Origin of the sequence: Planococcus ruber (genome assembly GCF_022819085.1) — a bacterium.
Lineage (GTDB): Bacteria > Bacillota > Bacilli > Bacillales_A > Planococcaceae > Planococcus > Planococcus ruber.
This window is the reverse complement of sequence record NZ_JALHAG010000001.1, coordinates 772,391-1,231,705: the sequence shown is the minus strand read 5'-3', so window position 1 is coordinate 1,231,705 and position 459,315 is coordinate 772,391. Positions and strand designations below refer to the sequence as shown.

Below are 459,315 nucleotides of genomic sequence, written 5' to 3'. Positions count from 1 at the left end.
TATCCACCATTAAATACGCGCCAACTTCATCCGCGATTTCACGGAATTTAGCAAAGTCCAGTTGGCGTGAATAAGCACTTGTTCCAGCAACAATCATTTTCGGTTTGTGCTCAAGAGCGGCCTGTCGAACCGTTTCATAATCGATCAGTTGATTGTCTTCTGTTACCCCGTACTCGACGAAATTGTACTGCATTCCACTGAAATTCACTTTACTGCCATGCGTTAAATGTCCGCCATGGTTCAAGTTCATCCCTAAAATCGTGTCGCCTTTTTCTAGAACCGCGGTATAAACGGCCATATTGGCTTGTGATCCGGAATGCGGCTGTACGTTGGCATGGTCCGCGCCGAAGATTTCTTTCAGGCGATCACGAGCAATGTTTTCTACGATATCCACATATTCGCAGCCGCCGTAATAGCGTTTGTTTGGATAACCTTCAGCATACTTATTCGTAAGTACTGAGCCTTGGGCGTCCATCACTGCTTGTGATACAAAGTTTTCAGATGCGATAAGTTCGATGTTCGATTCCTGACGTTCTTTTTCCGCTTGCATTGCTTCATAAACTGCCTGGTCCTGCGTCTTAATCAATTCCATCTGTTATTCCCTCCTGTAGTTGAACAAGCTCACGATCGTACCTAGCGCGTTCCCCGCCAATCAATTTCGGCCGAGTGGTTGCAGCTGAGACAATCGCTTCTCCTACTAGTTTAACAGAAGTTCGCACAGGAACGGCTACTCTTTTTAAATGCATGCCAATCATTGTCTGTCCGATGTCGATTCCGGCATGCGCCTGCACTTCTTCCACAACAACCGGATCTTTTAAATTTGAATAAGCGAATGCGCTCATCGAACCCCCCGCTTTTGGCACCGGCACGACTGACACAGGCTCCCAGCCGTATTTTTCAGCTGCTTCCCGCTCGAGTGTCAACGCCCGATTGATATGCTCGCATCCTTGGAAAGCCAAAAAGATCCGGTGGCGGTCTGCAAAATTCTGCAAGGGTTCAAACAAACTTTCGGCTATATCCAGGCCGCCAGCTGTCCCGATCCGTTTGCCTACAACTTCTGAAGTTGAGCAGCCGACGACAAATACTTGGCCATTTTTAAATTGAATTTCCTGCTCCAATTCACTTAAAGCTTCTTCAAGCTGTAATTGCCATAAGGGTTGCATGCCAGCCACTCCTTCAGTTTTTTATTTTTCCAAATCCGAGATTTTTTGAACGCGTTTTTGGTGGCGTCCGCCTTCGAATTCTTCAGTCAGCCACGTCTCTGCAATTTCACGCGCGAGTCCGGGGCCGATAACGCGTTCGCCCATTGCCAGAACGTTTGAATCATTATGCCCTCTTGTCGCTTTTGCACTGAATACATCATGCACAAGCGCGCAACGGATGCCTTTTACTTTGTTAGCGGCAATGGACATGCCAATTCCTGTCCCGCAAATAAGGATGCCGCGGTCAAATTCTCCGCTGGCGACTCTTTCCGCAACCGGTGTTGCATAATCCGGATAGTCGACCGAGTCATCTGTATGCGGCCCAAAATCTTGATATTCCATGCCAAGTTCGTTTAATAAGTTGACGATTTCTTTACGAAGATTATTTCCGCCGTGATCTGATGAGATTGCAATTTTCATTAAAAACCCTCTTTTCTTTTCGGATAAAGCGAAACGCCAAACTGCATTCCACTTACTTTTGCTTCGCTGGGAGATTTTCGTTCACACGAGTTCCCTCAACGATGGTTCACTTTATTTTAACATCATTATATGAAAAAACATACAAACCCGCATAGGCTTGTATGTTATCGCTCCATTTCTCTATTCAATTTCCCAGCCACTTGGTTGATCAGGCCGTGCAGTTCATTGAACGTAGACTGATAAGTGGATAAAGAGCCGCCGTACGGATCGCTGACGTCTGCTGCAGAACCGTTTGCAAATTCTTTTAATGTGTAGATTTTTGTCGCGTATTCAGGAAAATTCTGCAGCAGGAATGTCCGATGCGATTCGGTCATCGTCAAGATCAATGTTGCCCATTCCATATCTTCAGGCATCAGCTGTTTAGAGGTGTGGGCAAAGTCGATTCCTTGATCGCCTAAAACCGTTTGGGCATGGGACGACATCGGCGATTCTCCAGCAAAGATGCCGGCGGAACGAACTTCCACACCCGGCAGTTGCTTCGCTGTTAAAATGGCTTCCGCCATCGGGCTTCTGCATGTATTCCCGGTACAAACAAAGAAAATATTCATGTTATTTCCCCTCTTTTCGCATCATTAACTGAACCATTTATGGTCAGCTGCTTTTTCTAACCGATTCATCATCGCTTCACTTCGATTGGCATCTGCAGAAATTGCCGCCAAAATTAAATCCGCATCCGTTTGATCGCATTTGCGCAAGCTAGCATAAAGCGTTTCCTCTGAAAGCGGGAAACAATAATCCGCACTCGGGTGTTTCTCCGAACTTAGAATGGCCACTTTTTTGCCGTCATTTTGCACATGCGCTATCGCCTTCTCTATTAGCCCGTCTGTCTTTTCAATCAAATAGACCGGTGCTTCAGGCGCATAATGGATATATTTCATTCCCGGTGATTTGGGGATATTCCCTTGAATTTCTGAAGACAGCCGGACGGTGCCGATCACCGCTTCTAAATCTTTTTTTGTGATCTTGCCGGGACGAAGGATCACCGGCGGTTCACTGGTCATATCCAATACGGTCGATTCAATCCCTATCATCGTCGCACCGCCATCCAAAATCAATGGAATAGTCCCTTCCATATCGTGATAGACATGCTCCGCTAACGTCGGGCTCGGCTTGCCGCTTGTATTGGCACTTGGTGCCGCAATCGGCAATTTCACACGCTTCAGCAAATTCAAGGCTACCGGGTGGTTCGGCACTCGAATTCCAACTGTGGATAGGCTGGCTGTGACGTTTTCAGCAAAAACGCCTGGTTTCGTTTGCAGAATCAACGTCAGTGCTCCAGGCCAGAAGGTTTCCATGCATTGAATCGCTTTCGGGCCAACATTTTGCACGTAATTCAACGCACTTTCTTTTGAATCCACATGAACGATTAATGGATTGTCTGCCGGGCGCCCTTTCGCAGCAAAGATTTTTGCCACTGCCTCTGCATTTGTAGCATCCGCTCCAAGCCCATAAACAGTTTCCGTCGGAAAAGCAACAACTTCACCAGTTTGCAGCATTTCCACAGCCTGTGAATAAGTTTCTTCTTTATTCACATTCCTATCCACAAGTATGGTTTCCGTTTCCATATAAACATCTCCTATTATCACTAGTTTTTGATGAAGTTATGCACAATTCGTGGATAACTTCATCTATTCTGTTTAAAATATGTTGGCAACTTATTCGTTTATGCAAAAAACCATCCGGTCCTTTTTGTTGATATCTTTTTTTACATATACATTCGCTTCCGGAAAAGCAGCTTTTAGGAAGGCTCTCACGGCTTCTCCCTGTGCATAACCGATTTCAAAGCCGATAATGCTGGGTTTATCCACAATTTCCGGAAGTCCTGCAGCCATTTTTTCATACAATGCCAAGCCTTCATTTTCTGCAAATAAAGCAGTATGAGGTTCGAAATCACGTACACTGTCCGATAAATCAGGGGCTTCTTCGTAGCCGATATACGGAGGATTGGATAATACAATATCCCATTTCCGCTCTTTGACCGGTTCCAGCAAATCTCCTGATTCAAACGCGACATCTGCATTCAAACGCTTGGCATTGTCTTTCGCAACCGCTAAAGCTTCTTCTGAAATATCCGTTGCTGTCACTTTCGCAGCCGGCAACTCGCATTTCATGGTGATCGCAATCACACCGCTACCTGTGCCTATATCCGCGATTGAAGGATTGCCTTCCGGGAAATAGCGAGCGGCTATTTTTAAAGTTTCTTCAATCAGCTCTTCTGTTTCCGGCCTCGGAATTAGCACTTGCGCATTGACTCGGAAAGAGCGTCCATAAAACTCTTCGGTGCCCGTTATATGCTGAACCGGCGTACCGGATGCATGCAATTCAATTTTATCCCAAAACTCGCGGAATTTCTCTTCTTCCAACTCTTCGCGCATTGAAGCAAGCAGCCCTGCATGGGAGAGTCCCAGCTCATGCTGGAGGATAATCCGCGCAGCCGCTTCTTCACGGCCATTGCTCTTTAAAAAAGAAGAAGCCCCTTGGAGGGCCTCGAAAATGTATTTTCTATTAGTCATTGTTTAAGCTTTCCATTCTGGCTGATTGCTCTTCAATGATCAAAGCATCAATGACTTCATCCATCTTGCCTTGAAGAATCTGATCCAGTTTTTGGATCGTCAAGCCGATCCGGTGATCTGTAACGCGGTTTTGCGGGAAGTTATACGTACGGATCCGCTCAGAACGATCGCCTGTTCCGACTGCTGATTTCCGGACCGCATCATATTCCGCTTGCGCTTCTTGTTGGAATTTATCGTATACACGGGCACGAAGCACTTTCATCGCACTCGCTTTGTTCTTGATCTGGGATTTTTCATCCTGGCACGTTACCACTGTATTGGTCGGAATATGGGTCAAACGGACAGCCGACATTGTCGTGTTGACCGACTGGCCCCCTGCACCAGATGATGCATATGTGTCGACACGGATGTCGTTGTCATGGATTTCAACTTCCACTTCTTCCACTTCCGGCAGGCAAGCGACTGTTGCTGTCGAAGTATGGATCCGGCCGCCTGATTCCGTTTCCGGAACCCGCTGCACCCGGTGGGCACCATTTTCATATTTCAATTTTGAATAAGCGCCTTTTCCGGTAACCATGAAGACCAATTCCTTGAATCCGCCGAGCCCTGTCGGATTGGAATCCATGATGCTCACTTTCCAGCCATTTGATTCAGCAAATCGGCTGTACATGCGGTAAAGGTCCCCCGCAAACAGCGCCGCTTCGTCTCCGCCGGCAGCTCCCCGGATTTCCATGATCACGTTTTTGTCGTCATTCGGGTCTTTCGGAATCAATAATACATGTAAACGGTCTTCAATCGCTTTCGCTTGCGCTTCCAATTCGTTCACTTCTTCTTTGACCATTTCACGCATCTCGGCATCAAGCTTCTCATCGAACATCGCTTTTGCATCATTCAACTGGGAAGTGATTTCTTTGTATTCGCGGTATGCTTCCACTGTTTCCTGCAAATCCGACTGCTCTTTTGAGTAATCGCGCAATTTGTTTGTATCGCTGACAATCGCCGGGTCGCTTAATAACTCATTTAAGCGGTCGTACCTGTCTTCTACTGCTTGTAATCTATCGAACATTGCTGCTTCACCTCTAATTCACATATTTATACTTAAACTATATAAGTTGGATGAAAGAAGTAGCATTAATACACCGCTTCGGCGCTATGGACACGGCTTAGCGCATGTCCCCGGCAAGCGCAGCTGTTTTGCGGAATATCGGTTTGTACAAATCATTAGTTCAACTTATATAACGATTTAATTAATATAACGGGCAAAAAAATAGTTTCACCTTGTTTAGGAAGCTTCCAACATAAGCTATTTCGCCACTGTCACGCCAGCAGGCACTTCATGGTGATGGCGGCAGCGGGGCTCATAGGCTTCTGAAGCGCCGACTAATATGGTCGGGTCGTCAGAACCAGCGGGCTTGCCGTCAATCAGGCGCTGCGTCCGGCTTGCTGGAGATCCGCAAACGGTGCAAACGGCTTGAAGTTTTGTCACTTGTTCGGCGATCGACAATAGAATCGGCATCGGCCCGAATGGACGTCCTCTGAAATCCTGGTCTAAACCGGCAACAATTACACGAAATCCGTGGTCTGCTAATTTCTGGACATTCTCAATGATCTGTTCATCGAAGAATTGAGCTTCATCAATAGCGATTACGTCGAAATCATCGGAGATATAGTCCCAGATTTCCTTTGAATGCTGAATCGGCAAGGCAATCACTGTTGCGCCATTATGGGAAACAACCGCTTCTTTGCTGTAGCGGTCATCGATTTTCGGTTTAAAAACTGCAATCTTTTGTTTGGCAAATTGTGCGCGGCGCACACGGCGGATCAACTCTTCTGATTTCCCCGAAAACATGCTTCCGCAAATCAGTTCAACCCAACCGGATTGTTTCATAACGTACATAAATAAGCCCCTTTCAAACAACTTTATCATTATTCATCATACCCAAAATCGGGCTGAATTACTGCTTTTTTCTCGATTATGTAAAAGATTTAACGCTCAAAATGTGTCTTTAAACGAAAAAATACCTGCTTCGCGTTTTCGCGCAAAGCAGGTATATTCTTTACTATTACTGGTTGATTTCTTCTTTGATGCCGTATTTTTTGTTGAAACGGTCTACGCGGCCATCTGCTGCTGCGAATTTCTGACGTCCAGTGTAGAATGGATGACATTCAGAGCAAAGCTCGACGTTGATGTTTTCTTTTACAGAACCTGTTGTGAAAGAGTTCCCGCAAGAGCAAGTTACTGTAGCTTGTTTGTAGTCTGGATGAATACCTGTTTTCATTATTGTTTCTCCTCCCGCCCTGAACCATCTGGAACAGAGTTTAATAATCTATTTTGACTATTGCCTTACATGGCTCTTTAGGCCATATATGCAATAGCACTGTTTTAATTCACTCTCATAATCATAACAAATCTTTCGCTCATTTGCAACTAATTAGATCATCTTTTTAGTGCTTCGATGAGCTTTCAATTCGCTGTTAAGCTGTTCAAAAAATTCTTCATTGGATTTTGTTTGGCCGAGCTTTTTCAAGAAACGCTCCCCGAAATCCGGTGAATCCGAGAAAGTTTTGCGGATCGTCCAAAGCTTATCGAGCTGATCGGCTCCGATGAGCAATTCTTCTTTCCGCGTTCCTGAACGGCGGATATCGAGCGCCGGGAAAATGCGGCGTTCCGCTAAACTGCGGTCCAAATGCAATTCCATGTTGCCCGTTCCTTTAAATTCTTCGTAGATGACTTCATCCATCCGTGAACCGGTATCGACTAATGCTGTCGCAAGAATGGTCAAACTGCCGCCTTCTTCAATATTGCGCGCGGCTCCGAAGAATCGTTTCGGCCGGTGGAAAGCGGCTGGATCAATCCCTCCTGATAGTGTACGCCCACTTGGAGGAATGACCAAATTATATGCTCGCGCAAGGCGTGTGATGGAATCCATTAATATGATAACATCCCGCTTGTGTTCGACCAAGCGCATTGCTCGCTCTAATACAAGCTCAGCCACTTTCACATGATTTTCCGGAACTTCATCGAATGTGGAAGAAACCACGTCGGCATTGACGGACCGTTCAATATCGGTCACTTCTTCCGGACGCTCATCAATCAACAGCACAATCAATTCCGCTTCCGGATGGTTGGTCGTAATGGAATTAGCGATTTCTTTCAATAGCATCGTTTTGCCGGCTTTCGGCGGAGCGACAATCAATCCGCGCTGCCCAAATCCGACTGGGGCAACCAAATCCATGATCCGTGTTGATAAATGTTTTGGCGACGTTTCCAGACGGATATGGCGGTCCGGGTAAAGCGGCGTCAATCCCGGGAAATGGACACGTTCTTTTGCCACTTCCGGATCTTCGCCGTTCACGGCTTCGACTTGCAGCAATCCGAAATAGCGTTCATTTTCTTTTGGCGGACGGACTTTCCCCGAAACTTTATCGCCATTTCTCAAATCGAAGCGGCGGATTTGCGACGCGGAAATATAGATGTCCTGAGAACTTGGCGAGTAATTGATCGGGCGCAAGAAACCAAAGCCTTCGGACTGGATGATTTCTAGCACGCCTTCCATGAAGAAAAATCCTTCTTGTTCCGCACGGGTTTTCAAGATAGCAAAAATCAATTCTTTTTTCGTCAATTTGCTGTAATTCGTCAATTTATATTCTTTTGCTAAATTATAAAGTTCTTTTAGCGTCATATTTTCCAATGCGGAAATTGTTATCGTTGTCATGTGTCAGACACCACTCTTAGTCATTTTTTAGGGTTAATTTGTTGAGGATCAGTCGTTGCAATGATTGGAAGATCTTTAAAGAAGGAGTCCGGCATAGAGCCGGACCCATTGAGAAGCAGGATCATTAATCGTGCATGACAAGATTCGGTTTTTTCTTCAAGCTGTGACGGCCTTCGATAAAGCGGACAGTTCCTGATTTCGCACGCATAACTAAAGTGTGGCTTTCTGCAAAACCGCCTTTTAGTTGAACGCCGCGAAGCAACTCGCCGTCCGTTACACCTGTTGCCGCAAATATCGCATCGTCGCCTTTTACTAAGTCGTCCATTTTCAGGACTTTCGTAACGTCGATTCCCATATCGATGCAGCGCTGTGCTTCTTCTTCGTTTTGCGGCAATAGTTTGCCCTGCAATTCGCCGCCGAGGCATTTCAAGCCGACTGCAGCGATCACGCCTTCCGGTGCGCCGCCAATTCCAAACAGAATATCGACGCCTGTCTGGTCAAAAGCCGTATTGATGGCACCAGCCACGTCGCCGTCGTCGATCAGTTTGATCCGGGCTCCGGCTTCGCGGATTTCATGAATGATTTGATCATGCCGCGGACGGTTCATCACAGTCGCCACCAAGTCTTCTATGTCTTTGTTTTTCGCTTTTGCCACTGCCCGGAGATTCTCGATGACGGGTGCGTTAATATCAATTTTGCCAACCGATTCAGGGCCCACTGCAATTTTTTCCATGTACATATCCGGTGCATTCAATAAATTTCCGCGGTCGGCAATCGCCAATACTGCAAGAGCGTTCCAGCCCCCGGCTGCGACAATATTCGTTCCTTCCAAAGGATCGACTGCCACGTCCACTTCCGGACCTTGCCCCGTTCCGAGTTCTTCACCGATATAAAGCATCGGAGCTTCATCCATTTCGCCTTCGCCAATGACGACGACTCCGCGCATCGGAATCGTATCAAATACATTTCTCATTGCAGTAGTCGCTGCATCGTCAGCTTCGTTTTTCAGTCCACGGCCCATCCACTTTGAGGATGCAATAGCTGCCGCTTCTGTAATGCGCACCAATTCCATCGATAAACTTCGTTCCATCATTCATTTCCTCCAGTTCAGCTATTTGTTCATTTTTTGCAGCCTGTTTACATCAGCCAAAAAGAAGTCAATTCGCGCTGCGTCCGAAATCAGATTTTGCGCTGCTGACCGGATCGATCGTTTCTCGGCGGATATCAGCACCCAGCCCCTGCAATTTTTGGACAATCGCAGAATAGCCGCGTTCGATATGGTAAATTTCACGGATTTCAGTTTCACCGTCAGCCAGCAAACCCGCGATGATCAATGCCGCACCGGCACGCAAATCAGATGCTACAACAGTAGCGGAAGTCAATGGCGTCGGCCCGGTAATAATTGCAGCCCGGCCTTCCACACGACCACTTGCATTCATGCGGCGAAGTTCATCGATATGTTTGAAACGAGCCGAATAAATTGTATCGGTAATCATCGAAGAGCCGGTTGCCTGCGTCATCAATACAGAGAACGGCTGCTGCAGATCGGTTGCGAATCCAGGGTACACAAGCGTTTTCACATCAATCGCCTGCAATTTTTCAGCTTTTGGAATGTAAATGGATTCTTCGCCTTCTTGCACGTCCACGCCCATTTCACGCAGTTTCGCGGTTAAAGCTTCCATATGGAAGGGAATGACGTTATCGATCGTGATGCCATCTCCAACTGCCGCCGCCATGATCATGAATGTACCGGCTTCAATACGGTCTGGAATGATCGTATGGTTCGTGCCATGCAATTCTTCAACGCCGTCAATCCGGATTACATTGGTCCCTGCCCCTTTGATTTTCGCTCCCATATTCGTCAGTAAAGTAGCAACATCAATGATTTCGGGTTCTTTAGCCGCATTTTCAATAACGGTCTGCCCTTTTGCAAGCACTGCCGCCAGCATGATATTGATCGTCGCGCCAACACTCACGACATCCAGATAGATTTTCGCTCCGCGAAGCTCATCTGCACGCAAATAAATCGCACCGTGTTCGTTTGTAACTTTCGCTCCAAGCGCTTCAAATCCTTTGATGTGCTGATCGATTGGACGAGGCCCTAAAAAGCAGCCGCCCGGCAAACCGATGGCTGCGTGCTTAAATCGTCCAAGCATAGCGCCCATCATATAATAGGAAGCACGGAGTTTTTTAACGTTTCCATTTGGCAGAGGGATATCAACCATATTGGTCGGATCGATGTTCATGGTTCCGTCTTCGAAAGAAACTTCTCCACCGATCTCTTCAAGAATATTTTTCAGTGTCCAGACGTCAGAAATTTCCGGTAAACCTTCGATTTGCACAGGTGAATTCGCTAAAATTGATGCAGGAATCAAAGCCACTGCACTGTTTTTTGCGCCATTCACTTTAATCGTGCCCGACAAGCGTTTACCGCCTTTTACTTTATATACATCCATCAGATCTAATTTCTCCTTTGCCTTACTTCGAGAATCAGCAGATTTAAACAATTGGCCTGCTGATTCTTGAAATTTGATTGCCGTGCCGTTTTACTTTGCCTCTTCTTCAACTGAGCGTTTTTCCCAATCTGCCAAGAATGCTTCGATGCCTTTGTCAGTCAATGGGTGCTTGAACATTTGCTGCATGACTTTGATCGGCATCGTTCCGATATGGGCACCGTTTAGAGCTGCGTCCGTTACGTGCTGCGGATGGCGGATTGAAGCGGCAATGATTTCGGCTTTGATGTCATGGATAGCAAAAATATCTGCAATTGTCGCAATCAAATCCATGCCGTTATGTCCGATATCATCTAAGCGCCCAAGGAAAGGAGAAACATATGAAGCACCGGCACGAGCTGCAAGAAGAGCTTGGTTCGCACTGAAAATCAACGTAACGTTTACTTTAATGCCTTCTGCTGCAAGTGTTGAACATGCTTTCAAACCATCTGGAGTCATTGGCAATTTCACCGTGATGTTTGGCGCAAGTGCAGCCAGTTCACGGCCTTCTTTGATCATGCCCTCTGCATCAAGTGCGATAACTTCGCCGCTGATTGAACCGTCGACCAAAGCTGCAATTTCTTTTAAGCGGTCATGGAAAGAAACGTTTTTCTCTTTCGCCACTAGGGACGGGTTTGTCGTTACGCCTGAAAGGATGCCCCATGAATGCGCTTCTTTGATTTCTTCGAAGTTTGCTGTATCAATAAAAAATTTCATTGTTGTTTTCCTCCTGTAATTTGGAAAAAGGAAGAAGAGACCACTCGGACGCTTCTCCCTTTCCCAGTTTTAGTTTATGGTTTTGCCGGTCAATCGATTACGCTTTGTTCGAACTTCCGAATTCACGCATTTTGCCGATGACTGTCGCTTTGATTGCATCGCGTGCCGGCGTCAAGTATTTGCGCGGATCATACATTTCCGCGTCTTTAGCCAATGCTTCGCGGACCGCTTTCGCAGACGCAATCTGGTTTTCTGTATTGACGTTGATTTTCGCTGTTCCAAGTGATACAGAACGTTGAATGTCTTTTGTCGGAATGCCTGTGCCGCCGTGCAAGACAAGCGGAACATCACATAGTTGAGAGATTTCTTCCATTTCTTTAAAACCTAAATTCGGTTCGCCTTTATAAGGTCCGTGGACAGATCCTAGAGCTGGCGCTAAACAATCGATGCCTGTCTGGTCAACGAGCTGCTTGCATTCCTGCGGATCTGCGTAGATCACGCCGTCAGCGATGACATCGTCTTCCTGGCCGCCTACAGTTCCAAGCTCCGCTTCAACAGAAACGTTGTGCTGATGCGCGTACTCTACCACTTGTTTTGTGATTTCGACGTTTTCTTCGAATGGGTGATGCGAAGCATCAATCATGACAGATGTAAATCCAGCATCAATCGCTTCTTTGCATTTTTCAAAGCTAGAACCGTGATCTAGGTGAATCGCCACTGGCACTGTAATTTTGTAATCATGCATTAAGCCTTTCACCATATGTACTACAGTGGTGAAACCGCCCATATAACGCGCTGCCCCTTCAGATACGCCTAAAATTACCGGCGAGTTTTCTTCTTGTGCAGCTTGTAAAATTGCTTGGGTAAACTCGAGGTTATTCAAATTGAATTGACCGATTGCATAACCTTCCTGTTTCCCTTTGATCATCATATCTTTCATTGAAACTAATGCCATTCACAATTCCTCCTAAGCTCTACTCTTATCCAAATATCCTTTATACTATACCAAAAACGCTGTGCTTTCGCCACTTCTGCGTGTATCAGTCTGCCAACAATTGCTTTACAGCTTCGCGTATCTCGAATACATCGAACGGTTTTGTAAAATAACAGGATGCTCCGTTGGTGATTGATTCTTCGATCAGGTCCAGTTCGCCGTAAGCGGTCATCATGATGACTTGGACGTCCGGCTGGATCTGCTTTAAATTCTTTAAGATTTCAATGCCGTCCATTCCTGGAATTTTCATATCGAGCAAGACGATATCCAATTGCTTTTCGCCTGCCGTTTGAAGGGCTTGGTTGCCATTTGCAGCCGTCAAGGTATCGTACCCCTCTTTTTTAAATACTTCATTCAATAAAAGACGGATTCCCATCTGGTCATCTACAATCAATATCGTTTTCAACCGTATTGCTCCCTTCTCTTCCAGCTTTCTCCACTCTAATTTCATTCTACTGAATCGCCGCTTTTATTTCCACCAATACTTTCCAGTTCTTTTTTAGCCATTTTGGATTTGGACAGCCGGAAAGCTTAATCTTTTCTTTTGTTTGGCTATAATGAAAAGAGAGGTGAAGGAAATGAAAATGTTGGCTACTCAAACCGCCGGGCTGCTTCAGCGCCTGGCAAAGCAGGAAGAAGCTGTTGAAGACACGGCAAGAGTGTTGGCGCAAGCTGCAGTCGGCGAAGGGAACATCTTTCTCGCAGCTTTCGGTGAAATGAAAGCCGTTGTCGAGACGGCGCTAAACGGCGTTGAACCGCTTGCAAGCGCCGTCGATTGGAAGCCTGACAGCATTCTGACGAGCGCAGACCGTGTATGGATTCTGGCCCCGAATGATGAAGGCGATGAACTGGCTGGACGCTTGAACGATGCAGGTATTCCGTTTGCCATGGTGACGGGCGTTGCAAGAGAGCTAGAAGCCGATGCGTTCATTTCACTCGGCATTTCCAAGGGCCTTATTCCTACAGACGACGGCGGGCGCACGTTGGTTCCTTATGCAATGGGTGCCTTGTTTATTTACCACGCTGTCAAACTGATCATCGACGAAATGCTCGCCGAATAAAAAATCCTCCCCGGGAAATTTCCCGGGGAGGATTTTTTGGTTTAGTTATTTAAAGAAGCTCTAACAAACTCTCTGAAGAGCGGCTGCGGACGGTTCGGACGCGAGATGAACTCCGGATGGAATTGGCAAGCGACAAACCAAGGATGGTCTGCAACTTCAATAATTTCCACGAGGCGGCCATCCGGGCTCGTGCCGGAGAATTTAAAGCCGGCTGCTTCGAATTGCTCACGGTATTCGTTATTGAATTCGTAGCGGTGGCGATGGCGTTCGTAAACAATTTCTTCGCCGTATGCTTCATGCGCTTTTGAACCCACTTCCAATTTCGCCGGGTACAGGCCAAGGCGAAGCGTTCCGCCTAAATCTTCAATGTCTTTTTGTTCCGGAAGAAGATCGATGACCGGATATGAAGTTTTCGGATCCAGCTCAGATGAATGGGCATCGTCAAAGTTCATGATGCTGCGTGCAAATTCGACTGAAGCCAATTGCATGCCAAGGCAGATTCCGAAGAACGGCACATTGTTTTCGCGTGCGTATTTGGTCGCAACGATTTTCCCTTCGACTCCGCGGTCTCCAAATCCGCCCGGAACCAGGATGCCGTCGCAGTTTCCGAGTTTCTCTTCTACGTTTTCAGCGTTGATGTGCTCTGCATTGATCCAATCCACTTCGATATCTGCATCAAATGCAAAGCCGGCGTGTTTCAACGCTTCCACTACGGAAATGTAGGCATCTTGAAGTTCCACGTATTTCCCGACAAGGCCGATGCGCACTTTCTTCGATAAGGATTTCACTTTTTCGACCAGTTCAATCCATTCGCCCATATCCGCTTCCGGCGCTTCGATGCCGAAATGGTCCAGGACGATCTGGTCCATGTTTTGTTCTTTCAAGCGAAGCGGCATTTCGTAGATCACGTCAACGTCGCGGGATTCGATCACTTCTTCCGCTTTAATGTCGCAGAACAAAGCGATTTTGTCTTTCATGTCCTGAGGCACTTCATGTTCGGTGCGGACCACGATCAAGTTTGGCTGAATCCCTAAGCTGCGCAATTCTTTTACGCTGTGCTGCGTCGGCTTCGTTTTCATTTCCTTTGCAGCGCCCAGGTACGGGATCAACGTACAATGGATGTACATGACTTCTTCGCGGCCAAGGTCTGAACGCATTTGGCGAATGGCTTCAAGGAACGGAAGCGATTCGATATCCCCGACAGTTCCACCGATTTCAGTGATGACCACATCCGCTTTCGCTGTTTTCGCAGCGCGCAGCAAGCGATCTTTGATTTCGTTTGTGATATGCGGAATCACTTGAACGGTTCCGCCCAAGTAATCGCCGCGGCGTTCTTTTTGGATAACAGTTGAGTATACTTTCCCTGTCGTTACGTTAGAGTATTTATTTAAATTGATGTCGATGAAACGCTCGTAATGCCCCAAATCCAAATCCGTTTCCGCGCCGTCGTCTGTTACGAACACTTCCCCGTGCTGGTACGGGCTCATCGTCCCGGGATCAATGTTGATGTATGGATCAAATTTTTGGATCGTGACGTTCAACCCTCTATTTTTCAATAAACGCCCAAGCGACGCGGCTGTAATCCCTTTTCCCAATGACGATACAACGCCGCCAGTCACAAATATATACTTTGTCATGCCTGCTTCCTCCTCTAATTTTTAAAAAATAAAAAGCGCCCCGCCTGCAAGTGCAGAGGGAGCGCGTAAACTGTATAAATCATGTCTCCTATTTTAAGGAGCCCAGTAAAATCTTATCCAGTCTCACCGCATAAGTCAAGGTAAAAAAATGTTCTGATTACTTCAGATCATCTTCCTCATCTTCATCTTCTTCATCAATGATGTTGCCGTCCAAATCTTCTACAAGGACGCCGTCATTGTCATCGTCTTCATCTTCCACGTCGAAATCAAGGACTTCCACTTCCGGAACTTTCAATAGTTCATCCGCGTCATCGTCGTCTTCCTCGTCATCGTCGTCATCGCTTTCATCGAAGTCGTCGAATTCCAATTCATCTTCAAGCTCCAGATCCAAATCATCAAAGCCGTCGTCGTCTGCGACTTTCGCTTTTTTCTTGCGTGCCTTAACTGTCGGCGCCGACTCTTCTTCGATCTGCTCAACCGGGTACCACTCGCGAAGGCCCCAACGGTTTTCGCCCAAGATCAGGAAGCGGCCGTCAATATTCATGTCTGTGTAGAACTGAGCCAGACGTTTTTTCATATCCTCTTTAGATAAACCGAGCAATTGTTCAATTTCTGCAACAATCTCCGGATAAGTTTTTGTTTCGTGTGTTTCTTCTAAAAGTGCATAGGCTAAGTCGACAAACGACTCTTCCACTAATTCTTCTTTTGATAATTCACGGATTTTCAATCTGTGCACGTCCCTTCTTCTATCTTAACTTAATTCATTATATACAAAGTAGTTGCGCTCCGCTACCGTGTTTTCTTTTTTCTGCTACCCAGCTGCCTCCAGCCGAAATAAAACAAGTATAACGACAAGATCAAAAATGGAATGGATCCGAGCGCCTTGTTGTAGAGAAAGAAGGTAAGGACGAGGCAGAGGAGGATGATGAGATAATGCGCATATTTCGACATGGATGATCATCCTTTTTGTTTTCTACGGTGAACTTTCTTCTATTATACAGAAAATTGCTATCCTTATCGACTCACAGTCCTTCCGGGCAGTGAATAAATTCGCTTGCTTCCGGCTGGAAAACCGCAAAATTCGGCTGAACGCGCGCAAATCCTTTTGAGCGCGCGCATTTTTCATTGAACGATCGCAAATCCGTTTGAACGCGCGCATTTTCTTTTGAACGCGCGCAACTTTATTTAATCGCCCGTAACCTATCTATTTTCAATAAAAAAGAAGAAAAAGTGGTTCGCGGAGCATCCGCGAACCACTTTCATCCTTATTCAAACCGTCTTATGCCTTTCGGAGCTGAACGGCCGATCCCGCTTTTCTTTGTCCAGCTTCATCAGCCAACTCCTCGGGTCATAAGCCAGCCCACTGCGGCGGCAACAGCCTCCTCGCGGTCCGTCTTATGTCTTTCAGAGCTGAACAGGCACTTTCACTTTTCCTATCACATATTCCGTCTATACTGTCCGCCGACTTCGTATAGCGCTGTCGTGATTTGGCCAAGGCTTGCGACTTTTACGGTTTCCATCAATTCTTCGAAGATGTTGCCTCCGGATTTCGCTACGTGCTTCAAGCGATTCAGCGCTTCTTCGGAAGCATTGCGTTCCTGGAAAGCGCGCAAGTTGGCAATTTGTGTTTCTTTTTCTTCGGTCGTCGCCCGGGCAATTTCCATCGCATTGATATCGTCATCGCTTTGCGGATTCGGATTCAAGTAGGTGTTGACACCGATGATCGGCAACTCGCCTGTATGTTTCTTCATTTCGTAATGCATGGATTCTTCCTGGATCTTGCCGCGCTGGTATTGCGTTTCCATTGCGCCAAGAACGCCGCCGCGGTCGTTGATGCGGTCGAATTCCTGCAATACCGCTTCTTCAACCAGCTGCGTCATTTCTTCGATGATGAACGCACCTTGCAGCGGATTTTCATTTTTCGACAAGCCATGTTCTTTTGTGATGATCATTTGGATTGCCATGGCGCGGCGCACCGATTCTTCTGTCGGTGTCGTAATCGCTTCATCGTAAGCATTGGTATGCAGTGAGTTGCAGTTATCCTGCAGCGCCATCAATGCCTGCAGCGTCGTGCGGATATCGTTGAAGTCGATTTCCTGCGCGTGAAGGCTGCGTCCTGAAGTCTGCACATGGTATTTCAGCTTTTGGCTGCGTTCGTTTGCGCCGTATTTGTCGCGCATCACGACTGCCCAAATGCGGCGTGCGACGCGTCCGATCACTGTATATTCCGGGTCCAGCCCGTTCGAGAAGAAGAACGACAAGTTCGGAGCAAAATCATCGATGTTCATGCCGCGGCTCAAGTAATATTCCACGTACGTGAAGCCGTTTGACAACGTGAACGCCAGCTGTGAAATCGGGTTCGCTCCCGCTTCCGCAATGTGGTAGCCGGAAATCGATACCGAATAGTAGTTGCGCACTTTATGGTCGATGAAATACTGCTGGATGTCGCCCATCATGCGAAGCGCGAATTCCGTCGAGAAGATGCACGTATTCTGGCCTTGGTCTTCTTTTAGGATATCCGCTTGAACCGTTCCGCGGACCACTTGAAGCGTCGATTCACGGACTTCCGTGAACTCTTCCAGCGTCAATGGACGGCCGAATTTCTCTTCGTTTATTTTCACTTGCTGATCAATTGCCGTGTTCATGAACATTGCCAAAATGATCGGCGCCGGCCCGTTGATCGTCATCGAGACCGAAGTGGACGGTGCACACAAATCAAAGCCTGCATATAATTTCTTCATGTCATCCAATGTACAGATCGACACGCCCGACTCGCCGACTTTTCCGTAGATGTCCGGACGGTGGTCTGGATCTTCGCCGTAAAGCGTTACGGAATCAAAAGCCGTCGATAAGCGTTTCGCATCATCGTCTTTCGACAAATAGTGGAAGCGTTTATTTGTCCGTTCAGGCGTTCCTTCACCCGCAAACTGGCGTTTCGGATCTTCGCCTTCCCGTTTGAACGGGAATACTCCAGCTGTGTAAGGGAATGAACCTGGAACATTTTCCAAATAAACCCATTTTAAAATCTCGCCGTAGTCTTCGAATTTCGGCAAGACGACTTTCGGGATCTTCAATCCGGATAAGCTCTCCGTACGCAAAATCGTGCGGATTTCCTTGTCGCGGACTGTAGTGACGAACTCGTCGCCGGCATATGCTTCTTTCAGCTGTTTCCAGTTTTCCAGAATGCGCTTGGATTCCGCCGTCAACTCATCGCGTACGCCGTATGCGAGTGATTGAAGCGATTCGACCAGTGCATCATCCGGCGCTTTTTCTTTGACCGCTTCGATGGCGCCTTCCAATTGGAACAAACGGCGGGCAAATGCTGCCTGTGCCTGCGTTTTCGCATGGTAGTTGCGGACCGTATCCGTAATTTCGCGCAAATAATAGCGGCGGTCATTCGGAATGATCAAGTTCTCTTTTTGCGTTTTGACGAATTGGTCGTAATCCGTTGTCCAATCTGTGCCGCATTTTTCGTTGACAGTGTGCACGAGCGCCGCAAAAAGCGAGTTTGTGCCTTTGTCGTTGAACTGGCTTGCGATCGTGCCGAATACCGGCATTTCGTCCAATTCCTTATCCCACAACAGATGGCTGCGCTGGAACTGCTTTTGCACTTGGCGAAGCGCATCTTCTGAACCTTTGCGCTCGAATTTATTGATGACAATCAAATCTGCGTAATCGATCATATCGATTTTCTCAAGCTGCGTCGGCGCCCCGAATTCGCTTGTCATGACGTACATAGAAACATCGGAGAAATTAGCGATTTCCGCATCCCCTTGGCCGATTCCGCTTGTTTCCACCACGATCAAATCGAAATCTGCCGCTTTGACGACATCGAGGACATCGCCTAATGCGCTGGAGATTTCAGTTCTTGAACCGCGGGTCGCCAAACTTCTCATGAAGACGCGTTTATTGAAGATCGCATTCATGCGAATCCGGTCGCCAAGCAAAGCACCGCCCGTTTTTTGTTTCGTCGGATCGATTGAGAGAATCGCGATTTTCTTATCCGGAAGTTCAGACAGGAAACGGCGGATCAGTTCATCCGTTAAAGAAGATTTTCCGGCGCCGCCTGTTCCGGTGATGCCGAGGACTGGCGTATTCTTCGTTTGAGCACGTACTGCCTGAAGCAATTTATCGGTATCCAGCTCACGTGTGTGTGCTTCTTCGGCTGCCGTGATCAAGTTCGCCAAAGCGACGGGTTCGTCAGCTGAAATCACATCAAAAGCAGGCGTCTCTTTAATCGTCGAGAAATCGCATTCTTTGACGATTTCCAGAATCATGCCTTCAAGGCCCAATTTGCGGCCGTCTTCAGGCGAGAAGATGCCGGCAATGCCGTACTCTTCCAATTCTTTGATTTCGCGCGGAAGGATAACGCCGCCTCCACCACCGTAAATGCGGATGTGGCCAGCGCCTTTTTCCTGCAGCAAATCGTACATGTATTTAAAGTATTCCATATGGCCGCCCTGATAAGAGGAAATGCAGATTCCTTGAACGTCTTCCTGGATGGCTGCATTGACCACTTCTTCGACCGAACGGTTATGGCCTAAGTGGATCACTTCAGCCCCACTTGCCTGCAAAATGCGGCGCATGATGTTGATCGATGCGTCGTGTCCGTCAAAAAGGCTGGATGCCGTGACGAAGCGAACATGATTTTGCGGCTTGTATTTCGTTTCTTCTTGAATTGTCGCCATAATCTATTAAACCCCCCGTAGCGTAGTTTTTTCCCCTGCCATCCCTTGCAGCAGAAATTTCGTTTGAAGCTCGATGAATTCCTGAATCGTATAATCCCTAAGTGCCCAGCGGCGGAATGCCCACATCTGGCCCTGGACGAATAAATGATTGGCCGCCAGTTTAATTTCTTTCGGCGCCATGGCGATTTCTCCGCTGTCCGCACACTCTGTAAGCAGCCGTTCAAATAGAGACACCATTTCCATTTCTTTATCCAGCACGTAGCGAAGCGCATCTTTTGGCAGCGATTTCGATTCCTGGTACATGACCACGTATTCGTCCTGCATATCATCGATTAAGCTGTAATAATGTTCGATTGCCGTAATCAGTACATCCAGCGAACCTTTATCAACGTCGAGCGCATCGAGCCGTGCATGCACTTCGTCGTAGATCGAGTCGCACACCAGATACAGGACATCTTCTTTCGTGCGGATGTATTCATAGAGTGTGCCGATGCTGAAACCTGATGCTTTGGCAATTTCTCTCGTCGTCGTCCGGTGAAAGCCTTTTTCTTTAAAAAGCGTGACAGCGCCGCGGATCATCTGTGCACGGCGCTTTTCAATCAGGCTTTCGTCTTTTACGGAGGACTGAATTTCACGCTTTTTGTTCATAGAGCAGCCCTCCGGTTATTTAGTGACCATACGGGAAATGACCAAACGCTGGATTTCCTGTGTGCCTTCGTAGATTTGAGTGATTTTCGCATCACGCATAAAACGTTCTACCGGATAGTCTTTTGTATAGCCGTAGCCGCCAAATACTTGAACCGCTTCTACCGTTACTTTCATCGCTGTGTCTCCAGCCATCAATTTCGCCATTGCCGATTCTTTGCTGTATGAAAGTTTGTTCGACTCAAGCCACGCTGCTTGGTACGTCAACAAACGTGAAGCTTCGATTGACGTCGCCATATCCGCTAATTTAAATGATACGCCTTGGTTCGCAGCAATCGGTTTGCCGAATTGCTCGCGCTCTTTCGCGTAGTCGATAGCAGCGTCCATTGCACCTTGTGCGATTCCTACTGCTTGGGCAGCAATGCCGTTGCGTCCGCCGTCAAGCGTCTGCATCGCAATTTTAAAGCCTTGGCCGAGTTCACCCAGCACGTTTTCTTTCGGTACGCGGCAGTTGTCAAAAATGATTTCCGTTGTCGGGCTTGAACGGATCCCGAGTTTCTTCTCTTTTTTGCCGACTGAGAATCCTTCAAAGTCTTTTTCGACGATGAACGCTGTCGTGCCTTTATGCTTCGATTCTGGGTCTGTCACTGCGAAAACGATGTAGATGTCCGCAATGCCGCCGTTTGTAATGAAGATTTTTGAACCGTTCAAGATGTAATGGTCGCCGTCTTCTTTCGCGGAAGTTTTCATGCCGCCTGCATCCGATCCTGAAGCTGGCTCCGTCAAACCGTAGGCACCGATTTTCGTACCTTCTGCCATCGGGCGAAGGTATTTCTGCTTCTGTTCTTCTGTTCCGAATGTGTATACCGGCCAGCCGGCAAGCGACGTATGCGCTGATAGCGTTACGCCAGTTGAAGCGCAGACGCGGGACAATTCTTCCACCGCGATGCAGTAAGCCAAATAATCCGATCCGATTCCGCCATACTCTTCCGGCCACGGAATCCCCGTCAATCCAAGCTCTGCCATTTTGTCAAAAATTTCGCGGTCAAAACGCTCTTCTTCGTCGCGTTCTTCAGCTGTCGGCGCCACTTCGTTGTTTGCGAAATCGCGTACCATTTTGCGGATCATTTCATGTTCTTCGCTCAATTGAAAATTCATTTTCATTTCCCCCAATTATTTTAATAGTTGCTTGCTGATGACAATGCGTTGAATTTCACTCGTGCCTTCATAGATTTCCGTTACTTTCGCGTCGCGGAATAAGCGCTCGACCGGATAATCTTCCGTATAGCCATAGCCGCCAAAAACTTGGATGGCTTCGATGGAAACGTCCATTGCTGCTTTTGATGCGAATAATTTCGCCATTGAAGCTTGCTTATTGCAGTCTTTGCCTTGTGCATAAAGATCAGCCGCCTGGTAGACCAGCAATTTTGCCGCTTCCACTTGTGTTGCCATATCCGCTAATTTAAAGCCGACGCCTTGCTGCTGTGAAATCGGTTTGCCAAACTGCACGCGCTCTTTCGCATAAGCTACTGCATGTTCATAAGCCGCTTCTGCGATGCCGAGTGCCTGTGCCGCAATCCCGATGCGTCCGACGTTCAAATTCGCCATGGCGATGCTAAAGCCTTTATTCTCTGTGCCCAGTAGATTTTCAATCGGCACTTTCATATTATCGAATGTCAGCTGCACTGTCCGTGAACCGTGAAGCCCCATTTTCTTCTCATCTTTGCCGATTACCAAGCCCGGAAAATCCTTTTCCACAATAAATGCAGAAATTCCACGCGATCCTGCTTCCGGTTTTGTCGACGCGAAAACGATGTATGTATCCGCTTCTCCGCCGTTTGTGATAAATACTTTTGAGCCGTTTAAGACGTAATGATCGCCGTTCAACACTGCTTTTGTCTTTAAGCTGCCTGCATCAGAGCCGGCAGCCGGTTCTGTTAGGCAAAATGCCCCCAAATATTCGCCTGAAGCCAATTTCGGAACATAGCGCTGGATCTGCTCTTCTGTACCGAAGTTCAAAATCGGATTCGTGCCGACTGACGTATGAACGGACAAAATTACACCGACAACTGCACTGACTTTTGACAATTCATGAATGGCGCTGATATAAGAAGTGAAGTCCATATCGGAACCGCCGTATTTCTCAGGTGCGGTGATGCCCATCAAGCCAAGTCCGCCCATTTTCTTGATGATTTCGCGGGGAAATTCCCCTTCTTCCATCCGGTCGATAAATGGTGCTATTTCTTCTTTTGCAAAATCACGCACCATATTGCGCATCATCAATTGTTCTTCTGTAAATCGCAAATCCATTGCTATTCCCCCTAAATTAGCTGTATTCATAAAATCCGCGGCCCGTTTTCTTGCCTAACCAGCCGGCTTTCACGTACTGGCGAAGCAATGGGCTCGGACGGTATTTGCTGTCGCCGAATCCGTCATGCAGCACTTCCATGATGTAAAGGCAAGTATCGAGGCCAATAAAATCAGCAAGCTGCAGCGGCCCCATCGGGTGATTCATGCCAAGTTTCATGATGTCGTCGATCGCTTCTTTTGTCGCTACGCCTTCCTGCAGCGTGAAAATCGCTTCGTTGATCATCGGCATCAAAATGCGGTTGGCGACGAATCCTGGAAAGTCGTTGCATTCAACCGGTGTCTTGGAAAGTTTGAGCGTCATTTCTTCCACTGCCTGATACACTTCATCCGAAGTCGCAAGTCCGCGAATGATTTCGACCAATTTCATGACCGGTACCGGATTCATGAAATGCATGCCGATCACTTGCTCCGGACGGTTTGTAACCGCCGCAATTTCTGTGATTGGAAGCGATGATGTGTTTGATGCCAAAATCGCATGCTTTGGCGCCACTTCATCCAGCGTTTTGAAAATGCTGTGTTTGATTTCCATATTTTCTACCGCAGCTTCGATGACGATATCTGCATCATGTGCATCTTTCAAATCAAGAGAAGCGGTAATGCGGCCAAGGACCGCTGTTTTCTCGTCTTCTGTCATGCGTCCTTTTTCGACGTTGCGGGATAAGTTTTTTGTAATCGTCCCGATTCCGCGGTCATAGGCTTCTTGTTTCATGTCATTCAATTTCACGTTGAATCCTGCTTGTGCGCAAACTTGCGCGATGCCTGAACCCATTTGGCCGGCACCAATTACCATTACGTTTTGAATCGCCATTGTCAGTTTGCCTCCTGTTTCGGTACTTCGATCATGATTGCATCGCCTTGGCCGCCGCCGGAACAAATGGCTGCAATGCCAATTCCGCCGCCGCGGCGCTTCAATTCATAGGCAAGCGTTAAGATGATGCGTGATCCGCTTGCTCCGATTGGATGCCCAAGCGCAACCGACCCGCCGTTTACATTCACTTTTTCAGCGTCCAGCCCAGCAATTTTCGAACTTGCCAAAGCGACGGCTGCAAATGCTTCATTGATTTCGAATAAATCGATGTCGTCCAGGGATTTCCCGGTTTTCTTCAGTAATTCATTGATGACAATTCCCGGTGTTTCGGGGAAACGGTGCGGCTCAATCGCCACTTCCGTATGCGCCAAAATATGCGCTAGCGGATTCTTGCCTTCTTTCTGTGCGCATTCTTCGCTCATTAAGACGAATGCCGCTGCCCCATCATTGATCCCTGGTGCATTCCCAGCCGTAATTGTGCCGTCTTTTCCAAATGCCGGCTTCAATTTCGCAAGTGCTTCGATTGTTGAGTTCGCACGCGGCGCTTCATCTACATCAACTGTGATTGGATCCCCTTTGCGCTGTGGAATTTCAATCGGTACGATTTCTTCAGCAAAAAGGTCTTTCGCTTTGATCGCTCGTTCATGCGAACGCACGGACCATTCGTCTTGCGCTTCACGCGTCAAGCCGAACTCTTCTGCTGTAGAGTTGCCGTATGTTCCCATGTGCACGCGATCCGGATGGAAAGAGCAAGACAATCCGTCGTGAACCATCCCGTCAATCACTTGAGCATCGCCCATGCGAAGCCCCCATCGGCCTTTCGGCAAGTAATACGGCGCATTGGACATTGATTCCATGCCGCCCGCAACAATCACTTCTTCGTCGCCCAAACGGATGATTTGATCTGCAAGCGTCACACTGCGCATGCCCGATGCACAGACTTTGTTGATTGTTTCCGATTTAACGCTGTACGGAATACCTGCTTTTTTCGCTGCCTGGCGAGAAGGAATCTGCCCCTGCCCTGCTTGGAGCACGTTGCCCATGATGACTTCCTGCACTTGCTCCGGTTCAATGCCTGCGCGCTTCATCGCTTCTTTGATCGCCGCTGCCCCAAGCTCGCTTGCTGTCAGCGTACTCAAATTTCCGCCGAATTTCCCGAATGCTGTCCGTGCCCCTTCGATAATCACTGTTTTTGCCATTTTCTTTTTCCTCCCCTTTGTGTAGGTGTAAACGGTTTCATAGCGGCCTAAAAAAATTCTTGATGTGAATAAAATCAAGTTGTATATGGAGTGATTGTGGTTCTACATGATGTTTATGGATCTTTGCATGAATTTCTGCTTCGGCGCAAATTTTATACTTAGCATCGCTTCATACTATTGCCTCTGTTTCTGCATCGCTTCGCTGCTTCGAAACATGGAAGTGCGTTGCACCGCTGCGCTAGCTTCGACAAACCATTTGCTCCTGCATCGCTTCGCTGCTTCGTCGCAAATTCATACTTGGTGTCGCTTAATACTATTGCGCCTGTATCGCTGCGCTAGCTTCGAGGCAAACATCTGATGCCGCGTTCCCTGCGGCATCAGATGTTGACTGAACGCTCGCTCGGATTTTGGTTCAAAAGAAAAGGGAGTGGTTAGACTCCCTTTCTTTTCTGTTGCTTATGGTTCTATCTTATAGAGTTTTTGTTGTTTTGGCAATAATTATTGAACGATTGCCGGTTCTAATTCCGGTGTCTGGCTGCCGATGACTGCCATTTCCAGAAGTTCTGCTACGTCGTAAGTGCTGACAGTTTCTTCTACTTCTTTTGCTTTCGTTCCATCCGACAACATCGTTAAGCAGTACGGGCATCCAGATGAGATGACGGTTGGGTTTACTTCCAACGCTTGTTCCGTACGCGCTACGTTGACGCGGTGTCCCGCGTCTTCTTCCATCCACATCAATCCGCCGCCGGCTCCACAGCACATGCCGTCCTGGCGGTTCCGGACCATTTCGACCAATTCGACGCCTTCGATTGATTTCAAGATCTCGCGCGGTGCGTCGTAAACGTCGTTGTATCGACCGAGGTAGCAGGAATCATGGAAGGTAATTTTTTCATTTACCGGGAATTGCGGTTTCAGTCGGCCTTCTTGCACGAGCTCAAACAGCATTTCCGTGTGGTGGTAAACTTCCGCTTTAAAGCCGAAATCCGGGTATTCGTTTTTGAAGATATTGTATGCGTGCGGATCGATCGTCACGATTTTCTTGATCTCCGCTTTTTCGAATTCTTTGATGTTCGCTGTTGCAAGTTCCTGGAATAGGAATTCATTTCCTAAGCGTCTTGGCGTATCGCCGGAGTTCTTTTCTTTATTGCCAAGAATCGCGAATTTCACGCCGGCTTCGTTCATCAAACGCGCAAACGATAATGCGATTTTCTGAGAGCGGCTGTCGAATGATCCCATGGAACCTACCCAGAATAGGAATTCGAATTCTTCGCCTGCTTTGTTCATTTCTTTTACAGTCGGGATTGAGATATCTGGACGTGCATCTCTCCAGTTTTCTTTTTCTTTGCGGTTAAGGCCCCAAGGATTCCCTTGCTTCTCGATATTTGTCATCGCGCGCTGAGCGTCCTTGTCCATCTTCCCTTCCGTCATTACAAGGTAACGGCGAAGGTCGATAATTTTATCCACGTGCTCGTTCATAACCGGACATTGGTCTTCACAGTTGCGGCAAGTCGTACATGCCCAGATTTCTTCTTCTGTGATGACATCTCCGATCAAGCTCGGGCTGTAAAGTTCGTCGATAGAGACCCCTTCAGCACCTGCAGCCATTGCCAGCTGGTTCCCTTTTGTGCCGTTGAACGCCATTGCCGGCACCCACGGTTTTTGGCGCGTCATAACTGCACCTGTATTCGTCAAATTGTCGCGAAGTTTTGTAATCAGGTCCATCGGAGACAGCATTTTCCCTGTTCCGGTTGCCGGACACATATTCGTGCAGCGCCCGCATTCAACGCAAGCGTAGAAGTCGATCATTTGCGACTGGCTGAAGTCGGTGATTTTGCCGACGCCGAATGAAGGCATCGCTTCTTCATCTTCTTCATCTTCCATCTCTTCAAAATTGATTGGCTTCAAACGGCCGACATGGTCCACACGGTGGAACCAAGTATTGACTGGTCCAAAGATTAAATGCGCGTGCTTCGATTGCGGCACGTAAACCAGGAATGTTAATAGGAACAAGAGATGCGCCCACCACATTACGTAGAAAATTGCTGCTGCCGCTGTTTCAGGAAGTCCTGAGAAGAGCGTTGCGAAGACAGATGCCACAGGCTCTGTCCAAGCTGTTTCGTGTCCGAGCCAAATCATGCTTGCGCCGTTTCCGACAAGGACAGATACCATCAATCCGCCGATGAAAATCAGCACCAAGCCGGATTTCCAGCCGCGCTTCAAGCGCACCAACTTTTCGATGTATCTTCTATAGAACGCCCAAACAACCGCAACCAGAATCGTCAATGTGACGATTTCCTGGAAGAACGTGAACGCCGGATAAAGCGGCCCTAATGGCAAATGCGCTCCAGGCACTAACCCTTTGATAATAAAATCGATGGCGCTTGCCTGCACCAATAAGAAACCGTAGAAGAACATAACGTGAATCGTTCCGCTCTTCTTATCTTTCATCAATTTCTTTTGGCCAAAAACGTTGACCATGACTTTGCGGAAACGTTCTTTAAAGTTTTCTTCAAATTCGACTTTCTTGCCGAGTTTGATGAAATCGTAGCGCGTTTTCAGCAAATAAATAAATAGATAAACTGCATACCCCAAGATGGCTATGAAGAAGACCCAGTTTGCAATGAGCAATGGCTCCATGATGTTATCCCCCTTTTTTATGTGTAAATTCCAAAAATTCCTTACGCGAAGTGTACTTGAACCCTTTTTAAATGTCGATGCTAATTTCTAGTTTAGAATATGAATGAGCATTCAGTCAACTGTTATTTGAAAGGGGTTTCATCTTTTTATTATACACAGGCTCCAGTTGAATAAAAGCTTTTTCTGGAATCGCTCTCATCGGCTTGATATCAAGGGATCCAGGATTGTGTCAGATATTTAAATTTCGAAATTGCTGCACGTGAACCTTGGGGCCGAATTATTGCCCATAGAAAAAAGGCAGCGTCTTAAACGCTCCCTTTTTCCCGTTCTACAATCAATGGTTCAAAAAATTTACCGAAAAACAGAGCGGTTTCCTTTGTCCGCTCTGTTTCTACACCGAGCAGTACGCAGCAGGCCGGACCAGCGGATACATCCAATTGAACATCTGCAAAAACGGCTGCAGTTGCACCGAATAACTGCCGGGCTTCTGCTTCAATGCCTTTAGAGCCAATTGGCCAAATCCTTTTGACGAGTCCGCTTTGGATGGCTGCGCGGATTTTCTTCAAATCCGCAACCGCTTCTTTTTGTGCAAGTACAGCTTCACCGACGAGCGGCTTCCCGTAGACATACCATTGCAGTCCTTCCGAAACGAAGTGACGCTGCTGTCGGCCAAGCATCGTCACCGCAATGCCGGATTGCAGCGTCGCCATATTCGTCTCGGAACTTCCACCGATTTGCGGCACGTCCATATCTGCTTCTCGGAAAATTTCTTCGATGCCAGCCTTATAGGAAGCCCATTGCGCATCCCCGCTGAAATTGTGGACGAGTACAGCTTCCGGTTCACTTCCGGCCGCCCATTGTTCAAGCAAGGCAACACGGGCTGCAAATTTTGCAGTTAGCTGGTCCGGTGCATTGACTTCATCCAACTCCTTGCCGCCGATTCCCGCTGAGTTATCAGATGTAATCACCCAGCCATCCAGTTCGATCCCGTTTCGCATCAGCTCACCTTCTCGCCAACTCGGAACATGAAGGGCATAACGACTGCGGCAACGCCGGCGTTAATCGCTGCCGCAAGCAAGAGCCCTGGAACAGAAGCATAGAAAAATGCGGGAGACAATAAAAAATAGAACGGGATGGTGGCAATGATTCCATTCCCTATAACAAACGCCGGCCATCTCAATTTATTCCACCCATGTTCACTCATCTTCGCAAACAGCCAAACAACCGCAAACATTTCAAACGTGATCAGAAAATGAAATGGACCGAGCGGAAAACCGCCGAGCATCGCAGATAGTAAATGGCCGGCCGCAGCCACTGTCCCAGCAAGCGGGGCTGACAAAAATAAGGCGGCAATTAACGCCGGCATGGAATCGAATGCGATCGAAGCGATGCCGACTGGAATTTTCAATAAGCCGCCGATTGCAGCTAAACTGATAAATAGAGCAGTGAGGGCAAGCGTCTTTGTCTTCATATTAATCCCGCTTTTTCGCACGGCCGCCGTTTTTGAAGACTTTCGCACTTCTGACGTATTCGTTATCCGGCACTCCTGCACGCGAATTCACCACACGGGCTGCTGCAAACAAGTAATCGGACAAGCGGTTCAAATAGCGCTGCACGACCGATGGAAATTCTTCCCCTGATTTCATCAAAGTCACTGTTTGCCGTTCTGCCCGGCGTGTGATTGTCCGTGCGATATGCAAAGTGGCTGCAGCTGGCGATCCGCCCGGCAAGATGAAACGCTCGAGAAGCGGCGGCTCTTCCATCAAGTCATCAATGCGCGATTCCAGCACTTCCACCGGCTGTTCGGTCATTTTGTAATTCGGCTCTTTCCGGACATCTGCAAGATCCCCGCCGCAATCAAACAATTCGTTTTGGATGGCTTCCAGATCCGCCAACAAATCGGCGTACTTTTCTGCATCCAACTCTGTCATCGCTTTGCCGATAAACGAATTGACTTCATCAATCGTTCCGTAAGCTTCAACGCGCGGTGCATCTTTATCCGCCCGCGCCCCGATTAAACCCGTCTGCCCTTTGTCGCCTGTTTTTGTGTAGATTTTCATCTTCCATCCCCGCCTTTTAAGTTTTGTGGTATGCCGTACCAAATCCGTGTAATTTCAGTCGCTTCGGAGAATAAAAATTGATAGATCCTGCCGAGCACATCGCGCAGTTCGCGTTCGAGCGGATCGATCGGTACGATTCCCCGGTTCATGTCGGTTAATACCCAAATCAACTTATTATCTTTGTACTTAGCCAGCATCTCTTGGAGCTCTTCACGAATGTGAAATTCGGAGATCCCACTGGCCAATTGGGATTTGATGCGGTGTTCGATTCCAGCGACTACTATTGCCGCGGAAACCGCCGGACTTTTTGGAAGTTTACTCTCAAACCAATCCACTTCCTGGCCCGCTAACCGTTTTTTTACGTATTCACGTTTGCCATTAAAGGCACCGCCGAAAACGATATGCATAAATCTCCCTCCTCCACGGCTTTCCGGGTTTTCCAAACCAATGTAATTCGATGCCCGTGCGATGCGGTTTGCTGCTGAATTGATTCGCCAGTCGCTCTGGCCAATAAATACCGGATTGGACCACCGTGAGTCAAAATGGTAAATTCATCTCCATCCGGCAATGCTTTTACAGCCCTTTCAATACGCGTCGCCAGCTGATGAAGGCTTTCTCCATTCGGCGGCGCGAAATGGAACGGATCATCAACCCAGTTTCGGTACAAACCGTTGCTCTCGAGTTCTGCATACGTTTTCTGCTCCCACTCCCCGAAATGACATTCGCGCCAATCTGGTGACGCATGATAAACCGCATTGGGAAAAAGACAGGCTGCCGTTTGCCGGCATCTTTTCAGATCACTTCCCCAAACGGCTATCTGCGACGCATCCGGTTCTGCCTTAAACGGCAGCACCGCTTCATCCGTCCAGCCGATATATTGTTTCGCCTGGTTCCCGGCAGTCGGTGCGTGGCGGATCAAATGAAGAATAAAAGAATTGCCCATAATAGCCATTCCACCCCTTCCAAATATGCACCAAACAAATCTCCAGTCACGCCTTCGAAATGGCGCTTGCACCAATTCCGGTAAAGCCCTATTGAAACAGCAAAGGCGATGAATTGCGCAAAAGCCAGCTGCCAGCCGCACACGATAACCAGCACGACTAGTACAATTGCTATATAAATGAAGGAAACGGCGATCAAACTTTTTTTATTCGCTTTATTCTGAAAAAAGAAGGCGAGCCCATCCTTTTTGGCACTTCCAAGCGTACTGAATAGCAGCAAGAGGCCCGTTCGCGACAAAAAGGGAATGAATAAAACTGCTGTTAGCGAAACGTGATAAATAACTTCTGAAATAATAAGGATTTTTCCGATTACCGCAAATAGCAGCACCATCGTTCCGAAGGCACCGATTCGGGGATCGGCCATAATTTCAAGCCGTTTTTCCCGATGCTGATAAGAGAAATAGGCATCTCCTGCATCCGCCAGCCCGTCCAGATGCAAACCGCCTGTTAAAGCAGCAAAAAGAACCGTGATGAAGAATGCGGCAATTAATGAGCTGAGTTCTGTGAAATCCCTGAATACAAGCGCCATAACTGCCGCTGCACCGCCAAAGAACAGCCCGAGAAGGGGCAAAGCCATATACATTGCGGTGATGTCTTTTTTCTCCATCGGCAATTCCTTTTTCACTGGAATGGCTGAGAAAAATTGAAATGCTAATGCGATTCCATTCGCTAAATGCCGCATCCTGCCGTCACTTCCTTTTCTGGGCCATGCCGTTTTCCATTTCATACGCTTCGCCTGCCTGTGAAGCGATCCAGCAATGGATGCGCCCAAGCCAACGCTGATACATTTCATCCCGGATGAAATCATCCAGCACTTCATTCGACACGATGACCAGCAGTTTTGTCCGGCTCTGCAGATTTTGGATCGTGTTCTGCAAAGCTGCCCATTTCGTTTCCATGCACCCCGGCTGGTCCGCACACGGAGCCCCCTTTTCCCAACCTTCATATAATTCATTGGCGAGCCAAGTCGTTGCACAGTCCCATAAGACCGCGTCGCCTCTCTCTATATACGGAAGCGCTTTTTCCAAGTGCAGCGGCTGTTCGATGGTGACCCAGCCCTGGCCGTCCCTGTCCTCCTGATGGCGGTTGATGCGCTTCACCATTTCGGTGTCATGGGCTTGCCCGCTCGCTAAATAAACTTTTCGACTTCCAGCCGATTCTCGAATTCTCCGTTCAGCCCACGCACTTTTCCCGCTGCGGACACCTCCGCTCACAAAGATCAATTGTCCATTAGCCATCTGCCGATCGCCTCCTGCAATTGATCCATTTGCGCAGGTGTCTTCATGCCGATGCGAAACCATTCGCCATCCATTCCCCGGAACGATTTGGTATGCCGAAGAACAAAGCCTTGCTCAAGAAAATCGATGAAAAACCGGCAGGAATCTTTTTCTTCCGGCAGTTTGAAAGATAAGAAATTTACTGCGGATGCACTCACCTTGCATTGAACGCCTTTTAAAAAGGCTGCCATGCGCTCCCGTTCTTCATTCGCCGAAGCAATTACTCGCTCCCTGTAAATCTGTTCTTTAAAACATTCGGCTCCGATTTGAGCGGAAATGGCGTTGACATTCCAATGTGCCGCTCCTTGTTTTAGCGCCTGCATGATTTCCAGGGTGCCAATTGCATAACCGAGCCGGAGTCCGGCAATCGCGTACATTTTTGTCATCGATCGGACGATTATGGTTTGAGGGTAAGACGATTGGCGCGGAATAAATGAAAAAGCCTCCCCCGCAAAATCGATGAAGGCTTCATCAATCACCAATTCACAGCCTTCCTTTTTGCACGCCTCCGCAATAAACTCCATCTGCGGCTGTTCGATCAGCAGGCCGGTCGGATTATGCGGATTGCAAATATAAACAGCGGCACAGCCTTTTAAGGAAGATGACAATAATTCACTATCAAGCTGCCAGCCGTTTTTCTCCGTCAATTGGACGGTTACGATTTGGGCTTCTTCCGCTTCCAGGGTTTTGCGGTATTCGGAAAAAGCCGGTTCAATGAGCACCACTTTCTTTTTTTGATACCGGCGGGCAAGCCATGTAAAAATTTCAGCTGCCCCATTCGCTGTCACTACTCGCTCCATTGGAACATCGTGGAAACGGGCAGCGGCACTCCGAAAAGGCTCCCCTTCCGGATCCGGATAGCGTTCGATCAATTCCAACAGCGAATGCCACGAATTCCGGATGAATTCCGGCGGTCCAAACGGATGGACATTTTCACTGAAATCCAAAATCCGTTCCGGATAGTCGATATTCAATTGCTGATAAAGCAGGTGCGGATTCGCTCCATGGTCAGGCAATTTCAAAAATCATCGCTCCTCCTGCAAATAAAATATAAAACCAAAAGACGGCTAGATGCATATGCGCTATGGTTTCTTGAATGTGATGGGCTTCCAATTTAAAAATTGGCGTCCCCATTCGCGCACGGACGGATTGAACCCCTTTGTAAGTATTGACGCCGCCTAGTTCAATGCCAAGCTGGATGGCAGTCGCAGCTTCCAGCCAGCCACTATTCGGACTTGGATGTTTCGGAGCATCGCGCAGCCATTCAGCAAAACGCTGACGTAAGGTAAGCCCTCTTTTATTTCGTGTAGACAGAAGAATAATCGCTCCCGTAATCCGGCTCGGGATAAAATTCAGCACATCGTCCAATTTGGCAGAAGCATAGCCGAATCGGCTAAACTGCTCGTTTTGATAACCGACCATCGAGTCGCACGTATTGACCGCTTTATACATCCACAGCCCGGGTGCACCCAGCAAGAACGTCCAAAACAAAGGAGCCGTGACGCCATCGCTTGTATTTTCGGAAACGGTTTCGACTACGCCTCTTGTGATTTCGCTTTCGTTCAAGTGCTCGGTATCCCGACCGACAATCCAGGATAGCTTTTCGCGTGCTTTTGAAAAGTCCTTCCGCAAAAGCGGCTGATGCACTTCTTCTGCTGCGTCCTTCAAGCTTTTTTGTGCGAGTCCTACCGCGATCAATACAGCTTCAACAAAGAAGCCCACTATTCCGTGCACTTCATAAGCTAAGCTGACGATCAGATAAGCAATCGCAAAAGCACCGCCAGCCATTAAAGCGACTAGCAAGAAACCATTGCGAAACGCATGTGGCGCACGGTTCAACTTTCGAGTCAGCTTCATAATGAGCGATCCGATCCAGCGAACCGGATGCGGCCAATTCGGCGGATCGCCGATGGTCCGGTCGATTATGAGGCCAACCGCAATCGCCGCGATATGCGCCATCATTGCGCTTTCGCCTGCCGATAGGATTCAAGTGCTTCTACAGTGCATTCAAAAACACCCGTACCAATCAATTTGCCCAGTTCTGTAATGGGTCCGGCATACGGCAAATATCCGCCTTGCTGCGTAGCGGATACGAGGCAGCTGTCTGTCGAAGTTCCAGTAGCAATCGTGCCTGTCAACGGATCTTTTACTCCTTCTTGATGAAGCGCTTTTGTTTTGGCTTCCGTCGCCGTAATCATCGCTTGGATAAACGCCTCGTCCGACAAATGGCCATTGACCATGATCCATGTATTGATCGTACCGACGCCAACTTCCCGTTCAACCGCTTTTGAGACATCGACGGCATTTCCTACCCCTGCGGTCACGGCAATGACGACGGACCCGAAATCTCCTTCATACTCTTTTACCACCGCATGTTCGGTTCGCACAGCCGTCATCATGCCGACGGTTTCTGTCGGCTTGAAGCCTTTATTTTCAATAAACCCGGTCATTTCCTGAACGCTGTCGTCGATATTGTAATTCATGTCCACATGGCGGTTGATAAAAGTACGGAACCAGCCTGAACCCGCATTGATGACCGCGGAAGAAACAGTTTTCAAAGGCATTTCACTTTGGTAGAGGACCATTTCAGGCGAAACCAGAAAATCCTCGGCTGCTATTTTCGCAGCGGCAGCTTTCCGCTCCACTCCGGGCAGCAAGGTAATCTGCGGTTTTGGGAGCTCGGGATGGGGATGGTTGCTGACGCGTGTATGGTAAACCGTTTCGATATCCTGCGCTCTTACAACTTCGTGCGGCTCGCCCATGCGGACAATCTGCCCTTGATCCAATAGCAAGAGCTGGTCGCAATACATGGAGGCGATATTGATGTCATGGAAAATCGAAACGACCGTCAGATTTTTTTCGATTGCCTGTTTTTTAATCGTGTCTAATAATTCCTTTTGGTGGTTGATATCCAAATGATTGGTTGGTTCGTCTAATAATAGAACGCGGGCGTTTTGGGCTAAAGCTTGCGCCACGAAAACCCGCTGCTGTTCTCCGCCTGACAGCTGATCAATTTGTGTCTTTTCATATTGGCTGATGTTCATCAAACGCATCGCTTCCTGCACTTCACTTTCATCTTCCTTTGACCAGGAAGAAAACCAGCCGCTTTGATGCGGGTAGCGGCCAAGCTCAATCGTTTCGCGGACCGTATGGGCAAACGCATGGGCGTGAAGCTGCGGCAGCACTGCCATTTCTCTCGCCAGTTCTTTCGCTTGAAATGCCCCTATTTCTTTGCCACCGATTTCGACCGTGCCGGAAGATGCCGGCAATACGCCGCTGATCAATTTCATCAAGGTCGATTTGCCGCTGCCGTTCGGACCTAAAATGCCGAGCATGGTTCCTTTCGCTACGGCAAAAGAAACGTTCTGGACAATATTCCGGTCCCCATACCCGCCGCTTAAGCCTCCTATTTTCAACATATTAAGCCACTCCTTTGCGTTGGCGGAAAAAGATAAAAGCAAAAACGGGCGCGCCGATAAAGGCGGTGATCACGCCAATCGGAAGTTCCGTCGGCGAAATGATCGTACGTGAAACTAAGTCACAGACGATCAGCAATGCGGCTCCGTTGATAAAGGATAGCGGCAGCACATGCCGATGGTCCGATCCCCACAGCAAGCGAACCATATGCGGAACCACGAGCCCGACAAATCCAATCGTTCCGGAAACGGCAACGGCTGCACCAGTCAGAACCGAACCGCTGACCAAAATCATCATTTTGCTCCTTTTGATATTGACGCCAAGATGCTGTGCCCGTTCTTCACCAAAAAGCATGGCGTTCAACTCTCTGCGGTTCAGCCACAATAGAAACGAGCCGATGAGGAGGAATGGCAACGCCATTTGCACGTAAGGCCAGCCGCGCATGGAAACGGAACCAAGAAGCCAACCGATAATCTGGCGCAGCTCTTCCCCTGTCAAAGCAATCATCAGAGAAATGACCGAGCCGAGAAAAGAGCTGAAAATGATTCCAGTCAAAATCACCGTTTCCATCTTCATCGACCGGTCCACTAATTTGGCAAATGCCATGACAGCCAACATCGTGGCCAGCGCGCCCGCCATACTGATGACCGGTAAGGTGAAAATTCCTAAAAAAGGGATGGTAATGCCGAAAAAGAGCGTCGTCACGGCACCTACTGAGGCACCGGAAGACACTCCTAACGTGTAAGGATCGGCCAATGGATTTTTCAGCAGCCCTTGAAAAGCTGCCCCGGCAATAGCAAGCGCCGCTCCGACAAGGCCTGCCAAAACCACACGCGGCATCCGAATATTCCAAAGGATATTAGCTGCTGTTTCATCCGAAGATGGATTCCATAGCACCCGCGGCGAAATCGTTACCGTGCCGACCGTTACACCCAACACTACAGCTCCCGCCAATAAAATGAGGGATATCGTGTAGGCGATCAGGTTTTTATTCACCGTAGACCTCTGGATATACTGCTCGTGCAAGCTCCAGCAATCCTTCTGTCACTCGTGGGCCTTGGCGTGTCAATTTGTCCGAGTCGAGGTTATAAACCGCTTCGTCTTGTACTGCTGTGATTTCAGCAAAACCATTGCGTCCCATGATGAGCTCGACCGCATTTGGTACGTATGCGCCTTCAGTAGTAACAATTACGTCCGGATTGCTGCTGACGATCGCTTCCGGATCCATGCTGACCCATCCTTCCTGATCGCCGGCGATGTTTTCAGCATTAATCGTTGACAGCATTTCGTCTATGAACGTGCCCGTTCCGGTCGTATAGATTTCCGGCGTACTTCCCACTTCGACAAATACTTTTTTCGGTTCTTTTACTTCTGCAGACATTTCTTCGATTTCGTCCAATTGCGCTTCCATCTCTGAAATTTGCGCATCCGCTTCTTCCATGGTGCCTGTCGCTTGCCCGATGATGGTCATCGTTTCAAAAACTTCATCAAAAGTGGTAGCTTCTTCAACTACAAATACATCTAGGCCAGCATCTCGAAGCTGCTGCAATCCAGCGTCTCCGATTCCTAAATTCGATTCATGCGCTAATACGATATCGGGCTGCAGGCTAATGATTTTTTCCACATTGAATTCCTGTCCGCCAATTTTCTCAACGCTTGCTGCTTCTTCCGGATAATTATCAAAATCGGAAACCCCGACCATCTTTTCACTCAATCCCAGTTCATAAGCGATTTCCGTATTAGAAGGCACCATCGAGACAATCGCATCCGGCTCTTCTTCAATCACCACTTCTTCGCCGACAGCATCCGTTAAAGTTACCGGGAATTCGACTTCCGCCACCTCTTTTGGCGGTTCTGCCGGTGTTTCTACGTCCTGTTCTTCTACCGGTGCTGCCTCTTCACCACAGCCTGCCAGCAGCAAAGCCGCCATACCCGCACTCATTCCAAACTTCCAAACTTTTTTCATTGCTGTATCCCCTTTTCTCTTGATGTTCTGTTTTAATGCATTAAAAATAAAAAAATCCTTCCGCATAGATAGGACTGCGGAAGGACGAAAGGACGGCATAAAGAAAACTATGCATCCAGCCGGTCCTCGCAGGCTAATGGGGCGTTTCATAAAGGCAGGTCTCCTGGCTCGTGCTCAACGCTTTCTGCGCCTTCCCGGAGTCTTGCTCCAGTGGCTTCAACAGATTGCTCACACTTACAGTGGCGGGACCGCGCCGGATTCGAACCGGCTTCCCTTTTAACTTATGCGGTTACACATAAGCACCTTTATGATTTCAACTATTCAATTGATTCATTTTCATTATACACATTCATTTGAAAAACAGAAAGTTTACATTTTATCCGGTGCTGAAACGCCGATTACTTTCAATGCATTCGCAATCGTCGTCCGAACCGCTGTAATCAAAGCCAGACGGGCACGCGTCAAATCTTCATTTGTCGCATCCAATACTTTATTGGCATTGTAGAAGCTATGGAAGTTCGAAGCAAGTTCTTGGATGTACGTCGTAATGCGGTGCGGTGCACGCAGCTTCGCAGCATCGGCAACCACTTTCGGGAAATCACCGATTTTCTTCAAGACATCCACTTCTTTTTCTGAAGATAATAAGTCCAAATGGTCCGTTGAGGCAGTAAAGCCTTGCTCTTCTGCCTGGCGCACAATCGAACAGATGCGGGCATGCGCATACTGCGAGTAGTAAACCGGATTTTCATTGGACTGGGAAACGGCCAAGTCCAAATCGAAGTCCATATGCGAATCGCCTGAGCGCATCGCGAAGAAATAGCGGACTGCGTCTAAGCCGACAAGCTCGACCAATTCACGCATCGTCACAGCTTTGCCGGTACGCTTGCTCATTTTCATCTTCTCGCCGTCTTTGTATAGCTGCACCATTTGTACGATGTTCACTTCCAACGTGTCGCGGTCGTAGCCAAGCGCCTCGATTGCCGCTTTCATACGCGGAATGTAGCCATGGTGGTCAGCTCCCCAAATATTGATCAATTTATCAAACCCGCGCTGCAATTTATCTTCGTGGTAAGCGATATCCGGCGTCAAGTACGTATAAGATCCGTCGTTCTTGATCAATACGCGGTCTTTGTCGTCGCCGAATGCTGTGGAGCGGAACCATGTAGCGCCGTCTTCTTCATAGACATGCCCATTTTCACGGAGTTTTGCCAACGCCTTATCGATTTTTCCGTTTTCATATAGAGAAGACTCAGGATACCAGACATCAAATTCCACGCGGAAATCCGCAAGGTCCTGCTGAAGCTTCGCCAGCTCCACTTTCAAACCGTGTTTGCGGAATGCTTCAAAACGTTCTTCGTGCGTCATCGCAACAAATTTATCGCCGTGTTCTTTTACCAGGTCTTCTGCGATATCTTTAATGTCTTGGCCGCGGTAGCCGTCTTCCGGCATGCTGTCGCCTTGGCCAAGCGCTTCAAAATAACGGGCTTCGATCGAAAGCGCCAAATTGTTGATCTGGTTTCCGGCATCGTTGATGTAGTATTCGCGTGAAACGTCATAGCCTGCAAGGTCAAGCACATTGCAAAGCGAGTCGCCGACAGAGGATCCGCGGGCATGTCCTAGGTGCAAGTCGCCGGTTGGATTCGCTGAAACGAACTCGACCTGGATGCGTTCGCCTGCGCCTGAATTGGTGCGGCCGTACTCTTCCTTCTGCTCCAATACGGTTTTGACGACATCCAGCAAATAATCTTTTTTGATGGTGATATTGATAAAGCCCGGGCCTGCAATTTCCACTTTTTCAATATTCGCCGATTCTTTATCCATGTTTTCCACAATCGCTTCCGCAATCGCACGCGGCGCTTTTTTCGCGATGCGTGTCAATTGCATCGCAACATTCGTGGCATAATCGCCATTCGCTTTGTCTTTTGGCGACTCCAAATGGATATCCATTGGTTCGGTTGTTAACTCGGCTTTTTGGACCGCTTCGCTAATAGCCGTTTTGATGGCTTGTTGCACTTTTTCTACTGCATTCATGATTTACCCTCCATAAATTGTATTTCCATTTCGTATTCCCCGACATGGGACGAGCCCATCGCCAGATCGTATCGAACTTTGAAACGCGTATCGGTTGCCGACAATTCGTGCGCTTTGGTCGTCAGCATGAAAGACCCCTGTTCATTCGTTAAATTTCCCGTTTGCTCTTTATGTAATAAAAACGGCAGCCGCATCTGCAAGCCTCCGCTTCTCATAATTACTGCTTCATCTTCGCTGATCTTCACGGTCGTCCGGATGCTGAGCTCTTCAAGCTGCTCCTCATACTGCAAATAAAGCCGGTTGTTTTTAACCGTCTTTGTGCCTTCCGACCACATTTCCAACACTTGCTCTTCAACATCCGGTTGGCGGATTTTCGTTGTCAGTTTGATTTGTACGGATTTTTTCAAAACGCTTCCGCCTTCCTGTCGATTGATAACCTTTATATTATAGCCTGTATTGCACCCGTTTTTCAATTAAGTTTGGGAGAGTCGCCGCCTCTGCAATAAAAAAAGCGCACAGCCAGGCTGTGCGCCACTCGAATCCACTTTACCGCGTATACGTTTTGACGAAAGAAGGCCGCGGAAAAATATTCGGACGTTTGTCGATGCCATCTGACGTGCCGCGTTTCGCATGCGCGTGGCTATATGCCTGCGACTGCTGCCAGTTTGTAAACGATTCTTCGTCTTTCCATAACGTCAAAATGATGTATGTGTCGGAGTTTAATGGGCGCAGCACCCGGATCGCCGCGAAGCCCGGCTCTTCTTCCACTTTGCCGGCACGGTTTTGAAAACGTTCTTCAAACAATTCGCGCCCTTCTTCAGATACCGGGATGTTGTTGAAGACTGCATAAAATCCGTCATTGATATCGCCGACTGCGTTCAAGATCTGAAATGCTTCAAATCCTTGCGGCGCTGTGCCCGCCTCTGCTTCAAACAACACCGTCGACTCTTCGCCGTCCACCAAATAAATCAGCCGGGAATTCGGCGAGGATGCAAGGATCGATATTCCCTGATCGCGCGGTCCGGTCCATTTGTATAATTCCATCGTCAGCACCTCTTTCACTATTTTCTCTTTCATCTTACCGTTTCTTTTTGAAAGATTCTATTTTGATGGTCTTATAAGCGGGTTCGAGCGTTCTATAATCACTTTTCTGGATTCTATGATCATTTAGCCCAAGTCTGCGTTCCACCGCTCCAAAATTTGCCGAAATAAAAACGGCCTGGAAATTTCCAGGCCGTTTCCGCTTTTCTTATTGTCCAGCTGCAAGAGCCAGCTTCTCGGCCATAAGCTGGCCCACTGCGGCGACAACAGCCTCCTCTTGGTCCATCTTATGACTGCCGAAGCTAACCGGCTCTTTCCGCTTTTCTTATTGTCCAGACTCCGGCAGCTAGCCGCTCGAGGTCGCTTCAGCCTTATCCGCAATGGCAAAAACCGCCATTACTGCTAAGGCTTCCAGCGCTTGTCGCGGCTGACGAGCTGCCTACGCTTTTCTTATTGTCCAGCTCCAACGGCCAGCCGCTCGAGGTCTTAAGTCGTCTCGCCTGTGCGGCAAAAAGCGCCGCTTCGGCAATCCGCCTTAAGCTTTTCGCGGCTACACGGCCGTTTCCGCTTTTCGTTATTTCACCCAACCCAAAATCATTTCGCGCAGCAGTTTGCTCGCGGTGTTGGCTGTCTGGTCGGAGTGGTCGTAAACCGGAGACACTTCCACCAAATCGAAGCCGACGACATTGACGCCGGAAGCGGCGATGGCGTGGATCGATGCGAGCAGTTCGCGGGAAGTGATGCCGCCTGCATCAACGGTTCCGGTTCCCGGTGCATGCGCCGGATCCAGGACGTCGATATCAATCGTTACATAAACTGGACGGCCAGAAAGTGTCGGCAAGACTTCTTTCAATGGTTCCAACACTTCGAACATGGAAATGTGCATGCCGTTTTCTTTTGCCCAAACGAATTCTTCTTTCATTCCTGAACGGATGCCGAACGAATACACGTTTTTCGGTCCGATATGATCTGCGATTTTGCGGATCGGCGTCGAATGCGAGTATTCTTCGCCTTCATAGTTTTCACGGAGGTCGGTGTGCGCATCAAAATGAATAATCGCTAAATCATCGTATTTGCTCGCCACTGCCTTCATCACCGGAAGCGATACTAGATGTTCGCCGCCCATGCCGATTGGGATTTTATTGTCAGCCAAAAGCGTATGGATATACGTTTCGATTTCAAGCAGCGATTTTTCCGGGTTGCCGAATGGCAATGGGATATCGCCGGCATCGAAAAATTTCACGTCATCCAGTTCACGGTCCAGGTAAGGGCTATACTCTTCCAGGCCGATCGACACTTCACGGATTTTGTTCGGGCCAAACCGGGAACCGGGACGGTAGCTGACGGTCCAGTCCATCGGCATTCCGTAAAGGACCGCTTTCGATTCTTCATAATTCGGATGGCTTTTGATAAATACTTTTCCAGAATACGTCTCGTCGAAGCGCATCTTATTCGCCTGCCATATCTTTCACGAATTTCGGCAAGACGAATGCCGCGTTATGCAATTCTTTCGTGTAATACTTAGTTTCGATGTCATGGAAGCGTTCAGCTGGAACAGCTGTCGGATCGTATTTCTTCGAACCGATTGTAAACGCCCAAAGGCCTGATGGGTACGTCGGGATGTTCGCCAAGTACAATTTCGTGATCGGGAAGATTTCCTTCACGTCTTTTTGGACTTGTGTGATCAACTCCGCTTTGAACCATGGGTTGTCCGATTGCGCAACGAAAATGCCGTCCTCTTTCAAAGCGCGCGAGATGCCCGCGTAAAAGCCTTTCGTGAATAAATTCACAGCTGGGCCAACCGGTTCTGTCGAATCGACCATGATCACGTCGTATTTATTTTCAGATTCCGCAATGTGCATGAAGCCGTCGCCGACGATTACGTCCACGCGTGAATCCTCAAGGCCTGACGCAATCGATGGCAGGAATTTCTTCGAGTACTCGATCACTTTGCCGTCGATATCGACAAGCGTCGCTTTTTTCACTGAAGGGTGTTTCAGCACTTCACGGATCACGCCGCCGTCTCCGCCGCCTACAACCAACACATTTTCAGGATTTGGATGCGTGAACAACGGAACGTGCGCCACCATTTCATGGTAGACGAATTCGTCTTTTTCAGATGTCATGACCATGCCGTCAAGAAAAAGCATGTTGCCCCATTCTGCTGTCTCAGCCATCTCCAAATATTGAAAATCCGTTTGCTCCGTGTGAAGCGTTTTATTGATTTTCATTGTAATCCCGAAATTCTCGGTCTGTTTTTCTGTATACCAGAATCCTGCCATTTATAATCAAACTCCTTTAACTTTCAGATTAAAATCTACTTAAAAAAGTATAAATCTTTTCAACGAAAGTGCAATCATTATTTGCACACTCTTCTTTACCCGTAATCCATCCAATTATTCCCAAAATAAAAAGGTTTTCTGCGCAGGAAACCTTTCCCTGTACAGAAAACCTTTTTATGCCTGACAGCGCGAAGAAAGAGACATGAGGCATTGGGCTTGGGTTTTCTCGCAATGGCTCACGTCACTTGTCCGCGATCAGGTGTCCTAGCTTTCTATTTAAAAGCTGTAGTTATAGTGTACTGCCTTTTTTAAACAACTTCAACTGCCTGTTGGAAGCAATTGCAAATGTCACAAATCGTACAAATTTTTTTGCCTTTTATGCGTTTAAATCTTGTTTCAGCTGATCAACGCTGCGGTCCCACATTTCAGGATTGTGGTTTCTTAAATACTCAGCCAGCACTTTTTTCGAACTGTCGTCCATCTGGTCGACAATAATTTTCCGCTTCATGGACTTGTCCATCAAGTTTACGTGGTCTGCGAGAATTTTATAGCCGCGCCGCTTTTCCCGGTTCACAACCATTTCGCAAGCCGTCACACCTGCGTAATACGGCCCTTCCGGATTAAAGTCAATCGTGATCCACACAAGCCAGTACGGTTTTCCGCCTTCCGAATCCTCCCGGTTGACTGTAAATTTGATCCCCCGTTCGACTTGGCTGCGGGCGTGCATGGCGCCGATGTCGATAAATGCCTCCTGCTCTTCGATGTCGATAAACAGCGGCGAGACGTTTTCGAGCGACAATGAACCGATGCCATAGCCTTTATGGCCATCCGTCGGGTCGTTCTTTATGATGGTGAAGCCTACTTTTTGTTTTGGTTTTTCTTCGTTTGCCATGTGTACATTCCCTCCGTTCTGATATGATAAGAATATCCCTAAAAAAGGAGCTGTGTCCATTATGCCATACGTAACTGTGAAAATGCTCGAAGGCCGCACGGAAGACCAAAAGCGTGCCCTTGTCGAAAAAGTGACCGAAGCCGTCTCTGAAACAACTGGCGCTCCTGTCGAAAACGTCGTCGTCTTCATCGAAGATATGAAGAAAACTGACTACGGCGTCAAAGGAAAACTGTTTTCGGATATCTAATTCCAATTTTCTAAAGAAAAAACTCCCTCAAGGGAGTTTTTTTAATGCACTCAATTCTTCAATAAAGGCAAATGCCTCTTCAATCTCTTCCTCTGTAAAGTTCAGCTTCCCTTTGACGACGTGAAGCTTCTCGATTTGTTCGCTGCGTTCCAGCTGGTCAAAATACAGAAGCGTGGCGGTCAATTCCAAAAAGCGCGCGCTTTTTTCATTGAGCTTCTCGGCATAAGCGGGGTCTTCCAGCACCGATTCTTTCAAAGTGCTCCGGAAATCGCCGCCTTCCTTTGTCACGCTGTATTTATATTGGACATAAGATCCTTTGTCTTCCATTTCCTCCGACAAAAATCCCATATCGCAAAGTTCTTCGACCCGGGCCGTCAGCTCTTCCGAATACGGTCCATAAATGTGGAATTCATATTTTTCCTGAAAAGGAACCCCCATTTTCTTTAAGATGTAGATCATCTTCTGCATCTTCTTGCGTCCGGTAATTCCTTCTGCTGCGGCAATAAAATCCACAATTTTTGCATGTTCCTGGAGCAACTAAATTCCCCCTTCTCTTAACATTTCCAGTATTTGCTGTTTGACAGCTTTTTTCTTGCCATCGATCAATAATTCAGCTGGAAAATACAATTTATAGTCTGTGCGCCGCTTCCCGGAGATCGCATCGACAATCTGGGACAAGCGGGACAGTTCTTTAATTTCACCGGAGGGCATCAACAATTGAATCGGAAGGCGTTCTTCCTCTTCTCCCGGACGGTAAAAGTCATATGGCAAATCGGACGTAGAGTCATCAATCAAATAATAATCCGGGTCGATTCCGGCTTTTCGGAACAGCTGCGCGAGTTCCCCGAGCTTCCGGTAGTCTTTGCCGGGATCAAAGTCGATGTATTGGAACAGGCGCCGATTCACAAAACGGTCGCTCAAATCCGCCAAAATCGGATCGCGTTCCGTCATCCACAATTGGAAGTACGTCATCAAGACGCCTTCATCCAGCGCCAAATAATCCTTCAGCGTAAACGTGCGGTCGAAAAATGAAAGGAAATGCGTGGGTGGCTGAGCAAATTTATAGCCGCCCTCGCTCAATTCTTTCGCCCGCTGGAGGATTTTCCGCAAAATGACTTCAGCGCTGCGGGCAACCGGATGGAAATACACTTGCCAGTACATCTGGTAGCGGCTCATGATGTAATCTTCGATGGCATGCATGCCGCTTGACTTGATCACCACTTGGTCATCTACCGGACGCATGACGCGGAGAATCCTTTCCATATCAAAATGGCCGTAGGAAACTCCCGTGTAATACGCATCCCGCTGCAAGTAATCCATGCGATCCGCATCGATCTGGCTCGAAATCAGCGAGACGACTTGTTTATTGCCGTAGGTTTTGGCAATGACTTCCGCAACTTTCGCAGGAAAATCCGCTCCCACTTTTGTCAGGACACGGTTGACTTCGGTATCGCCAAGCAAAATTTCGCGGGTGAATTCTTCGTGGTCGACTTGAAATACTTTTTCAAATGAATGCGAGAATGGCCCGTGCCCAAGATCATGAAGAAGCGCAGCACATAAAACGACAAGCCGTTCATTTTCATCCCATTCCGGGCGGCCATGGAAAATGTCGTCGGAAATCCTCCGGACGATTTCGTAGACGCCGAGGGAATGGCTGAAGCGGCTATGTTCTGCGCCGTGGAAGACTAAATATGAGGTGCCGAGCTGCTTGATGCGCCGCAGACGCTGGAATTCGCGTGTGCTCACTAAGTCCCAAATCACTTGGTCCCGCACGTGTATGTATCGGTGAACCGGATCTTTAAACACTTTTTCTTCAGCTAATTTTTGCGATGCGTAATCCACAAGCCCACCTCCAAATTTTCCTGCGTAACAGGTATTCTACACCAGCAAAAGGACCTCATTCAAGAGGCCCCGGAAGCATTTTCGCGTTGCGTTCAACGACGCGATTCAAATAAAATCCGTAAAGTTCAGTCTCATCAGGCATTAGCGGACGCGGCGCCGGCGAACCCAGCAATTCATATAAATTTATGACAACTTCCTGAACGGTTATTTCCTTATTCAACAATTCGCTCAGCGAAGCCATCACTTCCGGTTTGATTGCCGGGTAATCGAATTTGGTGTCTTCGCCTTGCAGCCCTTTTTCATAAAAGCCGCGAATCAGTTCCGCGCGTGCTGCACCAGAACCTTCCACGCAAAGATAGACTTGAACAGCGATCCCTTTGCGTATGCGGCGCTGGGAAATGCCCGCGAACTTTTTGCCGCCGATGCTGAGGTCGTAGGAACCTGGACAATACGAACCGACAATCTCGTAAGCTTCAATTGGCGCTTCCGGAAACAGTGCCTGCACCAGTTCGAGCATCATATCATAGCCCGCCGATATATCGATGGCGTGCTCTTTCTCCGAAACGACCAGTGAAATATTCAAAACGCCGGCATCAAGAACCACGGCCAATCCGCCGGAATTCCGTACAATCGGGTGGTAGCCGTTTGCTTCCAAGTATTCCATACCCGCTCCGACATGCGGCAAACGGTGATCTTGGATGCCGAGCACGACCGTATCGTCATGGACCCACGTCCGGACGGTCGGCTCGCTTCTGCCGCTGCCGACCAGTTCGCACAATGTATCATCCGCCGCAAATGATTCCAGCGCCGAACGTTTTTTGGCGCTCAAGGATTGGTCCCAGAAACGCCAATTGGTTTGCTGTGAAAATAAGCTCATATTCATTCTCCTCAAAAGCATTTTGCTTAACTCTAGTCTACCCGACTCTTCGCCCGCTGAAAAGCTGCGGCAGCAATGACGAATTGGTGACAGCCTCCTGTTTTGGAGGAACTTAAATGGCTGTTGTGATAAACTGGATGGGAGAGATTCAGATCAAAGGAGTGTTTAGAGAATGAATGAAGCTGCAATTACATTAGACGGCTGGTACGTCCTCCACGATTTCCGTTCGATGGACTGGGTGTCCTGGAAAATGCTGACGGACGAAGAGCGCCAATTCGCGATCGACGAGTTCCAGGCATTTATGGACAAAATCAACCAAGCCGATGAAAATAAAACAGGTGCCCACGCTTTGTATTCAATCGTTGGCCAAAAAGCGGACTTGATGCTGATGCTGCTTCGCGAAACGATGGACGAGCTGCGCGAGCTTGAGACCGAATACAATAAGCTGACATTGATCGCTTATACTGTCCCTACTTATTCGTATGTATCGGTTGTTGAACTTTCCAACTACCTGGCTGGAAAATCAGACGAAGATCCATACCAAAACCCTCACGTGCGTGCGCGCTTGTATCCTGAACTTCAACGTTCACAGTACATCTGCTTCTATCCGATGGATAAACGCCGCGAAGGCGACGACAACTGGTACATGCTGCCAATGGACACGCGCAAAGAATTGATGCTGTCCCACGGCAAAATCGGCCGCAGCTATGCCGGCAAAGTCAAACAGATCATTTCCGGATCAGTCGGCTTTGACGATTACGAATGGGGCGTTACGCTGTTTGCGGACGACGTTCTCCAGTTCAAGAAATTGATCTACGAAATGCGCTTTGATGAAGTGAGTGCACGATATGCAGAATTCGGTTCTTTCTATGTGGGAACGCGTTTAGATGCAGAGCGCACAGCTAAATTTTTGGAAGTGTAAAATGAAAAACCGCCCTCGGGCGGTTTTTTTTATTGTTTGAGCTGCGAACGCACCTCGAAACCATATTTTCGCACCCCAATGCTGCATTTCCGCACCTCAAATCGATATTTTCGCACCTCAGAACGATTTTTCCGCACCTTATGGACCAATTCCTTTCCTTCATCCTCAAAATGCATGCGACAAGATCAACGCATCTCGATTTTTCAGAATTCCGACACAGCTCTACTCTCCCAGCTCGCCAACACTGCGCTATACTAAAAGAAAAATGGGGTGTTCAGATGTTCGCCATGCGTCGAACCCAGTTTGCAAAATGGGCTTTACTTTTGCTTGCACTCGTCCTCACCAGCAATTTTCTGCTCTACCATTCTTCTTTCTCCAGCATCATCATTCCGGAAGAAAGCGTGTGGGTCGTCAGCGGCTCGCTGCTTGATTTAGCTCTGGTTGCGCCGCTCCTGTTGCTTGCTGCTTTCCGGTTGACCGCCAAACAGTTCATCGGACTGATTGCTTCGGGCATCATACTGGCCCGCTTGCTCATTCCTTCTTCTTATATTGAACCATTCTCCGGACTGGTCTACGCAGCGATCGGACTGGAAGTCCTGGTCATAGCGGCAGAGGCTGCGCTGATTTTCTTTTTATGCTATCATTTCCCCAAAATCTTGCGGTCCATTAAAAATCAAGAAGAGAGTCCGCTTTTCACTCTTTTTCCAGCGACATTCGCTGTCGTGAAACCCAATCCGCTTGTTTCCGTTGTTCTCTCGGAAGCGTTAGTGGTGTACTATGCCTTCTTCTCCTGGAAGAAACGGGCACCTGACACGCCTTATACCGTTTCACTTCACAAAAACACGAGCGCCATCGCCTTTTACATCATGCTGATTCACGCAATCATAATTGAAACGATTGGCCTCCACTGGTTCCTGCACGAAAAATCGCTGATGCTCTCAATGATTCTGCTCATCCTAAACATCTATTCCGTGCTTTATTTTCTGGCTGAAATTCAGGTCATCCGCTTAAATCCGTTGACGGTCAAAGACGGTTCTGTCCAATTGTCCCTCGGGTTGAGCAAACGGATGACGTTCCACTTAGATTCCATCGAGTCCATCCGGTGGGGCGAACCTGCTAAAAAAGACGCCTTGGAATTTATCGCTAACGACATCGAAACCGGCGAACCTCAACTCGTCATCAACTTCAAGGCGCCTCAAAAAGCGACACTATTCTATGGCCGTACGAAAGAGGTTTCGCAAATCGCCTTGAAAGTGGATAACCCGGAAAAATTGAAAAACTTACTGGAACAATAAAGGAGTTGTCCCCAAAAAAATTGGGACAACTCCTTTTTCACACAATTTATAATGCTTTTGCAGCTGCCACAACCACTAGGATCCACGCAGCAATAAAAGCTACTCCGCCAATTGGCGTGATGGCGCCCAGCACGCTGATGCCAGTCAAGCTCAAGACATATAGGCTGCCAGAGAAAATGATGATGCCTGCCAGCATCAAATAGCCTGCCCAGCTTAATGAACCCAAGTTGCCGATCAGCGACGAACTCATTAAGATGGCAATGGCTATTAAGCCAATGGAATGAAACATTTGATATTGGACGGCAGTTTGCCATGTGTCCAAGTATTTATCCGCAATGCGCCCTTCCAGCAAATGGGCTCCAAATGCCCCGAAAGCAACAGACAGCATGGCATTGACTGCTCCTGCAATTAAGAAAAACTTCATGTTGGGTCCTCTACTTTCTAGTTAAAATTCAAACAATGAATCGCCGTTTGCATCTTCTTCTTTGAGTTTATTGACCGACGAGACGGTTTGCACTTGCGGAGACGCGAGCGGCATCGCTTTCGGCCTGCTGGATTCAGCCAGCGGTTCATCGTTCAGCAGCAGGTCGCATAAAGCCCGAATGGCCGCAACCGATTCACGGACTTTTGCCGGCTCCGCATTTTTCGCCTGTGCAGCATGCTTTTCGATCTCCGTTACGATCCGGACAGCTTCAATCGCCATTTGAACTCCCCCTCTCCACTTCTAATCATCCTATTTTATCACGCGCGGAGAGAAGCCGTCAGGCCAAACAGAAATCTATCGGCTTTTCTCCGCGTGCCTGTAACAGTTCGTTCACTTTTGAATACGGTTTGCTGCCGAAGAATCCACGGCTCGCACTTAATGGACTCGGATGCACCGATTCAATCACGTCATGCCGCTCCAAATCAATCAGCTGTTTTTTCTTTTGGGCCGGCTTTCCCCACAGCACAAAAATAACAGGCTCTTCGCGTGCTGTTAATTTACGGATGACTTCGTCGGTGAAAATTTCCCAGCCACGATTGCGGTGCGAATTGGCTTCGCCTCCCCGGACCGTAAGCACTGTGTTCAGCATCATCACCCCTTGGTCCGCCCATTTTGTCAGCGTTCCATCTTTCGGCTTGTCGCAGCCGATGTCCTCTTTCAGTTCCTTGAACATATTGCGCAGGCTCGGCGGATGAGGGACGCCTGGCTGAACGGAAAAGCTGAGGCCATGCGCCTGGTTGGGCCCGTGATAAGGGTCCTGGCCCAAAATCACGACTTTTACATCCCGATACGCAGTATGCTCAAACGCATTCCAAATGTCTTCTTTCGGCGGATATACCGTTTCGTTTTCATATTCTCTTTTCAGGAATTCCCGCAATTCCAGGTAATAAGGCTTGTCAAATTCCGCACCTACAATTTCTTGCCAGTCGTTTTGAAAAATTTTCTTTGGCATACCAGCCACTCCTTATTCTTCAAATTCTACCGTAACGTCATAGTCCACTAAATTAAACATGCTGCGGACCGATTGGGCAGCATTTTCTTCTGCCAGCTCCAATACGCCTTGCCCTTTCGTTTCTTCCAGAATCAATTGCTTCGCTTCATCGGCTAATTCAAAAGCTTCGGAAATATCAGAGCCGCCGCTGAACAAACCCTCGTAAGTGTAGATTTCCGCCTGGTCCATAAACAATTCCGGACCTCCAAGAAAATCGGCTTTCGGCAAAGTCAATGTCGCCGTTTTCGCATCTTCATCGAGTTCGATGTCATTTTCCGTTAGTTCGGAGAAATCCACTCCTGCACGGACCGATCCTGGAATCACAACTAAAATCTGGCGTTTGGTCCCCGGCAGATCAAGCCCGATATCTTGGCCAAATACTTTATTGTCTTCCCGCTCGATAATCACTTTCGAAAAAGCTTCGGCAGTTGCTAACTCATTGAGATCCTGGATCTGCTCCAAAAATGCCCCTTTGCTTTCCGTAGCCGTGCTGCCTTGGATCATCCACCAAGTGCCAAGCGGCAACGCAATCAATAATAGCAGGAGGATAGCGGTCAGCACCAAAAACGAATTGCGCCAAACACCCATCATCACTCGGATGCTTTTCCAGAATCCGGATTCTTTTGTATCTTCTTTCCCTTTTACTTCTTTTAATAAGCGTTCAATTTCCGTCAGTTTCGGATCTTTTGCCAAGTGCTCTCCCTCTTTCTTTTTATTCATTTCGTCTCCGCTCCATGATAGGATTAAAGAAAGGAGCGATGAGTATGGCGGACTTGCGTGAAAAAATAAAAACAATCTCCTCCACTAAAGGAGACCATGCCCCGGAAAGCGCCAAGCGCATCGGGTTATGGGTCATCGCCGCAATGGCGGCAGCTGTTTCCATTCTAACATTTATCATAGCAATTGGTCTTTTCAGAAACGGCAACTGGATCTTAGCTGCCATCGCCAGCCTATTTTTTCTATTATCAGCTGCGACCGCGTATGTACTGGCGTTTCCCCATAAGCTGAATACTATGTAAATGTTTCGCCATTTGTTAAAATAAAGTGATAAACGAATCCATTTAAAAGGAGTTTTGATGATGTCATTGAAAAAGACTTTAACGATCGCTGGATCGGATACTTCCGGTGGAGCCGGCATACAAGCAGACTTGAAAACTTTCCAGGAACATGGCACATACGGTATGAACGCGTTGACCGTCATTGTCACAATGGACCCAAATAATGGCTGGAGCCACGGCATCCATCCGATTCCGGTTGAAACGCTGCATGCTCAATTGCAGACCGCTTTTTCTACAGGGGTGGATGCATTGAAAACCGGCATGCTGCCGACAGTCGACATTATCGAAATGGCCGGCAAAGCCATTAAAGACTCTGGCTTGAAAGACGTTGTCATCGATCCGGTCATGGCATGCAAAGGCGAAGACGAAGTGCTCTTCCCTGAAAATGTCGATGCCATGATCCAGCATTTGCTTCCGAATGCGAAAGTGGTGACGCCAAACTTGGTTGAAGCTGGCCAATTGTCCGGTATGGGCACGCTTCGCACAGTCGAAGACCTTCAAGCAGCAGCTGAAAAAATTCATGCACATGGTGCACAGTTCGTCGTCATCAAAGGCGGCAAGCAACTGCAGCATGAAAAAGCGGCCGATCTTCTATACGATGGCAAAAAGCATTATTTGCTGACAGCCGAAAAAACTGAGACGACTTACAACCACGGTGCGGGCTGTACATTCGCCGCTTCGATTACTGCTAATTTGGCGAATGGGCAATCGGTGAAAGATGCCGTATTAAATGCGAAGATCTTCGTTTCTTCAGCCATTGAGCATGGCTGGAAACTGAATGAATATGTGGGGCCGGTTATGCACGGCGCTGCCAACAAATTCCCGAAACCTGAAGTTGTCGTGACTGAACTTTAATCATAAATGAAGCCGAAAGAGGAGAGCACCGCTTTTCTCTTTCGGCTTTTATTTTTTTCTGCACTTTATAATTCTTTTGCCATCATCACTTGCTTCGTCGTCACTTGAAAGCCTGTTTCTGACAAAACTTGATGGGTGAATTTGTTCATTTCCACCGGAATATTCACTGCTACGCGATTGATTTCTCCGGAGAAGTTTTCAAAAACTTCGGAGATCAAACGGGCAGTCACGGACTTTGGATCTGCAGCCGACGGATCCGCTGCACATTGATAAAGCGTTGTCGCGATATGCTGGCCATTATCATCCTTAGCTTTCCGGAAATAGGCATAGCCCACCGCTTTGCCATCCACATCATAAGCAATCAGCGCCTCTCCGTCTTTGACGCTTTGCCATTGCGTTTGCCACGTAAAATCATGGCGATAGAAATCCAGGCTACCGGCATTTTCCGGACGGGCCGGTTTAATGATGATTGCTTGTGCGGATTCTCGTTCTTGCGGGTGCTTTGCCACTTTCCCTTTCAGTTGCATAAAGTCCACTTCATCCACTACTTCATATCCCATCTTCCGGTAAAGTTCGATTGCCGCTTTATTTTCATTGACAGCTTCAAGCGTCGCTAACTCAACTCCTGCACCCTTCAGCTGCTCAATCGTCTTTTCCATCATGCGTTTTCCAACGCCTTGCCCGCGAACGGATTTTGCCACACCTGTACCGCCGTTCCATGATACTTTTCTTCCGGCATTTTCGCGAAGCCCGTTTCGGACGATGCCTACCGGCTTGCCGCCATCAAATGCGGCGATGGACAATTCTTCATCCAAGTCTTCCATTGCCCCTCTTTTTTCAAATGCTTCTGCCGTTGTATCCATATTAAAGTAATAGCCTTCAAATCCCTTATTCCAGGCTTCGACTTTTTCATCCATTGAACACTCAGACATCTTCTTCATTTCGAGCATTTGCTGTCCCTCCTCATTTGGTGAGCTTTCCCCCGTTAATTTTTTCGACAGACCCAGTTAAATTTCCTTTTTTCAACACGGCATGCTATCTTGCATAACAAACTAGTTGACGACTCCTCTTTTAAATGCTATCTTGTATTACAAAGTAGCACCTCCGCAATCCACTATCTTGCTTTGCGAGCTACCAGAGAGGAGCACGTATATGTCATCCAGCCAGATGCTAAAAGGAATACTTGACGGGTGTCTGCTCGGCATTATCCATAAAGGCGAAACTTACGGATATGAAATGATCGAAAAATTGGAGATCTACGGTTTTCGGATGGTCAGCGAAGGCAGTATTTATCCGGTGCTGATGCGCCTGCAAAAAGATGGGTTTGTCCGGTCGGTCATGAAAGAATCGCCGAGCGGCCCGAAAAGGAAATACTACACCCTCACCCCGTTAGGCGAAGAAGAATATGAACAGTTCAAAGAACGTTGGGAAAGCTTATCCCATTCTGTCAACCGACTTGTAAAGGAGGAAAACTAATGGCGTTATCAAGGGAAAGCGAAGAGTTCATTGCGAATTTGCGGATGTATTTGATGACTTCCGGAAAGAACGACCACGAAATCAATGAGATTGCGGAAGAATTGCGGGGCCATTTGGAAGATGCCGAAAGCCGTGGAAAAACAGTAGACAGCGTCACTGGCGGATCTCCCAAAACTTACTTGGAGACCATCCGCAACGAAATGAAAACCGATTATTTCGGTTTAACGAGATTGGCCCCTATGTTCATACTGCTGCTTATCGCTTATTTCATCACCGGTTCAGCTATTCGCGGCGATTTAAGTTTTTCCTTGCTGAAGCTCGTTGCTTACCCGGCTATTGCGCTTTTGAGCATCGGTGCTTATATTTATTACTTCCGGAAAATGAGTGCGGCTAACTATTCGACGAAAAAAGAGCTATCGATTTTTATCGCTATTCAAATCATCACCACCCTTTCATTAGCGGCGGTTCTTTTCATAGACATCTTTTTCTTTGAGCCTTTCTATATACCTTCTCGCGAAACGATGTGGGTCATTGCAGCGCTTGGAGCTCTAGTTTTCATCGCAGGTGCCATCTGGACAAAAACGTGGATTACTATTATCCTTCCGCTGTTTCTATTCGGTCCGGATTTCATTCTGCAGTTCTTTCAATACAATGAAACGACAGAGCTGATCATTAGCGCAAGCGGCCTCTACCTTGGCATGGCCGTTGTAGTCCTTATTCTTTATTGGCAGAATAAAAAACAAAACCCTCACAAATCGTGAGGGTTTTTTAAACGGATCATTTTCTCCCGCAATTGTTCTTTATTCCATTCCACGATGTTTTCTGATGGCGAAGCGATACCTTTGCGCTTTTTCACCTGAGGGTTTTTCGAACGCAAATATCCTTCCATCATGAAAGAGACGGACAATATTGCCAGGGCAATAAAAAAGACCGGATATAAAGGCAGCCACGGCGCCCCTTGGAGATAACGGAAAGTTGAACCGAACAGTCCTGCCCATTCATATGAAATGGACATGGGCGGATCGCCGAACAACGGATCGTAGCTGACTTTTGTCCCGCCGAGGAATAAATTCAGCAAACTGAGGTGAGCCATCACGATAAAAGTCTCCATCACCTGTTGGCCGTACAGAACCGCCAGTTTTTCACGCATTTGCGGATACAGGTGCTTTCGGATAATCCGGAAACGCCCTGCTCCCAATACACGGGAAGCGAGAACGTATTCTTTGCGGTATAGAAGCGCCGCTTCGTTCCCTACTAATACAGCCACGACCGGCATCGTCAATAATGACATTAAGACAACTTGGATCGCGATGCGCTCCCACACTCCATTTGCAAATCCTTCCGGCGGCATCCAAAGAACGGGATACAGTACATAAGCCGCAAATAAAGTCAAAGGGATGTAGTGAAGCGAATCGGCAAGTCCGCCAATCCATGCACGATGCTTTTGCAGGTAAGTCCCAAGCAAATAGCCGAACGGCACGGCAATTAGCATTCGAATTGCAGCGACTGCGAGTGCAGCGATAATGGTGTATTTTCCGCCAAGCATGATTTTGCCAAAGAGGTCATAGCCATACTGGTCGGTTCCAAGCGGAAATTCCCATTTCGGCGAAATCGGCGGCCCTTCCACGGCCCGTCCATTTTCTTCGATAAAAAAGATTTGCTTTGGCACATTGCCAAAAATCCATTCAAAGGCAAAGCTTCCGAAAAGGAGCAAAGCCATTAGGCTGAAGCCAATGGCAAAATAAGGCTGCTTCCACATTTACGCCACTTCCTTTCCACGGAAATGGCGGAGGAAAAACCACTCGCCTACGCTGTAGAGAAGAAACATCGGCAAGAAAAAGCTGAAAATCGCCACGAGGAACACTTCAGGCGACATATTGTCGCGCATGAACAGCATAATACCCGGCATATTGAACATCAATTCTAAGACAAACAGATTCGACAACATAAACCAAATCGTTTTCTTGGATTGGAAAAATACCGAAATGATCGCATTCCGGAACATATGGATCCATACGATGAAAACTTTCGAAAAACCGAGCGACCGTGCAAGTTCAACATACATTTGCCGTTCTTCTTCCTGGAAAGTCAGCATGCACAGCCGGTAAAGCTGGATCATCGGCAATATCGCCAAACAGAGAACCGGAAGCCAATAGATCCGGTCGCCGCCTACTACCGCAATCTTAGAGATTAAGACATCCGTTTTTAAATAGATGAAAATGATGCCGAGCTGAGCTGCCATGATGATGAGCAGATCCGGAAGCGACTCCAGAAAGTACAAAAAGAGCTTTACCCGCTCTCGGGCCTTTTCCGATAACAGCATTGTCAACACAGTAAATGCGAGAGCAAAAGCTGCCGCTGCCGCAAATGCTAAAAACAAAATTTGCAAAGAATAAAGTATGTATTCGGCAATCGTTGGAAATAAGAACATTTCCCGTCCCGTCCGCAGATTCATCACAGAAAACTCCTGCAGCGGCCAAATTTCTTTCAGTACGCCTTGAAGCGACGAAAGATACTCGCTCAATCTCAGTTCGCCTTCCATCAATCCCCCGATAAGTACGGGGAAACCGCTGATTAAAACGATCCCAAGCAGCGAAAACACAAATCTCCATATAATTCCCAATTTAGCCATCCCTTTTGTTCGAAAATTCTTTCATTCATTATGATAGCATTATTTCGGTTTCCGTAAAGCATCCTAATCGCATTCTTGCCCCTAATTCCCTATACTAAAAGAATACGGAATGTCTGAGGAGTGAAAGAAATGGAATTAGTTGAAGTAAAAAAATTGCAAGTCCACTTGGATGCCTTCGCTAATAGAGATGTCTATTTGCATCTGGAAACGACGAATGGCTCTTATGCGACTCATTTTAATGAAGGGTTTTTCAATGCCGGAGCTTTTATCCGCAATGTCGTCATTAACTACGAACTTGGCAAAGTGGTCGGCGACAGCCCGCACCGAGTCGGATTGAAGCTGCCGCATGGCTGGGTTTACGCCCAAGGCATTACGCACTATGAATTAGACGAGCACGGCCGATTATTGCTGGCTGGCCACGACGGATCAGGAAAATTGGCGGTAGCGCTTGAAATCAGCGAAACACCGTTCAGCTATTAAGGAGGCAGACGAAATGACAATTCCACAAGAACGCCACGTATTGGTGGTTTTCCCTCACCCGGATGATGAAGCCTTCGGCGTTTCCGGGACCATCTCGACCCATATTAAACGCGGCACCCCGGTTACTTATGCTTGCCTGACGCTTGGCGAAATGGGCCGCAATTTAGGCAATCCGCCTTTCGCTACCCGCGAATCGCTGCCGGAAATCCGCAAAAAAGAACTGCAGGCTTCGGCTGACGCGATGGGGTTGACCGATTTACGGATGATGGGGCTTCGGGACAAGACCGTTGAATTTGAAGACGACGAAAAAATGGTCGGCATGATGACCGACTTGATCAACGAACTGAATCCTTCATTGATCATCACGTTCTATCCGAACCTTTCTGTGCATCCGGACCATGAAGCGACGGCACGTGCGGTTGTGCGTGCCGTACGGCGGATGGAAGACCGTCCGAAACTCCATTGTGTCGCTTTTGCCAATAACACATTGGAAGTTCTCGGCGCTCCGGACGTCCTGCATGATGTATCAGCTGTCCGCGACCAAAAGATGGGCGCGATGAAAGCCCATATTTCGCAGACGGTATGGATGCTTGAAGAAATGGAAAACAAATTGGCGCAAGGCGATCAGGAAACTGAAAACTGGCTCACGAAAGAACGTTTCTATAATTACCGCTGGGACCAGGATTTCGAAGAAACGTTTTAACAAAAATACCCTTATTTTCTTTTTGAAAATAAGGGTATTTTTCTGTGCTGTTTTCAGATAATATAAACATTGATTATACAGCGGTTTCATTGGGGATATTGTTGTATAATTAGTATTAATGTTGTGTTTTCATGCACAGAGAAAAGGGGATTTATTTGTGAAAAAGTTTTCGGCTTCAACTTGGATTTTGTTCCTGCTTCCTTCCTTGTTGGGAATTTTGCTCTTCTTAGTGCCAATTCCAACAAAAGATGGAGACGAAACGGTCTGGATGGTCACCATTGCCGTGTTGGCAAACCTGATGGCTGGTGCCATTGAATCCGTTGTCCCTTGGATTATGATGGGGATTTTGATCATTGCAGCTGTTGGTTCAATAACAGCGATTGCAAAAAAAGTGAATGAGCATCACTCGGTATCATTTTTCGAAAAATTATTCAATGTAAATTTATTTTGGACAATTGTCCGCATTCTTGGTGCAGTTTTTGCTGTCATGGTCTTGTTCCAAATCGGACCTGAAGCTGTCTGGAGTGAAAATACCGGCGGAATGCTCTTATCCGGTGACGGACTTCTGTCTTTCTTATTTACGATTTTCCTCTTTGCCGGTTTGTTCTTGCCGCTCCTGATGAATTTTGGCCTTCTGGAATTCTTTGGAACCATGATGGTGAAAATTATGCGGCCTCTTTTCCGCCTTCCTGGCCGCTCTTCTATTGATGCATTGGCATCTTGGGTTGGAGATGGAACGATCGGGGTCTTACTGACAAATAATCAGTATATCCAAAACAAATATACGCAGCGTGAAGCAGCAATTATCGGAACGACTTTTTCCGTTGTTTCCATCACGTTCGCTATCGTTGTCATCCAGCAGGTCGGATTAGGCCAATATTTCTTGCCATATTACGGTACAGTTATTTTGGCAGGCATTGTTCTTGCGCTCATCATGCCGCGCATCTATCCGCTTGCCCAAAAGTCGACCAATTTCATGAATGGCGATCCGCAGGAATCTCAATCAGAAGAAGTTCCTGAAGGATACAGCGTTGCTTCTCACGGCGTTGAAAATGCCTTAACGAAAGCATCTGAAAACAAATCCATCAAAGAATTTTTCAAAGATGGGTTTAAAAACGTCTTGGATATGTGGATTGGCGTAGCACCGGTCGTTATGGCATTCGGTACTGTAGCGTTGATCTTAGCAGAGTATACACCTGTCTTCTCTGTACTCGGAACACCTTTCGTCCCTTACTTGAACTTGCTCGGCATTCCTGAAGCGGCTGAAGCGGCTCAACTGATGGTCGTCGGTTTTGCAGACATGTTCCTGCCTTCCCTTCTGGCTGAAGGCATTGAATCGGATATGACCCGTTTTGTCGTTGCGACGATGTCCGTGACTCAATTGATCTACATGTCTGAAGTCGGCGGTTTGCTCCTTGGATCGAAAATCCCGGTCAATATCTTCGACTTGGTCGTCATTTTCTTGCTTCGCACGATCATCGCATTGCCGATCGTTGCAGGAATTGCCCATCTATTGTTTTAGAATAAAGAAAATGCCCTTCGCAGCTGCGAAGGGCATTTTCTTTATTCGATTAAGCGTGCATGAATTTTTTTTTCAACTTTTCCAGCATGTCTGCCGTCATGGCATCCAGATCGTACTGGGCTTTAAAGCCCCACTCTTTTTGCGCAGCTGAGGCATCAATGCTGTCCGGCCAGCTGTCTGCAATCGCTTGGCGAACCGGGTCGACACGATAAGTCATGTTGAAATCCGGAATGTGCTTTTGGATCGAAGCGGCAATCTGCTCCGGCTCAAAACTCATGGCCGTCACATTGAAAGCATTGCGGTGCTCTAATCTCGAAGCGTCTGCTTCCATCAAATCGACGATTGCTTGAAGCGCATCCGGCATATACATCATGTCCATATACGTTCCTTTTGCAATAAACGATTCGTAGCTCTTCTGCTCGACTGCCTTATAATAGATGTCCACGGCATAGTCGGTCGTGCCGCCGCCTGGAGGAGCTACATAAGAAATCAATCCCGGGAAACGGACGCCGCGTGTATCAAGCCCGAACTTCTGGAAATAATAATCGCATAGAAGCTCTCCTGAAACTTTATTGACCCCGTACATCGTGGTCGGACGCTGCAATGTATCTTGCGGCGTATTTTTTTTCGGCGTTGATGGACCGAATGCACCGATGGAGCTTGGCGTGAAGAATTGCATATCCAATTCGCGCGCCGCTTCCAGCGCATTCACCAGGCCGCCCATATTCAAGTTCCAGGCAAGCAGCGGCTTTTCTTCAGCCGTCGCTGACAGCAAAGCCGCCATGTGCATGATGGTATCCGCCTCAAAGTCTTTTGCCAAATCGTGCATCTTTTGTCCGTCTGTGACATCCAATACGTTAAAAGGGCCGCTCTCATCATTCGTTGCGCGGATATCTGTCGCCAAAACATTGTCTGCTCCGTAAATTGTGCGCAGTTTTGTGGTCAACTCTGAACCAATCTGCCCAAGGGCTCCCGTGATCATTATTCGTTTCATTTTATGTGCTCCTCTCAAATAAAACATTTGTCCTCTGTATAAATACATTAAATTCAATATAAACATTGATTAATTAAGCTTTTCTATCTAGCCATTATAATTTGTTCTCTTTAAAAATACAATGAATTTCACTGGATTTGTGCCGAAATAGGCTAAACAGTTCACTTGTATCTCTTGATTGGCCGATGCTATAATGAGAAAGTTGTTCCAGCCTATTTAAGGCCTGAGCAGAACTTATTAATCGCTTTTTTTTAAGTTTTAAACCAAGTATTCCACTGTGTTTTATTGCGTTAGTTTCCCTCTTCTGGAAGAGGGGTATATTATGCGAAACAGACGGGAATGCCTTTTGTGTGGAATTTGGAAAGGCCGTTAATAAACAGATAAGAATGGAGGCATTTATTTCATGAAAAAATTTAGTTTTGCACTACTATTATTGATTGCCGCACTTGTATTGGCAGCTTGCGGCGGGGGCTCTCCAGAAGAAGACCCGACGACAGACGATGCAGCAGGCTCTGGCGGTTCGAGCAGCTCAGAAGGCGATTTGCTGGCTGAAGTCCAAGAAGAAGGCAAATTGATCGTTGGGACGGAAGGCACATACCCTCCTTTCACGTTCCATGACGACTCCGGCGAATTGACCGGATTTGATGTTGAAATTGCACGCGAAGTCGGAAAGCGCTTAGGCGTTGAAGTCGAATTCCTGGAAACTCAATGGGATGCAATTTTTGCAGGACTTGATGCAAGCCGCTTCGATATGGTAGCGAACCAAGTCGGCATTAACGAAGAGCGCCTGGCAAGCTACGATTTCTCAGATCCTTACATCACTTCTACTGCTGTATTGGTTGTTGCGAAAGGCAATGGCGAAATCAAAAGCTTTGAGGATTTGGAAGGAAAACTTTCCGCTCAATCTTTGACAAGCAACTACGCAGAAACTGCACGTTCTTACGGAGCAGAAATTGAAGGCGTTGAAGGATTCAACCAAGCGATCGAACTATTGAATTCGGGCCGCGTCGAAGCGACGGTAAACGATAATTTGACTGTACTTGATTTCCTGAAACAACGTCCGGATGCGAACATCGAAATTGTCGATGAAGCAGACGATGCAGCGAAAAGTGCCTTATTGTTCCGCAAAGACAGCGGTGCAATTGTAGAAGAAGCAAATAAAGCCCTTGCCGAAATGATTGAAGACGGCACGTATGATGAAATTTCCGAAAGATGGTTCGGCGAAAATGTACTTGAATAGTATTTTTTCTGATCCTGTCCGTATGGAGCGGCTAGTCGACATCTCCCAGACGTCCTGGCTGCCCCTTTTGGAAGGGCTGATCCAGTTTACTGTCCCTTTGTCGATTATTTCTTTTATCATCGGTCTGATATTAGCAGTTTTGACAGCGTTGGCACGTATTTCTACGATCAAAATTCTGCAAGTGATTGCCCGGATCTACGTATCCATCATCCGCGGCACTCCTTTGCTCGTTCAATTATTCATCTTATTCTATGGCCTCCCGTCGCTCGGGGTAACGATTGATCCGTTCCCGGCTGCGGTCATCGGCTTTTCCTTGAATGTCGGCGCATACGCATCCGAAGTCATCCGCGCATCCATCCTTTCGATTCCGAAAGGCCAATGGGAAGCTGCCGATACAATCGGCATGACGTATGTCCAGTCGCTTCGCCGCATTATTTTGCCGCAAGCGGCCCGCGTTTCGGTTCCGCCGCTATCCAATACGTTCATTAGTCTCGTGAAAGATACTTCGCTGGCATCACTCATTCTCGTAACGGAAATGTTCCGCATTGCCCAGCAAATCGCTGCGACCAACTATGAATTCCTATTACTATACGGCCAAGCCGCCCTGATCTATTGGGTCGTCTGTTTCCTTCTATCTGTCGGACAAGGCCGTCTGGAAAACCGGTTTGACCGCTACGTTTCACGATGATGAATGGTTATGGAGCGAATAATAAAGCACTGGTTGCAGTGAGGAGCGAACTATGATTAGGATAAAGAATTTGCATAAGAAGTTCGGCGACTTGGAAGTCTTAAAAGGCATCGACTTGGAAGTGAAAAAAGGCCAGGCCGTTGTGGTCATCGGACCTTCCGGATCCGGTAAAACGACTTTCCTGCGCTGTTTGAATATTTTAGAAACCCCTTCTGCCGGCGTTATTTCCATCGATGAACAATCGGTCGATTTTGCAAAGCCGGTTCCGAAGAAAAAAGTGAACGCTTTCCGGAAACAATCTGCGATGGTGTTCCAGCACTATAATCTATTCCCTCATATGACGGCGCTTGAAAACGTCATGGAAGGCCCTGTAACGGTACAAGGGCAGGACAAAGCCGCTGCCCGCAAAAAAGCGGAGCAATTGCTTGCGAAAGTCGGCCTCGGGGATAAAGTGAACGAATACCCGTTTCAGTTATCCGGCGGACAGCAGCAGCGTGTCGGCATCGCCCGCGCGCTTGCACTTGAACCAAAAGTGATGCTGTTTGATGAACCGACTTCAGCGCTGGATCCTGAACTTGTGGGCGAAGTGCTGCAAGTTATGAAAGATTTAGCGTCAGAAGGCATGACGATGGTCGTGGTCACCCACGAAATGCGCTTTGCCAAAGGCGTGGCTGATGAAGTCCTCTTCATGGACGGCGGGCACATCATTGAACGCGGCAAACCTGAGGATATTTTCGGACATCCAAAAGAAGCCCGTACCCAGCAATTCCTGAACTTGATTCAAAAAACAGATGTTATTTAAACCCGCAGCCGTTATTGGCAGCGGGTTTCTTTTTGTATTATTATTCTATTTTCTTGTTTTTTATTCTATCTAACGGTTTTATTGTATACTGAAACTATCAGCTTTGAAGGAGAGTCGAAAGAATGAAACCATTGATAGAGGAAAAGATTGAGTCACTTTATGCAGAAATGGTGGAAACACGCCGCTATCTGCACATGCATCCAGAGCTTTCCCACCAGGAAGTCCATACGCCGGAATTTATCGCACAGCAATTAGAAAATATAGGGATTGAAGTTCGCCGGAACGTTGGCGGCCGCGGTGTAGTCGGTACCATCCATGGACGCCTGCCCGGCAAAACGATCGCTTTTCGTGCTGATTTCGATGCGTTGCCGATCACTGACCAAAAAGAAGTCGCTTATAAATCGACTGTGCCTGGCGTGATGCACGCCTGCGGCCATGACGGCCATACAGCAGCTTTGCTCGCTTTTGCGAAAGCGATGGTTTCAATCAAAGACCAATTGCCTGGCACAATTGTGCTGATCCATCAATTCGGTGAAGAAGTGGCGCCGGGCGGAGCGCAATCAATGATTGCAGACGGCTGCCTGGACGGCGTCGATGCGATTTACGGCGCCCATCTTCAAAGCAAGATGGAAAGCGGCAACGTTTTCGTGCGCGATGGCTTTTTGCAGGCTTCTGAAGATACCTTAAAAATCGTTGTTCGCGGCTATGGAACCCACGGTGCAGAACCGCATACCGGTGTAGACCCGATTCTTGCAGCCAGCCACATTATGATTGCTCTGCAATCGATCGTCAGCCGGAATGCCGATCCGCTGAAAGAATTGGTGGTGTCGATCGGAAAATTCCATGCAGGCGATGCCGATAACGCCATTCCAAGCGAAGCGGTGCTTGAAGGGACAATTCGTGTATTCGATCCCGAACTGCGGAAGTTGGCAACCGAGCGGGTCCAAGCGATTGCTGAAAATGTGGCGCGGGCAATGGGTGCCGAAGCGGAAGTGACGATTGAAGCCGGCTATATTTCCTTATGGAATCATCCGGAGGCGGTTGAAGTGGTACGCCGAGCTGCTACCCAAGCCATTGGCGAAGAACGGGTGGTCGAAACGGAACCCATCATGCCAGTGGAAGATTTCGCTTATTTCACGCAAGAACGTCCAGGTGCTTACTTTTTCGTCGGAGCGAAAATGGCCGATGAACGTTTAAGCTACCCGCATCATCATGAAAAATTCGATTTCGATGAGCGTGCGATGCTTGTTGCGGCAAAAATGTTTGCGGCCCTTTATTTTGAGGAGCAAAATATGAGGACGGAAAGTATTTCTTGATTCAAAGGGAGTAAATGGCTTGCTTGGGAAAGTATTTCGCTTGGCACGGAAAGTATTTGAGCCTTCAAGGAAAGTAAATCCTTAATCTGGAAAATAAAACACGCCCAGCTGCTATTGGCTGAGCGTGTTTTTGTGTGTTATTGGATAACGCCAAGTTCTTTTCCGACGCGCGCGTATACTTCGATCGCTTCGTCGAGCATTTCTTTTGTATGGGCCGCTGTCGGCATGTTGCGGACGCGTCCTGTGCCTTTAGGAACCGTTGGGAAGACGATAGATTTCGCATAGACGCCTTCTTCAAACAAGCGCTTCGAGAACTGTTGTGTAAGCTTCTCGTCGCCGATGATGCAAGGTGTGATCGGCGTTTCCGAATCTCCGATATTGAAGCCAAGCTCTTTCAAGCCTTTTTTCAAGTAATCGCCGTTGTCCCATAGTTTGTCGTGCAGTTCGGTCGAATCGATGATCATCTGCAAGGCCGAAATGATCGCCGCTACGTCCCCCGGTGTTACCGCGGTCGAGAACAAGAACGGGCGTGAACGGACTCTCAGCCAGTCGATCAGGTTTTTCTTGCCGGCTACATAGCCGCCGACTACGCCGACTGCTTTAGACAAGGTGCCCATTTGCATGTCGATCTCTTTTTCAAGGCCGAAATGCTTCACGGTCCCTTTCCCTTTGCCGGTAACGCCCGAACCGTGCGCATCGTCAACGTATGTAATCAAATCAAATTCTTTTGCGATTTCCACAATCTCTGGAAGCTTCGCGATATCGCCGTCCATGGAGAATACGCCGTCTGTAATGACCATGACTTTATTGTACAAACCGGATTCTGTCGCTTCTTTCGCTTTCGCGCGAAGGTCTTCCATATCCGAATGTTTGAAGGCGATGATTTTCGCTTTTGACAAGCGGCAGCCGTCAATGATGGACGCGTGGTTCAGCTGATCGGAAAGAATGGCATCATTCTTGTCCATCACTGCAGAAATCGCTGCCATGTTGCAGTTGAATCCGGATTGGTAGGAAATGGCCGCTTCTGTTCCCTTGAACTCCGCAAGCTTTTCTTCCAATTTCACATGGATGTCCAACGTTCCGTTGATTGTACGGACTGCACCAGCACCGACGCCGTATTTATCGATCGCGTCTTTTGCCACTTGCTTCAAATCTTCGTTTGTCGCAAGCCCCAAGTAGTTGTTTGAAGATAAGTTAATCAAATCTTTGCCGCGGACTTTGATGATTGCCCCGTTCGGCCCTTCCACTGGATCGATTTCATTATATAAGCCCTGCTCTTTTAATTCGCCAAGGTTTTGATCTAAAAATGCATCTAGTTTTTTTGACAATGTCCTCTTCCTTTCGCAAACGTTTTCACTTTCCATCTTACCATAACGGCAATCTTCTCCAAACTGAAAAGAAAACCGGCCAAAAGAAAAAGCGGACCGAGGTCCGCTTCCCGCTTATTTATTGCCATTGCCTTTTCCGTTGTTATTGCCCTTGCCTTTGTTCTTGTTGTCTTTTTTATCTTTTCCTTTTTGGTCTTTATACAGGACTTCGTAGCTGAATTCCTGCGCTTCTTTTTGGCCTTCTGCTGCTGCATAAGACGTAATCATTTTCACATTGCCTTCACGAAGCACTTGCTTCAGATCCAATGCCTGCTGGTTTGTCACGTTGTAAGGATTCACGTGGAATACGCGCTCTTTGCCGTTTTTCTTCGTTTGGATGAACGTCGTTGTGAAATTCACGTAGTCGCCTTTCAACTGTCCCAGCGACTGGAATGCGTCTGTTGAAGAACCGTCATTCGAGAAATTGCCAAGTTTCACATCTTTGATGTACCAGCCCGGGTTGTTTGAGCCCCAGTCTGTCAAATTGCGGAATGAAACCAATACGTCTTTGCCGGCATAAGCGGACAAGTCAAATGTTTCTGTCGCCCAATCGCCGTTCGTTCCTGTGAATCCTGGAACATTTTCTTTAATAGTCGGGTAGCCTTCTTCCACAACATCGCTGCGTGTATTTTGGTTTTCAAGCGATTTCCATGTTTCGCCGTTATCTGTTGAAACTTGGACCATGCCGAAGTCCCATTGTTCTTCAATATCGTAGTAGTGGTCAAATGTTAATGTCGGATTTGCCGTCGGAACCGTTGCACCAAAAATCAATGCCTGGTCTGCCTCGTCTCCGTTATTCGGATGCAGCACTTGTTTGCCGGACCCTTTAGGATCCGCAACTGTGCTCCATTGCAGCGGCAGGAAGTCGACGCCGTCAAATTTCAAGCCGCGTACATCTTTGCCGAAGTTAAATTCTTTAAAGTCGCCGCCCCATGCCGGAACGCCTTCTTTTTCATACGTTTTTGCGCTTTCAAAGTCGATTGTTTTGCCGCGCACTTTTCCATCCGTGCCAACTGGCAGGTTGCGGAGGTCAATGCTGTCGATGTTGTAGTCACTGTCGACTGCTGAGCTATCAAGCGTCAATGCCGTCATGAAATCCTGGTAGACTTCCAGGAAAGTTTTATTCGTGCCGTAGTCTTTCAGCACTTGGTCTACACTGGACATGCCCTGTTTTTCGCCGTTGACTGCCAATTCACGGATGAATTCCTGGCCAAATTTGTCATACATATAAAGGGTGAATAAATACACTTGTCCGTAATCCGCAATGGTTTCCGGACCGGTTTCAGCTGTACCGTGTTCGTCCCAGCTCACGAGTGAGTTTTCCGGGTGGTCCAAGTAGAAGTTGATCGATCCTGCATCGTGGCCATAACCGCCAAGATACTCAGAGAAAGTAGACATCCCTTCGTTTAACCACGTTTCCTCTGATGGGTCGTTGTCCGCATGGATCAAATGCTGCAATTCGTGGATTGTCGTTCCGAAGAACGTCGTCTCAAGACGCGTTTCCCATGAGTTCGTATCGATGGTAATGATGTTGCGGTCTGTATAGTTTTCAAGCGTCTGCCAGAAGAAGCCGGCTACAAAGAATGGGTACGACGGGTTGTTCCAGCCTTCATCCTTTACGTTGTCGACAAGCATGATGACTTTGTCCGATCCTTCGTAATAATCATCCGGCAATCCGACCATTCCTGGAACCGTCGCATTTGAACCGTCGAGCTGATCCGGCATTCCGAAGAATCCAGTCGCTTTCGGATAAATATTGCTGTCGAATTCATCTTTCAATTTATCAACTTGCGCCTGCGTTACCACATCAGCGGGTTTCGGGTTGTCCGGACCGTAAGCCAGGTCATTGGCTACCCAGATTTCCACATTTTCGCCGACACTGCGCAAAGTAAAGTCTTTAAACGACAAGTTGCGGTCAAGGAATTTCTTCGTTCCTCCATCATATGTAAATGGCCCATCAGCTGTTGCTTTAGCGCCGGCAGCTGCTACTTCACCCGCCTGTGCTTTGATTTTTTTGTCCGCTTGCTTCATGAATGCTTCGTCTTGCGCCATCTCATTCAACGTCTGGTCGATGTCGACACGGTCTCCGTAGCGCTCGCTGTTCCATTCCGCTTTTGTCGTTGATGTTGTTGCCGCTTCTGTTGGTGCAGCTGCTGCCGGCACCATTAGCGACAATGCCAGAGCACTTGCTGAAAGAATGGAAACCCATTTGCTTTTAACCATGTTCTTTTTACCCCTCTCGAATTGTCAGAATTTTATAGCTGAATAAAATAATAGCATGCAGACTATTCAGACGAATGAGGTAAATGGTTTATTTCGGATTTCGGAATTTTAGATATTTTTTTCTATGTTTTTTTCGTCATTTTTAAAAATTCTTCCGTTTCGGGATTTTCCTAGTTCTTTAGAAATAAAAAAAACCGCCATACGGCGGTTTTTTATCATCATTTAGTTCAATGCATTTTCAAGATCTTCGATCAAGTCTTCCACGTCTTCAATTCCTACTGAAATCCGCACAAGACCTTCTAGAATGCCAAGCTCTCCGCGGCGTTCAACTGGAATCGAAGCATGCGTCATTTGCGCAGGAACCGAAATCAAACTTTCAACGGCGCCTAAACTTTCAGCAAGTGTAAAGTAACGCAATTTCGCCAATAATTCATCAGCTTTTTCTTTGCTTCCGACATCAAATGAAATCATGGCACCAAAACCGGTTGCCTGTTTTTTCATCAATTCATGTCCGGTGTGATTCGGCAATCCCGGGTAGATGACAGCGTTGACCGCTTCGTGCTGGTCCAGGAATTCAGCGATTTTTTGAGCGTTCGATACCGCTTCTTCCATGCGGATTCCCAACGTCTTCAACCCACGCATCAACAGCCAAGAATCTTGCGGCCCAAGGATGGCGCCGACGGAATTTTGGACGAAATGCAAGTCAGTCGCTAATTGCTCCGAGTTGACGACGACAAGTCCCGCCACGACGTCACTGTGTCCGCCGATGTATTTTGTCGCACTATGCAAGACAATATCTGCGCCCAATTTCAATGGGTTCTGCAAATAAGGCGTCATGAATGTATTGTCGACAATTGTTAAGAGGTTCTTCGATTTTGCATAAGCCGAAACCGCTTCGATATCCGTTACTTTCAATAAAGGGTTCGTCGGTGTTTCGATGAAAATCGCTTTCGTATTTTCTTTAACAGCAGCTTCAATCGCTTCTAAATCGCCTGTATCTACGAAAGTAAATTCAAGGCCGAAGCGGTTCAAGACTTTATTGACGACGCGGTATGTTCCGCCGTATACATCATCCGTCAAGATGATGTGGTCGCCAGCTGAAAAGAGCATCATCACAGAAGAAATCGCTGCCATCCCGGAGCCGAATGCAAACCCGGCATGTCCGTATTCCACGTCTGCAATCAATTCTTCGAGTGCATGGCGCGTCGGATTTCCTGTACGGGAATATTCATAGCCTTTGAATTTCCCAACAGCTTCCTGTTTGTATGTGCTTACTTGGTAAATCGGTGTAGAAACGGCACCTGTTGCTTCATCTCCAAAAATGCCGCCATGGATTAATCTTGTTTTCGGTTTCATGAATGATCCTCCTCAAATGTTCTTCCGTAAATATTCTGGCTCATATAACGTTCGCTTGAATCCGCAAAAATCGTGACAATGTGGCTTCCCGGTTTTGCTGTCTCCGCTTCTCTCATCGCAGCAACAAAGGCTGCACCTGAAGAGCTTCCGACCAATAAACCTTCTTTTCTCGCCAATTCGCCGACAGCGGCAAATGCTTCTTTATCCAGGATGGTGTGGATAGACTCGAAATGGGACGCGTCCATATAGGCAGGCAAAAACTCCATGCCGATGCCTTCCGTTAAATGGGGGCCGGATTCCCCGCCATTGATGATGGAGCCTTCCGGTTCCACAATTACCGTCTTGATGGTTTCCCGTTTTAACTTTAAAAATCGTGAGGTCCCGGCAAAGGTCCCGCCGGATCCAGCACCTGCGACAAATACGTCGATTTTGCCGTCCAGCGCTTCCCACAATTCAGGGCCGAGTGTCCGGACATACGTTTCCGGATTTGCCGGGTTCGAAAATTGGGAGGGAGAGAACGCATCCAGCTCTTTCGCTAATTCATTTGCTTTTGCAATTGCGCCTTTCATCCCGAGTTCCGTTGGCGTATTGATCACTTCAGCTCCAAGTGCACGCATCAACGCCTGCTTTTCTTGGCTGAATTTCTCAGGTACAACGAATTTCACTTGATAGCCTTTGCCGATCGCAGCAATTGCTAAGCCGATGCCTGTATTGCCGGCTGTCGGTTCGATCATTGTTCCGCCGGGCTTCAAAACGCCCCGCTGCTCTGCGTCTTCTATCAATGAAACGCCCAGGCGGTCTTTTACGCTGCCGCCCGGGTTAAAGAATTCGAGTTTGGCAAAAATCCGGCAGCCATTCGGAATGTCGATATTCGTCAATTCCAGTACCGGGGTGTTTCCGATCAATTGCTGGATGCTCGTTGCAACGTTCATGCCCATTCCCCTTAAACAGTTTCTTCGGCGAACACTTGGCGCCATTCGTCTTTTTTAGCCAGCATTTCACGCGCTAATTCTTTCGCACCTTCCAAGCTATGGCTAGCAGCCCATCCGCATTGGACTTCGTTGCACGCAGGCACTTCGTCAGCTGCAATCACGTCCGTCAACGTGTTTTCCAAAATGCGCAGAATGTCTTCGTAATCATCGTGGTTGATGACTGACAGGTAAAAGCCGGTCTGGCAGCCCATTGGCCCGATGTCGATGATTTGGTCTGAGTGGTTGCGGCTATGTTCTGCCATCATGTGCTCAAGCGAATGGAGGCCTGGCATATCCATGTGCTCTTTGTTCGGCTGTTTGAAACGGATATCGTATTTTTTGATGGTATCGCCATTTGCCCCTGTTTTTTCGCCAGCTAAGCGTACATAAGGCGCTACTACTTTTGTATGGTCTAAGTTAAAGCTTTCAACGTTCATTTTTTTCAAGTGAATCGTCTCCTTTTCTTTTTTGTCCAGTCTCCAACGGCCAACTCCTCGGGTCATAAGCCATCCCACCTATGCGGCAGAATACGCCGCTTCGGTGGTCCGTCTTATGCCTTTCGGAGCTTAACGGCCGTTTCCGCTTTTCTTTTTGTCCAGTCTCCAACGGCCAACTCCTCGGGTCATAAGCCATCCCACCTATGCGGCAGAATACGCCGCTTCGGTGGTCCGTCTTATGCCTTTCGGAGCTTAACGGCCGTTTCCGCTTTTCTTTGTCGCATCAATCAACCAGACGTAATTATTGAGCTGCGTAAATTCAACTTCAAATCCTGCTGCTTCGATCAATTCTTTCATCACCGGCAACGTCGTGTAATATTCGCGATTTAAATCTTCTACTAGATTAGCATACCCACGCGACTCTTCAAATTCAATCATTTGCTGTTTTGCTTCCTCCGATTTAAAAACGGTGTCTGCAAATACTACTTTTCCGCCTGCCGGAAGCTTTTCAGCATAAAGCTTAAATGCCTCCGCTTTCTCCGCATCGGTCAAGTGGTGGAATGCATACGTACTCGTGAAGCTTTTCACTTCGACCGGCTGTTCAAACTCTAAAAAATCGCCGTCGATGATTTTCAGTGATGGGAATTTCGCTGCTGTCGCTTCGCGCATTGCCTGGTTCGGCTCAATGCCCACCACTTCAAGTCCGCGATCCACCATCTTTTGCGTCAAATTGCCCGTGCCGACCCCAAACTCGATAACCGGGCCGATTGCCTGGTCTGCGACTGCTTGCAGAATCTCATTATATTTAACGAAGACATCTTCGTATTCTTTGTCTTTTCCATTTACAGAATCATCATACGTGTGAACCCATTCATCAAAAATTTCTACGAACTCTCGTCCCATTTTTAATTCTCCTTTAGTCGGTTTTTCTATAAAACCAATAGACTTACTAGGTTTTATTTATACCATAAAAAGAGCCCGGATTCAACTCTCTGAACCGGGCGCTAGATCTTCAAAACGGGCGGAACATCGCTTTTTCTCCCAATGATTTTCGTAAGCATTTTTTCGAATAAAGGCAAGGCGGCTTGAACGATTTTGCCGGTTAACAGGGCCACAGCAATTGTCCCGATTCCCACCGGACCGCCGAGCAGCCAGCCCGCCACTGCGGCAAATACTTCGATGATGGTCTTTGCCCAGCTGATGCTGATGCCCGTTTTTTCGTTGATGACGAGCATGAGCCCATCACGCGGCCCCGCACCGATTTTTGGCGCTACATAAATTCCGACGCCGTAGCCGGAGATGATGATTCCGGCAATCAAGATCAGCACTTGGCCAGTCCACGTCGCAATATCCGGAATCAGGAAATTGAAAATATCGATAAAAACGCCCACCAGCAGCATGTTTAAGAACGCGCCGATTTGCGGCAGCTTTTTCGTGAAAAGCATCGTGAACAAAATAATAGCTAGCCCCATGATGACGACCCAGCTGCCAATCGTCAAACCGAAGTTCAGGTGCAGCCCTACGTGCAGCACGTCCCATGGGCTGATGCCCAGTTTGTCCGCTTTTAGGACCAGCGTAAAACCGAAAGACATGATGATCAAGCCGACAATGAAAAACAGCCAGCGGTAAAAAAGCGAACGCCTCATTTTTATCCTTCTTTCTGTTATGTATTATGAAAAATCCATCCACTCAAGTGAATGGACGGATTTTTCAATCAGCCGTAGTGGTAATTGCGGCGAATTTGGCGTTTGTCGCTTTCGCCAGCTCAGTCGGCTGAAGCTTTAGCTGCATGCCGATTTTTCCAGCCGATACGATCATTTTATCCCGATGTTCGGCAGATGCTGAAATAAAAGTGGGAAACAATTTTTTCATGCCGAGCGGCGAGCAGCCTCCGCGGATGTAGCCGGTCAAGCTTTGGAGATCTTTGACCGCAATCATTTCAATCCTTTTCTCGCCTGCCGCTTTGGCCGCCGCTTTTAAATCCAGCTCCTCGTCCACGGGAATGATGAATACGTAATGCTGTTTGGAGCTGCCGACGGTCACCAAGGTTTTATGGACCAATTCTGCATCCTGGCCAATCTTGGCAGCAACGGAGACGCCGTCGTTTAACCCATCGCCGGGTTCATATTGAAGAATGTCATAGGAAATGTTTTCTTTATCCAATATTCGGGCTGCATTGGTTTTTGCAATTTTCTTCGCCACTCGCACCATCTCTGCCTTTCCCTGTCCATTTTCAACAGCATATCATCAAATTCAACCGATTTCTAATCGTTTTGGTTCAATAATTTTTTCAAGGCTTCGGCCATCGCTGTGTTGGCCGGCGGCTCTTCCTGCTGTTTCAGGAATTTGTTGACGTCTTTTTTATTTGCTTTCGATTGGTTATTGTTGCGCCGTTTCTCGAATGCCGACAACTTTTCGCGGTGGCCGCATTTGCAGACGAAAATTTTGCCGTCGCCTTCGCCTTGCATTTCCAGCTTTTTGTGGCAGTTCGGGCAGCGCGCATTTGTCAACACTGCCACTTGTTTCTTATAGCCGCATTCGCGGTCCTGGCAGACGTTCATCTTACCGCGTTTGCCATTGACTTCAAGAAGCGGTTTGCCGCAGTCCGGGCACATTTTGCCGGTGACGTTGTCGTGTTTGAATTTTTTGTCGCTTTTCTTGATATCCGATACGGATTTCTGCGCAAACGCGATCATCTCTTTCATGAACTGCTCTTTTTTCAATTGCCCTTTGGCAATTTTATTGAGCCGCTGTTCCCAATCGGCCGTCAGTTTCGGAGATTTGAGATCTTCCGGCACCAGCTCCAGCAATTGCCGCCCTTTTGACGTAATCGTCAAATCCTTGCCTTTTTTCTCGATCAAGAACGTGTTGAACAATTTGTCGATGATGTCGGCACGCGTCGCCACCGTTCCAAGCCCGCCTGTTTCGCCAAGCGTCTGGATCAATTCCTTCGATTCGCCCGCCATGAACTGCGCCGGATTTTCCATGGCGCCAAGAAGCGTTCCTTCATTAAAGAACGCAGGCGGCTTCGTTTTGCCGTCAGTTAACGCGATGCCTTTAATGGTTAGCTTCTGTCCTTTCTCAAATGGCGGCAATGTCGAATCGCTGTCGTCTTCGTCGTCTTTGTAGATGCGTTTCCATCCTTCATTGCGGATCGTGTTGCCTTTTGTCTGGAACGTTTCGCCGCCCGCATTGATTTTCACCGTCGTCTGGTCGTATTCATAAGCCGGATAGAAAACAGCCAGGAAACGCTTGACGATCATGTCATATAATTTATGTTCTTTATCCGAAAGGTTATGGAGCTGCGGCGTTTCCTCCGTCGGGATGATCGCGTGGTGATCGGAAACTTTCGCATCGTCGATGACGCCTTTTTGTGCAGCTACCGGCGTTTTTAGAATCGTCGTGGCAAGCGCCCGGTACGGCCCGACCTGCACCGCTTTGATGCGGTCTTTCAACGTATTCTTCATATCGGACGTCAAATGCTTCGAATCCGTCCGCGGATACGTGACGATTTTGAAGCGCTCGTACAATCCCTGCAGCGTATTCAGCGTTTCTTTCGCTGACCAGCTGTAGCGTTTGTAGGCTTCTTTCTGAAGTTCCGTCAAGTCGAATAAAGGCGGTGCCGGCTGTTTCTTCGGCGTCACTTTCACGTCGGTAACCGTTCCTTCATGCGTGTTTTGCAGTTTATGGAACAGCTTGTCGATTTTTTCTTTATCGAATGACTGGGTCGAGTTGCCGTCTGTCCAAGTGAAAGCGGCATTGTCCGTAATCGCCTGCATGCCATAATACGGCTTCGGCTGGAAATTGCGGATCTGCTTTTCACGTTCGGCAATCATTGCAAGCGTCGGTGTCTGTACACGGCCTGTCGACAATTGCGCATTGTATTTCACGGTCAACGCGCGCGTCGCATTGATGCCGACGACCCAGTCCGCTTCCGAACGGGCAACTGCTGCCTGATACAGATTTTCGTAAGCTTTGCCGTCTTTTAAATTATTGAAGCCGTCTTTGATGGCTTTATCTGTTACGGACGAAATCCACAAGCGCTTGATCGGCTTGCGTGTTTTCGTTTTCTCCAAGATCCAGCGCGCGACAAGCTCCCCTTCACGTCCGGCATCCGTTGCGATGATGACTTCCTTGACATCACCTCTCGACAGCTGCGCTTTGACGGCGTTGTATTGTTTCATCGATTGCTTGATCGGCACGAGCTTAAACGGATTCGGAATGATCGGCAGGTTCTCCATCTTCCATTCCTTAAAGTCGTTGTCGTATTGCTCCGGCTGCGCCTGCGTGACCAAATGGCCAAGCGCCCACGTCACAATGTATTGCTTGCCTTCCAAATACCCGTTGCCTTTTTGCGAACATCCAAGAACGCGTGCAATATCGCGCGCCACGGATGGCTTTTCTGCTAGTACTACTGATTTCATTGATTGTCACCCTCATTTCTATATGCATTGATTATAACATCTTCCGGATTTGCTGGCTTTTCGTGGGGGTTGGGTGTGGTGCAGAAAGTATTTCAAGCTTCAAGGAAAGTATTTATCGGATATGAGATAGTATCTGAACCCAGAAGGATAGTATTTCAAACAGCAAGGAAAGTAAATAAATAAATTCTTTAACCAGCTTGCTCTCCAACAGTTGGTGGTATATATTCAGATTAATAACATAAAGGAGATGATCGATTGATTTTAAAGAACCGCAAAGAACCTCCTGATATTTTCCAGCTGCAAAGTTTAGTGAAAAGAATCCCGGTCACCCACAGCCAATTCCCCCATTGGACTGAACAGCTCCGGCGCATCACTGCCGGATTCCACGGCGAGCAGCGAGTAGATTCCCTCTGGCACGAAATCGAATTGCCTTCCCCCTATTTTTTCATCCATGATTTATTTATCCAACAACCAAATTCTTCCTTCCAAATGGACACTGTGCTGGTCACAAGCCGGTTCATTCTGATTCTAGAGATCAAAAGCATTTCCGGATTGCTCAATTTCGATCCACAAACACGTCAATTTTCCCGAACCAATAAAGACGGCAGCATCGACGGCATGCGAAATCCTGATGATCAGCTGCGGCGCCATGAAAAATGGATGAAGCGGTTTTTAGCTGATCGGCAATTCGAGCTTCCTGTGCTCGGTGCAATCGTCTTCACTTACCCGTCTTCGGTTATCCAATCGAAAGCCGGCAAGCGGATTATGATCCAATCTTCCGGATTGCCTTATTTAATGGAGCAATTACTTTCCAATCACCCATATGAACTTCTTTCCGATTCTGCAACTTTTACACTCTCACAAAATTTGCTTAATTTGCATTCTGCTAAAGAATTGGTGTTGCCTACTTTGCCAGACGCCGTCTTAACCGGTGTGCTCTGTCCACATTGCGTAGCTCAGCGATTAGCTTATGTCCGGAAAAGCTGGAGATGCAATGTCTGTTCTTATAAAAACGCTAAAAGCCATTTGGTTGCGTTAGCAGAATACCGGCATTTAGTCTCTCGCACCATCACCAATAGAGAATTTCGCCACTTTATGCATCTCCCTTCCATAACTACCGCTTCAAAACTGTTGAAATCTTCAAAGATGCGTTCTACAGGCAGCTATAAAGACCGCGTTTATTTTATTCCCGAACAAATTGGCCTTTTGGAAAGTATTTCTCCCGGGACAGATAGTATTCGGAAGACATGAGATAGTATTCACCTTCGCAAGGAAAGTATTTCGGCGGTCAAGGAAAGTAAATCCAATTTATGGAATAAATTATTGAATACCGTAAAAAAAACCTCCCACGGGAGGTTTTTCTGCTGATTACGGATTGTCGATCGTTTCTTTTGAAAGGTTCTTGCTCATTTCTGCATATTCCACGAAAACCCGTGCCAGTTCACGCAAGCGGTCGTGGACGTCTTCATTGATGATGGTGTTGGTTTCATCAAAATGGCTCGTGTGCGTGTAGACGTAGTTGGGTGTCACGAGGCAGCGGAAATAATCGAGAATCGGCTTCAGCTGATTTTCAATGACTAGGTGATGCTGATAAGTTCCGCCGTTCGCTACGATGGAAACCGGCTTGTAGCGCATCGTCCGCGGATGCAGCATGTCGAATGTGTTTTTCAAGACACCCGGAATCGACCCTTGGAAAATCGGCGTCGCAATAATGTAGCCGTCCGCATTTTCGAAACGGTGAACGATTTCCTGCATGTCTTTATTGTATTCGCCAAGCGGCCGGCCATCGACAAATTGATGCTCATATTCAGCCAGGTTCAATATTACCAATTCCATTTCCGGATTGAAATCTTGAATATACGTTTTCACCTGTTCCAAAATAGCGCCTGTTTTTCTCCCGATAATCGTACCGTCCACTAATAAAATCTTCATTCGAAAAGTCCTCCTTGAATGCCTATCTGTCGAGCAGCTTTGTTCCTTTTATCATAGCAAAGACGGCTTCGATATACGCATCGATAAATCTTGCGGACATTGAATTTCATTCTTTAGACTGAGTTTCGCTTTTCAATCGGTTCGTTTCCAATTTTTCTTGAATGCGATTTTCCTGATGGGACGGCGGTGAAAAGCTGACAATCGTATCGCCGATTTTCGGCTCCATTTTGCTTTCATTTGTAAAAAACTCAATTTTCCCTTGCACGCGCTTAACAAAGAGAGGAATCGTCCCTTCCACCGACTTTTCCTTGAAGTCCGCATACGTGTACTGCTCCGTCAATTGCGTTTTGCGCATCGCGTAGCCTTCGTCAATTTTCGCTTCTAGCGCATGGAAGTTCCATTCCGAACCGAACAAGGTGCGGCCGCTGAGCGATGAATGAAAATCATCCGGATTGCCGATGTGGATTGCCGTCTGATACAAATTCACGCGTCCCAATTCCGGCACGAAGTTATTCACTACCAGCGAGTTATAGGAATCGGTATCCGTTGCGACGATCATGGTTTCATAAGGCGTCAAATCGAGTTCATATTCCGTGTGTTCGGATAAGATTTCACCGGCAAAATTCGGAATGCCCAATTGGCGGGCAAGCTGCAGGCTGCCCCATGCCGGGTCCATGATCAAGACATTTTTATCGAACGCCTGAAGAATTTCTCCGAGCCTCGTATTGAAGCGGCTGCTGCCGATGATCAAAATGCCCGGTTCTTCAGAGGAAGCAAGGCCCAGTTTCTTGCCAAGCCAGCTGATGCTGAACCCATGCGCCACTACAGTTGAAAATACCAAGGCAAAAGTCAGCGCCGTCAAAAGTTCTGCGTCTTCAAATCCCGCTTCAAGCAAGGTGCTGGCAAAATAGCCGGATACCGTCAAAGCGACGATTCCGCGCGGCGCAATCCAGCCGATTAAGGTTTTTTCCTGAGTCGTCAAATCGGTTCCGATAGTGGATAGCCAAATGGATAAAGGCCGGACTACAAACAGCATGGCCAAAACAAATGCGATGATCTGCCAATTCAAAATCTTGATGAGCACTTCCAAACTCAAAGAAGCCGTCAACATGACAAAAATGCTTGAAATCAATAAAACCGAGATATTTTCTTTAAAATGGCGCATCTCATTTATTGACGAAATGTTCATGTTCGCCATCATGATCCCCATCGCAGTAACAGCAAGCAGCCCGGTTTCATGCATCACCATGTCTGACACAGCAAATACTAAGAGCACAACGGCGAAGACCATCGGCGATTTCAAGAATTCAGGCACTTGCCCCTTCTCGAACATCCGCCCCATGCCCCAGCCGGCAAGCACACCGAGCACCACCGCAAAAAGGGCGGCCAAGAAGAACAAGCCGAATGCCGCAGCCGATTCTTCGCCCATGGCAAACAATACAAATTGGAACGCGAACAAGGCAAGCAACGCCCCGAAAGGATCGACTACAATCCCTTCCCACTTCAAGATCGCGGCAGGGCGCGCTTTTAGCTTCGCCTGGCGCAGCAGCGGCAAAATCACGGTAGGCCCCGTGACGATAAACAAGCCGCCGATGACGAAAGAAACGGCGATGGACAAGCCGGCTAAGTAATGGGCTGCGAGCGATCCCGCAATCCAGGCGATAAATGCTCCCAAGGTCACAATCCGCAGCACCGGTTTGCTGAACGTTTTTATTTCTTTGAAGTTTAAATTCAAGCTCCCCTCGAATAAAATAATGGCGACAGCCAATGAAATAATCGGATTGAATAAGTCACCGAAACTTTCCGATGGCGATATGATGCCGAAAAACGGCCCTACGATTAAGCCGGCAATGGACATCATCACAATCGCTGGAAGCTGCAATCGCCATGCAATCCATTGTGACAATACGCCAAGGAAAAGAATCAGCATGAGATCGAACAATAAAGAATCGATAATAAGTACCTCCATGTCCACAGTTTTAGGATGATTTTTTCTCAAACTTATTTGACCATTATAGTAGGTCCCCCTTGCGTTGAAAAGCGAGAACCGAGCCGTCAGGGATTTAATAATATGGAATTTATGCTATAATGGAAAAAAATCTAAGGGTGAATCGTATGAACAAACAAGAAATCGAGTTTGAGATTGCTGATTTGAAAAGCGATTATGTCCGCCACCAAGGGGATATTGAGAAATTAGAGACCACTGGCCACGCACGGATGGTGGAACAGGCAGAAGAACGATTGGAAAAAATGGAACAGCGACTTGCGGAATTAAACAAAAAACTCGCGGAACTCTAGCCCGCGAATTTTTTTTTGGCGTTTCGCCCCGATTTTCTGCACTTTTAAAGGCCGTTTCCGCTTTTCGATTGTCCAGCTCCTGCGGCCAGGTTCTCGGGTCATAAGCCACTTCGGCTGTGCGGCTGGAAACACGCCGCTTCGCCAAATCGTCTTATGCCTTTCGAACCTAAACGGCCGCTTCCGCTTTTCGATGGCGCCTATACTTTTCTTAACTAATGGAGGAATACAATAAATGAGTTTATTAACAGTAGAGAATTTAAGCCACACATTCGGTGACCGCACGCTTTTCAATGACGTGTCGTTCCGGTTGGTAGAAGGCGAACATGTCGGCCTTGTCGGCGCAAACGGCGTCGGGAAATCCACATTGATGAACATTTTAACCGGGAAGATCATGTATGATTCCGGCCGCGTTGAATGGCAGCCGAAAACGCATTACGGCTATTTGGACCAGCACACGCAGTTGACGCCAGGGCGCACCATCCGTGAAACGTTGCAGGATGCGTTCCTGCCGCTTTATAAAAAAGAAGAAGAACTCAATAATATCGCCATGCAAATGGGCGATGCCGATCCGGATCGCCTGGAAGAATTATTGGAAGAAATGGCTGAAGTCCAGGATGCATTGGATGCTGGCGATTTCTACACGCTTGATGTAAAAATCGAGGAGATTGCGCGCGGACTCGGCCTCGATGCAATCGGGCTTGAACGGCCGGTTGAAGCTCTGTCAGGCGGCCAGCGAACAAAACTATTGCTTGCAAAACTGTTGCTTGAAAAGCCGAAGGTTCTTTTGCTCGATGAGCCGACCAACTATTTGGATGAAGAGCATATCCAGTGGCTCGTCAACTATTTGAAAAATTACCCGCATGCATTTCTGTTGATTTCGCATGATACGGAGTTCATGAGCAGTGTCACAGGCGTCATTTTCCATTTGGAATTCTCGCGCCTGTCCCGCTATACCGCATCTTACGAAAAATTCGTCGAGCTTGCCGAACTCGCGAAAAAGCAGCATTTGGATGCTTACGAACGCCAAGCCGAAATGATCAAGAAAACCGAAACATTTATCGCGAAAAACAAAGCGCGGGCGTCTACGACCGGCCGGGCGAAATCCCGCCAAAAGCAATTGGACCGCATGGACCGCATTGAAAAGCCGGAAATTGCAGCAAAACCGCAATTCTCGTTCAAAGAAACCCGCAGCCCGAGCCGCTACGTGGTCGAAGCGGAAGCTCTCACGATCGGCTACGATAAGCCGCTTCTTCCGCCTCTTACGTTCATGATCGAACGCGGAGAAAAAATCGCCCTTGTCGGCATGAACGGCGTCGGGAAATCGACGCTATTGAAAACCATGCTCGGCAAGATCAAACCGCTTGACGGCAATGTGCTGCGCGGCGAATATTTGACGCCTAGCTATTTCGAGCAGGAAGTCAAAGCGCCTACCCATACACCGCTTGATGAAATTTGGGCGGCTTACCCAAGTTTGGATCAAGGCCAAGTGCGTGGAGCTCTTGCGCGCACGGGATTGAAAAACGAGCACATTTCCCGCTCCATGACGCAATTAAGTGGCGGCGAGCAAGCTAAAGTCCGTTTGTGCAAGTTGATGATGGAAGAAAGCAACTGGCTGATTTTCGATGAACCGACAAATCACTTGGACATCGATGCGAAAGCGGAATTGAAACGTGCGATGCAAGCGTATAAAGGCACGATCGTTCTCGTCAGCCACGAACCTGAATTCTACGAAGGGCTCGCCACGAAAGTCTGGAACGTCGAAGAATGGGTCAATGCCGGAAAGCAGTCGACTTTGTAATAAAGGTGCTCGCATCTTAAAAATCAGTTCTCATAAAAATTAAAAAGGCTTTTCGCATCTATTTGCGAAAAGCCTTTTTTTAATAGGTCGTCAGTTTGAACAGCTTCTGGAATCCGTAGATGCCGCGCTGCAGGAATGAAAACGTGTCTTGATACTCTTCGGTATCCAAGGTGTAAAGTGCATCTTCATTTTCCCAAAGACGATCAAAGTAATTGTTCATATTGTCCGTCAGCTCACTGTTATTCGGTGCAATGATGCGGATGTTGTTTTCCAGATTGTAATTGTCCAAGGCCCGCTCTGTATAATTGGCGGCACCGCCGGAAATGATCGTTTCATCTTTCGTTTCAATCATGATGGTTTTGGTATGGAACTGGCCAATTACGGTATTGTACCAGCGGACCTGGATTTGATCGTCCGATTCTTCAAGCATTTCATTGACCACAGGACGGTTTGGCAGCCCGGTTTTTTCATTTCCAAAAGCGTTCTGGTTTGGATCCAAAATCAGTTGGACTTCCACTCCCCGGTTCGCTGCTTCTGTCAGCGCTTCTACAATATCGCTTTCCGCTACATAAAACATCGCTAAGCGAATGCGGTCGCCTTTTTTCGCTTTATCAAAATCTTGAAGCAGCGCTTCTAAAATCTTCCCTTCCGTTACATACTGAACTTGGTATTCTCCTTGCTGCTCTTTCACGTCCGCCCGGGGAAGTTCAGGGCCACCTGACATTTTCGATGCGGCTTCTTCCGATTCCAAAATGTCATTCACAATAGGTCCGCTGACCTTAAATGCCATATTTCCATGGAAGCCGCTGGCATTATGGGGATTGGCCGAACTGATCAACGCTTCCTGCTCCGTCACAATCGCCTTCCGGTGATTGGCTTTGATGTTCATCATTTTCAAGTAGGAAGCCAATTTCAGATCCGGCGCATCGCTCGACATGCCATTCGGCAGCCAGCCTTTTCCATCCGTTTCAAACCATTGGAAAAATGCGCGGTAGAATCCCGAATACAATGGCGTCGAGTCACGCAGCTTGTCGAGATCGGTGACGATCACCTCTACACCGGCATCTTCCAATGCATCGAGCAGCTCGCTGTCATAGGATCCATAGCCTTGATTGAGCGGGTCCGTAATAAAATAAATCGGCATGTCGGGAAAGGCTTCTTTTTTCTTTAGAAGCTGCTCGGTCAACTGATCGGCGACTTCCGGGAATTTCACTTTTTGATCGTTATAATTATCAAATAGGAAAAAGTCCAAAACGATGAATTCTTCTGCACGGTCGATTATTCTGTTGATTTCGTCAAAAATCCTCAATTCGTGCTCCATTCCGCTTCCTTCTTTATCTTGAGCATACGAAAGATCATAAAACATCTCCACTTGTTCCACTTCATGCAATTCGCTTGTGTAGGAAACGCCTGGAGGAAGTGGTTTATAGGTATGCCAAACAATGATAGCTATGTATATCAGCGCGAGAACGCCTGCAGTGGCGTAGACAATTCTTCTGCGCTTGCTCCAATTTCTTGCTCTTTTCTTCAATCGATTCATCTCCTCTGCCTTTATTATAGCAATAACAACAGAAAAGGAATTTATTAATTAACTGTAAAAAAAAGCCAATCGAAAAGTCGATTGGCTTCAAAATTCTTTTGTTTACTCGTATTTAAGCTGTTTGGACATATTCCCGTGTGCGTGCATCTTCCAAAAGCATATCTTTTAAGCGTTGTTTGCCTCGGAACAAACGCGATTTTACCGTTCCGATCGACACTTTCATCGCTTCTGCAATTTCAATCAATGACAACTGATGCACATAGAAATAGACAATTGTCGTCCGGTAAATGGCGTCAAGCTCTGAAATCTTGCTGCGGATCATGACCGATACATCCTGCTGCTCCAATAGTTCAGGTGCTCCTGCTTCATCTGTCGGAATTAAATCCAATAGCGAGACATCAAGCCCTTCCGGCTGCTGCTGGATGTGTTTGCTGCGGCGGACGTTTTTGCGGTAGCGATCACGGAAAGTGTTCATGCAAATCGTTGTCAGCCAAGCTTTTACATGATCGACTTCCTGAATGGATGATTCATAGCGCACGACCTTCAACCAAACCTCTTGCATTAAATCTTCTGCCTCCGCTTTGTTGCGCGTCAGTTTCAAACACAAATGATAAATGTAGCGGTTGTACTCTATATATAAACTTTCCATGATGATTGCCTCCATCCGATTTTTTCGCTTAGCAGCCCGGTGAAGGCCGCTCCCGTTTCTTGTTACCCTTATTGTGCCTGAAACGAAGCTTTCACTCTATCGCCTTCACTTTCATTTCACTTACAAAAGTGTAATATTTCCAAATAAAAACCAGAAGGTGTTATCAAATACACGAACATCCCTCAGAAAACAGCAAAAAGCATTGCCGAAGCAATGCTTTTGTTCTTTCATCTTTTATTCATTTCTTTGCCGGCCTTCCGACCTTTCGAATATCCGCCAAAATCAAAGCGCCCACCAGCAGCAGGCCAATGTAGCCGATCGCCGGATAGAGCCAGTTGACCAATTGGGTGAACCCGACAAAGCTTAGCCCAAAAGCAATTATGCCTGCCACAATCACAAAAATTCTAAATTTATTTGTGCCAATTGGGGTAAACCGGGCTGAGAACGAAAGCAACAAACTAACTGCCGTGTTATAAATCATACAAAAAATAACGATGGCCATGACAATGCCGAGTATCGGTGAAATATTATCCGCGATTCTCAGCATCGGCAATTCAGCTGTCCCCACGATGTCAACTTTTGAAAAAATGGCAAAATAGCTGAGTAAAATCAACGCGCCAAAAATAATTCCGCCAATCAAACCTCCGCGTGCTGCAACCTTTTCATTCTTTTCGGCGCCTCCAAGAACCAGTGCCATCGCAGTCGTTAACGCGATAGCTAACGAAACATAATTAATAGCTGAGATAAACCAATTAGGGCCAGCTGATAATTGCTCGTTAGCAATTGGATCCAACTCAGCAAAGCTTGTATCCAATGTGAACAAGCTGTAGATGGCTATTCCGACCACCATAACAATCAAAAGAGGCGTAATGCTTCCGATAATCGTAATCACTTTTTTAACATTGAGCATAATCGTTAATATGACGAGCGAGATCATCGTAATTCTGCCGACTACTGGCGAAAGTCCGAATTGCTGAGAAAAAATTGAACCGGCACCGGCTATCATTACGACTAAAATGCCGAATAATGTAATGATTAACGTATAATCGATAATTCGCCCAATTACTTTCCCGCCAATCCGGAAGACTGCTTCTTCATGAGATTTTGTTTGCAGCCTGCTGCCAAGCCCTGTCAGTATTTTCCCTAAATAGCCGAACAGGAGGGTGGATAATATGACACCTGCCAACCCCCAATAGCCGAAGCTTGTGAAATACTGCAAAATTTCCTGGCCGGAAGCAAAACCCGCACCTACTATAATGCCAATAAATGCACTCGCAATCTTTAAACTTCTCTTCATAAATTGCTCCTTTCCAAATGCCTTATTTAATTGTTTTTTCTATGTAAAATTCCCTAGATATTCTTTTTTACCTTTTTAAGCACTCATATAAACTGGCTATTTTTAACATAATTAATGCACAAGAAGAGGCATTCCTTTTATTCAGCATAAAAAAAGCTCCGTCCGGAGACAGAGCTTTTAAGCAAATGCTTCTTCTTCATTTTGTTTTGTAATCGTCAACCGCATTATCCGGTTGCGGTCCATTTCGTTGATCCTTACATGAAGGTTTTCATAAGAGAATTCTTCGCCTTCATCCGGTACATGTCCAAGCTGCTGCATGACAAATCCCGCAATTGTATCATGGTCATCCGGAACATCCACTTCAAACATTTCGTTTACATCTTCAATTTCTAAACGGCCATGGCAAACCAGCTGCGTATCGGTCATTTCAAAAATAAGCTCGTCGTCTTCAATATCGGTCTCATCTTCGATGTCCTGGCCGATCATTTCTTCAATGATATCTTCATGCGTTACAATGCCTAAAGTCCCGCCGTACTCATCCAAGATGACCGCCATGTGCTTTTTCTTCGACATCATCATCTTAAACACTTTTTCGACGCTCACCGATTGGACAACGAATAAGGGATTGTCATCCATCAACTCTTGCAATGTCAGATTGGGATCCATCGACCATTCGATCAATTTCTTCGAATAGAACAAACCGACAACATTATCCATACTTTCTTCATAGACCGGATAACGGGTATATGATGATTCCAAGATTAAATCTCGGACTTCTTCATACGTCGAATCGATTGAAATCCCGACCGTATCGGTGCGGTGAGTAGACATGACATCCGAAACATCTTTATTTGGGAAATCAAGGATGCCTTTAATCCGTTCCGATTCGTCTTCTTCAAAGGTCCCTTCTGTAGAGGCAATGTCCACCATTGAACGCAATTCTTCTTTTGTTAATGTCGCTTCTTTAACAGTGCCTTTTGAGATGACACGGATAAAAATATTTGTGAACTGGGAAATCAGCCAAGTCAATGGTCTTAAAATGGCTACTAATATTGAAATGACCGGAGCCACAATATAAGCCATTTTATCCGCGAACGTGGCTGCAATTGTTTTCGGCAACACTTCTCCAAAAAGGATCAGCACCACGGTCAAAACAGCAGTCGCTACCCCTACTTCCCATCCGCGAGTGATCGCAATAGTTGTAACTAAAGTTGGCAGCATAATATTCGCGATATTATTACCGATTAAAATAGTAGTAATCATCCGGTCCGGCTTCGCTATCAATTTTTGCAGTCTTTGCGATTTTATATCGCCCTGCTCAGCGCGAAGATGGACCTTCATCCTATTTACAGCTGTTAAAGCCGTTTCGCTTCCCGATAAGAAAAACGACATCATTAAAAAGAATCCTAATGCAATAAACAAATTTGGTTCCTCCAGTGTATTAAACACAGATTTTACGAGTTCTTTCCGTATCCATAATTATACCATAGCGATTTTCCAAATGTCGAAAACCATATCTCGTATGTTATAATTTCCCCATAATAAAAATAGAAGAATTGAGGGATATTATGAATGCACAAGCAATCGACCAATATTTTAAAGACCATCGCGAAGCACATTTAGAAGAATTGAAGGCATTTTTGCGCATCCCTTCCATTTCTTCGCTGTCTGAGCATAAAGACGATATCCGAAAAGGCGCTGAATGGCTAAAAGAGGCAATGCTGAAAGCAGGACTTGAAAATGCAGAAGTTTTTGAAACTGAAGGGCATCCGGTTGTTTATGCTGACTGGCTCCATGCAGAAGGCAAACCGACCGTGCTAGTTTATGGCCATTACGATGTCCAGCCTGTCGACCCGCTTAATCTGTGGGAATCTGCTCCATTCGATCCGCAAGTCCGTGACAACAAACTTTTTGCTCGCGGTGCGAGCGATGATAAAGGACAGACTTTTATGCATGTAAAAGCTGTCGAAGCGTTGCTACAATTGAACGGCGAACTTCCGGTCAACATTAAATTCATTGTTGAAGGCGAAGAGGAAGTCGGCAGCCCGAACTTGCCGCAATACGTCGAGCAAAACAAAGAACAGCTGAAAGCCGATGTCATCGTCATTTCAGATACCGGCATGCAAGGCCCTGGACGCCCTGCGGTATGCTACGGCCTACGCGGCCTCGCCGGCATTCAAATTGATGTGAAAGGGCCAAAAGGAGATTTGCATTCCGGCTTATACGGCGGCGCCGTTCAAAATCCACTGCATGCTGTAGTAGAAATTTTGGAATCGTTCCGCGATAAAGAAGGTGTGATTCAAGTGGAAGGATTCTATGAAGATGTGCTTCCCGTATCCGACGAAGAACGCGCTGAATTTGCGTCGCTTGAATTCGATTTGGAAAATGAGAAAAAAGAGCTTGGCATCTCAGAAGATTTCGGCGAAAAAGGCTATTCTTTCGTTGAACGCACTTGGATCCGTCCAACGTTGGAAATCAACGGCATCACTGGCGGGTTTTCTGGAGAAGGCATCAAGACCGTCCTGCCGGCAGAAGCCAGTGCAAAAATTACTTGCCGCTTAGTTCCTAACCAAGACCCGGATGACATCGTCGCTAAATTGCGCGCACATATCGAAGCCCACAAACCAGCGGGCGTCACCGTTGAAATCACTGATTTCGACAAAGGGAAGCCTTTCTTGACGCCATACGATCATCCAGCGATCCAAGCGGCCGGCCGCTCGTATGAAAAAGTCTACAATGTGCCGACTGCCTTTACACGAATGGGCGGTTCCGTACCGATTGTGGCAGTTTTCGATGAAGTTCTCGGCCTCCCTGTTGTATTGATGGGCTTTGGCCTCTCTTCAGAAAACTTCCATGCACCAAACGAGCATTTCCATCTGGAGAATTTCGATAAAGGCCTTCGCGTCATCAGCGATTACCTTTTCGAAGCTGCAAATTTATAAGATGCTTGGCCCCTGCTTTATTTCCCTAAAGCAGGGGCTTTTTTTTGCCTTCATATTAAGTAGAATCCATTACTTCCTTCCTTCTAGAGCACAAGCTGTATAAAATAGAAGAAAAGACGGCATTCGGGAGGAAACTCATGATTTTGTATTGGATGGCAGCGTACCTTATCGGAAATTTTTTGACAGCTTGGTGGGTCGGCAAATGGAAAGGCGTCGATCTTCGGCAGCAGCGCAGCGGGAATTTGGGCGCGCGGAATGCAGGTGCCGTCATAGGAAAAACGGCTTTTTTTCTGACATTTCTCGGCGACGCGTTAAAGTCCGCTGCGGTCATCTGGCTTGGCCGTTATCTGGAATACGATGAATGGGCCGTTGCAGTCGGCGGTCTATTGGTCATTTGCGGACACTTATTTCCCTTCTGGCTGAAAGGAAAAGGCGGAAAAGGAATTGCTTCCTTTATTGGAGCCACGCTCTATTTGACGCCCGAACTTTTCGCGGTTATGTTTATCGTTTTTTTCATCTTTTTACCGTTTGTGAAAAGCGCTACGTTAACCATGCTATTTGCTATGGCCGCCTATCTCATCGGGATTTTTCTCAGCGGTGAAATACCTTCCTGCTGGCCAATGGCCGCAGCAATTGTGCTCATTTTGGCGAAGCACCAAAAAGATATCACCGAATCATTCAGCCTGCGTTTTCCAAACGCTTAAAAGTTATTCTGTAAAGAGTTATTTTCTTTCATTCGTTTAACCATTTACCTTCTCTCCCTGTTTTCTCTATCAGGAAAATATTATTCGTGCTATAGTTTAATTATTCAAAATTCTTAAATGATAGGATGATTAAACCTATGAAAAAACCAATTGCGTGGATTCTGGATACGACAGGCTATGTAACCGACGAATTCCAATCCCATCCGGATGTGTATGTCGTCCCGTTGAATATCCACTTTGATGCTGAAGAATACATTGATGACGGAGTCGACCTTTCTAATACCCAACTGTATGAAAAAATCAAGAGCGCCAAAGAATTCCCTAAAACTTCACAGCCGTCTGCCGGGAAATTTGCAGAGCTTTATGAAAAATTAAAGGATCAGTATGAATGCGCAATCGCTGTTCATGCATCTGCTAAAATGAGCGGCACGATCGCCTCTTCAACTGCTGGAGCTGAAATGACCGGATTTAAGGTTTATGCAGTGGATTCCCTTGCGCTCTCCTACGGACTGAGCGGATTGATTGAACGCGGAATGCTTCTTGCACAGCAAGGAAAAACGGCTGAAGAAATTGCGCATCGCCTGGAGCAGGAAACCCATGATTTCCGCAATTACATTTTAATCGGCAACCTTTCCCAGCTTTATAAAGGGGGGCGGATGAGCGGCGCCCAATATTATTTGGGCAGCCTGCTTAAAGTAAAGCCGATCGTCCAGATTACTGCTGAAGGCGAACTGCAGCCGATTGATAAAGTGCGGTCGCATAAAAAAGCCATCCAATATTTAATCGACCATGCAAACCAGGACCATCAGGAATACGGGATTGAGCGTTTCCAAATCATGCATGCCAATGTACACGGAGAAGCTGAAAGCTTAAAGCAGGAAGTGCTGAAAATCGCGCCGCAAGCCGAAATATTGATTGGAGACTTAAGTTCTTCTTTAGCGGTCCATGCCGGTGAAGGCACGATTGCTTTAATGTGGAGAAAACCTGCTATTTAATTGTTGTTCCACCTGTACACAGGCCATTTCCCTATTTGAAAATTTGCTTTTTTAGGCTAGTCATATCGGCTATTTGACAACTCGTCTGATACAATAGGAAGTAGAATGATGAGTGAGGTGGATTTAATGCAACATGTTGAACGGGAACTTACGGAAAATGTAATGCTTTGTGACGCAAAAGGCCAATTAAATCCCGGAGCGATTGGATATGCGCGCCAGCCGCTTGTCATCAGCAACTTGCGCGGCAATTTTATGCGAAAGAAAAAATGGAATTATTGGTGTGTTTTCGGAGAAGAGATCATGTTTTCGGCAACCATCAGCCACTTGGACTACGCAACTGTCTGCTTTGTCTATTTTTTGAATTACGAAACCCAGCGCTTCTTCGAAAAAACGGTGGTGGTGCCGTTTACCCGCCAACTTAGATTGCCGAATGAAGTGCTGGATACGAGCCATTTCCGCCATGAGGAGATGGATATTAACTTTGAATACAAAGAAAGCCAGACCCGTCTCAACGTCCATGTCAAAGACTTTGACGGAGAGCCGCTTCAAGCATCGCTTGCCATCCGGCATCCTGAATCATATGAATCGTTGAACGTCGTCATTCCGTGGAATCGCCAGACCTTTCAATTCACTGGCAAACACCATTCTCTCCCGACTTCGGGCGAAGTAAAGATCGGCAGCCAGCGTTTTGAATTTGAACCGGATGAAAGCTTCGCTGTCCTCGATTACGGCCGCGGTGTTTGGCCGCGTGAATCTTCGTGGAATTGGGGAATGGCTTCCCAACGTTCGCTCGGAAAATCAATCGCCTTGAATTTTGGCGGCAAATGGACAGACGGAACCGGTATGACGGAAAATGCCTTTTTCGTCAATGGCAAAATGACCAAAATCCACGAGGATGTCATTTTTCATTACAATAAAGAGAACTACAAGGAACCTTGGCTGATCCATACCAAATTCTCGGACGATGTCAAACTTACTTTTACGCCATTTTTCGAACGGGTTTCAAAAACGGATGTCCGGGTGGTTAAATCCGAAGTCCATCAGCTTTTCGGCTATTACAATGGCTACGTCCGCTATCCTGACGGCAAAAAAGTCAAAATCCTTCAAATGCTTGGAGCCGTTGAAGAACATTACGCGAAATGGTGAAATTCTGTACTTGAAAAAGCTCTAATTCTTTCTTTATAAATCAAAAGAGGCGCCCATGGGCGCCTCTTTATTTGATTTCAGTGAGCATGCGTTCCGGATAATCCGTGAAAATTCCATGGACGCCTATTTTCCGGAGCTCTGCTGCATACTCCAGGCTGTTTACTGTATAGACATAGACAATCGCGCCTTTACGCAAAGCGTCAGTAGCCATTCTCCGAAATGCGGAAGGCAAAGACAGATGGATGCGTGTGGTGCCGATGACGCGCGCATAATCGTATACATCCACGAAAATCTGAGAGGTTAAAATAGCTGTTTCTACATCGGTATCCCGGCATACTTTTTGGATGTCTTCGTGATTGAACGAAGAGATGACAATGCGGTCGCCCATTCCATATTTCTCAGCACTGTCGATCACTTTGCCGACCAAGGAATCATACGGGAAGATATCCGACTTAATCTCAATATTAAGGCGATGCTGCGTATGTTCAAAAACTTCCAGTGCTTCATCAAGAGTCGGAATCCGTTCGCCTTCCCATTTCTCTGAAAACCAAGATCCGCAATCATATTTCTTCAGTTCCGACAAGGTCATGTCTTTTACATAGCCTTTTCCATTTGTCGTGCGATTGATTTTTTCATCGTGGATAACGACGACCTCGCCGTCTTTCGTCAAGTGTACATCAAGTTCCACTCCATCAATCGGCAATTCGGCCGCTGCTTTAAAAGCAGCCAATGTATTTTCGGGATGCGTCCCTGAACAGCCTCTATGTGCATAAATCTTCATCTTCTCTCTCCCCTTGCTTAATCACTTAAATATCTGAACGCAATTCCCAAAGTTCCGGGAAAAAGTATTGGTCCAGCACTTTTTTCAAATAATGGACGCCCGAAGATCCACCTGTCCCCTGTTTAAAGCCGATAATGCGTTCTACCGTTTTCATATGGCGGAACCGCCATTGTTGAAGGGAATCTTCAATATCCACAAGTTTTTCTGCCAGCTGATAGAGCTCCCAATGTGTGTCTACGTCCCGGTAAACCGTCTTCCATGCTGCTTTAACGCTTTCGTTAGGTTCGTAGACCATGGTGATATCCCGGTTCAAAACCGCTTCATCGATTTTAATACCGCTTCTCGCTAACTTTTGGATGGCAGCATCGTATAATCCGGGCTTTTGAAAAGCCTCATTCAACGTCTCAGAAAGAGCTGCATCTTTTTCATAGATTTTCAGTACGTGTTTTGTTTTATACCCCAACGCAAATTCAATTAACCGATATTGATAAGATTGAAATCCGCTGGCATTGCCTAAATCGCCTCGGAATTCCATATATTCAGCAGGCGTCATCGTAGCCAATACATCCCAAGCCTGGATAATCTGAGTTTGGATTTTGGAAACACGGGCCATTTGCTTGAACGCAGGCTGCAGATCATCTTCATCGATATTTCGGATGGCCGCCTGCAACTCATGCAAAATGAGTTTCATCCATAATTCAGATACTTGATGAATGATGATGAAGAGCGATTCATCGTGATGCCCGCTTACTCCGTCTTGTGCATCCAATAATTTATCCAAATGCAAATACTCACCATAGGTCATGCTTTCCTTAAAATCTGTGCGAATGTTCTTTTCAGCTGCAGCTGCTATATTTTGGCCATTTGTATACTTATCCATTCTAAAACTCCGTTCTGGCTCTTCTTCCACTAAGCTCGGCATTGATCTTAACTATTCTAAAATAACGATTAAAAAGCTGGAAATCGGGAATACTTACTACTAACGAATGATAATCGAAAGGATGACTTCTATGATTTCAACCAAAAAACCTTTATTGACAGCCCTCATGCTTTCTTCTGCTATGGTTTTGGCAGCATGCGGCGATTCAGATGAAGTAACTGAACCCGTAGCGCCTGAGCAGGAGACGCAGGAATCTGAAAATACAAGCGATGCGAGCCCAAGCGGCGGCGTTGAAGAAGAGAATATCGGCGGCGGAACATTCGGCTTCACTGAATTCAGCGTTGACGCCGATTATCCTGAACTCGATGATGCCATTGATATCAGTTATGAAGAAGATCGGGATAAAGTCGAAGCCGAATACGCCAACCGTTTCTCTGAACAGAATTTATCCGGGAATGATGCAATGGATGAACTTGAACCTGCCTTCCAGCAACTTGAAATTACAAAGGACTCCACGGATGAAGAAGCAATCCAGCAAGTCGTAGAAGCATTCGGCTTGGAAGACGGCTATACTTCAATGGAAGTTGAAGTCCGTTTTGAAGATGGTACTGAAAAAGAATTCAAAGCCCAAAATTAACGAATATGCCCAGCCGCTTCCAACCCGCCTGCATTAGCAGGCGGGTTTTGAAATGCCTGAAATTTATTCTTCTCTCTTACGCTTTTTGTTTTGTCCAATAGGCAATGGTCTGGACAGGTTCAAATTGTGCTTTTTGATAAACGTGCAAGGCATCATTGGCCGTCTCAACGTCCAGCATAATCTGCTCCATCCCTTGGACATGGGCCATGTAGCGGCTCCATAACAGAAAGGCTTTGCCGTACCCTTTTCTTTGCTGGGACGGATCTACAGCAAAAGCTGTCAGCCATAAAACGCCTTCTTCCTGGACAAGCGTAGCTGTAGCAACCAATTCTCCGTCTTTTTTCATCACCCAGATTTCTCTGCCTTCTTCGGCTTGATTAAAAGCGATGACCGGCAAAATCCCTTCATCGAAAGCTGATACGAGCAGCGGTTCCAATTCTTCTATTGGGCCTTCAAATGGCAGAATGGCAAACCCCTCCGGCAAAGCCATTTCTTTTAAAGCATCCGCAGCCATCTGAATTTCTTTGAAATCAGGCTCATACCCCAAACTCTGCAGAAATTTCTCTGCGTCCGGATTTTCAATAAAAGCTGCATGCTGAGCATATGCCTGCCGCTGCGCATGCCCATGATGGATACCGTCAGCAAGTGCAGAACCGATCGACATCCGCCGGTATTCAGGATGCACGAGCACAGACCATTCATAATGATGGAGATTGACTATATCCACAGAAGTCGCAAAACCGATAAGCCGCCCATCCTCTGTATAAGCTAAAACAGCAAAACCTCGAACATTTGGCTGACTCCAGGAAGCTTCTTGGAGAACTCCCCTGTAATCCTCTTCAAATTCTCTCAGCAATTGCCTCATGTCTTGGATTGTATAGGAATCCAATGGAAATGATTCAATTGATAGCGAAATATTCATTTCCCACCATCCTTTCTTTAGTTACCCGCTTTTTTTACAAAATTTAACACAACATATTATGATGACATTCTTTAGCTTATGGTATCACATGATCACAGAATTTAACGAACTTTTACCGTTGTGTAACAACGGTTTAAATCGCCGCCTCTTCGGCTATACTATTCTGGTTAGCAAAATTCCGGAGGTAGTCAAAATGGCTAAAGCACGTTTAACTTGGGTAGATGCAGCGAAAGGCTTTTTAATGATCCTCGTTGTGGTCGGACACTATTCCGGTCCGACAATGACCGATTTTCCATTCATTAAATACATCTATTGGTTTCATATGCCTGCATTTTTTATTCTAAGTGGGTTATTTTTTAAACCTATCACCGAAAACCATAAATTAAAACCTGCCATCCATAAAAGATTGATGCAATTGATGGTTCCTTACTTGTTCTTTTTGCTTCTTCTCACATCTATTAAATATGGAATGGCTATTGGAGAAGGCACCTTTACCGCGGCTTTTTTAAAGCAAGACCTGATTGAACTGATTGTCGGGGGCCGTTTCCTGCGCGGAGAGCACGGCGTCTTCTGGTTTATCACCGTGATGTTCGCTACTCACTTGCTGTTTCTCTGGATCACGCGGCTGAAGCGCCGGTTCCAATTCCTGATTCTCGCAGCGTGCTACGCCGCTGCTGAAATTGAAGGCGCCTTTGCGATGAGCCTAGCAAACGAACCTGATATCGCCTCTATGCAAATTCCGATGATTTGGAACCTGGATGTTGTCTTGATGGCGGTCGTTTACTTTGCCATCGGCTATTATTTCAAGAAATTCTGGATGAATATCCCTCTGTACGCATTAGCTGCAGCAGCCGCAATTGCTTTTGCTGCATTCCGTGCAGATGAAATGGGCTGGATTGATTACCATTTGAGCATGAAATTTCTCCGCTATGACCATGCTGTACTGGACTTAGTCATTCCTTTGGCCTTTACTGTTGTCGTCGTCGGCTTCTTTCAAAAAGTCACGCCGATTATCCGTATGCCTTGGTTTGAAAAAATTGAGGCCCATTCGATTTCGATTATGTATTTGCACATTTTCATCGGCTTTATGGTGGAAGATTTCTTGCCGTACAATGTCTTTACTTATTCTTTCTTTGGATTGATGGTTCCAATCGCCTTGTCCATTCTGATCCCTAAAACCATTCCGCTTGGAGAAATCCTGATCGGCCGGTTCAAACCGCGATCCGCTGTCCAAAGCCATTAAAAAAAGCGATTCCATGTCCTATGGAATCGCTTTTTCGTTCTATAATTTTGCATCTGCGAGCATGTTTGCATAAATTCCGCCTTGTTCAAGAAGCTGCTGCTGAGTACCTGACTCCACCAGCTGCCCCATTTCCATGACGAACACGACATCGGCTTTTCGGACCGTATTCAAACGGTGGGCAATGACAAAGCTCGTTCTGCCGACCATCAAGCGTTCAAGCGCTTCCTGGATTTTCAATTCAGTGACAGTATCGATGCTGCTGGTCGCTTCGTCCAAAAGAAGAATTACCGGGTCCGCGATCAATGCCCGGGCAATCGATAGCAATTGCTTTTGCCCTTGGCTGATCATCGAGCCGTCGCCTTTGAGAATCGTTTCATAGCCATCTGGAAGTTTTTCGATAAACTCATGGGCATTGGCTTTTTCGGCCGCTTCCCTCACTTCTTCTTCTGTCGCGTCCAGCCGGCCGTATCGAATATTGTCATACACACTGGCTTCGAATAAAAAAGGATCCTGAAGGACAAAAGCGATTTGCTTACGCAACGTTTCTCTCGGCATTGATCCGATTGGAGTGCCGTCCAAACGGATCTCGCCTTCGTTGGCATCATAGAATCTGGCCAATAATTGCATGATGGTCGTTTTGCCGGCACCTGTAGCGCCGACTAAAGCAGCCGTCTGGCCAATTCCGACATGAAAGCTGACATCGCGGATCGTCCAATCCTCTTCGGCGCCTTCGTATTTAAAGGAGACCTTATCGAACTCCACATAGCCTTGCAATTCTTTCTCCGCATTCACTGCTTGGTCGTCTTTCTCTTCCGTTTCTTCCATGATGGCAAAAACGCGTTCTGCCCCGGCAATTGCCGATAATACCGTGTTGAACTGGTTGGCCAGGTCATTTAGTGGACGTGTAAATTGCCGTGCATACTCTGTAAAGATCACAATTACTCCAATCGACACGCTGCCGTTGAGGGCCAATATCCCGCCAACGCCAGCAACGATGGCAAAACTTCCGTTGTTCAGAAAGTTCATCACCTTTGGAATAAAACCGGAGTAGGTCCAGGCCCAAAAGCCGGTTTGGCGCAGCCGCTCGCTTTTTTCCAAAAATTCTTCCATCACTCGAGGTTCCTGAGAAAAAGCTTTGACGATTTTCTGCCCTGAAATGGTCTCTTCGATCATGCCGTTCAATTCACCGATGGCGTGCTGCTGCTCTTTATAAAGGCGTCCGGTGCGTTTCGTAATCCATTGCATTGAAACATACATCAACGGAATAATGATGAGCGTCAATACCGTAAGCAACGGACTGAGCCAGAGCATGACCACCGCTGTTCCCGTCAAAGTCAGCAAACTTGAAAACACTTGGATAAACGAACTGTTTAATGTAGAAGAGACATTTTCGATGTCATTCGTCATCCGGCTCATCAATTCGCCGTGCTGCCGCTTATCGAAAAAGGATACCGGCAAACGCTGAAGATGTTCGAATAATCCGGTCCGCATCCGGTAAATGACTTGCTGGGCTATGCCAACCATCCAGTAATTCTGCAAATACAAGGACACGGAATGGCCGATATACACCACAACCAGCCAGGCAATGATGATGCCCATCCTGTCAAAAGATTCCGGCACAATATATTGGTCAATGATATGGCCGATCAGAAACGGCCCTAAAAGAGCCAGTGCCGAACTGACAAAAACCAAAGACAATACAGCAATCAATAAGAGGCGGTGTTCGTCTACAAGTTTCCAGATCCGCAAAAGCGTTGATTTCCAATTATTTGCCCGTTCCGTCTTTTTAGCGTCTTTCTTTTTCAGATCTTCTTTTCGGATGACCGGTTCATATCCAAAAGGGCGCCGGATCGCATCAAACATATTCATCCACCTCTTCTTCCTGTTGTGACAAGGCTATCTGTCTGTATAAAGCGGATGCTTCCAACAGTTCGTTATGGGTTCCGTAAGCGGAAACCTCGCCTTCTTCCAGCAGCAGAATCCGGTCCGCTTTCATGGCTGTCCGGATTTTTTGGGTAACGACAAGCATTGTCGCGCGTTCCCGGTCGAGTTCTTCCCATAAAGCCGCTTCCGTTTTCACATCCAAAGCGCTTGTGCTGTCGTCTAAAATCAGAATGGACGGCTCTCGGACTAGCGCACGGGCAATCGATAGCCGCTGCTTTTGGCCGCCGGATAAATTGACGCCTTTCTGTCCGACTCTTGTACCGTAAGCTTTCGGGAAATGTTCGACCGTATCATGAATTTGCGCTTTCATGGCCGCATCCTCGAGTTCATCCTGCACCGCTTTGTCTTTCCCCCAAGAAAGGTTATCTGAAATCGTACCCGTAAACAGGAGCGACTGCTGCGGCACAATGCCGATGCTTTTGCGCAGCGCCGGCAATGACCATTCTTGGACGTCTATGCCATGTATCCGCACGCTGCCTTCAGTTGCGTCGTAAAAACGCGGAATAAGCTGCAGCAGCGAGGATTTCCCTGAACCGGTAGCACCCATAATCGCCAGTTTCTCGTTCGGTTTTATTTCAAACGAAATGTCTTTCAAAACTTGAGCGGAAGTTCCCGGATAAGAGAAGGAAACATTTTCAAAAACGACTGATCCGTTTTCGACAGCCGCCTGTTTCCCTTGTCCATCCTTCTCCAAGACATTTTCAGCCAATAGAATCTCTTCAATCCGTTCAGATGAAGCCTTTGAACGGGCAAAAGCCATGATGATGAACGAGAACATGGAGAAGGCCCCGGTCATTCGCATTGCATAGTTGACAATCGCCACCAGCTCGCCTATTTGGGCGCCGTTTGCCTGAATGTGAGAAGCGCCGAACCATAAAACAGCGAGCAGCGAGAGGTTCATGCCAAATAGCAAAATCGGCAAAATCGTTTCCATGATCCGGAATGCTTTGACGGTATCTATTTTTAAAGAATCGGCCACTTCGGAAAAGCGATTCGCTTCATACTTGCCGCGAAGATAGGCTTTGATCAACCGGACAGCCTGCAGATTCTCCTGGATCATCCGGTTCAGGCGATCCAGCCGCTGTTGGACAAAGCTGAAGTAGCGGACGCCTTTTAGTACCATGAAATATAAAAAAGCCAACAAGAAAGGAAACACCAGAACTAGATAAATCGCGAGCTTCGCATTGACCACCAGCGCCATAATCATGCTGCCGACAACAAGAAGCGGTGCACGCAGCATGATGCGCAATCCCATAAACAAAATCTGCTGGACGAGCGTCACATCACTGGTCAATCGGGTAATAAGCCCTGAAGCCGGAAACTTATTGAACGTCGCCAGTGAAAAGGATTGGATCTTGCCGTAAACGGCCTTGCGAAGATCAAACGAAAAACTTTGGGAGACGTGCGCAGCATAGTAAGAATTCACAATGCCCGACACCAGAGCAATAAATGAAAGGGCCATCAGGACAATTCCGTATTGGACAATCCGGTCCTGATCCCCTTCCAAAATGCCATCATCAATGATTTTGGCGATGACGAGCGGCTGCATCAACTCAACCGTTAGTTCAAGCAACATAAGAAATAACGCAAAAATTATGGGGATTTTATAGGGTTTAGCGTATGCAAATACAGTCTTCATCGGTGTAGCCCCCTAAACATTTCGAAACACGAATCTTTTGTTGACTATTATGCCACAGTTTTCTGACAACAGGTAGCAAAAGTCATTAGAAAGTAAAAAAGGGGATGCATTTTTTGCATCCCCTCTTTTCCAAGTTTATGTATGTTTTTAAACTTCTTTTGTTTTCTTCTCACCGGCGAGTGACAGCCATGTAACGAAAACAAGCATGATGAGCGCTCCTGCAAGTTGGAGCGGCGCCAGCAGCTGATTGAACCAAAAGACTGAAATCACCATAGCGGTCAGCGGTTCGAAGGAAGAAAGAATGCTCGTTTCGACAGCTGTGATATAGCGCATGCTGCTTAAAAACAGGACAAAAGCAATCGTGCCGATGACGATGATTGTACAGATTGCGAGAACCAGCCCGCCTTGCGACAGCTTCGGCCATTCGTCCGAAAGGAAAATCGGATTCGCCAAGCCGAGAAAAACCCCCCCAAACAGCATCGACCAGCCAACTACGAGCAGCACGCCCCATTCCTGCATCAGCCTTGCGGGATATAAAGTGTAAAAAGCAAACGTCAGCCCAACGAGAATTCCCCAGAACAGCGCTTCGCCGCTAATAATCAATTGCGTCGGCTGGCCATTCGTCAACAGCAAAAACAGTCCGGCCAATGTTCCGATCATCCCGACCACTTGATAACCCGGCGGCCATTTTCGCTGGCGCAGCGAAATGAATAAGATGATGTAAATCGGCGCTAGAAATTGCAGCAAGGTCGCAACTACCGCATCGCTCGCTTCGATGGCTGCAACAAAACTAAATTGCACACCAAGCATGCCGAATAAGGCAAAGATGATCAACGGCAAGATCCAGATCTTCCCCCTGAAGATGGCTGTTACCCTAACTTTTTTCAGCTTCAGGAAAAGCAATAGGAGCAATCCTGCAACGGTTAGGCGAATGGTCAGTAAGAACGAAACTGAAATGCCGAACTCTGCCATTGTCCACTCCATTAAAGGGCCTGTCGCGCCCCATAGCATCGCTCCTGATAGAATCATAGCGATCCCTTTCAAACGTTCCATCCTCTCACTCCTTTCCATATGAAAAACCAATCCCGGGAGATTGGTTCCAGTTTTTATTGACTAACCATCACTGCCGCTGCACTGCTTTTTTCAATAAGATATATTTAACATTAAACCGATATAAGAAGCAATGATAAATCCGCTTCCGCATAAAATCGACAGCCAGGGCGAAAGCGTGCGTTTATAGCCAATAACCATCATAGCGAGGAGCAATAGCCCAAGCACGATCAGCAATATGCCATTGACCGATAAATCCCAGCTTCCATCGATTGGAATATAAATTGGGCCTTTCAGCATTTCCAAAAATGGAGCCGGCCCTTCCGATCTGAACGTATTGTTGATGTTATGCGGCGGCGCTTGCTTGCTCATAAAGGCTGTAAACAGGAATACGAAGAGAAGTAAGCCGCTTTCCACACGGAGCCAGGCCCGTTCGTATAATTTCCGCTTATTCAAAAAGCCATTGATCGCTGCTGCGGCAAGCAACGGAACGATGCTCAAATGCTTCAGCAGCAGGAGCTGGCCATAAGGCAATGCCCACGAGCGGGCATATTGCGACGGCTCGACGAAAAACAGCATGATCGCAATGCCGCTAGCAAACAAGACGGCGACACAAGCGATTGCAAACGGCGTAAACCAGGAAAGAAAATTCCGCCATTCCGTTTTGCTTTCCGCAAACCAGGAAACGTGCAGCAAAATCCCTGTCCAAACAGACATAGCAAGAAAATGGATGGTATGGCTCGCAAACCCGCCCCATAGATTCACTGTCGAAACATGGCTGAAATAGCCGACCGCTAATAGGAGAATACCTAAAAAATACACGGTGATGTGTTTTGAAACGTTGAACCAAATAGCTGCCGCTAAAAGGACACAGAATAGGCCTGTCACGATCCATCCATGGCCTGTCCGGTAATCCGTAAGCACCGAAAAGAAAACAGCCGGCCAACTTTGGCCGTCCGCAAGAAAATTCGTCAACTCAATGACCGGCGCCAAAGAAAACACAGCAATAGCCCCTACGCTCAACAGTTCAAGAACTTTCGATTCACGGAGAACCGGCTTTTTCGCAGCCGGTACAAATGTTAAAACAATCGAGCCTGCCAAATACGAAAATGCAATGTATACGAAAACATCAGACAATGCCGTAAAAGCGATCATCGTTTATTCTTCATGAGCTTCATCATTCCCGCTGCGACTAAAATAATTGCCGCAACAATCAATACAGTAACCCAACTGTTGCTGCTTTCATCTTCGCTTTGTGCGGTTTCGGCCGCTTCCGCCATTTCTTTTTCAGCCGTCTCTTCTTCCACGGCCGTCTCTTCTTCCACGGCCGGCTCTTCGTCAGCCGCTTCTTCCGAAACTTCTTCTTCAGGCGCTTCAGCATCGACTCCGAAAAGAATCTGCCCTTCAATCGGATGGCCGTCCTCCCCGATAATTTTCCAGTCAATAATATACTGGCCATTCGGCAATTCGCCTGTTACTTCACCCGTCATCAGATTATCGGAAACAGATATTTCACTTAACTCAACGGATGCTTCCGGACCCTTTAACGTCATGGAACTGCCTTCTTCGATTACGGTTCCAAATTCCAGTTCAATTTTTTCCGGCTGCACCGACAACACTTCTCCCTCAGCAGGATTCGAGGCAGTCAATGTGGTGTGGCCCAATGCCGTAAATGGCAAAATAAAAATGAATAAGATAGACATAATGGCAATTTTTTTCATGCATACTTCACTTCTTTCAATTTTTTCATTTTTTCTTCCCCCATTCTCTCATGATTGCTACAATAAATATAGTTAATGTATAGTAAAATAATTGATACAAAAATTGGGAAAAGGATGACGATAGTCCTTTTCTTCTCTATAATGAAGTTAGACTTACGAGAAGGAGCGTCATGGCATGAGCGAATTGCAACAAATACTTTCCGACAACCTGGTTTTTAACCATATCCCTTTTCCCATCATCATCATGGATAAAGACGGACTTGTGGTATGGTGCAACCGTCATGCGGAACGTGTATTTCAATTAGAACCTGAAACGATAAAAGGGACATTATATCCTTACATGAATCCCGAAAAAGCAGCTCTTTACAAGCAAACATGGGACAACATCATACATAGCAAAGAGCCGATCCGTTTTGAAGAGGTGGAAGTCGGCCTTGGGGATGGAACACGTACGTATACGACTATTGTGACCAAAGCATTCGCCTCGGGCAATGAGCGGTTTGTGATGTCTGTTTTCGAAGTGGACGAATCCACAGAAGAGATATCGGCCAGCCGCGAATTAAACAGCCTGCGCGATGGTTTGGACGCTTCATTCATGCTGCTGTATTTTGATGAAGAATTCTTGATTACCTATGCCAATCCATTATTTTTGAAACTAAGCAAATGGACGCCAAAACGCATTCTCGGCAAGCCAATTTGGCAAATGTTCGGCGAAGAAAGTGAAGATGTCAGCTTTGTTGAAAACTTAGTCAGCACATTAAGAAGCGGCAAAGTATGGAACGGCCAGGCGAAGAAGCTGAAAAAAGACGGCGAAGAATATTGGGTGGAGCTGACAGCGATTCCGATGGATTTAAAAGGAGATGATACGTATTACATCTTCCTGGAAAAAGACATCACGGAAGCTAAAAAAGCCCAGCACCATCTAGAAGAAATTGCCTTTATCGACCCAATTACCGGGCTTGAAAACCGCCACCGCCTTGAACAGGTCGTCAACGACCATATTAAGGAAGGCAAGCATTTTTCATTCGTTTTCTTTGATATTGACCGCTTTTATACACTGCGCGACGTTTCCGATACAGATACTGAAAACGAATTGTTAAGCGAATTCACGAAACGCCTGCGCATGTATTTTTCTGATTCGATCATTACACGGGCCGGACTGCATGAATTTGCATTGATCACGCCGCTCAGCAATTGGTTTATCGAAGGATTCCTGCATTATCTGCAGCAGCATCCGATCTATATCCAAGGGACGGCGATTCCATTGACGGTGAGCGGTGCCATCACGCGCTATCCGGAAGATCAGCAATCCTTCGTCCACTTGATCAAAGCTTCACATGTCACCATCAAAAAAGTAAAAGAACGCGGCGGCAGTGCGATTTCAGCTTTGACTTCAGATGACCATGAACGGCTGAACCGCAAATCCATGATTGAAAAACGCCTGATCCATGCATTGGATCGCCATAATCTGCATTTAATGTATCAGCCGCAAGTCAATTTGAGCACCGGCATCGTCGAGCGCGTCGAAGCTTTGGTGCGCTGGGAAGATTCGGAAGTCGGCATCGTCACTCCGGAAGAACTGATTCCGATTGCTGAGGAAAATGGCATGATCCACGAAATCGGCATGTTCGTCCTTGAAACAGTTTGCGCACAGATAAAAGACTGGAATTCCCGCGGCATCCACATGAACGTCAGCATCAACTCATCGATCCGTGAATTCCGTGATAAAGATATGGCGAAGTCCCTCTTGGAACAAATCCAGTTGAATAGCTGCGACCCAAGCGCTTTGACCATCGAAATCACCGAAAAATTTGCATTGGAAGCAGAAGCAGAACGCTCCATCATCAAACAGATGAAGCAATTAAACCAGGCAGGCATTTCGTTTGCGCTTGATGATTTTGGAACAGGCTATGCATCATTCCGTTATATGCTGATGCTGCCGATTTCAAGCTTGAAAATCGATCGGGCCATTATCCAATCCATCACGAAACAAGAAAAAATGCAGAAAATGATCAAAGGCATGATTCAATTCGGCAAGAGTTTGGACTTCCAGGTCGTAGCCGAAGGCGTCGAAACCAATGAACAGCTGGAACTTTTGCGTGCGATGAACTGCGACATGATCCAAGGCTTCATCACCGGGCATCCAATGGAAGCGAAAGAATTGGAGAAATGGTTGAATTAGTATAGAAAAGCGGAGGTGGCCGGTTAGCCTCGAAAGTCATAAGACGAACCGGCGAAGCGGCGTTCTTTGCCGCACAGCCGGGACGGCTTATGATCCGAGAGGCTGGCCACCGCAGCTGGACAATAAGAAAAGCGGAGCCGCCTTGAAAGCCGCGGCCTTTCCGCTTCAACACCTAAAAACTAAAAAATCGGCATGTCCCAAACTTCAGTTTTGGGTCATGCCGATTTTTCTTTGGATGCGTTTTGCCTGCCGCTTGAAAAAGAGCTGCATCAATACTTCTGCAAACACCAGCCCCATGGCGACTGCACCGGAAATCATCAAGGCTTCCGAAGCATACGTGATGGCCTCCAAATAATTATTCTCCACAATATTGCGCATAGCGTTATAGGCTTTGCTTCCCGGAACCAACGGAATGATGCCCGCCACACTAAAGATAATCATTGGCATCTTGAACTTTTTAGCCAATAAATGGGCCACCAGCGCCACGCCGAATGCCCCAGCGAAAGAAGCCTGGGTGGGATCATCCAAAACCAATACGTAACTCCGGTAAATCAGCCAGCCGGTCATTCCGACCAATCCACAGCTGAACAATGTTCTGCGAGGAGTATTGAAAATGACGCCAAATGAGCCGGCGGCCAAAAAACTAAGAAATGCTTCTAATGGCCAATTCATCCAATCCCCCCTTTAAAATGACAGTACCAATGCAATCCCTGCGCCAATCGCAAAAGCCGTTAAAAAAGCTTCCGCTCCTTTTGACAGGCCAGAAACGAAATGGCCGGCCATCAAATCGCGTACGGCATTTGTGATCAATAGCCCGGGCACCAACGGCATGATCGAACCGATAATGATAGTGTCGAGATCGGTTCCATAACCTGAATGCACAGCAAGCAGTGCAAGAATTCCGATGGCCAATGCACCGATAAATTCCGCAAAGAACTTGACGCGCGTTTGGATCAAAATCGTTTCAACAATGATGAAACCTGTTCCGCCAAATACGAAAGCAAACGGCAAATCGCTCCAGCTGCCGCCAAGCAAAATTAGGAAACAGCCGCTTGCCATTGCAGCCGCCAAAATTTGCAGCCCTATATGAAACTTATAATTTGTCTGATCGATGATTTGCAATTCCTCGTAGGCTTTTTGCAAAGTGTATTCTCCGGCTACCAAACGGCGCGATACCGCATTGACCAATGCCACGCGCTCTAAATCGGTTTGCCGGTCGTTAATGCGAACAAAACGGGTAGCCATTTCCTCCGTCGGCGAAAACATAATGCCTGTCGGCGTAACAAAACAATGCGAATGCGTCATTTTTTGCGAAACCGCCATCCGGATCATCGTGTCTTCCACCCGATAGGTTTCGGCACCATTTTCCATCAAAATCTTCCCAGCCAATAAAAAACAATCCAGGGCAAGCTCGCGCCTTGTCTCTCCAATTTCAGCCACATGCTTTCCCTCCTTACTTTTCACCATTCATCATAACGCATCCATGCAAAAATATAAACGCCTCTTGATGCAGAGGCGTTTATACTTTGTATTCCCATTATTCACATTTAAGGTTTCAAAATAACTTTTGTACAGTCGTCTGTATGGTCGTTGAAAATCTGATAAGCTTCGCTGGCTTTCTCAAGCGGCATAATATGGGAAATGATTTCTCGAGGATCAAATTCCCCTTTCTCGATTTTCTCATAAAGCATTGGCATCAAGTGGACAACAGGTGCTTGCCCCATTTTCATCGTAACATTTCGTTCGAAAATATTGCCAAGCGGGAACATATTGTAATTTAAGCCGTAAACACCAGTCAATTGAATCGTACCGAATTTGCTTACTGCATCTTTTGCAATATCAATGGCGCTTAATGTACCGCCTTGCAGTTTTAATTTCTGCTGCACAGCTTCTGCCGCTGATTTCTTGCCGTCCATGCCGACGCAGTCAATAACGACATGCGCGCCGCCGCTAGTGATTTCGTGGATATAGGCTCCCATATTATCATGCTGGGAGAAATCGAAAACTTCAACGTTGTTCATTTCTTTCGCCTTTTGCATGCGGTATGGAATTTCATCCACTGCAATCACGCGTTTTGCGCCTTTCATCCATGCAAATTTCTGAGTCATTAAACCAATTGGCCCGCAGCCTAATACTACGACTGTATCTCCTGGCTTCACACCAGAATGCTCAACACTCCACCAAGCAGTCGGAAGAACGTCCGACAGGAATAGGACCGACTCATCTTCTAATTCTGATGATTCCGGAATGACGAATGGCAGGAAGTTTCCATAAGGAACGCGCAAGTACTCAGCTTGTCCGCCTTGATAGTTCCCGTAACGTTCAGTAAAGCCGAAATAGCCGCCTGTATCAAAATGCGGATTTCCGTTTGAATTATCGCACTGGCTTTCCATATCGTGGGTACAATAATGGCATTGTCCGCAACTTACGTTAAATGGCAAAACAATACGGTCGCCTTTTTTCACTTTCGTGACTTCCGGCCCGACTTCTTCGACAATCCCCATCGGTTCATGCCCTATCACATAGTCTTTTCTTGCCGGCAATGCCCCTTGATACATGTGCAAATCCGAACCGCAAATTGCTGTAGAAGTGATTTTCACGATAATATCGTCTTTCTTCAGTAATTCGGGATCCTTCACATTCTTGACTCTCATGTCTTTGACGCCTTGAAACGTTACTGCCTTCATCCATATCCCTCCATTATTCAGAATACTTCACTTGTTCCCTGTTTCAAGTAAATAAAAACGTCAAAAAAGTACGGAGAAGGATTTTCTTCCCCGCACTGATTATTTATAGCTTAAAGTTTGGATCAAGTTGAAATCCGCCAAGCCATAACTGCTTATCTCACTATTAGCGACGGTGTACAAACGGTCCTCAATATAGAGAATGCGTTGAACGCTCTTCTCCCAGTCTTCATATTGCATAGAGGCTTCTTTCATAAAATCCGCCGCTTTTTCAATTCCATCAGGCGTTATTTCAAAGAGCATCGCACCCGAGCCCTGGAATAGGATCGAGTCATTTTCGCCTTCTGCATATTCAGCAACCGGGAATCCGTAAAGATTGGATTCTTTATGGGTAAAGAGGGCCTTATGATCGTATTGCAGCGGGGAATACGTTCCCGGACCGCCAATGATTTCCGCATCTTTTTCCAGCGGATTGCTGAAATCGCTGACATCAAACAGAGAAATCTTCATGCCGCCGGTCACCACCCGCGGCTCTTCTCCTTTGACCGGCTCGAGTTTGGTGTCATAGCCAAATCCGATCAAATGGTTTTCATCCAAAGGGTGAAGATAGTTTGAAAAGCCAGGGATTTTTAATTCCCCTAACACTTTAGGCGATGATGGAGCTGAGACGTCGATGACGAATAAAGGATCGGTTTCTTTAAATGTGAACATGTATGCTTTATCGCCCATGAACCGGGCTGAATAGATTCGCTCTCCCTGTGCCAAATCTTCTACAGACCCTATTTGCTTCATGCCGCCATCCAAAACAAACAGATGGTTTTTGGAAGGCGCTGCTTCGTCCCAAGTAAACCCTTCCGTCGTAACCACCCGGAAATAGCCGTTGTATTCATCCATTGAAAATTGGTTCAGCAGCGTTCCTGCGACTTCATTGGAGGCGACAAACTTTACGCCATCTCCTTCCAAATGGAATTTAAAGATTTCCGTATTGGCAGATTGCGGCTGCCAGACAGACATGTCCAAGTCATTGTCTTCTTCCGCTTCGTCAATTGGCATATACACGGAAGCTGTAATGTACAGATTTTCAGCATTCATATACATCTGTTCACTTCCGCCCAGGTAGCCGTCAGTTGAAATGGAATTTTCAGTCGGGTTCGTTAAATCGATCGCCGTGATGACACTGTAGCGGCCTTCCATGGTTCCTGGGAGAATCGATAAATTATCATACGGCATCGGCTGCAAATCTTCGTTTTTTTGTGAATCGTAATGATGGGGCCGCAATTCAGGATCTTTTTGGCTTTCCATCATCCAGTAATCAGGATATACATTCGTAACGAAATACAGCATCTTTTCCGTCAGCCGCGCACCGTTTAAATCCCCTTCCGTCCCGAATTCACGGATCAGCTGTGGAGAGGCGGGATTTTGAATATCGTATAAATAAACCGAAGTCAGGCCGACATGCCGCTGATAATCATTGATTTTGCCTTCGGTCGGCAAAACGGAATATTGGCTTCCCAGAACGACCAGCGTGTTTCCAGACAAAAACAATTGCTGCGGATACATATCTTGCTTAAACAGAAGCTTGGCGGCTACATTCATTTCTGCCGGATTTCTGACATCCGATATCACCACTGAAGAATCACTGATGGAATAAATGAAAGAACCGTCTGTTTTCACAAGATCTGCTTCATCTACCCCTTCCACTTGGTTATTCGTAGAAGAAAAATCTCCGCCTTCACCGCCGGCAGCATCCGCCGAGCTCGATTCTTCGGAAGCCATGGAGTCAGCAGAACCGCTGACCGCCATACTCCCATCACTTTGCTGCTGCAAGTCTAGCAACCGGGCAAAATAAGCTTTCAACTCATCTGCATTTGAAAGTGTCTCCAATTCCTCTTGGACAACAAAAGAAACTTCTGAGAGGGCCAGGCTCTTTAATAAGCTTCCTTTAACCGCAGCTTTTTTAATATGGAGCTTGTATTCACCCGGGGCCAGCAAAGGAATTTCAACTGTCTTGCCGTTTTTAAGGAGCATCATTTCCGCATCGACCGGTTCTCCGCTCGCATTGATTAAATACAAATCACCTTTTTCAATCGCATCCGGCTTCAGCGGCGAAGAAAAATTCGCCTTCCATCCTTGGTCAGCTAAGGCAATGGAAGAAGCACTGACTGTGACTTTATCCATCATAAACGCCACAGTCAGTCCAATCATCGCAAGTGCCGCTGCTGCGATCAGCAACAAACTCCTTTTCTTCATCTTAATCCCGCCCTTTCATCCGCCTTTATCCATTAGACAGAAGTGTGGAAAAAAAGTTACAGAATTTATTATGTAATTTTCAGGGCCTTCCGGAAGGTCTCCAGGAAAACTTCTGGAGATGCTGCTGATTTGCCGCCGCCTTGCACAAATCCCGCGTTTCCGCCGCCTTTTCCATCCGTCAATGCCAATAATTCAGGCAGCATCGCTTTCATATTCCCTTCCGCATGCTCTCCTTTCGCGCCGACAAAACGGACATCTTCACCTTCCATTGAAATGAACAAGAGATAGGCGCCCGGATTCTGCGCAATGACCAGGCGAGCCAACTGCTGAACTTCTTTGATGGGACGTCCATGAAAAATTTGTTCAATAACTGTTCCGGCTTCAGAAGCCAAGCTTTCCGCTTCTTTTTCCAGAAGCTGCTGGTGCAGCTCTTTCATTTTTTTCTCGTTTGCCGCTTTTTCTTTTAACAAGTCTGAGGCAGCATTTCCTAATTCCTTGACCGGCGCATTTAATAGCTTCACCAATTCATCGGAGGTTTCCGCCAGTAGCTGAAAATAACTCATGGCGCGGTCTCCGCATAAAAAGTAAACCCTCGTTCCGCCTTTCGCTTTTTCATCGGCAATCAGTTTGATAAGGCCGATCTCAGCCGTATTTTTTGGATGGGTTCCCCCGCACGCATTCAAATCCACTCCCTCGATGGAGACTAAACGGATATCGCCTTCCACTGCGGGAGGTTTCCGAAGGTTCATTTCTTTCGCCTGCTCTTTTGCCACCCACTCCGTTTCGATTGGCAAGTGCCGCCGAATCACATCATTCGCTTTCTTTTCAACCGCTTTAATAGTCGCCTCATCAATAGAAGGTGTATTCAAATCAATCGACACCCGCTCTTCTCCCAGATGAAAACTTGTCGTTTTCATTTGGTGGAAATCGTCAAAAACCGCACTCAGCACATGTTGTCCCGCATGCTGCTGCATATGGTCATACCTTCTTTTCCAATCAATTTCAGCTTCGTACTGGCCATATGGAATGAGGGCTTCTGTATAATGAAGAATTTCCCCGTCTACAGTTTGGACGTCGGTTACTTGGATTTCTCCAATTTTGCCGATGTCGCCAGGCTGGCCGCCGCCTTCCGGATAAAAGCACGTCTGATCTAAAATGGCATAGAAACCGATGCCGTTTTGGCCATTTCCAATTACTTGGACAGTTGCCTTTTTTATTTCCGGATCCTGATAATACAATTTTTCAGTCATGTGAATACCTTCTTTCCTTTGAGTTAAAAGCCAATGCTTGAGTTTATGATTTGTTGCTTAGTGGAAAACATTCTGTAAGAAACGAAATTCAACTATTGCAGCAAGCCATTTAGGAGGAAATGAAATGCCGAGATTTGAACGTTCGGTTTTATTGTATAACGGAGCAGCAGGAGCGTCCATGAACCAGGAGATTTTGCCATTGGTCATCAGCCCGCTGGCGAAAGCATCAAAGCAGCTCACCTTGGTTCAAACAGAGACGAAAGAAGAATTTGAAGAAGCCTGCATAAGCTATGCGGATTCCGCTGATGTGCTGTTTGTGGCAGGCGGCGACGGCACTGTGCATTCCGCTGTCCAAGCCCTCTGCAACTTAGAAGATGCACCCATTTTAGGAATTTTGCCGGGAGGCACGTGCAATGATTTTGCACGGACTTTGGAAATTCCGATTTCACTCGATGAAGCTGCACAAGCGTTGGCAGATGGAGAAGTCAAGAACGTGGATATCGCTTTGGCCAACAACCATTCTTTCTTGAATTTCGCCGGCATCGGCTTGATCACGGATGCTTCATCGAATATTGATCCGAATTTAAAAGAACGCTACGGGAAGCTCAGCTATTTCATGAGTGCCCTGCAAATGATCCGACAAGCGGAAAGTTTTGCCGTTTCTTTGGAAATTGACGGCGTTCCCTATAATGAAAATGCTGTTCTTGTCTTAGTCATGAACGGCAAATCGATCGGCACCCATATGTTTCCTTTAGCCGAGATTGATCCAACCGATGGACTGCTTGATGTCTTTGTTATTCAGACCTCTTCTATCGCGGCCATACGTGAATGGTTCTCGCTTTCCCAACCGGATACGGTGACAGATGAACTGGAACATATCACCCATTTCAAAGGAAAGAACATCGTCCTTAAAACGGAAGCGGAAATGGATGTGGATACGGACGGAGAGATTTACCTGAAGACGCCTTTAGAAATTAAAATGCAGCCTCAAAATATAAAAATGCTTGTCCCGAAACCGCAGGAACAAGCATTTTAAAGAAGAATGCCGGCCCGCAAAGAGGCCGGTTTTTTTAGTCTTCGAATGGCCAAGCCGGCAGCATCCGGTTCAGTTTTCGGTCTTCGCGTTTTCCAAGCACATAATCCGCTTGCATCAAAGTATGGATTTCGCGCGTTCCTTCGTAAATGACTGGAGCTTTGGAATTCCGCAAGAAACGGGCCACCGGATATTCGTCCGAATAGCCATATGCGCCGTGGATCTGCACAGCGTCATCCGCTGCCTGGTTGGCGAAATCGCAAGCCTGCCATTTAGCGAGTGAAGTTTCCCGCGTATTCCGGATTCCTTTGTTTTTCATTTCACCTGCTCGATAGACGAGCAATCGGCTCATCTGAAAACCGGCTTCCATTTTGGCAATCATTTGCTGGACCAATTGATGTTCGCCAATCGGTTTGCCGAATGTCGAACGCATCTGGCAATACTTGACGCTTTCTTCAATGCAGGCCATCAATAAGCCGCAAGCACCTGCAGCGACGGTAAAGCGTCCGTTGTCCAATGAAGCCATGGCAATTTTAAAGCCTTCCCCTTCTTCACCCAGACGGTTACTGGCGGGAATGCGCACGTCTTCAAAGAATAGTTCCCCTGTATTTCCGGAGCGGATCCCGTATTTCCCTTTAATCGCTTTGGAAGAAAATCCTTCCCTCGTACGCTCAACAATGAAGGCGCTGATCCCTTTATGCTTCAATGATTTATCGGTATAGGCAAAAACAATAAAATGGTCAGCCACATCGCATAAAGAGATCCACGTTTTTTGGCCATTCAAAACGTATTCATCGCCTTCGCGTTTAGCCGTCGTCGAAAGCGCTGCAACGTCCGATCCGGCGCCCGGCTCCGTTAAACCGAATGCCCCGATTTTCTCGCCTTTTGCCTGAGGAACCAAAAATTGTTCTTTTTGTTCTTCAGTTCCCCACTGCAAAAGAGACATGGAATTCAAACCTGTATGAACCGAAACTGCTGTACGAAAAGCAGTATCCCCCCGTTCAAGTTCTTCACAAACGATCGCCAAGGAATTATAATCCATGCCGCTTCCGCCATATTTTTCCGGAATGCATACGCCCATCAGCCCCAGATCCGCAAGCCGCTTCCAGATTGCAGGATCAAAGGCACCTCCTGCATCCCATTCAGCAATATGGGGCAAAATTTCATCATCGACAAACTTTCTAACGGTTTGCCTCAAAAGCATTTGTTCAGATGAAAAATCGAAATCCACAACAGCCCTCTCCTTTCATGCCTCAGCTTTGATAAGCTGAGCGATGAACCGTTTCTTTGATTTCCACTCCACGCTTTGCCATTTCTTGAATATATTCAGCTCCCGGAACGATCAATTCCGGCGGATAAGAACCTCTTCTGTCAATAATCCCTTCGCCGATCATCTGGGCAACGGCGGAAATCGTATAGGCAGTAGCCCGCGCCATTGCTGTGACGCCCGTTTCCTGGTCTCTCACCGTAATCATCGTATATTCATACGTTAACGCTTCATCATTTTTCAATCCTGAAACGAGCACCCGCAGGAGCACAGCATCCTGTTTATCGCCGAGCTCTGTGATTGGCGCCAACACTTCCCTTAGTACATCTCTCAGCTTGATTTCATTGCCGTTAATCGACACCGTTCTGTCTCGATCTGTAAATCCTAAATCGACCAGCAGCTGGAACTTTTCGGCATGCCCTTTATAGCGAAGCGTCTTGTACTCCAATGTGTCCACGTCTTCAAAAGTTTCCGTCAATGTCGAAGTTCCGCCGGAAGTATGGAAGGCTTCGAGCTCCCCAAAACCTTCAAATTCAATGTGCTCAATTTCCGACAAGGAATCCACTTCCAGCAGTTCGCCTCGGCGAATCACGTGGGAAGGATCGGTATAATGGTCGAATACGCCATCGAGTGAAAAAACATGGTTATATTCCAGCGGCGGTTCGGGATTTACCGGAATTCCGCCGACATACAATTTAATGTCTTGGACCCGATCAAGTTTGCTCGCTCCGTATCCCGTCAGGATATTGATCATGCCCGGAGCTACCCCTAAATCCGGAATCAGCGTCACGCCTTTCTTCTCCGCTTCTTCGTGCATACCCAATACGGCGTCTGTTGCCCCTCCGATATGCCCGCCTAAATCAACGGAGTGCACGCCGCATTCAATCGCCAATCGTGCAACTTTTTCGTTAAATGTATAAAATAGCGCATTGATGACTACATCCGCTTTCGAAATGACTGCTTTCAAAGCCTCATCATCATTGGCATCTAAATAAACGGCTTCAATCTTTGCGCTGCCTAAATGTTCAACGAACAAATCAGCCTGCGCCACATTTAAATCTGCTAAAAACACTTTTTCCACTTTTTCATTGGCAATCAAATCCCCTGCTGCCTGTTTCCCCATTAATCCTGCACCCAATACTGCGACTTTCATCGTCATTCCCCTTTCCGGATTCAGATATCATTATCAATTTGTGCACGCTGCAATTTTCCACTGTAGTCGACATAGATGCTCTTCCATTCCGTAAACACGTCCAGGGCTGCAACTCCGGAATCCCGATGGCCGTTGCCTGTTCCTTTCGTGCCCCCGAACGGCAAGTGGATTTCAGCCCCGGTTGTCCCAGCGTTAATGTAGACAATGCCCGTATCCAGGTCGCGCTGTGCTTTAAAGACCCGATTGACATCTGCCGTATAAATCGAACTGGACAGCCCATAAATAACGCCATTATTCACTTCAATCGCTTCATCAAATCCACCGACTTCGATGATCGAAACGACGGGTCCGAAAATTTCTTCCTGAGCGATGCGCATTTCAGGCGTGACATCTGTAAACAATGTCGGTGCGTAATAGTTCCCTTTATCATAAGCGCCGCCTTTAAGGATTTCACCGCCAACAAGCAGCGTTGCGCCCTCCTGTTGCCCAATTTCTACATAGGAATGGATTTTCTCCAACGCTTTTTGATTGATTACCGGTCCCACTTTTACGGATTCATCTGTTCCATCACCAATCGTCAACGTTTTCATTTTTTCCAAGAGGCGATTTTGCAGTTCTTCTTTTGCGTCTTTGTGGACAATGACCCTGCTGCAGGCTGTGCATCGCTGTCCGGCTGTTCCGAAAGCACTCCAAAGTATCCCTTCAACCGCCAGATCGAGGTCGGCATCTTCCATGACAATCACTGCATTTTTTCCGCCCATTTCAAGAGAGACTTTCTTAAGATGGCGGCCGCCCATTTCCGCTACTTGCCGACCTGTATCCGTAGAACCCGTAAATGAAATAACCCGGATGTCCGGATGTTCAATCATGGCCGTTCCAACTTCAGATCCAGCGCCAAAGACGATATTAGCAACGCCTTCCGGAAGGCCGACTTCTTCAAAAATTTTCCCCATTTCATACGCCATCATCGGCGTTTCTGTAGCGGGTTTCCACAAGAACGTATTTCCTCCAACAATCGCCGGAAAAGATTTCCATGTAGCAATGGCGACTGGGAAATTCCACGGAGTGATGAGGCCTACAACACCTATTGGCGCACGCACGCTCATCGCGAATTTATCGGCGAGCTCTGATGGCGTGGTTTCGCCAAACAGCCGTCGTCCTTCACCTGCCATATAATAAGCCATATCAATTCCTTCTTGCACTTCTCCGCGCCCTTCTTCAATTACTTTGCCCATCTCTTTCGTGAGCACTTGCGCCAAATGTTCTTTTCTTTCTTTCATTAAACGGCCAATTTCGTATAAATAATCTGCTCGTTTAGGAGCAGGAACCTTAGCCCATTTTTTTTGCGCCAGCTTTGCCGCTCTGGCCGCTTCATCTACATCTGCTTTTGACGACATCTGAACTTGCGCAAGCCCCTCGCCAGTTGCCGGATTTAATACCGGCGTGAATTTTGCATTTTGTGGATCTTGCCATTTTCCATTGATAAAGTTAACCAATTTCATGTTCCTATCCCCTCCGCTGCAAATATATGTAACCGCTTTCATACCCATTATTTCATAAGCTCCAAAAGAATCCTACCCCTTATGAACAAAATTCAAAATTTTCTTTTATTTAATTTTTATGTGAATAGCCCTGCTTTTTAGAAAAGCAGAAGCTTTTTAATGTGAACATATAGCCATTTCTGTGAAATTGTTTGAAATCTATTGACACTAACGGTGCGTCATAGTCTAATCTAAAAGAAGAGGTGATCATATGTACAAAGTACAGGAAGTGGCAAAAATTGCGGGTGTCAGTGTGCGCACACTTCACCATTACGACAGCATCGGATTGTTGAAACCATCTAATATTGGTTCAAACCGTTATCGATACTATAACGATGAAGATTTGCGTTTGCTCCAGCATATTCTATTTTTCAAAGAAATTGGTTTCTCGCTGAAAAAGATCCAGGAAATCGTTGCTGAAGGATTTGACTCTACTTACGCATTGACCACACATATTGACTTGTTGAGAAAAAAGAAAGACCGGCTTGAAAGCCTGATCAGCAGCGCGGAGCAAACGCTGCTTGAAAATGCAGGAGCCGCCCCTATGACGAATGCAGATCGCTTTGCAGCATTTGCCATCAAAAAAACTGACGATGACATTAAAAAATACAAAATGGCAGTTCCGGAACTTGAAGCGAAGGTTGATGCCGATTCTCCTGCCGCAACCAGCGAAGAAATTATGGAGGTCAGTGCAGAAGAACTTACGCCGTTTGTGAATTCGCCAGCAGAACTGGAAGAGTTCGTTGAAGAAGTAAATTCTGTCGAAGAGCCACAGCTGGAAAAAGAAGAAGAAGATTTGGAAGAAATCAACCGGGAAGGAAACCGCATCTACCAATCAGTTGCAAGTTTGATGCATCTCCCTCCGGAAGCGGCGGAAGTTCAAAAAGAAATGCATGCCTATTTTACGTTGCTAAACCGCTTCTACGATTGCACGCCGAAAATGTTCCGCGGCCTCGCCGACCTGTATGCGGCTGATAGCCGATTTGCCAATAACATTGACCAGCACGGCGCAGGGCTGGCAAACTATTTGAAAGAAGCGATGTACGTGTACGCTTCCATTTTGCAAGATGCGTGAGTTGATCGGACCATGCAGCAGCTGCGGCAAAGATATCTATTGCCGGGACGGCTTTCTTGATGGGGTATACGTAGACGGTGAACTGATTTGCTTTGACTGTGCAGAAAAGCAGGAACAATGAAACAGAGAAAAACGCTGCCGATTTGGCAGCGTTTTTCTTATGTCCAGACTCTCGAAGTCTTAAACCGTTTCTTTTAATGCGTCTAAGCGCTCCTGCACTTCAGCACCGGTTAATCCGTGCTCAAATGCATAGCGGTTGCGTGGATGTTCGCGGCATTCGTCTGAACATGAACGCATATATTTGTGTTCGTTTTCTTCAGAAGCCAAAATTTTCTTGTTGCATTCCGGGTTGGCGCAGTTTACATAGCGTTCGCATGGTTCGCCAGTAAAGTGGTCTTTCCCTACGACAACATGCTCCACTTGGTTGATCGGCACAGCAATGCGCTCATCGAAGACGTACATTTGCCCATCCCAAAGCTGTCCTTTCACTTCCGGATCTTTTCCGTATGTCGCGATGCCGCCGTGCAATTGGGCCACATCTTCAAAGCCTTCTCTTTTTAGCCAGCCAGAGAATTTTTCACAGCGGATTCCGCCGGTGCAGTAAGTCAAAATTTTCTTGCCTTCGAACATTTCTTTATTTTCACGGACCCATTCCGGCAAATCACGGAAGTTTTCAACATCCGGACGTACAGCGCCGCGGAAATGGCCTAGGTCATATTCGTAGTCGTTGCGTGCATCCAGCACGATTGTATCCTGGTCCTGCATGCGTTTATAGAACTCCGCAGGCTCTAAATAAGTTCCCGTCAATTCATGCGGATTGATGTCTTCTTCCAGTCCTAAGTGAACGATTTCTTTTTTAGGGCGTACATGCATTTTTTTGAATGCATGGCCATCTGCTGCGTCTATTTTGAAAACGATATCCGAAAAGCGTGAATCGCTCTTCACCATTTCCATGTATGCTTCTGTTTGTTCGATTGTACCGGAACATGTTCCGTTGATTCCTTCCTTGGAAACAAGGATGCGCCCTTTTAACCCCAGCTCTTTGCACGCTGCCAAATGTTCAGCTGCGAACGTTTCCGGATCTTCAATCGGCGTGTATAGATAATAAAGTAAAACATTGTGTGTATGATTTTGCATGAATCATACCCCCTATTCTTCAATTTGTCTTTTTAACCGTTTAAGGCTTAAAAACCTAGATTATTTTACATCATACGCCAGTAAATTTCAACTTTTGCAAGATTTCGCGAATGGTCCTCCAACAAAAAAACAGCTGCCTCTCAGCAGCTGCTCTTCTTCTAACAAACTCTATTTTTTACAGAACGCCCTTCCAAACAAGAATGGATGGCTTCAGCATTCAAAGCCATCATCGAGAGACGCGTCTGGATCGCTGCACTTCCAATATGCGGCAGGACGGTGACATTCGGCAGGCTCAATAACGGATGATCCAACGGCACGGGTTCCTGTTCGAACACGTCCAGGCCCGCTCCCCAGATTTTTTCAGACTTCAGCGCTTCATACAACGCTTGCTCGTCCACGATGCCGCCGCGGGCTACGTTGATCAGGCACGCCGTATTTTTCATGAGGGAAAGCTCGCGCTCCCCAATCATCCCTCTTGTCTCTTCTGTTAACGGCGTCAAAATGACGACAAAATCCGATTGTTGAAGAAGTTCATCGAGTCCTGCATATTTCACGTCTTCTAAGCTTCTACGTGTTCGATTGTGGTATAGGATATTCATGCCGAAGCCTTGGCCGCGTCTGGCAACTGCCTCTCCAATTCGCCCCATTCCAATGATCCCGAGCGTTGCGCCGCCAACTTGCTGCCCGGCCATTCCCATTGGCGACCACGATTTCCAATCGCCTGAACGGACAGATTTTTCCGCCTCAATAATGCGTCGCGCTGTCGCCAGCAGCAAGGCAAAAGTCAAGTCAGCTGTTGCTTCCGTTAAAACTTCCGGTGTATTCGTCACCATGACACCATGTTTCCGGGCTGCATCCAAATCGATATTATTATAGCCGACTGCTAGATTAGCAACGATTTTCAATTTTGGTGCAGCTTCAAAAACTTCATTATCAATCTGGTTGGACAACATGGCCCATAATGCATGCGCCTCTTTTACTTGCTTGACGATCTCTTCTTTAGGGGCAGAAGTTTGATCGTCATGCCACATACGGACCTCATAACTTTGCTGTAATTCTGCCACTGCCTCGTCCGGCAGCTTTTGCGTTATATAAATGATCGGTTTCATATAATACCTCCATTTTCTATTGTCAAACAATTATAGCAACTAAAAAAACTGCCGGCAAACGCCAACAGTTTTCCCAGTATCTTCAATCCATTTCCCGTGTTCTTATTTTTTTGAAATAATACCATATGACCGCAATCACGAAAAGCGCAATCAACGCATAGACCACGTTTGAATAAATATCCAATTGCTTCAAAATCGCTTCCCGGTTATCGCCGACCGCTTCTCCGACGTATACGAGCACCGTGTTCCAAAGCAGCGTTCCGAGCGTCGTAAAGGTAAGGAACAGCCATAGCTTCATATTAGACATCCCGGCCGGAATGGAAATCAGGCTTCGAACCAATGGAATTAAGCGGCCAAAAAAGATGGTCCAAATTCCAAACTTATCAAACCAGCGATCCGCGCGGTGGATGTCCGATTTTTTCACCCGCAGCCAACTGCCGTATTTTTCAACGATTCTTTCCAGGCGCTTTACGTCTACCAGCAGTCCTACTCCGTATAAAACGACGGCTCCCACCACTGAACCTGCTGTAGAAGCGAGGATAACGCCCAACATCGTCATATCGGTCGTAGTCGTCATAAAGCCGCCTACTGTCAATATAACCTCAGAAGGAATAGGAGGAAAAACGTTTTCCAGCATGATCAGCAGGAATATCCCGATATATCCATAATCCGACATGATATCTGTAATCCATTGTTCCATTATTTCCCCCCTCTTATTTTGTTTCTTTAAAGTTCATCTTAATGGACCATAGCTCCGACCGGCTGCCGGTACGGATCGGCGGGCCCCAAAATCCAAAACCGGAGGAGACCAAGAAATGGGTGCTACCTATTTTCCGGTAGCCATAATCCAGTTCAAAGACTTTTCGGGTAATCAAGTGGTTCGGCCACATCTGTCCTTTATGAGTATGCCCGGAAATATGAAAATCTACACCCAGCGGTATCGGGGTTTTCAAATCGGAAGGCGTATGGTCCATGACAATCCATGGCAAATCCTGATCCGGTTTTAGCAATCCCAATGCATGGCGCTTTCCGTTCGTCCGATCTTCCCGTCCGGTGATGTAGAAACGGCCTCCCACCAAAATGGTTTCATCCCGGAGAATTTTCACCCCTGAACTTTCCATCAAACGTTCCAGCAGCGGAATTTTCTTTCCATAGTATTCATGGTTTCCAAGAACGCCATAGACACCGAATCTGGATTTCAGTTTTTCCATTTCTTCTTTCATGCCGTAGCGGGCGTACCAAATCGGATCATCATCGACCAGATCACCGGCCAAAAGCACTAAGTCCGGATTTAAGCGGTTGGCTCGATCTACAAATCGTTTTAGATGCCGCTTTCCGGATAAGACGCCTAAATGGAAATCCGATCCAATGACAATCTGCAGCGGCTCCTGTTTCGGCCCTTCCACTTCGATTTCCAATTCCCGGAGAACCGGGCTGTATGCGAGATAAGAGCCCACGGAGAATATACCAGCAAATAAAATCGCTACGGCTGTACCTAAAACGAAAACTTCATCTTTCAGATCGATCACTAACCCGATGATATTGGCCAAAGGGATGAGCAGAATCGCGTATTGCAAAAATGCAAACCAGTAGGAGCCGATGATGGTAAATGCCAGCCATCTATGCCCGAGCCTGCCGATGAAAAAGCTGAAGGCGATAAGCAGCCAAAGGAAAGAAAACAGCCCGATATTCATCCAAGGGGCGATTGTTTCTACCCATAGGTATACATTCCAGCCCAAGTAAACCACTAACAGCAAATAGATGCCGAGTGCTCCTATAATAGAACTTACTATTTTCATATGAAGTTCCTCTTCTCTTTTTATATAGAAGCTATTATAGCACCTTCCCCTTCATTCAGCCTTGCTGAGAGGCAGCTAAGCCTCAGGTCTTAGTGAAAGATGCAGTCAAGGACCGTGTTGCGGAATTTACCGCCTTGGTATGATTAAGGTACAAATTGAGAGGAGGAGTTAAATTGAATAAGTTTTGGATGATTACCCTCGGCGCTATCGCCGGCATTATCGTACTTTCCAATCTTGGCGCCATTGCGGGATTGGCCATCTCCGGATTGATTCTTTACATGGGCGTACATTATTACTTGAAAAGCACAACAACAGCAGCAAAAATTTGGTGGGGCTTTGTCGGAGCCGTCGGCGTCTTATCTGCCATCTCAAATATACCGGCTTTGATCGGCGTTGCCGCAGCATTTGGCCTATGGATGATTTACCGCAAATGGAACGAGCAGCCGGTAACGGTTGCTAAAACGGATGACCCGTTTACGAACTTTGAAAAACAATGGAATAAGCTTTCAAAATAAGGAGGAATAGAAATGACATCAATTTGGGAACGCTTTAAATTCGCAGTAGCAACTGACTTGGATGCATTGGTATCCAAAAAAGAAGAAAAAAATCCGCTTGCAGTGCTGAACCGCTACATCTTAGAAGCAGAAAAACAAACAACGGACACCGGAAAATGGGTTGAACGGCAAGCGCAATTAAATGTTAAACTGGAAAAAGAATTAGATGAAGCGACGGCCATGCTCCAGAAGCGCCAATCTCAGCTTGAATTGGCTCAGGCATCGGGAGAAAGTGACTTATCCGTTTTTGCTGAAATGGAAGTGGCGGCTTATTCAAACCGGGTGTCGGAATTGAAGCGCAGCATTTCAGAGAACTTGGAAGAGTTGACCGGTCTTGAACAGCGCTACGAAGAAATGAAACACAAAGTAAAAGACATGAAAGTCAAACAGCTCCAATTGATGGGGAAAGAAAATGCGACACGCGCCCACCATCAAATGGATAAAGTGCTGAATCCGGAACTCGCTGCAGAACGCCTGGGATCCTATGATGATATGGCTTCCTACATTAAAAACCTGGGAGCCAAAGTAGAAGAGGACCATGAACGTTCAGCAATGGAGCGCCGCTTGGAATTATTAGAAAAAAAGAGCGCACAACAAAAGGAAATTGGTTAAACTAAAATGAGAAGAAGATCCACTTCTTCTCATTTTTCTGCTACAAAGAAGGAGGCAAAAACTGCGATGCGCAATTTAACTACTAACAAACAGGCGTTTTTCATCTTAAGCGCTTTACTTCTCATATTCGTGGAAGCTGCATTTTTCCAAAATGGCAGCGTGTTTTTGGTTCTTCTTGGTATCGGACTGCTCTACTACGGAATGAAAAAGAGCACAAAATCCAGAAAATCGTATATCTGGACCGGCTTTATCTTAATCGGCATTTCCGTTCTGTCCATGTGGAGTTTACGCCTTCTCGTTTTCGGCGTAGCCATCTACCTGTTGATCAAGCTTTGGAAAGGCGAAGAATGGGAGCAAACCGTTCCAATTCAAGGAATGGTGGACAAAGGGCTGATCCAAAACAAGTTCTTTTCGGCGCAAAGCACCCCGATCGAATCTTACGAGTGGAAAGACATCCACGTCCAAGGATTTGTCGGTGATTTGCTGATTGATGCCACGCAGACCGTGTTGCCGAAAAAGACTTCTGTCATCTCGGTGCGCCAAGGATTCGGCAAAGTGAAAGTCATTCTTCCTTATGAAGTTCCCGTCCGTATTTTTTACACAACCTTGCTCGGGGAAGCCCGCTTTTTCACAGGAAGCAAGCAGCGCATTTGGAACGGGACTGTACACGCTGAAGACGGCTTTTCAGAAGACGGCAGCCGCACCGAAATGATTGTCACCATCACTACTTGGATGGGAGATGTCGAGGTGATTCGCCGATGAAAAAGCTCGTGCCGCGCAGTTTATTTTTCACCGCTTTATTTGCAGCGATCATTTTCAGTATTTTAATCGTCTTGCTGGGCCTCCCTTCTGTACGAACTTGGTCGGTGCTTTGGGAAGATTTCGTGGCCGGCCTGCCTTTTGGCATTTGGCTATTTGTCCTGATTTTGGCTTTATCCGGAGGCATTGCCTGGTGGACAGAATCGTTGTCTCGTTCGAAAGTCCAGGAAGTTGAGGATATTTTCCAAGCACTGCTAAGAAATGAAGACCAGACTGTGATTGAAGCCGCCCATATGAAAACGCTCCCGGCAAATCTATCCACCTCCATTTTAAAACTGCAAAAATTGCTGGAATCACAGCGAAGAAGCTTGACCCGGATTTCAAATAAACGGGCTGAAACCCAAGACAGACTCATTCAGGAACGGCTTGTAATGGAGCGGCAGCGTCTTGCTAGAGAATTGCATGATTCAGTGTCTCAGCAATTATTCGCCGCATCCATGCTGCTGTCATCGATGACGGAACAAGACCAGGCTTCTCCGGGCTTATTGCAGACCGAGAAAATGGTACAGCAAGCCCAGCTTGAAATGCGGGCCTTGCTTCTCCATCTGCGGCCGGCTGCCCTGCACGACAAGAGCTTGCGGCAAGGTTTATATGAGCTCGTCTCCGAACTCAAAGAGAAAGTCTCTTTTAAAATCGAACACAAACTTGAAGAAGTGCCTTTGCAAAAAGGGGCTGAAGACCATTTATTCCGCATCGCCCAAGAAACTTTATCCAATACACTGCGCCATTCCAAAGCGACCGAAGTCCATATTCTATTTATTGAACGAGATGATTTTGCTATTTTACGTATACAGGATAACGGGATCGGTTTTGAAAGCGAGCAGTCGAAGTCTACTTCTTACGGATTAAAGCATATCGAAGAGCGGGCGATTGAAATCGGCGCTACCAGCAAAATTGTTTCCGTGCCTTCTGAAGGAACCATTGTCGAAGTGAAAGTCCCTATCGAAAGGAAGATTTCCAATGATTCGAATCTTATTAGTTGATGACCATGAAATGGTGCGCATCGGCGTCTCTGCCTATCTCCAATCCCAATCGGACATGGAAGTCGCAGGAGAAGCCGCTAACGGCGAAGAAGCCGTCAAAATGGCTTTGGAACTCCGGCCCGATGTCATCTTAATGGATATGGTCATGCCGGTCATGAATGGCGCCGAAGCGACGGAAGCCATCATCCGTGAATGGCCGGAAGCGAAAATTATGATTGTGACCAGTTTCTTAGATGACGACAAAGTTTATCCGGCATTGAAAGCCGGGGCTGTCAGCTATATCTTAAAAACCTCAAAAGCTTCACGCATTGCCGATTCCATCCGTGAAACCATGAATGGCACGCCGGTATTGGAACCGGAAGTCATGAGCAAGATGATGAAGCAAATGCGCCACGACCGTGTACTTCATGATGAATTGACGGACCGGGAGATGGAAATCCTTCTGCTTCTTGCAAATGGCTATACCAATCAGGAAATAGCCGATCAACTCTTTATCGCTCTGAAGACCGTCAAAACCCATGTCAGCAACCTGCTCGCAAAATTGGAAGTCCATGACCGCACCCAAGCGGTCATCTACGCTTTCCAGCATAAACTGGTTTCACCGCCCAAATAAAAAACGCCGCCTGGATCCCAGGCGGCGTTTTTCTATAGGCTATTGATGGTTACAATGACTTTAAACAAATCTCCGTCCACTTCGATTTTCATTTCTCCCCCGTGGAGGTCTACAATGGACTGGGCAATCGCTAAGCCTAGCCCCGAGCCTTCAGTCTGCCGCGAAGTGTCGCCGCGTTTAAAGCGCTCAAACAATTCATCTGTATTCTCTCCCAATTCATAGCGCGTAACATTTTTAATCGTAAATTCCGCTTGGCCATCCCGGTCCTGCAAGTTGATATAGACACGGGTTCCAGGCATCGCATATTTGATGGCGTTTAAGATTAAATTATCGAGCACTCGCCACCACTTTTGGCCGTCTGCTTGCACGTAAAGCGGACTCTCCGGAGAAGCGACGCGGAAATCCAGTCCAGACGCTTCAATATCTTCTGCATGTTCTGCCAGAGCTTGAAGGAGCAGTTGGTTCAGGTCCAGCCTTGTTCGGTTAAGTTCCATATTGCCGCTCGCCATTTTCGAAACTTCGAATAAATCTTCGATCAGCGTTTTTAACCGCTGTGATTTGCGGTCCAGGATATTGGCATAGGAAAGCCGCTCCTCTTCCGATAAATTCGGTGTTTTCATCAAATCTGTATAGGTAATGATGGACGTCAGCGGCGTACGCAAATCATGGCTGACATTCGTAATCAATTCGGTTTTCAGCCTTTCGCTTTTCGCCTGTTCAGACATTGACAGCCTTACGCCTTCCTTCAGGCGGGTGAGCTGCCGGGCATGGTCGGCTAAAGGCGAATGGCCTTTAATCGGGATGTCTTGGTTTAAACGGCCTTCGGCCATTTCTTTTGTATTCCGCATCAAAATGTTCAAATAGCCAAAGCGGCTCATGGTGATCAATAAAACTGGAATCCCGATAAAGAGCGTAGCGGGAATCCAGACAATCAGAATTCCCCAACTCATAAACATGGCGGCTGTCCCCATCCCCCATAGGAAAATGATAAACAGCAAAATCAGCATTTGAACACCGATTGATTTTTTCAAAAAGGCCTGGCTCGCCGTTTTTAAGCTCTTGAAAATTGAACTGTTCTTGATATCCTGTTCCAAGTGCTGCCAGCCTTTATAAAAATTAAGCATCCAGATAATTTGAATAATAGCTAAAGCGATAAAGACGACAGCCAGGATAAACTGCCAGGCCAAACCGCTGCCGTATCGGAGCATATTATCAGACCAGGAATACTGCAGCATATTGATAAATTTTCTGCTGCCATAAGGCAAGGCCAAAAGCAACGTCAGAACCAATAGGAAAAGGCGTGCTTCCAACGGCAAGCTGCTCCATTTTTCATTCAACGGGCTGTCTACAAACCACTTTCTGTTGAAAGGCAGTTTGGTCAAAAGCAGCACAACTCCTACAACAGCCAGGCCAGCCATTACATACAACATGTACTTTGTGAACGTAAAATGATCAAACAGACTGCCATTAAAAGATTCGCTTAACAGCTTCCGGTCAATTTGCAGCGTTCCTTCAAAATTCGCATCCGATAAAGGAAGTGGAAATTCCATGCTTTGGACTTCGCTTCCGTAAAAATACTCGGAATCCATGGTCAGTGGATTGCCAGGCGTATATTCTTTCTTAAAATAAGGATTGCTTTTCAACTCCCCTTTTTTAAAGGTTTCGCCTGTCTCTAAATTTGTCAGGCTATAAACGAAATAGTCATAGTCTTCCTTGAAAGAAAGTTTTTGCCGGTTCAATTCCTGGGTGGTTTTCTCCACTTCATTTTTCCGTTCGGCAATTATTTTTTCTTTAACTACATTATCATCTGCAAAGTTACTGCGAATCGCTTCTATTTTGTTGTCCCGTTCTTCCGTCAGTATCTTCTCTACACTGGCATTCCCGTTTGCCTTTGCCTCGTCGATATCCGCTGCGTATTGATTTTGGATGCTTTGGACTTGTTCGCTTAAGGTTCCATAGCGCATCCGATATTCTTCAATCTGCTCTTGTGTAACAGCTCCCACATCTTCCGCGTTTACCGGATCCAGCTCCAGCGCAATCAAACTGTTTTCAAAATAGGAAAGGTCGTTGTCAAAATCTATCGTGTCCAGATAGGATTTGCCGAAATAACCTTTTCCCGACTCTAATACACTGAAAGAACTGACTAAAATGATTGCCAGAAGGATCAGCCATATCCATTTTTTCAATTCAGGCATCCCCTTTCGATAATGCACGGAGAGATGCCATCAAATCCACAGCAGGAAAATTCACTAACAACTCAAAAATAAAAGATAAACAATAAGCCAAGCTGAACAATGCGATGACAACTGCGACGATCGACCAAAAATCATTTTTCAATTTTGTAGCCAACGCCCCACACCACCTTTAAATACCTCGGATTCTTTGGATCGGTTTCAATCTTCTCCCGGATTTTCCGGATATGCACCGCCACAATATTTTCTGCATTATAAGCCGGTTCATTCCAGACCCGTTCATATATATCGTTGATGGAAAAAACACGCCCCGCGTTGGCCATCAATAATTCGGTTATTTTAAATTCTATCGGCGTCAATTTGATCGAATCTCCGTGCAATGTCACTTCTTTCGATTCCGAATCCAGCACCAGGCCTTCAATTTCAATCCGCTGCGCCTTGTCTTGGTAGGTACCAAGAGTAACGTAACGTCTGAGTTGGGACTTTACCCGGGCGACCAGTTCCATCGGATGGAACGGCTTCGTTACGTAATCATCCGCCCCTACAGACAAGCCATGGATTTTATCCGAGTCTTCCGCTTTAGCGCTAAGCATAATAATCGGGATATTGCGCTGTTCCCGGATTTTAAAAGTGGCTGAAATGCCATCCAGTTTCGGCATCATGATATCCAATATGATGACATGCACTTCATGGGTTTCTAAAAGCTCAATGGCCTCCAAGCCATTAGCTGCTTTAAGCACTTGATATCCTTCATTTTTCAAATAGATTTCAATGCCGTCGCGAATGTCCTGGTCGTCGTCTGTGACCAATACTGTAAAAGGAGCCATCAGTTTCACCTCTTCCGTTTATAGATTTTATTATAAAAGGCAATTCTTAAGCACAACGAAGGAAAAATATGAAGAAATTCTTAAGAAAAGCGGAAGCGCCCGTTCAGCTCCGACAAGCTTAAGAGGAGCTGGAAATTGCAGCTGCCGCTTTCCGCTTCCCGAAAGTTAAGATAAGAATTCCGCCTAATAGCAGGGCCACTCCTATCCAAGCTGTGCTGGATAGCACTTCCTGCACGATGAAAACACCGAGAATGGCCGCTGTCAGCGGTTCGGCCAGCGACAGGGTAACGGCCGACGAAGAAGGGATTTTTTTCAACCCTGTTGAAAATAAGATGTAAGAAAGGCTTGTCGCACCGATTCCCAGATATGCAATGACGCCAATATTTACAGGATCTGCGATGTAAGATAAATCCAACACAAATAAAAATGGAAGCAAGAAACACGCACTTATCGAGAAAATAACGGCGACGGCAGGAACGGCTTCCATTTGGCTTAAAGCATTTTTACTAACCATTGCATAACCGGCAAAAGCGGCGCCTGCCCCTAAAGCCAATAAAACACCTGTAAGCCGAATGGCAGAAGAGTCCCCGTTTGTAAACAGCAATATACAGCCCACAATGGCAGCAGCTGTTGCCCAAGCCCACACGCGATCCGGCCTGCGTTTCAACACGATCCATTCGATCATTCCTGAGAACACCGGTGCACTTCCAATTGCGACTACTGTACCGACAGCTACTCCAGTTAATTGAACTGCCGAAAAAAAGAGGGGCTGAAACAGTGCCATAGCTGCCGCTGAAAGAAAAACTGCCGGCCAAGGAACCGCACGAAAAACAATTTTCTTAGCTGCAAGGGCTACTAACAACAGGGCAAACCCACCGATTCCAAGCCTCAAAGCACCGATTGCCAACGGATGCGCCGCCCCTACGATAAAACTTTGAGCCGTTCCGGTAGTCCCCCACAGCATAGCAGCCAGCAACACGTATATATAGGACCGAAAATACATCTAAAACCCTCCTGATTGCTTGCTCTTATAAGCTAGCTTACACGAATTATAAGATTTGAGATACCACCTTCCTTCTATTATAATTAAAAGAAAAAGAGGAGATGATCATATGTATATGACAGTCCCGGAAACTGCCGCGTTTTTATCGATGCCTGAAGAACAAGTCAACCGCTATGTATTAGAAGGCCGTATTCGTGCAGTCCATGACGGTGAACAGTACTTGATCAACACCTCCCAATTCGAAACGCATTTCCAACAGTTGGAATTAGCCAAGGCCGAACTGGCCGAATGGCGGGCAACGCCTATTCCGGATGATGTGGATATTAAAGACGAGGACTAAGATTCGCCTATGAGAAAAGCATCTCACCGCTGGAGCGGCGAGATGCTTTTTAGTTGGATTTCTTTAGCAAGTTGACGTGGTCAGTGGTACCGTCCTCCCCAAGAATAAACTGCAATTCGTAATCTCCAAGATAGTAGATAACATTGGTTTCTCCTGTGGCAGAAATGGTTCTTTCTTCTGCCGGCTCGCCAATTTCTTTCAGCAGATCTTCTTTCGTAATGCCGCCTAAATTCGTTTGTCTTTCCACATTCGTGCCATAATACCGTGCTTCTTTCATCACATCATTTTCGTCATATGCGATTTGATAAGAAGCTTGCCCCATCGAACCGTGGTAGAAATCGAATTCTCCTGCCTGCTCCTCAGGTTCCGAGATTTCGGCATACACTTCTTCACGCGTGCTTTCCCCTACCGTAAAACCGCTCGCAAAGCGATAAACCGTTCCTTTTTCTGCATCTTCTACAATGCCTTTCAATGTATCGATTGCCATTTGTTTTTGTTCATCTGAGATTTCTTCTGTTGATTCAGTTTCTCCATCAGCAGCTTCTGCGTCTTCTGTTTCGTTTGTTTCACCTGCAACTGCATCTTCTGAAGTTTCCTGCTCTGCTTCTTCAGCAGTTTCTGTATCGTCTGGCATCTCTTCTGCGATTGTCTCTTCTGTCGTGACGTCTGCCTGATCCTCCGGTTCATCCGAACAAGCCGCTAAACCGAACGCCAATAAAGCAACTGCACCCATCGAAAAAATTTTCGTACGCAAAGCGTCCACATCCTTTTATTAGAATAACTTTCATACTTAACTAGACGTTTCAGCTCGGAAAATGTCTCACTTTTACTCAAATTAATAAAAAAACAGGCTGCGGGATCCACAACCTGTTTCTTGAGCTACTTCTTCATTTAAAGTGGATACCGGACAAATTGTTTCTGGCTGTCGATCGACTTCTTGTTTTTTTCAACCATCCGTTCGAAATTCAATGCAGTCATCGTTTCATAATCTGCATGTTCCGCCATGTCCAGATTGCGTAAATTCTTTTGCAGCATGTCTTTATTTTCCGCGATGCCCTTAACGAATTTCTGTTCTTCTTTCATCAATCGGTCCCATCCGTCCTGCTTCTCCAAATAAGCGGCAAAAGAACGGATTTCTTCATTCTTTTGGACTAAAGTATGAAGAGTAGTGTATTGGTACATACTCATCTGATTCGCCGTTTGCTGCGTTCTGAGCACGTCTTCTTCAGTGATTCTTCCAATTTTCAGCGCTTCATCATAATAATTTTTATAGCCTCTTGTATCTTCATTGAATTTTTGTTGAAGCTCCCAAAGAACAGCGAACGCTTTTCGCCCTTCAAGCACTTTGGCATCAGTTGTAGAAACGGGAATATTTAAAGGATTGGTATAATATTCCGTTGGGATATTCAGCCGTTCTCCTCCGGCATTCAATATGCTTGAGCTCAAGTCCGCAAATAAAGAAAGATTGGACTGCGCTTCCATCGCTTCTTCCCTTACCTCGTCGCCGGTGCTGACATAAGCCGTCCCGACGACTTCATTATTTTTCGTGAACCCGCCCATATAATAAGGTTTGCCGTTCACTTCCCAATAAACCGGGTTTACGAATGCGCCTTCCGTCCACTTTTTATGTTTTTTCACTTTTTTCATTAAAAGTTTAGTCGTTTGATCATCCATGGTCGCCTTCATCTCCTTTGGTTGTCACTTTCTAGATGATAACATTAACCGAACAGTGCGTTCCAACCTTTAGAGATTGCTCCGCCCACTTTCGAAGCCGTATTTTTGATGCCGTCCCAGTTCTTCGCTACGTAGCCAGTGAGTTTCGATGCGCCCCAAATGGCTGCGCCTGCTACAACGAGGCCAGCGCCAATCGCCTGGCCGCCCGGAATCGCTGCAGCTACTCCGCCAGCGCTCATCAATGTAGAGCCGAAGCTTGCTGTTGCATCTGTCACAGCTGCTGTACGTTCTGCACCTGTTGAATTGCTGTCTTGAAATACGCTAATGGCTTGAGCTGTGTTATTGTAGGTATCAACTGCTCCAAAAACGGTGCCCACTGCTGCCGTTGCCACGTTGAGCTTCCCCAGTGCGCCCATAGCCGATGATCCGGCCTGCGCTGCACCGCTCATCATGGAACCGGCAGCCGTTGTATTTGTAGCAATGTTCGTGCCGGATGTAAGCGTCGAAATCGCGCCTCTTGCATCTTGATAAACGTCGACTCCATCCGAAACATCCGAGGCAAAGTCGAGAATCGGACTATCAATTCCAAGCTTCAACCCATTTAACAGTGATGAACGCAGGAAGGAGCTCGTGCTGCCTCCCATCGTATCGGCAGCATCTGCATTAAAAGATTCCGAAGCTAACCTTACTTGCCCCAAAATGACATCGTTGCCGATGTAGCTTGTAACTTCCCAAGGTGTAGGTGAGTTCGAATCAGAACTGCCGGTGCCGCCATCCGTCCCATTCCCGGAAGATCCGTCACCGTTCGTTCCATTGCCAGTGGTGCCGTTGCCATTTGAGCCGTTGCCGGACGTTCCGTCACCGTTCGTCCCGCTGCCATTTGATCCGTCGCCGTTCGTTCCGTTGCCATTCGTCCCGGCACCGCTTGAACCATTGCCGGATGTTCCGTCACCGTTCGTTCCGTTGCCCGAAGTTCCATCTCCATTCGTGCCATTGCCGCCGGTGACATCTCCGTTCGTCCCATCGCCGGAAGTCCCGTCACCCGATGTTCCGTCACCATTGGTTCCATCACCTGAAGTCCCATCTCCATTCGTGCCGGTGCCGTTGGTTCCATCTCCGTTTGTGCCGTCGCCTTGCCAGCTTTCGCCATTGGTTCCGTCTCCGGACCACGTATCGCCGGACCAGGTGTCTCCTGACCACGTATTGCCTTCCCACGGCGTCCCTTCCCAAGTATCGCCGGACCAGGTGTCCCCTGACCACGTATTTCCCGTCCACGGCGAAACCGCAAATGCAACAGAACCGAAAAATGATTGGGCGACAATAAGCAGAATTGCGGTTAATGCAAATATGCGTTTGATCGTCGATTCCATTTCTTCCCCTCCTTTATTCATTCATTAATCTTGCATCGCCATATCTTGGTGATCAATTGAGAACAAACTTAGCTCTTCTTTCCACTTCAATACAAAAGATGCCAGAATTAGATAAAACAAAGGCAAAAATAAGGTATTCAAGAAGATATGGCAAATCGCGATAGCCAGGAAAGAGTTCGTGATATCCAGCACTAAGGCTTGGACAATTGCCGAAATAATAAATTCGCCGACCCCAAAACAGAAAATCAATAAAATAACTTTCCAATGCTGCCGTTTGAAAATCCGGCCGCTTTCCCGTATGGATGACCAAACCGATTGATTATCGATAATCGCAATAACCGGAGCCATCACAAAAATTGCCAATAAAATGACGCCGGGCAGAACAAACAATGCAAAACCAATTGTTACCAGCAAACCGGCGACTACCGAAAAGACAAAATAGTGAAAGCCCTTTAAAGCAAATTGAAAAAATGCCTGCCTTAACGGCCGGTCGTGCCCAATCTCTTCAAAATGCCAAAAGTATACGAATGGTACAAGCGTAAAAAAGAACAAAATAAACACAATGAAAGCCGAATAAATATCTCCAAAGCCAAACAGTGCACCATTCGTAGGGGTAATTGCCAAAATGTAGTTTGATGCAAAGAACTGCAGCAAAATGATCGGAAGCTGGATAAACAGGACCAACAACAGCAACCGCTCATATTTCTGTCCAAAAAAACTGAACGCCGAACGAATCGGATGTTCCATCGTAAAACCTCCTGTCGTTTATGATTGTTGAAGCTGCGCCAAATGATTTTTTCTCATGAACGGAAGTGCAAGCCCCACTGCGAGTGCGGTGAACGGGAAGCTCCCGTCACTGAACAGCCATTCTCCTACTGTGACCGGTACAAATATGGCATAAAAGAAAATCATCAATACAAGATAAATTCTTCTCCACTTTTTTTCTTTTTTCATTTTTCCACTCCTATTCCAACGAATACGTTCTGCCTTCCCACCCAGCTAATTTCTGGACGAACAGGATCTCAGGGCCTTTAGAAGACTTGGTTAAATTTTTAACGGCTCCGGCAAAAAAACCGTTATAGCCGATGGCACTGGCTTCTTTCGAAGATTTGACGACCACTTGGCCATTATCGAACACGGTCATTTGCGCCCCTGCCAATTCCCCGCCATTTGCCAAGATGGTATTTCGGGCACTTTCTTTCATCGAATTGATCCACCGGTATTCCATCTCATCATTCAACATTTTCTTGAGCAATCCACCGCCTAATCCTTTGTCCATTTCACTGGACAATACCCGGTCAATCGCTTCATTTTGAATTTCGTTCAATGAATACTCCGCCATTTCACCTGACAGGTTGTTCACTTCTTTTTCAATCAGTTCGGCTATAGTGTCTTCTTCCTCTTCTGGTGCAGCCTCTTCAGGCGGTTCTGTTTCCCCGCCTTCTTCTTCAGCCTCTTCTGCCAGCATTTCCTTTAGCTTTGTCTCATAATCTGAAATGAAATCGGGAAGATCCTCATACAAACTAGCCGTTGCCGCTAAAGCCGCTTGCTGGGAAGTGGAGATGGCCTGCTCTTTTACAATCAAAGCGCCTGCTAAATTGAGAATGAGCACAAACAAGATGATCATGACGCTTAATAGGCCAATGACAAACAATGCGATATTCCCTTGCTCATTGTTTAAATAAGATTTGAACTTTTTCATTTGATCACCTTGCCTGACGTATCGGCAGTGTATGAAAAAGTGGGTTTTCCTCCTCCAAACATGCTGGCAGGAAGAAAGACAAAATCAATGTTGACGCTTACCGAGGCGGTAAAATTATTCGACCCGGAAATCGGCGCGCCAGCAAAGCTGATATAGCTGCCGCCCGCGTCTACGATATTTTGCGCAGCTTGCGATGCTTCACCTGCATCCGCTGTGACCGAATAAACTTTCGCGGCTTCGCTCACCGCGGATTCTGCAATCATCAGCCCGTGAAATCCGGCGATAAACTGCCAGGCAATCATCATTACTGAAAATACGAGAGGGACCATGCCCAAAAACTCGATAGTTGCCGATCCTTCTTCATTGGTTAATGTTCTTTTCATGGTTTCCACCTCACCTGATAGACTCCCGCTTTTCCGGCTTATCCTGCAGGGGGCGCATGTATAAGCCGGAAAAAGGGGAGTCCCCTTTTTGCTGTCATTCTGCCTCGTCTGGATATTTGTCACTGATCTGCTTCCGCATTTCTGACAGGCCTTTCTCTTTCACTTCGTTCAATTCTGAAACGAGCGGCCCTTTTGCTGCGTTGGCTACATCACTGATTTCATACACTTTTTTCTCGAGAACGCTTTTTTGGTCCCAGTTGATATAACCGGCTTCACGCAAATAACGCAGCCCTCTATTTAATGCCAGCTCCTGCTTCAAAGCGGAAGCGCTCCAATTATTTTCAAATTGCTGGATGGCCAGCCAGCTGTCATTGCTCGCTTTCAAGACATCCAATTCGGAGTTTTGCTTCCAGCTCTTCCAGTTTTTCAATACTTCCTCAGATTGCTTAAACTGTGCAGTCAATTGCTTGCCGTCTGTCACATTTGAGAAGATCCCTTCTGCTGCTTTAGCGACGTCTTTCAATTGCTGCTGGGCTTCGGCGTCTGCATTAAAACCAATGACGTTGATAATTGGCGCTACGTCGCTGTCCGCTAGAGATTTCGCTACCGCTACCGGGTCTCCCCCGCAAGTTTCAATGCCGTCGCTGACCATATAAATTAAGTTTGTATTCGTTTGGCTGTCCAACCCTTCAAAACTTGCCTGAGCCGATTCCAATGCTCCGGCAACCGGCGTCCATCCTGCTGGTTCAAATGTATTCAAAGCCTGCTCGAATTTTGCTTTATCATAGGTCCCGCGCTCGTAAACTTCATCGATTGCTGCACATGAGGCCGCCTTATCTTCTTCTGAACCTGTACCTTCATGGCCGTAGATCCGCAAGGATACATTCGCCTCTTCCGGAACTTGTGCCATGAAATTGCGGATGGATTCTTTCGCGAGCTCCATACGGGTTTTGCCGCCTACATAGTTGGCCATAGACCCACTGGCATCCAAAATGACTTCCACGTTGTAGTTTTCTTTAAAAGCAAAACGTTCATCTGCTTCCGGTGTTCCGGAAAGTGCAAACTCCAATTGATCCAGTACATCCTGAGGATTCTGGAAATCATAGGCAACGATGGAATAAAGATAATTGAAATATAAATCCATTTCTTCCCCAGTTGCATTTTCTTTTAGAGGCGGCACTTCTCCGAATGCTTCGAAGAAGGCGGGCTCAATTTCTTCTTCATCACCGCTTGATAGATCCAGATGTCCAATTTTGCCGACCGGCTGGCTGATCAAGTCTTGATCGGTCTCCGGCAAGGCAATTAAATCCCCTTCCGAAATCACTTCTTCCAGCCCCGGCTCTTCTTCAACTTTTTCTTCGGGTTCAGCTGCAGTCTCCTTATCGGTTTCTGCATTGGTTTGTTCGCCGGCGTCTGCTGCCTTCGGTTCTTCAGGTTCGTCTTGCTGGCAGGCTGCCAATACCAGCACAAGCAACGATGCTGCTAAAATCTTGCCTAATTTCATCGTATGCTCCTTTCATGATGCGTATTCATTGCAATATCCGGCTTCAGGCGATAGCCCTTATACCAAGAAAAGCAGGGGGAGATTACTCCCCGCCGCCGATTTTTCCGATGAATCCATTAAATTTCTCTACAAGCGTCGTTCCAAAGTCGCCGCCTGAGAATGCTTGGGAAACTACACCTACTACGATGACAATAACTGCTGCAATCCCGATCCATTCCAACGTTTGAGATCCTCTTTCGTTATCTACTGCCGTTTTCATTGATGTCACCATTTGCAAGCTAAGGTCGTTTAATTTTTCTTTCATGTTAAATTCCTCCTAAAGTTTTATAGTATGTTGAAAATGCTGTTTTCTCCGTAAATCATATTCAGCAGCATCAGGCCTGCAATCATCATGATTGAAACCGGCGCCACTACAAATGTTGTTACCAAAGTGACTTTCGGCGATGCTTTGGCTGCCAGTTCTTTGACGCGCTCCTGTCTTAGCTGGCGCATATCTTCCGCCTGGATCTTAAAAGTCGTTGCGATAGGCACCCCTAGTTTCATGCCTTGGAGAAGAGATTTGATCAATTGCTGAAACTCTTCATTGTCATTGCGTTCCAGCAAGTTCCGATAAGCCGTTTCACGTTGCACCCCTAGGTCAATTTCCTGATTGAAGCGCATAAATTCCTCTCGGAGCGGACCGTCGAAAAAGCGTATCACCTCCCTTAATGCCTGGTCTAGGCTAACCCCAGCCTGAATACTCGTACTGATGGTATCCAGAAAATCGGGCAAATCCATTCTCAGTTTTTCCTGGCGTTTTTTCGCTTGCGACCTCACTAAGTAAATCGGGATAAAGTAGCCGATCAGCGGCAAGAAAACCAGGCCGTATTTAGAGAAGGGCAAGCCGATGATAAATGCGAGCATCGCTGCAAAAAATCCGATAATGAACAATAAAATCTTCAATCCTTGAAAGCGGGCAACCGTCAATTCATAAGGGTTGCCGGATTTTTTCAGCCAGTCGGCCACTTCAATGCTTTCACTAAAGAAATTGATGCGCTGTCCCAGTTCCGAAAATTCATCTGCATAGCCGCTTAACCGGCTGAACAGATTGGCTTTTTGTTTCTGTTTTTTCTTTTTCTTATCGAAACCATCAATCTGCGTCGTTTCGGAAACGTGCACGAGCACGCCCCTTTTTTCACTTACATAGACGGACCAGTTGCGGATTCCTAAAATCACCATGAACCAGAAGACAATAATCGTAAAAATAATGAGCGCATCCAAACCCTTCACCTACACTTTTATATTTGTAATTTGACGAATCAGGAAAAATGACAAGATGATTCCCAAGCCGAATGCAATCATCATAATGATGCCAATTGGCGTAGTCAGCGGATCCGTAAATCCATCAATGATGTTGTTCATGAACAAAAGAATGAATATGGGCATCGCCGGAACGATCAGCGAAATATAGCGCTGCTCAGAAGTCATCGTTTGGATGGTCTGATGCAGCAATTTCCGGTCTTCCAAGGTATGCGACATCGTTTCAAGCGTTGCCGCCAAATTGCCCCCTGTCCGCTTCTGAATCAGCAAGGTCGCGATAAATAATTGAAAGTCCCGCGAACTGTTCCTTTTCTGGACGGCCCTTAGCGCGGTTTCAAACGGCACTCCCAGTTTCAATTCATTCGAGAGCCGCTTGAACTCATCTTTCGCCGGTTCATTGACTTCCCTTGCCACCAAGTCAATTCCTTGGGTGATGGTCATTCCCGATCTGGCGCCATTCGCCAGAAGCCGGCAGACTTCACTGAGCTGTTCATTCAGGCGTTCTTCGTACTTGTTTTTTCGGATATAGAACAATAGAAAATGGCTGCTTACTAAAATACCGATGGTCAATATAATGCTTGGCAATGCCGCCATGCTGAAAATCATATTGAAAACCACGTAGAGCATGAGAACGCCCAGCACATGAATGCCGATGTATTCAGAAGCCAGCAGCGAAACGTTGGCGCTTTTGAGTTTCTTCGTCAGCTTCTCAGACATCGGAGATTCATCAAATCGGTCTCCCCAAAGGCTGATGGCACTTTTTCTTTTTTCTTCGGGATACCAGGTTTTGAGCTTTTTCTTCCACTCCTGTTTTCCTCTGCGGTAGTCAAGGAACAAATAAACGCCAAAGAGCAGCGCCAAAACTGCTGCACTATATAAAATGGCAATGCTTATGTCCATTGAGCCACCTCCTCCTTGACATGGAACATGGATTCATCCAAATCGATGCCGAATACCTTCAGGTGGTCCAGACATTTCGGAATATAGCCGGTCGGAGTAAAATGGCCGATGACTTCGCCATTTTTGCCGGTGCCGGTCCGCTTGAAAATGAACACATCCCGGATTTTAACGCCTTTGTCTTCATCTACATATACTTCTGAAATATTGACGATTTTGCGTTGCCCATCCCCGAGACGGTCAGCCTGGATGATATAATCCAGTGCTCCGACGATATACTCCCGGACGATTTCACTTGGCAAATCCATTCCTGCCATGATGACCATACCTTCGACCCGGCTAATGGCATCAACCGGCGAGTTGGAGTGGACGGTCGTCAGCGACCCTTCATGCCCGGTGTTCATTGCCTGCAGCATATCGAAAGCTTCCGCTCCCCGGACCTCCCCGACAATGATTCGGTCCGGACGCATGCGCAGCGAGTTCCGCACCAATTGGCGGATGCTGACTTCCCCTTGCCCTTCTACGTTTGGCGGACGCGCTTCCATACCGACAACGCTTCCCCTATTCAGCCTCAACTCTGCCGAATCCTCAATGGTAATGACCCGTTCATGGAGCGGAATCGATTTCGCTACAGCATTCAGCAGCGTCGTCTTCCCGCTCCCGGTTCCGCCGGAGATTAAGATATTAAGCTTTGCTTCTACAAGAGCCCGGATGAATTTGGACATGTTTTCATCCAAGGAAGAAAGCCGCAGCAAATCTTCCATTTCAAAGGGCTCTTTCCGAAATTTCCGGATCGACAGCAATGTACCGTTTAAACTGATGGGCGGAATGACGGCGTTCACCCGGCTGCCATCGGGCAAGCGGGCATCAACCATCGGCGAACTTTCATCAATTCGCCGGCCAAGCGGAGCGATTACCCGGTCGACAATGTGCCGGACATGCTCTTCGTTTTTAAAGGTGATATGGGAAGATTCCAGCCGGCCGTTTCGCTCCACGTGGATTTCTTTCGGTCCATTCACTAAAATTTCCGTAATCGTCGGATCTTTCAATAATTGCTCTAATGGGCCAAAACCCACTGTTTCATCTATTAAACGCGTCAAAAGCATTTCGCGGTCGGTTTTCGAGATGACCACTTTTTCTTCGAGCATAAACTGGCTGATCAGCCGTTCAATCGACAAGCGGCGCTCAGATTCTTCAGCGGCTATCAGCGGCTCTAAATTGGTTTCTGCCAGCAGGCGCGCTTTGTAATGCTCCAGCAATTCTTCCAAATATGGGCTCATTACTTGGGCGCTTTGTACCGCTACAGTCTCGCTGGCCGCCGCTGCTGATTCGGTTCTTTTCCGTTGAAAGAGCGACATCGCTTTCCCTCCTTCCTTTTAAAGTGGATTATTTCAGCATGGATACGACCCATTTCCGCATATCTTTTGCAGCGGGAGTAAGTTTTTTCTCTTTGGGCAATTTCCGGAGTGTCTCACCTTTGTTGATCGCGGTCTGTATTCCTTTTATATCGCGTCTGATTTCAGCTGCCACAGGGTATTCGATAAAACGTTCAATATCTTTCTTGCTTAATTCGTTTTCCCGTCCGACTTCATTCAGCACCAATTCCAGCCGGTCTGCAGTTGGAATCCCAAGCTTTTGGAACAATTCTTCCGTATGTTTGAAAACACGGATGGAAGGCGTATCCATTAACGTTGTGTAATAGATGCGGTCTGCTTCGACTAAGGCCGTATACGTACGTTCATCCATATTCACCGGCAAATCGACGATGATGAAATCATAGGCCCGGCGGCATACACGCAAAAGACGTGTAACAAAATCTTCTGTAATGTACTCAGCAAGTTCTGCATCGCAGGGACTGATGAGCAGCTCCATTTTCGATAGAGGCTCTTTTTCCGTTACGTTGCGTAAATGCTGTTCGGTCATTTCTTTGATGACCGGCTCCAAATCCAGAATATTTCTTGTGGTTTCTACACCCAAGTACGACTCCCCGCCTCCAAATTGCAGGTTGAGGTCGATATAGAGCACTTGAGCGGTAGACTCGAATTTTAAGGTTTGGGCGAAAGCAGTGCTCAATAAAGTTTTTCCGCTTCCTCCCTTGCCGCTATAGAAAGCGAATACTTGTCCGCTCCCGCGCTTGAAACTCAATTGCTTTTCTTTTTCTGGAGACTTTTCAAGCCGCGCAAGCATAATCGCCAATTGGTTTTCCAAGCCATTCAAATCTTCAGGAATGACGAAATAATCAATTGCCCCCGCTCTTACCAGATCGCGGAATAACTGAAAATCGTGGCTTTCGTGCACAAAGACCACCGGCGTCCCGTTAAGTTCTTGCTGGAGATAGGCATGGGTTTCCAAGTCCTTCCCAGGTTCGTGCAATAAAAGAACGAGCGCCGGATCCACGTTTTTCAGCTCCGAACGCAAATGGGTAGGATCAAGCCACATATAGTCAAACTCACCTTCAAACTGCCGAGTGAGCAATGTAAATAATTCATTTTTCTGTCCGACAATCAATAGTTTCGATTCTTTCATATCCAAATCCCTCAGCTCTCCGGAGACGTTTCGGCTGCGTCATCCTGTTCTTTCTTGTCTGCTTCTTTTTTCTCTTCTGCTTTAGGTTTTTCTTCTTTCGGTTTTTCTCCAGCTTTTTCTGCCGGTTCTTTGGCAGCTTCCGTTTCAGCAGCTGTGTCCGTTTCCGGCAGGTCTTCTTTGCCAGCACCGACATTCGCTTTGATAATGCGGACACTATCTGCATAATTCTGCATATGTATTAACTTAGGTGCCTGTTCGAGTGAAACTTCCAGCTGCACGCCAGCAAACTTCTTATTGTCATTGGCTACACGCGCCACTTTTACGTCTTTCATGAAAATCTGTGTTTTGTTTTCATTGTCAAAACGGACAGAGACGATAATGTCAACCCGGTCCAAGGCTTCCAGCTCTTCGTCGAAAAACACACGATCCGAAGCCATTAAAGTGATGAGGCGATTATTCTCTTCCATTACTGCGGAAGCTTGCTTCAACATATTTTTCGTTATGAAGTCCCCTGCTGATAAAGGGATAACGGATACCTTATTTTGGAGGTCATCCGTGCTTGTAATATGCTGGTCGGTTAAAAACTTTTTTGGTATCTCTTCGACAGTTACGTCTTTCGGTGTGATGATGCTTCGAGAAGCGATATCCCCTTTGGCCGCATAGACTTTGACCATCGTCCCCAAATCGTTATTCAATTCCTTCACTTTCGATAATGTCAGGAAACCGGCCGTTCCTGCTAGAATGGCAGCTAGCACGAAAAAGATAATTGCTTTTCTTTTGGATTCAATCATTTTGGCACTCCCTTGGCATTAGGCATCTATTTCTCTACTTCTCGGCATTAGCAGGAAACTTTTTGCTCTTTGCTAAAATTTTCTTCGTTTAATAAAATTGGCAATATTATCCTTCACTTTTTATCTATATTTTAATTTCCTCTATATGCTTATCATTAAATTTATAAAGCTGTCAAAATCGTTTTTGTAAAAATGTACTTTTTACAGACAAAAAGTCTCATAGGTATTTTTTCCCTTCCGTGTCACAATGCCAACTATTCATTATCCTTTCATTTTATTTTGGGACCATCCTCCTTATAATGCTGCTCTATCCTTTTACCTTGCTTCTATACCTTTCATTCCCTTCTTTTAATCGGGACTTTTTAATCATTTTTTCAATTTTTTCATTATTAAAAAACCTCGAATTCAAGAGTTATTCAATAGAGATAAATACTCAAGACTTTGAGCTTAGTTATTCGCAATTGCCAATCTTGATATCAAGGTTTTTTCTTTTAATTTCCAATTATTTTTTCATTTTAATTATTGAATGTTTTTGTTCCTCTGCAATAAATCACCAAAAATAATAAAAAAATATAAAAAAGACAGAGAAGCTGGAAAAGCTTCTCTGTCTTTCGTCTGTCAAAATTAATCAGGTTGATAATTTAGACATGATTGCATATTCAAGTTTTTTTCTGATAAAGCCGCTCCATTTTTCAAATTCCACCAGAAATCCATCATGTCCAAACTTTGTTTCGATGATTTCCCAAGCGGCCCGAGGCTGAGATTCCAGCCATGGAACCATCAATTCACTCGGATAAAGAAAATCGTGCGTAAACGATAGCGCAAAAATTTCCACATCCAGAATTCCATCGCCTATATCATGGGTGTTCATCGCTTTTAAGAGCGTCAAATAACTATTGGCATCAAAGCGGTTCGCCAGTTTCTGCCCTTGATACCCCAAGTAGGATTCTACGTCATAGACGTGCCCAAAAGGTTTTCGGCCAAAGCGCTGATTGAACATTTCGCTGCTGCGGTATGTCACCATTCCGGCCATTCTCGCCACTTCAAAGCCTTTTATATCAGATGACTGTCTATAATAGCCGTTCTTAAAATGCGGATCGTTTTCAATCGCTTGAATGCCGATGTAATTGAAGGCGATGCCGTAGGCACTATAATAGGGGGTTACCGCAAGCGGAAAAATAATGTCCACAAATTCCGGATGGGATCTTCCCCATTCCAAGGTTTTCATGCCGCCAAGCGAGCCTCCAATAACTGCAGCCAAATGTGAAATCCCGAGTTCTTTCAACGCTTGATATTCCGCTTGGACCATGTCTTTTATCGTAATCGCCGGGAAAGCGGAACGATAAGCCTTCCCTGTTTTGGGATTGGTGGACAAGGGGCCGGTAGAGCCGTTGCAGCCCCCTAGCACATTGAACGTGATGACTTGGAAAACATTGGTGTCCACGGCATTTCCTGATCCGATCAATCCGGACCACCAGCCTGGAAGATCTGCGGTCCCTACTGCATGCTGATCTCCCGTCAACGCATGGCAAACGAGAACAACAGGACCGCCTTCGTTGCCGGTTCGTTCAAAGGCAAGCTCTGCATTTTCCAAGACTTCTCCAGATTCAAGAACCAAATTGCCGATGGATACACTGGTCATCCGTTTCCCCTCCTAGACGTTTTCAAGCACTGCCGATTTAATGGCCTGCTCCAGATCAGCGATTAAATCTTCCGGATCTTCAAGCCCGACCGACAAGCGGATCAATTCTTCTGTGACCCCTGCCCCCTCCAATTCTTCTTTGTTCAATTGCTGGTGGGTAGTAGATGCCGGATGGATTATCAGCGATTTCGCATCGCCGACGTTTGCTACATGCGACCACAATCCGACGCCATCAATCACTTTGCGACCGGCTTCACGGCCGCCTTTGACTCCGAAACTCACGATTGAACCATAGCCGTCTTTCAAATATTTTTTCGCCAGCTGATGGGATGGATGATTTTCAAAGCCGATGTAATTAACCCATTCGACTTGTGGATGCTGCTGAAGATATTCTGCGACTACCCGTGCATTGCTATTATGGCGTGGAATTCGCAAATGCAGGGTTTCAAGTCCCTGCAAGAAAGCGTGGGCGCTTTCCGGGCTTAGTGAAGGACCGAAATCGCGCAGCAATTGGACACGCAGCTTCGTCGCAAATGAAGCGCCTTCTGCATCAATGCCGTAGCGGATGCCATGGTAGCTTTCATCCGGCTCCGTGTAATTCGGGAATTTCGGATTGTTCCAGTTGAACTTTCCGCCGTCTACCACAACCCCGCCAATGGTCGTTCCATGGCCGCCAATCCATTTCGTCGCGGAATGGATGACGACATCTGCACCAAAAGCGATCGGATTGCTGCCGTACGGAGAAGCGAACGTATTGTCGATCAATAAAGGAATTTGGTTTTTGTGGGCGATTTCCGCCACTTTTTCCACATCAAATACATTCAAGCTTGGGTTTCCGATAATTTCACCGAAGATCGCTTTGGTTTTATCCGTGATGGCTGCACGGAAGTTTTCCGGATCTGTTCCATCCGCAAATTTCACTTTGATGCCGTAGCGCGGAAGTGTGTTGGAGAATAAGCTTACCGTACCGCCGTATAGATTGCTGTCAGCCAAAATTTCATCGCCCGCCTCAGCGACGTTTAAAATAGAAAATGCAATGGCCGCCATCCCGGAAGACAAGGCAACAGCTGCTGTCCCCCCTTCCAGCAAAGCGACGCGCTGTTCAAAAACGTCTACCGTCGGATTCATAATGCGCGAATAGATATTTCCGGTTTCTTTTAAACCGAAGAGATTTTGGGCATGCTCTGAACTTTTGAATACATAAGAAGTGGTTTTGTGGATGGCTACGCCTCTCGCGCCTGTCGTTGGATCGGGTTCCTGTCCGCCGTGCAATAAAAGCGTTTCGGGTTTGAAATTTGTCATTTTTATTCCTCCTAGTTTTTATTGATGAAAACCGAAGACGAGGAGGGAATAGAAAAAAGCCCTCTTCGTTAAGAAGAGGGCCGTCATATACGGAAATACCTCCTCTCATCTGCCAGACCGTTGCCGATCTGTAGGATTTAGCACCTTTCCAAGCAATTGCTTGGTGGTTGCCGGGCATCATAGGGCCTATTCCCTCCGCCTCTCTTGATAAGAGTATTCAGATTTAGTTTTTCATCTTGTTTAGCAGTATAAAAACATCGTCTACATTTGTCAAGCGGATAATTCAAAAAATTTTGAAACCTCCACTTCTCTTTAAACGTTTAATACTTTATAGAGGAGATGATGAGATGATTCTTTGGTTTACCTGCACTCTTATAATTGGTTATTTAATTGGTTCACTCCACGGATCCTCCATCGCACAGCTGATTTCAGGGATCAATGTCAAAAAAGAAGGCGTAAAAAACTCCGGCGCTTCCAACGCGGCAATTGTTCTCGGTTGGAAATTCGGCGCACTTGTCGCTTTGATCGACATTTCCAAAGGAATCGCCGCTGTCTTGGGGTTAAGGATTCTATTAAATCAGTTCAATTTATCTGGCGAATTGGCCTGGACATTGCTGTTTGTTATGAGCGCGGCTGTCGTCATCGGCCACAACTTCCCGTTCTATATGAACTTTGACGGCGGAAAAGGCACTGCGTCCATTATTGGCGTCATGCTTGCACTGGATTGGAAACTGGGGCTTGCCGGCGGATTGCTGCTGGTCGCTTGCGCTTTAGCAACAGATTATTTGGTCGTTGGCGTTCTCGTCCTGTATGGCATGCTGTTCGCCATCGCCTATTTTCCAGCAGACGGCATTTGGCCGCTTCTCACAGCCTTCGGACTTTTTGCCATGGCTTTCTGGAAACACATCGAAAACATTAAACGAATCAAAAACGGAACAGAAAGCAAAGTTTCTTCTGTCTTCCGCAAGAAAGCCGGGCCGGTTTAATGGCCGGCTTTTTAAATTTTAAATTATTTTTAAAAAGTTTCTTGACTTTTCTGCGTTGACGCACTAAAGTGAGAATTACAAATCGAATAGATACATCACTTTCTTATCCAGAGAAACCGAGGGACAGGCCCTATGACGTTTCGGCAGCGGATTCGCTTTTAGCGAAAACTGTGCTAATTCCTGCAAATGCATATATGTGCATTTGGAAGATGAGAATTGAGATGGTTTCAGTACGGAGCCCTCTTTTTTCTTATGGACAGGAAAAAAGAGGGCTCTTTTTGTTTTATTCTTTGCAGATTTGTATGATTTCGATTTACACAGCAACAGCATGAGGAGGCTATTTGAATGATTCAATTTGAGGGGGTTACAAAAACCTACCATTCCGGGAAACAGGAAATCCACGCATTGAACGGCATCGATTTAACTGTTGAAACCGGCGAAATATACGGCGTGATCGGCTTTAGCGGCGCGGGCAAGAGTTCGCTTATCCGCACAGTCAATTTACTGGAACGCCCCACAAACGGACGGGTGCTCATCCACGGCAAAGACATTTCCACCCTTACCAGCAAAGAAATCCGCGATACCCGAAAAGACATCGGGATGATTTTCCAGCATTTCAATCTATTGAATTCAAAAACGGTATTCCATAATGTCGCGATGCCGCTGATTTTGGCAAAAACGCCGAAAAACCAAATTAAAGAACAAGTGAAAAGCCTGCTTGAATTTGTCGGCTTGGCGGATCAGGCGGAAAAATATCCGGATCAGCTATCCGGCGGACAGAAGCAACGAATCGGGATTGCTCGGGCATTAGCGACCAACCCTTCCGTCCTGCTTTGCGATGAAGCTACATCCGCCCTTGATCCCCAGACGACCCAGGCGATTTTAGACTTGCTGCGGCGCATCAACCGCGAATACAATATCACGATATTATTAATCACTCATGAAATGGGAGTTATCCGGGAAATTTGCGATAAAGTCGCGGTCCTCGAAGCTGGAAAAGTCATCGAGCAAGGTTCTGTATACGAAGTTTTCACCAATCCGCAGCAGCCGACCACTCAGCGATTTGTCCGCTCGGTCATGAACGATGAGCTGCCGGAATCGCTGTTGACGAAAATCCAAGATCCAGCGCAGAACCATTCCATCTACCGCGTCCAATTTACAGGCTCGTCAGTCGGACAGCCGCTCATGTCTCAAGTATCGCGCGAATTCAATCTTGATCTCAATGTCCTATTCGGAAATATCACGGAACTGCAAGGCGAACCATATGGCAACTTAATTGTTGAGTTTTCGGGAAGTTTAAGCGAGATCCAACGTGCGCTGACTGCGATCCGCAGCGATTCGGTCAAAGTCGAGGAGGTAAAAAATTATGCTAGTTAACAACGAACAGATAATAGAAGCCTTATGGGAAACGGTTTATATGACCGGCGCTTCGTTCTTATTCTCAATCATTATCGGTTTCCCGCTTGGCATCTTGCTTGTCGTAACTAGAAAAGGGCATTTGCTGGCAAACGAACCGGTTTCAAAAGTGTTGAACGTCATCATCAACATTTTCCGGTCAGTGCCTTTCATCATTTTGATGGTCGCGATTATTCCGCTCACCCGGTTGATTGTCGGTACATCCATCGGCACTGCCGCTGCCATCGTGCCGCTAGTGTTTTATGCAGGGCCGTACATTGCCCGCCTGATTGAAAACTCACTTCTCGAAGTCGACAAAGGGGTCATCGAAGCAGCACAGGCGATGGGTGCAACGCCGGGCCAAATTATTTTCCGTTTCCTCATCCCGGAAGCTTTAAGTTCATTGGTCCTCGCTTTAACGATTGCGATTGTCGGATTGATCGGTGCATCTGCAATGGCGGGGGCTATCGGAGGCGGCGGCCTTGGAGACTTGGCCATTACTTACGGCTACCAGCGCTTCGACACAGTCGTCATGCTGATTACCGTTGCTATACTCGTTATTCTTGTTCAAGGCGTTCAGTCTGCCGGCAACTTGCTATCTAAAAAAGTACGAAGAAGTTAACTATATTAAGTTGAAGAAAAGAATCCCTTATAAAAGTCGCTTGGCGCTAAGAGATTTCTTGATATGGAGCAAAACAGCGGAGACTCCTGCGGCTTAGCGATTCGACCGATACACCGCAGGAAGCGAAGTGGACGAGGAGGATTGGGCGGGAGCCCGCTGGAAAGCGCAGCTATTTTGCGGAATATCAGTTAGTGGATTCTTTAGCTCTACTTATATACAAATAATTTATTGGAGGAATACATCATGAAAAAAATTACATTGACGGTTTTATTCGCATTATTGGCATTGGTCCTTGCGGCTTGCGGCGATGATGCTTCAGGTGAAGAAGGAAACAGAAAAATAACGCTCGGCATTAGCGGATCCGATACATCCATTTGGGATTTCGTTGCAGAAAAAGCGGAAAAAGAAGGCATTGACCTTGAAATCATCACATTCTCTGACTACGTGGCACCGAACTTGGCGCTTGCTGAAGGCGAACTGGACTTGAACGCCTTCCAGACCATTTCTTATTTCGACGAGTTTGTAGCTGAACATGATATCGACATCGTACCGATCGGGTCAACCGTAATTGCACCGATGGGCCTCTACTCTGACAAATACGAATCAATCGATGAACTGCCAAACGGATCACAAATCGCCGTACCGAACGAAGCAACGAACATGGGACGCGCTTTGCTTCTTCTTCAAGAAGCAGGCTTGATCAAATTATCGGACGATGCAGGACTTACAGGCACAGCTGATGACATTATTGAGAACCCGAAAAACATTGAAATTATGCCGATGGTTTCAGGGCATACGCCGCGTGCAATGCCGGATGTTGCCGGATCAATCATCAATAACGGCGTCGCAGTTGATGCTGGCTTGAATCCAACAGAAGATCCAATTGCTGCAGAAAGCGATACAGCAACTCCTTACATCAACCTGATTGCAGCAAGTGCTGAAAATGCCGAAGACGAAGACTTCTTGAAAATTGTAGAACTTTACCAGCAAGACGATACAGCTGATTTCATCGTAGAACATACAAAAGGCGCTTCCATCCCGACATTTATCCCAGTAGAAGAATTGGTTGATTATCAGTAAGAAAAGCGGAAACGGCCGTTTAGCCTCGACAAGCTTAAGACGAATTGCCGAAGCGGCGCTTTTTGCCGCACAGGCGAGACGGCTTAAGACCTCGAGAGGCTGGCCGTTGGAGTCTGGACAGTAAGAAAAGCGGAAAGAGCCGGTTAGCTTCGGCAGTCATAAGATGGACCACGAGGAGGCTGTTGCCGCCGCAGTGGGCCAGCTTATGGCCGAGAAGCTGGCTCTTGCAGCTGGACAATAAGAAAAGCGGAAACGGCCATCCATACACCAAAACCTAAGGAGGAATTTCAATGACAGCAATCAAAGAAGCAGCTCAAACCATTTCCCAATCCATCGAATCAAACCGTGGGGTCTATATCGAAACCAGCCAAGCGATCCATGCGAAACCCGAAATCGGAAACGAAGAGTTCTTCGCCAGCGCCACTTTGGTGAAGCTGCTCGAAGAAGCAGGATTCACTGTAGAAACTGGCGTCGCCGGGCATGAAACAGCATTCTTTGCGAGCAAAGACAGTACGCTTCCCGGCCCAACCATCGCTTACTTGGCAGAATACGACGCTCTCCCTGGAATTGGCCATGCTTGCGGACACAATATTATTGGCACAACGAGCGTCGCTGCTGCGATTGCGTTAGCTGAAACCCTCCCGGCAACCGGCGGCCGCGTTGTCGTGCTTGGCACACCAGCAGAAGAAGGCGGCCCGAACGGAAGTGCGAAAGGAAGTTTTGTAAAGCATGGTTTCCTTGAAGGCATTGATGCTGCGCTCATGATCCACCCATCCGGAAAAACAGCCGTCACTGGCCCTTCCCTCGCAGTGGATCCGCTAGAATTCCATTTTTACGGAAAACCGGCCCATGCAGCGGGCGCTCCAGAAGAAGGCATTAATGCCCTTGACGCTGTGCTCCAGCTTTTCAACAGCATCAATGCCCTTCGCCAGCAATTGCCTTCAGATGCACGCGTCCATGGCATCATCACCCATGGCGGCGATGCTCCAAATATTATTCCAGAATATGCAGCGGCCCGCTTTTACATTCGCGGCGATTCATGGAAAAAGACTTCTGACACGGCCGCAAAAATCCGGGCGATTGCAGAAGGCGCTGCACTGGCTACAGGCACAACCGTTAAAATTGTGCGCTTCCAAAATGAAGTGCAGGACCTTGTGTTGACTCCCGCTTTAGATCAGGTAGTCCAAAGCGAACTGGAAGCAGTCGGCGAAGAGGTGGCTACTTCCCGCGCGAAAGGCCTTGGATCAACCGATGCCGGCAATATCAGCTATGCCGTGCCGACTGCGCATCCTTATATCAAAATTGGACCGGATGACTTGGTTGGCCATACTGCAGAGTTCCGGGAAGCAGCTAAATCAGATGCAGGCAATGAAGCGTTGATTAAAGGCGCCAAAGCGTTAGCGAATACAGGCTACCGTTTATTGACCGAACCGGCTTTGCTGGCTGAAGTAAAGGAAGCCCATGCAAAAGCCTTGCAGGATAAACAGCTATAACCCAAAAAGCCGGAACTTCCTTAATCGGAAGTTCCGGCTTTTTGTTTGTTTAGCCTCTTCTTTTCTCGTATTTCCAAAATTTATTATTTTCGTGCTAAAATCATAACAGAACATATTTTAGGAGGAATACGATGTTTGAAACTTTAATCGAACGGCTTGTTCGCTATGCCAAGATCGATACCCAATCAGATCCCGAAAGTACAGCTACCCCTTCCACTTCAGGACAATGGGATTTGCTGAATGTACTTGAAAAAGAAATGAAAGGCATCGGCCTCGAAGAAGTCGAAACAGATGAATATGGCTATTTGTTTGGTACGCTTCCGGCAAATACAGAAAAAGAAATGCCTGTTATCGGTTTTCTGGCGCATGTGGATACCGCTCCTGATTTTACAGGAAAAAACGTAAACCCGCAGCGTATTGATCATTACGACGGAAAAGATATTTCGTTAAACGACTCTGTCATCATGTCCACTGCTGATTTCCCGGACCTCAAAAATTATGCGGGCCATACATTGCTGACTACTGACGGAACCACGCTTCTTGGAGCTGACAATAAAGCCGGCGTAGCGGAAATCATGACGGCCATGGAATACTTGGTGCAGCATCCGGAAATCGAACATGGAAAAATCCGTGTGGCTTTCACGCCGGACGAAGAAATCGGACGCGGTCCGCATAAATTTGATGTGGCACGTTTTGGCGCTGACTATGCTTACACGATGGACGGCGGCCCGCTCGGTGAATTGCAATATGAAAGCTTTAATGCCGCTGCCGGCAAATTGACGGTGCAAGGGAAAAGCGTACACCCGGGATCGGCTAAAGACAAAATGGTGAATGCACAAACCATCGCCATCCGTTTCCAAGAGCACATGCCAAAAAATGAAGTGCCGGAAGCAACCGAAGGCTATGAAGGGTTTATTCACTTGAACAACTTCAACGGCAATGTGGAAAAAGCTGTTCTTTCCTATATTATTAGAGATTTTGATAAAGAAAAATTCGAAGCCAAAAAACAGCTGATGCAAGAAACCGCTGAGAAATTGCAGCAGGAATACGGTGCTGAGGCAGTCACTTTGGAACTCGAAGACCAATACTACAATATGCGTGAAAAAATCGAACCCGTAATGGAGATTGTCGATTTAGCAGAGAACGCGATGAAAACGATTGGCATTGAACCAAATATTGTTCCTGTCAGAGGCGGAACGGACGGCTCCCAGCTTTCCTATATGGGCTTGCCGACGCCGAATATTTTCACTGGCGGAGAAAATTATCATGGCCAGTACGAATTCATTTCCGTGGATAATATGGAAAAAGCCACTCGCGTCATTCTTGAAATCGCGAAAATCCCACAATAAAAATAAGCGCCCGCGGGCGCTTATTTTTTTATAGAATCGCTCTTCCATTCTGGGCAAGTGCATAATGGATGCCGTGCTGCAAAGTTTGGAAGCAGTTAAATTTAGATAGATCGATGCCAGATTCTGTAATAACCATGCTCATCTGAGGGGAAATGCCCACAAGAATGGTTTTGGTTCCGATCAAACCTGCCGTTGATCCCAATTTTTCAATGAGACTGGCAGCCTCCTGCGTAAAGCGGTCATTCAGCCCCGTTAGATCCAGCACTAAATAATTCGCTTTATGTTTCGGCAGATTTTGCAATGTTTTCACCAGCAGCTCTTCTGCCCTTGCTTGGTCATATGTTCCGAGAAGCGGCACCACAACGATGTCTTCCAGAACCGGGATAATCGGAGATGAAATTTCTTTGATCAAACTGTTTAGTTCAGCTGTCTTTTCTTGTACCAATCTCTCCAGCTGATCGATCTGTTCGGCCTCTTTTAGCCGGGCAAAGCGGTGAATATTCTCTTCTATGTTTTGCTCCGACGGGAAATACTCGATAATCGTTTCCTCATATCCATCAATTTGATGATGGACGATGCTGTACCAAATGCTTGTATTGAAAAGTTTGCTGAAAATCCCGGCGTAATGGGCAGCCAAATATCTTCCGCCTTCTTTTTTCCCTTGCGCTACATTAATTTTGTGCTCCCAGCTATTCTTCAAATGCACACGAAGCGTTTGTTTGGCTTCGTCCATATCCCGTATTTTCGCAAGTCCCCATCCAGCAGATGCATATGTATTCGTAATCAGATTGGCTGCTTCAGCAACCGACACATTCTCCATTTCCGAGAAATAATCCCCTACCAGCAATCCTTGCCGAAATCCCGTCGATTCCATGACAACGCTTGCCGCATCTTCTCCGGAAATCTCTTCAATCGAATCAAAAAAGATTTTCATGGCAGAAGCTGTCCAGAAAAGCACCGAATCCTGTCCTTCAAATATGAATCTTCCTTCTTCCAGGTCCCATTCAAAACTCAGTCCACCTACATTTATTGAAGGTTTTGTTTCCATGATACAACTCCTCTCGTTCACTCCCTCTATTTTACCATAATGTTTGACAAGCTATTAGAAATAGCCCGAATAGGCATGAATTTAGAGCATTTTGATGCCAGAGGCGATACCGAAATGTTTTAAAACTCTCTATAAAAGGAATAAACCAGTAACAGACAAAGAAAGAGGTGCTTTCCATGAGTGACAAAAAACTTTTCGAAGGAAAAGAGCGCGAAACAAAAGACGGCGCTCCTATGGATAATCCTGAACAATTCAAGACGGACAAAAAAACGATGCATGAAATGTTCAAAGAAGAACAAACAGTGGACTCCCTCCCTCTTGAAGATTTGAAGCAGGAAAAAGCGGAAGAAGGCAAGCCGCGCGCTACAAAAGAAGATTCATCCAGCGAAGAAAAGTTCCCGGATTAATAATCAAAATACATCTACTTTTCTGAAGAACCGCAAGGCTAATGCCTTGCGGTTCTTTTATGTTATGATTCTCTTTGGAACAGGAGTGGATACATTTGAAAAACTGGATATACCCAGTAATGGTCGTTGTTGCGGCCAGCTGTTATGGAGTACTTTCTACGATTATAAAAGTCGCCATGAGCCATGGCTTTACAACAGCCGAAGCTGTTACAAGCCAATATTTTACCGGTTTTGTGCTAGCGGCTATTTTATTTGCCGTAACGCAAAGAAGCCTTCCGCGCCTACGCGGTTGGAAGATTCTTGTCTTATCCGGGTCGTTCACTGCAGCGACTGGAATGGTTTATAGCCATTCGCTTAATTACTTGCCAGCCTCGCTGGCAGTCGTGCTCTTATTCCAATTCACTTGGATCGGCATGTTCATGGATTGTATCGCAAACCGAAGATGGTTGAAGCGTATAGAAGTGATTTCGCTTCTCATATTGTTCGGGGGAACGATTCTTGCTGCCGGAGTTATTGACGCTGATTTAAGCGGCATCCCTTGGCAAGGATGGGCATGGGGAATTGGAGCTGCATTCTGCTTCTCAGCGTTCATGTTTGTCAATGGCAAGCAAATCGAAGGCATGGATACAACAACCCGCCTATTTTATGTGTCACTGGCAGCGGCTCTTGTCATCGCAGTCTTCCAGACGCCTGAAATCATGTGGAACGGAACTTTCTTCGGAGAAGGGTTATGGATATACGGCCTCCTTCTAGGATTCTTTGGAATCATCATGCCGATTTATTTTTTCTCAATTGCCGTCCCTCACGTAGGGTCGGGGCTAGCTTCCATTTTAAGTGCGATGGAACTGCCAGTCGCCGTTATTGCTTCGGTCATCATCTTAAGTGAATCTTTGACAGTGCTCCAGATTGTCGGCATCTTCGTCGTCCTTACTGGAATGGTGCTGCCAAGCATGTTCAACCGAACCCCAAAACCAGTCGAACGTGTTGAAGAACCTGCTTAACTAAGCAGGTTTTTTCTTTGCCCAATTTCTTCACGTTTATTTCCCGAGAAAACAGGAATACTAGAAGTAAGTTTAAATTCAAAGGAGTGGAAAATATGGATCAGCAAGAACTGAAGCAGCAGGCTTTAAAGATTTTAGAGGATAGTTATGTGGGGGTTTTGGCAACGGTGAAAGACGATAAACCGCATTCCCGCTATATGACATTCTTTAATGATGAATTCACGTTATATACAGCGACAAGCGATCAAACGCAAAAAGTCGATGAGCTTGAGAACAATCCGCATGCCCATATTCTCCTTGGCTATGAAGGCGAAGGCGTCGGCGATGCATTTCTTGAAATAGAAGGCACGATGGGCATCCATGACGATAAAAGCATCATTGACAAAGTATGGAACGAGCACTTAAGAGGCTGGTTCAGCGGTCCGGACGATCCTCATTTGGTGATTCTTGCGATTAAACCTTCGCGTGTACGCATTATCAATAAAAAAGGCGAAGAGCCGCAAACACTTGAATTGTAGACAAAAAACGGCTCCGATTTTTCGGGCCGTTTTTTTATGTGTGGAGGATTTCACGCAAGCCTTCCCGGTTAAAAAGAAGATCCTCCAGTGTGTATTCATCCAAAATCGCTAAATAAGCATGGAGCGCTTTTCCTAATACGCCGCGCAATCCACAAACCGGCGTTATGGGACAGCGGTTATGTTCGCGGTCAAAACACTCGACCAGATGAAAATCATCTTCCATCCGGCGCACAACCGTCCCCACATTGATATTTTGCGGAAGGTCGGCTAAGCGGATGCCTCCCCCACGGCCGCGGACCGTTTGGATAAATCCGGCTTTCCCGAGTTCAAATGTCACTTTCATTAGATGATTTTTGGATATATGGTAAGCGTCCGAAATTTCTTGGATGGTCGTCAATTTGCCTTCCGGTTTGGAACCCAAATAAATCAACACGCGCAATGAATAATCGGTATACATGGTTAGTTTCATCAATCTCACCTTCCCTGCCTCCTCATTATAGCCATTAAGGAGAGCCCGATAAAGCAATTGAGATTGCAGCGAACTTCACAAAGGAAAAAGGAGATGGTTTTCATGTTGTCAAATGAAACACGATCCATCATCAAGTCCACTGTTCCTGTATTGGAAGACCACGGCGTCACGATTACGTCAGCGTTTTATAAAAATCTCTTTGAAGCCCATCCCGAATTGCTGAATATCTTTAACCACGCAAACCAAGCGCAAGGAAGACAGCAGACAGCACTTGCCAAAGCCGTGTATGCGGCAGCCGTCCACATAGATGACTTGGCAGAAATTATGCCCGCCATTATCCAGATTGCCCATAAGCATGTAAGTTTAGGCGTAAAGCCGGAACATTACCCGATTGTCGGTGAACATCTTTTAAAAGCGATGAAAGAGGTGCTTGGCGATGCCGCAACGGATGACATCATCGATGCATGGGCTGAAGCTTACAGCGTGATTGCCGATGCCTTTATCGATGTGGAAAAAAATATGTACCGGAAAACGGCTGCGCAGGAAAACGGCTGGATGTATTTTAAAGACTTTGTAGTCGTCCGAAAAGAAAAGGAAAGCCAAGTCATCACTTCCTTCTATTTAAAACCGGTAGACCAATCGAATGTTCCTGCTTATATACCGGGGCAATACATTTCGCTGCGGCTGTCGATTCCAGGAGAGCCCTATACCATGATCCGCCAATACAGCCTGTCTCAAGCTTCTAAGCCGGACGAATTCCGGATTTCCGTAAAACGTGAAGCAGACAATGACCCTAATGGCGTCGTGTCGATTTACCTTCACGAAAAAATTCAGGAAGGCGACCGCGTGGAAATCAGTGCCCCTGCTGGCGTATTCGTGCTCGATTCGTCCAAAACAACGCCCGTTGCGTTTATCAGCGGCGGTGTCGGCATTACGCCAATGATGAGCATGTTTGAAACCGTGGCCACTTCGACTCCTGAGCGGCCGACCACGTTTTTGCATGGTGCCAGAAATCGCTTGCAGCACGCCTTTGACGAGGACATCCGCTCTTATACGGACCGGATGGAATATGCGTATTATAAAACCATTTACGACGAAGAAGATGGCTTTATCACACGCAGAACTTTAGAAGAATACGTAGATCCTTCAGGCGATGCTTATGTTTGCGGACCTCCTCCCTTTATGGTTAGCATCATTCGGGAGCTTCGCAATATCGGAATGGATGACAGCCGCATCCATTTTGAGTTTTTTGGTCCGGCCATCGATCTGCCTGATTCCAACTAAAGGATTTGCTTCATTTCAAAAAAGAGTTCGTGGGTTACTCCATGAACTCTTTTTTTATGTGAATTTTTTGTGAAGCAAAATGTGTCCAATTTTTAAAGATGTATTTTAAATATATCTTTAAAAGCATAAGAGGTTTATAGTCGAATTATAGAAAACAAAAGGAGCGAATGAAGATGCTATCTCAAGAAACAAAATCCATCATCAAATCTACGGTACCGGTACTTGAAGAACATGGCACAGCAATCACAACGGTCTTTTACAAGAATTTATTCGACGCACATCCTGAATTATTGAACATTTTCAATCATGCCAATCAGGCGAAAGGACGCCAACAGGCTGCACTTGCTAATACCGTTTATGCAGCTGCTGTCCATATCGACAATTTGGAAGCTATTTTGCCGGCGGTTGTTCAAATCGCGAACAAGCACGTCAGTCTGGGCATCAAACCTGAGCATTATCCGATTGTCGGAGAATACCTTTTAAAAGCGATTAAAGAAGTTCTTGGAGATGCGGCGACGGATGAAATCATCCAGGCATGGGCCGACGCTTATGGCATGATTGCCGACGCCTTTATCGGGGTGGAGCAAGGCCTGTATGAAAAAGCGGAAAATCAAGCGAACGGCTGGAAATTCTTCAAAGAGTTCGTGGTCGCCGACAAAGTAAAAGAAAGTGAAAACATCGTTTCCTTTTATTTAAAGCCGGCGGATGGCTCCCATGTGCCTGCGTATCAAGCTGGCCAGTATATTTCCGTACGCCTCGCTATTCCGGGAGTAGACTATTTGTTCAACAGACAGTACAGTTTATCCCAAGCGGCAAATCCTGATCAATTCCGCATTTCTGTGAAGCGTGAAGCGGACAATGATCCAAACGGGCGCGTATCGGTTTACCTTCACGAAGAATTAGCTGTCGGTGATGCCATTGAAGTCAGTGCCCCTGCTGGCGAATTTGTGCTGGATAGTGAAAAAGATTCTCCCGTTGCTTTCATCAGCGGCGGTGTCGGCATTACGCCGATGATGAGCATGTTCGAAACTGTCGCGGCGTTAACGCCTGAACGTCCAACCGTTTTCCTCCATGCCGCACGAAATGAGTCTTTGCATGCCTTTGACCGCGATATTCAAAATCATCTCGCAACAATGGCGAACGCTGCCTACAAGACGCTGTATTCGGACCTTCCGGATGGCTACATCACCCGTGCGGTTCTGGAAGAGTTTGTGGATATTACAGGCGATGTCTATGTATGCGGACCCGTGCCTTTTATGGAAGCGATCATCCATGAACTGCGTGCCATGGGCATGAAAGAACAGCAAATTCATTTTGAATTCTTTGGTCCGGCCGTAGCATTGCGAACGGTATAAAATTTCAAGGAAAACTGAAGGATCGGCCAACGCTATTCCATAGCTTTTGGCCGATCCTTCTTTTTTCTCACTTTACGGAACCTTCTTTTAAAAATTCCAAACGGTTGCCGAACGGATCGAAAACAAAAAATCGTTCGACGCCAGGGATGCTGGCATCATTTTTTACGTCAATGCCTTCGCTATCCAATTGGCCCTTCAACGCTTCATAGCCATTTACAAAAAAAGCAGGGTGTGCTTTTTTCGCTGGAGAAAAGGGCTCTTCCACTCCTACATGCAGCTGAAAAGCCCCAAATTCAAACCATACGCCTCCCCGCGACTTCAATGGCTCCGGTTTTTCCACTTCCTTCATGCCCAATAAATCTCCGTAAAATTTTCGCGCCTGTTCTTCGTTCCCTTTCGGCGCAGCCACTTGCACGTGGTCGATTTTGCTGATCGAAAATGCCATTTTTTCGCCTCCCCTTCTGCCCTAGTTTAATAAACGAATGGGAAAAAGAACATTCAATTGTATGGATGAATTACGATAAGTTTTAGTTATCCCTTTGCAAATTCTTTCTTTTCCCTTAGCATGATGAGTAGTTAAAGGAGTGAAAATCCATGGAAGCATCTCCAGAGCTTAAACTCATCCTCGCCCATTATTCAGTAGCCGCCGGACGCACACCTGAAGCACCGCTGTCCCATGACATGAAAACAGCGGTGCTTCAATTAAAGGAATGGTGCGGAAGCGTGAATGACGGCGCTGCGGTTTCGTATTTCTTCCGGCAGTATGCCTTATTCATCACGGCTCAATTTGATTTGATCGTTAATCATGGCTGTTATTTTAAAGGTTCGTTCAGTGATTTGCGTTTTAATCAGGTCCGCAATTATGGCTTTCCTTTGCTTGAGACTCATGCTGCCCCTGAACATCTTGCAATGATTTCAGATACCGGACGTTTTGCTGCTATGCACGAAGTGCTTTATGAGCAAGCTGACCGGGCCATTCAGGAATTCCGCCGCTATGTAAAAATTTCGCCCATTATTCTTTGGGAAAACATTTTAGGGTCGCTCCTGTGGTTCTATGCCAATTTTGAAAAACGCCAACCGCGAAGAGCAGCTGAAGATCTGGAGTGGCTGCTGGAGACAGAACATTGGAAGCCGATCAAAACATCTTATCTCGCTAAACTTTTAGGCAACTCCTCTTTGGAGGCAGCCGTCACCCGCCCTTTGCGAAAAACCTGCTGTTTATACAAAGAACTCGATGCTTTTGAAACTTGCACCTTTTGCCCGCAGCCTCACCTTCATAAGAATGCATAAAAATCCCCGGCTCCACGCCGGGGATTTTTGATTATTTTTCGAACACTTCATGCAGGATTTGCCCTGGTGAACTGTTGATCAAGTTTTTATAAACACAACTGTTCGGTTTTTTCATCAAAACCTTAGCAAACGATTTCGCATGTTCTGTTTCTCCCACAACATGGATTTCATCCCAATGGCGTTCTTTTTTCAAATTCTCAATTTTGCTGCTCATATCTTTATAAAAACGTTCTAAGTTTTCGCGCAACCGATGGTCCAAATCGTCCGCATGGCTTCCGCTGTTTCCGCCTAAATGCGCTCCACCGCCGCCCATGCTATTGCCACCGCCGCTTCTCGCTGCGGAATGGACGCCTTTTTGCTCCGTCCACACTTCTAAACCTGAATCAAATTCATAGAAAATCTCTTCGTTGATAATCCCCATTGAAGTATCCAGTACGCGGATCCCTTTAAAGCTAGGCAGCACCACGCCTGCATACGGATAGGCTTTATACATATAGCGCAATTCATCCAGTGCCGGCTTCGCTTCCCAGTGGAAACTTGTTTTCACCGGCACTTGAACATAGTGCACGGACCATAAATCATCATGTGTAGATGCAAAAATAACGACACCCTTTTGGAGGTCGTCTTTATGGTCAAGTATTTCCCGCTCCACTTTTTTTCTCAGCTCTTTGTAGCGCTTCATTTCTTTTTCATCTTGTGAGGCTTCTAAATATTCATCCAATCGTTTCAAACCATTTTTGAGGTGAATTTTCCAAGCGCCATTTTGTGCGTTCAAATCCGCCGGGTTCGTATTCAAGTAGACGCTTAATACGCAACGGTCATCACAATTAAATGCCTTTAGTTTCTGGATTTCATCATATAATGTCATTCATCCATCATCCTCCTTAAAATACATCCTCTATAATTCCTTACCCTAAGTCTTCTACATTAAACGAAAGACTTCCTTCTTTTTTTATTATTCTGACGTTTAAAAGAGGTCTACCGAGGTAAACAGATAGTGCAATCAAAAAAAGGGAGTGTGGACCGAATGGAAAATATCGATAAAAAAGTAGACGATAAATTAAAATCTTTTGATGATGAGAAAAAAGAAGATATCTTAGCGAACTTTGAACATTTCAAGCAATACTTAAGCAGTAAAGTTGAAATGGGTGAAAAATTAGGATTGAGCGAAGAGCGTTTGGCCCAGATCACTGAAAAAGTCGCCAATTACTTAGCGAAAAACGAAGATCCGAAAAACCGCGAAGAATATCTCCTCCAGGAATTATGGAAAGTTGGAGAAAAAGAAGAGCAGCATATGCTTGCCCACATGCTCTTGCGTTTAGTGAAAAAAGAGTAGCATTATTGATCAGTCTATAGAAAAAGCGTCCCTATACAAGGGACGCTTTTTTGTCGAATAATTGGAACATCAGTAAATAGACAAGGCCGCTAGCTACTGCCAATAAAGCGAGAATGGCAAACGTCCAGCTGAAACCGAACCAGGCTGTCATGGGAATTGACACCGGCGCAATCATTCGCCCGATGGTATAGCGCATACTTGCAGCTGCAAAATACTGGCCCCGCATATCTTCTGGAGCCAGTTTCGAGATGAAGCTCTGCTGGATGCCCACGACCATCAGTTCAGCAAACGTAAAGATGGCCATAGCGATGACGAAGATCCAAAATAGTGAAGTCAATGGGAAGAGAAGCATGGCAGCTGCATAGAAGCAGGCTGATAAGAAAAATACCCATTTTTCGCGGAACTTTGTCATCCACCTTGTGACTATCACCGTCATCAACGCAACTAAAAGGCCATTTTCCGATAACAGGAAACCGAATGAAGTCTCGCCTGTCACGGTCCATTCCTTGCTTCCGAAAGAAGCAATCGTCTGGACATCAATCGATTCTTTCAAGTAGATCGGAAACAGCAGATCCAGCTGCATGAATGTCTGGGCCCCCAGGATGCCGGCAATAACGAACAGGAGGAAGACCCGGTCTTTAAAAATCAATCCGTATTCTTTGAGTTGGCCGAGAACCGCTTTTGACAGACCCGCAGATTCCCCTTCTGCCCATTTGTCCTGCATCTTTTGAGACAACGTTTCGTTTGTGTAAAGGCGCAGCACCAATCCAAGAATCATCGAGATTACCGCCACCGTCAATAAGAGTTCGAAGCGGAATGAGAAAAATAGTACAGCACCGATCAGCGGCCCTACGACTACGGCAATATTCAAGGTGGTGTAGAAAATGGCAAACACATCGCTCCTGTATTTTTCCGGTACGACATCCGCTACCATTGCCTGGCTCGCAGGCCAATAGAGCGAGCTGCACATTCCAGCAATAGTGAAAGCCACAAACCCTAAAGCCGCTGAATCAAACCAAGGCGAATTGGCAAAAGCGAATAGCAGGAATGCAGCTCCCTGCGCAATGGAAGCGATGACAAGCATTCGCCGCCGGCCAAATCGGTCAGCGCAATATCCGCCAATTAAATTGGCTGCTACAGAAAAAACCTGGGAGACGATAAGCAATAAACCTGCTGTCCCTTTGCCAAATTCTTCTGCAAAATAGATCGCTAAAAATGGAAATACCATCCAATAACTTGTGTTCATAAAAAATTCGCCGACAAGGCGCACTTTTAAACTTCGATCCCAATCTCTAATTTTCATTTTCCTGTCCCCGCGTTCCTAAGTTGAATGTAAAACGTGCTGTCAGTCAATCACTTCCAACAATTTGTAGCTCAAACAAATATCAATCATCAAGTCTTTCCGTTCTTTAGCGAATTGGATCGATAGCCGTTCATGATCCCGTTCAACGATTTTTCCCGTACCAAAAACACGATGCCGAACTTTTGCCCCTTCAACCAGCTCGTCATCTGCTTTAACAGCATTGGGATTATCCGGAACGTCCACTTTAATCGGGGTTCGAGCAGCCGGTTTCCGCTCCTTCACTGCTTTACTTGTTGTTTTTTCAGGAACGATTATTTCACGCACTTCATTCATAAAGCGAGATTCGTTATCATAGCTGATCAATTCCAAATGTTTTTTGGCACGCGTCATTCCTACATAAAACAACCTTCTTGCCTCTTCCAGCGTCGCTGGATTTTCTGCATCTTCTTCAGCGGGAATCACGCCTTCCACCAAATCCACCATATAGACCCGATCGAATTCAAGCCCTTTGGAACTGTGGAAAGTCGACAATGTCAGCATATCGTCTGTCTTTTCCGCTTTCGCATTTTGTGTAATCTGCTCAAGCTCTTTCAGCCTTACCGCAAATTCCGTCATGGACGCTAAAGGTTCTGCAATTTGCTCAAGCTTCATGAGGATCTGCTCCAAGTACTGCAGACGCATCCCGAATTTTTCTGCCCGGCTCGAAAGCATCTGGTCATAGCCGAGATCTGCCCGGATCGTGCGGATAACTTTTAGCGGACGCATGCTATTCAAGGCTTCAAACCATTTCTTTTGCTCGTTGAGAATTTTGATTTGGTAGTCCTTTAGCGTGACGCTCCGGTTAATCTCATCGAATGCGTTATGCTGCGTCGGCTTCATCCGGCTTAAATACTTCAATTGGCTGCCTGACCAATACGCATTGGTTTTCGAAGCAATTTTGGCATAGATGTCCACCCGTTCCGGTTTTAAGCTAAAACGCATGAAATTCAGCATGTCTTCGACAATCCAATGGGAGAAAAAGCGGTTGTCTGCGTCCTTCATATAAAAAGGAATGCCATGGCGCTCCAATTCGCTCATCAACAAAGTGGAAGATGAATTATTGCGATACAGAATGGCCACTTCACCAAAATCGGTTAATTGCTTTAATTCTTTAAAGAGATACTTGAGCTGCGCTTCTTCTGATGAAAGCCGCTTTAGCACAATGGGCTCCCCGGCCGGCTGTTTGGTGAACATATTCTTATCATGGCGCTGCTTATTGGCTTTGATGAAGACATTTGCCGTATCGACGATATTCTTGGTTGAGCGGTAATTGCGCTCCATTTTCATCACATACGCATCCGGATACACGCTCTTAAATTTCAGCAGATACGTCGGTTCCGCTGCCCGCCACGTATAAATCGATTGATCATCATCGGCCACTACGCAAAGATTGTGATGGCGAGCCACCAGTTTTTCTACAATCGCATGTTGGATAAGGGATGTATCCTGGCTTTCATCGGTCATGACGTATTCCCATTTATTCTGGTATTTCGACAGCAATGCCTCGTCTTTTTCTAAAGCTTCATTAGCCAAAGACAGCATGTCATCAAAATCCACTAACCGCTGGTCATAATTTTCTTTAAAAGCTTCGTAAGTTTTTAAGATTTCGTTAGCGCCGTCAAATGGCGCTTTCAGCTGGGACCATTTTTCACGGGGAATCATTTTGTTTTTGACAAAACTGATAAACGAAGTCAATTCCTCTAATTGATCATCTGTAATGGGCTCGCCTACTTCCGTCTGATACATTTCCCGGAGAAGGCGTTTCTTGTGGAGGCCATTGGATTCGCTTCCTTCAATCATGATATAGCGGGAGTCCGCAAAATATTCACGGGTGATCTGAAAAGCTAAACTGTGGATCGTTGAGAAATCGACAGGCGAAAGCTTCGGAAAAAAGCGTTTATAGCGTTCGTTCATATCGAACGCCGAGGCTTTACTGAACGTAATCGCTTTGATCTTTTGCGGGCGCACGCCTTTTTCCTCAATCAAATAGCCGATTCTCATAATCATTGTTGTAGTTTTCCCCGAACCTGGACACGCTAAAAGAAGCAATGGGCCGTCTGTCCGTTCCACAGCTTTCTTCTGGATTTTATTCAGTTCCACTCCAAGCTCTTTCTGTTTCCGTTCAAAAAAATGGCTCATATGCTGCTCCTTCGCTGTTTCATTCCTTCTATTTTAACACACAAAAGGACTCAAATTAATGAGTCCTTCTTTGGTAATTCCTTAAAATTCAAATGAAGTTTTTCTCATCCGGTTTACTGATCGGCTCTGCATTCCGTTTATCCTTTCGGGTTTTCGGATTTTCATAATGCCGTTCATCGAGCCCTTCTTTTTGTTCATCTAATTGCTCACCGATTTCCCTCGGATCTTCTGAGTGAAGTTTTTCGTTCTGCCGTTCCGCTTTTTTGCTTTCCGGCGCTTCAAAGTGGTCTCCATGCTTTTCTTTATCAGCAAACATTTGCATGTCTCCTTCCAAGAATAGTTTTGAAGTGTTACTTTGTTTCAAGAATTTCTGCCACTCGCCCGACTTGGCCATCTTCAAGCCGAACTTTAATGCCGTGCGGATGGGTAGCTGAATTGGTTAAGATATCTTTTACAATGCCTTTGGTCAATTTACCGGATCGCTGGTCTTGTTTCAGCACAATATTCACTGCAATCCCTGGTTTTACATCGATTCTTTTTTTGCCGTCCATTGTCTTCACTCCTGACTTTCTTCTATCATACCGCTCTTTGGCGAAATAAAAAAGGCGGGGATGGTTCCCCGCCTTTCTGCATCTGCTTACTCCAACGAAATTTTATAAGCGGTCTTTTCGGCTGTTTCCTAAATCATCGGCATCAAGGTCTTCATCAATATCCGCTTCTTCCCGGCGAACCGTTTCGCTCACTGTTTCCGTGTCTTGCACTTTGCGTTTACCAACGACAATTTCTTCATTCACGACATCCGTTTTCGATACGTTGACGCGTTCTTCTGTTACCGGAATGTGAATATTGTCGCCTTCCTGATAGGCATCTCCAGTCAAGCCGCCTTCTGTGCTTTCTTCATTCACCGGACGGCGTTCTACATAAACTTCCTCGCGTTCAACCGGTACTTCAATGGTCTGCTCATCTTCCACCACGTGCTTTCCTACATTTACTTCTCCAGTCTGCACACGGTCTTTGTTCACATGCAAGCGCTCCTCATGAAGGCGAAGCCGCTCTTCTTCTTCGTGCGAATGGTCTCGGTTCAAATCACTGTCTGTCAAGCCGCTTGTCGTACGATCTGTATCGGTAAATCCGCCGGTCGTGCGGTCTGAATCAGTCAAGCCGCCCGTTGTCCGGTTTGTATCATCGAAACGATCTTCACGATCCAGTTCATTAGTGGCTGAAAAATCATTTGCATCCCGGCTTGGCCGCGGCGTGTCGTCGACATTGCTGCCGCCGCCTAATCCAAAGCCGGTTCCAGTATCTCGTCCGACACCGGCTGTTTCATCATCAAGTCTTGACACCGCTGAAGTATCATCTGAATCCACCATATTCCGTTCTCTATGGAAATCAATATCATTGGCCTCATTCGTATCTACAGTCAAACCGTCCCGTGCTACGATTCCCGAATCCGAATGCCCAACGGCTCTTGTGTTTTCGACAGTCGGGTCTCCATATACTGCACCGCCTGCCAATGTACTTTTGCCTTCGTCACGGCCCGTATAATTTTCTGAAGTCCGGGAGTAATTGTCGCCGATTTCTTTATCAACAAACAATAAAATTCTGCCATTCTGCACTTCGTTGTAATAGCGGTCAGCTTCGTCGCCATCTACACCTAACCCATTAAAAGCCTCACGGACAGGTTCATTGCCGGACAAGAATCCCATAAATTTGTCTTTCCAGCTGCCTTCAGTGGATTTGTAATCAACATCTGTCCGGCCGCGCACCATAGAAATCTGTTCTTTGTCGCGTGCCATGACATACATATGGTCTTCACTCGTGCCTTGCGCTTTCAGTTCTTCGATTTTTCTTAACACTTCTGTTTCGTTGTCGAAAGTTCCCATAAATTTATTGTTGGCCATTTTCGATTCCTCCAATTTCAGTATGTGTAACTTGAAAAATCTTGCTTACAAAAGATTTACCCGTGCCTCTCCATCTCAAACATTTGAAAAACTGAATGAGCCATTTCACCCAAACTTCTGTTATCTGCAAAGCCTCACTCTTTAGAAAAAATTCAAAAACTTGTTCCTTATTAAATCTTTAAAATTCTTTAAATCTTTTTCCATTTTTCTGTAACTTTTTGTATTCTGAAACGTCTGTATGATTAAAGCATGATGGCAGGGGGGATTGTATGCGCTCTTTAGGGTTGGCGATATTATTTTTAAGTTGTTTTTTCATGCTGGCCGGCTGTTCGGCAGAACCTGTAGCTTCCAAAAGCATTGCTCCGCCGAAACTGGATTACTCCACTTTACATATCGTACAGCATCCTGCTGAACAAGCCATCTTGATTGAAGGCACCTATTTTGAAGTGGCTCCCACCAGCCAGTTCACCCAAACATCAGGAGCGCCGCTCGAGCAGCGCCAGTTAAAAACAGGCGATTTGGTTGCCTTGACTGCCCACCGGGAAGCGACAGATACCTTCCCTGGAAAAGGCACATTAATTTCCCTTGTCCGCTATGATGATGAACGCAGCCAAAGCATCAGCCAAGCGATTGCCCATGTGATTGAAAATCAGGACACGGGCGTGGACATCATCGCACCGTCGATCAAAGCAGTCAGCAGCCACTCCGTCACTTTTCAATTTTATGATTGGGGAAAAACCCGGAAATTTGAGGGCATCGTGAACATCGGCAGCTTAGCCTTCCAGATAAAAGAACTGCCTTACGCTTCACAAAATGAAAACCCGTGAGCTTTTGCAGCTCACGGGTTTTTTCCAGTGTATTGAAAAAGATGGAAATGGAAAAGTTTTGTTTAAAAATTCGATACTCCGCAAAATGGCATTGCAATGAACTGGCTCAGGAGCAAGCGGTTTAGAACGATGCTTTTATAAGAATATCGTCTCCAATCCTTTGCTCCAAATCTTTGGAGAGGGCTCCAGCACCGGCGCGGTTCCGGACAGGATGGAGCAATAAGACGAGTGGTTTTCTCGGCTTATTGTGGGAATCCTGTCCATAGCGCCGCAGTGCGGATTCCAGAAGCAGACGCTCGCACCTAACTAGTTCCTTGAGAAGTTGCAAAAAAACCGTGAGCTTTTGCAGCTCACGGGTTTTTTTAGAAAATGCTCAAGTCCCATTCTTTAGAAATCTGGCGCAGCATCATGGTGCCAGCTGCACTGTTCCCTTGGACGTCGATTGCTGGCCCATAAACTCCGATGCCCGCTCCGGCCCGGAACTCGTACGTCTGGGAGTGGAGCTTAGGCGGAACGGCCGCCAAAATCCCACCGGATACCCCGCTTTTTGCGGGAATGCCAACATGGGCCGCAAAATTCCCGGAAGAGTTGTACATGCCGCACGTCACCATCAACACTTTTGCGACTTGGGCGATTTCATCTGAAAAATGATTTACTTTCGTGATTGGATTAAAGCCGTCATAGGCGATAATCAATCCGATCAATGCCAAATCTTGTGTGCTTATTTTAATGGAACATTGGCGGATATAAATATCGAGCGCTTCTTCGACTTCGATTTCAAGGAAGTTCGCTTCTTTCAAATAATAAGCAAGCGCCCGGTTGCGGTGAGAAGATTTCCATTCGGAATCATAGACTTCCCGGTCCATTTCGAGTGGATGCCCAACCAACCCTTCCAGGAATTCCAGCAAGTATTCGTATTTCTTTTGGCTGGTTTGCCCTGGAAGCAATGCCGATACAGTAATAGCGCCTGCATTGATGAACGGGTTGAACGGTTTATTCGGCCGGTGGATTTCAAAAGGGATGATGGAATTGAAGGCTTCACCGGTCGGTTCGACATCTACTCTTTCAAGCACAAAATCCAAACCGTAATGGCAGCACACCGCAATAAACGATAGCGCTTTTGAAATGCTTTGCAGCGTGAATTCCTGATCCGTGTCCCCGGCACAATAATAATGGCCGTCTTCATCCACCATGCAAATTCCTAAACGGCTCGGATCCACTTTTCCAAGCGCCGGAATGTATTGTGCGGTGGTTCCTAAAATGGCATGTCCTTTGTTTTCTTCGATCCACGCTTCCAGTTGCTCTTGAATATGCGGGTTTCTTTGCATGTCATGCCTCCTTGCCTTCTAAAAATCCCCTGGTTTCCACAAGGGGGTTCTGTTTATAATTGGCCGTACCAGACTTTCGCGGCTTCCACTTCCGGCATTGTCAATTGATGGCCGTAATTTTCCCAGTGCAGATGCACTTGTGCCCCTGCATTCTTAAGCAAACTTTCCAAATCAGTCGATTCCTCCGATGGACAGATGGGGTCATTAGTCCCTGCTGAGATAAATACGGGAACCCCTGCCAAATCCGGCAGTTCCGTCTCGCGGTTTGGAACCATCGGATGATGGAGAATGGCGCCTTTTAACGCATCCGAATAAGTGAACAGCAAATTTGCAGCGATGTTTGCCCCATTCGAATAGCCGATGGCGATGACATTGCTGCGGTCGAAACCATGGTCTTTTGCTGCTTTTCCGATAAATTCATTGAGTTCTTCCGTTCTGGCTTTCAAATCTTCCATGTCAAAAACGCCTTCAGCCAAACGCTTGAAAAACCGCGGCATGCCATTTTCGGAAACATTGCCCCGTACACTCAGCACAGAAGCTTCCGGATCGATATGTTTGGCGAGCGGCAATAGGTCGTTTTCATTGCCTCCCGTGCCGTGCAATAGTAAAAACGTCGGTTTCTCTTTGTTGGATCCTTGATGGAATATGTGCTTCATCTAAATCATCCTCCTATTTCAGACACCTTACTCGTCTGTTTCCCTAATTGATTTAACTTAAACTTATCTTGAATTCGAGATAATTATATCACAGCAAAGAAAAAATCCCAATGAGAAGTGCTCACTGCAAAAAAACACCCGCAAAATTTGCGGGTGTTAAAAAATTATTTCGCTGTTTCAAGCATCTCTTCTAAGTTTTCTTTCGTGAAAAGATAGTTTTCATTGCAGAAATGGCATTGCGCTTCTGCCTGGCCATCGGTATCGATCATGTCTTGAATTTCATCCGTTCCCAAGCTGATGATCGCGTTATGGATACGGTCACGCGAGCACTGGCATTGGAAATTCACCGGCATGTCGTCCAAAATCTTCACGTTGTCTTTGCCTAATACGGCAAAAAGAATTTCTTCAGGGGTCATCCCTTGGCGCACCATGTTGGAAATCGTCGGAATTTCACTGAGGCGGCTTTCGATTTCCGTAATGATCGTTTCGTTCGTTCCCGGCATCAATTGAATGATAAAGCCGCCGGATGCCTGGATCGTGTTGTCCGGATTGACGATGACGCCAACGCCGACAGATGAAGGCACTTGTTCAGAAGTAACGATGTAATGCGTAAAGTCTTCGCCCAGCTCACCTGAAACGATCGGCACTTGACCGACGAATGGCTGCAGTAAGCCGACATCTTTGGAAACGGACAGCGTTCCTTCTGTTCCGACTGCTCTTCTCACGTCCAGCTTCCCTTGTGCATTCAAATCGAAATGCGTCTGCGGGTTGGAAACGTAGCCTCTGACTTCACCTTTTGCATTCGCATCGACTAAAATAGTGCCGAGCGGTCCGCCTCCATTGATTTTGATCGTCAATTTCTCTTCGCCTTTCATCATGGCGCCGAGCATGACGCTCGCTGTCATGGAACGGCCCAGTGCCGCAGAAGCTGTCGGCCATGTGTAATGGCGGCGCTGCGCTTCACTGACCGTTTCCGTCGTGCGTGCAGAATAAGCACGCACTTGCCCATCGTATGCTAAAGCTTTCACTAAATAATCATTCATCTATTTTCACTTACTTTCTTTATAAATTTAAATGGTTTTTGCTGCTTTTTCATTGCGGACTTTTTCCGGCGTTACATCGTTTCCGAGTGGATCGAGCACGGTCAATCCGGTTACCGTGTTCTCGACTTGCCCCCGGATTTCGCGCAAATAATCTTCCCGCAATACTTGCTGCTCGACTTTCTCAGCATTTGTCAGCCCGATTTCACGAGCTTTCTTTGACAGTTCATTGATCCGTTTCAATTGAGGAATCATCTGATCCACTCCTTTCCTCGTTGCTAGGCGACCATTTTTCTTTGCACCCATTGCTGCAAAGCTTCCGTTTTCAGCAGGAACCGCTGCTCATTCATTTTTTCAGCCAATGATGAAATGGTTTCCCGTTTCATGACCGATTTCCAAGCCACTTCCGCTTCTTCCATTAAATCCGTCAAGAGGCAGCAGCTTTCTTCCTTTTCCAGTTCCAGCAGATCGCCTAAAATGCCGCTGGACGAATAAAGCGACTGCCTTCCTTCTATCGCAAGGTAGATATCATAGACTGTGATATCTTCCGCCCGTTTGTTTAATTTGAATCCGCCTTTTACGCCTGGCACCGATGCAATGACTCCTGCACTGACCAATTTGCGAAGCAGTTTTTGGAAATACGTAGGCGATGCTTTCAGCTGCTGGCTGATTGCTTCTCCCGGAAGCACAGCTTTATCCGGCAGCATGTTCAACAGTAAAACGGCATAAACCGACTGCTCAACGCCTGTTTTCATATGCACATTCATCACCTCCGCTTTTTAAACGCGGACATTCCTTATCCTCGTTATCACATAATAATTTATTTTGAAATGAAAGTAAATCAATTGAACTTGGGGCCACTCCCGACACTTTCAATCCCAACCGTAAAAAAACACCTGCTAAAAAAAGCAGGTGTTTTCCATAATTAAATAAAACTGGCGAGTGCGCCCTATGACAATGCGAGAAGAACTACGAAAGCCGGATGGATTCCCCAGGCTTTAAGCACTCCACCTCTCGCACAAAATAATTTCTAGCTTTGTTTCATGAAATTGGTACACGTAATGCCCGGCGCAACTTCAAATAGGTCTTGTTCCACAAAACCGAAAGAACGGTAAAGATTTTTGGCTGGCTCATTGGCTGTTCCAGTGCTGACGATAAATTTATATCCCTTGTATCGCTTCATAAGATCAGCAAGCAGCGCTTTCGCGATTCCTCGTCTGAAGAAATCCGGATGAACGACCAAGCGGTAAATATCAATCAGATCTTCTTCTTCAATATAGGAGATAAAGCCTTTTAATTCCTCTTCTTTAAATCCGGTAAAGCTTTCGTTGCTTTGCTGGATGTCCTCAATCGATTCTGTTAATTGCGGAATTCCATGAAATCCCATCAACTCGGCTTCAATAAGATAGGCCGGCTGTTGAATGCGTTGGATATCCTTCGCCGTTTCTTCATCCCGATGGTCTAATTGGCCAATCATACTTCCACCCCCAAGACTCATTTTACCATTTATGCGGAGTTTCCAGCGCTCTTTTTTGCAATATTAGGAAGAATAAACTCATCGGCTGACGAAGTGCAAGCCTTTTAACTGGGCACTAAGCTTCACCTTTTGACCGATGGAAACTGTTTCCGCTTGTCTGCTGGAAATTGAGCATTCCAACAGCGTGTTTTCCGTTTGGACGGTGCAAAGATAAAAACCGTGATTGAAGCGCAATTGCTTTACGATCCCTTCAAATATGATTTCCTCAGCTGTCGATTGCTTCTCCAAATCGGTGGAAAGCTGCAGTTTTTCAGGGTGGATGATCAAATGCGTCATGGAAGACTTTCTTGAATCCGCTAGCTCAACTTGCTGGCTTCTGTTTTCCATCCCAAACTTTCCGGCGCTTCCTTTTAAAATATTTTTAAGGCCTAGAAAAGAAGCCACTTGAATGCTGGCCGGCTTTTCGTATAATTCCTTTGCACCGGCCACTTGCAGCAAGTTTCCGTCGCTCATCACACCGATTCGGTCGGAAAGATGGAAAGCTTCCTCGCGGTCATGAGTGACGAACACGACCGTTGTCCCAAACTCTTGGTGGATGCGGCTCAGCAAAATCCGCATTTCTTCCCGCAGGCTCGGATCCAGTGCACTGAATGGTTCATCCATCAATAACACGCGCGGATCCGACACAAGCGCCCGTGCAAGCGCCGCCCGCTGCTGCTGTCCGCCGCTCAGTTCATCCGGAAAGCGTTGCCCATAGCCTTTTAAACCGACATGCCCGAGCATTTCACGTGCCCGTTCAATCCGTTCGGCTCTTTTCACCTTCTTCATTTTCAGGCCAAAGGCAATATTGTCTTCAATATTCATGTGCGGAAACAAGAGCGGCTGTTGAAAGACCATGGCAAAGTTCCGTGATTCGGGAGGGACATTGGTTATCTCCGTTTCGCCTATCCAAATTTCTCCCTGGTCCGCCTGCTCCAATCCTGCCAGCAATTTCAATAGCGTGGTCTTCCCGCAGCCGGACGGCCCCAAAAGCGAAAAAAATTCGCCTTCTTTTATCGTCAAATGAACCGGTTTAAGTGAAAAAACCGGGTTCTCATCCTTTTTTCTGTCTTCGAACTTTTTTTCGAGCTGAATAATCCGCAGCTGATTCATTCCCTCACTCCTTTACTGGCAGCGGCCTGCTTTTTCTTATAATATCTTTTCAATGCCAAGTCCAGAATGAGCAAGGCAGCAACGGCCATCCCTGCAAAAACTAAGGAATAGGCCGAAGCGATTGCCGGATCTCCGCCGCTGATAAATGGAAACAGCAGAATCGGCAAAGTCATCACTTGTCCGCTGCCAATAATGAAGGTGATCAAATACTGGCTTAAGGAAATCAAAATGCTCAAGCTGGCTCCTGCTGCGATGCCTGGCAGCAAATGCGGAAGCACCACATGATAGAAACGTGAAAGGGGGCCTGCCCCCAACATTCGCGCTTGGTCTTCCCAATCGATCGATAAAGTATTGTAGCTGGTCATCGCAGCCCGGACGACGTAAGGAAGCGTCGGCGAAAGATGGGCGAGAACCACGCCGAAAATCGTTTCCGTCAAACCAAAACGCAGAAAGGTTAAATGGATGCCCAAAACGGCTACAAAAGCAGGGATAACAATAGGCGCAAAAATAATTGCTTCAAAAAGCCATCTCCCTTTTAAGGGATAGCGCACAAGCGCGTTAGCAGCCGGGACCGCCAAAATAATGTTGATTGCCGTGACGATAAAAGCGATCAGCAAGCTGGTGCCAATGGCTTGCCACGTACCCGAGTTGTCGAAGAGCACATACTTCCAGGCACTTAGGCTGAAAATTTCCGGCAAAACGTTCGGCCATTTCCAATTATAGGAAAAACTTGATAAAACCAATGGAACAAAAGGGAGAACGATGAACATCAACAGGAAAATGAACAGGAAGGTATTTGCTAGGAGGCGCTGTCTCTTCATCATTCCCACCCCTTCAATACATTCCAGCGCTTGCTGAAATAATAGGCGATGAGCCCCAACAACACCGTTAACAGCGCTAAAATGAGATTAACAGCCAGAGCTTCAGGCCGGTCAGCCAACGTTCCGCTTGAATAGAGCTGATAGGAATAGACCGGCAGCATGCTGGGGTAAGTGACGCCTAACAGATACGGCACCTCAAAGGCAGAAAACGTAAAGACGAAGACGATAAAAGCCGCAACCGTCCAAGCGGGCAAGATGGCAGGAACCACAATTTCACGGATGAAATCCCAATTCCCTGCCCCGTATACCCGCGAAACATCCCGCCACTTCCTGTGAATTCTCTCAAGCACCGGATAAACCATCAAAGCGACAAACGGCGCTTCTTTCCATGTATATGCCAGGATGATCCCCCATCCGAACGAGTCATTGACAAGCACCGGAAAATCCGGAATTTGCTCAATGACTCCCACCTTCGCTAAGATTTTCGATAAAAATCCGCTCTGCATGAACAAAAGGACAATTACATATCCTCCCACAAGATGCGGGATCGTCAATGGCAATTGAAACAAACGATTCCATAAGTTCAACGCTCCCGATCTCGACTTTTCGTGCATCATGAACACAACGACAGCCACAATCGCTCCTAAAAAAGCAGATAGTACGGAAGAAATAGCGGCAATTCGAATGGTAACAATTAAGGAATCCCAAAACGCATCCGAGTGAAAGAGGCTGGAATAAGCCTTCAACGAAAACCCGGTTTCGCCAATAGCCGGAAAATAGCCGAGGCTTTTCAAAAAACCGTCAAAAAGCCCTCCGAAAAACAGGAGGACTATGGTGGCGGCGGCAGGAAAGAGCAAAAGATACGGTTTAATCTTTCGCAACATTTTCCATCCACCCTTTTTCGATCACTTCGATATAATCGGAGGATAATTCAGGCAAGCGATTTCCTTCCAGCTCTTCAAGCGGCAAAGTCGCCGGGCCAAAATCCACTTCGTTCATGGCCTTCTGCTGTTCAGCAGACAGCTTCTCGAAATCCAATGCAGACAAATCCCCCCAATTCTCAGGAGACAATTTCGCAGTCTGGGCTTCCGGAGACAGCATTTCATTGATCGCCACTAAAGCTCCTGCTTTATCAGAAGAATTGAATGGAATCGATAGAAAATGGGTGTTTGCCAAAGTCCCGCCTTTCAATAGGAAGGTCTTGGTCGATTCCGGGAATCGGCCTTTCATGACTTCACTTGCTGCAAGCGCCGGATCGTAGCTCATGGTCATTGAGACTTCCCCGTTTGCATACAATTGGTCCAGTTTCGCCAGGCTTTCAGGGTAGGTTTCGCCTTTCCGCCATAAATAAGGTTCAATTTCATTCAAATATTGCCACATGGGCGCTAAACGCTGTTCCAAATCTTCGATATCCGCTGCCGGCTGCTGGTATTGTTCATATCCGCCGGTCGTTTCATAAAGCACGTGGCGAATAAATGCGCTGCCTGTAAAATCCGGCAATGCAGGGTACGTAAACTGGCCTGGATTCTCTTTGACCCATTCCGCCAGTTCTTCCATGGACTTTGGCGGTTCAGCAACTTTCTTCTCATCATGGACAAAGACAAATTGGGCTTTGCCCCACGGTGCTTCAAGCCCCTCAACTGGTTCTCCAAAGTCCTCCGCCACTTCTAACGCATCCGGATTTATGTATTCATTGAAGTTCGGCAGTTTCCCGGCAAAATCTCCCCACAGCAATTCATTGTCTTTGGCGGCCTTGAAATTTTCTCCGTTAATCCAAATGATATCGATGCTGCCCTTTTTCTTTCCGGCCGATTTTTCGTCCACCAATTGATTGATAAAATCTTGGGCATCATTGACCGGGACGCGCTGCAAATCCACATCATATTCTTCTTGGAGGCGGGGGGCTACCCAATCATCCAAATAACGGTTAATGTTTTCGTTTCCGCCCCACATATACATATTCACTTCTTGCCCTTCGGCTTCTGCAGCAATCGTTTTCCAATCACTATCCAACAAATCATCTGTATTTTCTGCAGCCGGATCACTTGCTCCATTCGCACATGCCCCTAGCGCCAATGCCAATAACCCGGTTGCTGCCAATGCCCACTTCTTCATTTTTCCACTTCCCAAACTTTGATAATTACATTCTGTCCACCGTGTCTTCGGTGCGCCTCCACCGATTCCGAAGGAGGGCCAACACACTTGTCAAAACAATAAATACTGCTATAGCTCCTGCCATAATCCCCGGATTTCCGCTGATGAAACTGCTCCCCACAAAGTTTAAGGCAAACGTGCCGGGGATGATTCCGATAATCGTCGCAATGGAAAAAGGGACAAAACGGACTTTTGCGATAGCGGCTGAATAGCTTACTAAGTCAAAACTGAATCCTGGAAATAGGCGCAATGCCAAAACATAAAAAAAGCCGTTTCGCTCCATCTGCGTTTGGATTTTCTTCCTATTTTCCGGCCATTCTTTTTTGCCCAGCCTGACGCCTATTTTCTTGGCCAAAACGAAAGAAAGCATGGCACCGAGCGAAGCCCCAATGATGGTATAAAAAGTTCCCATCCATGGACCGAAGGCCAACCCTCCGGCGATGGACAGGATAGAAGCAGGAAAAAGCACCAGCGGCCTAACTGTATAAGCTGCTATATAAATAAGCGGTGCAGCTACTCCAAAAGAAAGGATCCAGCTGCGGACTGCCTGTGCATCCAGTTGAAAGACGGAGCGGCTGATCCAGTAAACCGCTCCAACCCCTAAAATGGCGGCCAGCCACAGGAAAACTTTTGAAAACTTCCTGTTTCTCATAAGTCTCTATTATGGCTGGAAATGCTGAAATAGCGGTTTCTCATTTCATTATAGCGTTTGCGGTTAACGCCGGCATCTGAATAGCCTACACGGGAAGCTGAACGGAACTCGATCTGCTGAGCTGCATCGTTGAAGTAAAATTCGATATCGTCCTTAAATTTCATTGTTTTTGATCTTGCTACGGCATAGATGTAATTTTCATCTTCCTGCAAGATCGTTACACCTTCATACCCTTTCAGCATGCTGATCAAATTCTTTTTCGCCTGGCTCTTGCTGCCATGGTACGGCAAAGCCGCTACATATTTTTCAAGGTCAAGCGCTTGGGATGAAACGGCGTTTGGAGTAGAAGGAACTTCCTTCAATCGCCCATCTTCAACTCCCAGCTTCGGCTTCACATTGTTTTTCACTGCCATCGTCGCCACAGCAGATCCTGCCGCTATAGCTGCAGTCGCCAACACGCCTTTCGTTGTTACCGGGTTTTCTCCATCTTTCGCTTTATTGAACGCTTTCACAACCGGTTGGTTCAATAAATTATCGACATAGACTTTCTTGCCGATCTTCACCAGCACTTCGCTGTATGTCGGGTACGGATGAATCACGCCGGATAACTTTCCTAAGTTGATGTGGAGCGTTTTAATCGTTTGAATTTGGCTGATGATTTCGCCTGCCCGGTCCCCCAGCACACTGGCACCCAAGATAAAGCCTTTTTTATCCAGGATGATTTTCACTTTTCCGATGCTGTCTTTCTTCGTGTTTGCCCGGTCCAGATGCGCATAATCATGCTCATAGACCCGGATGGAATCGCCATATTTTTCACGGGCTTCTTCTTCTGACAAACCTGAGCGGCCTAGCTCTGGATCCGTATATGTACACCAAGTCACATGTTCGTAATCCATTTTTTTATTGATCGGCAAAATCGCATTTTGCGTAGCCGTGATGCCTTGGGTATTTGCCATATGGGAAAGCTGGTATGGGCCGACCACATCGCCGATGGCATAGATGCCCTTCGCCGTCGTTTCCAAATGATCGTCGACTTGGATGCTTTTTGAATCGTATTTTACTCCAGCTTTATCAAGTCCGTATCCTTCTACATTCGCTTTTCGGCCAAGTGCTACGAGAAGGCCTTCTCCAGCAATTTTTAATTCTTCACCGTCTTTTTCAACATATAATGTGATATTTTTGCCCTTCTGTTCCGCTTTCACAGCTGTAGCTGATGTATGGATCGTTACGCCTTCATCAATCAACCGCTGCTGCACCATCTGTACCAGTTCTTCTTCATCTTTTGGCAAGATCCGCTCCGATTTTTCCACCAGCGTGACTTTCACGCCTAAACGGTTCAAGGCCTGGCTCAATTCGACGCCAATTGCGCCTCCGCCAAGGATTGTCATCGTTTCCGGGAAAGAATCGAGTGTGAAAATCGTTTCGTTGGTTAAATAAGAGACTTGGTCCAATCCTTCAATCGGCGGGACCATTGGCGATGAGCCTGTAGACAAGATGAATTTCTTCGCTTCTACGCGCTCGCCGTTCACTTCTACAGCATGGGAATCCAAAAATTTCGCATAGCCATTGATGAAATCGATGCCGGATTCCTGTAGGACTTCCGGTGATTCCCCTTCGTATACTTTCTGTATGATGTCTTTAATGTCTCTTAGCACTTCCGAAGTATCCACTTGGAGATCCGGGGTGTATTTTCTCGCGTGGTGAACTTCTTCTGCAATGTTGATCAAGGATTTGCTTGGGATACAGCCAGACCATGTACATTCTCCCCCTGGCAGATTTTTATCAATCAACACTACTTTTTTTGAAAATCCTGCTGCTGTAAAAGAGGCGGTCAACCCTGCCGCTCCTGCTCCGATGACTGCAATATCATATTTCTTTACCATTTGTGATCATTTCCTTTCTCTATTGTCCTTTTTATTTGGCCGCACAGCCTTTCTATCTCTGCTCCTTTTCCGTTGCCGAAAGCTAGATTAGAGGATTGAAAAGAAAAGCTATACTATACTGAAACTATCTTAAAAATGAAAAGGTGAAATTCATGCTCGATACTCATGCCCGAAAACATGTTCAACCGATTGTCGAGAAGACTGCCGATGCCTTAATAAAATGGGGCTTTACAGCTAACGGCGTCACAAAAATCGCGTTTGCCATTGGGATCTTATCCGGTCCCCTCATTTACTGGGACCAGCCTTTCCTTGCCGTGATGGCTCTTTGGGTGTCTGGCTACCTGGATGTGGTCGACGGCACAATGGCCCGAAAAACGAAGCCTTCGCCTTGGGGGACGCTGCTTGATATCAGTTTTGACCGCCTAGTGGAAATCGGAGTGATTTTGGGGCTGGCTTTTCGTTTCCCCGATTCGATGTGGGCATTGCTGCTCCTCTGCGCGTCCATTGTTATCGCCATGACCATTTTTTTGACAGTCGGCGCCTTGTCCGATAAAAAAGGGATGAAATCCTTCTATTATCAGGCCGGTTTGGCTGAACGGACTGAAGGCTTTATTCTCTTTACCCTAATGATTGTTTTTTCAACATATTTAACAGCTATTACATTGATTTTTTTCGCGATCCAGATTTTCACGATTTCCCAACGCCTCGCAGAAGCTAGGCGAATCTTGAAATAGAAAGAAGGGGAGGAAATGAAAACCCTCGTGCTGGTTGGCGGCGGCCATGCCCATTTATATGGCTTGCGGCAGCTGATTCTTGAAGGGCTGGAGGATGTGCACGTATTATTGATCTCTACGTCCCGCTTCCAATACTATTCAGGAATGTTTTCAGGATTTGCTGAAGGGTTTTACGACTTGGAAGAGACCCGGATCGATCTCCAAAAAATGTGCCAAAAAGCAGGCGCAATCTTTATTGAGGACCGGATTGTCCAAATCGATGCAGACAATAAAGAAATGGTCGGAACCAAAGGCAAGGTTTATACATATGATGCGGCCTCGTTTGATATCGGTTCAGAAACGGCCGTGCCGAATGAATGGAAAGATCTTGTTTCCACCGTTAAACCTAACTTCCGCTTTTCGGAAACCATCGCTTCATTTCGTAAAGCTGCTTATCCAACAGTCGTCGGAGTCGGTGCTTCCGGCGTCGAGCTGGCACTGGCTATATTAGCGTGGCGAAAACAGCATCACCTATTGGAAAATGTCGCTGTAGTCGGTTCTTCTCCTTTACTGGCCGCCCAGGGTGAGCATATTTCAAAGAAAATCGAAGCGATCGCCCAACGCAAAGGGCTGCAGATTCTGTCCAATCAAACCGTCATTCAAATAGATAAGCAAAGTTTTATCACGAGCAGCGGCAGCGTATATCCCCAGTCCGAAATCCTTTGGCTCACCGGGCCGGCAAGTCCCGCATTGTTCCGTCATTCCAAATTGCCGATAGATTCTTCCGGCTTTTTATTGCTCAACGAATTTTTGCAGAGTGATGCCTTCCCTTCCATTTTTGGCGCAGGCGACTGCGCAAGCATAAAATCCTATCCTTCTCTTGCCAAAAACGGCGTTTATGCTGTCCGGCAAGGCCCAGTGCTATGGGAGAACCTGCAACGTTTCCTCTTCCATCAGCCGCTGAAGCCCTTTGTCCCTCAAAAGCGTTTCCTTTCCATCCTGTCGACCGGCAATCAGGAAGCTCTGCTTTTATACGGCAAGCGATCTATCCACGGAAAGTGGCCATGGCTTTTAAAGCAGCACATCGACCGCAAGTTTATGAAGACGTATCAAAAGCTTTACGAATAAATCGTAGGATGGAAAATAAATAAATCAGAGGCAGCCTTTCAACGGCGGCCTCTTTTTTCGTCCACTTATTGATTAAAAATATCAAGCCTTTTAAAAAATTTTCTGTCATTTCTCCCTACTACCTTGCAATGAATAGTACTACATGATATATTGTTCTATATTCACTACTGCACAATGAACAATAGCATAGAAAGGAGTGAATGAAAGTGAATGTCCAATTTAAAAAAGGGGTCTTAAATCTGTGCGTTTTGGTGTTGCTGGAAAAGCAAGACCGCTACGGGTATGAGTTGGTTCAAAAGATTTCAGACCGCATCTCCATATCAGAAGGCGCTGTCTATCCTTTATTGCGAAGATTGACGAAAGAAGGTTATTTCACCACTTATTTGCAGGAATCTTCCGAAGGCCCGCCAAGGAAATACTACACATTAACGGAAGCCGGCCGAACATATCTTGCCGAACAACTGATTGAATGGAAAAGTTTTACCGATGGCGTCAACCAATTGATCGAGGAGGGAATTTCCAATGACTGAACACCAATTTCTTTTAGAACTAGAAGCGGCTTTGCACCAATTGCCAACAGAAGAACGACAGGACATTTCTCAAGATATCCGCGAATACTTTTTAAATGGACGCCGTGACGGAAAACAAGACGAAGAAATCGCAGCGGAACTTGGGGAGCCGGCAGCTATTGCCCAAGAATTGCTCGCTTCATTTGACTTCAGCCAAGTTGAAGCAAAACCGAAAGCCGTCAACCTTTCAAAAGACGAATTTGATAAAGTGGATATTCAAATTGACAACGGTACATTGGACATCGGATTATCACAAGACGGGAAAATGCATGTGGACGTAGAGGACAAAGGCTATAATCAGCAGTTGTTTGTGGATGTCTTGGACCGGACATTGGTCATCACTTTAAAAGAGGAAGCAAAGAAATGGGGGATTTTCAGTTTTACGATCAATACGAAATCGCCTCGTGTACGTGTCCAGCTGCCTTCTAAGATCTATGATTCCCTGAAAATAGTGACAGATAACGGGAGAATCGATGGAGCCGATTTGGAAAGCAGCGTTTTAACGGCAAAATCAGATAACGGCGGCATCTGTTTTGAAGATCTCAAAACGGCTGAATTGCGCATTCGTTCGGATAATGGCGCTTTGAAATTGAAATCGAGCCGGACAGAAAAAGCTGAGATGAAATCGGAGAATGGCAAGATTGAACTGGAAAACATTGCAGCGGCGCAAATCAGGCTTCAATCCGATAATGGCAGCATCTTGATGGATCGCGTGGAAGGGAAAATTTCTGCAGAAAGCGATAATGGCCGAATCAGGTTGTTCACTTCCAACCTTGAACGCGATATCACCCTGAAAACAGACAACGGCAGCATTACGGTTGAAACAGCAGAAGAACCAACGAATGCTTCTATCCACGCCCACAAGGATTACGGAAAGGCAAAAATTTTCGGCGTAAAAAGCAATCATACGGTATACGGCTCCGGCCAACATTCCATCGTTTTAAAGACGGATAATGGCAGCATTGAAGTAAAAAAATCATAAGCTTTTGCTTCAGCCGCTGAATTCTCAGCGGCTTTCTTCCGGTCATGAATGGAGAAAACGCTGGATTTCTCCCAGCTTCTGCTCTGTATCGTGATAGCCTAGTTCATAAAGCTCTGTAAGCTTCTCGACGTCCCGCTCCATCCCGGTCATTTTTATGAACCTTGAAGGTTGGATAATAATTGCTTTCCCTTCCGCTTCCAGCTGTTCGATAAATTCCATTGTTTCGTTGTAGCGGAGATACCAATTTTCCATACTTTTGATGATGCCAGGAAACTGGCGGTAAAAAGCCGGCATTAAACGAGCGAAAGAATTTCTTTTTTTCCGGTAGCCCCTTTCTTTGGTCAATACGATAATCGGTTTTGTCACCCCGTCCTCAAGCGCTTTTCGGATGGGAATCGGATCTGCTACCCCGCCGTCCATTAAAAGGCGGCCTTCGAATTCTACCGGCTTCGCCATAAAAGGCAAAGAGCTGGACGCCCGAACAATGGATAAAACATCTGCCGGATAATCCCGCTTTTCAAAATAGACCGCTTCACCTGTCATGCAGTCGGTGGTTCCGACTACAAATTCTTCCGTCGCTTTTTGAAATTCTGCATAATCAAACGGCACAAGCCGGTTTGGGATTTCATCAAAGATCAAATTCATGCCAAACAGCTCTCTTTTCAGCAACAAATTCTTCACGGAAATATAATCAGGGTGCTGCACGTAGCCGATGGTGACTTCACGGTTTCTCCCCATTTGGCGGGAAACATAAGATGAGGCATTGCACGCTCCTGCAGATACGCCGATGATATAATCTACAAAAACTGCCTCCTCTAAAAACCGCTCTAAAACACCGCCTGTATAAACCCCTCTCATGCCGCCGCCTTCTAAAATCAAACCGCTTTTCATGGCACACCGCCCTTTCCTATGCAAAAAAAGCCGGCAAATTTTCTGCCAGCCTGCTTTCACCCTATTTTCTCAATTAATTCCGGCCCATTGTTTTTGGGTGAATTCACCGCTTCAGATACTTCATAAGCTTCCATTTCTTCCGGATTAAAAGGTTTCAATAATTCTCCAAGTATCTCCGGGTCTTGCACTTTAGGATCCAGCCATATTTTTTCAGCTTCCTTCGTTAATACGACTGGCATACGGTCATGGATAGCCGCCATTAAATCATTCGGTTTGGTCGTTAAAATTGAACAAGTATTTACGGTTTTTCCATCCGGCGACTTCCAAGATTCCCATAAAGCCGCAAAAGCAAAAGGCTCTTCTGATTTAAGCTTGATGCGCATCGGCGTTTTTCCGGAACCGTTCCGCTGCCATTCGAAAAAAGAATCGGCTACTACAAGACAGCGTTTTTTCTTGAACGCATTGCGGAAACTCGGTTTTTCGGCTGCGGTTTCCGCTCGTGCGTTGATCATTTTATATCCTACTTTTTCATCTTTAGCCCAAGGCGGGATCAATCCCCATCTGAGCAAACCCAATCGGTTTTTCGAGCCGTCGTTAACGACCGCCAACACTTGGTGGCTTGGCGCAATATTGTAGCTTGGCTGGTAATCCTCTTCACGTATAGCGGCTTCTTCAATATCGAAACGCTGCAATATGGCACTGTAGTCTGCATATAACGAATATCTTCCGCACATATTGAATCCCTTCTTTCAATGAAGTCGGTTCCTTATTATCCAATATAACAGAATTGTTTGTTTTTTGTTATTTCCATCTTATTTACCTGCCTATACATTTATCGCATCTCCTGTAAAAAAGCGATACTGGTTCTTACCAAAATTTTTGGATTCGTATAGCGCGAGATCCGCCTTTTTATATAAAGTTTCTGCGTCATCATTTTCTTGGCCGAAGGCGATGCCAATACTGACGGTTACATCAATTGCATCGGTTCCAGGCTCCTGCAGCATCAGCGTCCGCATTTCGCGGATTAACAGCGAAGCTGTACGTTCAATCGTTTCCTGGTGTGCCTCCGGAAAAATAACCGCGAATTCATCTCCACCAAGCCTTGCTGCCACAATTTCTCTCCCGGCATGATGCTGGATAATTGCAGCGGTCCGCATTAAAAACCCGTCGCCTCCGTCATGCCCAAGAAAGTCATTGACCAGTTTAAAATTGTCTAAATCCATCATCATCAACACGGGTTTGCTGTCTTTCTTCTGCAATAGCGCTTTCAGGCAATCATCAAATGCAGCCCGGTTTTTTAAGCCTGTGAGGCTGTCATGGAAAGCTAAATAAATCGGACGCGCTAACCAATGTGCGATTAAATAAGAAAGAATGATGGCCATTGCCAAAATGAGCAGCAGCGACCAAATGAAGTTTTGTTTATATTCCATCGATACCGCTTTCAGCTCCTGGTCATTGCGCACCATCTCGATAATTCGCTGGACCGGCATCCCTTGGCTGTTTAAAGCCGTGTATGGAATATAGCGGTAGAAGACGTCGCCGCCTTCCCACTCTCCCTCCATCTCCAATGTTTTTCCATTGGCGAGGACATTTTCAAAAACCGCTTTTTTCGACTCGGCAATGACGGGATTTTCATCGTCTTCCATCGTTCTTGCTCCATCCACCAAGGAGCCGTCCGTTTCATAAATGTGTATGGCATTCAAGGAATCATGGGTGTAAATCAGTTCCTCGGCTGCCACCAAAAAATTGAATGTGTGGTAAATGGTTTTATCGCTTATAGAATAGGCGAGGACAAATAGATATTCATGGTCCGGTGAAGGCACATAGCCGTATTTCTTAATTTCTCCATCTTTTTGCTGCAGCTTCATCGGTTCCTCTATAAAAGCCAAACCGTTTCGCCGTTCATCGAGATTAGAAAAAAGGCGTTCCGTTTCCTTTTCGGCTATGGAAACATCCGTACTTTGGACTATCTTATCGCGGGAATCAATGACATAAATATCCATATTGAACTTTTGTTTTAAGACAATCAAATCCCAGCTCTTTACATCCGGATTCTCTGAATAGCGTTTAAGCAATTCTTCACTGTTCCATTTCATGCGGTCTGTAATCTCCGTATCAAATAATTCGTAAGCGCCGTCTACGGATTTTAAGGAATTGAATACTGTTTCCTCTACTAATTGCAGTTTTTCCGAATATTCTCTTTCCGCTAGCTTTTCCATTTGGCGAAAGTTGAGGAAAGCTACAGAAAAAGAAACTATTATCGAAAATACGAGAATGATTAAAGTTAAGCGTATTTTGAAATTCCGGATCAATTTTGCAGCCTCCTCTAACTAATTCAAAACTACCAAGACTATTATACTATTTAATTTACAAATTAGAACGGTTTTTATTTTGAGTTTTCCACTTTATTCTGTTGTCTTTTCACTTTCTTCTATCATTTCTTCCAGAACGATAAAATATGCCATTTTCAGAAAAAATTCAAATCTTTTGGCAATCCTTTAGCCCATTAGATGCGAAAGCCTGACGAAACGGCAATCTTTGCCCATTTCCGAACGAAAGAGTGGTATAATGGAGATATCATTAGTTTAATAGGAGGAATTACATGGCTACTGCACGAGAAATGAGTCTGGTCAATAAAGATTTTCTGGTAGAAGAACTTGGGCTGAAACAGCAAGGGAATTCAACTATCTTTACGAACGAAGATTGTTTTGTATTGTCTCCATCGGTTCAGCGTTACGAAAAGGGATTTGATATCAGTGAATTCAACTTGGCTAAGTTTGATCCTGAGCGTCAGCAAGGCTTTTTAATCGTACGGTATATGGATACCTTTTTAATGGCAAAACTTGAAAGTTTCCGAACAAAAATGATGCCGCCAGAGTTGCAGATCCAAAAGAAAAACACGAAGCCGCATTGGAAATTCACTGTTGCTGAGAATCCTGCTTACCATCTGGTAAATACACAAAACAAAGAACTTCGCTACCGGCTGCAAGAGCCTTCGAAAAAGCAAATCATTTCATTCTTTAAAAAAATATAACGGTGTCCCGCAATGAATGATTATTGCGGGATTTTTTGCGGGCAGATACACAAGAATGCCAGCTTTCCAATTTATTTCCATAAAAAAAGCAAAGCACCCATTTGGCCTGCTTTGCTTTTTCGATTATTCTTCTTCCGGCTCACTGATGGGATTCTGTTCATCGCCAACCCCCTCATTGCTGTGAGCCCCTCTTTTTTCCATTTCTTTTCCATCTTCTGCAGATTCTTGCTCAATGCTTTCATATTCTTCGCGTTCTCTTCGGTTCCCTTCTTCTCTTGGATGCCGCTCATCAGAAAAATTATCTTTGCCCATAACTTCTCCTCCTCTATCCATTTTCAAGGAGTATTCCCACTTCGCCTTTTATAAAACAATGATTTTTTTAAAAATAAGATAAGAATATGTCGTATCCAAAGTAAACGACCAACACTGAGAGTGCTGCGAAAACAAGATATTCAACTGTGCCGCCTGTAGTTGTCGTGACCGGAAAGCGGACGGTCATTTTCAGCGGAAAAAAAAGCTTGATCCCATTCTTCGTTGCCATGTCCAATACGTAATGGCTTGCCATGCCAACAAGCAGCCCCGCAGTGACCGCTTCGTCCACTCCAAAAGCATTCAATAAGACGGCCATCAGCACTAGAAACAACAGGCTGTGCGTAAAAGTGCGATGCCCGAATAATTTATTGACCACTTTTGAAAGAACTGGAAACGTTCTTCCGATTTTACTGCCTCCGTGGCAAATATCCGGCAAAATTGCCCCTGCCACTCCGGATATGAGCAGTACGACAGGATCATAATTTGTGATTTGGGCAAAAGCAAGACTTGCTGCAATGCCCCCCGTGATGTGTGTTTTTCCTGTCATACTTGATTATTCCCCTTTTTTTAGAATGTCTATTTCATTATACGCAAAATGGGGTATGGTGTTGGTATAGAAAATAATAAAGGAGTAGAGGGAATGGGAATTCATAAGTTTTTTACTTCATTAAACGATTTGGAGCGGATTATCCGCGCTCCTGGAAGATTTAAATTTGAAGAGCACAATGTGGCGGCTCATTCCTGGAAAGTCAGCCAATATGCGTTGTTTTTCGCTACAATCGAAGAACGCGATGGCCAAACCATCGATTGGAAATCCTTGTATGAAAAAACCATCAATCACGATTTTGCAGAAGTCTTTATCGGGGACATCAAAACGCCGGTCAAACACTCTTCGCCCGAACTCAAAGAAATGATTGCTAAAGTGGAGGAAGGCATGATGGAGAAATTCATCCTGCGCGAAATCCCGGAAGAATTCCAAGACGTATTTTTTGATCGGATGAAGGAAGGCAAAGACGCGACCATTGAAGGCCGCCTGCTGGAAATGGCAGACAAGCTGGACCAATTTTACGAATCGTTCGCAGAATTGAAAAGAGGCAACGCCGACAAGGAATTTGTCGCCATGTACCGCATCGCGCTAAAAAAATTGCTGGCCATTCCGTTAAAAGCAAGCGTCACTTATTTCCGTGAAGTGATGCTCGATGATGTAATAAGTGAAGAAACCGTCATTGACATTAAAGAGATCACGCGGCAAGTGCTAGAGGATTAAAAGGAGCTCCTTATATATTTCCGGGTCAAATTATGTTAAATTGTTCATAATACCAAAAAATCTCGGAGGTGAATCCCTTAGTTAAGGGAATTTATTGGACCCCATACTTTTAGTGAATTTAGCTTTACTCGTTTTATTAATCGCGTTAACCGCCTTTTTTGTCGGCGCAGAATTTGCCGTCGTTAAAGTCCGGATGTCCCGCATCGAACAATTGATTGAAGAAGGCAATAGGAAAGCCGTCCTTGTAAAAAAAGTCGTCGGCAACCTGGATTATTATCTTTCCGCTTGCCAGCTTGGGATTACGGTGACGGCACTCGGACTCGGGTGGCTCGGAGAACCGACCATTGAACGCCTTTTGCACCCGCTTTTTGAAACGCTCGGTGTGCCTAATTCTGTTTCCATTGTCATTTCTTTTGTGTTGGCTTTCTCTCTTGTGACTTTCTTGCATGTCGTCATTGGAGAAATGGCGCCAAAATCACTGGCTCTTCAATTTGCAGAACGTATGACGTTGTTTTTGAGCCCGCCTCTTTATTGGTTCGGCAAGATTATGGCACCATTCATTTTCTTGTTGAATGGCTCTGCCCGTGTATTCTTGCGCATTTTCGGTGTTCAGCCGGCGAAAGAAGAACAAGCCCACTCAGAAGAAGAATTGAAGATCATCATGGCCCAAAGTTTCCAAAGCGGCGAAATCAACCAAACCGAATTGTCTTTTATGCAGAACATTTTTGCATTCGACGAACGCAGCGCAAAAGATGTCATGGTTCCCCGTACTCAAATCGTAGCGTTTCCGCAAGATTTGAGCTGCGAAGAATTGCTCGGGGAACTGCGCGAACATCGATATACGCGCTATCCGATTGCCAATCATGGCGATAAAGATGATTTGATCGGTTTTATCAACGCCAAGGAAATCTTGACGCATTTCGCAGTGGCCGGCGACGTTCAAATGGAAGAGTTTATCCACGATCTTCCTTATTTCCATGAAACGACGCCGCTTCAGACCGCCCTGATGAAAATGCAGAAAGACCGCACTCATATCGCATTAGTCATTGATGAATACGGTGGGACGTCCGGCATTATCACGATGGAAGACATTCTCGAGGAAATAGTCGGGGAGATTCGCGATGAATTTGACGATGAAGAAGAAGCTGAAATTATTAAAGAAAGCAATGACCGCTATATTTTAAATGGACGCGTACTCTTGAAAGACCTTCACGAACGCTTTAATTTGGAATTTGACGACAGCGAAGACATCGACACCATTGCCGGTTGGATCCAGCATCAACTCATTGAAGCTGAAACCGGAGATGTCATTGAAAAAGCCGGCCATCGCTGGTCTATCCTGGAAATGGATAATCACCACATCTCAAAAGTGGCTGTAGACATTCTAAGAGATTAACCGATTTCGCAGAAAATCCCCTGACCATTCAGGGGATTTTTTGTGTTTTAAGAAAGACAGTGTTTCCCTCTTCCCTGTTCTTATTTGACCTTTCCTTACCTTTTCTATAATATAAGAACAAACGTTCTATCTTTTTTTACAAGGAGGGGTCAACGATGAAGATTAACAAACAATTGACGCTAAATGGCCAAATTAAAGACCGGGGAGGGATCAAGTGGACAGCCATGATGCTGCCGGAGCATGTGCAGATGCTGCGGGATTGGCAAAAAGAGGATCCTTTCAATAAAAAGCCCGATTTGGACGCTTTTGACCTCGAAGCCATCTACGAAGAAATTCACCTTGCAGTGGTTCGGCAATGTGCCATTGAGATCCGCCTTTGGCGCAGCCAGTCCCAAGTTTTTACCGGTACCATTGCCGCCGTCGACTTGAATGCCAAATTCCTCTTCTTGGACATAGGGCTGCAAAGCGAGAGGATTTCCTTTGCAGAAATTATTGGCGCAAAAACAATCGAATAGCCTATAACCTAAGAAGCGGCATGGTAGGCCTACCATGCCGCTTCTTTCCTCATTTAGGGTTAAACCCTCCTAAGATAGGGCATATAATGAATAACTAATTTCAACTACAGGAGGTTAAAGCTATGAGCAAAGCTGTATCAATTGCCAAAGAGCTGGCAGGCGAATTCAAGAAAGACCATGCGACGACGCTTGCTGCTGCACAGGCCTATTATTATTTACTCGCAATTGTACCTTTATTGATCCTTTTACTCGCAATTCTTCCTTACCTTCAGCTAGACCCCAACCGGGTAATGGATTTCATCGGCACTATTCTTCCCGGAGAAGTCGCGAACACCTTCGAAGATACTATTGTCAGTGTTGTGACCACTCCTTCCGGCGGATTGTTGACATTTGGTATTCTCGGTACGCTTTGGTCGGCTTCCAATGCGATGACCGCTTTTATCGAAGCAACTAACCAAGCCTATGATGTAGAAGAAAGCCGTTCTTTCATCAAACTCAAAGGGACAGCGATTATCTTGACGCTGTTCATGCTGGTGGCAGTCATTATCGCTTTAGTGCTGCCGATTTTTGGGGGAGCTATTATTGACTCAATCAGCTCTTTCCTGAATTTGCCGTCCCAAACGGAAATCATTTTCCAAGTTCTTCGCTGGGTGATTTCCATTGCCGTCATGAGCATCGTTTTAGCGTTCCTTTATAAATTTGCGCCGAACAAGCATTTCCCTTTTAAAGAAGTAATCATTGGGGCAGTCATTGCTACGGTTTTATGGCAAGTTGTCTCCCTCGGCTTTTCGTTCTACGTTGCTAATTTCGGCAGCTATTCCGCAACTTATGGAAGCCTTGGCGGCTTGATCGTCTTAATGCTTTGGTTCTTCCTGACCGGACTGATCTTAGTCATCGGAGCCGAAATCAATGCCATATTGCATAGACGAAAAAATGTAAAAAATGCGCCTGCGCAAGTCTATGAAGAATAGCAAAAACACCGGACTCGCATGGGTCCGGTGTTTTCTTTATTTTTTCTCGGCTAAAACCATCCATTCATCGATGGCGAAGCTTTCAATTTCCTGATGCTGCTGCCGTATTTGAAAATAATTCAATTCTTCTTCGGTAGCTGATAAGAGGTGGCGGCGAACTTGTTCGATTTGCTCCTCCGTCTCTGCTGTCCGCCTCACCCAGGAAGGAAATTGGAATGTTTTTTTACGGTCCGCGGACTGGATTTCCTCTAATCCGTGTTCTTGCAAGAGCTGCCGCCATTCTGTTTTGGACAAACATCTTCCATGGCTATCATCCCGGAGCTTCTCGGTCATGTTCATGAATTCCGCGAGCTCTTCTTTTTCCGGAGCCGTATTATCGATCAGCACAAACCTTCCGCCGGCTTTCAGCACCCGGGCAGTTTCAGCAATAAACTTTTCGGGATGCGGAAAATGGTGCGGCGCTATCCGGCAAACTGCCGCATCAAATGTGCCATTTAAAAATGGCAGGCTTTCTGCATCCGCCACTACGTAAAATATATTTTGATATTCTGCCCGCAGATGCTTTGCCGTATTTTCAAGCATGGCTTCTGTCAAATCAGTCGAAATGACTTGAGATGTATGAGGAGCCAGAGTTTTTGATACGTGGCCGCCTCCTGTGGCAATGTCCAGAACCGTCCAGGTTTCTTTCGGCTTCAGCCAATCCACCAGCAAGGCCAAATCATCACCTTTTGCATGGATATCGCTCGTCACGTATTTATCCGCATTCTTCCCGAATATTTCCTTCACCTTTTCTTTTGCTGTATTTTCCATTATACTTCCCTCATCTTCTAGCTGCCGGACGGTGCTCCAAAAAGTTTCGGTAAGCAAAGCCTTCCACTTCGCTCTCACTGAAGTGCTTTTGCAGCTCATTGATCAAATTCTGGAATTCCGAAGCATTATTTAAATTTTTCATATAGGCGTCTATGCCATCGAAATCCGACCCGATGCCGATATGTTTAACGCCGCCTAAACTGCTGAAATGATCGATGTGTTTTACCAAATCGGCGATTCCCACATCTTTCCCGCCTTCTTTAATGAAAGGAAGGCAAAAGACGACGTCGATCATGCCATTCTTGGCAAACATCGCTTTCGCTTGGTCGTCGTTCAAATTTCGGGGATGATCGCATAAAGCGCGTGCATTGGAATGGCTGGCAATCGGATAATCGGCAAGTTCCATGACGTCCCAGAAGCCTTTGACAGATAAATGGGAGACATCCGTGAAAATTCGGTGTTCATTGTTCAAACGAACCACTTCTTTGCCGAGAAGCGTCAAACCGCCGCCTCTTGGTTCACCGGCTCCGTCTGCACATAAATTTGCATTGTTCCAGGTGAGCCCAATCGAAAGTACACCTAAACGGTACAATTGGCGCAATTTCATCAAATCATTGCCAAACGCATCGGCCCCTTCCAGCGTTAGAACTGCACCAATCTCTCCTTCCTTCAGCGAGTCGATGTCTTCCCATTTTTTAATGTGCTTCATGGAAGGATTTTTCCCGAGAATTTCTGTATAAAACAGGTCTACTTGTTCCAAGGCATGCTGCCATTTTTCATTGTCAGGCAGGTCCGGATATAAAAAGATCGCGAAGAACTGAACGCAGACGCCGCCTGCCTGCAAACGCTGAAAATTCGTATCAAGTTGATCAGAGTTCGTGAAATTCAACGGTTCTTTGCCGTAGAAAGTGCCGCGTTTGGCTAACTGAAGTTTTAGTAAAGCATCACAATGCGTATCAATAACTTTCATCTACTCATTCCCTTCTTCCATGCACGCTTCAACGAACCCTTTAAAAATCTTCATAGAAGCTTCATCCGATGCAATCGCCATATTTTCCGGATGCCACTGGACACCGAGGACAAAACGGTGTTCCGTGCTTTCAATCGCTTCAATTACACCATCGCTTGCCTTGCCGCTGATCAAAAACGAATCCGGAACCCGGCGGTTCGCTTGGTGATGGCGGCTGTTCACTGTCAGTTTCACGCTCCCGGTCAACCGGTTCAGCAAAGAACCCTCCGGTACGTGAACGAAATGGGAGCCGTGGAATTTCGGCGCTTGCTGTTTATGCTGCAGCAAGTCCCCTTCGATTTGATCGGTGATGTCTTGATACATATCTCCGCCAACCGCAATATTGAGGATCTGTGCGCCTCGGCAAACCCCTAAAATCGGTTTTCCCAGTTCCATCACTTTCTTCATCAGCTGCAGTTCAAAAGCATCGCGGGACGGGATAATCACACCTAAATTCGGATGCGGCTCTTCCCCAAATAAGGTAGGATCGATGTCATATCCGCCTGCTGCAAACAAACCGTCGATATGTTCGGCAATCTGCTCAATTTCCTCTTCTCTCCGCAAATGCGGGAGCATGATTGGCAGCCCCCCTGCCTGCATAATGGCTTCGGTATCAGCCTGCTCGATTGAATAATGGTCGTGCCCTAATTCTTTTGATGCGGTAATTCCAATAATCGGTCTCATTCTATATCCCCCATTACTTTATCTGAATATAATAAACATACAGAATAAATCGCTAAATTACTAGCTGATTCATTGAAGTTCTTTTTTTTTCACGCTAAAAAACCATGGAGCATTAAAGGCTCTCCATGGCTTCCCTTAAATTTGCATAAGGTTTTTAACGAACTTCTGCTTTCTCCAAGGAAAACTTTTTTCCATGATGATGGGCAGGCAGCCGGTCCCCTTTGCCGAACAGGCGATCACGCAATGTGCTCCCTTCGTATTCAGCCCGTACTAAGCCCCGTTCACGCAAAATCGGCACCACCAATTCGATAAAATCTTCGAATGTTCCCGGTGTTATGGCGTAGGCAATATTAAAGCCGTCCACTTCGGCTTCTTCCACCCATTGCTCCAAAGTATCAGCGACCTGTTCAGGTGAACCCACCGTATATGCACTCATGCCGCCGATTCCCACAAATTCCTTGATGTCGTCGACTGTCCATTTCTTTTCCGCATCAATTCTTGTGAAGTTTTCCAACGCTGATTGGATGGAGTCATTCTCAATGTATTCCAAGGGCTGGTCAGGGGCATAGCTCGACAAGTCAATTCCCGTCCATCCGCCGAATAAAGCAAGCGCCCCTTCATGGCTGATATGTTTTTTGTACTCTTCGTATTTTGCCCATGCCGCTTCTTCCGTTTTTCCGACAATCGGCGTCAGCATCGTTAAGATCTTCACTTCTTCACGGGACCGGCCTGCACGTTCGATCTGCTCATGCAATTTATCCACTGACCGCTTTGCGGCTTGGATGGTCGGCGCCCCGATAAAGACGCATTCTGCATTCTGTCCCGCAAATTCCACTCCTTTTTTGGATGCCCCCGCCTGATACAGGACTGGCGTCCGCTGTGGCGACGGTTCCGTTAAATGGGCGCCGGGCACTTTATAATATTTCCCTTCATGATTGATGTCATGGACTTTTTCCGGATCGGCGTAGATGCCATTCACTTTGTCCAAAACAATGGCGTCTTCTTCCCAGCTGCCTTCCCAAAGCTTGTAGCAGACTTCCAAGTATTCTGCCGCGATATCGTAGCGTTCATCGTGTTTCACTTGATCCTCCAACCCGATATTGAGCGCTGCGCTTTTTAAATAGGAAGTGACGATGTTCCAGCCGACGCGGCCATTCGACAAATGGTCCAATGTCGACATCCGGCGCGCAAATGTGTAAGGATGTTCGTGAGTCGTCGAAGCGGTAACGCCGAAGCCTAAATGTTTTGTTACGGCAGACATCAACGGCACGACTAACGCAGGGTCGTTTACCGGAGACTGTGCACCTTGCCGCACTGCCGCATCTCGTGAGCCTTTATAAACATCGTAGGTTCCGAGTACATCTGCCAGAAAAATGGCGTCAAAACCGCCGCGTTCCAAAAGCTTTGCCAATTCAATCCAATATTCGCTCGTCTTATACGTATGAGAGCGATCTTCTGGATGTGTCCATAATCCTGGGGATTGATGGCCGGCACAATTCATGTCAAAAGCGTTCAAGTAAATCCGTTTTTTCGCCAATAGCTTCTCCTCCTCAAAAATCCTTTTCGTTTTAAGCGCTCGTGACAGGCTGTCTTTCAATAATCTCCAAGAAATAATCCAGCTGTTTTTTCAAACGCTGCTCCACTTGGGCTTCAATGATCGGCTCATGCGGATTCGTTTTATCAATTTGGCTGTCGACTAAGTAGATTCCTTTCAAATTTTGTCCCTTCAAGTTCGCAAGCAGCGGTTTTAATGTATATTCAAGTGCTAAAAGGTGAGCGGAACTGCCTCCCGTCATCAACGGCAAGACCGGAGTCGCTTGCAGAACATCCTGCGGCAAGAGATCAATCAATGCTTTTAGCACACCTGAATAGGCTGCTTTATAGACGGGTGATCCTACAATAATGCCCCGTGACTGGTGGATTAACGCGCTGATTTCAGCGATAGCCGGACTATCGAAACGCCCTTCGAACAAATCGTCTTTCGGAACGTCTCTCACTGAAATATGGGTGACCGAAATTCCTTTCCTCTCCAATAACCCTCCTAAATGCTTTAATACTGTTTCAGATCTGGAGTCCTTTGAAGGACTGCCTGATAAAATTACAACTTCACTCATCTGATTCTTCCTCTCTGATTAGAAATTTTATTCAAAAATAAAAAATGGCCTCCTTTTCTCGATATCAAGAAAAGAAGGCCATTAAATCTAATAGGTCCTGTCCTTATCTCTCAAGAAAAAATCTTCTTGCTGGAGTTAGCACCTTTCTGACAATGTCAGAGGTTGCTGAAGCGTCAACGGGCCAGTCCCTCGGCTTCTCTGGATAAGTTTATTCGATTAATGCCTATCATAATACTAGGGATTAGGGGTGTCAAGCTTTAAATTTATTATTCTGACTCTTCGCTTTCAGATACAGCCAAATGCCCGCTGCTCCCAAGGCAGCAGCCAGATAGCCGTAAATGGGAATTGGACTGGCTGACATAAAAGATGTAAACGCCTCATAATTCCCGTTAAAATAATGCCCAATGCGGAGCATAGCAAAACACCACGGGTAAATGCCGATAAAAGTCAGCACCGCATATTTTCCAAGCGGAATTTTGCTTATGCCAGCCAAATAGGAAATGTAGTTGCCGATGCCGAATGGCCGCGAAATCGCAATGCTCCATATGCCGTAGCGGCGAAACAAATCGGATGCTTTTTTTAACCCTTTATGGAATTTTCTCTGAAAGATGTTTTGGAATTTATTGCCCAGGAAATAGGGAATCAAACTCGCCAGGCTGTACGAAGCTGCCAGTCCTGCCGACAACCAAGCGGTTGCCGGCAAGTCGTGATTCAATAATCCGCCATAAGCTATCACCAGCGCCACTCCAGGAAACGGCAAAGAAGATCCTTCCAAAAACATGACGCTGAATAATCCTTTCATCCCCAAACTTTCGAGAAAAGCCAGTATTCCTTCAATCATACCGCCCACTCTCCAGTCCTTTAATTGCCCACTAAAATCTTTTCGAGCTCCATGTAAATTTCATCCGAGTTCTTCAGGCTCAAAGAATTTTTATAAGCTTTAATGCGCTTCTGGAAACGCCCAATGGCTTCCTCATCCGCCAAAGTTTCGTCTAGAAAATCCATCAGCCTGCGTCCTTCAGGCACTGCAAACACCAGTTTTTCCTCCAGCAAGTAAGCCAGATTGATTTCCTCCTGGCCCGGAAGAGCCGCCGGAATAAAAATCGGCAACTCTTTCCGCAGCGCTTCGCTGACGGTGACGCCTCCCGGTTTTGTCACAAGAGCATCCGCTTTGCTGTACAGCTCATTCATCATTTCCTTTGAAGAAATGTAGGGGATCGCATGGATCGCCGGATGGTTTAAAGCGATGATTTTCTGCTGGAGTTTTTTATTGGTTCCGCATAGAACTTGAAAATTCCATTTTTCCTCGTTAACCTCTTCATCCAGCTGGTTCAAGACTTCGCTCAGTCCCGTGCTTCCTCCGGAAACTAAAACGGTTAGCCGTTTAGTGGAATGCCGCTCTTCCTGACGGCTGAACTTTTCACTTACCGGTATGCCTGTCACAAAAATACGGTTTTCCGGAATTCCATAGCGCTGGCATAACGCTCCTTTTATCGCTTCGTTTGGAGCAAAATGATATTCGATGCATTCCCTTCCCCATACATCATTCACAAAAAAATCCGTGTACACATTCAGGCAAGGGACTTTGCATTTTCCTTGTTTCTTCAACTTATTGATGAAAAGCGACGGAAACCCATGTGTGCAAATGATTAAATCGGGTTTTTCCCTTTCTAAAATCTCGCTGACTTTTTTCATGAAAAGCCATTCATACGTTTTATGGCTCTTTTCTTTTGACGATTTATAGGCAAATTGCCGATAAATCCATGCATACGAATTGGGTGCTCTCCGTATCCAATTTAAGTAGGCCTTAACAGTTACCGATTCCACTTTTGCATTCCATTCGCTCAATAAATCCACCTTTTTGCATTCGACTTCCCCAGTATGGTCTCGGATGAATTCACTCATTGCTTCCGCCACTTGATGATGGCCGGAAGGCATACTGTTCAATAGCGGAAATATCAGTACTTTTTTCATGTTATAGAGCCTCCATCAACATAGTATTTTCCATTTTGCATGGCTGTTCAGAAACCAATGGCGGATAAGACGATAAGGGGCCACTATAAGCAAGCTGCAGAAAATCCGCACAGAAAATATCTCGCGGCATCATTAATCGGGAAGGCTTTTGCGAAATTTCGATTCTGCCTTGACGCAGCACTTCTGCTACAAATTGGGAGCAGAAAAACGAATTCTCGCCTCCGAACCCGCGTTTCACCACCACTCCAAACAATCCTGCCACATTGTATTTGTAGCGGTCGCGCTCCTGTTCCATGGCAAACACGAAGTTCTTCATCGCTTTGAGCCCCTTAGCATCAACCGGGCATTTGAAAATTGCACAATGTGCACGCTGAAATAGATGGTTGTGCATGTCCTCTTTTACAAAGCCGCCGTTAAAAGCATTGTCTGCATTTTTTCTGCCAAAGCTGTACACCTCTGTCAAATCAGAACTGAACGCTAACGATACATGACTGTAAGGATGGCGTGTATACGCTTTGATCATTTTCGATAAAGGAGTTTTGGTATCCGTGAAAATAATATAGACATCCATTGCTTCATCTCCTCTTAAGCTGCCTGTCCCAGCAACGTCTAATAAGTTATTCTCAGTTTAGCCTCAGCAGAAAATAACAGCATCGGGCGCTGGACTTTTTCCTTGCAGGACTTGAGGCGTAGATAGATGTAAGCAATTCTGATTCATCCAAAGAAAAAAAGAGATGCATATCTGCATCTCTCTTCAGCCTTCCCATTGCACTTTGGTGGAATAAATCAATTTTTCTCCTATAAAAATCAAACATTGTGCTTCCAGGCACTTGATGCCGATGGAAACTTTAATATCTTCTGTTTCTCCGTCTTCATTTTTCAGCTTGCCGAACAATCTTGAACTCAGCGCAAAACCGATTTGCTCATCCTGCAGAACGCCATCTACATAAAGCTTTTGGCTCCTTAAATTTTTCTCTACCCGGATATTGTGCAATTTGTATCGGATTTTCCAGATATCGTTCATCTCTTCGCCTCCTGCTTCTGCTTTTAAAGACAGTATATCATCAAAACTTCAGATAACTTAAAACAGCCTCCTTTCGCCGCAAAACGAAAGGAGACAGTCATTTTTTACGCTTCTGCTTCTTGTTTCCTGATCTCTCTCTTGCCTTCAGTTTCTGCTACATAAACGGCACATGCCGCATCGCCTGAAATATTGATCGCAGTTCGGGTCATATCCAATAGACGGTCAATCCCGATTACCAAACCGATTCCTGCTACCGGAAGGCCTACACTGCTCAATACCATCGCAAGCATGATAAGGCCCACTCCAGGAACCCCTGCTGTACCGATACTTGCGAGTACCGCAGTCAAGACAACTGTCGCCAGTTCCATAGCCGTCAAATCGATGCCGTAAGCTTGCGCGATGAACATCGTTGCTACGCCTTGCATGATCGCTGTCCCATCCATATTGATGGTTGCGCCAAGCGGCTGCACAAACGAACTGACTGACTTCGGAACACCCAAATCTTTTTGAGCTACCTCCATCGAAACCGGCAGGGTAGCCGTACTGCTTGACGTACTGAATGCGACAGTCATGGCAGGCGCAAACTTTTTGAAAAACCAAATCGGGTTTTTCTTAGCTAAAAAGGCGATCGTTCCGCCATAAGTAACGGCTGCATGAAGTGCTAATGCTGCCAATATGACCAGCATGTAAGCTCCCATCGCTTTCATCGCTGAAAATCCTTGCGAACCGACAGCTGTTGCAATCAATGCAAATGTACCGTACGGAGCGAACTTCATCACGATTCCGACCAAATACATCATCACTTCGTTGCCCTGCTCCATCAATTTAAGCAAACCAGACGTTTTTTCTTTTAACGCCGTTAAAGCCAAACCAACAAATACAGCAAAAACAATAATTTGCAACATGTTGCCTTCCGTCAACGCAGCTAACGGATTGGATGGGATAATATTCAATAAAGTATCGACTACTGATGGCGCTTCTTCAGATTCAAAAGACGCCCCTTCTAAATCAAAATCGCCAGCAAGCCCTGGTTGAATTACTGATGCCAGCGAAAGGCCAATTACGATAGCGATTGTCGTTGTCACCAGAAAGTAAGTAATCGTTTTCAAACCGATCCGTCCCAATTTTGCCGGATCCCCAAGACCCGCTGTCCCAAGGACAATGGAAAAGAAAACTAACGGAACAACGAGCATATTGATCAAACTTAAGAAGATTTGTCCAACAGGGACAAATACATATGTATTTAAAGTCTCAAATGAGCCAGGCGCAAACAAATTGATGAGTAAACCGACAATTGCCCCTAAGACCAATCCAGTTAAAACTTTTACAGTTAAGCTTTTTTTCTTCATCTATCATCTTCCTTTTTTTAGAGTAGAGTTCAGTTTACCCGAAAACCAAAAAATTTTACAGTAAAATATCATTACGCCTTAATAAAATTTTCGCATATTTATGTAATATTTATTGAAAGTATCTTTTCTGACTTTTTTAATTTGTTTACTATACCCTTGCTATTCCTCATTTAATCCAAAAAAAAATTCTTTATTTTCTTAAATTTTAAACCTGCATGAATATGTAAATTTATTTGTATATGAATTATATAAATATACTTTTTAATGCCCTCCTATTCTGTTATTCAATAAAAGACCGCTCTTCGCATTTAAATATGGAGAGCGGCCTACGCTATTGTTCTTTTCTTTTCAAATGCATTTTAAGATTGATTCCATATTCTTCGGCCCATCGATAAACCGTGCTTGGAGAAACACCCAATTTCTCTGCTGCTTCAGCTGCATTGCTGCTGGATTTTAAACTCAGGAGCAGCGTTTGTTTTCTTGTTTGGTTGACTGCTCCTGAATAGAATTCCGGTACTTCAAATGTTTGCTTGCCTTTTTTTAGATAACCGGGCAAATAGTCGATTGTCAGCAGGTCAGACTCGCAAAAAACCTCCATCTGCTCTAATACGTTTTTCAATTCCCGAAGGTTTCCAGGCCATTCATAAGTATAAAATTCGCTTAGCACTTCAGCAGATAGCTTTTTATAAGGCAAAAAATAATTGGCCAATATAGGGATGTCAGATTTTCTATTGCGCAGCGGAGGAATGTCCAAGGATATGATATTCAAGCGGTAAAACAAATCCAAACGAAACTCCTTGTTTTCCACCAGCTCTTTTAAATTTTTATTTGTCGCTGCGATGATTCGGACATTTATTGATTTCGGCTGATTGGAGCCAAGCGGCGTCACTTCTTTTTCTTCCAGAACTCTCAGCAAATGCGTTTGCACTTCCAGCGGCATATCTCCGATTTCGTCTAGAAACACGGTGCCGCCGTGAGCCGCCTCAAATTTCCCTTTTTTGCCTCCTTTTACGGCATTCGTAAAGGCTCCATCCGTATAGCCGAACAGTTCACTCGCAATCAATTCTCTAGGTATCGCCGCACAATTTACGGCCAAGAAAGCCTCTTGCCGCCTTGAACTGTCATTATGGATGGCTTGTGCAAATAATTCTTTCCCGGTCCCGCTTTCTCCTGTGAGCAGAATGGTTTTATCTGTTCTTGCCGCTTTTTCGGCAAAGCGGATGGTTTTTTTGAACTCGGGATCTTCACCGATCAGTGAAGAGAATTGATGCTTTGCTGTGAAATTGTTTATATCTTTTTTAAATTTTTTCTGAAGGATGATGATATTTCCGATTGTTTCCTTCCCCACTTGAATTTTTCGCGAAGTGAGCAACAATAGGAATTCTCCGTCTTGCTGCAGATTCAACTGTTCCTTTAAAATGACCTCTTGGCCGGTGATCATTTCCTGCAGATTTTTGGATAGAGGTTTGAGTTTCGCAATATCATTCAATTTGTATTTCGTGTTCGGTTCTGATGAAATTCCTAATAAATGAGCAGCAATTTTATTCAGCCGGATCACTTCTCCGATTCTGTTCACGATTAAAATACCATCTGAGATCGAATCGATGGCCGCGTTGAAGTAATTATCGACCATATATTGTTCATGTTTAAGCTCTTTTTGTTCAATTAGCTTTAAAACAGAGCCTGCAGCAGTCTTCACCAATGCCAACGAATGGGGATGGGCGGTTTTTAAATAGCCTACCACGGTCAATACCCCTAAGACATTTCCGGTCAGTGGATCCAAAATTGGAGCGCTGGAACAGTGGGACGTATGCCAGGCAACGCAAAAATGCTCAGCGCCGATTACTTGAATGGGAGAACCGGTAACCAATGCTGTCCCTATGGCATTGGTTCCGGAATGCTTCTCATTCATATTGGCCCCGATTTTAAAGTTGGCACTTGCTGCATTTAATGCAATATCGCTGTCTCCGAACAATTCCAAAATGACGCCGTCCGGATCCGAAAAGGCAATAATGCTGTCAGTGCCTTTTACAATTTCATAAAGATCATCCATGAATGGACGGATAAGATGGAGCGTATCCTCATAACGGTTTTTTCTTTTTCGCAGTTCTTGAGGGGAGCAGATGACCGGAGCTTTTGCAGAATCCGGATCTATACCGTAGCCTTTCGATCTTCTCCAAGATTCTGCAATAATTGGGCGGGCTTCTCCTGTCTCCAGTTCTTTTTTTATATATTGATTCCAAATATTTTTCAGCACTTTAGTTTTATCAATACGTTTTAAAGGCGGATAATTGGTCTGATAGGAATAACTGCTCTTCACTTCAACCACTTCCTTTGACAGTGTTATGCACAGAATAAAATTCACTTTTCTGAATTTTTAAACCGTACCTATAGCTTACACTGCACTCCACCCACCGTCTACCGGCAAAATAACGCCTGTTATATAGCTGGCTTCATCGGAAGCTAAAAACAATGCTGCTTGGGCAATTTCTTCCGGCTCTCCTACTCGGCCAAGCGGACCCGTTTCGTAATTTTTGGCGATTTCGGGGATGTCCAAGACTTCTCCAATCATCGGCGTGTTGATGGCTCCTGGGCAAATGCAATTTACACGAATGTTGTGCTTGCCGTAATCTGCTGCCATGACGCGCGTCAAAGCGACAACTCCGCCTTTTGAAGCAGTATAGGCATCTGCCCCCGTTACACCGATAATTCCATTTAACGAAGAGTTGTTGATGATGCTGCCCCTGCCTTGTTCAATCATAATCGGAATTACGTATTTTGACATCAAGAAAACCCCGTTTAAATTGATTCCTAAAATGCTGTTCCAATCCTGCAAAGGCGTTTCTAAGACAGAAGCCATGGCAAAGCGGGATCTTGAAGAAAAGCCGATGCCTGCGTTGTTAAACAAAATATCGATTTTCCCATAATGATTTTTGACTTCTTCCACCATTGACTGGACATTTTCTTCGCTGGAAATATCCGTTTGGATAAATAGAGCGTCATGCCCCGCACTTTTTAACTCTTCTTCCACTTGCTTGCCGGCTTCTGTATTCCATTCCGCGATCACTACTGCTGCCCCCTGCTCTGCAAAGGCGCGCGCTGAAGCTTTTCCTTGTCCGCTTCCGGCTCCAGTTATAATCGCTACTTTACCGCTCAATCTCATGCTTTTCCTCCTCATTAAATCAAATCTGCTGCAGTCAATGTTTCCAGTGCTTCTTTCACTTCGTTGGTGAACCGTGCTCCCGCCACTCCATCGATGAAACGGTGATCGTAGCAGATGGAAAGCACCATCATTGGAGCTGCTTTAATATCGTCCTGTTCATTGACGATCGGCGTCTTTTTGATGGCACCGACAAAGACAATCGTGGATTGCGGACTATTGACGATCGGCGTTCCGCTTTCAATTCCAAGGCTGCCTAAATTTGAAATGGTGATGGTTCCGCCTGCATAATCGTCCATCGAAAGATTTTTGCCTTCTGCTTTTTCTGCCAATTGTTTTATTTCCGCTGAAATTTCTTGGACTGTTTTTTGTTCAGTATTTTTCACTACCGGAACCACCAAGCCATGCGCACTATTAATCGCAATGGACACATTGACTTCGTCGTAAACGGTAATTTCTTTTTCTTTCTCGAGCTTGCTGTTCACAAACGGATACGCTTTAACCGCATTTGCCACCGTTTTGACGATAAGGTCATTTATAGAGATTCCTTCAATTTCGTTCTTCACTTTCAATGCCTGCTCCATATTGACAGACACCATTTGCGTAAACTGGGGAATGCTTTGCCAGCTGGTCAACATATTATCGGCCATGACTTTCTTTATATTGTTCAACGGGATTGTTTCTCTTACTTTAATTGTCGGACCAGAATTCGAAGCAGCATTTTGAACGTCAAGTTCCGTTACAATTCCGTCTTTTCCAGTCCCTGTGATATGTTCTAAAGAGACGCCCAGTTCTTTCGCCAATTTCCGTGCCCTTGGTGAAATGCCGCCTCTTTTAGCCGTCTGAGTTTTTTGTTCCGTTTCTTCCTCAGGTTTTTTTTCATTTTCTGTAGAGGCTGTGGCCGCTTCGGCTTTCGCTTCCTTGCTATAGACACTCAAATCCACTTCTTCATCCGCTCCTGCAATGACAGCGATTACCGTATTGACCGGCACTTCTACATCCGGAGGGACAATGATTTTTTTCAAGACTCCGGCTTCCTGCGCTTCAATTTCCAACGTAGATTTTTCCGTCTCCAGTTCAAAAAGGTATTCCCCTTTTGCCACTTCTTCCCCTTCTTTGATAAGCCATTCTGTAACTGTGCCGTTTTGCATCGTCACACCCAGCCTCGGCATTTTCACTTCATACATAAGGTCCCACTCCTATCATCATTTTGATGAACCTTTGATTTGGTTGGAAAGGCCAGAGACCTGGCCCCCCGGATCAGTACTCCATCAATTCATTGACCTGTTGAATGATCTGCTCTTTATTCGGCACATAAAACTGTTCCAGGTAAATACTTTGAGCAATCGGAACATCCGGGCTTCCGATACGCTTGATCGGTGCTGCCAAGTCGAATAACGCACCTTCCTGAATTTGCGCTGCAATTTCAGCCCCGGAACCGCCAGTTTTCGGTTCCTCATGTACAATCAAAGCCCGGCCGGTTTTCCGCACCGAAGCTAAAATTGTTTCCATATCAAGCGGAGCCAATGTCCGCGGATCGATGACTTCCACTTCGACTCCTTGGGCTTCGAGTTCTTCAGCCGCCTGCAAGGCGGTATGTACTTGCAGCGCTGTCGCAATAATCGTAACGTCCGATCCTTCCCGTTTCACATCGGCTTTTCCAAAAGGAATCAAATATTCTTCTTCCGGAACTTCGCCTTTCAGATCGTAAAGCATTTTATGTTCAAAGAAGAGCACTGCGTTGTTGTCCCGGATGGCCGTTTTGAGCAGCCCTTTTGCATCGTATGGTGTTGATGGAATCACGATTTGCAAGCCCGGCCCATGCATGAACAACGCTTGCGGGCTCTGGGAGTGCTCTGGTCCGGCGCCGCCCGCTATCCCAATCGGAAGCCGAAGCGTTACAGGCATCTCCATTTGGCCGCCGTGCATAAAACGCCATTTCCCCATTTTGTTGAATACTTCATCAAAAGCGATGCCGACAAAATCCCCGAATTGCAGTTCCGGAATTGGCCGGACATTGCCCGTGATGGCCATGCCGACTGCGGCTGCAACAATCGTCGGTTCGGCAATCGGTGTATCGAATACGCGGTCAGCCCCGAACTTTTCCTGCAGCCCTTTGGTAACGGCGTTGATGCCGCCAAATTTGCCGACGTCTTCCCCAAACAGGACGGTCGTCGCGTCTCTTTCCATTTCTTCATTTAATGCTTCAATTAAAGCATTTCGCATCGTCAGTTTTCTCATCCATTTCTCCCCCTTATGCGTATAATCCTTCGTAGATCCGTCCTGCCTCCGGCATCGGCGCTGCTAACGCTTTATCAATGGCTTCTGCAATTTCCTGGTCGATTTCCTTATTCAAATTCTGCAATTCCTCTTCCTTTGCAATTTCTTCCGACATTAATTTAGCCGCAAAGTTTGTAATCGGATCTTTCGTGTCTTTCCAAGTCTGCAGCACTTCAACATCTACGTAATCATAAGGGTCGCCTTCAAAATGGCCGCGATGGCGGAAAGTCTGGGCTTCGATAAAGGTTGGCCCTTCTCCGCGTTTTGCACGCTCCACTGCTTCTTTCACTACTTCATGCATAAGCAATACATCGTTGCCATCCACTACGCAGTTCGGAATCCCATAGCCGTCTGCCCAGTCGGCAATATGCTCTTTGATGGAATGCGTTTCGGAAACGTGGCATGAAATTGCATATTCATTGTTCTCGCAAATGTAGATCACCGGCAATTTGTAGAGGCCGGCCCAGTTCAATGAACCGTGGAGCATTTCCCGGGAAGCTGCTCCATCACCGAAATAGACGACAGTAACCTGATCTGTCTTCTTTAATTTCGAAGCAAAAGCGGACCCCACACTAAGCCCCAGTTGCGAGCCAATGGTGCCGGCTTGGCCAAGAACGCCTCTGGCAGGATCAGCGCTATGGACAATTCCAGCACCTAACCCTTTTGTCGTCCCTTCTACAGTTCCGAGGAAATCTCCATAAATTTTCGAAAGCGGTACGCCTTTTGCGATTTTTTGGTTGCACCCCCGGTGATTGTAGTAAATATAATCCTCATCTCTTAGGTTCTGCCGAATCGATCCGGCAGACAGCCCTTCCGAACCGATCCCGGAGTGGTAAAATCCTGAAACTTTCCCGTCCTGCATCAATTTGATTAAGTTTTCGTCAAACTTACGGATTTTTGCCATCGTTTTATAAAAATCGAGCAAGACTTCCTTAGGGTAATCTTTTACATTAATTTCTTTTGTATAAGTTTCAGCCATTATCCTTCACTCCTTTTTGAATTCAATAAAAGCTTTTCATATTCGGAAACTGATTTGTTTCTTTTTCTATTCCGATATCTGTGGCCTCTCCGTGGCCTGGGTAAACGGCCACTTCGTCCGGAAGCGTAAACAACTTCTCACGAATGGAAGTTTTCAATTGCCCACGATTGCCAAAAGGCAGATCTGTCGGGCCAATCAATCCTGCGAGCAATGCATCGCCTGAAAATAAATATTCATCATTCAATAAATAGCTGACGCTTCCTGGGGAGTGGCCCGGTGTATGAATCACTTTCACGGAAAGCTCGCCGCATTTCACCAGCTCATTCCCGTTCAATAAAATATCCGGCCACTCGCACTTAATTTGTTTCTCATTTCCAAAAGATAAATTCAGTTTTGGATCGATCAAATAATCCGCTTCAGCTTGATGGATTACGACAGAGGCGTCCGTTGCCCGCCTCACTTCATCCACACCGGCAATATGGTCGTAATGCCCGTGCGTCAATAGGATATAATCCACTTTTCGGTTTCGGATATAGGCAAGCAGCGATTGCGGATTTTCTCCAGGGTCTATGACAATGCAAAACGTTTCTTCATCCGTGACAGCGTAGCTATTGCTCCGCAATTTGCCGAATGTAAATCTCTGAATAGTGAGCGGCTTCATGAAAGCCTCCTTTTACCGGCCAAATAGAAAAGTAAGCGTTTACAAAAATGGCGGCCATCTTTCTGAATTCTTTTTGCGAGAACTAAGCGGCTCTCCCCCCTTTTGCTTCGACTCCCTCGGTAAATGACTACCTTGCTATACATTATGCAATTTTCGTGCCAACTATTATGCAGTGTTCCAACTCAAGTGGATTGCACACCCCTCCTCACTCCAGAGGCTCAATATTTATTACGAGAAAGAAATTCCCATGAGAATTTCTTATTTCTAAGAATGCAAAATTTCTCTAGCTGTTCTTCTTTTTACAGAATCACAGATTCCCAATTCTGTTCGGTACTTAGCGATTGTCCGCCTGGAAATTTGAAGGCCTTCTCTTACCAGCAATTCTTTAATTTTTTCATCGGAAAAAGGATGCTGGCGATTTTCCATTTCAATGATCGCTTTTATCCTTTGTTTCACTTTCAAAATCGATTCTGTTTCATCACTGCCGTTTAATGCCATCCCCTGCTGAAAGAAGAATTTAAAAGAAAAAAGGCCTTTTGGTGTTTGCATGCATGTATTGCGCGTAATTCTGCTCACAGTCGATTCATGGACTTTAATTTTTTGGGCAATATCCTTTAAACGAAGCGGTTTTAAACTATTGGCTGGCGATATAAAAAATTCCTTTTGATACTCGATGATTGCTTCCGCCACAGTCGACAATGTTATTTTTCTCTTTTCTAAACTTTTGATTAAAAATTCTGCCTCACTTCGCTTTTCACGGATGTACGATTTGATCGAATCTGTTTCTTCTTTTGACAGTTCTTGAATGTATGCGGAGTCGATCTGTATTTGGGGCAACAAATGATCGTTTATATGTAAAATGTGTTGATTCCCAATAAATTCCACCTTGACATCAGGCGCTTGGAATGCCGTCGTTTCATCTGCCAGGCCATCTACAGGCGATTTTTTCAAACTCAGCAAGAGCTGAGAAATCTCTTCAATTTCTTCAGAGTTAACCCCATATTTATCCATAATCAAACGATAGTTTTGAGCTGCCCATTCCATTAAGTTATTTTTCACAATTTCTTTAGTGTATGCCACAACTCTTGTTTGCTTCTTTGCGTTGAGCTGAAAAAGAATATAGTCCATCAGGTCCTGGCAGCCAATTCCGCCAGGCTCCAAGTTTTTTAGTTTCTCTATCATTTCTTCCACTTCCCATTTGCCGGCCCCCAAGATTTCCGCTGCCTCCGCGGCATCCATAGCCAAGAATCCAGTCGGTTCCAGACTTGCCATGAGGAAATGGAGAATACGCCGCTGCGGCGCTGTCAGATTAAGCAAGAGGGTTTGTTCCATTAGATCATTCTTCAATTTGTTTTCTTTTGCTTCGATAAACTCAAAAGGACTTATATAGTCCTTTTTTGAATAAGCAGGCGCTTGGTCATCTTTAAATTTGAGGAAAGGATTTTCATAAATCCGCTCGTTCACATATTCTTTTAATTCGTCTGAAGAAAGCTGTAATAAGTTAATCGCTTGAGACAACGCTGGCGTCATATGTACTTTTGATACTTGGACTTGCTCCAAACTGATTCCTGTTTGCATACAGACCACTCCTCGAAAGTTTAGGCATTAAATCAGAAAACTGCCCTGCCTATCAAAGGCAAGGCAGTCAAATGACCATATATTCAGGGCAGCAGCACCACTTTTCCGATGCTTTTCCTGCTTTCAATACGAGCATGTGCTTGGGCAGCTTCAGCTAATGGATAACGTTTTGATATGGCGATATCCAATTTTCCTTGAAGCAATAGCTCCACAATGGCCGAAGCGCCTTCCTGCAAAAATTCAGGGCGCTGCTTCCGATAAGTTCCGGTGCTGTAGCCAATCACCGAACGGCAACTCGAATGGAGATCGGTAGTTTTAATACGTCCTGCTGCAGAACCGTCATTAGCGTGCCCGAAACTGATGATCCTTCCAAATGGCGCCAAGCAATCCATGCTCTTTTCAAAATGGCTTCCCGCTATCGTATCTAGGATCACATCCGCTCCTTTGCCATCCGTCAAGCTATTCACTTGCTCAGCAAAATCTTCAGTCGAATAGTTGATGACATGATCAGCGCCGAAACTTTTGGCAGCCGCAATTTTTTCATCACTTCCAACGGTTCCGATAATTTGGGCAGCACCATAAACTTTAGCCAGTTGAATGGCAACCGAACCGATGCCGCCAGCTGCCGAATGAATAAGAATCGTCTCTCCCGGAACTAAGCTCGCCATTTTTTTTATAACATTATAAGCGGTGACTCCTATAGTCAGTGAAGCTGCAGCTGTTTCCATCTCCAATTCATCCGGCACATGGAATGTTAACGCTTCATCCGCTGCTGCATATTCTGCATAGCTTCCCGCTTTTGGAAATGCCATGACGCGCTGCCCCAATTGAAAACGGCTTACCTCTTCCCCTATTTCAATGATTTCACCTGAACAGTCCAGCCCCGGAATAAACGCGGAGCCGGCTTCGATGCCATGATATTGGCCTTGCCGCGCCTTGATATCAGCGAAATTCACACTGATGGCCTGAACACGGATCAATACTTGATTTGGAGCAATAGCCGGCTTGTCTATTTCTTTAAGCTTTAACACTTCAGGTGGACCCGGCTCATTTACTAGAATTGCTTTCATAGGATAACGCCGCCTTTACAAATTAAAATATCAGCATACATGCTCCGATGACTAAGCCGCCATAGATCAAGGCAATCATCGTGTAGCCCATAATATCGCGGATTTTAAGTCCAGCAATCGCGAGGAGCGGGATTGCCCAGAACGGTTGGATCATATTTGTCCAACTATCGCCCCACGCTACTGCCATGACCACTTTCGCAGGAGCGACACCCATTTCAAGCGCTGCCGGAATGACAATTGGTGCCTGTACAGCCCATTGCCCGCCTCCGGAAGGAATGAAAACGTTTAGGATTCCCGCAGAAAGGAAAGTCCAAAGCGGCAGCGTATTGGCATTGGAAATATCGATAAAAAAGTTAGATAAAAGGACAGCCAAGCCCGAAGCTCCGAGCATCCCCATGATTCCGGCATAGAACGGATATTGCAGGACAAATTGCCCTACACTGTTCACAGATTTCAGTAAGCCTTCCGCCAGTTCCCGTACGTTTGCAAATAACAGAAGTGCAGCGGTTAAGAAGATTAAATTGACCGTGTTCAAATCCAGTGAGAACCCATTTGTAATGAAATGGTTGACCAAATAGCTCAACCCTAAAAAGCCTCCAATGAGAGGAATGAGGCGAGTTTTTTCAATTTTATCATTTGGATAATTCGTTTCTTCTTTTTTCTCTTCAATTTCGATTTTATCTTCCAAGCGGGACTGTTCGACAATAAAGCGGTCTTTCGGATTTTTCGGATGGATAAAGCGCATGACAAAAGGCAGAGTGAAAAACAGAATAAGGACGATTGCGATATTTACACCCGACATCAACGTCTCCGAAATGGGTACGACCCCGATATCCCCTTCGAAAATGTGTCCTGCTGTTGCAACGAATAGGGCTGGAGAGGACGACAAACCGCCTTCCCAGATTAAGAATCCAGAATAGCCTGCAGCAACCAAAACACGGTAATCCACATCAAGTACTTTTTTGGCCACCAGCTTCGCCATAATTCCTGCGACAACCAAACCGAAAGCCCAGCTGATCATAGAGGCAGCCAGCGCAGTGAACGTCACCATCAGAATAGCAGAATTCGGCGTTTTACATTTAGCCGCGATTTTTTCAAGCGTATCGGACACTGTCTTCGTCAAGGCTAAGGCATAGCTCAAGACAAATGTGGTGATGATTTGAGCAGTGAATGTCAGAAGACCCCACATGCCGTCTCCCCAATACCTCATCATATCGAGCGGGCTTGAATCAGTGAAAATGACACCTGCAACAAAAGCGATAGCGGTTAGGATAATGGCAAAGACAAAGGCATCCGGCAGCCATCTTTCTGCAATTCGCGCAAAAAATCCAGCGACTCTTGCCAGTGGGTTGTTCTTCTGGGCGTTTAAGACTTTCTCTCTTTCTAATTCTTCAGCATTCTTCACTTCCACCATTCCCATTCCTCCTCATATCCATTTTTTCATTTGATGTTTTTGAATTTTCCCGACGGATGTACGCGGAAATTCTTCTGTAATGTGGACCTCTTGCGGAACTTTAAACTTTGCCATCCGCTCCTTGCACCACTCGACCAATTCATCGCCGTTTACAGAAGCCCCTTCCTTCAAAATGACAAACGCATGAATCGCTTCTTCATAAACCGGATCCGGAACCGATACGACCGCGCTCTCAAAAACCGCTTCATGCTCATTTAAAACAGCTTCCACTTCACCCGCTGCAATGTTCTCTCCCGCCCGTTTCATCATGTCTTTTTTCCGGTCTACAAAATAGAACCGGCCGGTTGCAGGATCCTTCCTTGCCATGTCTCCGGTATAGAGCCAGTTTTCCTGGATGGTCTCTTCTGTTGCTTGTGGATTCTTAAAATATTCTTTCATGATGGTCATCCCGGGCTGTCCATAAACCGTAATTTCGCCTTCTTCTCCAATCTCCACTTCCTTTCTTTGTTCATCTCGCAAAATGACTCGGTAACCGCAAACTTCTTCACCTATGGTCAAATGATCCAAAGTATCATTCAGCGGGCGCATTAAAGGGATCGCTACTGTTTCTGTCATGCCATATAACTGCCGAAGCGGCACTTGATACCTTTCTGTAAATAAAGTGTATTGTTCATCTGTTAAAGCTTGGGCATAAATGATCAAACGCATCTTATTTTCTGCGTCTTGCGGATCGTATTCTTTCTTCAAAATCATTTTTATGGGCGCTGAAAATAGTGAACCGATCGTGGCATTCATCCGCTTTGCCTGTTTCATGTAATTCGTGGCACTGAAAGTTTCTGTAATTGCAATGCTAGCGCCGGCATAAAGTGCTGGCATTGCCATATAATATTGTCCATTCCCGTGAAACATCGGCAACACGATTAATGGCCGGTCTGTTTTTTGATAGCCTAAATGCTCAGACATTTTTTGACCAGTATGGAGGTAATTATAATGAGTCAAAACGACCCCTTTCGGCTTGGAAGTGGTTCCGGATGTGTATAGAATGGCCGCTTCGTCTTCTGGTAGAATCATAGGAAGATTCTGAAGCGTGGTTGATTTTCTGATTTCTTCTTCCAGCCAAATTCCTTCTTGGCCGCTGCCAAGCCTTGAAAAGAGCAGCGGAAGGTCGAATGCGGTGAACTTCGCTTCATAAGCCTTTTCCGTGATGATCAGTTTGCTTTCAGAGTGAGAGGTTAGATAATCCATTTCTTCTCTTGTCGAAAGGATATTTGTCGGCACCATCACGGCACCGATGGACAGAATCGCAAACCACGACAGCATAAATGCGCTCCCATTCGGAAGATGAAGCAGCACTTTATCTCCTTTTTGGATGCCGTATCCAGATAGAACGCTCGCCAGTCTCTGCACGTTCTCCTGAAATTCACGATAAGTCATCGTTTCTATCTCACCGTGCCTATCTTCTACTAACACAAATTCTTTATCCGGGTTTTCTGCAGATTTCTCTGCCAGCAATGCCGGGACAGATTGATAATTCATTGAGGCCACCTCACAATTTTAATTAGCGGTCCATCCTCCATCGATATATAGAGTCTGGCCGGTCACGTAGCTGGAAGCATCCGAAGCAAAAAAGACCGTAGGGCCAATCATTTCTTCCACTTCGCCCATCCGTTTCATCATGGTGCGGTCGACAATTTTCCCAAGGCGTTCGGGATCTTCCAGAAAATGCGCCGTCATCGGCGTTTTGATATACGCAGGAGCAAGCCCATTGACCGTAACATTGTATTCGGCTAATTCCGCCGCCCACACTTTCGTCAATTGGTCGATGCCGCCTTTGCTTGCAGCGTAACTCGTTTGCAAGGAATTTCCTACTTTTCCGAGAATCGATGAGATGTTGATGATTCGACCATTCTTTTGCTCCATCATTCGTTTGGCAGCTTGCTGCCCCACGAGAAAAATTCCTTTCAGATTGGTATCAAGCACACGGTCCCAATCTTCTTCCTCTACCTCGACCAATAATTTGCGGATGTTCATCCCCGCATTATTGACCAAGATATCCAATTGGCCGAATTCTGCATCAATGTGTTTAAATAACGTCACTACATCTTCTTTGGAAGTAACATCGGATATTTTCCAGCTGACTTTGCCGCCTTCGGCATCGAGCGCTCTTGCCGCTTCGATCAAAGCTTCTTCGTGGCGCCCCGTTATCATCACTTCGGCCCCGTAATGCGCAAGCCCCGCTGCTATCGCTAAACCGATGCCTTTGCTGCCGCCTGTCACAAGGGCTTTTTTGCCTGCCAGATCAAAACTGGGATAAGCAGTAATTTGCATGTACATACCTCCTAACCGATAAATGAACGAATGTTCCGAAAATTAAAGCTCTACATATTTATTGAATCTCAAAGGATCCTCTTAGTTTCACTTCGCCAACCGAATCACTGATTATAATTTCCCCTTTATTTCCATCTGCAGCTCCGCTGATGAAGAGCTCACTGCCCGGATGGGTGACTGCTTGAAACCGGACTTTGAACCGGCTTAATTTTCTATCAGGAAACCATTCGGCTATGGCTTCGCCCGCCCACCCCATCAAAAACATGCCGTGGGCGATAATGTCTTTCAGCCCTTTTTCATGAGCAACGCCTGGAACCGTATGTATTTCATTGAAATCACCCGAAGCTCCTGAATACTTGACTAAGTCAATCGGCTTGAGCGGCTGTTTCCGGATTACTGGCAATTCATTCATTCGCTTGCAGCCGCCCTTTCGATTAAAGTGGAACGATTGACCAATACAATATCTTCTCGCTGATTCTTATAGATCGTTTCAAGCTTGAAAAAAGTCATGGATTTTTTCTCGATGCGTTCTTTTACAATAGCTTGGGCACAAATAACATCTCCGGCATATAGAGTCTGGACATACTCATATTCCTGTTCTCCGTGAAGCACATGATTCGGATCCAGGCCAATTTGCTGAAACAATTGATAGAAATCCCGTTCATTCCAAAAATCGATCACGGTCGCAAAAGTCGGCGGCGCCGGTATTGCCCGGTGCCCCTTTTCTATTGCCATGCCGGCATCGAAATAAATCGGATTTGTGCTGCCGATCGCTTTGGCAAACTCCCGGATCTTCCCTTCTTCTATGAGAAAAGGGGAGTAATCGAAGATAATTTCATGATTAGAAATTTCGGTCATGGTCCACCCGCCTTTGTCTCGTTTTACAGCAATCGATTGCTGCGTGTTTCATTGGCCATTTCAATTAGATTGCGAACCGCAATATTCAACACGCCAAAACGATGGTCATCGATTTCACCAATTTTCCAACGGTAGTGGATTTGCTGCAGGATAACAGCAAGTTTATAAAAACCGAACGTTACGTAATAGTTGATGTTCGATACATCTCTCCCGCTTGTTTTGGCATAAGCTTCCACAAATTCGCGTCTGCTGTAGAATCCTTTTTGGTTCGTGACGATGTTGATACCCATATCCGGGTCATCCGGCTGTCCCCAATAAGCCACCGTTGATCCTAAATCGCTCATGGGGTCGCCAATTGTCGAAAGCTCCCAATCCAGAATGCCAACCGCTTTTCCGGGATCATGCGCATCCAGTACCATATTGTTCAATTTAAAATCATTGTGGACAATTGTTGTTTCCCGGGTAACCGGCAAGTTTTCCGCCAGCCACTTCTCGAGTCCGTCCAACTCCGTAATGGCTTCGGTTTTAGAATGGTCATAGCGCTTGATCCACCCTTTCACCTGCCGTTCAAGAAACCCTTCAGGCTTCCCCATTCCGGCAAGCCCTGCTTCTTGATAATCAATCGCTTGAAGCTGCGCAAGCGTTTGTATGACAGTCTCCGAAATCTTCGGCCCAGCCTGTTCGGATCCTCCGTAATTTTCAGGAAGCACGTCATCGATCACTACCCCTTGTTTTTTCTCCATGACATAGAAATGCTTGTCCATGATGGCCGAATCTTCGCAGTACACATAAGGCTTCGGCGCTAATGGAAACACCGGGTTCACTTTTTCAAGTATTCGGTATTCCCGCTGCATATCGTGTGCTTTCGGCGGCACTTCTCCAAACGGAGGCCGCCGCAAGACGCCTTCCCAATCGGCAATGTTCAATAAATACGTTAAATTGGAATAGCCTTCTGAGAATTGCCGCACATTCAGTTTCCCATCCGGCAAATTGGGAATCGATTTACGCAAATGCTGTTCAACAACCTCCCAATTGATGGAGTCCTGCGATTTTCCGATTGCTTGCTTTGCGTCGCTCATAGCCATCTCTCCTTTAAAAGCTCAGTCGTATTTGAAAAATCCTTCTCCGGATTTCCGTCCCAGTTTGCCAGCCCGTACGTATTGCTTCAATAAAGGCGCTGGCCGATATTTGGAATCGTTGGTTTCGTTGTAAAGTGTTTCCGCTACAAAAAGCATCGTATCCAACCCGATCAAATCGGTTAAGGCAAGCGGCCCGATCGGATGGCTTGCGCCAAGCATCATGCCTTTATCAATATCTTCAGCTGACGCGATGCCTTCCGATAATACAAAGATTGCTTCATTGATCATTGGCGTCAAAATCCGGTTAACCGCAAACAGCGGCGCCTCCTTGACCGAGATCGCTGTTTTATTAAATTGTTGGGCCACTTTGTGCGCCACTTCAACCGTCTCATCGCTTGTCTGTTCTCCACGGATGATTTCAACCAATTGCATGACGGGAACCGGGTTGAAAAAATGCATGCCGATGACTTGGCCGCTTCGTTCTACAGCTGCTGCCATTTCTGTAATGCTTAACCCGGAAGTATTCGAAGCGAAAATCGTAGAGGGTTTGCAAATTTGGTCAAGCTCTGCAAATAACTTTTTCTTAGGTTCAATCTGTTCAATAATGGCTTCAATGACCATATCTACTTCCTTCAACTCTTCGATGCTGCTCGTCGGCCGGATTCTTTCTCTGATCGCATCCGCTTCTGCCTGTTCAATTTTTCCTTTTTCCACATTTCGGGACAAGGTCTTTTCAATTCGCTTAATTCCTCTATCAAGCCCTTCTGGGTTCACATCGTATAAAATTACTTGATAATTTCCTTCTGCCGCCACTTGGGCAATTCCATTGCCCATAATTCCGGCCCCAATCACTGCAATTTTTTCCATAGGCGATCACTCCTCGACTTTATTTCCCTTGAAATACAGGCTTTCGTTTTTCTTTGAACGCTTTAACTCCTTCTTGCATATCTGCGGTTCCCACAAGCTTTGAAAACAAATAGCTTTCCAGCTCCTGCGCTTCAGCGAGCGGCAATTCAATTCCTTCATTTATGGCGCGCTTCGCATTGGCCACTGCCACTGGCCCTTTCGCCGCTACCTTCTCCGCTAATTCTTTCGCCGCTTCAAAAGCGCCGCCTTTGGGCACAACCCGTTCTGCCAGTCCCACTTCGTAAGCTTCCTGCCCTGACAGCAGGACACCGGACAGCACAAGCTCTTTTGCTTTTCCGATTCCGACTAAACGGGACAGGCGCTGTGTTCCGGCATATCCCGGCAAGATGCCAAGCCCTGTTTCAGGAAGCCCGAGTTTGGCATCTTCTTCGACCACCCGGATGTCGCAGGCAATGGCGAGTTCCAGTCCCGCTCCTAAAGCCAGGCCTTGGATCGCACAGATGACTGGAACATTTGAAGCTGCTAATTTATCGAAAACCCGTTTGCCTTTATCGACCAGTTGAATTCCCGTTTCTTCTGTCAAAGAAGGAAATTGGCCGATATCTGCACCTGCTGCAAAGGCTTTCTCCCCTGCAGCGCGCAAGATAACGGCGCGGATATCCGGCAATTTCGCTATTTCCTCTATGGCTGCATCCAATTCCGAGATGATTTGATCGGTCAGTACATTTACGGGTGGGTTCGCTAATGTCACTATAGCTAAATGCCCTTCCGTTTCTACTTGAATCAATTCTTTATCCTCCATTTCTGCTCGACTCCTTTTTATCCATTGCCGGAATTTATTTTGACGGTGGCATTTCGGATTGCGCCGTTTTCAACTAGCGGAATGACCGTTAACTTTTCATGATTGCGAATGATCAGTTCCATCGATTCTGCAAAATCGAATCTTCTAAGCAATTCTGCCGTTTCGCTTTCATACAACTCAGCAAAACCAGTTGCCAGCGACGCTTCGTAGGCAGACTTGGCCAATTTAGCAGCATCCGAAAGCTGATAGTCGCCGCTATCCTTCAAGTGGTGCACAATTTGTCCTGCTCCGATAAAATCCTCCATTGAAAAACGGTCATCATTTCCTGAACAAATCAACACGATGGAGGATTCGTCTTGTTGAATGTGAAGCTGTTCAGCAATCACATGGCCATTCACTAAAGAGGAGATGAAAAGCGTTTTTGCCTTAGCCGCTTTTTCAATCGCCCTCGTGCCATTTGTTGAGCAAATGATCGCTGCCTCCTGGCTGCTGCATGGCTCGATCAAACAAGGATCGGGATATCGAAATCCTTCAATCGATTCGCCTTTTGTTTCCCCAAGCAGGATATAATCACCTTTTTGTTCATCTGCCAGTATTAAAGCATCTGCACTGTCTTTCACTGCATATATCGGTCCGTAGTTATGCTCCAGCAAAAAAGTAATTGTCGAAGTTGCCAAAAAAACATCAATGACAACGGCTGAACAACCGATCAGCTTTTCTTCTTTGACCGCTTCTTTCTGTGTAATTACATGGATTCTTCTCATGCACTCCAAATCCTTCATGGTTATTTTCAAAGCAGCATTTTAAGCAGATAGTCCGCATAAATCTCTTCAATTTCGTCTTTACTGAATTCGCCTTTATCGGAATACCATACTTGAATCCAGTTCGTGGCTCCAAGTATGATCATCCGCGCCATTTTTTGCTGCCTTAAATGAAACTCGCCTCTTTCAGCCCCTTGAGCAATGATTTTATCGAATAATCCCGCATAGACATCTCTTTTATTCACGATGTCTTCAATATGGTCTTCCGAGAAGATTTGTTCCGGCTTTACGATCAGATTAAAGATTTCTTTTTCCTGGATCGCGATGTCCAAATGGGCTTTTATCGCTTTTTTCATCTTTTCCACCGAAGAAATGTTTTCCTGATAAATGTCTTCTATCAATTCCATTGCACCGGTAAGGATCAAATCATGGCAATGAAAAAGCAATTCTTCTTTGTTTTTGAAATAATAATAAAGCGAACCTTTCGTCATCAGCAGTTCAGCAGCGATGTCTTCCATCGTTGTTTTATGGAAGCCCTGCCGTGAGATAACGGAACTGGCTGAACGAAGAATGTCTTCTTTTTTCTTAGCTGCTTTTCGCTCCCGTAGACTCATTGCATTCCCTCATTTATTCAATAGATTTAATCTGAGTGCAGATTTCACAATAATTCTTCCGGTTTCTCTTCGACTTCCCGCATTGTCAAGGAAGGTTCTTTTATCAAAATGTTGCGGATCAAAATAAATACATTTTCAATGACAATCAGGGCAAATGCAATTGGAATCAGGAAAAACAGCGGATATAAAGGATACAGTGTGCCTGCAGCCGGGAAAGCCGTCTTTCTTTCGAGTCCGTTCATTGCATATTCCCAGCTAAACTGGACAATGAGGACCAATACAAATAGCTCCAATAAAATCATTAAAAAGATCAGGACCTTCTTCGCCTTTTGCCCGATTTTATCAAGCACCAAATCCATCTTCGGCAAGACACCAGAAGCATACACATATGCAAGTCCCGGGAAAACCACAAGCGGCATCATGTAATTCTGGATAATTTCAAATCCGCCGCGTATTGAACTAGAGAAAAGGGAACGGACCGCTACATCATAGACGATCAGGAACATCATCACTAAAACACTGATGCCGCTGACCCAAATTCCTGCCAATTTTATATAGTCGAAAACTTTATAGGCTTTCCATACACCATTCATGAAGCTTACCCCCTTTCATTAATTCACATCGAATTCGGAAGCCATGTAGCAAGTCCCGGAAACGCAATCATCAAGCCACAGACCACAATCATTGCCACAATGGCAAATACCATGGCGATTTTGAAAATCGAACCCGAATTGATTCCGCTGACGCCAGCTACGGCATAAACACTAAGGCCGACCGGAGGGGTGATCAAGCCGATGGTACAAATGACGGCGATAAAGACGCCGAACCAAAGGACATCTACTTGAAGTTCCTGGATGATCGGCAAGATGACCGGAATAGACATCAGGATAACTGCAGCTCCCTCGATAAACATAAACATAATGAAAAGAACGACCGAAATGGCGATCAGCACAAGCACTGGCGTATCCATAATCGGTTCGATAAATTCGATCAGCTTTCTTGGCAATAACGAAAGAGAGACAAATCGCCCAAAAATCTGTGCGCCGATCATGATAATCATGACCATTCCTGTCAACTTGACGGTTTCAACCACAGACACTTTAAAGAAATTAAAATTGACTTTCCCTAGTACCAATGCAGCCAGCAAACCGACAAACGCTCCGACGGCCCCTGCTTCAGTAGGGGTGAAAAGCCCGGAGTAAATCCCGCCGAAGATCACCAATACGATGACAATGGCAATAACACTTGCGGCGATCAAGCGAAACGCTGACAGCTTTTCAGGCGTCCCTGCGGTTTCTTTGATCTCTGGTTCATTTGCAGAAGCGGTTTTTTTCTTCTCCATTCGGAAATATACCAACATCACCAAAATAAATACGATCATTGTCAGAATGCCTGGGATAAACGCTCCGACAAACAAGCTGCCGACTGGAGTTTCCGTTGCCACTCCATATAAAATCAAGATAATGCTCGGTGGAATGATTCCGGATAAAGAGCCGCCAGAGGAAGCGATAGCTCCAGCGAGCGGAGCGCTATATCCATGTTTTCTGAGTTCCGGAATCGCCACTTGCCCGAGCGAAGCAGCGGTTGCCGTACCTGAACCCGATACCGCTCCAAGCATCCCTCCGATAATCAAGGTCAATACGCCAAGAAGGCTGTTTTTTCCTTTTGATACTTTATGGACCATATAAAAAATATCCTGGACGAGTCCCGACTGCAGGATAAATTGAGCCATTAAAACAAACAGAGGAATCGTCGTCAGTGTATAACTGGCCACCCGATTAAACGGTTCGTTGCCGAGCAAACCTGGCAGAATGCCAAAGCCTTCCAATAGGATTAAACCGATAATTCCACTGGCAAGGAGCACGGAGTGAATGTACAACCCCGCAATCAACAAGATGATCATCATTGCGATAATAATTCCAATAACCACTAAATTATCCATAAAGGGCCTCCCTGCAAAAGTCTGAAAAGAAAAGGGACGGCGATCTTTTCTGCGCTATCCCTTTTGATGGTGCTGCTATTCTAAATTCATAATGGCTTCCGGCACTTCTCCGCCTTCTTCCACCACTAAATCTCTCCATTTAATGACAAGTTCATTGCCTGGAAGGCCGTTGTCTTCCAAAAGCTTCGCGTAATCTGTCCATGTATCTTCAATTCCTGTATTAAAGTGGTCTTGAACTTCTTGGTCCAATTCGCTAAAGTCGACGAATTTTCCGCCATTTGCTTCATTTTCCGGAATAATCGCTTCTGCGCGGTCCATCCATTCTTGAGCTCCTGGTTCGAAAATTTCTTCGTTTGCTTGTGTCATTGCTTCTTGCACATTTTCGGGCATTTCTTCCCATTTATCTTGAGACATTCCGATAAATGCATTGAAATGGCCGAAATTGATGCCGGTTACTGTGTAGGTAAACAGATCTTGGAAACCATATCCGGTCCAGTCGGCAATACTATAGAAAGCACCTTCAAATGTACCGCGGCTTAGCGCATCATAAATTTCAACTGCCGGCATCGTCACACTATTGATCCCTGTTTTTGCAGCATACATTTCATGGATCCGTGAAGGCGTACGAAGTGAAGTGCCTTTTACATCGCCAACCGAATTAAACTCATGGCCAGTAGTCGAAATGGAATACTCCTGGGTAGTGGATACAGGGAAAACTTTAAAGTTTCCAAACTGCATTTCTGTATACGTTTTGCCATCCGCTAATTCTTCATCACTTTCCAAAAGCTTTTTCCAAGCATTTGAAGCGATTAAGGTATCCGAATGGTTCAACGGGAGCATCGTTACTTCAGCCATCGGGAATTGGTCCGGCTGATAGATCGGCAATACAAGGGCTACGTCAACGGTGCCGCTTTCCAAAGCTTCCGCTTCATCCGGCACTGCTACCAATTCTCCACCCGTAAAGGTTTCAAATTCAACTTGTCCGTCCGTCAATTCTTCAACTCGCTCCATCCATGGAACCATAGATTTTTCCCACCAAGCATGCTGGGCACTTAAACCGGTTGCAGCCCGCAACGTAATTTTTTCGCCTTCTGCTGAAGTGCTGCCGGAATCGTCACTGCTGCACCCACTCAGTAGAACTGCCAATCCTAGACTTGCCACCAGCAACTGCGATTTGAACTTTTTCATTATTTTCCCTCCATCCGTTTGTTTATCTGCCTTTCTGTATTGCCGTTTTTCAAGGGTTTTAGTTCCCTGTAAACTGCGGCTCTCGCTTTCCGAAGAAAGCGGAGACGCCTTCTTTATGGTCAGCTGTTTGCAGCAGCATCGCCTGAATGATATTTTCCTGCGTAAAAGCCGTTTCGGCGTGAAGCTCCCCGACATGGTTGACTAAATACTTCACGTATTTATTGCTGATAGCTGGGCCTTTAACGATGAATTCCGCAAATCGTTCCGCTTCCTCCAGCACTGGCCCTTCAGAAATTCGATTGATGATGCCGTTGTCATAGGCTTCTTTGGCTGACACGACTTTTGCAGACGAGATCCATTCCTTCGCAATCGGTTTGGAAACCCGTTCGGATAAAGACTTGATCAGCCCTAGATCCGGGATCAATCCGATATTGGCAAAACTTAAAGCGAATTTGGCCTGTTCATCCGCAACGATGAAATCTGCAGCCAATGCAATGCTGAATCCGGCACCGGCAGCATATCCATGAACCGCCGCAATGATGTACTTATCCGCGCCCATCAGTTTCTTGGATACCCCCGAGATAAATTCCATCCATTCTGCCACTTCCGCAGCACCGGCCAATTCCTTCATCGAGGCAATATCGCCGCCTGCTGAAAACGCCTTTCCTTCTCCCGAAAGGATGATTGCTTTGACTTCTTTATCCTTATTCAACGAATCCAGCCCTTGAAGCAGTTCTTCAGCCAATTCTTTTGATAAAGCATTCAGTTTATCCGGACGGTTCAATTTCAAATGCCCGATTCCATTTTCGATTTGAATCTCCACTAAGTTCCCCATCGGCTTCCCCCTTTGTTTTATGGAATCACTACCAATTTCCCGTAGGTCTTGCGGTCTCCCAATAAATCCAAGGCAGCTGGCACTTTTTCAAAAGGCAGCTCTTCGTAAATCAGCGGCTTGATGGCTCCCTGCTCAAACAGATCCATCAATTCCAGATGCGCTTTCATGACTTCTTCAGGCATCAGGTTCCGGAACAATCCAAAATGGACCCCTACAATAGAATAGTTTTTGATCAAAGCATGGTTTGTCGGAGCATCGGCAATTCGGCCGCCTGCAAAGCCAATTACCAAAAGCCTGCCTTCGAAAGCGATGCATTTTCTCGAACGGTCGAATGTATCGCCGCCCACCGGATCGAAAATCACGTTTGCCCCTTTGCCATTTGTCGCTTCTTTCACGATTGAAACAAAATCTTCCGTCCGGTAGTTGATGACCTGATCGGCTCCAAGCTGTTTGCAGATTTCCGTTTTTTCATCGCTTCCTGCTGTTGCAATGACGGTCGCGCCTGCCGCTTTTCCAAGCTGGATGGCAGCGGAGCCGACGCCGCCGGAACCCGCATGGACAAGCAGGACTTCCCCCGGCTGAAGGCGGGCTGTCCGGTGTAGAGCGAAATAAGCGGTTTGATACGTAATGAACAGGGCGGCTGCTTCGGAGAATGAAAGCGAATCCGGTATCGGGAAGATGCCCTCTTCCTTTACACATGTCCATTCCGCGAGGCCGCCGTTCGGAAGAAGAGGAGTTGCCAGAACGCGTTGTCCCACTTTGAACGCCGCTCCTTCCCCGACCGCCTCAATCACTCCTCCGATTTCTGCTCCCGGAGTAAACGGCAGGGGCGGCTTTTCCTGGTATTTTCCTTGGCATTGCAGAATATCAAAGAAATTCAAAGCGGCTGCCTCGACTTTTACCAGCACTTCACCTGGCCCTGGTTCAGGCTTCCTGTTTTCAACCAGTTCCAGTGCTTCTTGTGGATCTGCCAACTTTGTCACAGACCATGTCTTCATCCACTAACCTCCTCGTTGTCGCACTTTCTTTTCTTATTTGCTTTTCACTTCTTCTTTTAATTGTTCGCGTAGTTCAAGCCGGCCGATATCGCGCAAGTGGACTTGGTCCGGTCCGTCTACTAGGCGCAGCGTCCGTGCATTTGCATAATGGGCAGCAAGCGGGAAGTCTTCTGTTAAGCCGCCTCCGCCAAATACTTGGATCGCCCGGTCGATGACATTCAATGACACACGCGGGGCTGCAATTTTAATCATGGCAATTTCTTTTCGGGCTGCTTTCGCGCCTTCTTCGTCAATTTTATGGGCCGCATGCAAAGTCAACAGGCGTGCCTGTTCGATTTCGATTCGGCTCTCCGCAATAATTTCACGAATGACATCTTTTTCAGCTAACGTAGAGCCGAAAGCTACTCGGCTATCTGCACGTTTGCATAATAATTCAAGTGCGCGTTCTGCTGCTCCGATGGCGCGCATGCAATGGTGGATTCTGCCTGGCCCAAGACGGCCTTGGGCAATTTCAAACCCGCGCCCTTCGCCGAGCAGCATATTCGATGCCGGTACCCGGACGTTATTGTAATGGACTTCCGCATGTCCTTGCGGGGCATCGTCGTAGCCGAAAACCGTCAGCGGACGTTTGATTTCGACTCCCGGAAGATCGAAGGGAACCAAAATCATCGATTGCTGCTGGTGTTTTGGCGCATCCGGATTTGTTTTCCCCATCACAATCGCCACTTTGCAGCGCGGATCCATGGCGCCTGTCGTCCACCATTTCTTGGCATTGATAACATATTCATCTCCATCCCGTACGATGCTGCTTTGGATGTTCGTTGCATCCGAAGAAGCCACGTCAGGCTCCGTCATGGAGAAGCAGGAACGGATTTCACCGCGCAGGAGCGGCTCAAGCCACTGTTTCTTCTGCTCTTCGGTTCCATATTTCACGAAAACTTCCATGTTTCCCGTATCGGGTGCGTTGCAGTTGAAAATTTCGGGAGCGATTAATGAGCGGCCCATGATTTCGCAAAGATGTGCGTAATCATAATTGGATAGCCCCGCTCCATATTCTGGATGGTCCAGGAATAAATTCCACAATCCCTGTTCTTTCGCTTTTTCTTTCAATTCTTCGATAATCGGCGGGATCGTCCAGCGGTCTTCCGCTTCCTCAATGTATTTTTCAACCGTTTTTTCGTTTGGATAAACGTATTCGTCCATAAACTTTATTAGCTTTACTCTTAATTCCTGTGCTTTAGGCGACAGCTCTTTAAGCATTCTTTTCTCCTCCTACGTGTTTTAAAGTGTTTTTCAAAATTTTTCCCGATGCATTTCTTGGCAGGCTTTCAATAATCTCAAATTCTTCCGGTACTTTAAACTTGGCCAACGATTTTCGGCAATGCTCTTTTAACATCGAGAAATCGTCCGGATCCAGCGACGACCCTACAACAAAAGCTTTTACTTTTTCTCCAAAAACCGGATCCGGTATGCCGATTACCGCTGCTTCCACCACATCCGGATGGCTCTTCAACACATCTTCCACTTCGATGGAGAATATTTTTTCCCCCGCCCGGTTGATCATGTCTTTTTTTCGGTCCCGGATGTAAATATAGCCTTCATCATCCATTATTCCGAGATCTCCTGAATGCCAGTAGCCATCAGTGAAACTGGAAAGGTTGGCTTCCGGATTGTCCCAATATTCTTTGACGACCATCGGGCCTTTGATGTAAAGTTCGCCTGACTCCCCCGGCTCACATTCATTGCCTTCGCTATCCATTATTTTAATATCGGCTACGGCAACTGGCCGGCCGACCGATGTCACTTTCGATTCCGGATAGGATACCGGCATTAAGGTAGCGGGAGAAGTGGTTTCCGTCGACCCATAAGCGTTGTGCAATTGAGCATTCGGAAAGGCTTGCTTCAGCATATTAAAAGTTTGCTGATAAATCGGAGACCCGCCAAAAGCCACTTTCTTCACAAAATCAAACGAATGATTTTGGAACTTTTCACTTGTGGACATCATGATAAAGATGGTCGGGACATTAAACAGAAAGTTGATTTGATCCTTAAGGATTCTCTCGATATAGGCTTCGTTTTGATAGCGCTTCATGCTGTAGACCGTTCCGCCGACATAAAGAACGTGCAGCAATTGCCCAATCAGTCCCGTCACATGGAACATCGGCACCGCAATCAGCGTTTTCATTGTATCGTCAGTTTGGAACACGTATTTATAATTCATCACGCTGTGGATGACGTTGATATGGGAAAGCACTGCACCTTTTGGTCTTCCTGTCGTTCCGGAAGTGTACAAGATAAACGCCCCGTCCTCTTCTGAAATAGCAGCTTCCGTCAATTCGGCATTTTGTTCAAGCAAGGAACTGAACGTATTTTCCCCTTCTATTTCGAATAATCGGCTGCCAGCTTCCAGGCTGCCGCTTGCTTCTGCCGCTTGCCGAACTTTTTTGGTGAACTCCTGTTCCACGATTATCACTTTCGGTTTGGAATGTCCGAGAATGTACTCAATCTCCTCCATCGCTAATTTCACATTGATCGGAACCATAATCGCCCCTATTTTCGAACAGGCGAAGACCATAATCGGGAATTCATGGCGATTGCCGATCACAGCTGCCACACGATCGCCTTTTTCAATTCCTGCTTGCTGAAGGTTCGCTGCTGCGATAGATGAAAGGTCATCCAATTCTTTGTATGTAAGCTCATGCTCCTCTGTTGCAACCGCAACTTTTTCTCCAAATTGCTGCACACCGTCCGAAAGAATTTCTGTTATCGCTTTCGGGCGATTTTTGAAAACCTTAATATGTTCACGTCCAAAAAGATTCATTTCAGAAATCTCCATACATTGCCTCCTCTGTCTTCACCCAAAATGTAACCCCTTACATTTTTTCATAAAAAATAAACAAAAAATTTAGAATATAACTTCAAAATTAGTATAAGGGTTCTTTTTTTGAATTACAAGTCAATTTTCAAACGATTTAAAATATTTATTCAACTCCTATTATTATTAAAACGATGAACCAAAATAAAAACCCTTTCTGCCGAGGCGGAAAAGGTTTTCAGGAACTTATTTTAATTCGACGTTATGGTAGACTTGCTGAACATCTTCTAAGTCTTCAATTGCATCAATCATTTTTTCAAACTGAGCTTGTGCTTCTTCCGGAAGCTCCAATTCGTTTTGTGCAAGCATCGTTAATTCCGCTACGGTGAATTCTGTAACGCCGACACTTTTGAATGCTTCTTGCACCACGTGGAATTGATCCGGCTCTGCGTAGACAATTACCGAGTCTTCCTCTGCGACGATGTCGCGCACATCCACATCCGCTTCCATCAGCAGTTCAAGCACTTCCTCTTCCGTCTTGCCTTCAATGCCGAAGACTGCTGTGTGGTCGAACATATAAGCAACAGAGCCGCTGACGCCCATATTGCCGCCGTTCTTCCCGAAGGCTGCACGCACATCTGATGCGGTGCGGTTGACATTGTTGGTCAACGTATCGACAATTACCATCGAACCATTCGGCCCAAATCCTTCGTAGCGAAGTTCATCATAGCTTTCTTCTGAACCGCCTTTAGCTTTTTCAATGGCCCGGTCGATGATGGCTCTTGGCACACTGTAAGTTTTCGCGCGCTCCAGCACCACTTTCAGCGCTTGGTTCGATTCAGGATCCGGTTCCCCTTGCTTCGCCGCTACGTAAATTTCACGGCCGAATTTTGCATATATCCGGCTAGTATTAGCATCTTTTGATGCTTTTTTTTCTTTGATGTTATTCCACTTGCGTCCCATTCTGGTTTCCCACTTTCTTTCAACTTTGAATGTGAAGAACGTTCACTCCTTCTATTATATAATAAAAACCCGGATTTTTTCGAGTTATAGAAATTGAAAAGAAAAATTTGAGAGCTGAACAACAAAAAAACGGACTCCCTTTAATGAGAGTCCCGCTTTGTCTTTCCCTTTTTATCCGTCCGGAAATATTCGGAGAGTTGAATCGCCCGAACTTTCCCTGTGTGAAGTTCGTGGTAAATGCCGCGGCTGTCTGTGAACGAAATGTATTGATCCCGTTCGCTTCGGACCAGCCGCTCCGCTTCTTCCTGTGACTCCAGATGAATGAACCTTCGGATATAATGGTTTTCGTCAAAAAAGTACGTAACTTTGAACTCCTTCATGAAAATCCACTCCTTACGTTGAATACGGCGCTTGCTGATAGAAATAATTCGGCTTCACTTTATCGTTCTTATACGGCTTATGGAAAATATGCGTAGTGGCTGGAGACATCGGCGGAATGAGCCAAGCCCAGTTGCCGGTGACGTCCCTTCCTGCACCAGCCTCTTTTTTTTCAAAGCTTTGAAATTGTTTAGCAGCCGTATGATGATCCACGATGGTGGCGCCGGCTTCGCTGAAAGACTCCAAGACGGCAACGTTCAGTTCGACAAGCGCCCGGTCTTTCCAGAGCGTCCGGTTCGAGCTTGTATCCGCACCGATCGCTTCTGCTACTGCCGGCAATAAATCATAGCGGTCTTCATCAGCCAAATTCCGCGCCCCGATTTCGGTGCCCATATACCAGCCGTTGAACGGCGCCATCGTATAATGGATGCCGCCGATTTCGAGCTTCATATCAGAAATGATTGGAACGGCATACCATTTGGCAGCTATTTCCTTAAACCTTTCAAAAGTTGGGTGCGTGATTTCCACTTCCATCACGGATTCTTTCGGCAACTCGAAAAAGCGAGGCTCTTGCCCTTTTACTTGAATCACGATTGGGAGAAGATCAAAATGGGTCCCTTCACCTTTCCAGCCCAATTTTTCACATTGCCGGGTGAATTCGATCGAACTGGAGTCTCCAACCACTTTTCCATCTTTTTCATAGCCGGCATAGCGGATCAATTGATGATTCCAAATGCGCATCTCATCTTCTCCGTCGTGTGCAGCCGGGAAGACCGTAATCGTTGGACGGATTTTTCCTTTATTCGTAGCAAAATCAATGTGTTGAATCAGTGCATCAAATGCACCTTCCGCTGTTTTTTGAAAACGTTCATCAAAAACCGTCAATGAATTCCAAAATAGCCGGCCGATGCAGCGGTTGTTGTTGCGCCACGCCATTTTCGCACCGTGCTCCAATTCTTCGAACGTATGGCGGTAAGTGCCAGTCGCATCAATTTCCTTGGCTACCCCCTCTATTCTATCTGCCAGCTCTTGCTCATTTTTCCCTAACTCGGTATAGCAAATTGCCAAAAAATTAGCTGCTTCTTCCAGCAAAGCATGCCTTGTCTCAACTGCCTTCACGAACATCACTCCTTGGATTCATCATACCATCTCGGCTCTCATTCTCTAAATGATAGCTCTTTGTTTTTAGATAAGGATGCAGTAGACTTGAAGGAGTTTGAAAATATAAATTAAGGAGATTCCATCCATGGTAAAAGCGATTTTCTTTGATTTGGACGACACGTTATTGTGGGATAAAAAAAGTGTGGCGACCGCTTTCGAAAAAACTTGTGAGCTCGCAGCTGAAATCAGCGGGAAAGACTGCAGCCGCCTTGAAGAAGCGGTAAGAAGCGAAGCAAGCAAGCTTTACGCGAGCTACTCTACTTATCCTTATACACAAATGATCGGCATCAACCCTTTCGAAGGATTGTGGGGGACATTTGACGATGAAGGCAGCGATTTCCAGCAAATGAAAGCTATAATGCCGGATTACCAGCGAAACGCCTGGACTCGCGGATTAAAAGAGATCGGCATTGAGGACCCTGCACTCGGCGAAAAGCTGGCCGCTTATTTTCCGGAAGCAAGAAGGCAAAGCCCGACTCTTTATGAAGAATCTTTGGAAATTCTCGAACAATTAAAAGGGCGTTATCAATTATTGCTGCTGACGAATGGCTCTCCTTCGCTGCAACAGACGAAACTGGAGATTACACCGGAAATTGCCCCTTATTTTGACCATATTGTCATTTCTGGCGCCTTCGGACGCGGCAAACCGGATCCTGCGATTTTCCAGCATGCCTTATCCCAATTCGGCCTGCAGCCGGAAGACGCATTGATGGTCGGAGATAATCTCATGACCGATATCATCGGTGCGGAAAAAGCCGGCATCCGTTCCGTCTGGATCAACCGGGAAGCGAAAGCTCCCCACGATACCATCATTCCTACATACGAAATCAAACACCTCCAGGAATTGCTGCCGATTCTGGAAGCAATCAAAAAAGCAGAAGGGCTCTGAAGAGCCTTTCTGCTTTTTGTTTAAAGATTGATCGCTGTTACTTCTTCGATTTCTGCTAAGTTTTTCAATTGCTCGAGGCTCGATTGCTGGGCTGCTTTATCGATGGACAGCATCATGATCGCAGCTCCCCCTTCATTTGAACGCCCCACCTGCATCGTCGCAATGTTGACATCTTCTGTTCCAAGCAAGGTCCCGACGCGTCCGATTACCCCAGGGCGGTCATTATGGCGAATGAACAATAAATGCCCTTTCGGCACCACATCGACGATAAAATCATCAACCTTGACGATACGTGCGCCTTGGCCATTCAACAAAGTTCCAGCTGCTTTTCGCGTGCCTTTTGCCGTCTTTACTTCCACTGTAATCAGGTTCGTAAACCCTCTCGAAGTGGTAGACTTGCTTTCGTTCACCATTATCCCTTTTTGATTGGCCAAATACATCGCATTGACATCATTCACATGCGTACCGAGATGGCGCTTCAATAGGCCTTTTAATGTATTGCGCGTCAGCGGCCCCACTTCCATATTCGCCAGCTCTCCTGAATATTGGAGATTGACTTCTTCTGCGGTGCCGTCGGCCAAATCCGTCAAAAAGATGCCAAGCCGTTCCGACAATTCGAAATAAGGTTCAATTTTCGCCATGATTTCTTTTGGGACAGAAGGCAAGTTCACGGAATTTCGTACGGTCCCTGAAGTCAAGAAACTGATGACGTCTTTGCTGACATCCACTGCCACGCTTTCCTGCGCTTCAATTGTGCTAGCACCAAGATGCGGCGTCGCCACCACTTCCGGCAAGTCGAGCAAACGAAAATCCACCATTGGCTCCTGTTCAAACACATCAAGCGCTGCACCCGCTACTTTTTTCGATTTGATGGCATTGTATAAGGCATTTTCGTCAATAATTCCGCCTCTCGCACAATTGACGATCTGAACGCCGTCTTTCATGATGCTAAATGCCGCTTCATTGATCAAATGCCGTGTTTCTTTCAATAAAGGCGTGTGTACGGTGATAAAGTCTGCAGCTTTCAACACTTCTTCCACGGTGCCAAAATCAATGCCCAGCTTCTCCGCTTTTTCAGCGGTCAGAAATGGATCGTAGGCAATGACATTCATCCGCTGCCCTTTTGCCCGTGCCGCTACTTCCGCGCCGATTCGGCCCAGTCCGACCACGCCAAGCGTTTTGTTTTTAAGCTCGACCCCTACATATGATTTGCGGTCCCAGGTTTTATTGCGCAGCGCATGGAAGGCTTGAGGGATTTTCCGGGCCATCGACATGAGCATCGCCATCGTATGTTCGGCGGCGGAATTGGTATTGCCGTCTGGCGCGTTTACGACGATGATGCCGCGTTCGGTAGCCGCTTCGAGATCGATATTGTCCACGCCTACCCCTGCCCGGCCAATAATTTTCAGGTTCTCGGCTTTTTCGATAATTGCACGCGTCACTTGCGTTTGGCTTCTGACTAGCAGCGCATCGAATTCGCCGATTCGTTCCTCTAATTGTTCAGGAGTCCATTTCGTTTCCATCACAATATTAAATCCCTCTGTCTGTCGCAAAGGATAGATGCCATCTTCACTTAGCGGATCGCTGATTAAAATTTGAAAAGCCATTTTTATCTCTTCCCTTCATTCAAATAGATTTCCTGCGCCGCCCGGACGCCTTTGCCGAGTTCAATCGCTCCTCCGGCTTTGGCGATGCCAATTTCCATAGCGGCAATCGCTTGAAGCACATCAGCAGGCGAACAGTATCCCATATGTCCGATGCGGAAAACCGTTTTCGCCATATGCTGCTGCCCTCCGGCAATGTCCATTCCGAATTCCTGTTTCATGATTTTCCGGAAAACTGGTGCTTCGAAGTCCGCCGGCTGGACGGAAGTCACAGTCGGCGATGCATCTTCATCGCTTGTCAGAAGCGGAACTCCTAATGCGCTAAAAGCCGAACGCGTCATCTCCATCATCAACCGGTGCCGGGCATATACTTCCTCCAGACCTTCTTCCTCCATCAACCGGAGCACTTGCTGGAGACCGAAAAGAAGTGAAATTGCGGGAGTAAAAGGCGTCGTGTCTTTGATGATATTGTCGCGATGTTTTTTCATATCCAGGTAAAAACGAGGCCGCGGGTTGGCTCCGATTTTTTTCCATGCCCGTTCACTCGCCGCGATGAATGCTAAGCCCGCCGGCAGCATAAAGGCTTTTTGGGACCCTGTTACGACGACATCCAATCCCCATTCGTCCATTTTCGTTTCCACCCCGCCGATGCAGGAAACGCCATCGACAATGAGGAGGGCCTCTGAAACTTCTTTAATGGCCGAAGCCAGTTCCGCTATCGGATTTAATACGCCCGTTGACGTTTCGCAATAAGTAGAAAAAACGGCTTTCACTTCAGGATGTTCCTGCAAAAATTCCTTGATCGCCGAAGGCTCCAAAGCTTCTCCCCAAGTCACTTCGATTATATGGGTTTCGATGTTATACGCTTCACAGATCTTTGCAAAACGCTCTCCGAATGATCCCGTTACTATCACCGCTGCCGTTTCTCCGGGAGCGACTACATTGACGACTGCCGTCTCTAAAGCAGAAGTTCCGCTTCCAGTCAAAATCATGACTTCTTGTTCCGTTCCAAAAACGCGCTTTAACTTCGGCCGAATATCGCTAATCATATCGGAAGTGCTCTCGCCTCTATGGCCGATCATCGGTTGGCTCATCGCCCGGTTGACACTTGGCGGTATGGGCGTTGGCCCCGGAATACGCAAAATTTGTTGGTCAGTCAGCATAGTGAAATTTCCCCTTTCGATTTAAGGCAATTAACTCATATCCAATTGAACACTAAAAAAGGCTCTCCTCCCCTTACATATAAATGCAAGGGGCGAAGAGCCTTTCGGTTCGCGGTACCACCCTAATTCACTGCCTTTTTTAAAGGCAGCCTCATTGGTTCGAATGCGTAACGGGCACAGGCCGGATGGACCTACTCAAGTTCAATCCATCTATTCAGGAGTGCTGCCATAAGCCGGAACCGCTGATTTCCACCACCCATCAGCTCTCTTCAGATTCCTCTGCCTACACCTTATCTCCATCAACATAGTTAAGTGATATTTGAATTGAGTCCATCATAATCAAATAAAAACAAGTTGTCAATATAGATAAAATATTCAGATAATATGTAACCGTTTTCAATTTGCAGAAATCTTATTCCCTTGGTGTTTCACATATTTAAAAAATTTTTGGGAGTTAATGAAAATAGAAAAGCCTGGGAGGCAAATGAAATTTGCTTCCCAGGCTTTTTTTGTAAATGCTATTTTCTGTTTTAAGCTAAACCGAAGTCGCTGACCAATGCAGCAAGTCCGCCTTGGTAGCCGCTGCCGATTGCGTTGAACTTCCACTCGCCGGCGTGGCGGTATAATTCACCAACGACAAGGGCTGTTTCAATGGAGAAATCTTCCCCTAAATCGTAGCGCAGAATTTCTTCGTTTGTGCTTTCGTTCAAGATGCGGATGAAGGCATTGGATACTTGTCCGAAGTTTTGGCCGCGGCTGTCCGCTTCGTGGATCGTTACCGTAAAGACCACTTTATGGATATCTGCCGGGACATTCGGCAAATCGACGATCACTTGCTCATCGTCCCCTTCCCCTTCACCAGTCAAGTTATCGCCAGTGTGGGTAACCGAACCATTTCCTCCCACAAGGTTGTTATAGAAGATAAAATCTTCCGGCCCGCGGGATTTTCCGTTTTCCCCGACAAGGAAAACCGACGCATCCAAGTCAAAATCTCCGCCGCCGCTATATTTGTTCGTGTCCCATCCTAAACCGACGAGAACCTTTGTTAATCCTGGATTTGTTTTTGTTAAGTCAATCTTCTGCCCTTTTGATAAGTTGATCGATGACATAATAATTTCCTCCTCCGACTGATTAATTAAGCTTTACGTTGGGTATCTTCGTATTTCTTTTGAAGCTCTTCTATGCGAAGGCGCCCTTCTTCACGCATTTTGCGGTTTTCCGCTTCGATTTCGCGCGTATCATTCATCCCTTGCATAATCGTTTCCCACGTCTGTTCAATTGTCTCAATTTTGATGCTCGGTTGTCCAGACATACGCGCAATATCGACGCTCTGTCTTGAGATGTCGTTTGCATTGTTCAAAAGCATTTCGTTTGTCCGGCGATCCAGCTCATTCATGCCTTCTGCGACCAAGCTTTGGCGCTTCGCGGCAATGGCATTAATCAAACCGGTTTTAAAGATCGGAATGGTCGTAACAAAAGCCGAATTGATTTTTCCGATCAATTTCGTATTGCCGCGCTGCAGCATACGGATTTGCGGAGCGGATTGGTACGATACTTGCTTTGCCATCTCCAAATCGTAGACCCGCTGCTCCAATAATTCAATCGCATTTTGCAGGGAATTCAGCTCCATCAAGGCCATTTGGTTTCCGCTTTCCGCTTTTGCACGGACTTCCGGCTCCTGGGCTTTCAATTCCTGGACTTTCAAATCGCCTGCTGCGATATACTTTTCCAGTTCCATGAAATAATTGAAGTTCTGATCGTACAATTCTTCCAAGGTAGTTGTCGATTTTTTCATTTCCGATTCGTACTTGGTGATTTCCACATACACTTTATCAATTTCAGTTCCCATCGTCTGGTACTTGCTGAACAATTGCTCGATCATTTTGTTGCCTTTGTTGAAGATTTTATTCAAGAAGCCTTTCTTTTCAACAAAATCCTTTTTGTCGAACTTGTCCATAATTTTCCCAAGCTGCTTCAGCAGTTCACTGGATTCTTCCATGCTGTTTGCCTGGACAGAATTCAGGACTTTTCCGGTGAAAGCTGAAATTTCATTGGCCGGCTCACGCCCGAACTCCAATAACTCGATCTGGTTTTTCGGGTTGATCGTAGAGGCCAATTTGATGACTTCCGGGTCTTGCTTCAATTTCACTTTCAACTCATTTTCGTTTTGCATAAGAGATTCCTGCTGTTCAATTTGCTGCGGCAACGTATTCATCTTCTTCACTCCTTTTAGGTCATAGCCATTTTCTGAATATCTTTTTCACGACAGATGGTTCTCGGTAGGGCTCATTAAAACTTCTTTCATCCAGCCAATGCGTGTCGATTGCTTCCGTGTCAATCCAGCGTTCGATGTCTTGATGGCCTTGCGGGTTGATCATGATGACATCGAGGCCGAATGTATGGACAAGTGCGATTGCATTGGCATCTGCCCGGCTTAATTCAGCGTCTTTTTCTTCATTATAGAACAAAAGAGTCGGCACAAACTGAGGATAATCAAATAACTGGATTAACTGGATCACCGAATCCGGAAGTGACATCGATTGTGAAAATAAATAAAGCTGAAGGTCTTCAAACGATTCTCCCGTTTGCGGAGTCAGCATCGGCTTTTCTACATGTCTGGCAATCGCTTCGCAGATAGCCGTTTGCACCCCATCAGGCAATCGGCTGTATTTCCACCAATTGGCGTTTTTCATTTTTTCCGGATCTAGCCTTCCGGTCTTATCCAGTGCTGCTCGGTAATGAAACAACTGATTACCTTTCCGTTCTTCAATAAACGGGAAACTGCGGATCAATAATGTATCTTCTCTTTCCGTTAAGTTATGGATATTGTCCCAAAACCGCTTTCGGTCTTTTTCGATCCCCATAACCTTGGCGAATACCACGGGAATGACAACGCTTCCCCGCTCGACGCCAAAAGAAGGCCGGACCATCGCACGTTCTTTGGCGAGCATGAACGCTTCGTCAATTGTCGTTTTTAGGCGAATCGAACGTGTCGAGTACGATTTAAACTGGAAAGGCTTGTATAAGCCTGAATCATCATGATGCAGCAAACGGTCCACTTCCTGCGTAGCGCGAAAAGCGACGGTTCCGACACGTTCCGGTTTTTCATCCGGAAATTGCACTACATGATCACTCGTTACCTGGAAGCTATGGCTGAGAAGATCTTGCCCTCCTACTGCATCGGCGAGCCAATGTTTGCCTTCAGGATCATACGCAATGATGTGGAATCCGAACGCTGCAGAAAATTTCAGGAACCATTTTTCGCTTTCAGACATATCGGCATACCATAAAAAAGCGGGCAAGCCTTTTTCCAGATTTAGCTTTTCAAGTTCCGGCTCAATGTGATTGAATGTCCATTTCACTAAATCCGTTGCTACTCTGCGGAAAGAAGAATGGGTTGTGGCAGCTGCCGAGTGGTTCTGGAACTCTTTGAGGGTATCAATCAGCACGAGCCGCAGCCTGCGGTTCAAGCCGGGATCTTTCAGCTTCGGCATAAGGCCTTTGCCGTCAAGAAATGCGACAATCCGGCTCGGCGACAGGCCGTTTTCTTTTTTGTTCATATCAAACAAATCCTGCAGGCTGCGCAGCCGTTCGGAGGAAATTTGTTTGTTCAGTTTCCCGGATAGCCGGATCAGACGTCCTTCTGCGGCTTCCATGGTGTCATAAATGCCCGCAAAATAATCGTCTTCGTCTAAGGACATGCCGACGAATTCACCGATAAGCTGAGGATAGGTCAAGCTATCTTCTTCAATTTTCGTTTCTGGATGATTGATGATGGGCTTATTCAGCCACTCCCCAATCTTTTCCGGATCCCACGTTCTCACGCGTACCGGATGCAGTTGAACCATGGGATTCCCTCCTCATTATTTATGCTGCAAAATTTCTTGCTGAACACGGAAAAGTATTTCTTCTCCCGCTTCGATTCCTCGTTTTTCAGTCGTTTCGATGTGCGCTGAAACGGGGATCCTGCTTCTTACTGCTTCACCGTGGGCAGCCAACAGGCCAAGGTCTGCGCTTTCAAGCAAATCGAGATCCAAGAGCGAATCGCCAGCTGCTACCACATAGTCAGCGCCAATGCGTTCTTTAACATACTCCATCGCCCCTGCTTTTGTGATGCTTTCGGGCATGAAATAAAGCTTTCTGCCCTGAAGCGACATCGACCAGCCGATTTCCCGAAAAGTCTTTGTATAAAATGCTAATTTTTCGGATGGAAATTTTTCACGGTCAATAATCAAGTAGACAAACCACCCGTCTGCTTCTCTTACACGCAAAACCCACTCTTCCGAGAAATGCTGAACAATTTTGGGCATAAGCTCTTCTACAATGGTTTTCTTGCTGACGCATTGCTTGCGGATATGGTCTGACCATTCTTTGATCGGTTCGCCGTCTTCTAAAATGACGGCACCATTTGAAATCACAGCGAATTTCGGTGCAGCATCGCCTTTATAGATGCCGGTAACGCGTTCATACTGGCTCTGAGTCCGCGTTGTAACAGGCAGAAAGCAAAGCTCTTCAGCCAACTCGTGAAGCATTCGCTGACCAGTTGCTGTCATGAAGGACTGCGGGTTTCCTTCATAGCGCTCGACTTCCCGCAAATCGGATTCAACCGCCTGTTTTCCCATGGACCGTTTCGAATAGATTAATGTCTGGTCTAAATCACTGGCAAATAGGAATGTCATATTTCTTTTCCTGACTTGATCAATCCAATGGAACGATAAAACAATTCAGGAACTACTTCAACCGGCACATTTTTCTCTTTCGCTAAAATCAGCAGATGCTGGACGTCTGGATGCTCCAAATCATTCACCAGCACTTTCCAAGGGCTTCTGCGCAGCAAAACGCGCGTCGTCTCGCCTACACCCGGCTTGATTAAATGGTAATCCGTTTCGCTGTACATCTTCGCTCCTATTTCTTCGACTTCCTTCATGCCTTGCCATGTTCTTTCGGCAGTGACCGGAGTAGATGAAACTTCTTTTTCAACTGCCTCTGCAGTTTCGAGGAAACACGCGGTGACTTCGTCTACGAAATTATTGGATAAGTCTTCTGCCAATAATTCTTCGTAGAATTTGGCCCCGTGAAAATCATCTTCGCCAATATAGCGTTCATTTAGGATCGTCCGGCTCACAAGACCGGAAACCGTTGAGTTTAAACAAGCGCTTGGAATCAGGAAATCTTCCCGCGTGCCAAAAAGCACAGCACAAGCACCTGGATCTGCCAAAACGGCCATATCATCCTGCAAATTCCAACCTTTTCGGCTATTCAGGCTATCAACGGATTTCGTCAATTCTTTTTGGATGGCGCCTTTTCCAGTCCAGCCGTCTATAAATTGAATGCGGCTGCCTGGATGCGCCGCCTGAATAGTTTCAATCGCTTTTTCATCAATTCCTTTATCCCGAAGAATCGAGACGCTGTAATGCGGCCAGTTCAATCCAAGAATCTGTTCCGCATACCGGCGAATCAAAATGCCGACCGGGCTTCCGGCCCGCGCCAACGATACCAGCACGACATCCTCTGTCTGCGCATTAAGCAAAATGCGGCGAGAAACGACTCCCACCAGATGGCTTAGGCGCTCCTTCGTTGTCTCAACAGTTGCATGGTAGAGTTCTGTATATTCCTGAGATGGCTGATATTCCATAGGCAGGCGCTCCGCATAATGCGCTCCGGAGCGGACGGCATTTTCGCGTTCTTCGAGCGTGCTTTCCTCAAAATCAGCTGTGACATCTTTCAATAAAAATGTGATATCTTCTTTCGGATAACTGGTTCTAACTAATCCCGTAGCAATCATTGAGTGGAATTCCTCCTTTTGGCTGCCGTCAATGAAATCCATTCGACCGGCGCTTTCTTCTCCAAATAACTGATTAACGGACCCCAGTCTGCCAGCTCTGAAACAGATTCAGCCAGCAGATAGATCCGGTCAATATCCAAACCATTCAGGTTATAGATAAACTGATCCACTCCATCTGCATCCGGCAGTCGGAAACCGGCTTTCTCACGAATCGGATATCCTTCCTGATCCGCAGCGAAAATCGGGCTTCTCGTGGTTGTTTGGACAATCGAGTCATCGCTAAGCGCAAGCCCGAAACGGAGCGCCAAATACATATTTTCGCCGATTCCTACTACTAACGGCCGCTTTGGCTTCTGCTCAAGCTTCGCTGCTGTTTCTAATGCCCAGCTGTCGATTGCCTGCTGCTCTTTGCTCGATAGCCCGAATCTTCCAGTCAATCGTATGTATTGCTGTCCCGTAGAAGATTCATAAGGGAGCTGTTCTGCCTCGGCGAGCTCCTGCGGCTGTTTTGGAGAACTGCCCTCCAATTGTTCGATTGGGGATTCATCCGGAGACGACCCATGGTTCAATTCAAAGTGCCCGGCCATCAAGGACAATACCGCTATATCGATTTTCAGGTCCTGAGCCAACTGGCTGAATTTCTTCTGCTGGTCTTCATTGCGCCAATCCAATATGGAAAGGGACGTATATTTTTTGCCCGGAAACTGTTCATCCAAGGCGGTGATTAAATTAATCAGCGTATTGCCGGTTGAAATTTCATCATCGACCAAAACAATCGCTTCCGCTTCTTCCAACAGCCCTTCCGGTGCATATACCTTATGGGAAGTGGCATGCGAATGCTCTTCTTCAAAGACAAAGGAAGGCTCTAAACCGCTAATTTGTTCACGGGTCGTATGGATATAAACTGCATTTTCAAAATGCTGAAAAACAGAATGGCCAAGTCCTGTAGCCGTTTCTGCCATCCCGATAAATACCGTTTTCTCCGGCAATGCTGCCGTATGCCGAAGCGATTCTTTCGTCACTGACGGGTTTGGCACCCCGCTCTTCAACATTTGGACCAGCTGGGCAGACTGCGGAATAGGAGGCAGCCCCTCTTTTTGCATCAATAAAGAAGCCAATAAGCTGCCGGCCCCAAGCGCAATCGAAGGTGACACAGCAAGATGCTTGGCGATAAGTTTGCTGACAAAGAGAAATTGGCGTTTTTTATTGACCCGAAGGCCCATTGAAAAAAGCGCTTCTGCCGGAAGGCCCTGATAAGCCTCACGGACCGTCACAGTTAAATCCAAATTCTCCCATAATTTATAGTTGAGTTGATAGTTGGTTTGATCGAATATGGTTGAGGACATCGATTGGTTTAAAGTTTTCATTCAGCACCCCATAGACTTCCGCCTGGGCGGCAATTTTTCTTGCCCAGCTTAAATGCGGTTTTACTTCGTTCATTTTATTGCGCGTCGGACTTTGCAGGATCCCGTTGAATTTTCCGCTTTCTGCGAGAATCAGGGATGCATCGTCGTACGTTTCCTTTGTCACCATATACCCTGCATTTACCGTCATGATTTGGGACGGATGGATACAGGTTTTTCCTTTAAAGCCGTTTAAAACGTCCAGCTGCACTTCTTCCCATAAGGTTTTTTCAGCTTCTGATGCAACAAATGGAAATTGGACGGTTGAAAAGTGTTCATACACCGGGCCAGACACGATAAACCCGTCCTCTGCCCGCCCAAACTGATTGATGATGTCTACTAAACAATCGCGAACGACATGGACATCATATATGGTGCGCTCAACTGGACGCCGCAACCCGTAAAGGCTGGAAAAGTCAGTAGCTCCAACACGTACAGTCAAAATACGATCCGCTTCTTCTTTTAAAATCCCGTAAATTTCCTTTAAAGTATGTTGTCTCGTTTCCGCATAGAGGACTTCTTTTGTTTCAAGCAGCGGCAAAGCATATAAATTGCGTCCTGCTGCTTCGCTTGCCCGATCGAGCGCTTGGAAAAAAGCCCGCAGATTTTCAGCGTCGCATTTTGGAAAAACGATTCCTGTCAAAACGCTAAGCGCTTTTCCAGCAGAAGCGATCAGGCCGTCCAACTGTGCTGCGCTGCGGATCCGCAAAAAAAGTGCCGGCCCCTCAGTAAGCTGGCAGGAGTTTGCTGCATCCAAACGTTTCAGCTGCTCGGCAACATTCTTTTCAGCATCTACTAATTCCGCATCAGCTACCGCATCTTCCAAACAAATGATTAAAGTAGCCAATCCGGCGAATGCTCCCCGGCGATAATTTCCTCCCAGTATTTTCGAAGCGATATCCTGTCTGGAACCAGGGGTATAAAGAGCTGCGCCTAATGCCAGCCCCAATGTTTCCCTTGCCGTATCTCGGGAGAATTCTGCCGGGGAATATTTAAAAAACGCTTTTAAATCCGATTTACTCAATACGTCGAAATGTTTCATCTTCCGTCCTCCCGGCACAATTAAACAAATAAATTTAAGCGAGTCTAAAAAAGCAAGGAGACGACAGGCCCCTTGCTTTCTATTTGTGCAAAATTAGCTGTCTAAACCAAAGTCCTTAACAAGTGATGCCAGTCCACCTTGATAACCGCTGCCAATCGCATTAAATTTCCATTCTCCTCCGTGGCGGTATAGCTCTCCTACGACAATCGCCGTTTCGATGGAGAAGTCTTCCCCTAAATCATAGCGGATCAATTCTTCATTAGATCCTGCATTCACAATGCGCACATATGAATTGCTGACTTGCCCGAAGTTTTGGCCGCGTGCTTCTGCGTCATGGATCGTAATGGCAAATGTTACTTTCTCAATGGAAGAAGGGATAGAAGAAAGGTCGATATTTACTGCTTCATCGTCCCCTTCGCCTTCACCAGTTTTGTTGTCTCCCGTGTGTTCGACTGCACCGCCGGCACCGATTGTATTGTTATAGAAGACAAAGTCAGCTTCTGAGGCCGCTTTGCCGCTCGCATCCAATAAGAAGACCGATGAATCCAAGTCGAAATCCTGTCCGCCGTCGTATTTATTTGTGTCCCAGCCAAGGCCGACGACCACTTTTGACAACCCCGGATTGGATTTTGTTAAATCTACTTTTTGTCCTTTTGATAAGTTAATAGCCATTTAATTGTCCACTCCTTAAGCGTATTTGTTTGCGATTGAACCGATATCTGCATCCATTGTGCCTTCACCGACAGCAGAGAATTTCCACTCGCTGCCTTGGCGGTACAATTCTCCAGGAATCAGCGACATTTTACCGGCGTAGTTTTCAGTTAAATTATAATGAACAAGTTCTTCTTTTGATTGATTGTCCACTAAACGGATGAAGGCATTTTGAATCATGCCGAAATCTTGCTTTTTCTGTCTTGCATTGTAAATATTTACAACGAAAACGAGACGGTGGATCGAAGGCGAAATTCGTTTAAGGTCGACGTTGATTGTTTCGTCATCCCCTTCTCCTTCGCCGGTCAAGTTATCGCCTGAGTGAACGACGCTGCCGTCTTTGCTTTTTTTGTTGCCGAAATAAATCAAGTTTTCTTTGCCTTTCAACTTGCCGTTTTCATCCAGCATGATAACAGAGGCATCACAATCGATGTCGGCTCCGCCACCGCCGCCTCCAAGCAATCCGCTTAGGAAACCGCCGCTTTTTTTCGTTTCAACTGGGTCCCACCCAAGGCCGACCATGATGCTTGAAAGACTTGAACGCCCTTTTGTCAAATCAATTTTCTGACCTTTTACAAGATTAATAGCCATTTCCAGCACTCTCCATTCATCTTTATGTACTTACAGTTAATAGTATTTGTAAATCCGGAAAATTTCAATTATTAAGGGTCCTTTGTCAGCCGTACAAAACGCTTTCCGCCTTACAATGGACAACTCTTTCCGCCAGCTGTATGAAAATGGGCAAATGCCTTTATAATAGCTGATAAAATACATACGTTTGGGAATGAAATAAGTTTCATTTTGAAAATTATTCTGTAGTGCTTTTACGGAAAGAAAAATGCAAGCATATTTTCAAAGGCGTTAGGGTAAACAAAGTCATAGAGAAATATGATACATAAGGAAAGGGGAATGCGATATGAAACTGGTCTCCATCGTAGTTCCGGCATTTAACGAAGAAGCCAATATTGCACGGATGTTCAGCCGGTTGACCGAAGAACTCGAACCGCTGCCTTACCGCTATGAAATTATGTTCATCAATGACGGCAGCCGCGACAATACTCTTCAAGAAATTTTAAAACTGGCAGAAAAACATCCGAGTGTAAAATACATTTCACTGACAAGAAATTTCGGAAAGGAATCCGCAATTCTTGCCGGCTTGAGCCGCATCAAAGGAGACGCGGCTATTTTGATGGACAGCGACTTGCAGCATCCGCCCCAAATGATCGGCGAAATGATCGCAGGTTTTGAAGATGGGTTTCATCAAGTCGTCGCCAAACGCTCACGCAGCGGCGAATCGAAAATGCGGAGCTGGCTCTCGTCTGCTTATTACAAACTCGTCAATTCCATCACCGATGTTGATTTTGTCGACGGCGAAGGCGATTTCCGCCTGCTGAGCCGAAAAGCCATCAACTCCATTTTAAAACTCAGCGAAAGCAACCGGTTTTCAAAAGGCCTCTTTTCCTGGATCGGCTTGAGCAAGAAAATTATTTGCTATGACAACGTGGTGAGAAATGAAGGAACCTCCAAGTGGTCGTTCGGCAGTCTGGTGAATTACGGCATCGACGGCATTATTTCTTTCAATTTGAAGCCGCTCCGCGTCTGTTTTTACACTGGATTTCTTGTCCTTTTCCTTTCGATCATCTACATCATCTGGACTTTTTACCAAATCATGCAAAACGGCAACAGCGCGCCTGGATATTTCACCACGATTACCGCGATTCTTTTTTTAGGCGGCATTCAATTGCTCAGCCTCGGGGTCATCGGCGAATATATTGGACGCATCTATAATGAAACAAAACAGCGCCCGAATTTCTTGATCGATGTCAGCAATGTGGATGAATACGATGAACTTCGCTAAGCTGAATACCGAATTCACTCGCTTTGTCGTTGTCGGTGTTATCAATACGCTCACGTATTACAGCATTTACCTCATCCTGCATAACTTGTTTTCCTTGCCTTATTTGGCTGCTCACGTGATCGGATTTTTTATCAGTCTAAACATTTCATTTTTCTTGAATTGCTATGTGACTTATAAAATCAAACCTACCTTGAAAAAATATTTGTATTTTCCGCTTACCCAAGTGGTGAATATGTCTGTATCCACTTTTTTAATATTTATTTTTGTAGAATGGCTGCGTATAAACAGCAACATCGCTCCGTTTGCCGCAGTCCTATTCACTGTGCCCATCACCTTTGTCATTTCCGGCAAAATTTTAAAAGGCACAGCCGCACCAAAATTCGCAAAAAGACGGTGAATCTATGCGCAATCGCTTCTTCCATCTGTATTTATTGCTCGGCAGCTTTTTTTTAGCCATTCTCGCCCATGCGGTCTTTTTATATCAATGGACACGCAGCCATTTCATGGTCGGCATCGATGACGGCAGTTCGCAGATGCTTCCTTTTAAAAAGTTGTTGTATGACCAATATACGTCAGGGGAATTCTTCTATTCTTTTGATTTTGGGCTTGGAGCCGGAACATTTAGTGAACTTTCCTATTATTTCTCGACATCCATTGTCTTTCTGGTGAGCGTCCTCTTTATTTTTCTGCTTGAAACAATCGGCATTGTCCAAACTACGGATATTCTGTTCTGGGCGAATGCCGCTGTCTTCATCAGCATCATCCGGCTCACGTTTATTTTGTTCATCACGACGAGGCTGTTTATGTATATGAAAATTTCCTGGCTGCCCGCCTTGCTTGGCGCCTCTGTCTACGGCATCTCAGGAATGTATTTCCGCCATACGGTCTACTGGGAATTTTTTGCCGATGCCTTTCTTTGGCTGCCTCTATTAATTTTGGGAATCGAGAAGATTTTCCGGGAACAGAAACCCGGCTGGTTTTTGCTGGCGGTTTCAATTTCCATGATCGATAATTTTTACTTTTCGTATATCAATTTCCTGTTGGCGGCGATTTATATCGCGGTCAGATTATTCATCCCGCTCACATCCGGCGAAACAAAACGCTTAAAGGCTTTATGGACATTCCTGTGGGCAGGCCTGCTCGGATTCGGCATCAGTGCCGTTTCTTTCATCCCTGCCGTCTATGCATTTTTGAATAACCACCGCCCGGCTTTTGAACAGGAAATCGACTGGATGGACTTTACCGACAATATTCTATTTACGAGCCGCTATATTGTGCTTCCTGCTATTTTTGTTTTGCTGCTATTCATGGGCCGCCTTTATCGAAACCGGACCTTCCGTTTGTTTGCAATTCTTGGAGCCATCGGAGTCGTTCTGCATTTCAGCCCCTTGGCGGCCAGTATATTCAATGGATTTTCAGCCCCTCAATTCCGGTGGGAATATTTTCTTTCCCTAATGGCTGGCGGTGCAATTGCTGGCGGACTGCGTGAATTGCCGAATGTAACCGTCAGGCAATTCCTGATCGCTTCACTGATTACGGTATTTTTGTTCATTTATACAGGTTCTACAGACGAAATGCTCAAATGGCAATCATCGGCTTCAATCCTTGTGCTTATAAGTCTTTTCATGAGTCTGCTTTTCAGTTTCTCCATCATCAAATGGAAAACGGTCCGGATTCGAAATGCCTTTATTGCTTTTCTGCTGATTTTCCTCATTGGCTTTACCAATCTTTATCAAGTCGAAAAATTGCTTGAAACAGGGAAAATCGGACAAGTGAACGAAGGATTATTGACGGGATCCGAATATGACGACCCGGAAATCAGGGAGCTTCTGGCTCAAATCGATAAATCAGAGGCAAGCGGAAATTACCGCATTGAATGGATGGAAGGCGTCCGAAACAATACCCCTATTGTCCAGGACTTCCGTGGATTGAGCGCTTATTCCAGCATTCTCAATAAGAATCTGCTGTACTTCTATTTATACGATTTGGAAATTGATATGGGCCGGGAAAGTGTCAGCCGCTATGCAACACTCGGGAAACGCACGAATCTCCACAGCATGCTTCAAGGAAAATACATCATATTGCCAAAAGACGACAACAACATCCCTTATGGATTTACTGACGCTTTTTCTTCTGGCCAGTACACGGTTTATGAAAATTCATTTGTGCTGCCTTTCGCCCGTACGGCTTCTGTCGTCTATCAGGAGCAGCAGCTTGAAGAGTCTCCTGTATTAGCGCGTGAGCACGCCATGTTGACGGGTGTCGTACTCGACGGTTCCGGCGGACAAGGTGAACTGCCGAAAGCTGAAGAGAAAACGGATGAGTTTGAAATCGCAGAAGCCGATGCCCATTATGAAAATGGCATTCTGGAAATTACAGGTGATGAAGGCGGATTGGATTTCATCAGGCCGAATTCCGACTTCCAAGATGGCGATCTGTACATCTCGTTTCATCTCGAAAATTTTGCGGCTTCGACCGGATTTTCGTTGAAACTTAACGATTATTCCACTACGCGGAAAGCAAACGACTCAATCTATCGAACCTTTGTCGATGATTTGACCCTCCGTACGGAAGCATCTGAAAAAATTTCCCTGCGGCTTCCAAAAGGCCGTTATGCGCTAACCAATATTGAAATTTACGAAGAACCGTATGAGGTACTGAAAACGCAAACTACGAAAGAATCCGGACTAAGCCAGTTGAACATCGACGGAAGTTCGGTTGAAATGGTTTATGACAATAAAGAAAAAGCCCCTTATCTAACGGCCGCAATCCCATATGAAAGAGGCTGGAGCGCTGAAGTCAACGGCAAAGAGGTCCCTGTACGGAAAGCTAATTATGCTTTTGTGGCGGTGCCTCTGGAAGAAGGCAAAAACAGCGTGTCATTTAGTTATCGCCCGCCATTCTTCAAGGTTTCGTTGGCTCTATCCGTACTTTCCCTGGCCGTCAGCCTATTTCTGCTTTTCGGCCGCAAAAGGCACCCCTAATGATCTAACAAAGCGATAAAATTACTCCTACAAAAGGCGCGCTTTCGACGAAAAGAGTTTATTTTCGAACGAAAATGTGTAATGAGAGAATAAACCAATTTCGAATAAGGGGTGTTCAGATGAAGCGTTGGTTCTTGCTTGTGCTTGCAATGGCATTTCTTCTTTTTCTTGCTGCCTGCGGAAACGATAACTCAGAAACGGAACCGGCCACCGAAACAGATGGCGCTACGGAAGTTGAAGATGAGAATGTAAATGAAGGCGAAGAAACTCCACCGAACGGTGAAGAAGCTGAAGACAATTCGGACGAAGGTTCCAGCGAAGATTTAATGTTTGTGACAGTCGACTTGATGAACTCGGACGGCGATTCGATCGGCACAGCAGAAATAGCTGATGAAGAAAACGGCGTTACGGTCGTGCTCGATTTGACAGACCTGGAAACCGGCACCCATAAAGTGCAATTTCTGAATGCCGGAAAATGCGAAGTCCCCGACTTCGAGACAGCGGGTGAAGTATACGGAGAAGAATTGCCATCCGTGGATGTTGGCGATGACGGCACAGTACAAGAAGAATTGACAGCGGAAGGATTCACCTTGAAAACCGAGGAAGAAAACTCCTTGCTGCAAGAAGGCGGCACTTCACTGGTCCTTGAATCAGAAGAATCCAGTGAGCGCGTCGCATGCGGCGTAGTCACCGGAGAAAACTAAAAGAGCGGCTTTGCCGCTCTTTTTTGATGCACTGATTTCCCCGCTCTTGTTTGAATTTCAGCGTTTATCCGCATCTATTTAGGGAATGAATAAATTAGACAATATTTCAAGGAGGACTTTTACATGGCAGAAGATAAATTTGAAAAAATCGATGAACAAGTAGACCCTCAAGAACAAGGAAGACAGCCTGGCTTTGAAAAAGACATGTCTCCTGAACCCATTTATGATGACAAAGACTATAAAGGCGCCGGCAAACTGGAAGGAAAAGTAGCATTGATTACCGGAGGCGACAGCGGAATTGGGCGAGCGGTCGCTATTGCCTTTGCAAAAGAAGGCGCCAATGTGGCGATTGCTTATCTGGATGAACACGAAGATGCGGAAAAAACAGTAAAAGAAATCGAATCTTATGGCGTAAAAGCTTTTAAATCAGCGACTGACGTATCGGACGTCGAAAACTGCAATCAATTAGTTGTCGATGTCATTTCGGAATTTGGCCAGTTGAATGTTTTAGTCAATAATGCCGGCAAGCAATTTCCGCAAGATGATTTCTTGAACATCTCCCCTGATCAATTGATGGAGACGTTTACAACAAATATTTTCAGTATGTTCTATTTAAGCCAAGCAGCGATCCCCCATATGCAGAAAGGGGATTCGATCATCAATACATCTTCGGTGACAGCCTATCGCGGTTCATCCGAACTGATCGATTATTCAGCGACTAAAGGCGCCATTACGACTTTCACCCGCTCATTGTCGCAAAGCTTAAGCGATAAAGGAATCCGGGTAAATTCTGTAGCACCCGGCCCAATTTGGACACCATTGATTCCCGCTTCTTTCGATGCTGGAAAAGTAGGTGAGCACGGAGGCGATACGCCGATGGAACGCAGAGGGCAACCGTCCGAAGTAGCTCCGGCATACGTCTACTTCGCTTCAAAAGATTCCACTTACGTTACAGGGCAAGCAATCCATGTCAACGGCGGAGATTTTATTTCTTCTTAACTTTCACTTAAACCCGGACTTCACGAAAGACCGGGTTTTTGTTTGGATAAAAATTCCATTTATTGAGATGAGGAGGCGACAGAATTGAGATCCATTGAAGCAATCCTGATGAAATTCGCAATGGTCTTCGCCGTGTTGTTTGTGATACTCGGCATTGTCTATGGAATTGAATTGATGGATATTTTCTTGATAAGCCTCGTGGTCACGATTGTTGGCTTTATTGGAGATTTGGTAATTTATCCAAAAACTTCGAACAAGGTGGCAACAGCAGGTGATTGGGTGCTTGCATTCTTGCTAGTCTGGCTGCTCGGGATGGTCTGGATTGAAATTTTGGAATCTTCGCTGATTATGCCAGCTATCTTTTCTGCCATTATTATTGCTATAGGCGAATGGTTCTTCCATATCTATCTGACCAAACGGTTATGGGAGCATAAAGAAACTTCCCATACGACTACCCATGATGAACCAAGACAATCTTAATTAGAAAAAAGCTGCTGAAACATATCGTTCGGCAGCTTTTTTGGGGGAGGCGTAAAGAACACACCTGCCTCCCCCAAAAAAGAACAGGCCCTTTTGATAAGGGCCTGTTCTTTTTGCTATTATTTCATGTCTTCGGCCGGAAGCGTATTATGCGCTTCTGGAGGAGCCGGTTTCAAGATAGGGCGTCCACTTAATGGCGCCGGTTTTTCTACAGTAATTGGATGGCCGTCTGGTGCCGGCCCACTTGCCCATGGCAATTGTGAAGCTGTACTTGTTTCTGGATTTGTATAAAGAATATGTGAGAATTCAGTTGCTTCCCATTCAGGTGGAATGGTAGACGGAACGATTGGCCCTTCTTTGGCTTCCAAATCTTTAATGGCTGCTAACCATTGGTTTTGGTGCATTGTATCGCGGGCGATTAGGAATGAAAACAGATCTTTTACACCGCGGTCATCGGTCATGCTATAAAGTCTCGCAACTTGCAGACGTCCTTGAGACTCTGCATTGACGTTGGCACGGAAATCTGCCAATAAGTTGCCGCTCGCTACGATATAGCCGGCATTCCACGGAACCCCGTTGCTGTCTTTAGGAGACGCTCCTAAACCGTGAACGATTGCATGCTGCGGGTTCATCCCACCCATGATTGCACCAATGATTGGGTCTTTTGCAGCTTTTTCCTGTTCGTACACGGGCGCACCTTCGAGTAGACGGGCTACCATTGTAGCCAGCAATTCGATGTGCCCTAACTCTTGCGTACCAGTATCCATTAAGAGGTCACGGTATTTTTCATTGCCTCTCGTGCTCCACCCTTGGAATAAGTATTGCATCGCTACGGACATTTCTCCGAATTGCCCGCCAATCAATTCTTGAACTTTTTTAGCAAATACCGGATCTGGAGAGTCCGGTTTTGAATGGTATTGAAGTTCGCCTGTGTGAAAGAACATGAATAAAAACCTCCTGTATAGTTTGGTTTAGTTGAAGTTGATGTAGATGGAGTTTCTGCGGTTTTCACCGTTTCTCTGGGGAAACATCAGTTGGATGTCCGCCATCATAATCCGAATCGTTGCCTCCGGCATTAACTGAATCATTGCTTGCTTTTCCACTGCTGTTTTGGTCTGTAGGATTTTGTTCTGGCTGCCCTCTTTCAGTGATGGAGTTTTTCTCTTCTTCCTCTGCAGCATATCTGTTGTTTCCGGATTCTCTTTTTTCATGTTCCATGTCTTTCATTTTCTTTTCATGTTCTCGCTGATCCTTCTCCATCTTTTTTCCTCCTCTCCTGAATTGAATGCACATTACGTGAATACCCTCCACTTCTTTATTAAAACCATATCCTGTCTATTGTTAAATTTTCATTTGAAAAGTTGTACCCTTACTTATGATTTATGCAAACAAAAAGCCGTTTGGAGATGTTGAAATCTCCAAACGGCTTTTTCTGCTATGATTTAATTCACTTTTAATTCGACATCAATATTTCCTCTTGTGGCTTTTGAATAAGGGCATACTTGGTGAGCGGCTTCCACCAATTCCTGCGCTTTCTCCTGGTCCACTCCCTCAACGGTTACGTTTAGGGTTACGGCAATTTTATAGCCGCCGTCCGATTCATCTTTTAAAAAGTGGACGTCTGCTTTAACCGACGTGCTTGAAACGTCTGCTCTTTGTTTCCGGATAACCAGATTTAAAGCACCGTCGAAGCAAGCGGAATACCCGGCTGCAAAAAGCTGCTCAGGGTTGGTCCCTTCTCCGCCCGGACCGCCTAATTCTTTGGGTGAAACAAGCTGCATATCGATGATATTGTCTTCAGATACCACTCTTCCTGATCTTCCTCCGACTGCTGTGACCGATGTAGTGAATAATGCTGACATTTTCTCATCCTCTTTCCTGTTTATATTTTTCCAAATAATTAGATAACAAATCAAACGTACTGGTTTTTTTGTCGGGAGTCAACGATTTTGATTTTTGATCCCTCACCGAAGAAATCTGGCAAGCGCCGAAACTCCGCCGAACGTTTCAGCTTCCTGCGAAAGGGTAAATGACAACTAGATTAGATTCTCTGAGGAGGAAAACAGAATGGCAAAAGTATTAGCAGTCCTGTCGAATGGACATGTCAATGAAGAACATAACTATGTTACCGGCTGGTGGGCCGAAGAATTATTCGCACCTGTATTAGAACTGGAAAAAGAAGGCCATATTGTCGGACTGGCTTCTCCCAAAGGCGGGAAACCGGTGGTCGATCCGCTGAGCCTCAGCAAAGAATACGACCCTGACGGCAGATATAAAGAACTTTACGAACGCGGAATAGCGGATAAAACGACGCCAATTGTAGATGTGAAAGCAAGCGATTATGATGCGATTTTCATTGTCGGCGGCCACGGAGCCATGTTTGACCTTGCACACGATGAAGACTTGCAGGCCGTCATCAACATCATTTACGAGACAGGCGGCATCGTGTCGGCTGTGTGCCATGGCCCCGCGCCGCTTGTCTATACGAAGCTGAAAAACGGTAAAGGAATTTTGGACGGATTGAAAGTAACAGGCTATCCGAACAAAATGGAGCCAAAAGAAGTGGACGGGCTGCTGCCGTTCAGCCTTGAAGACGAAATGAGAAAAATCGCTGATTATTCGGATGGCTCCGATGAAAAAGAGTATGTGGTTTGGGGAAGCGAACAGATTCTCACAGGGCGCGACCCTCAGTCCTCTCCTTTATTCGGACGGGAGCTTGCCAAGAAATTGACAAGCCTCGAAGAAAAGGAAGAAGAGAAGTTCTTTGATTAAAGACCTTCCATTCAGGGTATGGGATGTACAAGGAGACCGACAGAAGGAGGCAGTAAAATGAGCGAAAAAGATCCGAAAGAAGAAAAGTACATGAAAGAAAATAAAGATACGATGCAGCGCCCTCCGGTACAGAAAGAAGGGCTGCAGGAACCCCGAACGACTGGATACCGTCCAGTGCAACTCGGCATCGTGATTTTCACCATCATTGTTATCGCGATCATCATTTGGGGAATCAGTTCCAATATGTGGGGTCTTTTCAGCAATTAATCACATATATTTCTTGAAAAGATCAAGAACTCAAAAAGGCTGCCGAAGGATTTCGGCAGCCTTTTTCCATTTATAGACTTTCAGTCAATTCAATTGTGAACTCCTGGATCTTCCCATCTCTATAGACTTTCATTTTCAGCGTATCGCCTACTTCACTTTCGTTGTATAAATGCTGGCGAAGCTCCATGACTGAATTGACAGCTTCTCCATCCATTTCCACAATGACATCATACGCTTTTATTCCCGCTTTTGCTGCACCAGAGCCATCCGCTACAGACTGAACGACAACGCCGCCTTCGACATCAGCCGGCAAATTCAATTCACTTTCGCGGTATTGCTGCGGAATGTCGTTTAAGTCCAGGATGCCGACCCCAATTGAAGGCCGCTCCACTTCGCCTTTCGACTCCAAATCTTCGATGATTGGAATAGCCGAATTGATCGGAATGGCTAAGCCGATTCCTTCCACTGCATCTTGGGCGATTTTCATCGAATTGATTCCGATGACTTGTCCCTGGCTATTGATCAAAGCACCGCCGCTGTTGCCTGGGTTGATCGCAGCATCTGTCTGAAGTACTTCAGACTGCCAATCTTCTTTGCCGTCTTGGTTAATATCGATCGGAATCAAGCGCTCAGTTCCGGAAACCACTCCCGTAGTAACCGAACCGGAAAACTGGAGGCCCAGTGGATTGCCGATTGCGATCACCGGCTCGCCCGCTTTCAGCACAGAGGAATCTCCGAACTCCGCCACGGTCTCGATTTTGTCTCCCGCTACTTTTAACACCGCTAAATCTGTCCAGGCATCGGTGCCTAATACTTCCGCTTCCAATTCCGTTTCATCCGCCAAGGTCACTACTACTTGTTCAGCCCCCTCGACCACGTGGTTGTTCGTGACGATATAAGCGGATTCACCGTCTTTTTTATAGATTACCCCGGAACCTACGCCTGCTTCCTGTGCTTCGCTTTCAGCTGCAGGCATGAACGGATTTAATTGCGCTTTTTGAAGATTGGAAACCCCGACTACGGCTCCAGAAGTCTGCTCCACCGTTTCCGTCACATCGGTCGTAACAATATGAGAAACGTTTTGGACATTGTTGGACGCTTCTGTAGTTGATGTGCCGTTAACCGCTGATTCGGTAGCCTGCTCGTTGTCTGTAAAGCCCGGAAGTACAACTCCGACGAGCAGCGCCCCGGCAATCAAACCGGTAAAGCTTGAAGCGAAATAGCCGCTGCGTTTTTTCTTCGGTTCACTTGAATTATAGTATCCCATTGATGATTCCTCCCTAGTTTAATGTATTTTCAATTTCATAGGATTCCTGTTTTTCTGCTATCCACGTCGTATACGCTGCATTCAGCTTTTGATCGAAAAGCAGTTCTTTGATTTGGTCTTTGCTGTCTTCGAGCGTCGCTTCAGCGGCTTCTTTCTTGTCAGTCACTTGAATGATGTGGAAACCAAAATCCGTTTCTACCGGATCGCTGATGTCATCGACTTTCATCGCAAATGCCGCCTCTTCAAATTCGGCTGCCATTTCGCCGGTCCCGAAAAATCCAAGTTCTCCGCCGTTTTGGGCGGTTGCCGTATCTGTTGAATATTCTTTCGCCAATTCAGCAAAATCTCCGCCAGCCGCAAGTTTTTCTTTTACTTCATCCGCTTCCTCTTTGGTTGCTGTGAGAATATGGCTTGCCTCTACTTGAGCCGGCTGTGCCAAACTTTCTTTGTTTTCTTCAAAATAGCTTTCTATTTCTCCATCTGTCACTTCAATATCCGGGCCAAGCAATTTTTCGACTTTCACATAGCTTTCCATTTCAGCCGTTAAATCTTCCATCGTCATGCCGCTCGATTCCACTGCTGCCGCTAAAGCATCTTTTCCGCCATAGGATTTTTCATAGACAGCCATTTCCTTGTCCAGCTCTTCCTCCGTCACGTTGATGTCCGCTTTTTCAGCTTCTTGATCCAAAATTTCATCTGTGATCATGGCATTCAATGTGTCGGGCCCTGAAGTTTTTACCAATTCTTCATAAAGTGCATCCTTTTCAATCGCTTTGCCATTCACTGTCGCGACTGCTTCGCCATCTCCCTTGACGAAGCCGGCAATTAAAAATATCGCTGATGCGGCGATGACGCCAATGGCAATGTATACTGCTTGTTTCATATCCAGCCCTCTTTCTTTTCTTGTTAACAATACTTTACCAAGCAATTATGAATAAACTATGACCGAAGTTTTAAAAGAGATGGAAAGTTAAAAGCCTGCAAAGAAAAGGGATGCTTTTCTTTGCAGGCTCTCATATTTAGGTGGTTTCATGACTTTTGTCGGGAAGCTGGATGCTGAACTTCGTTCCTTTGCCTTTTTCGCTTTCTACTTGAATTTCTCCATTGTGCAAAGTGACAAGCTGTTTAACAATGGAAAGGCCCAAGCCGAATTGGCCGCTGCCTCTCGAAAGATCTGATTTATAAAAACGCCGCCAAATCAAATCGATTTCTGCCACATCAATGCCAACTCCGGTGTCTTCCACTTCCATGATCATGAATTCCGGTGTACTGTATGCCCGTAAAACAATTTGTCCATTTTCAGTGAACTGGATGCTGTTTCTGACGATATTCGTCAATATCTGAATCAGCCGGTCCATATCGCCGTAAATGACTTGGCCAGGTTCGGTTTCCACGATAATCCGATTGTGTTTCTCGGCGGCTTGCAGCTCAAGCTGTTCCTGAATAATTTCCAGCAGCTCTTCCGCTTCAATCTCCTCTTTTTCCAGCTCCACTTGATTGGAACGGATTTTTTCATAGTCCAGGTTTTCATTGACCAGTCGCATCAGGCGTTTCGTCTCATCGCTGACAAGCCGGATGCCTTTTTCCCGTTGGTCTTCTTCGATCATATTATTGCGCAGCCCCTCAATCACACCGGCAATTGTCGTTAACGGTGTCCGCATTTCATGCGAAACGTCTGCCATAAACTGGCGGCGCCGATTCTCAAGCCGTTCAATTTCTTCGCTGGACTGCCGGAGCTTTTGGGCCATTTGATTGAAGTCTTCCGCTAAATCACCGAATTCATCAAAATTGGATTCAGGCAAGTTCACGTCGTAATGCCCTTCGCTGATCATCGCCGTCGCTTTTTGCATTCGCTGAAGCCGGCTGACATGCATTTTGGACAACAATAAACTCAAGAGGAGCGCAATCGCCAAAGCGATCAGGATGGTGGTCAACAAGGATTTATTGAGTTCTGAAATCATTTCACTTGTGCCGCTGATCGGTGAAGCGAGAAGCACCCCTCCAACCAATCCGCCGTTATCCACATAAGGCAACGCAACAAACGTGACGGTGCTTTCAAAACGGTCGACGTCCCGTTTGACGACAAGCGTTTCGCCTTGTTCAATCACCCCCCATTCCTGCTGCGTCAGTTCGACTGTTGGAAAAGCCCCGGAAACCGGATAAAGAATCCGGCTCTGCTGGTCAAAGACGATGAAGTCAATATTTTGGGACCGGAGAATCGGAACAAAGGACTGAATTCCTGTTCCAGGCCGTGACTGCTCAAGCGCCTGGAGAATCTGCTGTCCGTAGCTTTCCAATTCTTCCGCTTTATCCTGGTAGGCAAAGTCTTCAACATACCGGACAAATAACAGGCTTAAAATCAAAAATGCGATGAGCAGGATGCTCAGGTGGCTCGCAATCAACTGATAAAAGTACTTAATCCGCAAGTTCTTCAAATTTATAGCCAACTCCCCAGACCGTATGGAAAAGCCCTTCTCCACCCGCTATTTTTTTCCGGAGCCTTTTAATATGCACATCCACCGTCCGCTCATCGCCGTAGAACTGATATCCCCAGACCTGTTCAAGCAATTGCTCCCTGCTGAACACTTGTTTTGGATGCTGCAGGAAAAAGACCAATAAGTCGAATTCCTTCGGCGTCAGGCTTTGGACCGCTTCTCCATCTTTCAGCACCGCTCTCGTTTCCTGATTGACCTGGAAATGCCGGGTCTTGATCACATTCGCCTGGACTTGTCCATTCTTCAGCGACCGCCTTGTCACTGCCTTGATGCGAGCCATCAAGGTCAAGGGGCTGAAAGGTTTTGTCACGTAATCATCTGCGCCCATTTCAAACCCGATGACTTGATCCGATTCGCTGTCTTTTGCCGTCAGCATAATAATCGGCACCGCATCTCCCTGCTCCCGGATTTTACGGCATAGGGCAATGCCGTCCAGTCCTGGAAGCATCCAGTCGAGGATGAGCAAATCATAGTCGTGTTCTGAATACATCCGATATCCTTCTAATCCGTCTGAAGCAAAGCTGCCTTCAATTCCTTCTTTTGAAAAAAACAATTCCAGCATCGAACTGACGCTTGGGTTGTCTTCCACCACCAAAATTTTCATATCTTACCTCCACTGCCTGTTTTTATAAAAGTAAATCACATTCAAAAAAGGCGCAAGCTAAACGGAAGGCCCATAAATGAAAAACCGCTTCAAATAAGAAGCGGTTTGGACCTTCAAGCATTTTTTTCGCGTTTTTTGTATTTCTGGAACAGATCGCCGATCATATCGTAGTCAATGGCAATATTATTTTCATAGGCATACTTCACGCCGTAGCCGAGCGCCAGCGTCATCGCGGATGCGACGGTTCCGCCAATTACAGAACCTGCACCCGGAATGAATTTCAAGGCCTGGCGGTAGATGGTATGCCCGATCGTCTGGGTCGCGGTGATGACGATCATGTCTTTTGCCGCTTTTTTCGTCAACGGCTTATCGTAGAGCTTTGATAGCTTGATGATCATTCCGACCTGCAAGGAAGTTAACGGGATGACATCCGACCCCGGAATGGGAGAAGCCCCGATGACGCCTGCCGAAACGCCTGAACCGATGATCCAGCGGTTTGCTGCAGCTGATTTTTCTTTCATGCTTTTAGCGAAGAGCAGGTCTTTTCCCTTCTTTTCGAGCAAAAAAAGAATTTCCTTCTTTAGGGTTTCCAAGTTTTCTCCGGTTTTCGAAGAAATCGGAATGACTTTGTATTTATTGTTTGTGTGGTTTTTAACAAATTGAACGATGGACGGGATGTTTTCTGCTGCATCGATTTTGTTCAACACGATGAGAATGTCTTTGTTGTGCTTTTCGATGCCCATGAATTTTTCTTTCTCGCTGTCCGAGAAAACCGTGCCTGCCGCATTCAAAAAGAACAGCACGACATCGGATTTTTGGACGAATTCAAGTGTTTTCTTCGGATTTTCGTCGTTCGGGTCATTAAGTCCAGGGGTATCCATGAACTTGATGTTTTCCAAGCCGCGAATGTTGTAGGGATCGACGCTGACCGTTTCGCCTGGCATCGGATTGGTGCTGGCGATGTCTTCGCCGATTATTTTATTGACCGTAGAAGATTTTCCGGCGTTGACTTCACCAATCAAGGAAATGAGCAATTCTTGGTCTAACAAGTCATTCACTTTTTTCATTTCATTTTCAAACATTTGGTCCATCATGCGGTTTACTTCTTCTTCAAATTCTCTGACCACTCTCCAGTCCCCCTTTTCCAATATTTACTCCATATTATAAACAATTCCCTCTTTGGCGCCTACTCATTCACTTTTCAATATACGGTTTCAATAAAGTATCGCTGTATTTTAAAATTTCCAAAGCATTTTTCTTATGTTTTTTCGTTGCGCTGTTTTTAGCGCGTGTATCCATTGTCTTCATATCGTACATGGTGTCGGGAAGTTTGGCTCCGGCCGCTTTATACAATTGCTCGGATTGAATAAATGAACCTCCCGGCATATAATAGCGCATGCCTAAAAGGTTTTTCTTATATTCAAAAAGATTATGGCCGATCAACGGGGTATCCGTGTCCACTCCCAGCAGCGCTAGAATCGTCGGCATAATATCTACTTGGCCGCCCAAGCGCGTCATTTGATGCCCTTCTTCAAATAAATTGCCGCCAGACATGATTAATGGAATGGTAAAACGGTCTTTCATCGTATAGGAGTGCCCGATAAATTCTTCGAGCAAGACTTCATCTTCTTCTGTTACCGGAGAGCCGTGCAGCCCGGAATGGTCTCCAAAGACCACAATCAGTGATTCGTCGTAAAGCCCGGCTTTCTTCAACTCATCGATAAAACGGCCGATCTGTTCATCTGCATAGCGGATAGATTGCAAATAATTCCCCGTATACGTATCGGCATAGGAATCAGGCAATTCGAGATGCTGCATCTCTTCAGGCAAAATAAACGGCGTATGGCTCGTCAATGTGACGATGTTCGAATAGAACCGTTCATGCTTCTTTAATTGCTCGGGCAATTTTTCTAATACAAAATCGAACAGCACTTCGTCTGAAGGTCCGTACCCCACTTCTTCCATATCCGGAATTTCCTCAATTGAATAGACTTCTTCATAGCCAAGGACCGGATAAAGAACATTCCGATTCCAGAAGCCGAGATCATCGGCATGATACGTAGCGGAACCGTAGCCCTCATTTTTTAATATTCTGGACAGTGACACGGCTTCCTTTCCATTTAAACTATTAACCGTCGGAACCATGCCTTCCGGATGCAGTCCGGTATTCGCGATCCACTCCGAATCAGACGTCGTGCCTGCGCCGATTTGCTGAAAAACATTCGAAAAATAGGCGCTTTCCTCTATCAGATCGTTGAGGTTCGGCGTGATTTCCTGCCCGTCCAACGTCCGTCCGATCGTAAAAGTCTGCAAAGATTCCACTTGAATCATGAACAGATGCCGCCCTTCCGCTAACCCGAACGTTTCGTGAGAGCTGACCGGGACGTATTTATTCCCTTTCAGCTCTTCCAGTTCTTTCGGTGTCAACTCTGTGGAAGAAGCATGGGCCGTCTCATTCGCCCGTTGATACATCTGAACGAGCTGGGACTGGATATAGCCGTTTTCTTTTGCAAAAAAGGAGACATCGATAATGGGCTGTTTGAATGCATAGGCTGTGCTCACCAGGCAGATAGCAGCCATTCCGATTGAAAAGTATTTCAAACGCACATCTTTTTGCGGGGCCTCCCGCCGTTTCGCTAAAATGAAAACAATCACGAGATCCAGGAAGAATAAGAAATCGTAAGGGTTTGTCAGTAAAGCGATCGTATGTCCGACAGAAGCTGATTGGGTGGTCTGCTGCAGATCATAATAGGATGGAATCGTAGAATAATAGCGAATGTAGAGCGTTATCGCGAAAAAGATGGCAGAGACGATAAAATTATAAATGCCAATAGTCAGCCAAACCCGTTTCTTAACAAGCATGAGCAGAATCGCCAATATTAATGCCCACATTGGAAACTCCACAAAAAGGATGTGAACGATGGAACGTGTATCAAAAATTAACACACGGAACGCAATGACTTTTATCAGCAGCAATGCAAATATCAGCAGATAGGAAAATTTGCGCGGCTTTTCCATTTTAGTCACCTCCTTTACTGAACGAATGCATGCCTTAATTGTTTCCCTCTAATTTTTCATGCCCATATTCGCTTGACGCTGCCTTCTTCCATATCAATTTCATAGACATCGGGATTGGACAGCTCTTTCCATTCCTTGAATCCGTAGCGCGTATCCATTTTCTTAAGCAACAAACCCAGTAAATTCCCGTGAGAAACAAGGATGCTGCGATCCGGTGCAGCAGCCACCACTTCCATCCCTCTTGCCATGGCTTCCTTTCCAGACTCGCCGCCCATCAGCTTCAAATCCAAGTTGCCGAATGATTCTTCCAAACGCTCCATCCAATCCGGCAAATCCTCCGGACTCAGTACACGCTCCGAAAGGCGGCTGTCAATTTCGATTTGCAGCCCCAGTTTGCTCGCTGCCGGTTCAATGGACTGGATTGCCCGGGTGAAGGGACTTGAAATAATATGCGCTATCTCCATTTCTTCAAAAAATTGCGCCAGCTGTTGGGCCTGCTCTGCGCCTCTAGCCGTCAGCCCGGCTTCCGGTGCTTGTCCTGTTGCTTGGCAATGTCGGACCAAAAAAATCTTTTTCCTCATTCCCCATCCTCCTAATTCCCTTTTTTGATGTCGTCTTTATCCTCATTATAAGTCTTTATAAAGAATCCGTCCGTTTCGGACCATTCCGCATACAGCACATCCTTCACAGTAGAATAGCCTAATTTTTGAAGCTCATCATAGAGCCATTGGCTTGATTTTCCGACATACTTCAGAATCTCTTCATTCACTTTTCTTTCATCAACGAATAAAAAATTCAAGGCTTCCTCTTCTACTTTTATATCAAGCATCGCAGGCGTTACCTCGCTGAATTTCGGATATTTCCTCAAACTGACCGTCCCACCCGGTTCCAGATACAAATCCTGCACTTCGCGAAGGGAAAAGACGCCTTGTTGGCGAAGCATGATGCGCAGCTGCTCCATCTCCAAATGGTTCTTATTCAATTCACGAACATTGAATTCACCGTCCCGAATCAGGATGGACGATTCGCCTTTCAGCAAAATCCGGATGTTATCGAATTTCTGCGATAACTTCTCAATGAGGTATAGCATAATTCCCCAAACCGCCACCGCAAACCAGACATGCAGGCCTGAGACTTTGTCATCATAAATGCTTTCTTCCAAAATCCCCCCTAATACAATCGAATAGATAAAATCAAAAGGAGTCAATTGAGACATTTCCTTCTTACCCAACAGCCGGGTGACCACCAATAAAGCGATCAATCCAAACACTAATTTGATGCCGATATCGAAATAAGTCATTCCCCTGACCTCCATTCAATAATCTCCTACAATCCCCATTCCCCTTATTTCATTTCCTAAGCCCATAAAGAATGAAAGCAGGATTCGGGACAAAAAAACTCCGGAGCATACGCTCCGGAGCCCAGTATTACAGCTTTTTCATCAAATTCGCCATTTCAATTGCACCTGCAGCCGATTCCCAGCCCTTGTTGCCCGCTTTCGTGCCCGCCCGTTCAATCGCCTGTTCGATCGAATCGGTTGTCAGAACGCCGAAAATCACTGGAATTCCCGATTGGTCGCTGACGCGGGATACACCTTTTGCCACTTCGCTGCAGACATAGTCAAAATGCGGTGTGGAACCGCGGATAACTGTCCCGAGCGTAATGATCGCATCGTACTTTCCGCTTTGCGCCATTTTCTTCGCCGCCAACGGAATTTCGAAAGCTCCCGGCACCCAAGCAATCGCTACATCTTCATCGTTCACGCCATGGCGCTTTAGCGCATCTTCTGCGCCGCTCAACAATTTGCTCGTAATAAATTCATTGAAGCGCCCCACCACTATTCCGATCCGCAATCCCTCGCCATTTAAATATCCTTCATAATGTATCGTCATTTAGTCTGCTCCTTTGGAACATCAGCGATCGCTGATGTAAATTATTTTTATCGCACTTCGCAATTCTTCATTCAAATGGCCAGTTCGTGTTCCTTGCGGTACGCAACCAGCGATTCAATCGTCAAAATTCCCAATCCGAGGCGCTCTGCCACCCCCAGCAGATCATCGACACGCGCCATCGTGCCATCCGTTTTTAATATTTCACATATGACTCCAGCCGGAACCGAACCGGCGAGCTTCGCCAAATCCACAGCTGCTTCCGTATGTCCGTTGCGGACAAGCACACCGCCGCTTTTGGCAATCAGCGGGAATACATGGCCCGGCCGGTTAAAATCGTTTGCTTCTGCCAATGGATCCGCCAAACTTTTGATCGTATGGGAGCGTTCAAAGGCGCTGATTCCGGTCGTCGTTTCTTTATGGTCAATGCTGACCGTAAATGCGGTCCCAAAATCATCCGTGTTTTCATCCGTCATCAGTGGCATGTTTAATCGGGCCGCAATTGATTCGTCAATCGGCGCGCAAATCAAGCCTCGTCCTTCCGCAGCCATCAAATTGATGATTTCAGGCGTCGCAAATTCAGCCAAGGCAATAAAGTCTCCTTCATTTTCACGGTTTTCATCGTCGATCACGATTACAGCTTTTCCTGCTTTCAAGTCACGCACGGCTTCTTCAACTTTATAGAACAAGACTTCCACCTCCATTAGAATCCATTTTCTGCTAACCAATCGCGTGTTATTTCAGGTTTAGTTTGTTGAATCCGTTCGGTATATTTTGCGAGCATATCGCATTCGATATTGACTTGTGCGCCTATCCCTTTTCGGCCAAGCACTGAATCGGCTTGGGTCGTCGGGATGAGGGAAACGGCAATCGAGCGAGCGCCCAGTCTAAAAATAGTCAAAGAAGTTCCGTCAATTGCAACTGAACCTTTATGCACCATGTACTTCATCAAGGCAGGGGCAACTTCAATTTCTTTTGTCCAAGCGTTCTCCTCTTTTCTAACCGCTCGGATTTTGCCGACGCCGTCAATATGGCCGCTGACGAAATGGCCTCCGAATCGGCCATTGGCGGGCATCGCCCGTTCCAAATTAACGGGTGAACCGTTTGACAGCTCTTTGAGCGCCGACGATTTAAACGTCTCTGGAATGACATCGGCAGTGAATGACTGCTTTGCGAAACTTGAAACCGTCAGGCACACGCCATTGACCGCTATGCTGTCGCCCCGCTTCATGTCTTCTAAAATCAGCGAACAGGCAATCGTCAGTTCCAACGCTTGTGTTTTGGGCTGAACGGAAGAGATCGTTCCGACTTCTTCTACAATCCCGGTAAACAAATACATCACGCTCCTTTTTAAGCTGCTGCAGCTTTTGATGTCCGGCTCTAAACCGGCCACATTTTGTGCATACCAAAAAAACGTCCGGATTTCCGATATGCTGGGTTCTTCGGTGTCAGGGACACCCTTTCGGTATTGCTAAACTGGATTCTTTCCACCAAGGGGCTGTCGGGTGGCAAGGAAAGGAAAAACAAAAGAGGATAAAAAATGCACTTTTTTGATGGGCACCGCTAAAAGGGTACGCCAAATAAGCTTCATTTCTTGGCTGCGAAATGAAAAAAGAAGCTATTTAGAAAAAAGAGCATAACAAAATAAGCCTTCAAATTCTTCTCCCATCCAGACTTTCACTGTCGGTGCCGGATTTTCACCAGCTCCACCGCTCTTTACTGCCAGCAAATGTGCCTGTCCGGAACCGGCGAATGCCGGAACCGGACGATGCAAAAGTCCAGGCGGGGATGCCTGAAACTTTCATTTGCTTAAAGATCGGGTCACGGACTTACAGTTTCCTGCTCACCGCCGGTAAGGAATTTCACCTTGCCCCGAAGAATTTGATTCGATTATTTGTCATTATAAGGGTAACATACTTAAGAGAAGATTCCGATGATATCGAATGGATTTTAAAAAAAGGGGTGAAAAGGATGGCACACGAAATGACTGTAAAAGGATTGGACGTAGACCCTGAAACCCGCTGCCGGCATTACCATTCTGAAGTGGACCGCATTGCGATTAAATTTTACTGCTGCGGAATTTACTATCCGTGCTTTGAATGCCATCAAGCCGTCGGGTGCGGCCGGCATCAAGTATGGCCGTCCGGACTTTTCCATGAGAAAGCAGTTCTCTGCGGGAGCTGCGGCCATCAATTGAGCATTGCGGAGTATTTGGAGTGCCGTTCTGAATGTCCGTCGTGCCATTCCGCTTTCAATCCGGGCTGCAGTTTGCACAAGCATCTGTATTTTGCTGCATAAAAAAGGGCTGTCCGCTGAGTCGTTTTTCTCAGCAGACGGCCCTTCCATTTATTTTCAAGCACTTTCAGTAGCGCGTTCGACTCTAAGGCACATGACGATTTGTTCTCCTTTTGAGCGCATCAGGCGCCGGCCGGTATCTTCAAATCCGGCTTTCTCGTACACATGCTGCGCCGCAAGATTCCGTGCATTCACCCCTAGCACAATTTCATCAAATTGCGGATATTCTTTTCTGATGAATTCCGGAAGGGCATAAATGGAACCTGTCGCGATTCCGCGGCCCTGAAACTTGGGATTCACTGAATACCCGCGAAGCAATAACGCCCGAGGATTGTTGGAGTATTTTTTCCGGTCATCGGATTCATCCAGCTCGAAAAATCCAGCCACTTCATCACGCGCTTTAATGATAATCAAATGCTTTAACGGATTTTTCGCATCCCGCTCGATGATGTCTTGGGGGAGGCCGGTAAATTCAAGCTGATCGGATGGCAAATCGTAAGTGACAGCCACTTTTGATGAGTAAGGATGAAGCGATACTTCTTTCTTTTTAATCATAATCAACGCCTCCTTGCTGCTCATGGAATTCCATTTTCACTCCGATTATAGCACGCTTTTATTTTATTGAGTTTTCAGGAATGTAAAGTTTGAAAATCCGGCAAATTTGAAGAAAGCACTAGGCTTTTTCCAACGTGACCACAATGATTTCCGGCAAGTTGAAAAATCTCACCGGAAAACCGCTATTGCCTAAGCCGCGGCTCAATACGAGACGCGTTGGGCCCTCTTCAAAAAGGCCTTCGGTCATAGTTGGAAACCATCCTTGGCTCGGCGCAAAAAGGCCTCCAAGACCTGGAAAGCGGATCTGCCCGCCATGCGCATGGCCTGCAAATACTAAGTCGATTTCTTCGTCTGCGTAGACGCTGAACATTTCCGGACGGTGGGCCAATAGCAGAGTAAAACGTTCATCGATTCCCGCTTCTGCCAATGCATGATAGGTGAAATCCTGCTCGGTTTGCTGCACATCCATCAACGGGTCATTGATTCCGGCAATCTGGACCGATTCGCCTTCTATTTCCCAGTCCATCGATTTGTTCATCAAGACGTGGACGCCTCTTTGTTCCAGCGCTTCCGTAATTTCGTCAATTTTGTTCACAGCCACTTCATGGTTTCCGAGAACATAATAGACTTCGCTCATTTCCACCAATGCATCGACCAGCGTTAAACTGCTCTCCAAATCATAGCGATTGCTGTCGATCAAATCGCCCGTCAGGAAAATGGCATCGGGCTCTGCAGCCTCCACTTTTTCGATTAACGAAGACTGTCCTTCTCCAAATTTCGCATCATGCAAATCGGAAATCTGAACAATTTTTTTGCCGTCAAAAGCTTCCGGCAGCTTCTCCGATTCAATCGTGAATTCCGTTGTTTGAATCCAATGATTATTAACCCAAATAAAGCCCCATAAAAGGAGCAGCACAACTAATAAAGCACCTAATTTTTTCATACTCTAACCTCTATTCACAATTGGCCGAATGGCCGGGTTCCGTTTCGCATCAATCATTTCCCTTTTTCATTCGGGCGCCACGATCTCGAACTTCATCCGGTCCGGCGCTTCTATAAATACTGCATAGTAGTCCGGTCCGCCAGCAAACGGATGCCGGTCTTCATACAAAATGCGGAAGCCCCTTTCCCTGGCTTTTTCCGTTAATGCATCTACATGGCCCCGCGAATCCGCATGAAACGCCAAATGGTTTAAACCGGTCGCTTTCCGGTGATAACCTTTCGGCAAAAACGCTTCTTCTGTTTGGACAAATACCACATATGTCCTGCCCATTTTATAGCTGACCCCTTCCGGCCATTGCTGATACAGCTCGTATCCCAAGTCCGGCAAAAACGCTTCATAAAATTCCCGCGCTTCCGTTAAATTGGACACATTGATTTCTACATGATGAAGCATCGTTCTTCGCCCCTTTTTTCCATAGTAACAGATAGTCATGGCGGATTTCGAATTTGAAAAGACCGGCTGCCGGCTCCTCTTATTGGGAATCTTAACGAACATGAAAAAACCGCAGCATGCTGCTGCGGCCCGAACTGTCAAACTTTGGCAGTCGAAGCTTTCCTTTTAGCCATCCAGATTCCGAAAAAGAGCAATGCTAGGATGAAGGCAATAGCTAGGGCAAGCGTCCACCAGTAATCGCTCATGTCCGGCTTTCCATACAGCCATTGCGCTGCGTAGGCCGGAATTTTCATCGGCGAAAATGTCCAGTAAGCCCCCAGCAGGCTGTCTGCGATTTGCATGAAGAAAACGAGAGCCAATGAAACAGCAGCAGCCATTCCCGCATTCGGCATCGCAGCACTTGCTGCAAGTACAATTGTTATCACCAACAAAATCCAGACACTATACGTTCCCGCAAACTGCAGAAAAGAAATGATCTCCACTTGCTCAAACAGGAGAAAAATATAGTAATAGGCAGCCAGCAGCCCCAGCCAAACGCTCATTACGCCAGTGATGCCCGCCATCAGCCATTTGCTCAGGAAATAATCCCGGAAGGACAGCGGTCTCACATAAAGCAAGGTGGCCGTCCCGCTCTTTCTTTCGCCTGCTATCGAACCCATATAGGCTAGGATCAAAATTGCCATGCCGATCAGCTGATACTGGCCAAGGACCGCCTGCAAAATTTCTTCAGGCTGTGGCACCGGCAATTCAATGACTGCTCCTTCCGGCAAGTTGCCTAGGGAATCCAATAGCTGAGGCAAAAAGTAATTCGTGACGGGTTCAAGAATCCCAAAAAGGATGAAAACGATCGGTATCCAGAAAATCTTATAATTGCGGAGGTTTTCTCGCCATTCTTTACGGAATAAAACACCAAATTGATTCATTTGCCGCCCGCCACCTTTATAAAGATTTCTTCCAATGTGGCTGTCTTCTGCTCTACACCGATTACGCCTTCAGAAGTGTCAGCGAGCTTGGCCAGTACTTTTTTCATAGCTGTATCGCCTTCTTCTTCAATAGCCAGTTCCACGGCCGATCCATCCAGATCTGCCGGCCAAGATACCTGCCCGGCAAATGCGGCAGCTTGCCTGGCTGTTTGAAAACGGATCCGAATGCGCGGTTCCGCGTATCGCTCCTTCACTTCTCCCAGAGATCCATGCTCAACCAGCTTTCCGTGCTGCATAAAAAGCAATTGATCGGTCATTTGTTCCGCATCGTTCAAAATATGTGTCGAGTAGAGAACCGTCGTATGCGGCTGCAAAGATTTCAATAAATCCATGATTTCTCTTCGGCCGGTGGGATCAAGAGCGGAGACCGGCTCATCCAGCAATAAGAGCTTCGGTTCATGCACAATCGCCTGGGCTAATCCAAGCCGCTGTTTCATCCCTCCGGAAAAAGTACCGGTCTTTTTGTTTTGAACCGACCCCAAACCGACAAATTCCAATGTTTTCTTCGATTGGGACAAAGCATTTTTTGAATGCACGCCACTCAGTTTCGCTGCCATTTCCATAAATTCCAGTGCCGTCATCCACGGAAAGAAATGAGGATGCTGGGGCAAGAACCCCACACCCGATTCCCGATGCCAGTTGATTGAGCCGCTTGTTGCCCGGAGCAGTCCGGCTAACATGGACAACGTGGTGGTTTTCCCTGCGCCGTTCGGGCCGATCAATGCCGTCGCTGTCCCTTCTTCCAAAGCAAAAGAGAGATCTTTGACAGCCACTTGCTCGCCGTATCTTTTCGTCAAATTCCGGACTTCTAAAATCGTCAATAGTTCCGCCTCCCGATCACTAAGTACAAAATAGGGCCGATGATGTTCACAACAACGATAAGAACGGCCCACATCCATTTTGGTCCGTTTGGATTCGGATTCTTAATCAAATCTACCAGTGCAAAAATCATTAAACCAAGTTGAATGAACAATATCGGCAAAAGCAAGAGTACAATCGTTGATTGATCCATAATTTCTCCCTCCTTCTTCTATGGCTAAGCTTTATTTATTTGACCAAAAAAGCAATGAGCAAAATAGCCGCTAGCGGCAAGAACACCATCACCCAGCTTTTTGGGTTTCCTAAGTTGACCGTCCAGCCGATGCCGAACCGCTTTTCCACCATGATTGACGGATCTTCCTTATTGACGTAAAAGATGCCCGCTTTCCAATGCCGATCGTTGTCTGCATCGATAATGCCGGATTCGCTTTGGCCAGCTGCAGGACTTGAAGCGAACTGGGCGATTTTGACCGTATAAAGAGCCGTACCGGCCAAAACCAGGATCGCGAATCCGATCGTCATCGCCATGACCCAAAGCGCTCCGCCAAGTTCCGGATAGATCAAGGAAAGCTGCAGGCTCCCAAGCAACAGCGTCACAGATATCGACGTGACGAATAGGAGCCAGCTTCCGTACTTCCGCGAAGCCAACTCCCTTTTGCGGGATTGGGCTTTTTGCGTCGCGCTGATTTTTGAGCCGCTTGTTTTTCTCGCTTGGTTCATAAAATAAAAGAGCACTTGCATAATGAGCAGAATCACCGGCATCGAAATGCTGGAGAAAATGGTTTTCTCGGAAAAACGGTCCGCTTGGCCATCCGCCCCCCAATGGACCGGTATCTTGTCCGGCAATTGACTGTAGAGAGTTAACGTCAAAGCGATCAATCCGACAGTGATCAGCATGGGCAGCAGGAAAGCGATGCCTGAGACCATTTCAAGGTCATTGCGGAACTGGAGATCCACGATAACTTTTTCCTTTTTTCCAAGCACCCATCCTTGCTGCTGCTTTTCTTTTTTCACCGTTAAATGGTTTTTAAAATAAAGAGCCATACTGAATGCGACGATCCCTAATTGCAGCCCTACTCCCCAAATGACGCCCTGGCCTTCTGGAATATGCAAGAGATTCACCGCTAATGCGTAGAAAAGAACGGACGTAAGCCCACCTGCCAGCACTAAGCGGCTATAATTCTTTTTTAGCCGAACGAGAAATTCCTGCCGATAATGAGGCTCCGGAACGTAAATGCCAAAAACCTCCGTAGCCTTGACCAAATAAGGCATGAACGCTTGAACTGCTGCAAGCAATACCATAATGAAAACCATCAAACCTATTGTCATTCAGATCCCTCCCTTATCTCCCTCACCATCTTCTCGACCATCCCAGCCAGCTCTTCCCTGTTCAATTGAAGGCATAGGGCTTCTGCCAAAATTGGCCGAAGTTCCTCTTCCATACGGGCCTTCTCTTCAGTACTGGCTGAACGAATCGCATTTGCGTGTATAAAAACCCCTTTTTTTGGAACGATTTCAATCATTTTTTTCTCTTCCAAATAATGATAAGCCTTATTCACGGTATGCATGTTCATACCTAAGTCCGCTGCAAAAGCCCTTACAGAAGGCAGCGGTGTTTCAGGTGCCAATTCTCCCCTGGCAATGCCTTCCATGATTTGCTGGGCCAATTGAAGATAAATGGGGACAGCAGAGTCCGGTTCGATTTCAATAAACATTTTCTCACCTCTTTGTTCTATATCACATAGAACAGTTGTTATATAAATAATAGAACAGCATATAAAATAAATCAATACAAAAAAGCTGTGAATTTTTCATTCACAGCTTTCTTAAATTTTTATATGGTAGACAAAATCCAAGCGCTGCAAGGCTTTTATTACTTCCATTTCTTTTTTTAGCTGCCCTTCGCTAAAGATAAGGGTGTAGCTTGAAACTTTTCTGTCGCTGTAGGCTTCAAGCGATTCAATTTGAAAATCCAGAATGGAAAGTCCATTTTCTTCAAAGGACTCGCTGATTTGTTTAAACGAGTTCTCCCGGTCTTCCGCTATGACCAGCATTTCTTTTTGCCGATGAAACGAAAAATATTTTTTCTCCAGCTTCTCAAGAACGTACAAGGTGATCAATACGATGAGGGTTGCCAATAGCGCTACGTAATACATGCCAATCCCTGTAACCAACCCAACACCAGCCGCCACCCAGATAGAAGCGGCCGTTGTCAAACCTCTGACAGATCCCCGCTGGACAATAATGGTGCCGGCTCCTAAAAAACCGATGCCGCTGATGACATAGGAAGGAATGCGGGAAGGATCGTAGCGGATGTTCTCATCATCGTTCTGGATAAAAAGGTCAAAGCCCGTTACGGACAAAATCATCATCAGACAGGAACCGGTTCCAACGAGCAGATGGGTCCGCAACCCCGCCGGCTGTTGTTTGGATTCCCGTTCTACGCCAATTATTCCGCTCAAAAAAGCCGACAGCAGCAGCCGCCCAGCAATTACGGCATAGTCATGGGGCAGAAAGTCCATTTTCCTCCTCCTCGGCTTGTCATTCTAACTCCTTTCTTTTTGTTTACCCGCAAAACCCGGATAACATCGCGTTCAGGCGAATAAAAGGGCTGAAAAAAAGCGCTTGAATGGATTTCAAGCGTTTTTTCTTTACCATTTCATGGCCATCAGTTTATTGATCAGGATTTCCTGATATTCGGGAGCGATGTTCCAGCCCGCAATCTCCGATTTGAGATTTTGGCGATTCCCGAACCCTTTGACAAAACCGTTCAAACGGGCAGCAAACGTTGAATCGACCAGCAGTCCATTATCCGGATACAAAGGCGCTAACTGCACCACCGCTTTCGGATAGCGCTTCAAATAATATTTCTGGTGCCGTTCTTCGGCCAATGTGAAATCGGTGAAAGGAGCAATATCGGTTTCAATTGCCTCGCCTATTTCCTGCTCCATTTGCCGCTTCACTTTTTCGATTGTTTGTTCTTGCTCTGTGTTGTGAAAGCGAATGAGGGAAATATATTGCCGTCCTTTGTATTGATCACGGTTTGGATAGTGGTTCTGCCAAAAGTGCAGAAGGATCTCTTCGTAAGTGAGAATTGCCGGGTCAAAGTCGACTTCCACCGTTTCAGTGTGGTCGCCCATTTCCCGATAGCTTGGGTTCAAAGAAGTTCCGCCAGAAAATCCTACACGCGTCCGGATGACTCCAGGAAGGCTTCCAAAGCGGGCTTCCGGCCCCCAAAAGCAGCCCATTCCAAAGGTAGCCGTTTCCATCTTTTCTGCCGTTGCCGCCAATCCTTGTTCCATAAGTCGAATTGTTAATTCTTCGGCCATTTCTCTACCTCCTTAATTGCTTTCATTAGAACATAATGCTGTCGAATTGAAAAGTTTGGATGTATTTTACAAAAAAGATTTTAATAATTACAGTATTATCTGATAATTTCATGATAAAATGGAATAAATTTAAAAAAATTCAGGAGGAAAATATGAAAATTAAACAGAAAATGATGGTGGGAATGGTCGCTTTTACCATGTTCTTTAGCGGCGCCGCATTTACAGCGCCGTCCGCTGATGCCGCTTCCCCGTATTCATCTCTTCAAAGTTCTGCCGCATCTGTTTTGAATGACAGCCGATTAAAAGGGGTTACCCATAGCGTCACGGTCCAGAATGCGACAACGGGTGAAGTCGTATTTGAAAAGAATTCGAACCAATTGGTCACACCCGCTTCCACATTGAAAACATTGACGGCTGCTGCCGCTCTCGAGACGCTCGGTGAAAACCATCGCTTCACGACACAAGTGCTGACGAACGGTTCTGTCGCCAAAGGCACATTATACGGCAACCTTTACTTACGGGGACAAGGCGATCCCACCTTGCTGAAAAAAGATTTTGATGCCTTTGCTTCTATATTATCGAAACGCGGAGTCCAGCGCCTATCCGGCCATTTGATCGGCGACGATACTTGGTACGATGCTGACCGCTTGTCTCCAGGAATTTCAAAAGAAGACGAATCCTATTACTACGCTGCTCAAATTTCCGCCTTGAGCTTAGCGCCGAATACAGATTACGATACCGGATCCGTCATCGTGCATGCAAAAGCCTCCAGCCAAGGAAAACCGGCGAAGGTCACTTTGACTCCTGCCACAAACGTGGTTCAAATCATCAACAAGTCCAAAACGGTCGCGAAAGGTTCCCGCAACACGTTAAAGATCGAACGCCAATACGGTACCAAAAAAGTCATCATTACCGGCAATGCCCCGATTGGCAATGACGGCACGAAAGAGTGGATCGCCGTTTCCAATCCGACCGCTTATGCACTAGACGTCTTCAAGAAATCGCTTTCGGAAAAAGGAATTCGTTTTGTTGCCACTTCTAAAACGGTTTCAGGCAAAACGCCAGCGAATGCACGTGTTTTATTGACCAAAAACTCAATGCCCTTGAAGCAACTGATGGTTCCGTTTTTAAAACTCAGCAATAATACCCACGCCGAAGTCTTGGCAAAAGAAATGGGCAAACAGGTTTACGGAGACGGTAGCTGGGATTCAGGCCTGAAAGTAATGCGCGACTACGGCGCTTCCATTGGATTGGATATGAGCAAATGGAAATTCGAAGATGCTTCTGGCATGTCTCATGCCAATAAAACCACTTCAAAAGAATTAAGCAAATTGCTGATCCATGTCCGGTCTGAACCTTGGTATAAGAGTTACTTGAATGGCCTTCCGGTCGCCGGAGCGAAAGAACGGTTTGTTGGCGGAACATTGCGCCAGCGGTTGACGACAGGTGCAGCCAAAGGCAATGTCATTGCCAAAACCGGCAGTTTGAATAACGTCAGCGCCCTTTCAGGCTACGTTAAAACAAAAGACGGAGAATGGCTGACTTACTCGATCCTGACCCAAAATACGAAATCCAGCACCGTGCCGGTCATTGACCGACTGGCTTCAACAATCGCCAATTCAAAGAAAACCAAGTAGCCTATTAGAAAATTCCACTGCTTTTCATTAAAATAAGAATAGAAAGTATATTGCTGCTATTCGTTTTTCTGGATTGAACTCCCCTTTTGGAAAGTGAGTGAGTGCTATGGAAAAAAGCCGCAAAGAAGAGATTCAATCTTATTTCCGTGAATTGGACAGAAGCTTCTTTATGGATATTCATAAAGAAGCGGCCCATTTGGACGAAGCGGTCCCTATTGGATACGAGCAGACCATCTCACAGCCTTCACTTGTGCTGGAAATGACACTGGTCCTGGATCTTCAAAAAGATTCTTCCGTTCTTGAAATCGGAACCGGATCCGGATTCCAGACGGCGCTGCTTGCCGAGTTTTCAAAAACGGTTTATACGGTCGAACGGATTAAAGAATTGCACACACGCGCAAAAGAACGGCTCCAAAAAGCCGGTTTTCAGAACATCCATTTCAAACTGGATGATGGCAGTATGGGCTGGAAAGAAAAAGCGCCTTTTGACCGGATCATGGTCACCGCTGCCGTTTCTGAACTGCCGAAAGAATTAGTCGATCAATTGGGGCCTGGCGGAAAAATGGTGATCCCAATCGGCAGCACCCTGGTCCAGAAATTAAAGCTTATTGAAAAGAACGACAAAGGAAAATTGACCACCACCACTTTAAATTACGTTCGGTTCGTTCCGCTAATAGGAAAATATGAATAAGAAAAGGCTGTATCTGCTGTTTCCCGGGGAAACGGCAGGCACAGCCTTTTTCATATCCATCTCCGTTTTTGCAAATCAGAAAATGAGATTATTAGGTGATTAATCTTCTTTTACCTGAAAACCTTCAAGCTGGATTCTTTTTACAATCTGGTCTTCTCCAACCTGCATTTCATCGTAAGTGATTTTCACTTCGCCTTCTTCGGTATCAACGAGCGCTCTTTCGATTTCTTCCATATTCATCAACACCGATTCAAGTGCTTGAATCGGATTTTCTGCTGTCGCTTCTTTTACGTAGATAGTCATCGTTGCCAATATCCATCATCCTTTCGCGTAATGCCTTTCTTTTCTTTACCCGAAATTCTGATTTGGCAAAACTACTTAAAATTCCATTTTCAATTTGCCTTCTTCCAGCACCAATCGCGCACTGAATTTCTTGCCATTTTTTGAAACAAACCCTTTGATGACAGGGGTTTTTCCTTTCGTGCACAAATACTCAATCTGTTTGGCCGTCAGCCGTTTCTTCGCGAAAATGGCAGGAAATGATTGTTTGCAGCCATTGTCGTATTCCGTACAATTAAAGGATCCTCTTCGAAAAACAATTTTTCCTTTTTTGCATCTTGGGCAAATCGCAATTTCGTCTTTGCCTTCCAAAGCCGGCATTTTTTCCGGCAAGCCATTCGTTTTCATTTGGCTCGGCACTTCATCCAGCAATTTCTGGATAAACTTCGCGATGGTTGCTAAAAACACCTCGGCAGAGCCTTCCCCTTTGCCGATTTTCTTTAAATACGTTTCCCATTTTGCGGTCATCGAAGGGCTTGAAAGCAGATTCCCTTCGATCGATTGGCACAGGATGCGCCCTTTGTCGGTAATGGAGACGATATTCTTTTTCACTTGAATGTATTCATGCCGCTTGATGGTCTCGATGATGCCGCTTCGCGTCGCTTCTGTTCCAAGCCCTTCGATTTCTTTCAGGATTTCGGTGTCTTCTGCATCTTCTACCAGTTTCCCGCACGTTTTCATCATGGCGATCAATTGCCCTTCTGTATAGGGCTTAGGCGGTGTTGTCATGCCTTCTTTAATATCCACTTTCGCTTTTACCGGCTCCTGCTCCCGAAGTTCCGGCAAGGACGGCTCCGCTTTTGCTTCTTTCGCCGGCGGAAACAGCTCTTTCCAGCCTTGCTCCAAATCGGTTTTTCCCTTTGTAAAGAAATCGAGGCCTTTAACATCGGTCGTCACTTTCGTTTCTGCATAGCGGTAATCACGGTGGAACATCGCAAGCGAAGTCCGCAGCACTTCTTCGTATAAATTGCGCTCGTCTTTGGCGAGCCCTTCCAGTTTCCTTGCGGTCGGAATCGATTTTGTCGGGATGATGGCATAGTGTTCCTGTACTTTTGCACTGTCGACAAAGCGCTTTTTCGGCGTCCGCGAAGCTACAGGAAATTCTGCACCGATCAGCTTTTGGTACGCTTCCACTTGATTCGCCAAATAACTGAATTCAGCAGGCGTGATGTGCTGGGCATCCGTGCGCGGATAGCTGACCAATTTCTTTTCATATAAGCCTTGCATAACCGACAATACTTTAGCAGGGCTGTATTTCCATTTCCGGTTCGCTGCTGCCTGCAAGGTGGACAAAGAATGCAAAAGCGGCGGCTGAATCCGTTTTTCCGTGGTTTTCAGCTGCTTTACAACCCCGTCTTCCGTTCCGCCAATTTGATGCTTCAACAGCAGGGCTTCCGCTTCCTGCCGCTCTTTTGCTTTAATCTTTGCTTTCCCTTTATACTTTCCTTTTTCCGCTTTGAAGATCCCTTCAATTTCATAGAAAGGTTCCGGCACAAACGCTTCGATTTCTTTTTCGCGCTGGTAAATGAGGAACACGGTCGGCGTTTGCACCCGGCCGATTGCGAACACCTCGCGGATGCCTTTTTCCTGGAGCAAGAGCGAATACAGGCGGGAGCCGTTCATGCCGACCAGCCAGTCGCTGATCTGCCGGGCCTTCGCTTCCTGGTACAGCAAAAGATCCTGCCGGTTGTCCCGGAGTTGCTGGAATCCTTTCCGCACTTCATCGACTTCAAGCGAATTGATCCATAGACGGCGGATCGTCTTTCCTTTCGCGCCGGTATGGTAATAAATGCTGTAGAAAATATTCGAGCCTTCCCGGTCCACGTCACAGGCGTTGATAACGGTATCCGTTTGCTGGATCAGCTTTTTGATCACTCCGAATTGCTGGGCTTTGCCTCTCGCTATTTGAAATTGATAGCGCTCAGGCAAAATCGGCAAGGCAGCAAGAGACCATCTATTCCATTTCGGATCATAGGCTTTCGGCTCTTTCAACTCCACCAGATGGCCAATTCCCCAAGTGATGTAAGCCCCTTCCGGAAAAATCGGATCGGGCGCCACTTCCATATAGCCATCACGTTTTGTCGTCTTAAACGCTTCAGCATAGGCTTTTGCCTGGCTCGGCTTTTCGGCTACGATAACTGGTTTCATCTATTTCGTCCTTTCACTTCGTTGTTCTTTATTCTTATTGTACTCCTTCAAGTAAATAAACAAAGCAAAAGCTGATGCTCCACCTATTGTTTTTATGAAAATAGCTGTACAATATAAAAAAGCTTGAAGGAGTCGATGAGTTTGGAGAATAAGTCCGCATTGATTGCCGGCGCCAGTGGCCTGGTAGGGCATGAGTTGTTGCATTTTCTGCTTGAAAGCTCTAACTATGAATCCGTAAAAATTCTGGTCCGAAAATATATAGATGTCCAGCATCCGAAGCTTGAACAAGTCCTGGTCGATTTCAATCGCCTCGGAAATTATGAAGAACACCTGAATGTAAATGATGTGTATTGCTGCCTAGGAACCACCATAAAAAAGGCCGGCTCGCAGGAAGCCTTTCGAAAAGTCGATTATGAATATCCGATGAAATTGGCGGAACTCGCCAAACAGCATCGCGTAAATAATTTTCTCATCGTCTCTGCACTTGGCGCAAACGCTGAGTCCAAAGTATTCTACAGCCGCACAAAAGGTCAATTGGAAAGGGATTTAAAAAACTTGCAGCTGCCGGCGCTTCATATCTTCCAGCCCTCGCTGCTGCTCGGCGACCGCAAGGAATTCCGTCTCGGCGAAAAGCTGGCCAGCCTTTTAAGCCCTATTTACAGCCCGCTCATGGTCGGCAAACTGAAAAAATACAAACCGGTCCGGGCCCGTAGAGTGGCGTATGCCATGTATGTCATCGGCCAAACCGATCTGGCTGGCCCTTTCACTTATCCTTCCGACCAGATCCACGAAATCAGAAATCAGAGCTTAATGAAGTAGGAAAGCGGTAGTGCAAATCCAATGTCCATACTTTCTGATCAATAAAAGCCGGCAGAAAGCAATGCTTCCTGCCGGCTTTTGAATTTCATTGAGTTGCCAGAACGATTGTAGGCTGCAATTCGATTTCTACATTGCCTTTGAGCGCCCGGCTGATCATGCAAGAGGCTTCTGCTTTTTCAGCGAGCTTGTTAGCTAATGCTACGTCTTTTTCAGAAGCATCCTGCTTCAATACGAGATGGGGGCGATGAATAATGCGTTCATAGGTGAAGACGCCATTCGTCACATCCACAATCCCCTCCGCTTCCATAGTCAAGGATTCTTTTTCAAGTTTGCTGCGTTCCATCATAGCTGCCAACGTAATAATGTAGCAAGTTGCGGCTGCACCGAGAAGCATTTCATCCGGATTTGTCCCAATTCCCGGGCCATCCATCTCCGGTGGAATCGAAATTTTTGTTTTTAGATTTCCTGCTTCGATTTCTCCCGAATCATTTCGGAGTCCTGGCCAATTCGCTGTTAAATGAAAACTGTGTTTCGCCATATCCCATCTCTCCTTTGTTAAAATCCCTCAATCAAAAAAATTCTCTAGCTCTTCCAGCCGGGGCAACGCAGTCAAAGCGCCTGGCTTTGTCGTGCAAATGGCGCCGAGTTTATTGCCGAAATGAGCGCATGCCATGACTTCTTCACGCGTAGCAGGCAAGCCGTTCAAATGGATATGCCGCAGAATCCCCGCCATAAACGCATCTCCCGCTCCGGTTGTATCGACCGGTTTTACCGGCACCACCGGAACGTGGAGAATCTCTCCTTCAAAGACGGCATAGGTTCCGTTCTCGCCATCCGTTACGAAAATCAACGGAATTTGGAACTCAGCAAGACGTTCAATGCCTTCTTCCCATGTAGCAGTTTCCATCAAGAAAATGGCCTCTTCTTTAGCAAGCTTCAGCACATCCACAGATGGCAGAAAACCTTTTACCGTTTCCCGGCATTGTTCTTCGCTTTCCCAGCGAAGCGGACGGATGTTGACATCGAATGAAAAAATTGCCCCATGTTTTTTGGCCATGTTCATCGCTTCCAACGTGGTCGACAACGCATCCGGATGGAACGTCGTACCGGAACAAATGTGAAAGACACTCGCCTTTTCAAAAGCTTCTTCCTGCAAGTCGGCTTTCATCACTTGAAGATCCGGCGTGTCATTTTCATATTTGGCGAATATGCGGTCGAACTCGGGCGTTAAATGCACGTAAACTCCACTGACCCGCTTTTCGGGCATTAATACTGAATACGCTAAATTGACTCCTTCCCTTTCCAATTCCTCTCGGACAAACACCGAAGTTTCATCGTCCCCTGAAATGGTGATGAAGGCCGAAGGGATCCCTAGACGGCTGACACCGGCCGCTACATTGACGGTCGCGCCCCCCAAATGCCGATTAAAAGAATTGTTCTCGATCGTCTGTGCAATATAATCAACAAAAGCATCCCCATAAACGAGGACGTGCTTCGTATTTTCCATGCAGCTGTGCCTCCTGATAACTGCGGCTCTTTCCAGCCGCTTCCCATAAAAAGATTTTTTCCGATATACTGGATGAAATGCCAGTACAGGATGTGCATGTACAAATATGCACCTCTCTATTATTTCAAGCATAGCTGCCAGATAGCAAGCAAAAGGAGCGATTTTATGAATTTCCAAATTCGACAGGCGAGACCAGGCGACAGCGAAGCCGTTGCTCCGCTCATCGTCAATGCCATCGGTGAAATTGCCGATCATATGACTGCGGAAAATGAACCCGAAAAAATTTTACAGAAGCTTCGAACTATGGTCGAAGGTGAACACACACGGCATAGCCATCGATTCACTTATGTAGCGGAAGTGGACGAGGCGATTGCCGGGATTTTGGTCCTTTATCACGGGAAAGAAGCGGAAGCTTTAGATCGCTATTTGATTAAACAGCTTAAGCAGGAAGGCCACGCACGCACCATCGAGCCGGAAGCCCATTTGGACGAGTGGTATATTGATACCGTCTCCGTCGATCCCGCTTTTCAAGGACAGGGAATCGGCAGCCGCCTATTCGAATACGCTGAAACGATTGTCGCAGAAAATGGCGGGGGCAAACTTGCTCTCAATGTCGATCTCCAAAAAGAAGGAGCGATCCGCTTGTACCATCGCCTCGGTTTTGCCATCACAGAATCATGTACCATAATCGGCGAACCTTTCCACCATATGGTGAAAACCATTTAAGCGGTATAACCAAAGCTGCCAAATGAAGATCGATATGAAAAAGCCGACATTATACTAAATTTGGAAAAATTATTTTTTCTAAGTAAATATATGTTATATTAATGTTATTTAATTTGATTGAAAAGTTAAACTTTTTACAGGACTCAGTATTTCAGAAACGAAGAGCTGCCGGAAAGTTAATGATTCGGGAAAAGGAGGACATTGATGTGGCCATTTTGTTGATTGCGTTATTATCCATTGCCGTATGGTATGCTGCCCTTCAGGAATTTTTAAAGCCTGAAAGAAAGCAGAGCAACCGAAAGATCATGACCTTGACTTCCACAGGAACTTTGCCAGTCGTTCTTACGATTTCATTTTTCCAAGACTTGGCGATTTTTTAATTGAACATGCATGACAAAGAGCCGCCCCTTCACAAGGCGGCTCTTTGTTTGATCATTTATACTTTTCATAAAGAGGCACACGGCGGTCTTCGAATACCGGAATCCGCTTTCTGACCTCTTCAACTTCCGCCAAATCAATCTCAGCATAGCCAATGCCTTCCTGCATCGCCATATCCAAACGGATTTCTCCCCACGGGGCAATGATGAGCGTACTGCCGCCGAATTCATTTTTCGGATCTTTTCCGATACGATTGACCGCGACGATAAAGCATTGGTTTTCAATTGCCCTTGCTTGCAGCAAAATCCGCCAATGGTCGATTCGCGCAAGCGGCCATTCTGCTGGCACAAAGATCACTTTCGCTCCGTTGAGGGCCAGAGCCCGGATCCATTCCGGAAAACGGATGTCGTAGCAAATGACGCCGCCGCACGTTGTATCTTCTAAAGAGAAAAGGCCGAGCGCCTCTCCCTCTTCTAAATGGATGTGCTCATCCATCAATCCGAAGCGATGGGCTTTATCGTATTCAGCGACCAATTTTCCTGACTTATCCGCCACATACATCGTGTTGTAAAATCCTCGTTCTTTTTGAGTCGAAACAGAACCCCCGACAATATTCACTCCATGTTTTTGGGCAAAATCCGTCAGGAACCTTTCCGTCCGCTTTGCGCCATCGGCCAACACATCAAGTTCTGTAAGCGCATAGCCGGTATTCCACATTTCCGGCAAGACAACTGTATCCGCTCCGTTCGCCGCTGCTTCTTCCAGATACCCCTCGACTTTCTGGAAATTCGCTTCAGGATCGCCAAAAGCAATATCCATTTGAATACAAGCAAGCTTCATATCCTTCCCCTCCAGTAGACAATTTATCTTCAACTCTATAAGATTTGGAGTAGATGTGCAATTATTTAGAAAATAAGGAGGGTTCGCCCATGGAATTTTCAAAGAGGCTGCAGCAATTGCCTCAGCAATTCTTTTCAAAACTCGCAGCACAGACCAGCCTCGCCATTGCAGAAGGCCGCGATGTCATTAATTTAGGGCAGGGAAACCCAGACCAGCCGACACCTCCCCATATTATCCAAGCTATGCAGGAAGCAGTGGCAGATCCCAAAAACCATAAGTACCCCCCTTTCCGCGGCATCCAGGAACTGCGCCAGGCAGCGGCCGATTTCTACAAACGCGAATACGATGTCGACATCGACCCCGACCTGGAAGTCGCGATTCTTGGCGGCACGAAAATCGGGCTGGTTGAATTGCCGCTTGCCTTTTTAAATCCGGATGAGCTGATACTGCTTCCAGATCCAGGCTACCCCGATTATCTGTCCGGTGTGCCTTTAGCTGAGGCACGTTTTGAAACAATGCCGTTAACGGCTGAAAATCGCTACTTGCCTGACTTCAAAGCCATCCCTGATTCCGTAACCGAACGGGCGAAGCTGATGTATTTGAATTACCCGAACAATCCCACCGGAGCAGTCGCGGACCGGGCTTTTTTCGATGAAACGGTAGAGTTCGCAAAAGCGCACCAGATTGCCGTCGTCCACGATTTCGCCTATGCGGCAATCGGATTCGATGGCGTCAAGCCTCCAAGTTTTTTGCAGTCCAAAGGAGCAAAAGACGTCGGAGTGGAAATGTACACCTTATCCAAAACGTATAATATGGCCGGATGGCGCATCGGTTTTGCGGTCGGCAATTCCAAAATCATTGAAGCGCTCAATCTTATCCAGGACCATTTCTTCGCCGGCCAATCGCCTGCCCTTCAGCTCGCTGCAGCAGAAGCGCTTACCGGCGACCAGCAGTGTGTAGGGGATCTGCTTGAGACTTATGAAAGCAGGCGGTCTGTACTGGAACGGGAATGCACCCGCATCGGCTGGAAAATAACAGCGCCGAAAGGTTCTTTTTTCGCCTGGCTTCCAGTCCCGGATGGATTTACTAGCGTTCAATTTGCAGATCATTTATTGGCACACGCCGATATTTCGGTAGCGGCTGGGAGCGGTTTCGGTGCAAGCGGTGAAGGATATATCCGCGTCGGTTTGCTGGTTGAAGAAAGCCGGATCGTCGAAGCTGTCCAACGGATCGAAAAGCTGAACCTGTTTTAATCAATAGATGCTAAAAGGCCCCGGATGGATCCATCCGGGGCCTTCCATTATTTCAATAAACCAAAATGCTTGAACGGGGAAATTCGGAGCTTCGCTTCGCCAATCACGGCATCTTCCATTATAAAACCAATGGTGCGCGAATCTACACTGTTCAGCCGGTTATCGCCAAGCACAAAATAACAGCCTGTCGGCACGAGGTACTCCCCAAAATCAGCCGTCAGAAATGGGAATCCATGCTGCTTTGCCCACTCCCGATTTTCTTCCAGATACGGCTCTTCCACCGCTTCACCATTCAAATACAATTGATCGCCGCGCATCTCTACCCGGTCTCCCGGAAGCCCAATCACGCGTTTAATCAAGTTTTTGTCGTCAGAAGCTTGAAAGACAATTAAATCGAAATTTTCGATTCCGCTTATTTTAGTCAAAATGACTTTGTCGTCTTCTTCAAATGTCGGCATCATGGAATGGCCATGGACCGAAACCGGTTCGAATAAAAACTCGCGGGACGCCAGAACAATCAGCGCCGTCAAAAAAATGACTTTCATCCATGCAATCAATGTCTCTACTGAATAGGGCACCACTGGAATCCCTCCTCAAAAGTGATGGTAATTTCATCTTACTACAGACGTTTCCGCGATGCACTTCAACTTTCCGGCTTTTGCTATTGCGGCTTATGATTGCTACAATTGTGTAAATATTATAAAAAAGTAGTGACCCTCATGAAAACTTTATCCACACAAAGCGTCATCTACAGTTTCTCTCAATTGAATGAACCTGTCCTTCGCGTCCAGCCGGGAGAAACGGTAGCCATTGAGACTTATGATTGCTTTAAAAATCAGATTCAATCAGAAGACCAGGAAGTGTCAGCCATCGACTGGGACGCCATCAATCCGGCAACCGGCCCAATTTTCATTGAAGGGGCCCAGTTCGGTGATTTGCTGAAAGTGACAATCGATGATTTAGAAATCGGAGACCAAGGCGTGATGGTCACTGGCCCCGAACTCGGAGTCATGGGCCATCGCCTTGAAAAAATGGAATCTAAAATCATTCCGATTGTTGGTGGTAAGGCCATCTTTAATGAGCAGATTCAGTTGCCGCTCAATCCGATGATCGGCGTTATTGGCGTAGCACCGGAAGGAAAACCCGTTTCTTGCGGAACTCCTGGTGCACATGGCGGGAATATGGACACCAAATTGATCACCAAAGGTGCGACGCTTTACTTCCCGGTTTTCACAGATGGCGCCCTTTTTGCGCTTGGAGATTTCCATGCCGCGATGGGCGATGGTGAAGTCAGCGTTTCCGGCATTGAAGTGCCCGGCCGGGCGACAGTCACGTTCGACTTGATCAAAGGGGTGCATCCGAATTACCCGATTCTTCAAAATGAAGAAGGCCTTGCGCTTCTTGTGTCAGCCATGACACTGGATGAAGCGGTGAAAATTGCCGTTGAAGAAACCATTGATTTGCTCTTGCCCTATACGGAGCTGAGCGTCAGTGAAATGACGATGCTAATGAGCGCAGCCGGAGAGACGCAAATCAGCCAAGTGGTGGATCCGCTCGTCACGGTTCGGTTTTTCGTGCCGCAGCACATACTCGATTCACTCCACATAAAATTATTCACTTAAAGGAGAATTCTTATGTTTATCGGTGATAAAATCCGCTTGACCGCCATGCGGGCTGAAGATTTGCCTGAGTACAGGAAATGGAATAGCGAAGCGGGATTCGGCCGCAATTATAATTCCTCGCCCATTCGTGAAATCCCGGAGAAACAGGCCGAAGAGTGGCTTCATGAAAATTCTAATCGGGATTTCCGCTTCGCCATCCGCCCGCTTGAAAACGAAAACTTCATGGGCGTATGCGCCATTGAAGACATTGAATGGCCGCATCGTGTCGGCTGGCTGTCAATCGCTCTTGGTTCTGATTATCAAGGCAGCGGCTGCGGCACCGAAGCGATGAAATTGCTGATGAATTATGCTTGGAATGAGTTGAATCTGCACCGTCTTCAGCTGACTGTATTTGAATACAATAAGCCCGCTATCGCGATCTACGAGAAATTAGGCTTCCAAAAAGAAGGCGTGTTCCGCGAATTTCTGCAGCGCGACGGCAAGCGATTTGATATGTATCTATACGGCAAATTGGCGTCAGAACCTTCCGACTTTTGAGCGAAACGCCATTTTGTGTTACACTCAAGAAAAAATGTAGGTGATTAGAATGGTAGGAAGAAATGATCCGTGCCCATGCGGCAGCGGCAAAAAATATAAAAAATGTCACGGAAAACAACAATCCGTTTCAATTAATGATTTAGTAAACGAAGAATTATTCAAAGTACGCCAGCAGTTCTTTTCGGAAAATCCGAATCAGGAACAATTGCCGGCTTTCCGCCAGCTTCAGCAAGAATGGCAGCCCCGGTTAATGGAATCGATGGCAGAAAACGATGCACAGGCTTTTGTGATTGAAAACTTCCTGTTCATGCAAAAACCTGAACTTTGGGAAGAGTTCTTAGCGAAGCAAATAGAGCTGGCGCAGCGTCCGACAACGAAAGAAGTGCTGCAAAACTGGAAAGATGTCCGCGTATTCCTTGGCCAATACATTCAAGGCAACGAAAAATCTGCCCAGTTCAAGGATGCATTCACAGGCGACCTTTATCAAATGACTGACCAGCCTCCAACGGATATGGAAGACGGACAAGGCTTGCTTGCCATCTTGCTTCCGGATGCACGCATCGGCGAAAATGGTGCGTTGTTCCTTAACGGCTATTTGACAGTCGTCGGCGAATTTGCTCCTTTCTTTGAACAATTGAAATCTTCTATGGAAACTGCCAATGCTTCTGATGGCAGCCAGTATATTACGGATAACTACCTTACTGTAGTAGAACATATTGTAAAATATTCGACCGGCACGGTTGAAGAAAGCATTGAGCTTTCACCGGAACACGAATCGGTGATGGCAGAACTCCGCAGCCATATTGCTCAAGCGAAATTCGACAAAGAAACGGTCGATAACGTCACAAGCATCTTAAACAGCTACCTGGTTAGCCAACAGCCGACCGTCCAGAAGCCGGAAGCCTTGGTTGCCGGTTACTGGAGATTCCTTCAGGATCATGAATTGATTGACGGACCGATGCTGGCGCCTAAAGATCTTAGCGAAAAATTCGGAGTTTCTTCAAGCACAATCCTGAAACGTTCAAAAGAATTCGGTGCTTACTTCGAAGGACTGCTAGCAAAAAAATAACCAGTAAAAAAGCAGCCTAGGCTGCTTTTTTTATTCTCTGGCCCTTCTCAAGCAGCGAACAATCATACCCGTAGCCGCAAGAAATAAAACCTCCGTACGTGCTGCCAAAAGCGCGCTGAAAAATTTACCAGCTTGTTGATAACTTGAAGAAAATCCGAAAAAAAGGTTGAAATCCTGTTATTTTTGCAATAAACAGCCCCTTATTCACATTTCTGAAAAGTTATACAGTTTTTTTGTGGAAGAACTTTGTTATTTACACTTATACACATGTGGATAAGTTCTCAATATACATCTGATATTCTTACCTTATTCATAAAAAAGTGCTCCGAGTTTTCTCGGAGCACTTTTTTATTTGGTTTTTGGCGTTTTGGCGCGCATTTTCCGGTATTCTCTCCGGGCAGGAGCGGTTTCAAAGAACAATTTCTCGCCTTCGGATTCAGGAATGACCGCCGGTACCGGCGTAGGTTTTCCGTCATCGCCCATCGCCACCAGTGTCAGGAACGATTCGGTCGTCAATTTTTCCTCACCAGTCTGCAAGTTCTGTGATTTCACACGAACGTAGACTTCCATAGAAGTCCGTCCAGTAGACGTCACATTGGCTTCCAGTTCAAGTACATCTCCCACATGGGCAGAAGATAAAAAGTCGACAGAGTCGATTGAAGCGGTAACAACCACTTGGCGGCTCGAGTGCTTCATCGCTGCGATCCCCGCAATTTCATCAATATAAGCCAATACCTTTCCCCCAAAGATCGAATCCATATGATTCGTATCCGGCGGCAATACCAGCTTCGTTTGGATCGTTCTTGATTCTTTCATCGGTTTTGCTTCCATTTCCAACATTCCTTTCGCTTCATTTCATTGGCTGCTCTCTCTGAATTCCCTTCTCAATGCTAGCTTGCTGAAAGCAAAACAGCAAGTTTCACGATTATGTTATAGTGAAAATGAGGGGGAAATAAATTGAGTGAATTACTGAGTATTTTAAATACACCTGAATTTCAATCGAAACATACGTTAAAAAAACAACTGCAGACGCTCGGATTTGGAGCAGGCGACTACGTCATGGTCCATTCCTCGCTTAAATCCATGGGATGGATTGCAGGAGGCGCACAGGCGGTAGTAGAAGCCCTGCTTGAGACCATTACGGCTGAGGGCACCTTAGTGATGCCTTCACAGTCTACTGACAACTCAGATCCCGTCTATTGGATGAATCCGCCAGTTCCCGAAAACTGGCACCAGCCCATCCGGGAAAACTTGCCGGCATTCGATCCTTTTTTAAGCGAAATGCGCGGCATGGGCAAAATTGCGGAATGCTTCCATCGCCATCCGGGCACGATTCGCAGTCCGCATCCTTCCCATTCGTTTATCGCCTGGGGCAGCAAAGCTTCCGAATGGATGCGCGAGCAGCCCCTTGAAGAATCTTTCGGCGCAGGATCTCCGCTCGAAAAAATGATGGAGGCCCCGGTTAAGATTCTGTTGATCGGGACCGGCTTTGATTCTTGTACGGCTTTGCATTACGCAGAATTCATGCAAGAAAATCGCACCACTTCTCCTCAAGGCGCCGCCTTATTGGAAAACGGAACACGCGTCTGGCGCAGCTACGACTGTGTAGATATGGACTCGGACCGCTTTCCGGAACTCGTAAAAGACTATCCCGGCACAATACAGGAAGGAACACTTGGCCAAGCCTCGGTGAAAATTGCCGATATGCAGCCGTTAATCGAATTCGGCATCCAGTGGCTCCGGGAACATCCCGCTCCTCCTGAAACACCGCAAGCGTAAAGCCGGTCCATCTGCGGACCGGCTTTACGCTTTAGCTGAAATGATTTCATCTAATAGGCTTTCAAGCTTATCGTTATTTGCATTAAAGGAGTCCACAAATGCATTAATGATTTCAGCAGTCCCGGGAATCTTCTCCCAATCCAGCTGATATCCAGCGTTCCAAGCAAGCTGCCGGGCAAACTCGCGGGTTGTGCGGCCATTGCCTTCACGGAACGGATGAAGGGCATTCAATTCCGCTAAATAATAAGCCAGCCGGGAAATAAATTCATCCCGCGGCAAATTCTTCAAATAATCCTCTTCTTCCAAAGCCCGAAAGATTTTATGAAGCTCAGGCTCTATAAATTGAGGATGCGCGAAAGAAGAAGATCCCTTCGAAATCATCTCTCTTCGCAATTCTCCAGCAAACGGATAAACGTCCTGCAGGATATAGCGATGAATTTCCAAAAAAGCCTCCATATTCGATGGATTTTTTGGCGGATTGATCTTTAACTCAGAAAGCCGGAAAAGCGCATAGACTTTTTCCAGCTCTTTCAGCTTTTCATCATCTGTGATGTCAAATAAATTAATCAATACATCCGAATCCGGGTAGCAATACAGAGAGGTATGCTGATATTTAGACATCGAATTTCATCTTGATGGCCCGATGGAATTGAGCTTCCGTCTGTTCACCCGTCAAGACCGACCGCACAAAATTCTTGTCCTCATGTGTCACTTCGAACCCTTCCGTAACCAAGGAATGCGACGCATAGGAAATTGCTTGATTGGCTTGTTCATGGGACACCCGGTTTACTAATTTCGTCAAGATCATGACCACCTTTCATTCTCTAATTATAGCATTTTCCAGCTCTTAAATCCAATAATGACAAGGGTTTACGGCAAATAAAAGGCTGGTTTTCCAGTGGGGAAAAATACATATTCGGCTGAGAGGCATTTTGGCTAATCGGGAAGTTTTCACAAGGAAATACGAAGGGGGAAAAGTGCGGATATTCCTTCTTGCTGTATTAAAACATAAAAAAAGAAAGCCAGCGCTGCTGGCTTTCTTTTACGCTTGTTGCTGCAATTCTTTTGTTTCTTCAGAAGTGAATGCCCTCGATCGCGTCAAAAACCGCTTGCCTTCCACTCCTTCAAGAGAAAACATGCCGCCGCGCCCTTCGACAACGTCGATGATCAGCTGCGTATGGCTCCAGTAATCGAATTGGTTCTTATGCATGTAGAATTTGCTGCCGCCGATTTCACCGAGCAGCACATCCTGGTCGCCAAGAAACAGATCCCCTTCCGGATAGCACATAGGTGAGCTTCCATCACAGCAGCCTCCTGACTGATGGAACATCACTGGCCCATGCTTCTGTTTCAGCAGTTCAATCAATTCAAGCGCCGCATCTGTTGCGGTTACACGTTCAACCATGCCAATCCCTTCTTTCGTTATCAGTTCCAGCCAGATCAAAAGAATCCTTGTTTGTTGTCGCTGTAGCTGACAAGCATATTCTTCGTCTGCTGGTAATGGTCAAGCATCATTTTGTGGTTTTCACGGCCGACGCCGGACATTTTGTATCCGCCGAAAGCAGCGTGAGCCGGATATTGGTGATAGCAGTTTGTCCAAACGCGCCCTGCCTGAATGCCGCGTCCAAAACGGTAAGCGGTATTCGTATCGCGCGTCCAAATGCCTGCGCCCAATCCATATAATGTGTCATTGGCAATTTCCAATGCTTCTTCTTTTGTTTTGAATGTCGTAACCGAGACAACCGGTCCGAAAATCTCTTCTTGGAAAATGCGCATTTTGTTGTCGCCTTTGAAGACCGTCGGCTTAATGTAGAAGCCTTCCGCCAATTCACCTTCAAGCATGTTGCGGTCCCCACCGATCAGCACTTCTGCCCCTTCCTGTTTGCCGATATCCAGGTAAGACATAATTTTTTCCATCTGTTCCTGGGATGCTTGAGCGCCCATCATCGTTTCCGGATCCAGCGGATTGCCGATTTTGATGGCGGCAACACGTTTCAGCGCACGCTCCATGAATTCTTCATAGATGTCTTCCTGAATCAATACACGGGACGGACATGTACAAACTTCGCCTTGGTTCAAGGCAAACATGACAAACCCTTCCACCGCTTTATCCAAGAAAGCATCGTCTTCATCCATGATGTCTTTGAAGAAAATGTTCGGTGATTTTCCGCCAAGCTCCAGCGTAACCGGAATCAGGTTTTGTGAAGCGTATTGCATGATCATCCGGCCAGTTGTCGTTTCACCCGTAAAGGCGATTTTGCTGATGCGCGGGCTGGATGCCAGCGGCTTCCCGGCTTCAAGGCCGAATCCGTTGACGATGTTCAAGACACCCGGCGGAAGAAGGTCGCCGACCAATTCTGCCCATACCAAGATGCTTGCCGGTGTTTGCTCAGCCGGTTTCAAAACGACGCAGTTGCCGGCTGCAAGAGCCGGCGCCAATTTCCAGGTTGCCATCAATAACGGGAAGTTCCAAGGGATGATCTGCCCTACAACGCCCAGCGGCTCATGGAAATGATAAGCTACGGTATCTTCATCAATCTGGCTGATGGATCCTTCCTGCGCACGGATGACACCCGCAAAATAACGGAAATGGTCAATCGCCAACGGAATATCCGCATTCAGCGTTTCACGCACCGCTTTGCCGTTATCCCAAGTTTCAGCTACAGCAAGCATCTCTAAATTTTCTTCCATGCGGTCTGCAATCTTTAACAGGATATTCGAACGTTCTGTGGTGGATGTTTTCCCCCAAGCTGTTTTTGCAGCATGGGCAGCGTCAAGCGCCGCTTCGATATCTTCTGCTGTTGAGCGGGCGATCTCGGTAAATTTCTTGCCGTTGACTGGAGAAACGTTGTCAAAATACTGGCCTTTCGCCGGCGCACGCCATTCGCCATTTATATAATTCTCGTATCTCTCTTTAAAAGAACTTTTTGCTCCATCACTGTTCGGTCTTGCATATGCCATTACCATTCATGTTCCACCCCTTTGATTGGTTTGCTCTTTTCGATGTATCCGCTTTCATTTTTTAAAATTAGATAACGGGAAACCGAAAAGGCTTCACCTCTATATTGTCAAATTAATCGGAAAATTGCAATCATTATTTGCCGATTTAATTAAACCCGCCGCCGTTTTGTTTAATTGGAAGAGAGGGTATAATGAAATCAGGCAGAAATTAAAGAAGTAAAGGGAGTTTCCTATGCGAATCAATAAATTTTTAAGTGAAACAGGCATCACTTCCCGCCGCGGTGCCGATAAATTTATCGAAGCCGGGCGTGTTACGATAAACGATAAAACGGCGGAACTTGGCAGCAAAGTGGAAGACGGAGACGTGGTGCGGGTAGACGGCAAGGTCATTGAACAGCCCAAACAGCAATATGTCTATATCGCACTCAACAAGCCAATCGGCATCACCAGCACCACCGAACGCCACATTAAAGGAAACATTGTCGATTTCGTTAATCATCCGCTTCGCATTTTCCACGTCGGCAGACTCGATAAAGATTCTGAAGGCTTGATTTTGTTGACCAACGACGGAGATATCGTCAACGAAATCTTGCGCGCTGAAAATGAACACGAAAAAGAATATATCGTAAAAGTGGATATGCCAGTGACAGATTCGTTCCTAAAGAAAATGTCTGAAGGTGTAGAAATTCTGGATACGGTGACATTGCCGGCTAAAGCTGAAAAGCTTTCGAAATTCACGTTCCGCCTGACGATCCGCCAAGGATTGAACCGGCAGATTCGGCGCATGTGCCAAGCTTTAGGCTACGAAGTCCGGAATCTGCAGCGCGTACGCATCATGAATATTCATCTTGGAGACCTTCCAGTCGGCGAATGGCGGGATCTCTCCGATAGCGAACGAAACGAACTGTTTGCGGAATTGGATTACAAACCGAAACGATAGGAGAGTTGCGGATGCTCACATTAATGAATACTCCGAATCATACAGGCGTAAAAATCAGCGGCGATTATTTTGACTTGGATGAATTGAACCAAGCCATTTATCACATCATCGGCGATGAAAAGAAATACTATGACTATGCGGGCTCCCGTATGCGCATCCTTGGAATCGCCTACGAAGTTCGGCATGCAGCCCAAGGTGACCGGAATGTGGAATCCGTATTCAACGGTCTCCATGACCACACGAAGAAACAGCACGGTTTTATCGCTCCGGACAAAAACATCTATTTTTCTACCGAAATTCTTTGGCCCGAACTCCTCTATGCGGCTCTTGCCTTGAAGGAATTTTCTGCCTTGCATCGGCAGCAAGCCAAGAGTTCCGAATGGGATGTGCATTTGCCGGTTATTCAGCGATTTCAGGCACTCATCCTCGACTGCCTCCACGGCCAAGTACCGGAAGAAGAATATCAGGCAATCCTGAAAACGTTCCAGGAAGCACCTTCTTTAGAAGACTACGCTGTTCAATATGTCGATTTTTTAAACCTGAAATACATTGAAATGCCTAAAGCCCAAAAGGAAAAGACGCTGCCGTTAATAGCGATGAAGATAGCAGCCCAGGACAAAGATTATGCGGCTTTTCGCAATCAGGTATTGGCGGCTTCCAACCCTGAAAAACGGCCGATCCATGAAATCCGGCTTCAAGCTGAGTATCCGGAAGACATCGTTTGGTAAAAAAACAAAAGGCTTACGTTAGGTCAGTGTAAGCCTTTTTCTTATGGTTTAATTCGTTTCAACTAATCCATTCCTTCTTATCTACGCTCTCCCTCCTATGCCCCAGCGAATCAATCCAAGCGCTTCCCCGTTTAAAGCCGTTATTCTAAGGGGTATACCTTCTATAAGACCAATTTGCTACGATACAGGAGTGATTCGAATGAAAAAATTGATAGTTCCTTTTGCTTTTCTTTTATTGCTTGGCGCTTGCGGAAGCGAAGATCCTGAACCGGCCGACGGCGCACAAACTGAAGTGGGCGCTACAGAAGGCGAACTGGATCCTACCGCACCTGAAGCAGTCGATGAAGCAGAACCGGTTGAATTTTCTGCTTTGACTGATGGGACCATTGAAGAAGGGGATCCGGTATCCCTCTCAGGCACTGCCGAAGAGCTGACGGATGACGGGGCTTTCCCAGCCTTTATCATGAGCAATGGAGAAGAAGAGATTTTCGTTCGGAATATCGCGGAGACTACGGTTGAAGCGGGTGATTCGGTTACTATCCAAGGCATCTTCGAAGGCGACGCAGAAGAAGACATGCCGCTTGTTTCTGCATCGGTTATTGAAGTGGCTGAATAAAAAAAGATGAATTCCGGTTATCCCGGAATTCATCTTTTTTATGGACCCATTACTCCACCAATTGGATAAATTGGCGTGTCCGTTCATTTTTTGGATTCTCGAAGAAGGTTTTTGGATCTGCATCTTCGATGATGACGCCTTTATCCAGCATGATGACGCGGTCCGCCACTTCTTTCGCAAACTTCATCTCATGCGTGACGACGACCATCGTCATGCCTTCTTCTGCCAGCTGCTTCATGACCTGCAGCACTTCCCCTACAAGTTCCGGATCCAGTGCCGAAGTCGGCTCATCAAACAACAGAACTTTCGGCTCCATAGCCAAAGCACGGGCAATGGCTACCCGCTGCTTCTGTCCACCGGAAAGTTTGCTTGGGTAGACTTCCGCTTTATCGGCAAGCCCTACTTTTTCAAGAAGACTGCGTCCCAGCTGCTTCGCTTTTTCCTTATCCATTTTTTTAACGATGATTGGTGCTTCAATCACATTTTCCAATACCGTTTTATGGGGAAAAAGATTAAAGTGCTGGAATACCATGCCGACTTCAGCACGGATATTCGCAAGCTTGTCTTTTTTCGGGTTGATCGTATGGCCATCGATTGTAATTTTCCCGCTATTCATTTCTTCCAGAAAATTAAAGCAGCGCAGAAGTGTGCTTTTCCCTGAGCCACTGACCCCGACAAGAACGACAACTTCTTTCGGCTGCACTTGCAAATCGATGCCTTTCAACACTTCCAAGTCTCCGAAGGATTTATGGATATTTTCTCCGATAATCATGATTTGTCCCACCTTTACGCTTTGTCTACATCCAGTCTGTTTTCATACCATCTGACAATGTATGTGAAAATCATGACCAATACTAAATAATAGAAACCGACAACGATGAAGGTCTCGAACTGTTTAAAAGAACTGGCTGCCGAACGGTTGGCTACTGAGAACAGTTCCGCTACTCCGATCATCCACACAAGAGATGAATCTTTCAGCGTAATGATGAACTGGTTGCCAAGCGGTGGAATGGAACGACGAAGCGCCTGCGGAAAAACAATTCTCCGCATCGCTTGATTGTTCGTCATTCCAAGAGCCCGGCTGGCCTCTGTCTGGCCCGAATCGATGCCCTGGATAGCACCGCGGAAAATCTCCGCAATATAAGCTCCGTTATGGACACCAAGCGCAATGGCACCTGCCCAGAAATTATCTAAAATAATCAATTGCGTAATCCCGAAATACAGGAACATAATTTGAACCAGCAAAGGGGTTCCGCGAATAATGGTAATGTATAGATTGGCAATCCCTTGAAGGATTTTGGAATTCGATATTTTCATCAGTGCGAAGAACAACCCCAGCACTGTACCGAGCACCACCGAAATCGCTGTGAGTTCAAGCGTAATAACGACGGCCTCCAAAAATCCAGGATAAGTAGTCATAAAAATATCGAATATCGTACGAAGTGTCTCCATGGCGATTTCCCTCCCTCAGTTTAGCGCAGAACTTCAATTCCTTCTGTCTCTACTTCAAGAAGGTTGGTGCCGAACCATTTTTCGGAGATCTCTGCATAAGTTCCATTTTCAACGATTGCATCCAAAGCTCTGTTAATTTCATCTAGCAGTTCTTTATCTTCTTTGCGGACAGCAATAGCCGCTTCTTCAATCCATAGGTTATCCCCGATATCTTTAATTTCGAGGCCGGCATTTTGCGCTTCAAATCCGACAACATCGGCTGTGATGACTGCATCTACACGCCCAGGCACCAAGTCTTGCAAAGCGACTACATCACTGTTGTAATATTGGATGTCATCCGTATATTCTTTGGCAGCAGGTTCGTACGTTGTTTGGGCAACGATTCCGATTTTCTTGCCTTCCAAATCCGCTGCTTCTTTAATGTCCGTATTGCCTTCAGCTACCCAGATTTTCCCGCCGGACAAGTAGTACGGATCTGAGAACGCGACCGTTTCAGAGCGTTCATCCGTAATCGCCATCGAACCGATGATGGCATCAAATTTATTGCCGATCAACCCTTGGATGATCGTTTCAAAAGGGTTGGTTACCGGATTATGCTCAAGGCCCATCTCTTCTGCGAGCGCAGCTCCGATTTCAATGTCAAAGCCCGTCAATTGGCCGCCTTCTTCATAGTTGAATGGTTTATAAAGTCCGCTGGCAGCTGTCGTGAATTTGCCTTCTTCCAACAGATTCAATCCGCTGTCTCCGCCGCCTTCAGAACTTGACGAACCGGAAGATCCTGAGGAATCATCCGACCCTCCGCATGCTGCCATAAGCATTCCAGCCGATAAAATAACCCCTAAAAATGATAATTTCTTTTTCAAAGTAATCTCCCCTTTTTTTATGAATGGCCAAATCGGCTAAGCCGTTTGGGAATTGCCGGTGATTGAGCACGTTCTAATAAAAAATGTCATTCTCCCGATAGACAGCTTCCACCTTCGCTAAATTGTCACGGACTTTAGCATGGTCCTTTACATAAACAAATCGCATGATGGATGTTAATAACGCATGGACGGCTGTATAGGAATCGATGTTCAAATTGGAAGTGACTGTCACAATCAGCGAAGCATCGGCATACTGCACGGCTGGAGATTCGATGGAATCTGTCAGGACAATAATTTCAGCCCCTTTGCCTTTAGCGGTTTTCAGCAATCCGTCCAGCTGCTTTGTGTAGCGCGGAAAGGCAAACGCGATAACTAAGTCGCCTGCAGCTGCCTTTGCCAGCCTGCTGTAGCTCTGGCTATTGTCAGGCATCAGCATCTCCGCTTTCCCAAGCGACATATTGAGCCATTCGGAAAACCAGTGGATCAGTCCAAAATCAAAAAAATTTCCGGTTATACAAATATTCTTCGCTTGGCTGATTCGATCGACTACATAGAGCAGCTTGTCCTCGTCCATCGCCTTTTTCAGTTTGACGATGCTTGAAATATCCGCATCCAGCAAGTTTTCCAAAAAAGATTGGTCAGCCAGTGGCTCCGGCTGCTCTTCCTCCACTTTTTCAATGCGCTCCTGCGCCAATTTTCGCTGTACGATCTGTTGAAATTCCGCATAGCCTTTGTAGCCCAGTTTTTGCGTCCACCGAATCACCGTTGATTCACTGACATTTACTCTCTTTCCTACTTCGAGAGCGGATGAAAATGCAAGAAAAATGGGTTCTTGAAAAAACAAATCTCCTACCTTTTTTTGCCCGGAACTAAAATCTTTATAAGAATCCGAGACCTTTCGCAGTAAATCCTGCATATTCTACGCCCCCAAAACAAGAACTTACTCAATACCACAAATTAAGCATACTATTCTGCAGGAATTCCTGCAACCATTCTCTGAAAATTCATCTTTGTTAAAAAAACCTAAACAATTGAAAAATGTAACAAACTTTTGTGTCAGGCCTGCGCACTTCTGTACGTGCGGTATATTTCTTACGCAATACGAATCAAATCCAGTTATGTAAATCGAGCTATAAAATCATCAAAAAAATTTAGAGGAAAGAGTACAATATGCAGGATTTCGGAGACTTAGAAAAAGCATTCCCTAGTCCTTCGATTTTTAAACGCTATTTCAAATTCCTGTAAATGATTTCGTTAAATTAACCGGGAGATATTTCTGCAAAAGGAGGGTATGGAGAAAATAGAGGGTGATCGACGCTATTTTTCCTCGAATGTTCTATACTCGTTGTATAACTATTGTATCGGAGTGATGAGATTGGCTTTGGAAGATTGGATCTTTCGACTGTTTTTATTTTGGTACGGCATCGGCATTATCTTGCTGGGATTTGATATCCTCCCTGTTTGGCTTGAGTGGGCAAATGCTTTCTTTCTAATCCTTTCAGGCACATTAGGTTTTCTTTATTTCCTAAAAAGATTCGGGACTGCCACAGGTTCCATTCTAGGGGCTGTTATTTTCATTTTCACCTTTGTCGTTGAAGGCATGGGGGCTGGCATCGGATTTCTGTTCGGTTCCTATGATTACACGGAGAAGTTTGCACCGAATGTTTTCGGCGTTCCCATTGCCATCGGTTTCGCTTGGCTGATGGTTATGGCGACCACTCACGTGCTGGCGCGCTGGATCTATCCATCGGGCGGTGTGTTTTATGCCGTTATCGGCGGAATCGGGGCTGTCATTATGGACTTGATCATCGATCCGGTCGCTTATCTCATTAAGGGCTATTGGATTTGGGAAGACGGCGGATTGTACTATGATATTCCTTGGACCAATTTCTTCGGCTGGTTTGTGGTAGCGTTCCTCTTACATATGCTGATCGATTGGCTGATGAAGCGGAAATCGGCAGCCGTCTATGCTGAAGTTCCGGAAAAACGCATGGCTTTGCTCTATGTATTGATGGTCGCCATGTTCGTAATGCTCGCTTTGCTTGGAAAACTTTGGCTCGCGGCCGGCTTAAGCGCTGCCTTAACCGCGATTTTCTGGATGACCGCCTGGAGAAGGAGGACCTTATGATTAAAGCGAAAAAGAAAAAATCATTTGAGCTCGCCTTTGATTCGTATTTGAGGCCGTTGCTCCGTTCTTCTTTTTCCAATCTTTTTGGACGGGGCATCGAGGCCCCGCCAAAAAAGCCGGTCATCTTCATCGCCAATCACAGTTCCTGGTGGGATGGCCTGATTTTCTTTTATTTGAACAAATATTTCTGGAAGCACGATATCCACATGATGATGCATGAAAGCGGATTGATACGCTATCCGTATTTCCGTTTTCTCGGCGCCTTTTCAATCAATCGAAAAAAACCGAAAGACATCATGGCTTCACTTGAATATACCGAGCAGCTGCTAAAGGAAGGGAAATCGGTGGTGTTATTTCCGCAAGGCGATGAATTTCATCAGGAAAGCCGTCCGCTGACTTTTCATAGCGGGGTCATCTATCTGCTGGAGCGCTGCCCGGACATTCCGATCATCCCCGTCAGCCTTTACTATTCGTTTCGCCATGAAAGAAAACCGGAGGTCTGGATCGACCAAAAAAAGGAATTTTACTTCCAAGATATTTCAGGCAGCAAAAGGAAAGGAAAAACCGCTTTTTTAGAAGCTTTTTGTACAGAACAGCTGGATGAATTAAAGGGTTTCGTTGTCGCTGAACAGACAGAAGCTTTTCAAGAACTCCGCAAGAGGAGGAACCGGTGATGCTCATCCTCTATATAATTCTCCTTTCCTGTTTTTTGCTTTGGACCATCTTCAACAGCCTGTTCCTCCCATCGCTGCCGATGGTCTTTTCCATCAAAGAAAAGCCGTTGGTTTCGGTGTTGGTTCCGATGCGAAACGAAGAACGGAATGTCAAGACCATTATCGCTTCGATGAAAGCTTTGAGCTATCCGCACGTGGAACTGATCGTGCTGAACGATCAATCCACCGACCGGACACAGGAATTGCTGGAGCAGGAAATCGCTGAGGACTCCCGCTTTCACATCATCCAAGGAAAAGAACTGCCGGATGGGTGGGTCGGGAAAGTCCATGCGTGCCATCAGCTGCAGCAAGCGGCGCACGGCGATTATTTGCTGTTTGCCGATGCGGACATCCGCTTCCATCCTTCAAGCGTCGGGCAGACCCTTTCTTTAATGCAGCAAAAAAAGGCAGCTTTGCTTTCCGGCTTCCCTGCCTTTGATGTGCCTCCGCTGCTCAGCAAACTGATGGTGCCGATGCTTCATTTTGTGGTGTTTTTCCACTTGCCGGTCGCACTGGCCAATTATACGAAAATGCCGGCAGCTACTGCCGCAAATGGAATGTGGATGATGTTCGAGCGAAAGAGCTATGATGAGATTGGCGGACATGCTGCTGTACGCGGCTCCCTTGTAGAAGACGTACATATCGCCAGAAAGATCAAAGCTTCCGGCCGCAAAATGCTGTTGGCAAATATCACCAAATCGGTTCGTTGCCGCATGTACGAAAAAAACAGCGAAGTGTGGGAAGGCTTTCTCAAAAACAGCTATACCGGAATCGGCAAGTCCCCGCTTATCGCTTGCGGCCTGACTGTTTTCTATGCGCTATTTTATATGGCTCCTTTATTTTTAGCGGTCTTCGGTTTAGCTAAAGGCGAAGTTCTCTTGATCCTCCCCTACTTGCTGACCGTGCTGCAGCAAGGCTATGTCCTGCTTAAGACGCAGCAGCGAGTTCTTCTCGCCTTCCTCATGCCTTTTCAAGCCGCAGCAATGATCGCTGTACTGCTCGCCGCCATGTGGAAATCCTGGCGGAAAAAGACTTACTCTTGGAAAGGCAGGCAATATTCATGAAAAACGCAATCATCATCGGAGCCGGGCTCGGCGGCTTGTCTGCCGCAGTCACGCTTGCCCATGCCGGATTCAATGTTCAATTGATCGAAAAAAATAGCCATTTTGGCGGAAAACTCATGCCGGTGAAATTAGGCAGCCATCATTTCGATTTCGGGCCCAATACCATCACCATGCCCCAAGTCTTTCGAGACATCATCGAACAAACCGGTGAATCGGCTGAAGATTATTTCGAACTGCTCCCTGTGAAAATGCACACACGAAATCATTTTCCAGACGGCACACAGATCGATTTCAGCTCGGACGCCAGTGAAATGATCCGCCAGCTGCAGGCTTTTTCTGAAAAAGATGCCAGGCGCTATCCCGAGTTCATCAAAGAAGTGAGCCGCTTATACGAAATGTCCGAACGCTATTTTTTCCCTTCCATTTTCCAATCATGGACGGATTACCTTTCGCCTTCTTTAGGGAAATCTCTTTTTAAGGTACGGCCATTGGAAAATATGCATCATTTCTTTTCACGCTATTTTTCAAGCCCACAGTTTCTCCAAGCGCTCGACCGGTACGCGACTTATATCGGTTCTTCCCCATTTAAAGCACCGGCAACATTTTCCATGATCGCTTATCTTGAACTGGTGCAGGGGGTTTTCTATGCCAAAGGAGGCAACGTTACAATCGCCAACGGTTTTGCAGCAGCCGCAGAGAAACAAGGCGCGGTTCTGCGGAAAAATACAGAGGTTTCAAAAATTCTGGTTAAAGACAAAAAGGCAGTGGGCGTTGAATTGGCCGACGGCTCTAAATTGGAAGCGGATCTCGTCATTCTAAATGGAGATCTGCTGTCCGCTTTTCCAAAACTGGTCGGTGAAGAACACCGCCCTTCTTTTAAAGATGCTAAAATCAGCCGGTTCGAACCTTCCATCTCTGCCTTTGTCATCACAGCCGCATTGAATAAACGTTTAGACGGCTTAAAGCATCACAATGTCTTTTTCTCAAACGATTACGAGAAAGAATTCCATGAATTATTTGCGCTGAAAGATTATAGCGAAGAGCCCACCATCTATATCAGCAACTCTTCCTATACCGACCCGGCCATCTCACCGGATGGCGATAATCTCTTCATTCTGGTCAACGCTCCTGCACTTGATGATAACGGCAAGCTTCAAATTGATCCGGAACGATACAAAGAAAAAATCTACGATTATTTGGAACGCTACGGAATCGATGTGAGAAGCTCGCTGATCGAAGACAAAGTCTTTACCTCTTCCTATATCCAGGAAAAGTTTGGAGCGTATCAAGGGGCATTGTACGGCCCTTCTTCGCATCGCAAAAAAGATGCTTTCCTTCGGCCTTCCAATGCCAGCAGCGACATCAAAGACCTGTATTTTATCGGCGGCAGCACCCATCCAGGCGGCGGGTCTCCTATGGTGACAATGAGCGGCCAGAATTTAGCCAAACGGCTTATCAAAAAATACAAGTAAACAAAAAAGGCGCAGGGAAATGGACCATTTCCCTGCGCCTTTTTATTCGCGGCATTTGATTACAGACAAGCAAGAATCGCTTTCTTCGATTCATCCGGCACAAAATGCTTTTCATGGAAGACATTGTAGTGTTTCGCGCGGATAGTAGTAAGAATTTCTTTATACACAAGCCCGGCCCCTTTTACAGGAATTCTGGCGTCCATCGGATATTCATGGATGGTTTCGAAAGCGGAACGGTAGTAATGTTCAGCCAGTTCGGCCATTTCTTCCCACATTGCGATAAATTCAGGACTAACAGTACCGGCATACAGTTCCTCTTCATCAAATCCATTTTTTTGCATCACTTCACTCGGCAGGTAAATCCGGCCGATCTTTAAGTCTTCCCCGATGTCCCGTAAAATATTCGTAATTTGCATCGCATGTCCCAAAGCAATCGCCCCTTCGCGAAGCACCTGGGTTTTGTTCGGCGCAAGAATCGGCAAAAGCATCAAACCGACCGTGCTGGCTACGTGATAGCTGTAAGTCAATAATTCTTCTACGGTATAATAGCGTTTGATGGTCAAGTCCATTTCCTGGCCTTTGATCAAGGCATGAAACGGCTCAGCCTCCATGTCATAACGGTCAAAAACATCCGCTAAAGCGACCCACATCGGATTTTCCGCGTCAAAATTGCCTCGCAGGAACTCATGGAACTCCTGCTTGAAGTTTTCCAGCTCTACTGCCGGATTATCCCCTTCATCTACGATATCATCGACAGTCCGGCAAAATGTATACACGCCCCAAACCGCTTTCTTCTTCGCTTTCGGCAATAAAGAAAATGTGCGGTAAAAACTTTTGGAGTTTGCTGCAATCACTTCTTCACAATAAAGATAGGCTTCTTTTACATCCATTATGAATCGCTCCCTTCACTCGTTAAATCCCGTTGGACTTGTTCAGCGAGTAGTTTTGCTCCTTGCATAACAATTGGAATGCCTCCCCCTGGGTGGACCGAAGCCCCGACTGCATAAAGCCCTCCGGTTTTAAAAGGCTTGACTTGCGGGCGGAAAACCCCTGATTGAAACAGGGTCGGCCCGATTCCAAAACTGCCTCCCTGAAACAGTCCAAAAGCCTCGGCATCAGTAGGCGTACGCACTTCCATCCATTCCACGGCTTCTTTAAACCCTGGGAATGCCAGTTCTTCCATGCGGTCAATAACGCCGTCAATCCATTCTTTTTCATCTGCCCATTGAATATCCGTGCCTGCAGGGACTGGAATCAATACATACATAACGCCTTTTCCTTCCGGCGCAAGCGAATCATCGATGATGGAGGGATGGAAGGTGTAGAAAGCCGGATCGTCAGGCAATTTTTTATCTGAAAACACCTGTTTCATATGATCGGTGTAACTTTTTCCAATGAAAAACTGATGGACATTCGCCTGTTGATAAACACGGTCCAAACCAAAATAAAGCAGGACACACCCTGAAGAAGGGGTAAATTCCTTTTTTTTCGTTTGCGGCAAAACTTCTCGAATGGACGGGAAGTCTCCATTATAGATTACGGCATCGAAGCCTTTAAATCCTTCTTTTGTTTCGATTCCTTTGACTTTATCTTGCTCAATGGCAATATGATCAACCGGCACGCCCGTATGTATCTTTAGATTCGGGCGGCTCCTTAATTCCTGCTCCAAAAGCGGAATAAGGCTTCCATATCCGCCTTTTAAATAATGCACGCCGTGTTCATGCTCACTGAACGGCACGAGCGAATACATTGCGGGTGCGTTGAAAGGATTTCCCCCGATATAAAGCGCCTGCAGCGTATAAGCTAATTGGAGCCGCTCATCCCGGAAATAATTGGACATCAGTTTCTTCACCGATTGCTGGGGTTTCAGCTTCAACAGATTCTTGACGTTGCCCGGAGTCCAAAAATCCGATTTCTTTACAAAAGAATGTTCAAGGAAGGCAGACTTGCCGATTTCGAAGCGTTCCCGCCCTTCTGCCATAAATCGCAGAAATCCTTCTTTTTCACCAGGGAATTCGCGTTCCACTTCTTCGGCTTGCCGTTGAATATCCGGGTATTTCGTGTAGACTTTCCCGTCCGGAAAACGGATCGTGTAAAGAGGATCGCAAAGCAGCAGCTCGTATCGCTCTTTCGATATCCCGGCTTCCCCTAATAATTCCTGAAACATTTCAGGAAGCAGAACGATGGTCGGCCCTTCATCAATTCGATAGCCGTCTTTTTCAACAAAGCGAAGGCGTCCGCCTAATTGGCTGTCCTTTTCATAAATGGTGACATCATGCCCTTGCTTTGTCAGGTATAACGCTCCCATTAAACCTCCTACGCCTCCGCCGATGATTGCGATGTTCATGCAAATCCCTCCAATGCAGGAAGCGGAGAGACCGGAAGCGTTTTTCTTCCATGCTGTTCCAGGATGCCATTGGTCGAAATACGGGCAGATTCAAGAATGGTCGGAAGCCCGCTTCCGGGATGGGTGCCTCCGCCGACAAGCCAGCAATTATCCAATTCTTCAAATTTATTGTGAGGACGGAAAACCATCATTTGGGTCAATTGGTGGCCTAAATTAAAGGTCGCCCCTTTATACACCGAATAATCCTGCTCCCAGCCAAAAGGAGTCAGCAATTTTTCTACTTCGATATGGTCGCGCAGCCCTTTGAATTGCGTTTTTTCTTCTATGATGTCGAGCACCAGATCCCGGAAAGCTTCCTGCTCATTTTCCCAGCCGATATCGCTAAAATTGTTTGGAACAGGAGCAAGAATATATAAAGCCGATTTGCCTTCCGGCGCAAGCGTCGGATCGGTTACACTGGCATTCTGGATGTAAATGGAAGGATCTTCAGAAAGGATGCGGGAATTGGTTATTTCCTCTACATTTTTCTTATAGTCCTTCGAAAAGACGATGGTATGGTGCGACAAGTCATATTTCTTATCAAGCCCCAGGTAGATCATAAACGTCGAACAAGAATATTTCTTTTTCTCCAATTTTTCCGGCGTGTATTTTTTGAGAATGCCGGGCTCGACCAGGTGATTCATCACATGGGCAAAATCTCCATTGATGACGACTTCATCCGCCTCGATGCGTGTTCCGTCTTCGAGATCCAAACCTTTCACGGCCCGATTTTCAATCCATAGTTTTTTGACCCCTCGGCCAGTATGGATTTTCCCGCCTAACTCTTCCACCACTTTCGCCATCGCTTGAGAAAGTTGGTTTACGCCGCCGATCGGATGGAAGATGCCGTATGCATGTTCCATATAAGAAAGAATCGAAAAAGCGCCCGGACATTCCCACGGAGACATTCCTAGATACTTGGATTGGAATGCAAAAGCCATCTTCAGCCGCTCATCTTTAAAATACCGCGACAGCACTTGATAAAGCGTCTTGTTAACCTCAAGTTCAGGCAATGCTTTAATCACTTTCGGCTGCATCATATGGATGAATTTATCCATTCGTGATTGGAGAATCGGCGACAGTGCTTCTAATTTTTTCCCGGTTTCCTTCATAAACCGTTCATAGCCTTCTCCATTGCCTTTGAAGTTCTCATCAATTTGCGCTCTCATTTCTTTATGATTCCGCGTCATGACCAAACTCTGGTCTTCAAATATCAATTCATACATCGGATCCAGTTCAATTGCTTCCATGTAATCGGTCAACTTGCGTCCGGTAGCCTCAAACAATTCTTCAACGATATGCAGCATGCTCAAAAAAGTCGGTCCCGTGTCAAAAGTGAAATCTCCTAACTTCAACTCGGCATTGCGCCCTCCGACTTTTTCATTTTTTTCGTAGACGTCTACTTTGTAGCCTTTGCCTGCCAATAGCATGGCTGCTGCCAATCCGCCCGGCCCTGCTCCTACTACTGCTATGCGTTCTCTCATCTATATGACCCCATTCCGCTTCAAATGTCCTGTATAAATTATATTTTTATTATACAAATACTATACGACTTATCGTGAAAAAACACTAGAAATAAGCTTTTTAAATTCTGAAAAATAATTTATTTTCCTTTTCTTTCTAGATGCGAATCAGTTCTAACTTTCCCTCTTTCCCATTCTTGAAAACAAATAAACCACACGCTATCCAAATAGATGCAAAAAAAAGCGCTGAATCAATCTTTAGTCGATTGAATCAGCGCTTCTATGTCATTGTTCATTTACTTAAGAATCTTAATTTTTACGTTTTTGCGTCCCCATTTAAGGGCATTGCTTTTCGATGGCATAAAAACATCGATTTTATTGCCTTTGATAGCACTTCCAGTGTCACCAGCAACAGCGTAGCCGTAGCCTTCAACATACACTTTCGTCCCAAGTTTGATCACTTTTGGATCTACGGCAATGACTTTAAGGCCTGGGTTTTTCTTTAAGTTCAATCCGGTTCTTGTAATTCCTGAGCAGCCTTTGCATGATGCTGTATAAGCAGATGCAGAAACTGTGAATTCTTTCACCACTGAACCTGAAGTAGAACGCGAAGGCGTTTTTGTCTTAGATGCAGTTTTCGCTGCAGACTTTACCAGTTTCAGCTTTTGTTTCGGATGGATCGTATTAGATTTCAAGTTATTCCATGACTTTAAATTTGCGACAGATACCTTTTGTGTTTTTGCTATTTTATATAATGTGTCTCCACTTTTAACCGTATAGGTAGATGATGCTGCTGAGCTCTCAAGCGACATGCCAAGGAACAAAACCAGTGCAAAACTCAATACTATTAGTAGTTTTTTCAAGCTGTTCTCTCCTTCTTTGTTTTAGCAGTACAATTAAAATAGCACTTAAACATTACAATTGTGTAACATTCAATAGGTCATTTTATTACAATTGGGTTCTTTTTTGTGACAAAAGTACCTCTGAATATTCAAAACAATCCGTATCCTTTCTTTTTTCCATAAGAAAAAAGCGGCTCTGTATCAACAGAACCGCTTTTTGAGCACATTATTTATTGGCTTTATGGACCTTCAATGTCTTGCCTTTGACCGTCTTCTCTTTCATCGCTTTAAGCACCATCGGGCCTTTGCCGTTTAAGATGTCAATATAGGTTACCGTATCCTGGATCTTAATGATTCCGATGTCTTCTGCCGTCATCCCCGGAATGCTTGTTAAGGTTCCGACAAAATCAAAAGCACGCAGTTTCTTTTTCTTGCCGCCGTTGAAATATAACTTCATGATGTCTTTGTTGACCAATTCGTTTTTGTTTTTCTTGAGCTTTGGCCGGCTTTCCATTTTTTCAGTGAATGCTGTCTCTGCCTGCGCTACTCTTTCCTGAGACGGCGCATCATGCCGATCCAGCTCAAATCCGATATAGGATTCAATTTCATGTAAAAACTTATCTTCGTAAGGCGTTGCAAACGTAATCGCTTTTCCGGTCTTGCCGGCGCGGCCCGTTCTTCCGGCACGGTGAACATAGCTTTCTTTTTCTAACGGAAGATCGTAGTTGATGACATGGGTGATACTGTCGATATCGATTCCCCGAGCCGCTACATCCGTCGCTATCAAATAGCGGAATTCTCCGCGTTTAAAATCATTCATCACTTCAAAACGGTCTTCCTGCACCATTCCTCCGTGCAATTTATCGCATGTATAGTAATGCTTTTCAAGCTGATCCATGACGAAATCCACATTGTCTTTTGTCCGGCAAAAGATGATGCAGCTGTCTGGATTTTCGATAATTGTAACGTCCCGCAGAAGTGAAAACTTCCTTTTTTCATCGACCACATAAAGTAAATGCTCAATCTGATCCGTCAACGTCTGTGTCGAAGCGATTTCGATATGCTCCGGAATGTTCATGTATTTTTGCTGCAGTTTTTCAACGTTTTCCGGCAATGTCGCAGAAAACAGCATGGTCGTCCGTTCTTTCGGCAATTTGTTGATGATGGCTTCCACTTGCTCGATAAAGCCCATATTCAACATTTCATCCGCTTCGTCCAGAACCAAATAAGCGATGCGGCTCAAGTCGATCGTTCCCCGTTCAATATGATCGAGTACACGGCCCGGCGTCCCTACCACCACATGGCATTTCTGCTTCAATTCGGCTTGCTGGTACGCGAAAGGCTGTTTGCCGTAAACTGCAGCTGCTTTTATGCGTTTAAAGCGCCCAATGTTGGTAATATCTTCTTTTACTTGGTCGGCCAATTCGCGTGTAGGCGTCAAAATCAATGCTTGCGGCTTATTTTCTTCCCAATCCACAAGTTCACAGATCGGTATGCCGAATGCCGCAGTTTTTCCGCTCCCGGTTTGCGATTTTACCGCGACATCCGTCTTCTTTAGTGCAGCCGGCATCACTTTTTCCTGTACTTCTGTCGGGCTCTTATAGCCAAGGCCTTCAAGGGCCCGCAAAATCGGTTCACTTAGTTGAAAATCATTGAATGGTTGATTGCTCATTTATTATTGCTCCTTTTCCGTTCAAAAACGTACACCTTCCTCCATTATGTCACGGATCGGATTTTTTTGCCGTAAATCAATTATTGAAATTATGGTTACTGATCCAGAAGGCTGACGGAAACTTTCACTTCAAGGGACTGGCTGCCGCCGCGGTAGACGCCTTGGACCAGGCTGACATCGTTATAATCCCGTCCCACTCCGACGCGAATATGATGTTCCAGCGCTTCCACGTTATTGGTCGGATCCAGGCCGACCCAGCCGATTCCCGGCACCATCACTTCCACCCAGGCATGGCTTGCCGCATCTCCGACAAGCGCCGAATTTTCGCCCACGTACAAATAGCCGCTCACATAACGCGCCGGAATCTGTTTGGCCCGCAAAATTCCCAGCATGACATGGGTCAGGTCTTGGCAAACCCCTTTCCGCAATTCAAATGACTCTTCCGCTTTTGTCGACACATTGGTCGATTCTCCATCATAAGTAAAATGGCTATGGATGTATTCCATGACGTCAATCGAATACTGCACCGGATTCTTCATCTCTCCTAATTCTTCATCCACCCGCGCCATTTGTTCCGGCGACAGGTAAGTGTAAGCGGTATTGCTCAGGAAAGCTAAATAATGTTCGCTGAATAATTGAGAATGGAAAATCGCATTCATTTCCGGCGAATAGTCGATCCGGTGGATAAATGGGCTTTTCTGGATGCTGACAATCGAGGTTGCTTTCACTTCAAGATGCTCATGATGCTCCGCAATGAAAAAGGTTTCGACGTGGTTCCCCCAAATATCGATATGTTCCTTTGTTACAGAAGCAGGAGTAATGTCAGCCCGGTAAGAAAGCAGACGCTGGCATTCATCGGTTCTGGGCTTCAGCCGGATTGAATTCATGCTTTGGTCGACGATGGATTCATATTTAAAAATATTGGTATGTTCAATTTGATATTTCATAGAACTGATCTCCTCTGCACTCATGGATTGGGATTGGCTGAAACCTGTTTCTTGAATGGTTGGATCGATTAAATAATAGGTCTTGGAGAAAAGCTGCGAAATCTCATTGCAGCCATCCTGGAAATGGTTGAGAAAATCCATCATTTCATCTGTCGTAAATTCTTCAATTTTTACTTCGTTGAATTCGGTTCGCATTTCATCCAATTTGGCGTAAAGTTCTCAAGAATAATGCGAAACTTTGCCCTCTTCCAACACATCCAATACAAAGCATTTGCGACTCGGCTAAGCATCAAGAAGCTCCCTGTCCTCTTTTTCTTTATTTTCCGCCGCCCCCTTGGGAAGAGTTAACGACGAGAAACCCTTGCTTCAAGGCAACTCGCGACAGCCCGCCAGGAAGCACCCGCGTTTCTTTGCCTCTCATAACGAATACCCGCAAATCGACGTGGCATGGATAAAACTCCTCGCCTTGATATGCCCGGGGCTCTTGAAAGCTTGATCGTTGGCTGCGCAATGTACTGGTGGGGAGATTCGATGATCTTCTCCCGGAATTTCTCGATCAGTTCTTTGGAGGCATGGGGACCAACGAGCATATCGTAGCCGCCGGATGCCCCCACATTTTTTACGACAAGTTCTTCAAGATGGTCAAGAACCCATTCGCGGTCTTCTGGATTGCTGAGCAAATACGTTTTTACATTATCGATGATCGGCTCTTCACCGAGATAGTAGCGGATCATGTCAGGCACATAAGCATAGATCGCCTTATCGTCTGCGACGCCGTTGCCAATGCCGTTCAATATGGCGACATTCCCATGCCGGTAAGCTTCCAACAGTCCAGGCACTCCAAGCGCTGAATCTTCCCTGAAAGCGTGCGGATCAAGAAAATCGTCGTCAATCCGGCGATAGATAATATCCACCCGCTGCAGTCCGCGGATCGACTTCATATAGACGATATTCCCCTTGACGATTAAGTCCCTTCCCTCCACTAAATCGATGCCCATTTGCTGCGCCAGAAAAACATGGTCGTAATAGGCTGAGGTATACATTCCCGGCGTTAATAAAACCGCAAAAGGTTTTTCATTCGAGGTGTTCGGCATATGGTCCAGCATGGCCTGATGAAGATAAGACAGTTGATGTTCAAGCGCATGCACCGAATGGTTGGCGAAGAAATCGGGATATACCTGTCTCATGACATAACGGTTCTGGTACACATAGGACATGCCGGAAGGATTCCGCAGATTGTCTTCAAGAACATGGTACTTCCCAAATTCATCGCGTATTAAATCGATGCCGGCCAGGAAAATATGGTTCTGGAGAGGAATATCAATTCCTTTCACCTGCTTCGCATAGTAATAGGGATTTTCTTCAACTAGGTGCCGGGGCACAAGGCCTTCCTCAAGGATTTTTTGTTCATGATAGACGTCGTCAAGAAAACGGTTTAGCGCTTCAGTACGCTGGATCATCCCTTTTTCGATGGTTTGCCACTCGTCCCTCGAAATGATTATGGGCACAAAATCAAAAGGCATGGTTCTTTCCGTACCGACATTATTGTTGTAAACCGTAAAGGTAATCCCTTGCCGCAAAAATGCCAGCTGAGCTGTATCATGCTTCTCTTTAAGCTCTTCTTCGGAAAACCGCTGCAATATATCATAAAATTTGCGGTAATGCGGTTTGGGCACCTTATGGTCATCGAACATTTCATCAAAAAAGGCTTGACCTGGTAGGAATCAAACATGATACACCTCGAACTTTCTTAATTTTCAGTTTATTTTAAGGCTTAAAAAAAGCTAGAGCTCATAGGCTTGCGAGCAATAGCTTTCGGGTTGAAATATTCGTTTTTATTTGTCGAATGTCGATTTATCGCTTGAAGAAGAATCTTTGGATAAATCTTTTTTCAGCGACTCGCTGTAATCCGTACTGCCGCCGTAGACCCCGCCGCTCGGAGTTGAAGTATCCGGTGAGACGCTGCTTGAAGAACTCGTATTGGATGTGCCTGAAGCGCCGCCAGAAGTTTTAGATGCGGAAGAGGAATCTTTGTTCGTTTCGCCGCCCACTTCATCCTGCAGCGTCTGATTCGCTTTATCCAACATGTCTTTTTCTTTGTCCATCATTTTCTGCTGTCCTTCAATGGCGCTTTTGACTGTTTCCACCGCTTTGCTGACTCCCGGTTTCACTTTATCAACCATGCCGCCGGATTGTTCATTGAAGCGGTCTAAACCTTTCTTCACGTTCTCTTTCAAATTGCTGGCTTGGGAAGTTTCATTGCCGTTTGAATCTACTTTTTTCTGCGTCATCGCTGCTCCGATTACTGCACCTACGCCTAATAACACGAGCTTGCCAAACATGCCGCCTGAATTTCTAGCCATTTTCATCTCTCCTTTTCAGTTTTAAAATACACTGTGCTCCTAGTATTGACTTTTCCAGCTCATTTCAAACATAAAAAAGGAAAAAAGAAAGACACCTTCTAAGCCGAAGGTGCCGCAGAATTTACCTATTGATCTAACTTCTCTTTTCGTTAATCCGAAGAGTTTTCCGTAATTTTGCCTTCTTCTTTTATCACTTGTTCAAAAGCTTCGACCACTTTTGGATCATATTGAATACCCGCTAGCTGTTTAATTTCGGCCATCGCAAATTCAGCTGTAAAGGCTTTTCGGTAGGCCCGGTCTTCGGTCATTGCATCAAACGTATCGCATACTCCGATAATCTTCGCTTCCATCAAAATTTCTTGATCCACCAGCCCGAACGGGTAGCCTCGCCCATTTATGCGTTCATGGTGCTGCTCAACGATGTCTGCAAGCTCTGCGTAAGGTGTTTCTCGAATCATTGCCGCACCATCACCAGGGTGCTTTTTAATCAACTCAAATTCATAATCCGTCAATTTACCAGGTTTCTTTAAAACTTCTTCAGGTATATTAATCTTGCCGATGTCATGAAGAAAAGCCGCAGAATATAAATTCTGGATTCTTTGCTTCGGCAATTTCATTTTAGTCGCTGTTTTCACTGCATAGTGCGCTACACGTGAACTATGATTAAAAGTATAGCGGTCTTTCTGCTCGACCGCTTCTCCAATTTTTTTCAATTCCTTGATTTCTTCACTCAACTCTTGAAAAACTGGAGCTGTTGAAATCGATAAAAGAACAACATCCGATTTAGTATAAAAATCGACTGTAGTTTCTAAATTTTTCGCAGAAAAAAAATCATTGGTGTACAACTTTATTTTCTCACCATCAATTTCGCCTTCGATTTCACCTTCAATTATATAATAAAACTCTTCAACGTCGGCATCTTCCCCTGGAAAAAGAATGAATAGTCGATCTTTTTGAATTTCTTGCTTCATTATTTCCAAACTATTTCCACGTCCAAGTAGACTTAGAGTTGTCGAATCATTATTCACTTTTTCGAGGTATCCATTCTTCAATATATCTAAGCCTTTCACGATTACACGTCCTTTAGAAAAAGATGAGAGTATCGGTTTTCCGATACTCTCATCTTACTTTATCTATGGGGTTTTATCCATTGAAAATTACCAGCTCACTACTCGTATTGGGTCGATTAAAGCGATGCGATCTGCAAACTGAACAGGAATCCATTCAATTTCCACATTAAGGCCTGATTCTCTAGCCTTTTCAACGCCGTGGCGTGTAATCTCCTGGGTCTTTACATCGACTTCAGAAATGATTTTCGTTAGTTTCTTTTCATAATCAGCCTTTAATTGAGCCGTTTCTCCAGCTTCATTAACAGCTAAAAGGTATTCTTCATATAATTGATCTGCCAGTACCTGCCCTTTTGCAATTTCGCCGTAAATTTCAGCATTTACTTGTTCCACTTCACTAAGCGCTTGTGCGATTTCCGGAGTAATCACTGCCTCTTCAGCAAAAGCAGTCGTTCCAACCATAACAGCAAGAAGTACAGATAGCAGTAATGCAACAAAGCCTTTTTTGAACATTCTTCTTCCTCCCGACAATTAGATAGTGTGGCGAACACAAGTTTAACTGCTCTACGCAGTCATGCCTGATCCTTTTGAGCCTAGCAGGAATACCTAGTAATGTTAATCTTGATGCGCCTACTATAGTATATATGAATCAGAGTCTCAATACAACATTTTCTAAATTTTCTTTCTATTTAACTTTTTAAAGACTTTTCTACTAAAAAAAGACCAGACAATTGTCTGGTCTCCCATTTATTAAGGCAAGACTGTGGATTCCATTAAATAACGGTCGCATTCCCTTGCTGCTTCTCGTCCTTCATTTATTGCCCATACGATTAAGCTCTGGCCTCTCCGCATATCACCAGCTGCAAAAACGCCCTCCACATTTGTTTTGTATTTTCCGTATTCTGCGTCCACCGTGGAGTTTGCGCGCGTTTCCACTTCCATCTGTTCAATGAATTTCTGGTCAGGACCGCTAAAGCCGATTGCAATCAAGACGAGATCTGCTTTCCAGACTTTTTCCGTACCCGGAATTTCCTCGCGGATGCGGTTGCCTGATTCATCAATTTTCAACTTCACATTCACCGTATGAACTTCTGTCAGCTGGCCGTTTTCGTCGCCTACGAACTTTTTCGTCATCACAGCGAAAGCTCTTGGATCTTCGCCGAAAGCAGCTGCGGCTTCTTTTTGTCCGTATTCGACCCGGTGGATCCGAGGGTATTGCGGCCACGGATTGCCCAAATCATCCCGCAATGCGCCTTTTTTGTCATAGACATCAAACTGCACTAAGCTTTTGCAGTTGTGGCGGACAGAAGTAGCCAGGCAGTCTGTTCCCGTATCGCCGCCGCCGATGACAATCACATTTTTCCCTTCAGCAGAAATGTAATTGCCGTCCGTCAAATTGGAGTCCAGCAAGCTTTTTGTATTGGCGCGCAAGAAATCCATTGCATAGTGGACCCCTTTCAACTCACGCCCTTCTACCACGATATCGCGATGTACAGCCGCGCCTGTACACATAATTACCGCATCAAAATCCGAACGAAGCGCTGAAACCGGATAATCTTTTCCGACTTCCGTATTCGTAATGAATGTGATGCCTTCTTGTTCCAGTATTTTCACCCGGCGAAGCACGACGTCATACGATAATTTCATTTCCGGAATTCCATAAGTCAGCAAGCCGCCGACCCGGTCGCTTCTTTCAAATACCGTCACGAGATGCCCTGCCTTATTCAATTGCGCTGCAGCTGCAAGCCCGGCTGGACCCGAACCGATGACTGCCACTTTTTTGCCGGTTCTTGAAAGGGGCGGTTCCGGAACAACCCATCCTTCTGCGAATCCTTTTTCGATGATCGACCGCTCGACTGTCCGAATGGCCACTGGCGGTTCATTAATTCCGAGAACGCAGGCTCCTTCACAAGGAGCAGGACAAGCCATTCCCGTGAATTCCGGAAAGTTGTTCATGACGTGCTCCCGGCGCAGCGCTTCTTTCCATTGCCCCCGGTAAACCAGGTCATTCCATTCCGGAATCAGGTGATAAACCGGGCAGCCCGTAGTTGCCCCTTCCAGCTCCATGCCGGACTGGCATGTCGGCACACCGCAATCCATGCAGCGTGCGCCCTGCTTTCTTACTTCTTCATCTGAAAGGGGGATTGTATAATCCGACCAATCTTTTTTCCGTACGGCCGGATCTCGTTCTTTTATTGTTTGCCGGCTGTATTCCATAAAACCAGTCGCTTTTCCCATCAAATCCCTCCAATTCTTTACTTGCATATATTGACGCCTACATTTTTCGGAGCTGATCAGCCGCTTACGCTTTTCCGGTTGCCATTTTGCTTTCTTCAAACGCTGCCATTTCAGCTTCCGGTCTGGCCATTCCGCTTTCCTGCAATTTGTTGATGCGTTCATTGATTTTCAAATAAGCTTTTGGAATAACCCGGACAAATTTAGCAGAATAGATTTTCCAGTTGTCGAGCAAGCGTTTTGCGTTCTTGCTTCCTGTATAGTGAACGTGCTGTTCAATCATTTGGCGCAAATCTTCCATTTCTCCCGGTTCGACAAGCGGCTGCATATGGACAAGCTCCGCATTGCAGCGCTCAGCAAATGTCCCGTCTTCGTTCAATACATAGGCAATGCCGCCCGACATGCCGGCTGCAAAGTTTTTGCCGGTCTCGCCCAAGATGACAACGCGCCCTCCGGTCATATATTCACAACCGTGGTCTCCGACGCCTTCAACAACGATGTTCGCTCCACTGTTGCGGACCGCAAAACGTTCTCCGGCAATTCCGCGGATATATGCTTCACCTGCAGAAGCTCCGTAGAATGAAACATTCCCGATAATGACATTGTTTTCAGGAATAAACGTCGAATCACTTGCCGGATAGACGATGATTTTCCCTCCGGATAACCCTTTTCCGACAAAATCATTTGCATCTCCAATCAGTTTAAGCGTCATTCCTTTAGGGATGAACGCACCGAAACTTTGGCCGGCAGAACCTTGGAAATTGAAATTGATCGTATCTTCCGGCAATCCTTCTGCTCCATACTTCTTGGATACGGCATAGCCGATGATTGTCCCGGTTGCGCGATGGATGTTTCGGATGGCAGTTGTGACATCCACTCGCTCACCCGATTCGATCGCTTTTCTGGCGCGCGGCAGCAATTCGGTATAATCCAAAGTATTTTTCAATTCGTGGTCTTGCTTTACAGTTGCATAGCGTCCTACTTTTTCAGGAAGATCCGGCTGATGCAATAATGCAGACAGGTCGAGTCCACCGGCTTTCCAATGGTCTACTGCCTGTTTCGCTTCGATCACATCTGTTCTTCCGATCATTTCGTTAATAGTCCGGAATCCAAGTTCCGCCATCAACTCGCGCGCTTCCTGGGCCACAAAGCGCATGAAGTTTGCAACGTGCTCTGGATCTCCCATGTATTTCTTGCGCAGCTCCGGATTTTGCGTAGCGATTCCGACCGGACAGGTGTCCATATGGCAGACGCGCATCATGACGCAGCCAAGCACCACTAACGGAGCTGTCGAAAAACCGAACTCTTCCGCGCCAAGCAAGGCCGCAGTCACCACATCACGGCCCGTCATCATCTTCCCGTCCGTTTCAACAACGATCCGGTCACGCAAACCATTCAATAAAAGCGTTTGGTGCGTTTCCGCCAAACCAATTTCCCAAGGCAAACCAGTATGCTTTAAACTAGTTTTCGGCGCAGCGCCGGTACCGCCATCATATCCGCTGATCAACACGACATCAGCACGTCCCTTGGCAACGCCCGCTGCAATGGTTCCTACTCCAACTGCCGATACCAGTTTTACGCTGATGCGGGCCATTGGATTAGCGTTTTTCAAGTTATAGATCAACTCCGCCAAGTCTTCAATCGAATAGATATCATGATGCGGAGGCGGAGAAATCAACTCTACTCCAGGAGTTGAACCGCGAACTTCCGCTACCCACGGGTATACTTTTTTGCCGGGCAAATGCCCGCCTTCTCCCGGTTTTGCCCCTTGGGCTACCTTGATCTGAATTTCATCTGCGTTGACCAGATAATGGCTGGTCACGCCAAATCGGCCAGACGCTACTTGTTTGATCGCGCTTCTTCTGCTGTCTCCATTTTCATCAGGGACAAAACGGGAAACCTGCTCGCCGCCTTCTCCCGAATTGCTTCGGCCGCCAATCCGGTTCATTGCAATCGCCAATGCTTCATGCGCTTCTTGGCTGATTGACCCGAATGACATCGCCCCTGTTTTAAAGCGCGCACAAATTTCTTCGATTGTTTCAACTTCTTCTATTGGAACAGGCGTCCGCTTCTTGAACTCCATCAATCCGCGCAGCGATTGGACATTCGAAGTCTCTTTCGTTAAGAGGCTGGTGTATTTTTTAAATACTTGGTAATCGTTCGTCCGGCAAGCCTGCTGCAGGGTGTGGATCGTTAATGGATTATATTGATGAGTTTCCCCGTTTGCACGGTATTGGTACTCATCTCCCGCTTCCAAGAATCGATCTCCTGTTTTGCGTTCCGGATATGCCTGCTCATGGCGCATCATGGCTTCTTTTGCAATAATATCCAGGCCAATTCCTCCAAGACGTGAAGACGTCCGCGTGAAGTAACGGTCGATGACGTCCATATGAATCCCTACCGCTTCAAAGATTTGGGCACCGCGGTAACTTTGGATCGTCGAAATCCCCATTTTTGACAACACTTTAATGATGCCGTCGGTTACGGCGTTGATATAGCTCGCTTCGGCTTTTTCGTATGAAATGCCGACAATATCTTCCTGTTCAATCAAATCTTCAAGAGTACGCAAAGCGAGGTAAGGGTTGATTCCTTCTGCTCCGTATCCTAGCAATGCAGCAAAATGGTGGACTTCCCGCGGTTCTGCCGATTCCAGCAAAATGCTCACTTTTGTCCGGGTTCCTTTGCGGATAAAGTGATGATGCAGCCCGGAAACTGCCAATAGCGCAGGAATGGCCACATGCGTCTCATCCACTCCCCGGTCCGAAAGAATTAATAGCGTTGCTCCAGCTTCATAAGCTTGCTCCGCTTTTACAAACAGTTCTTCAAGTTCCCGCTCCATCGCTTCCGGCCCGCCGGATTTTTCGAAAAGGATCGGCAGCGTAACTGCTTGGAATTCCACCAGCTTCTGCTGGCGCAATCTCTCCAATTCACTGTTTGTCAGCACGGGCGTTTCCAGACGGATATGGCGGCTGCTTTCCGGACGGGGATCCACTAAATTCCCTTCTGCACCGATTGTCGTGCGGGCAGCGGTAATAATATGCTCCCGGATAGCATCAATCGGCGGATTCGTCACTTGCGCAAATAATTGCTTGAAATAATTATAGAGAAGCTGCGGCTTTTTGGATAAAACGGCTAAAGGCGAATCATAGCCCATTGAACCAACCGGATCTTTGCCTTCCGTAGCCAATGGCTTGATGATTTTTTGAACTTCTTCGGTTGTGTAGCCGAATGCTAGCTGCTGCTCCTTAAATTGTTCTTTCGTCAGTGTCTGTTCAGGCAGCGAAGGCGCAGGTAGATCTTCTAAATCCAGCAGGTTATCTTCAATCCAGTCTTTATATGGAAGTTCCTTAGCCATCTGCATTTTAATCTCTTCGTCCGGAATGATTTTCCCTTCTTCTAAATCGACTAAAAGCATTTTGCCTGGACGCAAGCGGTCTTTGTAAATGATGTCATCGGCAAAAATATCCAGCGCCCCAACTTCAGATCCAAGAACGATCATGCCTGTTTTCGTCACATAGTAACGGGCTGGGCGAAGGCCATTGCGGTCAAGGCATGCCGCGATCTGGCGGCCATCTGTAAAGACCAGTGCTGCCGGTCCGTCCCAAGGCTCCATCAGTGTACTATGGAATTCATAAAAATCTTTTTTCTCTTTTCGAATCGTCGGGTCGTTAACCCAAGGCTCCGGGACCATCATCATTGCGGTATGGGCCAGTGAACGGCCTGATAAGTGAAGGAATTCAAAGCAGTTATCGAACATGGAGGAATCGCTTCCGCTTTCGTCAATAACCGGCAAGACTTTTTGAAGTTCTTGCTCATTGAAATAAGGGGAACTGCAAAGCGTCTGTCTTGCACGCATCCAATTCACGTTTCCTCTGAGGGTATTAAATTCACCGTTATGGATTGAGTAACGGTTCGGGTGGGACCGCTGCCAGCTCGGGAAGGTGTTCGTACTGAAACGGGAGTGAACCAAAGCCAGCGCTGATTTGAATTCAGGGTGGTTGAGGTCAATATAGAAGGAATCCAGTTGCTCTGGAATCAGCATGCCTTTATAAACGATAGTGCCTGCAGAAAGGCTGCTGAAATAGACGTCTTTGAAATCCTCATTGCCGCCCATCACCATCTCGATGCGCTTGCGGATGACATAGAGTTTGCGTTCAAGCGCCATACGGTCTCCCAGGTTTTCTGAAGCCGCAATAAACACTTGGCGGATGACCGGTTTTGTTTTTAACGCCACTTTCCCGACAAAAGAGTCATTTACCGGAACAGGGCGCCAGCCTAGGCATTCCTGGCCTTCCTCTTCTACAATTTGCTTGATGATTTCTTTCGTTTTCATCCGCAGCCCATAATCCTGCGGCATGAAAATCATCCCGATGCCATATTTTCCGGCTTCAGGCAAAATAATCCCTTCTTTTTCACATTGCTTTAAAAAGAAACGGTGAGGAATCTGCGTTAAAATTCCTGCGCCATCTCCTGTGCTTGTATCTGAAGATTGTCCGCCCCGATGCTCGAGGTTACAAAGAATGTTAATTGCGTTCTGCACAATCGCGTGTGATTTTTCTCCATTAATATTGGCAATCATTCCGATTCCGCATGCCTCATGCTCTTGATCCGGATGATAGAGTCCTTGCTGTTGTGGATATTCTCTTTTGCTCATCAAATCGCCTCCTTCATTACGATAAAGTGTCATAATGTTTTGATAGTATACCACATGTCTGAATATATATACAATTCCATATTGGTATTTTTTTCGCAACATTCCACAAACCCAAGCCTGGCATGTAACCGTTTACATTAACGGTAAATTACAATAAATCCCCTATGAAAGGAAACGAATATTTATGCATATAAATTCAATGAAAATAAAAAAGACCCCTTTATAAAAGGAATCTTTTTTGCATATTTCTATCAATTATTGACCATTTCGTATGATTTTATCGCCTCTAAAAACGCCTCTCCATACTTTTCAAGTTTATTGGAGCCGACGCCATTTACTTCTAAAAATTCTTCGCTGTTTTTTGGCCTTCTTGAACACATATCCTGCAAAGTTTTATCGGAGAATATAACAAATGGAGGCACCCCAGCTTCATCAGCCAACGTTTTGCGGATTTTGCGCAACTCCTCAAACAACGGATCGTTGTCTGCAATCTGCTTGGTGGCGACCGCTCCTTTGCGAAGCACTTTTCTTTTTCCCAGCAGCACATCGCGGCCGCCATCCGGCACATAAATCGTCGGGAAAGACCCTTGTTCTACGGCCAGCAATTCCTGGGAAATCATAAACTCGATCAGATTTGCCACTTCTTTTGTGCTGTGGTGCTTTAAGATGCCGTACGTCGATAATTTATCAAAACCGAAATCAAGCACTTTTTTATTGCGTGAACCTGTAAGCACTTGAGCCGTCATCATTTTACCGAATTTCTGGCCCATTCGAATGACGCAAGACAGCACCATTTGCACATCCGTCGTGACATCCATGCTTTCGCGGTCATCGTTGCAGCTGCTGCAATGCCCGCATGGTTCAGCCGTTTTATCGCCGAAGTAGTGGATGATAAATTGCTGAAGGCAATTTTCTGTATGGCAGTAGTCGACCATTCCTTGAAGCTTCACCAATTCTCCCGGAATGCGGCTTGGGTCTTGGGCTTGATCGATCAGAAAACGCTGCGTCTGAACATCTTGCGAAGCATATAAGACGATGCATTCACTTGGCAGTCCGTCGCGGCCGGCACGCCCCGCTTCCTGATAATAGCTTTCCATATTCTTCGGCAGCTGATAATGGATGACATAGCGGATATTCGATTTATCGATGCCCATCCCAAACGCATTGGTCGCTACCATTACGGTTACTTCATCGTTCAAGAATCGTTCCTGCCCAAGCTTCCGTTCCATATCCGGCATGCCGGCATGATACCGTGCAGCTTTGACGCCTTTCTTGGTCAGCATCTCGTAAACCGAATCAACCGTTTTTCGGGTAGCCGCATAAATAATGCCGGCTTCTTTTTCATTTTTTTGTACGTACTCTTTCACGAACCGATCGCGGTCCTGTCCTTGAACAACAGAAAAAGTTAAATTCGCCCGCTCAAAACCGGTCATGACCGTATGCTGTTCTTCAATATTTAAAATACGGCAAATGTCTTCACGGACCTGTGGCGTTGCCGTAGCTGTCAAAGCCAAAACAGTCGGATGGTCCGGGAACAGTTCCATCATTCTGCTGATCAATCGATAGCTTGGCCGGAAATCATGCCCCCATTGCGAAATACAGTGAGCTTCATCAACTGCAATGAGCGGAACACGGACGCCTTGCAGCTCGTTTAAAAACATTTCCGAATCCAATCGTTCCGGGGCAATATATAATAATTTTACGGCGCCGCGTTGGACGTCATATAAAATTTCACGAACTTCTTCAAAATCCAGTGAGCTGTTAATGTACGCAGCCGGAATTCCAGCAGCCAGCAAAGAATCGACCTGGTCTTTCATCAAGGAAATCAAAGGCGATACAACAATGGTCGTCCCTTCCATTACAAGTGCCGGGATTTGATAGCACATCGACTTTCCGCCGCCGGTCGGCATGACACAGATGGAATTCTTCCCTTCAAAAACTTGGGAGATCGCCTGTTCCTGCCCAATCCGAAATGACTCGTATCCAAAATACGACTGCAATATCTTTCTTGCTTCTTCCAACAAAATTAAACACTCCTAATACTCGTCTCGTATGAGTAGCTTATCATATTTCCACTCCTTTTTCTTGCGCCAGAATCCCTCTTTGAAGACACTGTACGCCAATAAAAACAGCCTAAGAGCATAGGCTCGAAGGCTGTTTTCGCTTTCATTCCACTTTTTTCAGTATGAAAAAGAACGGGTTCGCATCCCCTTTCCGATCCATCATCCCCAAGAGAACATGTTCGTTCACTTTACGGAAATGATCGTGAGTCGGCAAGTTGTCATAGACCATTACGGCACTTAAAACGCCTCTATGCACCATCATCCTCATCCGCGCTTTGCCGCCAGCTGCTTTCAGAAGCTTCCGTTTGTCCATCAGCGGGACAGGGTCCATCGCAGCAATCTCTCCGTCCGGCAGTTCGAACAATAAAGGATCGACATTTTCAGCGTCGTGGAACGCTTTGCCGTACCAATTCAACCCGCTTAACACGCCGTCTAAAGGATGTCCGGTTGGAAATTCCCGGCCTTTCCATGTGCCGATCAACTCGGACAAACTTGCGGCTTCCAATCCATCATAGAGCCTGCACGCATCTTCAGTGTCTGCCCCGCCGGCTGCATAAACAGCCCAAAACTCACTGTTTGTATCCATCGCGACAACTCCTCTATATGTCCATCTCCCAACGTTTCGCTTCTTCTTCTTTCATTTGCTGCTCGGTTTCTTCCGGGTAGGCTGTACGGAATTTGTGAGAATCCAATGGAATGACTTCCACCATTTTCGCAATCATATCTGCAGGATCATACTGGTCTTCCAAGGCTTTGTCCGCTTCTTCCATATCTTCTTTTTTCGTGAAATGGATTTTCTCGTCATACCATTTCCATTTTGCTTCTGCGCTGCGATCATTAAACCCTGTAGCGAAAGCACCGGGGTTAATGGTTGCCACTTTCACGCCAAATCCTTCCAGTTCTTTTTGCATCGTCGTTGCAATCGCTTCAATTGCATGTTTTGTAGTAGTGTATGGCCCCACGTAAGGCGTTGCCATAATCCCGGCCATCGAAGACATGAAAATAATTTTCCCTTCACCTTTTGCTACAAATTTCTGCGCCGCAATTTGAGCGGTTTCAAGCGTACTGAATACATTCACTTCAAATAATTCACGGAAATTGCTCATCGGCACTTCACCAAGGGGCCCACCTTCATTTACAGCGGCATTAGCCACAAAGATATCAAAATCATAATCAAGCATTTGAGCAAGGTCCTGCGGATTTTTAATATCCATTTTGAATACTTCAAGTTCAATGCCTGCAGCTTTAGCCTCTTCTCTTAGCGCAGTAACTTGCGGCGCCGTTTCAACAGGCGCTATCACCCGGTGTCCCTTTTCAGCCAGCCCGAAAGCCGCCCCTTTTCCTAATCCACTCCCCGCTCCTGTAATAAATATCGTTTTCGGCATCTAATCGTCCTCCCAGCAGTCTTTTCTTCTACCCTTGTTCTTCCCTTCCGCGTTAGAGATAAACAATCATTTTTGAAAAAACGGCTGGCAGCGAATGACTTTCTACTATAATATAGGCAAACTTTTGAAGGCTAATTATTTCGACTGGCTGAAACTTACATCAGCCCTCTTCCCAATTCCAGTTTCGATCCATAAAAAAACGCCTGCCTTATTGAAGGCAGACGCTCTAACGCACATGAACCATATGGCTCATGAACTCGCCGCTCCATAACTTCCCATGCGACGTTTGACTTGTATATAAGAAGCAGCTTCAGCAATTTCAGTTTTATCCAAGGGCTTATTATCCAGCATCAAGTTATACTCTTCAATGGCGGCAGCATTTTGAAGATCCAAGTCTATGACTCTTTCAGACCGGTCCAGCAAGAGGTCCACAGATACATCGAAGAAATCAGCGAGACGAGAAAGATGACTGACCGTAACCTGCTTTTTGCCGCTTTCATAGGCCCAGACAGTGCTTTTTGCAAAGCCGATCTTCTCCGCCATTTCTTCTGGTGACAGCTTTTTCGCTTCTCTTAAATCCCTGATTTTCTTCCCTAGATCATTCATAATACTTTATCTCCTTTTATATTAAATTCTAACTATTTTAAATATAATGTATATTAAAATTTTTTTCAAGATATTTCTATATATTTCTATAATTTATTTTAGAAATAGTGTACAACTCGTGAACAAAATCTTTATACAAATAATTGAAATTTCAATATTTTTGGAAAATAAAAACAAAAACTTAATTTTAATTTCCCTTTGTTTTCACTAGAATACGAATTATTCAAAATCAAATAATTATTCCAATAAAGTTTATATATTTTAAAAATCATCTTTATCTATCATTATTAACCTATAACATAGGCTTTTTTCCCAATTTGTAGATTTATTTTGATTTTTGGACCTAAAAAAAGTATTATAGTAACATACATTAAAAGGGGGTCGTAAGATGTCTGACAAATATAGTCGCGAAGACATCGTAAACAGTGTTCCTCAAAAAGGATTCTTTGGACATCCAAAAGGGCTGTTTACACTATTTTTCACTGAATTTTGGGAGCGTTTTTCTTACTATGGAATGAGAGCTATTCTTGTTTACTATATGTATTATGAACTTTCTCAAGGCGGGCTCGGACTTGATCGCACTGTAGCTCTTTCCATCATGTCCATTTACGGTTCGCTTGTATATATGTCGGGAATTATCGGCGGATGGCTTGCCGATCGAGTTTTCGGAACATCGAAAGCCGTTTTCTACGGCGGTATTCTCATCATGCTGGGGCACATCGCTTTGGCGATTCCTGGCAGCTTGACGCTATTCTTTGTCTCAATGGTCTTAATCGTACTCGGAACCGGTTTGTTGAAGCCGAACGTTTCTAGTGTCGTAGGTGAAATCTACGCAGAAAACGACGATCGCCGGGATGCCGGCTTCAGTATTTTCTATATGGGGATTAACTTAGGAGCGTTTATCGCACCGTTGATCGTCGGTACTGTCGGAATGGATATCAACTTCCATCTCGGATTCAGTATTGCCGCTGTCGGCATGTTCTTAGGCCTCGTGCTTTTCATGGTGACAAAAAAGAAAAACCTTGGTTTGGCAGGAACGATTGTCCACAACCCGCTCACACCGGCTGAAAAATCAAGAACGATTAAGATTTTCTCTGTTGCAGCTGTCGTCATTGCTGCTGTAGTCGTGTTAGGCCTGCAATATGGGTTCTTAACATTTGATAGCTTCATCGCTGCTGTAGGTATTTTAGGTATCCTGATCCCTACCGCTTACTTTATCGTGATGTACCGCAGCAAGAAAACAAACGAAGTGGAACGCTCACGCCTTGTTGCGTATATTCCGCTGTTCATCGCTGCTGTGATGTTCTGGTCGATCCAGGAACAGGGTTCTACCATTTTAGCAGCTTACGCAGACACACGGACGGACTTGGAATTTGCAGGCATTACAATTTCACCTGCTTGGTTCCAGTCATTGAATCCACTATTTATCATAACGCTAGCACCTGTATTTGCTTGGCTTTGGGTAAAACTCGGCACACGCCAACCGTCAATTCCGCAGAAATTCTCACTCGGGCTCTTATTTGCCGGGTTGTCGTTCCTAGTCATTCTATTGCCGGCTTATTTTGGCGGAACAGATGCTTTAGTAAATCCATTATGGCTGGTACTGAGCTACCTGATCGTCGTTCTTGGTGAACTATGCTTGTCGCCGGTCGGTTTATCCGCTACGACAAAATTAGCGCCATCCGCTTTCTCAGCGCAGACAATGAGTTTATGGTTCTTATCGAATGCTGCAGCCCAAGCAATCAACGCTCAATTAGTGAAATTCTATACTGTTGAAAACGAAATGATGTATTTCGGAATCATCGGCGGTGCTTCGATTGCACTGGGTATCCTGTTGTTCTTGGCTGCTCCGGCAATTCAGCGCTATATGAAAGGCGTTCGCTAAACTGCCAAATTATTACAAAACCCCTGAAGCTTCTGCTTCAGGGGTTTTGTTTTTTATTCTACTATATTAATTTCATCTTATTTCCAATCCTAGCTGCCTGGCAAAAGCGAGAGCCTGTGGTTCCGACACTTTGCACCCCGCCAATTTTTCAATCGTTACTTGAATGTTTTCAAAAGAATTGCTGCTCAAATCCACTCCGTTTAAACTCGTTTCCACAAAGTTAACCTCGTTCAAGTCACAGCCAGTGAATTCTGTCTGTTTTAGCTCCGCTTCATAAAAATCGGCGTATCGCATCATTGAACTTTCAAAGCGCGACGTGTTGCAGAGCGAGAAGCCAAAAACGGCATAATTTAAGACACAGTCTTTAAATAGAGTATGGCGGATGCCGGCTTCAGCAAAGTTTGTGCCGACCAGTTTCGAATTATGAAATTCTGCGCGATGGAATACGGATCGGCTAAAATCAGCATTTGACAAATCACAATTGATGAATTGGACATCGATAAATTCACTGCGTGGCCATTGGACTTCAAGAAAGTTTACATTTTCAAATATCACTTTATCGACATGCATTGCTTCCCCTGCCTCATATGCAATTGTTTCTTGAGAAATTTTACAATCCGCAAGGTAATAGTCATCCAAAGCCTCTTGAAACATTTTTACATCCAGACTTTCGGAAATCAGCGGTTCAGCTCTTTTCGATTTTTTCACAGCATTTCCCCCTTAATAGACAAACGGCCGCTCCATTGGCAGCGGCCGTTTAGTGGCAGTTCATTATTTAGGAACAGTTTGGCGGTTTAAACAGACATCAACGACAGCCGGTTCTACAATCCGGTCATCCGTCACTTCCACTTGATGCAATTTGTTGTTATGCATAAACTTGAAGATCCCGTTGTTGAAATCCGTTCCGATGTCTTTGAAGAAAATGCCTTCATACTGGCATTCTTTTGTTTGGGAGAAGCTGATTTTGTAAGTGTCTGCATCTTTCACCAAATAGCAGCGCACTCCTTTTTCAAATTCTTCATGGTCTTCCCCTTTAATGCTCCGGTCGACGGACACTACGTGAAAGTCTACAAAAGGAATTTCACGCAGCAGCGAATTCATGAACGAACCTTTGGTGATTTCTTCCCACCGGCTTTTAGCGGTCTGTCCAACAATAATCTGGGTGATATTTAAATCATGTGCCACTTCCGCAATCACTTTGGCAGAGGGGCGCTTTTCATTGTCCCGGATTATGAATTCTTCCGCTTCATATTCTTCAGCTAATTCTTTCCAGCGCTCAACATACTCGGATTTTTCCGCGTCAAACTCATCAAATGGAAGCGAATCTACAGTTAAAATATACAGCGGGCAGTCAAGCATGCTTGAGAGTTTATGGCCGCGGTTGATCAAACGTTCACCATTTGGTCCATAGAACACACACACCAATATGCTTTCATCCATCCGTCCTCTAATTTTTTTCATTATCTATGCCCCTCCAGGGATTAATATTCGTAAGCCGCAATTTCAAAACTATGAAATTATACTGCGGATCTTAATAAAAATCAAGGGTTTATGCTTTTCTACTTTCACCTTAATTTTGCTCCGTTTTTTATCGCTTAATCTGTACCTTATCGAAGTTATCATGTGAAAGCAAGCCCTATTTCCTGTATAATTTATTCTATATGGCTTTGTGTCGTTATGGAGTCTTTAGCCTTTCTATTCCTATTGAAAACATTTATTCTTTGCTTTATATATCTATTTCCCGTTTCCCCGTTTTTTATTCTGTTTCAGGAGGTTCACTTTATGCATCTATTGATTTTAGCAATTTTAATTCCATTCTTTGCAGCCGCCCTCATTCCTTTTCTTTATAGGCGGATCGGCAAGTTGAATATCGGATGGTTTGTCCTCATTGTTCCATTGGCACTATTCATCATTCTGGCTATGCGGATTCCAGACATTTCTGCAGGCGATACGATCGCCGCCACGTTGGAATGGATTCCTTCGCTGGGCATCAACTTCTCCATCTATTTGGACGGCCTCAGCCTGATTCTCGCGTTATTGATAACCGGTATGGGAAGCTTGGTCATTCTCTACTCCATCTATTATTTATCTCCATATGACTCATTGCCGCATTTTTATGCTTATTTGCTTCTTTTCATGGGCGCCATGCTGGGAGTCGTCCTTTCAGATAACCTGCTCGTGCTTTATGTATTCTGGGAGCTCACAAGCATATCCTCTTTCCTATTGATCGCTTTTTGGTTCCACCGCAAAAATTCACGCTATGGTGCCCAAAAATCTTTATTGATTACGGTATTTGGCGGTTTTGGGATGTTAGCAGGCTTCATCATGCTTCATACAATGACAGATACGTTCAGTGTGCGGGAAATTGCCGCTTCGATCAGCCAATATACGGATCATGCGCTCTTCTATCCAGCCATGTTCCTCGTCCTGCTCGGAGCCTTCACCAAATCAGCTCAATTCCCTTTCCACATCTGGCTCCCTGATGCCATGGAAGCACCGACACCTGTCAGCGCCTATCTGCATTCAGCGACGATGGTAAAGGCGGGGATTTATCTTGTGGCACGGTTTACGCCGATTTTCGGCGGCACTTCCGCCTGGTTCTGGACCGTTACGCTGGTTGGACTGGTCACTTTGTTTTGGGGATCCTTCTGCGCAGTCCGCCAGACAGATTTAAAAGCGCTGCTCGCATATTCCACCATCAGCCAATTAGGATTGATCATGAGCTTATTCGGAATGGGGTCAGCTGCTCTTTATTTTGGCGACGGCAGCGATGGCGCTCTCTATGGGCTCGCGACTTTTGCAGCCCTTTTCCATCTCGTAAACCATTCAACGTTCAAAGGTGCCCTGTTTATGGTGGTGGGGATTGTCGATCACCAGGTGGGGACCCGGGACATCCGGCGCTTGGGCGGATTGATTTCGTTTCTTCCAATCACTTTCACATTCGCCATGATCGGCAGCTTTTCAATGGCTGGACTTCCTTTCTTCAACGGATTTTTAAGCAAGGAAATGTTCTTTACAGCGTCGCTTAATTCAGCATCGCTTCCTATTTTTTCAGCAGGCACTTGGGGCTGGCTCATTCCCGTGATTGCCTGGACAGCCAGTGTGCTGACTTTCGTCTACTGTATGATTATCGTTTTCCGGACTTTCCTTGGACAGCCGCAGCTGAAAAAACTGGACAAAAAACCAGTGGAGCCACCGATTGGGATGCTGATTTCCCCAGCCATCCTCTCTCTTTTGATCGTGGGCATCTTCTTTGCTCCTAATCTACTGGGAGACCATCTGCTCCGCCCGGCGCTAGGGGGCGTTCTGCCTGGAATGGCTGGAGCAGCACCTCATATTACCGCTTGGCATGGTTTCCAGCCGGAACTCTGGATGACGCTTGGAATTATTGTCATCGGAGGTATTTTATACGCGACTCTCCGCTACTGGAAAAAAGTGTATTCGCTCATTCCGGACACTTGGACGTTCAATAATCTATACAACCGTTTTTTAGCTGGATTGGAAAACAATTCCAACACATTGACTTCCTTTTACATGACCGGGTATCTGCCTCATTATTTTGCCTATATTTTCACCTTCTTTGTTTTAGTGGCAGGAGGCACTTTAGTTTTTACCGGCGCATTGTCCATCGATTTTTCCAACGACGCGCCTGTGAAACCTTATGAATTTTTGTTGGTGTTGGTCATGATGATTGCCGCAGTCGCTATCTTATTTGTAAGATCTCGCCTGACCTCTATTCTATTGAACGGCGTTCTTGGATTTTCGATTGCGATTCTCTTCGTTCTGTTCCGGGCACCGGATTTAGCGTTAACGCAGCTGGTCATTGAAACCGTGACGACAGTCCTTTTCCTGCTCTGCTTCTATTTCTTGCCGGAATTGAAGAAAGACCGGATTCCACGAAACGCCAAAATCCGCAATGCCGCTATTGCGATTGCCGGCGGAACTACCGTCGTTTTAATCGCCCTTTCTGTGCATAGCGGAAAACTGTTTGAATCCATTTCCAGCTATTTCGAAAATTCATATGAACTGGCCGGCGGAAAGAACATCGTCAATGCGATTTTAGGCGATTTCCGCGGCTTTGATACCATGCTTGAATCGCTTGTGCTTTTTATCGCAGGTATCGGTGTGTATACGTTGATTCGCATTAAAAGCGGAAAGGAGCCGAAAAAAAATGAAGATAAATGATGTCATTTTAAAAACGGTCTCCAAAGCTGCCGTCCTGATTATCTTTACTTTTGGCATTTACCTTTTCCTGTCCGGCCATAATGAGCCGGGCGGCGGGTTTATCGGCGGACTTGTCCTTGCTTCTGCCTTTGTGCTCTTGTTCTTGTCGCATGATTCAGAGACAATCAGTGACGCCATCCCACTCGACTTTAAGAAAATTTCAGCTTTAGGCGTCTTGATCGCTTTCGCCAGCAGTACCGTTCCGATGTTTTTCGGACAGCCATTTATGAGCCAGTCTTTCGGCTATTTCGACTTGCCGATCTTTGGCAAAACAGAATTGGCGACGGTGACCGTTTTCGAAGCTGGAGTTGCACTGACGGTTATCGGTGTAGTCGTAAATATTATCTTTAGCATAAGTGAGGATGAGTAGCCGATGGAAACCTTAATCATCTTATTGGTTGGCGTCCTTACAGCTGTCGCCATTTATCTCGTATTATCCAAAAGTTTGATCCGCGTCATTCTGGGCACAGCCATTTTCTCCCATGCGGTCCATTTATTGATTCTTTCCATGGGCGGTTTGAAAAAAGGCACGGTTCCGCTCCTCGGCGAAGAAGCAGAAAGCTATGTCGACGCCTTGCCGCAAGCTTTAATTTTGACGGCCATCGTTATCAGTTTTGCCGTTACAGCTTTCATTCTTGTTCTGGCCTTCCGCGCTTATCAAGAACTCGGCACGGATGACTTGGAAGAAATGAGAGGTGTAAATGATGAATAATATAATTTTGCTTCCTATGCTCTTGCCGATTCTGGTAGGAGTGGTGTTAATATTCTTGCGGGCCTACGGGCGCATTCAGGCATGGTTCAGTATCGGCGTTATGGCGGTCAGTTCTGGAATTGCCTTCTACCTATTAGAACAGGTTCAGGCAAACGGCATTCTCCGGTTGGATTTCGGAGGCTGGGAACCGCCTTTCGGAATTTTGTTCGTCGCAGACTCTTTTTCTCTGCTTCTCGTTTTAACGACAACCATTGTTGCCACAATCATTCTTTTGTATGCCTTGTTTTCAGCAGGAAGATTTCTGCAGACGACTTATTTTTATCCGACCATTCTTTTCTTGATCGCAGGAGTTAATGGATCTTTTTTGACCGGTGATTTGTTTAACTTATTCGTCTGCTTTGAAGTGATGCTTTTATCTTCCTACGTTCTTCTTACGTTGGGCGGCAATAAACGGCAGCTTCGGGAAGCGATCAAATACGTGGTCATTAACATCGTTTCTTCCTGGTTCTTCCTGGTCGCCTTAGCGTACCTTTACGGAGCGGTCGGCACTTTGAATATGGCACACGTTTCTGTAAGAGTAGCTGAAGCGGGACAAGGTCCGCTTCTTACGACAGTCAGCATCATCTTTTTGATTGTCTTCAGCTTAAAAGCCGGATTGCTCCTTTACTTTTGGCTGCCCGGCTCGTACAGCGCACCGCCAGCTGTCACTTCAGCATTGTTTGGGGCGCTGCTGACCAAGGTTGGGATTTATGCACTATTCCGTGTCTTTTCGTTGATTTTCTATCATCAGCCGGAAATAACCCATACGATTATCGGGGCCATGGCGGCCATAACGTTAGTCGGCGGAAGCCTTGGAGCTATTGCTTTCAATGATATCCGCAAAATCGCCGCTTATAATGTGGTCATCGCGGTCGGCTTCATCTTGGTCGGCTTGGCTGTTTCGACGCCGAACGCGATTGAAGGCGCGATCTACTACCTCATTCACGATATGGTGATCAAGGCCTTATTGTTCTTGTTAGTCGGTACGATCATCGCCTTGACAGGTACGGCTATGCTCAATAAAATGAGCGGCTTGATGAAAAACTATCCAATGCTAGGCTGGTCTTTCTTCATTACGATGCTTTCTTTGGCCGGCGTTCCGCCGCTTAGCGGATTTATCGGAAAAGTGCTCGTTTCAGAAGGGGCTGTCGAAAGCGGCGCTTATGGATTATTGACGCTTGCCCTCCTGTCCAGCCTTTTTGTCCTGTACTCCTTGCTGCGCATCTTTAAAAACAGCTTTTGGGGCGAGACCATTGTCAGCAAAGAAGATCAAGTGCCTTTGAAAAAAATGCTTTTAGTTCCTTGCCTCATGCTGGTGCTGCTTACCGTCGGACTCGGGCTTGGCACAGAACTGATTTCCGGCTATGTGACGGACGCAGCAGAAACTCTTCTCAACCCGGACATCTACATTGATGCAGTGATGGGAGGCGGCGAATCATGAGATCTCTAGCTGCGTGCTGCAATGAAAGGAGCGGATGCACATGCCTGCTCAATTTCTGATAAATATTATGATCGCGTTTCTTTGGACGCTCCTGATGGATGAAGATGCTTTTCACATCTCGACTTTTATCGGCGGCTATCTAACAGGGATCGGAATTCTGTTTCTCATGCACCGGTTTTTCGGAACGAAATTCTACATGATCCGCGTTTATGCGACATTCAAACTCCTCTTGATCTTTATCTCGGAGCTGGCCCAGTCCAGCCTCTTGATCATGAAACAGATTCTTAGTCCAAAGCTTAATATACGCCCTGGCATATTTACCTACGAACACAGCATGGAAGGCGATTATGAACTGACGACTTTAGCGCTTTTGCTGACCTTGACACCCGGTTCTGTCGTGATGGAGGTCTCACCGGACGGCAAAACCTTTTACATCCACGCGATGGACGTGGAAGAGTCGCGGGATTCCGTGTTGAAATCAATCAAAGTTTTTGAAAAAGCGATCATGGAGGTGACGCGCGGATGATTCAAATAATCCTAACCATTGCTTTATCCCTTTTCTGTTTGGCAATTTTGCTTGCTCTTTACCGGATCATTATTGGTCCATCGATGCCGGACCGCGTGGTGGCTCTGGATATGATCGGCGTTAACCTCATCTCCGGCGTTGCGGTTTTCTCTGTGGTTCTCCATACACATGCTTTTTTGGAAGTTATTTTGATTGTCGGGATCCTGGCGTTTATCAGTACTCTGGCACTCGCCCGCTTTGTCGAAAGGGGGGATATCGTTGAGCATAAGAGAAATAATTGAATTCGCAGGCGCACTTCTGATTTTAATCGGTTCGGTAATGGCCGTGATCAGCGCTATTGGAATCCTTCGGCTGCCGGATGTTTATACGAGATCCCATGCAGCTACAAAAAGCTCTACTTTAGCCGTGCTCCTTTCATTGACCGGCACGTTCATTTACTTTTGGGCCTCTGAAGACTTTATCAGTGTCCGCCTGTTGCTCGGTATCACCTTTGTCTTTTTAACGGCTCCTGTAGCAGGGCACCTGATTACACGTGCCGCTTATCGCTCGAACGTTAAATTATCCGAAAGTTCCACAGAAGATGCGTTAAAAGACGTGATTGCTCGGCCACAAAATCCGGACAATAAAAGCGGCGATTCCTAAAAGGGACGCCGCTTTTATTATTGCCTGAAGCGGAATGGAAGGTTATGGATTTCCATCTGATATTAGGTTTACATCAAAAATGATAAGGGAATAGCAGAAAAAAAGCGGTGTAGGAGGATTGAGATGGAAAATGTAAAAGATACCTTTAAAGAAGTGGCTGCTGCAATCCTCCCCGTGACCATTGTCATCATCCTTTTGCAATTCACAATCATCCGATTGCCATTAGAGGCTTTACTGCAGTTTTTAATTGGCGCAGCCTTCGTAGGCATCGGCTTTTTCCTTTTTCTTCTCGGTGTAACAGCTGGCCTTTTGCCTGTTGGAGAGATGATCGGCAAACGATTGCCAAAAACAAAAAAGTCATGGCTCATTATTGGGACCGGCTTCATGCTCGGCCTGGCGGTAACGATTGCGGAACCGGATGTCCGAGTACTCGCGAAACAGATTGACCAGGTTTCCGAAGGCAGCATCAGCGCCGGAATCCTGATCCTTTCGGTTGCCTTCGGCTTAGCGATTTTTGTTTCTTTAGCCATGGTCCGCACGATCTTCAGAATTCCCATCCATTATTTACTGATTGGCGGTTATCTCGCTGTCTTTCTGTTATCCACATTTGTTCCCGAAGCATTTGTCTCCATCTCTTTTGATGCGGGAGGCGTGACAACTGGACCGATGGCGGTTCCCTTTATTCTTGCTCTCGGTGTCGGCGTAGCATCCGTTTTGCGCACAAACTCCTCTTCCGCCAGTGAAGGCTTCGGGCTTATTGGCCTCGCCTCCATCGGCCCTGTTCTGGCAATTATGATTTTGGGGGTGCTATTCCAGTGAATCTTCATGTGTTTGATGGATTTTCTGAAACCCTCGAAGAAGTCGGCATTGCGCTTATCCCCTTATTTATCTTCTTTGCCATCTTCCAGATCTTCATGCTTAAACTGCCTAAACAACGGGTATTGCAGATATTACTTGGATTCTTCTTAACTTTTCTTGGATTGGCCTTTTTTCTGCAAGGCGTTCATATCGGATTCTTCCCAATTGGCGAAATGATGGGGAAAGCCCTTGGAGAAAAATCAGCTACCTGGATCCTTATTCCCATCGGTTTTGTCCTGGGTTTTGTCGCTACTTTTGCGGAACCAGCAGTCAGTATCATGAACGATGAAGTTGACCGAGTGACCGGAGGCTACATCTCTCAAAAGATCATGCTTTATACAGTTTCGATTGGCGTCGGATTATCAGTCGCCCTTTCCATGTTCCGCATTCTTTACGGAATTTCTCTTTGGTATTTTCTTATTCCCGGTTATTTACTGGCCTTGGTTCTCATTTTCTTTTCCGAGAAAATTTTCATTGCCATCGCGTTTGACTCTGGAGGAGTTTCGACCGGACCGATGACGGTAACGTTCATCTCGGCAATGGCTGTTGGCGTAGCTTCTGTCACCGAAGGCCGGGATCCCCTGGCCGACGGGTTCGGCCTCATTGCTTTGGTCGCTTTAACACCCATATTGGCAGTCCTCATTTTGGGGCTGATTTTCAAGAGTAAAGGTGGGGCTAAAAAAAATGAACCTGAACCATAGATTAATGATTGCGATTGTAAAACGCGGACATTCGAGAGATGTCATTGCCGCTGCCAAAAAAGCAGGAGCAGACGGAGCCACTATCCTTTACGGCGAAGGCATCGGCCGCAATGAAAAGCCCACTTTTCTAGGACTGCCGGCTACCCATGAAAAAGACGTCATTTTCATCGCGATCGACGGCACACTTGTGGATCCTGTGGCTGAAGCTGTGACACAGGCTGGAAAGCTTGGAAAACCAGGTTACGGTTTAGGATTCACTGTACATTTGATCCAGCTTTTAGGCGTTCCCCATCTCTCCGACCGGCCAAATGACGGCAAAAAAAAGAAAGGTGGCCAATCGATGCGAGCTGTACATGAACAATTCAATTTGATTGTAACGATTGTTAATAGCGGCGACTCCAGTAAAGTGGTAAAAGCAGCTGCACAAGCTGGAGCGGAAGGCGGAACCATCCTTACCGGCCGCGGCACCGGCGTCAATGAACAGCAGAAATTCATGAATTTCACGATAGATCCTGAAAAAGATGTGGTCTTGACGCTGATTCCTGAAAGTTATACGGAGGCGGTTATTGAAAGCATCCAGAATGCCATTGACTTACATGCTCCCGGGAAAGGAATAGCCTTCTTGATCGATGTCGAAAAAGTCTTTGGCGTCAACCATTCTTCCTTTGACAGCCATAACCAGTAAAGGAGTTGTCCCAGGCCTATGGGACAACTCCTTTATTTTTTCTTTTGAAGATGCAGGATGCTGAGAACTATGATCCACAGCGAACGCTTTGCTGGGTGTTTTTCTCGTGCTTGCTGTTTTTGCTGTTTCCGCAAACGTTCATATTCTATTTCAGCCCGCATCTCTTTCAGTTTTTGCTGTCTAAGTGTTTCATCGGTGTAGAACATTCGGAATCTCCTCCTTTTAAAGAGCGAGCTCTCCTACATTTTGCAGGCCGGTGTGTTCCGGTTCAGCAGATGCATCATCCGAACTGGTAATCTGCCCTTCATTGGCTCGCAATTTGTTTTGAAGCACGCTTTTTTGAACCGCTGCTGACACTTGAATTTCCCCAAAGTTGTCGATGGCGGCCACCTGTCTGGCTACCGTTTCCACAGCGACGTCTTTGTCCAAAATCAACAACCCATCCACAATTAAATTCGTTCCCGCTTCAAGTGCCTGGAATTGCGCTTCCGACCATTTCTGCTCTCCTTCTATCCATAGATATCGCTGTTCATAGGATAGGACTTCTGTTTCTAAGCGATCCAGCTTTTCATACATCAAATCTTCCAGCTCTTCGCTGCAGATAATATAGGACTTGGAATAAAGGTGGCCAATTGCTTTGGCAAATGCTTCCCGTTCAATTCCCGGTTCAAAGATTACCGGCTTTTTCGTGTACAGCTTCTTCTCATTAAAACTCCGGATAGAACGGGAGTTGATGCGCAATGCCTTATTCAAAACAGTGTAGCCGGCGGGAATAATTTGAATGACGCCATTAGCGGCAGTTTTCATTTTTCGGTGAAGCGCACTTTCCTGTTCTTCCTGGAGCCGCAGAACCCCGTTCACGTCGATTTGGCCAATTTTTTCATTAAATAGGTCCAAGTCCAGGTCTTTTGCAAAATCAACGACTCCGTTAACCACTAAATACATCGGTTCTTCTGCTGCCTGCAAGAAAGAATTGCTAAGAGTGAAATGGCTGTTTTCAAAGTAAGGGATTTGGCCAGAGTACGGTTTTAATGTTCGGTTGCCTTCAGGAAACAGCCGGCTAATCAAGCCGATTAGATGTTCGGGTGCATATATGTCCCCATTGACGATCAGCATCAGCTGCCGCGTTTCAAGATCTCCCGCTGTAACATCCTTGCCAAAAATTACAGTGCCGTTCACTAATAATTTCTGTTTGCCGCCGAGTGATTGAAGATACACAGAATCGACTGTCAGTACCCCGTTGTAATAGCGGTAGTCTTCCGGCAATTCGAGACTTGCTCCCAGATTCCCGATATTTAATGCGCTGAGCAAATGCGCATTTCCCGCACGATAGATAACCGCTCCCACATTTTCAATCCGTTCGACCTTTTTTATGCTTTCCTCTGTTGCATTCAATAAATTCAGCAGTCCCACATTCCCAATTTTTTGTCCCATCATAAATCAACCTCCAACTGTTTTCTTAATTGCTTGATTGCAAAGTGCAGTTTGTAGCGGATTGTTGCAGCCGGTGCCCCAACTTGTGTACTGATTTCGCTGCTGGTCATTCCCAGCCAGTAGCGCTTAAATACAAGGTCACTGAGTTCCGGCGTCAGCTGGCCAAGCAATTCGGCCATTTCCATAGGATTCAATGAAGCCGGCTTTTCAGGAAAATCAATTTCTTCTTCCCAGGCAGATAACCGCGTTTCTTTTCGCCGATCGTCGATTAAGCGATTTTTCATCACCCGAAAAAACCAGGCGCGCTGTTTGTAAACCGGCAAATGTTCCAACTCTTTTTCTTTCAATGACTTTTCCCAGGCGTCCTGCACCAAATCGTCTGCTTCCTGCTCGTGGCGGGCAATGGAGCGGGCGAACCGGGTAATGTCTTTTATTAAGCTGTCATACATCGCATTCGCTTCCATTCCACTCCCCGCTTTCCGTTGTCTTTCCTTATTCATTAAGATAACGGATGAGGAGGGCAAAGTGTTTGAAAAAAAGCAAAAAAATTTTTGGAATCTGTCTTTAAACATGAAAAGACCGGCAAACCTTCCAAAGGTTTGCCGGTCTTTTTGATCTAACGCTTAATAAGGATCTGCTTCGTGGCCTTTGCTGGCTGCCGCCTGTGCAACTTTGCTCGCTGCAGGCTTGCCGTAGACTTTCGGGCCATTATCATTCATTTCTTTCATTGCTTTAAGTTTCGCTTCCATGTTTTCACGTACGCGGCGTCCGTAGTCTTCGTCCGCCTGCGTGAAGTGATGGATCATTTCTTCCTGGATGCGCGGATCGCATACGGATAATGCATCACCCAGATTATTGATCAATTCTTCGCGTTCCCATTCTTCAAAGCTGCGGTAGGTTTCGCCTGCTTGCCCGTAGTTATTCGTACGGTCGATCGCCGCTTTCATCACGCGGTCATTGTACGCCGGCTCATGGTCCGGTGTCACCTGTTCCGCTTCTTTTACACCGCCAAGCACAGATGGCTCATAGTTGATGTGCGGGTTTGGCACATGCTCCGCTTTGCGGTCCATCATGCCGCCGTATTGGTTTGTTGCCACACGTTTTTTCGGTGCATTGACCGGCAATTGCAGGTAGTTCGCACCAACGCGGTAGCGCTGCGTATCTGAATACGAGAATGTGCGGCCTTGCAGCATTTTGTCATCAGAGAAATCAAGTCCGTCGACAAGTACGCCTGTACCGAATGCAGCTTGTTCAATTTCTGCATGATAGTTTTCAGGGTTGCGGTTCAAGACCATTTTCCCAACCGGAAGGAACGGGAATTGATCTTGCGGCCACAGTTTTGTGTCGTCAAGCGGATCGAAATCCAATTCTGCATGTTCATCGTCGCTCATAATTTGAACGAACAATTCCCATTCCGGATAATCGCCGCGTTCAATCGCGTTAAACAAGTCTTCTGTTGCATGTCCAGTGTTCTCCGCCTGGATTTCGTTGGCTTCCGCCTGCGTTAAATTGCGGATGCCCTGTTTCGGCTCCCAGTGATATTTAACGAGAACGGCTTCGCCTTTATCGTTTACCCATTTGTACGTGTTGACGCCTGAGCCTTGCATGTGGCGGTAAGTTGCCGGAATGCCCCAAGGCGAGAACAGGAATGTAATCATATGCGTCGCTTCCGGAGTGCGTGCTACAAAATCGAACATGCGCTCAGGATTCGGAACGTTTGAAACCGGGTCATTTTTAAATGCGTGAATCATATCCGGGAACTTCATCGCATCACGGATAAAGAAAATCTTTAAGTTGTTTCCGACTAGATCCCAGTTGCCGTCTTCTGTATACATTTTAACCGCAAACCCTCGTGGGTCGCGTGCTGTTTCAGAAGAATGGCGGGATCCTGCCACAGTAGAAAAGCGCACCATTAGAGGCGTTTGCTTTCCTGCACCTGAAAATACTTTAGCGCGTGTATATTTTTCGACCGGCTCATCGCCGACTTTGCCGTAAGTTTCGAAATAGCCGAATGCTCCGGCGCCGCGGGCATGAACAATCCGCTCCGGAATTTCTTCACGGTCGAAATGAGAGATCTTTTCGATGAAATGGTAATTTTCTAAAGTAGCCGGGCCACGATTGCCGACAGTCCGTATATTCTGGTTGTCTCGTATTGGATGGCCTTGACGGTCTGTTAACGTCGACTCATCTTCACCAGTGCCCATCTTGTTTTTAAACTCTTCATGGTTTTCCTTCATTAAAAGAATCCTCCTCCACAATAGTCTATCACCCTATCATCTTCCCCTTATCTGTCCACTTTAAACGTAGAATCCGTCTTTTCGAGAAAGAAGTTTTTTGCGTTGCTTGCAGATAGACAAACTGACAGAAATATGAAAAACTGAAGGAATAACAACGGAGAGAAAGCAGGTCTGGAAATGAGTGTAACATTAAAAGAAAAAGGAAAATTGGATCCATTGAAAGTCTTTTTGAAAGTTTCGGCTGCTTATTTGATTACTCGTTTAACTGCTCGCAAAGAGAAGAAAAAAATTGTATTGGTTGGTGGAAACCTCGGTGAAAAATACGAAGACAACGCATCTGTTTTTCACACTTACCTCACCAAAAACCATTCAGACAAAGTAATCGCCTACTGGATGTACGATTCAAATACTACATATGCCTTAAACGGCAAAATTCCGAATGCGGTTCCGCTTGGCAGCTTTAAAAATTATCTCCTCTTTTTCCGTGCAGACTACACGTTCCACGGGCATTCGCTGATGTATGACATTGCCCCTTCGGTAGACAAGTTTTTATTCCTCAATAAAAAAACCGTGATTACCCATATCAGCCATGGCATCGAAGGATTCAAAAAAATCCTGATCCAAAAAGAAGACGTGCCTTTGCTGAAGCGGACGGATTATTTCAATTGTGCGTCTGAATATGAAAAAGAGCTGAAGTTGACGGAATGGAAGATGCCTGAGAACAAGCTGATTGTCACTGGCTTTCCGCGTTTTGATCGCTACCCGACCAATAGGCCGGCCAAACAAGTGAAGAGCATCTTGATGATGATGACTTGGCGGGAATGGCTTTACGGCCTGAGTGAAGAAGAATTTTTGAACAGCGCTTATTTTAAAAACACGGTCGGCATCATCCAGCATAAGGGCATCCGCGAATTGCTGAACCGAAACGGCGTTGTCATGCAAATCGCCCTCCACCCTTTTATGAAAAAATTCGAGAATTACTTTACCAGCTTAGACGATTCCGAAAGCAGCATCGAATTTCTTGATTCACAGCGCGTCTCAATTGAACGCAGCATTCAAGAAACGGATATGCTGCTGACAGATATCACAAGTGTTTCCTGGGATTTCCTGTATCAGAACAAACCCATCATCTTCAATTTGTTCGACCAGAAAGAATATGAAACAAAACGCGGCTCTTATTTAGATCTGGATAAAGACTTATACGGCTATAAAGCGGCGACAGTGGATGAAGTCTATGAGAGCCTTTCAACAATCATCGAAGGCGGCATAAATACCAATGACTGGTATCCGCTCGCACCAAAATATATCGACTTTTTCGATCAGCACAATTGCGAACGTTTGGCGCAGCGCGTTCTGGGAGTCGCGTAAACTAAAAGTTCAAATGAAAAAGCACAAGCAGAAGTGATCAGCTTCCGGTTGTGCTTTTTTGGTTATTCTACTTTTTTAGCTTGGACAATCAATCTGAATTCATTCGAATTTTCAGGATAACAGGTAATTAGCGACACCATCGACATCCCTTTTTTCGGTTTCAGAACCTCCACTTGCTCCGGCTTTACAATTTGAATATCGAACACTTCAAAAGCCATTTCCTCATTGATGGTTTCAAGAGTGAAACGGTCTCCTGATTCGAGTTCATCCAAACGATTGAAAAACTTTCCGAACACATGGGCCTGATGGCCAGCTATGGCGTAGCTCCCATCCATTTTCCCAGGTTCATCCAATCCTTCGATGGAACCCAGTGCTTTATCCAGATTTGCAGGCGATGCACCTGCCAAAACTGGCGATTTTAACTCTATGGCAGGAATCGCCAAAACAGCTTCCACCCCGTCGGGCAGCTCAGCGGCTTCAGCGGTGATGCCAAAAGCTTCATTTTGCAAAGGCAGTTCGTTGCTTGCTTCTGTTTTCACCGTTTCGAATGCTTCAATTAATCCCAGCTGTTCCTCTTTTGAGTGTTTCATCCCCAAAACGAGGGCAATCAATAAAACTAATCCTGCAACAATCATGAAATTGCTTATCCATTTTTTCATAGCTATTTTCCTTTAGGCAAAGCGGCGCATTGTGATTCCGCCTGCAAGTAAAAGCAATGCTGCAATTAAAACCATCAGGCTGTCGACTGGACCGCCAGTTTTCGGCAAAGCAGAAGCCATTGACGAACCGCTGTTTGCTGCATTGCCATCAGCTGCAGATGCCGATTGGGATCCCCTGACGTCTAGAGGGGAAGTTCCTGCCGAAGCCGTCAATCCGATTAATGCATCGCGGCCAGCAGAATCATTGTTCGCATTTTTTTCTCTTGTAGATCCATTCAATATGCCTGTTCCGGCATTTCCTGTATTTCCATCATTTCCAATCACGCCTCCGCCTGAAAGGGAGCCGTCGCCTACTGGAGCACCCGGCAATGCTGGAGTTTCTTCTCCTGGTGCAGTTCCTGGTGTTTCTTCACCAGGCTGTTCACCTGGCATTGTTCCCGGTGTTTCTGTACCTGGCTGTTCATCAGGATTTGGTCCTGGCGTTTCTGTGCTTGGCTGTTCACCTGGGCTTGGTCCTGGTGTTTCTGTGCCTGGCTGTTCACCTGGGTTTGGTCCTGGCGTTTCTGTGCCTGGCTGTTCACCTGGGTTTGGTCCTGGCGTTTCTTCAACAGGAGTCCCTGGCGTTGCAGCTGGCGGTGCCGCTACAAATCCTTCATTGCCCAACAAAGTCACATCAAGTCCGCCTAGAATTCCATCCAGTAAACTGATGGTCAAAAGACTTGAACCTACAGAACGCCCGCTTCCATCTGCATTGTTTTGATTTTCAAGCAATCCTACATGAAGATTTCCCAATAAAGGCAAATTGTCTAACCCAAGATGCAGAATCCCTTCGAAACCTGAAGATTCATTTGTAACGCCATCAACAGATGCGGAGTTTCGTTCCGGCAATACTTGAAGATTTAAATTATCTGCAACCAATAGCTCTTCAAGTGAAAGATCCAGTACGGAACGTTCTTCAGAAAAAGCGTTTTCTGTAGCCATGTTTTCATTTTTCAGCAGCGACAATCCTGTTTGCCCTGTTAAAACCAAATCTTCCAAAGAAAGATCAACCGCTGCTTGTTCTTCAGAAATTTTGTCTTCAGTTACGGAGCTTTCGTTCTTCAAGACTTCAAGATCTGTTTGCCCTGCAACAATCAAATCTTCCAAAGAAAGATCAACCGCTGCCTGCTCTTCAGAAATTGCATCTTCGGTTACGGAGTTTTCGTTCTTCAAGACTTCAAGATCTGTTTGCCCTGCAACAATCAAATCTTCCAAAGAAAGATCAACCGCTGCCTGCTCTTCAGAAATTGTATCTTCGGTTACGAAGCTTTCGTTCTTCAAGACTTCAAGATCCGTTTGCCCGACTGCAATTAATTCCTCGATTGCAACGTCAGCCAGTGCATCTTTCTGAAAAAATTCTGTTTCAGATGAAGCGTTCTCGCTTTTCAATACATCGATCGCTACCTCATCAGTAACAACTGTGCCTTCTGTAGAAACATCGATGACGGCTTGCTTTTCGGAGCCATCTGTTTCCGTCGCGGCACTTTCGTTTTTAAGCACTTCCACTTCCAGCTCATCCGCAACTAATGCATCTTCGATTGAGACATCAACGACGGCTTGCTTTTCAGAAGCCCCTGTCTCGGTTGTCGTGCTCTCGTCTTTCAGCACTTCCACGTTCACTTGGTCAACAGGCGTCTCTTCCAATTTCACATCTACGACAGCTTCTTTCTTGGAAGTGCCTGATTCTGATGCCGTGCTCTCATTATTCAGCACTTCGACATCTGCTTGCTCTGTCAGAATTGTCTCTTCAATCGATACATCGATTACGGCTTCTTTCTCGGAAGATTCAGCGGCTGTTGCCGAGCTTTCACTTTTCAACACTTCGGCTTCCACTTGGTCCGCAATGACCGCATCTTCTACGGAGATATTCACTGCAGCCCCTTCCTCAGCCGATTCAGATTCTGTGCTCGTCAATAACTGAACTTCTACATCATCCAACACCGAATCTTCCAATGAGATATTTACTGCAGCTTCTTCACTTATACTTTCTTCACTGCTTGCAGTTTCTTGTGTTTTAGGAATTTCGACATCTACGCTTCCTGCAACGGGAAGATCGGAAGTTTCAACACTCAGAATTTCCTCTTCACTCAATAAGTCGATATTCAGTTCAAGCTGTCCTGATGCTTCACCTTCCGCTTGCACCAGTGAAGGCGCAAAATTCAAAGTTGCCCAAATCCCAAAAGCTGCTCCAGTATAAGTTATCCAAGTTTTTTTCATTAATTCCCTCTCCTTTTTTATGATGATTTAAATCACATATAAAAAAGGAGTATGAATGGGCGGTTTCCTTAATGGGGTGTGAATCCATTGGATAATCGCATAGCTGTTCTTGTGGTACCATAGCTTTTCGGTAGATGCCTTAAAAACTTCCGCATCCGATAAGGTGCCTAAACCTAGATCCGCATGATGCCCGGCAAAAGAATTTGAAGCAGACATAGATGAAGAAGAACTTGACGATGCTGGGACGGTCGCTACCGAACGCCCCGAGTCTTGGTCTTCCGGATAAACCGGCAGTTTCATCTTGTCGGAAGCTTCAGCAGCTTTATTTTCTTCACTTGCCGCCGCTTCTTTTTTCCCTTCTGCCAATTCACCAACGAAGACTATAGCTTCTGGAGTCGCGTCAATATCAGCTTCGCGTGCGGCTAAAGGAGTAAGGCCGTTTTCACTTTCTAAAACCGGCGTTTCTTCTTGTGCCCCTGCTGTTGCTTCTTCGATACTTGGCTTCATCGACTCGACCGGAACTTTAGTTGGTTCATTAACCGCTGGGGTTGGAGTTTCTACAGTTTCTTCTACGACTGGTTTTTCAATTACTGCAGGCATGTCGACGACAGGAATTGACGGTTCTGGAGACGGATCAGTTACCGGATTTCCAACTGGAGCCGGTGCAGCTTGCTCACCCTTTTCCGGAGCCGGCATAGCTGGCGTTTTTTCTTCCTGATACGGCAAATCGGCTGCTTTATCAATAACTTCCGTTGTGCTGCCGACTGTTTTTTCTGCTGTATCCGTTACCGCTTCCACTGTCCCATTGACCGCGTCATTTGTCTTTTCGACTGTTTTCTGAACACCTGAAGTCACTTTCGTTACGGTTTTATTCACTTCTTTCACGACAGGCGTTACTACTGGAACTTCCGGCAGATTATTGACCGTCTGATCGACTGCTTTAAATACTTCGGAAGTCGTTTTTTCCGTAGTATTCGTCACTTCTTTCACAGTAGTTTTCGCTATCGGAGTTGTATTGCCAACCGCTTTTTCCACTAGCTTCCCTGTATCTTTCAACGTTGAAGTGATGATTTTATTTCCTACAGGATCAGCGGTTTTCTTTAAAGTCCCGCCAGTAAATTCAAGCGTGCCTTTAACCGTCTTATCAACGCTGCCCACAGTTTCTTTTAAGATCGAACCTGTCGACTCAGCTGCTTGCCCCGTGACATTTCCAACCGCGTTCAATGTGCTGCTAATCAATCCTGCAGGCTTTTCTTCGGGTTTTTCCAATTCATCCGCATGTGCGGCGAACGGCGATAAGGCTACTAAACAGGCACCCATGACAAAAGTACAGATTCCCTTTTTCAAGTTTTCACCTCCTTAGCGCGAATTATCAAATAATTCACATGATGATTATTTGATTCCCGTTAGGAGTTTATTTAAAACTTTTATGGATTATTTTTCTATTAAATTTTTGAGAGTTAATTCCACCGGACAATGGTCCGATCCCCATATGTCTTTATGTATTTTGGCACCCTTAAAATTTATGGCCAAGCGCGCAGACGCAATGAAATAGTCGATGCGCCATCCGACATTCTTCTCCCGGCAATTCGAACGGTACGACCACCAAGAGTAGCTGCCGCTTTGCTTCGGGTAAAAATAGCGGAATGTATCGATAAAGCCGCTTCCTAGAAACTCCGTCATCTTCCCGCGTTCTTCAGGGGTAAAGCCTGAATTTTTCCGATTGGCTTTCGGATTCTTCAAATCGATTTCTTCGTGGGCCACATTTAAATCTCCGCAAAGAATGACCGGCTTCTGCTGATCCAGTTTTTTTATATAGGAAAGAAGCGCATCTTCCCAGCGCAAACGATAGTCTAATCGAAGCAGGCCGTGCTGGGAATTCGGCGTGTATATGGTCACAATATAATAGTCTTCATATTCTAAGGTGATGGCGCGCCCTTCTGTGTCATGCTCCGCTATTCCCAACCCATAGTTTACAGAGAGCGGCTGTTGTTTGGTGAAAATAGCCGTACCCGAATAGCCTTTTTTCTCCGCATAATTCCAATATTTATAGTAACCGGGAAGATCCATTTCAATCTGCCCTTCCTGCAATTTGATTTCCTGCAGGCAAAAGACATCGGCGTCCACTTCCTTGAAGAAATCCATAAACCCTTTTTTCATTACGGCTCGCAAGCCGTTGACATTCCATGAAATAAATTTCAAAACTGCACCTTCCTTTTCTCTTCCACCCTTTAGTGTACTGAAAAGAAAGCCCCTTCTCAAACAAGTGATTTTTTGTCAGCTTAGATTTAATTATGTAAAATTTCAGTGAATATTGAAAATGATGCAGTTTTCTTCCAAGGGTTCTTGTACAATGAATTTATCTACAGTTAGTATGGGGGATAAAGACAAAGGGGATAGAGAGATGAAAAAGTTCACAAAGGAAGAAAAGAGTTGGGCGTTCTATGACTGGGGAAATTCAGCTTACTCCATTATCATCACCACTGCTGTTTTTCCGCTGTTCTACAAGTCCGCCGCCACTGAAGCGGGAGTCAGCTTATCGGATTCTACAGCTTATTTAGGCTATACGATCGCTATCTTCACGTTTATCCTAGCGATGATCGGGCCAATCATGGGGACGATTGCCGATTACGAAGGCATGAAAAAGAAATTCTTCACCGGATTTTTCCTGCTTGGCACCGTTTCAACTGCCATGCTCGCGTTTATTCCAAGCGACAATTGGCTGCTGCTGCTCATTTGCTATACTTTTGCCGCACTCGGGGCTACTGGCTCCAACTTGTTCTATGATGCATTTATTGTGGACGTGACGACCGAAAAGCGCATGAATAACGTCTCGGCATTCGGCTACGGACTTGGCTATATCGGTTCGACGATTCCGTTTATCTTATCCATCGCCGTCATTTTGCTTGCAACGAATGAAGTGATTCCGGTTTCCGTCATCAATGCCAGCCGCATCGCCTTTTTGATCACCGCTGTTTGGTGGATTGTGTTCTCCATTCCGCTGCTTCGGAATGTCCATCAGCGCTATTATATTGAACGGGAACCAAGCCCGGTTGCCCAGAGCTTTAAACGCCTTGGGAAGACGGTCCGGGAAATTCGCCAATACCGCGCGCTGTTTTTATTCCTGATTGCGTATTTCTTTTATATCGACGGCGTCGGCACCATCATTTCCATGTCGACGGCGTACGGCACCGATCTCGGCTTGAGCTCGACCAGTTTGCTGATTGTACTTTTCGCCACGCAAGTTGTAGCGGCACCGTTTGCTATTTTGTACGGCCGCTTGTCGGAGCGGTTTACCGGCAAAAAAATGCTTTATGTGGGCATCTGCGTTTACATCGTCGTCTGCATTTACGCCTTTTTCCTGGAAACGATCACCGATTTCTGGATTCTCGCCATGCTCGTTGCAACGAGCCAAGGCGGTATCCAGGCACTTAGCCGTTCGTATTTCGGCAAGCTCGTGCCAAAAGAGAATTCCAACGAATTTTTCGGCTTCTACAATATCTTCGGGAAATTTGCAGCGATTCTCGGCCCCTTGCTTGTAGCCGTCACTTCCCAAGTGACCGGGAATTCAAGCATGGGCGTCTTCAGCCTGGTGGTTCTGTTCATCATCGGCCTGATTATCCTGTCACGCGTCCCGGAACCGAAACCGCATGCGCCGGTTGATGAAGTCGCGCCTGAATAAATCATTTTAACTGTCCAGGCTTTGGCTTGGGCAGTTTTTATTTTTCAAATTCGAGATTTGCTGCGTTTTAGCGCTTCAAATATTTATTATGAAAGGAAGTATATTTTTGAATTTGCGGACGTGCTATGGTTTTAGTTAAAAAAGCGGGGATGCTTGTGCTATGGAAAACGAGGAATGAGAATGTTGATAAAGAACGTGCAGAAATACTGTTGAGGCGATTGCCGAAAACCCATCCATCGGTTGTGTTGGCGAAAAATGATTTATGGAATGCCGAATCCGGAATCAGCGGGGAAAGGCGATTCGATGCGTATTTTTCGATGAGCAAAATCGATTTTCCGCATCTTATTTTACATGATGTTTCGTTGAAATCCGTCCTCCCTTTCCAGTTGGATTCGTTGTTGATCACTCCTTGGTGTGTATATGTGTTTGAAGTGAAGAATATGTCCGGCCGCCTGTTCTTTAAACAATCGCCTCCGCAGCTCATCCAAACGAAAGAAGACGGCTCCGTCACCGGACGCAAAAGTCCCATTGAACAAATGGCGACAAACGAATGGCTGCTCGAAGAATGGCTTTCTTCTCGGGCGTATTTTTTACCGATTCGTTCCGTGCTTGTATTTTCATACACGAAACAGATGCCCGAAAACTTGCCGAGAGAGCAAATCGCGCTGTTTTCAAATCAGCTGCCGATGTTTTTACGAAAACTGCAGCCTGAAAAAGAAATCATGAATTTGAGTGATATGGAGAAGCTCGCTACTGAACTGGCAGCGGCCCATTCTCCTTACGCACACGAGCCGATCTGCGCGAATTCCGCTTTTCCTGTCGAAGCGATGCAGCGTGGCGTCTGGTGTGAGCCTTGCAGCCGCATTGGCATGAAACGCAAGTACGGGACATGGGTCTGTCCGAGTTGCGGCGTTTCAAACAAAGATGCCCACATTCGCACACTCAAAGACTGGATAATGCTGACCGGCGAACCGCTGACGAATAAAAAATGTCGGGAGATTTTGCAAATAGAGGATCATCGTTTAGCTAGCCGACTGTTAATAAGCATGAAAATGAAGAAAATCGGTTCTTATAAAGATGCGAAATACATTTTTGAAACTAGTTGGGAGTATTTTATATGAAGTCGAGAGTATTCGGGTGGAAGTTGGGAGTATTTCATAGAAAGTTGAGAGTAATTACATTCTCAACTCAATAAGAGAGCGGAGGGCCAATATTGATTGGCCCTCCGCTCTTTTTCTTATTTTTTGTCGTCTTTATTCTTCGGTGTAATGGTTGCGCTGCCTGAATCGTTTTGAGTGATGTCGGCATCGCCCAATTCCACTACCTGTGTTTGGCCTTTATCTTGACTGGCTTCTTTTTCTGCTTTCTTCACTTCTTTTTCAACTTGTTTTTCTGCTTTTTCATGTTCTTTTTTCGCTTTTTCTTCAGCTTTCGCTTCTTTGATGACGGCCTTTTCCTGCTTCTTCAATTCTTTTTCTTCTTTTTTCTCCGTGCGCTTCGCTTTCAGCTCATCGACTTTGCCTTTGGTGGCATCTGTCGCACCCGAAGCTTTTTCTTTCACTTGGCCGACTTTGTCTTTCACTTGATCGACGGTGCCGCTCAATTTTTCTTTTGTTTTGCCAGCGGTATCGGAAAGTTTTTGCGAAGAGCCTGCCGTTTTATCTTTTACGACTGCCTGCATTTCTTTTCCGCTTTTTGGCGTTAATAAAAGACCGGCGGCTGCACCGATAATGGCGCCTGTCGCGGCACCCTTAATAAATGCTGAGCTGCCGAGGCCGCCTTTGCCATCAGTCTGAGAAAGTGGCTTGTCGATTTTTCCGGCACGCACTAAACGTTCTTCCACTTCTTCGACGATTTCATGCAAAGTGCGTCCTCTTGCATCCACAAGAGGGACATTCATGTGAAAATCGGCCAAATCTTCTTGATCCCGGACGACTACGCAATCATAGTCCATTGAATCCGTCTTGTCGGTCAACATTTCTGCTTTATAGCCTTTTTGTTCTAACGCATTTTTTACGGATACAAACGGTTCTTCTACTGCAATTTTCACCATCTTTTGCCCACTCCCTTTTCAAATTTGTCTCACTTTTGCTTATAGTTTTTTATTTCCCCTCTTTATCGAAGGAATAAACGCAGTAGCAAGAATGAAACATTTTTAATATAAGGGTAATTTCACCCGGTTCAAGACGAGGCGGCGCACAAGTACGGCACCTAGGATAGCTCCGGATAAGCTGGATACGAGAAAGGGCGGCATAAAGAACAGCGCAGCTGCTTCTGTACCCATCAAAAATTTAGCGTACGGAACGGCAAGGAGCGCGGCCAGAATGCCGGTGCCCACCACTTCGCCGAGGGCAGCCGTCCATACTTTCCCGAATTTCATATAAAGCAAGCCGGCAAGCAATGCCCCGATCATGCCTCCCGGAAAGGCGAGCAGCGAGCCCGTTCCGGTCATGATGCGGACAATCGCGGTGAGAAAAGCTACTGAAACTGCAGCAGCCGGGCCAAAGATGACTGCCGTGACCACATTTACGGCATGCTGGATGGGATAAGCGCGAGCAATTCCGGCAGGAAAAGAAACAAAGGCAGATCCGGCCACGCTGATAGCCGAAAGCATGGCTAAAATAACCAATTTCTTCGTTTTCATTTAGCGACACCATCCAGCGCTGAAGCTCTTAAGGCTGTTACTTCCGCCGCAACGTCTTCTGCATACGCGATCGCGCTGATGACCGCAACGCCAGCGGCTCCGGCCTTCCAAACCGATTCGGCATTTTCAGAGCCGATTCCCCCAATGCCGACAATCGGCAACTTCGGATATGCATCCTTTACCTGTTGGATGCCGGCCACTCCAGCCGGGGCTTTCGCATCGGCTTTTGTGGAAGTCTGGAATACAGGTCCCATTCCGACATAATCCGCACCGCTTTCCACAGCGTGTTTTGCCTCCGCCAATGAATGGACCGATACACCGAGCAGTTTCTCAGCACCCAAAATTTTGCGGACCATTGAAGCAGGTGCGTCGTCCTGGCCAATATGAAGGCCGTCTGCATCAATGGCCCTGGCTAGCTCAAGATCGTCATTGATCAGGAAAGGCGTTTCATAGCGCCGGCACAGCTCCTTGCAGTCGAGCGCAAACTTCAGCAATTCCGCACCTTCTAATGCATTTGGCCCTTTCTCCCTCAATTGAAAATAATCGATGCCTGCTTTTAAAGCTGCTTCGAGAACGGCCAATGGATCTTTTCCTCCGGCATTTCCTGTTCCGAGAATAAAATAAACGGCCGGCACTCTACTGAATTTCGACATCGTACATTTCCCTTCTTTCATCCCCATATTTTCGGTAGGCGGCGTGATTGGTCGGACCATGGCCAGCCCCGATATTCAATTCACTGCTCAAAGCCGCCTGGATAAATCGTTTAGCGGTATAGATCGCTTCTTTAAGCGGCTGCCCTTTCGCCAGCTCCGCAGCTAGGGCGGCCGAAAACGTACAGCCGGTGCCATGGGTTTGCACTGTCGCAATTCGAGGCGACCGGAACAGCAGCTCCTCGCCGTCCCGATGAAGAAAGAAATCTTCTGCGGTCTCTTCGTCCTTCCCGTGTCCCCCTTTGATAATGACGGACTGGGAGCCGAACGACAGAATCTTTTCTGCTGCAAGTCTGCGCGACAAAGGATCCGCAATCTCAATACCGCTCAAGACTTCCGCTTCCGGTATATTCGGCGTGACCACAGACGCTAACGGCAACAACTCCTTTTTCAACGCAGCCCCTGCTTCTGCGCGCAATAAATTCGCTCCGCCTTTGGCAATCATGACCGGGTCGACCACCAGCTGCCGCCAATTGAAATGCCGAATCCACTTGGCCGTTTCTTCAATGATTTCTTCATTAAATAACATTCCGGTTTTCAATGCTGATAGCTGAAAATCCTTTCCGACAGCCTGCAATTGAGTCTGAACGGCTTCTCTTGCCATGGGGTAAATGGCGGCAACGCCTAGCGTATTCTGAGCGGTCACGGCCGTCAGAACAGAAGTCGAATAAACTCCGAGTTCCTGAAATGTTTTAATATCCGCTTGAATCCCCGCTCCCCCTCCGGAATCCGATCCAGCGATGGTTAATACTTGTGGAATCATTTTTGCTGCAGCTCCTTTCCGGGAATGTGTTCGCTATGGCCTGTACTCTGTTTAGACAATTGATTGAGAAATTCGATTTGGAAACTGCCCGGTTCGGAAGCCGATTGGCCAGCTCGTTCCCCGGCCTGACCGTAAAAACGCAGCGCTTCTGCGACCGCATTTAATACATTTTCAGGAGAGATTGCCAGAAAAGCAGCAACCACCGCGCTTAACAGGCAGCCAGATCCCGTAATGGCCGACATAAGCGGATGCCCAAAAGGAATTTCTACCAAGTCGTTTCCATCCGTCACGAAATCAATCGGACCGGTCACTGCGACAACCAGCCCGAGTTTATTCGCCGCCTCGACTGCTAACTGTTTCACATCCGCTTCCCCACTGCCGGCATCTACGCCTTTCCCTCGCCATTCAGTTCCACAAATGGCCGCAAGCTCTCCGGCATTGCAGCGAAGCACGGCAATGTTCACTTCCCTCAAAATTTTCTCAGCTGCAGCGGCTCTGAAAGCTGTCGCTCCTACACCTACAGGATCTAGCACGACTGGGCGGCCCAATTGATTTGCTGTCTTTCCGGCAATGAGCATGCTTTCCAGCGTCCCGGCATTTAACGTTCCGATATTAAGCGACACAGCTCCCGAAAGCGACGCAAGTTCAGCCGCTTCTTCCGGCGCTTCCCCCATAATCGGAGAAGCCCCGATTGCTAGCAGCCCATTGGCCTGGAAATTTGAAACGACGTGGTTCGTGATGCAGTGGACAATCGGATTTTCAGCGCGCAATTTTTCAATCATCTTAAACACCAGCCTTCGTATAAGGTTTTACCGTCCATGTCTGCATTGTCCAAGCCTGTTCCCAAAAATTCCATTCGTAATAGCAGCTGCGCCGGAAACGGTCTTTCAGTTCTTTGCGGCGATTTTCCGAAAGCCCTTCTGCGAGATGGTCCATCCGCTCCATCTGTTCCCTTACAAGCGCTGCAAATTCCTCGCCGCCATAAGTTTCAATCCAGCGGCTGTAGATCGGATGATCCGGCTTCGCTTCTTTCAGGCGGTTGCCGATTTCCTGATACAGCCAGTAGCAAGGCAGAATCGCAGCGAGGACATCTGCCAAATCTCCTTCAGCCGAACGGTACATATGCGATACGTAGGCGTAGGCATTCGGCGATGGCTCAAATTCAGCCCAATCTTCTTTGGTCACTCCAAGGATTTTCATGAACGATTCATGCAAAGCCATTTCTGCCGCACACGTATGCTCTGCATGAAATGCAAATCGCTTAGTCGTTTCTAAATCACTGGCTTTTACCGCGCCGATCGCCTGCACTTTTGCAAAATGCGTTAAGTAATAGGCATCCTGCATGACGTAATAGCGAAAGACGTTTAACGGCAGCGTCGCATCTGCTATCCCTTTAACGAACGGGTGTTCAAAACTCGCTTCCCATAGCTCCTTGCACTCCAACCGGACTTCTTTACAAAATGTCATTTGGCCATCTCCTTTTTGCAAATAAAAACGCCGCTTCCCAGTTAAGGAAAGCGGCGTTTGCGTATGCAGTCATAGATAGAAAAATAGCATGCTTCTCGCCACTTCCCTACGCTGGTATGATCCAGATCAGGTTCAAAGGGTCCGGGCTAATGCCCGTCTCAGCCGATATCCGGCTCCCCCAGTGGGTGTTTTATTTGGTTGTCGACATCACTATAGCACAGATTCGACTTCTGCAACAGACTTATCTGATTTCTCAGCTTTTATGCGCATGCCGTTTTCTGCATCAAAGAAATGGACATGCGACATATCGAAAGCCAGCCGCGCGGTGTGCCCCGGCTCGATGGCCGTGTCCGCTTCAACCCGGGCGATAAATTCCTGCTCCGCATAAACGGCATAAATAATAGTTTCTGCTCCTGTCAATTCCGATACGGTAACGGTCGCATCAAATTCACTGACCGGCAGGCCGGATAAATCTTCGCTGTTGACGTGGATATGTTCCGGCCGGATCCCTAATGTCAGCGGCTTCCCGACGTAGCCTCGGCTATTCAGGATGTCCAACGTTTCTTTCGGGATGCCGATCGTCCGGTCACCCAATACAAAGGAGCCTTTTTCCAAACGGCCTTCAAAAAAGTTCATGGCCGGTGAACCGATAAAGCCTCCAACAAAACGATTCGCCGGATAATCATAGACTTCTTTCGGGCTTCCGACTTGCTGGATATGGCCATCTTTCATAATGACGATCCGGGTGGCCATCGTCATCGCCTCGGTCTGGTCATGGGTTACATAAATCGTCGTCGTTTTCAGCCGCTGATGGAGTTTCGCAATTTCCGCCCGCATTTGGACACGCAGTTTTGCATCCAGATTTGACAGCGGCTCATCCATTAAAAATACTTTGGCATCCCGGACAATTGCACGGCCGAGCGCCACACGCTGCCGCTGTCCGCCTGACAGGGCTTTCGGCTTTCTGTCCAAATATTCCCGCAAACCGAGAATATCTGCAGCATCTTCCACACGTTTCCGGATCTCCGCTTTCTTGAACTTCCTTAATTTTAGTCCAAAAGCCATGTTTTCAAATACCGTCATATGGGGATATAAAGCATAGTTCTGAAAAACCATAGCGATATCTCTTTCTTTTGGCTGGACCTCATTCATGCGTTTTCCATCAATAAAGAATTCACCTTCCGTAATTTCCTCGAGGCCGGCAATCATTCGCAACGTTGTCGATTTTCCGCAGCCTGAAGGGCCGACGAAGACAATGAACTCTTCATTCTGGATTTCAAGATTAAATTCTGTTACGGCCGTTGCGCCATTATCATAGGTTTTTCCCAGATTTTTAATCGAAATCTCCGCCATTTAAATTCCCCATTTCTTTTTCTTTAATTGTATATAGTTTTCTGTCTATTGCAAATTCAACATAGAAAAGCAGAAGAACTTGTTATATACTTACCCTGAAGAAGGAGCATTTATGCTCTTTCCGATTGAAAGGAGGCTCAAATTTCAATTAACGGCGTCGAATTTCTTTAATTACTTCGACAATCAAAGCAATTTTCAATAAAACGTACATAACTTATAAACTCGAAGGAGTGGAATCGAATGAAAAACATGAAGACATTGCTTATCACCCTTATCGGGCTTGGTTTGATCCTGAGCGGCTGTGCCGGCTTCCAGACCAGCAACAATGACAAAGAATCGGTTAATGAAGACGGCAAAATTGTAGTCGATTTTTGGACATTCTGGGGTTCCGAAATCCGCCGCCCAGTCGTTGACAAGATTGTTGAAGATTTTAACGCTTCCCAAGATGAAATTGAAGTAAAGCATACTTATAGTCCGTGGGGAGATATCTGGACGAAGGAATTAGCGGCAATCGCTGCCGGGAATCCGCCGGATGTCGTCATAAACGATATCAATGCCACCGCCCTTCGCGGAAAAGAACAACAGGCAATGAATCTATCGGAATTCTACGATGACAGCTTCTCTGAAAAATTCTATCCGGAACTTTGGAATGCGACCCTTCATGAAGGCGATTCATACGGAATTCCTTTCAATACCGATACACGCGTCCTTTTCTATAACAAAGACGCCTTCGAAGAAGTAGGGCTGGACCCGGAAGATCCGCCTGAAACATGGGCTGAGCTTGAAGAATATGCAGCAAAATTGGATGTCAAAAACGGCAATAGCTACGATCGTCTCGGCTTTTATCCATTATGGGGCGTGGGCTACGATGTGTGGCTCCTGAACGCAAATGGCGAAAACTATTTCGGGCCGGACCACAATACGGATACTGTCAACATCAACACTGAAAAGAATGTAGAAGTCCTCAATTGGCTAAAATCCTGGAAAGACCGTATCGGCGAAGATGTCGTCAACTCATTCCAGGCGCAAATCGACAGCCAGCAAGGAAATCCATTCTTCAGCGGCGACTTGGCGATGATTGTCCAGCAGCCGACTTTCTATACGCAGATCCGCGACTATGCGGAAGATTTGAATTTCGGAGTCGTCCAGTTGCCTGAATACGAAGAAGGCAATGGCCACACAAGCTGGGGCGGCGGGTTTGTAGCAGAAATTCCGAAAGGTTCTAGCGATCCGGAAGCTGCTTGGAAATTTATCGAATACTTGACCGGTGCAGAATCACAGGAATATTGGGCGGTTAAAAACTTTGACAACGTAGCGAATATTGAAGCGGCTGAAGCAGCTGCCGAATCTGACGAATTGACGGAACAGGGCCAGATGGTTTACCAAATGGCAGTCGACAGCATGGAAGATACGTTGCTGACGCCGGCTCCAGTGGCAGCTCCAAGCTATTTCAACTACATCAATCCGCAGGTTGATGAATTCTTCCTTGGCTCAAAAACTGCCGAAGAGGCGCTTGCGAAAGCCCAGTCTGATGTGGAAGCATTGATCGAAAAAAATCAATAAGCGAGGAGGAAGTCCTTTGGGGAAAAGAGGATTGTCCATGAGGCGCAAAGAAAGCATCTACGGCTATATCTTCATTCTGCCGTTCATTATCGGTTTTATCGGTTTTACCGCCGGGCCGCTATTGTTTTCGTTTGCGGGAAGTTTCACAGACTACAATATAACATCACAGATGGAATTCATCGGAGTTGAAAACTACCAAACGCTTATCGTGGAAGATGGTCTTTTTCGGACTTCTTTATGGAATACGCTGTACTACGTACTGCTTTCGGTCCCTTTAACAACTTTAGGCGCCATTTTTCTTTCAGCGCTTCTGAATCAGGATGTACCAGGCATCCGTTTCTTTCGGACCTTGTACTACTTGCCGGCAATTCTGTCCGGGGTCGGCGTCTACCTTTTATGGATGCAGCTTCTTGAACCCGGAACCGGGATGGTCAACCTCGTTTTGGGCTGGGTCGGCATCGACGGGCCGAACTGGCTTTTTGATCCCGATTGGACAAAACCATCTTTGATCTTGATGAAATTATGGAGCGTCGGCGGTTCGATGCTCCTCTATCTCGCGAGCATGCAAGGTGTTTCGAAATCCTTGTACGAAGCAGCAGAAATTGACGGCGCGAGCCGGTGGCGGCAATTCATCCACATCACCATTCCCATGATCACGCCCGTCATTTTCTTTGACGTCGTGACAAGCCTGATCGGCGGCTTCCAAATTTTCCAGGAAGCGTACATCATGTCGGGGAATGGCGAAGGCGGCCCTGCCAATTCCCTCCTGTTCTACAATTTGTATATGTGGAACCAGGCATTCGAAAATTTCGATATGGGATACGCCATGGCGATGTCGTGGATCCTGTTCGTCATCGTATTCATCCTGACCGTCATCAACCTGAAACTTGCTCCCCGCTGGGTGCATTATGAAGGGGAGGATAAGTAAATGGACAAGCCGGAAGAAAAAACAGCTTATCTCGACGAACCGGAGAAATTGCAGACGATTTCAAAAACCGGATTTTTTCAGCATCGCGGAAACCGCAACAATATGTGGCGCGTATTCAATTTCGTTTTGCTCGCTGCAGGCAGTCTGCTGATTCTGTCGCCGCTCTGGTGGATGTTCGCCACTTCCCTTAAGACGATGGCGGAAGTCATGTCCTATCCGCCTTCTTTCTTCCCGGAATCCTGGGAATGGGGAAATTACATCCGAACTTGGCAAGTTGCGCCGTTCACGACTTATACGATCAACACCTTGACCATCACCACGTTAGTCGTGATCGGCAGCGTACTCGCGAATTCTTTTATCGCTTACGGATTTGCGAAAATTCCATTCCGGGGTAAAAACGTGTGGTTTGCGATTGTGCTGTCGACGATGATGATTCCTGGATTTGTTACGTTGATCCCGCAATACGTTTTATTTTCTAAATTGGGCTGGGTCAATACGTACTATCCGCTCATCGTTCCGCACTTTTTCGGAAGCGCATTTTACATCTTCCTGCTGCGCCAGTTCTATATGACGATTCCAACTGAACTGATCGAAGCGGCAAAAATGGAAGGTGCCAGCCACTTCTACATTTGGTGGAAAATCGGCCTTCCGCTAACGAAGCCGGCGCTTGCCACTGTAGCCATTTTCTCGTTTAACGGCGCTTGGAACGATTTCCTTGGTCCGCTTCTCTACTTGAACGATGAAAACCTGTATACTTTACAGCTTGGACTTGCCGTGTTTAAGGGACAATTGGATACCCAGTGGAATTACTTGATGGCAGGATCGCTTCTCGTGCTCCTTCCGGTCATTCTTTTGTTTTTCTTCTTCCAGAAATACTTTATCCAAGGCATCAATCTCCAGTCCGGAGGCAAATAAATGCAACGGCAAAAGACCCTTCGCAAAATCTTGCGGAGGGTTTTTTATTTGTTCACAGCAAGGCTATTTTCATTCAGCAATTTTAAGCAAACAAAAAAGGGCATCCCGGATACGGAATGCCCTTTTCTCCAGCGCTTAAACAGCGGCTGTTTTTTCTTTTTTGATCTGTTTGCTGCGCAATTGCCCGCAAGCTGCATCGATGTCGGCGCCTTGTTCTTGGCGAACGCCGCAGTTGATGCCTTTTTTCTTCAATGCATCGTAGAATGCACTGATGGCTTCCGGCGTGCTTTGCTGATACTGATCGTGTTCGCTGACCGAGTTGTACGGGATCAAGTTGACGTATGACAAGTGGCGCTTGTCTTCAAGCAACTTCGCCAATTGATTCGCTTCTTCGACATGGTCGTTCACGTCGCGCAATAAAATATATTCGAATGTGATGCGGCGGTTTGATTTTTCCAAGTAATAATCGATGGCCGCCATCAATTTCTCGATCGGATACGCTTTGTTGATCTTCATGATGCGTGAACGCAATTCGTTGTTCGGCGCATGGATGGAAATCGCCAAATTCACCTGCAAGCCTTCATCCGCATAATCGTAGATTTTCGGTACGATGCCGCTTGTCGATACCGTAATGTGGCGGGCGCCGATAGCCAATCCTTTTTGAGAGTTGACGACGTTCAAGAAGCCCATCAAGTTCGTGTAGTTGTCGAACGGTTCGCCGATACCCATAACCACGATGTGGCTTACGCGTTCATCTTTTTTCTGAGCGTCAAAGTGAGCTTGCACTTGCATGATCTGCTCAACGATTTCACCCGCGTTTAAATCGCGGCTCTTTTTCAAAAGTCCGCTGGCACAGAAACTGCAGCCGATGTTGCAGCCAACTTGCGTCGTTACACAGACCGAGTTTCCGTATTTAAAGCGCATCAATACGGTTTCGATCAAGTTGCCATCCTGCAGACGGAAAAGGAATTTGATCGTGCCATCTGCCGATTCCTGTTTTACCGCTTCTTCAAGGGTACGGATCGCAAAATTGTTTTCCAGCAATTCAATGACTTCTTTGCTCAGATTGTTCATCTGGGAAAATTCAGTCACGCGTTTAATATATAACCAGTCCCATACTTGTTCAGCACGGTACTTCTTTTGTCCATTTTCTAAAAACCATTCTTTTAGCTGATCAATCGTCATACCATAGATGGAATTTTTCATTATTAGAACCCTCATTTCAGAATTTCACAATTGCTTATTATAATACTAAAAATCCGGCTTGACAACAACCATTTTTGTTTACACAGAAAAATCTGTCTTTAAGACTGTGTAGCCCTTGCCATTTCCGGGTAAAGAATCCGGTAAAGGAGGTCTGTTTATGGGTGAAATCACGCATATCGGCTTAGCGGTGCCGGATCTTGACCAAGCCATCGATTGGTACAGCAAAGTCTTCGGCTTTTACACACTCGCCGGGCCATTTGACTTTGAAGCGGTTGAAGCAGATGAAGAAAACATGACGCAGGACTTGCAGGGAACCGATATCCAAAAGATGCGGAATGCGCATTTGATGTCACATAACGGGATCGGCATCGAATTATTCGAATTCCAGCAGCCCGCTTTCAACGATGAAACCCCTCCGCTTCATAAAGGATTTTTCCACATTTGCCTGATTGTCGATAATTTAGTGGAATCGATCGAACGCATTGTCCAGCATGGCGGCAAACAGCGCAGCAAAATCTGGCAAACAACGAAAGGCAAACCGCATTTCCTGGTGTACACCGAGGACCCTTTCGGCAACATCATTGAACTTTACACTAGAAACACTTCAGAAATGTACGCCAATAAATAAAAGAACCAGCTGATGCTTAATCAGCTGGTTTTATCTATTTATACAAATTGTTCTTTTTTCGGAAGCATCGAGCCGTGATTTGCGAAATTCGCATGCCATGAGAAAGCTTTCTCCAGGACATGCGGCGTTTGCCCGCCACGTGTCAATGCCTCTTCGTAATATTCACGCAGCGCTGCCCGGTACGTAGGGTGTACGCAGTTTTCGATGATCACTTCGACACGCTCACGAGGTGCAAGGCCGCGAAGATCTGCGTAGCCTTGTTCGGTTACAACGATGTCCACATCATGTTCGGTGTGGTCAATATGAGAAGCGAAAGGCACGATGCTTGAAATATTGCCGCCTTTGGCAATGGATTTCGTCACAAAGATGGCCAGGCGGGCATTGCGGGCAAAATCGCCGGAACCGCCGATGCCATTCATCATTTTCGTTCCGCATACATGCGTCGAGTTGACGTTGCCGTAAATATCGAATTCCAGCGCCGTATTGATGGAAATTAATCCGAGGCGGCGGATCACTTCCGGATGGTTGGAAATCTCCTGCGGGCGCATGACGATTTTATTGCGGTAATTCTCGAACTCGCTGTAGACCTGTTTCATCTTTTCATCTGAAAGCGTGATGGAACAGCAAGAAGCGAATTCCACTTTGCCCGCGTCGATCAAATCGAAGACCGCGTCCTGCAGCACTTCCGAATAGACTTCGAGTCCCTCAAACTCCGAATCCAGCATGCCGTGGAGTACCGCATTCGCGACTGATCCGATGCCCGACTGGAGCGGCGCCAACGATTCGGTCAACCGCCCGGCGCGAATTTCAGAACGGAAGAATTCCAGCAGGTGGTCGGCCATGATTTTTGTTTCCGCATCAGGCGCTACAATGGTGGAAGGCGAATCCAATTGTTCCGTGAAGACAATTCCTCTCACTTTTTCCATATCGACGGGTATGCCGATTGTTCCAATACGCTGATCGACTGTCGTCAACGGAATCGGTGACCGCTCGCCTTGTTTGCCGGTGTCGTAAATATCATGAAGCCCTTCAAACAATTCAGGCTGCGCCATGTTAATTTCCACGATGATGTTTTGTGCGTGTTTGGCAAAAACAGCAGAGTTTCCGACAGAAGTCGTCGGGATAATCATGCCGTCTGCCGTTATGGATAAGGCTTCGACAATTGCAAAGTCAATCGGTTCTGTCACTCCGGATCTGACCCATTCAGCAGTGTGGGACAAGTGATGGTCGACAAACAGCATGTCGCCTTCATTGATTTTTTTGCGCATTGCCGGCTCTGCCTGGAACGGCAGACGCTTGTTGACGATGTCCGCTTCAGCGAAGACGCGGTCGATATCTGATCCAAGCGACGCACCTGTAAAGATGTTCACTTTAAATTTTTCTGTGTCAGTCCGTTTCACCAATGCAAAAGGAACCGCTTTCACGTCGCCAGCACGCGTAAATCCGCTAAGCCCCAATGTCATTCCGTCTTTGATCCATGAAGCCGCCTCTTCCGGTGTCACGATGCGCTGCTGCAATTCTACAGCCTTGATGCGTGCAAGTTTGTTCTTCATATCGATCACTCTCTTTCCGATTTTAGTCACTAAAACAGCATATATTCACAAGATAAAGCGTTTTCATGAGCGTGCGCTCAGTCAAAAACCGCATTCAATCTAATAGGGTCTAGTTTTTTAATTATTAGATAACTTTATCTTAAAATGTGTCCAAAATGTGTTTTGCCGGTTAAAAGAGTGAGAAGAACGAGTGAGACAGAAATTCCAATGGCTCAAGCAGTATTTTCTAAAATCCCAGCATTTTCCTAAAATAACTTGAGTAGGATTGGCTGACGGGAATCCGGTCTCCGTTGTTCATCGCCAGCACAAAAGTCGAATGGGTATCTGGATAAATTTCTTTTATATGGTGAACATTGACGATAAACGAGCGGTGGCACCGGATGAACCGATCCCGCGGCAATAAAAATTCAAATTCCTGCAATGTATTTTTATTGGTGCCGGATAGTTCAGCTGCATAGACATGGGTTTTCCGGTCCTTCACTTCCAGATAAGCCACTTGCGCAAAAGGGATGGGCTTCCAGCCGTCGGAAGTTTTTACGGTCACAACTGATTTCCCTTCGGTGAACGCCGGATAAATGGCAATTACGCAGCCTCCCAGTACGCCTTCTTTTTCAAAAGGCACTGCCATTCCATGATAAGGCACCCCGAACACATCCCGATCGACGAATTCAGAAGATTTTTGGTTAGTGGTTAAGGCCATATGCGCCATGCTGCCTTCTTTTATCGGGTCCCCGGGACGAATTTTCAAATCGATTCTTTTGCTCGGCCGGTAGTAGATATATTCCTTCGTATTGGTGACAACAATCGATACTTCATCAGAGAACAATTCTCCCATAACATCAAGCAACGAACTTTGCGTAAACCATTCCATAAGACGGCCCCTGCCTTTCTTTCCTAATATTTCTTAATGATACCGTTCTGGCTCCTGACTATCACTATAAGTGAAAACAGCCGCCCATAATAGGGCAGCTGTTGATGTAACTTCTAAAGCATTGTGCCGGTCTGAGCTAATTTTGCATGCCAGGAGAAGGCCTTTTCCAAAACATGCGGAGTTTGTCCCCCGCGTTCCAGTGCTTCTCTGTAGTATTCAAGCATTTTTTCTTTGTACGTTGGATGCACACAATTTTCGATGATCAACTTCGAACGTTCGCGCGGTGCGAGTCCGCGAAGATCCGCGTAGCCCTGCTCCGTCACTACGATGTCCACATCATGCTCCGTATGGTCGATGTGCGTGGCAAAAGGCACCACACTGGAAATCCTTCCGCCTTTCGCAATCGATTTCGTTACGAAGATGGACAGCCGCGCATTTCGGGCAAAGTCTCCGGAACCGCCGATGCCGTTCATCATTTTCGTGCCGGACACATGGGTCGAGTTGACGTTGCCGTAAATATCGAATTCCAATGCCGTGTTGATGGAGATGAGTCCGAGGCGGCGAATGATTTCAGGATGATTGGAAATCTCCTGCGGCCGCAAAATTAATTTCTCCCGGTATTTTTCAAAATTTGAAAATACCTGTTTCATCTTTTCTTCAGACAAGGTGATGGACGAGCTGGAAGCGAAACGGACTTTCCCGGCATCCATCAACTCAAATACCGCATCCTGCAGCACTTCCGAATAAACTTCCAAATCTTCAAACTCCGAATCGATCAGGCCGTGAAGAACAGCATTCGCCACTGTTCCGATGCCAGATTGCAGCGGTGCAAGTTTGTTTGTCAGGCGCCCTGCGCGAACTTCCGAGCGAAGAAAGTTCAGCAAATGCCCCGCCATCATTTCCGTTTCTTCATCTGATTCGGCGATCGTTGAAGGCGAATCGGGCTGGTTCGTAAAAATAATGCCCCGCACTTTATTCAAATCCACGGGGATTCCCGGAACGCCGAGCCGGTCATTCACATGCGTCAATGGAATCGGTGAACGCTCCCCTTGCTTGCCGGTATCGTAAATATCATGAATCCCTTCGAATAAAGCCGGCTGGGCTGTATTGATTTCCACAATGACGTTTTTAGCGTATTGCACGAACAGCGCCGAGTTGCCGACAGACGTTGTCGGAATAATCAATCCATCTTCTGTAATGCCGAGCGCTTCAATGATGGCAAAATCAATGGGCTCAATGACGCCCGCTTTAATCCACTCGGCCGTCTGGGACAGATGGTGATCGACAAACAGCATGTCGCCTTCGTTGATTTTTCGGCGCATCGTTGCATCTGCCTGGAACGGCAGACGCTTATTGACGATGCCCGCTTCTGCAAATAATTTGTCGATATCCGAACCTAAAGAAGCGCCGGTAAAAATATTCACTTTAAAAGTTTCCGTTTCTGCACGTCTGACGAGCGCCAGCGGAACCGCCTTGGCGTCGCCGGCGCGTGTAAATCCACTTAATCCGAGTGTCATGCCGTCCTGGATCCATGAAGCTGCGAGGTCGGCGTCAATAACTCGGTCCTGCAATTGAATGGCTTTGATGCGTTCGATGGTTTTTTCCATTTCAGTCACCTTTCGTGGCTTGAATGCCGTTCTTGTTACCTTAATTATACCTTACCTCCGCCCCTCTTCTATAAACCCCAGCGCTCTGTTTCTACTATATTAAATTCGGCCTTCACACCACTGTAACAAATGAAGAAGATTTCACTCTTCTATGTAAGCGTTTTATTTGACCTTATCGATTACGATATTTAAATAATTTAATCTCAAAAACCGCAGTCTGTTAGGCTCTATAAAATTTTGTGAATATTTATATAATAGAATAATAAATTGTTTTGCAACATGTTATTTTTATGTCCAAAACCCATTGACTTTGAGGTTTTTTCATCATAATATAGGAAAGTTGTTAAAATCAGATATATTTTCGCAATAACTTTATGTGAAACGAGATACCATCTATGTCTTCATCCCAACAATAAAGATGATTATTTTAATGACCACTTTATTTATACCCATAACAAGTTTCGGAATCACTGGGCCGGTCATTCCGGCTTACCTGGAATCGATTAACCAAGGCGGTATGGCTTCGGGGATGATCATTGGTGGATGGATGCTGATTACTGCCGGCGGATGTTTATTTTACCTAACCAATACGTTATGGAGGGTCTTTCAGCCCTAGCTGATAAATAAAAGAATTCATTTTATAGAAAAGAGGATTTACCTGCAATGTCTCCTGAACAAAGAAAGAAAATCACCATCCTGATGATCAATATGTTTATCGCGATTGCCAGCTTTGGCATTATCGTCCCCATCCTTCCCGCGTATTTGGTTTCCATCAACCAAGGCGGCACGGCAGCGGGGCTGATGATCGCCATTTTCGCCGGCGCTCAATTATTGTTCTCGCCGCTTGGCGGAAAATGGGCGGATGTCTACGGACCGCGCAAAGTCATCATCATCGGTTTATCGCTTTTGACCGTTTCCATGCTGATGTTCTACGCTACGGATTCCATTTGGATTCTGTATGCATCGCGCATCATCGGCGGAATCGGCGATGCGTTCCTCGTCCCTGGAATCTTCACCTATGTGGCAGGCATCACAACGCCTGCTCAGCGCGCGAAAGGGACCGGGCTTGTCACAGCTTCCATGTCGCTCGGCTTAGTCATCGGACCGGGAATCGGCGGATTTTTAGCCGACTTCGACTTGAAGCTGCCGTTTCTCGTGTCAGCGTTCGTTACATTCACCGCGGTGCTGTTTTCATTTGTCATGCTGAAAGAAATTGCACCGACGGAAGAAAGCACGAAACAGGCGGAAGAATTCGCCAAAGACGAATCGATGCTCGAACAGATTGGGCGTTCGGTTAAAATGCCGTATTTTATTCCGTTAATCATCACTTTCGTTATGAGTTTTGGACTGGTCGCTTATGAGTCGGTGATCGGCATGTATTTAACAACCGAATATGGCTCAACTTCAAAAGACATTGCGATGATGATTACGGCAACCGGCTTGATCAGCGTCATTGTCCAAATGTTCATCGTTGACCGCCTTGTGCGCCGTTTCGGCGAAGTGCCGGTGCTTATTGCGTTTCTTGGCCTTGCGGCTTTTGGTTTCGTCTTGTCGCTGGTTGCGGGAAGCTACGCCACTTTCTTCGGCGTCTCGCTGGTCATTTTCCTGGCAATGGCCATTCTTCGGCCCGTCCTCAATATCTTGATCTCAAAGATGGCGCAAGGCGAAGTCGGATTTGCCATGGGCATGAACACTTCCTATATGAGCCTTGGCAATGTGCTTGGCCCGTTATCGGCTGGATTGCTGTTCGACTTTAATATCAATTATCCGTTCATTTTAGGGCTTGGGTTGTTGATCCTCACCTTGTCCATTGCGATTGCTTGGCGCAGCTCACGGGCAGCCAAGGCACTCGCTGTTCTCCATCATGAAGAATTGAAAGAAGCGGTCCAATAAACTCGCTTTCCTGCAAAGAAGCTGTCCAGATGCAATTCCGGGAAGCTTCTTTTTGCATGGTAAAAATCTTGAATAAAAAACAAATTAAAGCGGAGTTCATTCCATTGACAGGAACTTTGTACTCAAATAATATGGTGAAGCTGAGAAAAAATATCCAGAACAGTCTATAGAAGAAATGAGGGTGCTTCCATGTCGCCAGATCAACGAAAAAAGATTTTTATCCTGATGATCAATATGTTCATCGCCATCGCGAGCTTCGGAATTGTCATTCCGATTTTGCCTTCCTATTTGGCCTCCATTAATCAGGGCGGTATGGCCGCCGGTTTGATGATTGCCATTTTTGCAGCTGCCCAATTCCTGTTTTCTCCGATTGCCGGAAAGTGGGCAGATCAGTACGGCCGCCGGAAAATGATCATTTACGGCCTGCTCGGATTGACCATTTCCATGTTCGTCTTTTATGCCTCTGACCTTATCGCGGTCCTTTACCTGTCCCGTGTCATCGGCGGAGTGGGCGCAGCGATGCTCGTCCCGGCCATCTTCGCTTATATCGCGGACATCACCACATTCGATCAGCGCGCAAAAGGCACGAGCTTAGTATCGGCTGCGATGTCACTCGGCATCGTCGTCGGACCCGGAATCGGCGGTTTTCTGGCAGATTACAGCCTGAAATTGCCTTTCCTGGTTTCTGCACTTGTTTCATTGGTTGCGGTCCTCTTCTCTGTCGTTCTCTTGAAAGACAGCGACGCTGTTGAAGGAAATCCGGTTGTGGAATCGACTGTTCCTGATGAAGAGTCGATGTTCACAAAAATTGGCCGTTCGGTGAAGATGCCGTATTTCATTCCTCTGGTTATTACGCTGGTCATGAGCTTCGGCTTGTTGGCCTATGAATCCGTCGTTGGTTTGTACTTGGACAACCAGTTCAACTCTACTGCGAAAGACATCGCCTTCATGATTACTGCGACCGGCGTTGTCAGCGTCATCGTTCAATTGTTTATCGTGGACCGCATTGTCCGCCGCTTCGGAGAAGTCGCGATTTTAGTGTTCTTCCTCGGAGTTACGGCAATCGGCTTCCTATTGTCATTGTTCGCCGGCAGCTACGCCATGTTCTTCGGTGTATCGCTCGTCATCTTCATGGCGACTTCGATCCTCCGCCCTGTTTTGAACACGTTGATTTCAAAAATGGCAGAAGGCGAAGTCGGATTCGCAATGGGCATGAACAATGCCTACATGAGTATCGGCAATGTCATCGGGCCGCTTCTTGCGGGCGTGCTGTATGACGTCAATATCATCTTCCCGTTCATTTTGGGTCTGGCGATGCTATTAGTCACCATGTTTATCACAGTGGTTTGGCAACGCTCAAGAGCTGCCAAATCTGCTGCGGTCCTCTAAATTCAATCCAAGCGAAAGGCTCCTTGTATAGGGGCCTTTTGAGTTTTCGAGAAACTAATTGGATTCGAGCATCTGCTTCTGGAATCCGCACTGCGGCGCTATGGACTTGCTTCCCGCAATAAGCCGAGAAAATCACTCGTCTTATTGCTCCAGCCCGTCCGGAACCGCGCCGGCGCTGGAACACTTTCCAAAGATATGGGACAACACAGCGGAGACGATGTTTTATAAAGGTATCGTTTTAAAACACTTGCTTCTTCGCAAGCTCGTTGCAAAGCAATTGACCTCGTAAGCCATGGGCAATCGCTTCGCAGCGGTTTTGTGGAATATCGAGTTTCTATACGAAATTTTTTCCATTTCTATTTTTCAACACATTGAAAAGGCTCCTTGTATAGGGGACTTTTTCATTCTTCTTATACAGTTTTGGTTAAACTTTGCGATATTGCCTATAAAGTTGTATAATTATTATACAAACAATCTAAAGAAATGTAGGTAATGCTATGTACAATATTAAAGCAGCTGCCAAAATTTTAGATATGCCGAAAGTGACGATCCGTTCGTGGGAAACCCGTTACAACGCTATTACGCCTGCGCGTACGGAATCCGGACACCGGCTTTATTCGGATCAGAACCTCGAAGATTTAAAATGGCTTAAAATTCAAGTACAAGATCGAGGCATTAAAATCAGCGAAGCCGTGAAACAATTGCACGCTTCCAAAAGAAATCCTGTTGAAAAAGAGAAAACGCCTGAACCTGTAAGTTCAGAGCCTTACCATAAACAAGTCCAGGAACTGTATTTGGCAGCTTCCGAAATGGACACCGAACGGTTCAATTATTTATTGGATCTTCATTTTTCATTGTTCCATTACCGGACCGTGTTCTTTTCCATCATCGTGCCGCTTATGGTCCGCATCGGCGAAGAGTGGGAAAACGGTTCGTTGACGGTAGCGCACGAGCATTTAATCACCAATATTGTCCAACAGCGCTTCAACCAATTTTTCCGGGTATTCCCGATTTCACCTGAGCTGCCGAAAGTGATGGCTCTATGCCCGAGCGGTGAGCATCACCAATTAGGTTTATTGCTTTTTAGTTTGTTCATGCGCGAAAACGGCTACCAGGTGATGTACTTTGGCGAAAATACGCCGCTTGACGGCATTGCCCAGCTGACAATCGAACACGATATTGAAATTACTTGTATGGCGGTTTCTTCCCCGCGCATGCTGCCTGCGATCAATCAATACATCGACAGCATTGCCGCAGAAAAGCCTGAAATGCAATTCTTGATCGGCGGTGCTGGCATCAACGAACAGAAATCCGAAAAAAACAGATGGTTCCTTGGCGATTCTTACGATTTATGGCAAGAATGGCTGGATCAACAAGCAAAAAACCCCTTAAGCAGAGCTTAAGGGGTTTTATCGTTGGAGCAGCTTAAAAAATCTGCTCTTACTGAAGGTCGAGGTCTTGATAGTCTTTTTGGTAAGGCCCGTTATCCGTTACTTCCGAATGGTACAAGGCTTTCAACGCAAAGCTTTTTTCCAGTTCCATCTCTTTCATCAATACTTTCAGGCGCTTTTTCAACTCCGGATGATCGTTCACGAGCTGCTCCATCTTGGATTTCGTGTATTTCATGTTTCGTGCCACTCCTTTCAGATCTCTTGCTTCTATTATAGCACTGCTTTAAAGCAACGAAAAACGCACCTGCTTCTGCAGATGCGTTTTTTATTTCATTTAACTGATGACGTGGAAAACAAAATTCACTAAGAACAAGCCGGCAATGATGTAAAGCGTCATCGAGACTTCCCGCCATTTTCCGATTGCGATTTTCAGCACCGGGTACAAGATAAAGCCGATGGCAATACCGTCCGCAATGCTGTACGTAAACGGAATCAGCGCAATGATAAATAGCGCAGGGAAACTTTCGCTCATGTCTTTCATGTCTAAGTTGCGGATATTCTGAAGCATCAGTCCGCCCACGATGATCAGGATCGGCGCAATGGCGCTGTCCGGTATCAGTTTGATGACGGGGATGAAGAATACCGAAACGAGAAACAGCAAGCCGGTGGTGACTGCCGTCAGGCCTGTACGGCCGCCAGCAGCCATGGCTGAAGCACTTTCAGCACTCGCCACTGTCGGACTCGTGCCAAATATGCCGGAGGCCATTGCGGATACCGAAGTCGCCTGGAATGCGCGCCCGAACTTTTGCGGGTGTTCGATGAACGACACTTGCCCCTGCACCGTGCCGATGTTTTCAAAGACGATGACCATCGTCAAGGAAAACACGGCAATCCAGAACGTCATCGATAAGATGCCGTCAAACGTCAAGGCACCAAAAACGGCGAACGCTTCCGACAACTCGACGCCCGATCCGCTCATTCCGCTCGGATCAATCAATCCGAAGAAGGAAGCAATCACAGTACCCAATACAATCGTAATCAGGAAATTCCCCGGAACATTGCGAATAAACAGCACGATTGCGACGACAAAAGTCAAAACAGTTGCCAGGACATGCGCCTCGCCAAGAGAGCCCAGTGCCAAAATCGAATTGGAACCATTCACCACGATGCCGCCTTTTTCAAGACCGATCAGCATGAGGAATAAACCAAGTCCAACCGTAATCGCTTCTTTCAGCGAATACGGCACGGCAGCACTCAGCATTTTTGCCAAACGCGTAAACGCAATAATGACAAAAATGATGCCGGATACAAAAACCACTGTCAATGCTTCAGGCCAAGACAAGCCCATCGATTGCACCATCGTATAAGAGAATAACGCATTGATTCCCATGCCCGGCACAAGCAAAATCGGCGCATTGCCCCAGAAGCCCATGACGAGACAGCCAAATACGGACGCTGCAATCGTCGCGATAATCGCGGCTTCAAGCGGCATACCCGATTCGGACAAGATCAATGAGTTGACGGCAATGATATACACCACCGTAAAAAAGCCGATGACACCTGCCGACATCTCCCGTTTAACTGTCGTTTCGTTCATTTGAAGACCAAAAAAACGGTCCATCCAATTACTCATTTCTACGACCTTCTATTAAATTAGCCCTCTCCCAACCCGCTCTTCCCAATAAATAAAATAGGTGAGCCAATATAGGAGTTTAATCGAAAAAATCAGGTGTGTCAAGGGATGGAGCTTGATAGTGATTGGGTAAAAATTATGAGCGCGCGCATTTTATTTTGAACGCGCGCAAATCTGTTTGAACGCGCGCATTTCTCTCTGAGCGCGCACAAATTCATTTGAACGAGTGTATTTTTTCCTGAGCGCGCACAAATTTATTTGAACGAGCGTATCGCCTCATCTCCCCTTTTCGCAAGAGAAAAGCAGGCACATGATTGTTTTTAAAATCGTTTCTCTAAATTTATTTAAAGAGTGCTATACTTCATTTAATTCAATTGAAAGAGGTGTTTTATGGAAAAGAGATCAATCGGAATGATGGCCCGGTCGGAAGGATTGGAACGGTTAATTAACCGGCTGCCGGCTGAGCATCAAAGTCAAAGTTATCTTCAGAAAGAGCTGCACCGCACTGCTTCCGGAGCAAGAGGCGAACATCGAATCGAAGCCCGGTTCAATGAGTTTTATTTAGATGAGGATTATAGTGTGATGTGGAATGTTCAATTACAATTAGGCAATTGGCCTATCCAAATGGACGGATTGCTTTTGACAAAACGCTGCGCGATTGTGATTGAGTCCAAGAACATCAGCGGCAAAATCCACTTCGATGAAAAGACTGGCGAGTTTTACCGATTTGATGAAGACAGCGTGAAAACCGTCATGGAAGATCCGCAGATTCAACTCCGCAAGAACGTCCGCTTTCTATCCATCTGGTTCAAGAAACATAAGATTCCCCTGCCAGTTCAAGGCCTCATCGTCTTCACAGCGAAAAAGTGCGAGTTCATCTCAAAACCAGCCCGCACCCTTATTTGCAAAACTTATCAGATGCCGGAAATGCTTTTGAAAATTCATGAAGCCCATCCCCCAATGGCTGCGAACCTCCCACTTCTCAAAATAAAAGATATGCTGCTATCAAGTCAAACCCCTTTTGTAGAAATTCCATTGTGCCAACGATATTTTATCCATCCTAGGGAATTGAAGACCGGTGTATATTGCCGAAACTGCCAATCGCTCACGATGTTCCGAACGAAACGGAGTTGGCATTGTCAGTCCTGCCGTCATCAGGATCTGCTGGCTCACGAATTTGCGCTGCAGGAATACTTCTCTTTAATCGATACAACCATTACGAATGAAAGATTTCGCGAGTTTTGCGGACTCGATTCTCGCCATGTGGCTGGGCGGTTATTAAGCCAATTTGATTTGCAAACGACCGGCGAATCGAAAGCACGGTGTTATCGATTGAAAGATTAGAAGCAATGTGTGCTTTTAGATGCGTAGCGCGCGCATTTTTTATTGAACGCGCGCAAATCTGTTTGAACGCGCGCATTTCTCTCTGAGCGCGCACAAATTCATTTGAACGAGCGTATTTCTCTCCCAACGCTCGCATTCCCATCCCAACGCACGCAAACAAAATCAGCCTATTGAAAAACCAGCCGGCATGCCAAAACCAGGGCTGTTTCGCCGGCGAAACAGCCCGACAAAACAAAACCCCCCCTCATCCGCAAATTTCTTCGCAGATAAGGGGGGTGGCCGAATCCTATCACATGAACATGCCGGCAATTGATGCACTCAGCAAAGATGCAAGCATACCTGCTGCAACCGCGCGAATACCAAGACGCGCGATATCCGGACGGCGTGATGGCGCCATGGCACCAAGACCGCCAAGCAAAATAGCCAGGGAACTTAAGTTAGCGAAACCGCATAACGCAAAGCTGACTATGATAACAGTTTTAGGTGACAAGTTGGCAATTTCAGGAGCAAAAGAAGTGTAAGCCACGAATTCATTAAGGACCAATTTCTGTCCGATGAAACTCCCCGCTTGGACAGCTTCTGCCCATGGAACACCGATTGCCCAAGCAAGAGGTGCGAAGACGAATCCAAGGATGCCTTCAATCGTCAACCCTTCAAAACCGAGCCAGCCGCCAATTCCGCCAAGCATACCGTTCAAAAGAGCGATCAAAGCGATAAACGCTAAAAGCATGGCACCGACATTCAATGCCAATTGCAAGCCGTCTGCGGCACCTTTAGCCGCCGCGTCGACGACATTTACTGACGATTTATCTTTCTCCATTACGATGTCTTCTCTTTCTGAAACATCTTCTGTTTCAGGAATCATGATTTTCGCCATGATCAAACCGGCTGGGGCAGCCATGAAGCTTGCCGCCAACAAGTATTCAAGAGGCACACCGAGAAGTGCGTATCCTGCCAAAGTCGAACCGGCTACAGAAGCCAGGCCGCCTGTCATGACAGCAAATAATTCGGAGCGCGTCATTCCCGCAATAAATGGACGGACGACAAGCGGCGCTTCTGTTTGGCCAACGAAAATATTCGCAGCGGCTGAAATGGATTCCGCTTTGCTTGTGCCAAGAAGTTTCGACAACAAGCCGCCAAGCAATTTAATGACGATTTGCATGACGCCCAAATAGTACAGCACTGAAATCAATGCGGAGAAGAAGATAATAACGGTCAATACTTGGAACGCAAACACAAAACCGAAGTTTGTCGTGTCAGCCGCTGGCCCGAAGACGAACGCAATCCCTTCTCCAGCATAATCGATAATATTCTGAACAAATCCAGAGAATTTCAATAGACCGGCTCTTCCGGTTTCCCACTCGAGCACGATGAAGGCGAAAGTTAATTGAATCGCCAATCCGCCAATAATTGTTCTTGGCTTAATTGATTTTTTGCCGCTTGATAAAAGAAAGGCGATTCCCAGTACGACGAAAATCCCAAAGATGCCCCATAATAAATTCACAACTTCACCTCATTATTTATTCCACCGTGAAACGCTTTCATTTCCCGATGGTTGTTTAGCAGATTAGTCCTCTGTCGTCAGACATCTTACCAAATTCCAAAAGAGAAGTAAATGGCTATCGTGTGACAAAGTGGTTGTCCGGGAAAAGTGCCAATGCCGTGAAAATTCACTCTTTCTTGATTTCTTTTCTACTTTTTTGCGGCTGTTTTTTTCCTAAGAAAAATGCCAACAAGATTCCAATGCTACTGAGCACGCCTACAACAATAAAGGAGATATTGACGCCGCGCACCAGGCCCTCTGCCCCGTATTGCACGGGATCCAAAGCCGTGCCCGTCATGATCGTCACAAGCAGCGCCGTGCCGATCGACCCCGACACTTGGCGCATCGTATTGCTCATGGCCGTGCCGTGCGGAACAAGCCGTTCAGGCAGCTGATTCAACCCGGCAGTTGTTACCGGCATCATCACCATGGAAACGCCAAACATCCGGATGGCGTGCATAACCGTTAAGTAAGTGAAAGAAGTGGCTGTCGTCAAGGCTGTGAATCGAAAAGTCGATACGGTGACAATGGACAAACCGACGATGGCGAGCCATTTGCCGCCGACCGCATCAAAAATTTTGCCGGTTACCGGATTCATGAATCCCATGACCAAAGCGCCCGGCAGAAGCATGAGCCCTGATTCAAGCGCACTGAAGCCATGCATTGTCTGCATGTAAATCGGCAAAATCGTCGCACTGCCAATCATCGAAATAAAAACGATTACGCTTAAAATAGTTGATAACGTGAAAATACCGTAGGAAAAAACTTTAAACTCCAACAGCGGCTCTTTTAAAGTCGATTGCCGATGGATGAAGACAATCAACGAAACGATTCCGACGGTGATTGAAACCAGAACCGGCGCACTGCTCCAGCCGGTATTGCCGGCACTCGAAAAGCCATAGAGGATTCCGCCGAATCCGAGAGTCGACAGCACCACCGACAAGATATCGAGAGCCGGAAACGTCTGTTTTGTCACATTGCGCAGCAAAAAATAAGCAAGAACCAGGTCGATGACGGCGATTGGAATGACGATATAAAACAACGCCCGCCACGGATACTGGCCAACGATCCACCCTGATAAAGTCGGGCCCAGCGCAGGTGCAAAGGAAATCACCAGCCCGAACAGCCCCATTGCCTGTCCGCGTTTTTCCACTGGGAAAACCAAAAAGAGAATCGTTTGGGTCAAGGGCATCATAATGCCGGCGCCTGAAGCTTGAATGATGCGCCCAAGCATCAATAAATTAAATCCGGGTGCTATAGCACAAATAATCGTACCTGCTGCGAACAGGCCAAGTGCGGCAAGAAACAATTGCCGGGTTGAAAATTTTCCAATCAAAAAAGCGGTAATCGGAATCATGACCCCGTTGACCAGCATGAAGACGGTTGTCAGCCACTGGGCCGTATTCGCATTAATCTCCAAATCTTCCATAATGTGCGGCAATGCCGTTGCCAACAACGTCTGGTTTAAAATAGCGACGAAGACGCCTGCCATCAACACGCCCAGAAAAGGGCCGCGGCGAAAATCATTCTCCTTCACTGGCACTCCTGCATTCTCCAATGGTTTCACCTGCCTCGCCATGCGGAAAACCTGCATTTATTCTTAGTACCCTGATTACCCTTTGCCAAAAGAAAAAAACGCATAGCTGAAAAGCGATGCGCAAAGTCTTTTAGGCCGCTTTCTTTTTACGGTGATTGATCCGGTAAAAGACCAGGTAAAGCGATGGGATCATCACTAAGGTGCACAAGCTTGAGAATGCCAAGCCGGCACTAACGTAATCGAAAGGACTGTAGACGCAATAATAGTCGTAATGAGAATGCTCGGCAGCGCTTTAATAAACGCCCCATTTCCGCCAGACAAGAACAATAATGTAGAAAACGTCACAACAATCGTCAAACTGGAAGAAATGATGGAAGGATACACTTCCCGCACCCCTGTTATGGCGCCGTCAAGCGGGGAATCGCCGAGTTTGTAGCGGCGCTGGATATTGTCGTTCACGAAAATGCTGTCATCAACCAGTATCCTAATGGCAATGATCAAATCCGATGACGGAAATCTGGTTCAAGTCGACACCCGTGAGCGGGATCGGAATCAACCCGATCAATACAGACGCTTGAACTGCAATCAATAAATAAATATATATATAAGCCTTCAAAATCAAATTGGCATTTTCTGCTTGTGATTCGTAGTGTTCGGCTTTAATGCCGCCTGGCAGGTCTTCATCGAATGCTTCAATAACCTATCTCAGTGACATTTTTGCCTACTGAAGGCGCATCCTGGGCAGTTTTCAGGAAAACCATATAAGAAATTGCGGGTTCGCCTACATAGGTCACAATATCTTCTGTTTTTGGTCCATCAATTCAATGGTTGTCACTTCTTCAAACAGAACAGCCGTGGAAGCCGAATTGGAAGAAATGGATTGGACAGGCGCTATCCGTCGGCTACTGACTTTCTCTTTCAATCGTATTCGTGATAGAGTTCTCAATTTCTTCCGGACCTGCACCCGGAAGAATCGTCGAAATCAGCACGAGGCTAGGGGGTTAGGAATTTCAAGCAGGGGCAACACGTCAAATACATATACACTGATACGCATAAAAATAAATAGTGAAAATAAAAACAGCTTTCCCTGCTCCAATATGTACTTCATAATCAATCTCCTCTCCAATTTTGTATAACTAATGTTTAATCATTTCCATACTTCCATCTTGAAATCCTATAAAAAATGGATTGAGGAAAAGATCCCCAATCCACTTTTAAAGTGGCTGTATCGTTTTTTGCTTCAGATAATAAGCGGCCGCAAAAATGGCAAGAGGCGGGACGATGCATAGACGGAACCAAATCCCTTGCCCGCCAAGAAAAATGGTGAGCATTGGAACCAATAGTGCAGCTCCGCTCCAAACAAGGACTTTCCAGGAATGTTTCCAGAGACCATAGATCAATAAAACGACCGAAGCAATGACCAGCGTCCATAAAAGGATGCCGACGAGGAAGAAACCCATTCTTTACTCCTCCTTAACCGGAAGCGGATGATTTTCTACCCTATACCCTTTTCCTTACTTTTTTATACAATGAAAAGAAAAAGCCGAACGGCAAAGAACTCCGTTCGGCTTTCGCACATTATAGATTTTGGATAAAGAGGCGGATAACGTCGGCCCCGCCGATGATATTGCCTGCTGCTGTGCCTAAATTGGTAAGAACGACAACCAGCAGCACCCGTGTGACTTTATTGTCCCAAAAACCTTTAACCGTGAATACGTCTTTTGAAAGAGTTTCAAAATCCCCGACATTCGGCCGGCGTACATACGCTTGGGCAAGGCCAGAAAACCACCCGGCTGCAAGCAAAGGATGCAGCGCCCCGATCGGCCCTCCCACAAAGGCGGTCAAAATGGCGAATGGATGGCCAAACGCCACCGCGGCCCCGATTGCCCCAAGCGATGCAGTCCAGAGCACCCAACTGATGGTCTGGTCGATTCCCGCTGCCGGGTTATTGTAAAACGTAATCGCAATCAACGCGACGAGGACAATTGGAATCATCCAGCCAATAATTTTCGGCCATTTCGATTTCTCCGGCACTTTGGACAGTTTCGCCAAATCATGTTCGTTATGGATTTCTTTCGTAATTCCAGGTACGTGGGCTGCTCCAAGCACCGCCACGATTTTTTCACCAGGAGCTTCTTTGATTTTTTGGGCCAGATACTGGTCCCGTTCATCAATAAGCGGCTGTTTCAGCTTAGGAAAAGACTGGGTAAAATCATCCAATACTGCGTTTAGCGTATCCTGTGATTTCATTTTTTCCAAGTCTTCCTCCGAAATGGTTTCTTTGCTGAAGATGCTGAAAAATACGGAGGTCAAAAGCTGGGCTTTGCCCATGACACCAAGATTCCCCCAAATCCGCGAGAACGTCACTTGGATGTTCCGGTCAGCAAGCACCAGGTCAGCGCCTACTTCTTTCGCCGATTCAATGCCTTGAATCATTTCCTGTCCCGGTTTGATGCCGAACTGATCCGCCAGCCGGTTTTGGAAAGAAGAAATGGCCAAGTTCATCAGCAAAAGACTGGCTTTCTTTTCTTTTAACACTTTAAAGATGTCCGTTTCCTTCCACTTGCTGTTTTCCGTAACAGACTGGTAGCGCTGTGCATCCAATTCGATGCACACCGAATCCGGACGCTCTTGTTCAATCACCGTTTTTACTTGTTCCGCACTTTGCCGGGAAACGTGGGCTGTACCGATCAGCACAACCTCACGACCATCCAGCTGGATGCGTGTAATATTTTCTTCCTGCATGAATTTACTTCCTTTATAGAACCTAATTTCCCCTCGCGCGCTGCGTGAAAAGACTGTCTATTTCAATAATGAATCACATTGCTGAAAATATCAATGCCGGACTCTTCAGTTCTTCAATTTTCCTCGCTTTCCCGTTACAGGCCTTTGGCGTTGAATGTATCGCCCGCTTCCAGGTTTCCGGCTTTAAATCCTTTATAGAACCAGGTTTTGCGCTGTTCAGAAGTGCCGTGCGTAAAACTTTCAGGCACGACGTAGCCGCGCGAGCGCTTCTGAATTGTGTCATCGCCGACCGCACTGGCAGCCGTCAACGCTTCATCCAAATCCCCTTCTTCCAGCAGGTCCATGCCTTGCGCATGATGGGCCCAGACTCCTGCGTAATAATCGGCTTGAAGTTCCAACTTCACTTGCAGCTTATTATATTCCTCTTCACTCAGTTGATTTCTGAGCGGCTGCACTTCCTTCATCACGCCGAGCAGGTTCTGCACATGATGGCCGACTTCGTGGGCAATCACGTAAGCCATTGCGAAATCACCGGGTGCTTGGAACTGATTCTGCAGCTCTTCATAAAAACTGAGGTCAATGTACAATTTCTGGTCTCCCGGACAATAGAACGGACCGACTGCTGCTCCCGCTGTTCCGCAAGCTGAATTTACGCTGCCATCGAAAAGCACTAAGGTCGGCTCCACGTATTCCATGCCTTCCTCTTCAAAAACCTGCGTCCATACCGTTTCCGTATCCGCCAGGACAACCGCCACAAAATCGGACAGCTCCGCTTCCTGCTCCGTCTCCACATAAGGTTCATTCGTCTGGGTTCCGCCAGAACCAAGGCCGTCCAATACCGCTCCCGGATCACCGCCAAGAAACGCCACAATCAGCACAATCAGCAAACCGCCGATTCCGCCTCCGGCAACTAATTTTCCGCCGCCTCCCGAGCCTCTCCGATCCTCTACGTTTCCACTCGCTTTTCTGCCTCGCCACTTCATCAAACCACTCCTTCAACAACCTCTTTCTCCCGTTATACCCCTATTTACAAGTTTTCAAATCAATACACCGAAAGCCGATATATCAAGAACCGTTCCCGAAGATTCTTTCCGGAAGAAGGAAATTCAATTTCTTCAGCCACTTCGAACGGAGTCCGCTGCGCCAAATAACCCATAAAGTCATCAGAAGGAAAAAATAGGATCAAGTCTATTTCCCTTGCTCTTTGTTCATATGATTTCATGATGTTATTGACAACCGCGATGAAAATCTGAACAGAAAAGGGATTGAAGAAATAGAATTTATTATCTGTTTCCTCCACCTTGTATTCTTCAGCCAAACACTGGATAAATCGGATGCTTCCTCCTGTCTTCCGTTTCTTTTCATAAGCCTGTAAATTTTCTTGCGCCTGCCGATGAAAATCGGGATCCATTTCTATTCCGGCAGTTTGGGCTCCAAAGCGGTGATGAATGTAAAAGTTCAACCGCCCTTTCCCGCTGCCAAAATCGACGAGCCGATCCGAAGAAGATAAGGAGTACCGGTCGAACAATTGATCAAGAAGCGAATAAGGCGTCGGTTCATAGCGATTGTGATGAATCGATTCAGGAAATCCTTGCTGGATCTCCGATGTTTGGATAGCCAATTTCTTGTCTCTCCGCTGTTCTTCCATAACACAGCTCCTTTCTTTTTAACTAAATCAAATCAGAACGGCTTGCAATATTCCATTATTTTTGATATGGTCTAGCTAATTCAATATTTTCTTGCCTGGATATTCCGGGTGAGGATAGAGGTGCAAAGACCATCAGTACGCTTACCGAGGAGTATGGGATCCGTTGACGTATGCTGAAAGGGGAATTTGCCGAAGCGATGAAAGGCTCATACTGGCTATCGCTGGTTCTGCATTGAACAAATGCTGAACTGTCATATAGGAAACTATATGGAGGGCTATCTGACACAAAGAAACAAACGCATGACATTGTTTCTATGGCAGCAACGAGACCCTCGTTGCTGCTTTTTGTTTGTTAATGACCGACCCGTTCACCTCTAAAAGCAAACCAAAAAAATGAGAAAAGGGTGGTACGATGAATTTCGGACAAGTAGTGACGGCAATGGTGACGCCATTCGACGCACAAGGTGATATAGATTTTCAGGCAACCAAAAAACTAGTGGAGCATTTGATCGCGAACGGCACGGACGCGCTAGTCGTAGCCGGCACAACCGGTGAATCTCCTACGCTGTCAACGGATGAAAAAATTGAGCTATTTAAGTTTGTGGTTAAAATAACCGACGGACGCATCCCGGTCATTGCAGGCACAGGCTCTAACGATACGCGTTCTTCGATTTCGCTCACGCGCGCAGCAGAAGAAATCGGCGTGGACGGTGTCATGCTCGTGACCCCATATTACAATAAACCTTCCCAGGAAGGCATGTTCCAGCATTTCCAAGCAATCGCCGCTTCAACGTTCCTGCCTGTGATGCTTTATAATATTCCAGGGCGCAGTGTCGTGAACCTGTCTCCTGAAACCACCATTCGCCTGTCTGCCATCAAAAATATCGTGGCGATAAAAGAAGCCAGCGGCGATCTGGATGCAGCAGCGGCAATTATTGAAAATACACCAGCTGACTTTGCGGTTTACAGCGGCGATGACGGCTTGACCTTACCGATGCTTTCAATCGGCGGACAAGGCATCGTTTCGGTCGCAGCCCATATTATCGGGAACGATATGCAAGAAATGATTACCCTGTTCAAAGGCGGCAATGTCCAAGAAGCGGCAGCTCTTCACCGGAAACTCTTGCCGGTGATGCATGCGTTATTTGCGGCGCCAAACCCGGTGCCTGTAAAAACAGCGCTGAACTTAAGCGGCGTAGAAGTTGGCGGCGTGCGTTTGCCAATGATTCCGTTGAACGAGCAGGAACAGCAAGCTCTTCAGCACGTGCTTTCGGAAAGTCCAGCTAATCTTTCTAAACTTTAAATCCATTTCATTCAACGAAAAAACTGCTGAAGCGGCTTGATGCTTCAGCAGTTTTTTTAAGGATTGGCAGTAAGTTTTTTAAACGTTTGTTTCAAGCTGCCGCCAAGCAAAAGCTGGCTGACATCAATTCCGAGGCTGATCATTGTCTGGGCCATTTCCGGACGTATGCCGGTCAGCATGCTGTGCACGCCGACCAGCCTTAATGATTGGGTCACTCGGATAATCTGTTCCGCAACTACCGCATCGACTTTAACGACCCCAGACAAATCAATAATCAAGGTTGAGATTTTTAAACGGCTGGCTTCCAGTAAGGTCTTTTCCAATATGTACTGAGCCCGATCGATATCAATTTCTCCAATCAATGGCAAAATAGCGATTTGATCGTTTACAGGCACTACCGGGGCAGACAATTTCATGAATTCGTCCCGAGCCTCCCTTAAGCTCTTCTGGTATGAATTGATATAGGCAAAGCTATAGGAATAAGCAGCGTGATCCAAAAGTGTATGAAAGTACTCCATGATTTCAAAAAGGTGCTCGAGTTTGATTTGATTGCGCATCGCTTCGGTCTTAATGATTTTGCCGATATGCTTTCGGTAAAGGGATGTCTCTGCCAAAGCAGCATCAAGCGCCATATTTTGATCGAGAAAGTAATTTCCGGTTTTTTCTCCCCAGACAGAAATTTCATCATAAGCTGTTTGCGGATCCAAAAAATGTTCAAATGACTGGGCAAGCAAGCCGATAAAACCCGCGCGGAATTCAGTGACTGCATCAATAAAACCGGCATATTCTTTCGCTTCTTCAAAACTGATGTCTTTAGAAACTTCTTCCTGTATCAATTCAGCGATGACATAGCGTTCTTCTTCCACCCGTTTGCCGAGCATTTTAATTTCTTTATCCATCCTGATCCCCCATGGTTTGAATTCAGTAGTGTTTTGAATTCATTATAACCGCCTTTCAGGTTCACGGCATACTTTTATTCAAAAGAAATTAAACCGCCTATAAGCAAGCTTAACAAGCCACCCGCACCTGCTATTCTTAAAATGCCGTCACCCGATTGCGGCCGCCCTTTTTCGAAGCGTACAAGGCTTTATCTGCCCGGCTGTATAATGTGATGCCGTTGTCTTTCTCCGAAAAAGATGCAAGGCCGATACTGACAGTGATCGCTGCATGAGCCCATTCATCCCGCTCTACACGCATTCGGATCTCTTCAGCTAAGCTTTTTGCCTGCAAGTGGTCAAATCCGGGCAATACGATGATGAACTCTTCTCCGCCAAGTCTTGCCACAATGCCGAAGGCTTCTGCTTCGCTCCGCAATTTATCAGCCAGTTCACGGAGCACCAAATCCCCGATATGATGGCCATACGTATCATTGACGTTCTTGAAAAAATCGATGTCAATCACCAATGCAGCGAGCGGCAACCCTTCTCGTGCCCGCCCAATTAAATTATCCATTTCCTTTTCCAAATAGCGCCGATTTTTCAAGCCGGTCAAAGGATCCGTGTTGGCGAGGTGCTTCAAGCCGCCATTGAGCTTTTCGAGTTCCAGCTGTTTCATTTCCACTTCTGAAAGAAGAGTTTGAAGCTTTGCATAGGCTTCTGCCGATTCCTGATTGATTTTTTCGGCCTTTTGCTTCGCCAAAAGCAGCTCCTTCTCGTATTCACCCCGGATACTCATTTCAATCAAGGCACATTCAAAAAAGCCATTTCGTTCAACGCTATTCATCAAAACTGGAATCGGCCCTTTCTGGCTTTTGATGGTGAGGGACATTTCAGTGACTTTTTTATGCAAGGTGATAGCCGGCAAAAAATAAGTTTGGAAATAAACCATCGAAGCAACCGTCAATAGTTGATGGACATGCTCCGGAACTTCTTCTTTTCCGATTATCTTTTTCATTTCTTCGTTCACTTCGATAATCCGGCATTCTTGGTCCATCACTAGATAAGCAAATGGCGCCTGATTCAACCGTTCCTCCATCTCGTTCTCCCCTATTCCTTCAAATACGCCTGGATGTGAGCGATGGTCTCTTCTGCATCACTTAAATGCGGATTATGTCCCTTGGCTTCCATAAGAACCAGTCGGCTGTTTTCAATTTTAGCATTCATGTAGCGCCCGACTTCAACCGGTGCAATCGCATCAAATTGGGTCTGCAGGATCAAGGTCGGAACTTTCACTTTTCCCAGCTCTTTCCGCATATCGGACTTGAATGTGACTTCTGCAAATTGGCGCGCAATGACAGGGTCATTCGAGCAAAGAATACTTTCGAAATCGTCCGTTAAAGTGGGCCGATCACTATTTTGCATGATAACAGGCGCCAGATACTTCGCCCATTCCTTATAATTCACTTCCATCATATCAAGCAATTCATCGATATCAGTTGGTTCAAACCCGCCTCGATAACCTTCCTCGTTCATATAATAAGGCGAAGGTGCAATCATAATCAGTTTCTTGATCAATTCCGGGCGTTCGTTCGATGCCAGCATGCCGATCATGCTGCTGACAGAATGGCCGACAAAGACCACATTCCGAAGATCCAAGGCGTCACATAAATCGAATAGGTCTTGTTTATAGCCGTGCAGCGTACTGTAGCGTTCCGTCGAGTATTTCGATTTATCGCTTTTTCCTGATCCTACATAATCGAAAAGCACCACTCGATATTGGCCTTCAAATGCTGGCGCAATACGATTCCATACATATTGATCGCATCCAAATCCGTGGGCAAATACCAGTGTCTGCTTTCCTTCCCCTATGATCCGTACATTATTTCTTTTGATGATCGCTTCTTTCATCCTATACCACTCCCATTGCGTCAATGCCGATTACTTAAAAATACCTGCTATCGTCCATACTACCATCTCTTGCTAAAAGTAACAGCAGTTGAATCTGGCTGTTCGAATGTATACCCAATTCCCTCCATTAGTCCGGCAAATAGAGAGTCGATCTCTTTTTGACTGAATCAAAATACTAAAAATCTCCAACAACCATTAAGGCCTTTATAACTAGCCGTTATTTTTAATCCGCAAAATAAAAACGAACCCGTATGGCCCGTTTTTTCTTGGTCAATCTTCCAACTTCATGCGTTTTCGGATTCCACCTGAAACCTCAGTGCCGATATCGAGCGGTTCATGCAGGCTTCCGGAAGTTAGCGGCGCTGGCGGTGCATCTTCTATCACTTTCTTTACTTGCACCGAATTCATCTTTTCCGTCAGTTTCGGCATGAGGCTCCGCGACAGCGCAGTTCCTTTCACTTTCGATCCCACTCCAATGGATTCCTGCGGGTCATCGATCAGGCTGATGATGGCTTCAATGACCGGTTCCGGGTCGTCCATCGGCTTCATTTCCGCTTCGTGCCCTGTGTAGTTGGCCGTATGCAGAAACCACGGCGTGTCGGTCGCCCATGGATGGACCATGCAGACATGAATATTTTGATGGCCTTCCAATTCGATTTCCTGATAAAGGGAAGCCGTTAACCCGATTACTGCAAATTTCGTCGTACTATAAGGAGTATAGTACGGGAAAGGCACTTTTCCTGCGACCGAACCGATATTGATCAAGGTGCCATGTCCTTGCAGCTTAAACTGGCGCAGTGCATAATGGCTGCCAATCAGTGTTCCGATGACATTGATTTCAACTGCGCGTGCCATGTCTTTCCCTGGCACTTCCGTATAAGGGCCGATCGCCCCCACCGCTGCGTTATTGATCCAGACATCGATTTTCCCGAAAGTGGATAGCGCCGTCTCAAAAAGATGCTTCATATCTTTTTCCTTGCTGACATCTGTGGTAACGGCAATGGCATGCGAACCGAGTTCATTGGCCAACTCTTCTATCAATGCTGTTCGGCGGGCAGCGAGAACCACATTCGCTCCGTCAGCTGCCAATTGCCTCGCCACCCCTTTTCCAAAACCACTCGATGCACCAGTGATGACAACCGTCAAACCCTGCCTTTTTTCATTTTCAGCCATCCGAATTCCTCCTTGCCGCTTATTTGTTGCGGAAACGTTCACGCATATTTCCTGAGACTTCACTTCCTTCCATTCTCGGTTCGAATAAACTGCCGGATGTCGGCTTAGCAGGCGGCGAACTTTTCAGCATCCGGTCCAGAAAATGGCCATCCAATTTCTCTACGGTGTCCGGCATCAATTTGTGTATGATCGCTGTGCCTTTTACTTTAAAGCCGATTTCCAGACTTTCTTGCGGATTATCGATCAGCCCGAGAATCTCTTCGATGACTTCTTCCGGGTCATCTGCTGGACCAATTTCAATGGCATGTCCGCTGTAATTTCCGGCATGTTCGGTCCAAGGCGTATCCGTCACCCACGGATGGACCACGCAAACTTGGATGTCTTTCCAGTCATCCAGCCGCATTTCCTGATATAAGCCTTTGCTGAGCCCCGAAATTCCGTATTTGGTCGCCGTATAGGCGGCTCCGAATGGAAGCGGAACACTTGTGACAAAAGAAGAGAGATTGATCAATGTTCCGTAGCTTTGCTGCTTAAATTGCTTTAAAGCAAAGCGGCTGCCGTACATCGTTCCCATGAGATTCACTTGGACGAGCCGCATCTGATCCGCTAGTGGAATTTCCGTGAATGAACCGATAATTCCGAGCCCTGCATTATTGATCCAGACATCCACTTTTCCAAAATCCGCAAGCGCTGTATCCATCAGCCGTTCCATATCGCCTTCGATACTGATATCCGTCGTAACAGCAACTGCATTCTGCCCCAACTCTTCCGCCAGCTGCTCGATCAGCTCCGTCCGCCGGGCCGCCAAGACGACATTCGCGCCTTCTGCTGCAAGCCGCTTCGCCATCCCTTTGCCAAAGCCGCTTGAAGCACCGGTGATGACAACGGTGAGGCCTTGCCTGGATTTTTTGTCTGCCATTTGAACCCCTCCTCGGGTAGAGAATGTTTTGTTGCTTCTGCCATACCCCTTTCACTGCAATGAAAACGCGGGCGTCTTGTAGATCTGCCAAGGAATTAAATCCCAAAAAACGGACACCCCATGAATGGAGTGTCCGTTTCTTCCTTCTATTCTTAAATCTCGGAGCTCAAGACGATTTCTCCCTGCGGCGAGGCATTGCCAGCCTGAGGTTCGAGCGTAATTGCGATCGTATCCCAGTCTTCGGTATTGTCTTCCAGACTGTAATACGCATTTCCTTCTCCATTGGCACTCGGAGTAAAGGCTCCTGCCGGAATCGGTTTGCCTTCTTTCAAGAGCCAAATCTGATAGACTTGTTCACCTTCAAGGGCTTCCAATTGTTCGGCTTGCACGACCAATTCAAGCGACTCCTCTTCCCGGATGATTGCGGCTTTCGCCGTTCCGCCAAATACTTCATTCGGCTGAAGATCGATGGATTGGAAGGCCATCTCCCCGCCGGTTTCCGGCTGTTCCGACAGCTTCAGCAAGGCATAGCCATTGCCGAGCAGCGATACGAACAAGGCAGCCGCAATCAGCACCGGCCATCTATTCTTCTTTTTCACCGCTTTTTGTGCGATAAGCGGAGCGGGTTCCCGCTTCACTTCTTCGGATTTCTTCTGCTCTTCTTCCTCTTCGAAGACAGTAGATAGGATTCTGGCTTTCATCCCGGCAGGTGGATCGACAGGATCTGCAAGGTAAGGGAGATCGCCCGTCATTTCAATGATTTCCTGACAATCCGTACAGGTTTTCAAATGCTGTTCAAATTCAAGCTGTTCTTCTTTACTGAGCGTTCCGTTCAAATAATCGATGACGTGGTCACAATTCAGTTTCGCCATGGTGAGTCCCCCCTTTCCTGCATATCATGCAAAGTCCCTTTCAGTTTTTTCAAAGCGAGCCGTATCCTGCTTTTGACGGTCCCGAGCGGAACCTCGCATAGCTCAGAGATTTTTTCATGTGTGTATCCTTTAAAATAAAACAACTGGACCATTTTTTGCTGCTCGGCAGATAAATCTTTTACAGCCAATTGAATCTGTTCTTTCTTTTCCTGCCATTCTGCCGTTTCTTCCACACTCGATGCCGGACTAACCAATTCTCCAGCCTCTTCAAGCGCCACTGACGGCTTTTTCTTCTTGCGGATCAAATCGATGGCGGCATTCCGTGACATCGTGAATAGCCAGGAAGTGAATTTCCCTTTGCTTTCATCGTACTCTCCAACACCCCGCCAGACTTTTATAAAAACTTCCTGCAGCGCTTCTTCTGCCAAATCCCGGTCTTCGGTCATTTTCACAAGAAACGAGAAAAGAATTTTTTCATAGCGGTCGTATAATTGTTCAAGCGCTTCTTTGTCTTTGTTCCGTACACGTTCATATAGAACAAAGTCTGAACTTTTCTCCATAACTGGTCCCCTTTATTCAGATTTCATTCCTCAAGCTTACTATAACTCAGCGTTAGCCAACACAATAAAGTTAAGGAATCGAGAATTCGAAGATAAGAAGAGTGAAAATGAACGATGCATTTTCATTCTTTTATTCGCAGCTACTTCTTTTTGCTTTCTTACTCCTCTAACGGATCGATTCGTTTTTTAGTTCACTTTTAAAAGTTTTTTAAAAAAGAGTGATCTATTTTCCAACAGGTTCCGTTAGGTAAGCAAGAAATGAAAAAAGAGGAGTGTTGACGATGAAATGGAGAAAAATTTTAGCGCCGGTATTAGGGGCAGCGCTGCTGCTGCCAGGAATGGGAGCAACGGCATTTGCACACGATGGCCCGCACGTGGATACAACAGGAGATGAATTGCGGGCGACGCTTGATGGTTTGCTGTCTGAGCACTACGCTCTGGCTGTCGACTCGATGATGAAAATCTACGACGGCGATAAAGCAGCCGAAGCGGCCATGGCTGCATTGGATGAAAACGCAGCCGATATGGAGCCGGTCATCGCATCCGTTTATGGTGAAGAAGGCGGAGCGGCATTCGAAGAAATTTTCGCAAAGCATAATGTTGGAACAGATGACTATGCAATGGCCGTAAAAGACGGAAACGAAGAAATGAAGCAAGAATCCCTTGATCAGATCCAGTCATTTGTTGACGAGATGGGCACGTTCCTCGCAACAGCAACGGAAGGCAACCTTCCAGAAGAAGGAGCCAAACAGGCGTTGCGCCAGCATGAAGATTTCGTACAAGATACATTCGACTTGTATGCAGCGGGCGAATACGAAGCAGCCTATACGTCTTATCTTGAAGGCTTCAAGCAAATTTTTGGAGCTGGCAGTGCCATCAGCGGTGCAATTGCCACTCAATTCCCTGACCAGTTCACGGACCCGAATACACCGGCCGGCGATTTCCGTTCAACAGTGAACCGCATTGCGGCAGAACATTTTGCACTCGCACAATTGAGCATGGTAAAAGGCTATAACGGTTCAGCAGACTTTGACTTTGCCGATTGGGCACAGGACCAGAATACAGAAGAGTTCCGCGGCGCTTTAGCTTCTGTCTATGGGGAAGAAGCAAGCAACCAATTCACCGCTCTTTGGAACAACGAACACATTTCAATCCAAGGCAATTTAGCCGCTGCTTCCGCTTCTGAAGATCAGGAAGCTGTAGACGGTGCCGTCATGACATTAACAGATACATTTGCAAACGAATTAGGTACTTTCCTAAACACAGCGACTGAAGACCGCATGCCGCTTGAAGAAACGATTGCTGCTGTTGCGGCACACGAGAAATCAGTAGTAGATACATTCCAGCAATATGTTTCAGGCGACTACTCGGCTTCCTATGAGACTTACCGCACTGGATACGCCATCATGTTCGATATCGGCAAAGGCTTAAGTGGTGCAGTTGTAGATCAATTCCCTGAGAACTTTGTCAATGCAGCCCCTGAAAAAATGCCCGCTACCGGATTTGGCGGCAGTGAAAGCCAATCCAGCACGATGATGCTTTGGGTAGCTTTAAGCGCATTGATCTTAGTTGGCGCAGGAACTATCACGTATCGTCAAAGTAAACAACAATCATAAATGACAGGAAATAAGAGAGGGCTTTTTAGCCCTCTCTATTCCTACTTTAATGGGAGGGATGGAAAATGAAGCAGATTGTGACAATGGGCATCGCCGTTTTTTTGGTCGCTGCCTTATTTTTCATTTTAAAGCCGTTGGCGAATGGCCCGGCGGATAAAGAAGAAAGCGTACAACTTGAAGAAAACAGTGAAAAAGAAGTGACGGCGGGAAATGTTGTCGACAAAATCGCCGAATTCCCCATCTTTCCTGAACAGCGCGAAAAACTGGAAATGGTCCAAAAACAACGGCAAGAAAGCATTAAAGGCATGGAGCCGACGCGCATCGAAATCGAGTCCATCGGAGTTGAGGCAGCAATCGAACCGACTGGGATCCTTGAAAATGGCGAAATGGGCGTCCCAGAAGATGTCGATCAAGTAGGCTGGTTTGAACCCGGTTTCAAAGCTGGCGCTAAAGGACATGCTGTCCTTGCTGGCCATGTCGACAGCTTGACCGGCCCAGCCGTATTCTACGAGCTGAAAGACGTTAAGCCTGGTGATCAAGTGAAACTATTTAATGCAACAGGCCGGGAAATGGTATTTGAAGTTCAAAAACTGGCAAGCTATGAAACCGATGCAGCACCGATTGAAGAAATCTTCGGAAATGCAGACGGACGGTTCATCAACCTCATTACTTGTACTGGCGACTTTAACCGTGATATCGGTTCGCACGAAGAACGATTGGTGGTAACAGCTGAACTCATCTCCGACTCGGCAGTTGAAATTGCAGCTCCTAAAGCACCGGAGAATGTCACTGCAACTGATTTCAATGTTTCGTGGCATGCTGTACGGGACGATGCCATTATCGGCTACCGCGTCTATGAAGAGGACATTGCATCCGGTGAAATGAAGAAAATTGAAACCGTCTCCCTGTTCGACCGCAAGAATATTACGATCGAGCCAAGCGAAGGCAAGCGCTACTACGTTTCCTCCGTCGATGTAGACTTGAAAGAATCCAAGAAAGCAGAAGCGTTAAAATAAAAACTGTGGAAGCTTATCTAAAGGGCTTCCACAGTTTTTATTTGCTTTTAAAAGTTTTTCTGGTTATCAGGTTTCTCTTGGACTTTAGCCAAGAAAGTGGATTGTGGTTTTACTGATTCTTTTTGTTAATGCCTGACGCACTTCGTTTTTATAACTTGAAGATAAGTTAAAAGATTTTCAGGCGGTATTTTTCTTCGAGTCTATGCGGTGAAAAAAGTGTGGAATATTTTCTATACGACGGATGCTGAAGCAGCCTCTCGGGCGTCCACCCTTGCAATGATGCGAGTTCGTTACATTCGCTCTTTCTTAAACGATTCGATGCAGGGATTGTCGCAGGGCTCCCTTTTGTTACTCATGCTGATTTTTACTTTCTTCGCTTTTAATAAAGTTATGTCCTCATTCGAACAGTAATGAGAGCCTCGACTGAAGCAGCGAATCGACTTCTTCGAGCGGAAACTCTTTTCTAAGACTATTTTTACTATCGGTTTTATTCGGGCGTATTTCCGTCTTAACTGGGCGTATTCTTTCGACTACTGGGCGTATTTCTTCCTTAACTGAGCGTATTTTAAATTCGCAGGAACAGCCGCTTCTTTAATTTTACGGTCAATAACAAGCAAGAAAAAAAGCAAATCCGGTAAATCCGGATTTGCTTTTAAGATTTTCTGTTCTTTATTGCTTGCGGTAACGGACCGCCACTGTTGTAGCAAGAGCCGCTAACATCAAACCGGCCATGATCCATAGGAACGGCGTTGTGGATGAAGCGGCTGTTCCGCCCATACCTGTTGCCGGCATTTCAGATGGCATTGTAGCAGCCCCGAACTGATCCGGGAACTGGTCAACGATGGCTGCCGATAATCCGGCTGCTGGCATTGACATGTGCGCATATGCTTCACGAATCGAGTTATAAGCGGCATCGAAGTCTCCTGCAACGTAAGAGTCAAAAGCTGCTAACAATTGGCCCGTGTGTGCTTTCAAGCCTTCTTCTAACGCATCTGCCGGTACACGGCCTTCAGTGGCTGCATCAAGAAGTGCCGCTTGTTCGATGATGTATTGATCCAAATCAGCTTTCGCTTTTTCCTGGCCTTCCATATTGCCTTCGCCTGTCGCTACTACGTAATCAACAAAGTAGCCAATATGTGATTTCCAGATTTCTTCAAACTGAGCTCCAGCTTCATCGCCGTAGACCGATGCAACAGCTGCAGTTAAATCGTCAGCGTTCGCAAGCAGCGCGGCAGATGCCTGGTCGAAACTTTCCGCTCCGTCTGCTCCGTCCTGCATCGTCATTGCCGCTAAGCCGGCATGCTCTGTAAAGGTCATGTTCAATTGAGCACGTAAGTCAACAGCCGGTGTATCCGGATTCGTATTATCGAATTTCTCTGGGAACTGGTCTGCGATTGCTACAGACAAAGTTTCTGCGAACATGCTCATGTGATGGATCGATTCGCGTTCAAGTGCGTACGCTGTTTCAAAATCACCAGCTACATAAGCATCAAAAGCTTCTACTAATTGATCCACGTGCATATCCAGTCCTTCTTGAACAGCTGCTGCCGGTAAACGACCTTCAGTCGCTGCGTCGAAAAAGTCCGATTGTGTTTTCTTGTATTCTTCCAAATCTGCCAAGGCTTTGTCTTTTCCAGCCTGGTCCTCTTTCGCAGTCGCTGTTACATAATCAACAAAATAGCCGATATGCGATTTCCAGATTTCATCGAATTGCGCTGCACCTTCGTCACCGTAAACAGAAGCGACTGCCGCTTTTAAATCATCGGCGTTTGCAAGAAGCGCTCCAGAAGCCTGATCAAAATCTTCAGCGCCGTCTACGCCTTTTCTCATCGCCTCAACTGCCAGGAAAGCATGCTCCGTCAATACCGTATCCAATGCGATCCGAAGTTCTGCCGCCGGTGTTGCCGTACCCGCTTCCATTGCTGAAGCTGAAGCCGGTGCTGAATGTGATTCATGTCCGTCTGCCAATGCCGCTGTCGGCACCAATAATGAAAGGGTTAATGGAAGAGCTACTAATAGTTTGTTCATTTTCATCTAAAACATCTCCTTTTTTCCTGTTTAATTTTTTGTACTGCCAACAAAACGCAGGAAGAAATGGTTTAGATCACTTTTTTTAAATAAAATAATATATTTTATGAGAATTCCGCATTTTGATGAAGACTTTAATGTCTAAATAAAGGGATTGGCCATGGTTTTCAAGAAAGCTAGTAACATCCGAAATTATTTTATTTCTATATAAGTGAGGAGCAGTGAAATGGAAAACGATAAAATCACACAAAAAAATCCAGCCTGCGTCTCTGAGCCTGTCGGCAACTACACACATATTACGAAAATCCCTAGAAACGCTGAACTGTACGTGACTTCCGGGCAAATCGGCCTGGATGAAAACGGAAAGCTCCCTGATAGCTTGAATCGGCAAATCACCTATACGTTCCAAAACATCCGGGCGGTGCTGGAATCCGAACAGCTTTCAGCAGCCGATATCATCAAAGTGAACATCTGGGCTACGGAAAAGATCGACTGGGATTTTATGTGCAGCGAATGGTCTGCCATGTTCGGAGACGATTATCCCGCCATGACAATCGGCTACATCATGGAACTGGGATGGCCGGAAATAAAGGTTGAAATTGAAATTTGGGCGGCGAAAGTGTAGCCCGCTGCTAAGCCCTTTCTTCTTAATCAAAAAATGGCGGCGCGAAAAAAAAGCAATGATTTCGACCGGTAAACCAGCACGTTTCACTGTATAGTTTTTGAGCCGGCATGCTAAACTATTTTTAACTAAAAAAGGAGGCGTTTGCATTGGGAAGGGATTAATGAAGATTGGCGAAGTTGCCCAATTAAGCGGAGTATCAATCAGAACAATCGATTATTATACGAATCGCGGGTTATTGTCAGTTGAGCGCTCGGAAAAGAATTACCGGCTCTATCCCGACTCAGTGCTAAAGACGCTCGAACGGATCCACCAATTGAAAAACCAGCGGCTGTCGATCGCTGAGATCAAAGAGCTTCTCGATTCAAGCCAGCTGCCGGAAACAGATGTACTCGCTGAAGACGTATACGAAGAATTCGATTGCCTGCAAAAAAAGATCATCCGCTTAGAAGAACAAATGAAAGATGCACCGACGCATGTCAAAGTGCAGATCAGCAGAGCGCTTGAGAGCAAATTGGTGGCTATTGCCTCCCTGCTCGCTCTGCTGTAACTAATTTCGGAGGTGAATCCCTTTAACAGGGAACATAAGTGGACATAATTACGATACTGAATTTGGGATTATTGGTACTATTACTCGCGCTGACGGCATTTTTTGTCGGCTCGGAATTTGCGGTCGTCAAAATTCGCATGTCGCGCCTGGATCAGCTGATTGCAGAAGGCAATAAAAAAGCCGTGACGGCTAAAAAGGTCGCCGGCGACTTGGATTATTACCTATCCGCTTGCCAGCTCGGCATTACGGTCACGGCACTCGGACTTGGAGCGCTCGGAAAACCGACTGTTGAACGTCTCATGTATCCGATATTTGAATTTCTTTCGGTTTCGGATGCGGTTGCATCTGCTTCGTCTTACGCGATTGCCTTCTTTCTTGTCACTTATTTGCACGTGGTGCTGGGTGAAATGGCACCGAAAACATTGGCAATCGAATATGCGGAAAAAATGTCGTTATTGCTTGCCCTGCCGCTTTACTGGTTCGGCAAAGCATTGAAGCCATTTATTTGGTTATTAAACGGGGCTGCCCGCCTTCTTTTAAGAGCGTTCGGCGTTCAACCTGCCGGACATGACCAAGCCTACTCGGAAGATGAGTTGAAGATTGTCATGGCCCAGAGCTATGAAGGCGGCGAACTCAATGAAACCGAGCTGTCTTATATGGAAAACGTCTTTACATTCGATGAACGTGCAGCGAAAGATATCATGGTCCCGCGCACCGAATTGATTACATTGGATAAAGACATGCCGCTGGATGACATCGTCAAGGTGCTGGATGAAAACAATTACACACGCTATCCGGTGACCGAAGACGGCGATAAAGACCGCATCATCGGCTTTGTCAGCGCCAAGAAAATGCTTCCGCACATCGTTGCAGGACGCCCTTGGCAGCTGCAGGATTTTGTGCTTGAAGTGCCGACCGTTTTTGAAATGACCGGCTTGCAGAACGCACTGCTGCGCATGCAGCACGCCCGCGTCCATATGGCCATCGTCGCAGATGAGTACGGCGGAACTGCCGGGATGCTGACGTTGGAAGACATTCTGGAAGAAATCGTCGGGGAAATCCGCGATGAATTTGATGAAGACGAACAGCCGGAAATTGACCAAATCGGCGAACACCAGTATTTGATCAACGGGCGGGTCCTGCTAAGCGATCTTGAAGAACGATTTGGCCTGACTTTTGAGGAAAGCACCGATATTGATACGATTGGCGGCTGGGTCCATTTCAAAAGCCTCGGGGAAGTCCAAACCGGCGATACCTTGACGAAAGAAAATTCTTTGTGGACCGTCACTGAAATGGATAACCAGCAAATCAAGCAAATCATGTTCCATCGAGAACCTGAATAACCCTGCATGCCCATTCTGTTTTTGACTAGTTAACGGAGGTGAATCCCCTATCGAAGGGGAGCCATATTGGAAGGACAAATAATCATTAACCTGCTGCTCGTTGCGCTGATGATTCTCGCGACTGCATTTTTCGTCGGTGCTGAATTCGCTATTTTAAAGGTGCGGATGTCAAGAATCGACCAACTGATTTCAGAAGGCAATAAAAAAGCCATACGCGCAAAAGAAGTAGCCAATAACCTTGACTACTATTTATCGGCATGCCAGCTCGGCATCACCGTAACCGCTTTGATTCTCGGGGCATTGGGGAAGCCGACAGTCGAAAAAATGCTGCATCCCGCATTCGACTATTTTGCTGTGCCCGAAGCTTTAGCGACCGCTCTTTCCTATGCAATCGCACTTGGAATTGTCACGTTCCTGCACGTAGTCATCGGCGAACTGGCGCCCAAAACCTTAGCAATCCAATTTGCGGAAAGAATGACCTTGCTTCTTGCACCGCCCCTTTACTGGTTCGGCAAAATCATGAGTCCGTTTATCTGGGTGATGAACGGCTCAGCACGCTTATTCCTTAAACTTTTCAAAGTAGAGCCTGCCGGCCATGAAGAAGCGCATTCTGAAGAAGAACTGAAATTGATTATGGCCGAAAGCTATAAAAGCGGGGAAATCAATCAAACCGAATTAACCTATCTAAAGAATATTTTTGAATTTGATGAGCGGATCGTAAAGCATATCATGATTCCCCGCGAAAAAATCATCACGGTCACTCAAGGTCTTTCACGCGAAGAATTTTTCGGTATACTGGACCAGCATGAATATACCCGCTATCCTGTGACTGAATCCGGCGACAAAGACCGAATTCTGGGATTCATCAATACGAAAGAATTGTTGACCGGAATGGCAGCCGGTCGCGTTCAGGACCCTGCTGAGCTGCTCCACAAAATGCCAAGCTTCCCCGAAAATACGCCTATTCAAAAAGTGCTGAACAAAATGCAGCAAAGCCGCATACACATGGCGATTATTACCGCAGCAGACGGGCATACAGCCGGCATTGTGACGATGGAAGATATTTTGGAGGAAATTGTCGGGGAAATCAGCGAGGAGTCTCTCGAAATCAATCCCATTTAACAAATGAGTTTTACCCTTTCCAAAGTCCAGCATCCTGCTGGACTTTTTTATTTTCTCTCCCCCTTTTTATTTTGATTTGGATGCCCGTTCTATATTACAATGGAAGACAGAGCCATTTTCCCTGAATGCAATTCGAGCAAATGACATGGCCCTCCTGCGGATTGCAGGCAAATTAAGCGGATACAAATTTACGGAGGCGGAAAACAAAATGATGAGAGACCAAAAACTGCACGCCTTTCTATGCAGCAAAACGGAGTTTCTGACAGAACAATGGTATGAATCGTTAGATAAGACAAAAGACGGGGTCTACGGTTCAACTGATCCGGAAACGATTCAGCAAGTCAAAGCACAAAACCATGCGTTTCATGTCCAGTTTTGCGGCATGTTCGAAAAAGACGATACGGAATGCATAGAGGAATTTCAAGACTGGATTAAAGCCATTGCCAAAGATGAAGCGCATTTAACGACTCCACTTGAAGAAATTATCGAGGAGTTTTTCCGAACTCAGCAGCAATACCTGGAATTGATCGAAGAATATGCAGAAGCGAATTTGGATGAACTCTCGATCAAACAAATCATCGCGTGGAACCGCGGCGTAGTAGAAACGATCAACCACATCATTTTGGAGTATACACTCCAGCATTCACTTGCCACGAAAAACCGTTTGAATGCCCAACGGGAAATGATTGTTGAGATGAGTGCGCCCGTCATTTCACTTGCCTATGACATCGGATTCCTTCCGCTCGTCGGTGAAATCGATACGTACCGGGCACATATCATTTTTGAAAAAGCCTTGTCGCAATGCGCTGAGCAGCGGTTAAACAAATTATTCATCGATTTATCCGGCGTGCCGATCATCGATACTATGGTGGCCCACCAAATTTTCCAATTGATTGACGGCCTAAATTTAATCGGCGTTGAAACTGCCTTATCCGGAATCAGCCCGGATATTGCCCAAACAGCTGTCCAGCTGGGCCTCAACTTCAACAACGTGGAAATCCACAATACGCTGGCACAAGCGATGCGATTGAATAAATTGAACATCATTTAAATTTTTGCAGGCATAAAAATGCATAAAGAAAGGGCCGCTTGAGAATCAGCGGCCCTTCTTTTTATTGATTTATTTTAGTAGCTCAATGCTTTTTCGTACATCCATCGCTTTAATGTGCCCATGGAGTTGAAAGACACAGCTTCTCCGGTAGCTTTGTGCTCTGCTTTAATAATGACATCGAATTCATCCACCATGAATGACCAGCCTTCCTCAACCAGGCTGCGCGCCATTTTGACAATCATGCTTGACCCTCGGACTGTTCCCAATTTCATCGCCTTCAACTCCTTTGAATTAAATATAGAAGCTCTATTGCTTCAGCCTCTTAATGATAATTGTACTTTTACATTCCTCATTTATCTAGTATTCAAACCTGAAAAATGCGCCAGTCACAAAAAATACATAAGCTTACTCCCCCATAGGCTCGATCGCCATTTACCCCCTTCTGAAATTCGCCAGATTCCCTATTCCTTAATTCCTATTTATGCTTATAAATGTTTAGTACTTAAAAGGTCGGGGGTACACTAGCAATACCTTGCTTTACAGGAATCCAACTAACCAACAGGAGGAATTTATTATGGCAAAACGAGAAAATACGTTTATCGGAACTTTTGATGTACAGGCGGAAGTATTAAGCAAAATCACAGAATTGAAATCTCAAGGATATAGAGAAGAAGATATGTACGTCATTGCCCAAGATGAAGACCAATTGACGATGATCAAAGGGCAGACAGATGTTAAATTGGATACACAGGAAGACCAGGGCTTCATGGGAAGATTCATCTCGACGTTAGCAGGAGAAACCTCTTCATTTGAGGCTTTCAATAGCATGGGCCTTGATTCCGAAGAATCTGATACTTATAAGCGTGAAGTCGAAAACGGCAAAATTTTGCTTTACGTGGATAGCGAATATGGCCCGTCCTATGACCGCTATACCGAAACCCGGGCGAATACAGCTGGCACCGGCTCTGTCTTTACAAACGATACGAGTGCTTCAACAACAGATGAAGAGCGCCTTCGCCTGCACGAAGAACAGTTAAGAGTGGATAAAGAGCGCGTTCAAACCGGGGAAGTGAATGTCGGCAAGCATGTCGTAGAAGACACGCAGACGATTGAAGTCCCAGTCGAACGCGAAGAAGTCTATATTGAACGACGTCCGGTAAATGAAGCAACGGATTCTGCAACGGCTGGCGGATTGACCGGAAAAGACGCTTACCAGGATGGCGAAAACATCCACATTCCGATTTCTGAAGAACGGGTAGAAGTTTCGAAAACCGACGTGGTTTCCGAAGAAATCGTAGTTGGAAAACGCAAAGTCCAAGATACCGAGCAAGTCACTGAAACGACGCGCCGCGAAGTGGCGGATATCGATGAAGACAACGATTCAACTACAAACGGCCGCAAGCCTTTATAATTACTGAAAGCAACATGGAACGGCATAAGCCGTTCCATGTTGCTTTTTAATAATGATTTCCATCTTCTGTTATCCTGTATTTTCAATTAGCTTTGACACAATCGCAAAATCATCGCCGGGCTCTGTCGAATCATGCACCGGTTCAAATAGAGCAATAAACTCTGCTTCTTTCAAAAGGCTTTTCAATTCCGGCACGGAAAAACAAACCGGATTCGAAACTGTCTGACTCCGTAAACACTTTTCCCTCTTCATCCCTCATCATTTACAGATAATAGGTTTTCGTCACATGGCCGTTGGGATCGCGTTCATAAGTCCATTCTAAATGCCGCATGCCGCTCCCGTCTTTATCAATGCCGCCGGTTCTTTGAAATACGTGATGGCATCGTGGATGAAAACCAAATCGCAGCCAGTTCCGGCATCCATCGTGCACATACCGCCTTGTAGATGGCAGCAGCCCGGATTCAACTGCCGGCTGGCGGCAATCATATCCATGGAAATATCCATCAACCAAAATGCTGTTTCAAGTAAAAGGGATTGCTGCCGCCTGCTCCGAATTCAATAGCTTTCTCCCCCTCCGGATGATGCCGTTGAATGATTTTCGCATAAACGGCAGCTTCTTCTTCGTATTCCGTATGCGGCGACATGAGCAGCCACCACTCTGCCAATTCCTTGTGCAATTTCATGGTTTTCTGCACCTTCCTATTTTTCTTCATTATAATCAGCCGATACTTTAAGAAATGGTTTAGCGGCTTAAAGGCTCAAAAAAACGGCCATGGAAAATTTCCGGAGCCGTTTCGCTTTTTCATTGTTCTTTTACAACCGTATGGGCATAAGCATCATGTGAAAATTTCTCGCCTTTGGCGTCTGCGTATTTTTCGCGGTCGCGCAAATAAGCAAGCGGGCTGATGGTGTCCCGATGCAGCACACGTTTCAAAATTTGACTATCCGTCAATTCGTTGCCGTCTTCGCTCTCTACTTTAATGCCGAACGCTTTCTGCCCGAGCGTCTGCCCCTGCAGGCGAAGCTGCACATATTCAAGCCCCCAGAAAACCAGGGTCGGTGCTGCTACTTGAAGAAACGCTTCATTCTTTATCTTCTTGCGGAGAAGCGGCTCCAGTGCCAGTGAAACTGCTGTAGAAATAACCGAGTCGACCACTGCCGCCTTGGCGCGTTTTTTTGTTAAATCATGCATCGATTTCCCTCACTTTCAAATAGGATTACCTTCATGATAAGAGATTCCGGAAGATAAGACAAAGAACAAGAAAATAAAACGCACTTACAAGTGATCACTGGACCACTTAAAATCAGTTTCTACTCTTATCGTCTGGCCGTCTATCCTTTCAAACCGGTACAATGACGCGGACAGAAGTGCCTTTTTCAATCGTGCTCGCCACTTGGATGGAACCGCCATGCAGCTGGACCAGCTGTTTTGTGATAGCGAGCCCAAGGCCAGTGCCAGTGCTGGAATCCTCAGTATTCGTGCCGCGGTAATAGCGGTCAAACAATTTATCCAGGACTTCCGCTTTCATGCCCACGCCGTCGTCTTCGATAATAATCACTGCTAGATGCTGTTCAATCGCCGAAATGGAAAGTTTGATTTCCGTTCCCGCCGGATTGTATTTCATCGCATTGACAATCAGGTTCTCGATAATGCGCTGAAACCATTTTGGATCGACGGCAGCCTCTACACTGTCAGATGCTGCATGAAAGGAGAACTTCCAATTTCCATTTGCCGGATCGTTGATGAACTGGATGACAATTCGGCGGACGAACTCATTGAGGTTCACTGTCTCCTTTGAAAGCGGCAAGGCCTGGTTTTTCAAGCGGAAAGTCAGCGTTAATTCTTCCAATAAATCCATCATGTAGGTGGATTTATCGTTCATGATGGCTGCAAATTCCCGGATTTCCTGTGCAGACCATTCATAATCAGGTGATTCCAGCATTTGCGCGTAGCCTGAAATCGACGACAGGGGCGTTTTCAAATCATGCGATAATCCACTGATCCAGTCTTCCCGCGTCCGTTCCAACTGCTTCTGCTGATGCTGGTGCAATTTCAGCTTAGCTGTCAATTGCTCAAGCGTGGCCACAAGGTCTTTATAAAGCCGATACTTCTTTTTTACTTTGCCATTGCGCTTAGTGATTAAAGATTCGTTTTTTTGGTTGACGGGTTGTTCGTAGCGTCCGTCCCCGAGATTTTTAATCCATTGCATCATGACGAGAAGCGGAACGCCGAATTTCCGTGCATACCAGAGGGTGCCGCCGATTAGCAAAATCAGCAAGACGACAATAACGATGTAGAAATTCCGTGTTTTCAGTATGGTTTCCAGCGCATCGGATGGTGGTGCCACAGCCCCTGCAATCACCGATTTTCCAGTTGCAGGATCTGTTTTGATGGCTGCCGACCGGGTGTCTGCGGCCAATTCGCCAATTTTTTTGATGGTGTAGCTTTCCTGTTCTCGCACATCGCCATAGCTATCCAGTACGATGCCATCTTTGCCGATCAGCAGCACCCAAGCCGTTTTTTCCTTCAGCTGCGTTTTCAAATCCGCTGCTAAATTCAATTCGCCTTTTTCCCAGTCAATCGCCGGCTCAGCTGAAGCGAGCCATTTGGCAGCAAGATTCTCTTTGCCGTAAAGCAAAAACAGGGAGCCTCGTTCTGTATTCTCCAATTCCCAATAAGTGTACTGCCCCTCGGCTGAATCGTCCCACATCCATGATGCCACTTCTTCGACCGCAAGCTGTTCAGGAAGATTGCCATCGTCATTGAATGAATCCAGGACTCGTCCGTCCCTATTCAATAGAATCAGCCAGCCGTCTTGAGCTTCCGCCGTTTTTTTCAAACCTTTTTTAATCGAAGCACCATTTTCATCGAATTCGAATTGATTCATAAAATAACTGCTATCTGCATCTGCTAAATCCCGGGCCGCCTCATCTTCAGTGACGAAATAGCCGATGGCTCCCCAAAGCGTCAGCATCAATAGCAGAAAAACGAATGACAGCAGGAAGAGCTGGATAAAAAACTGCACCATAAACCGCTTATGCAAATTCATGGCTGTCTCCCGGAACAAATTTATAGCCGAGCCCCCGAACCGTTACAATAAGCGCCGGGCTGCTTGGATCGGCTTCAATTTTTTCGCGCAATTTACGGATATGGACCATGACGGTATTGTCTTCGCCGAAAAATTCTTCGCCCCATACATTTTCATAAAGCTGGCTTTTGCTGAATAATTGGTTGGGATGCTTACAGAAAAACAGCAGCAATTGATATACTTGAGCAGGCAAATCAACGGAATTTCCGTCGACTTTCACTTCACCTGCGTTCGGGTTGACTGAAAGTGCACCATATTCAAAAAGCACCGGTTCATGCTTTGGCGCATTGCCCAGCCGCCTTCTAAGATGTGCTTTAATGCGGGCTGCCACTTCCAGCGGGTTGAAGGGCTTCGTAATGTAATCATCCGCCCCCATCGCAAATCCGGTCAATTTATCGAGATCGGTTGAACGGGCGGTCAAAAAGAAAATGGAAGCGTCTGAAATCTCTCGTATGAGCGGACAAATTTCGAGTCCGCTCCGTCCCGGCAGCATCACATCCAGCAAAATCAGGTCGTAGGATTGCGCTTTGCACATTTCCAGCGCTTCTTCCGCTGTACCGGCAGTATCGATGTGCCGGAAATCTTCCCTTTTTAAAATAGTCATCAACATATGTAAAATTGCTTGTTCATCTTCTACAATCAATAATTGTGGGTCTTTCATCGAGACATTCCCTTCCATCTTGTTTCCTCCAGTTATCATATCATTCCAGCGATTCAAATAAGGAGAATTAAGGAAAAATTAAGGCAACGGTTCTTTCAGCTTAAGGAACCGGTTTTATAATAAAGACAGATACAAACAAACGGGCCGTGCGCCCAAAAGAACTTTGGAGGGAAATCATCATGATCGCCATTGGAAAAAGAGAATTCATCAGCATGTTCAAAAGCGTCAAATCCATTATCATCATCGCCATCCTGCTCCTCACATCCTATTATTCAGCGAAATTCTCCGGATTATTAGCATCCGGCATCGCCCTTACCGAAAAGGAAATGGCCGATATCCATACCGTTGGACTGCTGATTCTGCTGTTCATCTTCGGCCAATTATTTGTGATGGGCCTGTCGCATGACAGCATCAACAAAGAAAGCCATGAACGCACGATGCGTTTTCTCGTCACCCGGACTTCCCGCCTGCAAATTCTGCTTGGCAAATTCGCCGGTGCTTGGCTGTTCTGGTTCACTTGCCTCGTCATTTCATTTTTAGTCATTGCCATTTTTGCCTTAAAGTTCGATTTCTTCATCTTCTCTCAAGTCATGGCTTTACTCACGTTCCAGATTGCTTTGACGATTTTGCTGTCTGTTGCCATTCCGAAACCGTCGGCAACAATGTTTCTCGGCATCCTCATCGGCTTATTGTTCCCGGCGCTCGGCGCTTGGCTGGTCTTTACGGACAACCCGTGGGTTTCTTGGCTCAAATTTGCAAGCCCCTATTATTATTTAATGGAAGACACGTATCAGTTTCTGATCATTTTCGGGCTCGCCGGGCTTCTGCTCGCAGCGGCTGCACTAATATTTAACAGGAGGGAATTTTGATGAAAGCGATTGAAACAAAGTTATTGAAAAAAACATACGGCTCTACTCCTGTAGTGAAGGGCATCAACCTCACCGTCGAAGAAGGGGAAATCTTCGGCTTTCTTGGGCGCAACGGGGCAGGCAAATCCACATTCATTAATATGCTGACCGGCATCACCCGCCCGACGAGCGGAAGCTTTACGATTCTTGGAGTGGAAGGCCCAGACGAACGAATGAAAAAGCATATCGGCGTCATGCCGGATTACTCCACCTTGTTCAACTCGATGAATGCCATAAAGCATTTGAAGTTCCTGTCTTCTTTATCCGGAAAACCGGTTTCCACTACCGAATGCCAGCAGGTCCTGAAACAAGTCGGCCTAGAGAATGCCGGCAATAAAAAAGTCGGCAAATTCTCGTTCGGGATGAAGAAAAAACTGGGCATTGCCCAAGCCATCATTCACGATCCGAATTTGATTTTTCTCGATGAACCGACTTCCGGCCTCGATGCGGAATCGGCCTTGCACATCCACCGATTGATCAGCTCGCTGAAAGAACGCGGCAAAACCATTTTCATGACTTCCCATAATTTAGACGAAGTCGAAAAAATCTGTACGACGATTGCCATCATGAAAGACGGCAGCATTGTCAAAAGCGGCACGATGGATGAGCTTCGCTCTTATTACCGTTCCGCCATTACAGTTGAACTGAAGCACGCCGCAGTTCCGGCAAGTGAATCCCAGAATCTCTATGCATGGCTTGAGACAACGGGTTCTGAACTGCGGAGAGAAACGGGCTTCACATCCATTACCGTCGGCAGCGAAAAGAAAATTGCAGAAATCATTCGGGCCTTCACCCGCTGCCAAGTCGATATTTTCCGGGTGGAAGTCAATGAGCCCTCATTAGAGGAAATGTTCCTTGCGGAGTAGAATGTAAATAAAAGAAAAACCGCGGCGAAAGGCATCGGCCTTTTCCCCGCGGTTTATGGTTCTATTTTTTAATGGAGCTTTCTAGTTCTTGTTTTCATTGGGTCTTTCCACATTCGAAGATTTTTTCATCAATTCATTAAGCAAGTCATCCAGCTCTTGTGAAATGCGGATGGTTTCAGGATGCGTCAAACCTTTTGTTAATCCGGAATGGATCATCAATGCTTGCTTTTCTTCAAAGTCCGTCATCACCGAACCTCCTCCTTCTTTGGCGGGCTGAGTGCCCGTGCGGGAATCCAAGTTTTTTGCTTGCTTCTGATGCCGTTGCCCGTGGCTTCTACATCAATTATAGACCTTTTTTGCAAGGCTATCAATTCCCTCCTAAAAAAGGAAAAGATTTCCCCTTAATGCAATCATTACATAAATTACCGAATGGTTCAATCGTCTTATTTACTCTTTTTAGAATATTAAATTAAAAATCGAAAGTCCTGTTTCCCTTAAGGACGAGTTATATATTTTAATAATTCCACCAATAGTTTATTCATCTCTTCGGCAGTTTGTTTGAAATCCTGGCGATGCCATTCAATCACTAAACCAAGGATAGCATTGGCCTGGTAAGCGCTCAGCATGCCCGTATCGATTTTATCGTTGCCGTGAAGGCGCATATCTTCGTCCAGCAATTGCTGCAGATGGTCGAACAGCAAATAATAATAGTTCAATGGAGCTGTTTTGGAAAAAACAATCCGGTAAAATTCCTCGTATTTTTCGATATGATGGAAAATCCGGATCGTCGCCGGATTCAATTCTTGTGTATGGATGGTCCAGGCGTATTTATAAGGTTCCAGGTAGGAATCCTTTAGATTCTGCATGATCTCTTTGAAATACTCCTCAAAAAGATTTTCCACTTGGCCGTAATGCGTATAAAAAGTGCCGCGGTTCACTTTTGCCAATCGACAGATTTCCGTCACTGAAATGGAATTCAAAGCCTTTTCCTTCAATAAAAGCATCAAGGCTTCTTTTAAGGATTCTTTCGTTTTGATGATGCGCAAATCCAGCTGCTTCATTATTTTCACCTCTTATCGGACAGTTTTTTGATTTATGTTCGTTACTGGACAGTTCCTGATTTTTTGCTTATTGTAAGCGATTCCTTTACTGGATTATAATTTTATCATACAGTTGTTCATTAAAAAACAGGAGGTTTTATTGATGAAATTAGAAGGCAAAGTAGCAGTAGTGACAGGCGCGGCATCCGGCATGGGAAAATCGATTGCGGAATTATACGCAGCTGAAGGCGCGAAAGTCATCGTCGCCGATTTGAACTTGGAAGGTGCAGAAGCAGTGGTCGAAGTCATTACGGCAAAAGGCGGCACAGCGAAAGCGGTCAAAGCGAACGTGGCGAAGCAAGAAGACGTGGAAAGCATGATCGATGCAGCAGTCAACGATTACGGCACATTGGATGTATTGGTCAACAATGCCGGCATCATGGACGGGTTTGAGCCGGTTGCTGACATCACCGATGAGCGTTGGGACCTGATTTTCGACATCAATACAAAAGGCGTCATGCGCGCTATGCGTAAAGCGATTCCGATTTTCCTGGAGAAAAAGAAAGGCAATATCATCAATATCGCATCGACTGGCGGTTTGAACGGCGCACATGCTGGGGCGACTTACGGCGCTTCCAAACACGCAGTCGTCGGCATGACAAAAAACACCGGCTTTATGTACGCAAAAGAAGGCATCCGCTGCAACGCGATTGCCCCAGGAGCTGTTTCAACGAACATCAGCGCTTCGATGAAGAACATCAACGAATTCGGCATGGGCCGTGCTCAACTGGCACAGGCAGCGATTCCAAGCGTTGGCCAACCCGAAGAAATTGCACAGGTTGCCCTCTTCCTGGCTTCTGACGAATCAAGCTTCGTCAACGGCACAGTAGTAACGGCAGACGGCGGCTGGACTGCAGCGTTTTAAGCAGAAAAGCGAAGTCACTTTGCAAGCCCCCGGTTCTTAATCGAACCGGGGGTTTGCTTGTTTTTATCCCATTTTCTCTGGAAATTTTTTCTTTTATTTTATTTTCACAGACAGCTTTTGGCTTTACTTTCCTTGAAGATGAAAATACTTTCCTTTGCGCTTCCCATACTTTCCTTGAGAGTTCAAATACTCCCCTTTCTCCCCAATTTACTTTCCAGACAATAAAAAAAGCCGCAAACGCGGCGAATTTCAGCCTATTAAATTAGTTTTGACTGTTCGTTCACGGCACGTTCATGGGCAAGTAGCCATTCTTTCCGTTCGAGAGTGCCGGCATAGCCGGTCAGTGTGCCGTTCGAGCCGATGACGCGGTGGCACGGCACGACGATGGTCAGTTTGTTCTTGCTGTTGGCGCTTCCCACTGCCCGAACCGCTTTGCCGCGGCCAATCGCAACCGCAATATCCTTATAGGATGCAGTCTTCGCGTAGTCGACTTCCATCAATGCCTGCCAGACTTCCTGCTGAAAAGGCGTCCCGATGGAATACAGCGGCAAATCGAAATCCGTGCGCTCGCCTTTGAAATACTCTTCAAGCTGCTGCGCACATTGCTTGAGCGGCTCCGGAGTCCCTGCATTCAACAGATGCTGCGGCTCATTTCGGTCTGTGAATAGGATTGAATGGATGCTTTCCGCGTCTCCGGCAATTTCAATGATGCCGACCGGCGACGGCAGATCGAGCAGATGCAATTCACTCATGATAAAACCCTCCTTGTCCCGGCTAGCACGCCGTTTTTGCGGTAGTCGCCGGGAGATAATTGTTTGATCGTTTTAAATGCTTTATAGAAATTGGACGGGCTTTGGAATCCCGCTTCGTAGCAAATGTCCAGATTGGACAAGTCGCTGTATTCTATGAGATGCGCCGCTTTGTCGACGCGGATCTTTTTCAAATAGGCGAGCGGCGTGTCACCGGTCTCTTGTTTGAAAAGCCGGTCCAGATAAGACGGCGTGAGGCCTGCATGATCGGCAATTTCCGCTAGCCGCAAAGGCTTTCTGTAATGAGCCGCGAGAAATAAGGCGACTTCCCGTACGACTTCCGTATTCGGGGAAAGCCCTGCGTCCGGCTGGCATCTTTTGCAGGCGCGGTAGCCATGGTTTATCGCTTCTTGCTGCGACGAATAAAATTCGACATTGATTTTTTTCGGTTTCCGGGAACGGCAGGACGGGCGGCAGTAGATGCCGGTCGTCTTAACCGCTGTATAGAATAAGCCGTCATAGCTTCGGTCGCAGGCCATGATTTTCTCCCACATCTCTTCAAATGAAAAATGCGTTTTTTTCATGCGCGAAGCCCTCCTTTACCTGTCATATAAACTGGACGCATCCCCTGTATCCACCATCCGCCTTGCTTCTTCTCTCATTATAGCGAAAATTTTATCCGAAAGCGCATTGCCGATACTGAAGCGGCGAACTCCCCAACTCTTCAATTTTTCCGCATCGCTCAGCCCTGGCAGCGACAATAAATTCAGCGGCACTGCGAGTGCAGCCGCTAATTTGCGGATAGCATTTTCTTCCGTCAATCCCGGCATGAAAATCCCGCTTGCGCCTGCTTGTTCATAGGTTTTCGCTCGTTTCAGCGCCTCTTCAAGCGACGGATTTTCCTGAAGATAGACATCGCATCGCGCATTGATGAAGAAATTTTCATACCCCGCAGCATCCAGCGCAAAACGAATGGCCCTCAAGCATTCTGCATGTTCCGCTAAATCCCGCAGGCCACTTCTATTTTTCATCGAATCTTCGATATTAATGCCAGCCGCTCCGGTTTTTGCGACTTGCAGCACATGCCGAACAATAATCTCCGTCTCTTCCGAATATCCTGATTCGATATCCGCAGTCACAGGTATCGCCACACTTCCGACGATTTCCCGAATGATTTTCAACTGCTCATCAAACTTCATCTTTTCACCATCCGGCAATCTGAAGGAATCGGCAATTCCCCAGCTTGTCGTGCCGATTGCCTGAAATCCTGCTGCTTCCAAAGCTCTTGCCGAAGCGGCATTCCATGCATTTCCGAGAAATAAAAGCTCACCTTCTTGATGCAATTCATGAAACACGTTGATTTTGTTCATTGCTGCTTCCCCCTTTGTTTTCCTGGTTTTATTCTACCAAGCGGTTCACACGGGTTCGTCCTCATTCTTGCACTTATGGTCCGAAGCTTTACAAATCTTAACACGGGCTTAAAGCAGTCTTCGCATTGGTTTGCGATACTTGAGAGGAATGATAGAGAGGAGACGATGAAGACGATGAAAATTGCAGTAATCGGCGACTTGCACTATCCGGCACTTGCAGAGGAATACGCGTTCATAAAGGAGGACCGGAAAAAGTTCTACGCAAATTTTATGGAACGTTTTTTCTCGATTCCGGCAGACCTGTACGTATCCATCGGCGATTTGACGAATTACGGTTTGAAAGAGGAACTCGAGGAAATCTATGCGATCATCGATCAGCACCAAAAGCCGTTTGTTCAAGTCCTTGGCAATCACGATCTCTACGGGCAAACCCGCCATGAAGTGCTGACAATCACCCAGCAGAAACGCTACCGCGACATTTCAACCGACCAGGCGGTGCTCGCTTTTCTCGATACGGCAAAAGAGCAGGATTACCGCGACTGCGGCGGCGCGCTCGACCCTGCCCAGCTTTACTGGCTGAAAGGCGTCGTCGAACAAAGCGGCAGCCGCCCACTCATCGTCTTCGGGCACCATCCGGTCTATGACACCACGATCCAATCGGATCAAGAATTCCGCTGCATCCACCCCCGTACTCCGGTATGGGATGTGCTGAATAAAAAACAGGGGCCTGGCCTCTACATGAACGGCCATAACCATTGCAACTCCATCGCCGTGCGCGAGCAATGGAATTTCGTGCAGCTGGCAGCCGTGCTTGATGAACAGACGGCGCGCATCATTGAACTGTCCGATACAGAAATCAGCATCGAGACGATTGACCTGTACGATCCGGAATTGCAGAAATGCGCACAAGTAATTGGCCACGCCATTCCACATTTCTCTTTAAACCGTCAGCTTCTCGGTCCGGACAGCGACGTGAAGCATGTGATTCCGCTGCCGGTGCGGAAGGCACAAAGAGTCTAACAAAACAGCAGATAGCCTTCAATCCCCTCATCCTATTCGGATGAGGGGATTTTTACTTGAGCTGAAAATGAACAAGGACGAGTTCTGAAAACCCGTCCTTGTTATTTCTTATCTGCTAAATTTCCCGAATGCCCCAATGACTTCATTCCAAAAATCCATTCCCGCAATACCGGAACGGAAATTTTCCCTTCCACAATTGGCTTGGCGAGAAAAATGACCGGTGTTGAGCTGACGAACATGACAATGGCGAACCATACAACCGGCAACCCGAGATAGAACGACCAGCCCAATTCCTCCGGGAAAAGTTCCAGAAGCGTGAAGAGATTGATGAAGAATAGATGAAGGACATAGACGTAGGCCGTCCTTCTGCCCAGATATGTAAATGACCATTTCTGCCGAGGCACCCATGGCAGAAAAGCGATGATGCCCAAAAGCATAATGAGGTAGAAAACCAGCCTCAGCCACGTGCCTTCCAACATGGAATCTGCTACTTGGACATAAGGGTGCCTGGCTAACAGTGCGTCCCTCGCTTGATCCAATGAAAAAGCAGAAAGCAGGAGGAGGCTTGCAGCTGCACTGAAAAGCGACACAACTTTCGCTTTTTGCGTCTTGAACCAATCCAGCTGTTCTTTTTTCGCGTAATGGCCCATAAGAAACAGCGGCAAGAAAACGAATGTCCGGGACAGGCTCAGGAATTCTCCAGCTCCATCCACCCAGCCGATGGCAAGCGCGATAACAGCCGACACCAAAATCGGATGCTTCAATTTGGAAAACGGCAGCAGCAATAAATTCCAGAAAAGCAGGCTCAGCAAAAACCACATCCCGAAACTCGGTGCAAAAAGATTCGCTGCGAGTTCCGGAAATGTCTGAACCAGCCCAAGCATCCACAAGTAAAAACTTTGAAATACCAAATAAGGAAGCAGAATGCCGAGCACGAGACGCTTGACGAACCGCTCTTTGTCCTTCCACACATGCTTCGTGAAATAGCCGGTTATCAGAATCAGTGCAGGCATGCGGAATGAAGCCAAAAAGTTATTTGCAAAATATAGCGCTTCGCTGCTTTCCCGTACCGGACTCAGCAGATGCCCAAGCACCACCAGCGCGACTAAAAGGAAGCGGGCATTGTCGAAATAAGGGTCCCTCCCTTTTTCTGCCGGTTTTTCGGATTTTAGCTTTTCCAAACTAAGGTGAATTGATTTCTTCATGGCAGACCCTTTCATCCTGAAAATTTCTATACCCACAACCGCTCTGGATGATTGGTTGTCAACGCGATGCCCTGATCGAAACGGAGGACTCTATCCGCTTCCGCTTTTTGGTCCACTGTCCAGACGACAAGATCTGTGCCGTTGTTTTTCAAGCTGCTGATCATTTCCTCATCAACATACTGGTGGTGCATCGATACCGCGGAAGCTCCGATTTCATTCACTTGATCGACCAGCAAAAGCGGCGAACCGAGCATCACCAGAGTCCGTTTAACTTCCGGATTAAATGCCAGACAGGTCTTTAAGCTTTTATGGTCAAATGAAATCAGGCTGCACTGCGCTTCTGTATTGAAATTTTGGATAAGCGTCAGCACATTCGCTTCCAGCCCCTCGTAAAGGCCAGCCATCTGTTTCAATTCAATCAGCAAATTCTTCTTGCCTCCAACCAGTTCAAGCACTTCTTCAAGCGTTGGAATCTGTTCACCTGTAAAAGCCGGATCGAACCAGCTTCCGGCATCGAGTTTCTTCAACTCAGCTAGAGTCAAATCCATCACATAACCGGAGCCGTCTGTCGTCCGGTCCACCCGGTGATCGTGGATGACGACCGGAATTCCGTCTTTTGACTGATGAACATCAATTTCAATGCTGGTGATTTTCGGTTCCTCAAGCGCCAATTCGATGGCAGCCAATGTGTTTTCCGGCGCTTTCCCTGACCAGCCCCTATGAGCAATAAGTTGTCCCATGCAAATACCTCCTCCTTATTTCACACCCGTGTAAACGAAAGCCCGAATAATATGCTTTTGTGCAAAGAAGAAAATGACCAGAATCGGCAGCACCAGCAATAGATTCCCGGCCATCACCACGTTCCAGGCCGCTCCGCCTTCCACTTGCCGCAGCATGGCGATGCCAAGCGGCAGTGTTCGTGCTTGATCCGTTGTCGTCATGACAAGCGGCCAGAAATAATCATTCCAGTGCGCGATGAAACTGAATAGCGCGAGCGTGATCAAAACAGGTTTGGCAAGCGGCAGCATGATTTTGCGGATGATCTGCCATTCTGAAGCATCATCCAGGCGCGCCGCTTCGAGCAATTCCTCCGGCACTTGCATAAACGACTGGCGCAGCAGGAAAATTCCGAACGCACTGGTCGCAAACGGCAGGATCAGTCCCCAAATTGTGTCGAGGATGCCCCATGAACTGAGATTCAGGTAAACCGGCAAAAAGATCAGCTGGCTCGGAATCATCAAACAGATCATGGTCAAAGCGAAGAAAAAATTCTTCAGCGGAAATTCATAGCGCGCAAACGCATAAGCTGCTGGAATGATGGTGGCAAATTGCAGAATCAGAATCAGCAGCGTCACAACGACGCTATTCACAAAGTATTTAAGGAATGGACCCGAATTCCATGCTTCTACAAAGTTCTGCCATTGCAAAGTTTCTGGAATCCAGACTGGCGGAAACGTCATGGTCTCCCCCAGCGATTTAAAAGCGGTGCTCGCCATCCACACGAATGGAACGGCGAAAATGATGAACAACAGAACCAATCCGATTCCGTTGGCAATTTTGAAAATGGGTGATGAATTCATCTGTTTCCCCTCACTTATCGGTAATGTACTCGCTTGCTCAACACTTTGAAATAGACGACGGTCAGCACACTTAGGATGACCAGCAAAATCACGCCGGCAGCTGAAGCGTAGCCGATTTTAAAGAACTGGAACCCGTATTGATAGATGTAATAAACAAAGGTGTTTGTCGAGTTGATCGGTCCACCCGCTGTCATCAGGTTAATGGTCTCGAACACTTGGAACGAGTTGATGACACCAATGATTGTCAGGAAAAACAAAGTTGGCGACAGCATCGGCACGGTGATCTTCAAGAACCTTCTCCACGGCGGCGTGTGATCCAATTCCGCCGCTTCATACAAGTCTTTTGGAATGCTCTGCAAACCAGCGATAAAAACGAGGGTATTGAAACCGATTCCTTTCCATACCGCCACAAGGATCAAGGAAGTGAGCGCATATTCGGGACTTGTCAGCCACATGACCGATTCCATGCCAATCAGGTTAAGGAACCAATTCAACAAGCCGTAATCGGCATCCATGATCCACATCCACAGCATGGAAACCGATACCAGTGAAATAATATGCGGGCTGAAGATCGATGCCTGCATGAATGAGTAGACAGTACCGCCTCGGTTCAGCCAAAGAGCTAAAAGCAAGGATAAGCTGATCGTCAAAAACACAGTGAAAAACGTATAGATGAATGAGTTGGAAATGACTTCCCTGAAATCCCGGTCGCTCAGCAAATAGCTGAAATTGGAAGTTCCGACAAAGTCCTTGACCGGACTGACAAAATTCCAGTCATGAAAACTTAAATAGATCATATAGCCGATAGGATAGATGAAAAACAAACAAAAAATGAAGATTGCCGGAAAAATCATCGCATAGGGACGCAGTTTCACCCAGGAAAGGAAACCTTGCCGCTCCGCTTTCTTTTCTTCCATATCAAGCTGGACTTTAGCGAACGCCATTCAATGCCGCCTCCTTTTGGAACGGGAAATCCAATGCAGGCAATGCTGTCTGATCGGCTCCGAAAGCATACAGCTTTTCCATCGGAATCGTGGCAAAGCACTTGCCTCGCTTGGATACGGGGGCCGTAAAGCTACGGATGTTCATCGTACCGACACGGTTTTTCACTTTATAGACCGTTTCCGCCCCTAGCGTTTCGAGTGTCAAAATCTCACTTTCCAGTTCGATGGTATGCGGCACATGAGCGGATTCCAAAGCAAGGCCCGCATGCTCCGGCCGAAACCCGATATATGCCGCAGCTTCCGGCAGGGCATCTTGAAGTTCGTGAAATTCTTCTTTTTTGAAAACGTTCATTGGCGGCTGGCCGATGAATTCCGCCGCGAATAGATTACCCGGACTCTGATACACATCAATCGGTGCTGCTTTTTGCTGAACGACTCCTTTGTTTAAGATAATGATTTCATCGCCCATCGACATCGCTTCAACTTGGTCATGGGTAACATAGACGAAAGTCGTCCCTAATTTTTCGTGCAGCTGAATCAATTCCGTGCGCATCTGCGTGCGGAGCTTGGCATCCAGGTTAGATAGCGGTTCATCCAGGATGAAGACTTTTGGCTTCTTGACCATGGCACGTGCAAGGGCTACCCGCTGGCGCTGGCCTCCCGACAGCTTATCGGGTTTTTTGTCCAAATGATCGGACAAGCCGACTATTTCTGCGATTTCCGCAATCAACAGATTCCGTTCCTTTTTCGGCACTTTCCGGTTGGCTAGTCCAAACTCGATATTCCCTTTAACAGTCATGGTCGGATAAAGGGCATAGTTCTGAAACACCATCGCGATGTCACGCTTGCTGGGAGCGAGATCATTGACCCGCTTTCCATCAATCCAGATATCGCCTTCGGTCTGTTGCTCAAAGCCCGCGAGCATCCGCAAAATGGTGGATTTCCCACAGCCGGAAGGGCCGACTAGCACTGTAAACGAGCCATCCTTGATCGTCAGGGAAATGTTTTTGACGACCTGGTCTCCGTTAAAGGTCTTTGAGATATTGTCCAGTCTAATTTCAGCCATACGTTTCTTCCTTTCTATTGGCCATTGCCGATTGTCCATTCATCCTTTTCACCAATTGGACTAATTCATCGATTGTCTCAACGGAAACCGTCCACTCTGTCGCATCGTCATGCTTGTATTCACTGATTAGGCAAGTTTGTCCGCCCGCTTGGTGCACCGGGTACAAATCGTTCCACGGATGGTCGCCGACAGACAGGATTTCATGCGGCTCGTATCCTTCCTCCACCAGTCCTTCGAAAAGCGCTTTAATGCCATGCGGCTTATTGCCGTCGAAATGAAATTCATCAAATACCTCGTTGAGCTCCATAAAATCCACAAATTCCTGGGCAGTCGGCAATGGCGAGTTGGTCATTAATATGAGCCGCCTTCCTTCCAATTTACTGATTTCATCGAAAAGGTCCGTCCTTTTGCTGATGCAATACGCTTTCTCGAGCATCTCTAACCTAACGTCAGTGAAAGCTTGTTCTCTTATGGCAGGTAAAATCCCTTTTTTGATAGCGATCAATTGAGCAATTCCCCACGGATCGCCGAGATACGCCAGCGGGATGCTCTCATCCAAATCAGATTCGGTCTCGATTCCTTCCCAATTATACGCTGCAGTCGGCTGCAATCCTTCATGGCTATAAAAAAGCAATTCTACCGGGTCATACATGAAACCGAGTTTGATCGGCTTTCTGCCTTCCAGCAAATCATAAGCCCAGACAACAGTTTCATCGATTTCCGCTTCCGGAAAGCGGTCCGCCATCATTTTTGAAATATAGCGTCCCATAAAGGAATAATCCTGATAAAGTGTTCCGTCCATATCAAATACCAATGCCTTGATGTCTTTCATCCAGTTCATGCCGGTGCCCTCCTGATTTGAAAAAAAAGCACGGTGAAGTGCTTTCTTTTTGTTTGATTATTTTAAGACCGCATTGGCCTTTTCAGCCGCTGTATCCAAAACTTCCTCTGTCGGAATGCTTTCATCCAGGATGCCGCGGGTCATTTCATCAATCATGATTTTCACGACTTCCGGGTAATTTTCAGCCATTGGGCGCGCTACGCCATTTTCAAGCTGATCAACTGCCACTTTGAATTGCGGCTTTTCTTCGTAAAGTGCCTGCATCTTCTCAGATTCCGCAGCCGATAAGCGGCTTGGCAGGTAGCCAGTGAATTCAGAAGCATACGCCGTTTGTTCAGTGGCAGTCATGAATTTGATGAATTCCCAAGCTGCCTGCTGCTTTTCTTCATCTAAACCGCTCGTCATAACCAAGTTAGCGCCGCCAGTCGGCACTTTCGTTTCTTTGCCGCTTGGCATGAAATACGTTTGCAGTTCAAATCCTTTTTCTTCAGCCAGCTGCAGAAGGTACGATAAGTCTGCAGTTGAAGAGAAATGCATGCCGGCATGACCATTAACGAAATCCTGTCTAGCCTTTTCGCCAGCTTCCGTGCCTGCCGAAACTTTCATCGTTCCTTCATTAGACATGTTTCTGAACAAATCAAAGGCTTCTGCACCCTCTTTACTGTTGAATGCCACTTCCGTCCCATCTTCATTCATCGTTGATCCGCCAGCCTGAGCGATGAAAGCTTCATAGAACCAGATATCGATCGGCAAGGACATCCCGACCCGGCCATTCCCATCTGTGAATGCAGCTGCATATTCTTCGAACTCTTCCCACGTACTCGGACCTTTCAGATCAAGTCCCGCTTCTTCTGCCAAAGTCGTATTCATGTACATGATTGGCGTACTTCTCAAATACGGCAGTCCATATAATTTATCATCGACGTATGAATTCCCCATCAACCCCGGATTAAAGTCATCCATATTGATTTCTTCGTCGTTTTCAACAAAAGAAGTTAAATCCTGTGTCATGCCTGATTTTGCAAAGACTCCGATGGACGCGATTTCGTTCTGCGTCACTTCCGGTGCATTGCCTGCAGCAAAAGCTGCTTGTGTCTTCGCATGAAGCTCATCATAAGTGCCCTGGAATTCCGCAGTTACATGAATTTTGTCCTGGGATTCATTGAATTGTTTTACTAAGTTTTCATTGTTCTCCCCGATTTTGTCGCCCCAAGCGTACCAGTAAGTCAATTCCACTTTGCCGTCGGAAGCTTCAGCGGAGTTCGCTTCCGCGCTTCCGTCACTTTCCGAACCGCCGCATGCCGCAAGCACCAGCAATGCACACATCAAGACCAATAAAAAGCTTAGTTTTTTCATTTCCCTGCCTCCAATTTCTTTTTTTAGCAAACAGATTCAAGGCAAAACAAAGAGACCCCAAATAACCTTTTCGCATACATTTATACGAAGGCATTTGGGGTCTCTCTTAGTGCACCCTGTCATCTATCTACTTTTCAATTTGATTGTAACGCCTGCTTGTTAATCCAGTGTATGAAAAATGTAAAAGTCACCTTAACATTTCGACAGCAGAAAAATTTTCCGCCCACAGGGCTTCATTGGAAGTGCTGATTGCAAGTGCCCCTGCCTCAAGTGAAGCTCTCACATGTTCCGGCGCAGACAGCAGACCGCCTGTAATGATCGGGATATCGAGCAGTTCGGAATAGGAGCGAATGACGCCATAAAGAGTGGCCGGCATAATTTCAATCAGATCCGGAGTCGGCTTTTGCTTGTTCTCAAGCACATTGCCGTAAACTTCCGAATCAATCATGAAGACCCGCTGAACAACGAAAAGATTCCGTTCTTTCGCTTTTTTTATCAGCGCCGGCTTGGTTGTAACAATGCCGAACGGCTTGACGTAGTTGGCAATGAAATCGAGCCCTTCATTATTCAGCAGCAGTCCGCCAATTTTTTCCGCATGGATCAGAACGGGAATTCCTTCCTCCTGGAACAGGTCGACATAGCGTTTGACGTTCATAATAGACCCCATCAATAAAAACACAGCGGCAATCTCTTCTTTACTCGCGAGTGCCTTCTCAATCGATTTCGGGCATTTCACCGCGGCGATTTTCTTACGCTGCTTTAGGCGGCAAATCATTTCGTCATGATCCCATCGGGTTTTCATATTCCTCAAATCCCCTTTCATCTTATGTACACCTCCCATTATAATTTCCAGAAACCGCAGGAACCGGAAATTTACAAATCTTTACAAGTTCTTTAAAGCAGCTTAGCAATATTCTGCAATACTGTGAGTGTACGCAATTGAGAGGAGATGGAGAAATGAAGATTGCAGTAATCGGCGACTTGCATTACCCGGCTTTGGACGAGGAATACGAATTTATCGAAGAGGACCGCAAAATATTCTATGAGAATTTTCTTGAGCGCTTTTTCTCAATTCCCGCAGACCTCTATGTATCCATCGGCGACTTGACAAACTTCGGCTTGAAGGAAGAGCTCGTCCAGGTTTACGACATGATTAATCGGCACGGCAAACCGTTCATCCATGTGCTCGGCAACCACGATGTCTATGCCCAAACCCGGGAAAAGGTACTTTCCCTGACCGGCCAGCAGCGTTATCATTCCATCACTTTGGAATCTGCGGTATTGGCCTTTCTTGACACGGCGAAAGAGCAGGACTTCGAAGATTGGGGCGGTACCCTCGATGCCGAACAAATCGACTGGCTCGGCAATGTGATTGAGAAGAGTGGCAATTTACCGTTGCTTGTTTTCGCACATCATCCCGTCCACGCTACCACTGCTAATTCTGAGAAAGACAAGTTATGCATTTCTTCCGATATCCCTGTATGGGAATTGTTGAATAAAAAGCAGGGCTCCGGCCTTTACGTCAACGGCCATAATCACTTCAACTCGATTACAGAAAGAAGCCAGTGGAATTTCGTTCAGCTGGCCGCTGTATTGGATGAACAGGCCGTGCGGATCATTGAAGTGACGGATTCACAGATTTCCATCGATTCAGTCGATCTGTATGATCCGGATCTTTACACGCGGGCCCAATATATCGGAAACGCCATCAGCCATTTCGGGCTTAATCCTCATCAACTTGGTACGGAAAAAGATGTGCGGCATACCATAGTGCTATTGCCGGAGAAAGAAACAGCTGAAAAAATATGATTTTACCTATCGAAACAGACAGGCTTTTTCCAGGTCTGCCTGTTTTTTCGCCTTTTTTATGGTAAAATCTTCTAAACAGTGAAATGCTAGGTGGTGGGGAATGATGAGAAAAAGAATTCTGGTTCCTATAGTTATTGTTGTTGTAATTGTTTTGGCTATTGTCTTTTGGCGGATGAGTCAAAATGTTGATGTCGGCTATGTCGTAAATTCAGATGAAACCCGAAGCAACGATCAACAGATTTATGTGATTATACTTACGAAAGAGGAGACGAAGGGTAAAACACGGCAAGAAATCCTTCAGTTAATTGAACAGAAAGAAAGCGAAGACGGTACTTTAAACGCTTATTATTCGATTCCGTGGATCAACCAAAAGCTCAAATCGAGCTATCAATCCGGCGACCGAATCCGCATTTATTGGTCTGGTGGTGTAAATTTATCCGACCCTCCTCAAATTCCCGGAACCTCCCTCATCCTAAAATCTGAATACAACTAAAAAAGCCTTCCTTAGCGGAAGGCTTTTGCTAACTAAGCAGGTAAATAGCGATGAGCAGGAACCCAATAACGAAAGGGATTTGCAGCAGCGATACAAGATACGACTTGGAATCCGGAAAGTATCTCCATTCCAAGAACGCTTCGAGTATACCCAAAGCCAGGAAATAAAAAATCCAGAACCATAAAATCGCATCATCAAAATCGTCTAGAAATAAGAAGATGGCTATAAGAGCAACCCCTAAAATAATTCCCCTTCCCCAGTTGCTGATCTTTCCGCCAGGCGTTTCCGAAAGATCGACTTTCTCGACTTTCAAGAGTTTCCGCATTAAATACTCGGCTCCGAAAAATACCACCATTAAACCAAGAAACAAGAGAACCGTTTCCATGAATGCCGCCCCCTTTCTCCCAATTTCTTTTTCTTCTACCTTCTTTATGTAGTAGTTGGAGAAAAGTTCCAAATTATGACTAAGAATAAAATTTTTTAAAAACCGCTTGTGTTTTATTTTCATCTTCTCTATACTTTAAAACGTAATGATTACTATTTAGTTTTTGAAGGAGGAATTTTCGCATGCCAGCCCAAATACCGATTACAGTGCTCAGCGGCTACCTCGGATCCGGCAAGACCACTTTGCTGAACCATATTCTGCAAAACCGTGAAGGATTGAAAGTTGCGGTAGTAGTCAACGATATGAGCGAAGTGAACATCGATGCGTCCCTCATTAAGCAAGGCGGCTTTGTCAAAACCGAGGAAAAACTGGTGGAGCTTCAGAATGGCTGCATTTGCTGCACGCTCCGCGAAGATCTTGTCCTGGAAGTTGAAAAACTGGTGGAGTCAGGCGATATCGATTACATCGTCATTGAATCTTCCGGCATCAGCGAACCCATCCCCGTTGCCCAGACCTTTACATACTTGGATGAAAGCCTAAATTCACGCCTCCTAGAACTTTGCCGCCTTGATACAATGGTGACCGTGGTGGACGGCAATGCTTTCTGGAAAGATTTCGCTTCCGGCGACACTTTGCTTGACCGCAAACAGCAGACGACAGACGAAGATGAGCGGGAAATTGCAGATCTGCTGATCGATCAGATCGAGTTCGCCAATGTGATTTTATTGAATAAAACCGATTTGCTTTCGCCCGTAAAAACGCTGGAACTGAAACAAGTCATCCGCAGCTTGAACCCAGATGCAGAAGTGATCGAGACCGCATTTTCAACTGTCCCGTTGGACCGGGTGCTGAATAAGAAGCTATTCGATTTTGAAAAATCCAGCCACAGCGCCGGTTGGCTGAAAGAACTTAACGGCGAACACATTCCTGAAACAGAAGAATACGGCATCACTTCGTTTGTGTACCGCAGCCAGAAGCCGTTCCATCCCGAGCGCCTCATGGCCTGGATGCTGGAATGGCCGGTGGAAGTCGTCCGCGCCAAGGGGTTTCTATGGATTGCCTCCCGTGACGATGCAGCCGTCTTGCTTTCACAAGCCGGCCCTTCACTCAGCATCGAATACGCCGGTGCCTGGGATCTCGATTATGGAGTGAAAATGACCGAACTTGTACTGATCGGCATCAGCATGAATCAACAAGAACTGACCGACTCACTCAGCCAATGCCTGCTTGCCGAAGATGAAATGCTGCAGGACTGGAATAGCTTTTATGACCCATTGCCAACATTTCAAACCTTAAAGGAGGAGTGAACGATGAGAGTGAATATTACATTAGCCTGCACCGAAACCGGTGACCGCAATTACAGTACGACAAAAAACAAACGCACCAATCCGGAACGCATCGAATTAAAGAAATATTGCCCCCGCCTTCGAAAAGTGACCTTGCACCGCGAAACCAAATAAAAATTTTTTAGTTATTTTCAAATCGTAATGATTACTACTAAAGGAGATAAACCCATGGCAAAAAAATCCAAGATCGCGAAAGACCGAAAACAGCGCGAAACCGCTGCCCGTTTTGCTGAAAAACGCAAAGCCTTAAAAGAGCAAGGCGACTACGCGGCATTGTCGACCCTTCCAAAAGATGCTTCACCTACCCGCTTGAACAATCGCTGCGCATTAACCGGAAGGCCACGCGGCTATATGCGGAAATTCGGCATGTCCCGAATCGCATTCCGGGAACTCGCGCATAAAGGGCAGATTCCTGGCGTCAAAAAAGCCAGCTGGTAAACAACGAGAAACTACACAAAAAATTTCAACGAGGTGACCAATGAAGAAATTATTATTCCTAGTCCTGCTGCTTGCGCTGTTCCTTGGTGCATGCGGTTCAACAAACGATTCCTCTACAGATGCAGCTAACGGAGCCGATACTGCTAAAGACGATAAATTATCGGTTTACACGACCGTTTATCCCCTTACTTATTTCACTGAACGGATCGGCGGCGATCTGGTCGAAGTCGAACCCATCTACCCTGCCGGTTCAAACGAGCATACTTACGAGCCGACGCAGCAAGACATGATTTCACTTGCAGAAGCGGATCTTGTGTTCTATATCGGGATGGGGCTGGAAGGCTTTATCGATAAAGCACAGACAACATTGAAAAACGAAAATGTGGAATTTGTCGCGACTGCAGCAACGATTCCAGAAGAGGAACTTGGCGAAGGCCATTCCCATGACCACGAAGCAGAAGATGAGCATAACCATGAACACGGGGACGAAGAGCACAATCATGATCACGAAGCTACTGAAGAACACAGCCATGATCATGATCATGGCCACGGCCATAGCCACGGTTCAGTCGATCCCCATGTTTGGATTTCACCGGTGTTGAGCCAACAATTGGCGGAATCGATCAAGAACGAATTGGTTGAACAAGACAACGAAAATGCCAAAACATACGAAGCGAATTACGAAGCATTAATCGAAGAGTTAAAAGAACTTGATCAGTCCTTCCAGGAAACAGCGGATGCCGCTGCCAACAAAACATTCTTTGTGTCGCATGCTGCTTTCGGCTATATTGCGGATACTTACGGGCTTGAGCAAGTAGCGGTCGCCGGCTTGAACAGCCAGGATGAGCCCTCGCAAAAAGAACTGACTCAGATTGTCGACCAGGCGAAAGAGCTGGACATCCGCTATGTCGCTTTTGAACAAAACGTCTCCTCTAAATTGACGGAAGTTATCCAGAAGGAAATCGGGGCAGAAGCCGTCCAGCTTCATAATTTGGGTGTGTTAACCGAAGAAGACATCACAAATGGCGAAACGTATTTCACCTTGATGGAAGAAAACCGCAAGACGCTGGAGAAGATTTTAAATTAGTCCATAAGAAAACCCAACCGCTACGTAACGGTTGGGTTTTCATCTGTTTTTATTGAGCCGTTAATCCGCCATCAATGACGAATTCAGAGCCGGTCGAGTAGCTTGCTTCATCTGATGCAAGGAACAATACCATATTCGATACTTCTTCTGATTGCGCCATGCGTTTAAGCGGAATCGTTTTTGCAAACTCTTCTACTGCCGCTTTTGTATCTTCCTGGACGACCATCGGAGTCGCAATGACGCCTGGGTGAACCGAGTTGACGCGGATGCCGTAGTTTGCACATTCGATTGCAGCCGCTTTCGTCATGCCGCGCACCGCAAATTTCGTGTCCGTATAGCCGATCGCACCAGCTACAAGTCCGTTCATCGATGAAATGTTGACGATTGAACCGCCTCCCGCTTTTTGCATGGACGGGATAACCGCTTTCATGCCAAGAAATACAGAAACTTGGTTGATTTCCACAATGCGGCGATATTCTTCAACCGTTGTCTGCAAAATCGGTTTGGCCATCGTGATGCCGGCATTGTTTACCAGGACATTGACCGGTCCGAATGCTTTTTCAGCTTCTGCCACGACTGCTGTCCAGCCCTCTTCACTCGTTACGTTCTGTTTGATGAATAACGCATTTTCGCCAAGTTCAGCGGCAAACGCCTGGCCTTTTTCTTCGTTCAAATCCGTTAAGACCACTTTTGCGCCTTCTTCGATGAATCTTTTTGCGTGAGATGCGCCCATCCCTTGAGCAGCACCTGTGATAATGGCAACTTTGCCTTCTAATCGAGCCATATAAGATTCCTCCAACTTGATAATTTATTTTATACTACACTTGTAAATTTACAGATAAATATTCCATTTGTCCATATATAGGGATTTATGTCATAATAAATTCACCATTGTCGTTCAAATTCTCGACACGATGAGGAGGGCTTGCCGTGGCAGCCACTGAAGACCGGCGTGTATTGCGGACCCAGAAAAACTTGAAAGACGCTCTGCTCGCCTTATTGGATGATAAAGAACTTCGCGAACTATCCATTACGGAAGTCACTAAAAAAGCAAAATGCAACCGCGTGACTTTCTATGCGCATTATAAAGATTTAAATGAACTGTTGGCAGCGATTTTCGATGACTACCTACAGGGGCTTATCACGTATTTCCGCCAAAGCTTTAAACACTTGGACCGTTTCTCTTCGAAAGACGTCCAGCGGCATCAGCCGATTTTTGAATACATCTACCAGAATCAGCCGATTTTTTCGCTCATCATCAAAGGCGAAGTGCTTCCGGGATCGCAGAACCAATTTTGCGAAAGCCTGGTGCGGGTATCCGCTACGGAACTGGCACTCGAAGGCGAAAACGAACTGCAGATGGAGATTCCGGAACTGAATTACTACCTCACATATGGAATGCTCGGCTTTTTCATCTATTGGAGCAAACAGGATTTCCAGGATTCGCCGGAAACAATGGCGAAGAAAATCGCGGATCTGCACGGGAAAATTTACGAAGGCAGCATTGTTCTAAATGATGAAATAAAGTGAAAAAATCCCGGCTTATTCTAATAGAAATTAATCAAAAACAAAAACCCTCCAATTTCTCGGAGGATCTTGGATATGTGGTTAAATCCGTGCAGAAACGGGGGTAACTTTGATGTTTTTCACCCATTATGATTTATCCACATGTGAGTAAGTTTTTTAGCATTGCCTTTCTTCATCTACAACTTATGTACAAAACCCGCAGCCTGGTACTCCGGATTTCTATTTTGAAACTTTAAGGCGCTCCAAGTAGTTGAGCAGTTCCCCAAGCGGCATATCAGCCATCGAAGATAATCGGTGTTCAACTGCGCAGAAATCCATTGTCTGAGTCACTTCATTCGGCACAATGACGCAGCCCATACCGGCTTTTTTCGCAGCAAGCGCACCATTCGCCGAATCTTCGAATGCCACACATTCCTCCGGCTCCAATCCAAGACAATGGGCAGCTTTTACATATAATGACGGGTCGGGTTTTACTTTTTCGACATCATCAGATGTTTTGATGCATTCGAAATAACCGAACAGCCCGAGGTTTTTCAGATACTTGGAAACCCATTCATAATCCGAACTGGAAGCGAGTCCGACTTTCAAATCCAATTCTCGTGCTGCTTTCAGGTAATCCTCCACTCCATCCCGTGCTTTTTCCTCGGCCAGTTTGGCATGGAACTTTTCTTTCACTTGCTGCCGCAGCTGCTTGTGCTCGATTTCCTGCTCAATCAGCTCTTCCAGATAGTGAAATGGAGAAAATCCGGACTGGGTACCAATCTCCTGCTGCCAGCGTTCAATCGGCAGTTCGCTGTCATACTCAGCAAACAAATCCTGCAGAATACGGTAATGGTGCGTCTCGGTGTCGAGAATCAGTCCGTCAAAATCGAAAATAATTCCTTTGATCATGATGCCACTTCCTTTCAACTTCAAGAATTGATTGAAAGCACCTGATAGAGGCACTTTGCTACTCGGTATAATCCGCTTCAATGTAGAATTTCACCCGGTCGCCGACCATATAGTATTTAGAGTAATGGACAGGCGCCCCGTTCGGTCCGTAAATGATTTTCTTGACCAGGATGACGGTCGAGGTTTTATTGATTCCTAACTGTTTGCAGAGCTCCGATGACGGGTGGACATACTCAATTTCTTTTTTCACTTTCGTGAAAGGCACTTTGAACTTTTCTCGGATCAGCTTAAATGTGGAGACGCTGTCATCGAGCAGATCATAAATACCTGGGTATACATCCAGCGGCAAATAGGCATAATCGACACTGAACGCCCCTTCTGCATCTTTAACAAGACGCACCAGCTCTACAAATTCGGTGTGTTCATGCGAAAAGACTTTCGAGATATCCGCATCGTCGCTGATGATTTCCTTGTGCAGGATCTCTTTTACAATGTTGTTTTCTTCCGTTGACAAACCTTCCGTGAAACCTTTCAGGTTTAATAAGTGGAGGTCCTTTTTGGACGCCCGGACGAATGTCCCTTTGCCGCGGATGACTTCGATGACGCCTTCTTCCCCCAGTTCCTTGATGGCCCTGCGAATGGTGATCCGGCTGACATCGAAGAGTTTACACAGCTCCGATTCGTTCGGAATTTTGTCTCCGGCTTTCAAATTACCGGTTTTGATCAATTCCTTGATGCCGGCCTTTATCTGTTCATATAACAATATAGGACTATCCAAGTTTATGCTGTCTCGGTTCATTATACAGACTCCCCTATACTTAAATTTTGATCTTTCTGTCATTTCACTGTACATGAGGAGCATTTCTAAAACAAATTTTTAGAATTCCTTCGGATAGCCGAAACCGCCGTAAACTCCGCACGTCGCTGCTGCGGACTTCGTGGCTTTTTCAATTGCCTCGTTCATGTTTGCTCCGTTTATATAATTCACCAAAAACCCGCCGATTAAACTATCGCCGGCTCCCATCGTATCAATAACCGGAATCTTCGTCAGTTGCTGTTCATAAATTTTATCCTGATAGATAAACAAGGCAGGCTCACTGCCTCTCGTCAGGGCTGCCGCTTTAAAACCAAAGCCTTTTAGCCTTTCAATGAACCAGTTCAGTTCCTCTTCCGGCAGATCCGCCGCTGAGAAAAAAGCATATTTGATATGGGGAGCCACTTTTTCGATATAGTCCAGCTCCAGATGATTGGAGAAATCATAGGAGATGTCGATCACTTCCGCGAGCTTCGCCAATTCACTTTCCATGGAAGAATAGCAGCTGACGTGGCATACATCGAACCCTTTGATGAAATCCAGGTCTTCGTCGATCAGCTGCAGTTTGAGCCTGCGCTGAACCGTATCTTTCGCCCCGCTCACAAATACTCGGTCGCCGTCGTCCGTCAGCGCAACTCCCGGCTGGCCGCTGATGCCTTCCGCGGTGCGGGATAAAGTGAAATCAATTCCTTCTTCCTTCAATGCATGTTTAATGTGCGCTGCTTTATCATCGGTTGCAAATATGCCGATGTAGGCCGCATCTTCCGCTCCATTTTTTCGGGCATTGACGGCAACGTTGACACAATTTCCTCCCGGATAATATTTCTTCTGGTCCAAATAGCAATCCACCACATTATCTCCAACCGCAATCAGTTTCATCCCCAATTCCTCCTCTTATCCTTTCACCGATCCTTCCGACAACCCTCTGACCAAATACCGCTGCAGGAACACCAGCAGGACTACCATCGGGATTGTCGCAATCACCATTCCTGCAAGCAAGACGCCCCAATCGGTTCTGAGCGAATCCCTGAAATTCATCAGGCCTGACGGAATCGTCTTCAGTACATCCGAATCAATAAACACAGTCGCAAACATAAATTCATTCCAAGCAAAGTATGCCGTCAAGACGATTGTCGTCACGATAATCGGGATCGACAGCGGCAGGTAAATACGGGCATAGATGCCGAACTCGCTGCAGCCATCGATGATCGCCGATTCTTCCAGCTCTTTTGGGATGCTCAGGAAGAACGCGCGGATCAAGATGATTGTCAGCGGCAGCCGGTACGCCACGTAAGTCAAAATCAACGCCCAATGCGTGTTGATCAAATCCAGCCAAGTCAACAGTTCAAACAGCGGAATCAGTGCGACCTGAGGATTCATCATAATGCCGCCGATGGTGAAAATCAGCGCTACATCAATCCATCTCGATTTATAGCGGGATAATGTAAACGCTGCCATCGAACCGATCATGACAACCAGGACAATCGTTGTGACAGTCACGAACAGGCTATTGAAAAAGTAGCCGGAAATTCCCATCGACCAGGCAGTGGCGTAGTTTTCAAAATGCCAGACGGACGGCAAGCCCCATACATTGCTGTAAATTTCATCATAACTTTTTAAAGAAGAAACCACCATCCAGAAAAGAGGATACAGGATGACAAAGGCAAATAGCAAGAGGCCCAGAAGAATCATGTTTTTTGTCACTTTGCCTTGCAGGTTGGTTTTCATCGCCGTTTTGGCCTTTTTAGCGGGCCGTTCCTTCTTGGCCTGCTGTTCCGGCGCCAACATATCAACTTTGATATTTTCATTTGTTTTTGTCATCCTACTCATCCTTTCCGGTTCCCGAAACCTTGATTTGGACCAGGGCGAAAATCGCAGTCACGATGAAGATCAGCGTGGCGACAGCCGATGCATAGCCCATATTGTCTTTGAAGAACCCTTGCTGGTACATATAAACCGATAAGGTCATCGAGCTTGTGCCCGGACCGCCGTTGGTCAGGATATACGGTTCATTGAATACGAGCATGGCTCCCGTAATGGTGATGAGCATATTGACGAAAAGCGTTTCTTTTACCTGTGGAACCGTAATATTGAAAAATTGCCGGATCTTTCCTGCACCATCTATTTCAGCCGCCTCGTACAGTTCTTTGGGGATTTTCTGGATTGCTACGATAAATAGCATCGTGATAAAGCCGATGCTCTGCCATTGCGACATCGCAATGACCGCGTAAATCGAAGTTGTCGCGTTCCCCAGCCAAGGCACAGCCAGATTTCCCAAGCCAATCAGCTCCAAAAAACTGTTTAAAAGTCCCATTTGAGGATTGTAGATGAAACCAAAAAGCAAAGCGATAACTGAAATCGAAATCATCACCGGTATGAAATAGACAACCCGCAGCAGCGGTGCAATCCGGCGGAACAGCTTGTCCTCGAGAATTGTTGCAAGAACCAGCGCGAAAGCTACCTGGAAAACCACGGAGATGACCGCATATTTGATATTGTTAATCAAAGCCGTCATGACGATCTTATCTGAAAATAACTGTTCAAAAGCAGAAAAGCCGATAAACTCTTTTGTCGGAGAAAACACGCTAAAGTTAAAGAAACTGTTATAGAAGTTTTGAACGAGTGGCATATAGATGAAGATGCCTAAAAATAAGAGGCTGGGCAATAGGAATAAGATTGGGACAATCCGGTTTCTTTTAGCGATCATACCTGCACCTTCTTTCATTTTAATAAGTCCTAACATTCAAGTGAACATTAGGACTTATCCAGTTTTGCACTGTTGCTATTTCTGATTTTGTGCTTCTTGCTGCGCTTCTTTTAAGATGTCCTCAGGGGTTGTCTGCTCAGTGGCCAAGCTTTGTCCGCCGCGCATAAAGACGTCTGCTACATTGATGTTGACTGCATTGTCGAACCAAGGCGCTGTCGAAGTCGCATTGGAGATCAATTCATATGCCTCGAGACTTGCCGGATTGACGTTTTCTTCCGTGACCGCACCTTCAATGGCATTCAGCTGGCCGTCTGTTTTCGTGAATTCAGCAGCTGTTTCTTCCGAAGTCAGGAATTTCAGGAAGTCGATTGTTTCTTTCGGTGCGTTTTTGCTGACCATCCAACCTTCAGGTGCGCCGGTAAGCGCTGTCGGATCGCCTTTCGCCCCTTCAACTTCCGGGAAATCAAAGAATCCGAATTCCACATCTCCCGCTTCCTCGACCATTTTGATTTCCGCGAACTGCATATACAAAACAGGAACTTCGCCAGCAGCGAACATATTGCGCGCCGCTTCGTGGTCAATCGCCGTGGAGACATCGCCCATATAGCTGGTCAGTTCCTCGAAGATTTCGAGTCCCTCGATATAGCCCTCGTCCGTGAATTCAGCCGTTTCCGCATTATAGTCCTTATCCAATACAGCCGGATCCACTACGCGTTCGAAAATAGTGCCGAGATAATGTGAGATTGCCCATGTGTTCGTCAAACCTTCAACCAAAGGTTCGCTGTAGCCTGCATCCTGCAGCTGATCAAGTGCCGCAATCAGCTCGTCATAGGTTTTCGGCACTTCGATATTATTTTCCTCGAAGATCGCTTTGTTATAGAAGAAAGCTTTTCCGTCCACCGTAAACGGAATGCCGTAAGTCGTATCATCGAAGGTGAAACCGCTGAACTGGGAATCGATGATTTTCGATGACCATTCCTCATCTTCTTTGATGACATCATTCAGGGGCATGATGCGCTCGGAAGAAACCAGATTTTCAGCGAATGAATCCGACCAGGCAGCGAAGATATCCGGCAGGTCATCACTTGATACAAGGACACGGATTTTTTCTTTGTAAGAATCATTCAGTACAGAATCCACGTTGATGTGGACATCGGGATTCTGCTCCATGTATTCTTTGATTTTTTCATCATAGAAGGATTTTCTTGGTTCATTCGGCCATCTGTGGAAAAAGTCGATTTCAACTTTTCCATCTGCGCTGGCACTGTTTTCTTCATCTGAGTTACAGGCAGCTAAAAACGTCGTCAACAGAAGCAGCAAAATCGAAAAGAACAGTGTTTTCTTCATTTCGTATCCCCTTTCTTATGAACCCCGCTTTGTATTATCAGTAATCCATTTTCCACATGTATCTTCTGACGGACAATGGGTGGCCGGTGTGTTCAGCCAGTGCGTCTGCATACAGGCGAAGAACCGATCCTGTCAGTGCCGGGCCGAAGTATTCTTTCAAGTCTTCATCAATTCCATCATAATTCAAGGTTTCGATATCGACCACTTCCACTTTATCGCTGAACTTCTGTACAAAGTCCAGTGCACGCTCATCAAGCGGCCGGCTTGCTCCTTCGCCTTTCACCACCAGGAACGGTACATCGTAGTCGGTGATTTCAAATGGTCCATGGAAGAATTCTCCCGAATGGATGGCGTTTGAGTGGATCCACAGCATCTCCATCAACAAACAGCTTGTGAATGAGTAGGCATGGTGGATGTAAGCGCCGCTTGCCATCGTGTAAATGATTTTTTCGCGCTTGTTCTTTTTGCCGAATTCATTCGCAGCATCCGCCAACTGTTCCGTATTTTTCTGGATCAGGTCACCGATTTTCGGCAGCTGGCTGACCACCCGCTTGTATTTTTCGTTCGGCGCCAATACGTTCAGCACTTCGAAGACCAGTGTATAGAAAATGCCGACTTCGCCGTCGATGGCATCCGAACCGTCTTTATAGTTGTAATGGACGATATGTTCAGCGGCTTGGCACAGCGGTGATTCCTCTTCCATTGAAATCGACACCGTCAAGGCGCCTTTTTCACGGGCGAAACTTGCCGCCTCCACTGTTTCTGGCGTTGTGCCTGAATGGGAGCGCAAGATTACCAGCGTATTTTCGCCGACGCCTTTCGGATTGCGATGGATAAATTCATTAGCTGTGTAAACGAAGCTTGGAACTTCTGTTTCCTTGCTGATGAAGTATTCCCCGAAAGACAGTGAAGCCATTGAACCGCCGCACGCTACGAAGTAGACATTCTTGATATCGCGAGCCTTTACCGCTTCCACGACGTTGGCAATCTGCTCCGCGTGCCCCGGCTTCATGGCCGTTCCTTGTATTTCATTGATGATTCCGCCTGCTGTTTCTTCGATTAATGTACCTTGATCCTGTTTCATTTCAACACCCCCAAAATTTATAACGTCATATGACGTTATATTAATAAGTATTATATATATAATGTTTTAAATAGTAAATATAGTTTGATAATTTAATTTATTTATTTTTTTGATACGTTTTCAGAAATCTTCTAAAGCCTTAAAAACTCCTTATGCTATCTGCTCCCAAAGTTCCCAAAATAAAACCCAGATGCCTAAAGAGGTATTGGTTATGGAAAAAGAGCGATTCAGCCTGTTCCCACTTTTTTAACATTTGCTGGAATACTCGGCCTCTCTCAGTATAAGTATAAAAGCACGGGATAACGGGGCATAAAAGTGCTCAGTGTTCGTCCAAGACTTCAATTTGGAGATCCGGGGAAATTTTTTTGATGTGAGCCGCCCTCTTCCATCCATGAAGTTCGACAAACACTCGACATGGCGTTTGGTATAGAGAATTTTACGGAAGATTGGATAAAGCAAGCGAAGCGTAGACCTTATTTACTTAAAGAACACCGCATTCGAAATTGTAGTCTTTTGAGGTTATAAAAACGATTTCTCCAGTTTATCTACATGTGGATAGTTTTCAGGAAGCCTCCTTTCTTTATCCACAAAACAGCAGCGAATAAATTCACTCCTCTCAGCTCTTCCTGTATGATGGAAAAAAAGAGGTGATGTCGTGATTTTCCTGTTGATTTGGCTTCTCCTGATTGCCTACGCCGCATTTTTGGCTCCCGAAGGCGAAAGCCCGGATCCGGTATTCTCAAGAATCTTAAGCGGCGAATGGGGCGAGATCGATCCGCTTGTTTTTGCGGTCTTCAATTCGCTCGGCCTGTTTCCTCTCGTGTTTTTGACGATTCTTTTGCTGCACGACCGCGGCAGGTGGCCCGCTTGGCCATTTGCCCTTTTGTCGCTCGGTACCGGCGCTTTCTCGCTGCTGCCGTATTTTGCATTCGGCGACAAGCACTCGAAGTCGCGGACAAAAAACCGGACGCCTCGTTGGCTCGTACGTTTCCTGTCCTCCCGCTTCTGGCTGATTGTCCTCATGCTCATGTGGGCGGGCAATCTGCTGACGCTGCTGCAAGGATTTTCACTGGCGTCATACCGGGAAGCATTTTTCGATTCCGGCCTTGTGTCGGTCATGACCGTCGACTGGTTCGTCTTATGGGGCTTATCCGTCTATGCCGTTTACCGCTTTTTTCCGCACGCAACGCGAAAAGCGCTTGCCTGGATTCCGATTCTCGGTCCCGTGCTCGTCATGTGGCTGAACAAAAACAAATTACCCAAAAACTAAAAAGCACGCCGATTCAAAAGGTCTCGATGACCCATTGAATCGGCGTGCTTTTTCATTGAATTTATTCGAATAAAGGCGTGACCGGTTTTTCGTTGTGGACATGCTCGATCGCTTCTGCAAGCAATGGCGCAACGGACAGGATGGTGATTTTCGGTGTGCGCTTTTCTTCCGGAACGTAGATCGTATTGGTAACGACCAGTTCCGTCACTGCGGAATCTTCGATTTTTTGGACGGCACTGTCGGACAATACACCGTGCGTACAGCAAGCATAGACGCCTTTTGCCCCGTTTTCCACCAGCACTTTGGCCGCTTTGGAAATCGTTTCTGCCGTATCGACGATGTCGACGATGATGATAGCGTTCTTGCCTAGGATATCGCCGACGATGTTGACGATTTCCGGCTCGCCTGGCTGCGGACGGCGTTTGTCGATAAAGCCGATCGGCACATCAAGGTCGTTCGCCAGTTTCCGTGCACGGCTGAGCCCGCCGTTGTCCGGAGCTACGACAATCGCATTTTCCAGCCCTTTGTTCAGGAAATGTTCAGCGATGACCGTTTCACCCAGCAGCTGATCGACCGGCATATCGAAGAAGCCTTGGATCTGCGGTGCATGGAGGTCCATCGTGATGATGCGGGTCGCACCGGCCGTCTCTAGCATATTCGCCACTAATTTCGCCGTGATCGGCTCGCGCGAACTCGCTTTCCGGTCCTGGCGCGCATAGCCGTAATACGGAATGACCACGTTGATCGTCTCGGCGGAAGCCCGCTTCAACGCATCGATCATGATCAAGAGCTCCATCGTATGTTCATAGCCCGGCTGTGAAGTCGACTGAACGATGAAGACTTCCGCCCCGCGCACGCTTTCCTCCAAATGGATTTGCACTTCCCCGTCGCTGAAACGGTTGATCGAGCTCTTGCCCATTTCGCAGCCAAGCAAGTCGGCAATCTCCTGAGTCAACTCGGGATTTGAATTCAAGGTGAATAATTTAAAGTTCTTTCTTAATTGATAAGGCATGTCGTGCTCCTCCTCCGCAAAAATCGGTTGATCAAATGATGGGCCGGCCGGCACCCCTTGCCGCACAGCCGCTATCTGTTGCTTTTATGATACCTTTTTGCGGGAGGAATAGCCAATGGATAAAAGTTCTTTCGATAAATCTGCATAAACGGAACTACATTAATTGTAGAGTGATGAAATATCCACAGGAGAAGTTATTCGTTCAACTTTTATGATAGAAAAAAGTGAAATAAACATTGTTGCAGCAAGGAATTACTTCTTGTTTTTCATCTCTAAGAGGATAGGTGTTGTATTTATCAGTATTGACAGTAGTGTCAAGACCCATAGAGCCATCGCCATCATAGGCACTGCGTCAAGTAAAGCAGACCAATCTTCCGCTTTTACCCAATCGGACACCATCGTGTAATCTGCCACAACAGTCAGTGCAGTGAAGGACAACCCCATTGCCATCGCCAGCTTATACTCTTTGCCTATGGCATACAGGTATAGATTTAAAAAAGTTGCGGCTATAGCGATAATCCCTAATACGAACCACATTGACATTCCTCCATTGTTTTCTTTTGCTCATATATTCCATAATCACTTTTATTATTATTTATAACGCCAAACTTTTACAGAAGTTCCCACAAAAAAGGCTAACCCCCTCACTTCTTACTTCTCTATCGACCTATCGTTTTCTCGCTGTAACATTCCAGCGCCATGTCCGTCTAAGTTAGAAAGGGGCTGTTTTTATGAAATTCTACTGGCTAACCGTACTGCTGTTTTATATAGCATGGTTCTTATTTTCTACAGCCAATTTTTCAGAAGTGGTTTGGTGGTCGATCTTTTCTTCGAACCGGTCGACACATACTCCCCCTATTGAGCAAATGTCTATCGTGAAAATCACAGCGATGGCCCTTATTTTCAGCGGCCTTCATTTACTGATTTCCCGCTTACACTCTAAAATAAAAACAGAATAAACCTTTAAACGAGCAAAAGCTGTGAAAACCTTATGTTTAGTTATAGAAGAAATGGATGCTGCAGTGGTTTAATAAAGAAAAACGGCAGAAGGTGAAAAAATGAAATACACTTGCCTGTGCTGCGGATACAACACATTGGATGAAGAACCGCCGGGAACGTATGAGATATGCGGAATTTGCTACTGGGAGGATGATTCCGTCCAATTTGCTGATCCGGATTATGAAGGTGGAGCGAATGGCGTTTCGCTTAGGCAAGCGCAGCGAAACTATGCGGCATTCGGTGCGTGCGATAGAGCTTCGATCGAATCTGTCCGGAAACCCAATGAAAAGGATGTAAAAGACCCTCATTGGACAGTAGTGAAAAAAGAATAAGCCATACCATATAAGTTAAAATAGAAGAGAGAATCAAACCCATTAGCCACTTGAGGAGGAGGATCTATGAAATTTGGCATCATCGGCACGAACTGGATCACAGACCGCTTCCTGAAAGCCGCATCTCAGCACCCCGGCTTTACGCTTGGCGCCGTCTATTCCCGCAAGGAAGAAACAGGGCGCGCGTTCGCGGAAAAATACGGCGTCGATTCGGTCTACACGGATTTGGCTGAAATGTTTTCAAGCGGCGGCATCGAAGCGGTCTATATCGCGTCGCCCAATTCGCTGCACGCCGAACAAAGCATCCTGGCGATTGAGCATGGCATCCACGTCCTGTGCGAGAAGCCGGCTGTGACGACGGTCGAAGAAATGGGCCGCATCATCGAAGCGTCACAAAAATACGGGACGACGTTCATGGAAGCGATGAAGTCGACCGTGACGCCGTCGTTCCTGAACATGAAAGAGCATCTCCATAAAATCGGACCGGTCCGCCGCTTCTTCTTCCATTACAACCAGTATTCGTCGCGCTACGACAATTACAAAGAAGGCATCATCGAAAATCCCTTCAAGCCGGAACTCGGCAACGGCGCCCGCATGGACCTTGGCGTCTACGGCATCGCACCCGTCGTCCACCTGGCCGGCGCACCGGAGTCGTTCCTCCGCAATGATTACCGATTGTCGACTGGCGCCGACGGCCAAGGCAGCATGATCCTGAACTACGGCGACAAAGAAGCGGTCGTCACCTATTCGAAGATTTCCGATTCCGCGCTGCCGAGCGAAATCCAAGGCGAAGACGGCACGATCGAAATCGACCGCATCAGCGACCCGAAACGCATCACCTTGAAGTACCGCGACGGCCGGACCGAAGACCTGTCCGTCCCGCATGAGTTCGATACGATGTACTATGAACTCGCGGAATTTATCCGCTGCGCGGAGAATGGGGAAATTGAGTCTCCGATTAATACGCATGCGATTTCGCGGGAGACGGTGCGGTTGTTGATGGAGTAAACGAATAGAATTTGTTCAATCAAAAAACCAGGCGCCTTATAAGGCAGCCTGGTTCTTTGCGTTATTCTTATTTAATTTATTATTCTCCCACCATGCCGTCATTGTCGTTATCCCGCATATACGGGTACAACCAATGATCGCTCATGATCGGCATGCTGAAGCCTGCCGCTTTTGCTTCCTTGATCGTCACTTGGCCATTGCCGTCTGTGTCAACGCTTGAAACGTCGCCGCCGGCCGCTGGAGCCGGCGCTTCTGGCGCACTTTCGGTTTCAGCTTCCGTAGATTCAGGAGCATCTCCGCCGGTTAAGCCAAGGGATTTGTTCACTTCATCCGGGTTCACGTTATCGTATTTGTCTACGACTTTGTTGCCGTTGACTGTATACGTGTATTGGTAACTTGAAGGAATCTGCGTTTCCGTATCCAGATAGGTGATGATCGCTTCAAAATCCACGGCGCCGCCCGCTTTACGGATGACATCTTCCATATAAGCCTGGTCACCGTAGCGGTTCAATGTGCTTTCCTGCGGCGTGATGTTGTAGGCATTCGATACGCCGCCAAGCGAATCCGCAATGACGTGCCCTTCGTCCAGCGTCGGACTTTCGACGCCCGGCACTTTCGCTTCGTCCGGGTAATATCTGCCGGATGACGTTACCGGCTCGGTATTATCGTCCTGCAGAATAATTTCACTCGCCACAACGCGCACAAGCTGTCCGTGTTCATTGGTGAATGCCCAATATTCCCGGTCCCCGAAACCAATGTCGACCACGACATTCGCTTCCCGTTGTCCGGACAGATCGCCGCCGTCCACTTCGATTAATGTGTAGCCAGCGAACAGGTCATTCGTGGACGCTGCAGCTTTTTCTTCTGTCGGAGTTTCTTCCGCAACTGGTTCTTCTTCGACTGCTTCAGGAGTCGCTTCTTCGTCGCTTTCTTCTTCAACCGTGCTTACTTCCTTCACGTCTGTGTCTGTTTCTTCAACAGACGATGTATCTTCTATGTCGGTACACCCAACCAGGAAGATTGCCATTAAAAGTAAGATCAAATAATTCTTTTTCATTTCATGACGCTCCTATAATGTTTTTTCATTGACTATTGGCTTCTGCAATATGCATTCGTTTCAAATCGTTAAAGATTCGTATTTAAGTATAGCATTTTATAGTGAATAAAAACGCTAAATTGTAAACATTTGACTTTAATAATTAATATATCAAGCTCTATTCAGTATCTGATCGAAGAACGCTTAATCCATCCAACTCGCCAAAACAAAAACACCTCATTTACTGAATTTCTGAATGAACAGAAACTCCATTAAATGAAGTGTTGAAGAATTGTTTTTACAATTAGTTTCGCTTATTTTTTTCTTTCCAATCATGCGACCCTCTTACCCAACCTCCAATTGCCGCTCCCATCGCAGCCATCGGCGTATCAAATTCGATATCTTCCATGACGAGCAATTGATTATGAAGAGGGACAAGTTTTTTATCCAATATCAACTTTTCTCGCAGTTTGATGTACTTCTTCGGACACTTTGGCGAAGTAGATGCAGCAAACTTCGAACCTTGTTTCACGACAAAGCTCGAAGCTTTGGAGTAGCCAACAGCGTCCGCACCCCTTTTGGACTGGATGGTCAGAAGTTCGGGTTCTTCTTCTGGAACAACCTCCGGGAATTGAGCCATTGCAAAAGGGAACACCACTTCCTTTTTTCCTGTTTCCAAATCTACTTTTAAAAATTGATAAAGTTCTCCGTACTTTTCGTTTACTACCTTTTTCACATAGATCTCCTGCGCCATTTGATCATCTCCTCAAGTTTGTCTTTCTTTTACTCGATATATAGAGATGATTGGCTCTAAGAGATACCTATTTGTTAATTAACCGGAAGAAGACTGGTTTTTCTTTCGAAATAAGAATGCAGACGATAGTCCGTAATTTCTTTCGTCCAGTTATATAGGAGCTCTTTTTCACCTGACGCCGGGTCTAAATGAAGTTTAAACTCATTATTTAAAAACGTTATTAAACCATTTGCTGCACTGCCGCTCCATTTTGTCATCGGCATTGTTGAGATAAGGTTAGCGACTTTCTTTTCATCGTACTGCCGCAATCTTTTTCCTTGTACATCATTAAAATCCGTATTCAGCCGGTAATCTTTTTCCGTTAAATAGTGATGAAAGAACGGCGCTGTTTCTTCTGGTGTTACAGGATCCAGCCAATGTTCTAGCTCTTTCGACAACATATAACTCAAAATCACCATTTTATAGCTCTTCGTCATCCCTGTCTTTTCCAGCTCAGTAAACCAATGCTTAAACTTTAACCATAACTCTTTTTCTTCCTTATTCAATTCATCTGCATAGGCGAGCAGGCCGATATAACTTCCGAATTCCTGTTTCACGATTTTGGAATCGATGTTCGCCTGCAGATGGAACTCTAAATAAGTTGGGCGTCTGCCCAGTTCTTTCTTCAATTCGTTATAAGCGATGACAACAGATTCTTTTCGTGGAGCTCTCTTCTTTCGCATCTCTTCCAAAAGGTTAATCACTTGTAGATCCAAATTGAACTCACATACGGCTGGCACAAGCGGTTCGATGGCTTTATTGCCAACAGTCTTTTCTTGCTTGTCAAAAACAGCCAACTTCAAATCTGCATTGCGGTAATTCCCGATAAAATCGATGATGACACAATGCGATTTCCCTTCTGCAATTCGAAGGCCGCGTCCGATTTGCTGCGTATAAACCGCCAACGATTCGGTCGGCCGGATAAAAAGCAGCGTATCCACTTTCGGAATGTCTACCCCTTCGTTAAATAGATCCACTGTGAAAATCATTTCCAGTTCTCCGGTTTCCAATTTAGCTCGGGCAGATTTTCTTTCACTTGGATGCGATTCACCGTGAAGCGCGATTGATCGGATGCCTTTCTGTCGGAAAAAGTGATTCATATATACGGCTTGCTTGACAGAAGAACAGAAGCCAATCGTTCTCGTTTGCTTGTACCGGTTCCATTCTTCAAAAATCTTTTCCGCAAAATCTTCGCGCAGTTGAATTTGCAGGAGTTCTTCTTCGTCGTAACGAGTACCGCGCCAAGGAATTGCCGAATAATCCGTATCATCATAGACGCCGTAGTATTGGAAAGGCGCCAGCCAGTTCCGCTCAATCGCGTCTAGAAAATGAATCGAGATGGCAACATTCCCGTCACATAAGGCATATACATCTTTATTGTCCATCCGGTCAGGTGTTGCCGTAATTCCCAATAAAAATTGAGGTTCAAAATAGTTTAATAATCGCTCGTATGTAGGTGCTGCTGCATGATGAAATTCATCCACAACGATGAGATCGAAAGCATCCTTCTCGAACCGATTCAAATGATAGTCACTGCCTAAAGTATAAATTGAAGCAAAGATAAAATCGGCTTCTGTTTTTTTCTCAGAAGCATTATAAAAAGCACTTGAACGGTTTGGGTGAACATGTTTAAACGACGCTTCCGCCTGAATCAAAATCTCTTCCCGGTGCGCAACAAATAACACCCGCTGAAATCTTTCTGCAAAAAATGCAGCTAAATAGGTTTTGCCAAGCCCCGTCGCAAGGACAACCATCGCCCGGCTATAGTTTTCAGCCATAGCATTTTCCAACGCCGCTAACGCTTCCTGTTGGGCAGGTCTCGGCGTAATTTCCACTTCATACGAAACAGCACTTTCTGCGATTTCTGGTTCTTGCGGAAAAGTTGATCCAACCGTCATTTCCACTTCTTCCGCTTCCGACCATACGGGACTGATTGGATTTTTTAAATTCGCTTTTTTATGTAAAGAGCGGTATTCATCAAGGGTCTCCAGATTCAAAGGAATCGTCTGATCTGCATAAAAACTTTTAAGGAATTGTGTCGTTGCCTCTTCAAATACTTCTGCATCGACAGAGGTCGGCGCAATCAAGCTCCACTCAACTCCTGTAGTCAGCGCAGAAGCAGATAAATTGGAAGAACCTACGATTAAATGAGACACATCTCTCCCTCGAAATAAATAAGATTTCGGATGAAAAGAAGTGCCCTCGCTCTTCCAAATACGCACTTCCGCTGAAGGCAACTCTTCCAGAATCATTTGCAGCGCATCGGGTTGTGTGACGAATAAATAATCGCCTACCAGTAGTTTAATCGGCACTCCTCTGTCAGCAGCTTGCTTCAAAAATGGAATGATTTTTTTAACGCCTGATTTCATAGCAAATGCCGTTACCCAGTTGATCTCGACTGCCTCTTTAGATAACCTTTCCAAATGAGAAAGCAATTGAGACGTGACTAATTCCAGCTTAGTCATCTTCAACCTCGATAAGGAAAATACGCTTCTCGAATCCTCCGCGCTTTTCTGCTTTTTTCTTGCGCACTTCTTCCAGCTCTTCGAAAGAAGAACCATGAAGTTTTACAGCAGAGTGTAGTAATTCTAGAATATCAGCCAACTCTTCGACCGCTTCTTCATCGCTTTCTGCTTCTACGTACTCTCTAAGTTCTTCCGACAATTTCTTTTTTAGTTCTGTTTCATATTCTTCTTCCGGCAAAATACGCGTTGAAAATTTTTTATTGGTTTTCTGTATGACTTCCGGGATGTAATCGCGGACTAGTTTGTTATAGATTGGCAAGGAAATTCCTCATTTCATATTTATAATATCTTTAGTTAATTATATAGATAATTTAGTTTAATTCAAAAAGCTATTCTAGAGCGCAATATCTCTAGAATAGCTTTTAATCATTTACGTTTTAACTTTTCAATTAAATTTTCTACTTCTAATTTTCGCCGTTCTGTTTCTAATTTCAACACCGAAGCTTTCTTGAAAGAGCCATCTGAGTTCCATTGAACATCAATGATGTCTCCTTCATTTGCATAGTTTTCTACTTTTGAACGCTCAATTAATTTTTGCTGTGTTTCATCTTCCTTTGAAAGAAGAACTGCAAAATCTCCATCAAAACGGTCTATAGTATACCTATTTGACTTCATGTATAAGTGCTCCTTTAGAATCGTATAGTTTAGCAGCATCGCCACTGTTTAACCATATATTAGCTGTAGTCCATTTAAGTGTATTACTGCCGCTAATAGCATTAGGGCCACTTGTAACTTTTACTAACGCCCCTGCTTTTAAAGTGAATTTAGGGAAAATAAAAGTCTGGTTACCTTGAACAGAAACCAACTTCCATCCTTCCATCGCAATATCTTTTTTTCCCATATTTTTAATAGTGACTATTTCCGCTTTTAAATCTTTACTAATAATATCTAAGTCACCTGTAGTCCCTGTAACCGGCGGCTTTGGAGTTGGAGATGGAGTTGGTTTAGTTGGCGCAGGAGTTGAATTTACAATCCAAGGCTTAGCACTAACGCTATGTGAGTTTCCATCTGTTGTCACCGTTATATCCCCTGAGACAGCAGTTGAATAAATCTTCGATTTAATATTATTTAATCTTGTTACTACTTCATCATGGGGGTGACCATAAGAATTATCTTTCCCATAGGAAAGAACAGTACCTGCTGGTCGAACCGCATTTATAAAGTTTGCCGATGAACTTGTATTAGATCCATGATGACCAGCCTTAAGGTACGTAGATTTTACGTCAAATTTCGACATTATGGCATTCTCGATCGCTGTGTCAGCATCTCCTGTAAGAAGGAAACTAATTTTACCGTATTTGGCTTTCAAAACTATAGAAGCATCGTTATTGTCACTCGCTTTAGAATCTACATTCAATACTTGAATATCCATTACACTATCAAAGTTAACTTTTTTACCGTTTGTTGGAACCTCAAATGGGATATTTTTAGAATCGATTAATTTAAGCATCTCTAGATAAGTATCGGTAGTATGAGTTTTCCCAGAATCTACGAACTTAGCTACAGGAAAATTATTTAAAACATTTATTAATCCGCCTATATGATCAGCATCTGGATGGGTTGCCACCACAATATCAAGTTTTGTGACTCCTTTAGCTTTTAAGAAAGAGACGACCTTATCTCCCTGCGCCTTAGTTCCTCCATCTATCAACATATTCTTCCCATTACCAGATTGAATAAGAATAGAATCGCCTTGTCCAACATTAATAAAATGAACTTTAGCAGCCTTGTTACCTGTCTCTTTCATTACCATAGCACGAGCTAAAAATGCAGAAAGTTGACCTTTCGTAACTACATCATATGGCTTGTAAGTTCCGTCAAGATTACCAACTGTTATATTCGCATGTACTATACGTTTAATATATGAATAGGAAGCCATAGAAGGGCTTATATCTTTAAAAGTCTTGGACGACTCCGTACTAAGTTTGAAAGCACGGGCTAAAAAAATCGCCATTTGACCACGATCTACAACTGCTTTTGGTTTGTATGACCCGTCTGGATAACCTGATATAACGCCTGCTTTAACGGCAGAATTAATATATCCTGACCAGGGTGAAGAAGATGGTACATCCTTAAATGGTGTATTAGTTTGCTTGCCGTTAAGTCCAAGAGCTTTAGAGATCATTACTGCAGCTTCTTCACGAGTAATTTGTTTATTCACTCCATAAGAAGAATTTGATCCTACTACTCCTTTTTCCAATAAGTAAGTAATATCATCAAAAAATCGGTGAGACGTCGGTACGTCTTTGTAAGTGGCTGCATCTGCCTGACTAGTAAATATTAAGCCAGTAAAACAGATGCCTATTAAAAGCATTAATAATATTTTTTTCATATTTTCCTCCTTATTTTGCGTGTAATATTTTCATCATAAATGCAAAAATTAAAGATATCAACAAAATCTCCCATAGAAATGAGATAATCAGGAAATATATTAATAATTTTATTATTTTTAAAGAAGAAAGGATCAAAAAAAATGAATCTAAATAAAGAAATCGTCGAGAACCATAACGTCCTTGTAACTCTATTGAGCCCGTACCATTCCAATCTAGCAATCTTAATTACTGGTGAAGATTATTTTCAGAAATCTACTAAAACAATTATTCGAGTCTATTTAATCACTGAAATTAGAGACGAATGGAGTATACAAACTGAACTCGAGTCTTTCGCCTTTTCAAATTACAATAGTGCTAATAAATTTATTAATGACCTTCCTGGCATGTCGGCAATAGATTTATTAATTTTAATGAACGGGGAATATAAGAAAAAGAGTGAACTTCATTGAGTCTTAACTTGTACACAAAAAAGAGCCAACTACGATATGGCTCTTTTTTGTGTATAGACATGGATTATTAGTTTACTATTCTTACATTTTTATAGTCATTTAGTTTAGAGTTTAAATTGTTTATCATCTGACTAAATACCTTCAATATTGATTTTTTCTCCACTAAGTCCTTCTAGCTCTAACTTATAAGTAAGCCCTGTGATATGCTTCGGCAATTTTTCATCTTTAAAACTTTCAGGCAATATTTTAGGGAAATCTTCATCTATCGTATATTTTTTTGCATCAAGTAAGGCGTATGACTTTTTCCGAATTTCGCTTCCAACAGGGTAATTTAATTTTTGAAGGGCATTCTCAATTATTGATTCTTCTACTCCTTCATTTATCAATAACTCAGCCATTGATTGAATCGAAATCCCATTGATAGAAGGCTCAAAACGGAAAAATAATAAATAATCTGCTTTAAGTTGATATTGGCTGTTTACAGTAATTTGTGAACCATATCTTGCAACAGTAGATTTTATTTCATAATTACTATCCTCACAATTAAAATCAACTGACCCTCCAAAAGGACCCACCCAGGAAACTTCTTTTTTATATTTTAATAAATAATAGTAACTTACCATTTCTGCTAACACACTATATGCTGCTTTTTCTATATTAGCGTTGCCCATTAATTCTTTCATTGCGTGCCACCAATATATAGGATCTCGCTGAATTTCTTCATAAATTTCTGCATCTAGCACCTGTTCTAAGAATGCAGCACATATATATACAAACTCACTGCTTAAATTCGAATTATTAGATACCAGGAGCAACAAGTTATATTCTTCTCCATTAATTAAATATTCCTTTGTATAATAAAAAATACTAGCGAACTGTTCATTTAAATTTATATCTTTAGGAATATCGATAGCTACTCCCTGCATTCCATCAATTTTAACTATCCAATAATATTCTTCTTTTAAAGTAATTAACCGTTTAGACGAAGTTCTAATGTATGCGAAACCGTTCTTTATGTTTTGTACTGTATCCATATGATCTACTCTTTCCTAGAAATGGCTTAGTTAATTTAAAAAGTAGCTATATAAATCTTCAACATATCTTTCAATCCCGCCTTCCACTAGATTAGGTTCAGTCATATTTAATCTGGCAGTATTTAATTTAGAGATACGACGAAATAGTTGGGGGATTGAGGAATCATTGTATATTTTATATTGACGCATTATTTCACGGGCTAGGTCTACTCGATATCCGCCGCTTCCTGAACGGTCGACCAATTGCATAATTACATCAGCTGAATTTTCTTTTAGTACATCAAAAGTTTCTTCCGCTGCACCTTGCCAAGATAAATGAATATACCACCATATAGTTTTTAACCATATACGACGTGGATCTTTATAAAAACGCTGATCCTTTAAACCGTGTCGGTCATACACTAAGTCTGGAAATATCTCTAATGACAAATAACGCCAAACCTCATCTTGTGCTGCTAAACGTTCCGTAAAGGCATATTTTTCTTTTAAGACACAATATAAATTTAAACCCATGTGAAGATCAAATGAGTACGAGTTAATTTTTTGAGAGTTATCTATAAAAAAGTTATTCTTTTCTTTCATTATTACTTCACGTAATAACTTAAAAAAAGGCTTTATATTAGATGGAGCGGAACCCTCAGGTTCCGCTTCAATTTGCTGATACTTTACCTTAGCTTGAGCCTTTGTATAAATTAAATTTTCCCACATTATAATTCACCCGACTTCAATCGACTTTCTAAATCCTTACGTAACGAGACCGCTAATCTTTCGGGAGCATCAAAATCCCAATTAAAAGTAGTTAAAAAATAGTGCATAACTTCCCCAATAGAGCCTTCTTCACAGTTTTTCCCTTCTTTTATATCTTGCCAATCTGTAGTTTCAATTAAGTTCTGAAGTATGATTTGTAAAGCACCAGACAAAAATTCTACATAGAGAGATTGATCAAATTTAGTCTTAGGCGTTTTAATTGCCGAAAAAGCTACGTGAGCTTTGTTTAGATAAATTGCAATATATTCTTTATCAAATGGTTCAATCAATGGCTCCGAGTAATTAAAATCAACATACCATAAGGGTGCTTCTGGCTCATCTACAATTACAATTGGGAACGTAGATCCTGCTCCATCCAAAATTACATTCCATTCCACTAACTCTCCTAAAATAATTCCAGTATATCCTGCTTGCCCTCTTACACTATTTCTGCTCGCCTTTTTCAAATAGAGTATAAGTGATATATAGACTTCTCCAAAAAGTTTGTCCTTAGGGAAATAATGGTCAACAGGTATAACAACATTATTAGGTGTTGTGCTTGTAATAGCAGCCAGTGGAATCACCCCACGTTGAGATGACTGTTTAGACATCCACTCGAATGCAAAGCCTAATTCTGCGTCCATTGCAACTAACTGTGTAGGTCCAAACAGACTAGACGGATTGCCCAAAATAATGTTTCCCGATATTCCTAAACCTTTCTCAGCGTAATCCCAACTGTCATCTTCGTTTTTAAGCAATATTTTAAATTCATGATCCACAATTTGATCCAAAATATACTTAGAACCATCTACCTCTTTATAAAAAAAATCAAAGTTTAAATTAACATTTAACAATTCTTCCATGGCCTCATCAAAAAATTTATTCATACTAATTCTGTTAGCCATTACTTCCACTTCCTTCTGGCCTCATTAGTATTTCTAATTGTATATGTGGATCTGAACATTCTATTACAACACTACCCAGACATTCGACTGAAAGCTGTTTTTTTTCAATGTGTATTGCGTATAATACTTTACTCGCACTTTTCTTTGCAGTTGATCTTCCAAATGAACCAATCGTTTCTGGAAAAGCAATTCTTGTTATACGTGCTGGAAAAGGTGTGCCAATACTATCTACTTGCTCCCACTCAAGAGCTGAAATTTTTCCGCTCTCCGAAGCTACAAAAATTTCAATTGTAAAAGCAGTGACTTTTTTCTCTAATTTCATTTTAAAATGAACTTCTATAGCTCCGTTACTTAAATAATTTTGAGACAAAACTTTAAATTTATTATCATTGCTACCTTGTAATTTTTCCACAGAGGGTCTAGTGCCAGCTTGATTCCGACTAGAGGCACGACGCCCGAAACCAGTTGGCGGCAATAACATTTTCCCTACATTACGTGCTAAAGCATTCATGACTTGTTTGTCTTTTACTTCTTCTTTGATTTCAAATGATAATTTTATTTTACGCCGAACTTGATTTCGAATCTTTTCAACAATATCTACTGGTTTATTATTTAAAATAATATCAGACCAGGATGTATGATCAGCCATCTCACTTTTTCTTAAGTATCCTTCTAAATCTATTACATTCCCATCGGGGTGCAATAACTTAGTTTCAGAGTTGGGAACAAAAATTGCTATTAAATACTCATGTTCACTAGTAGGACTAATACCTTTACTCCACTCACCTTCTAATTCATAACTTACTATCATTCCTGGTTTTCTTACATAAGCTATTAGCGGTGCATTTCCTTCTACAGCTGTATTTTTTTCATTTACTAAGGCAAATGGCGTTGGCCCATTTATTGGTGCAAGCATATCTAATTCTTTCCGCGAAAACTTTTTAAAAGCAACTCTACCTGCATTGTTAACTTTAGTATGTTCAAAGTAATTTCTAATTTGAATATCACTCACAAAATATCTGTCTGATTGGCTTCCATAAACTGCAGCATTGTACATCAATTGGAATTCCAAAAAAACTGCAAGAAATTCTTCTTTTTCTAATCTTTTACCATTCACATGTCCATCTAAATATTTCCCATATTTATATTTTTTGTTGCCAAGGCGTGGCGAATACCACCTTTGCATAGCAATTCGAATATACTCTGTAACATCGTTTTCCCAAGGCTTATTTTCACTTTCATTAGTTTCGTGTTTAATAAGCAATTTTTGTTCATCGATGAATGGAATAATAATTTTAGTTCCAACACTTTCCTCAGTGAAAGGTTTCATCTCTAAAGTTTCTAATATTTCATGGATTTTCTCGTCATCAGTAATTGGCACAGTCCCTTTGCTGTTCTGAGAAATCCGCTCGCCCCACCAAGCTATCCCACTCAAAAATTTATTCGAAGTCTTAGGAATAATTGATTCAGCTAATTTTTCATTTTCGACTAAAGTGACTGCCAGACGTTGTTCAAAATCACCAGATTCATTTAAAATACGGGAATAATATACTACCATTCCGATTCCTACTCTAAAATAAACTGTTTTGCCTAATCCCCAAGATCCACCAGCTCCTTGCATTTCTTGAGCCATACTAATGCCATAGATCAATTTAAAGATATTACTGTTTGGATAATGGTCGAAATCTAAAGAACCTGTTAAACCACTTGTATGCGTATCTTCAATATAAATAGCTTTTTGTGGCGAAGATCCAAATCTCTTATTAATTTGGTCCGTTACTCCTTCTAGATAGCTTGAAAATCCTTCAACATTTATATCTTTGATGCCAATATCGACAAAAACAGAGTCATGTTCTTTAACTGTAATTCCAGCATCTAAACTATTTTGAACTGCTTCACGAACCAGCAAGTCTAATATTGGCAGATCATTATTTTGTATGAGATTCAGTAAAGAACTACCCGATTGAGACATCTTTCCGAATTCTGCAATTTCAATTTGCATTATTCTTCTCCCTCTTCCATTTCAGGCTCCCCTATTGGATTTTCAATTCGAATTGATAACTTAGTTCCCAAGTTTTTACCAGAACGATAACCTGGCACAAATAGGCTAACTCCAATTAAGTCTTCTGATGCTTTCAAATCATAACGTTTGTCTGCTTCTTTTGTATTTGCTTTCTGTTTTGTTTCATCAAATTTAGACTCTCTATCGATCCGATATAATAGCAGTTGTGGTGTCGAACCAATGCCTGCAGCTTTGCGCATTTCGTTAATAATGCTTTTTTTCGGTTGCTTTTGATCAATCTCTTCTAATTGACTTTCAATTTTGCTTCTCACTTCTTTCCCAGCTTTTGTAGGCTTGAATTCATCATCAATTCCTTCATACATTTCTTTTGTCATATCAGCATATAAATCTGACGGGGTTCTTAAAACCCCAATATTTATCTTCTCTCCCGATTCTGACCCACGTCGACTACGGGTTACTAGACCTACACTGTGTCCTGCTACGTTCCACTGCTTGTCACTTTCACTATCAATTACACCACTACTTGATAAAACAACATTCCAGTTTGTAAAACCCGCTTCTTTTTCTTTCTTTTCATACCATTCAAGGAAAGTAGATAGATTTGAGAATTCGCTTTGTTCACTAAACTTAAACTTCTCAAAGAAATTTTCTTTGATTTTTTTAAAATCTACATTTTCCCAATAGAGTCCACGTTTATTTCTTGTTTCTTGTGGTTCATCCAAGTTATTCAAAAAGTTTTCCGTCACTTCGATATTTTTTCTTTGAATTATTTCGTTATCATCGAATACTACAGTTTGATTAGAGGTACCTGAAAAATCCAAGTCTATTTCTTCAGCATTTTGCATCCGATTTTTAGCGGTAATACGCACCCAAGTCAGCTTAGGAGAATTTTTAATTTTTGGACCGTATTCATTTGCATCCATACCTTCTAAAATAAACGTTTCAATATCTTCACGCATTTCTTCTTCAAGAGTAGCAAGAAATCTAAATTTAGCTGCCGTATCATCTGTTAACCAAATGCGTGGCAACATTTCATAACCTTTACGGTAGCCAAAGAACCGTCCCATTTGAAGTAACGAGTCTGCTTGAGAAGTAGTACGTAGAAAATAAGTGCTTACTAATCCTTCTATTGTTAATCCCCTGGATAGTGTACTGCCTCCAATTACAATAAATGCAGGCGCCGGTGCTGGGTAATTCGGCAGTTCTGGATCTGGATAAGCTAAACGTACATGCTCTAAATCATCTGTTATTTTGTTATTAGAGCAATTATCAATACATAAATGCAATCCATCATGATAATCCAGTCTCTTTGTCTCTTCTAAGACATTAATGTGAGAAGGACTTTTACGTATTAAACGCTTTAACTCCTCTTCAATTTTCTCAAATACTGGGTAGTCTTTTACTTCTTCTTTATTTGGATAAATCTCAAACTCCATTTCAAAATCTTCTTTTGTGAACTTCATTTTTTCTTTTTCGTATAGACTACGACAAGCCTCAATAATCTCCATTTTCGATGTATTTTTAAAATAAGCATCTATCAATTCAGCAAATACTCTATGGTGGACTTGCTTTTGACTTGTATGAATCAACATACTAATTGGCTTTTTATATTTCCGATATCGCATAATTGAAGTCGATATTAAGAACCAATGTAGAGCATCTTTAAATGATTCAGGCATTTGAAACGCTTGTCCATTATGAATGTCTTTGACTAGATCATAATTTTTCATGTCTATTTCACGTACTATAGGTAAACCACGATAATATTCATCATTTTCTAATCCAAAAATTTCTTTAGCGCCAAAGTATTCTTTTGCCGGATTTAAAACCGCTACAAAATCTTTTGGATATAGCGATTCTTCTGTAGCTTCATTTAAAAAATTTGCATAAGGCGTTGCCGTATAACTAACGTAGTTCATACTTAGTGGAGTCGCACCGTCAGTTGCTTGTATATTCACAAGATCAACAATCGCCTTATTCAAGGCTGTTCGCTCTGCCAAAGAATTATTTACATCATTTGTATTTATTCCACCTTGATCTGATTCATCGTCGATGACTAAAATTCTCATTTGCGATAGTTTCTTACCATCTTCTTTTAACCAATGGATTAAATCATTTAAACGTGTTTTATTTTTCAAACATACATTTAGATAACGTTCTCGAGACATTTTATTTAAAACAAGATTTTTTACTTTGTGTGAAGAACCAGCTTTTAGGGAAAGCTGACTTAATCGTTCCCAAGAAAGATTTCCAGATGTTTTTAGATCATTTATAAGCCGATCTTCTGTTTGCTTTCTAAGATTTTCAATTGTACCAGACAAGACTATAAATAAATTGAATTTCCAGTCTGCAGCCATCGCCATTAACGCAGCCATACTTGCGGTTTTTCCGGACTGCACGTGTCCAATTGTCAAACCTTTTATAGGATCTTCTGTTTCTACTCTTAATTTTCTTAAAATACTGATTGTAGTATTTTCAATATCTTTAATTGATTCATCAGTCCATCCCTGTTGGATCAATTTATTTACGTATAATTGCCAACTACTTACCGCACTATCAGGAATTGTTAAATCATTGTCTTGTCGTCTGCTTAAAATTCTATTATTAGCTATCTTTTCTTCAATTGTCTGCTCTCGTTCAGCTGCTTCTCTTAAAAACTCTACAATACTTAACCAAAGAGAAACATCCAAATTTTCTGGAATCATATCGTCTTCTTTTAGTTGCTCTAATTTATTTTTTAATCCTTCGGCATCATGCTTTCCATAATATTTTATATAATCCCATTCCCGTCCTTTATTCCGTAGTTTTTCTACTACATTTCTATGTTCATCAAATTCTGGAGAAGAAAAGTCAGTTAGTAACATATTCTAGTCATCCTTTCTTAAACAAAATAAAGTTAATTGGTTATATTTTAACATTTTTTTGAAGTTTAAAGAGGAAAAAATTGTGTATTCTATTAATTTTGGTATATTTAGTTTTATATTCACGTTGAAAGGCGGGATAATTATTGGAAGATTTGCATTTAGGATTATTAAAAAAATTTCAATACTTTAAAGGTACATTAATTGTTGGGAAGATCGGTATAAAAGGGGTAAACAATGTTGAAAAGTTACCAGCAGATGAGTTTGTTGATTCCCCTCATATACTCCACGACTTAATTAGAGGATTTTACAAACCTGCTTTAAAACCTTATCTTTTGTCTTATCAAGCTACCGAGTCGGATAATAATTATGGAAAACAAATAATATGGGATGATGATGGAGAAAGTTTTTTAAAAATTAATATGCACCCTCCCAGAGGTGAAAGGGATAATAGAAAGATAAGCGATGTAGCAGCAGCTAGATATAATCTAAAAAACGATATACCTTTTGGTATATTACATAAAATAGCTAAAGGACAGAATATGATATTAGGTTTAGGTAAGATTGTTGAAGAAAGAGAAGATGGAGTATTTGTTGTGGAACCTTTCGAATACCAAGTAGATTTTTCAGTTGTAACAAAACAAATTGAAAAAAGAATAGAAGAAAATTTTAATACAGATTTATTAAAAGAAGTAGTTTTAAGAAGAGGACAAAGAATGTTTAAAAATAAATTATTACAACAATCACAAAAATGCGCGATGTGTAATATGAAAGATACTAGATTTTTAATAGCCAGTCATATAAAGCCTTGGAGATTATGTTCTAATAAAGAAAGAATGGATACTAATAATGGTTTTCTATTATGTCCTAACCATGATAAAGTATTTGACAATGGTTATATTAGTTTCACTTCAGAAGGAAAAATATTAATATCTTCTAAAATTTCAAAGGAGACTCAAAAGTTATTGAGTATTGATAAGAATATCAATATTGCTGTGGCTCCTGCTGTAGAAAAGTATTTGAAATGGCACAGAGAATATTATTTTAATGCTTAACTTTAGCTTAGCGTAAACTCAATATTTAAGATGACTAGATTTATAAGTAAAAATGTAAAATTAAAATAAGGCATAACCAAATCGAAATCTCGAATTGGTTATGCCTTATTTTTCATTTATAGACAAAGCTAAAATCATCTTCTAATTCTAAAAATAAAAAGCAATCTACAGTACTTATAAAACTAATATTAGACTATATCAAGTAACTTAACATTTTATCTGCTACGGCTTTTGCCATTATAGGTGGTACTGCATTTCCAATTTGTTGGTATCGTTCGTCTTTTCTTCCCTCAAACGCAAACTTATCTTGAAAAGATTGCAGTCTAGCTGCTTCTCTAATGCTAAGAGCACGAGCTTTTGAAGGATGTTGCCACATTGATTTGCGCACATTTATTACAGTGGGAGAAGGTTCCTCATAATTCAATCGAAGATAAACTGTGTTTTGTGTCCTAGAAGCGTCAGTATATGTTTTTTTCATACTGTCCGGCAAACTGTGGAAGTTTTTCCCTTTAGAATTAAGAATATGTTCATAACGCTCTTGAATAAGAGGAGAGCTTTTTGTATTTATGTGATCATATAATAGGTTGCACTTCATCCCCTCTCTATAATAATTAAGTAACTCAGAAGAAATGTCCGGTGTCGTATATATATTCGCATTATAATTTTCCATTTCATGTTGCGGTAAAATGCTTTCCAAATCTTTGATTGCATCCTTTACAGTAAATAAACGCCCATTATTTGTGGTAGGAAGCTCTACCTTGTGTATTGTTTTTCTTATTCCCATCATCATAAAACGATGACGGCGTTGAGGAACTCCGAATTGAGAGGCATCTAATACCTTGCTGTCCAAAGAATACCCATATGAAACAAATAAACGCTTAAGATACTGAACTACATTATAAGAGAAGACAGAAACTCGCATTGTAAAATCTGAACCCTCAACTAATTCAATGCTGCCGCAAAAAATATTTTCATCTTTAAGTTCCTGGCAACGGGTCAAAAAACGGTTCAAATCAATAAAATTTTGGATTTTTTCTTTTAACAAATGTGAAGAGACCGGCTCTTCTAGCAATAGTTGAAGTCCTTCTACAGTATTTATGATTATCGAATCAAAATTTCTATAGGCGCTATAATTACTTAAAAGTAATAGAATTTTTTTTACTTCCATCTTTTCCTTGGCATTTTTAAGTTGGACGCTAGTGAGATTTTTCATTCTTTGTTCTATAGTCCTTAATCTCGTAATTAATAAGGCATCTGTAATTAGAGGAGCAGGAACATTAGAAATCTCATTAAATTCACGAAGAATCTCTTTTAACTGAGCACTATTGGATAGCACCAGTTCTATATCATCTTCTTCATATAATTGAACTTCGCCCGTCTTCGAAATTTCATCTAAATGTTTTTGTGAACTAAAATCATTCAGATTATCTTCCACGTAATTTGTGACAAAAAATTTATGTACAGAGGAATTCATTGATTTAACATTTTCCATTAAAAAAGCTACTGGCTTAATGTCGCGAATCGCTCTAGCATACTCTTTTACAAGTTGGTTGTTGCCAGAGATCAAGTAATTTTTTTGCCGATTGGCGTTCGAAAATCCTTGGCATGGCGGCCCACCAATTACTACAGTTTCATCTGATTTTAGGTTCAGCGACTTAAAGTCAATCTTTGTGATATCACTCTTATTTGTTTCAGGGGATTTTAAAACAAGTTCATTGTTATTGCCATGATTTCTTATAAAAGTCTTTTGAGCTGCTTCGTTTATTTCAACTGCACCTACTACTGAAAATCGTCCAGTCTGTTCAAAACCACTGCTTAAACCGCCTGCTCCAGAAAATAAATCGAGTATTTTATATTGTTTAGTCATTTTAGAAGCAGTTCCTTTCTTTACCTTGTGCTAAGAACATATATTCTTATTGGCTTTATTAGCAGCATACCTTATTAAAAAGAATTTATCAAGTTTCCTAAAGCGGATTTTTACTATAAACATCCTTAATCACTGATTTTTTATTTTTTTAACTTTTAATATTTCTTTCTTTATTTTTTACAGTAGTTGGAATCTTCAAGTTTAAGCTATTTAAAGTTAAGGAAAGAAACAAGAAGGGGTGAATTCTTATGCCTGATAATATGTCGAAAGAAAATCGCCGTAAAACAATGCAAGCCATTCGTTCTCAATCGAAATTAGAAAATATTTTTACTAAGAGTCTTTGGAATAAAGGAATTCGCTTTAGAAAAAATGTAAAAAAGTTAAAAGGAAAGCCAGATATTGCAATTCAAAAATACAAGATAGTGATCTTTATAGATTCTTGCTTCTGGCATGCTTGTCCAATTCATTTTATCCGCCCAAAGAGCAACTTGGAGTACTGGGATAAAAAAATACACCGCAATCAAGAAAGAGATAAAGAAATAAATCAATTTTATATTGAAAAAGGCTGGCATATAAAAAGAATTTGGGAACATGAAATTAAAAAAAATTTAGATGAAACTGTAGAAGAAGTTGTTACTTTTATAAACCAAGTTAAAAACGATAATACTTCTTCTCCATTATAATTTGTAGTAGTTTCTTTACTATTTCAAGTATATAATTACATTTTTTTAGAAGTTACATTTATAATGAGAATGCACTTAACATCTTTGTTTAGCTCCAATCTACGCTTTTTATGTTGAGATATCCACTCTATTTTAGAAGGAGTACCAAACATGACCGATAAACAAAGTTCGATGAATGTGAACAAGCATGTATTGACGCAAGATCTTCGCTTAAGGCAAGTCTCAAATACGGCTGTCTTTTTAAGAGAAGGGCTTTTTGTTCTTTCGCCCTCTGCTCAAAATCAGCATAATTGGTTTGACTTGAGCAGATCATCCGTGGATCGCTACCAAGAAAGAACATACAAAGGATTTCTTGTTCTACGCTTTTTCGACAAATTGCTCGTTGCCGATCTTGACCGCTTTATCCGTGAAATGATGCCTGCCGATCAATACGTGATCAACAGCTCCGGCCGGCCGCATTGGAAATTCCGCGTCAAAGTATCCGGCGGCACTCACTATATCTTCAATCACCAGAACAGCAGCAAAGCTTATCCCGTTCGAGAGTTCTCAGTGAAACAGCTGCAAGATTTAATGAATAAATAATCTAATTGCAAGAAAAAGCGCTTCAGCTATATAAACTGAAGCGCTTTGAATTTTTTAGTTCTTATAAGTACTTCCGGTAATTCCCTCTCAAAAACACTTCTTCAATCTGGCTCGTGAACACTTTCGTATTCAGGATTTTCTTTCCGATCAACCGGCTCGCAATCATTTCCGCTTCCGGGTAGTCCATGCCGAGCTCCTCTGCGATTGCTTTTACTTCTACGAGCTTGCCTTCTTTTGCATCTTCGCCTGCTTCTTTCGCTTTCCGGCTTTCTTCGAAAACACACGTGAGGACGTTTGCCTCTTCCTCGTTGAGTTTGCCGGTTGAGACGAATTTCTCGATAAAGCTTTTTTCATTGAGGATGTCTTTCAGCACTTTGGCTGCTTTGAATTGCGGTGCTTTTGATGCGGCAATGGTGATTTCTTCGCCGGTCTGCGGATTGCGGCCTTTCCGCTCTTTTTTCTCCGTCAGCTGGAACGTGCCAAAGTCATTGATCTTCACTTCATCGCTTTTTGCTAATGCTTCAGTGATGCGGGAAGTGATTTCGTTAAGAACTTTCGCTGCCTGGTCTTTTGAGATTTTACTCCTATGTGAAATGGCTTGAACGAGTTCTTTTTTATTCATCCGATTTCCTCCTATATGAGAAGGCGCATCTTGCCTTCGTTTCGATTATCTTCTATTATACATTTTCCTGTCATGTGTTTGGCTGTTTGGATTTCTCCTAGTAGAATAACAGAAAGACCTATTCCGAATGACAGGAGGTTTTACTAGATGGAGTCGACCACCCCGGCCCAACAAACTGAATCAATCCGCTCTTTCGAATCCACCATCCGGAAATGTGAAACAGCTTTGGCGCAGATGACCGAAAAAAGATCCAATACGACCTTGCTCGAAAAGCGGCTAAACGCTTTAAAGATTGGTTTAGCGATTCTTGAAAACGTTTGGCATAAACAGCCTTTCGATTGCAGTCCGCAGGAGATCAGGGAATCCCAAGAAGTTCTGTCCGGCCTCCTTCCTCCCATTGAAAGGTCCTATGCCAAATCGAAAGACGGCAGTCCGCAAAAGACGCTTTTGGAACGGCGGCTGAAATCCATTGAACTGGCGATTCAGGCAATGAATGAATCCACTTAAAAAAAACGGCTCTCCAATCTCCTGGAAAGCCGTTTTTCATTTTTCTATTTCTGAAGGCGCTCGACGAATTCGTGCAGGCGCTCCAATGTATTGATGTTGCTGTTGCAGACCTCGTTGTCTTGGCAGACGTAGTTGCCGCGTTTGACGAAATTGTCCTGGCTGGACCCTTTCGTTTTGGCGGTGAACATGCCGACTTCACTGTGGCGGTTGCAGATCGAGCAGATGCCTTTTTTGGCGCTGCGGGTGAAGCTGCCATGGATCGCCTCGAAGCGGCCGTCTTTTTCAAGTACCATGTACATAAGCGTCGAGCTTTCAATCCAGCTGAGGTACGAGCGTTTCTTGAAATCGATTGTGTCGAGTTTTGGCCCTTTCAGCTTTTTCGCTTTCGGGAACAGTTTCTTCAAGCCTTGGTCGGTCACGTTTTTGAACGGGATGACATAAGGGGATAGTTGTTCCAGGAAAATTTCCGCATCTGCGGTTTCCTTGACCGAAGCGAGCGGATTCAAGACCGCTTTCTGTTCGGCGTCAAGCGACGGAAACAGCTTGAAGACTTTTTCGTGCGCCAGGTGGCGAAGGACATTCAGCACTTCGGCATCGTTGCCGGTCGCCTGTCCGTTCACGAGGATCTTCGTCTGGTCTTTGATGAAATTATATTGGTCGTTCCGGATAAATGCTTCCGGTCCGCTATTCGTGTTTCCTATTTTATCGTTCGTTTCTTTTACATGTATCATTCGAGCCACTCCTTATGGTTTGTTGGATGAATGCTATAAGGAAGCCGTGTATCGGCCATGACACATCTGCAGGCGATTTAAACCGTACTTCTTGCCCCACATAAAGTATCGCCATTCCGCATACCAGGCTTTACGTGAGTTTTTGCTGACGCTGACAATCGATTTATTGCCATCTGATATCACTCCTTTGGAGCAGGTCTCTTCCCTGCTCTTCCATCATACTGCATAATTTCCCGTTTTTCCATTGAGCCAGTTTTCCTAAAAGTAAAACAGGACCTGCCGTTTTTGGCGGGTCCTGTTTCTCAAAAGTTTATTAGCCTTGCAGATTTTCGTCTTCCCGGTACTCAAGCACATCGCCCGGCTGGCAGTCCAGCGCCTTGCAGATGGCGTCGAGTGTCGACAGGCGCACCGCTTTCGCTTTGCCGTTTTTCAGGATCGACAGGTTAGCCATGGTGATGCCCACCCGTTCCGACAGTTCGGTCACACTCATTTTCCGTTTGGCCAGCATTACGTCAATATTGATGATAATCGCCATAGTTGCACCTCACACAGTTAAATCGTTTTCAGATTTGATATCGATGGCATTCTGCAGCAGCTTTTGGAGCACCGCTGCGAAAACCGCAATGACAATTGCTCCGAACGTGATGATCATCCCAAGGCCACCGAGGCCCGGTGCATCATCGACTTCCGCCGTGTACAGGATGATCGGCAAGTTCAGAATGAACAGCACTGTAATGGCCAGCGCACAGTATTTGATGTTCTTCAGCGCCTTTACCGAGCGTTCCGAAAAAGCGATGCCTTTATCAATATACCCGAGAAGCTTCAGTGTTTGGTAGAGCGCTGCAAAATAAGCGATAGCCGATCCGTACAACGTCAGCATGAAAACGTATTTCAAGAATTCCCATTTCGGCAGGATCTCGCCGACAAAACCGGTCATCGGCGGCACCACGAAAATAGAGATAGCCAAAGCCGGCAGTGCCATCAGGACGATGACCAGCTTCAAAAAGATTGTTTCCCGTTTCATCAAAAAACACCTCACTCGTTTGTTATTACATTGAATTTACCATATTATTTATCGTAAATCAATAAATAAATGTTGTTTAGCGAATTTTATTTACCGAAATTTTAGTTTCTCTCTCCATCCCTGACCGCTTGATCCCCGCGAATGGAAACTTTTACGCGAAGGAAGCGGTCTAGATTAGCAAGAAGAACGTGAAGAATCGGGGTGCGAGATGAAACGATTGGCAATTGGCCTGATGCTGCTCATTTGTTTGGCCGGCTGCATCGGAGAGAACTACGATTTTACGCCGCCTGGCATCACCCTTTCCGGGAGCGCTCCTGTCGAATGGGACGAACTTGCAGAAGCGGATGTCGATTGGCTGGGACCGGAAAATAAACGGATTGATACAGAAGTGGAAGACTTTTTGGCGTTTGCGGACGAGCAGCCCGAAATGCGTTTTGTGGCGGGCGAAATGGTTGACCTGCTCTTTGAACACGGAGATTTTGATTTTCAAAGTTTAAGTGTCCGTTTGTGGCATGGCGGCGAAGAAACAGCGGTTGAAGTCGAAGATCTGGCATTTACTTTGCCTGATACAACAGGCGATTACTTGATTGAAGTGAACCTCCTGACTGACCGCGGAAGTGCGCAATATGCCGGGAAACTGTCGGTTTACGACTAACACCAACAAGAAACGCCTGACAGCAATGTGTCAGGCGTTTTCATACAAATTTTATTTTCACTCGAATCACTCTTCCGGGAAATCCAAAATCTTAATCGTCTTGAATCCCAGGATAATTTTAAAGTTAAGGCCCCAGTTGGCGGTGACGATTTCCAGGTCGGCATCTGTGACGGCAAACTGGAGGACGATGTCGTTCTCATAGTCAATGACGACATAGGCATTGGCGTTTGAAAAAATCTTATAGGATTTGTGTGCAATGAATGTCCAGCCGTGCTTTAAGCCGTGGCTCTTGTTTCCCATCCCGTCACCCCTTTTCGTTTGTTATGGAATATGGAAACATTTTTTGTCCAGCTAAAAAATCAAACTGAAATCGCAGCTGTTTTATATGCATCATCAATCAATGCAAAGATATAGGCAGAATTCATGGATTTTGCAGCTACTTCTTTACTGATTCCTTTTGCTCCATTTTTTCGGATTTCATAGTAATCGAAGATCGATTCAAAATCACTGAAAGTAATACGTCTTTCATTTTTCAGGCTTACGCTCGGCGAATTTGTTTTAGCATTAGCAACCACAATATATTCATCATTTCTTGATACAGAAAACCATTTAGGTATTCGTTTATTTTGCGGCGTTGTAGGGATTTCAAATGACCTGCTGTTTGCCTTCGTTAAAATGTACTGCCAAGTCTCACTCGGATTCATCTATGAAACCCCTCCTATATTTCAGAATAATCTTATTATAATTGAAAACATTAGAAGATGTAAGAGCGCTTTCATTTGTCCGGATTCAAAAACAGACAGCATGGATACACTGTCTGTTGTCAAAGATTCTATTTCTTACGGCAAGATTGCAAACGAACGCACCGGGAAGCCGGAAGCTTTGTCCGCTTTCGGGACGATGTTGAAAATCACGGCCCCTTTTGCCGGAAGCTGATCGAGATTCGCAAGCAGCTCGACTTGATACGTGTCTTGGTCGAGTACATAATACTCGCCGAGAAGCGCTCCGTTTCTGCGGTAGTCGATGGCGGAGTCGGTGTCGAACGTTTCATGGCCGACTGCCCGTACGCCCCGTTTTTCAAAAAGGAATTTCAATGCTTCAACGGACCAGCCGGGTGCATGGCTATTGCCTTCTTCGTCTTTATTGTCGAAGGCTTCCTTGTCCGGCCAGCGTTTGCTCCAATCCGTGCGCAGCGCGACGAACGTGTCGGCTTCGATTTTGCCGTGTACGGCTTCGAACGCTTCAATGCCGTCAATCCCTAACGTAAAGTCAGGGTCTGCTTCCGCTTCTTTTGACTTGTCGATGACAACGAGCGGAAGAACGAGTTCCTTCAACCCCAGTTCGTGAAGATAGCGGGCATCGCGGACAAAATGGATCGGTGCGTCGAGATGGGTTCCGTATTGCCCGGGAAATGTAAAGCGCTGGGCGAAGAATCCATCATCGTGACTGAACAAGGTATCGAATTTCGCATCTTCAAACGCCGAGAAATGCGGCGAGTCGGGACCGAATGTATGAGTCAAGTCGACCCACGTCTTCTGTTTTAGTAAGTTGATGGCTTCGATCGTTTCGAGTGTTTTGATGGACATGGTAAATTCCTCCTTGGGGTTTGTGGATAGAGGGCAACTAAAAACCCTCTTCCTGGATTAAGAAGAGGGTTTGGCAGATGAAGGTCAAAGTTCTCTTCTTATCTTCAAGCTTGAACGCTTTTGGAATTAGCACAGTACTTTGCAGTCTGTTGCTGAGGCTTCAAAGGGCCAAATCCCTCCACCTCTCTTGATAAGAAAGTTATATTCAATTAGTTATCCATAATCCTACAATCGGCCAAGTGAAAAGTCAATCTATTTTGAATTCTTTTTAAGCGCGAATCCATTTCCAGATTTCGCCCGGTGTTGCGTTCTTGCCGTACATGAGAATTCCGGTCTTGAAGACTTTTCCGGCAAGCTTCATGAAGACCCAGACGCTGATGGCGAGAATGGCGACAGCGATGCCGATTTCCACCCATGGCCATTCTTCAAGGAGTGATAGGCGCAAGATCAAGACTCCCGGTGATGTGAACGGGATGTAGCTTCCGAGCTGTGCCCAGAATCCGCTCGGGTCGCTGAATACAGGACCGATGAACAGGAACGGACTGAACGGCAGCATCATGACAAGTCCCTGGAAGTTTCCGGCGGTCGAGATGTCGGCCATTGTGGCGCCGATGCCGACGAACAGTGCCGCATACAAGAGATAGCCGAGTACCGCAATCAGCAGCAAGACGGCCAGTTCCGGCACGAGCAAGTATTCCATAATCGGCATATCAATTTTCCACAGCAACACCGGCAGGATGATCGCAACATAGACAATCAGCTGGATGATGCCGAGGACGAAATAGCCGATAATCTTGCCTTGCATCAAATCAGCCGGAGTCAAAGACGACAGGATGATTTCGGCGATTTTGTCTTTCTTCTCCTGCGACGCGCTTTGGAAGATCGCCATTCCCGTGAAGACGATCGATAGCATGACGACAGCGGCGAAAGCGCCAGGAATGATTCGTTCGAGCATCCCTTCGCTGAACAGTCCGCCATCTTCCGCTTCAACGGAAGCGTCTTCAAAGACGATGCCCTGCGCGACCATTCCCGCTTCTTCCGGCGTCAATCCAAGCTGTTCGATCTGCATCATCTGCAGCGGACCGCTCAGCACTTGAACTTCCTCCATGAAACCCGAATCGGTATCCTCGTTTGTATAGACCGTGACTTTGCCGTTTTCAACCGACTGTTCGTTGATAAAGACGTATGCGGCATCTTCTTCTACTTCAAGCGCCGCTTCCGCTTCCGATTCGGCGATTTGCGTTTCTTCCAGCTGCCATTCGGTTGAAGCTGCAGCGGCTTCCAATTGTTCGTAGACTCCAAGCTCGTCGTTGACGTAGACTTTCGTTGCAGCCGGTTCTTCGTCTGAACGGAACAAGTCCGGCAGCAGGAAGAAGGCCAGGAAAATGATTGGTGTCAGAAACAAGCCGATGATGAACGATTTGCTTTTCATATTGCGTTTGATTTCCCATTTGGCGACTTTCATCGTGTTACGCATGTGCTTCACCCGCTTCCTTCAAAAGATTCTTGTCAGTGGCAATGTCGATGAAGATTTCGTGCAGCGAGATGCGGTCGATCGACAGTTCCTGGATGTCCAGTTCCGCCGGCAGATTCTTCAGCCAGACGGCCGGCTGTACATTCCGTGACAGATACAGCACCGCGATTTCCCCGTTCTGTTCGACCCGCTCCACTTCCGGCAGCCCTTCCAGCAGGCTTCGGCTGTTCACACCGTTGATCGTGCATTTGAAGTTGGCGTATTCCCTTTTCACTTCGCTGAGCGTTCCGTAGATCACTTTCGTTCCGCGATGGATTAAAAACAGACGGTCAGCCATTTCTTCGACCAGGTTCATCTGGTGCGAAGACAAGAGAATCGCTGTGCCTTTTTCAGCGAGCGAGCGAATCTCTTCCTTGAACAGCTCCTGGCTGACCGGGTCAAGCCCTGAAAACGGCTCATCGAGGATCAGGAGCTCCGGTTCATGGAGAATCGATGCGATAAACTGCACTTTCTGGCCCATCCCTTTTGACAGTTCTTCCACGGCGACTTTGTCTTTTCCTTCAAGCCCGAACTTTTTTAAATACGCAAGTGCGCGTTCTTTTGCGCGGTTTTTCGGATAGTCTTTCAACTCTGCGAGATACAGCAGGATGTCCATAACGTTGACGTTTTTATAAAGGCCGCGCTCTTCCGGCAGGTATCCGATTTTGTTGCGCGGAATTTCTTTGTTTTTGCTATTGTGGAATGTGATTGACCCCGCGTCCGGGTACATGATGCCCATGATGTTGCGGATCGTCGTCGATTTGCCGGCCCCGTTCGGCCCGAGCAGCGCCATGATTTCCCCTTTTTTCACTTCAAATGAGATGTTTCGGATGATCTGTTTGTCTTTGAATGATTTGCCTAAACCTTCTACGGCGAGCATCGTCTCCATGTTCTTCATCCTTTCGGGATTATTATTTCAGCAGCAAGCTGATGATGTCTTCCAATTCTAGTGCTTGGTCATCGAGGACCTGTATGTTTTGCGCCACTATAAACTGTTCTGTTGCGTCAGGGTTTTGGCTGATGAGCTGGCGTCCGTCACGGGAAAGTTCCCCGGGAACGGAATCTGCTGGCATCTCTGTGAGCCAGTAGCGGCGATAGCTCGAGGTCAGCACATCTTTTTCGTACAGGCCGATGCCTTGGCCGTCTTGCATGAGAAACAGGTAATCCGCAAGTTTCCGCAGATCGTCCGGCTGATGGGTCGCGAGTACGACGGCGCGGTCTTCCGGCTCCATCCAGTCGACGAGCAGGTCCATGAACAGCTTTTTCGACGGGATATCGAGCGACGCAGTCGGCTCATCCAGGATCAGGATGTCCGTCTTTCGCGGCAAAGCAAGCGCTAAGCTTAATTTCTGCTGCATGCCGGGCGACAGTTTGCCGAAGCGCTTATTGAGCGGGATATCAAAGAGCCCGGTGATGTGTTCGAAAAGCTTGTCATCCCATTTTACGTACAGCGGCGCAATTAGGTTTTTCAGTTCATTTCCGGTATAGGCATTCCAGCCGATCTGCTTCTGGGGCTGGAACGTGATGTGCCGTTTCCAGCTTTCGTCTCCCCCATCCACCGGTTTGCCGAGAATGCGGATCATTCCTCCGTCCATATTGGCAAGATTCATCATCAGCTTCAGCAGCGTGCTTTTGCCGGAGCCGTTGGTGCCGACAAGTGCGGTGATGGTGCCCGCTTCGATTTCAAGATTTACCGGCCCCAGCTGAAAATCGTCCACATTCTTTCTGGCGTCTTTTATTTCAATCCATGCTGGCATCTGTCATTCCCCTTTCCCGAGTTTTTCCAGAATCTCTTCAAAAACCGCTTTGATTTCAACGGCCGTGTAATCGTAGTCCATGGCATTTTGGATGGCCCGCTCGAATTCCGCCCGGACTGAAGCCGTCATCGTTTCTTCTTTCACGGTTCCTTGGATTTCTTTGACGAACGTCCCTTTGCCGTGGGCTGTTTCGATAAAGCCCTGCGCTTCGAGGTCCTGATAGGCGCGGCGTATCGTGATGACGCTGATTTCCAGGTCTTTCGACAGCGCCCGGATCGACGGAAGCGGCGTTCCGGCAGCGAGATGGCCGCCTGCAATCAAGGCTTTCAGCTGCTTTTCAATTTGATGGTAAATAGGTTCACGAGAATCTTTGGATAAACGTATCGGCAGCAAACTCCAGTCCCCCTCTCACAGGTAATCCGTTTTCTTGATCATTTTCCGCATATCCGCCTGCCAGTATTTCCAGCCGGCGATACTCAAAACAATGGCCACAATCACAGACACCCACGTCCAGTCCGTTGCAAGTGTCATGGTCCAGCGAACAAAGCCGTTGCCCGCGAACCAGTAAATCAGTCCGTAGACAGCTGCGATGCCGGCAATCATGTAAATGAACGACTTTACGATTGCGCGTGTTTTAAAATTACCGCCTGCTTCACTTGCGGCCATGATGAAGCCGACCGCAATCGACAGCGCGAACCAGATCAGCACGAAAGCGATATAAGTGACCGGCGTCATCAGGCTGCGGAAATTCTCCGATACGACCGGCAAACTGATCAGCAGGATCAGCTGAAACGGAAACGAACAAACGGCATGGACGACAAAGCGGCTTTTGACAATGACGCCTTTTGGAATCGGCAGCTGCTGCAGCATGACAATCGACGGCGCTGTCCATAAATCCCCGTCCATTTTCTGCATCTGGAATTCCTTGCTCTTCATCCATGCCGGGAACAGGAAGAAAATCACCAGGAACAGGAGATCAAAAAACCGGAACTCGCCTTCCAGATAAAGGTCAAACGTCATCAAGACGAGCAGGCTCATCGCAATATAGAAAACAAAAATCGTGATTAGGCTTTTCATGGAGGCTTTCAGTTCAAAAGCTGCGAGCCGGGAAGCTTGTTTCCATTCATTCATCTATCAACACTCCTTTTTGACTGTTATACTGTTTATACTCATATACACAGTATCAAATCTTTTTCGGAACTGTCAACCGATTGTATAAAATAGTTTGAAAACTTATCTAAGCTATTTTGTTCACAAAAATGCACAAAGGGAAAAATTGCCCTTTGTGCATTTTTGTGATATAACTTTAACGTAACTTTTAAAGAGGTGACGAAATGGCAGAAAGCAGTTTGCGCGATAAAAAGAAAATAGCAACGCGGAAAGCATTGGCTGAAGCAGCCTTTACCCTCGCAATCGAACGCGGAGTCGATGGTTTTGTAGTAGAAGACATTGTCATGAAGGCCGGCTATTCCCGCCGGACATTCGCCAATTACTTTTCCTGCAAAGAAGAAGCGATTGCGAATTCCTTGAGCCTGGATGATTACTTTCAGCCGGAAGGGCAGTTCGAATTTTCTCCGAAAGACCATACGCCCTTGGGCACCATTGAGATTTTCATCCGGCGCAGTTTCACGATCAACAAACTGAAGCGGTTGAATCAGATGATTTCCCTGTCACAGACCCATCCGGCGCTCCGGCTCTATGTGACAGGCGCATTAAAGGAAATGCAGGACTTTGCCGCCCGCGGCATCAGCGAGGAATACGGCAGCGATTACCCGGAGGAATATTATCCCATCCTGATAGGCGCTGTGTTTGGCGCACTCTTGCCGGTTCTCGATGAGAGATTCGATGTAAATCTGCCGGATGGCGAAGAACAAAGCGAAACCAGCAATGAGTTCAATGACTACATGGATACCGTCTTTACTCATTTGCGAAAAGGATTCAATTGAACCAACCAAACCAAGAAAGAACGGAGTTGCACACGTGTCGAGATTTTTTTACAGCATCGGAAAAACAGCATACAGCAAGCCTTGGCTTTTCATTGCCGGCTGGCTGCTCATTTTAGGAATCATCATCACCGCCATCGCAGTGAATGGCGTGAGCACAAGCAGTGAAACTAGAATTGACGGGACCGCCGCACAGGACGTGCTGGACGAGCTTGCAGAAGAATACCCGGCGGCATCAGGCGGCCAGGGCAGCTACCTTTTTGAAGTGCCCGAAGGACAGGCCATTGACGATCCTGCAAACGCACAGGCGCTGGCCATGGCGGTCAACGAAATTTACGGATTGGACCATGTCGTGAATCCGATGGAGATGCTTCAGGACCCGGAAGCCATGGCGCAGATGCAGGAATTGCAGGGCATGTTGAGCCAGCTGCAGACGCCTGAAGCCGCTCACCGTCCCCTCGTCATCCAGGATATGCCGGTTCCCGGTGTCCAGATTTCCGAGGACGGAACCATTGCGTTATTCCAGTTCCAACTTACGAAAACCGTAGAAGATTTAAGCGAAACAGAACGCGAAGAGCTGGCTGATGCAGCGGATATCGCTGAAGAAGGCTCTTCCATCACGGTCATCCCGACCGGTACGCTGCAAGGGGTCGATATTCCGATCGGCGGCACGCACGAAATCATCGGTTTGGCAATCGCCGGCATCATTCTTGTTGTCACACTCGGCTCATTGATCGCTGCCGGTTTGCCGCTCGTCGTCGCTTTGATCGGCGTCGGCGTCGGTGTCGGCGGCACGTTCGCATTGTCGAATCTGTTTGAGATCAACAGTTTGACTCCGGTACTGGCCCTTATGATCGGGTTAGCCGTCGGAATCGACTATGCCTTGTTCATCGTTAACCGCCAGCGCAATCTGATCATGTCGAAGAACCTAACCGCAAAAGAAGCAGCGGCACGGGCAACCGGGACAGCAGGCAGCGCAGTCTTCTTTGCCGGCCTGACGGTCATCATCGCGCTCAGCGGATTATTGGTCATCGGAATCGGCTTCCTGAGCAGCATGGCGCTTGTCGCTGCACTCACCGTTTTAATCGACGTACTTGTCGCTTTGACGCTCCTTCCGGCATTGCTCGGATTGATCGGCGAACGAATCGTTTCGAAGAAAACAAGAAACAAACAACAGACAGCAGCCTCTTCCAAACCAAGCTTTGCGCAAGGATGGATCACCGGCCTTCTGAAAGCTAAATGGGTAGCGGTTTTGCTGGTCATTGCAGTTCTTGGAACGCTCGCGGTTCCGGTTGCACAGATGAACCTGGGCATGCCGTCCGGCGCCAGCTCCAACAAAGATACGCCGGCGAGACAAAGCTATGACATTATTTCAGACAGCTTCGGAGAAGGCTTTAACGGACCGCTCCTCGTCGTTGCCAAAGACAAAGACGCAAATCCGGTGGATCCGCAGGAATATTTCCAGCTGCTGTCCAACATTTCACAGCAGGAAGCCATAGCGGAAGTTTCCCCGGGCGGATTTAGCGAAGACGGCACCATTGCCATCATCTCCATCATTCCGAAAAACGGTCCGACGGATGAAGCAACCAAAGAATTGGTTGAAGACCTTCGGACAGATGCAGCGACTACTGAAAACACGAACACGGAAATCGGCGTGACCGGATTGACGGCCATCAATATCGACATTTCCGAGAAACTGGCCGAAGTGTTCCCGATCTATATTGCGATCATCGTCGTCTTGTCTCTCGTGATCTTGCTTGTCGTCTTCCGCTCGATCCTCATCCCGATCAAAGCGACAGCAGGCTTCCTGCTCAGCATCATGGCGACATTCGGCGCAACGACTGCCGTGTTCCAGTGGGGCTGGCTCGGTTCCATATTCGGAATCGATACGGGCGGCCCGCTCTTGAGCTTTATCCCGATTATGGTGACGGGCATTCTGTACGGCCTCGCCATGGACTATCAAGTATTCCTTGTTTCTTCTATGCGTGAAGCTTATATCCACGGCGAAAAAGGCGACCACGCCATCGTCAACGGCTACAAGACCGCAAGCAAAGTGGTCGTGGCCGCAGCCTTGATCATGGTCTCGGTGTTCTCCGGCTTCATTTTCACGGACGACATCATGATCAAACAGATCGGCTTCGCCTTGGCCTTCGGCATTCTGGTCGATGCCTTCCTGATCCGGATGATTTTCGTGCCGGCTGTCATGTCGATGTTCGGCGACAAAATCTGGTGGCTGCCGAAATGGCTGGATAAGATTTTGCCGGACCTGGATATTGAAGGAGAAAAACTGCTCCAGGAACTGGAACAGGAAGAAAAAGCGAAAACGAATACCGTTCAAGAAAATCTTCTATAAAGAACTTTCAAACTGCCGGGAAATTTCCCGGCAGTTTTTTTGTTGGCAGCGGCCGTCCGTTTAACTTTTTGGGGAGAGTGGTATGGTTAAAAATGTAATACATATTCTAAAAATGGGAAAAATACGACGGAATAAGGGGTGCACGGATGAAAAAGTTTAAAGGGGCAATCGGGCTGCTGGCCTTAACGCTGTTCTTAGCTGCATGCGGCGGAGAAGAGGCATCGACCCGGACATTTGAAATGGAGAATAACGGCATCGTAACGACGATGGTCTACACCACAGAAGGCGACAAAGTGACCAAGCAATCGACGGAAAACCTGATTCAGTACGATTTAGCCGGAATCGAATCGAAAGAGCAGGCACAGGAGCTGTTTGATCCGTTGATCGGGGAATTCCAAGGCATCGAAGGCATCACGCATCAAATGGAATACGAGGAAGATCAGGCAGTGGAAACAATGGAAATCGATTATGAAACAGTCGATTTTGACGAAATCGAAAATTTGCCGGGGATGTCTTTTAGCGATGACCCGAAAGACAACGGTGTCAGCATGGAAAAATCCCTTGAAATCCTGGAAAGCCAAGGCTTTAAAGAAGTGGAATAACAAACTGGAATCGGCAAACAAAATAGGAAGAGCAAAAGCAGTGTTTGGGCTTTTTCTCTTCCTATTTTTCAGTTCTGCTAAATCGGTCTCCCGAACCAGCCTGATCCTACTTTTCCCAAATCAAGTCAGCGCGCTTTAGAACGGACTCCCATGAATCTTCGCCTTCTGTTATATCTTCTATGTCGTAATGAGCGTAATAAACTGCATCAACTTTTTCGCTTTCGACAATGTTAAAAGTGTATCCATTTTCGTTAGACGTTTTCTCGGTGTTGATCAAGTTGCGGCTTGGTCCGTCCACCATGGTTTTCGTATAGTAGATAAAGCTGACATTTTTGCTTTCCCCGTCCACTTCAAGGAGCATTGGGTGGGTTTCATAAACTGTCGCATAGCTCTTGCCGTAGTAACGGGCAACCAATTCGCCGCCTTCGCCTTCGATCTGAACGAGATCCCCCGAATACGGAATGACGCTTTCATAATACAACGCGTATGAAAATACCCCTGCTAAGAGAATGGCGGTAGTTAACACGGAAGCCAGGGAAATCATCCATTTTTTATTGCGCCATTTTCTGCGGATGGTTTGGAGCGGTGCGGCATTGTTTTCCGCTGGCAGGATCAGGTCGCGCTTCATCGACTCAAGTTCCTGTTGGCAGCTTAGGCAATGCTGCAAATGGTCTTCCACCATTTCTTTTGTATCCGGGCCGATTACCTCGTCAACATAGAGAGGCAGTATATCTTGGATGATTGTGCATTTAACTTCTTTCACGGTCCATCTCCTCCATGTATTTTCTAATTTGTTTTCGGGCTCTGTGAAAAGTCACGCGCGCCCAGCCTGCACTTTTTCCAAATAGAATTCCGATTTTCTCAAATGGCAGTTCGCCGAACGTCCGCAAGGAAAATACTTCTTTGTACGGCTCTTCCATCGTGTGAAGAAATTGATGGACGATAAACGCGTCGTCCTTATCCATTAAGTGCTTCACTAGGTGAATTCCTGTGTTTGGTTCTTCGATTCCTTCTAAGTCGACCTGCCTTTTCTGGTTTTTGTAATGCGAAAAGTATGTATTTTTAGCAATAGCAAAAAGCCATACTCGAATATCCTGGGATCCATCAAACCGTTCAATGGCCTTTAAGGCCTTAAAAAAAGTCTCTTGCGTCATTTCTTCCGCCACTTTTTCATTGCGGCTGAATGATCGGATGTACAAAAAAACTTCTTTAAAATAGCGGCGATAGATTTCCTCAAAGTCCATCCCCTTTTCACCCCCTCGTTTATACAACTCCCGAATCCGGATTTTGTTACAACTTTTTTACCTTTTTTTGAATCGCTTCATTTCGGTGGAATAAAAGAATCCGCAAAAAAAAGAGTCGGCCCTTATGAGCGACTCCTTTCTTCTTTATGTTTTTTCCTATGTACGTACCGCCAACTGTAATAGATCACCCAACCAAGCAAAACAATTACCGGACCGAAATATTGGTAGCCGTAGTCCGTGTACCAGACAACTAATAGAGCTGCAATTATGCACGGCAGCATGATATAGCACCATGCCCGAAATTCGATGTTCCGGAAACTCATTTCAAATCGTTCACCCATCTTGTTCACCCCGCTTTGATGAAAAACGCCTAACCATCGAAACAGTTAGGCGTTTGTTTATTTATCCTGATTCGCTTCTTCCGTGTCCCGGACGTTCTTCTGCACCGTGACGACTGCGAATAAACTCAAGACGAACGAAATGCCGTAAAAGCCTTTTTCGCTCAAAATGATGCTTCCCGCGTTGAACAAGCCGATGGCCATAAGGGCAATTGCGGCAATCAGCGCGAACCAGCTGATGCCGTAATACAAGTTCGTAACCCGGATGCCTTCATCGCGGTCCCTAACAGCTTTCTGCAGCGAAACTGCCGAATAGAGCCCGAGAATCAATAACGCAATGTAATAACCTTTTTCATTCAGTTCCATAGAGGCGTTATATAATCCGATCAAATACGATGACGCACCGATCAGTAGCGCTCCCCACGCAGCCCCTTTGAATGCGCCTGTCGGTTCCCCGAGCCTGCGCGGCGTTCTTGGCTTTTCCGCAAACACTTCTTCGTCTTTATCCCCTAACATATACTTGACCCCTTTCCTTTAAAGCTTATGCACTTAGAAAAATCCACCAATTTATTTTCTCTTCTTCCATTTTCTCCCCTGTGAATGGTTCTATTTT

General features: G+C 46.0%; 471 protein-coding genes, 2 pseudogenes, 8 riboswitches and 1 other annotated feature (1 of these 482 running past the window's edge). Of the genes and pseudogenes, 138 read left to right on the top strand and 335 right to left on the bottom strand.

Features of this window, described 5'->3' with window-relative positions:
* The 15 genes from MTR82_RS06280 to MTR82_RS06210 form a co-directional block, all read right to left on the bottom strand.
* Positions 1–592, bottom strand: the start of a protein-coding gene (locus MTR82_RS06280) for a serine hydroxymethyltransferase (protein WP_246808324.1). The gene continues 644 nt to the left of window position 1, outside the view; the window shows 592 of its 1,236 coding nt (coding positions 1–592); its start codon is at positions 590–592; its stop codon lies beyond the left edge, outside the window.
* Entirely contained in the window at positions 579–1,163 is a 585-nt protein-coding gene (locus MTR82_RS06275; protein ID WP_052650681.1) for a TIGR01440 family protein, read from the bottom strand. Before MTR82_RS06275 ends, MTR82_RS06280 begins: the two co-directional genes overlap by 14 nt.
* Before the next feature lie 21 nt (positions 1,164–1,184).
* Positions 1,185–1,622: a ribose 5-phosphate isomerase B gene (rpiB, locus tag MTR82_RS06270; RefSeq protein WP_052650680.1), complete on the bottom strand. Its 438-nt coding sequence runs from the start codon at positions 1,620–1,622 to the stop codon at positions 1,185–1,187.
* A 164-nt stretch (positions 1,623–1,786) separates the two neighbouring features.
* Positions 1,787–2,230 carry a low molecular weight protein arginine phosphatase gene (locus MTR82_RS06265; protein WP_052650679.1) on the bottom strand — a complete coding sequence of 148 codons (444 nt, stop codon included), beginning with the start codon at positions 2,228–2,230 and terminating at the stop codon, positions 1,787–1,789.
* Between the two features lie 24 nt (positions 2,231–2,254).
* Positions 2,255–3,247 carry an L-threonylcarbamoyladenylate synthase gene (locus MTR82_RS06260; RefSeq protein ID WP_246808323.1) on the bottom strand — a complete coding sequence of 331 codons (993 nt, stop codon included), beginning with the start codon at positions 3,245–3,247 and terminating at the stop codon, positions 2,255–2,257.
* A 90-nt stretch (positions 3,248–3,337) separates the two neighbouring features.
* Positions 3,338–4,195, bottom strand: coding sequence for a peptide chain release factor N(5)-glutamine methyltransferase (gene prmC / locus MTR82_RS06255; RefSeq protein ID WP_246808320.1), 858 nt, complete (start codon positions 4,193–4,195; stop codon positions 3,338–3,340).
* Positions 4,188–5,261 (bottom strand): peptide chain release factor 1, encoded by a 1,074-nt coding sequence (gene prfA, locus MTR82_RS06250; RefSeq protein ID WP_052650676.1) that lies wholly within the window; start codon positions 5,259–5,261, stop codon positions 4,188–4,190. Before prfA ends, prmC begins: the two co-directional genes overlap by 8 nt.
* 237 nt (positions 5,262–5,498) lie before the next feature.
* The gene (locus MTR82_RS06245; RefSeq protein WP_052650675.1) at positions 5,499–6,092 is read right to left on the bottom strand and encodes a thymidine kinase; all 594 of its coding nucleotides are present in this window, start codon (positions 6,090–6,092) and stop codon (positions 5,499–5,501) included.
* Between the two features lie 166 nt (positions 6,093–6,258).
* Entirely contained in the window at positions 6,259–6,474 is a 216-nt protein-coding gene (gene rpmE, locus MTR82_RS06240; RefSeq protein ID WP_036809761.1) for a 50S ribosomal protein L31, read from the bottom strand.
* Between the two features lie 153 nt (positions 6,475–6,627).
* Positions 6,628–7,911 (bottom strand): transcription termination factor Rho, encoded by a 1,284-nt coding sequence (gene rho, locus MTR82_RS06235; RefSeq protein WP_052650674.1) that lies wholly within the window; start codon positions 7,909–7,911, stop codon positions 6,628–6,630.
* Positions 7,912–8,035: 124 nt separating this feature from the next.
* Positions 8,036–9,001, bottom strand: coding sequence for a class II fructose-bisphosphatase (glpX, locus tag MTR82_RS06230; protein ID WP_052654387.1), 966 nt, complete (start codon positions 8,999–9,001; stop codon positions 8,036–8,038).
* 67 nt (positions 9,002–9,068) lie between these two features.
* Entirely contained in the window at positions 9,069–10,367 is a 1,299-nt protein-coding gene (locus tag MTR82_RS06225) for a UDP-N-acetylglucosamine 1-carboxyvinyltransferase (RefSeq protein WP_246808319.1), read from the bottom strand.
* A 90-nt stretch (positions 10,368–10,457) separates the two neighbouring features.
* Complete coding sequence (fsa, locus tag MTR82_RS06220; RefSeq protein ID WP_052650672.1) at positions 10,458–11,120, bottom strand: fructose-6-phosphate aldolase; 663 nt, start codon at positions 11,118–11,120, stop codon at positions 10,458–10,460.
* Positions 11,121–11,217: 97 nt separating this feature from the next.
* Positions 11,218–12,075 (bottom strand): class II fructose-bisphosphate aldolase, encoded by an 858-nt coding sequence (locus MTR82_RS06215; protein ID WP_052650671.1) that lies wholly within the window; start codon positions 12,073–12,075, stop codon positions 11,218–11,220.
* A gap of 85 nt (positions 12,076–12,160) precedes the next feature.
* Positions 12,161–12,520, bottom strand: a complete 360-nt coding sequence (locus tag MTR82_RS06210) for a response regulator (RefSeq protein ID WP_279576973.1) — start codon at positions 12,518–12,520, stop codon at positions 12,161–12,163.
* A 172-nt stretch (positions 12,521–12,692) separates the two neighbouring features.
* Here MTR82_RS06210 and MTR82_RS06205 point away from each other — a divergent pair, with 172 nt between their 5' ends.
* Positions 12,693–13,175, top strand: a complete 483-nt coding sequence (locus MTR82_RS06205; protein ID WP_246808317.1) for a DUF2529 family protein — start codon at positions 12,693–12,695, stop codon at positions 13,173–13,175.
* A 41-nt stretch (positions 13,176–13,216) separates the two neighbouring features.
* On the opposite strand, the gene MTR82_RS06200 is transcribed toward MTR82_RS06205, so the two are convergent.
* The 27 genes from MTR82_RS06200 to MTR82_RS06070 form a co-directional block, all read right to left on the bottom strand.
* Positions 13,217–14,812, bottom strand: a complete 1,596-nt coding sequence (locus tag MTR82_RS06200) for a CTP synthase (RefSeq protein WP_052650668.1) — start codon at positions 14,810–14,812, stop codon at positions 13,217–13,219.
* A 157-nt stretch (positions 14,813–14,969) separates the two neighbouring features.
* A complete protein-coding gene (gene rpoE, locus MTR82_RS06195; protein ID WP_052650667.1) occupies positions 14,970–15,539 on the bottom strand; it encodes a DNA-directed RNA polymerase subunit delta in 570 nt (189 codons plus the stop codon).
* A gap of 709 nt (positions 15,540–16,248) precedes the next feature.
* Positions 16,249–19,500: a fused isobutyryl-CoA mutase/GTPase IcmF gene (gene icmF, locus MTR82_RS06190; protein WP_246808316.1), complete on the bottom strand. Its 3,252-nt coding sequence runs from the start codon at positions 19,498–19,500 to the stop codon at positions 16,249–16,251.
* A gap of 6 nt (positions 19,501–19,506) precedes the next feature.
* Positions 19,507–20,148: a TetR/AcrR family transcriptional regulator gene (locus MTR82_RS06185; protein ID WP_246808315.1), complete on the bottom strand. Its 642-nt coding sequence runs from the start codon at positions 20,146–20,148 to the stop codon at positions 19,507–19,509.
* Positions 20,149–20,163: 15 nt separating this feature from the next.
* Positions 20,164–21,303, bottom strand: coding sequence for an acyl-CoA dehydrogenase (locus tag MTR82_RS06180; protein WP_246808314.1), 1,140 nt, complete (start codon positions 21,301–21,303; stop codon positions 20,164–20,166).
* A 15-nt stretch (positions 21,304–21,318) separates the two neighbouring features.
* Complete coding sequence (locus MTR82_RS06175; RefSeq protein ID WP_246808313.1) at positions 21,319–22,455, bottom strand: acyl-CoA dehydrogenase; 1,137 nt, start codon at positions 22,453–22,455, stop codon at positions 21,319–21,321.
* Positions 22,456–22,471: 16 nt separating this feature from the next.
* Positions 22,472–23,323 carry a 3-hydroxybutyryl-CoA dehydrogenase gene (locus MTR82_RS06170; protein WP_246808312.1) on the bottom strand — a complete coding sequence of 284 codons (852 nt, stop codon included), beginning with the start codon at positions 23,321–23,323 and terminating at the stop codon, positions 22,472–22,474.
* A gap of 2 nt (positions 23,324–23,325) precedes the next feature.
* A complete protein-coding gene (locus tag MTR82_RS06165) occupies positions 23,326–24,522 on the bottom strand; it encodes an acetyl-CoA C-acetyltransferase (protein ID WP_246808311.1) in 1,197 nt (398 codons plus the stop codon).
* A gap of 498 nt (positions 24,523–25,020) precedes the next feature.
* Positions 25,021–27,159, bottom strand: coding sequence for a (Fe-S)-binding protein (locus MTR82_RS06160; RefSeq protein WP_246808309.1), 2,139 nt, complete (start codon positions 27,157–27,159; stop codon positions 25,021–25,023).
* Between the two features lie 305 nt (positions 27,160–27,464).
* The gene (locus MTR82_RS06155; RefSeq protein WP_246808308.1) at positions 27,465–28,157 is read right to left on the bottom strand and encodes an alpha-ribazole-5-phosphate synthase; all 693 of its coding nucleotides are present in this window, start codon (positions 28,155–28,157) and stop codon (positions 27,465–27,467) included.
* Positions 28,157–28,630 (bottom strand): ECF transporter S component, encoded by a 474-nt coding sequence (locus MTR82_RS06150; protein WP_246808306.1) that lies wholly within the window; start codon positions 28,628–28,630, stop codon positions 28,157–28,159. Before MTR82_RS06150 ends, MTR82_RS06155 begins: the two co-directional genes overlap by 1 nt.
* Before the next feature lies 1 nt (position 28,631).
* Positions 28,632–29,219 (bottom strand): cob(I)yrinic acid a,c-diamide adenosyltransferase, encoded by a 588-nt coding sequence (locus tag MTR82_RS06145; RefSeq protein WP_246808305.1) that lies wholly within the window; start codon positions 29,217–29,219, stop codon positions 28,632–28,634.
* Positions 29,216–29,626: a bifunctional adenosylcobinamide kinase/adenosylcobinamide-phosphate guanylyltransferase gene (locus MTR82_RS06140; protein ID WP_246808303.1), complete on the bottom strand. Its 411-nt coding sequence runs from the start codon at positions 29,624–29,626 to the stop codon at positions 29,216–29,218. The genes MTR82_RS06145 and MTR82_RS06140 overlap by 4 nt, the downstream gene beginning before the upstream one ends.
* Complete coding sequence (locus tag MTR82_RS06135) at positions 29,578–30,171, bottom strand: histidine phosphatase family protein (RefSeq protein ID WP_246808301.1); 594 nt, start codon at positions 30,169–30,171, stop codon at positions 29,578–29,580. Before MTR82_RS06135 ends, MTR82_RS06140 begins: the two co-directional genes overlap by 49 nt.
* Positions 30,135–30,947, bottom strand: coding sequence for an adenosylcobinamide-GDP ribazoletransferase (gene cobS, locus MTR82_RS06130; RefSeq protein WP_246808299.1), 813 nt, complete (start codon positions 30,945–30,947; stop codon positions 30,135–30,137). The genes MTR82_RS06135 and cobS overlap by 37 nt, the downstream gene beginning before the upstream one ends.
* A complete protein-coding gene (locus tag MTR82_RS06125) occupies positions 30,910–31,458 on the bottom strand; it encodes a bifunctional adenosylcobinamide kinase/adenosylcobinamide-phosphate guanylyltransferase (RefSeq protein ID WP_246808297.1) in 549 nt (182 codons plus the stop codon). The genes cobS and MTR82_RS06125 overlap by 38 nt, the downstream gene beginning before the upstream one ends.
* Entirely contained in the window at positions 31,440–32,519 is a 1,080-nt protein-coding gene (locus MTR82_RS06120; protein ID WP_246808295.1) for a pyridoxal phosphate-dependent aminotransferase, read from the bottom strand. Before MTR82_RS06120 ends, MTR82_RS06125 begins: the two co-directional genes overlap by 19 nt.
* Positions 32,506–33,459 carry an adenosylcobinamide-phosphate synthase CbiB gene (gene cbiB, locus MTR82_RS06115; protein WP_246808293.1) on the bottom strand — a complete coding sequence of 318 codons (954 nt, stop codon included), beginning with the start codon at positions 33,457–33,459 and terminating at the stop codon, positions 32,506–32,508. The genes MTR82_RS06120 and cbiB overlap by 14 nt, the downstream gene beginning before the upstream one ends.
* Positions 33,456–34,916: an adenosylcobinamide amidohydrolase gene (locus MTR82_RS06110; RefSeq protein WP_246808291.1), complete on the bottom strand. Its 1,461-nt coding sequence runs from the start codon at positions 34,914–34,916 to the stop codon at positions 33,456–33,458. The genes cbiB and MTR82_RS06110 overlap by 4 nt, the downstream gene beginning before the upstream one ends.
* Position 34,917: 1 nt before the next feature.
* The gene (locus tag MTR82_RS06105; RefSeq protein ID WP_425023880.1) at positions 34,918–35,895 is read right to left on the bottom strand and encodes a FecCD family ABC transporter permease; all 978 of its coding nucleotides are present in this window, start codon (positions 35,893–35,895) and stop codon (positions 34,918–34,920) included.
* 7 nt (positions 35,896–35,902) lie between these two features.
* Positions 35,903–36,880, bottom strand: a complete 978-nt coding sequence (locus MTR82_RS06100; protein WP_246808288.1) for an ABC transporter substrate-binding protein — start codon at positions 36,878–36,880, stop codon at positions 35,903–35,905.
* Positions 36,881–37,016: 136 nt separating this feature from the next.
* Positions 37,017–37,202: riboswitch (cobalamin riboswitch) on the bottom strand.
* Positions 37,203–37,249: 47 nt separating this feature from the next.
* Complete coding sequence (gene argS, locus MTR82_RS06095; protein ID WP_246808287.1) at positions 37,250–38,911, bottom strand: arginine--tRNA ligase; 1,662 nt, start codon at positions 38,909–38,911, stop codon at positions 37,250–37,252.
* Entirely contained in the window at positions 38,908–39,318 is a 411-nt protein-coding gene (locus MTR82_RS06090; RefSeq protein ID WP_052650647.1) for a YwiB family protein, read from the bottom strand. The genes argS and MTR82_RS06090 overlap by 4 nt, the downstream gene beginning before the upstream one ends.
* Before the next feature lie 139 nt (positions 39,319–39,457).
* Positions 39,458–39,955: an antibiotic biosynthesis monooxygenase family protein gene (locus tag MTR82_RS06085; protein WP_246808285.1), complete on the bottom strand. Its 498-nt coding sequence runs from the start codon at positions 39,953–39,955 to the stop codon at positions 39,458–39,460.
* A gap of 571 nt (positions 39,956–40,526) precedes the next feature.
* Positions 40,527–41,399, bottom strand: a complete 873-nt coding sequence (gene speB / locus MTR82_RS06080) for an agmatinase (RefSeq protein WP_246808284.1) — start codon at positions 41,397–41,399, stop codon at positions 40,527–40,529.
* 1 nt (position 41,400) lies between these two features.
* Positions 41,401–42,234 carry a spermidine synthase gene (speE, locus tag MTR82_RS06075; RefSeq protein WP_052650643.1) on the bottom strand — a complete coding sequence of 278 codons (834 nt, stop codon included), beginning with the start codon at positions 42,232–42,234 and terminating at the stop codon, positions 41,401–41,403.
* Between the two features lie 376 nt (positions 42,235–42,610).
* Positions 42,611–43,126, bottom strand: a complete 516-nt coding sequence (locus MTR82_RS06070) for a YwhD family protein (protein WP_246808283.1) — start codon at positions 43,124–43,126, stop codon at positions 42,611–42,613.
* A 61-nt stretch (positions 43,127–43,187) separates the two neighbouring features.
* Here MTR82_RS06070 and MTR82_RS06065 point away from each other — a divergent pair, with 61 nt between their 5' ends.
* Complete coding sequence (locus MTR82_RS06065; RefSeq protein WP_052650641.1) at positions 43,188–43,373, top strand: 2-hydroxymuconate tautomerase; 186 nt, start codon at positions 43,188–43,190, stop codon at positions 43,371–43,373.
* A gap of 27 nt (positions 43,374–43,400) precedes the next feature.
* Here the strand turns inward: MTR82_RS06065 and MTR82_RS06060 are convergent, their stop codons facing one another.
* From MTR82_RS06060 to lipL, 3 genes are read right to left on the bottom strand one after another with little or no spacing between them, the layout of a single operon-like run.
* Positions 43,401–43,910: a YwgA family protein gene (locus MTR82_RS06060; RefSeq protein WP_052650640.1), complete on the bottom strand. Its 510-nt coding sequence runs from the start codon at positions 43,908–43,910 to the stop codon at positions 43,401–43,403.
* On the bottom strand, positions 43,911–45,215 hold the full coding sequence (locus MTR82_RS06055; RefSeq protein ID WP_246808282.1) for an HD domain-containing protein: 1,305 nt from the start codon (positions 45,213–45,215) through the stop codon (positions 43,911–43,913).
* Between the two features lie 55 nt (positions 45,216–45,270).
* The gene (gene lipL, locus MTR82_RS06050; protein WP_246808281.1) at positions 45,271–46,092 is read right to left on the bottom strand and encodes an octanoyl-[GcvH]:protein N-octanoyltransferase; all 822 of its coding nucleotides are present in this window, start codon (positions 46,090–46,092) and stop codon (positions 45,271–45,273) included.
* A 172-nt stretch (positions 46,093–46,264) separates the two neighbouring features.
* Here lipL and hemQ point away from each other — a divergent pair, with 172 nt between their 5' ends.
* Both hemQ and MTR82_RS06040 read left to right on the top strand, forming a co-directional pair.
* Positions 46,265–47,014: a hydrogen peroxide-dependent heme synthase gene (gene hemQ / locus MTR82_RS06045; RefSeq protein ID WP_052650637.1), complete on the top strand. Its 750-nt coding sequence runs from the start codon at positions 46,265–46,267 to the stop codon at positions 47,012–47,014.
* Positions 47,015–47,292: 278 nt separating this feature from the next.
* On the top strand, positions 47,293–48,309 hold the full coding sequence (locus MTR82_RS06040) for a beta-carotene 15,15'-monooxygenase (protein WP_246808280.1): 1,017 nt from the start codon (positions 47,293–47,295) through the stop codon (positions 48,307–48,309).
* A gap of 46 nt (positions 48,310–48,355) precedes the next feature.
* Here the strand turns inward: MTR82_RS06040 and MTR82_RS06035 are convergent, their stop codons facing one another.
* From MTR82_RS06035 to MTR82_RS06020, 4 genes are read right to left on the bottom strand one after another with little or no spacing between them, the layout of a single operon-like run.
* Positions 48,356–48,733 carry a DUF423 domain-containing protein gene (locus MTR82_RS06035; RefSeq protein ID WP_052650636.1) on the bottom strand — a complete coding sequence of 126 codons (378 nt, stop codon included), beginning with the start codon at positions 48,731–48,733 and terminating at the stop codon, positions 48,356–48,358.
* A 21-nt stretch (positions 48,734–48,754) separates the two neighbouring features.
* The gene (locus tag MTR82_RS06030; RefSeq protein ID WP_052650635.1) at positions 48,755–49,012 is read right to left on the bottom strand and encodes a YwdI family protein; all 258 of its coding nucleotides are present in this window, start codon (positions 49,010–49,012) and stop codon (positions 48,755–48,757) included.
* Positions 49,013–49,070: 58 nt separating this feature from the next.
* The gene (locus MTR82_RS06025; RefSeq protein WP_246808278.1) at positions 49,071–49,745 is read right to left on the bottom strand and encodes a uracil-DNA glycosylase; all 675 of its coding nucleotides are present in this window, start codon (positions 49,743–49,745) and stop codon (positions 49,071–49,073) included.
* 12 nt (positions 49,746–49,757) lie between these two features.
* Complete coding sequence (locus MTR82_RS06020; RefSeq protein ID WP_246808277.1) at positions 49,758–50,504, bottom strand: DUF4230 domain-containing protein; 747 nt, start codon at positions 50,502–50,504, stop codon at positions 49,758–49,760.
* Positions 50,505–50,548: 44 nt separating this feature from the next.
* On the opposite strand from MTR82_RS06020, the gene MTR82_RS06015 reads away from it, so the two are divergent.
* Both MTR82_RS06015 and pdxK read left to right on the top strand, forming a co-directional pair.
* Entirely contained in the window at positions 50,549–50,803 is a 255-nt protein-coding gene (locus tag MTR82_RS06015) for a hypothetical protein (protein WP_052650633.1), read from the top strand.
* Positions 50,804–50,863: 60 nt separating this feature from the next.
* Positions 50,864–51,697, top strand: a complete 834-nt coding sequence (gene pdxK, locus MTR82_RS06010) for a pyridoxine/pyridoxal/pyridoxamine kinase (protein ID WP_246808276.1) — start codon at positions 50,864–50,866, stop codon at positions 51,695–51,697.
* Positions 51,698–51,762: 65 nt separating this feature from the next.
* Here the strand turns inward: pdxK and MTR82_RS06005 are convergent, their stop codons facing one another.
* Positions 51,763–52,647 carry a GNAT family N-acetyltransferase gene (locus MTR82_RS06005; protein ID WP_246808275.1) on the bottom strand — a complete coding sequence of 295 codons (885 nt, stop codon included), beginning with the start codon at positions 52,645–52,647 and terminating at the stop codon, positions 51,763–51,765.
* 202 nt (positions 52,648–52,849) lie between these two features.
* On the opposite strand from MTR82_RS06005, the gene MTR82_RS06000 reads away from it, so the two are divergent.
* Positions 52,850–53,173: a PadR family transcriptional regulator gene (locus MTR82_RS06000; protein ID WP_052650630.1), complete on the top strand. Its 324-nt coding sequence runs from the start codon at positions 52,850–52,852 to the stop codon at positions 53,171–53,173.
* Positions 53,173–53,934 carry an HAAS domain-containing protein gene (locus tag MTR82_RS05995; RefSeq protein WP_246808274.1) on the top strand — a complete coding sequence of 254 codons (762 nt, stop codon included), beginning with the start codon at positions 53,173–53,175 and terminating at the stop codon, positions 53,932–53,934. The genes MTR82_RS06000 and MTR82_RS05995 overlap by 1 nt, the downstream gene beginning before the upstream one ends.
* Here the strand turns inward: MTR82_RS05995 and MTR82_RS05990 are convergent.
* Positions 53,922–54,932 carry an ABC transporter permease gene (locus tag MTR82_RS05990; protein ID WP_246808273.1) on the bottom strand — a complete coding sequence of 337 codons (1,011 nt, stop codon included), beginning with the start codon at positions 54,930–54,932 and terminating at the stop codon, positions 53,922–53,924. The genes MTR82_RS05995 and MTR82_RS05990 overlap by 13 nt on opposite strands.
* Positions 54,933–55,805, bottom strand: a complete 873-nt coding sequence (locus MTR82_RS05985; protein ID WP_246808272.1) for an ABC transporter permease subunit — start codon at positions 55,803–55,805, stop codon at positions 54,933–54,935.
* A gap of 129 nt (positions 55,806–55,934) precedes the next feature.
* Between MTR82_RS05985 and MTR82_RS05980 the strand changes: the two genes are divergently transcribed.
* From MTR82_RS05980 to MTR82_RS05970, 3 genes are all read left to right on the top strand, one after another.
* Positions 55,935–56,285, top strand: coding sequence for a YojF family protein (locus MTR82_RS05980; RefSeq protein ID WP_052650626.1), 351 nt, complete (start codon positions 55,935–55,937; stop codon positions 56,283–56,285).
* A gap of 13 nt (positions 56,286–56,298) precedes the next feature.
* Entirely contained in the window at positions 56,299–56,988 is a 690-nt protein-coding gene (bshB2, locus tag MTR82_RS05975) for a bacillithiol biosynthesis deacetylase BshB2 (RefSeq protein WP_052650625.1), read from the top strand.
* Between the two features lie 157 nt (positions 56,989–57,145).
* A complete protein-coding gene (locus MTR82_RS05970) occupies positions 57,146–58,510 on the top strand; it encodes a YjiH family protein (RefSeq protein ID WP_246808271.1) in 1,365 nt (454 codons plus the stop codon).
* Positions 58,511–58,559: 49 nt separating this feature from the next.
* Here the strand turns inward: MTR82_RS05970 and MTR82_RS05965 are convergent, their stop codons facing one another.
* On the bottom strand, positions 58,560–59,504 hold the full coding sequence (locus MTR82_RS05965; RefSeq protein WP_246808270.1) for an L-threonine 3-dehydrogenase: 945 nt from the start codon (positions 59,502–59,504) through the stop codon (positions 58,560–58,562).
* A gap of 403 nt (positions 59,505–59,907) precedes the next feature.
* Here MTR82_RS05965 and MTR82_RS05960 point away from each other — a divergent pair, with 403 nt between their 5' ends.
* The 4 genes from MTR82_RS05960 (at position 59,908) to MTR82_RS05945 (ending at position 63,550) form a co-directional block, all read left to right on the top strand.
* On the top strand, positions 59,908–60,744 hold the full coding sequence (locus MTR82_RS05960) for an amino acid ABC transporter substrate-binding protein (protein ID WP_246808268.1): 837 nt from the start codon (positions 59,908–59,910) through the stop codon (positions 60,742–60,744).
* Positions 60,731–61,432, top strand: coding sequence for an amino acid ABC transporter permease (locus tag MTR82_RS05955; protein ID WP_246808565.1), 702 nt, complete (start codon positions 60,731–60,733; stop codon positions 61,430–61,432). Before MTR82_RS05960 ends, MTR82_RS05955 begins: the two co-directional genes overlap by 14 nt.
* A 52-nt stretch (positions 61,433–61,484) precedes the next feature.
* Entirely contained in the window at positions 61,485–62,234 is a 750-nt protein-coding gene (locus tag MTR82_RS05950; protein ID WP_246808267.1) for an amino acid ABC transporter ATP-binding protein, read from the top strand.
* 122 nt (positions 62,235–62,356) lie between these two features.
* Positions 62,357–63,550, top strand: a complete 1,194-nt coding sequence (locus MTR82_RS05945; RefSeq protein WP_246808266.1) for a M20 metallopeptidase family protein — start codon at positions 62,357–62,359, stop codon at positions 63,548–63,550.
* A 137-nt stretch (positions 63,551–63,687) separates the two neighbouring features.
* Here the strand turns inward: MTR82_RS05945 and MTR82_RS05940 are convergent, their stop codons facing one another.
* The 9 genes from MTR82_RS05940 to MTR82_RS05900 all read right to left on the bottom strand — a co-directional run bounded on the left by MTR82_RS05940 (position 63,688) and on the right by MTR82_RS05900 (position 74,328).
* Positions 63,688–64,878 (bottom strand): glycine C-acetyltransferase, encoded by a 1,191-nt coding sequence (locus MTR82_RS05940; RefSeq protein WP_052650619.1) that lies wholly within the window; start codon positions 64,876–64,878, stop codon positions 63,688–63,690.
* Positions 64,879–64,992: 114 nt separating this feature from the next.
* Positions 64,993–67,140: an immune inhibitor A domain-containing protein gene (locus MTR82_RS05935; RefSeq protein WP_246808265.1), complete on the bottom strand. Its 2,148-nt coding sequence runs from the start codon at positions 67,138–67,140 to the stop codon at positions 64,993–64,995.
* 222 nt (positions 67,141–67,362) lie between these two features.
* A complete protein-coding gene (locus MTR82_RS05930; protein WP_246808264.1) occupies positions 67,363–68,496 on the bottom strand; it encodes a bifunctional cystathionine gamma-lyase/homocysteine desulfhydrase in 1,134 nt (377 codons plus the stop codon).
* Positions 68,493–69,428, bottom strand: coding sequence for a PLP-dependent cysteine synthase family protein (locus MTR82_RS05925; RefSeq protein WP_052650616.1), 936 nt, complete (start codon positions 69,426–69,428; stop codon positions 68,493–68,495). The genes MTR82_RS05930 and MTR82_RS05925 overlap by 4 nt, the downstream gene beginning before the upstream one ends.
* An 11-nt stretch (positions 69,429–69,439) precedes the next feature.
* Complete coding sequence (locus MTR82_RS05920; protein WP_246808263.1) at positions 69,440–69,970, bottom strand: S-ribosylhomocysteine lyase; 531 nt, start codon at positions 69,968–69,970, stop codon at positions 69,440–69,442.
* Positions 69,971–70,156: 186 nt separating this feature from the next.
* A complete protein-coding gene (locus MTR82_RS05915) occupies positions 70,157–70,807 on the bottom strand; it encodes a class I SAM-dependent DNA methyltransferase (protein WP_246808262.1) in 651 nt (216 codons plus the stop codon).
* A 101-nt stretch (positions 70,808–70,908) separates the two neighbouring features.
* Entirely contained in the window at positions 70,909–71,550 is a 642-nt protein-coding gene (locus MTR82_RS05910; RefSeq protein ID WP_052650613.1) for a YczE/YyaS/YitT family protein, read from the bottom strand.
* Between the two features lie 64 nt (positions 71,551–71,614).
* Positions 71,615–72,115: a Cys-tRNA(Pro) deacylase gene (gene ybaK, locus MTR82_RS05905; RefSeq protein WP_246808261.1), complete on the bottom strand. Its 501-nt coding sequence runs from the start codon at positions 72,113–72,115 to the stop codon at positions 71,615–71,617.
* 53 nt (positions 72,116–72,168) lie between these two features.
* The gene (locus MTR82_RS05900; RefSeq protein WP_246808260.1) at positions 72,169–74,328 is read right to left on the bottom strand and encodes a DNA topoisomerase III; all 2,160 of its coding nucleotides are present in this window, start codon (positions 74,326–74,328) and stop codon (positions 72,169–72,171) included.
* 255 nt (positions 74,329–74,583) lie between these two features.
* Here MTR82_RS05900 and MTR82_RS05895 point away from each other — a divergent pair, with 255 nt between their 5' ends.
* Positions 74,584–75,579, top strand: coding sequence for a nuclease-related domain-containing protein (locus MTR82_RS05895; RefSeq protein ID WP_246808257.1), 996 nt, complete (start codon positions 74,584–74,586; stop codon positions 75,577–75,579).
* A gap of 117 nt (positions 75,580–75,696) precedes the next feature.
* Here the strand turns inward: MTR82_RS05895 and MTR82_RS05890 are convergent, their stop codons facing one another.
* Both MTR82_RS05890 and MTR82_RS05885 read right to left on the bottom strand, forming a co-directional pair.
* Complete coding sequence (locus MTR82_RS05890; protein ID WP_052650609.1) at positions 75,697–76,260, bottom strand: NADPH-dependent FMN reductase; 564 nt, start codon at positions 76,258–76,260, stop codon at positions 75,697–75,699.
* 106 nt (positions 76,261–76,366) lie between these two features.
* Positions 76,367–78,229 (bottom strand): cation:proton antiporter, encoded by a 1,863-nt coding sequence (locus MTR82_RS05885; RefSeq protein ID WP_246808255.1) that lies wholly within the window; start codon positions 78,227–78,229, stop codon positions 76,367–76,369.
* A 146-nt stretch (positions 78,230–78,375) separates the two neighbouring features.
* Here MTR82_RS05885 and MTR82_RS05880 point away from each other — a divergent pair, with 146 nt between their 5' ends.
* Positions 78,376–78,558 carry an SE1832 family protein gene (locus tag MTR82_RS05880; RefSeq protein ID WP_052650608.1) on the top strand — a complete coding sequence of 61 codons (183 nt, stop codon included), beginning with the start codon at positions 78,376–78,378 and terminating at the stop codon, positions 78,556–78,558.
* Between the two features lie 232 nt (positions 78,559–78,790).
* Positions 78,791–80,356, top strand: coding sequence for an ABC-F family ATP-binding cassette domain-containing protein (locus MTR82_RS05875; RefSeq protein ID WP_052650607.1), 1,566 nt, complete (start codon positions 78,791–78,793; stop codon positions 80,354–80,356).
* A 79-nt stretch (positions 80,357–80,435) separates the two neighbouring features.
* Here MTR82_RS05875 and MTR82_RS05870 read toward each other — a convergent pair whose 3' ends face one another.
* The 4 genes from MTR82_RS05870 to MTR82_RS05855 all read right to left on the bottom strand — a co-directional run bounded on the left by MTR82_RS05870 (position 80,436) and on the right by MTR82_RS05855 (position 85,264).
* Positions 80,436–81,896, bottom strand: coding sequence for a phospholipase D family protein (locus MTR82_RS05870; protein WP_246808254.1), 1,461 nt, complete (start codon positions 81,894–81,896; stop codon positions 80,436–80,438).
* Between the two features lie 112 nt (positions 81,897–82,008).
* Complete coding sequence (locus MTR82_RS05865; protein WP_052650605.1) at positions 82,009–82,545, bottom strand: RNA polymerase sigma factor; 537 nt, start codon at positions 82,543–82,545, stop codon at positions 82,009–82,011.
* A gap of 238 nt (positions 82,546–82,783) precedes the next feature.
* A complete protein-coding gene (locus MTR82_RS05860) occupies positions 82,784–83,842 on the bottom strand; it encodes a YkvI family membrane protein (protein WP_052650604.1) in 1,059 nt (352 codons plus the stop codon).
* Positions 83,843–84,019: 177 nt separating this feature from the next.
* Complete coding sequence (locus tag MTR82_RS05855) at positions 84,020–85,264, bottom strand: CNNM domain-containing protein (protein ID WP_246808253.1); 1,245 nt, start codon at positions 85,262–85,264, stop codon at positions 84,020–84,022.
* Between the two features lie 146 nt (positions 85,265–85,410).
* On the opposite strand from MTR82_RS05855, the gene MTR82_RS05850 reads away from it, so the two are divergent.
* The 4 genes from MTR82_RS05850 to MTR82_RS05835 all read left to right on the top strand — a co-directional run bounded on the left by MTR82_RS05850 (position 85,411) and on the right by MTR82_RS05835 (position 89,629).
* Complete coding sequence (locus MTR82_RS05850; protein WP_279576971.1) at positions 85,411–86,784, top strand: dipeptidase; 1,374 nt, start codon at positions 85,411–85,413, stop codon at positions 86,782–86,784.
* Positions 86,785–86,921: 137 nt separating this feature from the next.
* The gene (locus MTR82_RS05845) at positions 86,922–87,488 is read left to right on the top strand and encodes a glycerol-3-phosphate acyltransferase (RefSeq protein ID WP_246808249.1); all 567 of its coding nucleotides are present in this window, start codon (positions 86,922–86,924) and stop codon (positions 87,486–87,488) included.
* A 137-nt stretch (positions 87,489–87,625) separates the two neighbouring features.
* Positions 87,626–88,483, top strand: coding sequence for a DegV family protein (locus tag MTR82_RS05840; protein ID WP_246808248.1), 858 nt, complete (start codon positions 87,626–87,628; stop codon positions 88,481–88,483).
* 126 nt (positions 88,484–88,609) lie between these two features.
* A complete protein-coding gene (locus MTR82_RS05835; RefSeq protein WP_246808247.1) occupies positions 88,610–89,629 on the top strand; it encodes a DUF2804 domain-containing protein in 1,020 nt (339 codons plus the stop codon).
* Between the two features lie 67 nt (positions 89,630–89,696).
* Here MTR82_RS05835 and MTR82_RS05830 read toward each other — a convergent pair whose 3' ends face one another.
* Together MTR82_RS05830 and kynA are read right to left on the bottom strand one after the other, a co-directional pair.
* On the bottom strand, positions 89,697–90,410 hold the full coding sequence (locus tag MTR82_RS05830; protein ID WP_246808246.1) for a glycerophosphodiester phosphodiesterase: 714 nt from the start codon (positions 90,408–90,410) through the stop codon (positions 89,697–89,699).
* A 25-nt stretch (positions 90,411–90,435) separates the two neighbouring features.
* Complete coding sequence (kynA, locus tag MTR82_RS05825; RefSeq protein ID WP_246808245.1) at positions 90,436–91,290, bottom strand: tryptophan 2,3-dioxygenase; 855 nt, start codon at positions 91,288–91,290, stop codon at positions 90,436–90,438.
* Between the two features lie 130 nt (positions 91,291–91,420).
* Here kynA and MTR82_RS05820 point away from each other — a divergent pair, with 130 nt between their 5' ends.
* The gene (locus tag MTR82_RS05820) at positions 91,421–91,927 is read left to right on the top strand and encodes a YusW family protein (protein ID WP_052650597.1); all 507 of its coding nucleotides are present in this window, start codon (positions 91,421–91,423) and stop codon (positions 91,925–91,927) included.
* A 76-nt stretch (positions 91,928–92,003) separates the two neighbouring features.
* On the opposite strand, the gene MTR82_RS05815 is transcribed toward MTR82_RS05820, so the two are convergent.
* Entirely contained in the window at positions 92,004–92,849 is an 846-nt protein-coding gene (locus MTR82_RS05815; protein ID WP_246808244.1) for a GNAT family N-acetyltransferase, read from the bottom strand.
* A gap of 193 nt (positions 92,850–93,042) precedes the next feature.
* Between MTR82_RS05815 and MTR82_RS05810 the strand changes: the two genes are divergently transcribed.
* Positions 93,043–94,092, top strand: a complete 1,050-nt coding sequence (locus MTR82_RS05810) for an acyltransferase family protein (protein ID WP_246808243.1) — start codon at positions 93,043–93,045, stop codon at positions 94,090–94,092.
* A 39-nt stretch (positions 94,093–94,131) separates the two neighbouring features.
* Here MTR82_RS05810 and MTR82_RS05805 read toward each other — a convergent pair whose 3' ends face one another.
* From MTR82_RS05805 to MTR82_RS05785, 5 genes are all read right to left on the bottom strand, one after another.
* Positions 94,132–95,955 (bottom strand): ABC transporter ATP-binding protein, encoded by a 1,824-nt coding sequence (locus MTR82_RS05805; protein ID WP_246808563.1) that lies wholly within the window; start codon positions 95,953–95,955, stop codon positions 94,132–94,134.
* Positions 95,948–97,675 carry an ABC transporter ATP-binding protein gene (locus MTR82_RS05800; protein ID WP_246808241.1) on the bottom strand — a complete coding sequence of 576 codons (1,728 nt, stop codon included), beginning with the start codon at positions 97,673–97,675 and terminating at the stop codon, positions 95,948–95,950. Before MTR82_RS05800 ends, MTR82_RS05805 begins: the two co-directional genes overlap by 8 nt.
* Positions 97,676–97,822: 147 nt before the next feature.
* Entirely contained in the window at positions 97,823–98,728 is a 906-nt protein-coding gene (locus tag MTR82_RS05795) for a DMT family transporter (protein WP_246808239.1), read from the bottom strand.
* A gap of 90 nt (positions 98,729–98,818) precedes the next feature.
* Positions 98,819–99,880, bottom strand: a complete 1,062-nt coding sequence (locus tag MTR82_RS05790; protein ID WP_246808237.1) for a copper resistance D family protein — start codon at positions 99,878–99,880, stop codon at positions 98,819–98,821.
* Positions 99,877–100,446, bottom strand: coding sequence for a copper resistance CopC family protein (locus MTR82_RS05785; protein WP_246808234.1), 570 nt, complete (start codon positions 100,444–100,446; stop codon positions 99,877–99,879). The genes MTR82_RS05790 and MTR82_RS05785 overlap by 4 nt, the downstream gene beginning before the upstream one ends.
* Before the next feature lie 175 nt (positions 100,447–100,621).
* On the opposite strand from MTR82_RS05785, the gene MTR82_RS05780 reads away from it, so the two are divergent.
* Positions 100,622–102,628, top strand: coding sequence for an EAL domain-containing protein (locus MTR82_RS05780; protein WP_052650589.1), 2,007 nt, complete (start codon positions 100,622–100,624; stop codon positions 102,626–102,628).
* 204 nt (positions 102,629–102,832) lie between these two features.
* Here MTR82_RS05780 and MTR82_RS05775 read toward each other — a convergent pair whose 3' ends face one another.
* The 5 genes from MTR82_RS05775 to MTR82_RS05755 all read right to left on the bottom strand — a co-directional run bounded on the left by MTR82_RS05775 (position 102,833) and on the right by MTR82_RS05755 (position 108,812).
* Positions 102,833–103,300: a threonine/serine exporter family protein gene (locus tag MTR82_RS05775; protein WP_052650588.1), complete on the bottom strand. Its 468-nt coding sequence runs from the start codon at positions 103,298–103,300 to the stop codon at positions 102,833–102,835.
* Between the two features lie 12 nt (positions 103,301–103,312).
* Positions 103,313–104,095 carry a threonine/serine exporter family protein gene (locus MTR82_RS05770; protein WP_052650587.1) on the bottom strand — a complete coding sequence of 261 codons (783 nt, stop codon included), beginning with the start codon at positions 104,093–104,095 and terminating at the stop codon, positions 103,313–103,315.
* A gap of 80 nt (positions 104,096–104,175) precedes the next feature.
* Entirely contained in the window at positions 104,176–105,315 is a 1,140-nt protein-coding gene (locus tag MTR82_RS05765) for a zinc-dependent alcohol dehydrogenase (RefSeq protein ID WP_052650586.1), read from the bottom strand.
* Between the two features lie 99 nt (positions 105,316–105,414).
* Positions 105,415–107,562, bottom strand: coding sequence for a beta-propeller domain-containing protein (locus MTR82_RS05760; protein WP_246808232.1), 2,148 nt, complete (start codon positions 107,560–107,562; stop codon positions 105,415–105,417).
* 68 nt (positions 107,563–107,630) lie between these two features.
* Entirely contained in the window at positions 107,631–108,812 is a 1,182-nt protein-coding gene (locus tag MTR82_RS05755) for an alanyl-tRNA editing protein (RefSeq protein WP_246808230.1), read from the bottom strand.
* A 124-nt stretch (positions 108,813–108,936) separates the two neighbouring features.
* On the opposite strand from MTR82_RS05755, the gene MTR82_RS05750 reads away from it, so the two are divergent.
* Positions 108,937–109,848: a diacylglycerol/lipid kinase family protein gene (locus tag MTR82_RS05750; RefSeq protein ID WP_246808228.1), complete on the top strand. Its 912-nt coding sequence runs from the start codon at positions 108,937–108,939 to the stop codon at positions 109,846–109,848.
* A 34-nt stretch (positions 109,849–109,882) separates the two neighbouring features.
* Here the strand turns inward: MTR82_RS05750 and MTR82_RS05745 are convergent, their stop codons facing one another.
* Genes MTR82_RS05745 through MTR82_RS05735 form a run of 3 tightly spaced genes read right to left on the bottom strand, consistent with a single transcriptional unit; the run spans position 109,883 to position 113,767 of the window.
* Positions 109,883–111,076: an acyl-CoA dehydrogenase family protein gene (locus MTR82_RS05745; RefSeq protein WP_246808226.1), complete on the bottom strand. Its 1,194-nt coding sequence runs from the start codon at positions 111,074–111,076 to the stop codon at positions 109,883–109,885.
* Positions 111,077–111,098: 22 nt separating this feature from the next.
* Complete coding sequence (locus MTR82_RS05740; RefSeq protein ID WP_052650581.1) at positions 111,099–112,265, bottom strand: saccharopine dehydrogenase family protein; 1,167 nt, start codon at positions 112,263–112,265, stop codon at positions 111,099–111,101.
* Between the two features lie 20 nt (positions 112,266–112,285).
* On the bottom strand, positions 112,286–113,767 hold the full coding sequence (locus MTR82_RS05735) for an aldehyde dehydrogenase family protein (protein ID WP_246808225.1): 1,482 nt from the start codon (positions 113,765–113,767) through the stop codon (positions 112,286–112,288).
* A 250-nt stretch (positions 113,768–114,017) separates the two neighbouring features.
* Between MTR82_RS05735 and MTR82_RS05730 the strand changes: the two genes are divergently transcribed.
* The gene (locus MTR82_RS05730; RefSeq protein ID WP_246808223.1) at positions 114,018–114,881 is read left to right on the top strand and encodes a MerR family transcriptional regulator; all 864 of its coding nucleotides are present in this window, start codon (positions 114,018–114,020) and stop codon (positions 114,879–114,881) included.
* A gap of 180 nt (positions 114,882–115,061) precedes the next feature.
* Here MTR82_RS05730 and trhO read toward each other — a convergent pair whose 3' ends face one another.
* The 4 genes from trhO to MTR82_RS05710 all read right to left on the bottom strand — a co-directional run bounded on the left by trhO (position 115,062) and on the right by MTR82_RS05710 (position 118,926).
* Positions 115,062–116,018, bottom strand: coding sequence for an oxygen-dependent tRNA uridine(34) hydroxylase TrhO (gene trhO / locus MTR82_RS05725; RefSeq protein WP_246808221.1), 957 nt, complete (start codon positions 116,016–116,018; stop codon positions 115,062–115,064).
* 158 nt (positions 116,019–116,176) lie between these two features.
* Complete coding sequence (locus tag MTR82_RS05720; RefSeq protein ID WP_246808220.1) at positions 116,177–117,127, bottom strand: 2-hydroxyacid dehydrogenase; 951 nt, start codon at positions 117,125–117,127, stop codon at positions 116,177–116,179.
* An 82-nt stretch (positions 117,128–117,209) separates the two neighbouring features.
* Positions 117,210–117,827, bottom strand: a complete 618-nt coding sequence (locus MTR82_RS05715) for a DedA family protein (protein ID WP_052650576.1) — start codon at positions 117,825–117,827, stop codon at positions 117,210–117,212.
* Positions 117,828–117,840: 13 nt separating this feature from the next.
* Positions 117,841–118,926, bottom strand: a complete 1,086-nt coding sequence (locus MTR82_RS05710; RefSeq protein WP_246808219.1) for a metallophosphoesterase — start codon at positions 118,924–118,926, stop codon at positions 117,841–117,843.
* Positions 118,927–119,099: 173 nt separating this feature from the next.
* Between MTR82_RS05710 and MTR82_RS05705 the strand changes: the two genes are divergently transcribed.
* From MTR82_RS05705 to MTR82_RS05685, 5 genes are all read left to right on the top strand, one after another.
* Positions 119,100–119,441 (top strand): lmo0954 family membrane protein, encoded by a 342-nt coding sequence (locus tag MTR82_RS05705; RefSeq protein ID WP_246808218.1) that lies wholly within the window; start codon positions 119,100–119,102, stop codon positions 119,439–119,441.
* 12 nt (positions 119,442–119,453) lie between these two features.
* A complete protein-coding gene (locus MTR82_RS05700; protein WP_052650573.1) occupies positions 119,454–120,092 on the top strand; it encodes a PspA/IM30 family protein in 639 nt (212 codons plus the stop codon).
* Between the two features lie 66 nt (positions 120,093–120,158).
* Positions 120,159–120,854: a cell wall-active antibiotics response protein LiaF gene (liaF, locus tag MTR82_RS05695; RefSeq protein ID WP_246808217.1), complete on the top strand. Its 696-nt coding sequence runs from the start codon at positions 120,159–120,161 to the stop codon at positions 120,852–120,854.
* Entirely contained in the window at positions 120,851–121,894 is a 1,044-nt protein-coding gene (locus tag MTR82_RS05690) for a sensor histidine kinase (RefSeq protein ID WP_246808216.1), read from the top strand. The genes liaF and MTR82_RS05690 overlap by 4 nt, the downstream gene beginning before the upstream one ends.
* Positions 121,872–122,507 (top strand): response regulator transcription factor, encoded by a 636-nt coding sequence (locus tag MTR82_RS05685; RefSeq protein ID WP_052650570.1) that lies wholly within the window; start codon positions 121,872–121,874, stop codon positions 122,505–122,507. Before MTR82_RS05690 ends, MTR82_RS05685 begins: the two co-directional genes overlap by 23 nt.
* Positions 122,508–122,539: 32 nt before the next feature.
* Here the strand turns inward: MTR82_RS05685 and MTR82_RS05680 are convergent, their stop codons facing one another.
* The 4 genes from MTR82_RS05680 to MTR82_RS05665 all read right to left on the bottom strand — a co-directional run bounded on the left by MTR82_RS05680 (position 122,540) and on the right by MTR82_RS05665 (position 126,529).
* Complete coding sequence (locus MTR82_RS05680) at positions 122,540–124,693, bottom strand: ATP-binding protein (RefSeq protein WP_246808214.1); 2,154 nt, start codon at positions 124,691–124,693, stop codon at positions 122,540–122,542.
* A gap of 1 nt (position 124,694) precedes the next feature.
* Positions 124,695–124,856: a hypothetical protein gene (locus MTR82_RS05675; protein ID WP_246808213.1), complete on the bottom strand. Its 162-nt coding sequence runs from the start codon at positions 124,854–124,856 to the stop codon at positions 124,695–124,697.
* Positions 124,834–125,526, bottom strand: a complete 693-nt coding sequence (locus MTR82_RS05670; RefSeq protein ID WP_246808211.1) for a response regulator transcription factor — start codon at positions 125,524–125,526, stop codon at positions 124,834–124,836. The genes MTR82_RS05675 and MTR82_RS05670 overlap by 23 nt, the downstream gene beginning before the upstream one ends.
* Positions 125,527–125,644: 118 nt before the next feature.
* Entirely contained in the window at positions 125,645–126,529 is an 885-nt protein-coding gene (locus MTR82_RS05665; protein WP_246808209.1) for an EamA family transporter, read from the bottom strand.
* Positions 126,530–126,638: 109 nt separating this feature from the next.
* Between MTR82_RS05665 and MTR82_RS05660 the strand changes: the two genes are divergently transcribed.
* A complete protein-coding gene (locus MTR82_RS05660) occupies positions 126,639–126,869 on the top strand; it encodes a helix-turn-helix domain-containing protein (RefSeq protein WP_052650566.1) in 231 nt (76 codons plus the stop codon).
* Positions 126,870–126,918: 49 nt separating this feature from the next.
* Here MTR82_RS05660 and MTR82_RS05655 read toward each other — a convergent pair whose 3' ends face one another.
* From MTR82_RS05655 to MTR82_RS05580, 16 genes are all read right to left on the bottom strand, one after another.
* Complete coding sequence (locus tag MTR82_RS05655; protein ID WP_246808208.1) at positions 126,919–127,623, bottom strand: DUF4309 domain-containing protein; 705 nt, start codon at positions 127,621–127,623, stop codon at positions 126,919–126,921.
* A gap of 137 nt (positions 127,624–127,760) precedes the next feature.
* Positions 127,761–128,543, bottom strand: a complete 783-nt coding sequence (locus MTR82_RS05650; protein ID WP_246808207.1) for a hypothetical protein — start codon at positions 128,541–128,543, stop codon at positions 127,761–127,763.
* Between the two features lie 44 nt (positions 128,544–128,587).
* Complete coding sequence (locus MTR82_RS05645) at positions 128,588–129,913, bottom strand: hypothetical protein (RefSeq protein ID WP_246808573.1); 1,326 nt, start codon at positions 129,911–129,913, stop codon at positions 128,588–128,590.
* 24 nt (positions 129,914–129,937) lie between these two features.
* Positions 129,938–130,660 (bottom strand): hypothetical protein, encoded by a 723-nt coding sequence (locus MTR82_RS05640; RefSeq protein WP_052650562.1) that lies wholly within the window; start codon positions 130,658–130,660, stop codon positions 129,938–129,940.
* An 18-nt stretch (positions 130,661–130,678) separates the two neighbouring features.
* On the bottom strand, positions 130,679–130,867 hold the full coding sequence (locus MTR82_RS05635; protein WP_052650561.1) for a hypothetical protein: 189 nt from the start codon (positions 130,865–130,867) through the stop codon (positions 130,679–130,681).
* A 10-nt stretch (positions 130,868–130,877) separates the two neighbouring features.
* Complete coding sequence (locus MTR82_RS05630; RefSeq protein ID WP_246808206.1) at positions 130,878–131,615, bottom strand: Tad domain-containing protein; 738 nt, start codon at positions 131,613–131,615, stop codon at positions 130,878–130,880.
* Positions 131,612–131,998, bottom strand: a complete 387-nt coding sequence (locus MTR82_RS05625) for a TadE/TadG family type IV pilus assembly protein (protein WP_246808204.1) — start codon at positions 131,996–131,998, stop codon at positions 131,612–131,614. The genes MTR82_RS05630 and MTR82_RS05625 overlap by 4 nt, the downstream gene beginning before the upstream one ends.
* Positions 131,999–132,092: 94 nt before the next feature.
* Positions 132,093–133,502, bottom strand: a complete 1,410-nt coding sequence (locus MTR82_RS05620; RefSeq protein ID WP_246808202.1) for a vWA domain-containing protein — start codon at positions 133,500–133,502, stop codon at positions 132,093–132,095.
* Positions 133,503–133,584: 82 nt separating this feature from the next.
* Positions 133,585–133,806, bottom strand: coding sequence for a hypothetical protein (locus tag MTR82_RS05615; protein WP_052650557.1), 222 nt, complete (start codon positions 133,804–133,806; stop codon positions 133,585–133,587).
* Positions 133,807–133,826: 20 nt separating this feature from the next.
* Complete coding sequence (locus MTR82_RS05610) at positions 133,827–134,762, bottom strand: type II secretion system F family protein (RefSeq protein ID WP_052650556.1); 936 nt, start codon at positions 134,760–134,762, stop codon at positions 133,827–133,829.
* Between the two features lie 9 nt (positions 134,763–134,771).
* Positions 134,772–135,701: a type II secretion system F family protein gene (locus MTR82_RS05605; protein ID WP_246808200.1), complete on the bottom strand. Its 930-nt coding sequence runs from the start codon at positions 135,699–135,701 to the stop codon at positions 134,772–134,774.
* On the bottom strand, positions 135,692–137,056 hold the full coding sequence (locus MTR82_RS05600) for a TadA family conjugal transfer-associated ATPase (RefSeq protein WP_246808199.1): 1,365 nt from the start codon (positions 137,054–137,056) through the stop codon (positions 135,692–135,694). The genes MTR82_RS05605 and MTR82_RS05600 overlap by 10 nt, the downstream gene beginning before the upstream one ends.
* 28 nt (positions 137,057–137,084) lie before the next feature.
* Positions 137,085–138,224, bottom strand: a complete 1,140-nt coding sequence (locus tag MTR82_RS05595; protein WP_052650554.1) for a CpaE/TadZ family protein — start codon at positions 138,222–138,224, stop codon at positions 137,085–137,087.
* Positions 138,225–138,235: 11 nt separating this feature from the next.
* Complete coding sequence (cpaB, locus tag MTR82_RS05590; protein ID WP_246808198.1) at positions 138,236–139,015, bottom strand: Flp pilus assembly protein CpaB; 780 nt, start codon at positions 139,013–139,015, stop codon at positions 138,236–138,238.
* A gap of 628 nt (positions 139,016–139,643) precedes the next feature.
* Positions 139,644–140,657, bottom strand: coding sequence for a homoserine O-acetyltransferase MetX (metX, locus tag MTR82_RS05585; RefSeq protein ID WP_052650552.1), 1,014 nt, complete (start codon positions 140,655–140,657; stop codon positions 139,644–139,646).
* A 12-nt stretch (positions 140,658–140,669) separates the two neighbouring features.
* On the bottom strand, positions 140,670–141,959 hold the full coding sequence (locus MTR82_RS05580) for an O-acetylhomoserine aminocarboxypropyltransferase/cysteine synthase family protein (RefSeq protein WP_246808197.1): 1,290 nt from the start codon (positions 141,957–141,959) through the stop codon (positions 140,670–140,672).
* Positions 141,960–142,061: 102 nt separating this feature from the next.
* A riboswitch (SAM riboswitch) is annotated at positions 142,062–142,173 on the bottom strand.
* A gap of 133 nt (positions 142,174–142,306) precedes the next feature.
* Here MTR82_RS05580 and MTR82_RS05575 point away from each other — a divergent pair.
* The 6 genes from MTR82_RS05575 to pepT all read left to right on the top strand — a co-directional run bounded on the left by MTR82_RS05575 (position 142,307) and on the right by pepT (position 148,884).
* Positions 142,307–142,945, top strand: coding sequence for a glycerol-3-phosphate acyltransferase (locus tag MTR82_RS05575; protein ID WP_246808196.1), 639 nt, complete (start codon positions 142,307–142,309; stop codon positions 142,943–142,945).
* 100 nt (positions 142,946–143,045) lie between these two features.
* Positions 143,046–143,161, top strand: a riboswitch (SAM riboswitch).
* Between the two features lie 129 nt (positions 143,162–143,290).
* On the top strand, positions 143,291–144,322 hold the full coding sequence (locus tag MTR82_RS05570) for a methionine ABC transporter ATP-binding protein (protein ID WP_052650549.1): 1,032 nt from the start codon (positions 143,291–143,293) through the stop codon (positions 144,320–144,322).
* Entirely contained in the window at positions 144,312–144,962 is a 651-nt protein-coding gene (locus MTR82_RS05565) for a methionine ABC transporter permease (protein WP_052650548.1), read from the top strand. The genes MTR82_RS05570 and MTR82_RS05565 overlap by 11 nt, the downstream gene beginning before the upstream one ends.
* 243 nt (positions 144,963–145,205) lie before the next feature.
* Positions 145,206–146,042 (top strand): MetQ/NlpA family ABC transporter substrate-binding protein, encoded by an 837-nt coding sequence (locus tag MTR82_RS05560; protein ID WP_052650547.1) that lies wholly within the window; start codon positions 145,206–145,208, stop codon positions 146,040–146,042.
* 290 nt (positions 146,043–146,332) lie between these two features.
* Positions 146,333–147,535 carry a M20 family metallopeptidase gene (locus MTR82_RS05555; protein ID WP_246808195.1) on the top strand — a complete coding sequence of 401 codons (1,203 nt, stop codon included), beginning with the start codon at positions 146,333–146,335 and terminating at the stop codon, positions 147,533–147,535.
* A 131-nt stretch (positions 147,536–147,666) separates the two neighbouring features.
* Positions 147,667–148,884, top strand: a complete 1,218-nt coding sequence (gene pepT / locus MTR82_RS05550) for a peptidase T (protein ID WP_246808193.1) — start codon at positions 147,667–147,669, stop codon at positions 148,882–148,884.
* Positions 148,885–148,912: 28 nt separating this feature from the next.
* On the opposite strand, the gene MTR82_RS05545 is transcribed toward pepT, so the two are convergent.
* Entirely contained in the window at positions 148,913–149,932 is a 1,020-nt protein-coding gene (locus tag MTR82_RS05545; protein WP_246808192.1) for an STAS domain-containing protein, read from the bottom strand.
* 176 nt (positions 149,933–150,108) lie between these two features.
* Between MTR82_RS05545 and MTR82_RS05540 the strand changes: the two genes are divergently transcribed.
* The 3 genes from MTR82_RS05540 to MTR82_RS05530 all read left to right on the top strand — a co-directional run bounded on the left by MTR82_RS05540 (position 150,109) and on the right by MTR82_RS05530 (position 151,858).
* A complete protein-coding gene (locus tag MTR82_RS05540) occupies positions 150,109–150,339 on the top strand; it encodes a hypothetical protein (RefSeq protein WP_246808191.1) in 231 nt (76 codons plus the stop codon).
* 95 nt (positions 150,340–150,434) lie between these two features.
* Positions 150,435–151,340, top strand: coding sequence for an EamA family transporter (locus MTR82_RS05535; protein WP_246808190.1), 906 nt, complete (start codon positions 150,435–150,437; stop codon positions 151,338–151,340).
* A gap of 95 nt (positions 151,341–151,435) precedes the next feature.
* A complete protein-coding gene (locus MTR82_RS05530; protein WP_246808189.1) occupies positions 151,436–151,858 on the top strand; it encodes a pyridoxamine 5'-phosphate oxidase family protein in 423 nt (140 codons plus the stop codon).
* 34 nt (positions 151,859–151,892) lie between these two features.
* On the opposite strand, the gene MTR82_RS05525 is transcribed toward MTR82_RS05530, so the two are convergent.
* Positions 151,893–152,327 carry an Rrf2 family transcriptional regulator gene (locus tag MTR82_RS05525; protein WP_052654371.1) on the bottom strand — a complete coding sequence of 145 codons (435 nt, stop codon included), beginning with the start codon at positions 152,325–152,327 and terminating at the stop codon, positions 151,893–151,895.
* Between the two features lie 102 nt (positions 152,328–152,429).
* Here MTR82_RS05525 and hmpA (MTR82_RS05520) point away from each other — a divergent pair, with 102 nt between their 5' ends.
* Together hmpA (MTR82_RS05520) and hmpA (MTR82_RS05515) are read left to right on the top strand one after the other, a co-directional pair.
* Positions 152,430–153,611, top strand: a complete 1,182-nt coding sequence (gene hmpA, locus MTR82_RS05520; protein ID WP_246808188.1) for an NO-inducible flavohemoprotein — start codon at positions 152,430–152,432, stop codon at positions 153,609–153,611.
* A 173-nt stretch (positions 153,612–153,784) separates the two neighbouring features.
* On the top strand, positions 153,785–154,966 hold the full coding sequence (gene hmpA / locus MTR82_RS05515; RefSeq protein ID WP_246808187.1) for an NO-inducible flavohemoprotein: 1,182 nt from the start codon (positions 153,785–153,787) through the stop codon (positions 154,964–154,966).
* A gap of 67 nt (positions 154,967–155,033) precedes the next feature.
* On the opposite strand, the gene MTR82_RS05510 is transcribed toward hmpA (MTR82_RS05515), so the two are convergent.
* The gene (locus tag MTR82_RS05510) at positions 155,034–155,411 is read right to left on the bottom strand and encodes a VOC family protein (RefSeq protein WP_246808186.1); all 378 of its coding nucleotides are present in this window, start codon (positions 155,409–155,411) and stop codon (positions 155,034–155,036) included.
* Between the two features lie 149 nt (positions 155,412–155,560).
* Here MTR82_RS05510 and MTR82_RS05505 point away from each other — a divergent pair, with 149 nt between their 5' ends.
* A complete protein-coding gene (locus tag MTR82_RS05505; protein ID WP_246808185.1) occupies positions 155,561–156,256 on the top strand; it encodes a hypothetical protein in 696 nt (231 codons plus the stop codon).
* A gap of 31 nt (positions 156,257–156,287) precedes the next feature.
* Here MTR82_RS05505 and MTR82_RS05500 read toward each other — a convergent pair whose 3' ends face one another.
* Complete coding sequence (locus MTR82_RS05500) at positions 156,288–157,124, bottom strand: VLRF1 family aeRF1-type release factor (protein ID WP_052650536.1); 837 nt, start codon at positions 157,122–157,124, stop codon at positions 156,288–156,290.
* Positions 157,125–157,283: 159 nt separating this feature from the next.
* Here MTR82_RS05500 and MTR82_RS05495 point away from each other — a divergent pair, with 159 nt between their 5' ends.
* Positions 157,284–157,592 carry a DUF3243 domain-containing protein gene (locus MTR82_RS05495; protein WP_052650535.1) on the top strand — a complete coding sequence of 103 codons (309 nt, stop codon included), beginning with the start codon at positions 157,284–157,286 and terminating at the stop codon, positions 157,590–157,592.
* A 31-nt stretch (positions 157,593–157,623) separates the two neighbouring features.
* Here the strand turns inward: MTR82_RS05495 and MTR82_RS05490 are convergent, their stop codons facing one another.
* The 5 genes from MTR82_RS05490 to MTR82_RS05470 form a co-directional block, all read right to left on the bottom strand.
* A complete protein-coding gene (locus tag MTR82_RS05490) occupies positions 157,624–158,895 on the bottom strand; it encodes an MDR family MFS transporter (RefSeq protein ID WP_052650534.1) in 1,272 nt (423 codons plus the stop codon).
* 42 nt (positions 158,896–158,937) lie between these two features.
* Complete coding sequence (locus MTR82_RS05485) at positions 158,938–161,073, bottom strand: ATP-dependent helicase (protein ID WP_246808184.1); 2,136 nt, start codon at positions 161,071–161,073, stop codon at positions 158,938–158,940.
* Between the two features lie 88 nt (positions 161,074–161,161).
* The gene (locus tag MTR82_RS05480) at positions 161,162–161,389 is read right to left on the bottom strand and encodes a hypothetical protein (protein ID WP_246808182.1); all 228 of its coding nucleotides are present in this window, start codon (positions 161,387–161,389) and stop codon (positions 161,162–161,164) included.
* 34 nt (positions 161,390–161,423) lie between these two features.
* The gene (locus MTR82_RS05475) at positions 161,424–161,624 is read right to left on the bottom strand and encodes a YwbE family protein (RefSeq protein WP_052650531.1); all 201 of its coding nucleotides are present in this window, start codon (positions 161,622–161,624) and stop codon (positions 161,424–161,426) included.
* Between the two features lie 102 nt (positions 161,625–161,726).
* Positions 161,727–162,974, bottom strand: a complete 1,248-nt coding sequence (locus MTR82_RS05470; protein WP_246808181.1) for a DUF2382 domain-containing protein — start codon at positions 162,972–162,974, stop codon at positions 161,727–161,729.
* 269 nt (positions 162,975–163,243) lie between these two features.
* Here MTR82_RS05470 and MTR82_RS05465 point away from each other — a divergent pair, with 269 nt between their 5' ends.
* A complete protein-coding gene (locus MTR82_RS05465) occupies positions 163,244–163,801 on the top strand; it encodes a hypothetical protein (protein ID WP_246808180.1) in 558 nt (185 codons plus the stop codon).
* A gap of 362 nt (positions 163,802–164,163) precedes the next feature.
* Here MTR82_RS05465 and MTR82_RS05460 read toward each other — a convergent pair whose 3' ends face one another.
* The 12 genes from MTR82_RS05460 to MTR82_RS05405 all read right to left on the bottom strand — a co-directional run bounded on the left by MTR82_RS05460 (position 164,164) and on the right by MTR82_RS05405 (position 174,964).
* A complete protein-coding gene (locus MTR82_RS05460) occupies positions 164,164–165,129 on the bottom strand; it encodes a glutaminase (protein ID WP_052650528.1) in 966 nt (321 codons plus the stop codon).
* Between the two features lie 53 nt (positions 165,130–165,182).
* Positions 165,183–165,785, bottom strand: coding sequence for an alpha/beta hydrolase (locus MTR82_RS05455; RefSeq protein ID WP_246808179.1), 603 nt, complete (start codon positions 165,783–165,785; stop codon positions 165,183–165,185).
* A gap of 164 nt (positions 165,786–165,949) precedes the next feature.
* The gene (gene hslO / locus MTR82_RS05450) at positions 165,950–166,828 is read right to left on the bottom strand and encodes an Hsp33 family molecular chaperone HslO (RefSeq protein ID WP_246808178.1); all 879 of its coding nucleotides are present in this window, start codon (positions 166,826–166,828) and stop codon (positions 165,950–165,952) included.
* A gap of 27 nt (positions 166,829–166,855) precedes the next feature.
* The gene (locus MTR82_RS05445; protein WP_246808177.1) at positions 166,856–167,080 is read right to left on the bottom strand and encodes a DUF896 domain-containing protein; all 225 of its coding nucleotides are present in this window, start codon (positions 167,078–167,080) and stop codon (positions 166,856–166,858) included.
* A 23-nt stretch (positions 167,081–167,103) separates the two neighbouring features.
* Positions 167,104–167,586, bottom strand: a complete 483-nt coding sequence (locus MTR82_RS05440; protein WP_052650524.1) for an RrF2 family transcriptional regulator — start codon at positions 167,584–167,586, stop codon at positions 167,104–167,106.
* 269 nt (positions 167,587–167,855) lie between these two features.
* Positions 167,856–168,302 (bottom strand): GNAT family N-acetyltransferase, encoded by a 447-nt coding sequence (locus MTR82_RS05435; RefSeq protein ID WP_246808176.1) that lies wholly within the window; start codon positions 168,300–168,302, stop codon positions 167,856–167,858.
* Between the two features lie 78 nt (positions 168,303–168,380).
* Entirely contained in the window at positions 168,381–169,454 is a 1,074-nt protein-coding gene (locus MTR82_RS05430) for an ABC transporter ATP-binding protein (protein ID WP_052650522.1), read from the bottom strand.
* On the bottom strand, positions 169,451–170,275 hold the full coding sequence (locus MTR82_RS05425; RefSeq protein WP_246808175.1) for an ABC transporter permease: 825 nt from the start codon (positions 170,273–170,275) through the stop codon (positions 169,451–169,453). The genes MTR82_RS05430 and MTR82_RS05425 overlap by 4 nt, the downstream gene beginning before the upstream one ends.
* On the bottom strand, positions 170,275–171,159 hold the full coding sequence (locus MTR82_RS05420; protein ID WP_246808174.1) for an ABC transporter permease: 885 nt from the start codon (positions 171,157–171,159) through the stop codon (positions 170,275–170,277). Before MTR82_RS05420 ends, MTR82_RS05425 begins: the two co-directional genes overlap by 1 nt.
* Positions 171,143–172,390 carry an ABC transporter substrate-binding protein gene (locus MTR82_RS05415; protein ID WP_246808173.1) on the bottom strand — a complete coding sequence of 416 codons (1,248 nt, stop codon included), beginning with the start codon at positions 172,388–172,390 and terminating at the stop codon, positions 171,143–171,145. The genes MTR82_RS05420 and MTR82_RS05415 overlap by 17 nt, the downstream gene beginning before the upstream one ends.
* Before the next feature lie 25 nt (positions 172,391–172,415).
* Positions 172,416–173,081 (bottom strand): TVP38/TMEM64 family protein, encoded by a 666-nt coding sequence (locus tag MTR82_RS05410; protein WP_246808171.1) that lies wholly within the window; start codon positions 173,079–173,081, stop codon positions 172,416–172,418.
* Positions 173,078–174,964, bottom strand: coding sequence for an FAD-dependent oxidoreductase (locus MTR82_RS05405; RefSeq protein WP_246808169.1), 1,887 nt, complete (start codon positions 174,962–174,964; stop codon positions 173,078–173,080). Before MTR82_RS05405 ends, MTR82_RS05410 begins: the two co-directional genes overlap by 4 nt.
* A 152-nt stretch (positions 174,965–175,116) precedes the next feature.
* Between MTR82_RS05405 and MTR82_RS05400 the strand changes: the two genes are divergently transcribed.
* From MTR82_RS05400 to MTR82_RS05385, 4 genes are all read left to right on the top strand, one after another.
* Positions 175,117–175,698 carry a CDP-alcohol phosphatidyltransferase family protein gene (locus MTR82_RS05400; protein ID WP_052650511.1) on the top strand — a complete coding sequence of 194 codons (582 nt, stop codon included), beginning with the start codon at positions 175,117–175,119 and terminating at the stop codon, positions 175,696–175,698.
* A gap of 15 nt (positions 175,699–175,713) precedes the next feature.
* Positions 175,714–176,805 (top strand): FAD-dependent oxidoreductase, encoded by a 1,092-nt coding sequence (locus MTR82_RS05395; RefSeq protein WP_246808168.1) that lies wholly within the window; start codon positions 175,714–175,716, stop codon positions 176,803–176,805.
* A 206-nt stretch (positions 176,806–177,011) separates the two neighbouring features.
* On the top strand, positions 177,012–177,335 hold the full coding sequence (locus MTR82_RS05390) for a PadR family transcriptional regulator (RefSeq protein WP_246808166.1): 324 nt from the start codon (positions 177,012–177,014) through the stop codon (positions 177,333–177,335).
* The gene (locus tag MTR82_RS05385) at positions 177,328–178,356 is read left to right on the top strand and encodes a DUF4097 family beta strand repeat-containing protein (RefSeq protein ID WP_246808164.1); all 1,029 of its coding nucleotides are present in this window, start codon (positions 177,328–177,330) and stop codon (positions 178,354–178,356) included. The genes MTR82_RS05390 and MTR82_RS05385 overlap by 8 nt, the downstream gene beginning before the upstream one ends.
* Before the next feature lie 42 nt (positions 178,357–178,398).
* Here MTR82_RS05385 and MTR82_RS05380 read toward each other — a convergent pair whose 3' ends face one another.
* The 3 genes from MTR82_RS05380 to MTR82_RS05370 all read right to left on the bottom strand — a co-directional run bounded on the left by MTR82_RS05380 (position 178,399) and on the right by MTR82_RS05370 (position 181,559).
* Positions 178,399–179,247 (bottom strand): patatin-like phospholipase family protein, encoded by an 849-nt coding sequence (locus MTR82_RS05380; protein WP_246808163.1) that lies wholly within the window; start codon positions 179,245–179,247, stop codon positions 178,399–178,401.
* A gap of 56 nt (positions 179,248–179,303) precedes the next feature.
* Positions 179,304–179,981, bottom strand: a complete 678-nt coding sequence (locus tag MTR82_RS05375; protein WP_052650501.1) for an SOS response-associated peptidase — start codon at positions 179,979–179,981, stop codon at positions 179,304–179,306.
* A gap of 90 nt (positions 179,982–180,071) precedes the next feature.
* Positions 180,072–181,559: a GGDEF domain-containing protein gene (locus MTR82_RS05370; RefSeq protein ID WP_246808162.1), complete on the bottom strand. Its 1,488-nt coding sequence runs from the start codon at positions 181,557–181,559 to the stop codon at positions 180,072–180,074.
* Between the two features lie 290 nt (positions 181,560–181,849).
* Between MTR82_RS05370 and MTR82_RS05365 the strand changes: the two genes are divergently transcribed.
* Positions 181,850–182,281, top strand: coding sequence for a hypothetical protein (locus tag MTR82_RS05365; protein WP_052650497.1), 432 nt, complete (start codon positions 181,850–181,852; stop codon positions 182,279–182,281).
* 123 nt (positions 182,282–182,404) lie between these two features.
* Here MTR82_RS05365 and MTR82_RS05360 read toward each other — a convergent pair whose 3' ends face one another.
* Together MTR82_RS05360 and MTR82_RS05355 are read right to left on the bottom strand one after the other, a co-directional pair.
* Positions 182,405–182,593 carry a hypothetical protein gene (locus MTR82_RS05360; protein WP_246808161.1) on the bottom strand — a complete coding sequence of 63 codons (189 nt, stop codon included), beginning with the start codon at positions 182,591–182,593 and terminating at the stop codon, positions 182,405–182,407.
* A gap of 67 nt (positions 182,594–182,660) precedes the next feature.
* Positions 182,661–183,140, bottom strand: coding sequence for a metal-dependent hydrolase (locus MTR82_RS05355; protein ID WP_246808160.1), 480 nt, complete (start codon positions 183,138–183,140; stop codon positions 182,661–182,663).
* A gap of 93 nt (positions 183,141–183,233) precedes the next feature.
* On the opposite strand from MTR82_RS05355, the gene MTR82_RS05350 reads away from it, so the two are divergent.
* The 4 genes from MTR82_RS05350 (at position 183,234) to MTR82_RS05335 (ending at position 186,742) form a co-directional block, all read left to right on the top strand.
* Entirely contained in the window at positions 183,234–183,860 is a 627-nt protein-coding gene (locus MTR82_RS05350) for a YfbR-like 5'-deoxynucleotidase (RefSeq protein ID WP_052650491.1), read from the top strand.
* A gap of 94 nt (positions 183,861–183,954) precedes the next feature.
* Positions 183,955–185,256, top strand: a complete 1,302-nt coding sequence (locus MTR82_RS05345) for a hemolysin family protein (protein WP_246808158.1) — start codon at positions 183,955–183,957, stop codon at positions 185,254–185,256.
* A 155-nt stretch (positions 185,257–185,411) separates the two neighbouring features.
* Complete coding sequence (locus MTR82_RS05340; RefSeq protein ID WP_246808157.1) at positions 185,412–185,771, top strand: YolD-like family protein; 360 nt, start codon at positions 185,412–185,414, stop codon at positions 185,769–185,771.
* 122 nt (positions 185,772–185,893) lie between these two features.
* Positions 185,894–186,742, top strand: a complete 849-nt coding sequence (locus tag MTR82_RS05335) for a YihY/virulence factor BrkB family protein (protein WP_052650485.1) — start codon at positions 185,894–185,896, stop codon at positions 186,740–186,742.
* A 36-nt stretch (positions 186,743–186,778) separates the two neighbouring features.
* Here MTR82_RS05335 and MTR82_RS05330 read toward each other — a convergent pair whose 3' ends face one another.
* The 38 genes from MTR82_RS05330 to MTR82_RS05145 form a co-directional block, all read right to left on the bottom strand.
* Entirely contained in the window at positions 186,779–187,552 is a 774-nt protein-coding gene (locus MTR82_RS05330; protein WP_246808156.1) for a class I SAM-dependent methyltransferase, read from the bottom strand.
* A 10-nt stretch (positions 187,553–187,562) separates the two neighbouring features.
* Positions 187,563–188,522: a dipeptidase gene (locus MTR82_RS05325; protein ID WP_246808155.1), complete on the bottom strand. Its 960-nt coding sequence runs from the start codon at positions 188,520–188,522 to the stop codon at positions 187,563–187,565.
* Entirely contained in the window at positions 188,523–189,245 is a 723-nt protein-coding gene (locus tag MTR82_RS05320) for a gamma-glutamyl-gamma-aminobutyrate hydrolase family protein (protein WP_246808154.1), read from the bottom strand.
* 154 nt (positions 189,246–189,399) lie between these two features.
* Entirely contained in the window at positions 189,400–190,782 is a 1,383-nt protein-coding gene (locus tag MTR82_RS05315) for an LLM class flavin-dependent oxidoreductase (RefSeq protein WP_246808153.1), read from the bottom strand.
* A 31-nt stretch (positions 190,783–190,813) separates the two neighbouring features.
* The gene (ssuE, locus tag MTR82_RS05310; protein WP_246808152.1) at positions 190,814–191,359 is read right to left on the bottom strand and encodes an NADPH-dependent FMN reductase; all 546 of its coding nucleotides are present in this window, start codon (positions 191,357–191,359) and stop codon (positions 190,814–190,816) included.
* A 100-nt stretch (positions 191,360–191,459) separates the two neighbouring features.
* A riboswitch (SAM riboswitch) is annotated at positions 191,460–191,568 on the bottom strand.
* Between the two features lie 41 nt (positions 191,569–191,609).
* The gene (locus MTR82_RS05305) at positions 191,610–192,200 is read right to left on the bottom strand and encodes a DedA family protein (RefSeq protein WP_246808151.1); all 591 of its coding nucleotides are present in this window, start codon (positions 192,198–192,200) and stop codon (positions 191,610–191,612) included.
* A 20-nt stretch (positions 192,201–192,220) separates the two neighbouring features.
* Entirely contained in the window at positions 192,221–193,333 is a 1,113-nt protein-coding gene (locus MTR82_RS05300; protein WP_246808149.1) for an MGDG synthase family glycosyltransferase, read from the bottom strand.
* Between the two features lies 1 nt (position 193,334).
* Entirely contained in the window at positions 193,335–193,904 is a 570-nt protein-coding gene (locus MTR82_RS05295) for a hypothetical protein (RefSeq protein WP_052650472.1), read from the bottom strand.
* Positions 193,905–194,087: 183 nt separating this feature from the next.
* Positions 194,088–194,357, bottom strand: coding sequence for a hypothetical protein (locus MTR82_RS05290; RefSeq protein WP_052650470.1), 270 nt, complete (start codon positions 194,355–194,357; stop codon positions 194,088–194,090).
* 104 nt (positions 194,358–194,461) lie between these two features.
* Entirely contained in the window at positions 194,462–195,706 is a 1,245-nt protein-coding gene (locus MTR82_RS05285) for a dicarboxylate/amino acid:cation symporter (protein ID WP_246808146.1), read from the bottom strand.
* 331 nt (positions 195,707–196,037) lie between these two features.
* Positions 196,038–198,026 (bottom strand): sigma-54-dependent Fis family transcriptional regulator, encoded by a 1,989-nt coding sequence (locus MTR82_RS05280; protein WP_246808145.1) that lies wholly within the window; start codon positions 198,024–198,026, stop codon positions 196,038–196,040.
* Positions 198,027–198,101: 75 nt separating this feature from the next.
* Positions 198,102–198,869, bottom strand: coding sequence for an SDR family NAD(P)-dependent oxidoreductase (locus MTR82_RS05275; protein WP_246808143.1), 768 nt, complete (start codon positions 198,867–198,869; stop codon positions 198,102–198,104).
* A gap of 14 nt (positions 198,870–198,883) precedes the next feature.
* Positions 198,884–200,053, bottom strand: a complete 1,170-nt coding sequence (locus MTR82_RS05270) for a dihydrolipoamide acetyltransferase family protein (RefSeq protein WP_246808140.1) — start codon at positions 200,051–200,053, stop codon at positions 198,884–198,886.
* 73 nt (positions 200,054–200,126) lie between these two features.
* Entirely contained in the window at positions 200,127–201,107 is a 981-nt protein-coding gene (locus MTR82_RS05265; RefSeq protein WP_246808135.1) for an alpha-ketoacid dehydrogenase subunit beta, read from the bottom strand.
* A gap of 13 nt (positions 201,108–201,120) precedes the next feature.
* Positions 201,121–202,125, bottom strand: coding sequence for a thiamine pyrophosphate-dependent dehydrogenase E1 component subunit alpha (locus tag MTR82_RS05260; protein WP_246808133.1), 1,005 nt, complete (start codon positions 202,123–202,125; stop codon positions 201,121–201,123).
* A gap of 22 nt (positions 202,126–202,147) precedes the next feature.
* Positions 202,148–202,786 carry an MBL fold metallo-hydrolase gene (locus MTR82_RS05255; protein WP_246808131.1) on the bottom strand — a complete coding sequence of 213 codons (639 nt, stop codon included), beginning with the start codon at positions 202,784–202,786 and terminating at the stop codon, positions 202,148–202,150.
* 264 nt (positions 202,787–203,050) lie between these two features.
* Positions 203,051–204,364, bottom strand: a complete 1,314-nt coding sequence (gene rpoN / locus MTR82_RS05250) for an RNA polymerase factor sigma-54 (protein WP_279576969.1) — start codon at positions 204,362–204,364, stop codon at positions 203,051–203,053.
* A gap of 83 nt (positions 204,365–204,447) precedes the next feature.
* On the bottom strand, positions 204,448–205,434 hold the full coding sequence (locus MTR82_RS05245; protein ID WP_246808129.1) for a quinone oxidoreductase family protein: 987 nt from the start codon (positions 205,432–205,434) through the stop codon (positions 204,448–204,450).
* A gap of 22 nt (positions 205,435–205,456) precedes the next feature.
* Complete coding sequence (locus tag MTR82_RS05240) at positions 205,457–206,848, bottom strand: short-chain fatty acid transporter (RefSeq protein ID WP_246808127.1); 1,392 nt, start codon at positions 206,846–206,848, stop codon at positions 205,457–205,459.
* 12 nt (positions 206,849–206,860) lie between these two features.
* On the bottom strand, positions 206,861–208,384 hold the full coding sequence (locus MTR82_RS05235) for a class I adenylate-forming enzyme family protein (RefSeq protein ID WP_052650462.1): 1,524 nt from the start codon (positions 208,382–208,384) through the stop codon (positions 206,861–206,863).
* 18 nt (positions 208,385–208,402) lie between these two features.
* Positions 208,403–209,176, bottom strand: coding sequence for an SDR family NAD(P)-dependent oxidoreductase (locus MTR82_RS05230; protein WP_246808125.1), 774 nt, complete (start codon positions 209,174–209,176; stop codon positions 208,403–208,405).
* Between the two features lie 58 nt (positions 209,177–209,234).
* Entirely contained in the window at positions 209,235–209,588 is a 354-nt protein-coding gene (locus tag MTR82_RS05225; RefSeq protein WP_246808123.1) for a MaoC/PaaZ C-terminal domain-containing protein, read from the bottom strand.
* Entirely contained in the window at positions 209,585–210,034 is a 450-nt protein-coding gene (locus tag MTR82_RS05220) for an FAS1-like dehydratase domain-containing protein (protein ID WP_246808122.1), read from the bottom strand. Before MTR82_RS05220 ends, MTR82_RS05225 begins: the two co-directional genes overlap by 4 nt.
* Positions 210,035–210,057: 23 nt before the next feature.
* Positions 210,058–211,113 carry a phosphotransferase family protein gene (locus tag MTR82_RS05215; protein ID WP_246808121.1) on the bottom strand — a complete coding sequence of 352 codons (1,056 nt, stop codon included), beginning with the start codon at positions 211,111–211,113 and terminating at the stop codon, positions 210,058–210,060.
* A gap of 21 nt (positions 211,114–211,134) precedes the next feature.
* Complete coding sequence (locus MTR82_RS05210; protein ID WP_246808120.1) at positions 211,135–211,980, bottom strand: 3-hydroxyacyl-CoA dehydrogenase family protein; 846 nt, start codon at positions 211,978–211,980, stop codon at positions 211,135–211,137.
* Positions 211,981–211,999: 19 nt separating this feature from the next.
* Positions 212,000–212,782, bottom strand: coding sequence for an enoyl-CoA hydratase/isomerase family protein (locus MTR82_RS05205; protein WP_246808118.1), 783 nt, complete (start codon positions 212,780–212,782; stop codon positions 212,000–212,002).
* A gap of 17 nt (positions 212,783–212,799) precedes the next feature.
* Positions 212,800–213,546 carry a 2-phosphosulfolactate phosphatase gene (locus MTR82_RS05200; protein ID WP_052650448.1) on the bottom strand — a complete coding sequence of 249 codons (747 nt, stop codon included), beginning with the start codon at positions 213,544–213,546 and terminating at the stop codon, positions 212,800–212,802.
* A 26-nt stretch (positions 213,547–213,572) separates the two neighbouring features.
* Positions 213,573–214,157, bottom strand: coding sequence for a TetR/AcrR family transcriptional regulator (locus tag MTR82_RS05195; RefSeq protein WP_052650446.1), 585 nt, complete (start codon positions 214,155–214,157; stop codon positions 213,573–213,575).
* A gap of 44 nt (positions 214,158–214,201) precedes the next feature.
* Positions 214,202–214,750 carry a TRAP transporter small permease gene (locus MTR82_RS05190; protein WP_052650444.1) on the bottom strand — a complete coding sequence of 183 codons (549 nt, stop codon included), beginning with the start codon at positions 214,748–214,750 and terminating at the stop codon, positions 214,202–214,204.
* Between the two features lie 23 nt (positions 214,751–214,773).
* Positions 214,774–216,099 (bottom strand): TRAP transporter large permease, encoded by a 1,326-nt coding sequence (locus MTR82_RS05185; protein ID WP_246808117.1) that lies wholly within the window; start codon positions 216,097–216,099, stop codon positions 214,774–214,776.
* Between the two features lie 75 nt (positions 216,100–216,174).
* Positions 216,175–217,287, bottom strand: a complete 1,113-nt coding sequence (dctP, locus tag MTR82_RS05180; RefSeq protein ID WP_052650440.1) for a TRAP transporter substrate-binding protein DctP — start codon at positions 217,285–217,287, stop codon at positions 216,175–216,177.
* 58 nt (positions 217,288–217,345) lie between these two features.
* The gene (locus tag MTR82_RS05175; protein WP_246808115.1) at positions 217,346–218,122 is read right to left on the bottom strand and encodes an enoyl-CoA hydratase/isomerase family protein; all 777 of its coding nucleotides are present in this window, start codon (positions 218,120–218,122) and stop codon (positions 217,346–217,348) included.
* Between the two features lie 17 nt (positions 218,123–218,139).
* On the bottom strand, positions 218,140–219,120 hold the full coding sequence (locus tag MTR82_RS05170; protein ID WP_246808114.1) for an NADPH:quinone oxidoreductase family protein: 981 nt from the start codon (positions 219,118–219,120) through the stop codon (positions 218,140–218,142).
* 33 nt (positions 219,121–219,153) lie between these two features.
* A complete protein-coding gene (locus MTR82_RS05165) occupies positions 219,154–220,380 on the bottom strand; it encodes an acyl-CoA dehydrogenase (RefSeq protein WP_246808113.1) in 1,227 nt (408 codons plus the stop codon).
* The gene (locus MTR82_RS05160; RefSeq protein ID WP_246808112.1) at positions 220,373–221,956 is read right to left on the bottom strand and encodes a class I adenylate-forming enzyme family protein; all 1,584 of its coding nucleotides are present in this window, start codon (positions 221,954–221,956) and stop codon (positions 220,373–220,375) included. Before MTR82_RS05160 ends, MTR82_RS05165 begins: the two co-directional genes overlap by 8 nt.
* 225 nt (positions 221,957–222,181) lie before the next feature.
* Positions 222,182–222,898, bottom strand: coding sequence for a YebC/PmpR family DNA-binding transcriptional regulator (locus tag MTR82_RS05155; RefSeq protein WP_052650429.1), 717 nt, complete (start codon positions 222,896–222,898; stop codon positions 222,182–222,184).
* A 140-nt stretch (positions 222,899–223,038) separates the two neighbouring features.
* The gene (locus MTR82_RS05150; protein WP_246808111.1) at positions 223,039–223,278 is read right to left on the bottom strand and encodes a hypothetical protein; all 240 of its coding nucleotides are present in this window, start codon (positions 223,276–223,278) and stop codon (positions 223,039–223,041) included.
* Between the two features lie 13 nt (positions 223,279–223,291).
* A complete protein-coding gene (locus tag MTR82_RS05145; protein ID WP_246808109.1) occupies positions 223,292–224,395 on the bottom strand; it encodes a nitric oxide synthase oxygenase in 1,104 nt (367 codons plus the stop codon).
* A gap of 127 nt (positions 224,396–224,522) precedes the next feature.
* Here MTR82_RS05145 and MTR82_RS05140 point away from each other — a divergent pair, with 127 nt between their 5' ends.
* Entirely contained in the window at positions 224,523–225,326 is an 804-nt protein-coding gene (locus tag MTR82_RS05140) for an HAD family hydrolase (RefSeq protein WP_246808108.1), read from the top strand.
* 20 nt (positions 225,327–225,346) lie between these two features.
* Here the strand turns inward: MTR82_RS05140 and serA are convergent, their stop codons facing one another.
* The 11 genes from serA to MTR82_RS05085 form a co-directional block, all read right to left on the bottom strand.
* Positions 225,347–226,933 (bottom strand): phosphoglycerate dehydrogenase, encoded by a 1,587-nt coding sequence (gene serA / locus MTR82_RS05135; RefSeq protein ID WP_246808107.1) that lies wholly within the window; start codon positions 226,931–226,933, stop codon positions 225,347–225,349.
* Positions 226,934–226,935: 2 nt separating this feature from the next.
* Positions 226,936–228,093 (bottom strand): pyridoxal-phosphate-dependent aminotransferase family protein, encoded by a 1,158-nt coding sequence (locus tag MTR82_RS05130; protein ID WP_246808105.1) that lies wholly within the window; start codon positions 228,091–228,093, stop codon positions 226,936–226,938.
* 85 nt (positions 228,094–228,178) lie between these two features.
* Positions 228,179–228,405: a binding site (T-box leader), on the bottom strand.
* Between the two features lie 218 nt (positions 228,406–228,623).
* Positions 228,624–229,202 (bottom strand): TerD family protein, encoded by a 579-nt coding sequence (locus MTR82_RS05125; RefSeq protein ID WP_246808103.1) that lies wholly within the window; start codon positions 229,200–229,202, stop codon positions 228,624–228,626.
* 26 nt (positions 229,203–229,228) lie between these two features.
* Positions 229,229–230,308 (bottom strand): toxic anion resistance protein, encoded by a 1,080-nt coding sequence (locus MTR82_RS05120; RefSeq protein ID WP_052650415.1) that lies wholly within the window; start codon positions 230,306–230,308, stop codon positions 229,229–229,231.
* A gap of 19 nt (positions 230,309–230,327) precedes the next feature.
* On the bottom strand, positions 230,328–231,941 hold the full coding sequence (locus tag MTR82_RS05115) for a YceG family protein (protein ID WP_246808102.1): 1,614 nt from the start codon (positions 231,939–231,941) through the stop codon (positions 230,328–230,330).
* A 15-nt stretch (positions 231,942–231,956) separates the two neighbouring features.
* Positions 231,957–232,772, bottom strand: coding sequence for an HAD family hydrolase (locus MTR82_RS05110; RefSeq protein ID WP_246808101.1), 816 nt, complete (start codon positions 232,770–232,772; stop codon positions 231,957–231,959).
* The gene (locus MTR82_RS05105; protein WP_052650409.1) at positions 232,769–233,878 is read right to left on the bottom strand and encodes a cysteine protease StiP family protein; all 1,110 of its coding nucleotides are present in this window, start codon (positions 233,876–233,878) and stop codon (positions 232,769–232,771) included. The genes MTR82_RS05110 and MTR82_RS05105 overlap by 4 nt, the downstream gene beginning before the upstream one ends.
* Positions 233,875–235,245, bottom strand: a complete 1,371-nt coding sequence (locus MTR82_RS05100; protein WP_246808100.1) for a phosphoribosyltransferase family protein — start codon at positions 235,243–235,245, stop codon at positions 233,875–233,877. Before MTR82_RS05100 ends, MTR82_RS05105 begins: the two co-directional genes overlap by 4 nt.
* A complete protein-coding gene (locus MTR82_RS05095) occupies positions 235,178–236,323 on the bottom strand; it encodes an HpcH/HpaI aldolase/citrate lyase family protein (RefSeq protein ID WP_246808099.1) in 1,146 nt (381 codons plus the stop codon). The genes MTR82_RS05100 and MTR82_RS05095 overlap by 68 nt, the downstream gene beginning before the upstream one ends.
* 93 nt (positions 236,324–236,416) lie before the next feature.
* Entirely contained in the window at positions 236,417–236,995 is a 579-nt protein-coding gene (locus MTR82_RS05090; RefSeq protein WP_052650403.1) for a TerD family protein, read from the bottom strand.
* Positions 236,996–237,010: 15 nt separating this feature from the next.
* Positions 237,011–237,625 (bottom strand): TerD family protein, encoded by a 615-nt coding sequence (locus MTR82_RS05085; protein WP_246808098.1) that lies wholly within the window; start codon positions 237,623–237,625, stop codon positions 237,011–237,013.
* Positions 237,626–237,950: 325 nt separating this feature from the next.
* On the opposite strand from MTR82_RS05085, the gene MTR82_RS05080 reads away from it, so the two are divergent.
* From MTR82_RS05080 to MTR82_RS05055, 6 genes are all read left to right on the top strand, one after another.
* Entirely contained in the window at positions 237,951–238,892 is a 942-nt protein-coding gene (locus MTR82_RS05080; protein ID WP_246808097.1) for a glycosyltransferase family 2 protein, read from the top strand.
* Positions 238,879–239,289 (top strand): GtrA family protein, encoded by a 411-nt coding sequence (locus MTR82_RS05075; protein WP_052650397.1) that lies wholly within the window; start codon positions 238,879–238,881, stop codon positions 239,287–239,289. Before MTR82_RS05080 ends, MTR82_RS05075 begins: the two co-directional genes overlap by 14 nt.
* Before the next feature lie 4 nt (positions 239,290–239,293).
* A complete protein-coding gene (locus MTR82_RS05070) occupies positions 239,294–241,876 on the top strand; it encodes a YfhO family protein (protein ID WP_246808096.1) in 2,583 nt (860 codons plus the stop codon).
* A 119-nt stretch (positions 241,877–241,995) separates the two neighbouring features.
* Positions 241,996–242,580, top strand: coding sequence for a superoxide dismutase family protein (locus tag MTR82_RS05065; protein WP_052650393.1), 585 nt, complete (start codon positions 241,996–241,998; stop codon positions 242,578–242,580).
* A 123-nt stretch (positions 242,581–242,703) separates the two neighbouring features.
* Positions 242,704–243,579 carry an SDR family oxidoreductase gene (locus tag MTR82_RS05060; protein ID WP_052650391.1) on the top strand — a complete coding sequence of 292 codons (876 nt, stop codon included), beginning with the start codon at positions 242,704–242,706 and terminating at the stop codon, positions 243,577–243,579.
* Between the two features lie 84 nt (positions 243,580–243,663).
* Entirely contained in the window at positions 243,664–244,059 is a 396-nt protein-coding gene (locus tag MTR82_RS05055) for a DUF2512 family protein (RefSeq protein WP_246808095.1), read from the top strand.
* A 119-nt stretch (positions 244,060–244,178) separates the two neighbouring features.
* On the opposite strand, the gene MTR82_RS05050 is transcribed toward MTR82_RS05055, so the two are convergent.
* From MTR82_RS05050 to MTR82_RS05040, 3 genes are all read right to left on the bottom strand, one after another.
* Positions 244,179–245,003 carry a manganese catalase gene (locus MTR82_RS05050; RefSeq protein ID WP_052650388.1) on the bottom strand — a complete coding sequence of 275 codons (825 nt, stop codon included), beginning with the start codon at positions 245,001–245,003 and terminating at the stop codon, positions 244,179–244,181.
* A 64-nt stretch (positions 245,004–245,067) separates the two neighbouring features.
* Positions 245,068–245,319 carry a hypothetical protein gene (locus tag MTR82_RS05045; RefSeq protein WP_052650386.1) on the bottom strand — a complete coding sequence of 84 codons (252 nt, stop codon included), beginning with the start codon at positions 245,317–245,319 and terminating at the stop codon, positions 245,068–245,070.
* A 182-nt stretch (positions 245,320–245,501) separates the two neighbouring features.
* Positions 245,502–245,921, bottom strand: coding sequence for an organic hydroperoxide resistance protein (locus tag MTR82_RS05040; RefSeq protein ID WP_246808094.1), 420 nt, complete (start codon positions 245,919–245,921; stop codon positions 245,502–245,504).
* 205 nt (positions 245,922–246,126) lie between these two features.
* Between MTR82_RS05040 and MTR82_RS05035 the strand changes: the two genes are divergently transcribed.
* Together MTR82_RS05035 and MTR82_RS05030 are read left to right on the top strand one after the other, a co-directional pair.
* Positions 246,127–246,831, top strand: a complete 705-nt coding sequence (locus tag MTR82_RS05035; protein ID WP_246808093.1) for a type 1 glutamine amidotransferase domain-containing protein — start codon at positions 246,127–246,129, stop codon at positions 246,829–246,831.
* A 57-nt stretch (positions 246,832–246,888) separates the two neighbouring features.
* Positions 246,889–247,098, top strand: a complete 210-nt coding sequence (locus MTR82_RS05030) for a hypothetical protein (protein ID WP_246808091.1) — start codon at positions 246,889–246,891, stop codon at positions 247,096–247,098.
* Positions 247,099–247,168: 70 nt separating this feature from the next.
* Here MTR82_RS05030 and MTR82_RS05025 read toward each other — a convergent pair whose 3' ends face one another.
* The 11 genes and pseudogenes from MTR82_RS05025 to ribE form a co-directional block, all read right to left on the bottom strand.
* Positions 247,169–248,365 (bottom strand): S1C family serine protease, encoded by a 1,197-nt coding sequence (locus MTR82_RS05025; protein ID WP_246808090.1) that lies wholly within the window; start codon positions 248,363–248,365, stop codon positions 247,169–247,171.
* Positions 248,366–248,378: 13 nt separating this feature from the next.
* Complete coding sequence (locus tag MTR82_RS05020; RefSeq protein WP_052650377.1) at positions 248,379–249,248, bottom strand: peptidylprolyl isomerase; 870 nt, start codon at positions 249,246–249,248, stop codon at positions 248,379–248,381.
* A 136-nt stretch (positions 249,249–249,384) separates the two neighbouring features.
* Positions 249,385–250,800 carry a sensor histidine kinase gene (locus MTR82_RS05015; protein ID WP_246808089.1) on the bottom strand — a complete coding sequence of 472 codons (1,416 nt, stop codon included), beginning with the start codon at positions 250,798–250,800 and terminating at the stop codon, positions 249,385–249,387.
* Positions 250,781–251,464, bottom strand: coding sequence for a response regulator transcription factor (locus MTR82_RS05010; protein ID WP_052650375.1), 684 nt, complete (start codon positions 251,462–251,464; stop codon positions 250,781–250,783). Before MTR82_RS05010 ends, MTR82_RS05015 begins: the two co-directional genes overlap by 20 nt.
* Positions 251,465–251,577: 113 nt before the next feature.
* Positions 251,578–252,591: a GTPase gene (locus MTR82_RS05005; protein WP_199876580.1), complete on the bottom strand. Its 1,014-nt coding sequence runs from the start codon at positions 252,589–252,591 to the stop codon at positions 251,578–251,580.
* 67 nt (positions 252,592–252,658) lie between these two features.
* Positions 252,659–254,482: an LTA synthase family protein gene (locus MTR82_RS05000; RefSeq protein ID WP_246808088.1), complete on the bottom strand. Its 1,824-nt coding sequence runs from the start codon at positions 254,480–254,482 to the stop codon at positions 252,659–252,661.
* Between the two features lie 56 nt (positions 254,483–254,538).
* Positions 254,539–255,063: a histidine phosphatase family protein gene (locus MTR82_RS04995; RefSeq protein ID WP_246808087.1), complete on the bottom strand. Its 525-nt coding sequence runs from the start codon at positions 255,061–255,063 to the stop codon at positions 254,539–254,541.
* Positions 255,064–255,074: 11 nt separating this feature from the next.
* Positions 255,075–255,782 carry a DUF421 domain-containing protein gene (locus MTR82_RS04990; RefSeq protein WP_246808086.1) on the bottom strand — a complete coding sequence of 236 codons (708 nt, stop codon included), beginning with the start codon at positions 255,780–255,782 and terminating at the stop codon, positions 255,075–255,077.
* Between the two features lie 127 nt (positions 255,783–255,909).
* Positions 255,910–256,374, bottom strand: a complete 465-nt coding sequence (gene ribH, locus MTR82_RS04985; protein WP_246808085.1) for a 6,7-dimethyl-8-ribityllumazine synthase — start codon at positions 256,372–256,374, stop codon at positions 255,910–255,912.
* A 74-nt stretch (positions 256,375–256,448) separates the two neighbouring features.
* Positions 256,449–257,060 (bottom strand): annotated as a pseudogene (ribB, locus tag MTR82_RS04980) (3,4-dihydroxy-2-butanone-4-phosphate synthase); the annotation flags it as partial.
* A gap of 14 nt (positions 257,061–257,074) precedes the next feature.
* Positions 257,075–257,704 (bottom strand): riboflavin synthase, encoded by a 630-nt coding sequence (ribE, locus tag MTR82_RS04975; protein ID WP_246808561.1) that lies wholly within the window; start codon positions 257,702–257,704, stop codon positions 257,075–257,077.
* Between the two features lie 320 nt (positions 257,705–258,024).
* Positions 258,025–258,255: riboswitch (FMN riboswitch) on the bottom strand.
* Between the two features lie 87 nt (positions 258,256–258,342).
* Between ribE and MTR82_RS04970 the strand changes: the two genes are divergently transcribed.
* Positions 258,343–258,669, top strand: coding sequence for a CHY zinc finger protein (locus MTR82_RS04970; protein WP_052654357.1), 327 nt, complete (start codon positions 258,343–258,345; stop codon positions 258,667–258,669).
* Between the two features lie 54 nt (positions 258,670–258,723).
* On the opposite strand, the gene MTR82_RS04965 is transcribed toward MTR82_RS04970, so the two are convergent.
* The 10 genes from MTR82_RS04965 to msrA all read right to left on the bottom strand — a co-directional run bounded on the left by MTR82_RS04965 (position 258,724) and on the right by msrA (position 265,721).
* On the bottom strand, positions 258,724–259,221 hold the full coding sequence (locus tag MTR82_RS04965) for a GNAT family N-acetyltransferase (protein ID WP_246808081.1): 498 nt from the start codon (positions 259,219–259,221) through the stop codon (positions 258,724–258,726).
* 118 nt (positions 259,222–259,339) lie between these two features.
* Positions 259,340–260,164 (bottom strand): metallophosphoesterase, encoded by an 825-nt coding sequence (locus tag MTR82_RS04960; RefSeq protein WP_246808080.1) that lies wholly within the window; start codon positions 260,162–260,164, stop codon positions 259,340–259,342.
* 66 nt (positions 260,165–260,230) lie between these two features.
* Positions 260,231–260,617, bottom strand: a complete 387-nt coding sequence (locus tag MTR82_RS04955; protein WP_052650361.1) for a VOC family protein — start codon at positions 260,615–260,617, stop codon at positions 260,231–260,233.
* 137 nt (positions 260,618–260,754) lie between these two features.
* Positions 260,755–261,540 (bottom strand): ABC transporter permease, encoded by a 786-nt coding sequence (locus MTR82_RS04950; protein WP_052650359.1) that lies wholly within the window; start codon positions 261,538–261,540, stop codon positions 260,755–260,757.
* The gene (locus tag MTR82_RS04945) at positions 261,537–262,421 is read right to left on the bottom strand and encodes an ABC transporter ATP-binding protein (protein ID WP_246808079.1); all 885 of its coding nucleotides are present in this window, start codon (positions 262,419–262,421) and stop codon (positions 261,537–261,539) included. Before MTR82_RS04945 ends, MTR82_RS04950 begins: the two co-directional genes overlap by 4 nt.
* Positions 262,418–262,612, bottom strand: a complete 195-nt coding sequence (locus tag MTR82_RS04940; protein ID WP_052650355.1) for a PLD nuclease N-terminal domain-containing protein — start codon at positions 262,610–262,612, stop codon at positions 262,418–262,420. The genes MTR82_RS04945 and MTR82_RS04940 overlap by 4 nt, the downstream gene beginning before the upstream one ends.
* A 35-nt stretch (positions 262,613–262,647) precedes the next feature.
* On the bottom strand, positions 262,648–263,748 hold the full coding sequence (locus MTR82_RS04935) for a DUF1648 domain-containing protein (protein WP_246808078.1): 1,101 nt from the start codon (positions 263,746–263,748) through the stop codon (positions 262,648–262,650).
* Complete coding sequence (locus MTR82_RS04930; protein ID WP_246808077.1) at positions 263,745–264,134, bottom strand: GntR family transcriptional regulator; 390 nt, start codon at positions 264,132–264,134, stop codon at positions 263,745–263,747. Before MTR82_RS04930 ends, MTR82_RS04935 begins: the two co-directional genes overlap by 4 nt.
* 111 nt (positions 264,135–264,245) lie before the next feature.
* On the bottom strand, positions 264,246–264,941 hold the full coding sequence (locus MTR82_RS04925; RefSeq protein WP_246808076.1) for an MgtC/SapB family protein: 696 nt from the start codon (positions 264,939–264,941) through the stop codon (positions 264,246–264,248).
* 129 nt (positions 264,942–265,070) lie between these two features.
* Positions 265,071–265,721, bottom strand: a complete 651-nt coding sequence (gene msrA / locus MTR82_RS04920; RefSeq protein ID WP_425023876.1) for a peptide-methionine (S)-S-oxide reductase MsrA — start codon at positions 265,719–265,721, stop codon at positions 265,071–265,073.
* Between the two features lie 179 nt (positions 265,722–265,900).
* Between msrA and dacB the strand changes: the two genes are divergently transcribed.
* Together dacB and MTR82_RS04910 are read left to right on the top strand one after the other, a co-directional pair.
* Complete coding sequence (gene dacB / locus MTR82_RS04915) at positions 265,901–267,385, top strand: D-alanyl-D-alanine carboxypeptidase/D-alanyl-D-alanine endopeptidase (RefSeq protein ID WP_246808074.1); 1,485 nt, start codon at positions 265,901–265,903, stop codon at positions 267,383–267,385.
* Positions 267,386–267,491: 106 nt separating this feature from the next.
* Complete coding sequence (locus MTR82_RS04910; protein ID WP_246808073.1) at positions 267,492–268,076, top strand: protein-L-isoaspartate(D-aspartate) O-methyltransferase; 585 nt, start codon at positions 267,492–267,494, stop codon at positions 268,074–268,076.
* Positions 268,077–268,175: 99 nt separating this feature from the next.
* Here the strand turns inward: MTR82_RS04910 and MTR82_RS04905 are convergent, their stop codons facing one another.
* On the bottom strand, positions 268,176–268,379 hold the full coding sequence (locus MTR82_RS04905) for a heavy-metal-associated domain-containing protein (protein ID WP_052654353.1): 204 nt from the start codon (positions 268,377–268,379) through the stop codon (positions 268,176–268,178).
* 75 nt (positions 268,380–268,454) lie between these two features.
* A complete protein-coding gene (locus MTR82_RS04900; protein ID WP_246808067.1) occupies positions 268,455–270,563 on the bottom strand; it encodes a type IA DNA topoisomerase in 2,109 nt (702 codons plus the stop codon).
* 135 nt (positions 270,564–270,698) lie between these two features.
* Between MTR82_RS04900 and MTR82_RS04895 the strand changes: the two genes are divergently transcribed.
* Complete coding sequence (locus tag MTR82_RS04895) at positions 270,699–271,382, top strand: oxidoreductase (protein ID WP_425023726.1); 684 nt, start codon at positions 270,699–270,701, stop codon at positions 271,380–271,382.
* An 85-nt stretch (positions 271,383–271,467) separates the two neighbouring features.
* Here the strand turns inward: MTR82_RS04895 and MTR82_RS04890 are convergent, their stop codons facing one another.
* Positions 271,468–271,920, bottom strand: a complete 453-nt coding sequence (locus tag MTR82_RS04890; RefSeq protein ID WP_052650339.1) for an OsmC family protein — start codon at positions 271,918–271,920, stop codon at positions 271,468–271,470.
* 27 nt (positions 271,921–271,947) lie between these two features.
* The gene (locus MTR82_RS04885; protein WP_246808065.1) at positions 271,948–272,889 is read right to left on the bottom strand and encodes a carbohydrate kinase family protein; all 942 of its coding nucleotides are present in this window, start codon (positions 272,887–272,889) and stop codon (positions 271,948–271,950) included.
* 165 nt (positions 272,890–273,054) lie between these two features.
* Here MTR82_RS04885 and MTR82_RS04880 point away from each other — a divergent pair, with 165 nt between their 5' ends.
* Positions 273,055–273,615 carry a GNAT family N-acetyltransferase gene (locus MTR82_RS04880; protein ID WP_246808064.1) on the top strand — a complete coding sequence of 187 codons (561 nt, stop codon included), beginning with the start codon at positions 273,055–273,057 and terminating at the stop codon, positions 273,613–273,615.
* A 206-nt stretch (positions 273,616–273,821) separates the two neighbouring features.
* On the top strand, positions 273,822–273,995 hold the full coding sequence (locus MTR82_RS04875; protein ID WP_246808061.1) for a hypothetical protein: 174 nt from the start codon (positions 273,822–273,824) through the stop codon (positions 273,993–273,995).
* Positions 273,996–274,047: 52 nt separating this feature from the next.
* On the opposite strand, the gene MTR82_RS04870 is transcribed toward MTR82_RS04875, so the two are convergent.
* Positions 274,048–274,833: a carbon-nitrogen family hydrolase gene (locus MTR82_RS04870; protein WP_246808060.1), complete on the bottom strand. Its 786-nt coding sequence runs from the start codon at positions 274,831–274,833 to the stop codon at positions 274,048–274,050.
* A gap of 89 nt (positions 274,834–274,922) precedes the next feature.
* Between MTR82_RS04870 and MTR82_RS04865 the strand changes: the two genes are divergently transcribed.
* Positions 274,923–276,086: a pyridoxal phosphate-dependent aminotransferase gene (locus tag MTR82_RS04865; protein WP_246808057.1), complete on the top strand. Its 1,164-nt coding sequence runs from the start codon at positions 274,923–274,925 to the stop codon at positions 276,084–276,086.
* A 47-nt stretch (positions 276,087–276,133) separates the two neighbouring features.
* Here MTR82_RS04865 and lepB read toward each other — a convergent pair whose 3' ends face one another.
* A complete protein-coding gene (gene lepB, locus MTR82_RS04860; RefSeq protein WP_234398917.1) occupies positions 276,134–276,667 on the bottom strand; it encodes a signal peptidase I in 534 nt (177 codons plus the stop codon).
* A 138-nt stretch (positions 276,668–276,805) separates the two neighbouring features.
* Here lepB and MTR82_RS04855 point away from each other — a divergent pair, with 138 nt between their 5' ends.
* The 3 genes from MTR82_RS04855 to MTR82_RS04845 are packed head-to-tail and all read left to right on the top strand — an operon-like array spanning position 276,806 to position 279,314.
* Positions 276,806–277,708, top strand: a complete 903-nt coding sequence (locus MTR82_RS04855) for an acetamidase/formamidase family protein (RefSeq protein ID WP_246808056.1) — start codon at positions 276,806–276,808, stop codon at positions 277,706–277,708.
* A 12-nt stretch (positions 277,709–277,720) separates the two neighbouring features.
* A complete protein-coding gene (locus MTR82_RS04850) occupies positions 277,721–278,245 on the top strand; it encodes a GNAT family N-acetyltransferase (RefSeq protein WP_246808055.1) in 525 nt (174 codons plus the stop codon).
* 49 nt (positions 278,246–278,294) lie between these two features.
* A complete protein-coding gene (locus MTR82_RS04845) occupies positions 278,295–279,314 on the top strand; it encodes an SEC-C metal-binding domain-containing protein (protein WP_246808054.1) in 1,020 nt (339 codons plus the stop codon).
* A 348-nt stretch (positions 279,315–279,662) separates the two neighbouring features.
* On the opposite strand, the gene MTR82_RS04840 is transcribed toward MTR82_RS04845, so the two are convergent.
* Positions 279,663–280,145 (bottom strand): acyl-CoA thioesterase, encoded by a 483-nt coding sequence (locus MTR82_RS04840; protein ID WP_052654348.1) that lies wholly within the window; start codon positions 280,143–280,145, stop codon positions 279,663–279,665.
* A gap of 126 nt (positions 280,146–280,271) precedes the next feature.
* Here MTR82_RS04840 and MTR82_RS04835 point away from each other — a divergent pair, with 126 nt between their 5' ends.
* Positions 280,272–281,093 carry an AAC(3) family N-acetyltransferase gene (locus MTR82_RS04835; RefSeq protein WP_246808053.1) on the top strand — a complete coding sequence of 274 codons (822 nt, stop codon included), beginning with the start codon at positions 280,272–280,274 and terminating at the stop codon, positions 281,091–281,093.
* 24 nt (positions 281,094–281,117) lie between these two features.
* Here MTR82_RS04835 and MTR82_RS04830 read toward each other — a convergent pair whose 3' ends face one another.
* The 4 genes from MTR82_RS04830 to adh form a co-directional block, all read right to left on the bottom strand.
* The gene (locus tag MTR82_RS04830; protein ID WP_246808052.1) at positions 281,118–281,714 is read right to left on the bottom strand and encodes a Fic/DOC family protein; all 597 of its coding nucleotides are present in this window, start codon (positions 281,712–281,714) and stop codon (positions 281,118–281,120) included.
* On the bottom strand, positions 281,707–281,901 hold the full coding sequence (locus MTR82_RS04825; protein WP_234398916.1) for a hypothetical protein: 195 nt from the start codon (positions 281,899–281,901) through the stop codon (positions 281,707–281,709). Before MTR82_RS04825 ends, MTR82_RS04830 begins: the two co-directional genes overlap by 8 nt.
* 234 nt (positions 281,902–282,135) lie before the next feature.
* Positions 282,136–282,498, bottom strand: a complete 363-nt coding sequence (locus MTR82_RS04820) for a DUF779 domain-containing protein (protein WP_052654343.1) — start codon at positions 282,496–282,498, stop codon at positions 282,136–282,138.
* A 35-nt stretch (positions 282,499–282,533) separates the two neighbouring features.
* Entirely contained in the window at positions 282,534–284,054 is a 1,521-nt protein-coding gene (gene adh / locus MTR82_RS04815) for an aldehyde dehydrogenase (protein ID WP_052654341.1), read from the bottom strand.
* 232 nt (positions 284,055–284,286) lie between these two features.
* On the opposite strand from adh, the gene rluF reads away from it, so the two are divergent.
* From rluF to MTR82_RS04800, 3 genes are all read left to right on the top strand, one after another.
* Entirely contained in the window at positions 284,287–284,994 is a 708-nt protein-coding gene (gene rluF, locus MTR82_RS04810) for a 23S rRNA pseudouridine(2604) synthase RluF (RefSeq protein WP_052650319.1), read from the top strand.
* Positions 284,995–285,005: 11 nt separating this feature from the next.
* Complete coding sequence (locus MTR82_RS04805) at positions 285,006–285,722, top strand: DUF6904 family protein (RefSeq protein ID WP_246808050.1); 717 nt, start codon at positions 285,006–285,008, stop codon at positions 285,720–285,722.
* A 199-nt stretch (positions 285,723–285,921) separates the two neighbouring features.
* A complete protein-coding gene (locus MTR82_RS04800) occupies positions 285,922–286,338 on the top strand; it encodes a hypothetical protein (RefSeq protein ID WP_246808043.1) in 417 nt (138 codons plus the stop codon).
* Positions 286,339–286,387: 49 nt separating this feature from the next.
* Here the strand turns inward: MTR82_RS04800 and MTR82_RS04795 are convergent, their stop codons facing one another.
* From MTR82_RS04795 to MTR82_RS04780, 4 genes are all read right to left on the bottom strand, one after another.
* Complete coding sequence (locus MTR82_RS04795; protein ID WP_052650313.1) at positions 286,388–287,110, bottom strand: amino acid ABC transporter ATP-binding protein; 723 nt, start codon at positions 287,108–287,110, stop codon at positions 286,388–286,390.
* A 14-nt stretch (positions 287,111–287,124) separates the two neighbouring features.
* Positions 287,125–287,790, bottom strand: a complete 666-nt coding sequence (locus MTR82_RS04790) for an amino acid ABC transporter permease (RefSeq protein ID WP_235197335.1) — start codon at positions 287,788–287,790, stop codon at positions 287,125–287,127.
* 20 nt (positions 287,791–287,810) lie between these two features.
* Positions 287,811–288,653, bottom strand: a complete 843-nt coding sequence (locus MTR82_RS04785; protein ID WP_246808042.1) for a transporter substrate-binding domain-containing protein — start codon at positions 288,651–288,653, stop codon at positions 287,811–287,813.
* 73 nt (positions 288,654–288,726) lie between these two features.
* Positions 288,727–289,569, bottom strand: coding sequence for a MurR/RpiR family transcriptional regulator (locus MTR82_RS04780; RefSeq protein ID WP_246808041.1), 843 nt, complete (start codon positions 289,567–289,569; stop codon positions 288,727–288,729).
* Between the two features lie 453 nt (positions 289,570–290,022).
* Between MTR82_RS04780 and MTR82_RS04775 the strand changes: the two genes are divergently transcribed.
* The 4 genes from MTR82_RS04775 to MTR82_RS04760 are packed head-to-tail and all read left to right on the top strand — an operon-like array spanning position 290,023 to position 294,030.
* Positions 290,023–290,781 carry a carotenoid biosynthesis protein gene (locus MTR82_RS04775; protein WP_246808037.1) on the top strand — a complete coding sequence of 253 codons (759 nt, stop codon included), beginning with the start codon at positions 290,023–290,025 and terminating at the stop codon, positions 290,779–290,781.
* Entirely contained in the window at positions 290,778–291,455 is a 678-nt protein-coding gene (locus MTR82_RS04770) for a lysophospholipid acyltransferase family protein (RefSeq protein ID WP_246808036.1), read from the top strand. Before MTR82_RS04775 ends, MTR82_RS04770 begins: the two co-directional genes overlap by 4 nt.
* Positions 291,455–292,558 carry a glycosyltransferase family 2 protein gene (locus MTR82_RS04765; RefSeq protein ID WP_246808030.1) on the top strand — a complete coding sequence of 368 codons (1,104 nt, stop codon included), beginning with the start codon at positions 291,455–291,457 and terminating at the stop codon, positions 292,556–292,558. The genes MTR82_RS04770 and MTR82_RS04765 overlap by 1 nt, the downstream gene beginning before the upstream one ends.
* On the top strand, positions 292,555–294,030 hold the full coding sequence (locus MTR82_RS04760; RefSeq protein ID WP_246808028.1) for a phytoene desaturase family protein: 1,476 nt from the start codon (positions 292,555–292,557) through the stop codon (positions 294,028–294,030). The genes MTR82_RS04765 and MTR82_RS04760 overlap by 4 nt, the downstream gene beginning before the upstream one ends.
* A gap of 59 nt (positions 294,031–294,089) precedes the next feature.
* Here the strand turns inward: MTR82_RS04760 and MTR82_RS04755 are convergent, their stop codons facing one another.
* The 16 genes and pseudogenes from MTR82_RS04755 to MTR82_RS04680 all read right to left on the bottom strand — a co-directional run bounded on the left by MTR82_RS04755 (position 294,090) and on the right by MTR82_RS04680 (position 315,713).
* Positions 294,090–294,920, bottom strand: a complete 831-nt coding sequence (locus tag MTR82_RS04755) for a phytoene/squalene synthase family protein (RefSeq protein WP_246808025.1) — start codon at positions 294,918–294,920, stop codon at positions 294,090–294,092.
* On the bottom strand, positions 294,920–296,377 hold the full coding sequence (locus tag MTR82_RS04750; RefSeq protein ID WP_246808023.1) for a phytoene desaturase family protein: 1,458 nt from the start codon (positions 296,375–296,377) through the stop codon (positions 294,920–294,922). Before MTR82_RS04750 ends, MTR82_RS04755 begins: the two co-directional genes overlap by 1 nt.
* On the bottom strand, positions 296,374–297,900 hold the full coding sequence (locus MTR82_RS04745; protein ID WP_246808022.1) for a phytoene desaturase family protein: 1,527 nt from the start codon (positions 297,898–297,900) through the stop codon (positions 296,374–296,376). Before MTR82_RS04745 ends, MTR82_RS04750 begins: the two co-directional genes overlap by 4 nt.
* A gap of 275 nt (positions 297,901–298,175) precedes the next feature.
* Complete coding sequence (locus MTR82_RS04740; RefSeq protein WP_246808020.1) at positions 298,176–298,742, bottom strand: 3D domain-containing protein; 567 nt, start codon at positions 298,740–298,742, stop codon at positions 298,176–298,178.
* A gap of 205 nt (positions 298,743–298,947) precedes the next feature.
* Positions 298,948–300,393 (bottom strand): DEAD/DEAH box helicase, encoded by a 1,446-nt coding sequence (locus MTR82_RS04735; RefSeq protein WP_246808016.1) that lies wholly within the window; start codon positions 300,391–300,393, stop codon positions 298,948–298,950.
* Positions 300,394–300,488: 95 nt separating this feature from the next.
* Positions 300,489–301,340, bottom strand: coding sequence for a transglutaminase family protein (locus tag MTR82_RS04730; RefSeq protein ID WP_425023874.1), 852 nt, complete (start codon positions 301,338–301,340; stop codon positions 300,489–300,491).
* Positions 301,341–301,656: 316 nt separating this feature from the next.
* Positions 301,657–303,034: pseudogene (locus MTR82_RS04725) on the bottom strand (circularly permuted type 2 ATP-grasp protein).
* Between the two features lie 141 nt (positions 303,035–303,175).
* A complete protein-coding gene (locus MTR82_RS04720; protein ID WP_052650285.1) occupies positions 303,176–303,703 on the bottom strand; it encodes a hypothetical protein in 528 nt (175 codons plus the stop codon).
* Between the two features lie 149 nt (positions 303,704–303,852).
* Positions 303,853–304,773 carry an HD-GYP domain-containing protein gene (locus MTR82_RS04715; protein WP_052650284.1) on the bottom strand — a complete coding sequence of 307 codons (921 nt, stop codon included), beginning with the start codon at positions 304,771–304,773 and terminating at the stop codon, positions 303,853–303,855.
* Positions 304,774–304,860: 87 nt separating this feature from the next.
* Positions 304,861–305,283, bottom strand: coding sequence for a hypothetical protein (locus MTR82_RS04710; RefSeq protein ID WP_052650282.1), 423 nt, complete (start codon positions 305,281–305,283; stop codon positions 304,861–304,863).
* A gap of 237 nt (positions 305,284–305,520) precedes the next feature.
* On the bottom strand, positions 305,521–307,008 hold the full coding sequence (locus MTR82_RS04705; RefSeq protein WP_246808012.1) for a glutamate synthase subunit beta: 1,488 nt from the start codon (positions 307,006–307,008) through the stop codon (positions 305,521–305,523).
* A gap of 64 nt (positions 307,009–307,072) precedes the next feature.
* The gene (gltB, locus tag MTR82_RS04700; RefSeq protein ID WP_246808011.1) at positions 307,073–311,659 is read right to left on the bottom strand and encodes a glutamate synthase large subunit; all 4,587 of its coding nucleotides are present in this window, start codon (positions 311,657–311,659) and stop codon (positions 307,073–307,075) included.
* Positions 311,660–311,910: 251 nt separating this feature from the next.
* Positions 311,911–313,683: a DNA helicase RecQ gene (recQ, locus tag MTR82_RS04695; protein WP_052650276.1), complete on the bottom strand. Its 1,773-nt coding sequence runs from the start codon at positions 313,681–313,683 to the stop codon at positions 311,911–311,913.
* 142 nt (positions 313,684–313,825) lie between these two features.
* Positions 313,826–314,308: a DUF4334 domain-containing protein gene (locus tag MTR82_RS04690; protein ID WP_246808010.1), complete on the bottom strand. Its 483-nt coding sequence runs from the start codon at positions 314,306–314,308 to the stop codon at positions 313,826–313,828.
* 13 nt (positions 314,309–314,321) lie between these two features.
* Positions 314,322–315,107, bottom strand: a complete 786-nt coding sequence (locus MTR82_RS04685) for an SDR family oxidoreductase (protein WP_246808009.1) — start codon at positions 315,105–315,107, stop codon at positions 314,322–314,324.
* A gap of 249 nt (positions 315,108–315,356) precedes the next feature.
* Positions 315,357–315,713, bottom strand: a complete 357-nt coding sequence (locus MTR82_RS04680; RefSeq protein ID WP_052650270.1) for a helix-turn-helix domain-containing protein — start codon at positions 315,711–315,713, stop codon at positions 315,357–315,359.
* A 388-nt stretch (positions 315,714–316,101) separates the two neighbouring features.
* On the opposite strand from MTR82_RS04680, the gene MTR82_RS04675 reads away from it, so the two are divergent.
* On the top strand, positions 316,102–317,598 hold the full coding sequence (locus tag MTR82_RS04675; protein WP_246808008.1) for a peptide MFS transporter: 1,497 nt from the start codon (positions 316,102–316,104) through the stop codon (positions 317,596–317,598).
* A 72-nt stretch (positions 317,599–317,670) separates the two neighbouring features.
* Here the strand turns inward: MTR82_RS04675 and MTR82_RS04670 are convergent, their stop codons facing one another.
* Positions 317,671–318,306, bottom strand: a complete 636-nt coding sequence (locus MTR82_RS04670) for a pentapeptide repeat-containing protein (protein WP_246808007.1) — start codon at positions 318,304–318,306, stop codon at positions 317,671–317,673.
* Between the two features lie 63 nt (positions 318,307–318,369).
* Positions 318,370–319,059 (bottom strand): universal stress protein, encoded by a 690-nt coding sequence (locus MTR82_RS04665; RefSeq protein WP_052650264.1) that lies wholly within the window; start codon positions 319,057–319,059, stop codon positions 318,370–318,372.
* Between the two features lie 321 nt (positions 319,060–319,380).
* On the opposite strand from MTR82_RS04665, the gene MTR82_RS04660 reads away from it, so the two are divergent.
* The 10 genes from MTR82_RS04660 (at position 319,381) to MTR82_RS04615 (ending at position 327,426) form a co-directional block, all read left to right on the top strand.
* On the top strand, positions 319,381–321,783 hold the full coding sequence (locus MTR82_RS04660) for a Na+/H+ antiporter subunit A (RefSeq protein ID WP_246808005.1): 2,403 nt from the start codon (positions 319,381–319,383) through the stop codon (positions 321,781–321,783).
* The gene (locus MTR82_RS04655; protein WP_052650260.1) at positions 321,770–322,192 is read left to right on the top strand and encodes a Na(+)/H(+) antiporter subunit B; all 423 of its coding nucleotides are present in this window, start codon (positions 321,770–321,772) and stop codon (positions 322,190–322,192) included. Before MTR82_RS04660 ends, MTR82_RS04655 begins: the two co-directional genes overlap by 14 nt.
* 3 nt (positions 322,193–322,195) lie before the next feature.
* On the top strand, positions 322,196–322,534 hold the full coding sequence (locus MTR82_RS04650) for a Na(+)/H(+) antiporter subunit C (protein ID WP_052650259.1): 339 nt from the start codon (positions 322,196–322,198) through the stop codon (positions 322,532–322,534).
* Entirely contained in the window at positions 322,527–324,014 is a 1,488-nt protein-coding gene (locus MTR82_RS04645) for a Na+/H+ antiporter subunit D (protein ID WP_246808004.1), read from the top strand. Before MTR82_RS04650 ends, MTR82_RS04645 begins: the two co-directional genes overlap by 8 nt.
* 40 nt (positions 324,015–324,054) lie before the next feature.
* A complete protein-coding gene (locus MTR82_RS04640; protein WP_052650255.1) occupies positions 324,055–324,540 on the top strand; it encodes a Na+/H+ antiporter subunit E in 486 nt (161 codons plus the stop codon).
* The gene (locus MTR82_RS04635) at positions 324,537–324,821 is read left to right on the top strand and encodes a Na(+)/H(+) antiporter subunit F1 (protein ID WP_052650254.1); all 285 of its coding nucleotides are present in this window, start codon (positions 324,537–324,539) and stop codon (positions 324,819–324,821) included. The genes MTR82_RS04640 and MTR82_RS04635 overlap by 4 nt, the downstream gene beginning before the upstream one ends.
* Complete coding sequence (locus tag MTR82_RS04630; RefSeq protein ID WP_052650252.1) at positions 324,799–325,182, top strand: Na+/H+ antiporter subunit G; 384 nt, start codon at positions 324,799–324,801, stop codon at positions 325,180–325,182. Before MTR82_RS04635 ends, MTR82_RS04630 begins: the two co-directional genes overlap by 23 nt.
* A gap of 123 nt (positions 325,183–325,305) precedes the next feature.
* A complete protein-coding gene (locus tag MTR82_RS04625; protein ID WP_246808003.1) occupies positions 325,306–326,001 on the top strand; it encodes a DUF1538 domain-containing protein in 696 nt (231 codons plus the stop codon).
* Positions 325,998–326,741: a DUF1538 domain-containing protein gene (locus MTR82_RS04620; protein ID WP_246808001.1), complete on the top strand. Its 744-nt coding sequence runs from the start codon at positions 325,998–326,000 to the stop codon at positions 326,739–326,741. Before MTR82_RS04625 ends, MTR82_RS04620 begins: the two co-directional genes overlap by 4 nt.
* The gene (locus MTR82_RS04615) at positions 326,725–327,426 is read left to right on the top strand and encodes a P-II family nitrogen regulator (RefSeq protein WP_246808000.1); all 702 of its coding nucleotides are present in this window, start codon (positions 326,725–326,727) and stop codon (positions 327,424–327,426) included. Before MTR82_RS04620 ends, MTR82_RS04615 begins: the two co-directional genes overlap by 17 nt.
* A 32-nt stretch (positions 327,427–327,458) precedes the next feature.
* Here the strand turns inward: MTR82_RS04615 and MTR82_RS04610 are convergent, their stop codons facing one another.
* The 4 genes from MTR82_RS04610 to MTR82_RS04595 form a co-directional block, all read right to left on the bottom strand.
* Complete coding sequence (locus MTR82_RS04610; RefSeq protein ID WP_199876577.1) at positions 327,459–327,632, bottom strand: hypothetical protein; 174 nt, start codon at positions 327,630–327,632, stop codon at positions 327,459–327,461.
* Between the two features lie 16 nt (positions 327,633–327,648).
* The gene (locus MTR82_RS04605; protein WP_246807999.1) at positions 327,649–328,863 is read right to left on the bottom strand and encodes a hypothetical protein; all 1,215 of its coding nucleotides are present in this window, start codon (positions 328,861–328,863) and stop codon (positions 327,649–327,651) included.
* Entirely contained in the window at positions 328,860–329,324 is a 465-nt protein-coding gene (locus tag MTR82_RS04600) for an RNA polymerase sigma factor (RefSeq protein WP_246807998.1), read from the bottom strand. The genes MTR82_RS04605 and MTR82_RS04600 overlap by 4 nt, the downstream gene beginning before the upstream one ends.
* A 159-nt stretch (positions 329,325–329,483) precedes the next feature.
* Entirely contained in the window at positions 329,484–331,097 is a 1,614-nt protein-coding gene (locus tag MTR82_RS04595; protein WP_279576968.1) for a catalase, read from the bottom strand.
* A gap of 177 nt (positions 331,098–331,274) precedes the next feature.
* Here MTR82_RS04595 and MTR82_RS04590 point away from each other — a divergent pair, with 177 nt between their 5' ends.
* The gene (locus tag MTR82_RS04590) at positions 331,275–332,465 is read left to right on the top strand and encodes a CDP-glycerol glycerophosphotransferase family protein (protein ID WP_246807997.1); all 1,191 of its coding nucleotides are present in this window, start codon (positions 331,275–331,277) and stop codon (positions 332,463–332,465) included.
* A gap of 62 nt (positions 332,466–332,527) precedes the next feature.
* Here MTR82_RS04590 and MTR82_RS04585 read toward each other — a convergent pair whose 3' ends face one another.
* The 4 genes from MTR82_RS04585 to MTR82_RS04570 all read right to left on the bottom strand — a co-directional run bounded on the left by MTR82_RS04585 (position 332,528) and on the right by MTR82_RS04570 (position 337,582).
* The gene (locus tag MTR82_RS04585; protein ID WP_246807996.1) at positions 332,528–333,124 is read right to left on the bottom strand and encodes a class D sortase; all 597 of its coding nucleotides are present in this window, start codon (positions 333,122–333,124) and stop codon (positions 332,528–332,530) included.
* Positions 333,125–333,136: 12 nt separating this feature from the next.
* Positions 333,137–335,380 (bottom strand): hypothetical protein, encoded by a 2,244-nt coding sequence (locus MTR82_RS04580; RefSeq protein ID WP_246807995.1) that lies wholly within the window; start codon positions 335,378–335,380, stop codon positions 333,137–333,139.
* 27 nt (positions 335,381–335,407) lie between these two features.
* Positions 335,408–336,727, bottom strand: coding sequence for a hypothetical protein (locus MTR82_RS04575; RefSeq protein WP_246807994.1), 1,320 nt, complete (start codon positions 336,725–336,727; stop codon positions 335,408–335,410).
* An 87-nt stretch (positions 336,728–336,814) separates the two neighbouring features.
* Positions 336,815–337,582: an exodeoxyribonuclease III gene (locus tag MTR82_RS04570; protein ID WP_246807992.1), complete on the bottom strand. Its 768-nt coding sequence runs from the start codon at positions 337,580–337,582 to the stop codon at positions 336,815–336,817.
* A gap of 202 nt (positions 337,583–337,784) precedes the next feature.
* Here MTR82_RS04570 and MTR82_RS04565 point away from each other — a divergent pair, with 202 nt between their 5' ends.
* Entirely contained in the window at positions 337,785–339,062 is a 1,278-nt protein-coding gene (locus tag MTR82_RS04565) for an MFS transporter (protein ID WP_246807991.1), read from the top strand.
* A gap of 125 nt (positions 339,063–339,187) precedes the next feature.
* Complete coding sequence (locus MTR82_RS04560) at positions 339,188–340,183, top strand: nuclease-related domain-containing protein (RefSeq protein WP_246807990.1); 996 nt, start codon at positions 339,188–339,190, stop codon at positions 340,181–340,183.
* 116 nt (positions 340,184–340,299) lie between these two features.
* Here MTR82_RS04560 and MTR82_RS04555 read toward each other — a convergent pair whose 3' ends face one another.
* From MTR82_RS04555 to MTR82_RS04525, 7 genes are all read right to left on the bottom strand, one after another.
* On the bottom strand, positions 340,300–341,115 hold the full coding sequence (locus MTR82_RS04555; RefSeq protein ID WP_246807989.1) for a YkuS family protein: 816 nt from the start codon (positions 341,113–341,115) through the stop codon (positions 340,300–340,302).
* A 102-nt stretch (positions 341,116–341,217) separates the two neighbouring features.
* Positions 341,218–341,706, bottom strand: coding sequence for an energy coupling factor transporter S component ThiW (gene thiW, locus MTR82_RS04550; RefSeq protein ID WP_052650207.1), 489 nt, complete (start codon positions 341,704–341,706; stop codon positions 341,218–341,220).
* Entirely contained in the window at positions 341,703–342,359 is a 657-nt protein-coding gene (thiE, locus tag MTR82_RS04545; RefSeq protein WP_246807988.1) for a thiamine phosphate synthase, read from the bottom strand. Before thiE ends, thiW begins: the two co-directional genes overlap by 4 nt.
* Complete coding sequence (thiD, locus tag MTR82_RS04540) at positions 342,343–343,179, bottom strand: bifunctional hydroxymethylpyrimidine kinase/phosphomethylpyrimidine kinase (RefSeq protein WP_246807987.1); 837 nt, start codon at positions 343,177–343,179, stop codon at positions 342,343–342,345. The genes thiE and thiD overlap by 17 nt, the downstream gene beginning before the upstream one ends.
* Positions 343,176–343,961, bottom strand: a complete 786-nt coding sequence (thiM, locus tag MTR82_RS04535) for a hydroxyethylthiazole kinase (protein WP_246807986.1) — start codon at positions 343,959–343,961, stop codon at positions 343,176–343,178. Before thiM ends, thiD begins: the two co-directional genes overlap by 4 nt.
* A gap of 1 nt (position 343,962) precedes the next feature.
* Positions 343,963–344,646 carry a thiaminase II gene (gene tenA / locus MTR82_RS04530; RefSeq protein WP_246807982.1) on the bottom strand — a complete coding sequence of 228 codons (684 nt, stop codon included), beginning with the start codon at positions 344,644–344,646 and terminating at the stop codon, positions 343,963–343,965.
* A gap of 86 nt (positions 344,647–344,732) precedes the next feature.
* A riboswitch (TPP riboswitch) is annotated at positions 344,733–344,836 on the bottom strand.
* Between the two features lie 20 nt (positions 344,837–344,856).
* Complete coding sequence (locus tag MTR82_RS04525; RefSeq protein WP_246807981.1) at positions 344,857–345,999, bottom strand: ABC transporter ATP-binding protein; 1,143 nt, start codon at positions 345,997–345,999, stop codon at positions 344,857–344,859.
* A 240-nt stretch (positions 346,000–346,239) separates the two neighbouring features.
* On the opposite strand from MTR82_RS04525, the gene MTR82_RS04520 reads away from it, so the two are divergent.
* From MTR82_RS04520 to MTR82_RS04510, 3 genes are read left to right on the top strand one after another with little or no spacing between them, the layout of a single operon-like run.
* A complete protein-coding gene (locus MTR82_RS04520; protein WP_246807980.1) occupies positions 346,240–347,562 on the top strand; it encodes an ABC transporter substrate-binding protein in 1,323 nt (440 codons plus the stop codon).
* 16 nt (positions 347,563–347,578) lie between these two features.
* A complete protein-coding gene (locus MTR82_RS04515; protein ID WP_234398914.1) occupies positions 347,579–348,490 on the top strand; it encodes a carbohydrate ABC transporter permease in 912 nt (303 codons plus the stop codon).
* Positions 348,491–349,405: a carbohydrate ABC transporter permease gene (locus MTR82_RS04510; RefSeq protein WP_324607144.1), complete on the top strand. Its 915-nt coding sequence runs from the start codon at positions 348,491–348,493 to the stop codon at positions 349,403–349,405. It begins immediately after the preceding gene.
* Positions 349,406–349,540: 135 nt separating this feature from the next.
* On the opposite strand, the gene rlmN is transcribed toward MTR82_RS04510, so the two are convergent.
* Positions 349,541–350,611 carry a dual-specificity RNA methyltransferase RlmN gene (gene rlmN / locus MTR82_RS04505; RefSeq protein ID WP_052650185.1) on the bottom strand — a complete coding sequence of 357 codons (1,071 nt, stop codon included), beginning with the start codon at positions 350,609–350,611 and terminating at the stop codon, positions 349,541–349,543.
* A 157-nt stretch (positions 350,612–350,768) separates the two neighbouring features.
* Here rlmN and MTR82_RS04500 point away from each other — a divergent pair, with 157 nt between their 5' ends.
* A complete protein-coding gene (locus MTR82_RS04500) occupies positions 350,769–351,239 on the top strand; it encodes a VOC family protein (protein ID WP_246807979.1) in 471 nt (156 codons plus the stop codon).
* Positions 351,240–351,277: 38 nt separating this feature from the next.
* Here MTR82_RS04500 and MTR82_RS04495 read toward each other — a convergent pair whose 3' ends face one another.
* The 3 genes from MTR82_RS04495 to MTR82_RS04485 form a co-directional block, all read right to left on the bottom strand.
* Complete coding sequence (locus MTR82_RS04495) at positions 351,278–352,792, bottom strand: acetyl-CoA hydrolase/transferase family protein (RefSeq protein WP_246807978.1); 1,515 nt, start codon at positions 352,790–352,792, stop codon at positions 351,278–351,280.
* A gap of 226 nt (positions 352,793–353,018) precedes the next feature.
* Complete coding sequence (locus MTR82_RS04490) at positions 353,019–353,663, bottom strand: LytTR family DNA-binding domain-containing protein (protein WP_246807977.1); 645 nt, start codon at positions 353,661–353,663, stop codon at positions 353,019–353,021.
* Positions 353,664–353,776: 113 nt separating this feature from the next.
* Complete coding sequence (locus tag MTR82_RS04485) at positions 353,777–355,270, bottom strand: acetyl-CoA hydrolase/transferase family protein (RefSeq protein WP_246807976.1); 1,494 nt, start codon at positions 355,268–355,270, stop codon at positions 353,777–353,779.
* Between the two features lie 430 nt (positions 355,271–355,700).
* On the opposite strand from MTR82_RS04485, the gene MTR82_RS04480 reads away from it, so the two are divergent.
* The 4 genes from MTR82_RS04480 to MTR82_RS04465 all read left to right on the top strand — a co-directional run bounded on the left by MTR82_RS04480 (position 355,701) and on the right by MTR82_RS04465 (position 359,955).
* Positions 355,701–355,886, top strand: a complete 186-nt coding sequence (locus MTR82_RS04480; protein ID WP_246807974.1) for a hypothetical protein — start codon at positions 355,701–355,703, stop codon at positions 355,884–355,886.
* Positions 355,887–355,933: 47 nt separating this feature from the next.
* Entirely contained in the window at positions 355,934–357,163 is a 1,230-nt protein-coding gene (locus MTR82_RS04475) for an MFS transporter (RefSeq protein WP_246807973.1), read from the top strand.
* 189 nt (positions 357,164–357,352) lie between these two features.
* The gene (locus tag MTR82_RS04470; RefSeq protein WP_246807971.1) at positions 357,353–358,552 is read left to right on the top strand and encodes an MFS transporter; all 1,200 of its coding nucleotides are present in this window, start codon (positions 357,353–357,355) and stop codon (positions 358,550–358,552) included.
* A gap of 497 nt (positions 358,553–359,049) precedes the next feature.
* On the top strand, positions 359,050–359,955 hold the full coding sequence (locus tag MTR82_RS04465) for a MerR family transcriptional regulator (RefSeq protein ID WP_246807969.1): 906 nt from the start codon (positions 359,050–359,052) through the stop codon (positions 359,953–359,955).
* 37 nt (positions 359,956–359,992) lie between these two features.
* Here the strand turns inward: MTR82_RS04465 and MTR82_RS04460 are convergent, their stop codons facing one another.
* Both MTR82_RS04460 and MTR82_RS04455 read right to left on the bottom strand, forming a co-directional pair.
* Positions 359,993–360,178, bottom strand: coding sequence for a hypothetical protein (locus tag MTR82_RS04460; protein ID WP_052650164.1), 186 nt, complete (start codon positions 360,176–360,178; stop codon positions 359,993–359,995).
* 99 nt (positions 360,179–360,277) lie between these two features.
* Positions 360,278–361,576: an NCS2 family permease gene (locus tag MTR82_RS04455; protein WP_246807967.1), complete on the bottom strand. Its 1,299-nt coding sequence runs from the start codon at positions 361,574–361,576 to the stop codon at positions 360,278–360,280.
* A 390-nt stretch (positions 361,577–361,966) separates the two neighbouring features.
* Between MTR82_RS04455 and MTR82_RS04450 the strand changes: the two genes are divergently transcribed.
* Positions 361,967–362,920: a nuclease-related domain-containing protein gene (locus MTR82_RS04450; RefSeq protein WP_246807964.1), complete on the top strand. Its 954-nt coding sequence runs from the start codon at positions 361,967–361,969 to the stop codon at positions 362,918–362,920.
* Between the two features lie 289 nt (positions 362,921–363,209).
* On the opposite strand, the gene MTR82_RS04445 is transcribed toward MTR82_RS04450, so the two are convergent.
* From MTR82_RS04445 to MTR82_RS04415, 8 genes are all read right to left on the bottom strand, one after another.
* On the bottom strand, positions 363,210–364,424 hold the full coding sequence (locus tag MTR82_RS04445) for a NupC/NupG family nucleoside CNT transporter (protein ID WP_246807963.1): 1,215 nt from the start codon (positions 364,422–364,424) through the stop codon (positions 363,210–363,212).
* A 166-nt stretch (positions 364,425–364,590) separates the two neighbouring features.
* The gene (locus tag MTR82_RS04440; protein WP_246808559.1) at positions 364,591–365,955 is read right to left on the bottom strand and encodes a DHA2 family efflux MFS transporter permease subunit; all 1,365 of its coding nucleotides are present in this window, start codon (positions 365,953–365,955) and stop codon (positions 364,591–364,593) included.
* Positions 365,956–366,195: 240 nt separating this feature from the next.
* Positions 366,196–366,459, bottom strand: a complete 264-nt coding sequence (locus tag MTR82_RS17185) for an efflux RND transporter permease subunit (protein WP_425023703.1) — start codon at positions 366,457–366,459, stop codon at positions 366,196–366,198.
* A gap of 25 nt (positions 366,460–366,484) precedes the next feature.
* A complete protein-coding gene (locus MTR82_RS17180) occupies positions 366,485–366,622 on the bottom strand; it encodes a hypothetical protein (RefSeq protein WP_425023701.1) in 138 nt (45 codons plus the stop codon).
* A 592-nt stretch (positions 366,623–367,214) separates the two neighbouring features.
* The gene (locus tag MTR82_RS04430; RefSeq protein ID WP_052650154.1) at positions 367,215–367,460 is read right to left on the bottom strand and encodes a hypothetical protein; all 246 of its coding nucleotides are present in this window, start codon (positions 367,458–367,460) and stop codon (positions 367,215–367,217) included.
* Between the two features lie 118 nt (positions 367,461–367,578).
* Positions 367,579–368,745 carry a TraB/GumN family protein gene (locus tag MTR82_RS04425; RefSeq protein WP_052650152.1) on the bottom strand — a complete coding sequence of 389 codons (1,167 nt, stop codon included), beginning with the start codon at positions 368,743–368,745 and terminating at the stop codon, positions 367,579–367,581.
* A gap of 134 nt (positions 368,746–368,879) precedes the next feature.
* On the bottom strand, positions 368,880–369,728 hold the full coding sequence (gene ypfJ, locus MTR82_RS04420; protein ID WP_246807962.1) for a KPN_02809 family neutral zinc metallopeptidase: 849 nt from the start codon (positions 369,726–369,728) through the stop codon (positions 368,880–368,882).
* A gap of 59 nt (positions 369,729–369,787) precedes the next feature.
* Positions 369,788–370,393, bottom strand: a complete 606-nt coding sequence (locus MTR82_RS04415; RefSeq protein WP_246807961.1) for an SAM-dependent methyltransferase — start codon at positions 370,391–370,393, stop codon at positions 369,788–369,790.
* A gap of 107 nt (positions 370,394–370,500) precedes the next feature.
* A riboswitch (Lysine riboswitch) is annotated at positions 370,501–370,679 on the top strand.
* A gap of 126 nt (positions 370,680–370,805) precedes the next feature.
* Between MTR82_RS04415 and dapA the strand changes: the two genes are divergently transcribed.
* Positions 370,806–371,696 (top strand): 4-hydroxy-tetrahydrodipicolinate synthase, encoded by an 891-nt coding sequence (gene dapA, locus MTR82_RS04410; RefSeq protein ID WP_246807960.1) that lies wholly within the window; start codon positions 370,806–370,808, stop codon positions 371,694–371,696.
* Positions 371,697–371,752: 56 nt separating this feature from the next.
* Here the strand turns inward: dapA and MTR82_RS04405 are convergent, their stop codons facing one another.
* The 7 genes from MTR82_RS04405 to MTR82_RS04375 form a co-directional block, all read right to left on the bottom strand.
* Positions 371,753–372,595, bottom strand: a complete 843-nt coding sequence (locus tag MTR82_RS04405; RefSeq protein WP_246807959.1) for an STAS domain-containing protein — start codon at positions 372,593–372,595, stop codon at positions 371,753–371,755.
* 136 nt (positions 372,596–372,731) lie between these two features.
* Positions 372,732–373,670 carry a GGDEF domain-containing protein gene (locus MTR82_RS04400; protein ID WP_246807958.1) on the bottom strand — a complete coding sequence of 313 codons (939 nt, stop codon included), beginning with the start codon at positions 373,668–373,670 and terminating at the stop codon, positions 372,732–372,734.
* Positions 373,671–373,681: 11 nt separating this feature from the next.
* Positions 373,682–374,482, bottom strand: coding sequence for an alpha/beta fold hydrolase (locus MTR82_RS04395; RefSeq protein ID WP_246807957.1), 801 nt, complete (start codon positions 374,480–374,482; stop codon positions 373,682–373,684).
* A gap of 270 nt (positions 374,483–374,752) precedes the next feature.
* Entirely contained in the window at positions 374,753–375,655 is a 903-nt protein-coding gene (locus MTR82_RS04390; protein ID WP_246807956.1) for an SDR family NAD(P)-dependent oxidoreductase, read from the bottom strand.
* Between the two features lie 19 nt (positions 375,656–375,674).
* Positions 375,675–376,574: an SDR family NAD(P)-dependent oxidoreductase gene (locus MTR82_RS04385; RefSeq protein ID WP_246807953.1), complete on the bottom strand. Its 900-nt coding sequence runs from the start codon at positions 376,572–376,574 to the stop codon at positions 375,675–375,677.
* A 152-nt stretch (positions 376,575–376,726) separates the two neighbouring features.
* Positions 376,727–377,446: an anti-sigma factor gene (locus MTR82_RS04380; RefSeq protein ID WP_246807952.1), complete on the bottom strand. Its 720-nt coding sequence runs from the start codon at positions 377,444–377,446 to the stop codon at positions 376,727–376,729.
* Complete coding sequence (locus tag MTR82_RS04375) at positions 377,434–378,006, bottom strand: RNA polymerase sigma factor (protein ID WP_246807951.1); 573 nt, start codon at positions 378,004–378,006, stop codon at positions 377,434–377,436. The genes MTR82_RS04380 and MTR82_RS04375 overlap by 13 nt, the downstream gene beginning before the upstream one ends.
* A gap of 281 nt (positions 378,007–378,287) precedes the next feature.
* On the opposite strand from MTR82_RS04375, the gene MTR82_RS04370 reads away from it, so the two are divergent.
* A complete protein-coding gene (locus MTR82_RS04370; protein WP_246807950.1) occupies positions 378,288–379,622 on the top strand; it encodes a hypothetical protein in 1,335 nt (444 codons plus the stop codon).
* A 65-nt stretch (positions 379,623–379,687) separates the two neighbouring features.
* Complete coding sequence (locus MTR82_RS04365; protein WP_246807949.1) at positions 379,688–380,638, top strand: class F sortase; 951 nt, start codon at positions 379,688–379,690, stop codon at positions 380,636–380,638.
* 669 nt (positions 380,639–381,307) lie between these two features.
* Here MTR82_RS04365 and MTR82_RS04360 read toward each other — a convergent pair.
* Positions 381,308–382,672, bottom strand: coding sequence for a copper amine oxidase (locus tag MTR82_RS04360; RefSeq protein ID WP_246807948.1), 1,365 nt, complete (start codon positions 382,670–382,672; stop codon positions 381,308–381,310).
* 220 nt (positions 382,673–382,892) lie between these two features.
* Between MTR82_RS04360 and MTR82_RS04355 the strand changes: the two genes are divergently transcribed.
* The 5 genes from MTR82_RS04355 (at position 382,893) to MTR82_RS04335 (ending at position 387,354) form a co-directional block, all read left to right on the top strand.
* On the top strand, positions 382,893–383,291 hold the full coding sequence (locus tag MTR82_RS04355) for a RidA family protein (RefSeq protein ID WP_246807946.1): 399 nt from the start codon (positions 382,893–382,895) through the stop codon (positions 383,289–383,291).
* Positions 383,292–383,451: 160 nt separating this feature from the next.
* Complete coding sequence (locus tag MTR82_RS04350) at positions 383,452–383,838, top strand: MerR family transcriptional regulator (protein ID WP_052650123.1); 387 nt, start codon at positions 383,452–383,454, stop codon at positions 383,836–383,838.
* A 38-nt stretch (positions 383,839–383,876) separates the two neighbouring features.
* The gene (locus MTR82_RS04345; RefSeq protein WP_246807944.1) at positions 383,877–385,181 is read left to right on the top strand and encodes a hemolysin family protein; all 1,305 of its coding nucleotides are present in this window, start codon (positions 383,877–383,879) and stop codon (positions 385,179–385,181) included.
* Between the two features lie 66 nt (positions 385,182–385,247).
* The gene (locus tag MTR82_RS04340) at positions 385,248–386,303 is read left to right on the top strand and encodes a hemolysin family protein (protein ID WP_246807943.1); all 1,056 of its coding nucleotides are present in this window, start codon (positions 385,248–385,250) and stop codon (positions 386,301–386,303) included.
* Positions 386,304–386,511: 208 nt separating this feature from the next.
* The gene (locus MTR82_RS04335) at positions 386,512–387,354 is read left to right on the top strand and encodes an STAS domain-containing protein (RefSeq protein ID WP_246807941.1); all 843 of its coding nucleotides are present in this window, start codon (positions 386,512–386,514) and stop codon (positions 387,352–387,354) included.
* A 74-nt stretch (positions 387,355–387,428) separates the two neighbouring features.
* Here the strand turns inward: MTR82_RS04335 and MTR82_RS04330 are convergent, their stop codons facing one another.
* Complete coding sequence (locus tag MTR82_RS04330) at positions 387,429–387,626, bottom strand: hypothetical protein (RefSeq protein WP_246807939.1); 198 nt, start codon at positions 387,624–387,626, stop codon at positions 387,429–387,431.
* Between the two features lie 302 nt (positions 387,627–387,928).
* Here MTR82_RS04330 and MTR82_RS04325 point away from each other — a divergent pair, with 302 nt between their 5' ends.
* Positions 387,929–388,765, top strand: coding sequence for a YsnF/AvaK domain-containing protein (locus MTR82_RS04325; protein WP_246807937.1), 837 nt, complete (start codon positions 387,929–387,931; stop codon positions 388,763–388,765).
* A 318-nt stretch (positions 388,766–389,083) separates the two neighbouring features.
* Here MTR82_RS04325 and MTR82_RS04320 read toward each other — a convergent pair whose 3' ends face one another.
* The 5 genes from MTR82_RS04320 to MTR82_RS04300 all read right to left on the bottom strand — a co-directional run bounded on the left by MTR82_RS04320 (position 389,084) and on the right by MTR82_RS04300 (position 392,515).
* Positions 389,084–389,269, bottom strand: coding sequence for a class I SAM-dependent methyltransferase (locus tag MTR82_RS04320; RefSeq protein ID WP_246807935.1), 186 nt, complete (start codon positions 389,267–389,269; stop codon positions 389,084–389,086).
* Positions 389,269–389,448 (bottom strand): hypothetical protein, encoded by a 180-nt coding sequence (locus MTR82_RS04315; protein ID WP_246807933.1) that lies wholly within the window; start codon positions 389,446–389,448, stop codon positions 389,269–389,271. Before MTR82_RS04315 ends, MTR82_RS04320 begins: the two co-directional genes overlap by 1 nt.
* Before the next feature lie 119 nt (positions 389,449–389,567).
* A complete protein-coding gene (locus MTR82_RS04310; RefSeq protein WP_246807931.1) occupies positions 389,568–389,957 on the bottom strand; it encodes an RDD family protein in 390 nt (129 codons plus the stop codon).
* 148 nt (positions 389,958–390,105) lie between these two features.
* Positions 390,106–391,815, bottom strand: coding sequence for a sensor histidine kinase (locus MTR82_RS04305; protein ID WP_246807929.1), 1,710 nt, complete (start codon positions 391,813–391,815; stop codon positions 390,106–390,108).
* Positions 391,802–392,515: a response regulator transcription factor gene (locus MTR82_RS04300; RefSeq protein WP_246808558.1), complete on the bottom strand. Its 714-nt coding sequence runs from the start codon at positions 392,513–392,515 to the stop codon at positions 391,802–391,804. The genes MTR82_RS04305 and MTR82_RS04300 overlap by 14 nt, the downstream gene beginning before the upstream one ends.
* A gap of 179 nt (positions 392,516–392,694) precedes the next feature.
* Here MTR82_RS04300 and MTR82_RS04295 point away from each other — a divergent pair, with 179 nt between their 5' ends.
* Both MTR82_RS04295 and MTR82_RS04290 read left to right on the top strand, forming a co-directional pair.
* Entirely contained in the window at positions 392,695–393,384 is a 690-nt protein-coding gene (locus MTR82_RS04295; RefSeq protein WP_246807928.1) for an ABC transporter permease, read from the top strand.
* Positions 393,384–394,289 carry an ABC transporter ATP-binding protein gene (locus MTR82_RS04290; RefSeq protein WP_246807926.1) on the top strand — a complete coding sequence of 302 codons (906 nt, stop codon included), beginning with the start codon at positions 393,384–393,386 and terminating at the stop codon, positions 394,287–394,289. Before MTR82_RS04295 ends, MTR82_RS04290 begins: the two co-directional genes overlap by 1 nt.
* Before the next feature lie 81 nt (positions 394,290–394,370).
* Here the strand turns inward: MTR82_RS04290 and MTR82_RS04285 are convergent, their stop codons facing one another.
* Entirely contained in the window at positions 394,371–394,535 is a 165-nt protein-coding gene (locus tag MTR82_RS04285; RefSeq protein ID WP_110925550.1) for an aspartyl-phosphate phosphatase Spo0E family protein, read from the bottom strand.
* A 248-nt stretch (positions 394,536–394,783) separates the two neighbouring features.
* Positions 394,784–395,350 (bottom strand): TetR/AcrR family transcriptional regulator, encoded by a 567-nt coding sequence (locus MTR82_RS04280; protein WP_246807925.1) that lies wholly within the window; start codon positions 395,348–395,350, stop codon positions 394,784–394,786.
* A 142-nt stretch (positions 395,351–395,492) separates the two neighbouring features.
* On the opposite strand from MTR82_RS04280, the gene MTR82_RS04275 reads away from it, so the two are divergent.
* Complete coding sequence (locus tag MTR82_RS04275; protein WP_246807924.1) at positions 395,493–396,254, top strand: SDR family oxidoreductase; 762 nt, start codon at positions 395,493–395,495, stop codon at positions 396,252–396,254.
* A 257-nt stretch (positions 396,255–396,511) separates the two neighbouring features.
* Here the strand turns inward: MTR82_RS04275 and MTR82_RS04270 are convergent, their stop codons facing one another.
* The 3 genes from MTR82_RS04270 to MTR82_RS04260 are packed head-to-tail and all read right to left on the bottom strand — an operon-like array spanning position 396,512 to position 398,373.
* A complete protein-coding gene (locus tag MTR82_RS04270) occupies positions 396,512–397,006 on the bottom strand; it encodes a methylated-DNA--[protein]-cysteine S-methyltransferase (RefSeq protein ID WP_246807923.1) in 495 nt (164 codons plus the stop codon).
* The gene (locus MTR82_RS04265) at positions 397,003–397,587 is read right to left on the bottom strand and encodes a bifunctional transcriptional activator/DNA repair enzyme AdaA (protein WP_246807922.1); all 585 of its coding nucleotides are present in this window, start codon (positions 397,585–397,587) and stop codon (positions 397,003–397,005) included. The genes MTR82_RS04270 and MTR82_RS04265 overlap by 4 nt, the downstream gene beginning before the upstream one ends.
* A gap of 15 nt (positions 397,588–397,602) precedes the next feature.
* On the bottom strand, positions 397,603–398,373 hold the full coding sequence (locus tag MTR82_RS04260; protein ID WP_246807921.1) for an isocitrate lyase/PEP mutase family protein: 771 nt from the start codon (positions 398,371–398,373) through the stop codon (positions 397,603–397,605).
* A gap of 165 nt (positions 398,374–398,538) precedes the next feature.
* Here MTR82_RS04260 and MTR82_RS04255 point away from each other — a divergent pair, with 165 nt between their 5' ends.
* Positions 398,539–399,393 carry a metallophosphoesterase family protein gene (locus MTR82_RS04255; RefSeq protein ID WP_246807920.1) on the top strand — a complete coding sequence of 285 codons (855 nt, stop codon included), beginning with the start codon at positions 398,539–398,541 and terminating at the stop codon, positions 399,391–399,393.
* Between the two features lie 101 nt (positions 399,394–399,494).
* Here MTR82_RS04255 and MTR82_RS04250 read toward each other — a convergent pair whose 3' ends face one another.
* From MTR82_RS04250 to MTR82_RS04215, 8 genes are all read right to left on the bottom strand, one after another.
* On the bottom strand, positions 399,495–400,598 hold the full coding sequence (locus tag MTR82_RS04250; protein ID WP_246807918.1) for an acyltransferase family protein: 1,104 nt from the start codon (positions 400,596–400,598) through the stop codon (positions 399,495–399,497).
* Positions 400,599–400,624: 26 nt separating this feature from the next.
* The gene (locus MTR82_RS04245; protein WP_246807916.1) at positions 400,625–401,338 is read right to left on the bottom strand and encodes a glycerophosphodiester phosphodiesterase; all 714 of its coding nucleotides are present in this window, start codon (positions 401,336–401,338) and stop codon (positions 400,625–400,627) included.
* 15 nt (positions 401,339–401,353) lie between these two features.
* Positions 401,354–402,178: a carbohydrate ABC transporter permease gene (locus tag MTR82_RS04240; RefSeq protein WP_246807915.1), complete on the bottom strand. Its 825-nt coding sequence runs from the start codon at positions 402,176–402,178 to the stop codon at positions 401,354–401,356.
* A 14-nt stretch (positions 402,179–402,192) separates the two neighbouring features.
* Entirely contained in the window at positions 402,193–403,122 is a 930-nt protein-coding gene (locus MTR82_RS04235; protein WP_246807914.1) for a carbohydrate ABC transporter permease, read from the bottom strand.
* Positions 403,109–404,188, bottom strand: a complete 1,080-nt coding sequence (locus MTR82_RS04230) for an ABC transporter ATP-binding protein (RefSeq protein WP_246807913.1) — start codon at positions 404,186–404,188, stop codon at positions 403,109–403,111. Before MTR82_RS04230 ends, MTR82_RS04235 begins: the two co-directional genes overlap by 14 nt.
* The gene (locus MTR82_RS04225; protein WP_246807912.1) at positions 404,181–405,029 is read right to left on the bottom strand and encodes an HAD family hydrolase; all 849 of its coding nucleotides are present in this window, start codon (positions 405,027–405,029) and stop codon (positions 404,181–404,183) included. Before MTR82_RS04225 ends, MTR82_RS04230 begins: the two co-directional genes overlap by 8 nt.
* 57 nt (positions 405,030–405,086) lie before the next feature.
* Positions 405,087–406,385, bottom strand: a complete 1,299-nt coding sequence (locus MTR82_RS04220; protein ID WP_246807911.1) for an ABC transporter substrate-binding protein — start codon at positions 406,383–406,385, stop codon at positions 405,087–405,089.
* A gap of 187 nt (positions 406,386–406,572) precedes the next feature.
* Positions 406,573–407,187, bottom strand: a complete 615-nt coding sequence (locus MTR82_RS04215) for a glycerol-3-phosphate responsive antiterminator (RefSeq protein WP_246807910.1) — start codon at positions 407,185–407,187, stop codon at positions 406,573–406,575.
* A gap of 155 nt (positions 407,188–407,342) precedes the next feature.
* On the opposite strand from MTR82_RS04215, the gene MTR82_RS04210 reads away from it, so the two are divergent.
* Positions 407,343–408,194, top strand: coding sequence for a metallophosphoesterase family protein (locus MTR82_RS04210; RefSeq protein WP_246807909.1), 852 nt, complete (start codon positions 407,343–407,345; stop codon positions 408,192–408,194).
* A 103-nt stretch (positions 408,195–408,297) separates the two neighbouring features.
* Positions 408,298–408,687: a hypothetical protein gene (locus MTR82_RS04205; protein WP_246807908.1), complete on the top strand. Its 390-nt coding sequence runs from the start codon at positions 408,298–408,300 to the stop codon at positions 408,685–408,687.
* Between the two features lie 28 nt (positions 408,688–408,715).
* Here the strand turns inward: MTR82_RS04205 and MTR82_RS04200 are convergent, their stop codons facing one another.
* A complete protein-coding gene (locus MTR82_RS04200) occupies positions 408,716–409,072 on the bottom strand; it encodes a DUF4181 domain-containing protein (RefSeq protein WP_246807907.1) in 357 nt (118 codons plus the stop codon).
* A gap of 182 nt (positions 409,073–409,254) precedes the next feature.
* Here MTR82_RS04200 and MTR82_RS04195 point away from each other — a divergent pair, with 182 nt between their 5' ends.
* Genes MTR82_RS04195 through MTR82_RS04180 form a run of 4 tightly spaced genes read left to right on the top strand, consistent with a single transcriptional unit; the run spans position 409,255 to position 411,943 of the window.
* Positions 409,255–410,379 (top strand): GTP-binding protein, encoded by a 1,125-nt coding sequence (locus tag MTR82_RS04195; RefSeq protein WP_246807906.1) that lies wholly within the window; start codon positions 409,255–409,257, stop codon positions 410,377–410,379.
* A 3-nt stretch (positions 410,380–410,382) separates the two neighbouring features.
* Positions 410,383–410,532 carry a 50S ribosomal protein L33 gene (rpmG, locus tag MTR82_RS04190; protein WP_052650078.1) on the top strand — a complete coding sequence of 50 codons (150 nt, stop codon included), beginning with the start codon at positions 410,383–410,385 and terminating at the stop codon, positions 410,530–410,532.
* A 54-nt stretch (positions 410,533–410,586) separates the two neighbouring features.
* Complete coding sequence (gene rpsN / locus MTR82_RS04185) at positions 410,587–410,856, top strand: 30S ribosomal protein S14 (RefSeq protein WP_052650077.1); 270 nt, start codon at positions 410,587–410,589, stop codon at positions 410,854–410,856.
* A 40-nt stretch (positions 410,857–410,896) separates the two neighbouring features.
* Positions 410,897–411,943 (top strand): metal ABC transporter solute-binding protein, Zn/Mn family, encoded by a 1,047-nt coding sequence (locus tag MTR82_RS04180; RefSeq protein ID WP_246807905.1) that lies wholly within the window; start codon positions 410,897–410,899, stop codon positions 411,941–411,943.
* Between the two features lie 49 nt (positions 411,944–411,992).
* On the opposite strand, the gene MTR82_RS04175 is transcribed toward MTR82_RS04180, so the two are convergent.
* Entirely contained in the window at positions 411,993–412,727 is a 735-nt protein-coding gene (locus MTR82_RS04175) for a glucose 1-dehydrogenase (RefSeq protein ID WP_246807904.1), read from the bottom strand.
* 146 nt (positions 412,728–412,873) lie between these two features.
* Here MTR82_RS04175 and MTR82_RS04170 point away from each other — a divergent pair, with 146 nt between their 5' ends.
* Entirely contained in the window at positions 412,874–413,473 is a 600-nt protein-coding gene (locus MTR82_RS04170; protein ID WP_246807903.1) for a TetR/AcrR family transcriptional regulator, read from the top strand.
* Between the two features lie 216 nt (positions 413,474–413,689).
* Here MTR82_RS04170 and MTR82_RS04165 read toward each other — a convergent pair whose 3' ends face one another.
* The 7 genes from MTR82_RS04165 to MTR82_RS04135 form a co-directional block, all read right to left on the bottom strand.
* The gene (locus MTR82_RS04165) at positions 413,690–414,361 is read right to left on the bottom strand and encodes an HAD family hydrolase (RefSeq protein WP_246807902.1); all 672 of its coding nucleotides are present in this window, start codon (positions 414,359–414,361) and stop codon (positions 413,690–413,692) included.
* Positions 414,362–414,419: 58 nt separating this feature from the next.
* Positions 414,420–415,160 (bottom strand): GntR family transcriptional regulator, encoded by a 741-nt coding sequence (locus MTR82_RS04160; protein WP_246807900.1) that lies wholly within the window; start codon positions 415,158–415,160, stop codon positions 414,420–414,422.
* Between the two features lie 78 nt (positions 415,161–415,238).
* A complete protein-coding gene (locus MTR82_RS04155; RefSeq protein WP_246807898.1) occupies positions 415,239–416,054 on the bottom strand; it encodes a PfkB family carbohydrate kinase in 816 nt (271 codons plus the stop codon).
* Between the two features lie 15 nt (positions 416,055–416,069).
* Complete coding sequence (locus MTR82_RS04150; RefSeq protein ID WP_425023872.1) at positions 416,070–416,903, bottom strand: carbohydrate ABC transporter permease; 834 nt, start codon at positions 416,901–416,903, stop codon at positions 416,070–416,072.
* 94 nt (positions 416,904–416,997) lie between these two features.
* Positions 416,998–417,879 (bottom strand): carbohydrate ABC transporter permease, encoded by an 882-nt coding sequence (locus MTR82_RS04145; RefSeq protein ID WP_246808557.1) that lies wholly within the window; start codon positions 417,877–417,879, stop codon positions 416,998–417,000.
* A 78-nt stretch (positions 417,880–417,957) separates the two neighbouring features.
* A complete protein-coding gene (locus MTR82_RS04140) occupies positions 417,958–419,229 on the bottom strand; it encodes an ABC transporter substrate-binding protein (protein ID WP_246807894.1) in 1,272 nt (423 codons plus the stop codon).
* Between the two features lie 37 nt (positions 419,230–419,266).
* On the bottom strand, positions 419,267–420,313 hold the full coding sequence (locus MTR82_RS04135) for an SIS domain-containing protein (protein ID WP_246807892.1): 1,047 nt from the start codon (positions 420,311–420,313) through the stop codon (positions 419,267–419,269).
* 655 nt (positions 420,314–420,968) lie between these two features.
* On the opposite strand from MTR82_RS04135, the gene MTR82_RS04130 reads away from it, so the two are divergent.
* Entirely contained in the window at positions 420,969–421,583 is a 615-nt protein-coding gene (locus MTR82_RS04130) for a hypothetical protein (protein WP_246807890.1), read from the top strand.
* 61 nt (positions 421,584–421,644) lie between these two features.
* Here the strand turns inward: MTR82_RS04130 and MTR82_RS04125 are convergent, their stop codons facing one another.
* Both MTR82_RS04125 and MTR82_RS04120 read right to left on the bottom strand, forming a co-directional pair.
* Positions 421,645–422,595, bottom strand: coding sequence for a ribose-phosphate diphosphokinase (locus tag MTR82_RS04125; RefSeq protein ID WP_246807888.1), 951 nt, complete (start codon positions 422,593–422,595; stop codon positions 421,645–421,647).
* Between the two features lie 252 nt (positions 422,596–422,847).
* A complete protein-coding gene (locus MTR82_RS04120; RefSeq protein ID WP_246807886.1) occupies positions 422,848–423,132 on the bottom strand; it encodes a hypothetical protein in 285 nt (94 codons plus the stop codon).
* Between the two features lie 194 nt (positions 423,133–423,326).
* Between MTR82_RS04120 and MTR82_RS04115 the strand changes: the two genes are divergently transcribed.
* The 3 genes from MTR82_RS04115 to MTR82_RS04105 all read left to right on the top strand — a co-directional run bounded on the left by MTR82_RS04115 (position 423,327) and on the right by MTR82_RS04105 (position 424,934).
* Complete coding sequence (locus tag MTR82_RS04115) at positions 423,327–423,554, top strand: hypothetical protein (protein WP_246807884.1); 228 nt, start codon at positions 423,327–423,329, stop codon at positions 423,552–423,554.
* A gap of 99 nt (positions 423,555–423,653) precedes the next feature.
* On the top strand, positions 423,654–423,926 hold the full coding sequence (locus MTR82_RS04110; protein WP_052650055.1) for a CPCC family cysteine-rich protein: 273 nt from the start codon (positions 423,654–423,656) through the stop codon (positions 423,924–423,926).
* Positions 423,927–423,992: 66 nt separating this feature from the next.
* Positions 423,993–424,934 (top strand): Gfo/Idh/MocA family protein, encoded by a 942-nt coding sequence (locus MTR82_RS04105; RefSeq protein ID WP_246807883.1) that lies wholly within the window; start codon positions 423,993–423,995, stop codon positions 424,932–424,934.
* A 79-nt stretch (positions 424,935–425,013) separates the two neighbouring features.
* Here the strand turns inward: MTR82_RS04105 and MTR82_RS04100 are convergent, their stop codons facing one another.
* From MTR82_RS04100 to MTR82_RS04050, 11 genes are all read right to left on the bottom strand, one after another.
* Entirely contained in the window at positions 425,014–425,991 is a 978-nt protein-coding gene (locus MTR82_RS04100; protein ID WP_246807881.1) for a DNA/RNA non-specific endonuclease, read from the bottom strand.
* Positions 425,992–426,274: 283 nt separating this feature from the next.
* Positions 426,275–426,724: a methionine sulfoxide reductase gene (locus MTR82_RS04095; RefSeq protein ID WP_246807880.1), complete on the bottom strand. Its 450-nt coding sequence runs from the start codon at positions 426,722–426,724 to the stop codon at positions 426,275–426,277.
* A 74-nt stretch (positions 426,725–426,798) separates the two neighbouring features.
* Positions 426,799–429,228, bottom strand: a complete 2,430-nt coding sequence (locus MTR82_RS04090) for a DEAD/DEAH box helicase family protein (RefSeq protein ID WP_246807879.1) — start codon at positions 429,226–429,228, stop codon at positions 426,799–426,801.
* A complete protein-coding gene (locus MTR82_RS04085; RefSeq protein ID WP_246807878.1) occupies positions 429,221–429,547 on the bottom strand; it encodes a nucleoside triphosphate pyrophosphohydrolase in 327 nt (108 codons plus the stop codon). The genes MTR82_RS04090 and MTR82_RS04085 overlap by 8 nt, the downstream gene beginning before the upstream one ends.
* A gap of 107 nt (positions 429,548–429,654) precedes the next feature.
* Complete coding sequence (locus MTR82_RS04080) at positions 429,655–429,903, bottom strand: DUF3006 domain-containing protein (RefSeq protein ID WP_246807877.1); 249 nt, start codon at positions 429,901–429,903, stop codon at positions 429,655–429,657.
* Positions 429,890–431,620: an S-layer homology domain-containing protein gene (locus tag MTR82_RS04075; protein WP_246807876.1), complete on the bottom strand. Its 1,731-nt coding sequence runs from the start codon at positions 431,618–431,620 to the stop codon at positions 429,890–429,892. Before MTR82_RS04075 ends, MTR82_RS04080 begins: the two co-directional genes overlap by 14 nt.
* A gap of 581 nt (positions 431,621–432,201) precedes the next feature.
* The gene (locus MTR82_RS04070; RefSeq protein WP_246807875.1) at positions 432,202–433,104 is read right to left on the bottom strand and encodes a PD-(D/E)XK motif protein; all 903 of its coding nucleotides are present in this window, start codon (positions 433,102–433,104) and stop codon (positions 432,202–432,204) included.
* A gap of 30 nt (positions 433,105–433,134) precedes the next feature.
* Positions 433,135–433,812 (bottom strand): DUF6339 family protein, encoded by a 678-nt coding sequence (locus MTR82_RS04065; protein ID WP_246807874.1) that lies wholly within the window; start codon positions 433,810–433,812, stop codon positions 433,135–433,137.
* On the bottom strand, positions 433,812–434,756 hold the full coding sequence (locus tag MTR82_RS04060) for a hypothetical protein (protein ID WP_246807873.1): 945 nt from the start codon (positions 434,754–434,756) through the stop codon (positions 433,812–433,814). The genes MTR82_RS04065 and MTR82_RS04060 overlap by 1 nt, the downstream gene beginning before the upstream one ends.
* Positions 434,749–436,758, bottom strand: coding sequence for a hypothetical protein (locus tag MTR82_RS04055; protein WP_246807871.1), 2,010 nt, complete (start codon positions 436,756–436,758; stop codon positions 434,749–434,751). The genes MTR82_RS04060 and MTR82_RS04055 overlap by 8 nt, the downstream gene beginning before the upstream one ends.
* Entirely contained in the window at positions 436,758–439,643 is a 2,886-nt protein-coding gene (locus MTR82_RS04050; RefSeq protein WP_246807869.1) for a Z1 domain-containing protein, read from the bottom strand. The genes MTR82_RS04055 and MTR82_RS04050 overlap by 1 nt, the downstream gene beginning before the upstream one ends.
* A 143-nt stretch (positions 439,644–439,786) precedes the next feature.
* Between MTR82_RS04050 and MTR82_RS04045 the strand changes: the two genes are divergently transcribed.
* Positions 439,787–440,695, top strand: coding sequence for an HNH endonuclease (locus tag MTR82_RS04045; RefSeq protein ID WP_246807868.1), 909 nt, complete (start codon positions 439,787–439,789; stop codon positions 440,693–440,695).
* Positions 440,696–440,888: 193 nt separating this feature from the next.
* On the opposite strand, the gene MTR82_RS04040 is transcribed toward MTR82_RS04045, so the two are convergent.
* A complete protein-coding gene (locus MTR82_RS04040; RefSeq protein ID WP_246807866.1) occupies positions 440,889–442,562 on the bottom strand; it encodes a DNA cytosine methyltransferase in 1,674 nt (557 codons plus the stop codon).
* Positions 442,563–442,810: 248 nt separating this feature from the next.
* Between MTR82_RS04040 and MTR82_RS04035 the strand changes: the two genes are divergently transcribed.
* The gene (locus MTR82_RS04035; protein ID WP_246807864.1) at positions 442,811–443,245 is read left to right on the top strand and encodes a very short patch repair endonuclease; all 435 of its coding nucleotides are present in this window, start codon (positions 442,811–442,813) and stop codon (positions 443,243–443,245) included.
* A gap of 150 nt (positions 443,246–443,395) precedes the next feature.
* Positions 443,396–443,827, top strand: a complete 432-nt coding sequence (locus tag MTR82_RS04030; RefSeq protein WP_246807863.1) for a hypothetical protein — start codon at positions 443,396–443,398, stop codon at positions 443,825–443,827.
* 61 nt (positions 443,828–443,888) lie between these two features.
* Here the strand turns inward: MTR82_RS04030 and MTR82_RS04025 are convergent, their stop codons facing one another.
* The gene (locus MTR82_RS04025) at positions 443,889–444,449 is read right to left on the bottom strand and encodes an HU family DNA-binding protein (protein WP_246807861.1); all 561 of its coding nucleotides are present in this window, start codon (positions 444,447–444,449) and stop codon (positions 443,889–443,891) included.
* 147 nt (positions 444,450–444,596) lie between these two features.
* Here MTR82_RS04025 and MTR82_RS04020 point away from each other — a divergent pair, with 147 nt between their 5' ends.
* Positions 444,597–444,956: a hypothetical protein gene (locus MTR82_RS04020; protein ID WP_246807860.1), complete on the top strand. Its 360-nt coding sequence runs from the start codon at positions 444,597–444,599 to the stop codon at positions 444,954–444,956.
* Positions 444,957–445,000: 44 nt separating this feature from the next.
* Here MTR82_RS04020 and MTR82_RS04015 read toward each other — a convergent pair whose 3' ends face one another.
* From MTR82_RS04015 to MTR82_RS04005, 3 genes are all read right to left on the bottom strand, one after another.
* Positions 445,001–445,687, bottom strand: a complete 687-nt coding sequence (locus MTR82_RS04015) for a FusB/FusC family EF-G-binding protein (protein ID WP_246807859.1) — start codon at positions 445,685–445,687, stop codon at positions 445,001–445,003.
* A gap of 313 nt (positions 445,688–446,000) precedes the next feature.
* Positions 446,001–446,222, bottom strand: coding sequence for a helix-turn-helix domain-containing protein (locus MTR82_RS04010; protein WP_235197481.1), 222 nt, complete (start codon positions 446,220–446,222; stop codon positions 446,001–446,003).
* A 9-nt stretch (positions 446,223–446,231) separates the two neighbouring features.
* Entirely contained in the window at positions 446,232–446,714 is a 483-nt protein-coding gene (locus MTR82_RS04005) for a DUF2975 domain-containing protein (RefSeq protein WP_246807858.1), read from the bottom strand.
* 205 nt (positions 446,715–446,919) lie between these two features.
* Between MTR82_RS04005 and MTR82_RS04000 the strand changes: the two genes are divergently transcribed.
* A complete protein-coding gene (locus tag MTR82_RS04000; protein ID WP_246807857.1) occupies positions 446,920–447,366 on the top strand; it encodes a hypothetical protein in 447 nt (148 codons plus the stop codon).
* Between the two features lie 66 nt (positions 447,367–447,432).
* Here the strand turns inward: MTR82_RS04000 and MTR82_RS03995 are convergent, their stop codons facing one another.
* The 8 genes from MTR82_RS03995 to MTR82_RS03960 all read right to left on the bottom strand — a co-directional run bounded on the left by MTR82_RS03995 (position 447,433) and on the right by MTR82_RS03960 (position 453,353).
* Entirely contained in the window at positions 447,433–447,666 is a 234-nt protein-coding gene (locus tag MTR82_RS03995) for a hypothetical protein (protein ID WP_246807856.1), read from the bottom strand.
* A 59-nt stretch (positions 447,667–447,725) separates the two neighbouring features.
* A complete protein-coding gene (locus MTR82_RS03990; RefSeq protein ID WP_246807855.1) occupies positions 447,726–448,070 on the bottom strand; it encodes a hypothetical protein in 345 nt (114 codons plus the stop codon).
* A 135-nt stretch (positions 448,071–448,205) separates the two neighbouring features.
* Complete coding sequence (locus MTR82_RS03985) at positions 448,206–448,952, bottom strand: cyclase family protein (protein WP_246807854.1); 747 nt, start codon at positions 448,950–448,952, stop codon at positions 448,206–448,208.
* Between the two features lie 95 nt (positions 448,953–449,047).
* A riboswitch (SAM riboswitch) is annotated at positions 449,048–449,149 on the bottom strand.
* A gap of 71 nt (positions 449,150–449,220) precedes the next feature.
* On the bottom strand, positions 449,221–450,429 hold the full coding sequence (locus tag MTR82_RS03980) for an ABC transporter permease (RefSeq protein WP_246807853.1): 1,209 nt from the start codon (positions 450,427–450,429) through the stop codon (positions 449,221–449,223).
* Positions 450,422–451,354 carry an ABC transporter ATP-binding protein gene (locus tag MTR82_RS03975; protein WP_246807852.1) on the bottom strand — a complete coding sequence of 311 codons (933 nt, stop codon included), beginning with the start codon at positions 451,352–451,354 and terminating at the stop codon, positions 450,422–450,424. The genes MTR82_RS03980 and MTR82_RS03975 overlap by 8 nt, the downstream gene beginning before the upstream one ends.
* 22 nt (positions 451,355–451,376) lie before the next feature.
* Positions 451,377–452,222 carry an ATP-binding cassette domain-containing protein gene (locus MTR82_RS03970; RefSeq protein WP_246807851.1) on the bottom strand — a complete coding sequence of 282 codons (846 nt, stop codon included), beginning with the start codon at positions 452,220–452,222 and terminating at the stop codon, positions 451,377–451,379.
* A 3-nt stretch (positions 452,223–452,225) separates the two neighbouring features.
* On the bottom strand, positions 452,226–452,615 hold the full coding sequence (locus MTR82_RS03965; protein ID WP_246807843.1) for a GntR family transcriptional regulator: 390 nt from the start codon (positions 452,613–452,615) through the stop codon (positions 452,226–452,228).
* Between the two features lie 15 nt (positions 452,616–452,630).
* Complete coding sequence (locus MTR82_RS03960) at positions 452,631–453,353, bottom strand: hypothetical protein (protein ID WP_246807841.1); 723 nt, start codon at positions 453,351–453,353, stop codon at positions 452,631–452,633.
* Between the two features lie 203 nt (positions 453,354–453,556).
* On the opposite strand from MTR82_RS03960, the gene MTR82_RS03955 reads away from it, so the two are divergent.
* The 3 genes from MTR82_RS03955 to MTR82_RS03945 all read left to right on the top strand — a co-directional run bounded on the left by MTR82_RS03955 (position 453,557) and on the right by MTR82_RS03945 (position 457,120).
* On the top strand, positions 453,557–454,168 hold the full coding sequence (locus MTR82_RS03955; protein ID WP_246807840.1) for a TetR/AcrR family transcriptional regulator: 612 nt from the start codon (positions 453,557–453,559) through the stop codon (positions 454,166–454,168).
* 34 nt (positions 454,169–454,202) lie between these two features.
* A complete protein-coding gene (locus MTR82_RS03950) occupies positions 454,203–456,518 on the top strand; it encodes an MMPL family transporter (protein WP_246807838.1) in 2,316 nt (771 codons plus the stop codon).
* Positions 456,519–456,664: 146 nt separating this feature from the next.
* Positions 456,665–457,120 (top strand): YehR family lipoprotein, encoded by a 456-nt coding sequence (locus MTR82_RS03945; RefSeq protein WP_246807837.1) that lies wholly within the window; start codon positions 456,665–456,667, stop codon positions 457,118–457,120.
* 106 nt (positions 457,121–457,226) lie between these two features.
* Here MTR82_RS03945 and MTR82_RS03940 read toward each other — a convergent pair whose 3' ends face one another.
* From MTR82_RS03940 to yiaA, 4 genes are all read right to left on the bottom strand, one after another.
* Entirely contained in the window at positions 457,227–457,883 is a 657-nt protein-coding gene (locus MTR82_RS03940) for a zf-HC2 domain-containing protein (protein WP_246807836.1), read from the bottom strand.
* Complete coding sequence (locus tag MTR82_RS03935; RefSeq protein WP_246807835.1) at positions 457,870–458,364, bottom strand: RNA polymerase sigma factor; 495 nt, start codon at positions 458,362–458,364, stop codon at positions 457,870–457,872. Before MTR82_RS03935 ends, MTR82_RS03940 begins: the two co-directional genes overlap by 14 nt.
* A 122-nt stretch (positions 458,365–458,486) precedes the next feature.
* A complete protein-coding gene (locus tag MTR82_RS03930) occupies positions 458,487–458,705 on the bottom strand; it encodes a hypothetical protein (RefSeq protein WP_246807834.1) in 219 nt (72 codons plus the stop codon).
* 57 nt (positions 458,706–458,762) lie between these two features.
* The gene (gene yiaA / locus MTR82_RS03925) at positions 458,763–459,218 is read right to left on the bottom strand and encodes an inner membrane protein YiaA (protein WP_246807833.1); all 456 of its coding nucleotides are present in this window, start codon (positions 459,216–459,218) and stop codon (positions 458,763–458,765) included.
* Positions 459,219–459,315: the final 97 nt, after the last annotated feature.

Excerpts from the sequence above, each read along its gene's own strand:
- MTR82_RS06275 (WP_052650681.1), bottom strand. The coding sequence starts at position 1,163 with ATGCAACCCTTATGGCAATTACAGCTTGAAGAAGCTTTAAGTGAATTG.
- rpiB (WP_052650680.1), bottom strand. The coding sequence starts at position 1,622 with ATGAAAATTGCAATCTCATCAGATCACGGCGGAAATAATCTTCGTAAA.
- MTR82_RS06265 (WP_052650679.1), bottom strand. The coding sequence starts at position 2,230 with ATGAATATTTTCTTTGTTTGTACCGGGAATACATGCAGAAGCCCGATG.
- MTR82_RS06260 (WP_246808323.1), bottom strand. The coding sequence starts at position 3,247 with ATGGAAACGGAAACCATACTTGTGGATAGGAATGTGAATAAAGAAGAA.
- prmC (WP_246808320.1), bottom strand. The coding sequence starts at position 4,195 with ATGACTAATAGAAAATACATTTTCGAGGCCCTCCAAGGGGCTTCTTCT.
- prfA (WP_052650676.1), bottom strand. The coding sequence starts at position 5,261 with ATGTTCGATAGATTACAAGCAGTAGAAGACAGGTACGACCGCTTAAAT.
- MTR82_RS06245 (WP_052650675.1), bottom strand. The coding sequence starts at position 6,092 with ATGTACGTTATGAAACAATCCGGTTGGGTTGAACTGATTTGCGGAAGC.
- rpmE (WP_036809761.1), bottom strand. The coding sequence starts at position 6,474 with ATGAAAACAGGTATTCATCCAGACTACAAACAAGCTACAGTAACTTGC.
- rho (WP_052650674.1), bottom strand. The coding sequence starts at position 7,911 with ATGACAACGATAACAATTTCCGCATTGGAAAATATGACGCTAAAAGAA.
- glpX (WP_052654387.1), bottom strand. The coding sequence starts at position 9,001 with ATGGAACGAAGTTTATCGATGGAATTGGTGCGCATTACAGAAGCGGCA.
- MTR82_RS06225 (WP_246808319.1), bottom strand. The coding sequence starts at position 10,367 with ATGGATGTATATAAAGTAAAAGGCGGTAAACGCTTGTCGGGCACGATT.
- fsa (WP_052650672.1), bottom strand. The coding sequence starts at position 11,120 with ATGAAATTTTTTATTGATACAGCAAACTTCGAAGAAATCAAAGAAGCG.
- MTR82_RS06215 (WP_052650671.1), bottom strand. The coding sequence starts at position 12,075 with ATGGCATTAGTTTCAATGAAAGATATGATGATCAAAGGGAAACAGGAA.
- MTR82_RS06205 (WP_246808317.1), top strand. The coding sequence starts at position 12,693 with ATGAAAATGTTGGCTACTCAAACCGCCGGGCTGCTTCAGCGCCTGGCA.
- MTR82_RS06200 (WP_052650668.1), bottom strand. The coding sequence starts at position 14,812 with ATGACAAAGTATATATTTGTGACTGGCGGCGTTGTATCGTCATTGGGA.
- icmF (WP_246808316.1), bottom strand. The coding sequence starts at position 19,500 with ATGGCGACAATTCAAGAAGAAACGAAATACAAGCCGCAAAATCATGTT.
- MTR82_RS06185 (WP_246808315.1), bottom strand. The coding sequence starts at position 20,148 with ATGAACAAAAAGCGTGAAATTCAGTCCTCCGTAAAAGACGAAAGCCTG.
- MTR82_RS06180 (WP_246808314.1), bottom strand. The coding sequence starts at position 21,303 with ATGAATTTTCAATTGAGCGAAGAACATGAAATGATCCGCAAAATGGTA.
- MTR82_RS06175 (WP_246808313.1), bottom strand. The coding sequence starts at position 22,455 with ATGGATTTGCGATTTACAGAAGAACAATTGATGATGCGCAATATGGTG.
- MTR82_RS06170 (WP_246808312.1), bottom strand. The coding sequence starts at position 23,323 with ATGGCGATTCAAAACGTAATGGTAATTGGTGCCGGCCAAATGGGTTCA.
- MTR82_RS06165 (WP_246808311.1), bottom strand. The coding sequence starts at position 24,522 with ATGGCAAAAACAGTGATTATCGAAGGGGCACGGACAGCATTCGGGAAA.
- MTR82_RS06160 (WP_246808309.1), bottom strand. The coding sequence starts at position 27,159 with ATGGAGCCATTGCTCATTGCAAACTGGGTCTTCTTCATAGCCATCTTG.
- MTR82_RS06155 (WP_246808308.1), bottom strand. The coding sequence starts at position 28,157 with ATGCGAAACGGGATCGAACTGGATGGCTGGGTGATTACATCTGATAAC.
- MTR82_RS06150 (WP_246808306.1), bottom strand. The coding sequence starts at position 28,630 with ATGAAGACAAAGACGCTTGCCCTCACTGCTCTATTTATCAGTTTAGCT.
- MTR82_RS06145 (WP_246808305.1), bottom strand. The coding sequence starts at position 29,219 with ATGAAAATCTACACAAAAACAGGCGACAAAGGGCAGACGGGTTTAATC.
- MTR82_RS06140 (WP_246808303.1), bottom strand. The coding sequence starts at position 29,626 with ATGCATATCGTTTTCGGCGGTGCCTTTAATGGCAAACGTGAATACGTA.
- MTR82_RS06135 (WP_246808301.1), bottom strand. The coding sequence starts at position 30,171 with ATGGCTATTATGGGCAATTCTTTTATTCTTCATTTGATCCGCCACGCA.
- cobS (WP_246808299.1), bottom strand. The coding sequence starts at position 30,947 with ATGAAATGGAAAACGGCATGGCCCAGAAAAGGAAGTGACGGCAGGATG.
- MTR82_RS06125 (WP_246808297.1), bottom strand. The coding sequence starts at position 31,458 with ATGGCTAATGGACAATTGATCTTTGTGAGCGGAGGTGTCCGCAGCGGG.
- cbiB (WP_246808293.1), bottom strand. The coding sequence starts at position 33,459 with ATGATGGCGCATATCGCGGCGATTGCGGTTGGCCTCATAATCGACCGG.
- MTR82_RS06110 (WP_246808291.1), bottom strand. The coding sequence starts at position 34,916 with ATGTTGAAAATAGGAGGCTTAAGCGGCGGGTATGGGGACCGGAATATT.
- MTR82_RS06100 (WP_246808288.1), bottom strand. The coding sequence starts at position 36,880 with ATGAAAAAAGTTTGGAAGTTTGGAATGAGTGCGGGTATGGCGGCTTTG.
- argS (WP_246808287.1), bottom strand. The coding sequence starts at position 38,911 with ATGAATGCAGTAGAAAAAGTGCAACAAGCCATCAAAACGGCTATTAGC.
- MTR82_RS06085 (WP_246808285.1), bottom strand. The coding sequence starts at position 39,955 with ATGGAATTATACAAATGGACCGGACCGCGCGATCAGGGAATATCGATC.
- speB (WP_246808284.1), bottom strand. The coding sequence starts at position 41,399 with ATGCGCTTCGACGAGACGTATTCTGGAAAAGTATTTATCAAAAGCCAT.
- speE (WP_052650643.1), bottom strand. The coding sequence starts at position 42,234 with ATGGCAGGATTCTGGTATACAGAAAAACAGACCGAGAATTTCGGGATT.
- MTR82_RS06070 (WP_246808283.1), bottom strand. The coding sequence starts at position 43,126 with ATGGCAAACGAAGAAAAACCAAAACAAAAAGTAGGCTTCACCATCATA.
- MTR82_RS06065 (WP_052650641.1), top strand. The coding sequence starts at position 43,188 with ATGCCATACGTAACTGTGAAAATGCTCGAAGGCCGCACGGAAGACCAA.
- lipL (WP_246808281.1), bottom strand. The coding sequence starts at position 46,092 with ATGAGCTTATTTTCACAGCAAACCAATTGGCGTTTCTGGGACCAATCC.
- hemQ (WP_052650637.1), top strand. The coding sequence starts at position 46,265 with ATGAATGAAGCTGCAATTACATTAGACGGCTGGTACGTCCTCCACGAT.
- MTR82_RS06040 (WP_246808280.1), top strand. The coding sequence starts at position 47,293 with ATGTTCGCCATGCGTCGAACCCAGTTTGCAAAATGGGCTTTACTTTTG.
- MTR82_RS06035 (WP_052650636.1), bottom strand. The coding sequence starts at position 48,733 with ATGAAGTTTTTCTTAATTGCAGGAGCAGTCAATGCCATGCTGTCTGTT.
- MTR82_RS06030 (WP_052650635.1), bottom strand. The coding sequence starts at position 49,012 with ATGGCGATTGAAGCTGTCCGGATCGTAACGGAGATCGAAAAGCATGCT.
- MTR82_RS06025 (WP_246808278.1), bottom strand. The coding sequence starts at position 49,745 with ATGCCAAAGAAAATTTTTCAAAACGACTGGCAAGAAATTGTAGGTGCG.
- MTR82_RS06020 (WP_246808277.1), bottom strand. The coding sequence starts at position 50,504 with ATGAATAAAAAGAAAGAGGGAGAGCACTTGGCAAAAGATCCGAAACTG.
- MTR82_RS06015 (WP_052650633.1), top strand. The coding sequence starts at position 50,549 with ATGGCGGACTTGCGTGAAAAAATAAAAACAATCTCCTCCACTAAAGGA.
- pdxK (WP_246808276.1), top strand. The coding sequence starts at position 50,864 with ATGTCATTGAAAAAGACTTTAACGATCGCTGGATCGGATACTTCCGGT.
- MTR82_RS06005 (WP_246808275.1), bottom strand. The coding sequence starts at position 52,647 with ATGCTCGAAATGAAGAAGATGTCTGAGTGTTCAATGGATGAAAAAGTC.
- MTR82_RS06000 (WP_052650630.1), top strand. The coding sequence starts at position 52,850 with ATGTCATCCAGCCAGATGCTAAAAGGAATACTTGACGGGTGTCTGCTC.
- MTR82_RS05995 (WP_246808274.1), top strand. The coding sequence starts at position 53,173 with ATGGCGTTATCAAGGGAAAGCGAAGAGTTCATTGCGAATTTGCGGATG.
- MTR82_RS05990 (WP_246808273.1), bottom strand. The coding sequence starts at position 54,932 with ATGTGGAAGCAGCCTTATTTTGCCATTGGCTTCAGCCTAATGGCTTTG.
- MTR82_RS05985 (WP_246808272.1), bottom strand. The coding sequence starts at position 55,805 with ATGGCTAAATTGGGAATTATATGGAGATTTGTGTTTTCGCTGCTTGGG.
- MTR82_RS05980 (WP_052650626.1), top strand. The coding sequence starts at position 55,935 with ATGGAATTAGTTGAAGTAAAAAAATTGCAAGTCCACTTGGATGCCTTC.
- bshB2 (WP_052650625.1), top strand. The coding sequence starts at position 56,299 with ATGACAATTCCACAAGAACGCCACGTATTGGTGGTTTTCCCTCACCCG.
- MTR82_RS05965 (WP_246808270.1), bottom strand. The coding sequence starts at position 59,504 with ATGAAACGAATAATGATCACGGGAGCCCTTGGGCAGATTGGTTCAGAG.
- MTR82_RS05960 (WP_246808268.1), top strand. The coding sequence starts at position 59,908 with ATGAAAAAATTTAGTTTTGCACTACTATTATTGATTGCCGCACTTGTA.
- MTR82_RS05955 (WP_246808565.1), top strand. The coding sequence starts at position 60,731 with ATGTACTTGAATAGTATTTTTTCTGATCCTGTCCGTATGGAGCGGCTA.
- MTR82_RS05950 (WP_246808267.1), top strand. The coding sequence starts at position 61,485 with ATGATTAGGATAAAGAATTTGCATAAGAAGTTCGGCGACTTGGAAGTC.
- MTR82_RS05945 (WP_246808266.1), top strand. The coding sequence starts at position 62,357 with ATGAAACCATTGATAGAGGAAAAGATTGAGTCACTTTATGCAGAAATG.
- MTR82_RS05935 (WP_246808265.1), bottom strand. The coding sequence starts at position 67,140 with ATGGTTAAAAGCAAATGGGTTTCCATTCTTTCAGCAAGTGCTCTGGCA.
- MTR82_RS05930 (WP_246808264.1), bottom strand. The coding sequence starts at position 68,496 with ATGAAACCGAAAACAAGATTAATCCATGGCGGCATTTTTGGAGATGAA.
- MTR82_RS05925 (WP_052650616.1), bottom strand. The coding sequence starts at position 69,428 with ATGAACGTTGCAACGAGCATCCAGCAATTGATCGGAAACACCCCGGTA.
- MTR82_RS05920 (WP_246808263.1), bottom strand. The coding sequence starts at position 69,970 with ATGACCCGAGGAGTTGGCCGTTGGAGACTGGACAAAAAAGAAAAGGAG.
- MTR82_RS05915 (WP_246808262.1), bottom strand. The coding sequence starts at position 70,807 with ATGGGACGAGAGTTCGTAGAAATTTTTGATGAATGGGTTCACACGTAT.
- MTR82_RS05910 (WP_052650613.1), bottom strand. The coding sequence starts at position 71,550 with ATGAGGCGTTCGCTTTTTTACCGCTGGCTGTTTTTCATTGTCGGCTTG.
- ybaK (WP_246808261.1), bottom strand. The coding sequence starts at position 72,115 with ATGGTGCGAGTGGCGAAGAAAATTGCAAAAACCAATGCAGCCCGAATA.
- MTR82_RS05900 (WP_246808260.1), bottom strand. The coding sequence starts at position 74,328 with ATGAAATCAGTAGTACTAGCAGAAAAGCCATCCGTGGCGCGCGATATT.
- MTR82_RS05890 (WP_052650609.1), bottom strand. The coding sequence starts at position 76,260 with ATGAAGATTTTATTAGTGGACGGTACGATTATCGGGAGAAAAACAGGC.
- MTR82_RS05885 (WP_246808255.1), bottom strand. The coding sequence starts at position 78,229 with ATGGAGGTACTTATTATCGATTCTTTATTGTTCGATCTCATGCTGATT.
- MTR82_RS05880 (WP_052650608.1), top strand. The coding sequence starts at position 78,376 with ATGAACAAACAAGAAATCGAGTTTGAGATTGCTGATTTGAAAAGCGAT.
- MTR82_RS05875 (WP_052650607.1), top strand. The coding sequence starts at position 78,791 with ATGAGTTTATTAACAGTAGAGAATTTAAGCCACACATTCGGTGACCGC.
- MTR82_RS05870 (WP_246808254.1), bottom strand. The coding sequence starts at position 81,896 with ATGAATCGATTGAAGAAAAGAGCAAGAAATTGGAGCAAGCGCAGAAGA.
- MTR82_RS05865 (WP_052650605.1), bottom strand. The coding sequence starts at position 82,545 with ATGGAAAGTTTATATATAGAGTACAACCGCTACATTTATCATTTGTGT.
- MTR82_RS05860 (WP_052650604.1), bottom strand. The coding sequence starts at position 83,842 with ATGAAGAGAAGTTTAAAGATTGCGAGTGCATTTATTGGCATTATAGTA.
- MTR82_RS05850 (WP_279576971.1), top strand. The coding sequence starts at position 85,411 with ATGAATGCACAAGCAATCGACCAATATTTTAAAGACCATCGCGAAGCA.
- MTR82_RS05845 (WP_246808249.1), top strand. The coding sequence starts at position 86,922 with ATGATTTTGTATTGGATGGCAGCGTACCTTATCGGAAATTTTTTGACA.
- MTR82_RS05840 (WP_246808248.1), top strand. The coding sequence starts at position 87,626 with ATGAAAAAACCAATTGCGTGGATTCTGGATACGACAGGCTATGTAACC.
- MTR82_RS05835 (WP_246808247.1), top strand. The coding sequence starts at position 88,610 with ATGCAACATGTTGAACGGGAACTTACGGAAAATGTAATGCTTTGTGAC.
- MTR82_RS05830 (WP_246808246.1), bottom strand. The coding sequence starts at position 90,410 with ATGAAGATTTATGCACATAGAGGCTGTTCAGGGACGCATCCCGAAAAT.
- kynA (WP_246808245.1), bottom strand. The coding sequence starts at position 91,290 with ATGGATAAGTATACAAATGGCCAAAATATAGCAGCTGCAGCTGAAAAG.
- MTR82_RS05820 (WP_052650597.1), top strand. The coding sequence starts at position 91,421 with ATGATTTCAACCAAAAAACCTTTATTGACAGCCCTCATGCTTTCTTCT.
- MTR82_RS05815 (WP_246808244.1), bottom strand. The coding sequence starts at position 92,849 with ATGAATATTTCGCTATCAATTGAATCATTTCCATTGGATTCCTATACA.
- MTR82_RS05810 (WP_246808243.1), top strand. The coding sequence starts at position 93,043 with ATGGCTAAAGCACGTTTAACTTGGGTAGATGCAGCGAAAGGCTTTTTA.
- MTR82_RS05805 (WP_246808563.1), bottom strand. The coding sequence starts at position 95,955 with ATGTTTGATGCGATCCGGCGCCCTTTTGGATATGAACCGGTCATCCGA.
- MTR82_RS05800 (WP_246808241.1), bottom strand. The coding sequence starts at position 97,675 with ATGAAGACTGTATTTGCATACGCTAAACCCTATAAAATCCCCATAATT.
- MTR82_RS05795 (WP_246808239.1), bottom strand. The coding sequence starts at position 98,728 with ATGGAACGTTTGAAAGGGATCGCTATGATTCTATCAGGAGCGATGCTA.
- MTR82_RS05790 (WP_246808237.1), bottom strand. The coding sequence starts at position 99,880 with ATGATCGCTTTTACGGCATTGTCTGATGTTTTCGTATACATTGCATTT.
- MTR82_RS05785 (WP_246808234.1), bottom strand. The coding sequence starts at position 100,446 with ATGAAAAAAATTGCCATTATGTCTATCTTATTCATTTTTATTTTGCCA.
- MTR82_RS05780 (WP_052650589.1), top strand. The coding sequence starts at position 100,622 with ATGAGCGAATTGCAACAAATACTTTCCGACAACCTGGTTTTTAACCAT.
- MTR82_RS05775 (WP_052650588.1), bottom strand. The coding sequence starts at position 103,300 with ATGAATTGGCCATTAGAAGCATTTCTTAGTTTTTTGGCCGCCGGCTCA.
- MTR82_RS05770 (WP_052650587.1), bottom strand. The coding sequence starts at position 104,095 with ATGGTGAAAAGTAAGGAGGGAAAGCATGTGGCTGAAATTGGAGAGACA.
- MTR82_RS05765 (WP_052650586.1), bottom strand. The coding sequence starts at position 105,315 with ATGAAGGCAGTAACGTTTCAAGGCGTCAAAGACATGAGAGTCAAGAAT.
- MTR82_RS05760 (WP_246808232.1), bottom strand. The coding sequence starts at position 107,562 with ATGAAGAAAAGGAGTTTGTTGCTGATCGCAGCAGCGGCACTTGCGATG.
- MTR82_RS05755 (WP_246808230.1), bottom strand. The coding sequence starts at position 108,812 with ATGACTGAAAAATTGTATTATCAGGATCCGGAAATAAAAAAGGCAACT.
- MTR82_RS05750 (WP_246808228.1), top strand. The coding sequence starts at position 108,937 with ATGCCGAGATTTGAACGTTCGGTTTTATTGTATAACGGAGCAGCAGGA.
- MTR82_RS05740 (WP_052650581.1), bottom strand. The coding sequence starts at position 112,265 with ATGAAAGTCGCAGTATTGGGTGCAGGATTAATGGGGAAACAGGCAGCA.
- MTR82_RS05735 (WP_246808225.1), bottom strand. The coding sequence starts at position 113,767 with ATGAAATTGGTTAACTTTATCAATGGAAAATGGCAAGATCCACAAAAT.
- MTR82_RS05730 (WP_246808223.1), top strand. The coding sequence starts at position 114,018 with ATGTACAAAGTACAGGAAGTGGCAAAAATTGCGGGTGTCAGTGTGCGC.
- trhO (WP_246808221.1), bottom strand. The coding sequence starts at position 116,018 with ATGCAAAATCATACACACAATGTTTTACTTTATTATCTATACACGCCG.
- MTR82_RS05720 (WP_246808220.1), bottom strand. The coding sequence starts at position 117,127 with ATGAAACCGATCATTTATATAACGCAAAAGCTGCCGGACGAGGCAGTG.
- MTR82_RS05715 (WP_052650576.1), bottom strand. The coding sequence starts at position 117,827 with ATGGAACAATGGATTACAGATATCATGTCGGATTATGGATATATCGGG.
- MTR82_RS05710 (WP_246808219.1), bottom strand. The coding sequence starts at position 118,926 with ATGAAAATAGTAAGTTCTATTATAGGAGCACTCGGCATCTATTTGCTG.
- MTR82_RS05700 (WP_052650573.1), top strand. The coding sequence starts at position 119,454 with ATGACATCAATTTGGGAACGCTTTAAATTCGCAGTAGCAACTGACTTG.
- liaF (WP_246808217.1), top strand. The coding sequence starts at position 120,159 with ATGCGCAATTTAACTACTAACAAACAGGCGTTTTTCATCTTAAGCGCT.
- MTR82_RS05690 (WP_246808216.1), top strand. The coding sequence starts at position 120,851 with ATGAAAAAGCTCGTGCCGCGCAGTTTATTTTTCACCGCTTTATTTGCA.
- MTR82_RS05685 (WP_052650570.1), top strand. The coding sequence starts at position 121,872 with ATGATTCGAATCTTATTAGTTGATGACCATGAAATGGTGCGCATCGGC.
- MTR82_RS05670 (WP_246808211.1), bottom strand. The coding sequence starts at position 125,526 with ATGGCTCCTTTTACAGTATTGGTCACAGACGACGACCAGGACATTCGC.
- MTR82_RS05665 (WP_246808209.1), bottom strand. The coding sequence starts at position 126,529 with ATGTATTTTCGGTCCTATATATACGTGTTGCTGGCTGCTATGCTGTGG.
- MTR82_RS05660 (WP_052650566.1), top strand. The coding sequence starts at position 126,639 with ATGTATATGACAGTCCCGGAAACTGCCGCGTTTTTATCGATGCCTGAA.
- MTR82_RS05650 (WP_246808207.1), bottom strand. The coding sequence starts at position 128,543 with ATGGATGATCAAACGACTAAACTTTTAATGAAAAAAGTGAAAAAACAT.
- MTR82_RS05645 (WP_246808573.1), bottom strand. The coding sequence starts at position 129,913 with ATGGAATCGACGATCAAACGCATATTTGCATTAACCGCAATTCTGCTT.
- MTR82_RS05640 (WP_052650562.1), bottom strand. The coding sequence starts at position 130,660 with ATGGAACATCCGATTCGTTCGGCGTTCAGTTTTTTTGGACAGAAATAT.
- MTR82_RS05635 (WP_052650561.1), bottom strand. The coding sequence starts at position 130,867 with ATGAAAAAAGAAAAAAAGTGGAGAAGAATTTATCTTGTATTGATGATT.
- MTR82_RS05630 (WP_246808206.1), bottom strand. The coding sequence starts at position 131,615 with ATGAAAAAGTTCAAATCTTATTTAAACAATGAGCAAGGGAATATCGCA.
- MTR82_RS05625 (WP_246808204.1), bottom strand. The coding sequence starts at position 131,998 with ATGAAAAGAACATTAACCAATGAAGAAGGATCGGCAACTATCGAGTTT.
- MTR82_RS05620 (WP_246808202.1), bottom strand. The coding sequence starts at position 133,502 with ATGAAATTAGGCAAGATTTTAGCAGCATCGTTGCTTGTGCTGGTATTG.
- MTR82_RS05615 (WP_052650557.1), bottom strand. The coding sequence starts at position 133,806 with ATGAAAGAAAAATTAAACGACCTTAGCTTGCAAATGGTGACATCAATG.
- MTR82_RS05605 (WP_246808200.1), bottom strand. The coding sequence starts at position 135,701 with ATGGACATAAGCATTGCCATTTTATATAGTGCAGCAGTTTTGGCGCTG.
- MTR82_RS05600 (WP_246808199.1), bottom strand. The coding sequence starts at position 137,056 with ATGTCGCTCTTTCAACGGAAAAGAACCGAATCAGCAGCGGCGGCCAGC.
- MTR82_RS05595 (WP_052650554.1), bottom strand. The coding sequence starts at position 138,224 with ATGAAAGAATCGAAACTATTGATTGTCGGACAGAAAAATGAATTATTT.
- cpaB (WP_246808198.1), bottom strand. The coding sequence starts at position 139,015 with ATGATTGAATCCAAAAGAAAAGCAATTATCTTTTTCGTGCTAGCTGCC.
- metX (WP_052650552.1), bottom strand. The coding sequence starts at position 140,657 with ATGACCAGTGTATCCATCGGCAATTTGGTTCTTGAATCTGGAGAAGTC.
- MTR82_RS05580 (WP_246808197.1), bottom strand. The coding sequence starts at position 141,959 with ATGACAAATTTCAAACCCGAAACGCTTTTATTGCACGGCGGACAGGAA.
- MTR82_RS05575 (WP_246808196.1), top strand. The coding sequence starts at position 142,307 with ATGATTCTTTGGTTTACCTGCACTCTTATAATTGGTTATTTAATTGGT.
- MTR82_RS05570 (WP_052650549.1), top strand. The coding sequence starts at position 143,291 with ATGATTCAATTTGAGGGGGTTACAAAAACCTACCATTCCGGGAAACAG.
- MTR82_RS05565 (WP_052650548.1), top strand. The coding sequence starts at position 144,312 with ATGCTAGTTAACAACGAACAGATAATAGAAGCCTTATGGGAAACGGTT.
- MTR82_RS05560 (WP_052650547.1), top strand. The coding sequence starts at position 145,206 with ATGAAAAAAATTACATTGACGGTTTTATTCGCATTATTGGCATTGGTC.
- MTR82_RS05555 (WP_246808195.1), top strand. The coding sequence starts at position 146,333 with ATGACAGCAATCAAAGAAGCAGCTCAAACCATTTCCCAATCCATCGAA.
- pepT (WP_246808193.1), top strand. The coding sequence starts at position 147,667 with ATGTTTGAAACTTTAATCGAACGGCTTGTTCGCTATGCCAAGATCGAT.
- MTR82_RS05545 (WP_246808192.1), bottom strand. The coding sequence starts at position 149,932 with ATGGAAACAAAACCTTCAATAAATGTAGGTGGACTGAGTTTTGAATGG.
- MTR82_RS05540 (WP_246808191.1), top strand. The coding sequence starts at position 150,109 with ATGAGTGACAAAAAACTTTTCGAAGGAAAAGAGCGCGAAACAAAAGAC.
- MTR82_RS05530 (WP_246808189.1), top strand. The coding sequence starts at position 151,436 with ATGGATCAGCAAGAACTGAAGCAGCAGGCTTTAAAGATTTTAGAGGAT.
- MTR82_RS05525 (WP_052654371.1), bottom strand. The coding sequence starts at position 152,327 with ATGAAACTAACCATGTATACCGATTATTCATTGCGCGTGTTGATTTAT.
- hmpA (WP_246808188.1), top strand. The coding sequence starts at position 152,430 with ATGTTGTCAAATGAAACACGATCCATCATCAAGTCCACTGTTCCTGTA.
- hmpA (WP_246808187.1), top strand. The coding sequence starts at position 153,785 with ATGCTATCTCAAGAAACAAAATCCATCATCAAATCTACGGTACCGGTA.
- MTR82_RS05510 (WP_246808186.1), bottom strand. The coding sequence starts at position 155,411 with ATGGCATTTTCGATCAGCAAAATCGACCACGTGCAAGTGGCTGCGCCG.
- MTR82_RS05505 (WP_246808185.1), top strand. The coding sequence starts at position 155,561 with ATGGAAGCATCTCCAGAGCTTAAACTCATCCTCGCCCATTATTCAGTA.
- MTR82_RS05500 (WP_052650536.1), bottom strand. The coding sequence starts at position 157,124 with ATGACATTATATGATGAAATCCAGAAACTAAAGGCATTTAATTGTGAT.
- MTR82_RS05495 (WP_052650535.1), top strand. The coding sequence starts at position 157,284 with ATGGAAAATATCGATAAAAAAGTAGACGATAAATTAAAATCTTTTGAT.
- MTR82_RS05490 (WP_052650534.1), bottom strand. The coding sequence starts at position 158,895 with ATGAAAATTAGAGATTGGGATCGAAGTTTAAAAGTGCGCCTTGTCGGC.
- MTR82_RS05485 (WP_246808184.1), bottom strand. The coding sequence starts at position 161,073 with ATGAGCCATTTTTTTGAACGGAAACAGAAAGAGCTTGGAGTGGAACTG.
- MTR82_RS05480 (WP_246808182.1), bottom strand. The coding sequence starts at position 161,389 with ATGTTTGCTGATAAAGAAAAGCATGGAGACCACTTTGAAGCGCCGGAA.
- MTR82_RS05475 (WP_052650531.1), bottom strand. The coding sequence starts at position 161,624 with ATGGACGGCAAAAAAAGAATCGATGTAAAACCAGGGATTGCAGTGAAT.
- MTR82_RS05470 (WP_246808181.1), bottom strand. The coding sequence starts at position 162,974 with ATGGCCAACAATAAATTTATGGGAACTTTCGACAACGAAACAGAAGTG.
- MTR82_RS05465 (WP_246808180.1), top strand. The coding sequence starts at position 163,244 with ATGCGCTCTTTAGGGTTGGCGATATTATTTTTAAGTTGTTTTTTCATG.
- MTR82_RS05460 (WP_052650528.1), bottom strand. The coding sequence starts at position 165,129 with ATGCAAAGAAACCCGCATATTCAAGAGCAACTGGAAGCGTGGATCGAA.
- MTR82_RS05455 (WP_246808179.1), bottom strand. The coding sequence starts at position 165,785 with ATGAAGCACATATTCCATCAAGGATCCAACAAAGAGAAACCGACGTTT.
- hslO (WP_246808178.1), bottom strand. The coding sequence starts at position 166,828 with ATGAATGATTATTTAGTGAAAGCTTTAGCATACGATGGGCAAGTGCGT.
- MTR82_RS05445 (WP_246808177.1), bottom strand. The coding sequence starts at position 167,080 with ATGATTCCTCAATTGAAACGGATCAATGAACTGTCAAAGAAAGCTCGT.
- MTR82_RS05435 (WP_246808176.1), bottom strand. The coding sequence starts at position 168,302 with ATGATTGGCCAATTAGACCATCGGGATGAAGAAACGGCGAAGGATATC.
- MTR82_RS05430 (WP_052650522.1), bottom strand. The coding sequence starts at position 169,454 with ATGAATCAGCTGCGGATTATTCAGCTCGAAAAAAAGTTCGAAGACAGA.
- MTR82_RS05425 (WP_246808175.1), bottom strand. The coding sequence starts at position 170,275 with ATGAAGAGACAGCGCCTCCTAGCAAATACCTTCCTGTTCATTTTCCTG.
- MTR82_RS05420 (WP_246808174.1), bottom strand. The coding sequence starts at position 171,159 with ATGTTGCGAAAGATTAAACCGTATCTTTTGCTCTTTCCTGCCGCCGCC.
- MTR82_RS05415 (WP_246808173.1), bottom strand. The coding sequence starts at position 172,390 with ATGAAGAAGTGGGCATTGGCAGCAACCGGGTTATTGGCATTGGCGCTA.
- MTR82_RS05410 (WP_246808171.1), bottom strand. The coding sequence starts at position 173,081 with ATGAGAAACAGGAAGTTTTCAAAAGTTTTCCTGTGGCTGGCCGCCATT.
- MTR82_RS05405 (WP_246808169.1), bottom strand. The coding sequence starts at position 174,964 with ATGGTAAAGAAATATGATATTGCAGTCATCGGAGCAGGAGCGGCAGGG.
- MTR82_RS05400 (WP_052650511.1), top strand. The coding sequence starts at position 175,117 with ATGCTCGATACTCATGCCCGAAAACATGTTCAACCGATTGTCGAGAAG.
- MTR82_RS05395 (WP_246808168.1), top strand. The coding sequence starts at position 175,714 with ATGAAAACCCTCGTGCTGGTTGGCGGCGGCCATGCCCATTTATATGGC.
- MTR82_RS05385 (WP_246808164.1), top strand. The coding sequence starts at position 177,328 with ATGACTGAACACCAATTTCTTTTAGAACTAGAAGCGGCTTTGCACCAA.
- MTR82_RS05380 (WP_246808163.1), bottom strand. The coding sequence starts at position 179,247 with ATGAAAAGCGGTTTGATTTTAGAAGGCGGCGGCATGAGAGGGGTTTAT.
- MTR82_RS05375 (WP_052650501.1), bottom strand. The coding sequence starts at position 179,981 with ATGTGCGGAAGATATTCGTTATATGCAGACTACAGTGCCATATTGCAG.
- MTR82_RS05365 (WP_052650497.1), top strand. The coding sequence starts at position 181,850 with ATGGCTACTGCACGAGAAATGAGTCTGGTCAATAAAGATTTTCTGGTA.
- MTR82_RS05360 (WP_246808161.1), bottom strand. The coding sequence starts at position 182,593 with ATGGGCAAAGATAATTTTTCTGATGAGCGGCATCCAAGAGAAGAAGGG.
- MTR82_RS05355 (WP_246808160.1), bottom strand. The coding sequence starts at position 183,140 with ATGACAGGAAAAACACACATCACGGGGGGCATTGCAGCAAGTCTTGCT.
- MTR82_RS05350 (WP_052650491.1), top strand. The coding sequence starts at position 183,234 with ATGGGAATTCATAAGTTTTTTACTTCATTAAACGATTTGGAGCGGATT.
- MTR82_RS05340 (WP_246808157.1), top strand. The coding sequence starts at position 185,412 with ATGAAGATTAACAAACAATTGACGCTAAATGGCCAAATTAAAGACCGG.
- MTR82_RS05335 (WP_052650485.1), top strand. The coding sequence starts at position 185,894 with ATGAGCAAAGCTGTATCAATTGCCAAAGAGCTGGCAGGCGAATTCAAG.
- MTR82_RS05330 (WP_246808156.1), bottom strand. The coding sequence starts at position 187,552 with ATGGAAAATACAGCAAAAGAAAAGGTGAAGGAAATATTCGGGAAGAAT.
- MTR82_RS05325 (WP_246808155.1), bottom strand. The coding sequence starts at position 188,522 with ATGAAAGTTATTGATACGCATTGTGATGCTTTACTAAAACTTCAGTTA.
- MTR82_RS05320 (WP_246808154.1), bottom strand. The coding sequence starts at position 189,245 with ATGAGACCGATTATTGGAATTACCGCATCAAAAGAATTAGGGCACGAC.
- ssuE (WP_246808152.1), bottom strand. The coding sequence starts at position 191,359 with ATGAGTGAAGTTGTAATTTTATCAGGCAGTCCTTCAAAGGACTCCAGA.
- MTR82_RS05305 (WP_246808151.1), bottom strand. The coding sequence starts at position 192,200 with ATGATTGAAGGAATACTGGCTTTTCTCGAAAGTTTGGGGATGAAAGGA.
- MTR82_RS05300 (WP_246808149.1), bottom strand. The coding sequence starts at position 193,333 with ATGAAAAAAGTACTGATATTTCCGCTATTGAACAGTATGCCTTCCGGC.
- MTR82_RS05295 (WP_052650472.1), bottom strand. The coding sequence starts at position 193,904 with ATGGATGTCTATATTATTTTCACGGATACCAAAACTCCTTTATCGAAA.
- MTR82_RS05290 (WP_052650470.1), bottom strand. The coding sequence starts at position 194,357 with ATGAACGATATCTGGAAAATCCGATACAAATTGCACAATATCCGGGTA.
- MTR82_RS05285 (WP_246808146.1), bottom strand. The coding sequence starts at position 195,706 with ATGAAGAAAAAAAGCTTAACTGTAAAAGTTTTAACTGGATTGGTCTTA.
- MTR82_RS05275 (WP_246808143.1), bottom strand. The coding sequence starts at position 198,869 with ATGAGATTGAGCGGTAAAGTAGCGATTATAACTGGAGCCGGAAGCGGA.
- MTR82_RS05270 (WP_246808140.1), bottom strand. The coding sequence starts at position 200,053 with ATGTATGAAGTGAAAATGCCGAGGCTGGGTGTGACGATGCAAAACGGC.
- MTR82_RS05265 (WP_246808135.1), bottom strand. The coding sequence starts at position 201,107 with ATGAGAAAACTGACGATGCGAAATGCTTTAATTGAAGCATTAAATGAA.
- MTR82_RS05260 (WP_246808133.1), bottom strand. The coding sequence starts at position 202,125 with ATGGCTGAAACTTATACAAAAGAAATTAATGTAAAAGATTACCCTAAG.
- MTR82_RS05255 (WP_246808131.1), bottom strand. The coding sequence starts at position 202,786 with ATGAAGCCGCTCACTATTCAGAGATTTACATTCGGCAAATTGCGGAGC.
- rpoN (WP_279576969.1), bottom strand. The coding sequence starts at position 204,364 with ATGCAAACAGGAATCAGTTTGGAGCAAGTCCAAGTATCAAAAGTACAT.
- MTR82_RS05245 (WP_246808129.1), bottom strand. The coding sequence starts at position 205,434 with ATGAAAGCAATTCTAGTAAATGAGCCGGGTCCACCTGAAGTGTTAAAG.
- MTR82_RS05240 (WP_246808127.1), bottom strand. The coding sequence starts at position 206,848 with ATGGTGGAAGTGAAGAATGCTGAAGAATTAGAAAGAGAGAAAGTCTTA.
- MTR82_RS05235 (WP_052650462.1), bottom strand. The coding sequence starts at position 208,384 with ATGAATTATCAATCTGTCCCGGCATTGCTGGCAGAGAAATCTGCAGAA.
- MTR82_RS05230 (WP_246808125.1), bottom strand. The coding sequence starts at position 209,176 with ATGCAAATTACTGCTTATCCCAGTTTTGATCTGGCAGGCAAAAAAGCC.
- MTR82_RS05225 (WP_246808123.1), bottom strand. The coding sequence starts at position 209,588 with ATGAATGAATTGCCAGTAATCCGGAAACAGCCGCTCAAGCCGATTGAC.
- MTR82_RS05220 (WP_246808122.1), bottom strand. The coding sequence starts at position 210,034 with ATGACCGAAATTTCTAATCATGAAATTATCTTCGATTACTCCCCTTTT.
- MTR82_RS05215 (WP_246808121.1), bottom strand. The coding sequence starts at position 211,113 with ATGAGCGACGCAAAGCAAGCAATCGGAAAATCGCAGGACTCCATCAAT.
- MTR82_RS05210 (WP_246808120.1), bottom strand. The coding sequence starts at position 211,980 with ATGGAAAAAATTGCAGTGATTGGGGCCGGAATTATGGGCAATGGAATT.
- MTR82_RS05205 (WP_246808118.1), bottom strand. The coding sequence starts at position 212,782 with ATGGAGGATAAAGAATTGATTCAAGTAGAAACGGAAGGGCATTTAGCT.
- MTR82_RS05200 (WP_052650448.1), bottom strand. The coding sequence starts at position 213,546 with ATGAGAAGAATCCATGTAATTACACAGAAAGAAGCGGTCAAAGAAGAA.
- MTR82_RS05195 (WP_052650446.1), bottom strand. The coding sequence starts at position 214,157 with ATGAGTCTACGGGAGCGAAAAGCAGCTAAGAAAAAAGAAGACATTCTT.
- MTR82_RS05190 (WP_052650444.1), bottom strand. The coding sequence starts at position 214,750 with ATGAATGGTGTATGGAAAGCCTATAAAGTTTTCGACTATATAAAATTG.
- MTR82_RS05185 (WP_246808117.1), bottom strand. The coding sequence starts at position 216,099 with ATGGATAATTTAGTGGTTATTGGAATTATTATCGCAATGATGATCATC.
- dctP (WP_052650440.1), bottom strand. The coding sequence starts at position 217,287 with ATGAAAAAGTTCAAATCGCAGTTGCTGGTGGCAAGTCTAGGATTGGCA.
- MTR82_RS05175 (WP_246808115.1), bottom strand. The coding sequence starts at position 218,122 with ATGGGGAACTTAGTGGAGATTCAAATCGAAAATGGAATCGGGCATTTG.
- MTR82_RS05170 (WP_246808114.1), bottom strand. The coding sequence starts at position 219,120 with ATGAAGACATGGTCTGTGACAAAGTTGGCAGATCCACAAGAAGCACTG.
- MTR82_RS05165 (WP_246808113.1), bottom strand. The coding sequence starts at position 220,380 with ATGCTTAAAGAGCTGTCGCCTAAAGCACAGGAATTAAGAGTAAAGCTA.
- MTR82_RS05160 (WP_246808112.1), bottom strand. The coding sequence starts at position 221,956 with ATGGAGATTTCTGAAATGAATCTTTTTGGACGTGAACATATTAAGGTT.
- MTR82_RS05155 (WP_052650429.1), bottom strand. The coding sequence starts at position 222,898 with ATGGGACGCAAGTGGAATAACATCAAAGAAAAAAAAGCATCAAAAGAT.
- MTR82_RS05150 (WP_246808111.1), bottom strand. The coding sequence starts at position 223,278 with ATGAAGGAGTTCAAAGTTACGTACTTTTTTGACGAAAACCATTATATC.
- MTR82_RS05140 (WP_246808108.1), top strand. The coding sequence starts at position 224,523 with ATGGTAAAAGCGATTTTCTTTGATTTGGACGACACGTTATTGTGGGAT.
- serA (WP_246808107.1), bottom strand. The coding sequence starts at position 226,933 with ATGGCTTTTCAAATTTTAATCAGCGATCCGCTAAGTGAAGATGGCATC.
- MTR82_RS05130 (WP_246808105.1), bottom strand. The coding sequence starts at position 228,093 with ATGCTGACTGACCAACAAATTTTGCGTATTCCGGGGCCAACGCCCATA.
- MTR82_RS05125 (WP_246808103.1), bottom strand. The coding sequence starts at position 229,202 with ATGTCATCGATCAACTTATCAAAAGGGCAGAAGATTGACTTAACAAAA.
- MTR82_RS05120 (WP_052650415.1), bottom strand. The coding sequence starts at position 230,308 with ATGAATACGTTGCCGCAGCAAATTGAACAGCAGGAATCTCTTATGCAA.
- MTR82_RS05115 (WP_246808102.1), bottom strand. The coding sequence starts at position 231,941 with ATGGTTCAACTGCATCCGGTACGCGTGAGAACGTGGGATCCGGAAAAG.
- MTR82_RS05110 (WP_246808101.1), bottom strand. The coding sequence starts at position 232,772 with ATGACATTCCTATTTGCCAGTGATTTAGACCAGACATTAATCTATTCG.
- MTR82_RS05105 (WP_052650409.1), bottom strand. The coding sequence starts at position 233,878 with ATGATTGCTACGGGATTAGTTAGAACCAGTTATCCGAAAGAAGATATC.
- MTR82_RS05100 (WP_246808100.1), bottom strand. The coding sequence starts at position 235,245 with ATGAAAACTTTAAACCAATCGATGTCCTCAACCATATTCGATCAAACC.
- MTR82_RS05095 (WP_246808099.1), bottom strand. The coding sequence starts at position 236,323 with ATGAAACATTTCGACGTATTGAGTAAATCGGATTTAAAAGCGTTTTTT.
- MTR82_RS05090 (WP_052650403.1), bottom strand. The coding sequence starts at position 236,995 with ATGGCTATTAACTTATCAAAAGGACAAAAAGTAGATTTAACAAAATCC.
- MTR82_RS05085 (WP_246808098.1), bottom strand. The coding sequence starts at position 237,625 with ATGGCTATTAATCTTGTAAAAGGTCAGAAAATTGATTTGACAAAAGGG.
- MTR82_RS05080 (WP_246808097.1), top strand. The coding sequence starts at position 237,951 with ATGAAACTGGTCTCCATCGTAGTTCCGGCATTTAACGAAGAAGCCAAT.
- MTR82_RS05075 (WP_052650397.1), top strand. The coding sequence starts at position 238,879 with ATGAACTTCGCTAAGCTGAATACCGAATTCACTCGCTTTGTCGTTGTC.
- MTR82_RS05070 (WP_246808096.1), top strand. The coding sequence starts at position 239,294 with ATGCGCAATCGCTTCTTCCATCTGTATTTATTGCTCGGCAGCTTTTTT.
- MTR82_RS05065 (WP_052650393.1), top strand. The coding sequence starts at position 241,996 with ATGAAGCGTTGGTTCTTGCTTGTGCTTGCAATGGCATTTCTTCTTTTT.
- MTR82_RS05060 (WP_052650391.1), top strand. The coding sequence starts at position 242,704 with ATGGCAGAAGATAAATTTGAAAAAATCGATGAACAAGTAGACCCTCAA.
- MTR82_RS05050 (WP_052650388.1), bottom strand. The coding sequence starts at position 245,003 with ATGTTCTTTCACACAGGCGAACTTCAATACCATTCAAAACCGGACTCT.
- MTR82_RS05045 (WP_052650386.1), bottom strand. The coding sequence starts at position 245,319 with ATGGAGAAGGATCAGCGAGAACATGAAAAGAAAATGAAAGACATGGAA.
- MTR82_RS05040 (WP_246808094.1), bottom strand. The coding sequence starts at position 245,921 with ATGTCAGCATTATTCACTACATCGGTCACAGCAGTCGGAGGAAGATCA.
- MTR82_RS05035 (WP_246808093.1), top strand. The coding sequence starts at position 246,127 with ATGGCAAAAGTATTAGCAGTCCTGTCGAATGGACATGTCAATGAAGAA.
- MTR82_RS05030 (WP_246808091.1), top strand. The coding sequence starts at position 246,889 with ATGAGCGAAAAAGATCCGAAAGAAGAAAAGTACATGAAAGAAAATAAA.
- MTR82_RS05025 (WP_246808090.1), bottom strand. The coding sequence starts at position 248,365 with ATGGGATACTATAATTCAAGTGAACCGAAGAAAAAACGCAGCGGCTAT.
- MTR82_RS05020 (WP_052650377.1), bottom strand. The coding sequence starts at position 249,248 with ATGAAACAAGCAGTATACATTGCCATTGGCGTCATCGCCGCATCAGCG.
- MTR82_RS05010 (WP_052650375.1), bottom strand. The coding sequence starts at position 251,464 with ATGAAAATTTTGGTGGTGGAAGACAACCCAAGCGTCAGTTCGATGCTG.
- MTR82_RS05000 (WP_246808088.1), bottom strand. The coding sequence starts at position 254,482 with ATGGAAAAGCCGCGCAAATTTTCCTATCTGCTGATATTTGCATTGCTG.
- MTR82_RS04995 (WP_246808087.1), bottom strand. The coding sequence starts at position 255,063 with ATGAGGAAAAAGATTTTTTTGGTCCGACATTGCCAAGCAACAGGACAA.
- MTR82_RS04990 (WP_246808086.1), bottom strand. The coding sequence starts at position 255,782 with ATGACTTATTTCGATATCGGCATCAAATTAGTGTTTGGATTGATCGCT.
- ribH (WP_246808085.1), bottom strand. The coding sequence starts at position 256,374 with ATGACGATACATTATGAAGGATATTTAAATGGCGAGGGATTGCGGATC.
- MTR82_RS04970 (WP_052654357.1), top strand. The coding sequence starts at position 258,343 with ATGGCACACGAAATGACTGTAAAAGGATTGGACGTAGACCCTGAAACC.
- MTR82_RS04965 (WP_246808081.1), bottom strand. The coding sequence starts at position 259,221 with ATGATTAAAAAGAAAGAAGTATCGCTTCATCCTTACTCATCAAAAGTG.
- MTR82_RS04960 (WP_246808080.1), bottom strand. The coding sequence starts at position 260,164 with ATGAAAAAATTAGGTGCTTTATTAGTTGTGCTGCTCCTTTTATGGGGC.
- MTR82_RS04955 (WP_052650361.1), bottom strand. The coding sequence starts at position 260,617 with ATGCTTCATCATGTAGAAATCAATGTGTCCAATTTAACGGAAGCGCGG.
- MTR82_RS04950 (WP_052650359.1), bottom strand. The coding sequence starts at position 261,540 with ATGAATCAATTTGGTGTTTTATTCCGTAAAGAATGGCGAGAAAACCTC.
- MTR82_RS04940 (WP_052650355.1), bottom strand. The coding sequence starts at position 262,612 with ATGGATCAATCAACGATTGTACTCTTGCTTTTGCCGATATTGTTCATT.
- MTR82_RS04935 (WP_246808078.1), bottom strand. The coding sequence starts at position 263,748 with ATGACAATAGGTTTGATGGTTTTCATTATGGTATTGCTTGCAGCAGTT.
- MTR82_RS04930 (WP_246808077.1), bottom strand. The coding sequence starts at position 264,134 with ATGTTTATTGAAATCGAACCGGACTCTGCTGTCCCCATTTATCTTCAA.
- MTR82_RS04925 (WP_246808076.1), bottom strand. The coding sequence starts at position 264,941 with ATGGACTTTCTGCCCCATGACTATGCCGTAATTGCTGGGCGGCTGCTG.
- msrA (WP_425023876.1), bottom strand. The coding sequence starts at position 265,721 with ATGGAACAAGGATTGGCGGCAACGGCAGAAAAGATGGAAACGGCTACC.
- dacB (WP_246808074.1), top strand. The coding sequence starts at position 265,901 with ATGAAAATTAAACAGAAAATGATGGTGGGAATGGTCGCTTTTACCATG.
- MTR82_RS04910 (WP_246808073.1), top strand. The coding sequence starts at position 267,492 with ATGGAAAAAAGCCGCAAAGAAGAGATTCAATCTTATTTCCGTGAATTG.
- MTR82_RS04905 (WP_052654353.1), bottom strand. The coding sequence starts at position 268,379 with ATGACTATCTACGTAAAAGAAGCGACAGCAGAAAATCCGATTCAAGCA.
- MTR82_RS04900 (WP_246808067.1), bottom strand. The coding sequence starts at position 270,563 with ATGAAACCAGTTATCGTAGCCGAAAAGCCGAGCCAGGCAAAAGCCTAT.
- MTR82_RS04895 (WP_425023726.1), top strand. The coding sequence starts at position 270,699 with ATGAGTTTGGAGAATAAGTCCGCATTGATTGCCGGCGCCAGTGGCCTG.
- MTR82_RS04890 (WP_052650339.1), bottom strand. The coding sequence starts at position 271,920 with ATGGCGAAACACAGTTTTCATTTAACAGCGAATTGGCCAGGACTCCGA.
- MTR82_RS04885 (WP_246808065.1), bottom strand. The coding sequence starts at position 272,889 with ATGGAAAATACGAAGCACGTCCTCGTTTATGGGGATGCTTTTGTTGAT.
- MTR82_RS04880 (WP_246808064.1), top strand. The coding sequence starts at position 273,055 with ATGAATTTCCAAATTCGACAGGCGAGACCAGGCGACAGCGAAGCCGTT.
- MTR82_RS04870 (WP_246808060.1), bottom strand. The coding sequence starts at position 274,833 with ATGAAGCTTGCTTGTATTCAAATGGATATTGCTTTTGGCGATCCTGAA.
- MTR82_RS04865 (WP_246808057.1), top strand. The coding sequence starts at position 274,923 with ATGGAATTTTCAAAGAGGCTGCAGCAATTGCCTCAGCAATTCTTTTCA.
- MTR82_RS04855 (WP_246808056.1), top strand. The coding sequence starts at position 276,806 with ATGAAAACTTTATCCACACAAAGCGTCATCTACAGTTTCTCTCAATTG.
- MTR82_RS04850 (WP_246808055.1), top strand. The coding sequence starts at position 277,721 with ATGTTTATCGGTGATAAAATCCGCTTGACCGCCATGCGGGCTGAAGAT.
- MTR82_RS04845 (WP_246808054.1), top strand. The coding sequence starts at position 278,295 with ATGGTAGGAAGAAATGATCCGTGCCCATGCGGCAGCGGCAAAAAATAT.
- MTR82_RS04840 (WP_052654348.1), bottom strand. The coding sequence starts at position 280,145 with ATGGAAGCAAAACCGATGAAAGAATCAAGAACGATCCAAACGAAGCTG.
- MTR82_RS04830 (WP_246808052.1), bottom strand. The coding sequence starts at position 281,714 with ATGTCTAAATATCAGCATACCTCTCTGTATTGCTACCCGGATTCGGAT.
- MTR82_RS04825 (WP_234398916.1), bottom strand. The coding sequence starts at position 281,901 with ATGATCTTGACGAAATTAGTAAACCGGGTGTCCCATGAACAAGCCAAT.
- MTR82_RS04820 (WP_052654343.1), bottom strand. The coding sequence starts at position 282,498 with ATGGTTGAACGTGTAACCGCAACAGATGCGGCGCTTGAATTGATTGAA.
- adh (WP_052654341.1), bottom strand. The coding sequence starts at position 284,054 with ATGGCATATGCAAGACCGAACAGTGATGGAGCAAAAAGTTCTTTTAAA.
- rluF (WP_052650319.1), top strand. The coding sequence starts at position 284,287 with ATGCGAATCAATAAATTTTTAAGTGAAACAGGCATCACTTCCCGCCGC.
- MTR82_RS04805 (WP_246808050.1), top strand. The coding sequence starts at position 285,006 with ATGCTCACATTAATGAATACTCCGAATCATACAGGCGTAAAAATCAGC.
- MTR82_RS04800 (WP_246808043.1), top strand. The coding sequence starts at position 285,922 with ATGAAAAAATTGATAGTTCCTTTTGCTTTTCTTTTATTGCTTGGCGCT.
- MTR82_RS04795 (WP_052650313.1), bottom strand. The coding sequence starts at position 287,110 with ATGATTATCGGAGAAAATATCCATAAATCCTTCGGAGACTTGGAAGTG.
- MTR82_RS04790 (WP_235197335.1), bottom strand. The coding sequence starts at position 287,790 with ATGGAGACACTTCGTACGATATTCGATATTTTTATGACTACTTATCCT.
- MTR82_RS04780 (WP_246808041.1), bottom strand. The coding sequence starts at position 289,569 with ATGCAGGATTTACTGCGAAAGGTCTCGGATTCTTATAAAGATTTTAGT.
- MTR82_RS04775 (WP_246808037.1), top strand. The coding sequence starts at position 290,023 with ATGAGATTGGCTTTGGAAGATTGGATCTTTCGACTGTTTTTATTTTGG.
- MTR82_RS04770 (WP_246808036.1), top strand. The coding sequence starts at position 290,778 with ATGATTAAAGCGAAAAAGAAAAAATCATTTGAGCTCGCCTTTGATTCG.
- MTR82_RS04765 (WP_246808030.1), top strand. The coding sequence starts at position 291,455 with ATGCTCATCCTCTATATAATTCTCCTTTCCTGTTTTTTGCTTTGGACC.
- MTR82_RS04760 (WP_246808028.1), top strand. The coding sequence starts at position 292,555 with ATGAAAAACGCAATCATCATCGGAGCCGGGCTCGGCGGCTTGTCTGCC.
- MTR82_RS04755 (WP_246808025.1), bottom strand. The coding sequence starts at position 294,920 with ATGGATGTAAAAGAAGCCTATCTTTATTGTGAAGAAGTGATTGCAGCA.
- MTR82_RS04750 (WP_246808023.1), bottom strand. The coding sequence starts at position 296,377 with ATGAACATCGCAATCATCGGCGGAGGCGTAGGAGGTTTAATGGGAGCG.
- MTR82_RS04745 (WP_246808022.1), bottom strand. The coding sequence starts at position 297,900 with ATGAGAGAACGCATAGCAGTAGTAGGAGCAGGGCCGGGCGGATTGGCA.
- MTR82_RS04735 (WP_246808016.1), bottom strand. The coding sequence starts at position 300,393 with ATGAGCAATCAACCATTCAATGATTTTCAACTAAGTGAACCGATTTTG.
- MTR82_RS04730 (WP_425023874.1), bottom strand. The coding sequence starts at position 301,340 with ATGAAATATCAAATTGAACATACCAATATTTTTAAATATGAATCCATC.
- MTR82_RS04720 (WP_052650285.1), bottom strand. The coding sequence starts at position 303,703 with ATGGCTAGAAATTCAGGCGGCATGTTTGGCAAGCTCGTGTTATTAGGC.
- MTR82_RS04710 (WP_052650282.1), bottom strand. The coding sequence starts at position 305,283 with ATGTTCAAAAAAGGCTTTGTTGCATTACTGCTATCTGTACTTCTTGCT.
- MTR82_RS04705 (WP_246808012.1), bottom strand. The coding sequence starts at position 307,008 with ATGGGAAAAGCGACTGGTTTTATGGAATACAGCCGGCAAACAATAAAA.
- gltB (WP_246808011.1), bottom strand. The coding sequence starts at position 311,659 with ATGAGCAAAAGAGAATATCCACAACAGCAAGGACTCTATCATCCGGAT.
- MTR82_RS04690 (WP_246808010.1), bottom strand. The coding sequence starts at position 314,308 with ATGGATACAAACAGTGAGTTTTGGGCTGTTTATGCAGCCGGCGGGGCA.
- MTR82_RS04685 (WP_246808009.1), bottom strand. The coding sequence starts at position 315,107 with ATGCCGAAAACGATATTTATTACAGGAGCGGGGAGTGGATTAGGAAAA.
- MTR82_RS04680 (WP_052650270.1), bottom strand. The coding sequence starts at position 315,713 with ATGAATGATCTAGGGAAGAAAATCAGGGATTTAAGAGAAGCGAAAAAG.
- MTR82_RS04675 (WP_246808008.1), top strand. The coding sequence starts at position 316,102 with ATGTCTGACAAATATAGTCGCGAAGACATCGTAAACAGTGTTCCTCAA.
- MTR82_RS04665 (WP_052650264.1), bottom strand. The coding sequence starts at position 319,059 with ATGAAAAAAATTAGAGGACGGATGGATGAAAGCATATTGGTGTGTGTG.
- MTR82_RS04660 (WP_246808005.1), top strand. The coding sequence starts at position 319,381 with ATGCATCTATTGATTTTAGCAATTTTAATTCCATTCTTTGCAGCCGCC.
- MTR82_RS04655 (WP_052650260.1), top strand. The coding sequence starts at position 321,770 with ATGAAGATAAATGATGTCATTTTAAAAACGGTCTCCAAAGCTGCCGTC.
- MTR82_RS04650 (WP_052650259.1), top strand. The coding sequence starts at position 322,196 with ATGGAAACCTTAATCATCTTATTGGTTGGCGTCCTTACAGCTGTCGCC.
- MTR82_RS04645 (WP_246808004.1), top strand. The coding sequence starts at position 322,527 with ATGAATAATATAATTTTGCTTCCTATGCTCTTGCCGATTCTGGTAGGA.
- MTR82_RS04640 (WP_052650255.1), top strand. The coding sequence starts at position 324,055 with ATGCCTGCTCAATTTCTGATAAATATTATGATCGCGTTTCTTTGGACG.
- MTR82_RS04635 (WP_052650254.1), top strand. The coding sequence starts at position 324,537 with ATGATTCAAATAATCCTAACCATTGCTTTATCCCTTTTCTGTTTGGCA.
- MTR82_RS04625 (WP_246808003.1), top strand. The coding sequence starts at position 325,306 with ATGGAAAATGTAAAAGATACCTTTAAAGAAGTGGCTGCTGCAATCCTC.
- MTR82_RS04615 (WP_246808000.1), top strand. The coding sequence starts at position 326,725 with ATGAACCTGAACCATAGATTAATGATTGCGATTGTAAAACGCGGACAT.
- MTR82_RS04610 (WP_199876577.1), bottom strand. The coding sequence starts at position 327,632 with ATGTTCTACACCGATGAAACACTTAGACAGCAAAAACTGAAAGAGATG.
- MTR82_RS04605 (WP_246807999.1), bottom strand. The coding sequence starts at position 328,863 with ATGATGGGACAAAAAATTGGGAATGTGGGACTGCTGAATTTATTGAAT.
- MTR82_RS04600 (WP_246807998.1), bottom strand. The coding sequence starts at position 329,324 with ATGGAAGCGAATGCGATGTATGACAGCTTAATAAAAGACATTACCCGG.
- MTR82_RS04595 (WP_279576968.1), bottom strand. The coding sequence starts at position 331,097 with ATGAAGGAAAACCATGAAGAGTTTAAAAACAAGATGGGCACTGGTGAA.
- MTR82_RS04590 (WP_246807997.1), top strand. The coding sequence starts at position 331,275 with ATGAGTGTAACATTAAAAGAAAAAGGAAAATTGGATCCATTGAAAGTC.
- MTR82_RS04585 (WP_246807996.1), bottom strand. The coding sequence starts at position 333,124 with ATGAAAAAATGGATAAGCAATTTCATGATTGTTGCAGGATTAGTTTTA.
- MTR82_RS04580 (WP_246807995.1), bottom strand. The coding sequence starts at position 335,380 with ATGAAAAAAACTTGGATAACTTATACTGGAGCAGCTTTTGGGATTTGG.
- MTR82_RS04565 (WP_246807991.1), top strand. The coding sequence starts at position 337,785 with ATGAAAAAGTTCACAAAGGAAGAAAAGAGTTGGGCGTTCTATGACTGG.
- MTR82_RS04560 (WP_246807990.1), top strand. The coding sequence starts at position 339,188 with ATGGTTTTAGTTAAAAAAGCGGGGATGCTTGTGCTATGGAAAACGAGG.
- MTR82_RS04555 (WP_246807989.1), bottom strand. The coding sequence starts at position 341,115 with ATGGTGAAAATTGCAGTAGAAGAACCGTTTGTATCCGTAAAAAATGCG.
- thiW (WP_052650207.1), bottom strand. The coding sequence starts at position 341,706 with ATGAAAACGAAGAAATTGGTTATTTTAGCCATGCTTTCGGCTATCAGC.
- thiE (WP_246807988.1), bottom strand. The coding sequence starts at position 342,359 with ATGTCGAAATTCAGTAGAGTGCCGGCCGTTTATTTTATTCTCGGAACA.
- thiD (WP_246807987.1), bottom strand. The coding sequence starts at position 343,179 with ATGATTCCACAAGTATTAACCATCGCTGGATCGGATTCCGGAGGGGGA.
- thiM (WP_246807986.1), bottom strand. The coding sequence starts at position 343,961 with ATGATTGAAAAATTGCGCGCTGAAAATCCGATTGTCCACTGCATCACG.
- tenA (WP_246807982.1), bottom strand. The coding sequence starts at position 344,646 with ATGACATTTTGTAAAGAAGTCCGGTTGGAGTGCAAGGAGCTATGGGAA.
- MTR82_RS04525 (WP_246807981.1), bottom strand. The coding sequence starts at position 345,999 with ATGGCGGAGATTTCGATTAAAAATCTGGGAAAAACCTATGATAATGGC.
- MTR82_RS04520 (WP_246807980.1), top strand. The coding sequence starts at position 346,240 with ATGAAAAACATGAAGACATTGCTTATCACCCTTATCGGGCTTGGTTTG.
- MTR82_RS04510 (WP_324607144.1), top strand. The coding sequence starts at position 348,491 with ATGGACAAGCCGGAAGAAAAAACAGCTTATCTCGACGAACCGGAGAAA.
- rlmN (WP_052650185.1), bottom strand. The coding sequence starts at position 350,611 with ATGAAAAATTCCATCTATGGTATGACGATTGATCAGCTAAAAGAATGG.
- MTR82_RS04500 (WP_246807979.1), top strand. The coding sequence starts at position 350,769 with ATGGGTGAAATCACGCATATCGGCTTAGCGGTGCCGGATCTTGACCAA.
- MTR82_RS04495 (WP_246807978.1), bottom strand. The coding sequence starts at position 352,792 with ATGAAGAACAAACTTGCACGCATCAAGGCTGTAGAATTGCAGCAGCGC.
- MTR82_RS04490 (WP_246807977.1), bottom strand. The coding sequence starts at position 353,663 with ATGGAATGGTTTACGCAAAGTTCGTTGCTTGATGTTATGGGAGAATTG.
- MTR82_RS04485 (WP_246807976.1), bottom strand. The coding sequence starts at position 355,270 with ATGGAAAAAACCATCGAACGCATCAAAGCCATTCAATTGCAGGACCGA.
- MTR82_RS04480 (WP_246807974.1), top strand. The coding sequence starts at position 355,701 with ATGACCACTTTATTTATACCCATAACAAGTTTCGGAATCACTGGGCCG.
- MTR82_RS04475 (WP_246807973.1), top strand. The coding sequence starts at position 355,934 with ATGTCTCCTGAACAAAGAAAGAAAATCACCATCCTGATGATCAATATG.
- MTR82_RS04470 (WP_246807971.1), top strand. The coding sequence starts at position 357,353 with ATGTCGCCAGATCAACGAAAAAAGATTTTTATCCTGATGATCAATATG.
- MTR82_RS04465 (WP_246807969.1), top strand. The coding sequence starts at position 359,050 with ATGTACAATATTAAAGCAGCTGCCAAAATTTTAGATATGCCGAAAGTG.
- MTR82_RS04460 (WP_052650164.1), bottom strand. The coding sequence starts at position 360,178 with ATGAAATACACGAAATCCAAGATGGAGCAGCTCGTGAACGATCATCCG.
- MTR82_RS04455 (WP_246807967.1), bottom strand. The coding sequence starts at position 361,576 with ATGAGTAATTGGATGGACCGTTTTTTTGGTCTTCAAATGAACGAAACG.
- MTR82_RS04450 (WP_246807964.1), top strand. The coding sequence starts at position 361,967 with ATGGAAAAGAGATCAATCGGAATGATGGCCCGGTCGGAAGGATTGGAA.
- MTR82_RS04440 (WP_246808559.1), bottom strand. The coding sequence starts at position 365,955 with ATGGCAGGCGTCTTCGTCGCTATTTTAAACCAGACGTTGTTGGCAACG.
- MTR82_RS04430 (WP_052650154.1), bottom strand. The coding sequence starts at position 367,460 with ATGGGTTTCTTCCTCGTCGGCATCCTTTTATGGACGCTGGTCATTGCT.
- MTR82_RS04425 (WP_052650152.1), bottom strand. The coding sequence starts at position 368,745 with ATGCAGGAAGAAAATATTACACGCATCCAGCTGGATGGTCGTGAGGTT.
- ypfJ (WP_246807962.1), bottom strand. The coding sequence starts at position 369,728 with ATGAAGTGGCGAGGCAGAAAAGCGAGTGGAAACGTAGAGGATCGGAGA.
- MTR82_RS04415 (WP_246807961.1), bottom strand. The coding sequence starts at position 370,393 with ATGGAAGAACAGCGGAGAGACAAGAAATTGGCTATCCAAACATCGGAG.
- dapA (WP_246807960.1), top strand. The coding sequence starts at position 370,806 with ATGAATTTCGGACAAGTAGTGACGGCAATGGTGACGCCATTCGACGCA.
- MTR82_RS04405 (WP_246807959.1), bottom strand. The coding sequence starts at position 372,595 with ATGGATAAAGAAATTAAAATGCTCGGCAAACGGGTGGAAGAAGAACGC.
- MTR82_RS04400 (WP_246807958.1), bottom strand. The coding sequence starts at position 373,670 with ATGGAGGAACGGTTGAATCAGGCGCCATTTGCTTATCTAGTGATGGAC.
- MTR82_RS04395 (WP_246807957.1), bottom strand. The coding sequence starts at position 374,482 with ATGAAAGAAGCGATCATCAAAAGAAATAATGTACGGATCATAGGGGAA.
- MTR82_RS04390 (WP_246807956.1), bottom strand. The coding sequence starts at position 375,655 with ATGGCTGAAAATGAAAAAAGGCAGGGTTTGACGGTTGTCATCACTGGT.
- MTR82_RS04385 (WP_246807953.1), bottom strand. The coding sequence starts at position 376,574 with ATGGCAGACAAAAAATCCAGGCAAGGCCTCACCGTTGTCATCACCGGT.
- MTR82_RS04380 (WP_246807952.1), bottom strand. The coding sequence starts at position 377,446 with ATGGCGAAACTGAATTGTGACCACGTCATCGATTATTTGAACGGAACG.
- MTR82_RS04375 (WP_246807951.1), bottom strand. The coding sequence starts at position 378,006 with ATGGAGAAAAGTTCAGACTTTGTTCTATATGAACGTGTACGGAACAAA.
- MTR82_RS04370 (WP_246807950.1), top strand. The coding sequence starts at position 378,288 with ATGAAATGGAGAAAAATTTTAGCGCCGGTATTAGGGGCAGCGCTGCTG.
- MTR82_RS04365 (WP_246807949.1), top strand. The coding sequence starts at position 379,688 with ATGAAGCAGATTGTGACAATGGGCATCGCCGTTTTTTTGGTCGCTGCC.
- MTR82_RS04360 (WP_246807948.1), bottom strand. The coding sequence starts at position 382,672 with ATGAAAATGAACAAACTATTAGTAGCTCTTCCATTAACCCTTTCATTA.
- MTR82_RS04355 (WP_246807946.1), top strand. The coding sequence starts at position 382,893 with ATGGAAAACGATAAAATCACACAAAAAAATCCAGCCTGCGTCTCTGAG.
- MTR82_RS04350 (WP_052650123.1), top strand. The coding sequence starts at position 383,452 with ATGAAGATTGGCGAAGTTGCCCAATTAAGCGGAGTATCAATCAGAACA.
- MTR82_RS04335 (WP_246807941.1), top strand. The coding sequence starts at position 386,512 with ATGATGAGAGACCAAAAACTGCACGCCTTTCTATGCAGCAAAACGGAG.
- MTR82_RS04330 (WP_246807939.1), bottom strand. The coding sequence starts at position 387,626 with ATGAAATTGGGAACAGTCCGAGGGTCAAGCATGATTGTCAAAATGGCG.
- MTR82_RS04325 (WP_246807937.1), top strand. The coding sequence starts at position 387,929 with ATGGCAAAACGAGAAAATACGTTTATCGGAACTTTTGATGTACAGGCG.
- MTR82_RS04320 (WP_246807935.1), bottom strand. The coding sequence starts at position 389,269 with ATGGATATTTCCATGGATATGATTGCCGCCAGCCGGCAGTTGAATCCG.
- MTR82_RS04315 (WP_246807933.1), bottom strand. The coding sequence starts at position 389,448 with ATGAAATTGCACAAGGAATTGGCAGAGTGGTGGCTGCTCATGTCGCCG.
- MTR82_RS04310 (WP_246807931.1), bottom strand. The coding sequence starts at position 389,957 with ATGCATGATTTAACAAAAAAACGCGCCAAGGCGGCAGTGGTCGACTCG.
- MTR82_RS04305 (WP_246807929.1), bottom strand. The coding sequence starts at position 391,815 with ATGAATTTGCATAAGCGGTTTATGGTGCAGTTTTTTATCCAGCTCTTC.
- MTR82_RS04300 (WP_246808558.1), bottom strand. The coding sequence starts at position 392,515 with ATGAAAGACCCACAATTATTGATTGTAGAAGATGAACAAGCAATTTTA.
- MTR82_RS04295 (WP_246807928.1), top strand. The coding sequence starts at position 392,695 with ATGATCGCCATTGGAAAAAGAGAATTCATCAGCATGTTCAAAAGCGTC.
- MTR82_RS04290 (WP_246807926.1), top strand. The coding sequence starts at position 393,384 with ATGAAAGCGATTGAAACAAAGTTATTGAAAAAAACATACGGCTCTACT.
- MTR82_RS04285 (WP_110925550.1), bottom strand. The coding sequence starts at position 394,535 with ATGACGGACTTTGAAGAAAAGCAAGCATTGATGATCCATTCCGGATTA.
- MTR82_RS04280 (WP_246807925.1), bottom strand. The coding sequence starts at position 395,350 with ATGAAGCAGCTGGATTTGCGCATCATCAAAACGAAAGAATCCTTAAAA.
- MTR82_RS04275 (WP_246807924.1), top strand. The coding sequence starts at position 395,493 with ATGAAATTAGAAGGCAAAGTAGCAGTAGTGACAGGCGCGGCATCCGGC.
- MTR82_RS04270 (WP_246807923.1), bottom strand. The coding sequence starts at position 397,006 with ATGAGTGAATTGCATCTGCTCGATCTGCCGTCGCCGGTCGGCATCATT.
- MTR82_RS04265 (WP_246807922.1), bottom strand. The coding sequence starts at position 397,587 with ATGAAAAAAACGCATTTTTCATTTGAAGAGATGTGGGAGAAAATCATG.
- MTR82_RS04260 (WP_246807921.1), bottom strand. The coding sequence starts at position 398,373 with ATGAACAAAATCAACGTGTTTCATGAATTGCATCAAGAAGGTGAGCTT.
- MTR82_RS04255 (WP_246807920.1), top strand. The coding sequence starts at position 398,539 with ATGAAGACGATGAAAATTGCAGTAATCGGCGACTTGCACTATCCGGCA.
- MTR82_RS04250 (WP_246807918.1), bottom strand. The coding sequence starts at position 400,598 with ATGAAGAAATCAATTCACCTTAGTTTGGAAAAGCTAAAATCCGAAAAA.
- MTR82_RS04245 (WP_246807916.1), bottom strand. The coding sequence starts at position 401,338 with ATGGGACAACTTATTGCTCATAGGGGCTGGTCAGGGAAAGCGCCGGAA.
- MTR82_RS04240 (WP_246807915.1), bottom strand. The coding sequence starts at position 402,178 with ATGAATTCATCACCCATTTTCAAAATTGCCAACGGAATCGGATTGGTT.
- MTR82_RS04235 (WP_246807914.1), bottom strand. The coding sequence starts at position 403,122 with ATGGCGTTCGCTAAAGTCCAGCTTGATATGGAAGAAAAGAAAGCGGAG.
- MTR82_RS04230 (WP_246807913.1), bottom strand. The coding sequence starts at position 404,188 with ATGGCTGAAATTAGACTGGACAATATCTCAAAGACCTTTAACGGAGAC.
- MTR82_RS04225 (WP_246807912.1), bottom strand. The coding sequence starts at position 405,029 with ATGAACTGGATGAAAGACATCAAGGCATTGGTATTTGATATGGACGGA.
- MTR82_RS04220 (WP_246807911.1), bottom strand. The coding sequence starts at position 406,385 with ATGAAAAAACTAAGCTTTTTATTGGTCTTGATGTGTGCATTGCTGGTG.
- MTR82_RS04215 (WP_246807910.1), bottom strand. The coding sequence starts at position 407,187 with ATGAAAACCCGATGGGATCATGACGAAATGATTTGCCGCCTAAAGCAG.
- MTR82_RS04210 (WP_246807909.1), top strand. The coding sequence starts at position 407,343 with ATGAAGATTGCAGTAATCGGCGACTTGCATTACCCGGCTTTGGACGAG.
- MTR82_RS04205 (WP_246807908.1), top strand. The coding sequence starts at position 408,298 with ATGAGAAAAAGAATTCTGGTTCCTATAGTTATTGTTGTTGTAATTGTT.
- MTR82_RS04200 (WP_246807907.1), bottom strand. The coding sequence starts at position 409,072 with ATGGAAACGGTTCTCTTGTTTCTTGGTTTAATGGTGGTATTTTTCGGA.
- MTR82_RS04195 (WP_246807906.1), top strand. The coding sequence starts at position 409,255 with ATGCCAGCCCAAATACCGATTACAGTGCTCAGCGGCTACCTCGGATCC.
- rpmG (WP_052650078.1), top strand. The coding sequence starts at position 410,383 with ATGAGAGTGAATATTACATTAGCCTGCACCGAAACCGGTGACCGCAAT.
- rpsN (WP_052650077.1), top strand. The coding sequence starts at position 410,587 with ATGGCAAAAAAATCCAAGATCGCGAAAGACCGAAAACAGCGCGAAACC.
- MTR82_RS04180 (WP_246807905.1), top strand. The coding sequence starts at position 410,897 with ATGAAGAAATTATTATTCCTAGTCCTGCTGCTTGCGCTGTTCCTTGGT.
- MTR82_RS04175 (WP_246807904.1), bottom strand. The coding sequence starts at position 412,727 with ATGGCTCGATTAGAAGGCAAAGTTGCCATTATCACAGGTGCTGCTCAA.
- MTR82_RS04165 (WP_246807902.1), bottom strand. The coding sequence starts at position 414,361 with ATGATCAAAGGAATTATTTTCGATTTTGACGGACTGATTCTCGACACC.
- MTR82_RS04160 (WP_246807900.1), bottom strand. The coding sequence starts at position 415,160 with ATGAACCGAGACAGCATAAACTTGGATAGTCCTATATTGTTATATGAA.
- MTR82_RS04155 (WP_246807898.1), bottom strand. The coding sequence starts at position 416,054 with ATGAAACTGATTGCGGTTGGAGATAATGTGGTGGATTGCTATTTGGAC.
- MTR82_RS04150 (WP_425023872.1), bottom strand. The coding sequence starts at position 416,903 with ATGAAAACCAACCTGCAAGGCAAAGTGACAAAAAACATGATTCTTCTG.
- MTR82_RS04140 (WP_246807894.1), bottom strand. The coding sequence starts at position 419,229 with ATGAAGAAAACACTGTTCTTTTCGATTTTGCTGCTTCTGTTGACGACG.
- MTR82_RS04135 (WP_246807892.1), bottom strand. The coding sequence starts at position 420,313 with ATGAAACAGGATCAAGGTACATTAATCGAAGAAACAGCAGGCGGAATC.
- MTR82_RS04125 (WP_246807888.1), bottom strand. The coding sequence starts at position 422,595 with ATGCCTTATCAATTAAGAAAGAACTTTAAATTATTCACCTTGAATTCA.
- MTR82_RS04120 (WP_246807886.1), bottom strand. The coding sequence starts at position 423,132 with ATGTGGTTCGTATTAGGGATTATCGCTATAGCCGCAACTTTTTTAAAT.
- MTR82_RS04115 (WP_246807884.1), top strand. The coding sequence starts at position 423,327 with ATGAAATTCTACTGGCTAACCGTACTGCTGTTTTATATAGCATGGTTC.
- MTR82_RS04110 (WP_052650055.1), top strand. The coding sequence starts at position 423,654 with ATGAAATACACTTGCCTGTGCTGCGGATACAACACATTGGATGAAGAA.
- MTR82_RS04105 (WP_246807883.1), top strand. The coding sequence starts at position 423,993 with ATGAAATTTGGCATCATCGGCACGAACTGGATCACAGACCGCTTCCTG.
- MTR82_RS04100 (WP_246807881.1), bottom strand. The coding sequence starts at position 425,991 with ATGAAAAAGAATTATTTGATCTTACTTTTAATGGCAATCTTCCTGGTT.
- MTR82_RS04095 (WP_246807880.1), bottom strand. The coding sequence starts at position 426,724 with ATGGCGCAGGAGATCTATGTGAAAAAGGTAGTAAACGAAAAGTACGGA.
- MTR82_RS04090 (WP_246807879.1), bottom strand. The coding sequence starts at position 429,228 with ATGACTAAGCTGGAATTAGTCACGTCTCAATTGCTTTCTCATTTGGAA.
- MTR82_RS04080 (WP_246807877.1), bottom strand. The coding sequence starts at position 429,903 with ATGAAGTCAAATAGGTATACTATAGACCGTTTTGATGGAGATTTTGCA.
- MTR82_RS04075 (WP_246807876.1), bottom strand. The coding sequence starts at position 431,620 with ATGAAAAAAATATTATTAATGCTTTTAATAGGCATCTGTTTTACTGGC.
- MTR82_RS04070 (WP_246807875.1), bottom strand. The coding sequence starts at position 433,104 with ATGGATACAGTACAAAACATAAAGAACGGTTTCGCATACATTAGAACT.
- MTR82_RS04065 (WP_246807874.1), bottom strand. The coding sequence starts at position 433,812 with ATGTGGGAAAATTTAATTTATACAAAGGCTCAAGCTAAGGTAAAGTAT.
- MTR82_RS04060 (WP_246807873.1), bottom strand. The coding sequence starts at position 434,756 with ATGGCTAACAGAATTAGTATGAATAAATTTTTTGATGAGGCCATGGAA.
- MTR82_RS04055 (WP_246807871.1), bottom strand. The coding sequence starts at position 436,758 with ATGCAAATTGAAATTGCAGAATTCGGAAAGATGTCTCAATCGGGTAGT.
- MTR82_RS04050 (WP_246807869.1), bottom strand. The coding sequence starts at position 439,643 with ATGTTACTAACTGACTTTTCTTCTCCAGAATTTGATGAACATAGAAAT.
- MTR82_RS04040 (WP_246807866.1), bottom strand. The coding sequence starts at position 442,562 with ATGACTAAACAATATAAAATACTCGATTTATTTTCTGGAGCAGGCGGT.
- MTR82_RS04035 (WP_246807864.1), top strand. The coding sequence starts at position 442,811 with ATGCCTGATAATATGTCGAAAGAAAATCGCCGTAAAACAATGCAAGCC.
- MTR82_RS04030 (WP_246807863.1), top strand. The coding sequence starts at position 443,396 with ATGACCGATAAACAAAGTTCGATGAATGTGAACAAGCATGTATTGACG.
- MTR82_RS04025 (WP_246807861.1), bottom strand. The coding sequence starts at position 444,449 with ATGAATAAAAAAGAACTCGTTCAAGCCATTTCACATAGGAGTAAAATC.
- MTR82_RS04020 (WP_246807860.1), top strand. The coding sequence starts at position 444,597 with ATGGAGTCGACCACCCCGGCCCAACAAACTGAATCAATCCGCTCTTTC.
- MTR82_RS04015 (WP_246807859.1), bottom strand. The coding sequence starts at position 445,687 with ATGATACATGTAAAAGAAACGAACGATAAAATAGGAAACACGAATAGC.
- MTR82_RS04010 (WP_235197481.1), bottom strand. The coding sequence starts at position 446,222 with ATGGCGATTATCATCAATATTGACGTAATGCTGGCCAAACGGAAAATG.
- MTR82_RS04000 (WP_246807857.1), top strand. The coding sequence starts at position 446,920 with ATGAAACGATTGGCAATTGGCCTGATGCTGCTCATTTGTTTGGCCGGC.
- MTR82_RS03995 (WP_246807856.1), bottom strand. The coding sequence starts at position 447,666 with ATGGGAAACAAGAGCCACGGCTTAAAGCACGGCTGGACATTCATTGCA.
- MTR82_RS03990 (WP_246807855.1), bottom strand. The coding sequence starts at position 448,070 with ATGAATCCGAGTGAGACTTGGCAGTACATTTTAACGAAGGCAAACAGC.
- MTR82_RS03985 (WP_246807854.1), bottom strand. The coding sequence starts at position 448,952 with ATGTCCATCAAAACACTCGAAACGATCGAAGCCATCAACTTACTAAAA.
- MTR82_RS03980 (WP_246807853.1), bottom strand. The coding sequence starts at position 450,429 with ATGCGTAACACGATGAAAGTCGCCAAATGGGAAATCAAACGCAATATG.
- MTR82_RS03975 (WP_246807852.1), bottom strand. The coding sequence starts at position 451,354 with ATGGAGACGATGCTCGCCGTAGAAGGTTTAGGCAAATCATTCAAAGAC.
- MTR82_RS03970 (WP_246807851.1), bottom strand. The coding sequence starts at position 452,222 with ATGCCAGCATGGATTGAAATAAAAGACGCCAGAAAGAATGTGGACGAT.
- MTR82_RS03960 (WP_246807841.1), bottom strand. The coding sequence starts at position 453,353 with ATGAATGAATGGAAACAAGCTTCCCGGCTCGCAGCTTTTGAACTGAAA.
- MTR82_RS03955 (WP_246807840.1), top strand. The coding sequence starts at position 453,557 with ATGGCAGAAAGCAGTTTGCGCGATAAAAAGAAAATAGCAACGCGGAAA.
- MTR82_RS03945 (WP_246807837.1), top strand. The coding sequence starts at position 456,665 with ATGAAAAAGTTTAAAGGGGCAATCGGGCTGCTGGCCTTAACGCTGTTC.
- MTR82_RS03935 (WP_246807835.1), bottom strand. The coding sequence starts at position 458,364 with ATGGACTTTGAGGAAATCTATCGCCGCTATTTTAAAGAAGTTTTTTTG.
- MTR82_RS03930 (WP_246807834.1), bottom strand. The coding sequence starts at position 458,705 with ATGGGTGAACGATTTGAAATGAGTTTCCGGAACATCGAATTTCGGGCA.
- yiaA (WP_246807833.1), bottom strand. The coding sequence starts at position 459,218 with ATGTTAGGGGATAAAGACGAAGAAGTGTTTGCGGAAAAGCCAAGAACG.